Annotated in this window: 426 protein-coding genes, 7 tRNA genes, 2 pseudogenes and 1 riboswitch (1 of these 436 cut by a window edge); of the genes and pseudogenes, 214 read left to right on the plus strand and 221 right to left on the minus strand. The window is 63.9% G+C overall.

What is annotated here, in order from left to right:
• The 5 genes from urtE to urtA form a co-directional block, all read right to left on the minus strand.
• Positions 1-99, minus strand: the 5' end (the start) of a protein-coding gene (urtE, locus tag SPBM01_RS08715) for an urea ABC transporter ATP-binding subunit UrtE (RefSeq protein WP_188065121.1). Its footprint begins 615 nt before the window's first position; only the first 99 of its 714 coding nucleotides appear in the window; the start codon lies at positions 97-99; its stop codon lies beyond the left edge, outside the window.
• A complete protein-coding gene (locus SPBM01_RS08720) occupies positions 96-854 on the minus strand; it encodes an ABC transporter ATP-binding protein (RefSeq protein ID WP_188065122.1) in 759 nt (252 codons plus the stop codon). Before SPBM01_RS08720 ends, urtE begins: the two co-directional genes overlap by 4 nt.
• Positions 851-1879 (minus strand): urea ABC transporter permease subunit UrtC, encoded by a 1029-nt coding sequence (urtC, locus tag SPBM01_RS08725; protein ID WP_188065123.1) that lies wholly within the window; start codon positions 1877-1879, stop codon positions 851-853. Before urtC ends, SPBM01_RS08720 begins: the two co-directional genes overlap by 4 nt.
• Complete coding sequence (gene urtB, locus SPBM01_RS08730; protein ID WP_188065124.1) at positions 1872-2759, minus strand: urea ABC transporter permease subunit UrtB; 888 nt, start codon at positions 2757-2759, stop codon at positions 1872-1874. The genes urtC and urtB overlap by 8 nt, the downstream gene beginning before the upstream one ends.
• Positions 2760-2881: 122 nt before the next feature.
• Positions 2882-4099, minus strand: coding sequence for an urea ABC transporter substrate-binding protein (gene urtA, locus SPBM01_RS08735; RefSeq protein WP_188065125.1), 1218 nt, complete (start codon positions 4097-4099; stop codon positions 2882-2884).
• Positions 4100-4326: 227 nt separating this feature from the next.
• Between urtA and SPBM01_RS08740 the strand changes: the two genes are divergently transcribed.
• Both SPBM01_RS08740 and SPBM01_RS08745 read left to right on the plus strand, forming a co-directional pair.
• Positions 4327-5091, plus strand: coding sequence for a peptidyl-prolyl cis-trans isomerase (locus SPBM01_RS08740; RefSeq protein WP_188065126.1), 765 nt, complete (start codon positions 4327-4329; stop codon positions 5089-5091).
• The gene (locus SPBM01_RS08745) at positions 5078-6073 is read left to right on the plus strand and encodes a HupE/UreJ family protein (RefSeq protein ID WP_188065127.1); all 996 of its coding nucleotides are present in this window, start codon (positions 5078-5080) and stop codon (positions 6071-6073) included. The genes SPBM01_RS08740 and SPBM01_RS08745 overlap by 14 nt, the downstream gene beginning before the upstream one ends.
• On the opposite strand, the gene SPBM01_RS08750 is transcribed toward SPBM01_RS08745, so the two are convergent.
• From SPBM01_RS08750 to SPBM01_RS08795, 10 genes are all read right to left on the minus strand, one after another.
• Positions 6007-6687 carry a S8 family serine peptidase gene (locus tag SPBM01_RS08750; RefSeq protein ID WP_188065128.1) on the minus strand — a complete coding sequence of 227 codons (681 nt, stop codon included), beginning with the start codon at positions 6685-6687 and terminating at the stop codon, positions 6007-6009. The genes SPBM01_RS08745 and SPBM01_RS08750 overlap by 67 nt on opposite strands.
• Positions 6680-8383, minus strand: a complete 1704-nt coding sequence (locus SPBM01_RS08755; RefSeq protein WP_188065129.1) for an ABC transporter ATP-binding protein — start codon at positions 8381-8383, stop codon at positions 6680-6682. Before SPBM01_RS08755 ends, SPBM01_RS08750 begins: the two co-directional genes overlap by 8 nt.
• Entirely contained in the window at positions 8380-9387 is a 1008-nt protein-coding gene (locus SPBM01_RS08760) for a hypothetical protein (RefSeq protein ID WP_262504373.1), read from the minus strand. The genes SPBM01_RS08755 and SPBM01_RS08760 overlap by 4 nt, the downstream gene beginning before the upstream one ends.
• Positions 9384-10472, minus strand: a complete 1089-nt coding sequence (locus tag SPBM01_RS08765; protein WP_188065130.1) for a hypothetical protein — start codon at positions 10470-10472, stop codon at positions 9384-9386. The genes SPBM01_RS08760 and SPBM01_RS08765 overlap by 4 nt, the downstream gene beginning before the upstream one ends.
• Positions 10473-10480: 8 nt before the next feature.
• Positions 10481-10840, minus strand: a complete 360-nt coding sequence (gene qhpC / locus SPBM01_RS08770; RefSeq protein ID WP_188065131.1) for a quinohemoprotein amine dehydrogenase subunit gamma — start codon at positions 10838-10840, stop codon at positions 10481-10483.
• Positions 10837-12294 carry a quinohemoprotein amine dehydrogenase maturation protein gene (peaB, locus tag SPBM01_RS08775; RefSeq protein ID WP_188065132.1) on the minus strand — a complete coding sequence of 486 codons (1458 nt, stop codon included), beginning with the start codon at positions 12292-12294 and terminating at the stop codon, positions 10837-10839. The genes qhpC and peaB overlap by 4 nt, the downstream gene beginning before the upstream one ends.
• Positions 12291-14033, minus strand: a complete 1743-nt coding sequence (peaA, locus tag SPBM01_RS08780; protein ID WP_188065133.1) for a quinohemoprotein amine dehydrogenase subunit alpha — start codon at positions 14031-14033, stop codon at positions 12291-12293. Before peaA ends, peaB begins: the two co-directional genes overlap by 4 nt.
• Positions 14034-14167: 134 nt before the next feature.
• Complete coding sequence (locus tag SPBM01_RS08785; RefSeq protein ID WP_262504374.1) at positions 14168-15640, minus strand: agmatinase family protein; 1473 nt, start codon at positions 15638-15640, stop codon at positions 14168-14170.
• Positions 15641-15652: 12 nt separating this feature from the next.
• Positions 15653-17002 carry an agmatinase family protein gene (locus SPBM01_RS08790; RefSeq protein WP_188065134.1) on the minus strand — a complete coding sequence of 450 codons (1350 nt, stop codon included), beginning with the start codon at positions 17000-17002 and terminating at the stop codon, positions 15653-15655.
• Positions 17002-18447 carry an agmatinase family protein gene (locus tag SPBM01_RS08795; protein ID WP_188065135.1) on the minus strand — a complete coding sequence of 482 codons (1446 nt, stop codon included), beginning with the start codon at positions 18445-18447 and terminating at the stop codon, positions 17002-17004. The genes SPBM01_RS08790 and SPBM01_RS08795 overlap by 1 nt, the downstream gene beginning before the upstream one ends.
• Before the next feature lie 378 nt (positions 18448-18825).
• Here SPBM01_RS08795 and SPBM01_RS08800 point away from each other — a divergent pair, with 378 nt between their 5' ends.
• The 5 genes from SPBM01_RS08800 to SPBM01_RS08820 all read left to right on the plus strand — a co-directional run bounded on the left by SPBM01_RS08800 (position 18826) and on the right by SPBM01_RS08820 (position 24496).
• Entirely contained in the window at positions 18826-21267 is a 2442-nt protein-coding gene (locus tag SPBM01_RS08800; RefSeq protein ID WP_188065136.1) for a TonB-dependent receptor, read from the plus strand.
• 176 nt (positions 21268-21443) lie between these two features.
• Positions 21444-22085, plus strand: a complete 642-nt coding sequence (locus tag SPBM01_RS08805; protein WP_188065137.1) for a PepSY-associated TM helix domain-containing protein — start codon at positions 21444-21446, stop codon at positions 22083-22085.
• Positions 22086-22097: 12 nt separating this feature from the next.
• Positions 22098-22622, plus strand: coding sequence for a DUF2271 domain-containing protein (locus tag SPBM01_RS08810; protein WP_188065138.1), 525 nt, complete (start codon positions 22098-22100; stop codon positions 22620-22622).
• Between the two features lie 12 nt (positions 22623-22634).
• Positions 22635-23540, plus strand: a complete 906-nt coding sequence (locus SPBM01_RS08815; protein WP_188065629.1) for a DUF4198 domain-containing protein — start codon at positions 22635-22637, stop codon at positions 23538-23540.
• 98 nt (positions 23541-23638) lie between these two features.
• Positions 23639-24496 (plus strand): FAD:protein FMN transferase, encoded by an 858-nt coding sequence (locus SPBM01_RS08820; RefSeq protein ID WP_188065139.1) that lies wholly within the window; start codon positions 23639-23641, stop codon positions 24494-24496.
• A 2-nt stretch (positions 24497-24498) separates the two neighbouring features.
• Here the strand turns inward: SPBM01_RS08820 and SPBM01_RS08825 are convergent, their stop codons facing one another.
• The 9 genes from SPBM01_RS08825 to SPBM01_RS08865 form a co-directional block, all read right to left on the minus strand.
• Positions 24499-25182: a Fe2+-dependent dioxygenase gene (locus tag SPBM01_RS08825; protein WP_188065140.1), complete on the minus strand. Its 684-nt coding sequence runs from the start codon at positions 25180-25182 to the stop codon at positions 24499-24501.
• Between the two features lie 18 nt (positions 25183-25200).
• On the minus strand, positions 25201-25971 hold the full coding sequence (locus tag SPBM01_RS08830) for an energy transducer TonB (protein ID WP_188065141.1): 771 nt from the start codon (positions 25969-25971) through the stop codon (positions 25201-25203).
• Between the two features lie 183 nt (positions 25972-26154).
• The gene (locus SPBM01_RS08835) at positions 26155-28602 is read right to left on the minus strand and encodes a TonB-dependent receptor (protein WP_188065142.1); all 2448 of its coding nucleotides are present in this window, start codon (positions 28600-28602) and stop codon (positions 26155-26157) included.
• A gap of 62 nt (positions 28603-28664) precedes the next feature.
• Positions 28665-28970, minus strand: a complete 306-nt coding sequence (locus tag SPBM01_RS08840; protein WP_188065143.1) for a ribbon-helix-helix domain-containing protein — start codon at positions 28968-28970, stop codon at positions 28665-28667.
• Entirely contained in the window at positions 28970-29692 is a 723-nt protein-coding gene (gene phbB / locus SPBM01_RS08845) for an acetoacetyl-CoA reductase (protein ID WP_188065144.1), read from the minus strand. The genes SPBM01_RS08840 and phbB overlap by 1 nt, the downstream gene beginning before the upstream one ends.
• Before the next feature lie 19 nt (positions 29693-29711).
• Complete coding sequence (gene hemH / locus SPBM01_RS08850) at positions 29712-30737, minus strand: ferrochelatase (protein ID WP_188065145.1); 1026 nt, start codon at positions 30735-30737, stop codon at positions 29712-29714.
• Positions 30734-33013: a xanthine dehydrogenase family protein molybdopterin-binding subunit gene (locus SPBM01_RS08855; protein ID WP_188065146.1), complete on the minus strand. Its 2280-nt coding sequence runs from the start codon at positions 33011-33013 to the stop codon at positions 30734-30736. The genes hemH and SPBM01_RS08855 overlap by 4 nt, the downstream gene beginning before the upstream one ends.
• Before the next feature lie 38 nt (positions 33014-33051).
• Positions 33052-33486: a CoA-binding protein gene (locus SPBM01_RS08860; RefSeq protein WP_188065147.1), complete on the minus strand. Its 435-nt coding sequence runs from the start codon at positions 33484-33486 to the stop codon at positions 33052-33054.
• A 54-nt stretch (positions 33487-33540) separates the two neighbouring features.
• Positions 33541-34506 carry an Mrp/NBP35 family ATP-binding protein gene (locus SPBM01_RS08865; RefSeq protein WP_188065148.1) on the minus strand — a complete coding sequence of 322 codons (966 nt, stop codon included), beginning with the start codon at positions 34504-34506 and terminating at the stop codon, positions 33541-33543.
• A 74-nt stretch (positions 34507-34580) separates the two neighbouring features.
• On the opposite strand from SPBM01_RS08865, the gene hflK reads away from it, so the two are divergent.
• The 11 genes from hflK (at position 34581) to SPBM01_RS08920 (ending at position 53386) form a co-directional block, all read left to right on the plus strand.
• Positions 34581-35720 carry an FtsH protease activity modulator HflK gene (hflK, locus tag SPBM01_RS08870; protein ID WP_188065149.1) on the plus strand — a complete coding sequence of 380 codons (1140 nt, stop codon included), beginning with the start codon at positions 34581-34583 and terminating at the stop codon, positions 35718-35720.
• Positions 35720-36568: a protease modulator HflC gene (gene hflC / locus SPBM01_RS08875; RefSeq protein WP_188065150.1), complete on the plus strand. Its 849-nt coding sequence runs from the start codon at positions 35720-35722 to the stop codon at positions 36566-36568. Before hflK ends, hflC begins: the two co-directional genes overlap by 1 nt.
• Positions 36569-36699: 131 nt before the next feature.
• On the plus strand, positions 36700-38211 hold the full coding sequence (locus SPBM01_RS08880; RefSeq protein WP_188065151.1) for a Do family serine endopeptidase: 1512 nt from the start codon (positions 36700-36702) through the stop codon (positions 38209-38211).
• Between the two features lie 115 nt (positions 38212-38326).
• Positions 38327-39955: a helicase HerA-like domain-containing protein gene (locus tag SPBM01_RS08885; protein WP_188065152.1), complete on the plus strand. Its 1629-nt coding sequence runs from the start codon at positions 38327-38329 to the stop codon at positions 39953-39955.
• 36 nt (positions 39956-39991) lie between these two features.
• Positions 39992-40387: a hypothetical protein gene (locus SPBM01_RS08890; RefSeq protein ID WP_188065153.1), complete on the plus strand. Its 396-nt coding sequence runs from the start codon at positions 39992-39994 to the stop codon at positions 40385-40387.
• Positions 40388-40552: 165 nt separating this feature from the next.
• Positions 40553-41854, plus strand: a complete 1302-nt coding sequence (locus tag SPBM01_RS08895) for an MFS transporter (RefSeq protein ID WP_188065154.1) — start codon at positions 40553-40555, stop codon at positions 41852-41854.
• Positions 41851-42780: a cysteine synthase A gene (gene cysK / locus SPBM01_RS08900; RefSeq protein WP_188065155.1), complete on the plus strand. Its 930-nt coding sequence runs from the start codon at positions 41851-41853 to the stop codon at positions 42778-42780. The genes SPBM01_RS08895 and cysK overlap by 4 nt, the downstream gene beginning before the upstream one ends.
• Positions 42781-42823: 43 nt before the next feature.
• Positions 42824-44101, plus strand: a complete 1278-nt coding sequence (locus SPBM01_RS08905) for a cell wall hydrolase (RefSeq protein ID WP_188065630.1) — start codon at positions 42824-42826, stop codon at positions 44099-44101.
• A gap of 492 nt (positions 44102-44593) precedes the next feature.
• A complete protein-coding gene (gene rpoB / locus SPBM01_RS08910; protein ID WP_188065156.1) occupies positions 44594-48760 on the plus strand; it encodes a DNA-directed RNA polymerase subunit beta in 4167 nt (1388 codons plus the stop codon).
• Between the two features lie 84 nt (positions 48761-48844).
• Positions 48845-53101 (plus strand): DNA-directed RNA polymerase subunit beta', encoded by a 4257-nt coding sequence (rpoC, locus tag SPBM01_RS08915; RefSeq protein ID WP_188065157.1) that lies wholly within the window; start codon positions 48845-48847, stop codon positions 53099-53101.
• 211 nt (positions 53102-53312) lie between these two features.
• Positions 53313-53386 (plus strand) — tRNA-Gln (locus tag SPBM01_RS08920).
• 95 nt (positions 53387-53481) lie between these two features.
• On the opposite strand, the gene SPBM01_RS08925 is transcribed toward SPBM01_RS08920, so the two are convergent.
• The 6 genes from SPBM01_RS08925 to SPBM01_RS08950 all read right to left on the minus strand — a co-directional run bounded on the left by SPBM01_RS08925 (position 53482) and on the right by SPBM01_RS08950 (position 59696).
• Positions 53482-53718 carry a hypothetical protein gene (locus SPBM01_RS08925; RefSeq protein ID WP_188065158.1) on the minus strand — a complete coding sequence of 79 codons (237 nt, stop codon included), beginning with the start codon at positions 53716-53718 and terminating at the stop codon, positions 53482-53484.
• A gap of 92 nt (positions 53719-53810) precedes the next feature.
• Positions 53811-53996: a hypothetical protein gene (locus tag SPBM01_RS08930; RefSeq protein ID WP_188065159.1), complete on the minus strand. Its 186-nt coding sequence runs from the start codon at positions 53994-53996 to the stop codon at positions 53811-53813.
• Positions 53997-54070: 74 nt separating this feature from the next.
• The gene (locus SPBM01_RS08935) at positions 54071-55690 is read right to left on the minus strand and encodes an NAD(P)/FAD-dependent oxidoreductase (protein WP_188065160.1); all 1620 of its coding nucleotides are present in this window, start codon (positions 55688-55690) and stop codon (positions 54071-54073) included.
• A 41-nt stretch (positions 55691-55731) separates the two neighbouring features.
• The gene (locus SPBM01_RS08940; RefSeq protein WP_188065161.1) at positions 55732-57012 is read right to left on the minus strand and encodes a PepSY-associated TM helix domain-containing protein; all 1281 of its coding nucleotides are present in this window, start codon (positions 57010-57012) and stop codon (positions 55732-55734) included.
• Between the two features lie 17 nt (positions 57013-57029).
• Positions 57030-59063: a TonB-dependent receptor family protein gene (locus SPBM01_RS08945; protein WP_188065162.1), complete on the minus strand. Its 2034-nt coding sequence runs from the start codon at positions 59061-59063 to the stop codon at positions 57030-57032.
• Positions 59064-59291: 228 nt separating this feature from the next.
• Positions 59292-59696, minus strand: coding sequence for a DUF2946 family protein (locus SPBM01_RS08950; protein ID WP_188065163.1), 405 nt, complete (start codon positions 59694-59696; stop codon positions 59292-59294).
• Between the two features lie 109 nt (positions 59697-59805).
• On the opposite strand from SPBM01_RS08950, the gene SPBM01_RS08955 reads away from it, so the two are divergent.
• The 9 genes from SPBM01_RS08955 to SPBM01_RS08995 all read left to right on the plus strand — a co-directional run bounded on the left by SPBM01_RS08955 (position 59806) and on the right by SPBM01_RS08995 (position 67732).
• The gene (locus tag SPBM01_RS08955; RefSeq protein WP_188065164.1) at positions 59806-60216 is read left to right on the plus strand and encodes a MerR family transcriptional regulator; all 411 of its coding nucleotides are present in this window, start codon (positions 59806-59808) and stop codon (positions 60214-60216) included.
• 43 nt (positions 60217-60259) lie between these two features.
• Positions 60260-62062, plus strand: a complete 1803-nt coding sequence (locus SPBM01_RS08960; protein WP_188065165.1) for an acyl-CoA dehydrogenase C-terminal domain-containing protein — start codon at positions 60260-60262, stop codon at positions 62060-62062.
• Between the two features lie 110 nt (positions 62063-62172).
• Positions 62173-63090, plus strand: coding sequence for a YihY/virulence factor BrkB family protein (locus tag SPBM01_RS08965; protein ID WP_188065166.1), 918 nt, complete (start codon positions 62173-62175; stop codon positions 63088-63090).
• A 53-nt stretch (positions 63091-63143) separates the two neighbouring features.
• A tRNA-Trp gene (locus tag SPBM01_RS08970) sits at positions 63144-63219 on the plus strand.
• A 170-nt stretch (positions 63220-63389) separates the two neighbouring features.
• Positions 63390-63596: a preprotein translocase subunit SecE gene (gene secE / locus SPBM01_RS08975; RefSeq protein WP_188065167.1), complete on the plus strand. Its 207-nt coding sequence runs from the start codon at positions 63390-63392 to the stop codon at positions 63594-63596.
• Between the two features lie 79 nt (positions 63597-63675).
• Positions 63676-64212 (plus strand): transcription termination/antitermination protein NusG, encoded by a 537-nt coding sequence (gene nusG / locus SPBM01_RS08980; protein WP_188065168.1) that lies wholly within the window; start codon positions 63676-63678, stop codon positions 64210-64212.
• A gap of 278 nt (positions 64213-64490) precedes the next feature.
• Positions 64491-64922 (plus strand): 50S ribosomal protein L11, encoded by a 432-nt coding sequence (gene rplK, locus SPBM01_RS08985; RefSeq protein WP_188065169.1) that lies wholly within the window; start codon positions 64491-64493, stop codon positions 64920-64922.
• A gap of 5 nt (positions 64923-64927) precedes the next feature.
• Positions 64928-65626 (plus strand): 50S ribosomal protein L1, encoded by a 699-nt coding sequence (rplA, locus tag SPBM01_RS08990; RefSeq protein WP_188065170.1) that lies wholly within the window; start codon positions 64928-64930, stop codon positions 65624-65626.
• Between the two features lie 315 nt (positions 65627-65941).
• Positions 65942-67732 carry a DEAD/DEAH box helicase gene (locus tag SPBM01_RS08995; RefSeq protein WP_188065171.1) on the plus strand — a complete coding sequence of 597 codons (1791 nt, stop codon included), beginning with the start codon at positions 65942-65944 and terminating at the stop codon, positions 67730-67732.
• Positions 67733-67827: 95 nt separating this feature from the next.
• On the opposite strand, the gene ybaL is transcribed toward SPBM01_RS08995, so the two are convergent.
• Both ybaL and SPBM01_RS09005 read right to left on the minus strand, forming a co-directional pair.
• Positions 67828-69465, minus strand: coding sequence for a YbaL family putative K(+) efflux transporter (gene ybaL / locus SPBM01_RS09000; RefSeq protein ID WP_188065172.1), 1638 nt, complete (start codon positions 69463-69465; stop codon positions 67828-67830).
• Positions 69466-69520: 55 nt separating this feature from the next.
• Complete coding sequence (locus SPBM01_RS09005; RefSeq protein ID WP_188065173.1) at positions 69521-69976, minus strand: hypothetical protein; 456 nt, start codon at positions 69974-69976, stop codon at positions 69521-69523.
• A gap of 124 nt (positions 69977-70100) precedes the next feature.
• Here SPBM01_RS09005 and rplU point away from each other — a divergent pair, with 124 nt between their 5' ends.
• The 3 genes from rplU (at position 70101) to SPBM01_RS09020 (ending at position 71556) form a co-directional block, all read left to right on the plus strand.
• Positions 70101-70400, plus strand: a complete 300-nt coding sequence (rplU, locus tag SPBM01_RS09010; RefSeq protein WP_188065174.1) for a 50S ribosomal protein L21 — start codon at positions 70101-70103, stop codon at positions 70398-70400.
• A gap of 37 nt (positions 70401-70437) precedes the next feature.
• Positions 70438-70707: a 50S ribosomal protein L27 gene (gene rpmA / locus SPBM01_RS09015; protein WP_188065175.1), complete on the plus strand. Its 270-nt coding sequence runs from the start codon at positions 70438-70440 to the stop codon at positions 70705-70707.
• Positions 70708-70980: 273 nt separating this feature from the next.
• Positions 70981-71556, plus strand: coding sequence for a GNAT family N-acetyltransferase (locus tag SPBM01_RS09020; RefSeq protein ID WP_188065176.1), 576 nt, complete (start codon positions 70981-70983; stop codon positions 71554-71556).
• On the opposite strand, the gene SPBM01_RS09025 is transcribed toward SPBM01_RS09020, so the two are convergent.
• Genes SPBM01_RS09025 through SPBM01_RS09035 form a run of 3 tightly spaced genes read right to left on the minus strand, consistent with a single transcriptional unit; the run spans position 71543 to position 73487 of the window.
• Positions 71543-72085 carry a hypothetical protein gene (locus tag SPBM01_RS09025; protein ID WP_188065177.1) on the minus strand — a complete coding sequence of 181 codons (543 nt, stop codon included), beginning with the start codon at positions 72083-72085 and terminating at the stop codon, positions 71543-71545. The genes SPBM01_RS09020 and SPBM01_RS09025 overlap by 14 nt on opposite strands.
• The gene (locus tag SPBM01_RS09030) at positions 72082-72612 is read right to left on the minus strand and encodes a GNAT family N-acetyltransferase (RefSeq protein ID WP_188065178.1); all 531 of its coding nucleotides are present in this window, start codon (positions 72610-72612) and stop codon (positions 72082-72084) included. Before SPBM01_RS09030 ends, SPBM01_RS09025 begins: the two co-directional genes overlap by 4 nt.
• Positions 72613-72644: 32 nt before the next feature.
• Positions 72645-73487, minus strand: coding sequence for a metal-dependent hydrolase (locus SPBM01_RS09035; protein ID WP_188065179.1), 843 nt, complete (start codon positions 73485-73487; stop codon positions 72645-72647).
• Between the two features lie 52 nt (positions 73488-73539).
• On the opposite strand from SPBM01_RS09035, the gene SPBM01_RS09040 reads away from it, so the two are divergent.
• From SPBM01_RS09040 to SPBM01_RS09055, 4 genes are all read left to right on the plus strand, one after another.
• Positions 73540-74169 (plus strand): TetR/AcrR family transcriptional regulator, encoded by a 630-nt coding sequence (locus tag SPBM01_RS09040; protein ID WP_188065180.1) that lies wholly within the window; start codon positions 73540-73542, stop codon positions 74167-74169.
• A gap of 30 nt (positions 74170-74199) precedes the next feature.
• Positions 74200-75300: a GTPase ObgE gene (gene obgE, locus SPBM01_RS09045; RefSeq protein ID WP_188065181.1), complete on the plus strand. Its 1101-nt coding sequence runs from the start codon at positions 74200-74202 to the stop codon at positions 75298-75300.
• A gap of 130 nt (positions 75301-75430) precedes the next feature.
• Positions 75431-76558: a glutamate 5-kinase gene (gene proB / locus SPBM01_RS09050; RefSeq protein ID WP_188065182.1), complete on the plus strand. Its 1128-nt coding sequence runs from the start codon at positions 75431-75433 to the stop codon at positions 76556-76558.
• A gap of 24 nt (positions 76559-76582) precedes the next feature.
• Positions 76583-77479 carry an SDR family oxidoreductase gene (locus SPBM01_RS09055; protein WP_188065183.1) on the plus strand — a complete coding sequence of 299 codons (897 nt, stop codon included), beginning with the start codon at positions 76583-76585 and terminating at the stop codon, positions 77477-77479.
• A gap of 110 nt (positions 77480-77589) precedes the next feature.
• Here the strand turns inward: SPBM01_RS09055 and SPBM01_RS09060 are convergent, their stop codons facing one another.
• Entirely contained in the window at positions 77590-78108 is a 519-nt protein-coding gene (locus SPBM01_RS09060; protein ID WP_188065184.1) for a CvpA family protein, read from the minus strand.
• An 11-nt stretch (positions 78109-78119) separates the two neighbouring features.
• The gene (radA, locus tag SPBM01_RS09065; RefSeq protein ID WP_188065185.1) at positions 78120-79487 is read right to left on the minus strand and encodes a DNA repair protein RadA; all 1368 of its coding nucleotides are present in this window, start codon (positions 79485-79487) and stop codon (positions 78120-78122) included.
• An 88-nt stretch (positions 79488-79575) separates the two neighbouring features.
• On the opposite strand from radA, the gene SPBM01_RS09070 reads away from it, so the two are divergent.
• Genes SPBM01_RS09070 through SPBM01_RS09080 form a run of 3 tightly spaced genes read left to right on the plus strand, consistent with a single transcriptional unit; the run spans position 79576 to position 83171 of the window.
• Positions 79576-80271: an endonuclease/exonuclease/phosphatase family protein gene (locus SPBM01_RS09070; protein ID WP_188065186.1), complete on the plus strand. Its 696-nt coding sequence runs from the start codon at positions 79576-79578 to the stop codon at positions 80269-80271.
• A gap of 42 nt (positions 80272-80313) precedes the next feature.
• Positions 80314-82659, plus strand: coding sequence for a patatin-like protein (locus SPBM01_RS09075; RefSeq protein ID WP_188065187.1), 2346 nt, complete (start codon positions 80314-80316; stop codon positions 82657-82659).
• Positions 82656-83171: a hypothetical protein gene (locus SPBM01_RS09080; RefSeq protein ID WP_410483032.1), complete on the plus strand. Its 516-nt coding sequence runs from the start codon at positions 82656-82658 to the stop codon at positions 83169-83171. The genes SPBM01_RS09075 and SPBM01_RS09080 overlap by 4 nt, the downstream gene beginning before the upstream one ends.
• A 3-nt stretch (positions 83172-83174) precedes the next feature.
• On the opposite strand, the gene SPBM01_RS09085 is transcribed toward SPBM01_RS09080, so the two are convergent.
• Positions 83175-83465 carry a 4a-hydroxytetrahydrobiopterin dehydratase gene (locus SPBM01_RS09085; RefSeq protein WP_188065188.1) on the minus strand — a complete coding sequence of 97 codons (291 nt, stop codon included), beginning with the start codon at positions 83463-83465 and terminating at the stop codon, positions 83175-83177.
• A 40-nt stretch (positions 83466-83505) separates the two neighbouring features.
• Between SPBM01_RS09085 and SPBM01_RS09090 the strand changes: the two genes are divergently transcribed.
• The 4 genes from SPBM01_RS09090 to SPBM01_RS09105 all read left to right on the plus strand — a co-directional run bounded on the left by SPBM01_RS09090 (position 83506) and on the right by SPBM01_RS09105 (position 86119).
• On the plus strand, positions 83506-83913 hold the full coding sequence (locus tag SPBM01_RS09090) for a metallopeptidase family protein (protein ID WP_262504421.1): 408 nt from the start codon (positions 83506-83508) through the stop codon (positions 83911-83913).
• Positions 83910-84521: a heme ABC exporter ATP-binding protein CcmA gene (gene ccmA, locus SPBM01_RS09095; RefSeq protein WP_188065190.1), complete on the plus strand. Its 612-nt coding sequence runs from the start codon at positions 83910-83912 to the stop codon at positions 84519-84521. The genes SPBM01_RS09090 and ccmA overlap by 4 nt, the downstream gene beginning before the upstream one ends.
• Positions 84522-84523: 2 nt before the next feature.
• Positions 84524-85165 carry a heme exporter protein CcmB gene (locus SPBM01_RS09100; protein WP_410483052.1) on the plus strand — a complete coding sequence of 214 codons (642 nt, stop codon included), beginning with the start codon at positions 84524-84526 and terminating at the stop codon, positions 85163-85165.
• Positions 85166-85228: 63 nt separating this feature from the next.
• On the plus strand, positions 85229-86119 hold the full coding sequence (locus tag SPBM01_RS09105; RefSeq protein ID WP_188065192.1) for a DMT family transporter: 891 nt from the start codon (positions 85229-85231) through the stop codon (positions 86117-86119).
• 4 nt (positions 86120-86123) lie between these two features.
• On the opposite strand, the gene SPBM01_RS09110 is transcribed toward SPBM01_RS09105, so the two are convergent.
• Positions 86124-86402, minus strand: a complete 279-nt coding sequence (locus tag SPBM01_RS09110; RefSeq protein ID WP_188065193.1) for a chorismate mutase — start codon at positions 86400-86402, stop codon at positions 86124-86126.
• Positions 86403-86506: 104 nt separating this feature from the next.
• On the opposite strand from SPBM01_RS09110, the gene SPBM01_RS09115 reads away from it, so the two are divergent.
• Together SPBM01_RS09115 and SPBM01_RS09120 are read left to right on the plus strand one after the other, a co-directional pair.
• On the plus strand, positions 86507-87547 hold the full coding sequence (locus SPBM01_RS09115) for a polyprenyl synthetase family protein (protein ID WP_188065194.1): 1041 nt from the start codon (positions 86507-86509) through the stop codon (positions 87545-87547).
• 77 nt (positions 87548-87624) lie between these two features.
• Positions 87625-88404, plus strand: coding sequence for a TSUP family transporter (locus SPBM01_RS09120; protein ID WP_188065195.1), 780 nt, complete (start codon positions 87625-87627; stop codon positions 88402-88404).
• Here the strand turns inward: SPBM01_RS09120 and SPBM01_RS09125 are convergent.
• Positions 88389-90001, minus strand: a pseudogene (locus SPBM01_RS09125) (ATP-binding protein). The gene SPBM01_RS09120 and the pseudogene SPBM01_RS09125 overlap by 16 nt on opposite strands.
• A 163-nt stretch (positions 90002-90164) precedes the next feature.
• On the opposite strand from SPBM01_RS09125, the gene hrpB reads away from it, so the two are divergent.
• From hrpB to SPBM01_RS09150, 5 genes are all read left to right on the plus strand, one after another.
• The gene (gene hrpB / locus SPBM01_RS09130; protein ID WP_188065196.1) at positions 90165-92618 is read left to right on the plus strand and encodes an ATP-dependent helicase HrpB; all 2454 of its coding nucleotides are present in this window, start codon (positions 90165-90167) and stop codon (positions 92616-92618) included.
• 55 nt (positions 92619-92673) lie between these two features.
• Positions 92674-92952 (plus strand): ETC complex I subunit, encoded by a 279-nt coding sequence (locus SPBM01_RS09135; RefSeq protein ID WP_188065197.1) that lies wholly within the window; start codon positions 92674-92676, stop codon positions 92950-92952.
• A gap of 119 nt (positions 92953-93071) precedes the next feature.
• The gene (locus SPBM01_RS09140; protein ID WP_188065198.1) at positions 93072-93320 is read left to right on the plus strand and encodes an acyl carrier protein; all 249 of its coding nucleotides are present in this window, start codon (positions 93072-93074) and stop codon (positions 93318-93320) included.
• A 131-nt stretch (positions 93321-93451) separates the two neighbouring features.
• A complete protein-coding gene (gene spt, locus SPBM01_RS09145; protein WP_188065199.1) occupies positions 93452-94678 on the plus strand; it encodes a serine palmitoyltransferase in 1227 nt (408 codons plus the stop codon).
• 89 nt (positions 94679-94767) lie between these two features.
• Positions 94768-96759, plus strand: coding sequence for an ATP-binding protein (locus tag SPBM01_RS09150; protein ID WP_188065200.1), 1992 nt, complete (start codon positions 94768-94770; stop codon positions 96757-96759).
• Here the strand turns inward: SPBM01_RS09150 and SPBM01_RS09155 are convergent.
• Positions 96716-97591 carry a hypothetical protein gene (locus SPBM01_RS09155; RefSeq protein ID WP_188065201.1) on the minus strand — a complete coding sequence of 292 codons (876 nt, stop codon included), beginning with the start codon at positions 97589-97591 and terminating at the stop codon, positions 96716-96718. The two genes, SPBM01_RS09150 and SPBM01_RS09155, sit on opposite strands and share 44 nt — an antisense overlap.
• A 211-nt stretch (positions 97592-97802) precedes the next feature.
• Here SPBM01_RS09155 and SPBM01_RS09160 point away from each other — a divergent pair, with 211 nt between their 5' ends.
• Positions 97803-98432: a hypothetical protein gene (locus SPBM01_RS09160; protein WP_188065202.1), complete on the plus strand. Its 630-nt coding sequence runs from the start codon at positions 97803-97805 to the stop codon at positions 98430-98432.
• A 72-nt stretch (positions 98433-98504) separates the two neighbouring features.
• Here SPBM01_RS09160 and gcvPB read toward each other — a convergent pair whose 3' ends face one another.
• The 26 genes from gcvPB to SPBM01_RS09290 form a co-directional block, all read right to left on the minus strand.
• Complete coding sequence (gene gcvPB / locus SPBM01_RS09165) at positions 98505-100076, minus strand: aminomethyl-transferring glycine dehydrogenase subunit GcvPB (protein ID WP_188065203.1); 1572 nt, start codon at positions 100074-100076, stop codon at positions 98505-98507.
• Positions 100073-101431 (minus strand): aminomethyl-transferring glycine dehydrogenase subunit GcvPA, encoded by a 1359-nt coding sequence (gene gcvPA / locus SPBM01_RS09170; RefSeq protein ID WP_188065204.1) that lies wholly within the window; start codon positions 101429-101431, stop codon positions 100073-100075. Before gcvPA ends, gcvPB begins: the two co-directional genes overlap by 4 nt.
• 44 nt (positions 101432-101475) lie before the next feature.
• Positions 101476-101847 carry a glycine cleavage system protein GcvH gene (gene gcvH, locus SPBM01_RS09175; RefSeq protein ID WP_188065205.1) on the minus strand — a complete coding sequence of 124 codons (372 nt, stop codon included), beginning with the start codon at positions 101845-101847 and terminating at the stop codon, positions 101476-101478.
• A 42-nt stretch (positions 101848-101889) separates the two neighbouring features.
• Positions 101890-103059 carry a glycine cleavage system aminomethyltransferase GcvT gene (gene gcvT, locus SPBM01_RS09180; RefSeq protein ID WP_188065206.1) on the minus strand — a complete coding sequence of 390 codons (1170 nt, stop codon included), beginning with the start codon at positions 103057-103059 and terminating at the stop codon, positions 101890-101892.
• Between the two features lie 172 nt (positions 103060-103231).
• A riboswitch (glycine riboswitch) is annotated at positions 103232-103332 on the minus strand.
• Positions 103333-103390: 58 nt separating this feature from the next.
• On the minus strand, positions 103391-104563 hold the full coding sequence (locus tag SPBM01_RS09185; protein WP_188065207.1) for a deoxyguanosinetriphosphate triphosphohydrolase: 1173 nt from the start codon (positions 104561-104563) through the stop codon (positions 103391-103393).
• A gap of 11 nt (positions 104564-104574) precedes the next feature.
• The gene (locus tag SPBM01_RS09190; protein WP_262504375.1) at positions 104575-106473 is read right to left on the minus strand and encodes a tetratricopeptide repeat protein; all 1899 of its coding nucleotides are present in this window, start codon (positions 106471-106473) and stop codon (positions 104575-104577) included.
• A 201-nt stretch (positions 106474-106674) separates the two neighbouring features.
• A complete protein-coding gene (gene ftsZ / locus SPBM01_RS09195; protein WP_188065208.1) occupies positions 106675-108087 on the minus strand; it encodes a cell division protein FtsZ in 1413 nt (470 codons plus the stop codon).
• Between the two features lie 108 nt (positions 108088-108195).
• A complete protein-coding gene (gene ftsA, locus SPBM01_RS09200) occupies positions 108196-109482 on the minus strand; it encodes a cell division protein FtsA (RefSeq protein WP_188065209.1) in 1287 nt (428 codons plus the stop codon).
• Between the two features lie 8 nt (positions 109483-109490).
• Positions 109491-110435 carry a cell division protein FtsQ/DivIB gene (locus tag SPBM01_RS09205; RefSeq protein ID WP_188065210.1) on the minus strand — a complete coding sequence of 315 codons (945 nt, stop codon included), beginning with the start codon at positions 110433-110435 and terminating at the stop codon, positions 109491-109493.
• Positions 110428-111378: a D-alanine--D-alanine ligase gene (locus SPBM01_RS09210; protein ID WP_188065211.1), complete on the minus strand. Its 951-nt coding sequence runs from the start codon at positions 111376-111378 to the stop codon at positions 110428-110430. The genes SPBM01_RS09205 and SPBM01_RS09210 overlap by 8 nt, the downstream gene beginning before the upstream one ends.
• Before the next feature lie 148 nt (positions 111379-111526).
• Positions 111527-112414 (minus strand): UDP-N-acetylmuramate dehydrogenase, encoded by an 888-nt coding sequence (murB, locus tag SPBM01_RS09215; protein WP_188065633.1) that lies wholly within the window; start codon positions 112412-112414, stop codon positions 111527-111529.
• Positions 112415-112422: 8 nt separating this feature from the next.
• Positions 112423-112620: a hypothetical protein gene (locus tag SPBM01_RS09220; protein ID WP_188065212.1), complete on the minus strand. Its 198-nt coding sequence runs from the start codon at positions 112618-112620 to the stop codon at positions 112423-112425.
• Positions 112620-114047 carry a UDP-N-acetylmuramate--L-alanine ligase gene (murC, locus tag SPBM01_RS09225; RefSeq protein ID WP_188065213.1) on the minus strand — a complete coding sequence of 476 codons (1428 nt, stop codon included), beginning with the start codon at positions 114045-114047 and terminating at the stop codon, positions 112620-112622. The genes SPBM01_RS09220 and murC overlap by 1 nt, the downstream gene beginning before the upstream one ends.
• Positions 114048-114171: 124 nt before the next feature.
• Positions 114172-115353: an undecaprenyldiphospho-muramoylpentapeptide beta-N-acetylglucosaminyltransferase gene (gene murG / locus SPBM01_RS09230; protein WP_188065214.1), complete on the minus strand. Its 1182-nt coding sequence runs from the start codon at positions 115351-115353 to the stop codon at positions 114172-114174.
• Complete coding sequence (locus SPBM01_RS09235; protein WP_188065634.1) at positions 115350-116552, minus strand: FtsW/RodA/SpoVE family cell cycle protein; 1203 nt, start codon at positions 116550-116552, stop codon at positions 115350-115352. Before SPBM01_RS09235 ends, murG begins: the two co-directional genes overlap by 4 nt.
• Positions 116553-116597: 45 nt before the next feature.
• Positions 116598-117929: a UDP-N-acetylmuramoyl-L-alanine--D-glutamate ligase gene (murD, locus tag SPBM01_RS09240; RefSeq protein WP_188065215.1), complete on the minus strand. Its 1332-nt coding sequence runs from the start codon at positions 117927-117929 to the stop codon at positions 116598-116600.
• Positions 117930-117931: 2 nt separating this feature from the next.
• On the minus strand, positions 117932-119005 hold the full coding sequence (mraY, locus tag SPBM01_RS09245; RefSeq protein WP_188065216.1) for a phospho-N-acetylmuramoyl-pentapeptide-transferase: 1074 nt from the start codon (positions 119003-119005) through the stop codon (positions 117932-117934).
• Between the two features lie 3 nt (positions 119006-119008).
• Entirely contained in the window at positions 119009-120397 is a 1389-nt protein-coding gene (locus SPBM01_RS09250) for a UDP-N-acetylmuramoyl-tripeptide--D-alanyl-D-alanine ligase (RefSeq protein ID WP_188065217.1), read from the minus strand.
• Positions 120394-121839 carry a UDP-N-acetylmuramoyl-L-alanyl-D-glutamate--2,6-diaminopimelate ligase gene (locus SPBM01_RS09255; protein WP_188065218.1) on the minus strand — a complete coding sequence of 482 codons (1446 nt, stop codon included), beginning with the start codon at positions 121837-121839 and terminating at the stop codon, positions 120394-120396. Before SPBM01_RS09255 ends, SPBM01_RS09250 begins: the two co-directional genes overlap by 4 nt.
• The gene (locus SPBM01_RS09260) at positions 121836-123542 is read right to left on the minus strand and encodes a peptidoglycan D,D-transpeptidase FtsI family protein (protein WP_188065219.1); all 1707 of its coding nucleotides are present in this window, start codon (positions 123540-123542) and stop codon (positions 121836-121838) included. The genes SPBM01_RS09255 and SPBM01_RS09260 overlap by 4 nt, the downstream gene beginning before the upstream one ends.
• Before the next feature lies 1 nt (position 123543).
• Positions 123544-124194, minus strand: coding sequence for a colicin transporter (locus SPBM01_RS09265; RefSeq protein ID WP_188065892.1), 651 nt, complete (start codon positions 124192-124194; stop codon positions 123544-123546).
• Complete coding sequence (gene rsmH, locus SPBM01_RS09270) at positions 124191-125144, minus strand: 16S rRNA (cytosine(1402)-N(4))-methyltransferase RsmH (RefSeq protein WP_188065220.1); 954 nt, start codon at positions 125142-125144, stop codon at positions 124191-124193. The genes SPBM01_RS09265 and rsmH overlap by 4 nt, the downstream gene beginning before the upstream one ends.
• The gene (locus SPBM01_RS09275) at positions 125144-125638 is read right to left on the minus strand and encodes a division/cell wall cluster transcriptional repressor MraZ (RefSeq protein WP_188065635.1); all 495 of its coding nucleotides are present in this window, start codon (positions 125636-125638) and stop codon (positions 125144-125146) included. The genes rsmH and SPBM01_RS09275 overlap by 1 nt, the downstream gene beginning before the upstream one ends.
• A gap of 195 nt (positions 125639-125833) precedes the next feature.
• On the minus strand, positions 125834-127051 hold the full coding sequence (locus SPBM01_RS09280) for an ABC transporter (RefSeq protein ID WP_188065221.1): 1218 nt from the start codon (positions 127049-127051) through the stop codon (positions 125834-125836).
• 18 nt (positions 127052-127069) lie between these two features.
• On the minus strand, positions 127070-127372 hold the full coding sequence (locus SPBM01_RS09285) for a hypothetical protein (protein ID WP_188065636.1): 303 nt from the start codon (positions 127370-127372) through the stop codon (positions 127070-127072).
• A 38-nt stretch (positions 127373-127410) separates the two neighbouring features.
• Positions 127411-128406 carry a cysteine synthase A gene (locus tag SPBM01_RS09290; protein ID WP_188065222.1) on the minus strand — a complete coding sequence of 332 codons (996 nt, stop codon included), beginning with the start codon at positions 128404-128406 and terminating at the stop codon, positions 127411-127413.
• 214 nt (positions 128407-128620) lie between these two features.
• On the opposite strand from SPBM01_RS09290, the gene SPBM01_RS09295 reads away from it, so the two are divergent.
• Positions 128621-129571 (plus strand): cell wall hydrolase, encoded by a 951-nt coding sequence (locus SPBM01_RS09295; protein ID WP_188065637.1) that lies wholly within the window; start codon positions 128621-128623, stop codon positions 129569-129571.
• A gap of 322 nt (positions 129572-129893) precedes the next feature.
• The gene (locus SPBM01_RS09300; RefSeq protein WP_188065223.1) at positions 129894-130022 is read left to right on the plus strand and encodes an entericidin A/B family lipoprotein; all 129 of its coding nucleotides are present in this window, start codon (positions 129894-129896) and stop codon (positions 130020-130022) included.
• Positions 130023-130097: 75 nt separating this feature from the next.
• Here the strand turns inward: SPBM01_RS09300 and tatC are convergent, their stop codons facing one another.
• The 9 genes from tatC to SPBM01_RS09345 form a co-directional block, all read right to left on the minus strand.
• Positions 130098-130895, minus strand: coding sequence for a twin-arginine translocase subunit TatC (tatC, locus tag SPBM01_RS09305; protein ID WP_188065224.1), 798 nt, complete (start codon positions 130893-130895; stop codon positions 130098-130100).
• On the minus strand, positions 130892-131329 hold the full coding sequence (gene tatB / locus SPBM01_RS09310) for a Sec-independent protein translocase protein TatB (protein ID WP_188065225.1): 438 nt from the start codon (positions 131327-131329) through the stop codon (positions 130892-130894). Before tatB ends, tatC begins: the two co-directional genes overlap by 4 nt.
• Positions 131330-131355: 26 nt before the next feature.
• Positions 131356-131592 carry a twin-arginine translocase TatA/TatE family subunit gene (locus tag SPBM01_RS09315; protein ID WP_188065226.1) on the minus strand — a complete coding sequence of 79 codons (237 nt, stop codon included), beginning with the start codon at positions 131590-131592 and terminating at the stop codon, positions 131356-131358.
• A gap of 28 nt (positions 131593-131620) precedes the next feature.
• Complete coding sequence (gene scpB, locus SPBM01_RS09320) at positions 131621-132214, minus strand: SMC-Scp complex subunit ScpB (RefSeq protein ID WP_188065227.1); 594 nt, start codon at positions 132212-132214, stop codon at positions 131621-131623.
• Positions 132211-132984 carry a segregation and condensation protein A gene (locus SPBM01_RS09325; RefSeq protein ID WP_188065228.1) on the minus strand — a complete coding sequence of 258 codons (774 nt, stop codon included), beginning with the start codon at positions 132982-132984 and terminating at the stop codon, positions 132211-132213. The genes scpB and SPBM01_RS09325 overlap by 4 nt, the downstream gene beginning before the upstream one ends.
• A 141-nt stretch (positions 132985-133125) precedes the next feature.
• Complete coding sequence (gene nagZ, locus SPBM01_RS09330; RefSeq protein ID WP_188065229.1) at positions 133126-134139, minus strand: beta-N-acetylhexosaminidase; 1014 nt, start codon at positions 134137-134139, stop codon at positions 133126-133128.
• Positions 134140-134240: 101 nt separating this feature from the next.
• Complete coding sequence (locus SPBM01_RS09335; RefSeq protein ID WP_188065230.1) at positions 134241-134975, minus strand: SPOR domain-containing protein; 735 nt, start codon at positions 134973-134975, stop codon at positions 134241-134243.
• Between the two features lie 19 nt (positions 134976-134994).
• Positions 134995-136719, minus strand: a complete 1725-nt coding sequence (argS, locus tag SPBM01_RS09340; RefSeq protein WP_188065231.1) for an arginine--tRNA ligase — start codon at positions 136717-136719, stop codon at positions 134995-134997.
• Positions 136720-136834: 115 nt separating this feature from the next.
• The gene (locus SPBM01_RS09345; protein WP_188065232.1) at positions 136835-137443 is read right to left on the minus strand and encodes a hypothetical protein; all 609 of its coding nucleotides are present in this window, start codon (positions 137441-137443) and stop codon (positions 136835-136837) included.
• 182 nt (positions 137444-137625) lie between these two features.
• Here SPBM01_RS09345 and ispH point away from each other — a divergent pair, with 182 nt between their 5' ends.
• From ispH to rnhA, 3 genes are read left to right on the plus strand one after another with little or no spacing between them, the layout of a single operon-like run.
• Complete coding sequence (gene ispH / locus SPBM01_RS09350) at positions 137626-138585, plus strand: 4-hydroxy-3-methylbut-2-enyl diphosphate reductase (RefSeq protein WP_188065233.1); 960 nt, start codon at positions 137626-137628, stop codon at positions 138583-138585.
• Positions 138586-138588: 3 nt separating this feature from the next.
• Complete coding sequence (gene thrB, locus SPBM01_RS09355; protein ID WP_188065234.1) at positions 138589-139566, plus strand: homoserine kinase; 978 nt, start codon at positions 138589-138591, stop codon at positions 139564-139566.
• Complete coding sequence (rnhA, locus tag SPBM01_RS09360; protein ID WP_188065235.1) at positions 139563-140009, plus strand: ribonuclease HI; 447 nt, start codon at positions 139563-139565, stop codon at positions 140007-140009. The genes thrB and rnhA overlap by 4 nt, the downstream gene beginning before the upstream one ends.
• A gap of 132 nt (positions 140010-140141) precedes the next feature.
• Here rnhA and SPBM01_RS09365 read toward each other — a convergent pair whose 3' ends face one another.
• From SPBM01_RS09365 to SPBM01_RS09375, 3 genes are read right to left on the minus strand one after another with little or no spacing between them, the layout of a single operon-like run.
• Positions 140142-140318 carry a YegP family protein gene (locus tag SPBM01_RS09365; protein ID WP_188065236.1) on the minus strand — a complete coding sequence of 59 codons (177 nt, stop codon included), beginning with the start codon at positions 140316-140318 and terminating at the stop codon, positions 140142-140144.
• Positions 140319-140343: 25 nt separating this feature from the next.
• The gene (locus SPBM01_RS09370; protein ID WP_188065237.1) at positions 140344-141447 is read right to left on the minus strand and encodes an NAD(P)/FAD-dependent oxidoreductase; all 1104 of its coding nucleotides are present in this window, start codon (positions 141445-141447) and stop codon (positions 140344-140346) included.
• Positions 141444-142409, minus strand: a complete 966-nt coding sequence (locus SPBM01_RS09375; protein WP_188065238.1) for an alpha/beta fold hydrolase — start codon at positions 142407-142409, stop codon at positions 141444-141446. The genes SPBM01_RS09370 and SPBM01_RS09375 overlap by 4 nt, the downstream gene beginning before the upstream one ends.
• A 50-nt stretch (positions 142410-142459) precedes the next feature.
• Here SPBM01_RS09375 and SPBM01_RS09380 point away from each other — a divergent pair, with 50 nt between their 5' ends.
• The 8 genes from SPBM01_RS09380 to SPBM01_RS09415 all read left to right on the plus strand — a co-directional run bounded on the left by SPBM01_RS09380 (position 142460) and on the right by SPBM01_RS09415 (position 150084).
• A complete protein-coding gene (locus tag SPBM01_RS09380; RefSeq protein WP_188065239.1) occupies positions 142460-142933 on the plus strand; it encodes a prepilin peptidase in 474 nt (157 codons plus the stop codon).
• Between the two features lie 64 nt (positions 142934-142997).
• Positions 142998-144014, plus strand: a complete 1017-nt coding sequence (gene cpaB / locus SPBM01_RS09385) for a Flp pilus assembly protein CpaB (protein WP_188065240.1) — start codon at positions 142998-143000, stop codon at positions 144012-144014.
• Positions 144015-144024: 10 nt separating this feature from the next.
• The gene (locus tag SPBM01_RS09390; RefSeq protein WP_410483053.1) at positions 144025-145515 is read left to right on the plus strand and encodes a type II and III secretion system protein family protein; all 1491 of its coding nucleotides are present in this window, start codon (positions 144025-144027) and stop codon (positions 145513-145515) included.
• 16 nt (positions 145516-145531) lie between these two features.
• Positions 145532-146188 carry a CpaD family pilus assembly protein gene (locus tag SPBM01_RS09395; protein ID WP_188065242.1) on the plus strand — a complete coding sequence of 219 codons (657 nt, stop codon included), beginning with the start codon at positions 145532-145534 and terminating at the stop codon, positions 146186-146188.
• Between the two features lies 1 nt (position 146189).
• Entirely contained in the window at positions 146190-147485 is a 1296-nt protein-coding gene (locus SPBM01_RS09400) for a pilus assembly protein CpaE (RefSeq protein WP_188065243.1), read from the plus strand.
• 45 nt (positions 147486-147530) lie between these two features.
• Positions 147531-148529 carry a type II secretion system F family protein gene (locus SPBM01_RS09405; protein WP_188065244.1) on the plus strand — a complete coding sequence of 333 codons (999 nt, stop codon included), beginning with the start codon at positions 147531-147533 and terminating at the stop codon, positions 148527-148529.
• Between the two features lie 18 nt (positions 148530-148547).
• Positions 148548-149537, plus strand: coding sequence for a type II secretion system F family protein (locus SPBM01_RS09410; RefSeq protein ID WP_188065245.1), 990 nt, complete (start codon positions 148548-148550; stop codon positions 149535-149537).
• A 130-nt stretch (positions 149538-149667) separates the two neighbouring features.
• Complete coding sequence (locus tag SPBM01_RS09415; RefSeq protein ID WP_188065246.1) at positions 149668-150084, plus strand: DUF2147 domain-containing protein; 417 nt, start codon at positions 149668-149670, stop codon at positions 150082-150084.
• Between the two features lie 58 nt (positions 150085-150142).
• On the opposite strand, the gene def is transcribed toward SPBM01_RS09415, so the two are convergent.
• Both def and recR read right to left on the minus strand, forming a co-directional pair.
• Complete coding sequence (gene def / locus SPBM01_RS09420) at positions 150143-150673, minus strand: peptide deformylase (protein WP_188065247.1); 531 nt, start codon at positions 150671-150673, stop codon at positions 150143-150145.
• Positions 150674-150720: 47 nt separating this feature from the next.
• Positions 150721-151317, minus strand: coding sequence for a recombination mediator RecR (gene recR / locus SPBM01_RS09425; protein WP_188065248.1), 597 nt, complete (start codon positions 151315-151317; stop codon positions 150721-150723).
• A 52-nt stretch (positions 151318-151369) separates the two neighbouring features.
• Here recR and fmt point away from each other — a divergent pair, with 52 nt between their 5' ends.
• Both fmt and truA read left to right on the plus strand, forming a co-directional pair.
• A complete protein-coding gene (gene fmt, locus SPBM01_RS09430; RefSeq protein WP_188065249.1) occupies positions 151370-152278 on the plus strand; it encodes a methionyl-tRNA formyltransferase in 909 nt (302 codons plus the stop codon).
• A 24-nt stretch (positions 152279-152302) separates the two neighbouring features.
• Positions 152303-153061 carry a tRNA pseudouridine(38-40) synthase TruA gene (truA, locus tag SPBM01_RS09435; protein ID WP_188065250.1) on the plus strand — a complete coding sequence of 253 codons (759 nt, stop codon included), beginning with the start codon at positions 152303-152305 and terminating at the stop codon, positions 153059-153061.
• Positions 153062-153463: 402 nt separating this feature from the next.
• Here truA and SPBM01_RS09445 read toward each other — a convergent pair whose 3' ends face one another.
• Together SPBM01_RS09445 and SPBM01_RS09450 are read right to left on the minus strand one after the other, a co-directional pair.
• The gene (locus SPBM01_RS09445) at positions 153464-154402 is read right to left on the minus strand and encodes a GGDEF domain-containing protein (RefSeq protein ID WP_188065252.1); all 939 of its coding nucleotides are present in this window, start codon (positions 154400-154402) and stop codon (positions 153464-153466) included.
• 75 nt (positions 154403-154477) lie between these two features.
• Positions 154478-155197 (minus strand): queuosine precursor transporter, encoded by a 720-nt coding sequence (locus SPBM01_RS09450; protein WP_188065253.1) that lies wholly within the window; start codon positions 155195-155197, stop codon positions 154478-154480.
• A gap of 69 nt (positions 155198-155266) precedes the next feature.
• On the opposite strand from SPBM01_RS09450, the gene SPBM01_RS09455 reads away from it, so the two are divergent.
• A tRNA-Arg gene (locus SPBM01_RS09455) sits at positions 155267-155343 on the plus strand.
• A 58-nt stretch (positions 155344-155401) separates the two neighbouring features.
• Here SPBM01_RS09455 and fsa read toward each other — a convergent pair.
• Positions 155402-156055 carry a fructose-6-phosphate aldolase gene (gene fsa / locus SPBM01_RS09460; RefSeq protein ID WP_188065254.1) on the minus strand — a complete coding sequence of 218 codons (654 nt, stop codon included), beginning with the start codon at positions 156053-156055 and terminating at the stop codon, positions 155402-155404.
• Positions 156056-156195: 140 nt separating this feature from the next.
• Here fsa and SPBM01_RS09465 point away from each other — a divergent pair, with 140 nt between their 5' ends.
• Genes SPBM01_RS09465 through SPBM01_RS09475 form a run of 3 tightly spaced genes read left to right on the plus strand, consistent with a single transcriptional unit; the run spans position 156196 to position 159271 of the window.
• Complete coding sequence (locus tag SPBM01_RS09465) at positions 156196-156837, plus strand: DUF2490 domain-containing protein (RefSeq protein WP_188065255.1); 642 nt, start codon at positions 156196-156198, stop codon at positions 156835-156837.
• A 44-nt stretch (positions 156838-156881) separates the two neighbouring features.
• On the plus strand, positions 156882-159050 hold the full coding sequence (locus tag SPBM01_RS09470; RefSeq protein ID WP_188065256.1) for a primosomal protein N': 2169 nt from the start codon (positions 156882-156884) through the stop codon (positions 159048-159050).
• A complete protein-coding gene (locus tag SPBM01_RS09475) occupies positions 159050-159271 on the plus strand; it encodes a DUF1289 domain-containing protein (RefSeq protein WP_188065257.1) in 222 nt (73 codons plus the stop codon). The genes SPBM01_RS09470 and SPBM01_RS09475 overlap by 1 nt, the downstream gene beginning before the upstream one ends.
• Before the next feature lie 107 nt (positions 159272-159378).
• Here SPBM01_RS09475 and SPBM01_RS09480 read toward each other — a convergent pair whose 3' ends face one another.
• From SPBM01_RS09480 to ada, 5 genes are all read right to left on the minus strand, one after another.
• Positions 159379-159564, minus strand: coding sequence for a hypothetical protein (locus tag SPBM01_RS09480; RefSeq protein ID WP_188065258.1), 186 nt, complete (start codon positions 159562-159564; stop codon positions 159379-159381).
• An 11-nt stretch (positions 159565-159575) separates the two neighbouring features.
• Positions 159576-160070: an OmpA family protein gene (locus SPBM01_RS09485; protein WP_188065259.1), complete on the minus strand. Its 495-nt coding sequence runs from the start codon at positions 160068-160070 to the stop codon at positions 159576-159578.
• 13 nt (positions 160071-160083) lie between these two features.
• Positions 160084-161307, minus strand: coding sequence for a diguanylate cyclase (locus SPBM01_RS09490; RefSeq protein WP_223177807.1), 1224 nt, complete (start codon positions 161305-161307; stop codon positions 160084-160086).
• 4 nt (positions 161308-161311) lie between these two features.
• Complete coding sequence (locus SPBM01_RS09495) at positions 161312-161845, minus strand: YfiR family protein (RefSeq protein ID WP_223177810.1); 534 nt, start codon at positions 161843-161845, stop codon at positions 161312-161314.
• A 123-nt stretch (positions 161846-161968) separates the two neighbouring features.
• The gene (ada, locus tag SPBM01_RS09500) at positions 161969-163027 is read right to left on the minus strand and encodes a bifunctional DNA-binding transcriptional regulator/O6-methylguanine-DNA methyltransferase Ada (protein ID WP_262504378.1); all 1059 of its coding nucleotides are present in this window, start codon (positions 163025-163027) and stop codon (positions 161969-161971) included.
• Between the two features lie 113 nt (positions 163028-163140).
• Here ada and SPBM01_RS09505 point away from each other — a divergent pair, with 113 nt between their 5' ends.
• The 9 genes from SPBM01_RS09505 to SPBM01_RS09545 all read left to right on the plus strand — a co-directional run bounded on the left by SPBM01_RS09505 (position 163141) and on the right by SPBM01_RS09545 (position 173523).
• A complete protein-coding gene (locus SPBM01_RS09505) occupies positions 163141-164700 on the plus strand; it encodes a S1C family serine protease (RefSeq protein WP_188065261.1) in 1560 nt (519 codons plus the stop codon).
• 184 nt (positions 164701-164884) lie between these two features.
• The gene (locus SPBM01_RS09510) at positions 164885-165439 is read left to right on the plus strand and encodes a F0F1 ATP synthase subunit delta (RefSeq protein ID WP_188065262.1); all 555 of its coding nucleotides are present in this window, start codon (positions 164885-164887) and stop codon (positions 165437-165439) included.
• 2 nt (positions 165440-165441) lie between these two features.
• The gene (gene atpA / locus SPBM01_RS09515) at positions 165442-166971 is read left to right on the plus strand and encodes a F0F1 ATP synthase subunit alpha (protein ID WP_188065263.1); all 1530 of its coding nucleotides are present in this window, start codon (positions 165442-165444) and stop codon (positions 166969-166971) included.
• 56 nt (positions 166972-167027) lie between these two features.
• Positions 167028-167912, plus strand: a complete 885-nt coding sequence (locus SPBM01_RS09520; RefSeq protein WP_188065264.1) for a F0F1 ATP synthase subunit gamma — start codon at positions 167028-167030, stop codon at positions 167910-167912.
• Positions 167913-167936: 24 nt separating this feature from the next.
• Positions 167937-169382 (plus strand): F0F1 ATP synthase subunit beta, encoded by a 1446-nt coding sequence (atpD, locus tag SPBM01_RS09525; RefSeq protein WP_188065265.1) that lies wholly within the window; start codon positions 167937-167939, stop codon positions 169380-169382.
• Between the two features lie 118 nt (positions 169383-169500).
• Entirely contained in the window at positions 169501-169755 is a 255-nt protein-coding gene (locus tag SPBM01_RS09530) for an ATP synthase F1 subunit epsilon (RefSeq protein WP_188065266.1), read from the plus strand.
• A 358-nt stretch (positions 169756-170113) separates the two neighbouring features.
• The gene (locus SPBM01_RS09535) at positions 170114-171640 is read left to right on the plus strand and encodes a CpaF family protein (protein ID WP_188065267.1); all 1527 of its coding nucleotides are present in this window, start codon (positions 170114-170116) and stop codon (positions 171638-171640) included.
• A 112-nt stretch (positions 171641-171752) separates the two neighbouring features.
• The gene (locus SPBM01_RS09540; RefSeq protein ID WP_188065268.1) at positions 171753-172565 is read left to right on the plus strand and encodes a class I SAM-dependent methyltransferase; all 813 of its coding nucleotides are present in this window, start codon (positions 171753-171755) and stop codon (positions 172563-172565) included.
• 55 nt (positions 172566-172620) lie between these two features.
• Entirely contained in the window at positions 172621-173523 is a 903-nt protein-coding gene (locus SPBM01_RS09545; RefSeq protein WP_188065269.1) for a DMT family transporter, read from the plus strand.
• Here SPBM01_RS09545 and SPBM01_RS09550 read toward each other — a convergent pair.
• Complete coding sequence (locus tag SPBM01_RS09550) at positions 173520-173951, minus strand: OsmC family protein (RefSeq protein ID WP_188065270.1); 432 nt, start codon at positions 173949-173951, stop codon at positions 173520-173522. The genes SPBM01_RS09545 and SPBM01_RS09550 overlap by 4 nt on opposite strands.
• Positions 173952-174051: 100 nt before the next feature.
• Here SPBM01_RS09550 and SPBM01_RS09555 point away from each other — a divergent pair, with 100 nt between their 5' ends.
• From SPBM01_RS09555 to SPBM01_RS09605, 11 genes are all read left to right on the plus strand, one after another.
• Positions 174052-174417 (plus strand): PRC-barrel domain-containing protein, encoded by a 366-nt coding sequence (locus SPBM01_RS09555; protein WP_188065271.1) that lies wholly within the window; start codon positions 174052-174054, stop codon positions 174415-174417.
• 165 nt (positions 174418-174582) lie between these two features.
• Positions 174583-175251, plus strand: coding sequence for an RBBP9/YdeN family alpha/beta hydrolase (locus tag SPBM01_RS09560; RefSeq protein WP_188065272.1), 669 nt, complete (start codon positions 174583-174585; stop codon positions 175249-175251).
• A gap of 102 nt (positions 175252-175353) precedes the next feature.
• Positions 175354-175542 (plus strand): YezD family protein, encoded by a 189-nt coding sequence (locus SPBM01_RS09565; RefSeq protein WP_188065273.1) that lies wholly within the window; start codon positions 175354-175356, stop codon positions 175540-175542.
• Between the two features lie 164 nt (positions 175543-175706).
• On the plus strand, positions 175707-178163 hold the full coding sequence (locus SPBM01_RS09570) for a TonB-dependent receptor (RefSeq protein ID WP_188065274.1): 2457 nt from the start codon (positions 175707-175709) through the stop codon (positions 178161-178163).
• A 122-nt stretch (positions 178164-178285) separates the two neighbouring features.
• On the plus strand, positions 178286-179158 hold the full coding sequence (gene panB, locus SPBM01_RS09575; protein WP_188065275.1) for a 3-methyl-2-oxobutanoate hydroxymethyltransferase: 873 nt from the start codon (positions 178286-178288) through the stop codon (positions 179156-179158).
• A 75-nt stretch (positions 179159-179233) separates the two neighbouring features.
• The gene (locus tag SPBM01_RS09580; protein ID WP_188065276.1) at positions 179234-179932 is read left to right on the plus strand and encodes a tetratricopeptide repeat protein; all 699 of its coding nucleotides are present in this window, start codon (positions 179234-179236) and stop codon (positions 179930-179932) included.
• Between the two features lie 8 nt (positions 179933-179940).
• Positions 179941-181296: a PQQ-like beta-propeller repeat protein gene (locus SPBM01_RS09585; RefSeq protein ID WP_188065277.1), complete on the plus strand. Its 1356-nt coding sequence runs from the start codon at positions 179941-179943 to the stop codon at positions 181294-181296.
• Positions 181297-181328: 32 nt separating this feature from the next.
• On the plus strand, positions 181329-182690 hold the full coding sequence (der, locus tag SPBM01_RS09590; RefSeq protein WP_188065278.1) for a ribosome biogenesis GTPase Der: 1362 nt from the start codon (positions 181329-181331) through the stop codon (positions 182688-182690).
• Between the two features lie 70 nt (positions 182691-182760).
• Positions 182761-182904, plus strand: coding sequence for a hypothetical protein (locus SPBM01_RS09595; RefSeq protein WP_410483033.1), 144 nt, complete (start codon positions 182761-182763; stop codon positions 182902-182904).
• Between the two features lie 88 nt (positions 182905-182992).
• Entirely contained in the window at positions 182993-183433 is a 441-nt protein-coding gene (locus SPBM01_RS09600) for an Hpt domain-containing protein (protein WP_188065280.1), read from the plus strand.
• Between the two features lie 44 nt (positions 183434-183477).
• On the plus strand, positions 183478-184485 hold the full coding sequence (locus SPBM01_RS09605) for an LLM class flavin-dependent oxidoreductase (protein ID WP_188065281.1): 1008 nt from the start codon (positions 183478-183480) through the stop codon (positions 184483-184485).
• Here the strand turns inward: SPBM01_RS09605 and SPBM01_RS09610 are convergent.
• Entirely contained in the window at positions 184480-185553 is a 1074-nt protein-coding gene (locus SPBM01_RS09610) for an acyltransferase family protein (RefSeq protein WP_262504379.1), read from the minus strand. The two genes, SPBM01_RS09605 and SPBM01_RS09610, sit on opposite strands and share 6 nt — an antisense overlap.
• Positions 185554-185779: 226 nt before the next feature.
• Between SPBM01_RS09610 and SPBM01_RS09615 the strand changes: the two genes are divergently transcribed.
• On the plus strand, positions 185780-187435 hold the full coding sequence (locus SPBM01_RS09615; protein ID WP_188065283.1) for an ATP-binding protein: 1656 nt from the start codon (positions 185780-185782) through the stop codon (positions 187433-187435).
• 9 nt (positions 187436-187444) lie between these two features.
• Here SPBM01_RS09615 and SPBM01_RS09620 read toward each other — a convergent pair whose 3' ends face one another.
• The 5 genes from SPBM01_RS09620 to SPBM01_RS09640 all read right to left on the minus strand — a co-directional run bounded on the left by SPBM01_RS09620 (position 187445) and on the right by SPBM01_RS09640 (position 194484).
• Entirely contained in the window at positions 187445-188899 is a 1455-nt protein-coding gene (locus SPBM01_RS09620) for an MATE family efflux transporter (protein WP_188065284.1), read from the minus strand.
• 91 nt (positions 188900-188990) lie between these two features.
• Positions 188991-191690, minus strand: coding sequence for a valine--tRNA ligase (locus SPBM01_RS09625; protein ID WP_188065285.1), 2700 nt, complete (start codon positions 191688-191690; stop codon positions 188991-188993).
• Positions 191691-191859: 169 nt separating this feature from the next.
• Positions 191860-192345 carry a DUF2497 domain-containing protein gene (locus SPBM01_RS09630; protein ID WP_188065286.1) on the minus strand — a complete coding sequence of 162 codons (486 nt, stop codon included), beginning with the start codon at positions 192343-192345 and terminating at the stop codon, positions 191860-191862.
• Between the two features lie 50 nt (positions 192346-192395).
• Positions 192396-193847 (minus strand): TolC family outer membrane protein, encoded by a 1452-nt coding sequence (locus tag SPBM01_RS09635; protein ID WP_410483034.1) that lies wholly within the window; start codon positions 193845-193847, stop codon positions 192396-192398.
• A 10-nt stretch (positions 193848-193857) separates the two neighbouring features.
• Complete coding sequence (locus tag SPBM01_RS09640) at positions 193858-194484, minus strand: protein-L-isoaspartate O-methyltransferase family protein (RefSeq protein WP_188065287.1); 627 nt, start codon at positions 194482-194484, stop codon at positions 193858-193860.
• A 204-nt stretch (positions 194485-194688) separates the two neighbouring features.
• On the opposite strand from SPBM01_RS09640, the gene SPBM01_RS09645 reads away from it, so the two are divergent.
• From SPBM01_RS09645 to SPBM01_RS09655, 3 genes are all read left to right on the plus strand, one after another.
• Positions 194689-194762, plus strand: a tRNA-Cys gene (locus SPBM01_RS09645).
• Between the two features lie 49 nt (positions 194763-194811).
• The gene (locus SPBM01_RS09650) at positions 194812-195486 is read left to right on the plus strand and encodes a glutathione S-transferase family protein (RefSeq protein WP_188065288.1); all 675 of its coding nucleotides are present in this window, start codon (positions 194812-194814) and stop codon (positions 195484-195486) included.
• 4 nt (positions 195487-195490) lie between these two features.
• Positions 195491-196144, plus strand: coding sequence for a hypothetical protein (locus tag SPBM01_RS09655; RefSeq protein WP_188065289.1), 654 nt, complete (start codon positions 195491-195493; stop codon positions 196142-196144).
• A 68-nt stretch (positions 196145-196212) separates the two neighbouring features.
• Here the strand turns inward: SPBM01_RS09655 and ndk are convergent, their stop codons facing one another.
• From ndk to SPBM01_RS09670, 3 genes are all read right to left on the minus strand, one after another.
• Entirely contained in the window at positions 196213-196635 is a 423-nt protein-coding gene (gene ndk, locus SPBM01_RS09660) for a nucleoside-diphosphate kinase (protein WP_037475709.1), read from the minus strand.
• 80 nt (positions 196636-196715) lie between these two features.
• The gene (locus SPBM01_RS09665; RefSeq protein ID WP_188065290.1) at positions 196716-197153 is read right to left on the minus strand and encodes a DNA polymerase III subunit chi; all 438 of its coding nucleotides are present in this window, start codon (positions 197151-197153) and stop codon (positions 196716-196718) included.
• Complete coding sequence (locus tag SPBM01_RS09670) at positions 197153-198598, minus strand: leucyl aminopeptidase (RefSeq protein ID WP_188065291.1); 1446 nt, start codon at positions 198596-198598, stop codon at positions 197153-197155. Before SPBM01_RS09670 ends, SPBM01_RS09665 begins: the two co-directional genes overlap by 1 nt.
• 155 nt (positions 198599-198753) lie before the next feature.
• On the opposite strand from SPBM01_RS09670, the gene SPBM01_RS09675 reads away from it, so the two are divergent.
• The 4 genes from SPBM01_RS09675 (at position 198754) to rsmA (ending at position 204363) form a co-directional block, all read left to right on the plus strand.
• Positions 198754-201048, plus strand: a complete 2295-nt coding sequence (locus SPBM01_RS09675; RefSeq protein ID WP_188065292.1) for an LPS-assembly protein LptD — start codon at positions 198754-198756, stop codon at positions 201046-201048.
• A gap of 85 nt (positions 201049-201133) precedes the next feature.
• Positions 201134-202519, plus strand: coding sequence for a peptidylprolyl isomerase (locus SPBM01_RS09680; protein WP_188065293.1), 1386 nt, complete (start codon positions 201134-201136; stop codon positions 202517-202519).
• Entirely contained in the window at positions 202497-203537 is a 1041-nt protein-coding gene (pdxA, locus tag SPBM01_RS09685) for a 4-hydroxythreonine-4-phosphate dehydrogenase PdxA (RefSeq protein WP_188065294.1), read from the plus strand. Before SPBM01_RS09680 ends, pdxA begins: the two co-directional genes overlap by 23 nt.
• Positions 203530-204363, plus strand: a complete 834-nt coding sequence (gene rsmA / locus SPBM01_RS09690) for a 16S rRNA (adenine(1518)-N(6)/adenine(1519)-N(6))-dimethyltransferase RsmA (protein WP_188065295.1) — start codon at positions 203530-203532, stop codon at positions 204361-204363. The genes pdxA and rsmA overlap by 8 nt, the downstream gene beginning before the upstream one ends.
• 13 nt (positions 204364-204376) lie before the next feature.
• Here rsmA and SPBM01_RS09695 read toward each other — a convergent pair whose 3' ends face one another.
• From SPBM01_RS09695 to ptsP, 10 genes are all read right to left on the minus strand, one after another.
• Positions 204377-204658 carry a hypothetical protein gene (locus SPBM01_RS09695; RefSeq protein ID WP_188065296.1) on the minus strand — a complete coding sequence of 94 codons (282 nt, stop codon included), beginning with the start codon at positions 204656-204658 and terminating at the stop codon, positions 204377-204379.
• Positions 204659-204673: 15 nt separating this feature from the next.
• Positions 204674-205192 carry a tetratricopeptide repeat protein gene (locus SPBM01_RS09700; protein WP_188065297.1) on the minus strand — a complete coding sequence of 173 codons (519 nt, stop codon included), beginning with the start codon at positions 205190-205192 and terminating at the stop codon, positions 204674-204676.
• A gap of 89 nt (positions 205193-205281) precedes the next feature.
• Complete coding sequence (locus SPBM01_RS09705; protein ID WP_188065298.1) at positions 205282-206457, minus strand: RsmB/NOP family class I SAM-dependent RNA methyltransferase; 1176 nt, start codon at positions 206455-206457, stop codon at positions 205282-205284.
• 24 nt (positions 206458-206481) lie between these two features.
• Positions 206482-207939: an IMP dehydrogenase gene (guaB, locus tag SPBM01_RS09710; protein ID WP_188065299.1), complete on the minus strand. Its 1458-nt coding sequence runs from the start codon at positions 207937-207939 to the stop codon at positions 206482-206484.
• Between the two features lie 183 nt (positions 207940-208122).
• Positions 208123-210072, minus strand: a complete 1950-nt coding sequence (ftsH, locus tag SPBM01_RS09715) for an ATP-dependent zinc metalloprotease FtsH (RefSeq protein WP_188065300.1) — start codon at positions 210070-210072, stop codon at positions 208123-208125.
• Positions 210073-210159: 87 nt separating this feature from the next.
• On the minus strand, positions 210160-210351 hold the full coding sequence (locus SPBM01_RS09720; protein WP_188065301.1) for a hypothetical protein: 192 nt from the start codon (positions 210349-210351) through the stop codon (positions 210160-210162).
• Positions 210352-210482: 131 nt separating this feature from the next.
• A complete protein-coding gene (gene tilS, locus SPBM01_RS09725) occupies positions 210483-211427 on the minus strand; it encodes a tRNA lysidine(34) synthetase TilS (RefSeq protein WP_410483054.1) in 945 nt (314 codons plus the stop codon).
• An 8-nt stretch (positions 211428-211435) separates the two neighbouring features.
• Positions 211436-212386: a hypothetical protein gene (locus SPBM01_RS09730; protein WP_188065302.1), complete on the minus strand. Its 951-nt coding sequence runs from the start codon at positions 212384-212386 to the stop codon at positions 211436-211438.
• Between the two features lie 74 nt (positions 212387-212460).
• Complete coding sequence (locus SPBM01_RS09735; protein ID WP_188065303.1) at positions 212461-213339, minus strand: helix-turn-helix domain-containing protein; 879 nt, start codon at positions 213337-213339, stop codon at positions 212461-212463.
• A gap of 84 nt (positions 213340-213423) precedes the next feature.
• The gene (gene ptsP / locus SPBM01_RS09740) at positions 213424-215697 is read right to left on the minus strand and encodes a phosphoenolpyruvate--protein phosphotransferase (protein ID WP_188065304.1); all 2274 of its coding nucleotides are present in this window, start codon (positions 215695-215697) and stop codon (positions 213424-213426) included.
• A 150-nt stretch (positions 215698-215847) separates the two neighbouring features.
• On the opposite strand from ptsP, the gene SPBM01_RS09745 reads away from it, so the two are divergent.
• The 3 genes from SPBM01_RS09745 (at position 215848) to SPBM01_RS09755 (ending at position 219780) form a co-directional block, all read left to right on the plus strand.
• Positions 215848-217005 carry a pyridoxal phosphate-dependent aminotransferase gene (locus tag SPBM01_RS09745; RefSeq protein WP_188065305.1) on the plus strand — a complete coding sequence of 386 codons (1158 nt, stop codon included), beginning with the start codon at positions 215848-215850 and terminating at the stop codon, positions 217003-217005.
• A gap of 124 nt (positions 217006-217129) precedes the next feature.
• Positions 217130-218299, plus strand: coding sequence for a pyridoxal phosphate-dependent aminotransferase (locus tag SPBM01_RS09750; RefSeq protein ID WP_188065306.1), 1170 nt, complete (start codon positions 217130-217132; stop codon positions 218297-218299).
• Between the two features lie 188 nt (positions 218300-218487).
• Positions 218488-219780 carry an oligogalacturonate lyase family protein gene (locus SPBM01_RS09755; protein ID WP_188065307.1) on the plus strand — a complete coding sequence of 431 codons (1293 nt, stop codon included), beginning with the start codon at positions 218488-218490 and terminating at the stop codon, positions 219778-219780.
• 36 nt (positions 219781-219816) lie between these two features.
• Here SPBM01_RS09755 and SPBM01_RS09760 read toward each other — a convergent pair whose 3' ends face one another.
• The 5 genes from SPBM01_RS09760 to SPBM01_RS09780 all read right to left on the minus strand — a co-directional run bounded on the left by SPBM01_RS09760 (position 219817) and on the right by SPBM01_RS09780 (position 222814).
• Complete coding sequence (locus tag SPBM01_RS09760) at positions 219817-220284, minus strand: SRPBCC domain-containing protein (RefSeq protein ID WP_188065308.1); 468 nt, start codon at positions 220282-220284, stop codon at positions 219817-219819.
• The gene (locus SPBM01_RS09765; protein WP_188065309.1) at positions 220281-220772 is read right to left on the minus strand and encodes a VOC family protein; all 492 of its coding nucleotides are present in this window, start codon (positions 220770-220772) and stop codon (positions 220281-220283) included. Before SPBM01_RS09765 ends, SPBM01_RS09760 begins: the two co-directional genes overlap by 4 nt.
• Positions 220769-221572 carry a VOC family protein gene (locus tag SPBM01_RS09770; RefSeq protein ID WP_188065310.1) on the minus strand — a complete coding sequence of 268 codons (804 nt, stop codon included), beginning with the start codon at positions 221570-221572 and terminating at the stop codon, positions 220769-220771. Before SPBM01_RS09770 ends, SPBM01_RS09765 begins: the two co-directional genes overlap by 4 nt.
• An 18-nt stretch (positions 221573-221590) precedes the next feature.
• Positions 221591-221953, minus strand: a complete 363-nt coding sequence (locus tag SPBM01_RS09775) for a DUF1428 domain-containing protein (protein WP_188065311.1) — start codon at positions 221951-221953, stop codon at positions 221591-221593.
• Between the two features lie 120 nt (positions 221954-222073).
• Positions 222074-222814 carry an SDR family oxidoreductase gene (locus SPBM01_RS09780; protein WP_188065312.1) on the minus strand — a complete coding sequence of 247 codons (741 nt, stop codon included), beginning with the start codon at positions 222812-222814 and terminating at the stop codon, positions 222074-222076.
• A gap of 101 nt (positions 222815-222915) precedes the next feature.
• Here SPBM01_RS09780 and SPBM01_RS09785 point away from each other — a divergent pair, with 101 nt between their 5' ends.
• Complete coding sequence (locus tag SPBM01_RS09785; RefSeq protein WP_188065313.1) at positions 222916-223302, plus strand: winged helix-turn-helix transcriptional regulator; 387 nt, start codon at positions 222916-222918, stop codon at positions 223300-223302.
• 9 nt (positions 223303-223311) lie between these two features.
• Here SPBM01_RS09785 and SPBM01_RS09790 read toward each other — a convergent pair whose 3' ends face one another.
• The 3 genes from SPBM01_RS09790 to SPBM01_RS09800 all read right to left on the minus strand — a co-directional run bounded on the left by SPBM01_RS09790 (position 223312) and on the right by SPBM01_RS09800 (position 226719).
• The gene (locus SPBM01_RS09790; RefSeq protein ID WP_262504381.1) at positions 223312-224157 is read right to left on the minus strand and encodes a hypothetical protein; all 846 of its coding nucleotides are present in this window, start codon (positions 224155-224157) and stop codon (positions 223312-223314) included.
• Positions 224158-224243: 86 nt separating this feature from the next.
• The gene (locus SPBM01_RS09795) at positions 224244-225257 is read right to left on the minus strand and encodes an NAD(P)H-dependent flavin oxidoreductase (protein ID WP_188065314.1); all 1014 of its coding nucleotides are present in this window, start codon (positions 225255-225257) and stop codon (positions 224244-224246) included.
• A gap of 196 nt (positions 225258-225453) precedes the next feature.
• Positions 225454-226719 (minus strand): aspartate kinase, encoded by a 1266-nt coding sequence (locus tag SPBM01_RS09800; RefSeq protein ID WP_188065315.1) that lies wholly within the window; start codon positions 226717-226719, stop codon positions 225454-225456.
• A gap of 183 nt (positions 226720-226902) precedes the next feature.
• Here SPBM01_RS09800 and ubiG point away from each other — a divergent pair, with 183 nt between their 5' ends.
• On the plus strand, positions 226903-227640 hold the full coding sequence (gene ubiG / locus SPBM01_RS09805; protein ID WP_188065316.1) for a bifunctional 2-polyprenyl-6-hydroxyphenol methylase/3-demethylubiquinol 3-O-methyltransferase UbiG: 738 nt from the start codon (positions 226903-226905) through the stop codon (positions 227638-227640).
• Between the two features lie 55 nt (positions 227641-227695).
• Here the strand turns inward: ubiG and SPBM01_RS09810 are convergent.
• Positions 227696-227782, minus strand: a tRNA-Tyr gene (locus SPBM01_RS09810).
• A gap of 106 nt (positions 227783-227888) precedes the next feature.
• Between SPBM01_RS09810 and SPBM01_RS09815 the strand changes: the two genes are divergently transcribed.
• Both SPBM01_RS09815 and SPBM01_RS09820 read left to right on the plus strand, forming a co-directional pair.
• Complete coding sequence (locus SPBM01_RS09815; RefSeq protein ID WP_188065317.1) at positions 227889-228629, plus strand: TrmH family RNA methyltransferase; 741 nt, start codon at positions 227889-227891, stop codon at positions 228627-228629.
• 38 nt (positions 228630-228667) lie between these two features.
• On the plus strand, positions 228668-229405 hold the full coding sequence (locus tag SPBM01_RS09820; protein WP_188065318.1) for a hypothetical protein: 738 nt from the start codon (positions 228668-228670) through the stop codon (positions 229403-229405).
• Positions 229406-229432: 27 nt separating this feature from the next.
• Here the strand turns inward: SPBM01_RS09820 and SPBM01_RS09825 are convergent, their stop codons facing one another.
• Positions 229433-229750, minus strand: coding sequence for a 2Fe-2S iron-sulfur cluster-binding protein (locus tag SPBM01_RS09825; RefSeq protein WP_188065319.1), 318 nt, complete (start codon positions 229748-229750; stop codon positions 229433-229435).
• A gap of 89 nt (positions 229751-229839) precedes the next feature.
• Between SPBM01_RS09825 and SPBM01_RS09830 the strand changes: the two genes are divergently transcribed.
• The 3 genes from SPBM01_RS09830 (at position 229840) to SPBM01_RS09840 (ending at position 231204) form a co-directional block, all read left to right on the plus strand.
• Positions 229840-230457: a DNA-3-methyladenine glycosylase family protein gene (locus SPBM01_RS09830; protein WP_188065320.1), complete on the plus strand. Its 618-nt coding sequence runs from the start codon at positions 229840-229842 to the stop codon at positions 230455-230457.
• Positions 230457-230675 (plus strand): DUF2188 domain-containing protein, encoded by a 219-nt coding sequence (locus SPBM01_RS09835; RefSeq protein WP_188065321.1) that lies wholly within the window; start codon positions 230457-230459, stop codon positions 230673-230675. The genes SPBM01_RS09830 and SPBM01_RS09835 overlap by 1 nt, the downstream gene beginning before the upstream one ends.
• Positions 230676-230769: 94 nt before the next feature.
• A complete protein-coding gene (locus tag SPBM01_RS09840; RefSeq protein ID WP_188065322.1) occupies positions 230770-231204 on the plus strand; it encodes a response regulator in 435 nt (144 codons plus the stop codon).
• On the opposite strand, the gene SPBM01_RS09845 is transcribed toward SPBM01_RS09840, so the two are convergent.
• Both SPBM01_RS09845 and murA read right to left on the minus strand, forming a co-directional pair.
• Positions 231152-232678: a sensor histidine kinase gene (locus SPBM01_RS09845; protein WP_188065323.1), complete on the minus strand. Its 1527-nt coding sequence runs from the start codon at positions 232676-232678 to the stop codon at positions 231152-231154. The two genes, SPBM01_RS09840 and SPBM01_RS09845, sit on opposite strands and share 53 nt — an antisense overlap.
• Complete coding sequence (gene murA, locus SPBM01_RS09850; protein WP_188065324.1) at positions 232671-233954, minus strand: UDP-N-acetylglucosamine 1-carboxyvinyltransferase; 1284 nt, start codon at positions 233952-233954, stop codon at positions 232671-232673. Before murA ends, SPBM01_RS09845 begins: the two co-directional genes overlap by 8 nt.
• 208 nt (positions 233955-234162) lie before the next feature.
• Here murA and SPBM01_RS09855 point away from each other — a divergent pair, with 208 nt between their 5' ends.
• Complete coding sequence (locus tag SPBM01_RS09855; RefSeq protein WP_188065325.1) at positions 234163-234894, plus strand: Crp/Fnr family transcriptional regulator; 732 nt, start codon at positions 234163-234165, stop codon at positions 234892-234894.
• A gap of 7 nt (positions 234895-234901) precedes the next feature.
• Here SPBM01_RS09855 and SPBM01_RS09860 read toward each other — a convergent pair whose 3' ends face one another.
• Together SPBM01_RS09860 and SPBM01_RS09865 are read right to left on the minus strand one after the other, a co-directional pair.
• The gene (locus tag SPBM01_RS09860) at positions 234902-235171 is read right to left on the minus strand and encodes a hypothetical protein (protein ID WP_188065326.1); all 270 of its coding nucleotides are present in this window, start codon (positions 235169-235171) and stop codon (positions 234902-234904) included.
• Complete coding sequence (locus SPBM01_RS09865) at positions 235168-235734, minus strand: HNH endonuclease (protein WP_188065327.1); 567 nt, start codon at positions 235732-235734, stop codon at positions 235168-235170. The genes SPBM01_RS09860 and SPBM01_RS09865 overlap by 4 nt, the downstream gene beginning before the upstream one ends.
• 93 nt (positions 235735-235827) lie before the next feature.
• Between SPBM01_RS09865 and gluQRS the strand changes: the two genes are divergently transcribed.
• The 6 genes from gluQRS (at position 235828) to egtD (ending at position 241062) form a co-directional block, all read left to right on the plus strand.
• The gene (gene gluQRS / locus SPBM01_RS09870) at positions 235828-236733 is read left to right on the plus strand and encodes a tRNA glutamyl-Q(34) synthetase GluQRS (RefSeq protein ID WP_188065328.1); all 906 of its coding nucleotides are present in this window, start codon (positions 235828-235830) and stop codon (positions 236731-236733) included.
• Between the two features lie 10 nt (positions 236734-236743).
• Positions 236744-236980, plus strand: a complete 237-nt coding sequence (locus tag SPBM01_RS09875; protein WP_188065329.1) for a twin transmembrane helix small protein — start codon at positions 236744-236746, stop codon at positions 236978-236980.
• A 17-nt stretch (positions 236981-236997) separates the two neighbouring features.
• Entirely contained in the window at positions 236998-237567 is a 570-nt protein-coding gene (locus SPBM01_RS09880; protein WP_188065330.1) for a cob(I)yrinic acid a,c-diamide adenosyltransferase, read from the plus strand.
• A gap of 336 nt (positions 237568-237903) precedes the next feature.
• Complete coding sequence (locus SPBM01_RS09885) at positions 237904-238758, plus strand: GGDEF domain-containing protein (RefSeq protein WP_188065642.1); 855 nt, start codon at positions 237904-237906, stop codon at positions 238756-238758.
• 77 nt (positions 238759-238835) lie between these two features.
• Entirely contained in the window at positions 238836-240104 is a 1269-nt protein-coding gene (gene egtB / locus SPBM01_RS09890; protein WP_188065331.1) for an ergothioneine biosynthesis protein EgtB, read from the plus strand.
• Positions 240105-240108: 4 nt separating this feature from the next.
• Positions 240109-241062 (plus strand): L-histidine N(alpha)-methyltransferase, encoded by a 954-nt coding sequence (egtD, locus tag SPBM01_RS09895; RefSeq protein WP_188065332.1) that lies wholly within the window; start codon positions 240109-240111, stop codon positions 241060-241062.
• On the opposite strand, the gene SPBM01_RS09900 is transcribed toward egtD, so the two are convergent.
• The 3 genes from SPBM01_RS09900 to SPBM01_RS09910 form a co-directional block, all read right to left on the minus strand.
• Positions 241059-241742: an HAD family hydrolase gene (locus SPBM01_RS09900; protein WP_188065333.1), complete on the minus strand. Its 684-nt coding sequence runs from the start codon at positions 241740-241742 to the stop codon at positions 241059-241061. The genes egtD and SPBM01_RS09900 overlap by 4 nt on opposite strands.
• Positions 241743-241817: 75 nt before the next feature.
• Entirely contained in the window at positions 241818-242864 is a 1047-nt protein-coding gene (locus tag SPBM01_RS09905; protein WP_188065334.1) for a DUF1176 domain-containing protein, read from the minus strand.
• A gap of 68 nt (positions 242865-242932) precedes the next feature.
• Positions 242933-244258 (minus strand): NupC/NupG family nucleoside CNT transporter, encoded by a 1326-nt coding sequence (locus SPBM01_RS09910; RefSeq protein ID WP_188065335.1) that lies wholly within the window; start codon positions 244256-244258, stop codon positions 242933-242935.
• 173 nt (positions 244259-244431) lie between these two features.
• Here SPBM01_RS09910 and SPBM01_RS09915 point away from each other — a divergent pair, with 173 nt between their 5' ends.
• The 4 genes from SPBM01_RS09915 to SPBM01_RS09930 all read left to right on the plus strand — a co-directional run bounded on the left by SPBM01_RS09915 (position 244432) and on the right by SPBM01_RS09930 (position 248828).
• Positions 244432-245688, plus strand: a complete 1257-nt coding sequence (locus SPBM01_RS09915) for an MFS transporter (RefSeq protein WP_188065336.1) — start codon at positions 244432-244434, stop codon at positions 245686-245688.
• 95 nt (positions 245689-245783) lie between these two features.
• Positions 245784-246692: an intradiol ring-cleavage dioxygenase gene (locus SPBM01_RS09920; RefSeq protein ID WP_410483055.1), complete on the plus strand. Its 909-nt coding sequence runs from the start codon at positions 245784-245786 to the stop codon at positions 246690-246692.
• 46 nt (positions 246693-246738) lie between these two features.
• The gene (locus SPBM01_RS09925) at positions 246739-247518 is read left to right on the plus strand and encodes a response regulator (RefSeq protein WP_262504382.1); all 780 of its coding nucleotides are present in this window, start codon (positions 246739-246741) and stop codon (positions 247516-247518) included.
• Positions 247515-248828 (plus strand): ATP-binding protein, encoded by a 1314-nt coding sequence (locus SPBM01_RS09930; RefSeq protein ID WP_262504383.1) that lies wholly within the window; start codon positions 247515-247517, stop codon positions 248826-248828. Before SPBM01_RS09925 ends, SPBM01_RS09930 begins: the two co-directional genes overlap by 4 nt.
• 3 nt (positions 248829-248831) lie before the next feature.
• On the opposite strand, the gene SPBM01_RS09935 is transcribed toward SPBM01_RS09930, so the two are convergent.
• The 8 genes and pseudogenes from SPBM01_RS09935 to SPBM01_RS21885 form a co-directional block, all read right to left on the minus strand.
• Positions 248832-249305, minus strand: a complete 474-nt coding sequence (locus SPBM01_RS09935) for an ArsR family transcriptional regulator (protein ID WP_188065338.1) — start codon at positions 249303-249305, stop codon at positions 248832-248834.
• Positions 249283-249678 carry a hypothetical protein gene (locus SPBM01_RS09940; protein ID WP_262504385.1) on the minus strand — a complete coding sequence of 132 codons (396 nt, stop codon included), beginning with the start codon at positions 249676-249678 and terminating at the stop codon, positions 249283-249285. The genes SPBM01_RS09935 and SPBM01_RS09940 overlap by 23 nt, the downstream gene beginning before the upstream one ends.
• A gap of 86 nt (positions 249679-249764) precedes the next feature.
• Positions 249765-250112: a hypothetical protein gene (locus SPBM01_RS09945; RefSeq protein ID WP_188065339.1), complete on the minus strand. Its 348-nt coding sequence runs from the start codon at positions 250110-250112 to the stop codon at positions 249765-249767.
• A gap of 65 nt (positions 250113-250177) precedes the next feature.
• Complete coding sequence (locus SPBM01_RS09950) at positions 250178-250669, minus strand: helix-turn-helix domain-containing protein (RefSeq protein WP_188065340.1); 492 nt, start codon at positions 250667-250669, stop codon at positions 250178-250180.
• Positions 250670-250848: 179 nt separating this feature from the next.
• Positions 250849-251016, minus strand: a complete 168-nt coding sequence (locus tag SPBM01_RS09955; protein ID WP_188065341.1) for a hypothetical protein — start codon at positions 251014-251016, stop codon at positions 250849-250851.
• Between the two features lie 102 nt (positions 251017-251118).
• Complete coding sequence (gene typA, locus SPBM01_RS09960) at positions 251119-252954, minus strand: translational GTPase TypA (RefSeq protein ID WP_188065342.1); 1836 nt, start codon at positions 252952-252954, stop codon at positions 251119-251121.
• Positions 252955-253107: 153 nt separating this feature from the next.
• The gene (locus SPBM01_RS09965; protein WP_262504423.1) at positions 253108-254253 is read right to left on the minus strand and encodes a toll/interleukin-1 receptor domain-containing protein; all 1146 of its coding nucleotides are present in this window, start codon (positions 254251-254253) and stop codon (positions 253108-253110) included.
• A 60-nt stretch (positions 254254-254313) separates the two neighbouring features.
• A pseudogene (locus tag SPBM01_RS21885) lies at positions 254314-254778 on the minus strand (Clp protease N-terminal domain-containing protein); the annotation flags it as partial.
• Positions 254779-254853: 75 nt separating this feature from the next.
• Here SPBM01_RS21885 and SPBM01_RS09970 point away from each other — a divergent pair.
• From SPBM01_RS09970 to SPBM01_RS09990, 5 genes are all read left to right on the plus strand, one after another.
• Positions 254854-255024, plus strand: coding sequence for a hypothetical protein (locus SPBM01_RS09970; RefSeq protein ID WP_172598856.1), 171 nt, complete (start codon positions 254854-254856; stop codon positions 255022-255024).
• An 84-nt stretch (positions 255025-255108) separates the two neighbouring features.
• Positions 255109-255890, plus strand: a protein-coding gene (locus SPBM01_RS09975) for an IS5 family transposase (RefSeq protein WP_223177811.1) whose coding sequence is annotated in 2 segments (ribosomal slippage) — positions 255109-255433 and positions 255433-255890 — 783 coding nt in all. Because the reading frame shifts where the segments join, the coding sequence is not laid out codon by codon here.
• Positions 255891-256141: 251 nt separating this feature from the next.
• Positions 256142-257359 carry a toxic anion resistance protein gene (locus SPBM01_RS09980; protein ID WP_188065344.1) on the plus strand — a complete coding sequence of 406 codons (1218 nt, stop codon included), beginning with the start codon at positions 256142-256144 and terminating at the stop codon, positions 257357-257359.
• 4 nt (positions 257360-257363) lie between these two features.
• Positions 257364-258074 (plus strand): hypothetical protein, encoded by a 711-nt coding sequence (locus SPBM01_RS09985; protein WP_188065345.1) that lies wholly within the window; start codon positions 257364-257366, stop codon positions 258072-258074.
• A 15-nt stretch (positions 258075-258089) separates the two neighbouring features.
• Positions 258090-258245: a hypothetical protein gene (locus SPBM01_RS09990; RefSeq protein WP_188065346.1), complete on the plus strand. Its 156-nt coding sequence runs from the start codon at positions 258090-258092 to the stop codon at positions 258243-258245.
• Here SPBM01_RS09990 and SPBM01_RS09995 read toward each other — a convergent pair whose 3' ends face one another.
• The 4 genes from SPBM01_RS09995 to SPBM01_RS10010 form a co-directional block, all read right to left on the minus strand.
• Positions 258246-258968: a class I SAM-dependent methyltransferase gene (locus tag SPBM01_RS09995; protein ID WP_188065347.1), complete on the minus strand. Its 723-nt coding sequence runs from the start codon at positions 258966-258968 to the stop codon at positions 258246-258248. It abuts the gene before it with no gap.
• Positions 258968-260095, minus strand: coding sequence for a peptide chain release factor 2 (gene prfB, locus SPBM01_RS10000; protein WP_188065348.1), 1128 nt, complete (start codon positions 260093-260095; stop codon positions 258968-258970). The genes SPBM01_RS09995 and prfB overlap by 1 nt, the downstream gene beginning before the upstream one ends.
• 89 nt (positions 260096-260184) lie before the next feature.
• A complete protein-coding gene (locus tag SPBM01_RS10005) occupies positions 260185-262719 on the minus strand; it encodes a penicillin-binding protein 1A (protein WP_188065349.1) in 2535 nt (844 codons plus the stop codon).
• A 61-nt stretch (positions 262720-262780) separates the two neighbouring features.
• The gene (locus tag SPBM01_RS10010; RefSeq protein WP_188065350.1) at positions 262781-264061 is read right to left on the minus strand and encodes an N-acetylmuramoyl-L-alanine amidase; all 1281 of its coding nucleotides are present in this window, start codon (positions 264059-264061) and stop codon (positions 262781-262783) included.
• A 525-nt stretch (positions 264062-264586) separates the two neighbouring features.
• Here SPBM01_RS10010 and SPBM01_RS10015 point away from each other — a divergent pair.
• The 12 genes from SPBM01_RS10015 to SPBM01_RS10070 all read left to right on the plus strand — a co-directional run bounded on the left by SPBM01_RS10015 (position 264587) and on the right by SPBM01_RS10070 (position 276070).
• The gene (locus tag SPBM01_RS10015; protein WP_223177812.1) at positions 264587-267295 is read left to right on the plus strand and encodes a ribonuclease E/G; all 2709 of its coding nucleotides are present in this window, start codon (positions 264587-264589) and stop codon (positions 267293-267295) included.
• Between the two features lie 152 nt (positions 267296-267447).
• On the plus strand, positions 267448-268797 hold the full coding sequence (locus SPBM01_RS10020; RefSeq protein WP_188065351.1) for a M48 family metalloprotease: 1350 nt from the start codon (positions 267448-267450) through the stop codon (positions 268795-268797).
• Positions 268798-269580 carry a DsbA family protein gene (locus tag SPBM01_RS10025; protein ID WP_188065352.1) on the plus strand — a complete coding sequence of 261 codons (783 nt, stop codon included), beginning with the start codon at positions 268798-268800 and terminating at the stop codon, positions 269578-269580.
• A 139-nt stretch (positions 269581-269719) separates the two neighbouring features.
• Complete coding sequence (gene rpmH, locus SPBM01_RS10030; protein WP_006959075.1) at positions 269720-269854, plus strand: 50S ribosomal protein L34; 135 nt, start codon at positions 269720-269722, stop codon at positions 269852-269854.
• Positions 269855-269886: 32 nt separating this feature from the next.
• Complete coding sequence (gene rnpA, locus SPBM01_RS10035; protein WP_188065353.1) at positions 269887-270306, plus strand: ribonuclease P protein component; 420 nt, start codon at positions 269887-269889, stop codon at positions 270304-270306.
• Entirely contained in the window at positions 270303-270515 is a 213-nt protein-coding gene (yidD, locus tag SPBM01_RS10040; RefSeq protein ID WP_223177813.1) for a membrane protein insertion efficiency factor YidD, read from the plus strand. Before rnpA ends, yidD begins: the two co-directional genes overlap by 4 nt.
• A 32-nt stretch (positions 270516-270547) precedes the next feature.
• Positions 270548-272251: a membrane protein insertase YidC gene (gene yidC / locus SPBM01_RS10045; protein ID WP_188065354.1), complete on the plus strand. Its 1704-nt coding sequence runs from the start codon at positions 270548-270550 to the stop codon at positions 272249-272251.
• Between the two features lie 144 nt (positions 272252-272395).
• Positions 272396-273034, plus strand: a complete 639-nt coding sequence (gene yihA, locus SPBM01_RS10050) for a ribosome biogenesis GTP-binding protein YihA/YsxC (protein WP_188065648.1) — start codon at positions 272396-272398, stop codon at positions 273032-273034.
• Between the two features lie 11 nt (positions 273035-273045).
• Complete coding sequence (locus SPBM01_RS10055; RefSeq protein WP_188065355.1) at positions 273046-273348, plus strand: alkylphosphonate utilization protein; 303 nt, start codon at positions 273046-273048, stop codon at positions 273346-273348.
• Positions 273345-273749, plus strand: coding sequence for a DoxX family protein (locus tag SPBM01_RS10060; protein WP_188065356.1), 405 nt, complete (start codon positions 273345-273347; stop codon positions 273747-273749). The genes SPBM01_RS10055 and SPBM01_RS10060 overlap by 4 nt, the downstream gene beginning before the upstream one ends.
• A gap of 90 nt (positions 273750-273839) precedes the next feature.
• Positions 273840-275888 carry a carbon starvation CstA family protein gene (locus SPBM01_RS10065; protein WP_188065357.1) on the plus strand — a complete coding sequence of 683 codons (2049 nt, stop codon included), beginning with the start codon at positions 273840-273842 and terminating at the stop codon, positions 275886-275888.
• Complete coding sequence (locus SPBM01_RS10070; protein ID WP_188065358.1) at positions 275885-276070, plus strand: YbdD/YjiX family protein; 186 nt, start codon at positions 275885-275887, stop codon at positions 276068-276070. The genes SPBM01_RS10065 and SPBM01_RS10070 overlap by 4 nt, the downstream gene beginning before the upstream one ends.
• Before the next feature lie 176 nt (positions 276071-276246).
• On the opposite strand, the gene SPBM01_RS10075 is transcribed toward SPBM01_RS10070, so the two are convergent.
• Both SPBM01_RS10075 and SPBM01_RS10080 read right to left on the minus strand, forming a co-directional pair.
• Positions 276247-277164, minus strand: coding sequence for an XdhC family protein (locus tag SPBM01_RS10075; RefSeq protein ID WP_188065359.1), 918 nt, complete (start codon positions 277162-277164; stop codon positions 276247-276249).
• Between the two features lie 56 nt (positions 277165-277220).
• Positions 277221-277889 carry a helix-turn-helix transcriptional regulator gene (locus SPBM01_RS10080; protein WP_188065360.1) on the minus strand — a complete coding sequence of 223 codons (669 nt, stop codon included), beginning with the start codon at positions 277887-277889 and terminating at the stop codon, positions 277221-277223.
• A gap of 115 nt (positions 277890-278004) precedes the next feature.
• Here SPBM01_RS10080 and SPBM01_RS10085 point away from each other — a divergent pair, with 115 nt between their 5' ends.
• Both SPBM01_RS10085 and SPBM01_RS10090 read left to right on the plus strand, forming a co-directional pair.
• The gene (locus tag SPBM01_RS10085) at positions 278005-278190 is read left to right on the plus strand and encodes a hypothetical protein (protein WP_188065649.1); all 186 of its coding nucleotides are present in this window, start codon (positions 278005-278007) and stop codon (positions 278188-278190) included.
• Positions 278187-278558 carry a hypothetical protein gene (locus SPBM01_RS10090; RefSeq protein ID WP_188065361.1) on the plus strand — a complete coding sequence of 124 codons (372 nt, stop codon included), beginning with the start codon at positions 278187-278189 and terminating at the stop codon, positions 278556-278558. The genes SPBM01_RS10085 and SPBM01_RS10090 overlap by 4 nt, the downstream gene beginning before the upstream one ends.
• 60 nt (positions 278559-278618) lie before the next feature.
• On the opposite strand, the gene SPBM01_RS10095 is transcribed toward SPBM01_RS10090, so the two are convergent.
• Together SPBM01_RS10095 and SPBM01_RS10100 are read right to left on the minus strand one after the other, a co-directional pair.
• On the minus strand, positions 278619-279578 hold the full coding sequence (locus tag SPBM01_RS10095; protein ID WP_188065362.1) for a hypothetical protein: 960 nt from the start codon (positions 279576-279578) through the stop codon (positions 278619-278621).
• Positions 279579-279595: 17 nt separating this feature from the next.
• Positions 279596-280834 (minus strand): TIGR04063 family PEP-CTERM/XrtA system glycosyltransferase, encoded by a 1239-nt coding sequence (locus SPBM01_RS10100; RefSeq protein ID WP_188065363.1) that lies wholly within the window; start codon positions 280832-280834, stop codon positions 279596-279598.
• 89 nt (positions 280835-280923) lie between these two features.
• Between SPBM01_RS10100 and SPBM01_RS21890 the strand changes: the two genes are divergently transcribed.
• Genes SPBM01_RS21890 through SPBM01_RS10110 form a run of 3 tightly spaced genes read left to right on the plus strand, consistent with a single transcriptional unit; the run spans position 280924 to position 283101 of the window.
• A complete protein-coding gene (locus SPBM01_RS21890) occupies positions 280924-281046 on the plus strand; it encodes a hypothetical protein (protein ID WP_262504386.1) in 123 nt (40 codons plus the stop codon).
• A complete protein-coding gene (locus SPBM01_RS10105) occupies positions 281039-282403 on the plus strand; it encodes a putative O-glycosylation ligase, exosortase A system-associated (RefSeq protein WP_188065364.1) in 1365 nt (454 codons plus the stop codon). Before SPBM01_RS21890 ends, SPBM01_RS10105 begins: the two co-directional genes overlap by 8 nt.
• Positions 282400-283101: a hypothetical protein gene (locus SPBM01_RS10110; protein ID WP_188065365.1), complete on the plus strand. Its 702-nt coding sequence runs from the start codon at positions 282400-282402 to the stop codon at positions 283099-283101. Before SPBM01_RS10105 ends, SPBM01_RS10110 begins: the two co-directional genes overlap by 4 nt.
• Here SPBM01_RS10110 and SPBM01_RS10115 read toward each other — a convergent pair.
• Entirely contained in the window at positions 283073-283627 is a 555-nt protein-coding gene (locus tag SPBM01_RS10115) for a type 1 glutamine amidotransferase domain-containing protein (protein WP_188065366.1), read from the minus strand. The two genes, SPBM01_RS10110 and SPBM01_RS10115, sit on opposite strands and share 29 nt — an antisense overlap.
• Before the next feature lie 104 nt (positions 283628-283731).
• Between SPBM01_RS10115 and SPBM01_RS10120 the strand changes: the two genes are divergently transcribed.
• The 3 genes from SPBM01_RS10120 to SPBM01_RS10130 all read left to right on the plus strand — a co-directional run bounded on the left by SPBM01_RS10120 (position 283732) and on the right by SPBM01_RS10130 (position 286398).
• Positions 283732-284739: a DNA topoisomerase IB gene (locus tag SPBM01_RS10120; protein WP_188065367.1), complete on the plus strand. Its 1008-nt coding sequence runs from the start codon at positions 283732-283734 to the stop codon at positions 284737-284739.
• A gap of 21 nt (positions 284740-284760) precedes the next feature.
• The gene (locus tag SPBM01_RS10125) at positions 284761-285927 is read left to right on the plus strand and encodes a mechanosensitive ion channel family protein (protein WP_188065368.1); all 1167 of its coding nucleotides are present in this window, start codon (positions 284761-284763) and stop codon (positions 285925-285927) included.
• Between the two features lie 81 nt (positions 285928-286008).
• Positions 286009-286398, plus strand: coding sequence for a hypothetical protein (locus SPBM01_RS10130; protein WP_188065369.1), 390 nt, complete (start codon positions 286009-286011; stop codon positions 286396-286398).
• Here SPBM01_RS10130 and dgcA read toward each other — a convergent pair.
• Positions 286392-287366: an N-acetyl-D-Glu racemase DgcA gene (gene dgcA, locus SPBM01_RS10135; RefSeq protein WP_188065370.1), complete on the minus strand. Its 975-nt coding sequence runs from the start codon at positions 287364-287366 to the stop codon at positions 286392-286394. The genes SPBM01_RS10130 and dgcA overlap by 7 nt on opposite strands.
• Before the next feature lie 138 nt (positions 287367-287504).
• On the opposite strand from dgcA, the gene SPBM01_RS10140 reads away from it, so the two are divergent.
• Positions 287505-289292, plus strand: coding sequence for an ABC transporter transmembrane domain-containing protein (locus SPBM01_RS10140; RefSeq protein WP_188065371.1), 1788 nt, complete (start codon positions 287505-287507; stop codon positions 289290-289292).
• 187 nt (positions 289293-289479) lie between these two features.
• Here the strand turns inward: SPBM01_RS10140 and SPBM01_RS10145 are convergent, their stop codons facing one another.
• From SPBM01_RS10145 to SPBM01_RS10165, 5 genes are all read right to left on the minus strand, one after another.
• Complete coding sequence (locus SPBM01_RS10145; RefSeq protein ID WP_188065372.1) at positions 289480-289809, minus strand: PilZ domain-containing protein; 330 nt, start codon at positions 289807-289809, stop codon at positions 289480-289482.
• A gap of 215 nt (positions 289810-290024) precedes the next feature.
• Entirely contained in the window at positions 290025-290447 is a 423-nt protein-coding gene (locus SPBM01_RS10150; RefSeq protein ID WP_188065373.1) for an ExbD/TolR family protein, read from the minus strand.
• Positions 290448-290500: 53 nt separating this feature from the next.
• Positions 290501-290986: an ExbD/TolR family protein gene (locus SPBM01_RS10155; protein WP_188065374.1), complete on the minus strand. Its 486-nt coding sequence runs from the start codon at positions 290984-290986 to the stop codon at positions 290501-290503.
• 108 nt (positions 290987-291094) lie between these two features.
• A complete protein-coding gene (locus SPBM01_RS10160; protein ID WP_188065375.1) occupies positions 291095-291865 on the minus strand; it encodes a MotA/TolQ/ExbB proton channel family protein in 771 nt (256 codons plus the stop codon).
• A 72-nt stretch (positions 291866-291937) separates the two neighbouring features.
• Positions 291938-292600, minus strand: a complete 663-nt coding sequence (locus SPBM01_RS10165) for an energy transducer TonB (RefSeq protein WP_188065376.1) — start codon at positions 292598-292600, stop codon at positions 291938-291940.
• A gap of 253 nt (positions 292601-292853) precedes the next feature.
• Between SPBM01_RS10165 and SPBM01_RS10170 the strand changes: the two genes are divergently transcribed.
• Positions 292854-293726 (plus strand): hypothetical protein, encoded by an 873-nt coding sequence (locus SPBM01_RS10170; protein WP_262504387.1) that lies wholly within the window; start codon positions 292854-292856, stop codon positions 293724-293726.
• Positions 293727-293851: 125 nt separating this feature from the next.
• A complete protein-coding gene (locus tag SPBM01_RS10175; protein WP_188065377.1) occupies positions 293852-295156 on the plus strand; it encodes a homoserine dehydrogenase in 1305 nt (434 codons plus the stop codon).
• A 6-nt stretch (positions 295157-295162) separates the two neighbouring features.
• Here the strand turns inward: SPBM01_RS10175 and SPBM01_RS10180 are convergent, their stop codons facing one another.
• Positions 295163-295624, minus strand: a complete 462-nt coding sequence (locus tag SPBM01_RS10180) for a hypothetical protein (protein ID WP_262504388.1) — start codon at positions 295622-295624, stop codon at positions 295163-295165.
• Between the two features lie 82 nt (positions 295625-295706).
• On the opposite strand from SPBM01_RS10180, the gene glpX reads away from it, so the two are divergent.
• Positions 295707-296687: a class II fructose-bisphosphatase gene (gene glpX, locus SPBM01_RS10185; RefSeq protein ID WP_188065378.1), complete on the plus strand. Its 981-nt coding sequence runs from the start codon at positions 295707-295709 to the stop codon at positions 296685-296687.
• 34 nt (positions 296688-296721) lie between these two features.
• Here the strand turns inward: glpX and SPBM01_RS10190 are convergent, their stop codons facing one another.
• The 9 genes from SPBM01_RS10190 to SPBM01_RS10230 form a co-directional block, all read right to left on the minus strand.
• Entirely contained in the window at positions 296722-297099 is a 378-nt protein-coding gene (locus SPBM01_RS10190; protein WP_188065379.1) for a MerC domain-containing protein, read from the minus strand.
• A 74-nt stretch (positions 297100-297173) separates the two neighbouring features.
• Positions 297174-298955, minus strand: coding sequence for a sensor domain-containing diguanylate cyclase (locus SPBM01_RS10195; protein ID WP_188065380.1), 1782 nt, complete (start codon positions 298953-298955; stop codon positions 297174-297176).
• A gap of 125 nt (positions 298956-299080) precedes the next feature.
• Positions 299081-300580, minus strand: a complete 1500-nt coding sequence (locus SPBM01_RS10200) for a catalase (protein WP_188065381.1) — start codon at positions 300578-300580, stop codon at positions 299081-299083.
• A 92-nt stretch (positions 300581-300672) separates the two neighbouring features.
• Entirely contained in the window at positions 300673-302133 is a 1461-nt protein-coding gene (locus SPBM01_RS10205) for a glycerol kinase (protein ID WP_188065382.1), read from the minus strand.
• Entirely contained in the window at positions 302130-303620 is a 1491-nt protein-coding gene (locus SPBM01_RS10210; RefSeq protein ID WP_188065383.1) for a glycerol-3-phosphate dehydrogenase, read from the minus strand. Before SPBM01_RS10210 ends, SPBM01_RS10205 begins: the two co-directional genes overlap by 4 nt.
• Before the next feature lie 96 nt (positions 303621-303716).
• Positions 303717-304307, minus strand: a complete 591-nt coding sequence (locus tag SPBM01_RS10215; protein WP_188065384.1) for a hypothetical protein — start codon at positions 304305-304307, stop codon at positions 303717-303719.
• A gap of 121 nt (positions 304308-304428) precedes the next feature.
• Positions 304429-304806 (minus strand): ATP-dependent Clp protease adapter ClpS, encoded by a 378-nt coding sequence (clpS, locus tag SPBM01_RS10220; RefSeq protein ID WP_410483035.1) that lies wholly within the window; start codon positions 304804-304806, stop codon positions 304429-304431.
• A gap of 158 nt (positions 304807-304964) precedes the next feature.
• Entirely contained in the window at positions 304965-305834 is an 870-nt protein-coding gene (locus SPBM01_RS10225) for a phasin family protein (RefSeq protein WP_188065386.1), read from the minus strand.
• 142 nt (positions 305835-305976) lie between these two features.
• Positions 305977-307716: a PHA/PHB synthase family protein gene (locus tag SPBM01_RS10230; protein ID WP_188065387.1), complete on the minus strand. Its 1740-nt coding sequence runs from the start codon at positions 307714-307716 to the stop codon at positions 305977-305979.
• 143 nt (positions 307717-307859) lie between these two features.
• Here SPBM01_RS10230 and SPBM01_RS10235 point away from each other — a divergent pair, with 143 nt between their 5' ends.
• The 3 genes from SPBM01_RS10235 to SPBM01_RS10245 are packed head-to-tail and all read left to right on the plus strand — an operon-like array spanning position 307860 to position 310142.
• Complete coding sequence (locus tag SPBM01_RS10235) at positions 307860-309071, plus strand: LL-diaminopimelate aminotransferase (RefSeq protein WP_188065388.1); 1212 nt, start codon at positions 307860-307862, stop codon at positions 309069-309071.
• Between the two features lie 31 nt (positions 309072-309102).
• The gene (locus tag SPBM01_RS10240; protein ID WP_188065389.1) at positions 309103-309603 is read left to right on the plus strand and encodes a DUF2721 domain-containing protein; all 501 of its coding nucleotides are present in this window, start codon (positions 309103-309105) and stop codon (positions 309601-309603) included.
• Positions 309600-310142, plus strand: coding sequence for a (2Fe-2S)-binding protein (locus SPBM01_RS10245; RefSeq protein ID WP_188065390.1), 543 nt, complete (start codon positions 309600-309602; stop codon positions 310140-310142). The genes SPBM01_RS10240 and SPBM01_RS10245 overlap by 4 nt, the downstream gene beginning before the upstream one ends.
• On the opposite strand, the gene SPBM01_RS10250 is transcribed toward SPBM01_RS10245, so the two are convergent.
• The 3 genes from SPBM01_RS10250 to SPBM01_RS10260 all read right to left on the minus strand — a co-directional run bounded on the left by SPBM01_RS10250 (position 310127) and on the right by SPBM01_RS10260 (position 314096).
• On the minus strand, positions 310127-310936 hold the full coding sequence (locus SPBM01_RS10250; RefSeq protein WP_188065391.1) for a DODA-type extradiol aromatic ring-opening family dioxygenase: 810 nt from the start codon (positions 310934-310936) through the stop codon (positions 310127-310129). The two genes, SPBM01_RS10245 and SPBM01_RS10250, sit on opposite strands and share 16 nt — an antisense overlap.
• 75 nt (positions 310937-311011) lie before the next feature.
• Positions 311012-313567: an HWE histidine kinase domain-containing protein gene (locus SPBM01_RS10255; protein WP_188065392.1), complete on the minus strand. Its 2556-nt coding sequence runs from the start codon at positions 313565-313567 to the stop codon at positions 311012-311014.
• Entirely contained in the window at positions 313560-314096 is a 537-nt protein-coding gene (locus tag SPBM01_RS10260) for a biliverdin-producing heme oxygenase (protein WP_410483036.1), read from the minus strand. Before SPBM01_RS10260 ends, SPBM01_RS10255 begins: the two co-directional genes overlap by 8 nt.
• Before the next feature lie 220 nt (positions 314097-314316).
• On the opposite strand from SPBM01_RS10260, the gene SPBM01_RS10265 reads away from it, so the two are divergent.
• The 3 genes from SPBM01_RS10265 to SPBM01_RS10275 all read left to right on the plus strand — a co-directional run bounded on the left by SPBM01_RS10265 (position 314317) and on the right by SPBM01_RS10275 (position 316670).
• A complete protein-coding gene (locus tag SPBM01_RS10265; RefSeq protein ID WP_262504390.1) occupies positions 314317-315258 on the plus strand; it encodes an RcnB family protein in 942 nt (313 codons plus the stop codon).
• A gap of 102 nt (positions 315259-315360) precedes the next feature.
• Complete coding sequence (locus SPBM01_RS10270) at positions 315361-316038, plus strand: prolyl hydroxylase family protein (protein ID WP_188065393.1); 678 nt, start codon at positions 315361-315363, stop codon at positions 316036-316038.
• A 161-nt stretch (positions 316039-316199) separates the two neighbouring features.
• Positions 316200-316670 (plus strand): RcnB family protein, encoded by a 471-nt coding sequence (locus tag SPBM01_RS10275; RefSeq protein ID WP_188065394.1) that lies wholly within the window; start codon positions 316200-316202, stop codon positions 316668-316670.
• 206 nt (positions 316671-316876) lie between these two features.
• Here the strand turns inward: SPBM01_RS10275 and SPBM01_RS10280 are convergent, their stop codons facing one another.
• On the minus strand, positions 316877-318493 hold the full coding sequence (locus tag SPBM01_RS10280) for a lysine--tRNA ligase (RefSeq protein ID WP_188065395.1): 1617 nt from the start codon (positions 318491-318493) through the stop codon (positions 316877-316879).
• A gap of 129 nt (positions 318494-318622) precedes the next feature.
• Here SPBM01_RS10280 and SPBM01_RS10285 point away from each other — a divergent pair, with 129 nt between their 5' ends.
• The 3 genes from SPBM01_RS10285 to SPBM01_RS10295 are packed head-to-tail and all read left to right on the plus strand — an operon-like array spanning position 318623 to position 322319.
• The gene (locus SPBM01_RS10285; protein ID WP_188065396.1) at positions 318623-318985 is read left to right on the plus strand and encodes a PilZ domain-containing protein; all 363 of its coding nucleotides are present in this window, start codon (positions 318623-318625) and stop codon (positions 318983-318985) included.
• Positions 318986-319026: 41 nt separating this feature from the next.
• On the plus strand, positions 319027-321780 hold the full coding sequence (locus SPBM01_RS10290) for an ATP-dependent DNA helicase (protein ID WP_188065397.1): 2754 nt from the start codon (positions 319027-319029) through the stop codon (positions 321778-321780).
• Complete coding sequence (locus SPBM01_RS10295) at positions 321777-322319, plus strand: SixA phosphatase family protein (protein WP_188065398.1); 543 nt, start codon at positions 321777-321779, stop codon at positions 322317-322319. The genes SPBM01_RS10290 and SPBM01_RS10295 overlap by 4 nt, the downstream gene beginning before the upstream one ends.
• Here SPBM01_RS10295 and SPBM01_RS10300 read toward each other — a convergent pair.
• From SPBM01_RS10300 to SPBM01_RS10330, 7 genes are read right to left on the minus strand one after another with little or no spacing between them, the layout of a single operon-like run.
• Entirely contained in the window at positions 322316-322654 is a 339-nt protein-coding gene (locus SPBM01_RS10300) for a MerR family transcriptional regulator (protein ID WP_188065399.1), read from the minus strand. The two genes, SPBM01_RS10295 and SPBM01_RS10300, sit on opposite strands and share 4 nt — an antisense overlap.
• A gap of 55 nt (positions 322655-322709) precedes the next feature.
• Positions 322710-322886: a hypothetical protein gene (locus SPBM01_RS10305; protein WP_188065400.1), complete on the minus strand. Its 177-nt coding sequence runs from the start codon at positions 322884-322886 to the stop codon at positions 322710-322712.
• Entirely contained in the window at positions 322876-324069 is a 1194-nt protein-coding gene (locus tag SPBM01_RS10310; protein WP_188065401.1) for a glycosyltransferase, read from the minus strand. The genes SPBM01_RS10305 and SPBM01_RS10310 overlap by 11 nt, the downstream gene beginning before the upstream one ends.
• Positions 324070-324072: 3 nt before the next feature.
• Entirely contained in the window at positions 324073-324576 is a 504-nt protein-coding gene (locus SPBM01_RS10315; RefSeq protein ID WP_188065402.1) for a DUF2141 domain-containing protein, read from the minus strand.
• Positions 324573-325517 carry a hypothetical protein gene (locus tag SPBM01_RS10320; RefSeq protein WP_262504391.1) on the minus strand — a complete coding sequence of 315 codons (945 nt, stop codon included), beginning with the start codon at positions 325515-325517 and terminating at the stop codon, positions 324573-324575. The genes SPBM01_RS10315 and SPBM01_RS10320 overlap by 4 nt, the downstream gene beginning before the upstream one ends.
• On the minus strand, positions 325514-326659 hold the full coding sequence (locus SPBM01_RS10325) for a glycosyltransferase (RefSeq protein ID WP_188065403.1): 1146 nt from the start codon (positions 326657-326659) through the stop codon (positions 325514-325516). Before SPBM01_RS10325 ends, SPBM01_RS10320 begins: the two co-directional genes overlap by 4 nt.
• A 4-nt stretch (positions 326660-326663) precedes the next feature.
• Positions 326664-327401: a DUF2334 domain-containing protein gene (locus SPBM01_RS10330; protein ID WP_188065404.1), complete on the minus strand. Its 738-nt coding sequence runs from the start codon at positions 327399-327401 to the stop codon at positions 326664-326666.
• A 282-nt stretch (positions 327402-327683) separates the two neighbouring features.
• Here SPBM01_RS10330 and SPBM01_RS10335 point away from each other — a divergent pair, with 282 nt between their 5' ends.
• The 4 genes from SPBM01_RS10335 to SPBM01_RS10350 all read left to right on the plus strand — a co-directional run bounded on the left by SPBM01_RS10335 (position 327684) and on the right by SPBM01_RS10350 (position 333188).
• Positions 327684-328766 carry an endonuclease/exonuclease/phosphatase family protein gene (locus SPBM01_RS10335; RefSeq protein WP_188065405.1) on the plus strand — a complete coding sequence of 361 codons (1083 nt, stop codon included), beginning with the start codon at positions 327684-327686 and terminating at the stop codon, positions 328764-328766.
• Positions 328766-329914 carry a TonB-dependent receptor domain-containing protein gene (locus SPBM01_RS10340; RefSeq protein ID WP_188065406.1) on the plus strand — a complete coding sequence of 383 codons (1149 nt, stop codon included), beginning with the start codon at positions 328766-328768 and terminating at the stop codon, positions 329912-329914. Before SPBM01_RS10335 ends, SPBM01_RS10340 begins: the two co-directional genes overlap by 1 nt.
• 44 nt (positions 329915-329958) lie before the next feature.
• Positions 329959-330759 carry a hypothetical protein gene (locus tag SPBM01_RS10345; RefSeq protein WP_188065407.1) on the plus strand — a complete coding sequence of 267 codons (801 nt, stop codon included), beginning with the start codon at positions 329959-329961 and terminating at the stop codon, positions 330757-330759.
• A gap of 131 nt (positions 330760-330890) precedes the next feature.
• The gene (locus SPBM01_RS10350; RefSeq protein WP_188065408.1) at positions 330891-333188 is read left to right on the plus strand and encodes a TonB-dependent receptor; all 2298 of its coding nucleotides are present in this window, start codon (positions 330891-330893) and stop codon (positions 333186-333188) included.
• A 164-nt stretch (positions 333189-333352) separates the two neighbouring features.
• On the opposite strand, the gene SPBM01_RS10355 is transcribed toward SPBM01_RS10350, so the two are convergent.
• Together SPBM01_RS10355 and recJ are read right to left on the minus strand one after the other, a co-directional pair.
• Positions 333353-333427: transfer RNA gene (locus tag SPBM01_RS10355), tRNA-Glu, on the minus strand.
• A 99-nt stretch (positions 333428-333526) separates the two neighbouring features.
• Positions 333527-335293: a single-stranded-DNA-specific exonuclease RecJ gene (recJ, locus tag SPBM01_RS10360; protein ID WP_188065409.1), complete on the minus strand. Its 1767-nt coding sequence runs from the start codon at positions 335291-335293 to the stop codon at positions 333527-333529.
• Between the two features lie 175 nt (positions 335294-335468).
• Between recJ and SPBM01_RS10365 the strand changes: the two genes are divergently transcribed.
• Both SPBM01_RS10365 and SPBM01_RS10370 read left to right on the plus strand, forming a co-directional pair.
• Positions 335469-337574 carry an autotransporter assembly complex protein TamA gene (locus SPBM01_RS10365; protein ID WP_188065410.1) on the plus strand — a complete coding sequence of 702 codons (2106 nt, stop codon included), beginning with the start codon at positions 335469-335471 and terminating at the stop codon, positions 337572-337574.
• Positions 337574-341776: a translocation/assembly module TamB domain-containing protein gene (locus SPBM01_RS10370; RefSeq protein WP_188065411.1), complete on the plus strand. Its 4203-nt coding sequence runs from the start codon at positions 337574-337576 to the stop codon at positions 341774-341776. Before SPBM01_RS10365 ends, SPBM01_RS10370 begins: the two co-directional genes overlap by 1 nt.
• Here SPBM01_RS10370 and SPBM01_RS10375 read toward each other — a convergent pair.
• The 8 genes from SPBM01_RS10375 to dapA all read right to left on the minus strand — a co-directional run bounded on the left by SPBM01_RS10375 (position 341770) and on the right by dapA (position 349599).
• Entirely contained in the window at positions 341770-342036 is a 267-nt protein-coding gene (locus tag SPBM01_RS10375) for a hypothetical protein (protein ID WP_188065412.1), read from the minus strand. The genes SPBM01_RS10370 and SPBM01_RS10375 overlap by 7 nt on opposite strands.
• A gap of 317 nt (positions 342037-342353) precedes the next feature.
• On the minus strand, positions 342354-343139 hold the full coding sequence (locus SPBM01_RS10380) for a transglutaminase-like domain-containing protein (RefSeq protein ID WP_188065413.1): 786 nt from the start codon (positions 343137-343139) through the stop codon (positions 342354-342356).
• A gap of 316 nt (positions 343140-343455) precedes the next feature.
• Positions 343456-344529 carry a recombinase RecA gene (gene recA / locus SPBM01_RS10385; protein WP_188065414.1) on the minus strand — a complete coding sequence of 358 codons (1074 nt, stop codon included), beginning with the start codon at positions 344527-344529 and terminating at the stop codon, positions 343456-343458.
• A 99-nt stretch (positions 344530-344628) separates the two neighbouring features.
• Positions 344629-344988: a response regulator gene (locus SPBM01_RS10390; RefSeq protein WP_188065415.1), complete on the minus strand. Its 360-nt coding sequence runs from the start codon at positions 344986-344988 to the stop codon at positions 344629-344631.
• Positions 344989-345074: 86 nt separating this feature from the next.
• Positions 345075-347540: an ATP-binding protein gene (locus SPBM01_RS10395; RefSeq protein WP_188065655.1), complete on the minus strand. Its 2466-nt coding sequence runs from the start codon at positions 347538-347540 to the stop codon at positions 345075-345077.
• A 45-nt stretch (positions 347541-347585) separates the two neighbouring features.
• Positions 347586-348194, minus strand: coding sequence for a DUF2062 domain-containing protein (locus SPBM01_RS10400; protein ID WP_188065416.1), 609 nt, complete (start codon positions 348192-348194; stop codon positions 347586-347588).
• The gene (gene smpB, locus SPBM01_RS10405; RefSeq protein WP_188065417.1) at positions 348194-348676 is read right to left on the minus strand and encodes an SsrA-binding protein SmpB; all 483 of its coding nucleotides are present in this window, start codon (positions 348674-348676) and stop codon (positions 348194-348196) included. The genes SPBM01_RS10400 and smpB overlap by 1 nt, the downstream gene beginning before the upstream one ends.
• 44 nt (positions 348677-348720) lie before the next feature.
• Positions 348721-349599: a 4-hydroxy-tetrahydrodipicolinate synthase gene (dapA, locus tag SPBM01_RS10410; protein WP_188065418.1), complete on the minus strand. Its 879-nt coding sequence runs from the start codon at positions 349597-349599 to the stop codon at positions 348721-348723.
• Positions 349600-349698: 99 nt separating this feature from the next.
• Here dapA and SPBM01_RS10415 point away from each other — a divergent pair, with 99 nt between their 5' ends.
• Complete coding sequence (locus tag SPBM01_RS10415) at positions 349699-351783, plus strand: lytic transglycosylase domain-containing protein (RefSeq protein WP_188065419.1); 2085 nt, start codon at positions 349699-349701, stop codon at positions 351781-351783.
• A 133-nt stretch (positions 351784-351916) separates the two neighbouring features.
• Positions 351917-352402, plus strand: a complete 486-nt coding sequence (locus SPBM01_RS10420; RefSeq protein ID WP_188065420.1) for a GreA/GreB family elongation factor — start codon at positions 351917-351919, stop codon at positions 352400-352402.
• 102 nt (positions 352403-352504) lie between these two features.
• Here the strand turns inward: SPBM01_RS10420 and SPBM01_RS10425 are convergent, their stop codons facing one another.
• The 5 genes from SPBM01_RS10425 to aspS form a co-directional block, all read right to left on the minus strand.
• Positions 352505-354109: a GMC family oxidoreductase gene (locus tag SPBM01_RS10425; protein WP_188065421.1), complete on the minus strand. Its 1605-nt coding sequence runs from the start codon at positions 354107-354109 to the stop codon at positions 352505-352507.
• Positions 354110-354225: 116 nt separating this feature from the next.
• On the minus strand, positions 354226-354411 hold the full coding sequence (locus SPBM01_RS10430) for a hypothetical protein (protein ID WP_188065422.1): 186 nt from the start codon (positions 354409-354411) through the stop codon (positions 354226-354228).
• A gap of 73 nt (positions 354412-354484) precedes the next feature.
• A complete protein-coding gene (locus SPBM01_RS10435) occupies positions 354485-355810 on the minus strand; it encodes a methyl-accepting chemotaxis protein (RefSeq protein WP_188065423.1) in 1326 nt (441 codons plus the stop codon).
• Positions 355811-355894: 84 nt separating this feature from the next.
• Positions 355895-356686 carry a polyphosphate kinase 2 family protein gene (locus SPBM01_RS10440; protein WP_188065424.1) on the minus strand — a complete coding sequence of 264 codons (792 nt, stop codon included), beginning with the start codon at positions 356684-356686 and terminating at the stop codon, positions 355895-355897.
• Positions 356687-356782: 96 nt separating this feature from the next.
• A complete protein-coding gene (aspS, locus tag SPBM01_RS10445; RefSeq protein WP_188065425.1) occupies positions 356783-358567 on the minus strand; it encodes an aspartate--tRNA ligase in 1785 nt (594 codons plus the stop codon).
• 127 nt (positions 358568-358694) lie between these two features.
• On the opposite strand from aspS, the gene rnd reads away from it, so the two are divergent.
• From rnd to SPBM01_RS10465, 4 genes are all read left to right on the plus strand, one after another.
• Positions 358695-359861, plus strand: coding sequence for a ribonuclease D (gene rnd, locus SPBM01_RS10450; RefSeq protein WP_188065426.1), 1167 nt, complete (start codon positions 358695-358697; stop codon positions 359859-359861).
• Between the two features lie 5 nt (positions 359862-359866).
• Positions 359867-360148 carry an I78 family peptidase inhibitor gene (locus SPBM01_RS10455; RefSeq protein WP_188065427.1) on the plus strand — a complete coding sequence of 94 codons (282 nt, stop codon included), beginning with the start codon at positions 359867-359869 and terminating at the stop codon, positions 360146-360148.
• 23 nt (positions 360149-360171) lie between these two features.
• Positions 360172-360531, plus strand: coding sequence for a nuclear transport factor 2 family protein (locus SPBM01_RS10460; RefSeq protein WP_188065656.1), 360 nt, complete (start codon positions 360172-360174; stop codon positions 360529-360531).
• An 87-nt stretch (positions 360532-360618) separates the two neighbouring features.
• The gene (locus SPBM01_RS10465) at positions 360619-361071 is read left to right on the plus strand and encodes a hypothetical protein (protein WP_188065428.1); all 453 of its coding nucleotides are present in this window, start codon (positions 360619-360621) and stop codon (positions 361069-361071) included.
• Between the two features lie 23 nt (positions 361072-361094).
• On the opposite strand, the gene SPBM01_RS10470 is transcribed toward SPBM01_RS10465, so the two are convergent.
• On the minus strand, positions 361095-362411 hold the full coding sequence (locus SPBM01_RS10470; protein WP_188065429.1) for a hemolysin family protein: 1317 nt from the start codon (positions 362409-362411) through the stop codon (positions 361095-361097).
• A gap of 148 nt (positions 362412-362559) precedes the next feature.
• On the opposite strand from SPBM01_RS10470, the gene SPBM01_RS10475 reads away from it, so the two are divergent.
• Positions 362560-363240, plus strand: coding sequence for an OmpA family protein (locus SPBM01_RS10475; RefSeq protein WP_188065430.1), 681 nt, complete (start codon positions 362560-362562; stop codon positions 363238-363240).
• Between the two features lie 45 nt (positions 363241-363285).
• On the opposite strand, the gene SPBM01_RS10480 is transcribed toward SPBM01_RS10475, so the two are convergent.
• The 8 genes from SPBM01_RS10480 to SPBM01_RS10515 form a co-directional block, all read right to left on the minus strand.
• A complete protein-coding gene (locus tag SPBM01_RS10480) occupies positions 363286-363906 on the minus strand; it encodes a MarC family protein (protein ID WP_188065431.1) in 621 nt (206 codons plus the stop codon).
• Entirely contained in the window at positions 363903-364562 is a 660-nt protein-coding gene (locus SPBM01_RS10485) for a YybH family protein (protein ID WP_188065432.1), read from the minus strand. Before SPBM01_RS10485 ends, SPBM01_RS10480 begins: the two co-directional genes overlap by 4 nt.
• Complete coding sequence (gene folD / locus SPBM01_RS10490; protein ID WP_188065433.1) at positions 364559-365452, minus strand: bifunctional methylenetetrahydrofolate dehydrogenase/methenyltetrahydrofolate cyclohydrolase FolD; 894 nt, start codon at positions 365450-365452, stop codon at positions 364559-364561. The genes SPBM01_RS10485 and folD overlap by 4 nt, the downstream gene beginning before the upstream one ends.
• Complete coding sequence (locus tag SPBM01_RS10495) at positions 365449-365772, minus strand: DUF167 domain-containing protein (protein ID WP_188065434.1); 324 nt, start codon at positions 365770-365772, stop codon at positions 365449-365451. The genes folD and SPBM01_RS10495 overlap by 4 nt, the downstream gene beginning before the upstream one ends.
• The gene (locus SPBM01_RS10500) at positions 365769-366059 is read right to left on the minus strand and encodes a YggT family protein (protein WP_188065435.1); all 291 of its coding nucleotides are present in this window, start codon (positions 366057-366059) and stop codon (positions 365769-365771) included. The genes SPBM01_RS10495 and SPBM01_RS10500 overlap by 4 nt, the downstream gene beginning before the upstream one ends.
• A 93-nt stretch (positions 366060-366152) precedes the next feature.
• Positions 366153-366488, minus strand: coding sequence for a hypothetical protein (locus tag SPBM01_RS10505; protein WP_188065436.1), 336 nt, complete (start codon positions 366486-366488; stop codon positions 366153-366155).
• 13 nt (positions 366489-366501) lie between these two features.
• Positions 366502-367419 (minus strand): acetylglutamate kinase, encoded by a 918-nt coding sequence (argB, locus tag SPBM01_RS10510; RefSeq protein ID WP_188065437.1) that lies wholly within the window; start codon positions 367417-367419, stop codon positions 366502-366504.
• A gap of 94 nt (positions 367420-367513) precedes the next feature.
• Positions 367514-368191 (minus strand): queuosine precursor transporter, encoded by a 678-nt coding sequence (locus SPBM01_RS10515; protein ID WP_188065438.1) that lies wholly within the window; start codon positions 368189-368191, stop codon positions 367514-367516.
• A gap of 226 nt (positions 368192-368417) precedes the next feature.
• Between SPBM01_RS10515 and SPBM01_RS10520 the strand changes: the two genes are divergently transcribed.
• Positions 368418-368711 (plus strand): GIY-YIG nuclease family protein, encoded by a 294-nt coding sequence (locus tag SPBM01_RS10520; RefSeq protein ID WP_188065439.1) that lies wholly within the window; start codon positions 368418-368420, stop codon positions 368709-368711.
• A 185-nt stretch (positions 368712-368896) separates the two neighbouring features.
• Here the strand turns inward: SPBM01_RS10520 and SPBM01_RS10525 are convergent, their stop codons facing one another.
• Genes SPBM01_RS10525 through SPBM01_RS10540 form a run of 4 tightly spaced genes read right to left on the minus strand, consistent with a single transcriptional unit; the run spans position 368897 to position 374538 of the window.
• Positions 368897-370420 (minus strand): Ppx/GppA family phosphatase, encoded by a 1524-nt coding sequence (locus SPBM01_RS10525; protein ID WP_188065440.1) that lies wholly within the window; start codon positions 370418-370420, stop codon positions 368897-368899.
• 5 nt (positions 370421-370425) lie between these two features.
• Positions 370426-372564, minus strand: coding sequence for an RNA degradosome polyphosphate kinase (locus tag SPBM01_RS10530; protein ID WP_188065441.1), 2139 nt, complete (start codon positions 372562-372564; stop codon positions 370426-370428).
• A gap of 4 nt (positions 372565-372568) precedes the next feature.
• Positions 372569-373204, minus strand: a complete 636-nt coding sequence (locus SPBM01_RS10535) for a chromosomal replication initiator DnaA (RefSeq protein WP_188065442.1) — start codon at positions 373202-373204, stop codon at positions 372569-372571.
• Between the two features lie 38 nt (positions 373205-373242).
• Positions 373243-374538 carry a heavy-metal-associated domain-containing protein gene (locus SPBM01_RS10540; protein ID WP_188065443.1) on the minus strand — a complete coding sequence of 432 codons (1296 nt, stop codon included), beginning with the start codon at positions 374536-374538 and terminating at the stop codon, positions 373243-373245.
• A 90-nt stretch (positions 374539-374628) separates the two neighbouring features.
• Between SPBM01_RS10540 and purM the strand changes: the two genes are divergently transcribed.
• The 5 genes from purM (at position 374629) to nadB (ending at position 379720) form a co-directional block, all read left to right on the plus strand.
• On the plus strand, positions 374629-375723 hold the full coding sequence (gene purM, locus SPBM01_RS10545) for a phosphoribosylformylglycinamidine cyclo-ligase (protein WP_188065444.1): 1095 nt from the start codon (positions 374629-374631) through the stop codon (positions 375721-375723).
• A 6-nt stretch (positions 375724-375729) separates the two neighbouring features.
• Entirely contained in the window at positions 375730-376680 is a 951-nt protein-coding gene (purN, locus tag SPBM01_RS10550; protein WP_188065445.1) for a phosphoribosylglycinamide formyltransferase, read from the plus strand.
• A 50-nt stretch (positions 376681-376730) separates the two neighbouring features.
• The gene (locus tag SPBM01_RS10555) at positions 376731-377663 is read left to right on the plus strand and encodes an ABC transporter ATP-binding protein (RefSeq protein WP_188065446.1); all 933 of its coding nucleotides are present in this window, start codon (positions 376731-376733) and stop codon (positions 377661-377663) included.
• A gap of 101 nt (positions 377664-377764) precedes the next feature.
• A complete protein-coding gene (locus tag SPBM01_RS10560; protein WP_262504392.1) occupies positions 377765-378112 on the plus strand; it encodes an endonuclease domain-containing protein in 348 nt (115 codons plus the stop codon).
• Between the two features lie 3 nt (positions 378113-378115).
• Positions 378116-379720, plus strand: a complete 1605-nt coding sequence (gene nadB / locus SPBM01_RS10565) for an L-aspartate oxidase (protein ID WP_188065448.1) — start codon at positions 378116-378118, stop codon at positions 379718-379720.
• On the opposite strand, the gene SPBM01_RS10570 is transcribed toward nadB, so the two are convergent.
• On the minus strand, positions 379717-380562 hold the full coding sequence (locus tag SPBM01_RS10570) for an alpha/beta fold hydrolase (protein WP_188065449.1): 846 nt from the start codon (positions 380560-380562) through the stop codon (positions 379717-379719). The two genes, nadB and SPBM01_RS10570, sit on opposite strands and share 4 nt — an antisense overlap.
• A 449-nt stretch (positions 380563-381011) precedes the next feature.
• Between SPBM01_RS10570 and SPBM01_RS10575 the strand changes: the two genes are divergently transcribed.
• Complete coding sequence (locus SPBM01_RS10575) at positions 381012-382148, plus strand: serine hydrolase (RefSeq protein WP_188065657.1); 1137 nt, start codon at positions 381012-381014, stop codon at positions 382146-382148.
• 60 nt (positions 382149-382208) lie between these two features.
• Entirely contained in the window at positions 382209-384980 is a 2772-nt protein-coding gene (polA, locus tag SPBM01_RS10580; RefSeq protein WP_188065450.1) for a DNA polymerase I, read from the plus strand.
• Positions 384981-385317: 337 nt separating this feature from the next.
• Here the strand turns inward: polA and SPBM01_RS10585 are convergent, their stop codons facing one another.
• Both SPBM01_RS10585 and SPBM01_RS10590 read right to left on the minus strand, forming a co-directional pair.
• On the minus strand, positions 385318-385602 hold the full coding sequence (locus SPBM01_RS10585; RefSeq protein WP_188065451.1) for a zf-TFIIB domain-containing protein: 285 nt from the start codon (positions 385600-385602) through the stop codon (positions 385318-385320).
• A 4-nt stretch (positions 385603-385606) separates the two neighbouring features.
• Complete coding sequence (locus tag SPBM01_RS10590; RefSeq protein WP_262504393.1) at positions 385607-386317, minus strand: Bax inhibitor-1/YccA family protein; 711 nt, start codon at positions 386315-386317, stop codon at positions 385607-385609.
• A gap of 338 nt (positions 386318-386655) precedes the next feature.
• On the opposite strand from SPBM01_RS10590, the gene cysS reads away from it, so the two are divergent.
• The 3 genes from cysS (at position 386656) to SPBM01_RS21895 (ending at position 391654) form a co-directional block, all read left to right on the plus strand.
• A complete protein-coding gene (gene cysS, locus SPBM01_RS10595; RefSeq protein ID WP_188065452.1) occupies positions 386656-388173 on the plus strand; it encodes a cysteine--tRNA ligase in 1518 nt (505 codons plus the stop codon).
• A gap of 80 nt (positions 388174-388253) precedes the next feature.
• A complete protein-coding gene (locus tag SPBM01_RS10600) occupies positions 388254-391184 on the plus strand; it encodes a CHAT domain-containing protein (protein WP_262504394.1) in 2931 nt (976 codons plus the stop codon).
• 86 nt (positions 391185-391270) lie between these two features.
• The gene (locus tag SPBM01_RS21895) at positions 391271-391654 is read left to right on the plus strand and encodes an excalibur calcium-binding domain-containing protein (protein WP_262504395.1); all 384 of its coding nucleotides are present in this window, start codon (positions 391271-391273) and stop codon (positions 391652-391654) included.
• A gap of 9 nt (positions 391655-391663) precedes the next feature.
• On the opposite strand, the gene SPBM01_RS10610 is transcribed toward SPBM01_RS21895, so the two are convergent.
• From SPBM01_RS10610 to SPBM01_RS10620, 3 genes are all read right to left on the minus strand, one after another.
• A complete protein-coding gene (locus SPBM01_RS10610; protein ID WP_188065453.1) occupies positions 391664-393532 on the minus strand; it encodes an ABC-F family ATP-binding cassette domain-containing protein in 1869 nt (622 codons plus the stop codon).
• A gap of 310 nt (positions 393533-393842) precedes the next feature.
• Positions 393843-394700: an SMP-30/gluconolactonase/LRE family protein gene (locus SPBM01_RS10615; protein ID WP_188065454.1), complete on the minus strand. Its 858-nt coding sequence runs from the start codon at positions 394698-394700 to the stop codon at positions 393843-393845.
• Between the two features lie 14 nt (positions 394701-394714).
• Entirely contained in the window at positions 394715-395860 is a 1146-nt protein-coding gene (locus tag SPBM01_RS10620) for an aldose epimerase family protein (RefSeq protein WP_188065455.1), read from the minus strand.
• 120 nt (positions 395861-395980) lie between these two features.
• Here SPBM01_RS10620 and SPBM01_RS10625 point away from each other — a divergent pair, with 120 nt between their 5' ends.
• Complete coding sequence (locus SPBM01_RS10625; RefSeq protein ID WP_188065456.1) at positions 395981-397288, plus strand: sugar MFS transporter; 1308 nt, start codon at positions 395981-395983, stop codon at positions 397286-397288.
• Between the two features lie 100 nt (positions 397289-397388).
• Here the strand turns inward: SPBM01_RS10625 and SPBM01_RS10630 are convergent, their stop codons facing one another.
• On the minus strand, positions 397389-398153 hold the full coding sequence (locus tag SPBM01_RS10630) for a FadR/GntR family transcriptional regulator (RefSeq protein ID WP_188065457.1): 765 nt from the start codon (positions 398151-398153) through the stop codon (positions 397389-397391).
• A 194-nt stretch (positions 398154-398347) separates the two neighbouring features.
• Between SPBM01_RS10630 and araD1 the strand changes: the two genes are divergently transcribed.
• The 14 genes from araD1 (at position 398348) to SPBM01_RS10700 (ending at position 414506) form a co-directional block, all read left to right on the plus strand.
• Positions 398348-399340 carry an AraD1 family protein gene (araD1, locus tag SPBM01_RS10635; RefSeq protein WP_316725810.1) on the plus strand — a complete coding sequence of 331 codons (993 nt, stop codon included), beginning with the start codon at positions 398348-398350 and terminating at the stop codon, positions 399338-399340.
• A gap of 5 nt (positions 399341-399345) precedes the next feature.
• Positions 399346-400272, plus strand: coding sequence for a Gfo/Idh/MocA family protein (locus SPBM01_RS10640; RefSeq protein ID WP_188065458.1), 927 nt, complete (start codon positions 399346-399348; stop codon positions 400270-400272).
• Positions 400273-400294: 22 nt separating this feature from the next.
• Positions 400295-401857 (plus strand): alpha-N-arabinofuranosidase, encoded by a 1563-nt coding sequence (locus SPBM01_RS10645; protein ID WP_188065459.1) that lies wholly within the window; start codon positions 400295-400297, stop codon positions 401855-401857.
• Between the two features lie 166 nt (positions 401858-402023).
• Entirely contained in the window at positions 402024-403037 is a 1014-nt protein-coding gene (locus SPBM01_RS10650; protein ID WP_410483056.1) for an arabinan endo-1,5-alpha-L-arabinosidase, read from the plus strand.
• A 22-nt stretch (positions 403038-403059) separates the two neighbouring features.
• Positions 403060-404487, plus strand: coding sequence for a glycoside hydrolase family 43 protein (locus SPBM01_RS10655; RefSeq protein ID WP_188065461.1), 1428 nt, complete (start codon positions 403060-403062; stop codon positions 404485-404487).
• Between the two features lie 253 nt (positions 404488-404740).
• Positions 404741-407563, plus strand: a complete 2823-nt coding sequence (locus SPBM01_RS10660) for a TonB-dependent receptor (RefSeq protein WP_188065462.1) — start codon at positions 404741-404743, stop codon at positions 407561-407563.
• 114 nt (positions 407564-407677) lie between these two features.
• Complete coding sequence (locus tag SPBM01_RS10665) at positions 407678-409702, plus strand: MGH1-like glycoside hydrolase domain-containing protein (protein WP_188065463.1); 2025 nt, start codon at positions 407678-407680, stop codon at positions 409700-409702.
• Positions 409703-409854: 152 nt separating this feature from the next.
• Positions 409855-410529 carry a TetR/AcrR family transcriptional regulator gene (locus SPBM01_RS10670; protein ID WP_188065464.1) on the plus strand — a complete coding sequence of 225 codons (675 nt, stop codon included), beginning with the start codon at positions 409855-409857 and terminating at the stop codon, positions 410527-410529.
• A gap of 115 nt (positions 410530-410644) precedes the next feature.
• On the plus strand, positions 410645-411820 hold the full coding sequence (locus SPBM01_RS10675; protein ID WP_188065465.1) for an amine dehydrogenase large subunit: 1176 nt from the start codon (positions 410645-410647) through the stop codon (positions 411818-411820).
• Positions 411821-411822: 2 nt separating this feature from the next.
• Positions 411823-412362 (plus strand): MauE/DoxX family redox-associated membrane protein, encoded by a 540-nt coding sequence (locus SPBM01_RS10680; RefSeq protein ID WP_262504396.1) that lies wholly within the window; start codon positions 411823-411825, stop codon positions 412360-412362.
• 7 nt (positions 412363-412369) lie between these two features.
• Positions 412370-412972, plus strand: a complete 603-nt coding sequence (locus tag SPBM01_RS10685) for a methylamine utilization protein MauD (protein WP_188065466.1) — start codon at positions 412370-412372, stop codon at positions 412970-412972.
• Positions 412973-412992: 20 nt separating this feature from the next.
• A complete protein-coding gene (locus tag SPBM01_RS10690; protein ID WP_188065467.1) occupies positions 412993-413538 on the plus strand; it encodes a methylamine dehydrogenase light chain in 546 nt (181 codons plus the stop codon).
• A 72-nt stretch (positions 413539-413610) separates the two neighbouring features.
• Positions 413611-414141: a cytochrome C gene (locus SPBM01_RS10695; RefSeq protein WP_262504397.1), complete on the plus strand. Its 531-nt coding sequence runs from the start codon at positions 413611-413613 to the stop codon at positions 414139-414141.
• A 71-nt stretch (positions 414142-414212) separates the two neighbouring features.
• Complete coding sequence (locus SPBM01_RS10700; protein WP_262504398.1) at positions 414213-414506, plus strand: hypothetical protein; 294 nt, start codon at positions 414213-414215, stop codon at positions 414504-414506.
• 112 nt (positions 414507-414618) lie between these two features.
• Here SPBM01_RS10700 and SPBM01_RS10705 read toward each other — a convergent pair whose 3' ends face one another.
• Entirely contained in the window at positions 414619-417342 is a 2724-nt protein-coding gene (locus SPBM01_RS10705) for a TonB-dependent receptor (protein ID WP_188065468.1), read from the minus strand.
• A gap of 372 nt (positions 417343-417714) precedes the next feature.
• Here SPBM01_RS10705 and SPBM01_RS10710 point away from each other — a divergent pair, with 372 nt between their 5' ends.
• The 13 genes from SPBM01_RS10710 to SPBM01_RS10770 all read left to right on the plus strand — a co-directional run bounded on the left by SPBM01_RS10710 (position 417715) and on the right by SPBM01_RS10770 (position 432379).
• Positions 417715-419766 carry a tetratricopeptide repeat-containing sulfotransferase family protein gene (locus SPBM01_RS10710; RefSeq protein ID WP_262504399.1) on the plus strand — a complete coding sequence of 684 codons (2052 nt, stop codon included), beginning with the start codon at positions 417715-417717 and terminating at the stop codon, positions 419764-419766.
• Positions 419767-419916: 150 nt separating this feature from the next.
• Complete coding sequence (lptB, locus tag SPBM01_RS10715; protein ID WP_188065469.1) at positions 419917-420705, plus strand: LPS export ABC transporter ATP-binding protein; 789 nt, start codon at positions 419917-419919, stop codon at positions 420703-420705.
• 156 nt (positions 420706-420861) lie between these two features.
• A complete protein-coding gene (gene rpoN / locus SPBM01_RS10720; protein ID WP_188065470.1) occupies positions 420862-422385 on the plus strand; it encodes an RNA polymerase factor sigma-54 in 1524 nt (507 codons plus the stop codon).
• Positions 422386-422619: 234 nt separating this feature from the next.
• Entirely contained in the window at positions 422620-423471 is an 852-nt protein-coding gene (locus tag SPBM01_RS10725; protein ID WP_188065471.1) for a D-amino-acid transaminase, read from the plus strand.
• 235 nt (positions 423472-423706) lie between these two features.
• Positions 423707-424708, plus strand: coding sequence for a winged helix DNA-binding protein (locus SPBM01_RS10730; RefSeq protein ID WP_262504400.1), 1002 nt, complete (start codon positions 423707-423709; stop codon positions 424706-424708).
• A gap of 60 nt (positions 424709-424768) precedes the next feature.
• Positions 424769-424844: transfer RNA gene (locus SPBM01_RS10735), tRNA-Val, on the plus strand.
• Between the two features lie 194 nt (positions 424845-425038).
• Positions 425039-427822, plus strand: coding sequence for a glycosyl hydrolase 115 family protein (locus SPBM01_RS10740; protein ID WP_262504401.1), 2784 nt, complete (start codon positions 425039-425041; stop codon positions 427820-427822).
• A 55-nt stretch (positions 427823-427877) separates the two neighbouring features.
• On the plus strand, positions 427878-428036 hold the full coding sequence (locus SPBM01_RS10745) for a hypothetical protein (protein WP_188065472.1): 159 nt from the start codon (positions 427878-427880) through the stop codon (positions 428034-428036).
• Positions 428037-428084: 48 nt separating this feature from the next.
• A complete protein-coding gene (locus SPBM01_RS10750) occupies positions 428085-428312 on the plus strand; it encodes a zinc-finger domain-containing protein (protein WP_188065473.1) in 228 nt (75 codons plus the stop codon).
• A gap of 51 nt (positions 428313-428363) precedes the next feature.
• Positions 428364-429806: a metalloprotease TldD gene (gene tldD, locus SPBM01_RS10755; protein ID WP_188065474.1), complete on the plus strand. Its 1443-nt coding sequence runs from the start codon at positions 428364-428366 to the stop codon at positions 429804-429806.
• A gap of 55 nt (positions 429807-429861) precedes the next feature.
• A complete protein-coding gene (locus SPBM01_RS10760) occupies positions 429862-430437 on the plus strand; it encodes a DUF924 family protein (protein WP_188065475.1) in 576 nt (191 codons plus the stop codon).
• Positions 430438-430596: 159 nt separating this feature from the next.
• Positions 430597-430935: a P-II family nitrogen regulator gene (locus SPBM01_RS10765; RefSeq protein WP_037476545.1), complete on the plus strand. Its 339-nt coding sequence runs from the start codon at positions 430597-430599 to the stop codon at positions 430933-430935.
• 13 nt (positions 430936-430948) lie between these two features.
• The gene (locus tag SPBM01_RS10770) at positions 430949-432379 is read left to right on the plus strand and encodes an ammonium transporter (protein WP_188065476.1); all 1431 of its coding nucleotides are present in this window, start codon (positions 430949-430951) and stop codon (positions 432377-432379) included.
• Between the two features lie 171 nt (positions 432380-432550).
• On the opposite strand, the gene SPBM01_RS10775 is transcribed toward SPBM01_RS10770, so the two are convergent.
• The 4 genes from SPBM01_RS10775 to crtY all read right to left on the minus strand — a co-directional run bounded on the left by SPBM01_RS10775 (position 432551) and on the right by crtY (position 436779).
• The gene (locus tag SPBM01_RS10775) at positions 432551-433423 is read right to left on the minus strand and encodes a phytoene/squalene synthase family protein (protein ID WP_262504425.1); all 873 of its coding nucleotides are present in this window, start codon (positions 433421-433423) and stop codon (positions 432551-432553) included.
• A gap of 136 nt (positions 433424-433559) precedes the next feature.
• A complete protein-coding gene (locus SPBM01_RS10780) occupies positions 433560-434141 on the minus strand; it encodes a TIGR00730 family Rossman fold protein (RefSeq protein ID WP_188065667.1) in 582 nt (193 codons plus the stop codon).
• Positions 434141-435628 carry a phytoene desaturase gene (locus tag SPBM01_RS10785; protein ID WP_188065478.1) on the minus strand — a complete coding sequence of 496 codons (1488 nt, stop codon included), beginning with the start codon at positions 435626-435628 and terminating at the stop codon, positions 434141-434143. The genes SPBM01_RS10780 and SPBM01_RS10785 overlap by 1 nt, the downstream gene beginning before the upstream one ends.
• Entirely contained in the window at positions 435625-436779 is a 1155-nt protein-coding gene (crtY, locus tag SPBM01_RS10790) for a lycopene beta-cyclase CrtY (RefSeq protein WP_188065479.1), read from the minus strand. The genes SPBM01_RS10785 and crtY overlap by 4 nt, the downstream gene beginning before the upstream one ends.
• A 116-nt stretch (positions 436780-436895) precedes the next feature.
• On the opposite strand from crtY, the gene SPBM01_RS10795 reads away from it, so the two are divergent.
• From SPBM01_RS10795 to SPBM01_RS10810, 4 genes are all read left to right on the plus strand, one after another.
• Positions 436896-437168 carry a metal/formaldehyde-sensitive transcriptional repressor gene (locus SPBM01_RS10795; protein ID WP_188061837.1) on the plus strand — a complete coding sequence of 91 codons (273 nt, stop codon included), beginning with the start codon at positions 436896-436898 and terminating at the stop codon, positions 437166-437168.
• Positions 437165-438118 (plus strand): CDF family Co(II)/Ni(II) efflux transporter DmeF, encoded by a 954-nt coding sequence (gene dmeF, locus SPBM01_RS10800; protein ID WP_188061838.1) that lies wholly within the window; start codon positions 437165-437167, stop codon positions 438116-438118. Before SPBM01_RS10795 ends, dmeF begins: the two co-directional genes overlap by 4 nt.
• A gap of 99 nt (positions 438119-438217) precedes the next feature.
• The gene (locus tag SPBM01_RS10805) at positions 438218-438880 is read left to right on the plus strand and encodes a hypothetical protein (RefSeq protein WP_188061839.1); all 663 of its coding nucleotides are present in this window, start codon (positions 438218-438220) and stop codon (positions 438878-438880) included.
• Between the two features lie 38 nt (positions 438881-438918).
• On the plus strand, positions 438919-439623 hold the full coding sequence (locus tag SPBM01_RS10810; protein WP_262504130.1) for a hypothetical protein: 705 nt from the start codon (positions 438919-438921) through the stop codon (positions 439621-439623).
• 2 nt (positions 439624-439625) lie between these two features.
• Here the strand turns inward: SPBM01_RS10810 and SPBM01_RS10815 are convergent, their stop codons facing one another.
• From SPBM01_RS10815 to SPBM01_RS10825, 3 genes are all read right to left on the minus strand, one after another.
• Entirely contained in the window at positions 439626-440054 is a 429-nt protein-coding gene (locus tag SPBM01_RS10815) for a TIGR01244 family sulfur transferase (RefSeq protein WP_188061840.1), read from the minus strand.
• A gap of 61 nt (positions 440055-440115) precedes the next feature.
• Positions 440116-441888 carry a DNA helicase RecQ gene (recQ, locus tag SPBM01_RS10820; RefSeq protein ID WP_188061841.1) on the minus strand — a complete coding sequence of 591 codons (1773 nt, stop codon included), beginning with the start codon at positions 441886-441888 and terminating at the stop codon, positions 440116-440118.
• A gap of 43 nt (positions 441889-441931) precedes the next feature.
• On the minus strand, positions 441932-442252 hold the full coding sequence (locus SPBM01_RS10825) for a hypothetical protein (RefSeq protein WP_188061842.1): 321 nt from the start codon (positions 442250-442252) through the stop codon (positions 441932-441934).
• 39 nt (positions 442253-442291) lie between these two features.
• Here SPBM01_RS10825 and SPBM01_RS10830 point away from each other — a divergent pair, with 39 nt between their 5' ends.
• Positions 442292-443416, plus strand: a complete 1125-nt coding sequence (locus SPBM01_RS10830) for a serine hydrolase domain-containing protein (protein WP_188061843.1) — start codon at positions 442292-442294, stop codon at positions 443414-443416.
• A 138-nt stretch (positions 443417-443554) separates the two neighbouring features.
• On the opposite strand, the gene SPBM01_RS10835 is transcribed toward SPBM01_RS10830, so the two are convergent.
• The 8 genes from SPBM01_RS10835 to SPBM01_RS10870 form a co-directional block, all read right to left on the minus strand.
• Positions 443555-444349, minus strand: coding sequence for a PhzF family phenazine biosynthesis protein (locus SPBM01_RS10835; protein ID WP_188061844.1), 795 nt, complete (start codon positions 444347-444349; stop codon positions 443555-443557).
• Between the two features lie 130 nt (positions 444350-444479).
• A complete protein-coding gene (locus SPBM01_RS10840; protein ID WP_188065668.1) occupies positions 444480-446261 on the minus strand; it encodes an SLC13 family permease in 1782 nt (593 codons plus the stop codon).
• 225 nt (positions 446262-446486) lie between these two features.
• Complete coding sequence (gene aroC, locus SPBM01_RS10845) at positions 446487-447575, minus strand: chorismate synthase (protein WP_188061845.1); 1089 nt, start codon at positions 447573-447575, stop codon at positions 446487-446489.
• Entirely contained in the window at positions 447572-447925 is a 354-nt protein-coding gene (locus SPBM01_RS10850; RefSeq protein ID WP_188061846.1) for a DUF2442 domain-containing protein, read from the minus strand. Before SPBM01_RS10850 ends, aroC begins: the two co-directional genes overlap by 4 nt.
• Positions 447918-448157 (minus strand): DUF4160 domain-containing protein, encoded by a 240-nt coding sequence (locus SPBM01_RS10855; RefSeq protein ID WP_188061847.1) that lies wholly within the window; start codon positions 448155-448157, stop codon positions 447918-447920. The genes SPBM01_RS10850 and SPBM01_RS10855 overlap by 8 nt, the downstream gene beginning before the upstream one ends.
• A 5-nt stretch (positions 448158-448162) precedes the next feature.
• Positions 448163-448969, minus strand: a complete 807-nt coding sequence (gene fabI / locus SPBM01_RS10860; protein ID WP_188061848.1) for an enoyl-ACP reductase FabI — start codon at positions 448967-448969, stop codon at positions 448163-448165.
• On the minus strand, positions 448966-449853 hold the full coding sequence (locus SPBM01_RS10865) for a YihY/virulence factor BrkB family protein (RefSeq protein WP_262504427.1): 888 nt from the start codon (positions 449851-449853) through the stop codon (positions 448966-448968). The genes fabI and SPBM01_RS10865 overlap by 4 nt, the downstream gene beginning before the upstream one ends.
• Before the next feature lie 81 nt (positions 449854-449934).
• Positions 449935-450861 carry a DnaJ C-terminal domain-containing protein gene (locus tag SPBM01_RS10870; protein WP_188065669.1) on the minus strand — a complete coding sequence of 309 codons (927 nt, stop codon included), beginning with the start codon at positions 450859-450861 and terminating at the stop codon, positions 449935-449937.
• Positions 450862-451019: 158 nt separating this feature from the next.
• Between SPBM01_RS10870 and pdxH the strand changes: the two genes are divergently transcribed.
• Positions 451020-451595, plus strand: a complete 576-nt coding sequence (pdxH, locus tag SPBM01_RS10875) for a pyridoxamine 5'-phosphate oxidase (RefSeq protein WP_188061850.1) — start codon at positions 451020-451022, stop codon at positions 451593-451595.
• Between the two features lie 332 nt (positions 451596-451927).
• A complete protein-coding gene (locus tag SPBM01_RS10880; RefSeq protein WP_188061851.1) occupies positions 451928-453259 on the plus strand; it encodes a dicarboxylate/amino acid:cation symporter in 1332 nt (443 codons plus the stop codon).
• The last annotated feature ends 21 nt before the right edge of the window (positions 453260-453280 follow it).

Consider the following 453280-nt stretch of genomic DNA (forward strand, 5'->3'; position numbering starts at 1 on the left):
CATCACCTGCCCCCGCGCCAGCGTCAGGTCCACGTCCCACAACACCCGGCTCTGACCATAAGCGCTCGACAGGCCGCCAATTTCCAGCAGCGCGCTCATGCGGTGTGGCCCAGATAGACGGCAGCGACTTCCGGGTCGGCGCGCACTTCGGCGACGCTGCCCTGCTTTAGAAACTTGCCTTGGTGCATCACCGTCACGGGCGCGGCCAGTTGTTCGACAAAGCTCATATCATGGTCGATGACCAGCACGGTGCGCGTGTCGCCCAGCCCCAATATCAGCTGCGCGGTGCGGCTCGTCTCCGCCGGACCCATGCCAGCGGTCGGCTCGTCCAGCAGCAGCAGTTCCGCTCCCGTCGCCATCACCATCGCGATTTCCAGCCATTGCTTCTCGCCATGCGCCAGCGTGCCGGCCTCCACCGTGGCGCGGTGCGTCAGGCCGACGCTCTCCAGCGCTTCGTCCACCGCGATCCGTTCGTCCGCCGGGATGCCAGTCGCCAGACTCTTCCACCAGCGCCGGTCGCGCCGCGCCGCCAGCGCCAGATTATCGCGCACGGACAGGGTCGGCAGCACGCCGGGCGCCTGAAATTTCCGGCAAATCCCCCGCGCGACGATCGCCTGTTCGGGCAGGCGGTGGATTTCCTCGCCCTTGAATATCACGCGCCCCGCGCTGGGCCGCACCCGGCCGATGATCGTGTCGCACAGGGTCGATTTGCCAGCCCCGTTGGGACCGATGACCACGCGGGTTTCGCCCCGGTTCAGCGTCATCGAAAATCCGTCCAGCGCCTTGAACCCGCTATAGTCGATGGTCACGCCATCGACGCTCAGGATAAGGTCGGATACAGCAGATCCGCTCATGCCGCCTTCCCCTTCACCAGACCCGCCAGCCCGCGCGGCAACAAAGTGACGACGAAGATGAACAGCGCGCCCATCAGATAGAGCCACAATTCAGGGAAAGCACTCGACACCGCATCGCGCGCCAGATTGACGAGCAGCGCGCCGACGATTGCGCCTGCCAGACTATAGCGCCCGCCAATCGCGACCCACACGACCATCTCGATCGAAGGCACCACGCCGATCAGCGCAGGCGACACGACGCCAGCGTGCAGCGTGAACAGCGCGCCGCCGATCCCGGCCAGCATCGCGGCAATGGCAAAGGCCGCGACCTTGAACGGCGTGGGATTATAGCCCAGAAACCGCACCCGGTTTTCGCCATCGCGCGCCGCGCGCAGCAATATGCCAAAACGCGACGCCAGCAACCAGCGCAGCCCGACAAACGCCCCGCACAACAGCGCCAGCGTGATCCAGTAGAGCATCGATCCGGTGCCGGGACTGGCCAGCCCGACGCCGAAGATCGAATAGAAATCAGTGAGGCCATTGAAGCCCCCGGTCACGTCCTGCCGCGAAATGATGAGCGTGGCGAAGGCCAGGCTCAACGCCTGCGTTATCAGCGCGAAATAGGTGCCGCCCACCCGCCGGTGGAACACGGCCCAGGCAAACAACGCCCCTGCCAGCGTCGGCACCGCGACAATCGCTGCGATCGTGAAGGCAGGGCTGGCAAAAGGCGCCCACCAGAAGGGCAGACTTTCCCGTCCGCTCCACACCATGAAATCGGGCAGTTCGCCCGCTGGCAGATCGGCCAGCTTCATATGCAGCGCGATGGCATAGCCACCCAGCCCGAAAAACACCCCCTGCCCCAGGCTCAATATCCCGCCATGGCCCCAGATGAGGACAAGGCCGAGCGCCAATATCCCCATCGCCATGAACCGCGCAAGCAGGTTGAGATCATAGCTGGACAGCGCGAAGGGCGCGACGATGCCGAGTAGCAGCAAGGCCCAGGGCAGCGCTGGCTTGGGCGGCGAAAGACGGGAAAGATCAGGCATCGAGCTGGCGGGTCTTTACGGCGACGACGCCTTGCGGGCGCACCTGGATGAAAAGGATGACGAAGACGAGCAGCAACATCTGCGCCACGCTGACATCGACGAAAATCTGCGCGAGCGCGGCGAACAGCCCCAATATGATCGCCGATGCGGTCGTGCCGACGATGCTGCCAAGGCCACCCATCACCACGACCAGGAAGGCGGGAATGATATAGCTTTGCCCGACATTGGGCGTCACCGGGCCAAGCAGCGCCAACATGACTCCCGCCAGTCCCGCGACCCCCGAACCGAGGCAGAAGATCGTGAAATCCACGCGCTTGACGTCGATGCCACTGGCCGACGCCATCATCCGGTCCTGATTGACGGCCCGCACCAGCAAGCCGATCCGTGTCTTGAGCAACAACAGTGCGAGCGCACCCAGCACCAGCGCGGCGATGGCAATGATGAACAGCCGCGCCGATGGTAAAGTGACGCCGAACGCGACGAAACTGCCCGTCAGCCATTCGGGCGCACGCACTTCCACCCCGATCGCGCCGAACAGGTCGCGCGCGCCCTGTTGCAGGATCAGGCTGACCCCCCATGTCGCCAGCAACGTATCGAGCGGCCGCGCGGAAAGGTGACGGATCAGCGTGGACTGTATGAACCCGCCCATCGCGGCTGCACCCGCGAACGCGACGGGGATCGCCAATATGATCCCCATCGCGCCCGGCACCACCAGCAACGTCATCCAGGCGAGATAACCGCCCAGCATCAGCATTTCGCCATGCGCCATGTTGATCACGCGCATCAGCCCGAAGGAGAGGGCCAGGCCAAGCGCGGCCAACAGATAGAGCGACGCCAGCGAAATGCCGTTGAACAGCTGGTTGAGGAAAAGGGCGTCCATGCGCTTAAAAATCCGTTCGTCCTGAGCGAAGTCGAAGGACTTGCCTGAGCGAAGCGAAGGCATTTCGCTCCGCGCGATGAGGGGCTTCGACAGGCTCAGCCCGAACGGGATTGTGCGACATTTTACAGCTTGCAGGTCTTGCCGGGGAAGGCCAGCGCGTCATAGGGTTCCGGCACGATGTCCTTGCCGCTGTCGGCAATGATCTCGAACTGGCCATCTGCCTTCAGCTTGCCGATATAGGCTTTCTGGACCAGGCTCTGGTTCGCGGCGAAGCTGACCATGCCCATCGGCGTCGCGAACCCGCCCAGCGTCGCCGCCGCTTTACGCACCGCTTCGGGGTCGAAGCTCTTGGCCTTCTCCACTGCCGCTTTCCACGCATATACGTCCAGATAGCCATGGACCATCGGGTCGGTGATCGCCGCGTCCTTGCCGAACTTGGCCTTATAGGCGGCGATGAACTTGGCGTTCGCCTCCCCGGTCAGGCTCTGGAAATAATTCCATGCGGCATAGCTGCCCTCGACCAGACCCGCGCCCATGGCCTGCGCTTCCTGTTCGCCGATGGAAAAGGACATGACCGGCATCGTCTTGGGGCTGATGCCTGCGGCCTGCATCTGCTTGAAGAAGGCGACATTGCTGTCGCCGTTCAGCGTGTTGATGATGATCGCGGGTTTTGCCTGCGCAATCTTGGCGATCACGCCCGAAAAATCGGTCCCGCCCAGCGGCACATAGGCTTCGCCCAGCACCTGCATCCCGCCCTTTTCGATATGCTTTTTCAGGATCAGGTTGGCGGTGCGGGGATAGACATAATCGGACCCGACCAGGAAGAAGCTCTTGTAGCCCTGCTTCACTGCCCATTCGAGCGCGGGGAGCGCCTGCTGGTTGGGTTGCGCGCCCGAATAGATGATGTTGGGCGAACATTCATTCCCCTCAAACTGTACCGGATACCAGAGCAGATTCTTCGTCCGCTCGAAAACCGGCAACATCGCCTTGCGGCTGGCCGAGGTCCAGCCACCGAACACCGTCGCCACCTTGTCGCTTTCGATCAGCTTGGACGCCTTCTGCGCGAAGGTCGACGGGTCGGACGCGCCATCCTCGACCAGCGCATTGATCTGCTTGCCCATGACGCCGCCCGTGGCGTTGATTTCCTCGATCGCCAGCATTTCGGCATTTTTCACGGTGATCTCGCTGATCGCCATCGTGCCGGTCAGCGATTGCAGCACGCCCACCGAAACGCTGTCGCCCGCAGGCGCGCTCGCATTGTCGCCGCCGCCACCCGAACAGGCAGCCAGCGCCAGCGCGGCGGACGTAGTGGCAAGCAGCAGCAGCCTGGAACGGATCATCGTCTGAAGTCTCCTCCATGGCAGGGCCGGACATGACGCTGCCGCACATTGGATGCCCTAAAGGCTATGGAATGCCGCCTGTCCCCCGTATGCGTCATTTGACGTAGGCAGCAGCGACCGCTTGCGCCTAGAATGACACCATGGCGATCGGGGCGGACAGAATGGACGATGGCGGGTTAGCGCAGCGGCGATCGCGCTCGTTCTCACGTGCGGGAGCTACCCTTATTTTGCGCGATCCGCTATTTGCGTTTCTGCTCGCCGGGGTCGCGCTGTTTGTCGGCTATCAGGCGATCGAACGGATGCGCACGCCGCCGGTCGTCTACACCGCCGATGTCGAACAAGCGACGCTTGCCGATTTCGAGACATTGACCGGGCGCAAGGCCAGCGCCGCCGACCGCGCCCGCCTGAAAGCGGATTATCTGGCCGAGGAGTTGCTGTTCCGCGAAGCGATCGCCCGCAACATGCACCTGACCGACGGCGAAACCCACAAGCGGCTGGTCGACAAGCTGCGCTACCTGATCGCCGGCGCGCCGCCCGAACCGACCGAAGAACAGCTGGTCAACCATTATGCCGAAAATCTGGTCCAATATCGCGCCGAACCGCGCAGCAGCTTCACCCAGGTCTATCGCATCGCCAAACCCGCCGACGCAGCACTGATTCTGGCGCAGCTCAACGCCGGGGAGACAGTGGCCAGCGACGATTTCTGGCTGGGCCGCGACTTCCCCCGCTATGGCGATTCGATGGTGCGCGGCATTTTCGGCCAGCCCTTCGTCGCCACACTAAAAACCGCCCCGGAAGGCTGCTGGATCGGCCCGGTGCAATCGCCGCGCGGCTGGCATTTCGTGCGCAAGCGCGAAAGCATCGCATCGGCCATGATTCCCTTTCCCGCGATCCGGGATCAGGTGCGGCAGGATTATATGATCGCTCACAGCAATACAGCCATTGGCAAGGCGCTGGCGGACCTGAAGGAGAAATTCGATGTGGAAGAATAGTCTGGCCGCCCTGCTGCTGGCGCTGGCGGCGCTATTGCCCGGCACGGCAATGGCCGACATCTTCCTGTCCGCCGATTTCGCCCTGACCCGTGGCGAAGATCCGGGCAGTTATGAATTGACTGCCGCCGTCCCCGAAGCGGTCGGCCAGCCAGCGCCGGTCGTCTGGCCGCAGGGATGCCGCCAGACCGCGATGAGCCGCCAGACCAGCGGTGGGCGGGCGCAATATGCCTATGAATTTTCCTGCGACCGCGCCTTCACGACGGACGACCGAATCGGGACGCCATGGAAAGCGGATGGCGGACACTTCGTCACCAACATATTGGGCGCGCAGGTCGACCGCAGCCTGACTGGCGACGTCAATGGTATTCAGATACCCGTCGGCGAAACTGCCGCAACCGCCCGTCCGCTCACTACCATTGCCCCTGAATTTCTGGCGCAGGGCGTCTGGCACATCTGGTTGGGCTGGGACCATCTGGCGTTCGTTCTGTGCCTGGCGCTGCTGGCGCGCGGACGCGATTTATTGTGGCTTGTCAGTGCGTTCACTGCTGGTCACTCTGTCTCTCTCGCTGTCGCCTTTTTCGAGCTGATCCGCGTCCCCGTGCCGCCGGTGGAAGCCGCGATTGCCCTGTCCATCGCCTTCATGGCGCGTGAAGCCCTGCTGGTCGGCAAAGGCGAGCAGGCCTTCGCTTTCCGCCGCCAGTTGATCGTGGTGTCGCTGTTCGGCCTGCTCCATGGCCTTGGCTTTGCCACGGCGCTGGGCGAACTGGGCGTGCAGGCGGGGGAGAAACTGCCCGCGCTGGTCTTCTTCAACATCGGCGTGGAAGCGGGGCAATTGCTGTTCGTCGGCGCGATCCTGGGCTTGCTGGCGGGATTGCGCGCAGTATCGCTGGCCTCGCCGGTGAGAGTCGCGGCACTCTATGCCGTGGGCGCGATCGGCGCCTTCTGGATGGTCGAGCGGGTCGCGGGGTTCGCCATCGCCTGATCGGCCATTTCCCGCGCGATGATGCCGCTCGCATTGGCCACGGCGAAACTCACGCCAAACAGGTTGCGCTGCTGCGGCACGCCGGGAATCGGCCGGGGATGGCCCGACGCATGGATAATGCCATCCCGCTCGACACAGGCGTCACGCGGGCAATCCCAGTCGAGCGTCACGCCCAATACCCCGTCCAGGCGACCGGGCCAGCAGGGTTGACCGTCCGCCTCCCGCGCGGCGACGATCCTGATGCCCGCCGCCCTTGCCCGCGCCGCTGCCGCTGCAAAGGCCGCCGCATGGGCCGGGTTCATTGTACCAAGGCTCAGGTTGATGATGTCCACCCGCGCCGCCACCGCCCGGTCGATCGCACTGACCAGCGCCCGCGCACTGGCACGCAACCCGTCGTGAAACACCCGGATCGGCAGGCACAGCGAGTCAGGTGCCTGCTCCTGAATCGCGGCAGTGACGGCCGTGCCATGGCCGAGAGCGTCGATGCTGTCGCCATCGCGCACCGCGCCATCGCGCGCCACGGCGAAGCCGGGCAACAGGCGCGCCGCGTCGATATGGGGATGATCGGGATGGACGCCGCTGTCGATCACGGCGATGCGGATGGCGTCAGGCATCCACCGGCTCGCCGCGCCGTTCGACCAGCGCATGACCATCGGCCAGCCGCACGATCATGTCGGCGGATGCGGCCATGGCAGGCTTGTGGGTGATGACGATGATCGTGGCATTGGGCAACGCCCCGCGCAGCCGCCCGGCGATCAGCCGCTCCGTTTCGCCATCCAGCGCGGAAGTGGGTTCGTCCAGAATCAATATGCTGGGTGACCGCAACAATGCGCGCGCCAGCACTACCCGCTGCCGCTCGCCCGTCGACAACGCCATGCCGCGTTCACCGGCGCGGGTCGCATAGCCCAGTGGCAGGCTGGCGATGAAATCGTCCAGACCGGCGGCATGGGCAGCCGCCTCTATATCCGCCTGCTGCACGTCGGCCATGGCAAAGCCGATATTGGCGGCGATGCTGTCGTTGAACAGATAGGGCGACTGATCGACCAGGATGATTTCACGGCGCAGGTCGTCCAGTCGGTAATCGCGCAGGTCGCGGTCGTTGACCCATATGCGCCCCGCGTCGGGATCAAGGTAACGCACCATCAGGTCGGCCATGGTCGATTTGCCCACGCCGCTGGGGCCAAGGATGGCGCACAGGCTGCCCGCCGGGATGGTCAGGTCGATGTCCCGCAACACGGCATCGCGATCGTAGCGCATCGCCACGCCATCGAAGCGCAAGGCACCTGCCCGCTCCATCGGCACGGCGTCCGCCCGCTCGACCACTTCGGCCTTCGTATCGAACAGCTCGAATATCCGCCCCAGCGACACCCGCGCCGAAGCAAGGCCCGACGTCAGCCCCATCAGCGTCTGAATGGGGGAGAGCAGCCGCATATGATAGGTCATGAAGGCGACGAGCGTGCCGATGCTCATGCCGCCCTCTATGATGCGCCAGCCGCCATAGAGGATCACCGCCGATGTCGCCGCCGTCATCAACGCTCCGGGCAGCGCGCCCGTCATGAAGGAAGCGACCTGCATTTTCAGCATCGAACCGACAAAGGCGTCATTCTTCTGCCGGAAGCGCCCCACCTCATGCTCGCCCGCGCGGAGCGAGGCGACGACCCGCATCCCCATCACCGTATCGACCAGCAGGCTGCCCAGATCCGCGCCCTTTTCCCGCATGTCGCGGGTCAGGTCGGTCAGGCGGCGCTGATAATGGCGGAACGTAGCGAGGCTGGCGGGGACGAGGATGACGCTGACCAGAAACAGCCGCCAGTCGAGCCAGACCATCATCGCGACGCAGCCGACGAAGAACAGCAGGTTGCTGACCACCGACAGTAACGTGTCCGACGCGATCCGCTGCACGTCGCTGACATCGCTATTCATGCGGGAGACGAGATCGCCGAGGCGAAAGCTGCCGTAGAAGCGCGGCGAGAGCGTCTGAAGATGGCGCAGCAGCGCGGCGCGAATATCGTACAGCATTGCCGCCGACAGCGCGACATAACGGTAGCTGGCGAGGATATTGACGCCGAAACCCGCGATGGTCAGCGCCACCATGACGGCGGCGATCCGCACCAATGCGCCCATGTCGTGTTTCAGCAGCGCCTGGTCTATCATCAGCTTGGACAGATAGGGTTGGGCGAGGCCGAGCATGGTGGAGAGCAGGCTGATCGCCAGCACCATCAGCAACGCGCCGCGATAGGGGCGCAGGAAGGGCGTGAGCCGCTTATAGGCGCTCCAGTCAGCGATCGGCGGAGACGACGGCACGGTCATGCCGCCTGCCGCCGGGGGACGAGGCGGAAGCCGTCGAGCGCATAGCGCGGCTCGGGCATGGTCGCCAGCAGCGCGGTGCAGCGCCGATGCCCGGCCATCAGCGCATCATGCTGCGCCCGCCACCAGTCGCCCTGCCCCCCGGTCGCATAGAATTGCGCGCAGAGCAGCAAATGCCGTCGCATCGTGGCGATCAGCATGGACTGATAATGGGTGAGCAATGCCGCACGATCGCCCCCCTCCGCTATGCCGGTCAATACAGCAGCGGCGAGGATAGCTTCCCGCACCGATTGGGCGGTGCCGTCGCCGCAGATCGGGTCGAAGCCCAACGCCGCCGTGCCGCAGGCCAGCCAGTCGTCGCCGCACAGCGGCAGATGCAGGCGCGGCGCAGCCATGAACGGCATGGACGCGGCACCGACCGCATCGACCACCGGCGCGATCAGGTGGCTTTGGCCGAGCAGCATGTCGAGGCCGTCGCCCACCGCCAGCAGCCATCCCTCCCCCGGTTCGGCGGGGACGAGAAACAGCCAGCCATTCGCGACCGCCTCGACTCGGCATTCCTGCGCAGATTGCGGATCGCGCAGGCGCACTTTGGCGGCGATGGCATTGCGATCGCCAAAGATATGGAGGTCGCCCATCGGCAGCGGGGGCGCGGCGTGGAGCGTGAAATCGGCGGGCGATCCGGCCGGTGCGGCATCAACGGTCGGCAAGGCCGCCTGCACCGCATCTTCCGACGCCAGCGCCGCCATGTGCGGCACCGTCACGGCCGGTCCGCCCCACGCCACCACCCGCCGCATGATATGCGGGCTATCGGCGAACAGGTCCACCCGTTCGAATATCCCGCGCACCAGCGACAGCGCCGCTTCGCTGAGCAGGATCGTCGGCACTGGCGCGCGATGGGCGGCTTGGCTTGCGACCCGAAGGCCAGCCCGGTCCAGAAGATAGGCGCATGTCGTCGCGGCGATTCCGCTGCCCTTGATCGCGACGATCATGCCGGCATCGCTCACGGCACCGCGACCATGCCCGCGCCGGTGGTGTCATAGCCCAGATCCCACGTCACATCATGTTTGAGCGTCTTGGCGTCATACACTTCCACATCATAGCTGGCGCCGTAGATATAGAGTTTGCGCCCGTCCATCGACATGCCCAGGCGAAAGCGCGAACGGCAGGGAAATTCCGCCTTGTCGACTACCGCATTGCTGGCCATGTCCATATGCCAGAATTCGCAACGCTTGTTGCCCAGCTTCCCGTTGGTGACGACGGTATAGGCGTCCTTGCCATCAGGCGTCATCTGCATCCCCGCCATGGCGTCGGGCGCGGGGCCGATGGGGGTGAAATCGAACTGGCGGGTGGTCAGGTCGAACCGCGCCATGCCGAACATCTTGTTGTGGATATAGGGGTCCGCCGCGTTGAACAGCGAGACATATTGGCCCGGCGTGCGGATGGCGTCGAGCGTGCCGCCAAAGCCGCCATTTTCCATGCCGGTCGTTTCCGGCTTGGACAGGTCGATGCGATCGATCGCCTTGAGGCTGGCCAGGTCGATGATGATGACCTTCTCCCCAAAGACATAGAGATATTTGCCGTCGGGCGAGACTTTATAGCCGCCACGCCCGCCACCGGCACGCTCATCTTCCTTGTCGATCTCCGCCGTGCGCACGACCTTTTGCAGTTTCAGGTCGATGACGCCATACATCGGCTTGCTGACGGTGTAGCGGTCGATGCCCTTTTCGAACTTCGATATGACGGTGTAGAAATAGCGCCCGGTCGGGTCCGGCGTGCCGCCCCAGAAACGGTAGCGGGTGGTGCCATCGTTCAGGCTGAACTTGTTGATGACCTTGCGCGTCGCGGTGTCGATCACCTCGATCCCGCTGGTGGTGATGGTGGTCACATAAATGCGTTTGCCATCGTCGGACAATTGCATCGACGTGGGCAGGCCAGTGTCCAGCTTGATGGTGGAGGTGACTGCGCCCTTCCCTTCCTCGAACACCAGCAGGCTGTCGGGATAGGAACCCATGAACAGGGTTGCGGCGGACGCGGGCAACACCGCCAGCGCCGCAAGGCCGGTGGCGAGCATCAGGCGGAATGTCTGCATCGGACCCCTCATGGGAAAACGAGATCGAGACTGCGCCAGTCCTTCGTGGCGGTGGCGCAGTTGCTGGCCCAGTCGGGCGAATAATTGACATGGTCGGGCACCTGCACCGGCCAGAAGCAAGTGACGTAACAGTCGTAAATGTCGCGTTCGACCGGCTGGCACAGGCCCGCCGTGCCGCCGCCCGCATCGACTTCCCAGCCGGGCGAGAAGGACAGGGTGCAGCCCATCGGCACATGGGGCCGCGGCTGTTGCTGAAGGGCGACGACATCTTCCTCCAGATCGGCGTCGGGTGAGGCCGCCGCTTCCATCTGCGTCACGGCCTCGTCGATCCGCTGCGCCTTTTTATTGATCGCCCGAAGATGCTTCATGACAGCCCCTTTCTTTCGGCAAAGCGTTCGAGAAAGCCCGGATTACGCACCGACAAAACGCCGTAGATGCGCAGGCATGTGTCGGTCCACTGGCGTATCCAGTCGCAATAATGGAGGTTGGCGTGGCCAGTGTCGCCATAGCGCACGAACGCTTCATGATGGCATCCGCCAGCGCAGAGCGGCCGCGCCCAGCAGCTTTGGCAATCATATTTGGATTCGACATGGCCTTTTTTCAGGAACTCGCCCTGTTTGGTCCGGTCGATGCCGCTGGAGACATGGCCCATCACATGCGTGTCGGCGTCCGTGAAGCGGTGGCAGGGCGACAGGTCGCCCGACGGGCTTACGCCCATCAGGCCCAGGCCCGCGCCGCAGGGATGCGATTTGTTGACGCCGGAGATCAGCTCGCTGATCGTTTCGCTGACATTGGTGAAGCCGTGCGATTGCCCACGCAGCGCATATTCCAGCCATTCTTCGGCCAGCAGGTTGAACTGCGCCAGCACGCTGTCCATGCCATTATCGTCCAGCGAATAGGCGCGTTCTTCCCCCGTCGTTACCGGCGCGAAGCCGACTTCGTGGAAGCCTAGGTCATCCTTCAGGTGGCGGAAGATGCGCACCACATCGGTCACGCCTTCGGTCAGCGTGACGCGCGCGGTGATGGCGCGGGTCTTGTGATGGGCGATCAGCGTGCGCAGGCGCGGTTCGATGACCGCATAGCTGCCCTTGCCGTTCTTGTAGACGCGATGCTTGTCCTGCAACTCCGGTGGGCCATCCATGGATACGGTCACGCCGACGCGGTTGTCGGACAGGAAGGTGACGATCTCCGGCGTCAGCAGCGTGGCATTGGTGGTCAGGCTGTAGGTGATGGCCTTGCCCGCTGCCGCCGTTGCGCCATTGGCATAATCCACCACATCGCGCAGCAGCTTGAAATTCATCAGCGTTTCGCCGCCGAAGAAAGTGATATGCACCGCCTTGCGCCCGACCGCTTCGGCGATCAGCAGATCGACCGACGCCTTGGCCGTGTCCAGCGTCATATATTTGGGCTTGCCTGCGGGCGTCGCGATCTTGTCTGCACCGAACTCATAGCAATAGGTGCAGGCGAGGTTGCACTGGTTGGTGACGTTCAGCACCAATGCCTGCAACGGAAAATCAGCGGGCGGTGCCTGCGGCACTTCGGCCAATAGCATCGCATGACCCAAATGGATGAGCCGCGCCTGCCGCAATTCGCAAACCAGCCCGTCCGCTTCGTCCGCCGCACGGCCTTCGCTCACCAGTTCGCGGACCAGTGCGGCGTGCGTCAGTTCCTGACCGTCCAGCCGGTCCAGCACGGCGCGGACATCGGCGTCGATCTCGAAGATCGCGCCCGCGCTGACCAGATAGACAAAGTCGCTGCCCCCCGCGTCGAAGCCATGATATTCCGCCCGGCGATAAGTTGGCGGTGCCTGCATCACGGTCATTGCGACACCTCCGGTTGATCCCATTTCTGATAGGCAGGCACGGTCACGACCAGATAGGATCGCGCGCTCAGGGGCTTGCCGAACTTGTCTTTCTCGGTCTTGGCCGTCGCCACGACCCAGACTTCGCCATAATTGTTGCGGCCAAAGCGGCGCTGCGGGTTCGGGCCTTCGGTCGCCGGGGTGAAGAAGGCGGTGGGGCTGAGCGCGCCGACATATTTGGTGTCGTCGTCATAATAGACCGAGAGAAATTCCTGCATCGACCAGGTGGCGTCGACCGCGCCGATGGCGATGTCGTCGGGCGTGTTCGCCTTGCCATCCAGCCCGTTTTCAAAGCCGGTCGCTTCAAATTGCTGATAGCCTTTGGGGAATTTCACCCCGCCCAGCCGCGAAAGGCCGGTTTCGGGCGTCACCTTGATATAGTCGATCTTGCCATAGACGGGGAAAGCGCGTTCCAGCACCGCGCCCGCCACGCTGATGTCGCGCTGGCCCGATGCGGCGGTAGGCGCGATGTCGGCAGTGACGACCAGTTCCTGCGGGCCGGCCGATACGATCTTCGTCACTGTCACGCCCGCGCCCAGATCCAGATCGGCGGCGGCGGGTGACAGGGGCAGATTATGGCCAAGGATGCGCAGTTGCACGCCCTTGCTGCCCGCCTTTACCGGGCCGGGCGTCACCGCCAGCACAGCGGGCGCAGCGGTGGCGCGGATCAGTTTCACGTCCAGGCCAAATTCCTGATAATCGCCCCAATACCAGCGGCCCTGCGCGCTTTGCTGGTCGGGGGCGAACCACATGGCTTCGCGTGCGGCGCTGGACAGATCGTCGGGCTTGGCCGCCGCGACGCCGCCCTTCGACGATCCGCGCCAGCTATAGCCGGCATAGACGATGCCCGTGCCGGTGCGGCTGATCGTCCCGCCATTGGTCAGCGAACGCAGCGTGCTGCTCGTCACAAACTCGTCGCCGCTCTTGCCCGGCGTGACGCTGAACTGGCCGATGAATTTCCCCTGCCCCGGTGCGGACGCGACGACCAGCCATTCGCCAGTCAGGCGCGGGTTGCGCTGGCGCGCGCTCCAGGCCGCCCATTCGGGCGTATGGAGCGGCGCGACCTTGGGCATGTAGGTCAGCGCATATTCGCCGCGCGTCAGCTTATCCTTGGGATCGCGGCCGGTGGGCTGCTCGCTATCCTCGGCGGGGCGGCGATATTGGGCATCGGCCTGCGAATAGAGGGCGACGTGCAGATCCTGCAACTGCTTCCATTCCAGCTTCGACCGGCGCCACGACAGCGGCTGCGCATAGCTGTGGCAGGCCGCGCACGCGCCGCGCATGGTTTCGTTGGGGATGTTGCTTTCGTCCAGCATCCGCTTTTCGGGCAGATACATGACGGGCCGCGCTTCTTCGGGAGCCAGCCCGTGCGAGGCGGAGAGGGATTTGACGATGGCGCGGGATTCGGCGGGAGTGATGGCAAGGCCGTTCAGCCGCACCATCCGCTTGATTGCCTGCGCCCAGCCTTCGGGCGTGGTGCGGACCCAGCTGATCCGCGACAAATTGCCCTTTGCATCGGGGGCGTGGCAAGTGCCGCACTTTTCTTTGACCAGCGCGTCGGCGACGGGGATCCCCGTCGCCGTTTCCTTCATGGTCGCGCCGTCCGGCCCGCCATCGGCCTGCGCAAACAGGATCGAGGTGGAAAACAGCGCCAGCAAACCGAATTTCGAGCCAAATTTCGAGACAGTTACCCGCTTCACCCGATGTCCCCCTGAACGCGGTGCATTGCCGCGTGAAAGTGCAGCCTAGGCAGGTGCCGTTCCCGCGCTATTGCCCAAATGACGTATGGCCCCGCGACAATCCGCCATAGGAAACTTGACGACCATCAAGATTTTTAGCTTTTCTTCTTTGGGCCGTAATAGTCATCCTGCCCATGATCGACCGACACCGGGTTGAAATAGCCCGGCGGCAGACCCTTTTTGCGCATGGCGATGCCCGCCAGACAGGCGTTGAGCAGATAATTGCTGTTCAGCGCAGTCTTGTAGCTGGTGTCGAGATAAGGGGCGACTTCGACGATATCGATGCCCGCAATATCATTCTCCGCACATAGCCGCCGCATGATCGGCTGCGCCTCCCGCATGGTCAGGCCGCCGGGAACCGGCGTGCCGGTGCCGGGCATGAAGGCGGGGTCGAGAACATCGACGTCGAAGCTGATCCAAAGCTTCTTGGTGTTGGCCCGCGCTTCTTTCAGCGCGCGCTCCATCACCTTTTCCCAGCCCCATTTTTCCACTTCGACCATGGTGTGATATTTCATGCCCTTGTTGCGCATCCACCCAAAGGTTTCGAGGTCGGGACCGCGCGCGCGCAGGCCGACCTGCACATAATCCTGCGGCCGGACATGGCCTTCATGCAGGACGCGATAGACCGGCGATCCATGCGTGATCCAGTGAACGCCATTGCGGCCGACATCATAATGGCTGTCGAAATGGACGACGCCGACATTGCCCTTGCCATGCACATCGGCAGCCGCCGCGACATTGGGATATTCCAGGCTATGGTCGCCGCCGATGACGATGGGGATCGCACCCGTTTGCGCGATTTCGCGCACCATTTCGCGCACATGCGCGACGGAACGTTCGGTCGAGTTCTGGTCGATGGCAATGTCGCCATAATCGACGATTTCCAGCTGCGATCCGGGGTTGATCATCGAATACATGTCGTTGCCGCCCGCCCCGCCGGTCATGCGCAGCGCGCGCGGCCCGTCGATCGCATTGCGCCAGCCCGAACCCATGTCGAGCGGCGCGCCTACGATGGCGACATCGACCTTGCCCGCCTTCAAATCCGCCGGCGTCATCGCTACCGGCGCACCGGCAAAGGTCGCAAACGCGCCGCGTCGCCCGCCGATATAACGGCCAAGGTCGATCGGCCCAGCCTCGCGCCTTGGGTCCATAACCAGCGGGCGCTTGGCTTTCCACGCATTGAACCAGGCGGATCGGGTGTCGAGCGGGATGGTCTTTGCGTCGCGGCCCTCCTTATATTCGACCTGTTCGTGCAGCGCGGCGATCGCATCGATATAGGCGGCCAGTTCGGCGGCGGGCAGCGTGCGAATACGGTCGAACAGCACATCCTTTTCGACATAGCGCCCGGTCCGCCCCTGCGTGATGAGCGCGACCTTTTCCGGCGCGATGCCGGTCAGTTTCGCCGCGACATCGGCGGGAAGCGTCAGGGGCTTAGGCTCGCCCATAATGTCTTCCTGCGGGATCGGCGGCGGCGGATTGGGCGTGTCGAAACTGTCCCCCGCCAGCACCGATGTTGCCGCGGCCACCGCCGCTACGCTCCAGCCCGTTATGGCATTGATCGACGGCATGGCAGTCCTCCCTCAGCGCTTGGCGGTCTTGATCGGCGTACCCGTCTTGCGCATCGCGATGCCCGACAGGCAGGCGTGCAGGATATAGTTGGCGCTCATCCGGCTGACATAGGTCGGGTCGAGGATAGGCGCAGCGTCGAGCAGGTCGAAGCCCACCACCTTGGTCTGGGCGCACAGTTGCCGGACCATGGGGATGGCTTCACGCATCGTCAGGCCGCCCGGCACCGGACGACCGGCTGCCGGGGCATCGCCCGGATCGATGACGCTCATGTCGAAGGAGACGAAGATATTCTCCGGCCCTTTCTTGAGGCCAGCGAGGAGGTCGTTCGTCACGGCCTGCCAGCCGCGTTCCTGCACGGCGGCGGTCGGCATGATGCGCGCGCCTGCGTCGGTCAGCCGCTTCTGCGTGGCGGGATCGGCGTCGCGGCCATGCAGGCCGACCAGCGTCACGTCGCTGCCGCGCAACAGATTCTGTTCGAGCAGGCGGGTGAGCGTCTGGGTGTCCGAAATCAGGTGATCGCCGTTCAACTCCGCCCCGGCATGGGCGTCGAACTGAATGAGCGCCACTTTGCCCGCGCCATAGGTGTCGACCATCGCCGCCACGTCAGGAAACATCAGCGTATGGTCGCCGCCGACGATGAATGGGACGACGCCCACGCTCGCCATTTCGGCGATCATCGCGCGAATATGGTCCAGGCCACGGTCGGGTGCCATCGGATCAAACGCCAGGTCTCCATAATCGGCGATGGAGAGGACAAGACCCGGATCGACCCCGCCATCGGCATCCGCGCCGACCAGTCCGTCCATGCCGCGCAGCGCCATCGGCGCGTGCTTGGCATCGCGCCAGCCCGACGAGAAATCGAGCGGCACGCCAACAAAGGCGACCTCCACCTTCCCCGCGATCAAATCTTCCTTGCGGATCGCGACCGGCGCATCGGCGAAGGTCGGGATCGCGCCCTTTTGAAACTGATAGCGTTTCAGACTGAACGGGCCCTCGTCGCGCTTCAATTTGTCGAACATTTTGGGGCGGACGGTGGACCCGGCGTTCCAGCCGCGCGCTTGCGGGTTGAGCGCGATTTCGGACGGATCGCGCCCGGCCTTATATTTGCTGTCCTCCACCACGGCCATCAGCGCGGTGGCATAGGCGTCCACGTCCGCGGCGGACCGTCCGGTCAGGGCGACCTGCAATTTTTCGGCCGTCAGGCCAAAGCGGGTCAGCACCGCCGGATCGGACAGGAACGCCTTTTTGTCCGGCGACAGGGTAGCCAGCGGATCGACGCCTTGCGCCGATGCGGGGCCGGACAGAGTCGCAAGGGCAAGGGCGAAAGCGGCGCTGCGCGCCAGCAAGGTGGTGCGTGCCATCAATTCTTCTTCCCATAATAGGCGTCCAGGCCGTGATCGACCGAAACAGGGTTGAGATAGCCGGGCTTCAGCCCCTTCTTGCGCATGGCGATGCCCGCCAGGCAGGCGTTCAGCAGGAAATTGCTGTTGAGCGCGGTCTTGTAACTGGTGTCGAGATAGGGCGCGACTTCGACGATATCGATGCCCGCAATGTCATTTTCCGCGCACAGGTTGCGCATGATCGGCTGCGCCTCCCGCATGGTCAGGCCGCCGGGAACGGGTGTGCCGGTGCCGGGCATGAAGGCGGGGTCCAGCACGTCGACGTCGAAACTGATCCACAATTTCTTGGTGCTGGCGCGGGCTTCCTTCAATGCGCGGGCCATCACCTTGTCCCAGCCCCATTTCTCCACTTCGACCATCGTGTGATATTTCATACCCTTGTTGCGCATCCAGCCGAAGGTTTCGAGGTCGGGACCGCGCGCGCGCAGGCCGACCTGGATATAGTCGCTGCCGCGCACATGCCCTTCGTTGATCACGCGATAGACCGGCTGGCCATGGTCGAGCAGGTGGACCCGGCCCCGGCCGATGTCATAATGGCTGTCGAAATGGATGACGCCGACATTACCCTTGCCATGCACGTCCGCAGCCGCCGCGACATTGGGATATTCCAGGCTGTGGTCGCCGCCGATGACGATCGGGATCGCGCCGGTGCGGGCGATTTCGGCGACCATGGCGCGGACATGATCGACGCTGCGTTCGGTCGAATTCTGGTCGATGGCGATGTCGCCATAATCCACGATCTTGAGCGCGGCATTGGGGTTGATCATCGAATACATGTCGTTGCCGCCCGCCCCGCCGGTCATCCGCATGGCGCGTGGGCCGTCGATGGCGTTGCGCCAGCCTGAACCCATGTCGAGCGGCGCACCCACGATGGCGACATCCACCTTGCCCGCCTTCAAATCCTCCGGCGTCATCGCCAGCGGCGCACCGGCAAAGGTGGCAAAGCCGCCGCCATAGCCGCCAACATAGCGAGTCAGCTCCCACGGCCCCGCATCACGCCGGGGGTTCATCGCGGCCGGGCGCTTTTCTTTCCAGGCGTTGAACCAGGGTGATTTGGTATCGAGCGGGATGGCGGCCAAATCCCGCCCGGCCTTGAATTCCACCTGCGCATGGAGCGCCTGCATCGCATCGATATAGGCGCTGATTTCCTCTGCCCTGCCCTTGCGGATACGGTCGAACAAAGCGTCCTTTTCGACATAACGGCCCGTCACGCCGCTCTTGAGGAAGTCGATCTTCGCCTTGTCGACACCAGCCAGCTTCGCTTCGACATCCTTGGGCAGTTCCAGCGGCTTGGGCCGGCCCATATCGTCTTCCAGCGGCATTTGCGGCGCGGGCGTAGCAGCATTGGTCAACACCGGCGGCAAGTCGCCAGCAACCACGGCACCAATGGCCGCGATCCCGGCCATGCTCCATCCAGTAATGGCGGTCAAAGAAGGCATCATCGTCTCCGGCCCGTGCGTCGCCAGACGGGCGATACGGGCTTGGGCAACAGAAAGGAGGCAGGTTTTCCCGCCATGTCTTCCACGGGGTAGGCGAGGCAAGGCCGCCGCCCCAATGGGGCATTTGACGTAGACCAGCGCCATGATGACCCGGACGAACAGGCTACGTCAAATGCCCCATGTCTGACTGCCTGCGCAGCCCATAGCTTCCACGACATATCACAAGAAAATGAGGCGGCAGTCCATGTCGTCTGCAAGCAAACGTGGCCGCTGCATCAAGCGCGGGACGGTGCGATCCGGGAGGGGTCGAGGGCAGGGAATAGACAGAAGGATAAGGGGAACATCATGTCGTATCGCGCTAAGCTGAAACTGGGACTGCTATCCGCGACGATCATGTCGAGCGCGGCCATGGCCACGCCCGCCATGGCGCAGGTTGCCGCCGCAGAAGCGGAGGCGGACAGCGACGTTATCGTCGTCACCGGCACCCGCCGCAGCACCACGTTGATGGAAACGCCGATTAATATTTCGGCCATCGGTGCCGCTGAGCTGGCCGCCGAACGGCTGGACGACGTCCGCGATCTCGGCGCGTTCACGCCGGGCATCACCGTGACTGACACCGGCCCGCGCGGCGCGGCGACCATCGTCATGCGCGGTCTTTCCGCGAACGATACGGAAGCGTCTGGTTCGAACTACAGCAGTTCGTTCGGCACCTATCTGGGTGAGATTCCGCTGTATCTCGACTTTAAGTTTATCGACATCGAACGGATCGAAACGCTGCTGGGTCCGCAAGGCACGCTTTACGGCTTGGGCACGCTGGCAGGCGCGATCCGCTACATGCCCAACCGGCCCGATCCGACGCAGTTTAGCGGTGAAGTCCATGGCCGCGCCTATGACGTGGCGCACAGCAAGGGCGTGGGCTATGTCGGCGACGCGACGATCAACATCCCGATCATCAAGGATGTTCTGGCGTTCCGTTCAGCGACCGGCTATTATTACGACCCTGGCTTCATCGACTATCCGTTCCTGGTGAAGACGCCCGGCGTATCGCTGGCGCAGCCCGGCCCGGCTTCCAATCCGCTAGGCACGCAGGCGCAGCAGGACGCCAATTTCGCCGGGCGCAAGGATCTGAATTTCGAAAAGACCTTCACCACCCGCAACCAGCTGGGCGTGTCGGTGCCCGACTTCAACGCCTATCTGACCTATGCCTATCAAAAGACGCGGACCGCCGGCCGTCAAGCAACGACCGACGGCATCGTGGGCGAAGGCAAATATGAGGCCGCAGGGCGCTATGCCGAACCATCGACCCGCCGGTCGCAATTGGTCAGCCTGGAAATGGAAGCGCAGTTGGGCGATGTGTTCCAGGCAGTCTGGGCATCTGCCTTTACCAAGACCAAGAATAATACGGTCGGCGACGTGTCCGACCTGCTGCTCGACCTTGATTATGACTATGAGTTGTTCCCCGCCTTTGCAGGCTATACGACGGGCATCAACAGCCGCACCCAGTTCAACCAGGAAATCCGGTTGGTTTCGACCCATGGCGGGCCGTTCAGCTGGGTCGTGGGCGGTTTCTACAACAGCATGAAGTTCAAGTCCGACAGCGTCGAAACGCTGCCCGGCTTCGCTGAGTTTGCCGTCACCGCCGCAGGCCGCGCCGCCTATGGCAATTTCTACAACGGCCTGATCCGTCCCGATGGCGCGGAATATGTGTCCTTCACCCGGTCCAAGACCGAAGAACAGGCCGTATTCGGTGAATTGACATTCAAGCCGATTGAACAGTGGCAGATCACAGGCGGCGGGCGTTACTTCCGCTACGACACATCGATCACCGGCGGTTCCGACACGCCGATGACGGGTGGTGGCCGTCGCCGGATGCCCTATCCCAGCCTGACCATTGATCCGTCGCGCGTGCGCAGCGGGCAAGCAGGCGATGATGGCTTTGTTTGGAAGTTCAATACCTCGTTCAACTTCACCCCAGACCTGATGGCCTATGCAACCTACAGCAAGGGTTACCGGATCGGCGGCGTCAACCGCGTGGTGCCGTGCATCCAGCCATTGCCCGCCGGACAGAATCTGTGCGCTCTGCCCAACGAGCTGACTTTTGGCCCGGACAAGGTGAAGAATCTGGAACTGGGTGTCCGCGCCCAGTTGTTCGACCGTCGCCTGTCCACCAGCGTGTCAGTGTTCCAGGTCAAGTGGGACGGTATCCAGCTGTCGAGCCAGACGGTCAACGGCGCGATCGGCATCACGGCCAATGGCGGCAAGGCCAAGTCGCAGGGCGTCGATTTCACCTTCAATGCCCGCGTCACCGACCAATTCATCGTTCGCGGCAACTACTCCTATCTCGACGCGAAACTGACCGAAGATGTGCCGGGCCTGTTGTCGACAGCGACCGGCGACGCCGATCTCTTCTCCGGCGATCGCCTGCCTGGTTCGGCCAAGAATTCCGGCGCGGCGTCGGCAGTCTATACCCTGCCTATGGGCGAGAACGACCTGCGTCTCAACTGGACCGCGACTTATACCGGCGGCATCCTGACCCGTCCGGGTGCGCGGGGCGGCGGCGAGCGGCTGCCGTCCTATGTGATGCACCGTGCGGCGGCGACCTACAGCACGGACGCATGGGAAATCAGCCTGTTTGCGAACAACATCTTCGACAAATATGCGCTGACCGGCGTGTCAAACGACCTGACCCGGCGTGGCCAGATCAACGACGGCATCATCTATCGCGGCTATGCCCGGTCGGTCGCGCAACCGCGCACCATCGGCCTGGAAGGGCGCGTGAAGTTCTGATCTTCGGGCGGGGCTGAAGACAGGGGCGTTCTTCCAGACGGGAGAACGCCCCTTTTTTTGTCGCGTCGCCAATCCATACATTTTGATACAAAATTCTTCCTGCGACTCGTTTGCAATTGCGAGTCGTTCGCGGTATGCGATCGACACCCTTTCCCGCAGGACCATTCCCCCTTTCGATGCATGGAAAAACCCGGACCCAGCCGAAGAAAAAGAGCGCCAAGGCGTTCTGGCTGAAACAGTTGCACAGCTGGCACTGGATCAGTTCGGCGATCAGCCTGATCGGCCTGCTGTTGTTCGCCTTTACCGGCATCACGCTGAACCATGCCGCCGATGTCGAAGGATCGCCCCAGACGATCGAGAAAGCCGCGACTCTGCCCGCCGCCCTGTTGAAACAGGTCGCGCCCGATGACGCGCCTGATGCCAAGAAGCCGCTGCCCGCTCCGGTCGCCGCCTTTGTGGAAAAGGCCGTGGGACAGCGCGGCGCGGGCGACGCGGAATGGTCCGCCGATGAAATCTATCTGGCCCTGCCCCGCCCCGGCGGCGACGGATGGGTGTCGATCGACCGGAACAGCGGCGCTGTGACCAGCGAAGCGACCAGCCGGGGGTGGATCAGCTACCTCAACGACCTGCACAAGGGGCGCAACACTGGCTCCGTCTGGAAATGGTTCATCGACATATTCTCGGTCGCCTGCTTCCTGTTCGCGCTGACCGGGCTGTTGCTGCTGCAACTCCATTCCAAAAAGCGGCCCAGCACCTGGCCGCTGGTCGCCATCGGCCTCGCCCTTCCGGCGGTCCTTGCCATCATCTTCATCCATTAAGGGGAAATATCCATGCAGATCAGCTATCGGTTGTTGCTGACCGGCACGGCGGCGCTGGGCACAGTCGCCGCGCCTGCCACCGCGCAGACGATGAACCTGTCGGTCGGCATACCGCGTCTGTCGGTGGCCGAATATCATCGGCCCTATGTCGCGATCTGGATCGAGAAGGAAGGCGCGGCACCGCGCACCCTGTCGGTCTGGTATGATTTCGACAAGGCCAAGGGCGAAGGCACCAAATGGCTGCGCGACGTGCGCCAGTGGTGGCGTGCGTCGGGCCGGACGATGAGCTTCCCCGCTGATGGCGTGACTGGCGCGACCCGCGCGCCGGGCGACAACAAGATCGCCTTTGCTGCGGGCAAAGGTCCGCTCGGCACGCTGGGCGCAGGCAATTATACGCTGATCGTGGAAGCGGCGCGCGAAGTGGGCGGACGCGAAGTCGTGCGCCTGCCCTTCGCCTGGCCGCCCAAGCCCGGTGCGACCGTCAAGGCACAGGGCAGCACAGAATTGGGCGCCGTAGCCCTGAGCTTCGGCAAATAAGGGGATAAGATGATGAAAGCCAGATTGATGATCGCGGGCGCTGTAGCCGCCCTGATGCTATCGGGTGCGGCGCAGGCCCATCGCCAGTGGATGATGCCATCGTCCACCACTTTGTCCGGCACCGACAGCTGGGTGACGGTCGATGCCGCCGTGTCCAACGACCTGTTCTATTTCGAACATGTGCCGATGCGCACCGACGGCATCGTGGTGACCCAGCCGGACGGCAGCGCTGGCAAAATCGAAAACGCCGCCACCGGCAAATATCGCTCGACCTTCGACGTGCATCTGACTCAGCCCGGCACCTATCGCATCGCCAATGCGTCGACCAATGTCATGGGCAGCTATATGCTGAACGGCAAGCAGGAACGGCTGCCGCGCGGCACGACCAAGGACAAGCTGGCCAGCGTAATCCCGGCGGGCGCGACCGATGTGCAGGTGGCCGAAGCATCCAACCGGAACGAGATTTTCGTAACGCTGGGCGCACCCAGCACCGGCATCTTCAAGCCGACCGGATCGGGCATCGAGCTGGTGCCGGTGACGCACCCCAATGATCTGGTATCGGGCGAGTCCGCAACCTTCCAGTTCCTGCTGGACGGCAAGCCTGCTGCGGGCCTGAAAGTCACGGTCATTCCCGGCGGTATTCGTTACCGCGATGCGCTGGGCCAGATGGATCTGGTGGCCGACAAGGATGGCAAGGTCGCGATCAACTGGGCGCAGCCGGGCCTTTACTGGCTGAACGCCAGCATCGGTGGCGGTCGTGAAGGTGGCGAAGGCGGCGGCCCCGGCATGGGTGGACCCGGCGGTCCTGGTGCAGGTGGTCCCGGTGCCGGTCAGGGCGCACCGCCCGCGCCGCGCCCTGCCGGTCCGCCGCAGCGCCGCGCCAGCTATATCAGCACGCTGGAAGTGCTGGCCCCCTGACGCAACCCGTTCGTATCGCCATCCCCCCCGCCCTGTCGCCCGACCAATTTGTCGGGCGGCGGCAGGCAGGGCATGTCAAGACGCTGGGAGGACCGACGATGGGGACCAGTTGGTCCGCGCAGATCGTCGATCCGCCTGCGGGCTGCACCGAAGCGATCGAGGCTGTGCTGGCGCGCGTCATTGCGGCCATGAGCAATTGGGAAGCAGCTTCGGACATCAGCCGTTTCAACCGGACCCCTATCGGGCAATGGATGGCATTGCCGCCCGATATGATGACCGTGCTGCGCGCGGGGCTGGACATGGCCCGCCTGTCCGGGGGGGCGTTCGATCCCGCTATCGGACATATTGTTGGCCGCTGGGGCTTTGGTCCGGCGAGCGATGCGCCTGATATTGCCGCGCCATGGACAGCGATCGAGACAGACGGGGACAAGGCGCGTAGGATCGCTGACGTAGCGCTCGATTTTTCTGGCATTGCCAAGGGTTTTGCCGTCGACGCGGTCGCCGCGGAACTGCGCGCGATGGGCGTCGCGAGTTTCCTGATCGAGATTGGCGGCGAATTGCGCGGCGACGGGGTGAAGCCGGATATTCAGCCCTGGTGGGTGGATGTCGAAGCGCCGCCGGGCCTACCCGTCCCGATCTTGCGCGTGGCGCTATGCGGGCTATCGGTTGCGACGTCGGGCGACTATCGCCGCTTCCGACTGGAAGGTGCGCGCCGCCTGTCCCATAGCATCGACCCGGCGCTTGGCGCGCCGATCGCCCATGATGTGGCGTCAGTGACGGTGCTGCACGACAGCGCAATGATGGCCGACGCCTGGGCCACCGCGATCACCGTGATGGGGCAACAGCGCGGCATGGCGCTGGCGACGCGGCACGGGCTGGCGGCGCGGCTGGTGCGGCGCGATGGCGGGCGCGGGATCGAATATATGACCCCCACGCTGGCGGCGATGCTGGACTGAGGTCAGGCGTCGGCCCAGCGGCGCAGCAGATTATGATAGACGCCCGTCAGGCGAATGACTTCGCCATGATCCTGCCCCATCTGCGCCGCCACACCCTGCACGCTGCGGTCCAGGTCGAACAGCAACTGGCGCGCGGCGTCGTCACGGATCATCGACTGGAGCCAGAAGAAGCTGGCGACGCGGCGCCCGCGCGTGACGGGTTCGACCCGGTGCAGCGAGGATGACGGGTAGAGGACGGCGTGGCCGGCGGGCAGTTTGATCTGCTGCACGCCGAAGTTGGTTTCGATCGTCAGCTCCCCACCATCATAGCTTTCGGGCGATTCCAGGAACACCGACATGGACATATCCGAACGCACGCGAAAACCAGTGCCAGCCTGTATCCGCACTGCGTTATCGACATGCACGCCAAAGGCCTGACCACCGGCGTAGCTGTTGAAAAGCGGCGGAAAAATCTTGAGCGGCAGGGCGGCTGCGATGAATAGCGGGGAGCGTCCGAGCGCGTCCAATATCATCTGCCCCGCCTGTCGCGCGGCCGGGCAATCTTCGGGCAATTGCAGGTTGCGCTTGGCCATGGCCGATTGCGGGCCGGAGGTGATGTTGCCATCCACCCAGTCGGCCGGGTCGATGAGCGCGCGGATCGTGGCGACCTGCGCCGCGTCGAGCAGGTCGGGAATGGCAATCAGCATGGGACTATGTCTATCTTGTCAGGCTGCGTCGGTGCGCAGCACGAAGGGGATTTCGACCACGCCCCGCACGCGCACCGGCTGCCCACCGCGCAGGGTCGGGCGCCAGCGCCAGCCCTTCACGGCGTCCCGCGCGGCATTGTCCAGCCGGGGAAAGCCGCTGCTGCCAGTGATCGCGATACTGTCCACTTCGCCGTCCAGCCCCAGCGTCAGGGTGAGGACGACTGTTCCCTGCTCGCGCTTGCGACGGCTTTCGACCGGATAACGTGGCGGCTTGCCCGCCACCATCTGCGTGCCGAGGTCGCCGCCCTGCACCACACTGGGCGGTGCGGGTGGCGCGGCGGGGGCTGCGGCGGGAGTCGGGGTTGGCGTCGCGACTGTCGTTGGCGCAGGGACCAGAACGGGATTTGGCGTCGTCTGCATGATCGGGACTGGCGGAACCGGAGTCTGTACGATCGGCGGGGGTGCCACGACCTGCGGCGTCGAGGGCGGTGGCGGCGGTGTTTCCGATGCAGGGGGTGGCGGCGGTGGCGACAGGTTCACGACCGTCAGCTTCGCCTCCTGCACCCGCAACACATGGCTGCGCACCTGAATGAGCGCGCCGATCAGTATGGCGTGGACGATCAGGATGAGGGCGATGGCCGGGACGTTGGGACGCGACCGGGCGCCGTAGCGATCGGCGGGGTCGATCGTGCCACCGGCCAAAGCGCTTGGCATCGAACGCACGACGGGGCCGTCCTGCCCGACATCGGGCATGGAATCTTCGATCAGCCTGCTTTGGTCGTGCAGCATGACAGCGCCTTCCTTTGCGTCATCGCGTCCAATGCCCCGATACCGCGAACCATAATGCGAATCAATTGCGATATTTTGCTGGTCTGTTTCTGGCAGGCAGGTGGACGGGCGGCGACCCGAGGAGGATGGAGTTATCGCCGCCCGTCCGGCCCCGGCAGGGACATGCCGGGGATAGGTACCGGGTCAGAACATGTAATTCAGGCTGAACACCGCCGAACGAGTGGGTGCCGGTTGCGCCCAGCTGCCCGCCACGGCGTTGCGCACGGTCGTCACATATTTTTCGTTGGTGAAATTCTGGACATTGACCTGCGCCTTCAGGTTCGTCGTGATCGGGAAGTTCGCCATGAAGCGGTGAATCGTATAGCTCGGCACATCATAGCCGACATAGGTTCCGGCCGTCAGCTGCGCGAGCGTCGGCTGGTTCAGCAGGAATTTCCCCTGATAGGTCAGGCCATAGCCCAGTTCCAGACCGAAGCCGAAGCGATAGGTGGTAAAAAGGCTGCCCGAATGTTTGGGCGTGTTCGTGAGGGCATAGCCCGCCGTCGGATCAGGGAAGGCCACGCTGTTGGCGCAGGTTCCCGCAGCCGGATCGACCCGCCCCGGATTGGCGAGGCAATAGTCCGAAACGCCCCGTTTGATCTCGCTCTTGAGATACATATAGTTGGCCGAAATCGTCCAGTTGGCGGTGATATTGCCCGACGCACCGAAGGATATACCCTCGACCCGCTGAAAGCCGTCAGCCGCCTGATCGGGCGCAGTCGGATCGCCCGAAATGACCTTGATCTGGTTGCGGTCGTTGCGGAATGCTGCCAGCGTCAGCAGCAGTTTCTTGTCGAACAGATCGACCTTCGCGCCGATCTCATAATTTTTGGTCGTTTCCGGCTTCACGAAGCAGGTGCCACTTCCGCCGAGCGCGTTGGCCGCCGTGCAGCTGCCATCGACAGACGCTTTGGACGGCAGTTTGGAGTTGCCGTAGGCAACATACAGGCTGGAGTTCAGGGTCGGTTTGACCACTACCCCGACGCGATAGGAAAAAAGATTGTCGTCGGTCTGCGGCAGCGACGTGACCGATGTCAGCGCCCCCAGCGTGGGCGACAGAGCGGTTATATTATAGGCGAAAGAGCGGCTGGAACCCTTCACATTTTCATAACGCACGCCGCCGTTAACCTCCAGCCAGTCGGTGAATTTCATCGTGTCGAACAGATAGGCCGCATAGCTGGTCTGTTCGCCGATCGCCTGAGCGCTGCGGATGAAATTGATCGGGCCGGTATATACGTTGCTGCCATAGGTGAACCCGGCCGGGCCGGGCACGATCGCGCCGGGGTTGGCGATGTTCACCAGCGGGAAGGCTGGCGTCGATCCATCGGCATTGCGCGGCAGGGTGCCAGTGGTCTGGTCGAACCTTTCCCACAGCGCCGACGCGCCCAGCACCAGGGTATGGCCGATACCGGCAGTAGCGAATTCAGCGGAAAGATCGACCTGATTATAGGCCGTTTCATTGTTGATCAGCCGCTGCACGCCGCGACCGCCGGTGGGAAGGTAATAGCCGACGGGAACGGTGGCAGGACAGGCAACCCCGACCGTCCCGGCAAAAGGTGCCAATGGCTGAAGTCCGGTGGACGCAAGGCAGAAGGTGCCAGTCGGCTGGCTGGTCACGGTGTTCTGCGTGATTTTCTCATAGCGGGTCAGGTTGCGGATTTTGACCGTGTCGCTGAACTGATGGCTGAAAATCGCCTGAAGCGAGCGGGTCTTGCTATCCTGCCGGTCCAGATTGGCGAAGCCATAATAGCCGCTGCGGTCGAAATCGGGCAGGAAGCCGCCCAGATTGGTGTAATAGCGCAGGCCATATTGCGGCATTGCCTTATCATCCAGATATTCGCCCTGAAGCGTCAGGCTGGTCGGGCCGTCGATGCCGATGGTGATGGCGGGCGCGATGCCCCAGCGCTTATAATCTTCCACATCGCGGCCCGGCACGTCATTTTCGTGATAGACAGCGTTCAGGCGCACGGCGATCAGGTCATTCACGCGCTGGTTAGCGTCGATAGTGGCGCGGTAATAATTGTCGGTGCCGATGCCGGCGCTCAACATCGTCTGATCGTCCGCCAAAGGCTGCTTGGTGACCAGGTTGATGGTGCCAGCGACCGATCCGCCGCCGTTCATGACGGAGTTGGCACCGTTGGTCACTTCGACCTGTTCGATATTATAGACTTCGTTGCGGTTCACGAACGCGCCCGAACGGACACCGTCGATGGTGACGTCGTTCTTGGCGTCCTGCCCACGCAGGATGATGCGGTCGCCATAGCCAAAGCCGCCCTCGCCCGCGCCGAAAGTGATGCCCGGCACGGTCGAGAGGACGTCGCGCAGGGTGAGCAGATTCTGTTGCTGGATCGTCGCCTTGCCAATGACGGTGATGGTCTGGGGCGTGTCGAGCAGGGGGCGGGTATATTTGGGTGATTCCGCCTTTTCCACCTTGATTTCGGATTCGTCGATCGCGCTGTCGGTGACGGTCATGCCGCCAAGGCGAGCGCCCGGCTGGTCAGCCTGCGTCTGGGCCTGCGCGGTAGCGGCCATGGCGATCGCGCCGACGCAGCTGAGTGCGAGAAAGGACGGAATAGACGACGAAGTGGACATAGAGAAAGAACCCCCCTTGAATATGGAGGCTCTGCTATTGCGACTCCCTCGCAGAGTCAACGCTATTGCGAATAATTATTATCAGTGTCGCAAATTGTCGCAGGTCGTAACATGAACAGCCAGCATCGGATCGCACTGGCCAGGTTGGGCGGGTCCAGCGCAGCCATGCGCATCACGTCGATGCGCGCGATAAGCGCGTTGATCGGCAAGGCTTCGCGCTGCGCATGGTAGCGCAGAGCTTCCCAGAAAACGGGTTCGAGGCTGATGGCGGTCTGATGACCGGCAATGGTGACGCTGCGCTTCACCGGGGGAGCGAAGGGCGACCCTTCCGGTCCATGCGGACCATCGAGAGAGTCGCCCATGCCCATCAATACATGTGCTGGCCGCCGTTGATCGACAGGGTGCTGCCGGTCACAAAGCCACCATCTTCGCTGCAAAAGAAAGCCACGCCGCGCGCGATTTCATGCGCCTGGGCCAGACGGCCGACAGGGATCTTGGCGACGATCTTTTCCAGCACGGCGGGCGGCACGGCAGCGACCATGTCCGTGTCGACATAACCGGGCGCAATGGCGTTGACGGTGACGCCGGACTTGGCCCCTTCCTGCGCCAATGCCTTGGTAAAGCCGTGGATACCCGATTTGGCGGCGGCATAGTTGACCTGGCCATATTGGCCCGCCTGCCCGTTTATCGACCCGATATTGACGATGCGGCCCCAGCCGCGTTCACGCATACCGCCAAATGTCGCTTTGGCCATGTTGAAGCAGCCGCCCAGATTGATGCGCATGACTTCGTTCCAGTCGTCGAAGCTCATCTTCGCCAGCACGCCGTCACGGGTGATGCCGGCATTGTTGACGACGATATCGACAGGGCCGAGTTGTTCCGCCACCAGCGCGCAACCATCCAGGCAGGCCTGATGATCGCCCACGTCCCATTTGAAGGCGGGGATGCCGGTTTCGTCGGTAAAAGCCTGCGCCTTGGTTTCGTTGCCGCCATAATTGGCCGCCACGGTATAGCCCATATCCTTGAGCGCCAGACTAATCGCCTCGCCAATGCCCCGCGTTCCGCCGGTCACGATCGCCACTCTCGCCATATGCGCATCCTCTTCCTGACTAAACGGGCTGGTCGATCCAGCCCGAAAGCTCGCGGCCCAACAGCCTCTGATACAGAGTGATAGCGTTGGCCGATGCGTTTAGACAGGGCAAATAGGCGAATTTTTCGCCACCGGCCGACAAAAATGCCTCTTTCGCGCGCAGGGCGATTTCTTCCAGCGTTTCAAGGCAATCCGCCGAGAATCCGGGGGTGACTACAGCAACATTTCGGACATCTTTCTGGACCAGCCCGGCCAGCGTCGCTTCGGTTTCCGGTTCCAGCCATTTGGCGCGGCCAAAGCGCGACTGAAAGCTCATATGGACGGGGATCGGAGAGGTTTTCAGGGACAGGGCTTCGCGCAGCAGGCGGACGGTCTTGACCGACTGACAATGATAGGGATCGCCCAGATGCAACGTGCGTTCGGGCATACCATGGAAGCTGGCGAGCAGAGCGTCGGGTTTGAAGTCGAGCGCGGCGATGCTGGCGTCGATCGACGCGACCAGCGCGGCGATATAGGCCGGGTCGTCATGATAGGGCGGCAGGGTGCGGATGGCCGGTTGCCAGCGCATGGATTTGAGCGCGGCAAAGGCTGCGTCATTGGCGGTGGCGGTCGTCGCGCCGCTATATTGCGGATAGAGCGGCGCGAGCAGGATGCGGTCGCACCCGGCCTGCTTCATCGCCGCGAGGCGGGACGCGATCGACGGATTGCCGTAACGCATCGCCCAGTCGACGGTGACGCCCTGCCCCATTGCGCCTTGCAGCGCATGGGCCGTGTGGCGGGTGTGGAAAGCGAGCGGCGAACCCTGATCGGTCCACACCTGTTGGTAGGCATGGGCCGATTTCTTCGGCCGGGTGGTCAGGATGACGCCGCGCAGGATCGGTTGCCACAGGAGCGGGGGGATTTCGACCACGCGCCGGTCGGACAGAAATTCCGCCAGATAGCGGCGCACCGATTTGGCGTCCGGCGCATCGGGCGTGCCGAGGTTGATGATGAGGATGCCGACGCGCGGCGTGGGGATGACGGGATGGTCGGGGGGGAGAGTCATGTCGTTCCCAATAGAGGCAGGCTGCGCAAACGCTGACCTGTCCATGTGTACAGGGCGTTGGCGATGGCAGGCGCAACGAGGGGTGCCGTAAGATCGCTGACGCCCGCTGGCGGCGCGGTGCTGCGGATCAGTTCGACGGTGACTTCGCCGATGTCGGACAGGCGGGGCAGGTTCATGCGGCCAAGGATCGCGCGGGTCGGCAGGCCGCGCGCATAGGGGACGGACGCGCCCATCGCGTATGCCAGGCCATAGATCAGCCCGCCCTCAATCTGTTGCCGGGCGATGTCGGGGTTGACCTGATCCCCCACATCCACCGCCGCGACGATGCGATTGACGCTCAGCCGGTCGCCGCGCATCGACGCTTCGACCAGGATGGCGGCATAGGCACCGTCCATCATATGGGTGGCGATGCCCTGCCCGCTACCCGCTATGCCGCCTTGCCACCCACCCATGGCGGCGGCGGTGGACAGGCAATGGGCAAGGCGCGGATTGCCGCCCAGCATCTGGATGCGGAAGGACATGGCATCCATGCGCGCGAGATGGGCGAGTTCGTCCATGAAGGATTCGGTGAAGAACGCGCCGTGCATATGAGCGTTGCCGCGCGTGAAGCCCAGCGGCAGGCCTACGTCGCAGGGGTAATGATCGACCGCCCAGTGGGGAATCGCATAGGGCGGGACCATGCCCGCCACGGCCAGCCGGGTCGCCTTGTCCGCTGCATCCGCCGCTGCTGCGTGCGGCAGCGCGCCGTCGGCGATGCGCGCCCATGTTTGCGTCATGGCGCAGGGGGCAGCGACCTTGGCCAGCCAGCCTTCGATCGCGCCGTTGCGGCCGAGTTTGGCGGCCATGCGGGCATGGGCAGGTGCGCCGGGGCGGTCCTGAATGACATCTTCCAGCCGCGACCAGAGGAGTTGCACCGGGCGGCCAATGTCGCGCGCGATCAATGCGGCCTGCACCCCGGCGTCCCAGTCCATCTTACGCCCGAAGGAGCCACCGGCGTGGAGCGGATAGAGCGTGACGGCGCTTTCCGGGAAGCCCAGCGCATCGGCGATGGCGGCGCGGGCAAGGCCGGGGGCTTGTGTCGCCATCCAGACTTCCGCGCCATCTTCGGTGACGCGCGCGGTGGCGCAAAGCGGTTCGAGGGCGAGGTGCAGCCCTGCATCGACCTGATATTCACTGGCCAATATAGTTGCGCCTTCAAACACCGGGAGCAGGTCGCCCTGCGCATAGAGGCGGCGACCCGCGCTGCTGGCGAAGGCGGATTCCAGTGTGGCGTCGATCATGCCGCTATCCACCGGGGTTCCGTGCAGGGTGAATATGGGATCGGCGAGATCCAGCGCCTTGTTCGCGGCCCACCAGTTGCTGGCGACGGCGGCGACCCAGCGGTCGGTGCGCACCAGTTTGAGGAAGCCAGTGACGCTGCTGGCCGCGCGTTCATCCAGCCCGGCGAGCAAGGCGTCGCCGATCGGCCCCTGCCGGATGGAAGCGAACAGCATGTCGGGCAGGCGAATGTCGGCGGCGAAATTATGGCTGCCGTCGATTTTGGACGGGGTATCGAGCCGGGGCAGATCCTGCCCCGACAGGCGACCGTCCATCCCCTGCCCCGGCCCCTGGCGCAGCGGGAGAATGTCGGGCAGGGCGAAGCGGGCGGCGTCAGCGACGACATCGCCCAGCTTCATCCGCCGGTCCGCGCCGTCGGTGATGATGCCATCCTGTATGTCGCAGCTTTCCCATGGAATGTTCCAGCGCGCAGCCGCTGCCTGACACAGCAGCACCCGCGCGGCGGCCCCGGCATCGCGATAGGCATCATGGAACATCGGGACCGACGTGCCGCCGCCGGTCAGCATCAGCGCGTTGCGCGTGGCATATTGGCCGATCGCCCAGTCGCCTGCATCCCCGATCAGGCGAGTCCAGTCGCTTGCCAGCCATGTGCGCGCCAGCATCGTGTTGGCATAGAGCGGACTGATCGGCGCGCTTTGCACCGCGACGGTGCGCCAGTCGGCGCCCAGTTCGTCCGCCAAAATCTGCGGCAGGACAGTCGTGATCCCCTGCCCCGTTTCGGTTTGCGGGACGATGACGATGACCTGGCCAGTCTGGTCGATCTTCAGGAATGCGTTGACAATGGTTTCGCCGGGCGCGGCGTTGAGGTCGGGCGCATAGCGACGCGGCCATGCGCCCCAGGCGATCAGCAGGCCCGCCGCAGCGCCGCCGCCGACCAGCAGCGTGCGCCGGTCGATGCCTTTGGTCCGATCGGTTTTTTTTCGCGGGAAGCGCGCCATGCCAGCCTGATAGAGGCGCGCCTGTCCGCTGCCTAGCGTTATTCGGCGGGAATTGGCGCGATGCCGAGGCGCGGGATTTCGATGGCGGGGCAGCGGTCCATCACGACTTTAAGGCCAGCTGCCTCCGCACGCGCGGCAGCGGCTTCGTTGATGACGCCAAGCTGCATCCAGACTGATTTCGCGCCGATGGCGATGGCTTCGTCCACCGCATCCCCCGCTGCCTCGCTGCGGCGGAAGATGTCCACCATGTCTACGGCCACGCCAATGTCGGACAGGCGGCCCCAGACGAACTCGCCATGAACATGCTCCCCCGCGATCTGCGGATTGACGGGCAGCACGCGATAGCCATGATGCTGAAGGAAGGCCATGACAGAGTAGCTGGCGCGACCGGGCCGGTCGGATATGCCGACCAGCGCAATGGTGCGGGTTGCGTTCAGCAGGTCGGCGATATCCTGCGGGGCATTGAGGGGCATGGGGCTTCTCCTTCATGCCTATGACGCAGCAGCGGGCAGGACGTTCCCGTCACTCTATCGCGTAATGACCAGCCAGTCGGCGACCTTTTGCGCGATCGCGCGGAAGGCTTCGGCATGGATGCCCTCGCCCGCTGCCGGGGGATCGCCCGCGTCGGACTGGCGGCGGATGTCGATGGCGAGCGGGATGCGGCCCAGGAAGGGCATGGCCATGTCGCCCGCCGCCGCTTCCGCCCCGCCCTGCCCGAACGGGTCGGAAATTTCGCCGCAATGGGGGCAGCTGAAGCCTGCCATATTTTCCACCAGCCCGATCATCGGCACGCCCGCCTGCGCGAACAGGCTGACCGCGCGGGTCGCGTCGATCAGGGCGAGATCCTGCGGCGTGGAGACGATCACGGCGCCGGCGGGCTTGTGCTTTTGCACCATGGTCAATTGAATGTCGCCGGTGCCGGGCGGCATGTCCACGACCAGCAATTCCGTTTCGCCCCAGTCGGCGTCGATCAGTTGCGACAGGGCGTTACCGACCATCGGCCCGCGCCATGCCAGCGCCTTGCCCGGTTCGACCAGATGCGCCATCGACAGCATCGGGATACCCAGCGTGCCAGTGACGGTGATCAACTTTTTCTCACGCGCTTGCGGCTTTTGATCCTCGCTCCCCATCAGCCGGGCCTGCGACGGGCCGTAGATATCGGCGTCGACAAGGCCGACGCGCAGCCCCAGCCGGTGCAGCGCCACGGCGAGATTGGCCGATAACGTGGATTTGCCCACGCCGCCTTTGCCAGATGCCACCGCGATAATGCGCAGCGCGCGCCGCTCCGACGTCTGGGCGATGCGCACGTCGGTGACGCCCGGCACGGTCAGCCCGCCTTCGCGGATCGCGGCGAGGATCGCATCGCGCTGATCGGGACCAAGCCCGCCCACGTCGAGCGCAAGAGTCATCACGCCGTCCTTGACGCGCGGGGCGCTGGCGCGGCCATCGGTCAGAGCGGTCAGGCGGGCGGTAAAATCGGCGATATCGGTCATGGCGACGCCCTGTAGGAAATAATCGCGGGCATTGGCACTGTTTTTCGCGCGCGAGCCTTCCTATAGAGGATGGTATGAAGAGAATATTCGGGTGGATGCCTGGCATCATCAGCATGGCGCAAGGCCCGTGGGGCAGCAAAGGCGACGGGCCGGAAGGCAATGACGGTTCCGGCGGGAAAGGATCGGGCGGCGATGGCGGCCCGCGCAATCCGTGGACCCAGCCGTCCCGTCCGGGCGGGCAGAAAGGTCCGTCGGCGATCGACGAATTGCTGCGCAAGGGCCGGGAGAGTTTCGGTCAGGGCGGCGGCAATGGCGGCGGTTTCGGCGCAATGCCGCCGCGCCCCAGCGGCAAGGCGCTATGGCCCGCTGCGATCGCGATCCTGATCATTTTGTGGCTGGTGTTGACCAGTTTCCACCGCGTCGGCCCGCAGGAGCGCGGCGTCGTGACCTTCCTTGGCAGTTACAGCCGCACGCTGACGCCGGGCATCAGCCTGACCCTGCCCGCCCCGTTCGAAGCGGTCACGACCGTGGACGTGGAGGAAATCCGCACCATCGACATCGGGTCGGCCAATGCGGAAAGCGAAAATCTGGTGCTGACCGGCGACCAGAATATCATTGATCTCGCTTATTCGGTGCGGTGGAATATCCGCAACCCGGAACTCTATCTGTTCCAGTTGTCGGACCCGGACGCCGCCGTGCGCGAAGTCGCCGAAAGCGCGATGCGCGCGGTGCTGGCCAGTGTCAGCCTGGACGATGCGCTGGGCGCGGGGCGCACCGCGATCGAGCAGCAGGTCGAATTGAAGATGCAGGAAATTCTCGACGGTTATCGTTCGGGCATCCGTATTCAGGGTATCGCCATCAAGCAGGCTGATCCGCCAACTGCCGTGAACGATGCGTTCAAGGCCGTTTCGGCAGCGCAGCAGACCGCGCAGACTTACCTGAACGAAGCGCGTGCCGCCGCCCAGCAGGTGACGGCCAAGGCGCAGGGTGAGGCCGCTGCGTTCGACAAGGTGTATGAACAATATCGCCTGTCGCCCGACGTGACGCGCCGCCGCATGTATTATGAAACCATGGAGGGCGTGTTGTCGAACGTCGACAAGACCATCGTGGAGGGCGGCAATGTGACGCCCTACCTGCCGCTCCCCGAAATCAAGCGCCGGGCGCAGCAGGCGGCAACCCCTGCCCCCGCTGCCAATGCGACGGGAGGCCAGTGATGCCCGCATTCATGCGTCAACCCGTGGCAATTGCGCTGGCCGTGCTGGCATTGTTGATCGTGGTCGGTTCAATCGTGACCATCGTGCCGGAAACCCGGCAGGGCGTGATCGTGCGCTTTGGCGATCCCAAGGCGATCATCAACCGCTATCGCGCCAATGAACAGTTCGGCAAGACCGGCGCGGGTGTCATCCTGCGCTGGCCGTTCATCGACCAGATCGTGTGGATCGACAAGCGTGTCCTGTCGGTCGAGATGGAGCGCCAGCAGGTGCTGTCCACCGACCAGCTGCGTTTGCAGGTCGATGCCTTTGCCCGTTACCGCATCATCGACCCGCTGCGTATGTATATTGCGGCGGGCAGCGAGGAACGGGTGTCCGACGCGCTGCGCCCGATCCTGGGTTCGGCATTGCGCAACGAGCTGGGCAAGCGGCCCTTCGCGGCGCTGCTGTCGCCCGAACGTGGTCAGGTGATGCAGAATATCGAGGCTGGCCTCGACCGGGTCGCGCGCCAATATGGTGCGGAAATCGTGGACGTGCGGATCAAGCGGGCCGACCTGCCCGATGGCACGCCGCTGGAAAGCGCCTTCACCCGGATGCGGACGGCGCGTGAGCAGGAAGCGCTGACCATCCGTGCGCAGGGCGCCAAGCAGGCGCAGATCATCCGCGCCGAAGCGGACGCCAACGCCGCGCGTATCTATGCCGAGAGTTTCGGCAAAGACCCCGATTTCTATGATTTCTATCGGGGTATGCAGAGCTATCGCTACACCTTCTCGCCCGACCGGACGGGTCAGACGAACATCATCCTGTCGCCCAACAACGAGTTTCTGCGGCAGTTCCAGGGGCGGCGTTAAAGTGCATCTGGTTCATTACGGAACCAGCGCCATTCAATGAGGGTTAAGGGAAGGCGGCGCATTTGAGGACTGTCCCGAAAAGTCCCGCCTTCTTATCCCCCTTCCTGAAGATCATGAGAGGACCGTCACGAGTGCGTTACGCTTATGCCATTACCGGCGCCCTGTTGCTGGGCGGCACCGCCATCGCCATCACGTCGCCCAATGTCGGCGCGCAGACAGCCCAGAATGAAGGATTGCAGGCGGCAGCGCCCGCAGGCGCGCCCGCCAGCCTGGCCGACATGGTTGAAAAGCTGCAACCGGCCGTCGTCAACATTTCCACCAAGCAGCGGGTCGCGGTGCAGAATCCCTTCGCCGGGACGCCGTTCGGCGACCTGTTCGGCCAGGGGCAGCAGCAGCCGGGCGGGCGTCCGCAGACACGGCAGGCGCAGTCGCTGGGTTCGGGCTTCCTGATTTCGGCCGACGGTTACATCGTCACCAACAATCATGTGGTGTCGGCCGGGGCCGAAGGGGCGACGGTGGATTCGATCACCGTGACCATGACCAACAAGGAAGAATATACCGCCAAGCTGGTCGGGCGCGATCCGGCGACCGATCTGGCGGTGTTGAAGATCGAGGCGAAGAAGCCCCTGCCCTTCGTCAAGTTTGGCGACAGCAGCAAGTCGCGCGTGGGCGACTGGGTCGTGGCGATCGGCAATCCCTTTGCGCTTTCGGGCACGGTGACGGCGGGGATTATTTCCGCGCTGCATCGCGGCACCGGCGGCACTTATGACAAGTTCATCCAGACCGATGCGTCGATCAACCAGGGCAACTCCGGTGGCCCTATGTTCGACATGCGCGGCAATGTGATTGGCATCAACAGCCAGATATTGTCGCCGTCGGGCGGCAATGTCGGCATCGGCTTTGCCATTCCGTCGGAACAGGCCGCGCCGATCGTCGATACGCTGCGCAAGGGTGAGGCAATCAAGCGCGGTTACCTGGGCGTGCAGATCAGCCCGCTGGGCGAGGATCTGGCCGACTCGCTGGGTCTGGCCAAGAATCGTGGCGAATTCGTTCAGGGCGTCGAGCCGGGCAAGGGTGCGGAGAAGGCCGGGATCAAGGCAGGCGACGTCATCGTCAGCGTGGCCGGTCAGGAAGTCAGCCCCGACCAGAATCTGTCGTCCATCGTCGCGTCGCAGCCGATCGGGTCGCGCGTTCCCATCGTCCTGCTGCGCAACGGCCAGCGCCAGAGCGTGACGGCGATCGTGGGCGAACGCCCGTCCGAGGATGAGTTGAACAGCTTCGCCCAACAGCAGGATGAGGATTTCAGCCAGCAGGAAAACCAGAATCCGGGTCAGGCTGCGCAGCAGTCGCTGGGTATTTCGGCGATTCCGCTGACGCCGACGATCATCCGCCAGCTGGGCGTTGCCGCCGATACGCGCGGCGTCGTCATCACCGCAGTCGATGCGTCGACCGATGCGGGGACGAAGGGGCTGCGGCGCGGCGACGTGATCATCACCGCGAACAATCGCCCGGTCACCAGCCAGGCGGAACTGGATGCGCAGGTCAAGGCCGTGTCGGGCCAGAACCGCAACGCCATCCTGCTCCAGGTGCTGCGTCGTGGGCAGCAGCCGATCTTCCTGCCGGTGCGCCTGCGCGACAAATAAGCCGGATCGACACAGATCGTTACGGGCCGCGCTTGCCGGACTGCCCCTCTCCCTCTTACAAGGGATGGAGCAGTCCAGCGGGCGCGGCCCGATCTTTTTGTGGAGCATGAGGGCAATGAGCGAAGGCATTTTCATCGGGCTGGGCGCGCCGGACAAGGATGGCGGCGTGCGGCAGTTGCTGAACCTGCGCCGCGCCAATCGCCACGGGTTGATCGCGGGCGCGACCGGCACCGGCAAGACAGTGACGTTGCAGGGCATTGCCGAAAGCTTTTCCGCGCTGGGTGTGCCGGTGTTCCTGTCCGACGTGAAGGGCGATCTGTCAGGCATCGCCATGGCAGGATCGCCCACTGCCAAGAACGCCGACAAGCTGGTCGCGCGGGCGGCCGAGATCGGCATTACCGACTATAGCTATGCCGATAATCCGGCGATCTTCTGGGATCTTTACGGGCAGCAGGGACACCCGATCCGCACGACCGTCAGCGAGATGGGACCGTTGCTGCTCGCGCGGTTGATGGGGTTGAATGAGACGCAGGAAGGCGTGCTGACCATCGCTTTCAAATATGCCGATGAGGAAGGGCTGCTGCTGCTGGACCTGGGCGATTTGCAGGCGATGCTGGCATGGTGTGCGGAAAATGCCGACAGCCTGTCGGCGCGCTACGGCAATGTGACCAAGGCCAGCGTCGGCGCGATCCAGCGGCAGTTGCTGCAACTCGAAAGCCAGGGTGGCGCGCATTTCTTTGGCGAACCCGCGCTCGACATCCATGACTTTTTGAAGGTAGATGAGAAAGGGCGCGGTTACATCAACGTGCTGGCTGCCGACAGACTGATGCAAAGCCCCAAACTCTATGCGACCTTCCTGCTGTGGTTGCTGGCCGAACTGTTCGAGACGCTGCCCGAAGTGGGGGATCCCGACAAGCCGGTTTTGGTGTTCTTCTTCGACGAGGCGCACCTGCTGTTCGATGAGGCACCCAAGGCGCTGAGCGACAAGATCGAGCAGGTCGTGCGGCTGATCCGGTCGAAGGGGGTGGGCGTCTATTTCGTAACGCAGAACCCGATCGACATTCCAGAGGATGTGGCGGGACAGTTGGGCAACCGGGTGCAACATGCGCTGCGCGCCTTCACCCCGCGCGACCAGAAGGCGATCAAGGCGGCGGCGGATACGTTCCGCATCAACCCCGATCTGGACGTCGAGACGGCGATCACGGAATTGAAGGTCGGCGAGGCTTTGGTGTCGCTGTTGCAGGAGGACGGGTCGCCCGGCATCGTCCAGCGCACGCTGATCGCCCCGCCCCGGTCGCGGCTCGGCCCGGTAGATGCAAAGGAACGGGCGATCATCCAGTCGATTTCCCCGGTGGCGGGCAAATATGACGAGGCTATCGACCGGGAGTCGGCGGAAGAGATTTTGGCCGCGCGCGGAGATGCGGCAGCGGCGGCGGCACAGGCCGACAAGGCGAAGCTGGAGGCGGACAAGGCCGCTGCGGTACAGGCCAAGGTCGAAGCCAAGCAACGCGAGGCGCAGTTGAAGGAACAGGCGCGGCAGGACGCCGTGGCCGCGCGCGAAGCGGCCAAGCCATCGGCTGTCGGCAAAGCGGTCGAATCCGCCGCGCGGTCCGCCGCCTCCTCAGTCGGACGGCAGGTCGCCAATGAATTGGGCAAGGCAGTGTTCGGCTCCAGCCGCAAATCGTCGGGCGGCGGAATCGCCGGGAAACTGGTGCGCGGGATATTGGGCAGCTTGTTCAAATAGCCTTTTTGCAGCAGCGGGTTAGGAGGCGGTTGGGGCATGAAAAAGACAGCGAGATGGACGATGGGTGCGATGTTGATGACGGCACCGATTCATGCTCAAACGATTATCCCACCGCGCGACATCGTCGGGGCCGCGATTGCCAGCGAGATCGTGCAGGACCGACAGGCCGCGCGCGATGCCCGCCGTCAGCCCTATGCCAGTCCCGGCTATGGCCCGATCAACAGCGCCGCTGCCGCCCGCAATGCGTGCGTCAGCGAAGCGCGCCAGCAGGCGGGGCCGGGCGCGCAGCTGATCGGCAAGGCGATGGTCGGCAGCATGGCGAGCGGATGGGAAGTGGAAGGCGTGGTCGGGGCTGGCGGTGAACGGAGCGGCACGCCGTTCGTCTGTTCCGTGCGGAACGGGTCGGTGAGTGGGGTGTTGTTACGGCGATAGAGCGCGTGGGCTTTGCCCGTGCCATCCCATTGCCGGATGTTGCTTGGCCCATATTGGATCGCTCTGGATGCACGAAGGGCAGCCATGTCATCATCAAGAAATGCTGCGCACTTTGTCTAGCGCTATGGTTGCCTGTTGCGTTGAAGGATGGCTAGAGCGGTTCGCATGACCTCGCCCCCTCCCCGCCACCCGTTACGCTTCGCTTATTTCCGGGCCTATCTGGTCGGGCGGCTGATGACCGTGCTGGCGCAATATAGCATGATGATCGTGCTGGGGTGGCAGGCCTATAATATCGCGCGCGAAACGATGACCACGGCGGGGGCTTCGGCGCAGCTGGGGCTGATCGGACTGGCGCAGTTTCTGCCGCTGTTCCTGCTGACTCCGGTAACGGGGTGGGTTGCGGACCATTATGATCGACGGATCATCACCCGGATGACTTTGACGCTGCTGGCGATCGCCGCCGGGGTGCTGGCGTTCGCCACTTATGAAGGCTGGGTCGGGTTGCCGTTGATATTCGGCATTGCCGTCATCGTCGGTATTGCCCGCGCCTTCAATGGCCCGGCCTATGGCGCGCTGGCGCCCAATCTGGTGCCGCGCGAAGTCTTGCCCAACGCCATCGCGATTTCCGGCGTGGTGTGGCAGGCCGGGTCGATTGTGGGTCCGGCGCTGGGCGGCTATGCCTATGCCGCGACGCCATGGGGTGCCTACGCGCTGGCGTCGGGGCTGTTCGCACTGGCGCTGGGCAGCATGATGCTGATCGGCCCGGTGCCGCAGCCGCCGCGTGACCTGACGCGCCACCCGATCCGTCAGATGATCGATGGACTGACCTATGTGCGGACCAACCGGCTGGTGCTGGCGACGATCACACTGGACCTGTTTGCGGTGCTGCTGGCCGGGGCCACGGCGCTGCTGCCCGTTTATGCGCGCGACATATTGCATGTCGGGTCTGCGGGTCTGGGGCATCTGGCCGCTGCGCCGGGGATTGGCGCGGGGGCGACGGCTTTGTGGTTTTCGTTCCGACCGATGAAAAGCGAGGTGGGGTTGAAGATGCTGGGCGCGGTCATCCTGTTCGGGATCGCGACGATCATCTTTGGCTGCACCGCGTTTCTGCCGCGCGGCATCGCGATGGAGGTGGGCATCGGCGCGCTGATCGTGCTGGGCGCGGCGGACATGATTTCGGTATTCGTGCGCCAATCGCTGGTCCAGCTTCACACCCCCGACGCGATGCGCGGGCGGGTGTCCAGCCTGTCGCAACTGACCATTTCAGCGTCCAACGAACTGGGCGAGGCGGAGAGCGGATTCCTGGCCGCGCTGGTCGGGCCGGTGGCGGCCGTCATTGGCGGCGGCATCGGCGCGATCGTCATCACCTTGCTATGGGCGAAACTCTTTCCCGAATTGCGCCTTGCGCGCACGTTCGATCCACCCGACATATCCCCAGCGGATAAAATTCAGGAGAAGGCCTCATGAAAGTTGCCAATATTCTTCAAACCATCGGCCACACGCCGCACATTCGGCTGAGCCGCCTGTTCGCCGATGCGCCGGCGGGTAGCGAAGTGTGGATCAAGTCGGAACGGTCGAACCCCGGCGGGTCGATCAAGGACCGGATCGCACTGGCCATGATCGAGGCGGCGGAGGCTTCGGGCGACCTGCAACCGGGTGGCACGATCATCGAGCCGACGTCGGGCAATACCGGCGTCGGGCTGGCCATGGTGGCGGCGGTCAAGGGCTATAAGCTGGTCCTGGTCATGCCCGAAAGCATGTCGATCGAGCGGCGGCGGCTGATGCTGGCCTATGGCGCCAGTTTCGACCTGACCCCGCGTGAAAAGGGGATGAAGGGCGCGATCGAACGCGCGCTGGAACTGGTGGCGCAGACGCCCAATAGCTGGATGCCGCAGCAGTTCGAAAACCCCGCCAATATCGACGTGCATGTCCGCACGACGGCGGAAGAGATCATCGCCGATTTTATCGACATGCCGATCGACGCGCTGATCACCGGGGTTGGCACTGGCGGCCATATTACCGGCGTGGCGCAGGTTTTGAAGGCGCAATGGCCGAGCATCAGGATTTTCGCGGTCGAACCGACCCTGTCGCCAGTCATCAGCGGCGGCCAGCCCGGTCCGCACCCGATTCAAGGCATTGGCGCAGGCTTCATTCCGGCCAATCTGCATACCCAGTTGCTGGACGGGGTGATTCAGGTCGATCCGGCCGATGCCAAGGAATATGCCCGGCGCGCGGCGCGGGAGGAAGGGATGCTGGTGGGCATTTCGTCCGGCGCGACGCTGGCGGCGATCGACGCCAAGCTGAAGGAACTGCCCGAAGGCAGCCGGGTGCTGGGTTTCAATTACGATACTGGCGAGCGCTATCTGTCAGTGCCGGACTTTCTGCCGGAATGACGCTTTGCCCGGTGTGAAGGAAAGACTGTCGCCGCGTCCGGTCATGTGGCTGGTCTGGCTGCTGCTGTTCGTTGGCCTGCCCGCGCTGGTCGCCGGGTGGGAGACGCAGCGACGGCCCGTCCATGCGCCACGTCCCGGCGCCGTCGCGATACGCGCGCAGAAAGCTGGCGCGCCGCCGCCAGCGGTCGATCCGGTCGTGGTCTATGCCCTGCCGCGCGACAAGGCGCTGGCGGTCAATCAGGCCATTCCCTTTTCACCGCTGGCCAATCCGGCGGCGCGGCCTTTTGTTTTTGCAGGTGGGGAGACGGATCTGGCGCGCGCGGTCGATTGCCTGGCCGCGGCACAGATTTACGAGGCGGGCGACGATGCCGTCGGCGAGCAGGCCGTCGCGCAGGTGGTGCTGAACCGGGTGCGGCATCCGGCCTTTCCCAAGACAGTGTGCGGGGTGGTGTTTCAGGGGCAGGAACGGCGCACGGGGTGTCAATTCACCTTCAGCTGCGACGGGGCGTTGGCGCGCACGCCAGGCGCGGCGGCGTGGGCGCGGGCGCGGGAAATTGCGCGCGCGGCGCTGGCGGGCAAAGTCTATGCACCGGTCGGCTATGCCACCCATTATCATACCGACTGGGTCGTACCCTATTGGAGCAGCAGCCTGGACAAGATTTCAGCGGTCGGCACCCACCTGTTCTTCCGCTGGCGCGGGTGGTGGGGGACGCCGCCTGCCTTTGGCCGGGGGAGCGGGAGCGGCGAGCCGCTGATCCCGCGCATCGCGCTGCTGTCGGCGGCGCATCGCTCCGTTGGCGAAGCGCCGTTGGCAAGAACGGCGGCGGTGGCTGCGGCCGTTGCGGCATCGGCCGACATTGCGGCGCGGCCTGCCATGGCGATCGGTAGCAATATGGTGGGCAGGACCGTGGCGGGCAGCCGACTGATTGGCATTGAGCCGGGGGGCGTGACCTTTCTGTTTGAACTGGGGCGCGGAACGACAGCCGATAGCTGGGTGACGTTGGCCCACACTATATGCGCAGGGCGACCGCTATGCCGTGTCATGGCCTGGAAAGCCGGGACCGCGCCGGGCGGATGGCCGCCGAGCGCCGCGCAGATCGAAGCGATGAGTTTTGGCTATATCCATATTGCGGGCGTTGGATTGCAGCGCACCTTGTGGAATTGCGCGCAGACGCCGCGCGCGGTGAAGGCGGAATGTATGCGCCAGCGGGTGCCTGTAGCGGCGGTTCCGGCGAGCAGCGGCGGGCTGGCCGGGGTGCGGCGCAAGGATCGGTTCGAAACGGTGAAGATCGCGCCGGTCGCGCCAACCGACGCGCCATAAAGCGACAGCGAGATGGACAATAGCAAAGCCTGTAGCGGATCTGTACCAATCGTTCGATTGGGTAATGTTATTACATATTGTATGAAGGTGCGATATGGTGACGCGGCGGGCATTTCTGGGCAGTAGCGGGATCGCGGTGAGTGGCGCGGTGCCGATGACGGGCGGAGCGGGGACTGTTTGCCAGACACCCCTTCACAAACAAGAGCATCATGGCTATATGGGTTGCAATCCGGTCGTCCCGTTACCCATGTGGTGACGGTTCGGCCGTCTCCCGGATCGTTCGGGGACCAGGGCCGGTTAGCGCGTGGCCCAGGGCAGTATTGAACGAAACCGGCGAGTCACAAGACGCTGCCAGTGCGGATCGGACAGTCCCGACCCGCACTTTTTTGCGTGGACGCGAGGGTGCGAATCACCCCTGCCCCATGTGCGCTGCGACTGAATTTCCGCTGGGATGCGAGAAAACACGACGAACAGACGACAGGCAGGACACGCATGGCGACCAAAGCTTACCCCACGATCAGCAACACCGGCGCGAAGAAGCGCATCCGCAAGGTGTTCGGCGACATCCACGAAGTGGTGCAGATGCCGAACCTGATCGAAGTTCAGCGCGAGAGCTATGAACAGTTCCTCCGTTCCGACCCGTCGATCGGCTATGTTTCCGGCCTGGAAAAGACGCTGCGCAGCGTGTTCCCGATCCGCGATTTCGCTGGCACCGCCGAAATGGACTTCGTCCAATATGTGCTGGAAGACCCGAAATACGATACCGAGGAATGCCGCCAGCGGGGCATCACCTATGCCGCGCCGATGCGCGTTACATTGCGCCTGATCGTGTTCGAAGTGGACCAGGACACCGAAACCCGTTCGGTTCTGGATATCAAGGAGCAGGACGTCTACATGGGCGACATGCCCCTGATGACGGGCAACGGCACCTTCATCGTCAACGGCACCGAGCGCGTCATCGTCAGCCAGATGCACCGTTCGCCGGGCGTCCTGTTCGACCATGACCGGGGCAAGACCCATTCGTCGGGCAAATATCTGTTCGCCGCGCGCGTCATTCCCTATCGCGGTTCGTGGCTCGACTTCGAATTCGACGCCAAGGACATCGTCAACGTCCGTATCGACCGCAAGCGCAAGCTGCCGGTCACGGCGCTGCTCTATGCGCTGGGCCTGACCGCCGAAGAAATTCTGAGCGAGTTCTACAACAAGGTCGTGTTCGTCCGTGGCGAAGGCGGCTGGGTCATTCCCTATCTCGCCGAAGCATGGCGTAACCTGAAGCCGGCTTTCGACATCGTCGACGCTGCGTCGGGCGAAGTCGTGTTCGCCGCCGGTCACAAGATCAGCCCCCGCGCCGCCAACAAGGCGGAAAAGGATGGCCTCAAAACCCTGCTGATCCCGACCGAGGAAGTCTATGGCCGCTACAGCGCCTATGACCTGGTCAACGACAGCACCGGCGAAATCTACATCGAAGCAGGCGACGAAGTGTCGCCGGAAAATCTGGAAAAGCTGGACAAGGCGGGCATCGACCGTCTCGAACTGCTCGACATCGACCATGTCGGCACCGGCCCCTGGATCCGCAACACGTTGAAGGCCGACAAGGCCGAGGAACGCGACCAGGCACTGAGCGATATCTATCGCGTCATGCGCCCCGGCGAGCCGCCAACGAAGGAAACGGCGGAATCTCTGTTTGCGGGCCTGTTCTTCGATCCAGAACGCTACGACCTGTCTGCGGTCGGCCGCGTGAAGCTGAACATGCGCCTCGACCTGGACGCCGAAGATACGGTCACCACCCTGCGCGTCGAGGACATCCTCGCCGTGGTCAAGGAACTGGTGAACCTGAAGGACGGCAAGGGCGAAATCGACGATATCGATAACCTGGGCAACCGTCGCGTCCGTTCGGTCGGCGAGTTGCTGGAAAACCAGTATCGCGTCGGGCTGCTGCGCATGGAGCGCGCCGTCAAGGAGCGTATGTCGAGCGTCGACGTATCGACCGTGATGCCCAACGACCTGATCAACGCCAAGCCCGCCGTGGCCGCCGTGCGTGAATTCTTCGGCTCCTCGCAGCTGTCGCAGTTCATGGATCAGACCAACCCGCTGTCGGAAGTCACCCACAAGCGCCGCGTGTCGGCGCTTGGTCCGGGCGGTCTGACGCGCGAACGGGCTGGCTTTGAAGTCCGCGACGTTCACCCGACCCATTATGGCCGTATCTGCCCGATCGAAACGCCAGAAGGCCCGAACATCGGCCTGATCAACTCGCTGGCCACGTTCAGCCGGGTGAACAAATATGGCTTCATCGAAACGCCCTACCGCAAGGTCATCGACCATAAGGTGACGGACGAGGTCGTCTATCTTTCCGCCATGGAAGAAGCCAAGCACACGATCGCGCAGGCCAACGCCGAAGTGAATGCCGACGGCCATTTCGTCGAGGATCTGATTTCCTCGCGTGAAGCCGGCGAATTCCTGATGGCGCCGCGTGACCACATCACTTTGATGGACGTCAGCCCCAAGCAGCTCGTTTCGGTTGCCGCATCGCTCATTCCATTCCTGGAAAATGATGACGCCAACCGCGCGCTGATGGGATCGAACATGCAGCGCCAGGCGGTGCCGCTGGTTCAGGCCGAAGCACCGTTCGTCGGCACCGGCATGGAAGGCACGGTCGCCCGTGACTCCGGCGCAGCTGTCGCGTCCAAGCGCGCGGGCATCGTCGATCAGGTCGATGCGACCCGTATCGTCATCCGCGCGACCGGGGACATCGAACCCGGCCAGTCGGGCGTCGACATCTACACGCTCCAGAAGTTCCAGCGTTCCAACCAGGACACCTGCATCAACCAGCGTCCGCTGGTGAAGGTCGGCGACCTGATCGAAGCTGGCGACGTGATTGCCGATGGTCCTTCGACCGAGTTTGGTGAACTGGCGCTGGGTCGCAATACCCTCGTCGCGTTCATGCCCTGGAACGGCTATAATTATGAGGATAGTATCCTCATTTCCGAACGCATCGTGAAGGATGACGTCTTTACCTCGATCCATATCGAGGAATTTGAAGTCATGGCCCGCGATACCAAGCTGGGGCCGGAAGACATCACCCGCGATATTCCCAATGTCGGTGAAGAAGCGCTGCGCAACCTCGACGAGGCGGGCATCGTGTATATCGGCGCGGAAGTGGAGCCGGGCGACATCCTGTGCGGCAAGATCACCCCCAAGGGTGAATCGCCAATGACGCCGGAAGAAAAGCTGCTCCGCGCGATCTTCGGTGAAAAGGCGTCCGACGTGCGTGACACGTCGCTGCGCCTGCCGCCGGGCGTTGCCGGGACCGTCGTTGAAGTGCGCGTGTTCAACCGCCACGGCATCGACAAGGACGAGCGCGCCATGGCGATCGAGCGGGAGGAAATCGACCGTCTCGCCAAGGATCGCGAGGACGAACGCGGCATTCTGAACCGTGCGACCTTCAACCGTCTGGCTGAAATGCTGACGGGCCAGACCGCGACTGCCGCGCCCAAGGGCGTGCGCAAGGGCGTGGAAATCGACGAAGCCCTGCTGGGTGAAGTCGAGCGCCATGAATGGTGGAAGTTCGCCGTCGCCGACGATCAGCGCCAGGCCGGTATCGAAGCCGTCAAGGCGCAGTATGACGAAGCGGTCAAGGTGATCGTCGACAAGTTCGAGGATCGCGTCGACAAGCTGCAACGCGGCGACGAGCTGCCGCCGGGCGTGCTGAAGATGGTCAAGGTGTTCGTGGCGGTGAAGCGCAAGCTGCAACCGGGCGACAAGATGGCCGGTCGTCACGGTAACAAGGGTGTGATTTCGCGCATCCTGCCGATCGAGGACATGCCGTTCCTGGAAGATGGCACCCATGTCGACATCGTGCTGAACCCGTTGGGCGTGCCGTCGCGCATGAACGTGGGTCAGATTTTCGAGACGCATCTGGGCTGGGCCGCGCGCGGCCTGGGCGAACAGTTGAAGCACGCTCTGGAAGACTGGCGTGAAGCCAATCCCAACCCTGCGCCGGGCGACATGCCCGATGCGGTCAAGGAACGGCTGCTGACATCCTATGGCCCGCGCTATGCGGACCAGATCGAAGGCCGCACGCCGGAACAGATCATCGATCTGGCCGAACATCTCCAGCGGGGCATCCCGATGGCGACGCCGGTGTTCGACGGTGCGCGTGAAGCCGATGTGTCGGCCATGCTGTCGCTGGCGGGGCTTGCCACGTCGGGTCAGTCGGACCTGTATGACGGCCGCACCGGCGATCGGTTCGACCGTAAGGTCACGGTCGGCATCATCTACATGTTGAAGCTGCATCACCTTGTCGACGACAAGATCCATGCCCGTTCGATCGGTCCCTACTCGCTCGTCACGCAGCAGCCGCTGGGTGGTAAGGCGCAGTTTGGTGGCCAGCGCTTCGGGGAAATGGAGGTCTGGGCGCTCCAGGCCTATGGCGCAGCCTACACCTTGCAGGAAATGCTGACGGTGAAGTCCGATGACGTGGTCGGTCGTACCAAAGTGTATGAAGCGATCGTCAAGGGTGACGACACGTTCGAAGCAGGCATCCCCGAAAGCTTCAACGTGCTGGTCAAGGAAATGCGCTCGCTCGGCCTGAACGTCGAACTCGCTTCGCTGGACGAAATTCCAGAGGAAGACGGCGGCTTCGCGGCTGCGGCGGAATAAGGGACTGGCGGGCGCTGCCTTGCAGCGGCGCCCCCTCCCCCCTTGTTCGCCCCAAGAATTTTGCCCTCATGAGGGAATGCAATAATGAATGAACTGACCAACTTCGCCAATCCGGTCGCCAAGACCGAAACATTCGACCAGATCCAGATCGGCCTTGCCTCGCCAGAGCGCATCCGGTCCTGGTCGTTCGGCGAGATCAAGAAGCCCGAAACCATCAACTATCGCACGTTCAAGCCGGAACGTGACGGCCTGTTCTGCGCGCGCATCTTTGGTCCGATCAAGGATTATGAATGCCTGTGCGGCAAGTATAAGCGGATGAAATACAAGGGCATCGTCTGCGAAAAATGCGGTGTCGAAGTCACGGTGAGCAAGGTGCGCCGCGAGCGCATGGGCCATATCGAACTGGCCGCACCGGTCGCGCATATCTGGTTCCTGAAATCGCTGCCTTCGCGCATCGGCCTGCTGCTCGACATGCAGTTGAAGCAGCTGGAGCGCGTGCTGTATTTCGAAAGCTATATCGTCATCGAGCCGGGCCTGACCCCGCTGGAGAAGTATCAGCTTCTCAATGAAGACGAACTGCTCGACGCGCAGGACGAATATGGCGAGGACGCTTTTTCCGCCGGGATCGGTGCCGAAGCGGTCAAGCAGATGCTGATGGATCTCGACCTTGAGGGCGAGAAGCTGATCCTGCTTGAGGAACTGGCGACGACCAAGTCGGAGCTGAAGCCCAAGAAGATCATCAAGCGTTTGAAGGTCGTGGAATCGTTCATCGATTCGGGCAACCGCCCCGAATGGATGATCCTGGACGTCGTGCCGGTCATCCCGCCAGAACTGCGCCCGCTGGTGCCGCTGGACGGTGGTCGTTTCGCGACGTCGGATCTGAACGATCTGTATCGCCGCGTCATCAACCGTAACAACCGTTTGAAGCGGCTGATGGAACTGCGCGCGCCGGACATCATCGTCCGCAACGAAAAGCGCATGTTGCAGGAAGCCGTCGACGCCCTGTTCGACAATGGTCGTCGTGGCCGCGTCATCACCGGCGCGAACAAGCGTCCATTGAAGTCGCTGTCCGACATGCTCAAGGGCAAGCAGGGCCGCTTCCGCCAGAACTTGCTCGGCAAGCGCGTCGATTATTCGGGTCGTTCGGTCATCGTGACCGGGCCGGAACTGAAGCTGCACCAGTGCGGCTTGCCCAAGAAGATGGCGCTCGAACTGTTCAAGCCGTTCATTTACGCCCGTCTGGATGCCAAGGGTCTGTCCATGACCCTGAAGCAGGCGAAGAAGTGGGTCGAGAAGGAACGCAAGGAAGTCTGGGACATTCTGGACGAAGTGATCCGCGAGCATCCGGTCATGTTGAACCGCGCGCCCACGCTTCACCGTCTGGGCATCCAGGCGTTCGAACCCGTGCTGATCGAGGGCAAGGCGATCCAGCTTCACCCGCTAGTCTGCTCGGCCTTCAACGCCGACTTCGATGGCGATCAGATGGCCGTTCACGTTCCGCTGAGCCTTGAGGCCCAGCTGGAAGCGCGCGTGCTGATGATGTCGACCAACAACATCCTGTCGCCCGCGAACGGCAAGCCGATCATCGTGCCGTCGCAGGACATGGTGCTGGGCATCTATTATCTGTCGATGGAACGCGAAGGCGAGCCGGGCGAAGGCATGTTGCTGAGCGACATGCAGGAAGTGCATCAGGCGCTGTTCACCAAGTCGGTGACGCTGCACACCAAGGTCATCAGCCGGGTGCCGCAGACCGACGAGGCGGGCAACAGCTACCTCAAGCGTTACGAAACCACGCCGGGTCGCATGTTGCTGGGCGAATGCCTGCCGCACAACCACAAGGTGCCTTTCGACGTCGTCAACCGCCTGCTGACCAAGAAGGACGTGGGCGACGTGATCGACGAAGTCTATCGTCACACTGGCCAGAAGGACACCGTTCTGTTCGCCGACGCGATCATGAGCCTTGGCTTCCGTCATGCTTTCCAGGCGGGCATTTCGTTCGGCAAGGACGACATGGTCATCCCCGACAGCAAGGTGACGCTGGTCGATGAAACCAAGGCGCTGGTGGCCGATTATGAGCAGCAATATCAGGACGGCCTGATCACCCAGCAGGAAAAATACAATAAGGTGATCGACGCCTGGTCGGGTTGCGGCGATCGTGTCGCCAACGCGATGATGGACGAGATTCGCGCCCAGCCCAGGGACGAAAAGACCGGCCGTCTGGCGCAGATCAACTCGATCTACATGATGGCGCATTCGGGTGCGCGTGGTAGCCAGGCGCAGATGAAGCAGCTGGCGGGTATGCGCGGTCTGATGGCCAAGCCTTCGGGCGAGATCATCGAAACGCCGATCATCTCGAACTTCAAGGAAGGCCTGACTGTCCTTGAATATTTCAACTCCACCCACGGCGCCCGCAAGGGTCTGGCCGATACCGCGCTCAAGACGGCAAATTCGGGTTATCTGACCCGCCGTCTGGTCGACGTGTCGCAGGATTGCACGATCGTCGAGGAAGATTGCGGCACTGACCGCGCGCTGGAAATGAAGGCCATCGTCCAGGGCGGTTCGACCATCGCTTCGCTGGGCGAACGCATCCTGGGCCGCACCACGGCGCAGGACATTGTCGATACCAAGGATGGCAGCATCGTCATTCCGATCGGCACGTTGCTGGACGAACCGATGATCGCCAAGATCGAGGCGATCGGCACGCAGGCCGTCAAGATCCGCAGCCCGCTGATCTGCGAAAGCAAGATGGGCGTGTGCGGTAAGTGCTACGGCCGCGATCTGGCCCGTGGTACGCCAGTGAACATCGGTGAAGCGGTCGGCGTCATTGCGGCGCAGTCGATCGGTGAGCCTGGCACGCAGCTGACGATGCGGACATTCCACATCGGCGGCGCGGCGCAGCTGAACGAAACGTCCAGCCTGGAGGCGATTGCCGACGGCACGCTGGAACTGCGTGACATGCCGACCATCACGGACAGCCGTGGTCGTCGCCTGTCGCTCGCCCGCAATGGCGAGCTGGCGATCATCGACAGCGAAGGCCGCGAACGTGCGGTCCATCGTCTGCCTTATGGTGCAACCGTGCTGTTTGCCGATGGTGCGCCCGTCAAGCAGGGCGACCGGATTGCCGAATGGGATCCGTTCACCATGCCGGTGATCACGGAACGTCCGGGTATCGTTAAATATGTCGACCTGATCGACAGCAAGACGCTGGCCGAACAGACCGACGAAGCGACGGGCATTTCCCAGCGTGTCGTGACCGAACATCGTGGCGCATCGCGCACCAAGGAGGATCTGCGTCCGCGCCTGACCCTGCTGGACGATGGTTCGGGCGAAGCGGCCCGCTATATGCTGGCCGTGGGTGCGATGCTGTCGGTCGAGGATGGTCAGCAGGTGCAGGCCGGTGACGTTCTGGCCCGTGTCAGCCGCGAAGCCGCCAAGACCCGCGACATCACGGGCGGTCTGCCGCGCGTGGCCGAGCTGTTCGAAGCACGCAAGCCCAAGGACAACGCCATCATCGCCAAGGTGTCCGGCCGCGTCCAGTTCCTCAAGGACTATAAGGCCAAGCGCAAGATCGCGATCAACCCTGAAGACGGCGGCGAGCCGGTCGAATATCTGATCCCCAAGAGCAAGGTGATCGACGTTCAGGAAGGCGATTTCGTCAAGCGCGGCGATAATCTGATCGGTGGTTCGCCTGATCCGCACGACATTCTGGAAGTGCTGGGTATCGAGCCGCTGGCCGAATATCTGGTCGCGGAAATTCAGGAAGTCTATCGCTTGCAGGGCGTGAAGATCAACGACAAGCACATCGAAACGATCGTTCGTCAGATGCTGCAAAAGGTCGAGATCATCGAGTCCGGCGACACCACCTTGCTGGTGGGCGAGCAGGTCGACCGTGAGGAAATGGACGAGATCAACGCCAAGCTGGCGCCGGGCTTCGCGCCTGCCGCCGGTAAGCCTGTCCTGCTGGGCATCACCAAGGCCTCGCTCCAGACGCGCTCGTTCATCTCGGCCGCTTCTTTCCAGGAAACCACGCGCGTCCTCACGGAAGCGGCGGTTCAGGGCAAGAAGGACACGCTGGTCGGTCTGAAGGAAAATGTCATCGTCGGGCGTTTGATCCCGGCAGGCACGGGCGCGGGCATGAACCGTCTGCGCGTGGCCGCTTCGTCGCGCGACGCGGCGCTGCGGGCAGCGATGCGGGCAACGGCGCAGGTCGATCTGATCGCACCAAAGTCGGCTGCTGCCGAACATGCCGCAGAGCTGCGTCAGGGACCGGAAGCCGCGATCGGCGACGATCCGCTGGCCGCCGTGCAGGGTGAGGATTTCACCACGCAGGATCTGGACTGAACCCTATGAAAGCCTGTGCGCGGCACCCCGTCGGGGACCGCGCGCAGGCTTATCGCTCCTGTTCAAGGAGCGACGTAAAAACCCGCCAGACGCCCATTGCGTCCCGGCGGGTTTTTCTTTTGGGGTGACGCGATCTGCCAAAAACCAGCTTGACCCTCATCAAAACCCAGCCTATTGGCGGCTTCCCAAGCGGTTGACCCGCCAGGATTGATGCCCGATCCTCTAATGGTAAGAGAGCGGACTCTGACTCCGTCAATCAAGGTTCGAGTCCTTGTCGGGCATCCACATTTTTCCGCGCAATGAGTGCTTGTTCAACGCCATCCCATGTGCTTTAGCAGGCGCGCGGCGGTAATCTGCCACTTGCCTGTCCGGCATATCCGTCAGTTGGCCGGTGCAGCCTGATTATTGGCGACAGCGCTGTTAGTCGTGTTGACATCGTCAGCGCCGGATTGGCTGGTTATCCAAAAGCCACCAGCAATCACCAGCGCCAGGGCGACGATGACCAGCGGCAGGCTGATGCCCAATATGTTGCGGTTGACCTTGGTGGGGGAACCCGACCGCGCTTCTTCGCGCGAGACGTGGATTTCCGGTTCGCCTTGATTGTCCTGCTTATACATTTCCGCACTCCTTCATGGGTTTAACATGAAGGGCGGGTCTTAGGTTCCGCTAACCCAATCCGGCAGGCAAGCGGGTCAGGGCCGCATGGCATTCACGCATCGTCATGCGGGAAATGTTCTTCCATGCGGCGCTGGGCGTCGGCCATTTCTATCTCGCCGATCAGCAGGGCCGCGTCGCCGGCGGTGAAGCCGCTGGCCTGGTCGATGATAGCATCCTGGCTAAAACGACCGATAAAGGTCTGGAAACGATCAAGAGCCACTCGAACATCGTTAGTCATGCCTGCCTGTCCCATAATGAGCGTAGGGACAGAGCATATAGGGCGCGCACGGTTTTGCCAGTCTGTAGCAGACTCTAGCGCATCATAGCCTGCGCCAGTGCTTCGGCGACCTTGATGCCGTCGATCGCGGCGGACAGGATGCCGCCAGCATAGCCTGCCCCCTCCCCCGCCGGATAGAGGCCAGTGACGGAGAGGCTCTGGAAATCCTTGCCGCGGGTGATGCGGATGGGGGACGATGTGCGGGTTTCCACGCCGGTCATGACCGCGTCGGGATGATCATAACGGTCGATCTGGCGGCCGAACACGGGTAGCGCTTCGTGGATCGCCTCTATCACGAAATCGGGTAAGCAGGCCGACAGGTCGGTGGGGGTGACGCCCGGCTTGTAGGAGGGGACGACTTCGCCCAGCGTCGTGGAGGCGCGGCGGGCGAGGAAATCGCCGACCGTCTGCCCCGGCGCCCAGTAGGAGGAACCGCCCGCGAGATAGGCCTGCGATTCCCAATGGCGCTGAAAATCGATGCCCGCGAGCGGTCCGTCAGGATAGTCGCGGGCCGGGTCGATGCCGACGACGAGCCCGGAATTGGCGTTAAATTCGGCGCGGCTATATTGGCTCATGCCATTGGTGACGACGCGCCCTTCTTCCGAGGTTGCGGCGACGACGCGGCCGCCCGGACACATGCAAAAGCTGTAGACGGTGCGGCCATTGACGCAATGATGGGCCAGCGTATAGGCGGCTGCGCCAAGGTCCGGGTGACCCGCGCATGTGCCGTAACGGGCCTTGTCCACCCAGCTTTGCGGATGTTCGATGCGCACGCCGATGGAAAAGGGCTTGGCTTCGATATGGACGCCCCGGCCATGGAGCATTTCGAAGGTCGGCCGGGCGCTGTGGCCGACGGCCAGGACGACATGGTCGCTTTCGATAACGGAGCCGTCCTGCAACACCACGCCGCGCAGCGCCTGCGTGCCGTCGCCCTGCCATTCCAGCACCAGATCATCGACGCGATGCTGCCAGCGATATTCGCCGCCCAGCGCCTCGATCTGACGACGCATGGATTCGACCATGGTGACGAGGCGGAAGGTGCCGATATGGGGGTGCGCTTCCCACAATATATCGTCGGGCGCTCCGGCGGCGACAAATTCCTCCAGCACTTTGCGGCCCAGAAAACGGGGGTCTTTCACCCGGCAATAAAGTTTGCCGTCGGAGAAGGTGCCTGCCCCGCCTTCGCCGAACTGGACGTTGGAATCGGGGTTAAGCTCGGCGCGACGCCATAGCCCCCAGGTGTCCTTGGTGCGTTCACGCACGGCTTTGCCCCGGTCGAGGATTATGGGGCGGAAGCCCATTTGCGCGAGGATAAGGCCCGCGAACAGGCCGCATGGTCCCGCGCCGATGACGATCGGGCGCTTGCCGCTCCAGCCGTCAGGCGCATGGGTGACGAAGCGGTAGGCCGTGTCGGGGGTCGGGCGGACATCCTTGTCACCGGCGAAGCGGGCAAGGACAGCGGGTTCGTCGGCAACATCGACGTCGAACGTATAGACCAGCAGGATCGCGCTGCGGCGGCGGGCGTCATTGCCGCGCCGCACCAGGCTGTGGCTGCGCAGGTCATCGGGCGCGATGCCAAGGCGGGCGCAGATGGCGGCTGCTATCGCCTTGGCAGGATGGTCGAGGGGCAGGGTAAGGCCGGAAAGGCGGATCATGCAGCGCCCATAGTCGCTCTGCCCCCCAAACGGAAGCACCGTCAGGCGGGACGAAGCCGCGCGAGCATCCATTCCCCCGCCAGCGCGGCGAGCATCGACAGGCCAGTGAGCGGAAACAATAGGCCAAGGCCGATCATCAATGCCGCGACGATCCGCCGGGCGCGCGGGGTCGATGGTGGCAGCGGGGCGAGGCGCCCGTCCCTGCGCCGTTTCCACCACAGCAGCGGCGCGGTGAGGCACAGGGCCAGCAGGCAGATGCAGCCCGCCAGCATCAGCAGCCGGTTGACCTCCCCATATTGCTGGCCCTGATGGGTGGCGATGCCCCATTCCACCGCGCGCGCGCCGGGACCGAACATGCGCCAGTCGATGTCCTGCACCACCGCGCCGCTGGACGCGTCGATCATGATGGCGCGGGCATCGTCGGCGCGGGTGACGAGCGTGGCGACCAGATAGGGTGCGCCCGACGCGGCGGGCAGGATGAGTTGATAGCCATTCCTGATGCCCCGTTCCGCCGCGATGCGGGCGACGGCATCGACGCCGATGTCTCCCGGCGCGCGCGATGCCGGTCCCCGTGCTGCGCCGCCTTCGCGCAGGGTCCAGGGCAAAGCATCCTGCGCCGGGGCGGGCATGGGGATGGTCGCCATTTTCGGGCGGCCCCACTGGTTCGCCGCGACGACGGCGCGCAGGCCGCCGCCCCAGACATCGGTCCATGGCATACCCGTAACGGCCAGGAACAGGATGACGCCCGCCGACAGGAAGCCCAGCGTGCCGTGCAGGTCGCGCCAGAACAGGCGGCCCGTCGCTTTGCCCCGGATCGCCAGCGCGGGGCTGCCGCGCCGGGGCCAGCGGAGGTAGACGCCGGTGACGCACAGGATGATCGCCCAGCCCGCTACCACCTCCACCAGCCGGTTGCCGATCGCGCCGGTCAGGGCGAGGCTGTGCAGGTCTTTGACGATCGTCATCACGCCGCCGCCCTGCATCGTGCCGAGCAGGCGTGCGTCTTTGGCGTCAACGAAGTGGACGATGGGTGCGCCATTTCTCGGCTTGGTCGTGACGCGCCAGCTTTCCTGCGCGGAGGCGGGATGGAGCAATTGGATCGCGTGCTGGCCGCTGGCGCGTTCGACCGCTGCGATCAGGCGCGAAGGGGCGAGCGGCGCGCCCGGCGTGGAGGTGACATGCACCGGATAGAGCATCGCTTCCACCTCCGGCTTATAGAGGTAGAGCGCGCCGGTGATCGCCATCAGCGCCAGCACCGGCAGGACGATCAGCCCGGCATAGAAATGCCAGCGCCAGATCGCCCGATAGAAAGCCGTGTCGGCCATGGTCCGTCCCCCGTTCATCAAAAGCGCGCCCGCACGCCGCCATAGATGGCGCGGCGTTCGACCGGATAGAAAGCGGCGCTGCCTTCGTCCGCTGCCGTTGCCACAGTGTCGGGCGTGTAGCGGACCAGCGCGCTGATGTCGCCGATCGCGCGCTTGGCGGTCAGGTTGCGCGCGTCCAGGAACAGGGTGAGGCCATCGCGCAATTGCGCCTGTGCGCCAAGGTTGAGCAGCGCATAGTCGCCCACCCGCTTTGTGTTGGCATAATCGACCCATGCCCCCTGCGGCAGCCATTCGATGGCGGGCGCGATGCTGAGCCGGTCGGTGCCGAGGCGCAGTTCCGCGCGGTAGAAGTGACGCGGCACCACGGGCAGGCGGTTGTCGCCGAACTGGATGTCATTGCGGAACCGGAAATCGCTAAATTGATAGACCTGCCGCAGGGTGGCCCATGGAGTGAGGGTCAGGTCGAGGCCCGCCTCCACCCCCTGATGCCGAGTCTTGTCCGCGTTGAAGGTGGCGGCGGGGATGACGCCCGCCAGCACGCTATATTGCAGCATTTCGCCGTCTATGTCGGCGCGGTAGAGGCTGATGTCCCAGCGGGCGATGCCGGCGTGGCCGCGTGTGCCGATTTCGGCGGTCCATGCCCGTTGCGGGCGGACGGGGGTGAAACCGGGCGCGCCGCCCGTCGGCGTCTGGCTGAGTTCGCTGAAGCCCGGCAATTCTACCGAGCGGCTGTAATTGGCGTAGAATTGGATCGCGTCGGTGGGCTGGTAGAGCAGGCCGAATTTGGGGGCGAAGGCGTCGAAGCTGTCTTTGCCGCTGCGCGCCGGGGCGAAGCGGTTGTCGATGCGGCGTTCGCCATGGGTGTGGATGCCGCCCGCGATCAGCCACAGGCCGGGCAAGGGCGCGATGCGGGCTTCGCCATAGCTGTTGATCGTTTGTGCGGTGGGAATCTGGTACGCGGTCGGCGCGCCCGGATTGCCGCCGATATTGACGAATTGCCGTGACGCGCCGCTGCCAAAGCGGGCCTGACTGCCCAGCGTCAGTTCGACCGGCAGTCCGTAGAGATCGCTCGCCAGATCAAGGCTGGCGAACCCGCCCCAGACCTGCGCCTTCTGGTCGATCAGCTGAAAAATCGGATGGTCGAGCGCTTTGGCAGCGTAGAACAGGCCGAAGCTGGCCTGCCCGGTGCCAAGGTCGATCGTGGTGCGATTTTGCAGGCGGATCGAATCGATATTGCGGGCCTGACCGCCTGCGAAATTACCCTTGGCCGGGTTATTGCGCACGTCGCGCTCGCTCAGCGCCCCGGCGAGTTTCTGGCGGATCGACTGGGCGCTGGCAGTGAAGCGGGTTTCGATGCGGTCGGTGATGCGGATACCGACATTGCCGTTGAAGCGCAGGGATTTGCGGTTGCCATGGGCGCGTTCGCTGTCGGACTGGTCGGCGGTGATCGCGACGAAGACGTCGCCGCCCGCATCGGCATGGCCATAGGCTGCCTTGGCGCGCAGCGTATCGAAGCTGCCGCCGTCGAGGCGCAGGTCGATGCCCGGCGCGCTGCGCCCGGTGGGCGTTACGGCGTTGATCGCGCCGCCCAGCGTGGAGCCGCCATAGCGCAGCGCGTTGGCCCCGCGATAGACTTCGATATGTTGGAAAACCTGCGGGTCGAGTTCCTGAAAATCGCCATTATCGTCGGCCATGTTGATGGGGACGCCATCCTGCAACAGGGTCAGCCCGCGCATATGGAAGCCGCGCGACAGGCCGGATCCGCGAATGGAAATCCGCACTTCCTGCCCGAAGCGCGGCTGGGTGTAGACGCCGGGCGAAAAGGCCAGCGCATCGCGCAGCGAGACGGTGAGGCGGTTTTCGAAATCGGTGGCGGGGATGAGGCTGACACCGCCGGGGGTGCGCTGGACGCGGGCGGTGGCTTCATCCGCCAAGGCGGTGGCGGTGACGATGATGCGGTTCTGGTCGGGGGGGTCGTCCGCGAGGGCGGGGATGGGCGACAGGGCAAGGGCGCACAGCGACAGGCTGCGCATGGTCTGGATGGGACGCATGATGGATTTAACCTACTGATATATTTTGATTTTGTGATGTTCCCCGATTGGTGAGTGCTATCGCGTGTGAAACACACCTCATTTTACTGCGTCATGCTGAACTTGTTTCAGCATCCATCTCGCCCCAAAAGCAGCTGCTTGTGACGAGAGATGGATCCTGAAACGAGTTCAGGATGACGATGAAGGTGGGGATAGCTTCATATGCGATAGTCGGGGAGCGTTTGGGAATCAGTAGGCAATTGGCGGCCCGGACGAAGGCGGGGGCGGTGCGGCCATGCGGGCGATCAGGCCGGTCTTGAGCGCGAAGGCGATGGGACCGAAGGCCAACTGCCATGCGGGCAGGGTCAGGTCGGCGGCGACGAGCGGCGGGACCAGCGGCTGGATCGACGCGGCGAAGGGGCAATGTTGTTGCCCGGTCATGCCATCGTCAGGATCGCCCTTGCCCGGTGCCTGTTCGCGCGGGACGACGACATTGACAGCGCCCTGCCCGGTGCAGAGTGTGACCACCACGCCCTTTGCCGTGCGGACCGGCATGAAACCGGCGGGCGCGATCAGCTGGATGGCGAGGACGAGCAGCGCCATGGCGGCAAGCAGGCCGCGCGCGGTGCTGGAATGTCGGATCGCCCCCGTCATGACCCAGCGCCCTAGCGGCGAGCTGCCCCCCTGTCCATTGGGGCAAAAGGCCCATGGCGCGCGACCATTCACCTTGACGTAAACGTAAAGCGTTGCTACATCGCCCTACATGGACAAGCGCAGCAGCATCGCCGGGATCGAATTGCCCGACCATAGCGAACGGGAAACCTATACCATCACCGATTTGAGCGAGGAGTTCGGAGTCACTGCCCGCGCCCTGCGCTTTTACGAGGATGAAGGGTTGATCGCGCCGGAACGCCACGGCCTGTCGCGCATCTATTCGCGGCGCGACCGGGCGCGGCTGGCGTGGATTTTACGCGGCAAGCGCGTGGGGTTCAGCCTGACCGAAATTCGCGAGATGATCGACCTGTATGACGCGGACGAAGCGCATGAGGCGCAGCGGCGGGTGACAGTGGACAAGTGCCGCGCACGCATTGCGCTGCTGACCCGGCAGAAGGACGATATCGACGCGGCCATCGCCGAACTGGCGGCCTTCGTCGAAACCATCGAGCAGAAATAAGCCCCTACCCCTACTCAATTAAAAAACATCGCAGGAGAAGACCATGCCCAGCTACACCGCCCCCGTTCGCGACACCCGTTTCGTGCTGGACCATGTGGTCGGGCTGGACCGTTACGCCAACCTGCCCGGTTTCGAGAATGCGACCCCCGATCTGGTCGACGCGATCCTGACCGAAGGGGGCAAGATGGCGGCCGAAGTGCTGTTCCCGCTGAACGCTGTGGGCGACAAGGAAGGCTGCACCCGGCACCAGGACGGCAGCGTGACAACGCCGACCGGCTTCAAGGCGGCGTTCGACCAGTTTGTCGATGGCGGGTGGACGACGATCCATGGCCCGGTGGAATTTGGCGGACAGGGCTTGCCATCCGTGCTGGCGACGGCGGTGGACGAATATGTGCTGTCGGCCAATCAGGCGTTCGAAATGTATCATGGCCTGACCGCTGGCGCAGTCGCCGCGCTGATCGCCAAGGGCAGCGACGAGCTGCAACAACGCTACATCCCCAACATGGTGGCGGGCAAATGGACCGGCACGATGAACCTGACCGAACCGCATTGCGGCACGGACCTGGGCCTCATCAAGACCAAGGCAGTGCCGAACGCCGATGGCAGCTTTGCGATTACCGGGACCAAGATCTTCATTTCGGCGGGCGAGCATGACCTGGCGGAAAATATCATCCACCTCGTCCTGGCCAAGACGCCCGGCGCGCCCGATAGCAGCAAGGGCATTTCGCTGTTCGTGGTGCCAAAGTTCATGGTGGGCGATGACGGGTCGCTGGGGACACGGAACGCCGTATCCTGCGGGTCGATCGAACATAAGATGGGCATTCATGGCAATGCCACCTGCGTCATGAATTATGACGGCGCGACCGGATGGATCGTGGGTGAGGAGAATAAGGGGCTGGCCGCGATGTTCATCATGATGAACGCGGCGCGGCTGGGCGTGGGCCTGCAAGGTCTGGGTCAGGGCGAGATCGCGTTCCAGAATGCGGTTCATTATGCCCGCGACCGGCGGCAAGGCCGCGCGCTGACTGGTCCCAAGGAACCCAATGAAAAGGCCGACACGCTGTTCGTCCATCCCGATGTGCGGCGGATGCTGATGGAGGCCAAGGCCATCACCGAAGGGCTGCGCGCGCTGATCCTGTGGGGCGCGTTGCAGGCGGACCTGTCGCACCATGCCGCGACCGAAGAGGAACGGCAGAGCGCCGACGACATGCTGTCGCTGCTGACCCCGGTCATCAAGGGCTATGGCACCGACAAGGGCTTCGACGTGGCGGTCGCGTGCCAGCAGGTGTTTGGCGGCCATGGCTATATCTGGGAAAATGGCGTGGAGCAGTATGTGCGTGACGCGCGCATCGCCCAGATTTACGAAGGCACCAATGGCGTGCAGGCGATGGATCTGGTCGGCCGCAAGCTGCCGATGAACGGCGGGCGCGCGTTGCAGGCGTTTTTGAAGGTCGTGGCGAGTGAAGTGGCCGACGCCAAGGGCAATGAGAAGCTGGCTCCACTGGCCGAAGCGTTGGAAAAGGCGAGCGGGCAACTAGGCGCGGCGACCATGTGGCTGATGCAGAATGCGATGAAGAACCCCGATCATGCAGGCGCCGGCGCGCATCATTATATGCACATATTGGGCATCGTCGCCACCGGCCTGATGTGGTTGCGGATGGCGAGCGCGGCCACCCGCCTGATCGACGCAGGCGAAGGGGACGCGAAGTTTCTGGAGGCCAAGCTGGTGACGGCGCGCTTCTTTGCCGAACGGATCATGCCCGACGCCGGGTCGCTGCGCCGCAAGATAGAGGGTGGGGCCGACGCGCTGATGGCGCTGGACCCGGACATGTTCCTGGCGGCGTGATCCGATCGCGTTCCCCGGCACGTGCCGGGGAACGCGATCAGCTTTCTGCGCGGCACAGGGAACCGCCCTCCCCGCTCATGCGATTGCCCTGTGGATAGCAGGGGACTCCAATGACCGATCGTGTCGCGCAGCAGGTGCATGTGAATGCGCCATGGAAGATTCCGCCACGGGCGTGGTGGGAGATATTGAAGCGCGTATGGGCGGCGCTGGGCAGCAATCATGTCGGGCTGTTGTCTGCGGGCGTTGCTTATTATGCGTTCCTGTCGATCGCGCCGCTGCTGGCCGCCGTCGCGCTGACCTATGGCCTGTTCGGCGATCCGCAAATGGTGTCGCGGCATATGCAGGCGATCATTTCGGTGGTGCCTGCCGACGCTGCAACCTTGATCAATGACCAGTTGCTGGGCGTGGTCAGTGAGGCGAAGCCTGCGGTCGGATTTGGCCTGGCGGTTGCGCTGGCGCTGGCGGTCTATGGTGCCACGCGGGCGGCGTCGGCGATCATGGAGGCGCTCAATATCGTCTATGGATCGCGCGAAGGGCGCAGCTTCCTGTCCTCGACCCGTGTGTCGATGGGCATCACCTTTTCCGCCGTATTGGTGATGGTCGCGGGCGTTTTTACCGCGACGATCATTGGGCTGGTCCAAAACTGGCTGGTATCGTGGGGACCGGGCGCGCTGTTCGCGATCAAGGCCGTGACCTGGGTCAGCGCGGGGCTGCTCGCCAGCCTGATCTTTGGCCTCATCTATCGCTTCGGGCCGCACCGGCGGCAGGCACAATGGCAATGGCTGACCGTGGGATCGGTGACGGCAACCCTGTTCTGGCTGGGGGCGACGCTGGGCGTGTCCTTCTATGTCGCCACCTTCGGCAATTATAACGAAACCTACGGCTCGCTGGGGGCGGTGGTGGTGTTGCAACTATGGCTGTTCGTGTCCGCCTATGTCGTGTTGCTGGGCGCGCAGATCAATGCGGAGGCCGAGCGGCAGACCAGCGCCGACACCAGCGTCGGCCCGGAACAGGAAAAAGCCGCATAATCTCGCTTGCCCTGCCCGACATGCCACGCTAAAGCGCCCTCCTTCGCCGACACAGGAGTGTAGCTCAGTTGGTAGAGCGTCGGTCTCCAAAACCGAATGCCGTGGGTTCGAGTCCCTCCACTCCTGCCAGTCGTCTTGCCGCGAAGCCTTGAATATTCGGGGCAAAGCGGCCAGATGCGTCGTCGAACATGTGTCGCGAAGCAAGCGGCCGCACCCCCGGACGCCCACAGGGCGGGATCGGGAGGGCGGACTGTTGCTTCGCGCTTTGGTGTTGGTTGAAGGCAGGAACAGGCAGGACGATGGCGAAGACTTCTCCGAGCGAATTCGTCAACCAGGTCAAGACGGAAGCGTCGAAGATCGTATGGCCCACCGGGCGCGAAACGGTGATGACCGGCGTGATGGTCGTCATCATGACCACGGTGCTGGGCCTGTTCTTTTTCGGCATCGACACATTTTTCGGTGCGATCGTCCAGTGGCTGCTGGGTATCGCGGCCGGGCAGGCGTAAAGCATCTGCAAACATGATTTCCCGGTCGGCGGATGCTTCATCCGCCTCGATCGACTAAGTTGGGATTTGAAAGGGTAACATGGCGCGCTGGTACATCATCCACGCCTATTCGGGCTTCGAAAACAAGGTCAAGGAATCGATCCTGTCCGAAGCCGAGCGCATGGGCCTGACCCAATTGGTCGAGCAGGTCGAAGTGCCGGTCGAGACAGTGACCGAAGTAAAGCGCGGCAAGAAGGTCCAGGTCGAACGCAAGTTCATGCCCGGCTATGTCCTGGCCAAGCTGGCGATGAACGACGACATTTATCACCTGATCAAGAACACGCCCAAGGTTACGGGCTTTCTGGGGTCGATGGGCAAGCCGCAGGCGATCAGCGAGAACGAAGCCGCCCGCTATTTCGGCGCCCGCAAGGAAGCCGAAGCCGCACCCAAGCACAAGGTCAGCGTCGATTACGAAATCGGCGATGCGGTCAAGGTGCTGGACGGTCCCTTCGCCAGCTTCAACGGCGTGGTCGAGGAACTGGATTTCGAAAAGAACCGGGTCAAGGTGTCGGTGTCGATCTTTGGTCGCGCCACCCCGGTCGAACTGGATTTCGAGCAGGTCGAACTGTCGAAGTAACCCTGGATTTCCGGTTGGCCAAAACGCGGCGTCGGCATCGCTCGACGCTGCGTTTTTGCGTTTTGGGCCTGACAGGATGGACGATGCCGCTTTGCGGCAGGATTTGCAAAGTTGCGCTTCCCTTACGCCACCAAACAGTCTAGGGGCCGCGCTTTCCTGAAACCTTTGGGTCCGGGGAATTCATGCGGGAGGATTCGCCTTTGGGTGCATCCGCCAATACCGCTAAACTTGAACCGGAAGGTTGGCGTGCCACCCTTCCAGCAACAGAGTGAGTCATAATGGCTAAAAAGATTACGGGCTATATCAAGCTCCAGGTGCCTGCTGGCGATGCCAAGCCTGCCCCGCCAATCGGCCCGGCACTGGGTCAGCGCGGCGTAAACATCATGGAATTCTGCAAGGCGTTCAACGCCCAGACGGCCAGCGTGGAAAAAGGCACCCCCCTGCCCACGATCATCACCGTCTATGCGGACCGCAGCTTCACCTTCACGATGAAGCAGCCGCCTGCCACCTTCCTGATCAAGAAGGCGATGAACCTCAAGTCCGGTTCCAAGGAACCCGGCAAGATCGTCGCTGGTCAGATCAAGCGCTCGCAGCTTGCTGAAATCGCGCAGGCCAAGATGGTCGATCTCAACGCGAACGACATCGACGCTGCAACGAAGATCATCGAAGGCTCCGCTCGCGCGATGGGCCTTGATGTGGTGGAGGGCTGATTATCATGGCAAAGCAGACCAAGAAGGCGAAGGCTCTGGCCACCGCAATCGACAAGGAAAAGCTGCACGGCGTCAATGAAGCGCTGGGCCTGATCAAGACCCACGCGACCGCCAAGTTCGACGAAAGCGTCGAAATCGCGATCAACCTGGGCGTCGATCCCCGTCATGCCGACCAGATGGTCCGTGGCGTCGTCACCCTGCCCGCTGGCACCGGCAAGGACGTGCGCGTCGCCGTGTTCGCCCGCAACGACAAGGCACAGCAGGCGCTCGACGCCGGTGCCGACATCGTGGGTGCCGAAGACCTGCTGGAAAGCATCCAGGCCGGCAACATCGATTTCCAGCGCGTCATCGCGACGCCGGACATGATGGGCCTGGTCGGTCGTCTGGGCAAGATCCTGGGTCCCAAGGGCTTGATGCCCAACCCCAAGCTTGGCACCGTGACGCCCAACGTCGCCGAAGCCGTGAAGGCCGCCAAGGGTGGTCAGATCGAATTCCGCGTCGAAAAGGCAGGCATCATCCATGCGGGCCTGGGCAAGTCGAGCTTCACCGCCGAAGACTTGCGTCGCAACTTCGATGCGTTCGTCGATGCGATCGTCAAGGCCAAGCCGACCGGTTCGAAGGGCAAATATGTTCGCAAGATCGCCCTGTCGTCTTCGATGGGTCCGGGCGTGAAGGTCGATGTGGCGGAAGTCGCCGCAATCTGATTTTTGCGCTATAGACAATCAGGCAAGCCTCCTTCCTCGCGAAATGGGGAAGGAGGCTTTCTTGTTTTCGAGATGCGACCGCTCCCATCAACCCCATGCAGGCTTGGCGGAGAGGCATAGCGCTCTCGATAGGGGGACACCCCTCCACCACGCCCTTTGGGCGCGGTCCCCCTCCCCTTGCAGGGGAGGATCATGTGAAATCAGGGTGTGTGACCTTGCACTCTGAACGCTTCGCTTCCGGCAGGCGTAAAGGAACAGGTCTTTTGTATCCGTCGGAATATGGCGGGTCGCTATTACCGATGGAACGAAAAACATATGGCATTTGACAACCTCCCCCCCATCCTGTCGCAGGCGCTGACGACCAAGGGCTATGAAGTCCTGACCGAAGTGCAGTCGTCCGTGATAGAACCTGAAGCGGTTGGCCGCGACATGATCGTGTCGGCCAAGACCGGGTCGGGCAAGACCGTCGCTTTCGGCCTGGCGATGGCCGGCGAATTGCTGAACGAGGAAGGCCGCCTGCCCCCGCCGGCATGGCCGCTGGCGCTGGTCATCGCGCCGACGCGCGAACTGGCGTTGCAGGTCAGCCGCGAGCTGGAATGGCTCTATGCTGGTGCGCGCGCGCGCATCGCCACCTGCGTCGGTGGCATGGACGCCGCGCGCGAGCGCAAGGCGCTGGCGCAGGGCGCGCATATCGTCGTGGGTACGCCGGGCCGTCTGCGCGACCATCTGGAACGCGGCGCGCTCGACCTGTCGGCGCTCAAGACCGCGGTGCTGGATGAAGCCGACGAAATGCTCGACATGGGCTTTCGCGAAGATCTGGAAGGCATTCTCGATTCCACCCCGGACACGCGCCGGACCCTGCTGTTTTCGGCGACCATGCCCAAGCCCATCGTGGCGCTGGCCCGCCGGTATCAGAAGGACGCGATCCAGATCGCGACCACATCAACCGAGCGTGGCCATGGCGACATCAGCTATCAGGCGATGACCGTGGCCCCGGCCGACATCGAAAATGCGGTGGTCAACCTGCTGCGTTATCATGAAGCGGAAACGGCGATGCTGTTCTGTGCCACGCGCGACAATGTGCGCCACCTGCACGCCAGTCTGACCGAGCGTGGCTTTGCCGCCGTCGCCTTGTCTGGCGAACATAGCCAGAATGAGCGCAACCATGCGTTGCAGGCGCTGCGCGACAAGCGCGCGCGGGTGTGCGTGGCGACGGACGTTGCCGCGCGCGGCATCGACCTGCCCACGCTGACGCTGGTGGTGCATGTCGAATTGCCGCGCGACGCTGAAACGATGCAGCATCGGTCGGGCCGTACCGGACGCGCGGGCAAGAAAGGCACTGCCGTGCTGATCGTGCCTTATCCGCGTCGCCGCCGCGTCGAAGCGATGCTGAAGGGCGCGAAGATTCCGGTCGAATGGACGACGGCCCCCAGCAAGGAAGCGATTGCGCAGCAGGACGCCGAACGGCTGCGCGCGCAGTTGCTGGCCCCGGCGGAACTGGAAGAATCCGACTGGACGCTGGGTGCCGAATTGCTGGAAGCCAAGAGCGCCAAGGAAATCGCCGCGATGCTGGTGCGCAGCGCCCGCGCCGCGATGCCCGCGCCCGAAGAATTGCTGGACGCCAGCGAAGCCCCTGCGCGCCGCGACGGACCCCGTCCGGGCTTTGAGGATACGCAGTGGTTCCGCATGAACATCGGCCGCAACCAGAATGCCGATCCGCGCTGGATCCTGCCGCTGATCTGCCGTCGTGGCCATGTGTCGCGTGGCGACATCGGCGCGATCCGCATCACCACCAACGAAACCATGTTCGAAATCCCCAAGGCGATTTCGGCCAAGTTTCTGGCCGCCGTCCGCCGCTCTGGCGAGGCCGGTGACGAGGGCGCGGACGTGATGTTCGATCCGGTCGATGGCGCACCGCGTGAAGAAGCGCGCGAAAATCGCAAGCAGTTGCGCCCTGCCAATGGCGACCGTCCCAACCGCAGCGGTCCGCCCCGTGGCGGTCCGGGTGCCGGGTCGCGCGGCGGCGCGTCGCCGCACAGCCCGCGTCCGTTCAAGGGCGCTGGTGCCGGCGGCCCGCGCAAGGGTCCGCCCCGCTCGCGCGGCTGATAGCGTAAAACAGGAAAACCCCGCCCGGTTCAGAATCGGGCGGGGTTTTCTTATGGCTTAGGATTTTTGCGGATCCTCGCGTCGCAGCGAGGATTTTAATGCGCCCCGCACAAAGCCAGCATCCGGTTGGCCAGTTCGCGTTCGCCCATGACGACATGAGGCACGCCCAGCCCCTCCAGATAGTCGACTTCCGCGTCGCTGTGCGCGCGGGCGATGACATCCAGGTCGGGGTTGAGGTGGCGGGCATGTTCGTGGATCGCGCCCCCTTCGAAACCCTCTGGCACTGCGATCAACAGGCGACGCGCCGTGGCCACGCCAGCGGCGTTGAGATGCCGGTCCTCCAGCGCATTGCCGCGTATGACGGACAGGCCGGCTTCCTGCGCTTCCTGCGCCTTTTCCCCGTCATCCTCGATTACGACGAAGGGGATGTCGCGCTGGGTCAGGCCCAGTGCGATCAGCTTGCCCACGCGGCCATAGCCGATCAGGATGACATGGCCGACCGCAGGGCGCGCGGCGGCGACTCGTGCGGCTTCGTCGTCCACTTCCTCCTGCTTGCGGGCGCGCACCACCAGCGAGAAAAGGATGGGGTTGAGGAAGATCGACACGATCGCGCCCGCCAGGATGAGGTCGCGCGCATCGGGCGGCAATACGCCAAGCCCTGTGCCGAGCGAGGCGAGGATGAAGGAAAACTCCCCGATCTGCGCCAGGCTGACCGCGATCGTCAGTGCCGTGTCGTTAGGGTAGCGGAACAGGCGGACGATGGCATAGGCCGCGATCGATTTGCCCACGATGATGATCGCCACGGTGGCGAGCAGCGGCAGTGGTTGTTCCCACAGCACCGCCGGGTTGAACAACATGCCCACCGACACAAAGAACAGCACCGCGAACGCATCGCGCAGGGGCAGCGTTTCTTCGGTCGCGCGGCGGCTGAGCGGGGTTTCGCCCAGGATCATGCCCGCAAAGAAGGCACCCAGCGCGAAGGACACGTCGAACGCATAGGCTGCACCGAAAGCAACGCCCAGCGCGATAGCGAGGACGGCGAGACGGAACAGTTCGCGCGATCCGGTATGGACGACCCAGTGGAGCGCCCAGGGGATGACCCGGCGGCCCACCACCAGCATCAGCGCGACGAAGCCCGCCACCTTGAGCAGCGTGCCGACCAGCGGGGCAATGAGCGCGCTGGCTCCGGCATTGGCATCCGCGCCGTTCAGCACTTCGGCAAGGGCGGGCAACAGGACGAGGGCCAGGACCATCACCAGATCCTCCACGATCAGCCAGCCGACCGCGATGCGCCCGCGCCGGGTTTCGACCAGATCGGCCCCCTGAAGCGCGCGCAGCAGCACGACCGTGCTGGCGACGGAGAGGGCAAGGCCAAAGACGATGCCCCCCATCAAAGGCCAGCCCATGAAGTGGGACAGCGCCATGCCGAGCAGAGTCGCCACCGCGATCTGCACCAATGCGCCGGGGACCGCGATATTCTTGACCGACAGCAGGTCTTTCAAGGAGAAATGCAGGCCGACGCCGAACATCAGCAGGATGACGCCGATTTCGGCCAGCTCATTGGCAAGGCCCGCATCGGCGACGAAGCCGGGGGTGAAGGGACCGACCATGATGCCGGCGACCAGATAGCCGACCAGGGGCGAGAGTTTGAGACGATGGGCGATCGCACCCATGATGAAAGCAACGACAAGACCGGCGACGATGGTGCCGATCAGAGGAGTGTGGTGGGGCATAAGCAGCCTTCCTTTCGTGACGAATAGCCGCGTGAGCAGCCCGGAATGGAGTTCGTCAGGAAAGGGCGGGCGGCGCGCGCGGCTGATTCGGCGTCCTACGTAGGTGGGACTGGCGGCGCGGTCGAAATTTGACTGCCCCGGTCAACGACAGGATATGCCAGAGGGCAATCGGAAGCGCCGCCAGCGCCGGTAAAAGCAGCACGATGGCAGGATCAGCATCGCGATCGGGACGGGCCGCCTGCGCCGCCTGTGGTGCCAATGGCGCGCGGGCCTTTAGCACAACATCGCTGGTCGCCGGGTTGAAGGCCGATCCGGTCACGCGACTGAGCGGTGGCCCCACCGGCGCCAGAGCAGAAAACAGCGCAACGGCAATCAGCATCCACACGGCCAGCAGCATCGGCAGCCGCGCTGCGATCCCCTTACTCCTGTAGATGCTTGCCTTCATACGCGAAATCTGCTCCAAGTCCGCCTCCAGATAGTAAGGCGTGGCCCAGAAAACCAGCCCTGTCATCGGCCCATGGCGGTTGACAGGTGCGAGTCATTCCACTACCGGGCCACATTCCCGCGCGGGTCGGCTAAGGCATCATGTCTTTGGTGATCTGCGTAAAGCAGATTTGAACGAGAAGAGACAAGCCATGTTCGCTATCGTGCGCACAGGCGGCAAGCAGTATCGCGTCGCCGCCGGAGACAAGATCGTCGTCGAAAAGATGGCCGGTGAAGCCGGTGACAAGATCACGCTGGACGACGTCCTGCTGGCCGGTGAAGGCGGCGAACTCAAGGACGTGAGCGGCCTGACCGTCGCGGCCGAGATCATCGCGCAGGCGAAGGGCGAGAAGGTCATCGTCTTCAAGAAGCGTCGCCGCCACAATTATCGCCGCAAGAACGGCCACCGTCAGCGCCACACGATCCTGAAGATCGTGGCAATCGGCGCCTAACAGCGCCCTGCTGATCCAGATTCGAGGAGTTTAGACAATGGCACATAAGAAAGCTGGCGGTTCGTCGCGCAACGGTCGTGATTCGGAAGCCAAGCGCCTTGGCGTTAAGAAGTTCGGCGGTCAGGAAGTGATCGGCGGCAACATCATCATTCGTCAGCGCGGCACCCGCGTCTATCCCGGCCGCAACGTCGGCATGGGCAAGGACCATACGCTGTTCGCGCTCGGTGAAGGCCGCGTGGTATTCCACGCCGGCAAGCAGGGCCGCAAATATGTGTCGGTCGATGCCATGGCGCAGGCCGCAGAATAACGGACGATCAATGACGGATCGTCCCCACGCAAAGGGGCGATCCTCTCAGGTGACTTTGGCTTGGTCCGGTCATTTGTGATCGAGGGAAAAAGGGGCGCTCCTTCCACAGGAGCGCCCCTTTTCCTATTTGGGCTTCTCCTCTCAATATTTCCCTCAAGTCACTGGAACTCAAGCCCTTCTTGCGCGTCATGCGAGTGGGCCAGTTCATAAAGCCCGCCGTCGTCAAGCCGTCATCATTGGCCGCTAATGGCGCGGACAAGAGGAGAGACGAAAATGTTCGCCCGTACCCCCCGCCTGATCCTGCGTCCGGGCTGGATGGAAGATGCCCATGCGTTGGCCCATGCCATTGGCGATGTGTCGATATTGCGCAACCTGACCCGCGCGCCCTGCCCCTATGGGCTGGCCGATGCGCAGCAATTTCTGGCCCTGCCGCACGATCCGCGCCTGCCGCGCCTGCTGGCCTTCACCCGCACGCAGGGCGCACCGCGTCTGGTCGGCGGATGCGGCGTCACCCGCGCCGACGATGGCGTGCCGGAACTGGGTTACTGGATCGCGCGTCCCTATTGGGGGCTGGGATTTGCCACCGAAGCGGCCCGTGCCGTCATCGGCATGGCGCGCGCGCATGGCGTGACTGGCATCCGCGCCGCCCATTTCGCCGACAACCCCGCGTCGGGCAATGTCCTGCGCAAGCTGGGCTTTGCCTATAGCGGGCGAATCGAATGGCGGTTCAGCCCCGCGCGTCAGGCGCAGGCCGATTGCCTGCTGTTTGAGGAAGGCGAGATGATGCGCCTGTGCGCTGATCCGGCGATGGACCTCTATGGCGACGCCCTGCCCGCTATGGCGGCGTAGGATCAGTATCATCCACCATAGTCGATGAACCGGACGGAAAATCGATGCCGGTAAATTCGGGATAGGCCGCGCGCAGCAGGGCAACCTGTTGCGTGCTGTCGATTCGGACCAGATACCAAAGCCCGTCATCCTGCAACGCCAGCGTGCTGGTCTGGCTGCGCAGCGTCCCGACATCGGGAACCGCAATCATGCTGTGTGTCGGAATGAGCATATAGGCGCGTTGCCGGTCAGGTGTGGCGGCGACCCGCGCGGCCTGCATATCCATGCCGAAGGACAGGAAGCGTACATCCGCCACCGCATCGGCCATCTGCGCGCCGATCATCGCCTTCACATCCGCATCCGGCACCCCGAACCGCTGGGCGATCATGCGCAGCAGGCGGGGTGGGAGGAAGTCGATGCTGTCGGCGATACGCCCTTGGCGCATCATCGCGTCGAAATCAGCGATGCGGGCGGCGATGGCAGCGCGATCCGCCGCTCCAATCGACGGCGCGGAAACGCTAGCCAGCACGGCTATGGTCCAGCCGATCATAGCAACGCCCGGTGCCGTTCGAACAGGCGAATCGGCTTGGCCCCCAATGTCGCGTCGCGCAGCGGCACGAAGCCCAGCTTCTCCGCAACCCGGATCGACGCATCATGATCGGGTTCGATGATGCAGCGGATGGCGGGTGCGTCCAGATGCGCGTCGGCCCAGCGGAGGATCGCGGCCATCGCTTCGGTGGCGATGCCTTGGCCCCAGCCCTGTCGCCCCAGCACCCAGCCTGCCTCCGGCACAGCGTCCAGTTCGGGCAGGCCGCGCGCGGCGCTCAGCAACCCCGCCTCACCCAGCAACGCGCCGGTCGCGCGATCCTCGATCACCCACATGCCGTAGCCCAGCAGCGACCACATGCCCGCATAGCGCAGCAAGCGAAACCACACAGCCTGCGCATCCTGCGGCGATCCGCCGATATGGCGCACGACCTGTCGGTCGGCCCATAGCGCCTGACAGGCGGGATAGTCGGCGACGGCATGAGCGCGCAGAATCAGCCGGTCGGTGTGGAGTATCGGGGGAGCCGTCATGGCGGTAATAAGACCGCGCCCCGCCCCGCCGGTCAAGCCGGGGTCGGCACCATCCGCGCATCGGCATAATCGCTGTCGGCCAGCGCGATCAGCGCCCGGTCGTCCACCCGCCACGGGTGAAAGCCCGGCAGGAAGTAACCTATCCATGGCCGCGCCACGCGGCGCAATATGCCCGGCCGGACCAGCGCATAGCGCAGCAACCCGCCCCATGCCCGCACGCCGGTCACCCCGTCCTGCCGCAACAATTTCATCATTCCGCGCGCACGGTGATGCAGGAAATGCTTCGTCACGATCAGCATCATCAGCGCCTTGATGCGCCAGCGTTTCGCCCGGCTCCAGTCACGAGTCGCGTGCATCCATGTGTCATGGGCAACGCCTTTATGCTCGATTTCCTCGATCGCGTGCCAGCGCCACAGCGCGGCCGCTTCCGGCTCTGCTCCGTTCAGGTGGCGCGGATCGCGCAGCAGTTCATGGGCCAGGATCGCGGTGAAATGTTCCAGCGCCATGGTCGCGGCCAGGCTGATGATCGGCGGGCGTTGCCGGGCGAGGTCGAGCAGCCGGACCACATCGGCGTCCAGCACCGACACGTCATAGCCATTGTCGCTCACTTGCCGGTTGAAGGCCAGATGTTCGCGGCTGTGGACCACTTCCTGCTTGATGAAGGCCGCGATTTCCCGCCCCAGCCGTTCCGGCACGTCGTCGCGAAAGGCGCGGACGCTGTCGATGAAATAGGCTTCGCCGCGCGGGAAGGTGATCGACAGGGCGTTGAAGAAAGCCGTGGCGATCGGATCGCCGTTCAGCCAATGTCGGGCCGATCCTTGCCCGCGCCCGAAACGGCGGTCGCGCGGGGTGATGGTCAGGTCGGTCGGGGTCATGGGGACATCTCCTCATTACTTACATTGATGTAAATAAGAGTTACTCACACCCATGTCAATAAAGCGGTCCCGCCTCAGCCCCGATGAAAGCCGCCATGCCGCCGTGGAAGCCGCGCGCATCCTGTTGATAGAGGCCGGACCGCAGGCCGTGACATTGAAAGCCGTGGCCGGGCGAATCGGGCGGACGCACGCCAATCTGCTCCACCATTTCGGGTCGGCGGCGGGCCTGCAAAAGGCGCTGGCCGCGCATCTGGGTGATACGATTACCGCGACGATCGGCGAAGCGGTGGACGCAGCGCGCCGGGGCGAAGTCGCGCCGCGCCTGATCGTCGACATGACGTTCGACGCTTTCGACGCCGGTGGTGCGGGGGCGCTGGCCAGCTGGATGCTGGCATCGGGCAATGAAGATGCGCTCGACCCGGTGGTAGAAGCGATCCACCGGCTGGTCGATAAGCTGGTCGCCACGGCGCTGACCCCGGACCTGGGCGATGTGATCCGCGACAATACGCTGATGCTGGTTTTGCTCGCGCTGGGCGATTCGCAAATGGGCGGGCCGATGGCTTCCTCACTGGGCCTGCCACGCGAAAAAGCGCGCGAAATTGCCACGCGCAGCCTGATTGCCGCACTAATGGCCGAAGCGGCGGCCTTTGCCGCGACCAAAGCAGCACAAGCCAAGGTTTAACTTTTCTCCATTAGGCGCTATGGGCGCGCCATGCATTTTCTCGATCAAGCAAAAATTTTCATCAAGTCCGGCTGGGGCGGTCCCGGTGCGGTCAGTTTCCGGCGCGAAAAATATGAGGAATATGGCGGCCCCGACGGCGGCAACGGCGGCAAGGGCGGCGACATCATCTTCGAAGCGGTAGCGGGCCTCAACACCCTCATCGACTTTCGCTATACCCAGCATTTCAAGGCACAGCGCGGCACGCCGGGCATGGGCAAGAACCGCTATGGCGCGGGCGGCAAAGACCTGATCGTCAAGGTGCCGGTCGGCACGCAGCTCCTGTCCGATCCCAAACCGATCGAAGGCAGCGAGGACGAAGACGGCATCCCCGATTATGAGGAGCAGGAAATCCTGGCCGACTTCACCGAAGTCGGGCAGCGCGTCACCTTCCTGCGCGGCGGCGACGGCGGGCGGGGCAACATGTCCTACAAGACCAGCACCAACCGCGCTCCGCGTCAGCATGGCACGGGCTGGCCGGGTCAGGAAATGTGGGTGTGGCTGCGGCTGAAACTGCTGGCCGATGTCGGGCTGGTGGGGATGCCGAACGCTGGCAAGTCGACGCTGATCAATCAGGTGACCAATACCAAGGCCAAGGTCGGCGCCTATGCCTTTACCACGACCAAGCCACAGCTGGGCGTGGTGCTGCACAAGCAGCGCGAATTCGTGCTGGCCGATATTCCAGGCCTGATCGCGGGCGCGGCCGAAGGCGTGGGGATCGGCGACCGCTTCCTGGGCCATATCGAGCGGTGCCGCGTGCTGCTGCACCTGATCGACGCGACGGGCGACGATCCGGTCGAGGCGTTCCATATCGTGCAGGACGAACTGTCCGCCTATGGCGAAGGGCTGGACGAAAAGCCGCAGATCGTCGCGCTCAACAAGGGCGACCTGCTCGGCCCGGAGCTGATGGAGGACATTGCCGACCAGTTGCGCGAAGAAGGCGTGGAGGATGTGTTCATCATCTCCGCCGGGACGGGCGACGGGGTCGAAGCGCTGCTGGACGCGATTCTGCCGATCGTGGGACAAGCGCTGGAGGATGCGGATCCTGACGGAGCCGAGGGCGAAGAAGGCGAAAGCACATGGTCGCCGCTCTGACCTTCATCCCCTCTCCTTCAGGGGAGGGGACCGAGGGGTGGGGGCGTACCGAAAGCGCGACGTCGGACCCCGTCGATAGCCCCCACCCCAACCCCTCCCCTGAACGAGAGGGGCTTTTTCGGATCGTTTCATGAACCCCCTCTCCGGCTTTCCCCCTGCGCTGATCCGCCGCCTTGTCATCAAGATCGGCTCTGCCCTGCTGGTCGATCCGGCAGGTGAGGTGCGCGTCGACTGGCTGCGCACGCTGGTCGCCGATGTCGCCGCGCGCAAGGCCGCCGGGCAGCAGATCATCATCGTCTCATCGGGTGCGATCGCGCTGGGCGCACGGCGGCTGAAACTGCCCAAGGGCGGACGTGGCAGCCTGGAAGATGCACAGGCGGCGGCGGCCACCGGGCAGATCGCGCTGTCGCAATGCTGGGCCAGCCTGCTGGACGAACGCGGCATCACCGCCGCGCAGATGCTGGTGACGCTGGACGATCTAGAAAATCGCCGCCGCTACCTGAACGCCTCGGCCACGCTCGACAGGCTGATGGCGCTGGGCGTCGTTCCGGTGGTCAATGAAAATGACAGCGTGGCGACGGCGGAAATCCGCTTTGGCGATAATGATCGGCTTGCGGCGCGTATCGGACAGGCGGCACGGGCTGACGCAGTTGTCCTGCTGTCGGACGTTGACGGGCTTTACACCGCCAACCCGCACGTCGATGCGAGCGCCATGCTGATCGACACCATAGAGCGCATCGACGCGCGAATCGCGGCCATGGCCGACAGCGGCTCCGCATCCGGCATGGGATCGGGCGGCATGACGTCGAAGATAGAGGCCGCGAAGATCGCAACAGGGGCGGGCGCGCATCTGGCCATCATATCGGGCAAGATCGACGCGCCGCTGACCCATTGGGCGGGCGGCGGCAAGGGGTCGATCTTCCTCGCCGCGCCGGCCAAGCGCGCGCGCAAGGGCTGGCTGGCCGGACGGTTGACGGTGCGCGGGCGCATCATCGTGGATGCAGGCGCGGAACGGGCGCTGGGCAAGGGCAACAGCCTGCTGCCCGCAGGGGTCGCCAGCGTCGAAGGGCTGTTCGCGCGGGGCGATGTGGTGGACATCGTGGCGACCGACGGCCGGGTGATCGCGCGCGGCCTGATCGAATATGACAGCGACGCCGCCGTGAAGATCGCGGGCAAACGCAGCGAGGATATTGCCATGCTGCTGGGGGAAATGCCCCGGTCGGTGCTGGTCCATCGCGACCATATGGCGATGGTATAATCTGTCATGGTTCTAAGAATTGCCATGACGGGCGCGACGGGTTTCGTCGGCGCGCAGACTTTGGACCTCGCGCTGGAGGCGGGGCTGCATGTCAGCGCCCTGACGCGCCGGGCGCAGCCACCGCGCGCCCGGTTGAAATGGGTGCCGGGGTCGCTGGACGAAGCACATGCGCTCGATACGCTGGTGCGCGACGCCGATGTGGTGATCCATATTGCAGGCGTCGTGAACGCGCCCGACCGCGACGGCTTCGAAGCGGGCAATGCGCGCGGCACGATGGCGGTGGTCGATGCCATGCGCAAACGTGGCGTGCGGCGGTTGATCCATATCTCCTCGCTCGCCGCGCGGGAACCGGGCCTGTCCGACTATGGCTGGTCGAAGGAACTGGCAGAACGGCATGTGAAGGCCAGCGGGCTGGACTGGACCATTGTGCGCCCGCCCGCCATTTACGGGCCGAACGACCGGGAAATGCTGGAACTGTTCCGCATGGCCAAACGCGGCATCATGCTGCTGCCGCCGGGCGGCCGCCTGTCGGTGATCCATGTGCGCGATCTGGCGCAGTTGCTACTGACGCTGGCGCAGGAACGGGATGTCAGCCTGGCGCACAGCTATGAAGTCGATGACGGCACGCCTGAAGGCTGGGATCATAAGGATTTCGGTGCGGCGATCGGGCGCGCGGTGGGGCGTGCGGTGCGGACGCTGGCGACGCCCGCCTGGCTGCTGGGCGTGGCGGCGCGGACCGACCGGATGATCCGGGGCAAGGGGGCAAAGCTGACCCCGGACCGGGTCGATTATTTCTGCCATCCCGATTGGGTGGCGGCGGCGGCGAGCCATGTTCCGGCACAATTGTGGATGCCGCAGGTGGCGACCGAAGTGGGGCTGAAAGAAACGGCGGATGCGTATCGAGCCAAGGGCTGGCTGTGATCTGACGCCGTTCGCCCTGAGCGAAGTCGAAGGGCCAGCCTGAGCGTAAGCGAAGGCATCTCACTACGTTCGATCGAAGGCTTCGACTTAGCTCAGCCCGAACGGCGATTTTACTGATCTTGGGCCACGGGCTTTTTCGCGCGCTGTTCCGCCAGAAATTCGCTGATCGCCTGACCGCTGGCATTGAGCAGCGGATAGGTGCGCGCGTCGGACAGCCAGTCGGGACGGCGCGCGCCGCTACCATACATCGTGTCGTAGACGAGGCTGAAGGCCAGAAACAACATCGTCGCGCCGATCAGCCCCTTGACCGCGCCGAACCCGCCGCCCAGCACCCGGTCGACCGGACCCAGCATCGACTGGCGCGTCCGCCTGCCAATGGCGTGGGCAATCATCTTGCCCGCGCCGAACGTGACGCCGAACACCAGCACCAGCGCCAGCACGGCCGCCCCGCTGGCGGTGCCGACAAAAGCGGTCAGCAGATCGGCGACCGACGCATGGAACAGGCGGATGGCAAAGATCGCCAGCACCCATGCCATCAGCGACAGGGTTTCCAGCACGAAACCGCGCAGCAGCCCCAGCACGGCGCAACCGCCAATGGCGAGCAGGACGAATATGTCGATAGCGTTCATCGCTTGGCTGGCTATCCGCGTCCCAGCATCTGGTCAACCAATTGGGACAGGGTGCGGAAGCCGCTGACCGCAATCCCCTTCACGCCGTCAGCGGCGGAGGCCGGGACGAACGCGCGATTGAAGCCCAGTTTCGCGGCCTCGCGCAAGCGCAACGGGCTGTGCGCGACAGGGCGAATCTCGCTCGACAGCGCAATTTCGCCGAACAGCACGATGTCGGCTGGCACCGGCTTTTCCGTCAGCGCCGAAATCAATGCAGCCGCGACCGCCAGATCGGCCGCCGGGTCCGACAGGCGGTATCCCCCCGCGACGTTCAGATAGACTTCGCAGGTCGAGAAGCTGAGGCCACAACGCGATTCCAGCACCGCCAGCACCATCGCCAGCCGCCCGCTATCCCAGCCCACGACAGCCCGGCGCGGCGTAGCCCCGCTCGACAGGCGCACCACCAGCGCCTGAATTTCGACCAGCACCGGCCGCGTCCCCTCCAGCGCGGGGAACACCGTCGCGCCGGTCACGCTTTCGTCGCGATGGGTCAGGAACAGGGCGGACGGGTTGGTGACTTCCTCCAGCCCCTCCGCCACCATCGCGAACACGCCGATCTCGTCGGTGCCGCCAAAGCGGTTCTTGATCGCGCGCAGGATGCGATATTGGTGGCTGCGCTCCCCTTCGAACGCCAGCACCGTATCGACCATATGTTCCAGCACGCGCGGCCCCGCGATGCTGCCATCCTTGGTCACATGGCCGACCAGAATCAGCGCGGTGCCGCGTTGTTTGGCGAATCGAATCAGTTCCTGCGACGACGCGCGTACCTGCGACACGGTGCCGGGCGCACCTTCGATCAGGTCGCTGTGCATCGTCTGGATCGAATCGATGACCAGCAGGGCGGGCGGCTCCCCTTCCCCCAATGTCGTCAATATGTCGCGCACCGACGTGGCGCTGGCCAGCATCACCGGCGCATTGCCAAGGCCCAGTCGCTGCGCGCGGAGCCGCACCTGATCGGCCGCTTCCTCGCCACTGATATAGGCGACCGACAGGCCGCGCGAGGCGACCCGTGCCGCCGCCTGCAACAACAGGGTCGATTTGCCGATACCCGGATCGCCGCCGATCAATATCGCCGATCCTGCGACGATGCCCCCGCCCAGCGCCCGGTCGAATTCGGCTATGCCCGTGCTGGTGCGCGGCGGCAGTTTGACTTCGCTGTTCAGCCCGACAAGCTGGATCGCCCGCCCGCCATTTTGCAGGTCGTGCCGCGCGGAAAAGACGGTTTCGCCCGCTTCCTCGACGATGCTGTTCCATTCGCCGCAATCTTCGCACTGGCCCTGCCACCGCGCCGCCACGGTGCCGCATTGCTGACAGACGAATTTGCGTTTTGCCTTGGCCATGACACGGATATGCCGATGGCGCGCGAACATTGCAAGAACATCCGTGCGGCACTGGAAACATCGCCCCCGCTCAGGCATTGATCGGCGGATGAAGAAAATCCGCGTCGCCAGCTATAATATCCGCAAGGCCATCGGCACCGACCGGCGACGGATGCCCGAACGGGTGCTGGAGGTGTTGGGGCAGGTCGATGCCGACATCATTGCCTTGCAGGAGGCCGACCGGCGCTTTGGCGTGCGGTCCGCCGCCATTCCCCCCGCGCTGATGGAAAGGCTGAGCGATTACAAGCCGGTGCCGCTGGACGTGCAGCATGATTCGATGGGCTGGCACGGCAACGCGATATTGGTGCGCAAGGGCGCGGAGGTCGGTGCGCATGACGTGCTGCACCTGCCCTATCTGGAGCCGCGCGGCGCGACCATGGCGGAAGTCACACTGAACGGCGTGGACGTGCGCGTGTTCGGGATGCACCTCGACCTGTCTGGCCTGTGGCGGCGGCGGCAGGCAGCAGCAGTCATCCATGCGGCGCAGCAGGGCGCGGCGATGCCCACCGTGCTGATGGGCGACCTCAATGAATGGAGCGCCAACCGGGGGTGCCTGGCCGACTTTGCCCGCCATTACAGCTTTGCCGGATGCGGGCGCAGTTTCCATGCGCAGCGCCCGGTCGCGCGGCTGGACCGGATCATGCACTGTTCGCAACTCACGCTGACCGATTGCGGTGTGCATGAAAGCGCCGCCGCCCGCCGCGCGTCGGACCATCTGCCGATCTGGGCCGATTTTACTCTCTGACATGCCCTCGACAACGTCCCCGCGCTCTGCGACGTTCGGCCGATGAAGGAGCGGGAACTCAGGCTGGCGCTGGTCTGCTATGGCGGGATCAGCCTGGCGATCTATATGCACGGCATCACCAAGGAGGTATGGCATCTGGCCCGTGCCAGCCGCGCTTTCCATGATGGCACACCCAGCCCGGACGGTAGCGAAACAGTCTATCGCCGCCTGCTCGCCGACATGGAGGCGGAAAGCGGCGTGCGGTTGCGCATATTGCCCGACATCATCGCCGGGGCCAGCGCGGGCGGGATCAACGGCATTTTTCTGGCGCAGGCGATCGAGACGGGACAGTCGCTCGAACCGCTGACCGCGCTGTGGCTGGACAATGCCGATGTCGACAGCCTGCTGGACCCGGATGCCCGCCCCGCCCGCGCGATGACGAAATTCTGGGCGACCCCGCTGGTGTGGATGGCCGCGCGCCGACCCGGCGACGCGGTCGAACGCACCGTCGCGCCCGACACGCGCGAAGAAGTGCGGATGAAACTCTCCCGCTTCATCCGATCGCGCTGGTTCGAACCGCCATTCGGGGGCGAGATATTTTCCACGATGCTGATCGACGCGCTCGACGCGATGGCCGCCAGCGAGCGCGGCCCGCCGCTGCTGCCCGACGGCCACCCGCTCGACCTGTTCGTCACCGTCACCGATTTTGAAGGGCATCCCCAAAGCCTGACACTCAACAGCCCGTTGCAGGTGGTGGAAACGGAACATCGCCTCTCGATCGGCTTTCGCGCACGGGGCCGGGGTCAGGATGGCCAGCCGCGCGCCTTTGCCGATCCGGCCGAACTCGTGTTCGCCGCACGCGCCACGGCCAGCTTCCCCGGAGCGTTCCCCCCCTTCACCGTGCGCGAACTGGACCGGGTGTTGAAGCGCCGCCACCGCCACTGGCCCACGCGCGACCGCTTTCTGGCCCGCGCCCTGCCCCGCCATGCGGCGCGCGGCACGGCGGAGGACGCTGTGCTGATCGACGGATCGGTGCTGGCCAACGCTCCCTTTGCACAGGCCATCGGCGCGCTGCGCAACCGCCCGTCGCGGCGGGAAGTGGACCGGCGCTTCGTCTATATCGATCCCAAGCCGGGGCATCGCTCCATCCGCCTGAACAAGCAGGGCGAACAGGAAGATGCGCCGACCGGGGCCGACGCGCCGCTCCCCGGATTTTTCCGCACCATCTTCGGCGCATTGTCGGACATTCCGCGCGAACAGCCGATCCGCGACAATCTGGAGGCGATCGACCGCCATTCGACTCGTATCCGCCGGATGCGGCGGATATTGGACGCGCTGCGCCCCGGCATCGAGGCGGAGGTGGAAAGCGCGATCGGGGGCATGTTCTTCCTGGACAGCCCCACGCCCGCCCGCCTGTCCGCCTGGCGCGCAAAGGCGCAGGCACGCGCGGCGGGATCGGCCGGTTTTGCCTTTCCCGCTTATGGTCATCTCAAATTGTCGGGCATAGTCGAATCCCTGTCCGACCTGCTGTTCCGCCTGTCGGGCGAAACCAGCCCGATGCTGCGCGAAAGCTATCGGCAGGCGATCTGGGCGCAGGTGCGGGCCGATGGCGCGGACCAGTTGAGCGAAAAGGATGGGTCGGCTGCTGCCCCGGTCACTTTCTTTCGTACCCATGACCTGGCCTTCCGCATCCGCCGCCTGCGCTTTCTGGCGCGGCGGCTGGCCGAAACGCTGGAAAGCGACGGATCGGGCGAGGATAGCGGCGCGCAGGATATGCACGACGCCATCTACACCGCGCTGGCGCTCTATGCCGCCTGCGAGGATAGCGAGTTTCATGGCGCGGGGGTGGCGGACGCGGCGCGCGAAGTGCCGACGGACGCTGCCGTTGCGCTGGCCGCCGTTGCGCGCGAACGCGGGCTACAGGCGCGCGACGACGCCGCCGATCGCCTGCTCGCCGATGCCTTTGCCGCCCTTCCCAAGGCGGGCAGGCGAACCATGTTGCTCGCCTATCTGGGCTTCCCCTTCTACGACATCGCCACCCTACCGTTGCTTCAGGGTGACAGTGCCGATGAATATGATCCGGTCAAGGTCGACCGGATTTCGCCCGAAGATTGTTCGGCGATCCGCGCGGGCGGAGCGGAAGCGACATTGAAAGGCATTGAATTCAATAATTTCGGTGCCTTCTTTAGCAGGGTCTATCGCGAAAACGACTATTTGTGGGGGCGGCTGCACGGGGTCGAGCGGCTTCTGGACATCGTGATTTCGGCCATGCCCGCCGCTACCCGCCTTTCGCCCGATCGCATTGCCGCCTATAGGCGGGCGGCTTTTCTGGCGATCCTGGACGAGGAAGAGTCGCGGCTCACCCACGTCGCGGACCTGATCGCCGGCTTGCGGGAGGAAATCGGTTGAGCAGGCGTTGCGTTCTGGTTCCGATGGTCATGATGGCGGCGTTGCTCGCCGGATGCCGCGCGTCCGACGAAGCGGCGCAGGCCGACAATGATACCATGCCGCCCCAAAGCGCGATGATGACCCCGGTCCCTGCCGCTGCTCCTTCGCCGCCCGCCCCGGTCATGCCCGCCGCTACGCCTGTGGCTGCCGCCGCGCCACTGGTCACGGTGCGCGCGCAGCCCGCGCCCGATTTCCCGATGGACCTGCCGCCATCCGATGACGCAGCGGCGGCGGAACCCTTCCCGCGCGAAGTCACTCGCTTCATGGTCGGCCGCGACAGTTGCGACCATTTTCGCGGTGAGGAACCCTATGACGAGGAACGCCGCGCCTATATCGCGGAAAATGTCGCGATATTGTGCCACGGTTCCGACGCAACGCTGGCGATGCTGCGCCGCCGCTATGGTAACGACCCGTCGGTCATAGCCGCGCTGCATGGCTATGAGGACCGGATCGAGGGGCGCGACGACGACTGACGCTTATCGCAGCAGTCCCTCGATCGCATGAGCCAAATCTATGTCGCGCTGCGACAGGCCGCCTGCGTCATGGGTCGTGAGGAGGATGTCCACCCGGTTATAGACGTTCGACCATTCGGGATGGTGGTCCGCCTTTTCCGCCAAAATCGCCACGCGCGTCATGAAGCCGAAGGCAGCGACGAAATCGGGGAAGGTGAAGCGGCGGGCAATCCCGTCCGGTTCCGACGCCACCGTCCATTCGGGCAAATCGGCCAGTGCGAGGGCGCGCGCTTCGTCGTCCAGTTTACCAATCATGTCTCTGTTCCTGTCAAAGGCTTTGGCTTATGTGACAGCCATGTCGCACCCCGGTCAACTGCCCCGCTTCGCCCCCACGCCCCAGGAAATCGAGACGCTCGCGCTCGAAGCGCTGGGCCGCCTGCCCGAACCGTTCAGGGATCATCTGGCCCATGTCGTGCTGTTCGTGCAGGAATTTGCCGATGCCGATGTGCTGAAGGAGATGGAGATTGACGATCCCTTCGGCCTGACCGGCCTCTATTCCGGCCGCCCCGTGGGGCAGGAGGCGCAGACCGGGGACGCGCCGCCGACCGTCCATCTGTTCCGCCGTCCGCTGCTGGACGAATGGATCGAAACCGGAGTGCCACTGGACGCGCTGATCACCCATGTCGTGGTGCATGAAATCGGCCATCATTTCGGCCTGTCCGACATCGACATGCACGTTCTGGAGGATATGGTTGCGTCATGAACCGGGCGGGGTTGCGCCTGACCGACGTCGCTTGCCTGCGTGGTGGGCGGATGCTGTTCGCGGGCGTGTCGCTGACGCTGGAGCCGGGCGGCGGCGCGTTGCTGACCGGGCCGAACGGGGTGGGCAAATCCAGTCTGTTGCGCGTCATCGCCGGGCTGCTGCCGGCCTTTGCCGGGACCGTGGAGCGGCAGGGCAGCGTGGCGATGACCGACGAGCGGCTGGCGCTCGACATGGAAGCGCCGCTGGTCAAAGCATTGCATTTCTGGGCCAAACTGGATCGCACTGGCAGCGGCGCAGTGGACGCGGCGCTGGACGCGATGGCGCTTTCGGCACTGGCCGACGTGCCGGTGCGGATGCTGTCCACCGGGCAGCGCAAGCGCGCGATGCTGGCGCGGGTGATTGCCAGCGGTGCCGACCTCTGGTTGCTGGACGAGCCGGGCAATGGCCTCGACACCGCTTCCACTGACCTGTTGGGCCGGGCCGTCGCCGCGCATCTGACGGCGGGCGGCATCGTCGTCGCAGCATCGCACCAGCCGCTGCCGATTGTCGCGCCGGTGACGATCGCGCTGGCAGACTATCTGCCCGACGCCCGTGAGGATGCGGCATGAGCATGATCTGGCGGCTCGCCCTGCGCGATCTGGATCAGGCATGGCGATCGGCGGGCCTGTGGCTGCCGGTCGCCTTCCTGCTGCTCGTCGCCAGCCTCTATCCCTTTGCCGTGGGACCGGACCTTGCCCTGCTGCGCCGCACGGGCGGGGGCATGTTGTGGATCGCCGCGCTGCTCGCGAGCCTGTTGCCGGTCGACCGACTCGTCGCGCCGGACCGGGACGCAGGCGTGCTGGACCAGATCGCCCTGCGCGGCATCAGTGAGGAGACAGTGGTGATCGCCCGCCTGATCGCGCACTGGCTGGGATTCGGCCCGCCGCTGATGATCGCCACCTTGCCTGCCGCTGCGCTGCTCAAGCTGGATGGGGCGACGATATGGACGTTGGAGGCCGGGCTGCTGATCGGCACGCCCGCGCTCGCCGCGCTCGGCCTGCTGGTCGCCACCTTGACGGCGGGTCTGCGGTCCAGCGGCGCGCTGGCCGGGTTGCTGGCGCTGCCGCTGGCGGTGCCGCTGCTGATATTCGGCGCGGGGACATTGGGCGACGGCAGCGGGGCTGCGTTCAAATTTCTGGGTGCCGCTTCCCTGTTGCTGGTTGCGATAACCCCCTTTGCGGGCGGGGCCGCGATCCGCGCCGGGCGGGAATAGCGCGGCGGCTTCCGCCTTTCGCCTGCCTCGACATTGCTGCGCCCTTCCGCCAAAGGCAGCGCCATGATCGGCATCATCGCTTCTGTCCTGTTCATCCTCATCTGGTCGACCGGCTTCATCGTGGCGCGCGCGGTCGTGCCGCATGGCACACCCGAACTGGTGCTGGCGATCCGCATGACGCTCAGCACGCTGCTGCTGGCGGGCGCGGCGCTCTATGCGCGGCAGGCATGGCCGCGTGGCCAGCGGCTTGCGCTGCATCTGGCGGCGGGCGCGATGCTGCACGGCGTCTATCTGACCGTCAGCTGGTGGGCGGTCAGCCATGGGATGCCCGCAGGCATCATGTCGCTGCTGGGCGCGACCCAGCCGCTAATGGTCGCGGTCGCCAGCGTCGGATTGCTGGGCGAACGACTGCCGGGGCGCAGCTGGGCGGGACTGGCCATCGCCATTACTGGCGTCGCCTGCGTTCTGCTGCCCGCGATCGCGCGGACCGGCGCCGGGTCGATCAGCCTGATCCCGGCAATCGCTGGCGTCGTCGCGATTATCGGCATGACCGGCGGCACGCTGATCCAGCGGGGCAAGCTGGCGGGCGACCCGATATTGGTGTCGGGCGCGGTGCAAAATCTGGGCGGCGCGCTGGTCGCCATCTGCGCGACGCTGGTCATCGGCGAATGGCGCTGGGACAATTCGCCCATTTTGTGGATTGCGCTAAGCTGGTCGGTGCTGGGCCTGTCGGTTGCGGGCCTCAGCCTGCTGGTCTGGCTGGTGCGCCATCAAGGGCCGACCCGTATGTCCATGTTGCTGTTGCTGGTGCCGCCGCTCGCCGCGATCGAGGCTTGGGCGCTGTTTGGCGAACGGCTGGGCGCTGTGCAACTGATCGGTTTCGCGTTGGCGCTGGGCGGCGTGCTGCTGGGCCGGTCCCAGGCCAAAAAGCCCGACACTACCGAGCCAGCCTAAAAATTCAGGCGTCGCGCAGCCGTTCATGATGGCGGATCACTTCGTCGATGATGAAGCGCAGGAATTTCTCGGTGAAATCGGGGTCCAGCTTCGCGTCGAGCGCCAGTTGGCGCAAGCGGGCGATCTGGCGCTCCTCCCGCCCTGCGTCGGCGGGAGGCAGGCTGTGAGTCGCCTTATACTCGCCCACCGCCTGCGTGACCTTGAACCGTTCCGCCAGCATGAACACCAGCGCCGCGTCGATATTGTCGATGCTTTCGCGATAGCGCTGCAATGTATCGGTCACGTCTTGTCCTCCGGTCGATCGTCGCGCTTTTTGCGCCATCCGGCGGCGCGCGCAAGCCATTCCCGCTTGCCATCTGCATTTTGTCCGGCCAAGGGACGCAGGTCATGACAGCACCTGCCCCCGGTAACGTCCACCCCATCGCCCGCGCGCCCGACGCGCCGATCGCTGCGCCCTCGCTCGACCCCATCATGGCGCTCGTCGCCGATGGCATGGATGCGGTGAATGTCGTGATATTGGACAAGATGCAGTCGCGCATCCCCCTGATCCCCGAACTGGCCGGGCATCTGATCGCGGGCGGCGGCAAGCGATTGCGGCCGATGCTGACGCTCGCCTGCGCCGACCTGGTCGGCTATCGCGGGTCGAGCCACTATATCCTGGCCGCTGCGGTCGAATTCATCCACACCGCCACGCTGCTGCATGACGATGTGGTTGACGGATCGGGCCTGCGCCGGGGCCGCAAGACCGCCAACATCATCTGGGGCAACAGCGCCAGCGTGCTGGTGGGCGATTTCCTCTTCTCCCGCTCGTTCGAGCTGATGGTGGAAGCGCAATCGCTCAAGGTTCTCAAGATTTTGGCCAACGCATCGGCGGTAATCGCGGAGGGCGAAGTCAACCAGCTGACTGCCCAGCGCAACATCGACACCAGCGAAGCCCAATATCTCGACATCATCGGGGCCAAGACGGCGGCTTTGTTCGCTGCCGCCTGCCGCATATCCGCCGTGGTCGCCGACCGCGACAACGCGCATGAACAGGCGCTCGACACCTATGGCCATAATCTGGGCATCGCGTTCCAGCTGATCGACGATGCGATCGATTATGAATCGGACGGCGCGACCATGGGCAAGGACGCGGGCGACGATTTCCGCGATGGCAAGGTGACGCTGCCCGTCATCCTCGCCTATGCGCGCGGGTCGGACGAGGATCGCGCCTTCTGGAAGGCCGCCATCACGGGCCACCGCATCAGCGACGATGATCTGGCCCATGCCACTGGCCTGTTGCGCAGCACCGGCGCGATCGCCGACACGCTGGCACGCGCGCGCCTCTATGGTCAAAAGGCGATCGACGCGCTGGCTATGTTCGACGATGGCGCGGCAAAAGCGGCGCTGAGCGAAGCCGTCGCCTTCGCCACCGCCCGCGCTTATTGAGGATATCGGTTACGTCCTTCGTTCCCCTCATCGTTCGGGCGAAGCGTGTCGAACGGGAATGAATAGGCCGTAGTCGCATGATACTGACCCCCGAAACTCTGGGCTTCCTGATGGCCGCCGCACTGATGGCGGGCTGTATCGACGCGATGGCGGGCGGCGGTGGCCTGATCACCCTGCCCGCGCTGATGGCGGCGGGCATCCCCCCGGTGCAGGCTGTGGCGACCAACAAGCTGCAAAGCTGTTTCGGCACGTTCGGCGCATGTGTCGCCTATGCCCGGCGCGGACACATGGACCTTAAAACCTACAAGGGTCCGGTGATTGCCGCCTTTGTCGGATCGGTCGGCGGCGCATGGCTGCTCCAGCGAGTCGATCCGTCGATCCTTGCCGGGCTGATGCCTGCGCTGCTCATCACCATCGCGGCCTATTTCACTTTTTCACCCAAGCTGGGCGATGCCGACCGGCACGCCCGCGTTGGCATCGCCGGGCTTTCGGGCCTGGTCGGGGTCATCGGCTTTTACGACGGTTTCTTCGGGCCGGGTGCAGGGGCTTTCTACACCACCATTTTCCTCGCGCTGGGCGGCCTGTCGATCCTGCGCGCCACGGCCCAGACCAAGGCGGCGAACTTCGCCAGCAATGTCGCAGGGCTGCTCACCATGGTCGCGGGCGGTCATGTGCTGTGGATCGCGGGCCTGACCATGGCGATCGGCAGCATCGTCGGCGGTCAGGTGGGGTCACACCTGGCCATGCGCTTTGGATCGCGCCTCATCAAACCGTTGCTGATCGTCATGTCGCTGGCGCTGACGGCCAAGATGCTGATCGACCCGAAAAACCCGATCCACATCTATCTGTGGGGCTGATCCTGCACCAGATTGGCCACACGCCGATGGAGTTCGTCCACCGCAAACGGCTTGGTCAGCACTTCCATCCCATGTTCGATATGCCCGTGGTTCAGCACCGCATTTTCCGCATAGCCGGTCACGAACAGCACGCGCAAACCGGGGCGTAGCGTCCGCGCCGCATCCGCCACCCGTTCAGCCCGCCCGGCAATCCAACGTCGGTAACCAGCAGGTCGATCCGCGCGCGCGATTGCAAAATGCGCAGCCCCGCCGGCCCGTCACCCGCCTCCAGACAGGCATAGCCCATGTCGCTGAGCGCATCGACCATCAGCATCCGCACCGACGGTTCGTCGTCGATGACCAGCACGGTCTGCCCGGCTTCTGCTTCGGCGACCGGATCGGCAATGTCGGCGACATCCTCCTCCTCATCGCCCCGGTGGCGCGGCAGGTAGATGCACACCATCGTCCCCTGCCCGATTTCGGAATAGATGCGCACATGGCCATGGCTCTGCCGCGCAAAGCCATAGACCATCGACAGGCCAAGGCCCGTCCCCTGCCCCATCGGCTTGGTCGTGAAAAAGGGATCGAACACCCGGTCGAGAATCGCCTTTTCGATGCCCGTTCCGGTGTCGCTGGTGCAGACAGTCACATATTGGCCCGGCACCAGCCCATGGTCGCGCGCCGTGCGTTCATCCAGCCAGCGATTGGCCGTCTCGACGGTGATCGTGCCGCCGTCCGGCATCGCGTCGCGCGCATTGATGCACAGGTTGAGCAGCGCATTTTCCAACTGGTTGGCGTCCACCAGCGCGGGCCACAGGCCGCCCGCCGCGATCGTCTGCACCTCGATCTGTGGGCCGACCGTGCGGCGCACCAGTTCGGCGAAATCGGTCAGCAGCCGGTTGATGACGATGGGCCTGGGCGTCAGCGTCTGGCGCCGGGAAAAGGCCAGCAGCCGGTGCGTGAGCGCAGCGGCGCGCCGCGTCGCCCCCTGCCCTGCCGCCAGATAGCGTTCGACATCCGCCGCCCGCCCCTGCGCCAGCCGCATCCCGATCATTTCGAACGCGCCGGAAATCCCTGCCAGCAGATTGTTGAAATCATGGGCAAGCCCGCCGGTCAACTGCCCCACAGCTTCCATCTTCTGCGCCTGGCGCAGCGCGGCCTGCACTTCCTCCTGCTCCTCCAGCGCCTGCGCGATTCGCGTTTCCAGCGTTTCGTTCAACAGGCGCAGCGCCTTTTCCGCGCGAATACGGTCCGTCACATCCTTGAACAGGACAGCCACCTTCCTGTCTTCGAACGCACCGATGCGGAAGGAAGAGACTTCGAGGAAACGGCCCGTCGCCACCAGTTCGCGCTGGAACCGGATCGGTTCGCCACTATGCAGCACGCTGCCATAAAATTCGACCCAGCCATCGGCTTCGTCCGGCACCATCTCACGCAATTTCTGGCCGACGACATTGGGGATACCGGCATTGCGTTCATAGGCGGCATTCGCCTCGACATGGATATAGTCGCTCAGTGGTCCATGCGGCCCATCGAAAAATTCGATGATGCAAAAACCTTCGTCCATCGTCTCGAACAGCGCACGATAGGCGTCTTCGCTTCCCGTCAAACCCGACATTCCCGGCCTTCTCCCGCTGCGCTGTCCGCTTGTCGTCCTTCGCACGGGGGCGCCGACCGATAGTTATGTTGTGCGCGTAACGTCCGAAACTGCAACTGTTTCCCCGGCAACCAGATATTCCCGCCGCTTGCGATTTTCGGGCAATGGCGCGACAGGGAAGGCCATGACCGCGCTTCCCATCCTTGCCGTGCTGCCCGACCTGCTCGCCGCGTTGCGCACAGGCAGCAATGCCGTGCTGGTCGCCCCGCCGGGCGCTGGCAAGACGACGGCGGTCGCGCCTGCATTGCTGGACCAGCCATGGTGCGACGGGCAGGTCTTGCTGCTTTCGCCCCGTCGCCTCGCCGCGCGCGCGGCGGCGGAACGCATCGCCGAAATGCTGGGCGAACAGCCCGGCTGCACGGTCGGCTATGCCACGCGGATGGACAGCAAGATGTCGGCGCGCACCCGCCTGCTGGTGCTGACCGAGGGCATTTTCGTGCGGCGGATACAGGACGACCCGGAGCTTTCGGGCGTATCGGCGGTATTGTTCGACGAAGTGCATGAGCGCAGCCTGGACAGCGATTTCGGGCTGGCACTGGCGCTGGACGCACAGGAAGCGCTGCGCCCCGACCTGCGCATCGTGCCGATGTCGGCGACGCTGGACGGCGCGCGCTTTGCCGCACTGCTTGCCAATGACGAACGATCCGCGCCGGTGATCGAGAGCGAGGGGCGGATCCAGCCGCTGGAATTGCGCCACATCGGTCGTAACGCGGAGAAGAAGATCGAGGATGAAATGGCCGCCGCCATTCGCCGCGCGCTAAGCGAAGAAGCGACGGGCGACCTGCTCGCTTTTCTGCCCGGCGTGCGCGAAATTGAGCGCACCGCCGAACGAATCGAAGGCAGCGGCTGCGAGGTCCATATGCTGCACGGCTCGCTCGACCCCGGCGCGCAGCGGGCTGCGATCCGCCCCGCCCGCTCCGGCGCACGGAAAGTCATTCTGGCCACCAGCATCGCCGAAACCAGCCTGACCATCGATGGCGTGCGGATCGTGGTGGACAGCGGCCTTGCCCGGCGGCCCCGCTATGACCGGGCGGCGGGCGTCACCCGGCTGGTGACCGAACGCGCCAGCCAGGCATCGGCCACACAGCGCGCGGGCCGCGCCGCGCGGCAACGGCCCGGCGTCGCATACCGCCTGTGGGAAGCGGCGGCCAATGCGGGGATGCTCCCGTTCGACCCACCCGAAATCCTTGAAAGCGACCTGTCGAGCCTGCTGCTCGATTGCGCCTTATGGGGGGTAAGCGACCCGACGACGCTGCGCTGGCTCGACCCGCCACCCGCCGCCGCCATCGCCGAAGCCCGCGCGCGGCTGACCGTGCTGGAGGCGCTGGACGATGACGAACGCATCACGGCGCATGGCAAGGCGCTGGCGAAACTGCCCTTGTCGCCGCGTATCGCCCATATGCTGGTGCGCGCGGGCGAACGCGGCATGGCGCAGACGGCGGCGGAAGTCGCGGTGTTGCTGGGCGAACGCGGCATCGGCGGACAGGACACCGACCTGACGCTGCGCCTGCAACGCTGGCGGCGCGAAAGCGGCAAGCGGGCGGATGCGGGCCGGGCTTTGGCGAAACGCTGGGCGCGCCTCGTCGGGGGAGCGTCGCCGCAAAGCGTGACGCAGGATACCGGCCTCTGCCTCGCGCTCGCCTTCCCCGATCGCGTGGCCAAACGCCGCTCCGCCGATGGCGCGGACTGGGCCAGCGTGGGCGGGCGCGGCTTTCGGCTCGATCCGCTCTCTCCACTGGCGCAGGAGGAATGGCTGGCCGTGGGCGAAGTGCAGGGCAGCGCGGCGGGCGCGCGCATCCTGTCCGCTGCGCCGATCGCCGAAGCCGACGTGCTGGCGCTGTTTCCCGACCGTATCGCCACGACTCGCACCGTCCGCTTCCGCCCCGCCAATGGCGGCATCGAAGCGCTGCGCGAACGGCGATTGGGGGCGGTGCGGCTGTCCTCCGGCTCCGACGACCGGCCCGATCCCGACGCCGTGGTCACCGCGCTAATCGACGGCGTGCGGCAGGGTGGCCTTGGCCTGCTGCCCTGGTCGGACGCCGCCCTTTCATTGCGCATAAGGGCGACCTTTGCGAACTTCCAGCCCTTGTCCGACGATGCGTTGATCGCCACGCTCGACGACTGGCTCCCCACCCTGCTGGCGGGCAAGCGCCGCCTGTCCGACATCGACCGATCGCAACTGTCCGGCGTGTTGGACGGCCTGATCGGTTGGGACGGCAAGCAACAGGTCGATCGCCTCGCCCCGCCCGATTTCCGTTCCCCCGCTGGCAGCACCCACGCCATCGATTATGCCGCCGAAGGCGGCCCGCGCGTCGAATTGCGGGTGCAGGCGCTTTACGGCCTGTCGGACCACCCCACCGTGGGCAGCGAACGCATCCCGCTTGTCCTTTCCCTCACCTCCCCCGCCGGACGCCCGATCCAGACGACCCGCGACCTGCCGGGCTTCTGGGCAGGTAACTGGCGCGACGTGGCCAAGGAAATGCGCGGGCGTTATCCGCGCCACCCCTGGCCCGACGATCCCGCCGGGGCCAGCGCGACATTGCGCACCAAAAACGCCGATGCCCGGACCCGCTCTTGACTTGACCGCGCCCGCTGGTGCAACGCAGCATGACGATTTACGGAGTCCCATCGCGATGACCGCGCGCATATACCAGAACCAGAAGAACGCCCTCCAATCGGGCAAGGCACTGACCCATAAATGGGTGCTGGAATATGCGCCTGCGGAAGCCAAGCAGGCCGACCCGCTGACCGGCTGGGCCGGTTCGGGCGATACGCAGCAACAGGTGAAGCTCAGCTTCCCGTCGCAGGACGCGGCGATCGCCTATGCCGACAAACAGGGCATTGCCTATACCGTCATAGCGACCCCCGCCAAAACGCTGAAATTGCAGGCCTACGCCGACAACTTCCGGTAACGGCACGCCAACATGGTGCAATTTCGGGCGCGATGCTGCCCGATTACTGCCTTATTCCCTTGCCAAAGAGCCGCCTTGAGCGGCAAAAGCCGTGCTTTGGCGGAAAGACAGAAGTACAAATGACGGATCGCACCGAAATTTTCGACAGCATCGCGGCGCAAGTCGCTCCCTTCAACAAGAAGGGCGTCGAACTGACCGAGGCCACCAGCTTTGCCGGCGACCTGGAATGGGACAGCCTGACCGTCATGGACTTCGTCGCCGCGATCGAAGACGAATTTGACATTCTGATCACCATGAACATGCAGGCGGAAATCGAAACCGTCGGCCAATTGGTCGATGCTGTCGCCAAGCTGAAAACGCAACAATAAGAACAACACCCGTTCGCCCTGAGCGAAGTCGAAGGGCATCGCTGAGCGAAGGCGAAGCAAAGAGCCTCGGCTCCGCTCGGACAAGGGCTTCGACTTCGCTCAGCCCGAACGGTTTTGGGATAAATGAGATCATGACCGACGCCGCCACGCCGACCCGCGACCTTTTCTCCAAATTCGATCCCCTGATCGCCGAGCGCGAAGCGTTGCTGGCGACCGGCGTGCGCGACCCCTTTGCCATCGTGATGGAACAGGTGCTGTCGCCCACCCGCGCAATCATCAAGGGCAAGGAAACGATACTGCTCGGCACCTATAATTATATGGGCATGACCTTCGACCCGGATGTGGTCGCAGCGGGCAAGCTGGCGCTGGACGATTATGGCGCTGGCACGACCGGCAGCCGCGTGCTGAACGGCACCTATCAGGGCCATGCCGAGGTTGAGACCGCCCTGCGCGAATTTTACGGCACCAGCGGCGCGATGGTCTTTTCGACTGGCTATCAGGCCAATCTGGGCGTCATTTCGACGCTGGCGGGCAAGGGCGACTATGTCGTGCTGGATGCCGACAGCCATGCGTCCATCTATGACGGCTGCTTCCTGGGCGACGCGGACATCGTGCGTTTTCGTCACAACAGCGTCGAGGATCTGGACAAGCGGCTGGGTCGCCTGCCCGCCGACGCGCTGAAACTGGTGGTGCTGGAGGGCGTCTATTCGATGCTGGGCGACATTGCCCCGCTGCCCGCCATGGTCGCGGCGATCCGCAAGCATCCCAATTGCATGATCCTTGTCGATGAAGCCCATGGCATGGGCTTTTTCGGTGCCAATGGCCGGGGCGTCTATGAGGAACAGGGCGTCGAGGACGATGTCGACTTCGTCGTCGGCACCTTTTCCAAATCGGTCGGCACGGTCGGCGGTTTCTGCGTCTCCAACCATCCCAAGTTCGAGATATTGCGGCTGGTCTGCCGCCCCTATGTGTTCACCGCGTCGCTGCCGCCCAGCGTCGTCGCGACTGCCGCGACCAGCATCCGCAAGCTGATGCACGCAGGCGAAAAGCGCGCGCATCTGTGGAAGAACAGCAAGCGGCTGCATCAGGGGCTGACCGATCTGGGCTTCAAGCTGGGGACGGCCACGCCGCAATCGGCGATCATCGCCGTCATCCTGACCGATCAGGCACAGGCGGTCGCGATCTGGCAGACGCTGCTGGAACTGGGCCTGTACGTCAACATGGCCCGCCCGCCCGCAACCCCGGCCGGCACCTTCCTGCTGCGCTGCTCGCTATGCGCGGACCATAGCGATGAGCAGGTCGAACAGATTATCGGCATGTTCGAAACGGCGGGCAAGGCGACGGGTGCGATTGGCTGAATCCGTGGCGCGCGGGATCAACGTGCGCTGATGGAACTTTTCAACGACCCTGTTTCGTCTTGATGGCTGCTGGGATAGTGTGAAGGACGATGGCAGACAGCGACAGCATGGATGGTGACGACAAAGGGTGGCGCGCAGCGGCGCGGCGCCTGTTGCCGTTGCTGATCGTTATCCTGCTGATCGGATCGCTCGGCGCGCTGCTCTACAGCGCCAGCAGCGCGTCGCAGGACCATGATCGCGCTCTGGCCGAACAGCGGCGCAGTTTCCAGATCATCGTGCTGGCACGCGCGTTCGAGGCGCGCACCGCCCGCGCCGAAGTGACGCTGGCCCGCTATGTCATCAGCCTGGACCCGGACACTGGCCGCCTGTTTCAGGACCAGTGGCGGTCCGCCGCCACGCTGCTCAAGACGCTGACCTACGCCACTCGGTCGACCGGATGGCAACGCGGTAATGTGGAAGCGTTGCAATATGCGTTCGAGCAGCGCGGCAAGACGCTGAACGAAATCGGCCTGCGCACTACCTATGACCAGAAGATGTCGGCGCTGGGCCGCTTCCATCAGGCGGGCAGTTCGCAGGATCTGCGTCGCATCACTGCGCTGCTCGACCAGGTGATACAGGCGGAAAATGCGCGATTGCGCGAACGCAGCCTGGCCGTGACGCTGGCAGGTGACCGCACGGAATTTGTGGGCAAGACGTCGCGCCTGCTGGGGCTGGCACTGTTGATCTGCGTGCTGTTCGCCGCATGGTTTGCCAATATCGCCTACAAGGACCGGCGCACCGCGCGGCGGCTGGCGGACATGGAAACCGAACGGGCCGACCGACTGGACGAAGCCGTCCGCGCGCGCACCGCTGAACTGAGCGAAGCCTATCAACAGTTGCAGCAGGAATCGACCGACCGGGCAGCGGCGGAGGAAAATCTGCGGCAGATGCACAAAATGGACGCCGTTGGTCAGTTGACCGGCGGCATCGCGCATGATTTCAACAATATGCTCGCGGTCGTGGTCGGCGGGCTGGAACTGGCGAAGCGCAATATCCGCCTGAAACCGCAGGATGCTGCCCGCCACCTCGACAATGCGATGGACGGGGCCAATCGCGCCGCTGCACTGACGCGCCGCCTGCTCGCCTTTGCACGGGCCGAACCGCTGCTGCCCAGCGCTGTCGATCCCGACGCTTTGCTGACCGGCATGGCGGACCTGATCGACCGGACGATCGGCGACCAGATCAAGGTCGCGTTCGAGCATAAAGCAAGCGGCTGGCACATTTTCGTCGATCAGCACCAAATGGAAAATGCGATCCTGAACCTGTGCGTCAATGCGCGCGACGCCATGGACGGGCGGGGCCATCTGACCATCATAACGGGTCAGGCGACACTGGCGGCGGGCGATGTCGGCGATTGCGCGGCGGGCGACTATGTCATGCTGACCGTTGGCGATGACGGATGCGGCATGAGCGCGGACGTGCTGACCCGCGTGTTCGAACCCTTCTTCACCACCAAGCCGGTAGGTAAGGGGACTGGGCTTGGCCTCAGCCAGATTTTCGGGCTGGTGCGCCAGTGTGCCGGGGAAATCCGTATCGAATCCACGCCGGGCGCAGGCACGAGCGTCCATATCTACCTGCCTCGCCGGGCAGTCGAAGCGGATGCCGTGACCAGCCGTGCGACCGGCACGGAACGCGCGCCGGTGCGGCACCCGCCCACCCGCATATTGGTGGTGGAGGATGATCCGCGCGTGCTGAACCAGACGATGGCGGCGCTGGGCGAACTGGGTCACCTGCCCATCGCCTGCGACCATCCATCGAAGGCGGCGCGGCTGCTCGACAATAATGCCGACATCAGCCTGATCATCAGCGACGTGTTGATGCCCGACATGACCGGGCCGGAAATGATCAAGGCGCTGCCCGCCGCCTATGCCGACCTGCCAGTATTGTTCGTCACCGGCTATGCGGGCGACAGTATGGACAGTGCCGACTTTGCGGGCCACGACGTGTTGCGCAAGCCCTATACGCTGCTGGCGCTGGGCAATGCCCTGTCCACCGCGCTCAGCGGATCGCGCCACCCCGGAACAGCGCAGGCAGCAGAGTGACCGCGCCCAGCAGCGGCCAGCGCCGCTGCCAAGGCTTGATCGTGATCGCGGTCCCCGCATGGCGGTTGATCTTCCACGCCAGATAGTCGATCCCGCCCGCATAGGTGAAACTGGCCTTAGCCAGGCGCATCACCGACAGATATTTTCCGCGTCGTTGCAGCGCGCGCCAGTGCGCCTGCGGCTGCGACAGCGAAGTAGACAGTCCCATCGCCATCGCGGCATCCCCGAAGCGGCGATAGCGGTCCGGGTCCGCATCCACGATCGACACCGACCGCCCTTTCCGTTCGGCCCGCAGTTCGGCATTATAGGTGAGCGTAAAGCCCGTGCGCCACAGCGCCAGCACGTCGCCTTCCTCGCTCATGGGCCGGGCCAGCGACAGCAAAGTCGGCGCGGCCTGCGCCACCGCCGCAACGGCGCGTTGCCGCGACACATCGTCCGCCGCCCATAACAAGCGTGACGGCTGGGCAAAGCGCGCCCATAGCGACACATTGTCCGCTTGCGCGCTGTTCAGCCGGGCAAAGTCGGCTTCGGACAGCACTGCATATTTGGCGATCAGCCCCTGATGTTCGAACGGAAATACATTGGGAGGGATCAGCCGATTGGCCCGCGCCAGCCAGCTTTTGCCATAGGTTGCGGGATAATCCGACACGATCAGGTAGAAATCGAGCATCAACCCATCGAGGTTCGCCTCCCGCAGGCAGGAGCCGTAGAATAGCACGGCGCGCGCGGCCTGGGGATATTGAGCCGCCAGCGCCCCGGCCATCGCCGCTGCGCGGGGATCGGCGGGGGCGGTCAGTTCAGCGGTGACGAGCGAGAGCAAGGTTTCAGGCATCGCCAAACGCCTTAGAGCATCGCGCAGAAAAGTGGGAATTGCTTTTCTGCTCAAAAAAGCAAAAGCATGGCTTTTCATGCCCGATCTGAACCAACCGACTTTTCGACTTCATCGTTCAAGTCATTGCTGAATTTGCAGCGCTTTAACCATCCGTGCAAACCAGGCTTTCATCCCCTGTTCCTATGTATAGGCTCTACACAGGGGGGGTCCCATGAAGATTTACGCTTGGATCGGCTTACTTTCAATTGCCGCGACTGCTCCTGCTCAGGCGCAGAATATCTATCATTTCTATGCGCCGGAAAGTGCCAGCGGGCCTGGTGAGCGCTACTTCCTGCCAGCTGGACATCCCGTTACGTTGCGAACACGAACGCAGGTTTCCACCAAGGACAACAAGCCGGGCGACCGCATCTATCTTGAAGTCGCCGAAAGCGTCCTCTTTCGCGATCAGGTCGTCATACCGGCTGGATCGCCGGTCACTGCCGAAGTGGCAGCGACACAGCGCAACGGCCATTTCGGTAAAAAGGGCAAGATCGAAATACGGTTGATAGAGGCGATGACGCCCAATGGTCCGGTGTCGCTGTCCGGTGCCGCCAATGATGAGGGCAAGAGCGGAACGGTCGCCTCATTCGCGACGATCCTGTTGATTTCACCACTCGGTTTTCTGATCCACGGCACCAGCGCGCATATCCCGCCCGGCACCGTGGTCAACGCACAAACCAACAGCGATCTGAAGTTCAGATGGTATCCCCGCAACGCAGCAGCCGAACAGGCCGTCGGTTACCGCGCGACAAATTCGGGGGAATTGGCACTCAGCGCATCGTCAGGCGCTCAGGCACAATAGTAGCCCGCAGCGAAGCGGGGGCATGGCGCCGCATATCGACCCCCGCCCCCGCTTCGCCCGGAATCCACAGAGTCACTCGGCCGCCTGCGCCAGTGCCGGCTCGTTCCATGTCAGCACGGGTTTGCGCGCCGCCAGCGTTTCGTCCAGGCGACGGCGCGGGGCGTGATAGGGTGCGCCCTTCAGCAACTCGTCACCTGCCTTGGCGCGTTCCGCCAGGCTGCGCAGCGCCATGATGAACTGGTCGAGCGCGGCCTTGCTTTCCGTTTCGGTCGGTTCGACCAGCATCGCGCCATGGACGACCAACGGGAAATACATGGTCATCGGGTGGAAGCCTTCGTCGATCAGCCCCTTGGCGATGTCGAGCGTGGTGAAGCCGTCGGCCAGCCCCTTATCGCTGAAAAGCGCTTCGTGCATACACGGCCCGCTGGGACCGAAGGGTGCGTCCAGCACATCGTCCAGGCTGCGCAGGATATAGTTGGCGTTAAGGACCGCGTCCTCCGCCACCTGGCGCAGGCCGTCCGCCCCATGGCTGAGGATATAGGCCAATGCGCGGGTGAACATGCCCATCTGGCCATGGAAGGCGACCATGCGGCCGAACGTCCCGGCATGATGATCCTGCGCTGACTCCTCCTCGATCAGGACGAACTGGTCGCCCTGCTTTTCCACGAAGGGGAGCGGTGCGAAGGGCGACAATGCCTCCGACAGAACGACCGGGCCGGAACCCGGACCGCCGCCGCCATGGGGGGTGGAGAAGGTCTTGTGCAGGTTGATGTGCATCGCATCGACGCCCAGGTCGCCGGGGCGGACCCGGCCGACGATGGCGTTGAAATTCGCGCCGTCGCAATAGACGAACGCGCCCGCAGCATGGACCGCGTCGGAAATCGTCTTGAGATCCCGCTCGAACAGGCCGCAAGTGTTGGGGTTGGTGATCATCACTGCTGCGACATCGGGACCAAGGCGAGCGGTCAGCGCCGCCAGATCGACCCGGCCTTCGGGCGTGGCGGGAATATCCTCGACCTTATAGCCGCAAAAGGCCGCTGTGGCAGGATTGGTGCCATGCGCGCTTTCGGGGACCAGCACGACCGAGCGCGCGTCGCCGCGTGCTTCCAGCGCGGCGCGGATTGCCAGCAGTCCGCATAATTCGCCATGCGCGCCTGCCTTGGGCGACATCGCGACGGAGTGCATCCCGGTCAGCGTAACGAGCCACTCGGCCAGCTCATGAATTACCGCCAGCGCACCCTGCACCGTCGATTGCGGGCTGAGCGGGTGCAGGTCGGCAAAGCCGGGCATCCGCGCGACCTTTTCGTTAAGGCGCGGGTTGTGCTTCATCGTGCAACTGCCCAATGGGAACAGGCCCAGGTCGATGGCATAATTCTGGCGCGACAGGCGGGTATAATGGCGCACCGTTTCCTGTTCCGACAGGCCGGGCAGGCCGATGCGATCCGTGCGGGCAAGGCCACCCAGACGGCTGGCGACATCAGGCGCGGCCGCGAAATCGACGCCGGTCGTGTCGGTCGACCCGATTTCGAAGATCAGCTTTTCTTCCAGCATCAGCGCGCGGTTGCCGGTGGCCGTCGCCGGGGCCATATGTGCATGGCTGACGGGTTCGGGGGTGGTCGGGCGACCTTCCTTCAACATGGTCATGCCAGTTCCTCCTCAAGCGCGTTGGCCAGGATTTCAATATCCTCCGCCGTAACCGTTTCGGTGACTGCAACGATCAGTCCGTTGCCGATCGCCGGGGCGTGCGGGAACAGGCGACCGAGCGACACGCCGCCCAATACGCCCTTGTCCGCCAGCGTGCGGACGACGTCACGCGCATCCTTGTTCAGGACCAGCGTAAATTCGTTGAAGAAGCTGTCGTTGAGCAATGTCACGCCCGGCACCTTGGCCAGACGGTTCGCCGCCTGACAGGCCAGCGCATGATTCAATTCCGCCAGTTCGCGCAAGCCCCGTTCGCCCAGCAGGGTCATGTGAACACTGAACGCCAGCGCACAAAGTCCTGAATTGGTGCAGATGTTCGACGTCGCTTTCTCTCGCCGGATATGCTGTTCGCGGGTGGACAGCGTCAGCACGAAACCGCGCTGGCCCGCCGCATCCACCGTCTCGCCACACAGGCGGCCGGGCATCTGGCGGACATATTTCTGCTTGCAGGCGAACAGTCCCAGATAGGGACCGCCAAATTGCAGGCCGACGCCAATCGACTGACCTTCGCCCACCACAATGTCTGCGCCCATCGCACCGGGTGCCTTGATCGCGCCCAGCGCAACCGGCTCTGTGACGACCGCGACCAGCAGCGCGCCTGCCGCATGGGCCGCATCGGCCAGCGGGGTCAGGTCGGCGATGCGGCCAAGAATGTCGGGATATTGGACGACGACGCAGGACGTATCCTTGTCGATCGCGCCGATCAGCGCGTCGATGTCGGTGGCAGCGTCCAGCGTCGGCGCTTCATGCACGAGCATATCGCCGGTGAATTTCGCCATCGTGTTGGCGACCGAAACATAATGGGGGTGCAGGCCCGACGACAGGATCGCCTTGCCCCGCTTGGTGATGCGCCGCGCCATGCCGATCGCTTCCCAGCAGGCAGTCGACCCGTCATACATGGAGGCGTTCGCCACGTCGCAGCCCAGCAGGCGCGCAACCTGCGTCTGAAATTCGAACAGCACCTGCAACGTGCCTTGCGCGATTTCCGGCTGATAGGGCGTATAGGCGGTCAGGAACTCGCCGCGCTGGATCAGATGATCGACGCTGGCGGGAACATGATGCTTATACGCACCCGCCCCCAGGAAGAAAGGCGCGGACCCCGCCGACAGATTCTTCGCCGCCAGCCGGGCCATATGGCGTTCGACCGCCATTTCGCTGGCATGATCGGGCAGCCCGGCAATCTTGTCGGTCAGGCGAGCTTCGAGCGGAACATCCACGAACAGGTCGTCGATGGTCGCCGCGCCGATGACGGACAACATATCCTGCCGGTCAGTGTCGGTAAGGGGTAGGTAGCGCATTTCCAAAACTCCCCCCTCCCTCGAAAGGGAGGGGCTATGATTGATTAAAGCGAGGCCACGAACTTCTTGTAGGCTGCTTCGGTCATCAGCCCTTCCAGCTCGCTGGTGTCGGCGATGCGCAGTTTGAAGAACCAGCCATCTTCTTCGGCGTCGCTGTTGACCAGCGCGGGCTCATCCTCGAGCGCGCCATTGGCTTCGACCACTTCGCCCGAAATCGGGGCGAACACGTCGGACGCGGCCTTGACCGATTCCACCACGGCGGCGTCGTCGCCCTTGTCGAAGGTCGTGCCTTCGGCGGGCAATTCCACAAACACGATGTCGCCCAGTTGTTCCTGCGCATAATCGGTGATGCCGACGGTCGCGATGTCGCCCGACACGTCGATCCATTCATGTTCGTCGGTAAAATAACGGCTCATGATATTCTCCCCTCGGAGTGATGTGCTTGAAAATTCGAAAGCTCAGGCTTTGCGGCGATATTGATGGGGAACGAACGGCATTTGCGCAACCACAGCTGCAATCCGCTTGCCACGCACTTCGATGTCCAACGCCGTGTCGATCGCCGCATGGGGCAGGCTTACCCAGCCCATGGCGATCGGCGCGCCGACGCTGGGCGCGAACCCGCCGGACGTGACTTCGCCGACCAACACGTCACCGGCATAGATGGACGCCCCTTCCCGCGCGGGCAACCGCCCTTCGATCCGCAGACCCACGCGCCTGGCGCCCGGACCATCGGCCAGTTCCTTCATGACGCGGGCGTGGCCGATAAAGCCGCCTTCCTCGCGCCGCCGCTTTTGAATGGCAAAGCCCAGATCCGCGCCAATCGTGCTGACCGCAGGGCTAAGGTCATGGCCATAGAGCGGCAGCCCCGCCTCCAGCCGCAGCGAATCGCGCGCGCCAAGGCCAATCGGCTTGACCTGCGGCAGGGCGCACAGCGCATCGGCGAAAGCGACACAGGCGTCGCCGGGCAGGCTGATTTCGAAACCATCCTCGCCAGTATAGCCCGAACGGCTGATCCACAGCGGCACGCCGTCCCAATCGAACGCCCCGCACTGCATGAAAAGCAGGTCGGCGGTGTCGGGGATCAGCGTCGCCATGGCTTCGCCCGCCTGCGGTCCCTGCAACGCCAGCAGCGCCTGATCGGCCATATGGTTCATGGTGACGTCATCGGGCAGATGTTCGATCATCCAGCCGATATCGTCATATTTGGTCGCGCCGTTGACGACCATATAGATCGCCGCGTCGTCGAATGCGCCACCCGTTTCGCCGGGGACATTGGGACGCGACACCATCAGGTCGTCAAGGATACCACCATCAGCGTCCAGCAGCATGGAATAGCGCTGCCGAAATGGTTTCAATCGCTTGATATCGCTTGGCAATAGGGTTTCCAGCGCGTCATCCACGCCTTCGCCCGAAAAGGTCAGTTGCCCCATATGGCTGACGTCGAACAGCCCCGCATGTTCGCGGGTCCAGCTATGTTCGGCCATGATGCCATCATATTGGATAGGCATGTGATAGCCCGCGAAACCGACCATCCGCGCGCCACGGGCGCGGTGCCAGGCGTCGAGCGGCAGCGTGTCGAGCGGAGCCTCTTCGAAAGGAGCGGTAGCATCGTTAGTCGGGGCGGTCATCGGACGGCCTTTCCGTAAGAGGGCATGGCAACGCGCAGTCCGGCCCGAACCGGACCATATTGTTCGTTACCCCCTCTGTCACGGAACCTGAGAGCTTTGACCAGCGACCTTGCGGTCCCATGGCTTACCCCTTCGGTGGGACGGCATGATCCGTCCGCTTTCCAGAGTGCCTGCGCGCGATGCGGTCCTTTGGCCTGAGAGATTCCGGGGCGGTTGCTCCTTCGGCGACGGGCCTGGCCTGAAAGGCCGCCCATGCTCTCCCGCATCGTGCCCGCTGACGAATCCTCGTCACCGGAGACTGGCTTTGCATTGCGTCAAACGACGGGGCGCGTCAATCGGCGGAAAGCGCCGCGAGCGCATCTGACCCAAATATTTCCGCATGGCGCTTTTCGGCGTAGCGGTCGGTCATGCCGGCGATGAAGTCGGCGATGTGGCGGCTGCGCGCGGGTTCCTGCGCCCCGCAATCGTCGCGCCATTCGCCGGGCATCCGCGACGGATCGGCCTGATAGGCGGCGAACAGGTCGGTGACGATCACCCGCGCCCGGTCGGCCGCTGCCAACTGTTCGGGATGATGATAAAGCGTGGCATACATGAAGCGCTTGAGGTCGCGCTCCTGCGCCGCCAGTTCGGGCGAGAAGGCGACCAGCGTGCGGCCGAGAGCGCGCACATCCTCCACCGTTTCGACGCCCGATTGTGCGATATTGTCGCGGGTCGATGCGATCAGGTCATTGGCCATCACGCCAATCTGTTCGCGCACCAGTTCGCGCAGCAATTTGTCCGCCGCGACATCGGGATAGCGCGCCCGCACCCGGTCCCAGCATCGCGCCACGAACGGCACCTCTAGCAACTGGTCCAGCGTCAGCAACCCGGCGCGCAGGCCATCGTCAATGTCATGATTGTCATAGGCGATGTCGTCGGCAATCGCGGCCAGTTGCGCCTCCAGCGAGGCATGGCTGGTCAGATCAAGCGGCATCATCGCGTCCAGTTCGCGCATCGCCCAACCGGGGTTGGCAACCGGCCCATTATGCTTGGCCAGCCCTTCGAGCATTTCCCAGCTAAGGTTCAGCCCCCGAAAACGCGGATAGGGGCTTTCCAGCAGCATCAGCGTGCGCAGCGTATGGGCGTTATGATCGAACCCGCCATGCGCCTCCATTGCCGCTTCCAGCGCATCTTCGCCTGCATGGCCGAACGGCGGATGGCCGATGTCGTGCGCCAGACACAACGCCTCAGTCAGATCCTCGTTCAGGCCCAGCGTGCGCGCGGTGGTGCGGCCGATCTGCGCGACTTCCAGACTGTGGGTCAGGCGGACGCGGAAATGATCGCCATCGGGCGACACGAACACCTGCGTCTTGTGGCGCAAGCGACGAAACGCGATCGAATGGATGATCCGGTCCCGGTCGCGCTGGAACATGTCGCGCGGGCCGCGCACTTCCCCGCCCGGTTCGGGGTGGAGGCGGCCCCGGCTGGCGGCGGGGTGGCTGGCATAGGAGGCAAGGATCGTCATCAAACGCCCTCTTACTGGCCGCCCAGCCGTTCGACCACCTCTCCCGCATCGCTTTTCCACGCAAAGGCGTCGCCGCCCGCCGCCTTGATCTTATCCTCCAACGCCTTGGCACGGGCGAAGCCGGGGAATGGCCCCACCAGCAGGCGGTTGGTGCGCCCCCAACTGGCGCTCCACCCGTCCTGCGCGGAAAGGCTGTCATATTTCTTGCGCAGCGCCTTCATCGTGAAGGACAGGCCGGACTTGCTGGCCCCGGTGCCGACCTGAAGCCAGTTGCGCGCCGGGTTGGCGGCCAGTTTCTTCTTCTCCTCGGCTTCCTTCTTCGCCTTGGCATCGGCTTCCGCTTTGGCCTTGGCAAGGGCAGCCTTTTTCGCCTTATCAGCGGCCAGTGCCGCCGCGCTCTGGCGTTCGGCGCGGCGGGCAGCCTGCAAGGCGGCGATTTCGGTCAGGTCTACCGCCGCGACACTCGACTGCCGTTCGGCATCCGGCACGTCGATCGCGCGAATGATGTCGGCCAGAGTGCGGGTCGCCTGCGGATCAGGCTGCGGCGCGGCGGCAGGCGGAGGCGCGGCGGTTTCCTGCGCGGGCGGCGTTGCGGCGGGTGCCGGGACTGATGCCGGGACTGATGACTGTGCCAGCGTGATGGCATTGAGCGCCTGAGCGGGCGCGGGCTGGCTGGCGGCAGGGGCGGAAGCGGGCGGCATATCGACCGAATCGAAACCGGGCGCGGGCGGTCCCTGCACGGGGCCGCTGGGGGCCATCGCCTGACGCACCGGATCGACCGGCGCTGGGGTCGGCTGGACGGTTTGCGCAGGCGGCGTCGCCGGCGGCACGGGGGAAGGAGCAGGCGTGGGCGCTGGCGTGGGCTGAACCATGGGCCTGGGCGCAACTGCGGTTGCCGCTAGCGATGCAGGCTGCGGCGCGGGCGCGCGGGCGATCGTTTGCACGGGCGCTGCAACAGGTGTGGCGGGTGTCGTCTGCGCCCGCGCCACCCGTGTCGCTTCGCGGCGCAGGCGTTGCTCTTCCGCGCGGCGGGCGCGGCGATCCTGCATCGTTTCCCCGCGTGCAGGGCGTGTCGGCGCAGCGGCCACCACGACGGGGGCTGCCGCCACGACCGGCGCAACATTGCCCGGCGCGGGCGCAGTCGGCGTGACTGCCGCGATGCTGGTGCCGATCTGCGTCGGGAAATGGCCGAAATGCACCGCCGCTGCCTTTTGCGCGGGGGTCAGATAGGGCATTTTGGCCATGTAGGGGGTGATCGCAGCGGCCAGTTGCGCGGGCATCGTCTGCACCGCAATCTTGCGCGCATCGTCCTGCCGGTTGTTCATTGCCAGAATGAAGGCGCGATATCGCCACGCCGCCCGGTCGCTCTTGTAGAATAGAGGCTGCATCACGTTGTCCGATGCCTCGACCTGACCGGCTATACCCAGCGACGCGGCGTAACGACGGATCAGTTCGGCATCGTCCGGCGTCTTTTGCAACGCCGCCTGATAATCGCGCTGCGCCCCGGCCTGATCCCCGGTCATGTCGCGCGCCAGCCCGCGATCGGCCAGCAGAGTCGCGTCGGGATAGCCAAGCCGGCCCGCCTGGTCGAACAGGCGCAGCGCTTCGGCCGGATTTTGCAGTTTCAGGTTCACGCGCGCCAACCCGGCCTTGATCCGGCCATTGCCGCTTTCGATCGCGTCGGCACGCGCGTAGAAACCCGCGGCAGCGCGCGGATCATCCAGCGCCAGCGCCGCTTCCCCTGCCCCGATCAGCGCGGTGACATCGCGTGGATTGCCCGCCAGCCGCGCCAGATTGGCATTGAGGTCCGCCGCACCCAGCGGTCGGACCAGTTGCGACTGATCGGTTTGCGCCTGCGCGCCCGAAGCCAGCAGCAAGCCACACAGGAACGACGGGAAAAAGAGTTTCACAGCAGCGCCTTAAAGCGAAGGCCGGTCAGGCTGCCCGAAGGACCGTCGCATGAATCGAGAACGGAAACGACGTTCGACCTAGCCGATACCGGCATGAATGGGAAATTGCCGGAACGAAAAAGCGCGCCGGGTCGCCTTGAACGACCGACGGCGCGCTGTGACGGGCGCACGCACCGGGTGCGCTGCCCTGATCGTCTTGGATTACTGATTATTCTGACGGTTGAGGAAGCGCGGAATGTCGAGGCCCGACGTACCTTCTTCGGCAGCGCCCGGCGTCTTTTCCGCGCCACGGGTCAGGCCCGCCATCCGTTCGAACAATGTCCCGCCCGATGCGACACGGGGTGCAGGTGGAACAGGTGCGGCAGGCTCAGGCTGCGCGCTTTCCGCACCCAGAACCAGTTCATCCTCATCCGCGCCGTCATCGGAAAATACAGCGGCGGGGCGTGGGGCGGCGAAAGGCGCGGGCGCCTGTGCTTCCACCGGCGCGCTGAGCGGGGCTGGTGCAGGCGCTTCAGGCACATCCAGTTCCAGCGCTTCGGGCTGGGGCGCAGGGGCAGCGGCACGAGCCGCTGCACCTTGCGGCACGGACACGGCCGGGCGGCTGGCGAAGCTGAACGGCTGAGTCATCGGTGCAGCATTCTGGCCGATTTCGCTGTCGATGCCAGTGGCGACCACCGATACGCGAATCTTGCCGTTCAGATTATCGTTGAACGCGCTGCCCCAGATGATGTTCGCGTCCGGGTCCACCAGTTCGCGGATATGGTTGGCGGCTTCGTCGACTTCCATCAGGCGCATATCCTCGCCACCGACGATGGAAACGATCACGCCCTTCGCGCCGCGCATCGACACGCCGTCCAGCAGCGGGTTGGCGATCGCCTTTTCCGCTGCCTGAAGCGCGCGGCCGTCGCCTTCCGCTTCGCCGGTGCCCATCATTGCCTTACCCATTTCGCCCATCACCGAACGCACGTCGGCAAAATCGAGGTTGATGAGGCCGGGCATGACCATGAGGTCGGTAATGCCGCGCACGCCCTGCTGCAACACTTCGTCGGCCATCTGGAACGCTTCCTTGAAGGTCGTGTTCGGGTTGGCGATAAGGAACAGATTCTGGTTGGGAATGACGATCAGCGTATCGACATGCTTTTGCAGTTCATCGATGCCGCTTTCCGCCGACTTCATGCGGCGATTGCCTTCGAAGGTGAAGGGCTTGGTCACGACGCCGACGGTCAATATGCCCTTGTCGCGCGCAGCCTTGGCAATGACGGGCGCAGCGCCGGTGCCGGTGCCGCCGCCCATGCCAGCGGCGATGAAGCACATATGCGCGCCTTCCAGCGCCGCTTCGACCATGGCGATGGTTTCTTCCGCCGCTGCCTTGCCGATTTCTGGCCGCGATCCTGCGCCCAGGCCTTCGGTGATCTGCGGGCCGAGCTGGATACGGCGTTCGGCGGGCGATGCGTTGAGCGCCTGCGCATCCGTGTTCGCCACGATGAAGTCCACGCCCTCGACATGCGCGGCGATCATGTTTGCGATGGCATTGCCGCCCGCGCCGCCGACGCCGATGACCGCGATACGCGGCTTCAGTTCGTCCACATGGGGCGGGCTGATCTCAATGCTCATAAATTCTGCTCCCTCAGCTTCCTCGTCAGGAAGCGACAACTGACTTTAAATGTTAACACCAGAAACTGGAGTATTTCACCAGCTAATTTCGTCTTCTTGTCATTTCATTCAATAATTGGTCTTCATCGCCCGCATCATCCTTTGCCACCATAGCGGCGTGCCAAGACGATGCACCGTTTGCGGCGCAGGCGCCATCGTGCGGAGATCAACCGGGTTGGAAGCACCGTAAAGCGCCAGACCCGCCAAAGTAGCGAAGGCGGGGCCACTATGCGCTTCGGGCATGGCGGACAAGCCCCTTGGTCGCCCGATCCGCACCGCACGGCCCAGCGCGCCCTGCGCATAGTCGGCAATGCCCTTCATTTCCGCGCCGCCGCCCGTCAGCACGACCTGCCGCCCGGTCGGCGTGTTGAACCCCATGCCCGCCAGCGCCGCGCTGACTTCGCTCATCACCATGTTAAGCCGTTCGCAAATGACCCCGACCAGCGCGGCGCGGGTAATCTTGCCGCCTTCCGCGCTTGGCCCTGCCGCCTGACCCGCCACCGCGACATCGCCATGGGGCGGCGCTATCTCGATCATCTCGCGGAAATCACGGGGATTTTGCATCGCCGAGCCATAGAAGCATTTGATCCGTTCCGCCTGGCTGCGTCGAATACCGAAAGCCGACGCAATATCATCGGTAATGTCCGACGCGCCGATGGGAATCGAATGCAGCCCCACCAGCATCCCACCGGCATAGAGCGACACATTGGTCACCCCCGCTCCCATTTCCACCAGCGCCACGCCCAGATCGCGCTCCTCTTCCGACAGGCAGGCAAGGCCCGTGGCGATTGGCGAAGCAACGATGGAGTTGACGTTGAGATAGGCGCCGCGCACGCACAGGTCGAGATTGGCGAGCGGCGCGCCATCTGCCAGCACGACATGAATGTCCACGCCCAGCAAATCGGCGTGCATCCCCAGCGGCTTCTTGACCGGCACCTTGCCATTGATGGTGAAGCAGGTCGGCTGCGCGTGCAGCACCACCCGGCCATCTGGGTCGATCCCCTGCTGTCCGGTGGTCAGCAGATCGTCGATATCGGGCTGTTCGATGCGATACCCGCCCATGTCGCGCTCGACCGTCACGACATCGCTGACCAGGCTGCCGCCCGAAAAGCTGACCCACACATCCTCGATATTGGTGCCGGCAACCCGTTCGGCCTGCTCCACGGTTTCGCGCACGGCCAGTTCGGTGCGCTCCATGTCGGCGATGAAGCCGCGACGCACCCCCCGGCTCTCCCGCTGGCCAGTGCCAAGGATAGCCAGTTCGCCCGTGTCGGTCCGGCCCGCGATCAACGCGGACACTTTCCACGATCCGATGTCGATCGCCGTAATCAGTTTTTCGACCTTGGGCTGCGCCATGGCGGTGTTCAGCCTTCCCCGGCGACGGGTTTGGCGCCAACGGATGCGTCGCCACTATCCATCGGCTTTTCATCGACCTTGCCCTGCGGCAGGCGCAGGACGAAGCGGTCGGGATCGCGCATGTCGAATTTCACGATACCCCGGCCCAGCAGCCGGTTCACCCCGTCCATCCGCGCAAAATTGACCAGCGCGGCAGCGGAAATCTTGTCTCCTTCGGGCAGCGAGAGTGTCTCGCCCGACTGGAAACGCAAGTCCCAGCGGCGATTGCCGACCCAGGTCGCACCCGCCAGCATCGGCTTCAAAGCCGGGGCATTTTCCATCAACCGGTTCAGCCCCGCCGTCTGCCGGTTGGCAAAGGGACCGACCACCAGCGGCAGGTCCGGCATTGCGCTGGCCGAAACGGGTTGCAGCACCACGCCCGCCACGTCGATCAGATGCAATTGCCCGCCATGCTGCCACACCGCGACCGGATCACGCTCCACGATGTCGACCACCAGCGTGTCGGGCAGGCGGCGCGAAATTCGCGCATCCTTCACCCAGCCAAGGTTCAGCATTTCGGCCCGCACCTTTGGCAGGTCGAGCGAGAGCATGGAGCGATCCACCTGCCCCAGCGCAATATTATAGACCGCCAGTTCATCCATTCGCTCGACGCCGCGCACTTCGACCTTGTCGACTTCGAAGCCCGCACGCGCGGCCAGTTCCGCCGCCTGCTTCTGCGCCATGGCGGGCAGGCCGAAAATCATGGCAAGGGCAATGAGGACTGCGCCGAAAATGCCGACGATCGCCCAGCTGGCCAGCCGTTGCAGCGTCGCTTCGCTGATCGGCAGCGCCTCGAAAAAGCGGTCGAGCGCGGACTGGCGCTTGAGCGCGCGGCCACGCCCGCCTTTCGTCGCCCTGCCCTTTGCGCTGCTCAGCCGTGCCGTGCCGCCGCGCCTGATCCGTGCTTCAGCCATGCGTGTTTCCTCCGGCGCGGCCCAGCGCTTCTGCGACAATAGTCTCTACCAGCGTGGCATAGTCAATGCCGAGCTTTGCCGCCTGTTCGGGAACCAGACTGAGCGGCGTCATGCCCGGCTGGGTATTGACCTCCAGCAGATATAGCCCCGCGATCCCCTGTTCGTCGTCCCAGCGGAAATCGGCCCGCGACGCGCCTTTGCAACCCAGCAACTGGTGCGACCGCAGCGCCAGCGCCTTGCACGCCTGCGTAATCTCGTCCGGTATCTCCGCGGGGCAGACATGTTCGGTCATGCCGTCGGTATATTTGGCATCGAAATCGTAAAAGCCGCTCTTGGGGCGCAATTCGGTGACCAGCAATGCTTCATCGCCCAGCACGGCAGTGGTCAGTTCACGCCCGCGAATATAGGATTCGGCCAGCAGTTCGGGAAAGTCCTGCCACGGGCCGACGCTATCGCGGCCGATGGGATTGCCATAATTGCCCTCCGCCGTGACGATCGCGACCCCGACCGAGCTGCCTTCATTGACCGGCTTCAACACATAAGGGCGCGGCAGCGGATCGCCCGCGAACAGGCTCTCGCTTGTCACGATATGCCCGCCGGGCATGGGGATGCCGTGCGGCACCAGCGCCTGCTTGGTCAACTGCTTGTCGATCGCGATGACCGATGTGGCGAGGCAGGAGTGGGTGTAGGTCAGGCCCATCAGGTCCATCATCCCCTGCACCGTGCCATCTTCACCCGGAACGCCATGCAGCGCGTTGAAGATCACGTCCGCCTTCGTTTCGGAGAGGCGCGCCGCGACGTCCCGGTCCATGTCGATCCGCGTGACTGTGTGGCCGCGCGATTCCAGCGCCTTGGCAACGCCCTCCCCGCTCGACAGCGACACCGGGCGCTCCGCCGACCAGCCGCCCATCAGGACGGCAACATGCCAGGGACCGTGGGTCATGCGCAACACTCCGAAACAATATTCACCGTCATCCCAGCGACCCGAAGGGCGGCGTGAGCCAACGCTGGGATCCCTCTGCCTTCTGACGCAGCGAGAAAAGAAAAGTGAGATCCCAGCCTGCGCTGGGATGACGGAGTTGGAAGGCAGTTCACTTGCTCACCCCAACCCGCTGAATTTCCCATTCCAGCTCCACGCCACTCTTGTCCTTCACTCGCCGCCGCACTTCTTCGCCCAGCGCTTCGATGTCGCTACTGGTCGCATCGCCGGTGTTGAGCAGGAAGTTGGTGTGCTTTTCGCTCACCTGCGCGCCGCCCAGTTGCAACCCGCGACAGTCCGCTTCGTCCACAAGCTGCCACGCCTTATGCCCGTCCGGGTTCTTGAAGGTCGAACCGCCCGTCTTGCTGCGCAGCGGCTGGCTTTCCTCGCGCGCGGTGGCGATGCGGTCCATTTCCGCCTGAATGGCAGCCGGTTCGCCCGGTTTCCCAAAAAATGTCGCGCTGACCACCACTGCGCCGTCGGTCAGGTTGGAATGGCGATAGGTGTAGGCCAGGTCGCGTTTCAACAATGTCACCTGCTCGCCCGACCGCAGCACGACTTCGCATGAAACGAGAATGTCGCGCGTCTCCCGCCCATAAGCGCCGCCGTTCATCCGCACGAACCCGCCGACCGTGCCGGGAATGGAGCGGAGAAATTCCAGCCCCGCAATCCCCGCATCCCGCGCGGTCGATGACACGAGAATGCCCGAAGCCCCGCCGCCGCAAACCAAAGTCGTCTCGTCCAGCCTCTCGACCGTCGCAAAGGGCTTGCCCAGCCGCACCACCACGCCCGGCACGCCGCCATCGCGCACGATCAGGTTGGATCCCAGCCCCAGCGCCATCACTGGAACCGCCGGGTCAAGCATCGCAAGGAAGTCGGACAGATCGTCCGCATCCTTCGGCTCGAACAGCCATTGCGCCGCGCCGCCCGCCTTGAACCAGACGAGCGGGGCCAGCGACGCATCCGCCTTCAACGTGCCGCGCACGGGTGGCAGGGCCATCGTGACGCTCAACCGCGCATCCCCCACAGGTTCATCCAGCTTTTCATTGCCTTCAGCCCCGCTTCGTTCGCCTGCGTGGCGGCCATGCCCGCCTCTACATTGCGCTGCGCCGTGTCGATCATGTCGCGGGCCGTTTCCACGCCCTGCATCTGCACGTCGATCATGCGCTTCTGCATTTCCAGCCCAACGGCGAACAGCTCGAACATCAGACGGTTTCCTTGACCTTGGCGGAAACGGCAACGGCCAGCCCCGCCGCCCATTTGGTGATGTCGCCCGCCCCCAGGCAAATGACCATATCGTCCGCCTGAATATCCGCCGCCAGCGCACTCGCCAGCGCATCGGCGTCCGCCACGGTGGAGGCGTGGCGATGGCCCCGGCGCTTGAGGCCAGCAACCAGCGCGGCACTGTCCACGCCCTCGATCGGCTGTTCGCCAGCGGTATAGACGGGCGCGGCATAGACGATATCCGCGTCGTTGAACGCCTGCTGGAACTCATCCATCAAATCACGCAACCGGGTGAATCGATGCGGCTGGACCACGGCGATCACGCGCCCCTGCGCGCCCTCCCGCGCGGCGGCGAGAACGGCCTTTATCTCGACCGGGTGATGACCATAATCGTCGATGACGGTCGCCGCGCCTGCCCCGACCACAATCTCGCCAACCTTGGTAAAGCGCCGCTTCACCCCGCCAAACTTGGCAAAGCCGGTCTGGATCGTCGCGTCATCAATGCCCATGTGCAGCGCCACGCCGATCGCCGCCATCGCGTTCAGCACATTGTGACGGCCGGGCATCGGCATTTCGATCCCCTCGATCTTGCGGGTGGAACCGTCTCGCTCGCGCACCTGTATGTCGAAACGGTTGCCGCCGGGGAAGCTGACGACATTGTCGCCACGAATGTCCGCCTGCGCCGAAAAGCCATAGGTGACGATCCGCCGGTCCTGCACGCGCGGCAAAATCGCCTGCACTTCGGGATGGTCGAGGCACAGCAAGGCCGCGCCATAGAAGGGAACATTGCCGACAAATTCGACAAAGGCGTCCTTCACCCGATCGAAGCTGCCATAATGGTCCAGATGTTCGGGGTCGATATTGGTGACGACCGCAATCGTGCCGTCCAGCCGCAAGAAGCTGCCGTCGCTCTCATCGGCTTCAACGACCATCCAGTCGCTATTGCCCAACCGTGCGTTGGAACCATAGCTGTTGATGATGCCGCCATTGATGACCGTCGGGTCCACCCCGCCCGCGTCCAGCAGCGCCGCAACCATCGACGTCGTCGTGGTCTTGCCATGCGTGCCAGCGATGGCGACAGTGGATTTCAGCCGCATCAGTTCGGCGAGCATTTCCGCCCGGCGGATCACAGGCACGCGGCTTTCCAGCGCCAGTTCGACTTCCGGGTTGTCGCGCTTGATCGCGGTGGACGTGACGACCACGGCCGCATCGCCCAGATTTTCCGCCCTATGGCCAATCATCACGCGAATGCCCTTGGCCCGCAGCCCTTCGACCACATAGCCTTCCGCCACGTCCGACCCCTGAACGTCATAGCCCAGATTGTGCATCACCTCGGCGATACCGGACATGCCGATGCCGCCGATGCCGATGAAATGGATCGTGCCGATGTCCGTGCCGACACCCTTCATGCGATAAACTCCAAAACTACACCGTCATCCCAGCGAAGGCTGGGATCTCTCTTATCTTTAAGAGCGACCGGGGAAAAAGAAGGGTGATCCCAGCTTTCGCTGGGATGACGAAGGAACATGCAGCTCACGCTGGAACCCCCGCCAGATTGAGGCTGGTCGGCGTCGGCCCGACTCGTACCGGATCGTTGACGATCGGCGCCTGGCCGATGCTTTCGAGCAAGTCCGCCATGTCACGCGCAGCATTGGGACGGCCGCAGCCTCGCGCGCGCTTCGCCGCATTCTGCAACGCGCCCGGCTCCATCGCCATTTTCTGCATCTGCTTGGCCAGTTCCACGGCGGTAAAACGCGCCTGGCTGATCGTCCGCGCGCCGCCTGCCTGCGTCATTTCGCGGGCATTGGCGGTCTGGTGATCGTCCATCGCGCTGGGCAGCGGGATCAGGATCGCCGGGCGGCCCGCGCAGGTCAGTTCCGCCAGCGTCGAAGCGCCGGCCCGCGCAATCACCAGATGCGACCAGCCCAGCTTTTCCGGCACATCGTTGAAATAGGTCGCCAGATCAGCGGGAATTTCCATCTCTGCATAGGTTTTACGGACCCGGTCGATATCCTCGGCCCGGCATTGCTGTGTCACCTGCAAGCGGCGGCGCAGCGCGACGGGCAGCATCGACAGCCCCTCCGGCACTATGCTCGACAATATCGTCGCGCCCTGACTGCCGCCGATCACCAGCACACGAAACACGCTCTCGTCGGTCAACGCGGGGAAATCCTCCTCGCGCAGCGCCTTGACTTCCTCGCGCACCGGATTGCCGACCAGATGCACCTTGCCCGCATATTTGGGCTTCAACCGCTCCACCCCCGGATAGGCAGTCGCAATCGCATCGACTCGCCCGGCCAGCAGACGGTTGACCCGGCCCAACACCGCATTTTGTTCATGCACCGCCGTCGGGATGCCATCGGCCAGCGCGCCCAGCAGCGCGGGCATGGCAGGGTAGCCGCCAAAGCCGACCACGGCAGTCGGCCGGAACGTCTCGTTCAATCGGCGCGCCATCGCGCGGCCTGCCAATATGCCCTTGATCGCGGCGGGCCAGCTTGCCGGGCTTTTGGTCATCCGCCCGGCGGGCAGGACATGGACCTGCGCCCTGTTACCATCGACTGCGTCGAATATGCCGGGGATCTTCGCGCCACGCGCATCGGTGACCAAGGCGACATGATGACCGCGCGCCATCAACTCCTCCGCCACGGCATGGGCGGGGATCATATGACCACCCGTCCCACCGGCGGCGAGGACGAAATGCCGGGAAATGCTCATCGACCACTCCATTTGACGACCGTGTGCCGACCCATGAAGGGGTTGCGTCGCGTGAAGGCGAGCAACAGGCCGACGCCGATGCAAAGCGCCAGCATAGAGGAGCCGCCATAGCTGATAAAGGGCAGCGTCATCCCCTTTGACGGAAATATCTGCGCATTGACGCCCATGTTGATGATCGCCTGCACCCCCAATTGCGTGGTCAGGCCCGCCGCCGCCAATATGATGAAACTGTCCTCCTCATCCAGCAGACGCAGCAGCACCCGCACGATGATGGCCAGGTAGACGCAGGCAATGGCGATGCACGCCAGCAGGCCGAACTCCTCCCCGATCACGGAAAAGATATAGTCGGTATGCGCTTCGGGCAGGCGGAACTTATGCTGTCCTCCGCCCGGTCCCACGCCGGTAAAGCCGCCATGGGTGATGGTGCGGAACGCCAGGTCGGTCTGGTCCGGTCCGCTATCCAGGCTGACACCGATGCCCAGAAAATCATTCACGCGCTGGCGACCGTTTTCGTAGAACATATAGACTGCCACCAGCCCCACCAGCGCCAGCCCGCCCATCGCGCCGATGAAGCGCATCGACACGCCTGACAGCAGCAGCAACACGCCCCAGCAGGCGCAGAAAATGACCGTCTGGCCAAAGTCGGGCTGGCGCATCAGCACCAGCCCAATCAGCGCGGTCATCACCCCGGTCAGCGGAATGACGGGCAGATTTTCATCCTTGCCGCGCAGCGACAGCAGCCAGGCCAGCGTCACGACATAGACAGGCTTCAGGAACTCGGACGGCTGGAACCGGAAACCGGGCAGGTCGATCCAGCGTTTCGCGCCATTCACCGTGCTGCCCAGCACCGGCACGAACAACAACATGACGAAGAAGAATACCGCGCCAAACGTCGCCAGCCGCCGCGCCTGTTGCCGGGGCAGCATGGAAATGACCAGCATGATCGGCAGGCCGATGAACACCCACATCAACTGACGCCAGAAATAGAGCAGCGGATTGACCGCAATCGTCGCCGTCGAACGGTCGATCGCCGCCACCGGCGACGCGGCGGCCACCGCCACCAGCCCGATCGCCATCAGCGCGACGATCAGCGACAACAGCACCCGGTCGATTTCCCAGAACCAGATGGCGAGCGCCGTGCGTTCGCGCGGCACGGTGCGGGTCTTGAAGCCCTTCACCAATTCGCCTGCCCTGAACATCGCCGTCGCCCCTTTTCTACTCATGCCCCCGTACCTTGTCCGTCTTTACTCCAGAGCCGCGACCGCCGCCACGAAGGCATCGCCGCGCGCCTCGAAATCGCGGAACTGGTCGAAACTGGCGCAGGCGGGTGACAACAGCACGACATCGCCCGGCTGTGCGATACGCGCGGCCCGGCGGACGGCGGCGCTTAGCATTTCACTGTCGTCCACCGCCATAGCGGGACGCAGCAGGTCAGCGAACATATGCCCCGCTTCGCCGATGGTATAGGCGTGCGCGACATTGCCGAAATGGGGGACGCATTCGTCCAGATTGTCGGACTTGGCGACCCCGCCGACGATCCAGTGGATGCGCGGACGCCCATCGACCGGCGGCCATGCCGCCAGCGCAGGCGCGGTGGACGCCGCGTTCGTCGCCTTGCTGTCGTTGACGTAAAGCACGCCGTTGCGGGTACCAATGGCCTGCATCCGGTGAGGGAGCGAGGCGTAGCTGGCGAGGGCATTTGCAATGCTGGCTTCGTCGATGCCCAGCGCTTTGGCGACAGCGGTAGCTGCGGCGGCGTTCTGTGCATTGTGCGGCCCTTGCAACGCGGGCCAGTTGACTTGATCGGCAGGGTCTATCGACAGACCATTGAATTGCCGCATATTTTCCCAACGTCCGAAATTATGCTCAAGTTTGTAAAAAACATCATCGGCTTCGCGATCATCTTCACCGATTAAGCCAACATGTTCGTTTGATTGCAAAGTGAAGAGACGCATCTTCGACGCAATATAGCCCGCAAACCCGTCATAACGATCGAGATGATCGGGCGTGATGTTCAACAACACCGCCACGTCGCAATCCAGGCTATAAGTCAGGTCGATCTGATAACTCGACAGCTCCAGCACATAGACGCCCACGCCATGCAGGTTCGGTTCCAGCGGCGGCTGGCTCAGCACCGGCAGGCCGATATTGCCGCCCATGACCGTCGGATAGCCCGCCTGTTCGATGATATGGTGGATCAGCGCCGTCGTGGTCGATTTGCCATTGGTGCCGGTGATGCCGACGACCTTGTGCGGCGGCAAAGTCGGCCGCGCCAGCGCGAACAGCTCGATGTCACCAATGACCGGCACCCCTGCCAGCTTCGCCCGCGACGCGATCGGGTGGCGGTTCAGCGGCACGCCCGGCGATACGACGATGCCGTCGAAGCCGGACAGGTCGATTTCCATCGGATCGCCCAGTTCCGCGCGTCCCTCGACCTGCGCCCGCGCCGTTTCCTGACTGTCCCATGCGACGACCCGCGCACCGCTCGCCAGCAGCGTCTCGACGGTGGCAAGCCCCGACCGTGCCAGCCCCAGCACGGCGTAGGTCTTGCCCGCAAAAGCCTCCGAAACGATCATCCTTACCTCAGCTTCAACGTGGCAAGCCCGGCCAGCGCCAGCACGAAAGCGATGATCCAGAAACGGATCACCACGGTCGGTTCGGCCCAGCCCAGCTGCTCGAAATGATGGTGGATCGGCGCCATCTTGAACACCCGCTTGCCAGTGCGCTTGTAGAAGAACACCTGAATGATGACGCTCATCGCTTCGACCACGAACAGCCCGCCGATGATACCCAGCACGATTTCATGATGCGCCGTAACCGCGATCACGCCAATCGTCCCGCCAAGCGCGAGCGATCCGGTATCGCCCATGAACACGGCGGCAGGCGGCGCGTTGAACCACAGAAACGCCAGCCCCGCACCAATGATCGCCCCGCACAATATCGTCAGGTTGCCTGCCCCCGGCACATGGGGAATACCCAGATATTCGGCGAAATCCGCGCGCCCGACCAGATAGACGATCAGCATGAACGCGAGGCAGGCGATGATGACCGGCATCGTCGCCAGTCCGTCCAGCCCGTCGGTCAGGTTCACCGCATTGCCGAATGCCACGATGACGAAGGCGGCAAAGCAGAAGTAGAACGGCCCCAGCTCGATCGCCGGGCCATTGTAGAAAGGCACATAGAGCGCGGTATTGCCATGCTGGTGGACGATCATCCACGCCGCGATTCCCGCGATCAGAAACTCCGCCAGCAACCGCGCCTTGCCCGACAGCCCCTTGTGGCTGGCCTTGGTCACCTTGTCATAATCGTCCATGAAGCCGATCGCGCCGAAGCCCAGCGTCACGAACAGGCAGGCCCAGACATAGGTGGACGACAGGTCCATCCACAACAGCACCGAAATGACCATGGACGTCAGGATCATAAGGCCGCCCATGGTCGGCGTGCCGCGCTTGGCCAGATGCGTCTGCGGCCCGTCCTCGCGGATCGGCTGCCCCTTGCCCTGCCGCACGCGCAGCCAGCCGATGAATTTGGGACCGATGACGAGGCCAATGATGAGCGCGGTAAAGATCGCCGCACCCGCGCGGAAGGACAGATAGCGGATGAGGTTGAAAACCCCCGCAAAATCCATGGTCTGGGCCAGCCAGTAAAGCATCTGTTATGACTTTCCTTCGCGGGCATCGTTGGTCAGGGCCGCGACCAGTCGGGACAGCCCGATGCCGTTGGAACCCTTGACCAATATCGCGTCGCCCGCGCGTATTTCGGTGGTGATTGACGTGATGGCGCTCGTGGCGTCCGGCACATGGCTATAGGGCAGGACGCCGTTCAGCGCATCGGCCAGCGGCGTCATTTCAACGCCAACCAGTATCGCCTGATCGACCTCCCCCGCAACCAGCGCATCGGCAAGGCCCGCGTGCAATTCCGCGCTGCGGCTGCCCAGTTCGCGCATCCCGCCCAATATGGCAACGCGCCTGTCCGCCCGCTCGCGCCCCAGCTGCTTCAGCGTCGCAACCATCGACAGCGGGTTGGCATTATAGCTTTCGTCTATCACCAGCGCTTGCCCAGCGCCCACCGGCACGACATGGCGCGCGCCCCGCCCCGGCAGGCCGGGCATCTCCGCCAGCGCCAGCCCCGCCGCCGCCAGATCACCACCCACCGCATGAACCGCCGCCAACACCGCCAGCGCATTGGACACCCAATGGTCGCCCGGTGCCGCCACGGTAAAGCATAGTTCCGCGTCGGGCAGCTTTGCCGTGACCAGCGTGCCGCCACCTGCCGCCGGCACAGTGTCGCGCGCATGGACGTCCGCATCGGCGCTCATGCCGAATGTCAGGATATGGGCGGCGTGCCGTTCCGCCTTATTATACAGCGCGGCGACATGCGGACTGTCATAGGGGATGATCGCAGTGCCGCCCGGTTCCAGCCCCTCGAAAATCTCCGCCTTCGCCTGCGCAATTGCCTCTTCGGTGCCGAAAAATTCGATATGAGCGGGCGCGATGGCCGTCACGATAGCCACATCGGGCCGCACCTGCCGGGTCAGCGCGGCGAGTTCGCCCGCATGGTTCATCCCCATCTCGAATATGCCGAACGCCGCATCGCGCGGCATCCGCGACAGGCTCAGCGGCACGCCGACATGGTTGTTGTAACTTTTGACCGACCGATGCACCTGCCCCGGATGCGCGCGGTCCAGCGCCTGGAACAGCGCTTCCTTGGTCCCGGTTTTGCCGACCGATCCGGTCACGCCGATCACCTTGCCGCCCATGCGCGCACGCGCCGCCCGGCCCAGCGCCTCCAGCGCGGCGGCACTGTCCGGCACCAATATATGGGGATGGGCCACTGCTTCGCTGACGATGGCCCCCGCCGCGCCCTGCCCGAACGCCTTGTCGATGAATTGATGCCCGTCTGTCGCATCGCCCTTCATCGCGACGAACAGGTCACCGTCCGTCACTTCCCGGCTGTCGAAAGCGACGCCCGAAACGGCAAACGGCGCCGACGCGGCGCCGCCTGTGGCCTGGGCGATTTCGGCGGATGTCCACAGATCACTCAACCCGCGCACTCCCGCGCCACGGTCACATCGTCAAAGGGCAGCACCCGGTCGCCGATAATCTGGCCCTGTTCATGCCCCTTGCCCGCCAGCAGCACAATGTCGTCCGCCCCCGCCTGCGCAATGGCGGCGGCAATCGCCGCGCGACGTCCGCCAATTTCCTGCGCACCCTTCGCGCCCGCCATGACCGCCGCGCGGATCGCGGACGGCTCCTCGGAACGGGGATTATCGTCCGTGACGATGACATGATCGGCCAGTTCCGCCGCAACCTGCCCCATCAAAGGCCGCTTGCCCGCATCGCGATCCCCGCCCGCGCCGAACAGCGCGATCAGGCGGCCCTTCGTATGCGGGCGCAGCGCTTCGATCGCGGCGCGCAGCCCATCGGGCGTATGAGCATAATCGACATAGACCGGCGCACCCGCCGCGCTGATGACTGCCCGCTCCAGCCGCCCGCGCACCGGCTGAACCCGGCCCAGCAATTCCAGCACCTTGGCGGTATCGCCGCCGGTCGCAATGACCAGCCCAGCAGCGGTGAGCGCATTGGCCGCCTGATAAGCACCGATCAGCGGCAGGTTGACCTTATAGGTCTTGCCGTCCGCCTCGATGCCCAGCGTCTGGCCCAACTGCGTTGGCGTGCGCGTGACAAGGCGCAGCGCATCGCCTTTCTCGCCCACGCTCACCAGCCGCAGCCCGCGCGCAGCGACCCGCGCGATCACCTTGTCCGACCAGGCATCGTCGGCCCACACCACCGCTGCGCCATCTGCGCCGACGACTTCATCGAACAGCCGCATCTTCGCGTCGAAATAGCTGTCCATGTCGCCATGATAGTCGAGATGGTCGCGCGACAGGTTGGTGAAGCCGGCCGCCATCACTGGCAGCCCTTCGGTGCGATATTGCGCCAGCCCATGGCTCGACGCCTCGAACGCGGCATGAGTCACGCCCTCACGGCGCAGGCCCGACATGTTCGACAGAAACGTCACAATGTCCGGCGTGGTCAGCCCTGTCGATACCTGATCGACCGATGTGGTGACGCCCAGCGTGCCGATGGACGCAGCGTGATGCCCCATCATCCGCCACAATTGCCGGGTCAATTCGACAGTGGATGTCTTGCCATTGGTGCCAGTGACGGCGACCGTCACATCGGGGAAAGGCGTGAAATAGCGTGCGGCCAGTTGCGCGAACAGCCGACGGGGATTGGCATGGGCAATATGGATCGCACCCTCGACCCGCGCTTCGGGCCGGGCGACCACGGCGATGGCACCGGCTTTCACGGCGTCCGCGATATAATCCTCGCCATTGACACGCAGCCCCTGAAACGCACCGAAAATGGTGCCGGGCGCGACCTTGCGGTTGTCGATGGCAAATCCGGTTACGTTCTGGTTCAGGTCAGCGTCCTGCCCAATCGTCGCATCCAGCCTTTCGATCAGCGAAGAAAGCCGGGTCATTCACTCTCTCCCTTGGGCTTCCACAACAGCGGCATCAGGTCCGAAATATCGACGTCGCGCCGCTCGTCGGGCATCACGCCCAGCATCGGGCCGACCCGCTCCACGACCCGCTTGACCACCGGCGACGCCGTCCATGCCGCAGTGCGCAGGCCGAACGCGCCGGTCGCTTCGTCCATTATGACGACGACGACATAGCGGGGATTGTCCATCGGAAATGCGGACGCAAAGGTCGTCACCAGCGAACTCTTGTTATAGCGGCCCGCTTCGGGTTTTTCGGCGGAACCTGTTTTGCCACCGATGCGAAAACCCTTGGCATCGGCGCTGCGACCTGTACCCTCCGACACGATCATCCGCAACAGCTGGCGCATCCGGGCGCTGGTCGCGGCGGAAAACACCCGCCGTCCCTCCGGCACATCTTCGGCGCGCAGCTTGCGCAAGGTCGCGGGACGCCAGGTGCCGCCATTGACCAGCGCGGCGTAGGCGCTGGCCAGGTGCAGCGGCGTGACGGCGATGCCATGGCCATAGGACACCGTCATCGTCGTGATCCGGCCCCAGTTGGCGGGCCACAGCGTCCCAGCGCGTTCCTTCAGCTCGATCGGCGCGCGCTGGTCGAAATCCAGCGCACGGAACAGTTTTTGCAGCGGCGCAGCGCCCATTTCGTCGGCGATGCGCGCCGTGCCGATGTTGGAGCTATGCACCAGAATCTCCGGCACATTAACCCAGCGGCCCAGCGCATGGTCATCCTTGATGCGGAAGCCCGCCACCGCCAGCGGTGCCGTCGCGTCATAACGCTTGGCCATTGATGTCACGACGCCACTGTCCATGGCCGCCGCAATCGACAGCGGCTTGAACGCGGAACCCAGTTCGTAACGCGCCTGCACCATATGGTTGCACAGCGGCGATTCCCCGCACGATTTGCCCGCATAATTTTGCAGCTTGTTGGGGTCGAATACCGGAATGGATGCCATGGCGACGACTTCGCCTGTGTTCGCGTCCAATATGATGCCGCCCGCGCCCTTGGCGCTCTGCGCTACCAACTGCGCATAAAGTTCGCTTTCCAGCGCACCCTGCACCCGCGCGTCGATCGAAAGGGCAAAGGGCTTGCCCCGTGTCGCCGGGTCGATCAGCTGGTCGTTGAACGCCGATTCCACGCCCATGCCGCCCACGCCATTGGCATCGGGCGCAAAGCCCAGCACATGCGCCGCCAGCGTCCGCTGCGGATAGAGCCGTTCCTTTTCGCGCGGAAATTCGATGCCGATTTCGCCCAGCGCATTCACCGCCGCCACTTCTTCGGGCAGCGCGCGGCGGCGCAGATAGGCCCATCCCCGCCCGGTCAGCTTCTTGTAGAAAGCCGCCTCAGCTTCATCGGGGAAAATCTCGTGCAACTTGCGCGCCAGTTCCGCTGGTTGCCCGATCAGCTTGGACGGGCGCACCGCCACTGAATAGGCTTCCATCGTCCGCGCCAGCGGCACCCCGTTGCGATCGACAATGTCGGCCCGCGCGGGCAGGAATATGCCCAGCGCATCGTCGCCGGTCGCCCCTGCGGTAAAAATGCCGATCCACAACATCCGCCCGATCAACAATCCGGTCACCGCCATGAACAGGATCAGCAGCAGCATCAGCCGGTTATGGGCAATCGCCGTCAGGCTGACCCGTTGCCGCCCCGCCCGCGCGCCACCGGGCTGGACGATGATCGTCGCCATATCAGCGCGCTCCCTTCTTGCGCTCGCGCGCCGCCGTGGCGCTCAGGTCGCCCAGCGTGCTGTCGTCCAGCAATTTGGCGTCCAGCATTGCCATCCGTTCCGCCTTGCGCGCCACCGGGTTGGGCTTCGACACGTCGGCATCCACTTTCGCGCGGATCGCCGGGGTCGGCTTGGCAGGGCTGGCCAGTTTTTCGACATTGTCGGCGGCATGGGCCTGCCGGATCACCGCGATTTCGCTGCGGATCTGAGTCGCGGCGGGGCTGGCGGGCGCGGCCTGCGGCGCGGACGGCAGGTCGGCGGGGGTTTCGACCATCGCCACCATCACCGGCGGCGCGACATAGTCCGGCCCGTTGGGCTGCACCCCGTCCAACTGCGCCAGCGCGCGCTCGCCCGCCAGATATTGGCCGGATGTGGGCGTGCTGTATAGAAAGTCATGCTGGTTCCAGCTTTCCAGCTGACGCATGGAAGCCCGCGCGCTGAATTCCGTTTCCAGGTAGCGAATGTCGCTCTGCGCCCGCGCGATCTGCATCCGCACCCGCATCAACTCGTTGCGCTCGGTCGCCACCTTCAACGACACCATATAGGCACCCAGCGCACCCAGCGCGACCAGCACGACCCAGATCAGGCTCTGCAACCTTTTGACGGCGATCATGGGCGGACACTCCGGGGGGCGGAAACGAGGGCAGATGTGCGCACGGCGCTGCGCAGCGTGGCGGACCGGGCGCGGGGGTTGCGCGCCAGTTCCGCTTCGCTCGCACGCACCGCCTTGGCGGGCTTGCCGAATGTCGGCGCGGCTTGCGCCGTCTTTTCAGGCATATGCCGCGAACCACCGCCATCGCCGCCGCTGCGGTTGCGCAGGAACTGCTTGACGATGCGGTCCTCCAAACTGTGGAAACTCACGATCGCCAGCCGCCCGCCTTCTTCCAGCAACGCCTCGGCCGCTTCCAGTGCGCGCTCCAGCTCCTCCAGCTCGCGGTTCACATGGATGCGGATCGCCTGAAACGCGCGGGTCGCCGGATCCTTCTTGTCATGCGGCTTGTGGCCCAGCGCGCGGCGAATGACATGGGCCAACTGCCCCGTCCGCTCCAGCGGGCGCGCGTCCACGATCGCATGGGCAACCCGGCGCGAACGCGGCTCCTCGCCATAGCGGTAGAGGACGTTGGCGATCTCCTCTTCCTCGGCATTGTTCAGGAAATCGGCGGCGCTCATGCCGTCCTGGCTCATCGTCATCAGCAACGGGCCATCGGACTGGAACGAAAAGCCCCGGTCGGCACGGTCGAGCTGCATCGACGAGACACCAATGTCGAGCGTGATGCCCGACACCTTCTCGATCCCGCGTTCGGCCAGCAATTGCGCCATGCGCGAAAATTCGCCCGGAATCAGCGTGATGTGATGGGTGTCGGCCAGCGCCTGTCCTTCGCGAATCGCGTCGGGATCACGGTCGAGCGCGAACACGCTTGCCCCCGCCATCGCCATTGCGCGCGAATAGCCGCCCGCGCCGAACGTGCCGTCGACATGGCGCTCGCCCGGCGCGATGGCCAGCGCAGCCAGCACTTCGTCGATCAGGACGGGAATATGCGGGGCGACCTGCGACTCGTTCATTACCCCGCCTCCGCCGCGCGCGCGTCGAGCCAGCGCTTCACCTTGTTGCGGATCAGTGCAGGCCGGTCGGGGCTTTCGATCAGCGCTTCCGGCTTCCAGATCTGAAAATAAAGGCCCACGCCATAGAAAAACGCCACGTCGGTAATGCCCGCTTCTTCCTTGATATCGGGGTGCAGGAAGAAACGGCCACCATCGTCGAAATTCACGTCCTCGATCGTGCCGAGCCGGTTTTCGCGTTCCAGATCGCCGTTGAAGGGACGGTTCGCCTCACGCGCCAGCCGCTCCAGTTCCGCCACTTCGTCGAACAGAAACTGCTTGTGCGACAGGCCAAATCCGGTGGCGCAACCATTGTCCATATGGACCGACAGGCACAACCGATTGTCGCCGCCGCTGGCGTGCTTGACCAGCTTGCGCATCTCCAGGGGCAGCACGAACCGGCCTTTGCCGTCCGCGACGCTGAATGCGTTGCCCGAATAGAGAATGACATCCGACACGGCGAAAAGTGGCCCCTTTTCCATGGGGCACAGACTCCCCGTCTCCGGAACCGCACATGCGAATCCGGGTGAACAGGACTGATCAACGCCTGATGAACCCCAATGCCGGTTTACCTACCAAGCATGGGGGTCAGTGAAAAGGGAAAATTCGGGTGGAGGTGGGAAAAGCTGTTCGTAAATGGGTTTAACCGTTTTTCAATCCCTGTTCCAGCCAATATTCATCTTTTGTTCTTTTGCATTACACTGTCTATCTCGCTGTCCATGTCGCGCCAGAAACAGGCTTCCCAGCACCGCCCAGATTGTCCCAAGGATCAGCGCCCAGCGCAGCCCCAGAACCACGTCCGCCTGATCCCGCATCCAGCGCCGGTCGCCCGGTATCGACGCCCCCAGCCATCGCGCGACCAGCGCAGGCGTATCCGCGCTCCACGCACGCGGATCGCGCGGGGTCGCAGGGTTGGCGAGCCACAGCCGGTCATCGATCAAATCGGCATCGCCCACCACGACTGCCTGCCCCCGTCCGATGGCGCAGGTGACCATAACGCCATCCCCCCTGCACCCGCCAAGCCGCGCAAAGTCCGACAACGTGACCAGCGTGTCATCGGGCAAAAAATGCCGCGTCTCACCCGCCACCATCCGCCCTTGCACGACACCCCAATGCGCCAGCAACGGCCCCAACAAGCTGACCGAAGGCGCACGGCGGCGATCCCCCAGCGGGAGGGCTGACGGCCAGCGCCACAGCGGATCGGCCAGCACCACCGCCCTGCCCCCATCCCGTACCCAGCGGTCAACCGCCACCAATTGTTCGGGCGTCATCGCGCGCGGTTGCGCCAGCAATAACCGCCCCGCCCCGGACGCCGCCAAAGCGCGCGCGTCATCCACCGGCATGATCGTAAAGCGCGTCCGCAGCAGCGTGACGATCGGCGCATCGGCCTGCTTACCCTGCCCCTTCTCGTCCCAGAACAGGGGCAGCGCCGTCATAACCGCCAGTGCAGGCCGGTCGGCAACCGGCGCGATCTCCTGCGCCGGACCCCGCCATATGACCAACGCCGCCAGCGCCAGCAATCCCGCCCCCAACAACCGCTTCTGCCGGTCATAGAGCAACATGCTCGCGATACCCGCCAAAGGCGTCGCGAGCGCAAGGCCGATAGCGGCAAGCGGATCAGGCCAGCGTCCCGCCGCAATTGCGCAAAACACCAGTATCGCCCCCACCACGCCGACCGCGATCCAGACGATCAGAACCCCCGCCGACCGGGCCAATATCCGCCCCATCAGCGCCAGCACCAATGCAGCGGGCAAGGCCCAACTCCATGGGTCCGCTTGCCCGCCGGATCGCCAGGCACGGGCGATCCCCGCCAACAGCGCGGCAACGACAGGCAGCATCAGAACGAGAAACAGCAAGAGGCGCCGGCGCATGGCCATCCCCCCGGATGCTTAACGCGATTGCGCCGGGTCGCGGTCCATCGGTTTGCGCAGATTGGGGTCAGGCTGCAAATCCGGCACGATCGGTGCCTGTTCGGGCGCGGGCTGCACGCCCAGTTCGGCCAGCGGATCCTTGGGCGACACGGCATTGGCCGACAGCGTCGGCACCACTGGCGGCGGCAGCGCGGCATCGTCCATCCGCGCCTTGTCGATGACGATATTGGCAAGGCCAACGAGCAACACGATACCCGCCAGCCCGGTCAGCCCGACCTGGACGCGCTGTAACCCTTCCTGTCGTCGGGGTGTTTCCGCCATAACGCCATTGCTTTCGTCGCTGCGACCCGTGTCAGCGATCACGCAGTCTGCGCCAGCCAGGGGAAGACCGTCAAGCCCTTCGATTCGAGCCATTGCCGGTTGTAGAGCGTCGAAAGATAGCGGAATCCGGTATCGCACAATATCGTCACGATCCGCTTGCCCGGCCCCAATTGCCGCGCCAGCGCGACTGCGCCCGCCACATTGATGCCCGACGACAGCCCCAGGCACAGCCCTTCCTCGGCCAGCAACCGGCGGACCCACTCCATCCCTTCCGCGTCGGAAATGCGAAATTGCGTGTCGATCGGCGCGCCTTCCAGATTGGCGGTAATCCGCCCCTGCCCGATCCCTTCGGCGACCGACGACCCTTCGGCCTTCAATTCGCCGTCGGCATAATAGCTGTAGAGCGCCGCGCCATGCGGATCGCTCAGCGCAATGGTGATGGCCTCATCCTTAGCTTTCAGGCCCAGCCCTACGCCTGCGATCGTCCCGCCCGTCCCCGCCGCGCAGGTGAAGCCGTCGATCCGCCCTTCCATCTGGGTCCAGATTTCCTCCGCCGTGCCGATGATATGCGCCTTGCGATTGGCGATATTGTCGAACTGGTTGGCCCAGATCGCGCCGTCCGTTTCCTCCGCGATCCGGCGGGACGTATGAACGAAATGGCCGGGGTTTGAATAGGGCGCGGCTGGCACCGTCACCAGCTCGGCCCCCAGCGCGCGCAGCGTGTCCATCTTCTCGCGGCTCTGGGTTTCGGGCATGACGATGATCGTCTTATACCCCTTGGCATTGGCGACCAGCGCCAGCCCGATGCCGGTATTGCCCGCCGTCCCCTCGACAATCGTGCCGCCGGGCTTGAGCAGCCCCTTTTCCTCGGCATCGTTGACGATGAACAGCGCCGCGCGGTCCTTGACCGATGCGCCGGGGTTGGCGAATTCGCACTTGGCGAAAATGTCGCAGCCGGTGGCGTCGGAAGGCCCGGCGAGGCGCACCATCGGCGTGTTACCGATCAGGGCGAGACTATCTTGGTGAAGCAGCATGGCCCACGCATAGCGGACGCCACGCGCCTTTGCCAAGCAAGGGAATGATGCGCGGCCAAAAGGGCGAGTTTCTTTTGCGACAGCGCCCACCCCAACCCACCCCGTTAACCTCTCCCCCGCCACCCGTCCCATCCCGGCACAGCCCCAAATCCGGGGAGGAAGTGGAAAGATATTTGCCCTAAGGGCGATACTCGCGGCAAATGAAGGACGTATGATGCAGGCAATGGGGTGGAAAGGACGTAGCGCGATCGGCGCGCTTGCCCTGTTCGCGCTCGTCGCGCCGCGCCTGATCACCGCCGCGCCGCTCGACATGCTCGACGGCATGGATAGCCCGGCGCAGGACGATCCGGCCGAGGACGCTGCCGCCAACTTCCCCGGCTCTGCCTTCTTCTATGCGCAGGGCGCGTTCGATCCCGTCCCCGGCGTGGAAACCGTGCGCAGCCAGCATGTGCTGGGCCTGGATGCCGTCAAAGCCGCGCCCGCCGCGATATTTCGCGGCCTGACCAGCCTCGACAGCTATCGCGCGCTCAATTGCCTGACATCGGCGGTCTATTATGAGGCCGGGAACGAACCGGACGAGGGCCAGCGCGCCGTGGCGCAGGTCGTCCTGAACCGCGTGCGCAGCCAGCTTTGGCCCGACACGGTGTGCGGTGTCGTCTATGAAGGGTCCGAACGCACCGACTATAAATGCCAGTTCACTTTCAGCTGCGACGGCGCCATGGCGCGGATGCCAGCGCCTGCGCTATGGGCGCGGGCGCGGCGCGTGGCGCAGGATGCGCTGGCGGGCCAGGTCTATGCCCCCGTTGGCCTGGCCACCCATTATCACACGCTGGCCGTCCGCCCGGTCTGGTCGTCCAGCCTGTCGCCGGTCGCCGTCATCGGCGCGCATATATTTTACCGCAACCCCGGCTTTAATGGCACCCCGGCGGCCTTTCGCGCGGCCTATCTGGGGCATGAAATGATTTCCGGCCCTGCGCGGCGCGTCTGGCCCGCGCGCCCGGTCGTGCCAGTGGACGCCATCGCCGCACCCTATACTGTTCCAGCTACGCCAGCGATCGGCTGGACCCCGCCAGCGCCGCGCCGCGCCGCGTCCGACCGCGACGACGATCTGCCGCAATCGACGATCCGCCCGGAATATCGCAACAGCGGCCGTCCGCTGATCTGACAGCCCCTTTCGGCTAAGTCTTTTGATTCGAACCAGATTAAAATTTCTGGTTTTTTCGCGGAAGAACGGGAACCCATCGCCCGATCATGGGTTCTACACTTCGGATAGCAAATCTTTTGCCCCCCGCTCTTTGCTATCCACATATATGAGCCCGGAACGCTTCCCCCCCGACACGTTCCGGGCTCAGACTTTTTTGGGGCCGCTTCATCCTGAAATCATTATATTTTCGCACGCGGAACGCTTTTGCGCACGATGGGTTTTCCCCTTGTCGCCAACATGGCGCGTCCATGTCGGCCAATGAATTTTTCGAAGGAGATAATCCATGACCAAGAAAATCCTGACCGCTCTGCTGCTCACCGGATCGCTGATGGTAGCGGCGTGCAACACGGTCGAAGGCGCTGGCCGCGACGTGCAGAGCGCTGGCAAGGCTGTCGAAAAAGTCGGCAACTAACAGCCGCCGCACGAATATAGACGACCCCTCCCTAGCATAGGCCCGCCCTTCAAAAGGCGGGCCTTTTTTTATGCCTCAGGCAGCGACCTCGTCCCCGTCCGCATCGTCTTGCGCGCGCGCGACTTTCGCCTGCCGCCGGTCGGTGAACCAGATCGCGATCAGGGTGATTTCGTACAGCAGCAGCAAGGGAATCGCGAGCATCAGCTGCGAAACGACATCGGGCGGGGTCAGCACGGCGGCCAGGATGAACGCCGCCACGATCATGTACCGCCGCATCCCGATCAACTGCGCCCGCGTCACGAAGCCCGAACGGTTGAGCAGCATCAGCAGCACCGGCATCAGGAAGCAGATGCCGAACGCCAGAATGAACTGCATCACCAGCCCCAGATAGGCATCGGCGCTGGGCAGCGCCTCGACCTGCAAACCGCTGCTGTTACCCTGAAATTCCAGAAAGAAGTGAAACGCCATCGGCATCACGACGAAATAAGCCAGGCTCGCCCCCAGCGCGAACAGGAAGGGGGTGGCCAGGATGAAGGGCAGCAGCGCCTTCTTTTCCTTGGCATATAGCCCCGGCGCGACGAACGCCCATAGCTGGTTGGCAATGATCGGAAAGGACAGGCAAAACGCCCCGAAGAACGCGATTTTCACCTGCACGAAAAAGGCTTCGTACAGCTTGGTATAGACCAGCTTGCCCCCGCCATCGCCGAACGCTTCCTTGAGCGGATGGACGAGGATGGCGAATAATTGTTCGGAAAAATAGAAACAGACTGCGCCCGTCAGCACCAGCGCATAGACGCATTTGAGCAAGCGGCCACGCAATTCGATCAGATGATCGAGCAAGGGCGCCTTGCTCTCGTCAATATCGCCGATCATGCCGCTGCCCCGCCTTTGCCGCTCAGATAGGGCGGGCCGTCCGCCGCCGCGACGGGGACCGATTCGGTCGAAACAGGCTCTACCGGCGCAGGCTCCACCGGCGCGGATTGGGCGACATAGGGCGGATGCTCGGTCGCGTCCGGCAATGCTTCCATCGCGGGCGCGGCACCGTCTGCAATCGTCGCGTTGGCCGTTTCAGGCGGATGCTCGTCCATGATCCGCTTGTTCTGCGCCGCCCACTTCTTTTCCAGTTCCTCCAGCTCGACTTCGCGCACCATGGCGTCCAGCCCGGTGCGAAAATGCCGGGCCATGCCCTGTGCCTTGCCGACGATCTGCCCCACCTTGTAAAGCGCGCGCGGCAAATCCTTGGGACCAATCACGATCACCGCAATGATCACGATGACCAGAAATTCGGACGAATCGATGCCAAACATGGGCGACTACCAACCGGCTCTGTATGTCAGGCTTTGGTCTTTTCTTCGGTCGTGGTCGTGGCATCCTGTTCAGGCACGCGCTGACCCTCGATCCGCGTGGCAGGCTTGGCCGGCGTCACGTCGTCATCGTCGGCCATGCCCTTTTTGAAGCTCTTGATACCCTTGGCCACGTCACCCATCAGGCCGGAAATCCGGCCGCCGCCAAACAGCAGCATGACGACCAGGAGTACGATCACCCAGTGCATCAGCGAGAAGGAACCCATGATAATATACTCCAGTAAGGCAGCCTATCTAGGCTACATCCTCGTCACTTTCCAGAACGGATTGGCCGCCCATACCCTCCAGCGCCAAATCGACGGGGTCCAGCAGCCCGGCGGCGCGCAGATCGTCGATTCCCGGCAGGTCACGGCGGCTGCTAAGCCCGAAATGTGACAGAAAATCTACGGTCGTGGCGTAGATGAGTGGACGGCCCGGCACTTCGCGGCGTCCCGCTGGCCGCGCCCAGCCCGCTTCCATCAGCACGTCCAGCGTCCCCTTGGCGACCTGAACACCCCGGATCGCCTCTATTTCCGCCCGGCTGACCGGCTCATGATAGGCAATGATCGCCAGCGTCTCCATCGCCGCGCGCGACAATTTGCGCGGCTCGTCCTTTTCCCGGCGCAAAATGTGGGCCAGGTCCGCCGCCGTCTGAAAATGCCAGCGCCCGCCGCGCTCGACCAGATTGATGCCGCGCCCGGCATAATGATCGGCCAGCATCGCCAGCGCGGCGGACAAATTTCCCCCGTCGCCGACATGCAGCCGCAATTCCGCCGGGGCCAGCGGCGCTTCGGCCACGAACAAGGCCGCCTCCACCGCGCGCAGGAAATCGTCCGGCTCCTCGCTCATGCCCCTGCCTCCCCGCTATCGCCTGCACGCAGATAGATCGGCGCGAAAATCTCGTCCTGCCGCATTTCCAGCCGCCCCTGCCGCGCCAGTTCCAGCGCCGCGACGAAACTGCTCGCCAGTGCCGACTTCGCCTTGGGCATGTCCAGATGATCGGGCAAAAACGCTTCCAGCCGGGTCCATTCGATCGCCGTCCCTACCAGCGCGCCGACCCGCCGGATCGCCTCGTCCAGCGTCATCACCGGCCGCCGCGCGATAGTGTGAACCACCGGGCGGGTGCGCGCGCGAATCTGGCCATAGGTCTGGATCAGGTCATAGAGGCTGGCGCGCCATTGCGCCTTCTTGACCAGCCGCAGCCCTTCGGGTTTGCGCCGCACGAACACGTCGCGCCCCACCCGGTCGCGCGCCATCAGCCGCGCCGACGCATCGCGCATCGCGTGCAGCCGCTGAAGCCGTAATTGCAGCCGCAAAGCCATATCCTCCGGGCTGGGTTCATCCTGCTCCTGACGCGGCAGCAGCAGCCCGGACTTGAGATAAGCCAGCCACGCCGCCATCACCAGATAGTCCGCCGCCAGTTCCAGCTTCACCTGCTGCGCGCCGTCGATGAAATCCAGATATTGCTCGGTCAGCGCGAGGATGGAAATCTCACGCAAATCCACCTTCTGCGCCCGCGCCAGGCTCAGCAACAGGTCAAGCGGCCCCTCCCAGCTATCGAAACTGACGGTCAGCGTATCGACGGCAGGAATGGCCGGCGGATCAAACAGATCGTCCACCTTACATCCTCCCCCTTAAGGGGAGGGGGACCGCCAGCGTAGCTGGTGGTGGAGGGGTATCGCCCACTCGATAGCAGAACACCCCTCCACCACTTCGTGGTCCCCCTCCCCTTGCAGGGGAGGATTTTTCAGTAGCCCCGCTCAAGCCACCACCAGCCCCAGCAACGTGTCGCGCGTCGCCAGCAATTCCTCCAGCAACGGCTGATCCCCGCCCCGCACCACGCTGGCCATCGCCCGGTCCAGCCGCGCCCGGCCTGCCGCGCTGATTTCCGGCAACGCCTGCGCAATGCCGACCATATCGTCCATGCGCCCCCAACAATTGAGCGCCAGGTCGCATCCCGCCGCGACCACCCCCGCCGCCAGATCAGGAATAGCGCCGTTCAGCGCCTTCATGTCCAGATCGTCCGACATCAACAGCCCATCAAAGCCGATCCGCTGCCGGATAATTTCCTCGATGATCGTGGGCGACAGGCTGGCCGGGCGGTCAGCGTCCCATGCAGTATAGACGACATGCGCCGTCATCCCCATCGGCGCGCTGTTCAGCGTGCGGAACGGCGCAAGGTCGGTTTCCAGCGCATTGAGGTTGGCGTCCACCACCGGCAAGTGCAGATGGCTGTCCACGAGCGCCCGGCCATGGCCCGGCATATGCTTGACGATGCCGACCACGCCGCCATCGGCCAGCCCCTCCAGCGTCGCCCGGCCCAACGCCGCCACCCGCATCGGATCGGCCCCCAGCGTCCGGTCGCCCATGATGTCGCTCGCGCCCTCCTGCCGCACGTCCAGTAACGGCAGCGCATCGACCGTGATGCCGACTTCGGCCAACGTCAGCGCAATCGCCCGCGCATTGGCCCGCGCCGCCGCGATCGCGCTGGACGGGGCAAGATCATAGAGGCGATCGAACACAGCGCCCGGCGGAAAAGCGGGCCACACCGGCGGCTGCATCCGCGCCACCCGGCCACCCTCCTGGTCGATCATGATCAACAAGTCGTCGCGCCCGTGCAGGTCGCGCAGCGCATCGGTCAATGCCCGCAATTGCGCCCAATCAGCGATATTGCGCCTGAACATTATATAGCCCGCAGGCTGCGCCTCACGGAAAAAAGCGCGCTCGTCAGCGGTCAGGGTTTCGCCGGAAAGGCCGAAGATAACGGGTTTCATGCGCGTGATGGTAGCGACGCACGCGCCCCCTGTCGAAGGTCTTGAGAATGATTTTTCATTCTCCCTCCCTCTCCCCTAAAGGGAAGAGAGAAACAGCTTCGTCAGTTGACCACCAGGCAACTCTCGCCCGCTACCTTCAACTTGCCGCATATCGTCCCGGCCTGCCCCCCGGCGGTGGCGCGCAGGCGATAGACGGTGCCGCCGCCAACCTCGGCCGGTTCCACTGTCATGGCCAGCGGCGCAAGGTAAGCGAAGCGCTTGGACAATTTCGTCCATGCGTCCTTCGCGCCCGACGCGCTGCCATAGGCACCCAACTGGATCATCGCGCCGCCGCTGGCCGCCTTGGCCGCGACGGCGGGTTTGGCACTGGTTTCGTCCGTGACATGGGCCGTCACGCTCTGCGCAGGCTTGGCGGGAACCGCAGGCTTGGCGGATGCAGGCGCAGGCGCGGTCTTGGTGATCGGCGCTTCAGGCACGCGGCTGGGGTCGATACGCCCGTCGCGCAGCACGCCTTCGCTCGCAGCAAAACTGGCGTCGCCTTCGCCGTCGAACTTCTTGGCGTCGGCCTCATTGGCGGCGATCTTGTAATTGTCGATCGGCGCGGGGATGATCTTGCCTTCATCCACGCCGCCGTTGCCATTGCGGTTCTGCGCCCACCACACGCCAGCGACCACGGCCCCGATCAACACCAGACCCAGCAGGATCAGACCAAGCAGCCGCAACGGCGAGATGCGATCATCCTCGCCCTCCTCGACCGCCGGTTCCAGCCAGGGCAGCCGATCCTCATCCTCGAAATCGAGCCGGTCCCGCCCCCCGTCCCGCCCATAGTCGCCCATCGTCAGAACACTCCGCCTTCTACTGTAACTCGGTCAGTGCGACCACGCCCATCAGGGCCAGCCCGTTGCGGATGATCTGCCCTATTCCCGCGCTCAAGAAAAGCCGCGCCGATGTGATCGCCGGATCCTCGGTCAGGATGACGCGCGCGCGCGGATCGTCATTGCCCATATTCCACCAGCCATGGAACGCGGACGCCAAGTCATTGAGATAGAAGGCAATCCGGTGTGGCTCGCGCGCCTGCGCCGCGCCATCGACCACGCGCGGGAACTGCGCCGCCAGCTTGACGATGGCCAGCTCCGCCGTCCCAAGAAGGGACAGGTCGGGCGCGGGCAGGTCAATCCCGGCCTCCTGCGCCTTGCGGCCGAGCGAGGAAATGCGCGCATGGGCATATTGCACATAGAATACCGGATTGTCCTTCGACGCTTCCACCACCTTGGCAAAGTCGAAATCCATCTGCGCGTCGGCCTTGCGCGTCAGCATGGTGAAGCGGACGACATCCTTGCCGACTTCACCGACAACATCGGCCAGCGTGACGAAATTGCCCGCCCGCTTGGACATTTTCACCGGCTCGCCATCGCGCAGCAGGCGCACCATCTGAATGAGCTTTACATCGAACCGCGCCTTGCCCTCCGTCAGCGCCGCGACCGCCGCCTGGATGCGCTTGACCGTGCCTGCATGGTCCGCCCCCCAGATGTCGATCAACTGGTCGGCCGATTGCGCCTTCTGGTAATGATAGGCCATGTCCGCGCCGAAATAGGTCCAGCTGCCGTTGGACTTCTTGATCGGCCGGTCCTGATCGTCGCCAAATTTGGTCGACCGGAACAAAGGCAGTTCCACTGGCTCCCAATCGTCGGGCAACTCTCCCTTGGGCGCTTCCAGCACGCCGTCATAGACCAGATCCTGCGCGCGCAGCCACGCTTCGGCCTGCTCCGGCTTCCCCGCCGCCTGCAATTCGGCTTCGGACGAGAACACATCATGCCGAATGCCCAGCAGCGCCAGGTCGGCGCGGATCATGTCCATCATCTTCGCCACGGCAAAGGTGCGGAAGGTGACGAGCCAGTCGCCTTCCGGCGCATCGACGAAACGGTCGCCATATTCGGCGGCCAATGCCTGCCCTACCGACACCAGATAATCGCCGGGATACAGGCCTTCGGGAATGGCGATCGTCTCGCCCAGCGCCTCGCGGTAACGCAGATGCGCCGACTGGGCGAGGACATCGACCTGCCCCCCCGCATCGTTGATATAATATTCGCGGATCACCTTATGCCCGGCATATTCCAGCAGCGTGGCGAGCGCGTCGCCCACCACTGCGCCCCGGCAATGGCCCATATGCATGGGTCCGGTCGGGTTGGCCGACACATATTCGACATTGACGGTGATGCCCTGGCCGAAATCGGACCGGCCATAATCGGCGGCGTCTGCGTGGATCGCGGCCAGTTCCGCCCGCCATGTCGCATCGGTCAGCGTCATGTTGATGAAGCCGGGACCAGCGATCGACGCGCTCGCCACCCCCTCGATCGCCTGCAATTTCGCAACGATCGCTTCGGCAAGGGCGCGCGGATTGGTGCCAGCGGGCTTTGCCAGCACCATCGCAGCATTGGTCGCCATGTCGCCATGCGACGGATCGCGTGGCGGCTCGACCGTTACAGGTTTGCGGTTGAGGCCAGCAGGCAGGACGCCATCAACCTCCAGTGCATCCAGCACAGCGTCGAGATGAGCGGTAAAACGGGTATAGAGAGACACGGGGCGAACTTTCCTACAAGTCCCGTTCGCCCTGAGCCTGTCGAAGGGCTGCTCTTTTCTTCAAGAAGTGCAGGGCTTCGACACGCTCAGCCCGAACGGACAAAACGAGCTGACTTCAACGAGTCGCGTTATAGCGCAACTGGTCCTGGGTCAGGTTGAACCCGACCAGCAATTCAAAACTGGTGCGCTGCAAAGCGGCCTTCACGTCGGGCTGGGCGAACGGGTCAATCGCGGCGTCGGCATCACCGGCCTTGCGCTTCTGCGTGATCTTCTGCTGAATCTCGGCGGGCAGGCTGGCCGCCGACTTCTCGACATAGCTACCCGCCTTTGCCTGCGTGCTGGTGCGATATTCGCCCGCCGCAAAGTTCAGCGTCACCTCCCCCAGCCGCTTGGCGACGATGGCATTGCCGCCGCGCACCACGGCGGAGAAATAGGGCAAGGTCACCTGCCGCGCGGCGCTGGCGTCACGACGGCGCGCGCTGACGGTGAAGGTCGCTTCGGTATAATATTGCGCCCCGTCCGCGCAGGTGGAGCGCAGGTCGGTGATGTTGGCGACCACGTCGATCGCCGCCGCGTCGCGGCTGGACGCGGGGTCGAATAACGTGATGTCGCCGGTCTGCGCGGGGATAGCCGCCGTCGGGCAAGCGGAACGCACCGCAACGATGCCGCCGGTCGCGTCGATTTCGCCCCGGCGCGAACAGCCCGCCAGGGTCAGGGCCAGCATGGCAGTCAGGGCGATACGAGACAGGCTGATGTTCCTTGGCACAGACAGTTATTCCTTGGCATGGCCCACCGGCCAGGATCGTGGCGCTTTCCTTATCCATCCCCCGCCCCGCGCGCAACCGCAAGGACATAGCTTTCATCGCCCCCTTTCTTCGCGCGCGACATTGTCCTAAGCGGCTGGGCATGATCCAGCCTGCCGACACCCGCCCGCCCATGACCCTGCTGATCGCCGCGCCGCGCGGCTTTTGCGCCGGGGTCGACCGCGCGATCATCATCGTGGAAAAGGCGATCGAGGCCTATGGCGCGCCAGTCTATGTCCGCCATGAAATCGTCCATAACAAATATGTGGTGGACAGTTTGAAGGCGAAGGGCGCGATCTTCGTGGAGGAACTGGATCAGGTGCCGGACGGCGTGCCGGTGGTCTTTTCCGCCCATGGCGTGCCAAAAGCGGTCCCGGCCAAGGCGGAAGAACGCGGCCTCTCCTATCTCGACGCCACATGCCCGCTGGTCAGCAAAGTGCATCGCCAAGCCGAACGGCAGGTCGAACTGGGCCGCCACATCCTGTTTATCGGGCATAAGGGGCATCCCGAAGTCATCGGCACCTTCGGTCAGGTGCCGGACGGCAACATGACGCTGATCGAAACGGTCGAGGATGCCGAGGCGTTTGCGCCGGCCGATCCCGACAATCTCGCTTTTCTGACCCAGACCACATTGTCGGTGGATGATACCGCCGCCATCGTTGCCACGCTGCTGCGCCGTTTCCCCACCATCGCCGCGCCCAAGGGGGAGGATATCTGCTACGCCACTTCCAACCGGCAAACCTCGGTCAAGGCGATCGCCCCACGCTGTCAGGCGCTCTATGTCATCGGCGCACCCAATAGCTCCAATTCGCTGCGGCTGGTCGAAGTCGCCGAACGCGAAGGCACCCCCGCCCGCCTGATCCAGCGCGCCGACGAAATCGACTTCGACTGGCTGGCCGGGGTCACGACGCTGGGCCTGACCGCCGGTGCTTCCGCCCCGGAAATATTGGTGCGCGAAGTAGTGAGCGCCATCGCCACTCGCTTCACTGTGACGGAGGAGCAGGTCGAAACCGCGCGGGAGAATATCTCCTTCAAACTGCCCCGTGGGCTGGAAACCGCCTGAGCCATGGCCGTCTACACCCACGTTCCCGCCGAAGAGATCGACGCTTTCCTCACCCGTTATGATGCTGGCCGCCTCGTATCGGCCAAGGGCATTGCCGAGGGGGTGGAGAATAGTAATTACCTGCTCGAAACCACCGGCCATGACGGGTCGGGTCATCGCTACATCCTCACTCTCTATGAAAAGCGGGTGGATGAGGCCGACCTGCCCTTCTTCATGGACCTGCTCGATCATCTGGGCGCGCGCGGCTGCCTCGTCCCCCGCTTCATTGCCGACCGCGATGGCCAGCGACTCCAGATGCTCGCCGGTCGCCCTGCCTGCCTGATCGAATTTCTCACCGGCATTTCCGTCACCGAACCCACCCCGGCGCAGGCACGCGCGACCGGCGCGGCGCTGGGCGAACTGCACCGCGCGGCGGCGGGGTTCGCCAGGACACGCCCCAACACGCTCGACAAGGCAGGCTGGCACGATCTGGCGCGCAAATGCGGCGATGATTTCGACCAGATTGCGCCCGGCCTTGGCGCACGGGTTACGCAGGAACTGGCGTATCTCGACGCGCACTGGCCCGCCGACCTGCCCCGATCGGTCATCCATGCCGACCTGTTCCCCGACAATGTGCTGATGCTGGGGGATCGGGTCACCGGCCTCATCGACTTTTATTTCAGCTGCACCGACATTCGCGCCTACGACCTGGCCGTCACCCACAGCGCCTGGGTATTCAGCAATGACGGCGCGACCTTCTTTGCCGACCGCGCAGCGGCGCTGGGCGCGGGCTATGGGGAGGCGCATGGCCTGACCGACGCCGAACGTGCGGCCTTCCCCATCCTGTGCCGTGGCGCGGCGTTGCGCTTCCTGCTCACCCGCGCCTATGACTGGATCAACACGCCGCCCGACGCGATGGTGACGCGCAAGGATCCGCTCGCCTATCTGCGCCGCCTCGATTTCTACGCCAGCGCCAACCCGGCCGAGTTGCTGGGCGCATGAGCGACACCCCAACAGTCGATATTTTCACCGATGGCGCGTGCAAGGGCAATCCTGGTCCCGGCGGCTGGGGCGCGGTGCTGCGCTTTGGCGAAACCGAAAAGGAATTGTCGGGCGGCGAGCCGCAGACGACCAACAACCGCATGGAAATGATGGCCGCGGTCGAGGCGCTCAACGCGCTGAAAAAGCCGTGCCGCGTGACCATCCATACCGACAGCAAATATGTGATGGACGGCATCACCAAATGGGTGATCGGCTGGCAGAAAAAGGGCTGGCGCACCGCCGACAACAAGCCGGTCAAGAATGTCGAAATCTGGCAAGCCCTGCTCGCCGCCGCCGCGCCGCACAAAGTCAGCTGGAAATGGGTCAAGGGCCATGCCGGCCACCCCGAAAACGAACGTGCCGACCGCCTCGCCAGCGCAGCGGCGGATCGGTTCCGGGCTTAAAATTCATCCGTCATGCCAGCGCAGGCTGGCATCTCAGGCGACAGCGCGCGACGTCGGGGCAGCACTACGCCTTACCCTCGCTGCCACCGCCTGTCACCCCAGCCTACGCTGGGGTGACAGTTGAGGGCCACCTCACTCCGCTTCTTCAATCTCCGCGCCCGGCCCGTTCTTCAGCACCGATTCGATCGCATTCTTCGCGCCTGCCTTGCTGGCATAGCCTTCGGTCCAGAAAATCACTTCGCTATTATATTTGAACTTGGCGACGAACTCGCCCGCCTTGTTCTTCTCGATCACGAACTTGTGCGCCATTTTCGGTCCTTCCAGAGTCGTTCCGCTATCGAAACCGGGTCGGAGAATAAGCAGCCGTATCGATCCCCGCAACGCTTTCCGGCATCGCTTCCCCCCCTATCAGCGCGGCGGCCAGCAACGCAGCGGCAGGCGCGGTCTGGATGCCAAAACCACCCTGCCCCGCAAACCAGAAAAAGCCCGGCGCATCGCGATCAAAGCCATAGACCGGCGCACGATCGGGCGCAAAGCTGCGCAACCCTGCCCATTTATGCTCGACCGCCGCGACCGGCCAGTCGACCACGCTTTCGAACCGCGCAATCGCCTCCGCCACCGCCATCTCCTCCGGCGCACTGTCGCAGGGTGGCGACGGTTCCTCGTCATGCGGGGTCAGCCAAATGCGCCCCGCCCCTTCCGGCTTGAAGTAGAATTGCGCCGCCAGATCCATGATCAGCGGCAAGTCGGGCGATGGCAGCCCCGGCACCCGCAACTGCGCCACCGTCCGCCGCAGCGGCCTGATCCCGATCGGCGCGACCCCGCACGCCCGCGCTACTTCATCGGCCCACGCCCCCGCCGCATTGACCAGCAGCCCGCACGACAAGGCGCCCTCGCGCGTCTCCACGCGCCAGCCGCCGCCCTCGCCCCGCGCTGCGTCCAGCCGCGTCGCCGTCCGCACTTCCCCGCCAAGCCGACGGAAGCGCCGCAAATAGGCCTGATGCAGCGCCGCTACATCAATGTCCTGGCAACTCGCCTCCATCACGCCGATGGTCCAGCCCGACCGCAACCCCGGCACGATCGTCGCGGGATCGACCGGCTGCAAATCCACCTTGCCCGCAAATTCGGCCAGCAGCGCGTCGCGCCGCCCCTCATCCCCCGCCCGCCCGATATGCAGCGTGCGGCGCGGCGACAGGAAACTGCCATGGTGGAAATCCGGGTCCGGCGCGCTCAGCAACGGTCCCGACGCGCTCGTCAGCGGCTGGACGATCGCCCCGCCATAGCTTTCCTCCCAGAAAGCGACCGACCGCCCGGTGGCATGATAGCCCGCGCGATCCTCCATCTCCAAAATCACGACGCGCGCATGGGCGGCCAGCTCCGCACCCAGGCTGGCCCCTGCGATGCCGCCGCCGACAATGACGATATCGGGGTAACTCAACCGGCAACCTCATCCAGAAAAGCGTCGATCCGGCGCAGCGCGTCCAGCCGCACGCCGTCCGTCTCGCGCAATATTTCATGCGCTGCCTCGCGCCCATAGACGTGCAACCGGGCATTGGGAATATGCGCGGCGATCCGCCGGATTGCGGGCGTCGATACCAGTTGATCCGCGCGCGTCGCCAATATCAGCACCGGCACCGCAATCCGCGCGACCGCCGCCTCGCCCAACGCCTGCGTCGAATCGAGCGCTTGGCGCACCCAGTTCCAGCTTGGCGGACCCAGCGCGATGTCGCGGCTATGGTCGCGCCACCATAATTCGTCGGCATAACGGTCCGGGTCATGCGTCAATCGCTTTTGCCGCATCCGCCGCTGCCGCTCCGAATCCTTCTTCTGCGTCCATGCCTGCCGCGCGCCCCGGCCCAGCCGCACCATCATGCGCGCCACCAGCACTGCCAGCCATCGCGGCAACGGCGCGCTATGCAGGCCCAGCATCGGCGCAACCGCCACGGCGGCATCGGGCGGCGGCATTCCTTCGGCCAGCGCGCGCAGCAACATATGCCCGCCCATGCTGTGGCCCAGCATCGCCGTCGGTCCGCTTCCCTGCCCGCGCCACTCCGCCGCCAGCGCGTTCAGGTCCGCGATCCAGTCGGCAAAATCGCCGATATGGCCGGTCATCGGGTCATCGGTCAGCCGCCCCGATCCGCCCTGCCCGCGCCAGTCGAACGTCGTGACCGCCCATCCCCGCGCCGCCCAATGGTGCATCACCTCCAGATATTTTTCGATCATGTCGCCGCGCCCGCCCAGCAGCAACATCCGCCCGCGCGTCCCATCCCCCAACATGTAGCGGCGAATCGGCCAGCCATCGGGCGCGGTCCAATAGTCCATCCGACCGCCCATCGGCCAGGCGCGCCGATCCAGCATCGGCATATCGGAGGCAAAGTCAGGGGAAAGGGGCGAATCCATCAGGGGCATGGTTACGATTTGGTAAGCCATCGGGTCTAGGGTCCAATGCCATGTTGGGGGATTATTTCAGGTTGGCGCTGATTTGCGCCCTGGGTGCATCGCTGATCGCTGCGGCGATCACGGACCTGCGTTCGCGCATCATTTCCAACCGATTGAACCTTGTCATCGCGGCGCTCGCGCCGCTGTGGTGGGTCGCCTGCGGGCTGGACCTGTGGCCGGGCATGGCCGTGCAATTGCTGGTCGGTGCTGCTGTATTCGTCCTGTTCGCCGCGCTATTTGCCATTGGCATGATGGGCGGCGGCGACGTGAAGCTGCTTGGCGCGCTGGCGCTGTGGTTTCCGTGGCAGGCGGTGGTGTCGCTGATCGTGCTGATGGCGCTGCTGGGCGGCGTGGTCACGCTGGTCACTGTCATCCATCACCGGATGAGCCGACGGCTGGGTCAGCCCGAAATCCCCTATGGCATCGCCATCTCGCTCGCGGCCATGTGGCTGCTTGGCGAACGATATCTTAACCAATTTGCGTAATGAGTAGCTGCACTAAGGCCAATGCTGGAACCAGTGTAGCCGCTTGAGGGAGGCGAATTTCGTCATGGATGCTAAGAAGATCGTGCTGCTGGTGGGGGCGCTTATTATAGCGGTCACTACAGCCTTGCTTGCGCGCAGCATGTTGAGTTCGTCCGGCGCGCCGCAGGTGAACGCTGCGGCGATGCCAGTGGAGGCTGACCAGCCCCATGTGCTGGTCGCGACCAAGGCGTTGCCGGTCGGCACCATCCTCGACGCGGAAAGTTTCCGCTTCCAGCCCTGGCCCAAGGATCTGATCGAACAGGCCTATTATCTCAAGGGTCAGGCTGATCCCCTGAAACTGGCGGGCAGCGTCGTGCGCACCGCCATTTCGGCTGGCCAGCCACTGACGCAGGGTGGCCTGGTAAAGCCGGGCGATCGCGGCTTCCTGGCGGCGGCGCTTGGCGCGGGGATGCGGGCCGTCACCGTCCCTGTCTCGGCACAGAGTTCGGTCGCAGGCTTCGTCTTTCCCGGCGACCGCATCGACCTTGTCCTGACGCAAAGCGTTGCAGGCGGCGGCGAAGGCGAAGCGCTCAAAGTGTCCGAAACCATCCTGCGCAACCTGCGCGTGCTGGCCACCGATCAGCGCATGGATGCGATGGGCGCGGACGGCAAGCCGGAGATTCGCACCTATTCCAACGTCACGATCGAAGTGACGCCCAAGATCGCCGAAAAGATCGCAGTCGCCCAGACCATCGGCTCGCTGTCCATGTCGCTGCGGTCGCTGGCCGACACTGCGTCCGAACTGGATGCGGCGATTGCCGGCACCGACGTAGACCTGCCCGATGGCGCCAGCCCGAACGCGGAAAAGGCGATCATCGCCAAGCTCGCCTCGCGCCCTGTCGATCGCGGCTCCACCTACTCCACCGGCGCCGACGTCTCGCGCTACCAGCGCAGCTCCGTCCCCGCCAAGGCAGACGCACAGAGCGCACCGATGATGGCCGCCACCGGCGCGCAGATCACAGCGCCGGTCGCTTTCAAAGGCCCGGTGATCCGCGTCGCACGCGGCACCAACGTGACCGAAGTTCCGGTCGGGGGGAAGTAAGATGAACAGGATGCACAAGGTCGCCGGACCTGCAATCGCCATCGGCCTGGCCCTCGCCACTGCCATGGTCCCCGGCACCGCGCTCAACGCGGCTCCCTCCAGCCAGCAGGACAATGCGATCCTGATGTCGGTCGGCGGCAGCCGGGTCATCAACCTGTCGGGCAAGATGTCCGACGTGGTGATCGGCAACCCCGATGTGGTGGACGTCCACGTCCGTTCGCAGAACCAGCTTTACCTGATCGCCAAGAAAGGCGGCGAAAGCACCGTTTTCGCGACCGCCCCCGATGGCAAGGTGCTGTTTTCCGGCAATGTGCGCGTCGGCAACAACCTGACCAGCATCGACGACATGCTGCGCCTCGCCATGCCCGGCGCGAACATCGCGGTGAACAAGATGAACGGCATGGTCCTGCTGACCGGCACGATCCCCGCACCCGAAGACGCTGCCGAAGCCGAACGGCTGACGCAGGCTTTCGTCGGCAAGGAAACGACTGTGGTCAGCCGCCTGCGCACGGCAACCCCCTTGCAGGTCATGCTGCAAGTCAAGATTTCCGAAGTCACCAAGGACATCGGCCACAAGATCGGCACGAATTTCGCCAGCGTCGATGGCCCTCGTTTTGGCGGCAATGTCGGCGGCGGCACCCGGAATTTTGCCGACTATACACGCGGCACCGATGCCGAACCCGGCTACTGGACCTTCAACAACCCTACTGACGGTGGATATAGCTTGGGTGGCGTAGCACGTCTGCTGGGCATGGACGTCGCCGGCGCACTGGACCTGGCCGAATCAAGCGGCCTTGCCACCACATTGGCACAGCCCAACCTGACCGCCTTGTCGGGCGAAACCGCCAGCTTCCTGGCAGGCGGCGAATATCCCTACACGGTCAGCAACGGCACGCAGGGTAACAGCATCGAATTCAAGCAATATGGCGTGCAACTGGCCTTCACGCCCACCGTGCTGGCCGATGGCCGCATTTCGCTGCGCGTCCGCCCGACCGTGTCCAGCCTCGACTTCTCGGTCAATTCCAGCATCCCCGCGCTCAAGAGCCGCACTGCCGAAACCACGGTGGAACTGGGTTCGGGTCAGGCCTTCATGATCGCGGGTCTGCTGAACAATGAAACCAGCAATGGCATCAACAAGGTGCCGGGCATCGGCAACCTGCCGATTTTGGGCAGCCTGTTCAAATCGCGCCAGTTTCAGCGCAACGAAACCGAACTGGTCATCGTCATCACCCCCTATCTGGTAAAGCCGGTGAACGCATCGGACGTGCGCCTGCCGACCGACGGCTATCGTAACGCCAATGTCGGCCAGGGGCTGTTCCTGCAACAGGGCAGCGACGGGATCAGCGGCGCGCAAGGCGCAAAGCCGACCCGCGCACCCGGATCGCCCATGCCCGTGACGCCCGGCCCGCAGGCGTCCGGCGCCCTGCCCGCCGTCGCCAACCGCGACGGGGCGAAGCGTTCGGCCAAATCGGGTGCCGCCGCTCCCGGCTTCAGCTTCTGACGGAAGGACCGACCACATGACCTATCTGTCCCGCAAAATACTGGCCCCGCTGGCCATCCTCGCCCTCCCGCTCGGCGGCTGCGTCACCGACAAGCCCAACCGCAGCGTCGATTCGGTGCATCAGCCCGTCGTCAGCTACGCTGCCTACACGTTCGACGTGCAGACCGGATCGGACGGTACCCTGTCCGTCTATGAAGGCCGTCGGCTCAACGACTGGTTCGCCTCGATCGGCCTTGGCTATGGCGATCAGGTCGCGATCGTATCCGACGCGGGCTATTACAACCCGGCGGTCCGCGAAGGCATCGCCGATGTCGTGGCCCGCCACGGCCTGCTGGTCAGCGACGACGGATCGGCTGCTGCCGGTGCTGCGCCGCAAGGGGCCGTGCGCCTGATCGTGCGCCGTGCCACGGCCAGCGTGCCGGGCTGCCCCGACTGGAGCAGCACGCAGGAAACCGACATGAACCTGGCCACATCCTCCAATTTCGGATGCGCCGCCAACAGCAATCTGGCCGCCATGGTCGCCAATCCCGAAGATCTGGTGCGCGGTCAGGGCAATGATAGCGCGCTGCGCACCGCCACGTCGAACCGCGCCATTTCCACCTATCGGGAAAAGACGCCGACCGGGGCTGGTGAACTGAAACAGATCACCGCCGGCGCCGCAGGAGGGCAATGATATGAACGCACCCTGGAAACCCGGCGCAGGCGGTCCGCGCGATCCGTTCCACGCCTTCGTCTGCGACGACCACAGCTTCGACCTGGTCCGCGCGGTCGCTTCCGAACTCGGCTGGGCGCCCGAAAAGGTGAACAAGGGCGGGATGCGCAATGCGGTCCAGAGCCTGTCGATCACCGCGTCGCCCCAGATCCTGTTCGTGGACATGTCCGAAAGCGGTGATCCGCTCAACGACATCAACAGCCTGGCCGAAGTGTGCGAACCCGGCACCGTCGTCATCGCGGCGGGGCAAGTCAATGACGTGCGCCTCTATCGCGATCTCGTTGCCAGCGGCATTCAGGACTATCTGCTCAAACCCTTTGGCGCGGACCAGTTGCGCGACGCCCTGGCGCAGGCGCAGGCCGTATTCATGGCCCCGCGCGACGCAGCGCCAGAACGCCCGCACATGACCGTTGCCGTCATCGGCACGCGCGGCGGCGTGGGCGCGTCCAGCATCGCCACCTCGCTGGCGTGGATGCTTTCGGAAAAGAAGAAGCGCCCGACCGCGCTGCTCGACCTCGACGTGCATTTCGGCACCAACGCGCTGGCGCTGGATCTGGAACCGGGCCGTGGCCTGACCGACGCGATCGAAAATCCCAGCCGCATCGACGGGCTGTTCATCGAACGCGCGATGGTGCGCGCCAGCGATACGCTGGCCATCCTGTCGGCCGAAGCACCGATCAGCCAGCCGATGATGACCGATGGCGGCGCTTTCTACCAGTTGCTGGAAGAATTCCGCCTCGCCTTCGAATGCAGCGTCATCGACCTGCCGCGCAACATGCTGATCCAGCATCCGCATCTGATGACCGATGCGCATGTCACGCTGATCGTCACCGAATTGACGCTGGCATCGGCACGCGACACCATCCGCCTTCTGTCCTGGCTCAAAAGCAATGCCCCGCAGTCGCGCGTGCTGGTGGTCGCCAACCGCGTCCACCCCGGATCGCCGGAAATCAGCCGCAAGGATTTCGAAACCTCGATCGAGCGCAAGGTCGACATCCTCATTCCGTTCGACCTGCGCATCGCGGCGCAGGCGGCAAAGCTGGGCAAGACACTCGCCGAAACGGCCAAGGGCAGCAAGGTCGGCGCGGCCTGCGCCCTGATGCTGGACCATGTGCTGGGCGCGGCGGTAGCGGCGGCGGAAGACGCGCCAGAGGGCAAGGCCGCTGCGAAAAAGGGCGATTCGCTCCTCGGCAAGATCGACTTCCGCAAGATGATCCCGGCACGGCGCAAGGACAAGGTGGCCGCACTGGACGACTAGGACCGTCGGATACGCAGGCAGGCGACAAGGAACAGGCGACAACAAATGGACGGCAATTTCATCCTGATAACGGTGCTGATGGCGACCCTGCTGGGGCTGGCCGTGGTGGCGTTTGCCGGTCCTTCGCCGGAAAAGGCGCGCAAGCGCCGCGTCGCCATGATCCGTGGCCGCCACAGCGAATCGGCCGAAGCACTGCTGGAAGCGCGGATGCGCAAGGCGATTTCCAATCGCGCCACCGGCATCGAGGCCAAGATGCTGGTGTCGCTGATCCCCAACCCCGAAAATCTGACCAAACGGATCAAGATGACGGGGAAGAAGTGGACGCTCAGCCAGTATATGACGGGCAGCGCGATGCTGTTCCTGGGGATTACCTCCTTGCTGATGCTGCGCGGCTTTCCCTTTCTGATGGCGCTGATGATGGGCCTGGCCGCCGGACTTGGCCTGCCCCACTGGTGGGTCGGCCGCCTAATCAAGAAGCGGATCGGCAAGTTCAACGCCAAATTCCCCGACGCGCTGGAACTGCTGACGCGCGGCCTGCGCTCCGGCCTGCCCATCGCCGAAACGCTGGGCATCGTGTCGAGCGAAATTCCAGGCCCGGTGGGCGAGGAATTCAAGCTCATCACCGAACGGATCAAGATCGGCAAGACGATGGAGCAGGCGCTTCAGGAAACGGCCGATCGCCTCGGCACGCCGGAATTTCAGTTTTTCGTCATAACCCTGTCGATTCAGCGGGAAACCGGCGGCAACCTTGCCGAAACCCTGTCGAACCTGGCCACCGTGCTGCGCCAGCGTGCGCAGATGAAGCTGAAAATCCGCGCCATGTCCTCGGAATCCAAGGCATCGGCCTATATCATCGGCGCGCTGCCCTTCCTCGTGTTCGGCATGATCAGCTACATCAACTTCACTTATATGAGTCCCTTCTACACGCCTGATCCGGCGGGGATTTTCGGACTGTCGCTGATGCAGGTCATTGGCATTGGGGGCTTTTGCTGGATGGGCATCGGTGCCTTCATCATGGCCCAGATGGTCAATTTCGAAATCTGATCGGCAGGGAGAGAAAAAATGGACGCCCCTACCCCCGCCGGCACCTTGTTCGGCATGACCGCAACCGATTTCGGCACGCTGCTGGCCGCGCTGGCGACGCTGGCCATGCTGTTCGCGCTCTACGCCGTCATGACGGTGCGCGACCCCATGGCCAAGCGCGTCAAGGCGCTGAACGACCGGCGTGAACAGTTGAAGGCGGGCATCACCGCATCGACCGCCAAGCGCCGCGCCAAACTGGTCCAGCGCAACCAGACGACGGACCATATGCGGTCCTTCCTCTCCAGCCTGAAAGTGTTGCAGGACGACCAGCTCAAGGACGCGCAGATCCGCCTGGCACAGGCGGGCATCCGGTCGAAGGACATGGCCGTCGCCGTCATCTTCGGTCGCATGATCATGCCGATCGTCATTGGCGGCGCGGCGGCGATCCTGCTGTACGGCGTGGGCATCCAGCCCGAATGGGGTCCGCTCAAGCGCTTTTTCGCCTTCGCTGTCGCGCTGCTGCTGGCCTATAAGGCGCCCGACATCTTCATCGACAACAAGGTGCAGAAACGCGCCGCCGCCATTCGCAAGGGGCTGCCCGACGCACTCGACCTTCTGGTCATCTGCGCCGAAGCGGGCCTGACCGTCGACGCGGCCTTCAACCGCTGCGCCCGCGAACTGGGCAAGGCTTACCCCGAACTGGGTGACGAATTTCAGCTGACCGCCATCGAACTCAGCTTTCTGACCGAACGGCGCATGGCATTCGAAAACCTGGCCACCCGCGTCAAGCTGGACGCGGTCAAGGGCGTGGTCACGACCATGATCCAGACCGAAAAATACGGCACGCCGCTCGCCTCCGCGCTGCGCGTGCTATCGGCCGAATTTCGCCACGAACGCATGATGCGCGCGGAAGAAAAGGCCGCCCGCCTGCCCGCCATCATGACCGTGCCGTTGATCCTGTTCATTCTGCCGACCCTGTTCGTCGTCATTCTGGGTCCGGCCGCCTGTTCGATCAGCACCGCTTTCTAAAGGTTGGAGAGAGGGACGACGCGCTTGCCGTAGCGTCGCCCGGAAAGCCGCCCGCCCCGCCGGAAAAAGGCGGTGGCGGGCGGCTTTTTTCCTGCTTATCCTCCGGCCAAAGAACAGGAGAATGGATCGCATGAAACGCGCTGCCCTCGCTTTGGCTATATTTGCCGCCACCACCGCCCTTCCCGCGCTGGCGGCCCAGCCGGTCACCGGTCGCTGGTCCACTGTGGATGGCAAGGCGATCGTCCACATCGCCCCCTGCGGCAAACAATTGTGTGGCAAGATCGAACGGATCGTAAAGCCAACGCCGGGCCGTCCCCATACCGACATCAACAATGCCGACCCCGCACTGCGCGACCGCCCGCTGGTCGGCCTCGGCCTGCTGACCGGCTTTTCCGAAGCGGGCGACTTGTGGAAGGGGACGATCTACGACCCGGAAAGCGGCAAGAGCTACACGTCCAAAGTCAGCCGCAACGCCAATGGCACGCTCAAGGTGCAGGGCTGCATCGCCTTCTTCTGCAAGACCCAGACCTGGACGCCCCTGCGCTAAAACGCACAACGCCCCGGCCTTGCGACCGGGGCGTTGCCCTATCCCGAAACCCGAAAGATCAGGCCGCCTTGCGCGCCTTGTTCAGCTTCTTCATCAACATGTCGCGTTTCAGCCGCGACAGATGGTCGATGAACAAAACCCCTTCCAGATGATCCATTTCATGCTGAAGGCAAGTGGCCAGCAGCCCGTCAATCTGCTCCTCATGGATGCGGCCATCACGGTCCATCCAGCTGGCACGGACCGACGCCGGGCGCTCCACCTCGGCATATTGCTCCGGCACAGACAGGCACCCTTCATTATAGACTGCCATGTCCTGCGACCCGGACAGGATTTCCGGGTTGATGAACACCATCGGCTTCCTGACTGGCGGCGCATCTTCCTCGTCCGTCTCCGGTTCCTGAAGATCCATCACCAGCACACGCTTGGGAACGCCGACCTGAATCGCGGCCAGGCCGATGCCCGGCGCGTCATACATCGTCTCGAACATATCGTCGATCAGGCGTTGCAGGTCCGCGTCGATCGCCTCGACCGGCGTCGAAATGGTGCGCAGGCGCGGATCGGGCGCCTCAAGGATAGGAAGAATAGCCATATCATCCTAAAATAGACGGAATGCCGCCCCATTTCAAGCTATCGGCTTCACCCCACTGGCCGCCGCGCGCGCAATGCCTGCGCCAGCGTGCCTTCGTCCAGATAGTCCAGTTCCCCGCCCACCGGCACGCCATGGGCCAGTTGGGTCAGGCGGATGGGAAAACGCTCCAGCCGCTCGGCCAGATAATGAGCCGTCGTCTGCCCCTCCAGCGTGGCATTCATCGCCAGCACCACTTCGTCGATCCCGCCCAGTTCCAGCCGGGCGACCAGCGCGTCGATGGTCAGATCCTCCGGCCTTATCCCTTCCAGCGCGGACAATCGCCCGCCCAGCACATGGAAACGGCCGGGGAACAGCCGCGACTTGTCCAGCGCCCACAAGTCCGCCACATCCTCCACCACGCACAGCGCCCGCCCGTCGCGGCGCGGGTCCGCACACACGCCGCACGGGTTGACCGTATCGACATTGCCGCATGTATCGCACGTCACCAGCCGTTCGTTCACCGCCTCCAGCGCGCGCAGCAACGGAGCCATCGCGCCGTCGCGTTTCTTGATGAGGTGCAACACCGCCCGCCGCGCCGAACGCGGCCCAAGACCGGGGAGCCGGGACAGCGCCTGCGTCAGCGCTTCTATCTCTGGGGATGCCATGGAACCGAGATAGGGGGTTGCAAGTCGTCCCGACAAGAGGTTTGAGCAAGCTATGCGTATTATCTACATGGGCACCCCTGATTTCGCCGTCCCCGCGCTCGATGCGCTGGCAAAGGCGGGCCACGCCATCGTCGCGGTCTACAGCCAGCCGCCCCGCCCAGCCGGACGCGGCAAGGCGCTGCGCCCCTCCCCGGTCCATCAGCGCGCGCAGGACATGGGAATAGAGGTCCGCACGCCCGTATCGCTGAAAGACGCCGACGTGCAGGCCGCCTTCGCCGCGCTCGACGCCGATATCGCAGTGGTCGCCGCTTATGGTCTTATTCTGCCGCGCGCGATCCTCGCCATGCCGCGCCATGGCTGCATGAACATCCACGCCTCGCTGCTGCCGCGCTGGCGCGGGGCCGCGCCGATCCAGCGAGCGATCCTCGCGGGCGACAATGTTACCGGCGTCACCATCATGGACATGGAGGCAGGCCTCGACACTGGCCCGATGCGCGCCAAATATGTCACCCCGATCGAGGACAAGACCGCCGGCACCCTGACCGCCGAACTGGCGCAGGCGGGTGCGGACCTGATGGTCGAGGTGCTGGACGACATCGCCCTGCATCCACCGATGGCCCAGCCGGACGAAGGCGTCACCTACGCGGCCAAGATCGACAAGCCCGAAGCGCGGATCGACTTCACCCATAGCGCGCAACAGGTCGAACGGCAGGTCCGCGCCTTCAATCCCGCGCCCGGTGCTTTCTTCGTCTATGGCAGCGAACGCTTCCGCATCCTGTCCGCCCATATCGAACATCATGGCGGGGAAGCAGGTATGCTGCTGGACGACAGCCTGCTGATCGGCTGCGGCCATGACGCGATCCGCCCCACGCTTATCCAGCGCGCGGGCAAGGGCGCAATGACGCCGGGCGAATTGCTCAACGGTTTTGCCATGCCCGCCGGAAGCCATGTGGATGACTGAACGCGCCGGTCGGCCTGTCGCCCGATGACCCGCTACGCCCTGACCGTCGAATTTGACGGCCGCCCCTATATGGGCTGGCAACGCCAGTCCCATGGTCCCAGCGTGCAGCAGGCGATCGAGGACGCGATCCACGCCGTCACTGGCGAACGCACCATCGTTCATGCCGCAGGCCGCACCGACGCTGGCGTCCATGGCCTCGCCATGCGCGCCCATGCCGACATTGCCAAGGACTTGGCCCCCTTCCGCCTGATGGGAGCCATCAACGCAAGGCTGCGCCCGCACCCGGTCGCAATCCTGGCGTGCGATCCCGTCGCCGACGACTGGCACGCCCGCTTTTCCTGTCTTGGTCGCGCCTATGTCTATCGCATCGCCAACCGCCGCGCGCCGCTGACGTTCGAAAAAGGGCTGACATGGCAGGTCATTCAGCCGCTGGACGCCGACGCGATGCACGACGCCGCGCAGCTATTGGTGGGCCTGCACGACTTCACCACCTTCCGCTCCGCCCATTGCCAGTCGCAAAGCCCGGTCAAAACGCTCGACCTTCTTAACGTGGAAAGGGCAGGCGACCGCATCGCCATCCACGCCGCCGCTCGCTCCTTCCTCCACCATCAGGTCCGCTCGATGGTCGGCTGCCTCGCCATGGTCGGCATGGGCCGCTGGACCGCCGACGACCTGCGCGCGGCACTGGAAGCCCGCAACCGCGCCGCCCTCGGCCTCAACGCCCCGTCCGACGGCCTCTATTTCCTGCGCGCCGATTATCCGGGTGATGGGTATGAAAAATAGGGCGCAAACCTATAGCTAAATTGGCACCAGCACCTGTCGCCGATCGCCGCAGAAGCGGCCAACGCTTGGATGCCCGCTATGATTTGCCGCCCCAGCGCCATCGCCAGCCGCCCTCGGTTTTCAAAGCGCAAATAATGATAAGGGCAATCACCGCTGGACCATCAACGACCAACTTTCCCCATCCGGGGAGATTTGCAGCCACGGCAATGATGAGAAAAAATCCCGCAAGAAAAGCCCAACCCTCCCATGATATGGGTAGCCCAGAACCGTAACCATACCGCTTGGGTGCAAACCATGCCTTCGATGATCGTTTTGCCATTCTGCAAACTCCTGCAACGGCAAAGAATATAGCACAATCACGGCCCGCCATTCTATGATTTGTGCCGCAACCCGCCCCACACCCTAACCGAACACCCCAACCCGCAACTGGTTCTTGCCCCCATGTTTGGCCGTCAGCATCGCCGCGTCCGCGCAGGCGATCATCCGTTCCAGATCCACCGCATCGGGCGCCGTCACATGGACCAGCCCGAAACTGCCACTGACCCCGACACCCTGCGCCGCCAGCGCCACACGCACATCCTGCGCCAGTGCCTCTGCCCCAACGCCGTCCCGCCCGGCCAGCAACATCACGAATTCATCGCCGCCCACCCGCGCCACCGCGTCGCGCGTGGTGCCATGCGCGCTCAGCAATTGCGCGACATCGACCAGACAGGCGTCGCCCGCCGCATGGCCGTGCCGGTCGTTCAACTGCTTGAACCCGTCAAGGTCGAGGAACAGCAGGCTCACCCCCTGCTCGCCCCCGCGCGCATCGGCCAATATGTCGTTCGCCCGTGCCGCCAGCCCCCGGCGATTGAGCAGCCCGGTCAGCGGATCATGCACCGCCTCGAAACTCGCGCGGCGCAGTTCCGACAGATCCTCGATCACCGCGACGAAAAATTCCGGCTGCCCATCGTCATCCCGCACCATCGCCACCGTCAGGTTGATCCAGATGATCGTGCCATCGGCGCGAATATAGCGTTTCTCCAGCGTATAGCGCGGAAACTCGCCATCATGCAGCCGCGCCAGCAGGTCTTCGTCGATATGCAGGTCGTCGGGATGCGTGATCTGCTGAAACCCGGTGCGCAGCAAAGTCGCGGCATCATGGCCGCTGATTTCGCAAAAGCGCGGGTTGACCATCAGGAACGCGCCGTCCAGCCCGACATGGGCAATGCCCACCGGCGCGTGCAGAAACGTTGCCTCGAACCGGCGCTGCGCGAGCGCGAGTTCAGCGGTCAGATCATTGGACGGTAAAGGTTTGCGGCTTTCCGATTCTAGGAATTGCCGATGCGACTGCCTGCTCATTCCCCCTCATGGCGCGCAGGGAGTAAACAGAGGCTTTATGTCGCGATGCCGCAACGCAATATATCTGTAAAATATTCAGAGCCGCGCCCGAAACGGGGTGAAATTGGTGCCCGCGTCGAACACGTCCAGCCCTTCGGCCCGCTTCAACCCGTTGACCACCATATAGGTTACCGGCGTCAGCACCACTTCCCAGCCGACCTTCATCGCCCAGTTGGTGACCATCACCGTCAGCACCTGCGCGTCGCTCCATGCCCCATAAAATGCCAGCGGGTAAAAGATCAGGCTGTCCACCCCCTGCCCCACGATGGTCGACCCGATCGTGCGCATCCACAAATGCCGCCCCTGCGTCAGCACTTTCATGCGCGCCAGCACGAAGCTGTTGGCAAATTCCCCGGCCCAGAATGCAAGCAGCGACGCAAACACGATCCGCCATGTGCTTCCGAACACCGCTTCATAGGCGTCTTGCCCCGACCAGCCGTCGGCAGCGGGCAGCGCGACCACGACCCAACTCATCACCGCCATGAACAGCATCGCGCCAAAGCCCGCCCATACGCACCGCCGCGCGCGGGCATAGCCATAGACTTCGGTCAGCACGTCGCCGATCACATAGCCCAGCGGAAAAAACAGGATGCCCGCGCCGAATGTGAAGCCGCCGACCGTGGACAGTTTGGCCGCACCGATCAGGTTCGACAACAGCAATATGGTGACGAACGCCGCCATGAAAAAATCATAATAGCGCAGCGGCCGCGCGCCCAGCGCCCCCGCTTCGACCCTTTGCACTGCCCCGTCGTTCATGTCTTTGGCATAGACGATGGCCGCATCATTGCAAGCCGCCCAAACCGACGCTATCGGGACCGCACACATGGCCCCGTAGCTCAACTGGATAGAGCACCCGCCTTCTAAGCGGGATGTTGCGTGTTCGAGTCACGCCGGGGTCACCATCACCTTACCCAAACAGACATGGGCCGGGACGCACCGCGCCCCGGCTGGCGTATCGACTTACAGAATGGTCTGGCCGGTCTTGGCCCAATCGGCCATGAAACCCTCGATGCCCTTGTCGGTCAGCACATGGTTGAACAGCGCCTTGATGACGGTGGGCGGCGCAGTCATCACGTCCGCGCCGATCCGCGCGCTTTCCAGCACATGGATGGGGTGGCGCACCGACGCGACCAGGATTTCGGTGTCGAAACCATAATTGTCGTAAATCAGGCGAATGTCCTGAATCAACGCCATGCCGTCAAAGCCATTATCGTCATGACGGCCCACGAAGGGCGAAATGAAACTTGCGCCCGCCTTGGCCGCCAACAACGCCTGATTGGCGGAAAAGCACAAGGTCACATTCACCTGCGTGCCATCGTCGGTCAGCGCCTTGCAGGTCTTCAGGCCGTCGATCGTCAACGGCACCTTGATGCACACATTGTCGGCGATCTTGCGCAGGACTTCGGCTTCCTTCATCATCGTCTCATGGTCGAGCGCGACGACTTCGGCGGACACCGGCCCATCGACCAGTCCGCAGATTTCCGCGACCACTTCCAGAAACTTGCGCCCCGACTTGTGGATCAGCGACGGGTTGGTGGTGACACCGTCCAGCAGGCCGGTAGCGGCCAGATCGCGGATTTCGGCGGTGTCGGCGGTGTCGACGAAGAATTTCATGGGTGCAGGCTCCAAAGGGACAGGGAATCGGCTTCCTTTAACCACTGACCGCCCGATTGGCCATCGCCCGATCGCGCAACAGCCTTGGCAACGCGCCAGCAACAGTCCTAAGGCACCGGCACCTTTCCAAAGGACCAGCCATGCTCCGCCGCCTCACCCTGCCCCTCATCGTTCTTGCCGCCCCCGCCAACGCCGCGACCAGCGAAACGCAGGCATGGCTCAGCGAAAGCGTCACGATCCGCGCGGACCCCGCCACCATCGTCACGCTCGATTCCAGCCAGCGCGCCCGCGCCGACGCGGCCAGCGGCGGCGAACAGTTTCTCGTCCGGGGGGCGATCGACCACGCCATCGCGCCGGGCGTGCAACTGGGCGGCGGCCTCGCCTGGCTCAAAAGCGAAAGCGATCAGGAAATGCGCCTGTTTCAACAGGCGACGTTCACGAAGGGCATCTGGAGCGCCCGCACACGGCTGGAACAGCGTTTCTTCGACAATGCCGACACCGCCAGTTGGCGCCTGCGCCAGCGGGTGCAGGCCGCCGTGCCGATCGACAGCGCAAAACAATGGACGCTGATCGCAGCGAGCGAAATCATGTTCCACCTCAACCGCGCCCGCGCGAGCGACAAGACCGGCCTTGCCGTGATGCGCCACCAGATCGGCTTGCGTCACCCGATCGGCAAGGGTGTGGACGCGCAGTTGCTCTATATGCGGCAACAGACGTTCCGCGAAGCCCGCGCCGATGTCGTCGCGCATATCCCTTGGCTGACGTTAAGCTGGCGAATGTAGCAGGCGGCGTTTGCGCCATCGCCCGGAGCCGCTAAGGATCATCCATGTCCCGCGCCCGCGTCCTCCTGCTCAACGCTGCCCTTGGCCCGCTCGACTATCGCGTGCCGCACGGCATATCGGTCCAGCCCGGCAGCATCGTCGTCGCCCCGCTCGGCCCGCGCCAACTGGTCGGCGTAGTGTGGGAGGAGGAGAGTTTCCCCGATGTCGACAGCGTGGGCGACAACCGCCTGCGCAACCTGATCGAAGTCGTGGATGCGCCGCCGCTCCCCGCGCCGCTGCGCCGCCTGATCGAATGGACAGCGGACTATTATCTCTCCCCCCCCGCCGCCGTGCTGCGCATGGCGCTCGCATCCATGGCCGCGCTGGAGGGGACACGCACCGTCATCGAATATCGCGCCACCGGCGCAGTCCCCGAACGTATGACCGAACAACGCGCACAGGCGCTCGAACGCATCGGCGACCGGCAAGGGCTGATCCGCGAACTGGCGCTGATCGGCGGGGTGTCCGACGCGGTGATTCGCGGCCTGATCAAGCAGGACATTTTCCAGCCCATCGAAGTCAGCGTCGATACCCCTTTCCCTATGCCCGATCCGGCCCATGCCCAGCCGATCCTGTCCGACGCCCAGCGCGAAGCCGCAACCACCATGGCCGACGCCGTGCGCGCGCACGACTTCGCGCCCTTCCTGCTCGACGGCGTCACTGGTTCCGGCAAGACGGAGGTGTATTTCGAAGCCATAGCCGCCGCCATCCGCGCCGACCGGCAAGTGCTGGTGCTACTCCCCGAAATCGCCCTGACCGAACCCTTCCTCGAACGGTTCGAAAAACGCTTCGGCACCGTCCCGGTCAACTGGCATAGCGGCCTGCGCCAGACCGAACGCCGCCGGGCGTGGCGCGCCATCGCCAGCGGACAGGCGCAGGTCGTCGTCGGCGCGCGTTCCGCCCTGTTCCTGCCCTATCCCAATCTGGGCCTCATCATCGTCGACGAAGCGCATGAGGCCAGCTTCAAGCAGGAAGATGGCGTCCATTATCACGCCCGCGACGTGGCAGTGATGCGCGGACTGATCGAGAAATTCCCGGTCATCCTCGCCTCCGCCACTCCGGCCATTGAGACGCGCCATCAGGTCGAACTGGGCCGCTACCGCGAAATCAAGCTGCCCTCCCGCTATGGCGGCGCGGAAATGCCTCAGATCGAGGGGCTGAACCTGCTCACCGACCCGCCCGAACGCGGTCGCTGGATCGCCCCGCCGCTGGTAAAGGCGATCGACGAGGTGATGGCCAAGGGCGAACAGAGCCTCCTCTTCCTCAACCGGCGCGGCTATGCGCCGCTGACGCTATGCCGCCATTGCGGCTATCGCTTCCAATGCCCCAATTGCACCGCATGGATGGTCGAACACCGGCTGACCCACCGCCTTGCCTGCCATCATTGCGGCCATGTCGTCCCCACCCCGCGCCGCTGCCCCGATTGCAAGGAGGAAGACAGCCTGGTCGCCTGCGGTCCCGGCGTCGAACGCATCGCGGACGAGGTAAAAGCGCTATGGCCACAGGCGCGCACCGCCATCGTCACGTCCGATACACTTTCCTCCCCCGCCCGCGTCGCCGATTTCGTGAAATCGGTGGAGGCCGGCGACATCGACATCATCGTCGGCACCCAATTGGTGACGAAGGGCTATCATTTCCCCAACCTCACTCTGGTCGGCGTGATCGACGCCGATCTGGGGCTGGAGGGGGGCGACCTGCGCGCCGCCGAACGCACCTTCCAGCAAATCGTGCAGGTCGCCGGACGCGCCGGGCGCGGGCAAAAACCGGGCCGCGTATTCATTCAGACCCGAATGCCCGGCAGCGAAGTCATACAGGCGCTGATCGACGGCGACACCGAACGTTTCTACGCCGTCGAAACCGAACATCGCCGCCGCGCCAACGCCCCCCCCTTCGGCCGCTTTGCCGCGATCATCATCTCCAGCGAAAATGCCGACGAAGCCGCGCAAACCGCCCGCCTGATCGGCAAATCTGCGCCTGTGATCGAAGGGATGGCCGTCTATGGTCCCGCCCCCGCGCCACTGTCCGTCCTGCGCGGGCGGCACCGCCACCGCCTGCTCATCCACGCGACGCGGCAGGTCGATATTCAGGCAGCGATCCGCGAATGGCTCGGCAATCTGGTGTGGAAATCAGGCACCCGCGTCGCCGTGGATGTCGATCCCTACAGCTTCATGTGATGAACACGCCCCCTGTCACTCCCTGCCGCAACCTGTGCCAACTCGACGCCGCGCGCGCCACCTGCACCGGCTGCGGCCGCACCATCGACGAAATCGTCCACTGGCGCAGCATGGGCGATGCCGCCCGCGCCGCTGTCATGACGCGGGTGCAGGATTTCCAGCCTTTGCCCCATCCTTCGGCTTTTTCGCTACCAGCGCGTCGAACTTCGCCTTCATCCTGATCGCTGCCTCGCGCATGTCCGACGCATGGGGCGAAAAGGCTATCGGGATATTTCACCCCAGTCGCGCGAATGGCGCTAACGATGCCGGGCAGTGCGTCGGTTCCCGGCTAGTGGATCAGCCGTAACTCATCCTCGATCAGCGCGCCCTGCGCCATGTCGACCGGGCCTGCCACCACGCCGCCTGCGCAGTCCCGCACAGCGCCAAGCTCATCGCCAGCCCGGCCCAGGCCTTCACCCCGAAACGCGACCCCAAAACCAGACCAGACGAAACGCGCGACGGATGAAAAGCCCAAATTCCCTTGCCTCATGGCCGGATGGCGTCTGCTGGCGACACGATGATGACGACGCGCCGGTTTTCGCGGCGGCCATCGGCGGATCGGTTGCTGTCCACTGGCAGGCGCGCGCCCATGCCCAGCACGCGCAATGCGCCCGGTGCCATCCCCCCGCTGCCCAGCGCGTCGGCCACTGCCTGCGCCCGTTTCAGCGACAGCGCCTCGTTATAGGCGGCGGTCCCGGTCGAATCGGTATGCCCCTCCACCCGCGCGCCGGTGATGTCGACTGCGACCAGCGTCCGCGCCATGGCACCGATCACGCCATGTTGCGCGGGGATCAGAACGCTTTCGTCGCTGGCGAACAACAGCCGGTCGGCCATCCCGAACTGCCATCCGTCGCCCACCGGCTCGAACCCGTTTTGCTGCAACGTGGCGACCTGACGCGGGGTAAAGCCGCTCCGGTCCGGCACGGTCTGGCACCCCGCCAGCGCCAGGGACAGGATCATCAGGGAAAAAATCTGGCGCATAATATCAAGTCCGTCATTCGGTGGTTCCGTGCCGCCGCCCCTTGGCGGCATACATTGCCGCGTCCGCATGGCGCAGCAGGTCGCGCGCATCGGCGCTGTCTTGGGGATATAGCGCCCAGCCCAGGCTCAGCGACGACCGGATGCTCTGGCCATTGGGCAGCATGATCGGCTGTTCCATGCTCGCGTCGATCCGCGCCGCTACTGCCTCCACTGCGTCGCGCGCCGTGCCGGACGCCAGGATCAGGGCAAATTCATCGCCACCCAGCCGGAACGCCAGATCGCCCGTGCGCAATGCCACGCGCAAACGGGCGGCAATGACGATCAGCATCACGTCGCCCGCATCATGCCCATGCCCGTCATTGACCTGCTTGAAGCGGTTGACGTCGGCATAGATGATCGCAAAGCCTGCGTCATTGTCCTGCGCCTGCTGCACCGACGCTGCCAAATGCCGCTCGAACATGGCGCGATTGCCAAGCCCGGTCAGCGTATCGCGCGTCGCCTGTTGTTCCAGTTGCCGGTTTTCGGTCAGAACACCGGCGTGCCATTGCTGCAATTCGTCCAGCAAAGCATTGAAATCGCGCGCCAACTGATCGACTTCGGCAATCTGCGCGCCCGGCACCCGCCGGTCGAAATGCCGGTCGGCACGCACCGCATGGGCCACCTGCGCCATCTGCGCCAACGGCCCGGTCACATCCTTTTGCAACCGCCGGGCCAACATATGCGCGGCAATGACCGTCAGCCCCAGGCACGCCAGCGCGATCAGCGCGCCCGACAGGATATAGCGGCCAATCGCTCCGGCATCGCCATGCACGGTCAACCGGGCAATCACGTCCCGGCCATGGCGGATCGGCTGAGTGACTGGCGATGGCCACAACAGCGCGCCCGCCATCGCCTCCATCCGCGCGACCATGCCCGCATCGGGCCGGGTCCAGCGGATTATCAACTGCCCGCTATCGTCATGCACCTCTACCATCCGTACGCCCTGACCGCCTGCGACCATGGCGATACCATCCTGCGCCGCCGCCATGTCGTCGAACAGCAACGCCGGTTCGATCGTATAGCCCACGGTCCGCGCGACCAGCGCCAGATTGCGTTCGGCATAGCCGCGCATGACGACGACGCCTGCCACCATCAAAGTTGCCCCTGCCATCAACACCGCGAACAGGATCAGGCGCATATGCACCCGCGCCAATATCTGGCGCAACGACGGCATGACCGGGGGAACCGGATGGGTCATGGCGTCAATACCCCCCTTTCGACAGACGCAGCACGCGCGGGTCGATCCGCACGGTCGATCGCGAAACCGCGTCGATATTGAGTTGGAAATTCAGCGTGTCCGGCGCGAACATCAGGCAAAACATCGCCCCGCTGCGGCAATCGGCATCGGCTTCGGCAATGGTCACCACCGCCGCGTCGCGCACCATGCCCAACAAACGCCGATTATCCAGCGCGGCCATGCGCCCGATATAAAGGGCGTCGCACCGGGTCGCTCCGCTAGGGTCAGACAGGCGCGTCACCTGTATCTGCGCGCCATTGGACAGGGTGATGCTGTCCAGTTGCCCCGCATGGTCAGCCACGCCGGCAACGCATAGCTGGACGAAAGGCCGGGCGGTCGGCCAGCGGGTGAATTCCAATATGGCGTCGGTCATCCGCGCCGCGCCTGTCGCCATGCGGTCCGGCCCATCGCCCAGCGGCATGACCACAGGTCGCAACACCGGCGCGGCCATCACCGCGACCGGGACCATCAACAGCAACCAAAACACCAGATGCCGCAAATTCTGCCCCAAACCCGTCCGAATATAGTTAATCGGGTGTAAAAATCCGACCATTCGGGCCGTAAGTCAACCATTCGTCACGCCATCGTTCCAACTTGTCGGGCAATGGTGCCAAGCCGTGGCCTAAACGTCACGCTCGCGCGCCAGCAACGCCCGCTTGCGTTCCACGCCCCAGGCATAGCCGCCCAGCGCCCCGTCGCCGCGCACCACCCGGTGGCACGGAATCAGCACCGCCAGCCCGTTGCCGCCACACGCCGTCCCCGCCGCCCGCACGGCGCCGGGCCGACCGATCGCGGCGGCGATATCGCCATAGCTGCGCATTTGCCCTGGCGGAATCGCGCGCAATGCGGCCCACACCGCCTGCTGAAACGCCGTGCCACCCACATCCACCGGCAGGTCGGGCGTCGCCGCCGGATCCTCCACCAGCGCCGCGACTGCCGCCGCCAGTCGGTCCGTGACCACATCGGCGGACCGAAGTTCCGCCGCCGGAAAGCGCGCACGCAATTCCGCCTCCCCCTCGCCGAAACTGATCCGGCACAGCCCCTTGTCCGTCGCCGCGACCAGCACGGGGCCAAGGCTGCTATCCACGGTGCGCCATCGGATGACGACACCCCGTCCCCCCGCCTGCCACGCGCTCGGCGTCATGCCCAGCGTGCCTTGCGCATCGGCATAGGCCCGGCTCGGCGCCCCATAGCCCGCCGCATAGATCGCATCGGTCACACGCCCCTCCTGCGCCAATGCCGCCTTCAGCCGATCGGTCCGCAACGCGCGTGCGAACGCCGCCGGGGAATTTCCAGTCAACCCTTTGAAAAGACGTTGAAAATGATGCGGCGCATAGCCCACATGCGCGGCCAGTTCGGCCAGCATGGGTGGCGTCTCCGCCGCTTCGATCAGTGCGATCGCTGCCGCCACGGCCTGCTCGTCGCGCGCCACATCGTCGGGGCGACAGCGCAGGCAAGCGCGAAATCCCGCCGCCCGCGCCACCGCCGGATCGGGCAGGAACGTCATATTCTCGCGCCGGGGATGGCGCGCTGCGCAACTGGGTTTGCAGTAAATCCCCGTGGTCGCCACGCACCCCACGAACCGCCCGTCCATTCCCCGGTCGCGCGCCAGCACGGCGGCCCAGCAGGCTTGCGGATCGGGCATCGGGGGCGCGGGACGGGCGGGCTGACTCACATACATGGATATGGCCTATGTTAGTAAAGATCGCGACGCTTCCTGTATCTTGCGTTCAAACGCGATTGCGGCATTTCCCGATTGCACAGCGCCTCCCGTGCAATATGTATGCGCGCCATATGGTCGCCCTTCTCCGCCGCTTCGCCCTGCTTCTCGCGCTGCTTGCGCCAGCCACCCTTCACGCCGAACAGCAGGACATCGCCGCCGCCGCGCGCGGTGTCGTGCGCGTCGTGCTGGTCGCCACCGACGGCAGCGAAGCCTATTTCGTCGGCCATGGCAGCGGGCTGGCCGTCGCCCCGGACAAGATCCTGACCAACGCCCATGTCGTGGAACTGGTGCGGGAGGAAAAAAATCTCGTCATCGGCGTCATCCCGTCGGAAGGGCGCAAGACCTATGGCGGGCGAATCATCGCCTTTTCCCCCGGCAACGACCTTGCCCTCATCCAGCTGGACGAAGGCCGCCTGCCCGTCTCTACCTTCTACGCCGGAGCAGTCACCGATGGCGCGCATGTCACTGCGATCGGCTATCCCGGCACGGTCGATCGTGCGCAGGGTCTGGGCCTCAAACAGATGGTCGAACCACTCGCCACGGTAAAGACCAGCGGCACCCTGTCGTCGGGCCGCTCCGGCCAGAGCTTCGACACGCTGCTGCATACCGCCCCGCTGGGCGCGGGGAACAGCGGCGGGCCGCTGGTCGATGATTGCGGCCGGGTATTGGGCGTCAACAGCTTCGGGTCGGTGTCGGACGGCAATGACGCCGAATTCGGCTTTGCCATATCCTGGCGCGAAATCGCCTCCTTCCTGCGGCAGGCCGGCGTCGCCTCGCGCCACACCATCGTCCCCTGCCGCTCCATGGCCGAAGCGGACGCTGCCGAAGCCGCCATCACCCAGCGCGAATCGCAGGCGACCGAACAAAAGACGCGCGCCAGCGCCGACGCCCGCGAAGCCGCCCTCACCCGCGCCCGCGACACAGCGGAGCGCGACGTCATCACGGCCCGCGAAAACGCCATGGCTGGCGCGGCGGTTCTGCTGGCCATCGCCGTGCTGGGCCTCGGTGCAGGCGGCCTCCTCTATACGCAGGGCAAGGAAAAGCCCGCAATCTGGGGGTTCTCGATTGGCGGCCTGTTCCTGTTCGGCGCGCTTGGCCTGTTCTTCTTCCGCCCCAGCTTTGCCGGCATCGACGAACGCATCGCCGTGGCGCAGGACAGCAGCATCGTGGGCAACAGCGCCTTTGCCTGGGCTGGCGACAATATCTGCAAGGTCGATATGGGCCGCAGCCGCCTGACCATATCGCAACCCAGCGACATCCCCTTTAGCTGGGCGGAGGGCGGCTGCGTCAATGGTGACGCCCAATATGTGGCTAACGGCACGCGGTGGCAGCGGCCCCATGTCCCGGCGGATGGCAATTACCTGACCGCCAGCAATTTCGACCCCGTCACGGGCATGGTGCGGATCGACCGCTGGCTGCCCGACGCCGACACGATGGACAAGGCGCGCGCCCTCATCGCACAAAAACCCGTGCAGGGATGCAGCGCGAACCCGGAGAATCTGGCCCGCGTCGCCGCGTTACAATCCGATCTGGCAGCACTGGTCCCGGCCCAGCCTAATGAACGGATCGTCTATCATTGCCAGAAAGGACGGCTTGCCCCGGAAGCGCAATTGGCCGCTCCTGCGCAATAGCCGATTCGCGGCGCGATAAAAACTCAGGCAAATGCCGCCGATTTCGCACTAACGATGGAATCGCGCACCATGACTTGCATAGTCATAATCGCGCTGCTAACCGGCCCGACAACAGGGGGGACTGGCAACGTCGCCGCCCCTTCTTTGCATGACCGGCAAATCAAGTGTGGAGGACGGCAAGCGCGTGGAAACTAGCAGCGGTATTCAAGCCAGCCTCAGCGGCCGCTATGCGGTGGCGCTGTTCGATCTGGCCCGCGACGCGAATGCGCTCGACACAGTGGCGCAAAGCCTTACTGCGTTGAAGGCCGCGCTCGCTCAATCCCCTGATTTCAGGGATCTTATCAACAGCCCGGTGTTGAGCCGCGATGCAGCAGGCAAGACGATCGGCGCCGTCGCATCCTCCATGGGGACAGACGGGCTGACGACGAAATTCCTGGGTGTCCTCGCCCAGAACCGTCGCCTGTCGCAACTGCCCGCCGTCATCCGCGCCTATGAAACGCTGCTGTCGAATCACAACGGCGAGGCCCGTGCCGAAGTGACCAGCGCGCATCCGCTCGACGAAACACAGATCGCTGCGCTGGCGCAAAACCTGCGCGCGCGCGTTGGCCGCACGGTTGCCGTCGATGCAAAGACAGACCCCGCGATCCTGGGCGGGCTGATCGTCAAGATCGGCAGCCAGATGATCGACAGCTCCATCCGCACTCGTTTGAATAGTCTCGCCACGGCGATGAAAGGCTGAACATGGATATCAACGCCGCAGAAATTTCGAAGGTCATCAAGGACCAGATCGCCAATTTCGGCACCGAAGCGCAGGTTAGCGAAGTCGGTTCCGTGCTGACCGTGGGTGACGGCATCGCCCGCGTCCATGGCCTCGACAACGTCCAGGCGGGCGAAATGGTCGAATTCGCCAATGGCGTTCAGGGCATGGCGCTGAACCTGGAAGCCGACAATGTCGGCGTCGTGATCTTCGGCTCGGACAGCGAGATCAAGGAAGGCGACACCGTCAAGCGCACCGGCACCATCGTCGACGTTCCCGTCGGCAAGGGTCTGCTGGGTCGCGTCGTGGATGGCCTGGGCAATCCCATCGACGGCAAGGGTCCGATCGTGTCCGACCAACGTATGCGCGTCGAACGCAAGGCACCCGGCATCATCCCGCGCACCTCGGTCCATGAACCTGTCCAGACCGGCCTCAAGGCGATCGACACGCTCGTTCCCGTCGGCCGTGGCCAGCGCGAACTGATCATCGGCGATCGCCAGACCGGCAAGACCGCCGTCGCGATCGACACCTTCATCAACCAGAAGGCCGCCAACGCGGGCGATGACGAGAGCAAGAAGCTCTACTGCATCTATGTCGCGATCGGCCAGAAGCGCTCGACCGTCGCACAGATCGTCAAGCAGCTCGAAGAAAATGGCGCGATGGAATATTCGATCGTCGTCGCCGCGACCGCTTCGGAACCCGCGCCGCTCCAGTATCTCGCCCCCTATACCGGCGTGACCATGGGCGAATATTTCCGCGACAACGGTATGCACGCCGTCATCGTCTATGACGATCTGTCCAAGCAGGCCGTGGCCTATCGCCAGATGTCGCTGCTGCTGCGTCGTCCTCCGGGCCGTGAAGCCTATCCGGGCGACGTCTTCTATCTGCACAGCCGCCTGCTGGAGCGCGCTGCCAAGATGAACAAGGAAAACGGCTCCGGTTCGCTGACCGCTCTGCCGATCATCGAGACGCAGGCGGGCGACGTGTCGGCCTACATCCCGACCAACGTGATTTCGATCACCGACGGCCAGATCTTCCTTGAAACCAACCTCTTCTACCAGGGTATCCGCCCGGCAATCAACGTGGGCCTCTCGGTGTCGCGTGTCGGTTCCGCCGCGCAGACCAAGGCGATGAAGAAGGTGTCCGGCTCGATCAAGCTGGAGCTGGCGCAGTATCGCGAAATGGCCGCCTTCGCCCAGTTCGGTTCGGACCTCGACGCTTCGACCCAGAAGCTGCTGAACCGTGGTGCGCGCCTGACCGAGCTGCTCAAGCAGGCGCAATTCTCGCCTTTGCCTTTCGAGGAACAGACCGCGTCGATCTTCGCTGGCACCAACGGCTATCTGGACGCGATCCCGGTCAAGGACGTGAACCGCTACGAAGACCTGATGCTGGCCTATCTGCGCCACGATCATGCCGACGTGCTGACCATGATCCGCGATACCAAGGATCTGGGTGACGAAGCCAAGGGCAAGCTCAAGGCCGCGCTCGACAGCTTCGGCAAGACGTTCGCGTGATTTGATGAAGGCCGCCGGGTGACCGGCGGCCTCCCTACACTGAATTCGGGATTGAGATGGCAAGCCTCAAGGAACTGAAGATCCGCATCGGGTCGGTCAAATCGACCCAGAAGATCACCAAGGCGAAGCAAATGGTCGCCGCTGCGAAACTGCGCAAGGCGCAGGCCGCAGCGGAAGCCGCGCGTCCCTATTCCAGCCGTCTGGAAGCGGTCGTCGCTTCGCTCGCCTCGAAAATCGCGGGCGGTTCGGGCGAAGGCGCGTCGCCACTGCTGGCTGGCACCGGCAAGGATCAGGTTCACCTCCTCGTCGTCGCCAACTCCGACCGTGGCCTGGCGGGCGCGTTCAACGCGAACATCGTCAAGGCCGCCCGGCTGAAGGCGGACGAGCTGACGCGGCAGGGCAAGACGGTGATCTTCTACCTGATCGGTCGCAAGGGCCGCCCGGTCATCAACCGCCTCTTTCCCGGCGCCATCGTCGGCCAGTTCGATACCACCGGTGCCAAGCAGCCCGGCTATGATCAGGCGCAGGCCATCGCCAATGAGCTGACGACGATGTATCTGAACGGCAAGTTCGACATCGCGCATCTCTTCTACTCGCGCTTCAAATCTGCGCTGGCGCAGATTCCGACCGAACAGCAGATCATCCCGGTCAAGATCCCGGCGGATGCTGATCGCAACGCCATCGGCGCGACGGTCGAATATGAACCGAGCGAAGAAGCGATCCTGGACGAGCTGCTGCCGCGCAACATCGCGATCCAGCTGTTCAAGGCGCTGCTGGAAAACAACGCATCCGAACAGGGCGCGTCGATGACCGCAATGGACAATGCCACGCGCAACGCCGGCGATCTTATCAGCAAGCTGACCATTCAGTATAACCGCAGCCGTCAGGCCGCGATCACCACCGAACTGGTCGAAATCATTTCGGGCGCGGAAGCGCTTTAAGTACACGCACGCAAGGAAGCAGTCATGGCAACTACCAACAATGTAGGCCGCATCTCACAGGTCATCGGCGCCGTCGTCGACGTGACCTTCCCCGATGCGCTCCCGTCGATCCTGTCGGCGCTGGAAACCAGCAATAACGGCCAGCGCCTGGTGCTGGAAGTCGCCCAGCATCTGGGTGAAAACACCGTCCGCACCATCGCGATGGATTCGACCGAAGGTCTGACCCGTGGCCAGGAAGTCACCGACACCGGCGCGCAGATCAGCGTTCCCGTCGGCCCGGCCACGCTCGGCCGCATCCTCAACGTCATCGGTGAGCCGATCGACGAGCGCGGCCCGGTGCAGACCGACATGCGTTCGCCCATCCATGCCAAGGCACCCGAATTCATCGAACAGTCGACCGAAAGCTCGATCCTGGTCACCGGCATCAAGGTCATCGACCTTCTCGCCCCTTACGCAAAGGGCGGCAAGATCGGCCTGTTCGGCGGCGCTGGCGTGGGCAAGACGGTTCTCATTCAGGAACTGATCAACAACATCGCCAAGGGCCATGGCGGCACGTCGGTGTTCGCGGGCGTGGGTGAACGTACCCGCGAAGGTAACGATCTCTACCACGAATTTCTCGACGCAGGCGTCATTGCCAAGGACGCCGATGGCAACGCCATTTCCGAAGGGTCCAAGGTCGCTCTCGTCTATGGTCAGATGAACGAGCCGCCGGGCGCCCGTGCGCGCGTCGCCCTGTCGGGCCTGACCATCGCGGAATATTTCCGCGACGTCGAAAATCAGGACGTGCTGTTCTTCGTCGACAACATCTTCCGCTTCACGCAGGCAGGCGCGGAAGTGTCCGCTCTGCTCGGCCGTATTCCTTCGGCCGTGGGCTACCAGCCGACCCTGTCGACTGACATGGGCCAGTTGCAGGAACGCATCACCTCCACGCACAAGGGGTCGATCACCTCGGTGCAGGCCGTCTATGTTCCCGCGGACGATCTTACCGATCCGGCACCGGCAACCTCGTTCGCGCATCTTGATGCGACGACCGTTCTTAACCGTGCGATTTCGGAACTGGGTATCTACCCGGCGGTCGATCCGCTCGACTCCACCAGCCGCGTGCTGGAGCCGCGCACCGTGGGTCAGGAACATTACGACACGGCCCGCGCCGTCCAGTCGATCCTCCAGAAGTATAAGTCGCTTCAGGACATCATCGCCATTCTGGGCATGGACGAGCTTTCGGAAGAAGATAAGCTGACCGTCACCCGCGCCCGCAAGCTTCAGAAGTTCCTATCGCAGCCGTTCCACGTCGCCGAAGTCTTCACCGGCATCAGCGGCAAGTTCGTGGCCGTCGAAGACACCGTCAAGTCGTTCAAGGCCGTGGTCGAAGGCGAATATGACCATCTGCCCGAAAACGCCTTCTACATGGTCGGCGGGATCGACGAAGCCATCGAAAAGGCCAAAAAACTGGCCGCCGAAGCGGCATAAAACCGATACTTCCCCTCCCTTCAAGGGAGGGGATTGAGGGGTGGGTGGCGCGCGCAGCGGGCCTGCCCCCTTCTCGTTCAGGGCGCCTCGCCGTCGATCAGGGGCTGGGACTTGGATAGTGGCACTGCATTTTGAACTCGTGACCCCGGAAAAGCTCGTCCGTTCGCAGGACGTCTATCAGGTCGTGGTGCCAGGCACCGATGGCGATTTCGGCGTGCTGGAAGGCCATGCGCCCTTCATGTCGACCGTGCGCGACGGCAGCATCCAGATTTACGCCACGGCCGGCGCAGTGCCCGAAATTCTGCCGGTCCAGGGCGGCTTTGCCGAAGTGAATGAAAAGGGTCTGACGATTCTCGCCGAAAAGGCAGGCTGACCGTCCACCACCCCATCACTGACATTCTCGACAAGGGGCGCTTTCCGCGCCCCTTTTCTTTGCCCTGAACAGCGCGAAAATGACCCACAATATTGCCCTGTGGTGCAATATTGTGGGTGCTGCTGTTTTTGCGACTCTATGTCCATCTCGCTGTCGCCAAATGCGTGGCATCCGCTTGATCTGCATCGGCAATCTCACGCCCGTCATGCGCCCTTCGCTTGGTGGCCCATTCTCTCATTTTTTCCCGACCATATTCGCCGTGCGCCATTAGCCATTTGTCAAAGTTTCCACTTTATTCACCTTGATCAACCCTATCTGACCGGCATTTGGCCCGGTCGTGACATGCAGGCGGAGAGCTATGAGCGCCTTTGGACGGAAAAATGGACCTGCCGGCATCAAGTCTGGCTTTGGCGTTGCCCGGCCAATGCAGGGCGGCGCGCCCAAGGAGGAATTGCGCGGCGGCGATCAATTCCCGCCGCTGGATATTGCCGCGCTCCCCGGCGAATCGACCTTCGACCCGCTGGCCGCCCCGACCAGCCAGATGCAGCGCAATGCCGATGCGATGAACCGCCTGTCGGACCGCGCCAATGCCGAACATGTGGCCGACGCCGGGCCGCAGGGCTTTGAAGCCAGCGTCCACAAGATCAAGGAACAGGTGCTTCCCCGCCTGCTGGAACGAGTCGACCCCGAAGCGGCCGCCACCCTGACCAAGGATGAACTGGCGGAGGAATTCCGCCCGATCATCATGGAAGTGCTGGCCGAACTGAAACTCACTCTTAACCGGCGCGAACAATTCGCGCTGGAAAAGGTGCTGGTCGATGAACTGCTGGGCCTCGGCCCGCTCGAAGAATTGCTGTCCGACCCGGACATCACCGACATCATGGTGAACGGCCCGGACCAGACCTATATCGAAAAAAAGGGCAAGCTGCTCATTGCCCCGATCAAGTTTCGCGATGAGGAACATCTGTTCCAGATCGCCCAGCGCATCGTCAGCAAGGTCGGCCGCCGCGTCGATCAGACGACCCCACTGGCCGACGCCCGCCTGCCCGATGGCTCGCGCGTCAACGTGATCGTTCCGCCGCTCAGCCTGAAAGGCACGGCGATCTCGATCCGTAAATTCTCGGCCAAACCGATCACCATCGACATGCTCGCCGGCTGGGGCGCAATGTCGCCCAAAATGGCGACCGCGCTCAAGATTGCGGGTGCCTGCCGTTTCAACATCGTCATTTCAGGCGGCACGGGTTCGGGCAAGACGACCATGCTCAATGCCCTGTCGAAGATGATCGATCCGGGCGAGCGCGTGCTGACCATCGAGGATGCGGCCGAACTGCGTCTGCAACAACCCCACTGGTTGCCGCTGGAAACCCGCCCTGCAAATCTGGAGGGCAATGGCGCGATCACGATTGGCGATCTTGTCAAGAACGCCCTGCGTATGCGCCCCGACCGCATCATCCTGGGCGAAATTCGTGGCGCGGAATGTTTCGATCTGCTCGCCGCGATGAACACCGGCCATGACGGCTCCATGTGTACGCTCCACGCCAACAGCCCCCGCGAATGTCTTGGCCGTATGGAAAATATGATCCTGATGGGCGACATCAAAATCCCCAAGGAAGCGATCTCCAAACAGATCGCCGATTCGGTCGATCTGATCGTTCAGGTAAAGCGCCTGCGCGACGGTTCGCGCCGCGTCACCAACGTAACCGAAGTCATCGGGATGGAGGGCGACGTCATCGTCACCCAGGAACTGTTCAAATTCGAATATCATGATGAGGATGACAGCGGCAAAATCGTGGGCGATTATCGCTCCATGGGCCTGCGCCCCTATACGCTCGACAAGGCGCGGATGTTCGGTTTCGACCAGCCGTTTCTGGAAGCCTGCCTGTGAACCTATGCTGTAAGGAATGATGGCTGGCGGGGATTTCCCCTCCAGCCCCCTTGCGTCGCGTCACCGCTGACGGCACATCATCCTCCTTCCGTTTTTGAAGAGAGGATCCCTGATGAACCGTCTCGCCCGCGCGCTGCTGTTGGCCACTGGCCTTGCCCTGCCCGCCCTGCCGCTTGCCGCGCAACATGCCGACCATGGCGCGCACAAGGCCGCCGACCCGATCGCCGCCGCCATTGCCGCGCCGACCCGCACCCCTGCCAATGTCGCGCGCGACCGCTATCGCAACCCGTCGGAAACGCTGGCGTTCTTCGGTATCAAACCGACCCAGACCGTGCTGGAATATTCGCCCGCCGGAGGGTGGTACACCGAAATCCTCGCCCCCCTGCTGCGTGACAAGGGCAGCTTCTACGCCGCCCAGTCGGCCGGCAAGGGCTTCGATAATCTCAAGCTCAAGCTGGATGCTGACCCGGCCACTTATGGCAAGGTCAAGCTGGTCCCATGGACTGTCCCACTTGCCGCTGTCCCCAACGCCAGCGTCGACACCGTGCTGACTTTCCGCAACGTCCATAATATGGTGATGGGCGGAACCGAGGCCGCGACGTTCAAAGCCTTTTTCGACGTGCTGAAACCCGGCGGCACATTGGGCATCGTCGATCATCGCCTGCCCGAAGCACGCGACAGCACGCTGGAAAAGAGCAGCGGCTATCTCAAGGTTTCCACCATCCGGCGCATCGCGGAGGCTGCCGGCTTCCAATATGTCGGGGCGTCGGAAGTGAACGCCAATCCGAAGGATATGTCCGACTGGGCCAAGGGCGTGTGGACCCTGCCCCCGGTGCTGACCAACAAGGATGTCGATCGTGAGAAATATCTCGCCATCGGCGAAAGCGACCGCATGACCCTGAAATTCCGCAAGCCGGTCAAATAATCCGGCACCGCCTTAACCCGGTTGCGCACAGGCGGAACCGGGTTAAGGCACGTCCGTGACCGTCCCACCACCTTCCGACCGACCGCACCGGCCCTTTTTCGCTATTGGCCTGCGCCTGACGGCCGTGATTTGCCTGTCGATCATGTTCGTGACCGTTCGGCTGGCCAATCAGCGCGGCGTCCATATCGTCGAATCGCTATTCTATCGGCAAGCGCTGGCCCTACCCTTCGTGCTGGCATGGGTCGCGATGGCCGGTGGACTGGGCGCATTGCGCACCCGCCGCATCGGTGTTCACGCCAACCGCATGATGCTGGGCCTGATGGGCATGACGCTCAATTTCCTGTCCTACATCCTCCTCCTTCCGGCAGAAGCAGCAACGATCGGTTTCACCATGCCGATCTTCGGCACGATCCTGTCCGCCCTGATCCTGCGCGAGGTCACGGGCATCCATCGCTGGAGCGCGGTGCTGCTGGGCTTTGTCGGCGTGCTGGTGATGGTCCGGCCAGACGCTGGCCATTTCCCGATGCAAGGCGTGGCCGTTGCCATCGCGGCGGCTGTCGTGACCGCCAGCGTCAGCCTGGTGCTGCGCGAACTGGGCCGCACCGAAAGCGCGGGCGTCGTCGTCTTCTGGTTCACGGCGCTGTCCATGCTGCCGCTGGGTATCGCCATGCCCTTCTTCGCGCAGATGCACGATCCGCTGACCTGGGGCTTGTTGCTGCTGATCGGGCTGTTCGGCGGCGTGGCGCAGATTTGCCTGACCGCCGCGCTGCGATGGGGTCCGGTATCGGTTGTGCTGCCGATGGACTATAGCGCGATCATCTGGACCACGTTGCTGGGCGTGGCGATCGGCGAGGATTGGCCGATGGCGACGACATGGATCGGCGCAACCCTCATCATCGCCAGCGGCCTCTATATCGCCTGGCGCGAACATGTCCGCGCCAGGCAGGCAGGGCGTTAACCCAGCAATTCCGCGCTCAGGCTGATGTCCGCCTTCAACAGCTTGGAAATCGGGCAATTGGCCTTCGCCTTGCCCGCCAGTTCCTGAAAGGTCGCATCGTCGGTGCCGGGAATGGTCGCTTTGAGCGTCAGGGCGCTGGCCGTCACCGCAAAGCCATCGTCCAGCTTTTCCAGCGTCACGACTGCACTCGTTTCCATCTTCTCCGCCGTCAGCCCGGCTTCACCCAGGATCAGCGACAGCGCCATCGTGAAGCAGGAGGCGTGCGCGGCTGCGATCAATTCTTCGGGGTTGCTGCCCGGCACGCCCTCGAACCGCGTGGCAAAGCCATAGGGATAGGCATCCAGCGCGCCGCTTTGGGTCGAAATCGTGCCCTTGCCATCCTTCAGTCCGCCTCTCCATGCCGCCGAACCGCTACGATTGATTTTCATGTCGATGCTCCGTGTAAAACCGGGTTGTAGGACGGTCGGGGAACCCGCGTGGCTCCCCATGGTTGCATACCCATCAGAACATTGATGCAGGAGAGTGACAATGACTGACTTGGCACATGACCACAACAGCGGCCTGATCGCGTCGGATCGCGTCGAAGGCACCGCGGTGTATAACCGACAGGGCGAAAAACTGGGCCGCATATCGAACTTCATGGTGGACAAGGCGAGTGGACAGGTGCGCTACGCCGTGCTGTCGTTCGGCGGGTTTCTGGGCGTGGGACATGATCATTATCCCCTGCCCTGGTCGATGCTGAACTATGACACGCAGCAGGGCGGCTATGTGGTCGAACTCGACAAGCAGGTGCTGGACAATGCGCCGCGCTACAACACAGACCAGCGCCCGGATTATGACGATGGCTACGGCCGCAACGTCTACAAATATTATGGCCTGATCTACCCCTGGTGACCAGTTTGAACGGCGCGGAGATGCCCTGCGTAGCCCCGCGCCGTCCTTGCCGGACGACCAACCAACCGCCTGCCCATATTCCGACACATTTGGTCGCGCACCTATTGTCTACTATAAGAATAGAATTATGGTCAGAGCCTCGACAAGCAGGATGAGGATCAGATCATGGAGCGATTCGGATTTTCGGGTGACACGCGCCAGCCGGTCGTGCTGACTATCCCCGGCCTCAACAATAGCGGGCCAGGACATTGGCAAAGCCTGTGGGAAGACACGCGCGGCGATTGCCAACGAGTGGATCTGGGTAGTTGGGCCAGCCCCAATCGCAATGCCTGGGTAACCCGGCTCGATGCGGCTGTCCGCGAAGTGGATGGGCCAGTCATTCTGGCCGCGCACAGCCTTGGTTGCCTTGCCGTCGCATGGTGGGGCGCGTTGCAGAGTCAGGCCTATGGCTGGCCTGTGACCGGCGCTTTATTGGTCGCTCCGCCAGATTGCGACCGGATGGAAACGCCCGAAACCATCGGCGGCTTCGGCCCCACCCCGCGCGTGCAATTGCCTTTCCCCTCGATCATCGTGGCCAGCCGCGACGATCCCTATATCTTCTTTGAACGTGCGCACAGCATGGGCAAGAATTGGGGCAGCGAGTTCGTCGATGCAGGTCATGCCGGACATATCAACGCCGATTCAGGGTTAGGCGCTTGGCAGGCGGGCCAGACGCTGCTGGAACGGTTGATCGACAACGCGCAGGAACAGGCGTCGGCCGTGCGGCAACAACGCCCCGCCATCCCTATGGCCCCGTCCGCGCGCAAGCCGACGAGCTGGTCGGCAACTCGATAAGCTCACCTTCCAAGGGGCGCGACAAGAGAAACTTGCGCGCCCCTTATATTTGCTTTTTTGTCTATCAATCAAGTTGAGATAATAAGCGGGCAGAGGTTAGATATGACAGACACCAGACCCAATGATTTGCGCAACGGCCGCACCGATCCGCAGCGGGCCGACATCGCGACCAGCATCGACAAGGTGCGCAGCGTCCTTGGTGACCTGCGCTTCGGGTCCATCACGCTGACCGTTCATGACGCCCGTGTGGTGCAGATCGACGTGACCGAAAAGACGCGCCTTACCGCCTGACAGGCAGTGTAGGAGCGCGCAGAACTAACGGGTCGCCATGACCCGTGCGGCCGGGGATGATCCGCAACTATCACTATCATTCCCACTTTCTACAGGCTTTGACCGGACCACCGGAAACGCCGCGATCGACAAAACCACCGGACATCCGGAAAAAGGGGACTATCATGATTGCGCGTTTTCTGTTGCTCGCCAGCGTGGCGAGCGCCTCCTTCGCCGTGCCTTCCGCCTTTGCGCAGGATGCCGCGCCTGAACAGGCCGATCCCGCCGTCCAGCCGCAAAATCCGCGCGGCGACGTCATCGTCGTGACGGCGCGCCGTCGTCAGGAAACCGCGCAGGAAGTGCCACTCGCCATCTCCGTCATACGGGGCGACAGCATCGAAGCGACGGGCAATTTCAACATCGTCAAGCTGCAACAGCTTGCCCCGACATTGCAGGTCTATACGTCGAATCCGCGCAATACTTCGGTCAATATCCGTGGCCTTGGCGTGCCGTTCGGCCTGACCAGCGACGGCTTTGAACAGGGCGTGGGCATCTATGTCGACGACGTCTATAATTCGCGTGTCGCCGCCGCGACCTTCGATTTCCTCGACGTCGCGCAGGTCGAAGTGCTGCGTGGGCCGCAAGGCTCGCTTTATGGCAAGAATACGACGGCCGGGGCGATCAACATCACAACCAACCAGCCGACCTTCGATTTCGAAGGCCGTGCCGAACTGACCGTGGGCAATCTCAATTACAAGCAGGCCAAGGCCGCTATATCCGGCCCGCTGTCGGACACGATCGCCGCGCGCATCGCCATCGCCTCTACCACCCGCCGCGGCACGATCTACAATGTGACCAGCCAGCGCTGGATCAACGAGCAGGACAATCTGGGTATTCGCGGGCAATTGCTGTTCAAACCCAACGAAGACCTCAGCATCACGCTGGCGGGTGATTATAGCAAGCAGGATCCCGAAGGCTATGGCACCGTCTTCGTGCGCGTAGGCCGCACCCAGCGTGCGCTTAACCGTCAATATGACGCACTCGTCGCGGCGGCCAATGCCGCTGGCCGCGCCTATCAGGTTCCCAGCCGCAATCCCTACGACCGGCTGACCGATCTCGACAGCAATTTGAACGCGGGCAACAAGATTGGCGGCGCATCGCTCAAGGCAGTATGGGATCTGGGCGCTGGCACGCTGACATCGGTCACCGCCTGGCGCTTCTGGGACTGGAAGCCAGAGAATGACCGCGATTTCACCGGACTTTCGATCGTTTCCCGGTCGCAAAATCCCTCGCAGCAGGATCAGTATAGCCAGGAATTGCGCTATAATTACACCAGCGACAGAATCGATTTCGTACTGGGCGCCTTCGGCTTCAAGCAGCGGATCGACACGCAGGGAACAGAATCCCAGGGCATAGACGCCAGCCGCTGGAGCCTGACCGGCGCGCAGGCGGCCAACGCCAGCATTCTCGATGGCCTGACCGCATCCAACACCCAATATCTCAAAAGCACCAGCGCCGCCCTGTTCGGGCAGGTCAGCTGGAAAGTGACCGACGCGCTGACCATTCAGCCCGGCGCGCGGCTCAACTATGACAAGAAGTCGGGCTTTTACGAACGTATCGTCACCAATGGGCAGGGCCAGGTCATCAGTTGCACCCCCGTCCCGGCCGCAGGATCGGTTCTGGCGGCGCAATGCGGCGTATATCAGCCGCAAAGCACGTCGCCTTCGGTCAGCAAATGGAATTTCAGCTACGACTTCAACGTCAATTACAAGATCGCACCGGACATCCTGGCCTATGCGACCTATGCCAAAAGCTTCAAGACCGTCGGCATCAACCAGAACGGCCTGCCGCTGAACAGCGTCACTAACCTGCCGGACCTGTCCGCCAGCACGGTGAAGCCGGAATCGGTCAATCATTATGAAATCGGCATCAAGACCCAGTTCTGGGATCGCCGGGCAACCTTCAACCTCACGGCCTTCCGCACCGATATCAAGGATTTCCAGGCGACGGTGAATGGCGGGCAGTTCGGCACGGTGCGCGGCTATCTGGCCAATGCGGACAAGGTTCGGTCGCAGGGCATAGAGGCCGACTTCAAGATCGCGCCAAGCGAACGGTTCAGCGCCTATGCCAATGGCGCTTACACCGACGCAAAGTACAAGAAGTTCACCAACGCCCCCTGCCCGCCCGAACTGTCCGGCGGCACATTGCAGGCGGTCGGTGCAACGCCTGACTATTCGCAGCCCGGCGTCGCCGGCGCGCTTAGCCCGCGCCAGTGCGACATTTCAGGCCAGGCTCTGCCCGGCGTATCGAAATGGGCCTTCTCCTACGGCGCGGAAGTCAACACGCCGGTCACGTTGCTGGCAAAGGAAGGGCAAATCTATCTGGGCGTCGATGGCAATTACCGTTCGCATTTCCAATCGAACGCTTCGCCCTCCATCTACACCCGGATCAACGGCTATGCCCTGACCAACGTGCGCGCCGGTTTCCGGGGCGAAGGCTTCGACGTGTTCGGTTGGGTCCGCAACGCTTTCGACGTGAATTATATGGAACTGCTTCAGGTGGCGCCGGGCAATGTCGGCCTGATCGCCGGTCAACCCGGTGATCCGCAGACCTGGTTCGGGACCATCAAATTCTCGTTCTGACGATCTCACCCCGTGCGGGCGGCCTTTCGCCCGCACAACCTGCAAGGAGCGGGAGCGGCGGTCATGCCGCTCCCGCTCTTGTGATATTTGCGACTCTGCGCGCGGTGCGGTAGAGCGCCCCCATGTCCACGACCTTCACGCTCGATACGGCGACCAGCCGCGCCAACCCCACCCCCGCGCCAATGAAGCGCCTGACCGTGCCCGCCATCCAGCGGCGCAAGTTTGAGGGAAAGACGGCAGAGCCGCTGGTGATGCTGACTGCCTATACCGCGCGGCAGGCACAATTGCTCGACCCCCATTGCGACATGCTGCTGGTCGGCGATTCGCTGGGCCAGGTGATTTACGGCCTGCCTTCGACGCTTGCCGTCACACTCGACATGATGATCGCCCACGGTGCCGCCGTCGTGCGCGGCAGCTACCATAGCGTCGTCATCGTCGACATGCCCTTCGGCAGCTACGAAGCCTCCCCGCAGCAGGCCTTTGCCAGCGCCAGCCGCATCATGTCGGAAACCGGCGCGGCAGCGGTCAAGCTGGAAGGCGGGCAGGCGATGGCGGAAACCATTGCATTCCTCAGCCAGCGCGGCATCCCGGTCATGGCGCATATCGGCCTGACGCCGCAGGCCGTGAACGCGCTGGGTGGCTATGGCGCGCGCGGCAAGAGCCAGGAGGAACATGCCAAAATCATGGCAGACGCGACTGCCGTGGCGACCGCAGGTGCCTTTGCCATGGTGCTGGAAGGGGTTATGGAGGAACTGGCCGTCGCGCTGACCGACAGCGTCGATGTGCCGGTCATCGGTATTGGTGCATCGGCCCATTGCGACGGGCAGGTGCTGGTGACGGAGGATATGCTGGGCATGTTCGAACGGGTGCCGCGCTTCGTCAAACGCTTCGACAATATCGCCCAAACCATCGCAACTGCCGCCGAACGCTACGCCGCCGATGTCCGAACACGGGCCTTTCCAACCGAAGAACAGGTGTATCGCCCCAAAAAGTGATTTGCCTGTGGCATAAGCGCCGCTATTGATCGCCGATTCCGGCAGACATTTCTGATCCATTTCTCGGAGAATCCCGTGGCCCTGACGCCGCAAAATAGCGAAGCCTTCATGCGGGAGGTGGACGAAGCCGTCCGCCAGGACCAGCTTTTGACCGTGTGGCAGCGCTATGGCCGCTGGATATTGGTCGCCGTGGTCGCCAGTCTGGCCGCTTTTGGCGGCTGGTTATATTGGCAGCATTACAGCAAGACGCAGTCGGAAGCCGTGTCGGAACAGATGGACGCCGCACTGGCGACCGCGACCGGCGGCGGCACGCCCGATGCCAGGCAACTCGACGCGCTGACGCAGGCCAGCCAACCGGGCTACCGTGCTTCGGCGCTACTGGTGAAGGCCGGCACCGCGTCGCGCAAGGGCGACGCCAAGGGCGCGATTGCCGCCTATGGCGCGATCGCCGCTGATACGAGTCTGGACCAGCCCTATCGCGATCTGGCGCTTATTCGCCAGACTGCGCTGGAATATGAAAGCCTCAAGCCCCAGCAGATCGTCGATCGGTTGAAGCCGCTGGCGATCGAGGGCGCGCCATGGTTCGGCAGCGCAGGCGAACTGGTCGCCATCGCCTATATGAAAATGGGCAAGAACGATCTGGCCGGGCCATTGTTCGCAGGCATTGCCAAGGATGAAAATGTCCCCCAGTCGATCCGTTCACGCGCGCGACAGATGGCGGGACTATTGGGAATCGACGCGGTCGAATTGCCCGCAGAGCCGGTACAGGGATGAATGAGCGGATGGTTACGCACAGCATGAAGAAAAGTGCGCCAGTGGGCCGCGCCATCACGGTCGCCATGATGCTGGCCCTGCTTGCAGGCTGCGGCATCGTCGGCGGCAAGAAGGGCGGACCCAAAACCCCGGTCGTCGGCAATCGCGTCTCGATCCTCAGCAACGAACAGGGCGTCGAAGTCGAACCGGCGCTGGCCGATGTGTCGGTCAGCCTGCCCGCGCCCTATGTCAACGAAAACTGGGCGCAACCGGGCGGTGATCCGTCCAAGGCCATGGGTCATGTCGCGCTGGGTGCTTCGCCTGCGACTGTGTGGAGCGCCTCGATCGAGGGCAGTTCACCCCAGGCGCGCCTTGCCGCGTCGCCGGTCGTGTCGGGCGGCAAGCTGTTCGTGATCGATGCAGCCGCTCACGCCATCGCGTTCGATGCAGCGAGCGGCGCCAAATTGTGGCAGACCAGCCTGCCCGCCGAAGGCAAGGGCAATGGCCGCGCGCTGTTTGGTGGTGGCGTCAGCGTGCTGGGCGACCGGCTGTTCGCCAGCACTGGCCTTGGCGACGTCTTTGCGCTCAATGCGGCAGATGGCGCGATCCTTTGGAAAAAGCATCTGGCCGGGCCGCTGCGTGGCGCGCCGACGGTGGAAAATGGCCATGTCTATGTGATGGGCCAGGACAATCAGATTTTTGCGCTCAACCAGTCCGATGGCGAAACGCAATGGACCGACAGCGGCACATTGCAGGTCACGGGTATTTTCGGCGTCGCGGCCCCTGCCGCTGCGCAGGGAACGGTGATCGCGGGCTATAGTTCGGGCGAAATCAACGCCTATCGCTACGAAAATGGTCGCACCCTGTGGGGCGACGCCCTGTCGCGCACCAGCATTTCTACGGCCGTCGCGACGCTTACCGACATTGATGCCGATCCGGTGATCGACCGTGGCCGTGTCTTTGCGATCGGTCAGGGCGGCCGCATGGCCTCCTACGAACTGACCAGCGGGCAGCGTTTGTGGGAAATCAACATTGCGGGCATCTCCACGCCGTGGGTCGTGGGCGAATGGGTGTTCGCCGTCACCAGCGATGCGCGCCTGCTCTGCGTCGCGCGCGCCACTGGCAAGATCCGCTGGGTCAGCCAGCTGCGCCGCTGGCAGAAGGAAAAGAAAAAGGACAAGGCGATCCGCTGGACCGGACCAGTGCTGGCCGGTGGTCGCCTGATTGTCGTTTCGACGCGGGGCCAGATGGTCTATGTCGATCCCACGACTGGCGCGGTACAGTCGGAAGTGGATATGGATCGTTCCATGTCGCTTTCACCGATCGTCGCCAACAACATGCTCTATGTGCTTGCCGATGACGGCAAGCTGACCGCGCTGCGTTAAGGCGCGCATTTAACAAGGATACGGGTCACATCATGCTGCCCACAGTTGCTATTGTCGGGCGGCCCAATGTGGGCAAGTCCACACTTTTTAATCGCCTGGTTGGCAAGCGACTGGCGCTGGTCGATGACCAGCCCGGCGTAACCCGCGACCGGCGGGAGGGCGAGGCGCATCTGCTTGGCCTGGATTTCATCATCGTCGATACTGCCGGTTATGAGGATGAGGACGCCAACACCTTGCCCGGCCGGATGCGGATGCAGACCGAAGCGGCCGTCGAAAATTGCGACCTTGCCCTGTTCATGATCGACGCGCGCGCTGGCATCACGCCATTGGACGAGGAAATCGCCCGCTGGCTGCGGGCGAACGATGCGCCCGTCATTCTCGTCGCCAACAAGGCAGAGGGTAAGGCCGCCGACGATGGCGTGATGGAATCCTTCAGTCTGGGCCTTGGCGAACCCATTCCCTTTTCGGCTGAGCACGGGCAGGGCATGGCCGACCTGTTCCAGGCACTACTCCCCCATCTTGAGCGCGAAGAATTCGAGCATGAGAAGGAATTTTACGAGGATGACGAGAGCGCACCGCTCAAACTCGCCATCGTCGGTCGTCCCAACGCAGGCAAATCCACGCTGATCAATCGGCTGCTGGGCGAAAACCGCCTGCTGACCGGGCCAGAAGCGGGCATTACGCGCGACAGCATTGCCGTCGACTGGATGTGGACCAACCGCGAGGGCGAAGACCGCCCCGTGCGTCTGATCGACACCGCCGGGATGCGCAAACATGCCAAGGTGCAGGACAAGCTGGAAAAGCTGGCCGTTACTGACGGCATGAACGCTGTGAACTTCGCCGAAGTGGTCGTGTTGCTGCTCGATTCCACACGCGGGCTGGAGGCGCAGGATCTGCGCATTGCAGACAAGGTGCTGGAGGAAGGGCGCGCGCTCGTCATCGCGCTGAACAAATGGGACACGGTCGAGCATGGCTCGGCCCTGTATCAAGGCATCAAGAAGGCATTGGACGACGGGTTGGCGCAGGTGCGCGGCGTGCCGATCATGACTGTGTCGGCGGCGACAGGCAAAGGGCTGGACGACCTGATCCATGTCGCGTTCGAAACCCGGACCGCCTGGTCGCAACGCGTATCCACCGGCATCCTCAACCGCTGGTTCGAAACCGCGCTGGAAGCCAACCCGCCCCCGGCACCGGGCGGCAAGCGGATCAAGCTGCGCTACATTACCCAGAACAAGACGCGCCCGCCCACCTTCGTCCTGTTCGGCACGCGACTCGACGACTTGCCCGAAAGCTATCGCCGCTATCTGGTAAATGGCATTCGCCGCGAGCTTGGCTTTGGCGCAGTGCCGGTGCGGATGACCCTGCGGAGTGCCAAAAATCCCTTTGCCAAATGAACCCAGGCCGGTTCAGGTCAACGCCAGGGGCATGAAATGTCCCTGGCCTGCCCTACGCGCGGCCAGGGCGATGCGGAATGCTGCCGCCATCATCATCGAAGCCGACGATCCGATCGCCCCGGCCGAGCTGGCGTCGCTGGCGCTCCAGCACGATTGGGATTTCGCCTTGATTGCGCCGGGGCAGTTCGCCTTGGCTCACCGAACGCCCTTATGATGCATAATCCATTTCGGTTCGCTACGCTTTAACGGCCTGTTTACATGCTGCCCCTATTTTTGGTTCGTTGGATCAGGGAGTGGCACAAGTGCCTTATCAAGAAGCCGAACTGGTAAACTGGACCGATTTCGCTCGTACCCGAGGCGAATTGGGCACGGCATTTCTCCGCATTCTGGGCTATTTCCGGGAAGATGGCGCCAAATCGATCAGCGCGATCGAAGAAGCCTTTCGCGCGCGTAACGCTGTTGCGCTGGTCACGCCTGCCCATACGCTGAAAGGCGAATCGGCGCAGTTCGGTGCCTATCGACTAAGCGCCATGGCGGAAGAAATCGAAATGGTCGCCCGTCGCTGCGTGGAAAGCCATGAAGGACCGGACGAATTGATCGAGACAGTCGTCGCCCTGCGTCCTTGTTTCACCGAAACGATGGCGCTGCTAGACCGGGATGCCAACCCGCTCGTCGCCCGCCGCCCGACCGTCTTTGGTCGCCGCACCGAAACTCCCGCGACGGGATTTGGCCGCGCCGTCTGATTTACGTCTTGAAATAAAACTGACCCTGCCCCCATATGGCGGGTATGACACGCTTTTCCCTGCTCGACCTGGTCCCCGTCCGCGGAGGCGACAGCGTCGCTTCCGCTCTTGCCAATGCAGCCGATCTGGCCGCCCATGCCGAACGGCTGGGCTATCATCGCTACTGGGTGGCGGAACATCATGGCATGGCGGGTATTGCGTCCGCCGCGACGGCCGTGGTGCTTGCCCATATCGGCCACGCCACTGCATCCATCCGCATCGGCGCAGGCGGCATCATGCTACCCAATCACGCGCCTTTGCTGATCGCCGAACAATTCGGCACGCTGGCTGCGCTGTTCCCCGGTCGTATCGACCTGGGGCTGGGGCGCGCGCCGGGATCGGATCAACGGGTAGCGCAGGCGATCCGGCGTAACCTGTCAGGTGGGTCGGACCAGTTCCCGCGCGACATCATGGAGCTTGCCGCCTATTTTGCAGGCGACGAACGATTGAATATTCAGGCTACACCGGGTGCGGGAGAAGATGTTCCGCTGTGGATCCTCGGCTCCAGCCTTTACGGCGCGCAACTGGCCGCCATGCTGGGCTTGCCCTATGCCTTCGCATCGCATTTTGCCCCGGCTGCGCTCGACGAAGCGATCGAGATATATCGTCGCGACTTTCGCCCGTCGGCACAGCTCAAATATCCCTATGTAATGGCGGGCTATAATGTCTTTGCCGCCGACGATGCGCAGGAAGCCCGGTTGCTTGCCAGTTCGATGCAGCAATCCTTCGTGCGATTGCGCACCGGCACGCCGGGTAAGCTGCAACCACCCGTCCCCGGCTATTATGAATCCCTGCCGCCACAGGCGCAGGCGATGCTGGCCGATGTACTGAGCGTATCGAGCATCGGCACCCAGGCGGACGTGGAGCGTGACCTGTCCGCCTTTCTACGCCGCACGCAAGTGGACGAGGTGATCCTCACCGGCCAGATTTTCGATCTTGAGGCCCGCAAGCGCAGCTTCGCAATTGCCATGGCAGCGGCGCAGGCCATTACCGCACCCGTCGCCGCGCTATAGTCGTCCCCCGCTCAGCATGGCGACGGCGCGCGGCGCAAGTCGGCGCAGGCCCGTGGAGATGACGATGACAGCCGCCAGCACCAGGAACGGCTGGAGCAGCAGATAGAGCGGATAGAGCGGCGTGCCCATGCGACCGAATAGCGCCCCCAGCAACGGTCCGCCCAGCCAGATCAGGATCAGGTGCGCGCAAAAAAGAAAGAAAGCGAATGGCTCGATCCGCAGCAGCAAGGCGCGCGCACCGCTGCCCGCCAGCGCCCAGGCAAGCCGCCAGAAGGCCAGCGCAGCGGCCATCCGCACGACCATATCCAACAGGTTGCGCGTCAGAACCGGCAAAGCATCACCAAAGGTGATCACGGCATAAAGCTGCACCCCGATCAAGAGGATGAATGGCGCAACGGCAATCGCCAAGGGCAAGACTACCGCCCGCTCGGCCCAGCCTTCGCGCCGGGCTATCATCCCGCCAGCGAAGAAAAAGAGGATAGACGCGCGCATCAGCAGCGGCGGTCCCACGCCCGCCACCTGCGCAACTGCGGCAGCCAGTGCAACCAGCGCAAGCCCCCATAGCGGCAATCGCACCAGCAATGGCGCGGCCACCATGCACAGGAACAGGTCGCGCAAAAACGGCATCTGCACATTGATGTCGGGATTGCGGGTCAGGACGAAAATTTCCTGCATCACCCATTCGGTCGATACAGGCACAGGTGCGGACAGGCCGACCGTCAGCGCAGCGCCCGACACCAGCAGGATGGCCAGCATGTTCCACAGCAGCATCGGCAAGAATATCGTGCGCGCCTTGCGCCCGATATGGCTGCTCCAGTCGCGTGTCCGACCAGACCCTGCCACCAGCCATCCCGATATCAGGCCCAGCAACGGCACCGCGCTGCGCCCGAAAATTTCCATCAAGCCCCAGCGCAGATTGTCCTGCGCCGTGCCGCGCAGCGCCTGCAACGCTTCGCCGTTCAGCCCGGTCCAGCCATGGACATAGACGACACCCAGAATGCAGATGACGCGGGCGATGGCGATGGCGTCAGATCGGCGCTTGTCATCGGCTTCTGACGGTTTGGGCAAGAAAACATCCTGATCGTGGCGGTGCTTCAATGCCCGACACCCGACAGTGTTCCCGCGTTCAGACCGATCCATTTCGGACCCGATGCTACCGGCTGTTAAGGGATCGGCGGCAGGATGGCTCAGGCGGGCCGCGCCGCTGCGGCAAAGCTAAGCCAATCTTTACCTGTCACGCCTATCACTGTCCTGCTTGCCGGAATTGACCCGGCATGGGGGACGAGCAGGGCCAATGACACATATGCCGGATGCGCACCAATTTTCTGCTGCCCTGGCATCGGCCCAGCCCGGCTTGCCCCAGGCTATGGGGATGGTTTTTCAGATCGCCGGATCCAGTTCCAAGGTGATGATCGACCCCGAACGCCTCGCTTTGCTGGGACAGGATGCCGACCCTTGCACCGCGATGGCAGGGCAGGTCGGCAGCCAAGTGAAGATGCGGGTCGGCACCTGCTGGCTGGTCGCCAGCGTCCGGGCGCTGACGCTGGACCAGGTGACCAAGAGCATCATCGCGGACATCGACTTTCTGGGTGAAGGGGATGAGGAGCGACTGACCGGGCGCATCTACCGTTTTCGCCGGGGTGTGACGCGCTATCCGACGCCCGGAACCGACATTTTCCCGGTGTCGGGGCGCGACATGCAGCAAATCTATGCTGCCGACGATCGGCCCAACGTCGAAATCGGCACCGTCTATCCCACCAGCGATACGCGCGCCGCACTCTATGTCGATTCGATGCTGGGCAAGCATTTCGCGCTGCTGGGTTCGACCGGCACCGGCAAATCGACCAGCGCCGCGCTGATCCTGCACCGCATCTGCGACCTGTCGCCGCAGGGGCATATCGTGATGATCGACCCGCATGGCGAATATGGCGCAGCCTTCGCCACCAATGGCGCTGTGTTCGACATCAACAATCTGGCGCTGCCCTATTGGCTGATGAATTTCGAGGAACATTGCGAAGTGTTCGTCACATCGTCCGGCTCGGAACGCACGGTCGATTGCGACATCTTGGCCAAATGCCTGCTCGCCGCGCGATCGAAGAACCGTCTGGCCGAACAGATTGGCCGCCTGACGGTCGATTCGCCGATCCCCTATCTTTTGTCGGACCTGACCAACATCCTTCAAAATGAGATGGGGAAGCTCGACAAGGGCACCAACTCGCTGCCCTATATGCGGTTGAAGACCAAGATCGAAGAGATCAAGGCCGACCCGCGTTACAGTTTCATGTTTTCGGGCATGTTGGTCGCCGACACGATGCAGGCGTTCATTGCCAAGATTTTCCGCCTGCCATCCGACGGCAAGCCGATTTCGATCATCGACGTGTCGGCTATGCCGTCCGACATCACATCGACCGTCGTGTCGGTGCTGTCGCGGCTAGTATTCGACTATGCCATCTGGGCGCGCGACGAACCGCAGCGGCCCATATTGCTCGTCTGCGAAGAAGCGCATCGCTACATTCCCAACAGCACGACCGGATCAGGCCAGGCGGTGCGCAAGATATTGGAGCGGATCGCCAAGGAAGGCCGTAAATATGGCGTGTCGCTGGGCCTGATCACACAGCGGCCGTCGGACCTTGCCGAAGGCGTGCTGTCGCAGTGCGGCACCATCATTTCCATGCGCCTGAACAACGACCGCGATCAGGCTTTCGTGCGTGCCGCCATGCCCGAAGGCGCGCGCGGTTTCCTCGATTCGATTCCAGCGCTGCGCAACCGTGAAGCGATCATCTGCGGCGAGGGTGTGGCCGTGCCTATCCGTGTGGCGCTCGACAATCTGGAAGAAAATCGTCGTCCTGCGTCCGGCGACCCCAGCTTCACCGCGCTGTGGCGTGAAGCAGGTGACGAGCATGACATATTGGACCGCACGATCACGCGCTGGCGCAATCAGGGGCGGTAACAGCCGCCCCTACCCGGTCGGTGCAATGCGTCCGGCCGGTTCGGCGTCGCTGTTCACCGATTCGCGACATTCCTCCTCATGCACCGGCACCAGCAGCTTGGCCTTGCGCCAGCCGCCATGGATATAGACGAGGAAGGCGAGCAGCAGCGAGAAGAACGACCCGACCGGGAAGCTGAACCACAGCGCATCGACGCCAATGACCGGATAGCCCAGATAATAAAAGCCGATCCGCACCACAAAGAGGGTGAACATCAGGATCAGCAGCGGTTTGACGACCACGCCATTGGCGCGCATCACCCCGAACAGGATCATGGTGCAGCCAAAGGCGATGAAGCTCCAGCTGACACGCAACTGCATGTGCCAGGCTTCGGCGATCGCGGGGCCATTGTCGCCCAGGAACAGGGCCAGCAGCGGTTCGTGAAAGACCAGCATCACCGCGACCATCGAGCCGGTGATCAGCAACTGGTAGCCGATGCCAAAGCCGGTGATGCGGCTGATCCGGTCCCACCGCCCCGCCCCGACATTCTGCGCCGCCATGGCGCTGACCGCTGCGCCCATCGCCATCGCGGGCATCTGAAGATAGGTCCATAGCTGTTGCGACGCGCCATAGGCAGCTGTCACCAGCAGCCCTTCGCGATTGACCAGACCAATCATGACGAGGCCGGACGCCGACATCACGATCATCTGCAACCCCATGGGCAGCCCTTTGCCCAGCAGCACGCGCATTTCGTCCGCAGCCGGGCGCAAAAAGGCGAGTTCCGGCCCGCGCAGCCGCAACGGCAGATCCTTGGCATAAGTGTAGAAGATCAGGGCGATCAGGCTGATGAAGCCAGCCGCCGCCGTGGCCGCTGCCGATCCGGCGATGCCCATGGCGGGGATCGGACCCAGGCCCAGGATCAGCACCGGGTTGAGGACCAGGTCGATGACCACGCTGACGATCATGAAGATGAGCGGGGTGCGTGCGTCGCCCACGCCGCGCAGGCCCATCATCATCATGACCGACAACAGGCTGGCGGGCATGGCGATGAAGATGACGCGCAGATAGACCAGCGCCATGTCGAACGCTTCGGTCGGGGTCGCCAGCATGTGCAGCAGCGCCGGGGCTCCGAGCCAGCCGATCGTGGCGACGACGATCGCCATCACCGTGCAAAAGCCGACTGCCGAGCCGAAGGCGCGGCGCGCGGCGACGATGTCTCGCCGCCCCATCGCCTGCCCGATCATTACCGTCGACGCCATGCCAAAGCCGAACACGACCGAGAACATGAGGAACATGATGATGTTGGCGTTCGCCGTCGCGGCCAGCGCCTGCGCACCCAGAAAGCGCCCGACCCAGATCGCGTTGATCGACCCGTTGAGCGACTGGAGAATGTTCGACGCCAGCGTGGGAATGGCGAACATCAGCAGGGTTGCGGCAATCGCTCCCTGTGTCAGGTCGCGCGCCTTGCCTGTTGCCGGACCTGCCATATCACCCCACTCCCCACCGCATCTCATTCCCCTGTAAGGGGATTGTCGCGCGGTTGGGAAGCTGCAATTGGCGATATGTTTATGGGGCGGATCAGCCCAGCCGGTCTAGCGCCGCCTTCAGCCGGTCTGCCTCGGCGCTCTTGTCGGCATGATCCTCCCGCGCCTTGACGACGGCTTCGGGCTTGGCCTTTTCCACGAAGCTGGGGTTGGACAGGCGACCGCCCAGCGAATCGCGTTCCTTTTCCGCAGCGGCCAGCGCCTTGGCGAGGCGAGTCTTTTCCGCTGCGATGTCGATCACGCCTTCGAGCGGCAGGATGAAGGTGGCTTCATCCACCACGATCTGCGCCGCGCCGCCTGCTGGCGGATCACCGAAGGTCAGACTTTCGACCCTGCCCAGACGCGCAAGAGCGATCCCCTGCCGGTCGAGGCGGCGATGCGTTTCTTCCGACCCGTCGCGGACCACCATCGGCAGCTTCGCGCCCGGAGGGACGTTGAGTTCGGTGCGCGTGGTGCGGATCGCGCTGACCAGCCGGATCAGCCAGTCGATTTCCGCCTGCGCTTGCGCGTCCACGGCGGCCAGTGCCTGCGGCCATTGGGCGACGATCAGTTCGCTGGCGCGGGTGCCGGTCAGGTGCCACAATTCTTCGGTGATGAAGGGCATGAAGGGGTGGAGCATCACCAATATCTGGTCGAACGCCCAGCCCGCCACGGCGCGGGTTTCCGCATCCATCGCGCCTTTGGTGAGTTCGATATACCAGTCGCAAAACTGGTCCCAGACGAAATGATAGATGGCGTTCGAGGCTGCATCGAAGCGCAGTTCGGCGAGCGCGATGTCGATCGCCTGCACGGCTGCCACTGTTTCGGCGATGATCCAGCGGTTGACCGGCAGTATCGCGGCGGGGGCTTCATGGCTGGTGGAGGCTGTGACGCCGTTCGACTGGAGGAAGCGGGCGGCGTTCCACAGTTTGGTGGCGAAGTTGCGGTATCCCTCGACTCGCTTCTCATCCATCTTCACGTCGCGGCCCTGGCTTTCCATCGCCGCCATGAAGAAGCGCAGCGCGTCCGCGCCGAACTTGTCGATCAGGCCGAGCGGATCGACCACATTGCCCTTGGACTTGGACATTTTCTGGCCGTCGGCGGCGCGGACGAGCCCGTGGAGATAGAGTTTGCGCCATGGGACATCGCCCATGAACTCCATGCCCTGCATCGCCATCCGCGCATCCCAGAAGAACAGGATGTCGAAACCGGAGATCAGCAAATCGTTGGGATAATGGCGTGACAACTTCTCGCTCTGTTCCGGCCAGCCCAGCGTGCCGAACGGCCAGAGCGCGGAGGAGAACCAGGTGTCGAGGACGTCCGGGTCGCGCACCAGCGCCTTGTTACCGGCCAGCGCTTGCGCTTCGGCTTCGGTTTCAGCGACATAAGGCGTGCCATCTTCATCGAACCAAGCCGGGATCTGATGGCCCCACCAAAGCTGGCGGGAGACGCACCAGGGCTGGATATTTTCCATCCAGTTGAAGAAGGTCTTTTCCCATGTCTTGGGGACGATTTCGATCCGGCCGTCGCGAACCGCCTGCATCGGTGCCTGTGCCAGCTTGGCGGCGTCGACATACCATTGGTCGGTCAGCCAGGGTTCGATGACCACGCCGGAGCGGTCGCCATAGGGGGTCTGGATGGTGCGCGGTTCGAAGTCGGCGGCGACTTCCTCACCCTCCTTGTTTTTCGTGACATGGGGGACCAGCAGGCCCAGCGCCTTCATTTCTGCGACCACGGCTTCGCGCGCGCCGTCCACGCCATCGCGCTTGAAGCGGTGGAGGCCAAGGAAGCGGTCTGGGATCAGGCCGTCGGCGGTCTGGACGACATTGGCGTCGGCGTCGAACATGTTGAGCATGTCGGCGGCCTTAGAGCCTGCGCGCTTGCCGACTTCGAAATCGTTGAAGTCGTGGCCGGGCGTGATCTTGACCGCGCCGGACCCCAGTTCCGGGTCGGCATGATCGTCCGCGACGATAGGGATACGGCGTCCGGTAATCGGCAAAATGATATGCTTGCCGATGACGTCCTTATAGCGGGAATCCTCAGCATTTACAGCGATTGCCATGTCGGCCAGCATCGTTTCCGGGCGCGTTGTGGCGACAACGACATGGACAGTGCCATCACTTAATTGCGCGCCGTCTGCCAGCGGGTAGCGGAAGTGCCAGAAGCCGCCCTTCGTCTCCTTCGTTTCGACCTCCAGATCGGAAATGGCGGAGCGGAAATGGGGATCCCAGTTCACGAGCCGCTTGTCGCGGTAGAGCAGGCCGCGCTGGTGCAGTTCCACGAAGGTCTTGACGACGGCCTTGGAAAAGCCTTCGTCCATGGTGAAGCGTTCGTTGGCCCAGTCCATCGAGCAGCCCAGCCGTCGCAACTGGCCAGTGATGGTGCCGCCGCTTTGCGCTTTCCAGTCCCAAACTTTCGTTACGAAGTCGTTACGACTATAGTCGGTGCGTTTCTGCCCCGCTGCGTTCAATTGCCGTTCGACCACCATCTGCGTCGCGATGCCCGCATGGTCGGTGCCGACCACCCACAGCGCATCCTTGCCGCGCAACCGTTCGTAGCGGATCATGATGTCCTGCAACGTATTGTCGAGCGCATGGCCGATGTGCAGGCTGCCCGTCACATTGGGCGGGGGGTTGACGATGGTATAGGGCTGGGCATCCGGCCGTTCGGGGCGGAACAGGCCGCGTTCTTCCCAATGGGCGTACCAGCGGGCTTCGATATCGGCGGGGTCGAATGTTTTGGGCAGATCGGTCATGCCCGCGCTTTAACGACCTGCGCGCGAAGATCAAATAGGGCGCTTCCTATGAAAATCCGCGAAAGGGCGGATTTTGCAGTCCGCACCGGCCCTCTCCCCCACCCGGCCTCCCACAGAATATCCTGAACGGGAGGCCAGGTGGGGAGAGGGCCGGTGCGGCGTAACAGGTTTAGCGCGCAGTGATACGCGCGATTTCCTTGGCGACCATGTCCTCGACCAGAGCGGGCAGGCGCGCGTCGAGCCATTCCTTGAGCATCGGTTTCAACATCGCGCGGACCAGACCGTCGAGCGTATTGTCACCGCCATCCTGCGGCGTGACCAGCATGGACGACAGCGCGGACAGGGAATGGCGTGCGGCGACTTCGCTTTCGACCGACAGGATCGAATCCTCCGCCGCGACGGCAGCGACGGGCTTTGCCTTGGGGGCAGCTTTGGGCGCAGGCACGGCTTCCTCCAGCGGGATTTCGTCGGTCAGTTCCAGCACTTCTTCGACCGGCGTAAAGGTCGGCGCGAAGGACGCTTCGGCCTTGGGCGCGGGTTCGGCGCGGCCGCGACGCGGGGCGGCCTGCATCGCTTCCTCGCCCTCTTCGGCGATGATCCGTTTGATGGAGGAGAGAATTTCCTCCATCGACGGTTCCTTGGTCATGTCGCCCACCAACGCCCCCTGAAATTTCGTCCTGAATTTGGCGCTGCAAATACAGCCCGTTAGGGCCGCTGTGCCGCATCGGGACTCACATTGGCGTTTTGTGGCAATGTGTCAACGGTGCGCGTCGCCAACGGCATGGGCGCGGCATCATAGTCCCAGTCGAACCATTTGCCCTTCACCCGGCCATAATTGACCGTGGGATCGTAGAGCGTGCCGCTTTCCAGCCCCAGATCGTCCGCCTGCGCATGGCCCATGGCCGCGAGCAGGCTGAACCCGGCGACATAGGCGTTGCGCCGCACGGTAACGAGTTGCACCCGCGCCCGGAGCGCTTCCTGCTCGGCGTCGAGAATGTCGAGGATCGTGCGGCTGCCGACCGAATTTTCCGCCCGCACACCTTCCAGCGACAGGCCGGACGCATCGACGGCTTTCTGGTTCGATTCGATCGCGTTGAGCGATGCCTGCCAACTGGCAAAAGCGCTGCGCGTCTGGGCAATGACGCCACGTTCGACTTCGATCTGCTGTTCCATCGCCTGCGATTCCTGCGCCTGGCGCTGGCGCACCTGCGCGGCAGGACGACCGCCCTGATAGAGCGGGATCGCCAGTGTAGCCCCTACCGCTGCCTGCTTGTTGGCGGCAATGTCGCTGTCCATATAATCGGTATAGCTGCCCTGGGTGAAGCCGGACAGGGTCGGCAGGCTACCGGCCTTTGCAACCTTCACATCGTAACGGGCCGCTTCCCGCGCCTTTTGCGCAGACAGGATATCGGGATTGTCGGCCAGGGCGACCTGCACGGCGGCTTCGGGTGTTTCGGGCAGGCCCGGCAATATCGGCGGCGCTTCCAGATTGTCGGGCGCCTCACCCACCAGCGCGATGTAATTTTCGCGGCTGGCGATCAGGTTCGCCTGCGCATTCTGCAAATCGGACTGCGCCAGGGCGAGGCGCGATTGCGATTGCGCAACGTCGGTGCGGGTCAGGTCGCCGACTTCGAACCGGTCATTGCTGGCCTGAAGGTTCGTGTTCAGCACGTTGATATTCGCCAGGTTGAGCGAAACGATCGCACTGTCGCGGATGACATCCATATAGGCGCCGACCACTTGCGAGAAAATGCTGGCTTCGGTGCCGCGCAAATTGGCCTGCCCCGCTTCCACGCGGGTTTTCGCCGCCTTCACCCCGTCGCGCACCGCCCCACCCTGGTAGATAGGCACGTCGATGCTGACGCTGGCGCTGGCCGAACGATGGGGGGCCAGGAAGCTGTTGGACGGTCGGACCACCAGTTCCTGAAACTGCGCCTGCGACTGGACAGAGGGCCGCCCCGATGCCTTTTGAATCGGCACATTTTCATCGGTCGCGCGCTGCCCCGCCCGTGCGCCGGTCAGCGTCGGGTTGGAGGCATAAGCCTTGGCCAGTGCGCCTTGCAGCGTTTCGGCCATGGCCGGATTCGCCAGCCCGGAAGTCAGCAACAGCAAGGCCGTAGCGGTGGTCCGCCGAAAAGAAAGTCGCTTTGCTGTCATGATCCCCGTCTCAAAAAACGAACCGCTCCGGCGCGGCAAAGCCCGGCAACACTATCATTTCGATGTCGGCCAGGCTGGAAAGGCCCAGCACGCCCGCCACGGCACGGCCGCTGCACAGGCGCGTGACACCCCGTTCGACGATACCCGTCACTACCCGTCCCCCATCGACAAGCTGCTGAACGAGCGTGGCGGGGACTTCCTCCACCGCGCCGTCGATGAACAAAAGATCATAGGGGGCGCCATCGGGCGATCCGGCGTTCAGTGGCCCACGCACTATGGTCGTGGCAGCGAAATCAGGCCCGCCTTCTTCCTCGACCGCTATGACCTGCGCGCCCAGCGCAGTCAGCAGCGCAGCGCTGTAGCCCGTGGCCGCACCGATCAACAGCACCTTGTCGCCCGGCGCAACCTGCGCCTCCGTCAACAGGCGGCCGACTACCAGCGGCGGATTGAGCGCGCGACCACCGCCGAGCGGAACGGGACGGTCGATATAGGCCATGGCGCGGCGTTCGACCGGCACATAATCCTCACGCGGCAGCTTCGCCATCGCGGCGATCACGCGCACGTCGTCCACGTCGCTGGTGCGCAGCTGGCTTTCGACCATGGCGGTCCGCATCGAAGAAAAATTCTGCTCGGTCACGATAGTTTCTCGCTTGGTCCAGTGGGCTTGGCACAACTGTATTGGCAATGCAATACAGCAAGGGGATCATCGGTTCTCTAAATCAGCGCACGCCCCGCGCCAAGCGGCTTTGCGCGCCATGGGACGAGATTCTTGTGGCGGGGCGTGTTGCACCGCTTGACTTTGCCATCGAAGGCGCACATTTGCGGCGTCCACCGCATGGATGGCCCGATGGCGGAGTGGTGACGTAGAGGACTGCAAATCCTCGCACGCCGGTTCGATTCCGGCTCGGGCCTCCAACTTCTTCCTTCTCGACTTGTCACGCCGCTCCCGTTTAAGAGGGGCGGCATGATGAAACTGTTTATCGGCAACAAAGCCTATTCGAGCTGGTCGCTGCGTGGCTGGCTGGCGTGCAAATTGTCCGGCCTGCCGTTCGAGGAGGTGGTCGTTCCCCTCTATGACGAAGCGTGGGAGAAGCGGCGCGAGGGCGACGAGTTCGCGCCATCGTCGGGCAAGGTGCCGATATTGTGGGACGGCGACGACATCGTCGTGTGGGACAGCCTGGCCATCGTCGAATATCTCAATGAGAAAACCGATGGCGACCTGTTCTGGCCGACCGATCCGGCGGCGCGGGCGATGGCGCGATCCATGGCGGCGGAAATGCACAGCAGCTTTGCCGCGCTGCGCCGCGAGCATAGCATGAACATACGCCAGATATACGATGCGGTGCCGCCGTCCGACGCAGTAGCGCAGGATCTGGCACGGCTGATGCAGCTATGGGCGCAGGCGCGCGCGCGCCACGGCGGCGAGGGCGAGTTTCTGTTCGGCGCGTTCGGCGCGGCGGACGTGATGTTCGCGCCGGTGGTGACGCGGTTGATCACGTATCAATTGCCGGTCGCACGCTTTGCCGAAAGCTATATGCGCGCGATCATCGCCCATCCATGGATGCAGGAGTGGATCGGCGGGGCGCAGGCGGAAGATTGGGTGATCGACAGGTTCGAAGTGCCGCCGAAAGTGGCGTGAGACGATGAGCGACGCACCGGACACCCCCGAAATGCCCAAGGAAGCACGCGCGGCTGAGGCCGCCGCGATCCGCCGTCGCTGGATAAGCCTGGGCGAAATGCTGGCTGTGCTGGCGGTCGGCATTTCTGCGCTGACGCTCTATCTCAACTGGTCGGACAAGCAGGACGAGCGCGCGTACAAGGCCAGCCAAAGCCGGTCGGCGTCGGCGCGCGCCGCCAAGCTGGTGCTGAACGCGAAGGCCGATGGCGACGACCGGCTGTTGCTGACACCCGCCGCGCCCGACCAGATCGTGCAGAGCCAGACCATTATTTTTCCCGGTGCGCTGGGCGTCGCGCCGGTTTCCACGACGGGCCAGCCACGGATCGAGGCGGGCTGGTTCGAAAGCGCACTCAAGCGAGCGCGGGAGAAGGCAAAGCTGCCCGATAATAGCGTAGGGGACGAGAAGCTGCCGGTCGTCATCACCACGCGCTTCGTGGTGAATGGCGAAGCGCGGGAGGACAATGCGGTCTATGACATTGGTTATGGCATAGCGGGTCGCTGGCTGGCCGGGCATGATGTGACGCTGCGTGGATTGTCGCTGGTGACGCGGGATGTCGGCAAGGTGCCAGTCGCGCGAATCGATGCGCGCTGGTCGGCGGTGGTTGCGATACGCAAATGATCGGGGCATGAAAAAACCCGGCCCCTTATGCAAGGACCGGGCTGTTTCGGCGCGAGAGGATCGCGGCTTTAGCCGACGATTTCTTCCGGCTTGAAGAAATAGGCGATTTCGGTCGCGGCATTTTCTTCGCTGTCCGAACCATGGACCGAATTGGCTTCAATCGATTCGGCCAGTTCCTTGCGGATCGTACCGGCGTCGGCATTGGCGGGGTTGGTGGCACCCATGATGTCGCGGTTGCGCTGCACGGCGTTTTCGCCTTCCAGCACCTGGACGACGACCGGGCCGGAAATCATGAAGGCGACGAGATCGGCGAAGAAGGGGCGTTCCTTGTGGACGCCATAAAAGCCTTCGGCCTGTTCGCGGCTCATGCGGATACGCTTGGAAGCGACGACGCGCAGGCCAGCTTCCTCCAGCATCTTGGTGACGGCGCCGGTCAGGTTGCGACGAGTCGCGTCGGGCTTGATGATCGAAAAAGTGCGCGTGACGGCCATGGCCCTCGGTACTCCAGATTGTGGGAAATGCTGGCCGCGCCTTTAGACGGGGCCGTGCTGCGCCGCAAGAGGCGTGTTTGCTATGGTCCCTGCACCCATTTGCGGCAGTCCTGCCGCCAGAAGCGCGGTTCCACGCCATCGCGCTTCGACAATGCACGCCAACTGGTCCGTGCGCCGTCGATCGTGTCAGCGTCGAAGAAGTAGAAGGCGCGGTCGAAGGTCAGCGCCTCTTCGCGCCACAGGCCATCGGCCAGCGCAATATGACGCGCGCCGTTGGCAGCGTGGCAGGAAGCGGTGAGCAGGATCGGCTGATGCCCCTCTCCTTCCTCCCCCACGCGACCATGCGCCAGAAAGCTGTCGGGCGGGCCATTCCACAGGCCGGTGGAAATCCGGTCCAGCCGGTCGGGTTCGTCCGCCACCACCAGCAGGCGCGCGCCCAGCGCCAGGATGCGCGCCGCAATGGCGGGCAGCACCTGGTCGACCGGATCACGGCTCAGCTGATAGAAATCGACCTGCATCAGGCCTCGAACTTGTCCGCGACGAACTGATCGAGCAGGCGCACGCCATAGCCGGTCGCGCCCTTTTCGAATGTCGCGCCCGGCTTGTCGGACCAGACCATGCCCGCAATGTCGAGATGCGCCCATTTGACGCCTTCGTCGACGAAGCGCTTGATGAACTGCGCCGCCGTGATCGACCCGGCATAGCGGCCACCGATATTCTTCATGTCGGCGATCGGGCTGTCGATTAGCTTGTTATAGGCGTCGGACAGGGGGAAGCGCCACAGCGGTTCGCCGCTGGCCTTGCCCGCTGCGGTCAGATCGTCCGACAGGCCGTCATCGTTGGAGAACAGCCCGGCATATTGATCGCCCAGCGAAACGAGGATCGCGCCGGTCAGCGTCGCCAGATCGACGATGGTATCGGGCGCATAGGTTTTCTGCGCCCATGTCAGCACGTCGCATAGCACCAGACGCCCTTCGGCATCAGTGTTGATGACTTCGATGGTCTGGCCCGACATGGATGTCACGATATCGCCGGGACGCTGCGCATTGCCGTCGGGCATGTTTTCGACAAGGCCGCAAATGCCCACGACATGGGCCTTGGCCTTACGCCCCGCCAGCGCCTTGATCGCGCCCGCGACCGCGCCTGCGCCGCCCATGTCCCACTTCATGTCCTCCATGCCAGCGGCGGGCTTGATGGAAATGCCGCCAGTGTCGAACGTCACACCCTTGCCCACCAGAACGAGCGGCTTTTGCGACGTGCTATCCGTGCCGTCCCATTCCAGCGCCAGCAGACGCGCTTCGCGGACCGAACCCTGCGCCACGCCGAGCAGCGCGCCCATGCCGAGATCTTCCATCGCCGCGCGGTCCAGCACGGTGATCTTGACGCCAAGATCGGCCAGATGCTGGCAGCGTTCCACGAAGGTTTCAGGGTAGATGATGTTGGCCGGTTCCGACACCAGTTCGCGGGTCAGCGCCACGCCGTCGGCGACGGCGGCCAGCTTTTCCCATGCCGCGCCCGCATCCGCCGACACGATCGTCACCTGCGCCAGCGTGGGTTTGGCCTTTTCGGGCTGGCGCGTGCGATAAGTGTCGATCCGCCAGCTGCGCAATTTTGCGCCCAGCGCGAGACGGGCCGTGCCCTGTGCGCTGACGCCGCCGACACATTCGACTGCTGCATGTGTTGCGCCGCTGGTCAGCAGTTTCGCCACCAGGCCACCGCCTGCCCGTTCCATATCGGCGTCGCTGCCCGTGCCGGTGCCAAGCAGAACGACGCGCACGACCTTCCCGCCTTCGTCCGCGAAACTTTCAAAGCAGCTTCCCGCCTCACCACCAAAGCGCGCAGCGTTGGCGCCCGCCACCAGCGTTGCGGACGCCGCGATCGGCAGGCTGTCCACCGCGCCCTTGCCCATGGCAAAGACCAGCGTGTCGGTGTCGGGACGGGTCGGGCTGATTGCGATATCCATTGATGGACCTTTTCTTCTGTCTGGTGCCTATGGCTGGCGTTACCTGCCAAATAGTGCGCCTTGCCCCGTCTGGCAAAGGCGTTCGACCGATTTCACGGAAAAGAGCGCAGCGCAGCGATTGCGGCGCGGGCCAAGCGGTGCGATAGGCAGCATATATGCGCCCCTTCGACAGGCTCGATCTTTTGCCCAACCCCCTGTTTCCCCGTTTCCTTCGTCCCGCGCTGCTGATCGGCTGCGCCCTGCCTTGCCTGGCGATTGCATCGCCGGTCCTGGCACAGCAGCTTAACGAGCCGCAGACGCCGATCAGCGCGCCCGATGCGCCCATGCCCCAGAGCGCGGACCAGATCGGCTTTTCCGCCGATGCGCTGCAATATGACAGCAACAGCGAAATCGTGACCGCCAGCGGCGCGGTGCAACTGTTGCGCGACGGCAACCGGCTGCGCGCCGACCGGATCGTGTGGAACCGCACGTCGGGCAAGGTCGAAGCGATCGGCAATGTGTCGGTCACCGATCCTGAAGGCAATATCGCCTATGGCGATCGGTTCGACGTGACCGATACGCTGAAGGATGGCGTGGTCGACAACATGCTGCTGGTGCTGCAATCGGGCGGGCGGCTGGCCGCGAACCAGGGCACGCGCGTCAATGGCGTCTATACGCTCAACCGCGCGGCCTATACTGGCTGCGCGGTCGAGGACAGCGCCGGTTGCCCCAAAGAACCGACCTGGCAGATCAACGCGGTCAAGGTCGTTTACGATCCGGTGCGCGAACGGGTCAGCTACACCAACGCCAATATCGAACTGTTCGGGCTGCCGCTCATCCCCCTGCCCGGCCTGTCGCACCCGGTGGGCGAAGGCGGCAGCAGCGGACTGTTGATGCCCAATCTGCGTTATGACCGGACCAACGGGTTCGAAATTGCAGTCCCCTATTATTTCAAGCTGGCGCCCAATCGGGACGTCACGGTCACCCCGCATGTTTTCACCAACAGCCTGCCGATGCTGGAAGCGAATTTCCGCCATCTCTATGATCGCGGCGCGTACCAGATTACGGGCTTTGCCACCTATGGCAGCCGCGTGGCGACCAGCGATGCTGCAACCGGCACCACGCCTGCCGCTTCGCAAAAGGATCTGCGCGGCTATCTGGACGCCAGCGGCGGATTGCAGCTGACGCCGGAATGGAGCGTCGACGGATCGATTCGCGTGGCCAGCGACCGCACCTTCCTGCGCCGGTACGACATCAGCCGCGACGATCGGCTGCGTTCCACATTGGGCGTCCAGCGCATTGGCGAGGACAGCTATTTCTCGCTGCGCGGCTGGGCCGTGCAGACATTGCGCGCGGGTGATTCGCAGGGGCAGACGCCAATCGCCCTGCCCGTCATCGACTATCGCCTGCGCGTGAAAGACCCCGTGCTGGGCGGCGTGTTACAGTTGCAGGCCAATACGCTTGCCATCACCCGCACCCATGGGCAGGATACGCAACGCGCCTTTGCCGGTGCCGAATGGAATTTGCGCACGCTGACCGGCCTGGGCCAGGAAGTGACCTTTACCGGCTATCTGCGTGGCGATGTCTATCATAGCAGCGACAATGCGCAGACATCGACCGTCAGTTACAGGGGCCAGCCCGGCTGGCAGGCGCGCGGCATCGCGGCGGCGGCGGTAGACGTGCGCTGGCCGTTCATGGGCGAGGCATTTGGCGGGGTGCAGCGAATCGCGCCGCGCATCCAGATCGTCGCGTCGCCCAAACTCGCCAACCTGTCATTGCCCAATGAAGATGCGCGTGCGGTCGATATGGAGGACAGCAATCTTTTCGCGCTCAACCGCTTCGCAGGCTATGATCGGTTCGAGGATTCGACCCGTATCACCTATGGCCTGGAATATAGCCTGGCCCTGCCCGACTTCTCGCTCCAGAGCATCGTGGGCCAAAGCTATCGCCTCAACAGCCGCACCAGCATATTGCCCGATGGCACCGGCCTGTCGGACCGCACGTCCGACATCGTGGGCCGCACCACCGTGCGTTACAAGGATTTCGTCAGCCTGACGCATCGGTTCCGGCTGGACAAGGACCATCTGTCGGTCCGCCGGAACGAAATAGACGCGACGATCGGCAGCAAGGCCACCTATGCGATGGTCGGCTATCTGCGGCTCAACCGCAACGCGCTGACCGCGCTGGAGGATTTGCAGGATCGGGAGGAAGTCCGGCTGGGCGGGCGCATCCAGTTCGCGCGATTCTGGTCCGTGTTCGGTTCGACTGTGGTCGACCTGACCGATGCCAATGAATCTCCGCTCAGCGTAGCGGACGGTTATGAACCCGTGCGCCATCGGCTCGGCATCGCCTATGAAGATGACTGCCTGACGTTGGGCATCACATGGCGGCGCGACTATCAGGCCAATGGCGACGCGCGAAAGGGCAACGGTTTCCAGCTACGGCTAGCTTTCCGTAATATTGGCATATAAGGATCAGCCTCCCTTTCCCTCGTCAGGGCTGGTTAAGGCGGGCCGGCGCATCACGCGCCGACCGTATTGGAGATATTTGCCGACGATGCTGCCTGTCGTTTCCCCGTCCCACCGCATGATCCCGGCCGCCCGTTCGGCGCTGCGCACATTGTTCCTGTCCTCCGCCCTGATCGGCGTGGGCGTGCAGGGCGTCGCCGCGCAGACGGTCGATGACACTGGCGGCGTATCCAGCCAGCAGCTTAACCTGCCCAAGGATGTCACCATTTTTGGCAAGAGCGATCCCAATATTCGCAAGGCGACGGCGATCGTCAATGGCCGGATCATCACCGGCACTGACGTGGACCAGCGTCTGGCGCTGATCATCACCGCCAATGGCGGCAAGGTGGAAGCGGAGGAAAAGGAACGGCTGCGCGTGCAGGTGCTGCGCAACCTGATCGACGAAACGCTCCAGATTCAGGAAGCCGCCGCCAACGACATCAAGGTCGATCCGGCCGAAGTGCAGCAAAGCTATGAACGGGTGGCTGCCAATTTCCGCCAGTCGCCGCCCCAGTTCGAGGCCTATCTGCGCACGCAGGGCAGTTCGTCGGCCAGCATCAAGCGCCAGATCGAGGGCGAATTGGCTTGGAGCCGCCTGCAACGGCGCAACATCCAGCCTTTCGTCAATGTGTCGGAAGATGAAGTGAAGTCGGTGGTCGATCGACTGAACGCCGCCAAGGGTACAGACGAATATCGGATCGGTGAAATCTACCTTTCTGCGACACCGGAAAACCGGGCGCAAATCGTCGCCAATGCGCGCAACATCATCGAACAGATTCAAAAGGGCGGCAGCTTTCCGGCCTATGCCCGGCAATTTTCCGAAGCATCGACGGCAGCGGTCGGCGGCGACCTGGGCTGGGTACGCCCGGCGCAGTTACCGCCGGAACTGGCGCAGGCTGCAACTGATATGCAGGTCGGCCAAATCGCCGGTCCCATCGAAGTCGCAGGGGGCGTGTCGCTGCTCTACGTCATGGACAAGCGCAAGGTTCTGACTGCCGATCCGCGCGATTCGCTGCTCAGCCTCAAGCAATTGTCAGTGATATTCCCCAAAGGCACGACCAAGGAGCAGGCCAGCGCCAAAGCCGCGACTTTTGCCGCCGCGATCAAGGAAATCAAGGGTTGCGGTCAGGCCAATGAGGTCGGCGCGAAGATCGGGGCCGACGTGGTCGACAACGACAATGTGAAGGTGCGCGACCTGCCGCCGCAGTTGCAGGACATCCTGCTCAATATCCAGGTTGGCCAGACCACACCGCCCTTCGGTTCCATCACCGATGGCGTGCGCGTATTGGTGGTGTGCGGGCGTGACGATCCGACGTCGGCTAATGCGCCCGATGCCCAGCAGATTCAGGCGCAGCTGGAAGAAGAACGGGTCAACAAGCGCGCGCGCATCTATCTGCGCGACCTTCGGCGTGATGCGGTCATCGAATATAACTGAGCCTGCGCCTCTCGCGCCCTTTGCGGTGCCGTTGGGCGATCCCGCCGGGATCGGGCCGGAAATCGTCGCCAAGGCGTGGGTGATGCGCGAGGCGCGCAGCCTGCCGCCCTTTTTCGCGGTTGGTGATATGGCGTCGCTGCGCGCGGTCTGGCTCGGCCCGATCGCGCCGATCCGTTCGCCGGAGGAAGCGCCTGCCCTGTTTGGCAAGGCGCTGCCGTGCCTGCACATCGGGCAGGCCGGTGACATCGTGCCGGGCAGCCCCAGCATCGACGGCGCGCGGACGGCGTTCGAGGCGTTGGAAACTGCCGTCGGCCTCACGCGGTCGGGATCGTCGGGTGCTATCGTCACCGCGCCGGTAGGCAAGGAACAGCTTTACGGCGTGGGCTTCACCCATCCGGGGCAGACCGAATTCATCGCCGAACGATGCGGCGTGGCCCCGCATAATGCCGTGATGATGCTGGCCGGACCGTCATTGAAAGTCGTGCCGATCACTATTCACATAGCGCTGGCGGACGTCCCCACCGCGCTGACCATCGACTTGATCCGCGCGCGAGCGACCATTACCGCCAAGGGTTTGCAGCGCAATTTCGGCATCGCCCGCCCCCGGTTGGCAGTCGCGGGGCTGAACCCCCATGCCGGGGAAAATGGCGCGCTGGGCCGGGAGGAAATCGACGTGATCCGCCCTGCCATCGCCATATTGCGCGACGAAGGGTTGGACATTGTAGGACCGTTGGCCGCCGACGGCATGTTCCACGCGCGCGCGCGGGAAACCTATGACGCGGCGCTGTGCATGTATCATGATCAGGCGCTGATCCCGATCAAGACGCTGAATTTCGATGAGGGCGTCAACATCACGCTGGGCCTGCCGATCGTGCGGACGTCCCCGGACCATGGCACAGCGTTCGGCATCGCCGGAACCGACAGCGCCAATCCGGGCGCGATGATCGCCGCGATCCGCATGGCCGAAGCAGCGGCGCGTGGCCGGATGGCTCATGCGCATGGGCCAACGCATGAATAGCCGCCCTGCGCTGCCCCCCTTACGCGAAGTGATCGCCACCCACGGGCTGGCGGCAAGCAAAGCGCTGGGGCAGAATTTCCTGCTGGACGAGCAGTTGCTAGACCGGATCGCCGCCATTCCCGGCCCGTTGCAAGATGCAGCGGCGTTCGAGGTCGGCCCTGGTCCCGGCGGGCTGACGCGGGCGATTTTGCGCGCAGGGGCGCGGCTGGTCGCGGTGGAGCGGGATCGCCGCTGCCTGCCTGCGCTGGCCGAGCTGGAACTGGCCTTTCCCGGCCAGTTGCGCACCATTTCGGGCGATGCGATGGCGGTCGATGCGCGCGCCGAAGCAGGCGATGGCGCGCATGTCATTGCCAACCTGCCCTATAATGTCGGCACGCCCCTGCTGATTGGCTGGCTGTCGGCCGACTGGTCGCCGCTGCCCTGGTGGTCGAGCCTGACGCTGATGTTCCAGATGGAAGTGGCCGAACGCATCGTCGCGCAGGTGGGCAGCAATCATTATGGTCGGCTGGCGATATTGTCCCAATGGCGCAGCGACGCGCGGATCGCGATGAAGGTCCACCGCAGCGCCTTCACGCCACCGCCCAAGGTCATGTCGGCGGTGGTCCACCTGACGCCCAAGCCCGCGCCCGAAGGCGTGCAGATCAAATATCTAGAGCGGCTGACGGCTGCTGCGTTCGGGCAGCGCCGCAAGATGCTGCGCCAAAGTCTGAAGGGACTGCCCGGTGCGCTCGACGCGCTGGAGGTCATCGGCATCGACCCGCAAAGGCGCGCAGAGACGGTCAGCGTCGAGGAATTCGTCGCTGTGGCGCGAGTGCTGGGCAGTTAAGACCCGTTCCGGTTCAGAAAATGCCGACTGCGCCCTGCGCCCAGATGATCAGAACGACCGCTGCAATCAGCATGATGACCATGATCCGGCGATCGGGCCTGCCCACGGTGCGAACCGCCCATTCATAAGCGACGCCACCGCCAGCCAACAGCACCGCCGCAGCGAGAAAATCGCTGCCGGTCCAGGCCACGTCGCGGGTGAACTGCATCGCGATGAGCGGTAGCAGCAGAATCGCGGCGATGCCGGACCACAAGGGCCAGGATAGCGGCCTGCGCGTTGATGCCGTCGTCATCATCTATCCTTTTGGCGGTCAGGGGGTTTCGGTCGGCTTGGCCTTGGGATCTGGAACGGCATCCTTGGTAGTCATAGCGACGACCGGCGGGCCTTTCTGGATCGCGGCGGACAGCTTCCCGACCGGCGCACAATCGGCCTTGCACAGCTTTTGCGCCTGCACCAGCACCTCTTTGGCCTTCGCGACTGCGCCCTTTTCCACCATTGCTTCACCCTGCCCGGCCAAGGCGGCAACGTCGGTCGGGTCGAGCAGCAGCGCTTCCTTGTAAAGGCGGATCGCCTTGCCTTGCAGCCCCTGCGCGCGGGCGACTTCAGCGAGATGGACATAGGCAGCGCGATTGCGCGGGTCGAGCGCAAGCGCGCTTTCCAACGCATCGGTCGCGCCGGTCAGATTGCCAGCCTGCTGCGCGGCTTCGCCCGCCTTTTGCCATTCGACCGATTGCGGGCTGATCTGGCTGTCGGGGCGCTGGCTCTGGCCCATGCTCGACACGGTGGTCAGCAGGGCGGCAAGCGCGATCGAGGCGGGGGTAAAACGCATGATAGTCTCCAGCCATGTTTCAGGCGATGTTTCAGGCACAGATTTTGGCCAAGTCTCGCGATTTTGCGGGCGCTTGTCCATGGCCTGTTTCACGCCCCCCGGCGCAGCCGCGCGAAGAAGAAGCCATCGGTGCCATCGTGGCCCGGTGTCAGCAAGCGACCGGCGCCATGAACGCGGCCCGGCGTCATCGCGATCGGTTCGGCGGTCCATTCAGCGTGACGGCGCAGGAAAGCGTCCACCTGGCCCCGCCCCTCCCGATCGGTGAGCGCACAGGTTGCATAGACCAGCGCGCCGCCCGGTGCCAGCAAGGGAGCCGCGAAATCGAGGATGCGGGCCTGTTCCGCGACCAGCCGGTCGAGCCGCGCGGGCGTCAGCCGCCAGCGTGCTTCGGGGTTTCGCCGCCATGTGCCGGTGCCGGAGCATGGCGCATCGACCAGCACGACATCGACCTGACCGTTCAGCCTTTCCAGCCCGCGCGCTTCATGGCTCTGGTCCAGCAGCAGCGTTTCGATGAAGGTCGCCCCGGCCCGATCGGCGCGCGGGCCAAGGCGGGCGAGACGCGAACGGATGGTATCAGCCGCGAACAGCGTGCCTTTGCCATCCATGGCCGCTGCCAGCGCCAGCGTCTTGCCACCCGCGCCTGCGCACATATCCACTACGGTCATGCCGGGTCGCGCGGCGCAGGCATGGGCGATCCACTGACTGCCAGCATCCTGCACCTCGACCAGACCGTCCTGCCACGCTTCGCTCTGTTCGACCGGGGAGCCTTCGGGCAGGCGCAGCGCGTCGGGCAGGTCGGCAACGGGTTGCGCGTCGGGGAAATGGGCCGCGACCTGCGCCGGGCTGGCCTTGAGCCGATTGACGCGCAGATCCACTGGTGCGCGGCCCAGCAGCGCCGATTGTTCGACCGGGGTAGCGAGCAAGGGTTGGAGCCAGCCCGGCACTGTGCCTGCCGCTGCGCCGACTTCGCCCGGCTCGATCGGCAGCGGCGCATGAGTCGATCCGTCGAACAGGGCGGCCATGTCGGGGCGATCCAACGCCAGCCCGATCATCGCTTCGCGCCCGGTCTGCGGACATTCGCCAGCACGGCGGATGGCGTCATAGACATGATCACGCACCGCCCGCCGATCGCGCGAACCGGCATAGCGCCGGTCCTTGAAATAGCGGGCGATCAGCGTGTCGGCAGCCGGGCCGCCATCGCGCGCGGACGCGATTATGGCGTCGAGCAGGTCGATCGTGGCCTGGATGCGGGCGGAGGGTGTCATATCCCCTTCCCGGTCCGGGAAGGATCAGCGCGTCGGGTAATTGGGAGCTTCCCGTGTGATGGTGACGTCGTGGACATGGCTTTCCGACAGGCCTGCATTGGTGATCTGCACGAAGCGGGCGCGTTCCTGCAGGTCGGGGATGGTGCGGCTGCCGGTATAGCCCATCGCGGCCTTCACGCCGCCGACCAGCTGGTGGATGACGTCCTTGGCCGGTCCCTTGAATGGCACCTGGCCCTCAATGCCTTCCGGCACCAGTTTCATCTGATCCTTGATGTCCGCCTGAAAATAGCGGTCCGCTGAGCCGCGCGCCATGGCGCCGACGCTGCCCATGCCGCGATAGCTTTTATAGGCGCGGCCCTGATAGAGGAAGGTTTCGCCCGGCGCTTCGGCGGTGCCAGCCAGCAGCGAACCGACCATGACGCAGCCTGCGCCAGCGGCCAGCGCCTTAGCCAGATCGCCCGACGTGCGCAGGCCGCCATCGGCGATCACCGGCACGCCATGCTTTGCCGCTTCGTTGGCCGAATCCATTACGGCGGTCAGTTGCGGCACGCCCACGCCCGCGACGACGCGAGTGGTGCAGATGGAGCCGGGACCAATGCCGACCTTCACGCAATCCGCGCCCGCGCCGATCAGCGCCTTGGTCGCTTCGGCAGTGGCGACATTGCCCGCGACGACCTGCACATGGCTGGACAGTTTCTTCACCGCTTCGACGGCGGCGGACACCTGGCTGCTGTGGCCATGGGCAGTGTCGATGACGATCAGGTCGCATTCCGCATCGATCAGCGCGCGGCTGCGTTCCAGCCCCTTTTCGCCGACCGTGGTCGCGGCGGCGACGCGCAGGCGGCCAGTGCCGTCCTTGGTTGCCTGCGGATAGGTGACTGCCTTTTCGATGTCCTTGACGGTGATGAGGCCAACGCAATGATAGCCTTCATCCACGACCAGCAACTTTTCGATCCGGCGCTGGTGGAGCAGCCGTTGCGCCTCTTCCTGCCCGACGCCGACCTTGACGGTGGCCAGATTATCCTTGGTCATCAGTTCGCTGACCGGCTGATCCGGGTTTTCGGCAAAGCGGGTGTCGCGGTGCGTGAGGATGCCGACCAGCTTGCCGCTCGATTCGACCACCGGGATGCCGCTGATCTTGTGACGCTTCATCAGCATCTGCGCATCGGCCAGCGTCGCGGTGGGCAGGATGGTGATCGGGTTGACGACCATGCCGCTTTCGAACCGCTTGACCGCGCGCACGGCGTCGGCCTGCTCCTCGACCGACAGGTTGCGGTGCAGGACGCCCATGCCGCCAAGCTGCGCCATGACGATCGCCATGTCAGCCTCCGTCACCGTGTCCATTGCCGACGACAGGATCGGAATGTTCAGCTTGATCGCCTTGGTGACAAAGGTGCCGGTGTCCGCCTGGCTGGGCAGCACATCGGATGCGCCGGGCTGCAACAGCACGTCGTCAAAGGTGAGGCCGAGGCGGATTTCCATGGAACGAGCCACTTTCTGCTGCGGGACGAAAGGCGCGTCCCAAGGGATTTGTGGCGGCCCATGTAACCACTTCATGCCCGGACGGCCAGACCCCCGGCGGGATTTATTGTGGGGTGGCGGTATGGCACGAAAAAGGGCGCGACCTGCGCCGCGCCCTTTTTCATTTCGCCGGTTTCCGGTTGCTTATGCGCCAGCAGGTGAGGGATCGCCAAACGGTCCCTTGCGCTTGCGGATGCGCGGGATGGAGGAGCCAGCCGCCGGGATGACCGATGGCTTGATAGTGGTGCCATCGTCGCGGGTGATTTCACCCTTTTCCAGCAGCGCCTTGATCTCGTCGCCGCTCAGCGTTTCATATTCCAGCAGCGCGTTGGCGAGCAGGTGCAGTTGCGCTTCATGCCCCGTCAGCAATTCCTGCGCGCGGGCATAGCCCTGCTCCACCAGCCCACGAATTTCCTTGTCGATCAGCTTGGCTGTTTCGTCCGACATGTGGACGCGCGCGCTTTGCGAATAGCCAAGGAAGGTTTCGCCCTGCTGTTCTTCATATTGCAATGGACCCAGCTTGTCGGACATGCCCCACTGAGTGACCATGTCGCGCGCCAGCTTGGTCGCATATTGAATGTCGCCCGAAGCGCCCGACGACACCTTGTCATAACCAAAGATGATTTCTTCGGCGACACGGCCACCCATGGCGACGGCCATGTTCGCGTGCATCTTGTCGCGGTGATAGCTGTAGCTGTCGCGTTCGGGCAGGCGCATCACCATGCCCAGCGCACGACCGCGCGGAATGATCGTCGCCTTGTGGATCGGGTCGGACGCCGGTTCATGGACGGCGATGATCGCATGGCCCGCCTCATGATAGGCGGTCATCTTCTTTTCGTCGTCGGTCATGACCATGGAACGGCGTTCCGCGCCCATCATCACCTTGTCCTTGGCCGCTTCAAATTCGTCCATGGCAACCAGCCGCTTGCCGCGACGCGCCGCCATCAGCGCCGCTTCGTTGACGAGGTTGGCGAGGTCCGCGCCGGAGAAGCCCGGCGTGCCGCGCGCAATGGTGCGCGTGTCGACATCGGGTGCCAACGGCACCTTCTTCATATGCACGGCGAGAATCTTTTCGCGGCCTTCGATATCGGGGCGCGGCACCACGACCTGACGGTCGAAACGGCCCGGCCGCAGCAAAGCGGGGTCCAGCACGTCCGGGCGGTTGGTCGCAGCGACGATGATGATGCCTTCATTCGCCTCAAAGCCGTCCATTTCGACCAGCAGCTGGTTCAGCGTCTGTTCGCGCTCATCATTGCCATTGCCCAGGCCTGCGCCACGATGGCGACCGACAGCATCAATTTCGTCGATAAAGACGATGCAGGGCGCGTTCTTCTTTGCCTGTTCGAACATGTCGCGCACGCGGCTGGCGCCGACGCCCACGAACATTTCAACGAAATCGGAACCCGAAATGGTGAAGAACGGCACGCCTGCTTCGCCCGCAATCGCGCGCGCCAGCAGCGTCTTGCCGGTGCCGGGCGAGCCGACCAGCAAAGCGCCCTTGGGAATCTTGCCGCCCAGTCGCGCAAATTTGGTGGGATCCTTCAGAAATTCTACGATTTCTTCCAGTTCCTCACGCGCTTCGTCGATGCCGGCAACGTCCTGAAACGTCACTTTGCCATGTTTTTCGGTGAGCAGCTTGGCCTTGGACTTGCCAAAGCCCATCGCGCCGCCCGCGCCGCCGCCCTTTTGCATCTGACGCAGCACGAAGAAAGCGATGCCCAGGATCAGCAGGAAGGGAAGCGACTGGTAGAGCATGATCTGCCAGAAGCTCGGCCCCTCTTCCGCCTGACCCGAATATTTGACGTTATAATCGTCCAGCAGGCCTGTGAGGCCGGGATCGTTGACCGGGACAGTGCTGAATTTCTGACCGCTCGACAAAGTGCCGCTGATCTTGTCCGGCGCGATGGCGACGTCCTTGACCTGGCCTTCCTGCACTTTGGACCGAAATTCCGAATAAGCGATCCCGGTGCCAGCGGTCGAGGCCGAACGCCCGTCGAATATCGACACGAACAGCAGCAGGGCGACGATCACGCCTGCCCAAATCATGGCACTCTTGATCCAGGGGTTGCCCTGCGGGTCTTTGTCGTCGTTCATCGTCACTCGCTTTTCGCCCGCCTAGATAGGGCTGCCACCAAGATAGGGCGCGCCTGCAAAAGCGCAAGCCAGCCAGTGCGCGGCGTTTCAGACGCCCGCTAACAAGGTGGCGGCAACATAGGCCAGCGCCAGCGCCAGCCCTGCAGACAGGCCACAGAGCAGATAGCCCAGATAAAAGAGCATCGGCGGATGGGGCCGTGCCAATTTGCGGTTACGCTGCGCCGCCGAAAGAATGACACTGGCCAGCAAGCCATATGTCAGTGCTGCAAACTCCACCATCTTCACCTGTCCCCGCAATTGCCAGAAAAGAATTAACCATGATGGCCGTTAAGAAAAGGTCATTGCAGCGCACAAAATCGACAGGGCGTGAGGCGAACGCGCCGGGCGGTGGAACCTTTCCGTAACGACCGCTAACGGGATCGGCGTGCCGGGGCTGGCCCGATTTTCCAGACGCTACCGCCACGCAGCAGGCACGCGCCGAGGCTGCATTGCCCGCCTGCCGCCGCGATGCCGATCGCCCGGTCGATCGCTTCGCCACGCGGCAACGCCGCCGGATCGATTCGTGCCAGCATCAACAGCACCAGCCGCCGCATATATTCGCGTGGCAGGTCGGTGCGATCGAGCGTCCAGCCTGCGCCATCCGCGCGCACATGGCGCGCCGCCAGATCGGCCATGGACCAGTCGAGCGCGTCCTGCGCCTCCGCCAGCGCCGCGGCGCTGCGGGCTGCTGCGGCCGCGTTCAGCCAGGGCGCGTCGGCCAGCGCCATGCGCAACGCCGCCCGGTCGAAACGCGGGTCGGCGTTGGACGGGTCATGAACATGCGGCAAGTCCAGCGTCTGCGCAAAGGCAAGCAGGTCTGCCTTGCGCTCCGCCAATAGGGGCCGGATCACACGGCCCGACCGCCCCCGCACCCCAGCCAGCCCGGCTACGCCGGAACCCCGGTTGAGCCGCATCAGCAGCGTTTCGAGCTGGTCGTCGGCATGGTGCGCGGTCATGATCCAGTCGATGCCCTGCGCCACGCGCCATTGCTCGATCAGGGCGTAGCGTTGCGTGCGCGCCCAGGACTGGAGATTGCCCACTAACGGGGCGTCGGGCGTCAGGATCGCATGGTCGATGCCCTGCCCCGCGCACCAGCGGGCGACCATCGCGGCTTCGTCGGCAGAAGCGGCGCGCAAGCCATGATCGACGCTGACCGCCGCCACCCGACCGGGGAAAGCGTGGATGGCCAGCGCCAGCAGCGCCATGCTGTCCGGCCCGCCCGATACAGCGATACCAAAGCGTGCCGTGTCGCCTCCCCCACCGACCAGCGCTTCGACAGCCGCGATCAGCCGGGCGACACATGCCGCCTCGTCCAGTTTTTCGTTCAGCTGCACTTGGCTTTGGTGCGGCCCTTGTCCATCATACCGCGCAGGCTGGCGGACAGGGTGGTGCCATAGACCTGCTCCAGTTCCGCATAGACTTTGCACGCATCGGCGGGCTTTTTGAGCTGGATCAGCGCTTCGCCAAGATAGGCGAGGCTGTCGGCAGCGCGATCACCACGCGGGCGTTTCTGATAATTTTCGTAGAAGGCGACGGAAGCCAGCGCGGGCTTGCCATCATCCAGATAGGCGCGGCCGAGCAGGTTCTGCGTCCGGCTGGCGACCGATGCGGTGCCATATTTTTCGACCGTGGCCTTCAGCTGCGCCTGCGCTTCGGGATAGAATTTGGCGTCCCACAGGCGATAGCCATAGCTGTAGGCATCCATGGCGGCATCGCCCGTGTCGGGCTGCTCGATCGCGGCGACGGCAGCCTTGCGCGCTTCGCTGGCGACCGGGGTTGGGGCCGGGGCGGCAGCTTTGGGCGTGGCGGGCTTGGGCGTGGCCGGTTTCGTCGCGACGGGTGCCGTATCGCCTACAATCTCCGCTGCGGCGGTCGGGCGGGCGACAGGGGGCGCTTCGGGTGGCGCCATGCGCGCGTCGGCTTCCGCCTTATATTTAGTGAAGGCGTCTTCCAGTTGTTTGAGTTTGAAGCTGTTTTCCTCGACCTGGCCAGTGATGGACGCCAGTTGCGATTCCAGCGCACCGACCCGCGCCGTCAGGTCGGCAATGGGCGCGGACGATGGCGTGCCGGGGGCGATGCCGGGTGTGGTGGGGCGGGTGATTTCCGCCTCGATCGGCGTGCCGGCGGGAAATACCTTCCGCTGCACCGCGCGCATTTCCTTTTCCAGCCGGTCGACGCGGGTTTCCACCGGCGCATTCTGGGCAGAGGCGGAAGGCACGAGCGCGAACAGCGCCCCCCAAGCCAAGGCGGATGTCGCGAAAAAAGCGTGACGCATGATGTTCCCCGGCTAACGTAATCGCCTTAACCATAAGGCGTTAATCGGCGCGGTAAAGCGCGACATGTGGCAGGTCAGTTCGCGCCCTGGCCAAGGGGCGTGGGCGTGGGCGTGGGCGCAGGCGGCGTGGCCAAGGGCGCGGCAGGCGACGCAGCAGGTGCAGCCGGGTTACCGCGCGCCAGCAGCGCCTGAGCGCTGACGGCGACGTCGGCGATCGTGCGATCGGGCGCGCCGAGCGGCGGCACAGCCTTGCCGCCGACCGTGACCGACAGCGCCTGCGGGCGGCCCGTCAAGATCATGGGATTGCGGGCGTTGGCAGGCAGGGTGAAACTCTCACCCTTCTTCATCAGGCCGTCTTTCAGCCGCTCGCCTGCTTCGTCATAGATCCGCAGCCATACGTCGTCGATCGCCGTGAACACCACCGGCTGGGCGGCAGGTGCGACGACCTGCACCGGGCCGGCGGGACGGGCGGCGGCAGGGCCGACCTGTTCCTGTGCGGCGATTTCTTCCCCGGTGGGGGCGGTGAACATCTGGGTGCGCCAGATGGTGAAGCCCGCAACCAGAACCACAACGATAATCGCGGCTGTCCAGGCAAGCGCACGGGACGGCACGCGCGTCGGATCGACCGGCTCGAATGCTTCGTAGCGATTGGCACCCATATCGCTTTCATGCACGGCGCGACGCACATCGGCGGCGATTGCGACATCGTCCATGTCGATGGCGCGAGCATAGGCGCGGGCGAATCCGACGGCATAGGGAATCCCCGGCAAAGCGGCATAATCATCCCGCTCCACCGCTTCCAACTGACGCTGGGCGATGCGTGTACGGGTCGCCACGTCGGACAGCGAAAGGCCGATCGCCTCCCGCCCCGCGCGCAACTTTGCACCCGGCGTACCGGGCTGCATTTCCGGCGCGCCATTTGCACCGGTTTCCACGTCTGTTTCGTCTGCCATGCTGCTCCGCGACCTTTGTCGGTGGGCCTTGTCTCACTGTGAGGCGGGGATTGTCAACGCCGCGTCAATCCTTTGCGGCTCATCTCAACCCAGTTCGATATTCCGTTCGACCGCCCATTGGGTCAGCGTCCCGCGAATGTCGCGCGCGCCGCCATCGAGCAGTTCGCGCATCAATGCCCGCAGTTCTTCCGCGTCGATAGCCCGGATCATGGCCTTGACCGGGCCGACCGACGCCGGGGTGATCGACAGGCGACGGATGCCCAGACCCACCAGCGCCATGGCTTCGAGCGTGCGCCCGCCCATTTCGCCGCAGACGCCGACCGGCACCTGATAGTCCTTGCAGGTGCGCACCACCCGGTCGAGGAAGCGCAGGATCGCAATGCTGAGCCAGTCATAACGTTCGGCCAGACGCGGATGGGCGCGGTCGGCAGCGAACAGGAATTGCGTCAGGTCGTTGGTGCCGATCGACAGGAAATCGAGGCGTGGCAGCAATATGTCCAGCACTTCGGCCAACGCCGGCACTTCCAGCATCGCGCCATAGCGCACCGCGATGGGCAGCTTCTTCTTGCGCGCCAGCAACCATGCGCGTTGATGTTCGACCAGGGCGCGGGCTTCCTCATATTCCCACGGTTCCGACACCATCGGGAACATGACGTGTAGCACCTTGCCCGCGCTGGCCTCCAGCAGGGCGCGCGCCTGCGCCTTCATCAATCCGTCGCGGTCCAGCGCCAGACGCAGCGCGCGCCAGCCCATCGCCGGATTATCCTCCAGCTCCTCGTCATCCTTCTGCATATAAGGCAAAGCCTTGTCCCCGCCGATGTCGACGGTGCGGAAGATGACGGGGCGGTCGCCTGCGGCGTCCAGCACATCCTTGTAGAGGCGCTGCTGCTTTTCCCGCTGCGGCAGGGTGGCCGACACCAGAAACTGAAATTCGGTGCGGAACAGCCCGATGCCGTCCGCGCCGACCATGTCGAGTGCCTGCGCATCTTCCCGCAGACCGGCATTGACCATCAGTTCGACCCGCTGCCCATCGGCAGTGACCGAAGGCAGGTCGCGCATCGCGGCAAATTCGGCGCGGCGCTTCTGCGTCACATGCAGTTTGTTGTCGAACGCCTCTTCCATGTCGGCGGTCGGGCGCACGAGCAACGCATTGGCATTGACGTCCATCTGGATGAGGTCGCCTTCATTCACCAGATGGCGAATGTCGCGCACCCGGCCCAACACCGGCACGCCCATAGCGCGCGCGACGATGGTGACATGGGCGGTCAAAGACCCTTCTTCCAAAATGACGCCCTTCAGGCGGCGGCGATCATATTCCAGCAGTTCGGCCGGACCCAGGTTGCGCGCGATCAGGATCGCGTCCTGCCGCAGGCCCATCTGCGCCGCCGTGCCAAGCTGCCCCGACACGATGCGCAGCAGCCGGTTTGCCAGATCCTCCAGATCGTGCATCCGGTCGGACAGCAGCGGATCGTCGATCTGGCGCATCCGCATCCGGGTGCGTTGCTGCACCCGCTCGATCGCCGCTTCGGCGGTCAGGCCGCTGTCGATCGCTTCGTTGATGCGGCGGGTCCAGCCTTCGTCATAGGCGAACATCTTGTAGGTTTCCAAAACCTCCTGATGCTCGCCTTCCATGCCAAATTCCGCCGCGCCGGTCATCCGGTCGATCTGTTCGCGCATCTTGGCAAAGGCCGACACCACGCGCTGCCGCTCCGCCTCCGTATCTTCCGCGACGGTATGTTCGATATGGACGCGCGGCTGGTGGAAGACGACATGGCCGCGCGCCATGCCCATGACCAGCGGCAGGCCATGCAGCAAAGTCGTGCCGGTATCAGTGATGCGCAGATCGCTTGGCCCGTCATCGGCCAGTTCGGCGTTGGCGATCAGTTCGGACATCACCATGGCAACGGTCTGAAGCGCCTCTATCTCCACTTCCTCATATTTGCGCGGTTCGGCATGTTGCACGCACAGGACGCCCAACGCCCGTTCGCGCCGCACGATCGGCACGCCGGCAAAGCTGTGGAACAATTCTTCCCCGGTTTCGGGGCGGTAGCTGAAATCGGGGTGCGAAGCTGCTTCGTCCAGGTTGAGCGTTTCCACGTTCGTGGCGATCAGGCCGACCAGCCCCTCCCCCATCGCCATGCGCGTGACATGGACCGCTTCCTGTTTCAGCCCGCGCGTCGCGAACAGTTCCAGCACGCCTTCGCGCACCAGATAGATGGAGCAGACCTCGCTCGACAGCGATTCCCCGATAATCTCCACCACCTTGTTCAGCTTGGCCTGCGCGCTGGCGCGCGAGGCCATCACTTCCTGCAAGCGGGTGAGGATCTGGCGAGCGGCGGCGGCGGGTGTGCTGAGCATGATATATGCGCTACCAGATGCACGGGCCGCTTTCCAAGGCGATTCATGCAACGCCAATCGATGCGCAATGGTCATTGGCATGGCGGGAAGATGTCGTACATTCGTCCGACAGGGCAAATGGATCAAATGCTGGGTAGGAGAATGGGGACCATGGCGACGCACGACAATATATCTTTCACGCAGGATCTGGTCGCACGCGGCTATTCGCGCCGCCAGTTGGCGAAGGCAACGGCGCTGCTGGGCGCAGGCGCAGCGGCGATCCGCACCGTCGGCGTGGGCGCGCAGCAGGCGGCCAAGCCCGTCGAGGGTGCCGTTCGGATCGGCGCGAACGAATGTTGGACCGGCCCCTTCCCCGTCGCCGCGCAGGCCGCCTTCAAACTGGTGAGCGAAGGCAATCGATACGAACCCGACAATGAGCATCAAAAGCTGTTCGATGCGGTCGCTGCGGTCGAAGGTATTCCGGCCGATCGCATCGTCGCCTGGCCCGGATCGTCCGATCCGCTGAGCCGGGTCGCCGTCGCCTATGCGTCGCCCACGCGCGGCATCGTGACTGGCGATCCGACCTATGAGGCGATCTGGCGCACCGGCGCGTGGATCGGCGCAAAGGTGACGAAGGTGCCGCTGACCAAGGATTATGCCCATGACGTGAAAGCAATGCTGGCGGCGGACCCCAATGCGGGCGTCTATTATGTCTGTTCGCCCAACAACCCGACCGGCACCGTTACGTCGATCGCCGACATTCAGTGGCTGGCCGACAACAAGCCCAAGGACGCGATCCTGGTGGTGGACGAAGCCTATATCCACTGGGTCGATGGTCCCAACGCCGCCAAGATGGCCGCGACCCGCGACGATGTGCTGATCCTGCGCACCTTCTCCAAGCTGTTCGGCATGGCCGGAATGCGCCTGGGCCTCACCTTCGCCAGCCCCAAGCTGATGGAAAAGATGATGCGTTATGACGGGGGCCAGGTGACAGCGATGCTGCCAATGACGGCTGTGGCGTGCGGCATCGCTTCGGTCGGGGAAGCCGAACTCATCAAGGCGCGCCGGGCCGAAATGGTCGCCAACCGCGAAAAATCGGTCGCGCATCTGAAAAAGAAGGGAATCAAGGTCATTCCCGGCAGCCAGGCGAACATGTTCATGGTCGATTGGGGCAAGCCCGCCAAGGACATGCAGGCCGCCCTGCTCGCCGCCAATGTGCAGATTGGCCGCAACTGGCCCGTCTGGCCCAATGTTTCGCGCGTGTCGGTGGGTTCTGCGACGGAAATGGATGCCTTTAACGCGGCGATCGACAAGGTGTGGAAGGCCTGAGTCTGATTTCCAGTATTTTTCAGCATAAAATTGCGAAAAAACGGGGCGGCGCATTGCGGAAATGCGCCGCCCTTTCGTTTGACCCAGAGAACCCGCCATTTGCGGACGCAAGGGGACAGATGACATGACCATGATGCTGGGCAAGGATGCACAAGAAGATATGATGGCGCGCGGCTATTCGCGCCGCCAGCTGGCAGAAATCACCGCGATGCTGGGCGCGGGCGTTGCCGCCAGCACCATGCTGGGCGATTTTGCGATGGCGCAGCAGCAGGCCGCGCGCGGCGTCAAGGGCGCGGTGCGTATCGGTTCGAACGAATGCTGGACCGGCCCCTTCCCGTCGGGTGTGCAGGCAATCGCCGCCGCCGGTGCGCTGGGCAACTGGTATGATCCCGACACCTATCGCAACGACCTGATCAAGACGGTCGCCACGGTCGAGAGCATCCCTGAATCGCACATTCAGCTGTGGCCTGGTTCGGGTGGCCCGCTGGTCAGCATCGTGGCGGCCTATTGCTCGCCGACCAAGGGGCTGGTGACTGCCGATCCGACGTTCGAATCCGCTTGGCGCTCGGCCGATTTCATGAAGGCGCCGATCAAGAAGGTGCCGCAGCCGGTCGGCAAGGGCCATGACGTCAAGGGCATGTTGGCCGCCAATCCCAATGCGGGCCTCTATTATGTCTGCACGCCCAACAACCCGACCGGCACGATCACGCCGATCGCCGACATCAAATGGCTGCTCGACAATAAGCCCGCCGATTCGATGCTGCTGGTGGACGAAGCCTATCTCCACTTCTCCGACGCGCCGAGCGCGGCGTCGCTGATCGGCACCCGCAAGGACATCATTGTCATGCGGACCTGCTCCAAGCTGTTCGGCATGGCCGGTATTCGCCTGGGCCTCACCTTCGCCGATCCCGAAGTGCAGAAGCAGATCATGCTGTTCGGCCCATCGGCCGGTGGCCTGTCGATCACGGCGATGGCGTGCGGCAATGCCGTGCTGAAGGAAGCCGACCTGATCGTCGCGCGGCGCAAGGAAATGATTGCTGCGCGCGAACAGACCATCGCTTGGCTGACCAAGAAGGGCATCATGGTCCATCCGGGCAGCGAGGCCAATATGTTCATGGTCGATTGGAAAACCAAGCCAGCCAAGGACATGCAGGCCGCGCTGATGGCTGCGCCGGAAAAGGTGCAGATTGGCCGCAACTGGCCGATCTGGCCCACCGTATCGCGCGTGACCGTGGGTTCGGCCGACGACATGGCGAAATTCTGCGCCGCTGTGGACAAGGTCTACAAGGCGTAAATTCAGCCTTTACAGATTGCAGGAAGGGGCGTCCGGGCAACCGGGCGCCCCTTCCTGCATCAGCAGTCATTGCGTGATTGGCGACAGCGAGAGAGACATAGGGTGCGATATTGCATCCCGCCTCGCCCTTGCCATTAAATCCCTCTATGCAGTATCATGTTCCACAAATTGAACTGATGGAGGATGGGATGGCTGGGACATTGGGCGGCATGGGACTGGCGATCGCTTTGCTGAGCGCGGGTCCGGCGATGGCTGGGCCGTCTTCTGCTCCGGCCAGTTGGACCGACAGGACGACCGGACATCGCATCGTCCGCGTGGACGACCGGCCGGGCAATTATGCGCTCTATTTCAACTACAACCCGTTCACCCCGGACGGAAAGCGCATGGTCTACCTGACGCCGGAGGGGATTCGGGTCGCCGATACCGGGACATGGGCGACGCGGCTGGTGTTGAAGGAGAAGGTTGACCGGCTGCTGTTCGTGGGCCATCGCGCCAATGTCGCTTATTATACGACGAACCCGACCGGCGGGACCGCCAATGAAGGGGCGTCGGTGGTCTGGTCGGTGGACCTGGACAGCGGCAAGCGTCGCCATATCGCCGATATGGCCGGCGGGCGGATCGAATCCATCAATGCCGACGACACGCTGCTGGCCGGGCATCGCGAACTGGCCCCGCCGCCGCCCGCCATCGCCGCGCAGGGCAAGCGCGATCCCAAGACCGGATCGCCCGGCTATGCCGGTGTCGATGCGCAGGGCCGCCCGCTGAGCTTTGCGCAGGCCAAGGAGCAATGGATGGCCGCGCGGCTGGACGCACAGGTGCCGATGGAGATTTTCAGCCTGGACATTCGCACCGGGCAGATGCGGACCATTACCCGGTCAAGCGACTGGTTGAACCATGTCCAGTTTTCCCCGACCGATCCCACGCTGCTGGCCTATTGTCATGAAGGGCCGTGGCAGAAGATCGACCGCATCTGGACCATCCGCACCGACGGGAGCGGCAAGACCAAGCTGCACCAGCGGATCATGCAGGGCGAGATTGCGGGCCATGAATATTGGGCGCCGGACGGTCGGACCATCTGGTACGACCTGATCCAGCCGCAGGGGGTGCGCTGGCTGGCCGGGCAGGATGTGGTGAGCGGGGCGCGGCGCTGGTATGCGTTGCGGCCGGGACAGGGCAGCTATCATTTCAGTTCGTCGCCCGATGGCCGCTATTTTTCGGGCGATGGCGGCAATGACGGCAAATATATCAGCCTGTTCCACCCCCGCCCTGACGAGAATGACCGGGCGCGCGACACGCTGGATGGTGACCGGCTGATCGCCACCGGCACGCTGGAGACGCAGCGGATCGCCGACCTTTCCGCGCATGACTATACGCTGGAACCCAACCAGCATTTCACGCCGGACGGCAAATGGCTGGTCTATCGCAGCAATATCGAGGGCAAGCCTGCCATCTATGCGGTGGAGGTGGCGAAGGGGCAGTAGGGTGGCTTGGCATCCTCCCCTTGCTGGCGAGAATATTTACGCACTAGCCGCCGATGTTTCGCATAGCGCCTTGAACTGGGCCATCATGTCGTCCCAGCCGGGGTGGAAGCCCATGTCGGCGTGGCGTTGTTTCGCTTCCGCGTCCCAGTGGCGGGCGGTGGCGGTGAAGCGGGTGCCGTGGCCTTCGTCGGCGAAGGTCCAGATCGCGGTGAGGAAAGGCGTTTGCGGCACCCATCCGGCGGCATAGGCGTCGGTCGTGACAACTCGTTCCTGCGGCACGATGTCGAGGATCACGCCCTCCATCGGGCCGGTATCTTCGCCATCGGGACCGAACATGCGCACGGCGTTGCGGCCGCCGGGGCGCAGATCCTGTTCTATCACCCGCGCGCGCCAGGGTTTGGGGCAGAACCATTCGTCCTTCAAATCCACCCACACCTGCCACACGATGCCGCGCGGGGCGGCGATGTGGCAGGTGACGGAAAGTTCATGCGCCACGCCGTTCATGCTGTTTTCCCGTCAAAGGCCGCCTGCATCGCGGCAGTGTCCAGCTTGCGCATGGTCATCATCGCCTGCACCATGCGGGCGATTCCGGCTCTGTCATCGCTATGATAATTGGCCATGATCGCGCGCGTGACCAGTTGCCAGCACAGGCCATATTTGTCCGTCACCCAGCCGCAGGGTCCATCCTTCCCGCCATCGGCAGTCAGCGCGTCGAAATAGTGATCCAGTTCCGCCTGATCTTCGCACCCGACCGACAGCGAAATGGCTTCGTCGAAGGTGAATTGCGGGCCACCGTTCAGCGCCTGATAGCTTTGCCCGAACAGAGTGAATTCGACCAGCAGCACGCTGCCGCCCTGCATGGGTGAAGGGGAAGGATTTTCGTCGGGATAGTAGCTGACATGATCGACCGACCCGCCGAAAATCCCGACATAGTAGCGCGCGGCCTCCTCCGCCTGTCCGTCGAACCACAGGCAGGGGGCAATGGCGGTCATGCCCCCTCCCCGGCATCGGCACGGGTGCCGACCAGTGCGAACATCGCGCCCTGCGGGTCGAGCGCCTGGATGATCCATGAACCGCCCGGCACCTCCATCGGCCCGTTGAGCAATGTGCCGCCGCCCGCGCTTACCCGTTCCACTGCTGCGTCGATGTCGCCCACGGTGAAGTAGAACAGCCACAGCGGCACGGGCATGACGTCGGGGCGGGGCATGATGCCTGCATCCATGCTCGGAAAATCGCTGCCGCCGGTTTGCGACACCAATTGGTAGCTGCCCATGTCGCCCATATCCATGGCGTCGCCCCGGGTCCAGCCGAACTGGCCGGTGTAAAAGGCCAGGTCCGCATCGAAATTACCCGCATATAACTCGTTCCAGCCGACATGACCGGGCGCGTTAGGCGGCGGCGGGGCCATGCCGTCGGGGCTGGAGCCTTTGAGCAGCATGAAGGTCGCGCCGCCCGGATCGCCGATCACGGCGAAGCGGCCGACACCTGGAATATCCTCCGGCGCGCGTTTGATGCTGCCGCCAGCGGCCGCAAGGCGCGCGGCGTCGGCATCCACATCGGCCGACCCGATATAGCCGCCCCACCAGGGGGTCATGCCGCAATCCTTCGCTTCCGGCGGGATCGCCATTACACCGCCCAATGGCCCGGCGCTGCCCACGACCAGCATATAGTCGCCATCGGGACCGAAGGGCATCGTCGTCCAGCCGACGACATCGGTGTAGAAAGCCAGCGCCGCCTGCGGATCGCTGGTCATCAGTTCATGCCAGAAAAACTGGCCGTTAAAATCGGTCATCGTCCGTGTCCCCCGCGTTCAGGCTTTGGCGTCGACCATCACGGCAAAGCCGCCATAGATCAACCGCGCGCCGGAAAAGGGCATTTCCTGTCCTTCGGGCGGGCGCATCCGTTCGTCCTCCATCACCTTTGCCGACCCGGCGTCGCGGGTTTCCTTGTCGGGCCATTCGATCCAGGAAAAGACGACTTCCTCCCCTTCCTCGGCAATGACGGCGGTGGTGAAATCATTGGTCTTGCCGGGCTTTATGTCGTCGCCCCAACATTCCACCACGCGCAAGGCACCATATTCGATGAAGATCGGCGCGGCAAAAGCGGCCAGATCCTTATATTTCTGGCGGTTGCCGGCTGGCACGGGAATTACGAAACCGTCGATATAGGCCATCGTCTCTCTCCTCTGCGTCGCTTGCGCGGGGCCACGCAGCCGACTCGCGGGGGAGTATTGAGGATATGGCCGCTTTGCTCAAGTCGCAGGGGGGAAAGCGTGTCCCCCGTGCGATCGGGGTCAGTGCGCGTCGTTGAGCGCGGCGAACACTGTGTCGAAATCGCCGCGCCGGGTCGCTTCGCTGAGGAATTTGACGCGATCGACATGAATTTCGGGCAGCGCGGGTTGCTGCGCCAGCAGCGCCATGACTTCGTCGATGAAGTCGGCCAGGGGCATCATCTGCTCATTGTCGGCATGGCCGGGCATCAGGTCGGTCTGGACACCCGGCGGGACGATCTCGATCACTTCTATGCTGCTGCCCGCCAGTTGCGCGCGCATCGCCAGCGACCAGCCATGGATCGCCGCCTTGGTCGCGCTGTAGGTCGGCGTGGCGGCCAGCGGCACGAAGGCGAGGCCGGACGAGACGGTGACGAGGCTGGCGGCAGGCTGCGCCATCAGATGCGGTAGCAGCGCGTGGGTCAGGCGAATGGGACCGAGCAGGTTGGTGGCGATCGTGGCCTCTGCGATGGCGAGGTCGATCCGGTTTTCCGCCACCATGATCCCGGCATTGTGGACGACGATGTTGAGCGCGGGGAAATCCGCCAGCAGCCCGTCGGTAAAGGCAGTGAGGCTGGTGGGATCTTCCATGTCGATCGTCAACGCCGCCATGCCGGGATGGTCGGCGACGATGGCGTCGAGTACGGCTTGCCGCCGTCCCGCGATGATGACCTGATTGCCGGCCGCGTGCCATGCGTGGGCCAGCGCCGCGCCGATGCCCGATCCGCCGCCGGTAATGAGGATAGTGTTGCCTGTGGTCTGCATGGGGATGCTCCTGTTTATTGTGGCCTGCTCCCTGTTTGCCGCCTATGCTCTCTTTTGGAAAGAAGGCACCGTAAAGTGCTATACACACTATGGGGTAAGAAATGGCGGATGCTGGCAAAAATATAGAATATCCCCCGCTCGATCCGCGTGTCGAGCGGCTGGTCAACGACCTGATCGGGCGAATCGCCGACAAATGGACGCTGCTGGTGCTGGAATTGCTGGAGGAACGCGGGACGATGCGCTTCACCGCGATCGCGCGGGCGGTGGAAGGGATCAGCCAGAAGATGCTGACCCAGACGTTGCGCCAGATGGAACGGGACGGGCTGGCCACCCGCACGGTCCATCCGGTGGTGCCGCCGCGCGTTGACTATGCGCTGACCCCGCTAGGCGATAGTTTGAGCGCGGCCTTTTGCGGGGTGTGGACCTGGGCCGAGCGGCATCTCGGTACGGTGGAGGATGCGCGCGCCCGATTCGACGCGCGCGACTGACGCTGCGGCCTATTCCTGCGTGGTGGGCAGGGGTTGCACCGTGAGTTTGGGTTGGGTCGGCACCGTAGCTGGCGGGATAGTACGAGGGGCCGTGGTCGCAGGCATGGTGGCGGACGGCAGCATCGGCAGGCGCGGTGCATAGCCTGCTGGCGGCGCGTCGGCGGGCGGACGGGGCGGCGGCGGGAGCGGCGTGGGCGATGCCACGACCGTGACGGTCGCGCCGAAACGCGACTGCCATTCGGCCAGCCGCCGTAGATAATCGGCATAGGCAGCGTAGAAATCCTGAAACGGTTTTTCCAGTTCGGCCAGCGCCACAGGGGCATGTTCAAGCAGGGCGGACGATGGCATCGCCAGCAGCCTGGCCCCGACGGTGATCGCCACCGGGCAGAATGTTTTCGTCACCGGCGGCAGCGAGAAGAAATTATAGACGACGGTGTTCAACCGTTCGCGATAGGCGACCCCCGTGCTGCCATAGGCAGCGTTATAATTGCGATCGACCGCTGCGTTGGCTTCTTTCAGCGCGGCCTGATGCACATGGAGCAGCTGGTTATACTGATTCCGCGCGGCAAAGGCGGCATTGGGGCAAGACAGCGCGGCGACATTGAGCGCCATGCGTACATGCCAGAGCGCCGTGTTGGACGTGACGCCGCGATTGGCGGTTTCATATTTGCCGTCCGCGCCAATTTCAGGGATGCCCATGCCCGCGACCGCGCCCATTGGCGGCAGCGGCCGGACAGTCGAAATAACCGGCGGCGGGGGTGTGGGCGGCGGCGGGGGTGTGGGCGTCGAACAGGCCGCGATCGCCGCCAGCGACACGAGCGAAAGGCGGCCTGCGAAACGGCGCGGTGCGAACATCAATTTCTCCGAAGGGACCATGTCCTGCTCATGCCGGGCATTGTCGTCGGAGGGAACAGGGCTACCGCTCCGTTCACCGCAAGGTTTCAGGCGGCTCGCCGCTCCAGCGCGCCAGCGGCCTGTTCCATCAGTTCCGCAATGATGTCTGCGACGGGTTCTTCCTTCGTCACCATGCCGACCGACTGACCCGCCATCAGCGACCCGCCCTCAACATCGCCATCGATCACCGCGCGGCGCAAGGCACCGGCCCAATAATGTTCGATCTGAAGCTGCGCCTCCATCATGTCGACCGTGCCGTTATCGAGCAGATTGGCGACTTCGCGCTGTTTCGCGGTGAAATTTTCCATCCCCGGATTTTTGAGCGAGCGGACGGGAATGACCGGCAGGCGAGGGTCGATCTGCACGCTGGCAATGGCGTCACGGGCCGAGGCGCGGAAAAACGCTTTCTTGAACGCGGGATGCGCAATGCTTTCGGTGGCGCAGGCAAAGCGAGTGCCAAGCTGGACCCCGGCTGCGCCCATTTCCAGATAGGCGGCGATGGCTTCGCCCCGACCGATGCCGCCCGCGACGAACACAGGCACCTGGCTCCCCATTTCCGGCAGGATTTCCTGCGCCAGCACGCTGGTCGCGACCGGGCCGATATGGCCGCCAGCCTCCATCCCTTCCACCACCAGCGCGTCGACGCCCGACCGCACCAGCTTCTTGGCGAGGGACAGCGCGGGGGCGAAGCAGATCAGCTTGGCCCCTTTGGCCTTGATCGCTTCGATGCTGCCCTTGGGCGGGAGGCCACCGGCCAGCACGACATGGCTGACGTCATGGCGCGCGCACACGTCGATCAGGTCGAACAGCATCGGGTGCATGGTGATGAGGTTGACGCCGAAGGGCTTGTCCGTCAGCGCCTTGGTCGCGGCGATTTCCCGGTCCAGCAGGTCGGGCGTCATCGCCCCGCAGGCGATGACGCCAAAGCCGCCCGCATTGGATATGGCCGACACCAGATGGCGTTCGGAAACCCAGCTCATCGCCCCGCACAGGATCGCGCTGCGGCTGCCGAGAAAGTCGGTGCCGCGCGCCATGAGGGCAGTGAGTTTGGCGTTGGTCATATGGTTCAGCCTTAACAAGCACAAAAAGCCCCTACCCTTCAGGAGCAGGGGGTCGGTCATGCCCCCCGGCATGACCTGAATAGCACGGGGTGCTGTTCACCCCCTGCTGGGTTGGGGTGGGGGCTGTCCAAGTGACGCAGCATATGGGGCAAACCCCCACCCCCGGCCCCTCCCCTGAAGGGGAGGGGAGGAAAAATCAAGCCGCAGGCGCGTCCAGGCCGTAAGCGGTGTGCAGCACGCGGACGGCCAGTTCGGTTTCGTCCTCGTCGATCAGGACGCTGACCTTGATTTCGCTGGTCGAGATCGCCTCGATGTTGATGCCGCGATCGGCCAGTGTCTGGAACATCGTGGCCGCGACACCGGCATGGCTTTTCATGCCGACGCCGACGACGCTGATCTTGGCGACTTCGGTGTCGGTGATGATCCGGCGGAAGCCGATGGCGTCCTTGTTCGCTTCGAGAATATCGACGCTGCGGGCGAGGTCCGCGCGCGGGACTGTGAAGGTGACGTCCGTTTCCTCATTGTCCTTGCTGTCATTCTGGATGATCATGTCGACATTGATCGCCGCATCGGCCAGCGGGGTGAAGATGTTGGCGACCGCGCCGGGCTTGTCCGGCACGCGGGTCACGATGATCTTCGCCTCATTCTTGTCATGGGCGATGCCGGTGATGAGCTGACGTTCCATCTTGCTTTCCTTGAGCTTGGCTTCCAGTTCCTCGTCGCTGACGATCAGCGTGCCGGGCAGGTCGGTCTGGGTGGGATCATCGAAGGAGGACAGCACCTGAACGACCACCCCTTCCTTCATGGCAAGGCCGACCGACCGGGTCTGAAGCACCTTGGCCCCGACCGAGGCGAGTTCCAGCATTTCTTCATAAGTGACGAGGTCGAGTTTGCGCGCGCGGGCAACGATGCGCGGGTCGGTGGTGTAGACACCGTCCACGTCGGTGTAGATGTCACAGCGATCGGCCTTCACCGCTGCGGCCACCGCGACGGCCGACGTGTCGGACCCGCCGCGCCCCAGCGTGGAGATGCGGCCATCGGCCATCATCCCCTGAAAACCGGGGATCACCGCGACCTGGCCGGATTGCATGGCAGCGACCAGCGCATCGGTGTCGATGCTGGACACCCGCGCCTTGGCATGGGCCTCCACCGTGCGGATCGGCAATTGCCAGCCGAGCCAGCTGCGCGCGTCGACGCCCATGGCTTTCAAGGTCATGGCCAGCAAGCCGCTGGTCACCTGCTCGCCCGCTGCGACGACAACGTCATATTCGGCCGGATCGTAGAGGGCGGATGCTTCCTTGCAGAAACCGACCAGCCGATCCGTCTCCCCCGCCATGGCGGACACGACGACGGCGACTTCATGCCCCTGCCCCACGACATGTTTCACACGCGCGGCGACGTTGCGAATTCGCTCCATCCCCGCCATGGAGGTGCCGCCGAACTTCATCACGATACGCGCCATTTGCTTGTCGAACCTGTTTGCTGGTGAGAAAGAAAATGTCCCAAAAAGGGCGAAAACGGCGCTTCTATTAGCAGCAGCGGCGGATATGGCAAGCAACGCCATGATGCAGGCGCTTAACGATTTGCCGGTCGTCCTGCCAGTGCTAGGACGGGGGCAGGCGCACAGGCACGCGACAGGATGGATATGGCAGACACAGTTTCCGCAACGATCGACCCCAAAGAAGCCGCACATTTCGGCGCGATGGCAGCCGATTGGTGGGATCCGGCCGGGTCCAGCGCCATGCTGCACAAGCTGAACCCGGTGCGGCTGGCCTATATGCGCGCGGCGATCGACCGGCACTGGCCCGGCGAGGCGCGCAGCTTTACGCCGCTCGCCGGGCGGCGCGCGCTGGACGTGGGGTGCGGCGCGGGGCTGCTGGCAGAGCCGTTGGCGCGGATGGGCGCGCGCTTGACGGCGCTGGACGCCGCGCCGGAAAATATCGCCGTCGCCAGCGCCCATGCGCAGGCCCAGGGGCTGACCATCGACTATCGCGCGACCCCGGTGGAGGAGATGGCGGATCGCGATTTCGATCTTGTCACATCAATGGAAGTGATCGAGCATGTTGCCGATCCCGCTGCCTTTATCGCCGCGCTGGCTGGCAAGCTGGCCCCCGATGGACTGATGATCCTGTCCACCCCCAACCGCACCCCCCTGTCCCGCCTGGCCATGATCACCATTGGCGAAAGCGTGGGCGGCATCCCCAAGGGGACGCACGACTGGAACCGTTTCCTAACGCCCGACGAACTGACCGAGTTGCTGGAGGCAGCGGGGCTAGAAGTGATCGAGCGCAGCGGTTTGAGTTTCGATCCGCGCAAGGGGTTCGTGCTGTCATCCAACAGTGCGATCAACTATCTGCTGACGGCGCGGCATAAACGAACATAGAACATAAGCTAATCAGGATGGGTGGAGCGCAATCGGCTCACGACGCCATAAGGCGTGGTGGACAGGGTTGGGTTCGAACCAACGTAGGGGAAACCCCGGCAGATTTACAGTCTGCTGCCTTTAACCACTCGGCCACCTGTCCAATGCCCTGCGCAGCGACGAAAAAATGCTTCGTAACCGCGTCGGAGGCGGCTCAATGGCGAAAGGAGGCTTGCCTGTCAATGGTCGGATGTGAAAAGAGCGCTTCCATGAAAAGAGGTCATCGTCCCGCCAAGCCGAAAGGCGCCTTCCCGCGCTTTTATGGTCGCCACGCCGTCATTGCGGCGCTGGCCAATCCCAACCGCATCGTGCGCAAGATATGGGGCACGCGCGAAGCGCTCGACGCTCTCGATCTGCCGCCGGTGCTGCCGATCGTCTATGCCGACGTCGCTGACATGGGCCGCATGGTCCCGTCCGACGCGCCGCATCAGGGCATCGTCGCCGAAGTCGAGCCGCTGGACGATGTCTGGCTGGGCGATGTTCTGGAACTGGGGCAGGATGACAAGCGCCCGATATTGGTACTGGATCAGGTTACCGATCCGCATAATGTCGGTGCGATCCTGCGTTCCGCCGCTGCATTCGACGCATTGTGCATCGTGACGCAGGACCGTCATGCGCCACCCGAATCGGGCGTGCTGGCGCGCGCGGCGTCGGGCGCGCTGGAAATCATGCCATGGGTGCGGGTGGTGAACCTGTCCCGCGCGCTGGATGAGATTGCCGAGGCCGTTTACTGGCGCATCGGGCTGGACGGCGACGCCAACACCACGCTGGGCGAAGCGATCGGCGAATCGCGCGTCGCGCTGGTGCTGGGAGCCGAGGGTGAAGGGTTGCGCCACAACAGCATGGCACATTGCGACATTATCGCTAAACTGCCGATCAGCCCGCGCATGGAAAGCCTGAACGTGTCCAACGCTGCGGCCATCGCCCTGTACGCTGCCGCCAGCCGGTAGGCAGCCGACAAAGCGGTGACGACGAACGGGGGTTCGTGATGACCGCTTTGCTGCGCAGTGCCGGGATGCTGGCAAGCCTGCTGCTACTGCCCGCCTGTCTGGTGACGCCCGGTCGGTTCGAATCGTCGCTCGACATTCGTGCCGACCGGAGCTTCAGTTTCGCCTATAAGGGCGAGATATTGGCGTCGGACATGGGCAAGGACGGCCTGAAGCCGGGCGATATGTCAGGCGATTTTGGGTCAGAGGATGGCCCGGTGGAGATTGGCCCGGCCTTGCTCCAGATCGCCGATGTGACGCAGGATTTCAGCGATTCGGCGGGCAAGAGCAGCGACGCGCAGATGCAGGCGATGGCGAACGCCCTGTCGAAGGAAAAGGGGTTTCGCGCCGCGCGCTATCTGGGCGAGCGCAAGTTCGAGATCGACTATGCGATAAGCGGGCGGCTGACCCACGCTTTCCTGTTCCCCTTCAACATCGACGCGCAGATCGTGCTGCCTTTCGTCGCGGTGGAGATGCGCGGGGCCGACCGCGTGCGCGTGAAAGCGCCCGGTTTCGCCAATAGTTTCGACAAGAGCCAAAGCCCGATGGGCGCAGGCGGTCCTGGCGACGACGCCACCAAGGCGTTGAACGGCACCTTCACGCTGACCACCAATGCCACCATCGTCAGCCAGAATCAGGAAGAGGGCGCGCAATCCACGCCGCAGGGTCAGCGAATCGTCTGGACCGTCACGCCGCTGACCAGCGAAGCGCCGATGGCAACGCTGCGCGTATCGCCATAGGGCGGCGGCGCAGCGTCGCTGTCAGGATCAGTCTTCCGGTGCGATGGTGATGCGCAGGCCGTCCAGCGCGTCGCTCATCACCAGCTGGCACGACAGGCGGCTGGTTTCGTTGCGATGGTCGGAACTGTCGAGCAGGTCGTTCTCATCTTCGCTCAACGCAGGCAGCGCATCGGCAAAAGCGGGATCGACATAGACATGGCAGGTCGCGCACGAACAGCAGCCGCCGCACAGCGCCAGCAATTCGTCGATGCCATTGTCCCGAATGACTTCCATCACCGAAAGGCCCGCATCGCCATCTACGGCCTGTTCTGCACCCTCACGGTTGACCACGATCAGTTTCGGCATCTATCCATTCCCCTAGAATTTTCCGTGCCGCTCTGACCGACAAGCGCAGGGAAATCAAGGGGCGGCCATAACCGGCCAGAGGAACAGCCATGGTAACGACCCACGATCAACTGACTGCCAGCCTGGATGCGATCGCCGCGATCGAGCCGGGATTCGCCGCTGCGATCACCCGCGCAGGCTATCCGCAGCCGCGCGTGCGGGAACCGGGCTATGAAACCCTGCTCCGCACGATCGTAGGGCAGCAGGTCAGCGTCGCGGCGGCAGCGGCGGTATGGCGCAAGCTGGAGGCGGAACTCGGTGCGGGCTGCGCGCCTGACGCGCTGCTGGCGCGCGATTATGACGCGCTGCGCGCCTGCGGCCTGTCGCGCCAGAAACAGGGCTATGCCCGCAGCCTGGCGGAAATGGTCCTGTCGGGCGCGCTCGACCTGCACAGCCTGCCGCAGGATGACGAGGAAGCGATCGCGCAACTGGTCCGCATCAAGGGCATAGGCCGCTGGTCGGCGGAAATATATTTGTTGTTCGCCGAAGGACGGCCCGATATCTGGCCGGCAGGCGACCTGGCCGTCCAGATCGAAATCGGAAGGATGCTGGGCCTGCCCGAACGCCCGAGCGAAAAAGCGACGCGCGCGCTGGCCGAAGCCTGGCGACCCCATCGTGGCGCCGCCGCGATCATGGCCTGGCACCATTATAATATAGAGGTTCTGTGATGTCCCTGCCCCATGCCCGCTATATCGTCCTGCACCATGAAGGTGTGTGGAAGATCAACCTGAACAACAGATATTACGGCCCCTTCCCAACGCGCGAAGCAGCCGTGGCGAGCGCCACCGAAACAGCGCGCACGGCCAGCGAAGGGGGCTATCCCGCGTCGGTCCTGACGATGGAGGACGGCGATTTCCAGACGATGTGGACCAGCGTTCCGGCGTGATTGACAGCGCTGCCCTTTAGGGAAGAATTTGGCCCTCGCCGGAACCTGCAAGGCGCAAACTGCATTATCTTTTGCGAAGTTTACAGGTCATGAGATGAGCAAGAAGATATTGATCGTTGAAGACGAGATTTTCGTCGCACTGGAGATCGAACAGATCGTCGAAGAGGCGGGCTTTGCCGTCAGCGCAATTGCCGCTGATCGCGAAGCGGCGCTGGAGGCGGCGGGAAGCTGCGACATTGCGCTGGTCGACCTGAACCTGCGTGATGGTCCCACCGGCCCGGTCATCGGCATGGAATTGGCCAGCCGTTTTGGCGTGCGTGTCATCTATGTTACGGCCAATCCGTCGCAAATCGGCGAAGCATCGGTCGCGGCCCTTGGCGTCATCGCCAAACCGTTCAGGGCGCACAGCATCTCTGCCGCGCTGCACCTGGCCGCCGCAGACGAACCAGCGCTCCACATGGCCAACATAGCGGGCTTTACGCCGTTCCTGCCGCCCGGCACATGGAACGGGCTGGAATCCAGAGGCTAAGGTTCAGGCCTTCGGGTTGCCAGTCACGGCGCATATGCCCGCCCAATTGCCGCTCCACGCTCAGCGTCATCAACCGGCTGCCAAAGCCATCCGTGCCACCGGGCTGGACGGTAGGACCGCCTTCTTCCCGCCAGTCGATGCGTATGTCGGCACCCTCCCGCACGACATGCAGATGCACCATGCCATCGGGTGTCGAAAGCGCGCCATATTTGGCCGCGTTGGTCGCCAGTTCGTGGAACAGTAGCGCCAGCGGCGTTGCGGAACGATCGTCGATCGGGATGTCGTCCCCCGTCAAATGGATGCGCGTGCCGTTCGACCCGCGATAGGGCGCGAAAATCTGGTCGAGTATGCCCCAGAGCAACCCCTGCCCCTGGCCCGGCTGCGGTGCGGAGTCGGCGCTGTGTGGGCGCACGAAATCATGCGCGCGGCCCAGCGCCAATATGCGGTCGCGCAGGTCGTCGGCCATTTCGGCGATTTCTGGATGTTCGCGCGCGGAAATACCGATCAGCCCGGCGATCACCGAAAAGATATTTTTGATGCGGTGCGAGAGTTCATGCGCGATCAGCTCGCGCTCCTCCATCATCAGTTTTTGTTCGTGGATTTCGGTGCAGGTGCCGATCCAGCGCACGATGGCGCCATCGCTCCCGCGAATCGGCAGCGCCCGGCCCAGCGTCCATCGATAGTCGCCATCCCGGTGCCGCAGCCGATATTCGATTTCATAGGGTTCGCCCGTTTCCAGGCTGCGACGCCAGCGCGCCCATGCCCGGTCCTGATCGTCGGGATGGAACATGCCGTTCCACCCCTCGCCATCGGTCGATCCTTCCGGCACGCCGGTATAGGCATACCAGCGCGCGTTGTAATAATCATGATAGCCATCGGGCAGGGTGGACCAGACCATTTGCGGCATGGCGTCCGACAATGTGCGGAACATGCGGTCGCTGTCCGCGATGGTCGCAGCGTCCAGCCTTTGCCGGGCGATCATGTCCCGGTCGCGACGGCGGCCACCCAGTTCCACCATCACCTGCCGCGCCATCAGCGCCAGCCCCTGACGCTGCACATCGGTCAGGCCAGCGCGCGGCTGGGTGTCGATGACGCACAGCGCGCCGAGCGGCACGCCATCGTCGCCGACCAGCGGCGCACCGGCGTAAAAGCGGATATGCGGCGCGCCGGTCACCAGCGCATTGGCGGCAAAGCGCGGGTCGCGGGTCGCATCGGGAATGACGAACAGGTCGTCGCCCAGCATCGCGTGCGCGCAGAAGGAAACGTCGCGCGGCGTTCCTTCCACATCCAGCCCGATGCGGGCGAGAAAGCGTTGATGCGTATCTTCGACAATGGAGACAAGGGCGATCGGCGCGTCGCACAGCGTGGATGCGAACGCGGTGATATCGTCCAGCGTTCGGAAACCGCCCGCGTCGAGATCATAAAGTGCCAGCAGGGCGGCGCGATCGGTCGCCAGCCCGCATCCCTCAGCCATCGCTGACCCGTTCGATATCGGCGCCCACGGCGGACAATTTTTCTTCCAGCCGTTCATAGCCGCGATCGAGATGGTAGACGCGGTTGACCTGGGTTTCGCCCTGCGCGGCAAGGCCCGCCAGAATGAGGCTCATCGACGCGCGCAAATCCGTCGCCATTACCGGCGCGCCGACCAGCCCAGCAACACCGCGCACCACGGCGGTACGGCCGTTGACGGCAATGTCCGCGCCCATGCGGGCCAGTTCGGGAACGTGCATGTAGCGGTTTTCGAAGATGGTTTCGGTCAGCACCGATGCGCCGTCCGCCAGCGTCAGCATCGCCATGAATTGCGCCTGCATGTCGGTGGGAAAGGCCGGGAATGGCGCAGTCGAAAGGCTCAGCGGCTTGAGCTTGCCGTCCGACGATACGCGGATGCCGCCCTTATAAGCGTCGATCTGAACCCCGGTTTCACGCATGGCGGCCAATATGGCGTGCATGTCGTCGGCGTTCGCGCCCACCAGGTCGAGCGACCCGCCAGCAATGGCGACGGCGCAGGCATAGCTGCCCGCTTCGATCCGGTCGGGCATGACGCGATAGGTTGCGCCATGCAGACGCTCACGGCCATGGATGATCAGCTTGTCGGTGCCGATGCCTTCAATATCCGCGCCCATCGCGACCAGCAGATTGCACAGGTCAACGATTTCAGGTTCGCGCGCCGCATTTTCCAATATGCAGGTGCCGCTGGCCAGCGAGGCCGCCATCAGCGCATTTTCGGTCGCACCGACCGACACGACGGGGAAAGTGAAGATACCGCCGGGCAGGCCGCCATCGGGCAGGCTGGCGCGGACATAGCCGGCCGCAACCTCGATAATCGCGCCAAAGGCTTCCAGGGCTTTCAGATGCAGGTCGATCGGCCGGTTGCCGATGGCGCAACCGCCCGGCAACGACACACGCGCTTCGCCCGCGCGGGCCAGCAGCGGACCCAGCACCAGAATGGACGCGCGCATCTTGCGCACAATGTCATAGGGCGCTTCGGTCGAGGTGATCCGCCCCGCCCGCATCGTCATGACACGGCCGAAATCTTCCGGCCTTGCCCCTTCGATCATGGTCGATGCGCCAAGCTGGTTCAGCAGATGGCCGAAACTGTCGACATCGGCCAGACGCGGCAGATTGCGCAGCGTTACAGGCTCGTCAGTTAACAGCGCGCAGGGCAGCAGCGTCAACGCCGCATTTTTTGCGCCGGAAATGGGAAGGCGGCCATTGAGTTGCTTGCCGCCGCGAATGTGAATGCGGTCCATTGGCTAGGGTTAATAACGGCAAACGCGCCCCGCGCAAGGCGGGTGCCATGCGATTTCGCCGCGAAACGGGGTTCGGGTGCGGGATGAGGCACAACAATCGTACAAAGCAGCAACAACATTGATCGAGTTTAGTGCAGAGACTGAAAATGCAGCCAAAAGGCGCTTGAGGCGTTTTGCCATCGTAACGACAATTTGGATAAAGGTTTCATTGGTGGCAACGAGTTGTTTCGCAGAAAGGCTGGCCAAGCATGTGCCGCTGTCCGACGCGGAAAAAAAAGCATTGGCACGGCTGGAGGAAAATCCGCGCAAGGTGAAGCGCGGCGCGATGATCCAGCGGGTGAACGAGACAGTGACGGAGCTGTTCGTGCTGCGTGAAGGCCGGGTGATGAGTTTCGTCATCCTGCCCGACGGCAGCCGACAGATTTTGCGCGTCTATTTCCCCGGCGACTTCATAGGGTCGGCCAGCACCATTTACAGCAAGGCACCCGAATCGCTGGTCGCGCTGTCGGATTCGGTGGTGTGTCCGTTCGACAAACATGCCCTGCGGCGGTTGCTGGACGAATATCCGCGCGTCGCGGCATTGCTGTTCCTGCTGTCCAATGCCGAACGGGTGGCGATGACCGACCGGCTGGCTTCGCTGGGCCGCACGTCGGCCAAGGCGCGGGTCGCATCCTTCCTGCTCGACATGTTCGACCGGCTGCGCGTCACCGACGACAGCATCCTCGACAGTTTCGACCTGAAGCTGACACAGGAGGAAATCGGCGATTCGATCGGGCTGACGTCCGTTCATGTGAACCGGATGATCCGCCAGATGGAGCAGGAGAAGCTGATCAGCCGATCGAACGGGCGGATCACGCTGATCGACTTGCCCCGGCTGGGAGAAATCGGCCATTATACCAATCGCTATAAGGATATGGATCTGGACTGGTTGCCGGTCTAGCCGGGCCTTATCGCCGCGCAGGAGCGTCCGGTGCGAAGCAGCGTTCGCACCGCCGCCAGCACGCGACCCCTGGCATGGCCGTAACCGGGCGCAGGGCGCGGTCGGGATAAAGCCCCGCCAATATCGCCGGCGATATGCCTTCGGGTGCGGCGCGGTTGTGGCACATCAGGCAATTGCGCACATAGCGGGCGCGGGTCAGGCCGGAATGATCCTCCTGCGCCAGCGTCGTGCCAGGCAGGATCAGCAGCGCGGCGACCAGCCAGTGCGCTGCCCTCACGCCATCAGCTCTACATCCCAGTAGAGCCAGTCATGCCAGCTTTCATGCAGATAACCCGGCGGGAAGGCGCGGCCATGTTCCTGCAAATGCCAGCTGGTCGGGCGGATCGGCTGGACGTGCAGTTGCATTCCCGCCTGCTTTGGGGTGCGACCCCCTTTTTTCAGGTTGCAGGGCGAACAGGCCGTTGCGACATTTTCCCATGTCGTGCGCCCGCCGGACCGGCGCGGCACGACATGGTCGAACGTCAGGTCGCTGGTTGCGCCGCAATATTGGCAGGAAAATTTATCGCGCAGGAACAGGTTGAAGCGCGTGAAGGCGGGATGTTCGGACGGGCGCACATATTGTTTGAGCGCAATGACCGATGGGATTCGCATATCTACGCTGGGGCTATGCACATGGCGTTCATAGCTGGCGATGATATCCACCCGATCCAGGAACACGGCCTTGATCGCGGTCTGCCACGGCCAGATGCTGAGCGGATAATAGCTCAGCGGCGTATAATCGGCATTCAACACAAGCGCCGGACAGTTTTCCGGGTGTCGTATAAGGTCGGGATGGTACATGAAACCTTCTACCCCCTTGTCACCCCTGCTGATCCACCAGCATCGTGACAGGAGCATGACAGCATTAACCTCTATCCCCCGTCAAGAGCCTGTATGACGCAGCTTACCGCACCACAGCATATGGTGACCCGCTTCGCCCCCAGCCCCACCGGGCGGCTGCATGTCGGTCATGGCTGGTCGGCGTTGATGGCGCATGACATGGCGCGCGCGGGCGGTGGGCAGTTCCGCCTGCGGATCGAGGATATAGACGGCAGCCGCAGTCGGCCCGAACATGTGGCGGCTATCGTCGAGGATCTGCGCTGGCTGGGCGTGACGTGGGACGGGGACATCGCTGTCCAGTCGGAGCGGCTGGACGCCTATGATGCGGCGCTGGCGCGGCTGAAAACAATGGGGCTGCTCTACCCCTGTTTCTGCACCCGTGCCGACATACAGGCCAGCCTGACCGCGCCGCACGGGCCGGAAGGGCCAGTCTATCCGGGGACGTGCCGGGGGTTGAGCGAAGCGGAACAGGCGCGGCGGATTGCCAAGGGCGCGCCGCACGCATGGCGGATCGACATGGGCAAGGCCGTGGCGCGGGCGGGCGATCTGACGTGGACCGCAGGGCTGTTCCCGGTGCATTTGGCGACAGCGACATGGACAATATCAACGCATTTGATCGTGCATGGCGATGTCGTTCTGGCGCGCAAGGATGCACCGGCCAGCTATCACCTGTCCTGCACGCTGGACGATGCCGCCATGGGCGTCACTCATGTGCTGCGCGGCGACGACCTGCGCCCTGTCACGGATATACACCGCCTGCTGCAAGCGCTGCTCGACCTGCCCTCCCCCGTCTATATCCACCACCCCTTGCTGGTTGGCGCGGATGGCAGGCGGCTGGCCAAGCGGGACGGGTCGATCGCGCTGGCCGATCTGCGCGCGCAGGGCATGGACCCGCAGCGTCTGGCCGATGACCTAAGGGGTAATCGCTTTCCGGTTGGCATCGCGCTGGCAAGCGCCTAGATTGCCGCCTATGAACACCGTGCTTGTCATCGCCCTCATCCTTGCCATGGCCGCGACTCTGTTCGCGCTCGTCCGTGGCATCATCAGCTTTCTTCAGACCACGAAGGAAGAATTGAACGCGCCCGAAGGCAGCGGCCCCGGCCCGTCGCGGTTGAAGCAGAACAAGATGATGATGAACCGTGTGCTGTTTCAGGCTGCGGCGATCATCATCGTGGCGATCCTGCTGCTGGCCAAGGGCAATGGCTGAGATTTTGGCGTAAGTCATTGGTAAAACTGAATAAAATATACACCCGCACGGGCGATTCAGGCACGACTGGCCTGGTCGATGGGTCGCGCCTGCCCAAACACGCGCCCCGAATGCAGGCCGTGGGCGATGTGGATGAAGCCAATAGCGCGATCGGCATCGCCGTCGTCGCGATGGGCGAGACAATCGAAGCGACGTGGCTGACCATGATCCAGAACGACCTGTTCGATCTGGGCGCGGACCTTGCCACGCCTATCCCCGATGGCGCGGACGAGCCGTGGGCGCTGCGGATCATCGCCAGCCAGGTGCAGCGGCTGGAGGATCAGATCGACGCGATGAACGCCGATCTTGCCCCACTCGACAGCTTCATCCTGCCCGGCGGATCGCCTGCCGCCGCCGCTGTCCATCTGGCCCGTGCCATCACGCGCCGGGCGGAACGCAGCGCCACCGCAGCGGCGACCGACGTGGCGCTCAACCGCCAGGCGCTGGCCTATCTCAACCGACTGTCGGACCTGCTGTTCGTGCTGGCCCGCCGCCTGAATGGTAATGGCGAAGCCGACGTGAAATGGGTGCCGGGCGCGTCGCGCTGATTTTTGTGCGTGCGATGGCTTCGGGTTGATGCGGCTTCGCCACGCTGTTCGCGTCCAGCAGCGTCAGTCTTTGGGTCGGCATCAGTTTATCTTTGTAAACACCTGCATCATCTGGACAAATGGATGCTGAAACACGTTCAGCATGACGTTAGGGGATAGCTCTGCCCCGCAAGGACAGGATGCCGCGATGATGCGCGTTCCTGATCGGGCTTCACTCTATCGCCCTGACTCACTCCCGGCACGGCTGGTCCCATGGCGGCGCGTTAACCCTGATCCTTCAGATCGCGTTTACCGATGATGCCGACTTTGCGCGCCAACGCAATCACGGGGCCGTTCATGCATTTCTACCTCGCTACCTCCTTCATCTTTCCGCGCTCGCTGCGCCTGCGTCTCTTCACTCTTTGCTTCGTCGCCACGCATTTGCCGCTGATCGGCTATTGCGGCTGGGGTCTGGCGACCGGCCGCATGGCGCTGGCGGAGTTCATTGCGCTGACGCTGGCGACGGTGGTCGGCACGGGCATTGCGCTGGTCGGCATCGGCGCGTTGCTGAACCCCATCCACACGCTGGCCGATACGCTGAACCATCGGGATGACGCGGCATTGCCGGACGTGGGCGATGTCATCCAGACGCTTTATGCCGGAGTGCATCGGGCCGCGACCACCACCCGCGCACGGATGGACGACCTGCACATCGCCGCGCATGAGGATATATTGACCGGCCTGCCCAACCGGCGCGGCTTTCTGGCCCAGATCGATGCCTTGCCACGCGAGCGGCGCACCGGATGCATCGCAATGATCGACATCGACCATTTCAAGCAGGTCAATGACGAGATGGGCCATGACGAGGGCGACCGGGTGCTGGCAGCGTTCGCCGCGCGGCTTTCCGCCCATGTTCGCCGCATCGACCATGTCGCGCGATGGGGCGGGGAGGAGTTCGTGCTGTTGCTGCCCGCCACGATCGAGGAGGAGGCCTGCTGGTCCTTGTCGCGCATAGCGGCCCATTTGCGGGACGATCCGATCGGCCATGTCCATGGCCGCCCGATCAGTTTTTCCGCCGGGGTCGCGCGCTGGGATGGCAAGGCGCTGGACGATGCGCTGAGCGCCGCCGATGCGGCGCTGTACGATGCCAAGGCGGGTGGTCGCGATCGCGTGTGTCGCGCGATCGCTCCATATCAGAGCGCCTGTCCTTAAGGGCAGACGGAACCGTGCGGTCCTGTCATGCGCTTGTGCCATAAGAGAGCGGCGCAACCGTATCGGAAGGGGTCGGCATGGCCAAAAGCTGGACAGAGGCCAGACAGGATGATCTGGAGACGCGCTATCGCGCCATCCGGGGCTTGAGCGACGCGATCGCTGCGCCCCTGTCCGACGCGGACGCCACGGTGCAATCGATGCCCGACGCATCCCCCGCCAAATGGCATCTGGCCCATGTCAGCTGGTTTTTCGAAACATTCGTGCTGCGCGATCATGTGCCGGGCTATCGCCCCTATGACGCGCGCTACGCCTTTCTGTTCAACAGCTATTATGAGGCGGAAGGGCCGCGCCATGCGCGTGCGATGCGGGGGTTGCTGACCCGGCCAACGCTGACGCAAGTGCGCGCCTATCGCGCCCATGTCGATGCCGCATTGCTCGCTGCCCTGCCGATGTTGCCGCAATCCGCCCGTGCGCTGGTGACGCTGGGGCTGCATCATGAACAGCAGCATCAGGAATTGCTGCTGACCGACATACTGCATTTGCTGTCGTGCAATCCGCTGGAACCGGCTCTGTTCGCCGCGCCGCACGCCGCGCCTGTCGCCCTGCCCGGCCCGCTACACTGGATCGAAGGGCGCGAGGGGCTGGTTGAGATCGGCACCGATATGCGCCACGACTTCGCCTTCGATTGCGAGGGGCCACGGCATCGGGCGCTGTTGCACCCCCATGCTCTGGGCCATCGCCCCATAACCAACGGCGAATGGATCGCCTTTATCGACGATGGCGGATACCGGACCGCGGCGCACTGGCTGTCGGACGGGTGGGCATGGGTCCAGCGCGAAGCGATCGACGCGCCGCTTTACTGGAAACATGGCGATCAGGGCTGGACGCGCTTTGGACTGGATGGACGCCAGCCGGTCAATCCCGCTGCGCCAGTCACGCATATCAGCCTGTATGAAGCGGACGCCTATGCCAGTTGGGCAGGCGCGCGGTTGCCGACCGAAGCGGAATGGGAAAGCGCGGCGCAGAATATCGCAGCGACCAGCGGCACGCAACTGGACGGCGCTGCCTGCCCCCAGCCCTGCGCCGCTGAACAAGGGACAGCATTGACCCAGATGTTCGGCGATGTGTGGGAATGGACTGGCAGCGCCTATCGCCCCCATCCCGGCTTTCGCGCTGCCCCCGGCGCGGTGGGCGAATATAATGGCAAGTTCATGTCCGGCCAGTTCGTGTTGAAGGGCAGCAGTTGCGCCACGCCGCGCGGCCATGCGCGCGCCAGCTACCGTAATTTCTTTTACCCCCATCAACGCTGGCAGTTTACCGGGCTGCGGCTGGCGAAGGATCTGTAACGCGATGCTGCTGACCGAAGACATGACTGCGTCCGGCGTAGACCCGGCCTTTCGCCGCGATATATTGGCGGGGCTGGCGCAATCGCCCAAGGCGACGCCGCCGATCTGGTTCTACGACCGGCGCGGGTCCGAATTGTTCGAGGCGATCACTGACCTGCCCGAATATTATCCCACCCGGACCGAGACGGCATTGCTGGAACGGCATGGCGCGGATTTCGCGGCTTCGATCGGGCCGGGCCGAGCGGTGGTGGAATTCGGCGCTGGCAGCGCGCGCAAGACGCCGCATTTGCTGCGCGCCATTGCGCCTGCCGCCTATGTGCCGATCGACATCAGCGGCGACTTTCTCCATGCCAGCAGCGCGGCGCTGGCGTCGGCTTTTCCCGGCCTGCCAGTCATTCCGCTGGTCGGCGATTTCAACGGGCCGCTGGCTTTGCCTGCTGCGATCGACGGACTGCCCCGGCTGGGCTTTTTTCCCGGATCGACTATCGGCAATATGGAACCGGACGCGGCGGTCGATCTGCTGCGGGCGATGCGTCGCCTGCTGGGCGACGACGCGATGCTGCTGATCGGCATGGACCGGATCAAGGATCGTGACCGGCTGATTGCGGCCTATGACGATAAGGCGGGGGTGACGGCGGCGTTCAACCTGAACCTCGTCACGCGGATCAACCGGGAGCTGGGCGGGGATATGCCGGTCGATGGCTTTGCCCATCGCGCAGTGTGGAACGACGACAAGGCGCGGATTGAAATGCATCTGGAAGCGGTGCGTCCGCTATATTTCCAGGTGGCAGGCCATGATTTCACGATGGATGCGGGCGAGACGATCCATACCGAAAGCAGCCATAAATATGGTCCGCGCGACAATCGCCTGCTGCTGCGCGCGGGTAGTTGGGAACCGGCCGAGGCATGGACCGATGCGGAAGGCCTGTTCTCGCTGGTGCTGGCGCGCGCCGGTTAGGCCGTCAGAATCGCGTGCAGATGGGCAAGGCTGGGCAGGATATGGGCGCAGGCCCGTGCCTGTTCATCGGTCGGGGGCAGCAGGTCTGGCACCATCACCGTTGCAATGCCCGCCGCTGTCGCCGAACGCACCCCGGCATGGCTGTCCTCCACCGCGATGCAGCGGGATGGATCGACCCCCAGCAGGCGCGCGGCGAGCAGATAGGGTTCGGGATGCGGCTTGGGCCGTTCCACGTCGTTGCGGGTCACGACCACATCGAAATAAGGGAGCAGCCCGGCCTTCTCCAGCCGTAACTGCGCCAATGGCGCAGCGGTAGAGGTGGCAATCGCCATCGGCACGCCCGCCTGCGCCAGATGATCGAGGATCAGCATGGTTCCAGGGCGCAGGGATGCGCCAGCCGCCATCGCCCCTTCGAACAAGGCGTCGCTGTCGGCGTAGAAGCGGTCGAGCGGGAAATCCGGTCCCAGATGGTCGGCGAGCATGAGCTGGTTCGCGTCGCGATGGATACCGACCATCGACAGCAGCAGCGCTTCGGGCAATGGCCAGCCCAAGGCATCACCCGTCTGCGCGAAGGCCCGTTTATGCGCCGCTTCGGTATCGAGCAGCGTACCGTCCATGTCGAAGATGACGGCATGGATCGGGTCGGGCAGCAGGGCGGATTTTTGCAGCGTCAGGATCATGGCCCCTACATGGGTAAAGCAGGCCGGATATGCCATTGCAAAGCGGGGTTGGCCGGTTGCGCGGCAGGCACGCTTCTATTCGACGACTTTGGCAGACCATGTCGTGATCCAGTGCCATGACCCGCGACATTCGCCCATGGCCGCCGCCTCGATCAGGCGAAAACGGGTGCCGTCCCAGACATAGGCTTCGCTGCCACCGCAATCGCCCAGACCCCGGCCCTTGGCGAAACTGTCCAGCCGGGATTTTTCAGGGGTCCAGCCGGCATTGACGAGCATGGGCCGTTTGGCATCTTCGCTCCAGCCCGGTTTATAGTCGAAGCTGGCGAAGCGCCAGGCGCGGCGACCCGCGACCCCGGTGGCGATCACTGGCACGGACGAGAAATTATAGGCGCCCGATCCGCAGGGGACCAGGATCAATGTTTCGGTTTTGGAAAGGCGGTGAAGCTCGGGGGACTGGTCAGGTGCCATTTCGCCCGCGCAGCCGGTGAATTTGAGCAGCGCGGCCAGTTCTTCGCGCCACAGCGGCGCGGGGGCTGCGCCGCCCGGCACGGCCATGCGGCGGATCACCGGCGCGGCGGGTGCCGGGCGCACGGCGTTGACGCCCAAAGGCCCGGTGGCGACCAGCGCGCTGCTGGTCCCTGCCCGTCCCTGCCGCGCATCCATGTAGCGCAATGCTGCCCCAGAACCGGACAGTGAAGGCCGCCCCAGCAGCTTCGTCCCGCTGCGCACGTCCAGCGTCGATCCGCGCGCTATGGCGATGGCCAGCGCCGACGCCTGCGGCCCTTTGACGGTCGCTTCGCCGTCGCGCGCGGTTGCGCCTGCAACCTTGCGCCCATCGACCAGGAAGCTGACCTCGGCCTGCCCCTTACCCTCCCGGCTGATCCAGATTTCGGTTTCCGCGTCCGGCCCGGCCGCGCGCGCGATACCGATCATCAGCGGGATTTCGGGCAGGTCGCCGCCTTCCGGCATCAACGCGACGGCTTCGCACCGATTCCGGTTGTCGCAGCCGATGGTCCAGTCCTTGTAGGTTTCCAGCGCGCCCGGCTTTGGTGCCTGCGCGATCGCCCCCGTAGCCGCCAGCATGACCGCCAGCGCGGTTGCGAAAAGTCTCTTTTGCCCCATGGGTTAACCATAAGAGATTATCAGGGGCAGCGATAGAGTCTTACGTTACAGGTCCACAACGATTCTATTCAGCGCAGGCTGAGCATCAGCCCGGCCAGCGCAGCGCTCATCAGGTTGGCGAGGCTGCCCGCGACCAGCGCCTTCATCCCCAGTTTCGCGATCATCGGCCGCTGATTGGGGGCAAGGTTGCCGGTCACGGCCATCTGGATCGCGATCGAGCTGAAATTGGCGAAACCGCACAGCGCGAAGGTGACGATGGCGATGGTGGTGGGCGACAATGCGCCCTGCACCTGACCCAGATTGATATAGGCGACAAATTCGTTCAGCACGACCTTCGTCCCGAACAGGCCGCCAGCCACCTGCGCTTCGGCCCAGGGGATGTTGAGCAGATACATGATCGGCGAGAATACATAGCCGAGCAGCATCTGGAAGCTGAGGTCGGTGATGCCGAACCATGCGCCGATGCCGCCCAATATGCCGTTGGCCAGCGCGACGAGCGCCACAAAAGCCAGCACCATGGCCCCCACCGCGACCGCAAGTTTGACGCCGGTCTGCGCGCCCTGCGCAGCGGCCATGATGAGGTTGGCGGGCTTTTCCTCGTCATGGCTGGCGGGCGGCATGGGTTCGCCCGGCGTCCCTTCGGGCAGCAAAGCGGCGGGACCGGCCCCGCTGATCCGCGTTTCGGGCAGGTGCAGCGCAGGATCGTCCCCCAGCGGCAATTCGCCCTGCACCGGCGTGCGCCCGTCGGGCATCATGATCTTTGCCATCAACAGGCCACCGGGCGCCGCCATGAAGCTGGCCGCGAGCAGATAGTCGATCTTGATCCCCATCGACGCATAGGCCGCAAGGATAGTGCCAGCGACGCCCGCCATGCCGCTGGTCATCACCGTGAACAGTTGGGGCGGCGTGAGCGCGGCCAGATAGGGGCGAATGACCAGCGGGCTTTCGCTTTGCCCGACGAAGATGTTGGCGGCGGCACACAGGCTTTCCACCTTCGACACGCCCGTCACCCACTCGATCGCGCCGCCGACCCAGCGGACGATGAATTGCATGATGCCCAGATAATAGAGGATCGACACCAGGCTGGCGAAGAAGATGATGACCGGCAGGGCGGCAATGGCGAAGCTCGCGCCGCCGATCTGCGGGCTGGCGAGCGGGCCGAAAATGAAGTTGGTGCCTGCCTGCGCATAGCTGAGCAGGTTGGAAACCCCCTTCGACATGCCCGCGATGATGCTGCGCCCGGCCGGGACATATAGCACCAGCAGCGCAATGCCCGCCTGCAACAGGAACGCCGCGCCCACCACCCGCAACCGGATAGCGCGGCGGTCGGACGACAGGGCAATGGCGATGGCAAGGATGAGCAATATGCCGGCAAGACCGATGAGCAGGTGCATGAAGCGCTTTCGCGGGAGGATGACAAACCGGGCGACCATAAGGGCGTGACACGGGCATGGCCAGCGGCTTCGCGCAGATAGGCGGCGGCGTCAATAAATGAGATAGTCTCGCTTTTATAGCAGGTGCCGCTATTCTGCCATTCAAGATAAGAGAATCGACGGAGGATACGGGGATGACGCAGGCTGTGGAAGAGACGGCAGGGGCAATGACGGCCGGGGCGGAGTGGCGGCGCGCGCCGTTGCTGCCGATCGCGGCGGGGCTGGGCTATGCCACCAGCGTCATCCATATCTACGGACTTGGTCCCTATATCGAACCGATCAGCCAGTCGTTCGGCTGGACCCGGACGCAAACGACCATCGGCCTGACGCTGGCGACGCTGGTGCAGGCCGTGTTTTCGATCCCCATCGGCTTGCTGGTGGACCGGATCGGCCCGCGCCTGTTCGGACTGGCAGGCGTGCTGTTGACCACGGCAGCTTTCGCCATGCTCGGCACCGCGACAGGCAACAAAGGGCAATGGCTGTTCCTGTGGGCGTTGCTGGCGCTGGCCACATTGCCGGTGCAGGCGACGGTGTGGACCAGTGCGGTCGCGTCGCGCTTTGCCAAGTCGCGCGGGCTGGCTTTTGCGGTTACGCTGTGCGGGGCGTCGTTGGCGGCGGCGGTGTTTCCGTTACTGGGTAGCTGGCTGATCGCGCGCCATGGCTGGCAGGGGGCGGCGCCGATACAGGCGGCCATATGGGCGGCAATCGCCTTTCCGATGATCTTCCTGTTCTTTCGCGGCGCGCATGACCGGCGCGGTATTGCCAAGCCCGCCGACCGGCCCGACCTGCCCGGCGCGACGCTGGGTGAAGGGGTGCGATCGTCCATCTATCACCGGCTGCTGCTGGCCAGCCTGTTGTTCACTTTCACCATCATCGCGCTGGTCGTGCATTTCGTGCCGATCCTGACGACGCGCGGCACCAGCCCGATGGCGGCGGCAGGCATTGCCGCGCTGGTCGGTCTGTTTTCCATCGTCGGGCGGCTGGCCACCGGGCTGCTGCTCGACCGTTTCCGGGGGTCGATGGTCGGCGCCACCGTGTTCCTGCTGCCCGCTATCGGGTGCCTGTTGCTGCTGCTGGGGGGCGACAATTGGGGGACGCAAGCGGCAGCAGCGGCGATGGTGGGGCTGACTTTGGGCGCGGAAGTGGACGTGATCGTCTATCTCACCACCCAGCATTTTGGCCTGCGCACCTTTGGCGGGCTGTATGGCGGATTGTTGATGGCGCTGTCGGTCGGCACCGCCACCGGGCCGCTGGGCGCGTCGGCGCTGTTCGACGCCAGCGGCAGCTATGCGCCGTTCCTGTGGCTGACCATCGCGCTGATGGCCGCGAGCAGCGTGACACTGGCCAGCCTGCCGCGCTCGGCCTTTGCCCCCGTTCCACCGGGCGGCTGACGCTACAAAGACGCTACATTGCGCAATCGCGGCGAGACATGCGTGGCCTAACCCGCACCCTTGATGGCCTTAACAAGAGACGGAAAGGGTAGATGATGGCCGAGGAAATGCATGATCATGACCATGGGCTGGCGCATGATCTGGCGCAGATACGCACATTGGCGCAGCAAGCGGTGGGGCGGCGGCGGACGTTGCGCCTGTTGTTCGCGGCAGGTGGCGGCGCGCTGATCACCGCCTGCGGTGGCGGCAGCGAAACGTCGGCGAGCAGCAGTTCCAGCACGGCCACGACGTCCACCACCACGTCGACGACAACATCCACATCCACTACGACCGGCGGGACCAGCACAGGCACATGCGTCGCCGATCCGACCGAAACCAACGGTCCCTATCCCGCAGACGGATCCAACAGCGTCAGTGGCAGCGTGGTCAATGTGCTGGACGATACCGGCATCGTGCGCACCGACATCCGTTCCAGTTTCGGGTCGTCCAGCGGCACGGCGGCGGGCGTCTATATGAGCGTGACGATCACCGTGGTGAATGTGAACAGCAGTTGCGCGCCGCTGGCGGGCTATGCCGTCTATCTGTGGCACTGCACCCGCGACGGCCTCTATTCGCTCTACACCGTTCCGGGCGAAAATTACCTGCGCGGCGTGGGCGTGACCGACGCCAACGGGCAGGTAACCTTCACCAGCATCTTCCCCGGCTGCTATGACGGGCGCTACCCGCACATCCATTTCGAAGTCTATCCCAGCCTGGCGCGGGCCACGACCTATGCCAATCGCGTGCTGGTGTCGCAATTTGCGATGCCCAGCGCCGCGTGCAGCAGCGTCTACGCCACCAGCGGCTATAGCAGCAGCACGAGCAATTTCGCCAAGGTGACGACCGCCAACGACAATGTGTTCGGCGACAATACAGCCGCGCAGATCGCAGCCATGACAATCGCCATGACCGGCGACGTCACCAATGGCTATACCGGCACGGTCACGGTCGGCGTCGCGATCTGATGCCAGTACGGCCCGGCGCGCGACAGGAAATGCAAAGGATGTACGGATGACTTTGCAGGCGGCACCATCCGTCGATATGCTGGCCGCCAACATGGATGGTTCACGCATATTGGTGGTCGATGACGACGCGGACATCCGCGCGCTGTTGTCGGACTTTCTGGAACAGCATGGCTTTGCCGTGACCGCCGTCGCCGATGGCGCAGCCATGGACGAGGCGCTGGCATCCCAGGATTTCGACATCGCCGTGCTGGACGTGATGATGCCGGGGGAGGATGGCCTGTCCATCCTGCGGCGGCTGGCGGCGCGCGGCGGGTTGCCGGTCATCATGCTGTCGGCGATCGGCAGCGATATCGACCGGATCGTCGGGCTGGAAATGGGGGCGGAAGATTATCTGCCCAAGCCGTGCAACCCGCGCGAATTGCTGGCACGCATCCGCACCGTGCTGCGGCGGCACCGGCGGCAGGCGGCACAGAATGGCGATGCGGCCGGGCCATCGGGGAAGCGGTTGCGCTTTGCCGGGTGGATGGTCGACATGGGCGCGCGGTTGCTGACCGATCCAGACAATGTCGTCGTTACCCTTACCGATGGCGAATTCCGCCTGCTGCGCGCATTTATCGAACATCCGCGCCGGGTGTTGAACCGCGACCAGTTGCTGGACTGGTCGGCGGGTAATGAAAGCGAAAGTTACGACCGGGCGATCGACGTGCAGGTCAGCCGCCTGCGCCGCAAGCTGGAACGGGGGGCGCGCAAGGATGGGGCGGACGAACTGGTCCGCACGATCCGCAACGAAGGCTATATGTTCACGGCGCAAGTCCGCCCGGCGTGAAGGCCCGTCTTGCGCGCATCAATCCGTCGATCCTGACGCGCATCGTCGCTCTGGTCGCAGCAACACTACTGCTGGCGCTCGGCGCGATGATGCTGGTGACGTTTCGCGGGCCGCCGCCGCACAGCCGACCGATGAGCCTGACGCAAGCGGCGAACCTTTTGCGGGGCGGATTGCCGCCGCAGGGGGCGTGGACCGTGACGCGCTATACGTCCGACCGCGCGCCGGTGCCGGAGGGCGATCAACAGGCAGACCCGCGTGTCGCCGCGCGGATCGCCACGCTGGCCGACATTGCGCCGGACGCGCTGCGGCTGCTGCGACCGCTACCCCCGTCCGATCGGGCAATGACCGCCGGGCCGGAGCGGCTGGAGTTGCGGCACGAATTTCAGATTGCACGGCGCACCGCCGATGGCTGGGCCATCATTCAGGCGCGGCAGGGGGCCAATGCGCGCTGGTATGCCATCACCCTGGCGCTGATGGCGGGCATCTTCATCCTGTTGCTGCTGCCCGCTTACTGGGTCGCGCGGCGCATCACCCAGCCGATCCGCCTGCTGGCCGATGGCGCGGCGACCGAGCGGCCCGAACGCGCCGATCCATTGCCGCTGACCGGCCCGCCCGAAGTGCGGGCGGTGGGCGCAGCCTATAATCAGATGCGCGCGCGGATCGCCGATTATCTCAATGAACGTACTGCGATGCTGGTGGCGATCGCCCATGACCTGCGCACGCCCATGACGCGCCTGTCGTTCCGGCTGGAAGCGCTGCCCGAAGGGCCACGCGCCAAGGCGCAGGCGGACGTGCAGGAAATGCGTGCGATGGTAACCGACCTGCTGGATTTCATGCGCGGCCATGACGGCGCGGCACGGGTGCGGATCGACCTGTCGGCCATTGCCGAAACATTGGCCGACGACCTGTCAGACATGGGGCAGGACGTGGTGGTGACGCATAGCGCGCGGGCCGTGGTGCGGGGCGATGCGGTAGCGCTGCGGCGCTGCATCGCCAATCTGGTCGAAAACGCGGTGCGCTATGGCGGATCGGCGCGCGTTGCGATCACCATCGCGTCCCGGCGGGCGCATGTCGTGGTGGAAGATGACGGACCCGGCGTGCCAGACGCCACGATCGAGCGCCTGTGTGAACCCTTTTATCGCGGCGAAGCGTCGCGCAACCGGGAGACAGGTGGCGTCGGCCTTGGCCTGTCGATCGCGCGCAGCATTGCCGAGAGCCATGGTGGACGACTGGCCTTTGCCAACCGGACGGAGGATGGCCAGGCACCACGCGGCTTTCGCGCGACGCTGATCGTCCCGCTGGACCGCTGATCCCTAACCGTCCGTCCCGAAGGCAAGCGAAAACCAGGAAGACATGGAGTCCACCGCCAGCGGCGACAGCCGTATCGCGCGGCGGCGGCGGCTGTTGGGGGATGTCTGATGCTCCTCCACCAGGCCGCGCCGTTCCATAACGCCGATCTGGCCGACCGTAACGCTCATCGACAGGCGCAGCGTCTCGCTCAACTGCTCCAGCGTCAGCGCCCGCTCCTCCAGGTCCGCCTGATACAGCATCAGCAATATGTCCCATGCCGGATCGGCAAAGAGATTCTGGCCCAGCAAAACGGAGCGGACCCGGCGGGATTCGATATAGCGGACCAATGTTGCAAGCTGGCACCCGCCCTCCCCGTTCAGGACCGCCGCGTCATCCGCCCGTGCATGGACGTTGGTGAGGCAGCGTTGCAGCGCAACGACCAGGTCGATCGCCTCCTGACTGGGAACGGCACGATCAGGCGGGATATGCGCGGTCATGTCCAACCTTCCGGTCCAGTTCGATGCCAATGATCGTGAACAGCATCAAGGGGATGATCCAGACTGTGTTCAGTCCTTCATAGATGCGATCGGAAAAGCTGTGGATCAGCAGCGTGACGACATGCGTCAGCACGGTCAGCAGCTGGCAGGCGGCTGTCCACACCGGCCAGTAACGGTCACTTTGCAGCATCAGCCACAGCAGCGCGGCGAATGTGAAAAGATCCACGGTCGTCAGCCAATATTGCGTCACATGCCATGACCCGGCCATTTGGGCCGGGATGGTCAGCAACACCGCCGCCACCGAAATGACGACGAACCGTCGACCGTCGCGCCCGCCGAACATCAAGGCAAAGGCGCAGGCCAGAAACATCATGAGCCAGAATGAAGCCGCCAACATTCGTTTCACCGATAGAGAGGGGGGAAATCAAGCGTTGAACGCATGTCGGCGGCTCCGCCCGGTCAGGCGACCAGGGTCAGGTGGCGCTGCGCATCGTCCTGCGCAGGGGCGTCCATGCCGAGCGGGCAACCAAAAGCGGTCACGGCGTGCTGGCTGTTTTCGATGCAGCGCGTCAGCAGCGCGGTGGCGCGGATCATGTCGCTGCGACCCTCGATAATCTTGGCGGCGCTTTCATGGATGCGCAGGATGATGCGCTGGCTTTCGCTGGCAGTCAGTCCCGAATCCAGGGCGGCGTTCAAAAAAGTGCTGGTCAGTTGCGCGGTGTCCACCAGTGCAACGTCCAGGGCTGCGAAAGCCTGTTTGGTCTGGTCGACGACGGCCTGGGTCTTTGCGGGATCGAGGTTGAGCACAAGTCATCTCCTTCGCACGACGCCGGTTGCGGCGGTGCGTTGTCAGCGTGGCGATACAGGAAGGATCAGGCCAGTGCCTTGAAGGCTCCGGCAATGAGCAGCAGCAGAGTGACGACACCCACGCCGGTCAGAACGGCTGCGCGGATCATCGCCAATATGCGGCCATCGACACTCAGTTCATTGGTCGATCCCCCTAGCGGTGGGCCGAAAGCCAGGATGCGGCGCAGAAGCGTTTTGCGCTCCGTCTGCTCATCCGGCCTGTCCGGCACCGCCATGGATGACCCAGGATCAGGATCGGTGGCAAGCGGCTCCGGCTGATATATCAAAGGCTGATATGTGCCACTTTGGGGCTGTAGTTGCTGGGCCGAAACGAATAGCCGCGCGGCTTCCTTGCGCGAAGGCACGCCATATTTGCGCAGACTGGTGCGGACGCGCTGGTCCACCGTATGCTCCGACACATGAAGCTGACGCGCGATTTCCTTGGAATTGAAGCCCTGCGCCACAAGGTGCAGGCACTGCTTTTCACCCTCGCTCAAGACGGGAAGGGTCTGCGCCACTCCAATCATCCTCCTGCGTGCGTCCCCGCCGATGGACGAACCAGCGACAATGAGAAGACACAACCAACGCCCTGCTTTGCCAATATAAGGTTGCGATTCGGTTTGCTCGGCGCACTAAAGTGGCACGACAGGGCGGCAGGGTGCAATGAAGATGGCGCGGCGTCCGCGTCGCGGCAGGATCAGGCGCCGGGCTTGCCGTCCTGCTTTGCCTTGTGCGCGGCGAGCAGCGCGTCGATTTCGACGATGCGCATCCGCTGGACGGTATCTTTGGCCAGCCCCTTGAGGCGGCATTCGGCCCAAAGAGCGCGACGCTCCGAAGTGAGCGCCTTGAGATAGAGGTCGGCCATATGAGATGTCCTTGAAAAAGGGAAAAGGGCGGGAGCGCATTGCGCCCCTGCCCCTCCACCATCGGCTTCGCCGACAGTCCCCCTCCCCGTAGCGGAGAGGAATTAGGCCGCCTTGGAACGGCTCATGCGCTTGCGCTCGTTCGGGTCGAGATACCGCTTGCGCAGACGAATCGTCTTGGGCGTGACTTCGACCAGTTCATCGTCGTCGATATAGGCGATCGCCTGCTCCAGCGTCAGCTTCCATGGCGGGGTCAGGCGCACGGCGTCGTCCTTGCCGCTGGCGCGGAAGTTGGTGAGCGCCTTGCTCTTCATCGGGTTGACTTCCAGATCGTCGGGCTTGGCATTTTCACCGATGATCATGCCTTCGTAGAGCGCTTCGCCCACGCCGACCATCAGGATGCCGCGTTCTTCGAGCGGACCCAGCGCATAGGCATTGGCTTCGCCCGCGCCGTTGGAGATCAGAACGCCATTCTTGCGGCCTTCGATCTTGCCCTTGTGGGGACCATATTTCTCGAACAGGCGGTTCATGATGCCGGTGCCGCGCGTGTCGGACAGGAATTCGCCATGATAGCCGATCAGGCCGCGCGAGGGCGCGGAGAAGGTGATGCGAGTCTTGCCGCCGCCCGACGGACGCATGTCGGTCATTTCCGCCTTGCGCAGGTTCATCTTCTCGACAACCGTGCCGGAAAATTCGTCATCGACGTCGATCATGACGGTTTCATATGGCTCGGTCTTGCCGCCATCTTCATCTTCACCGAACAGCACGCGCGGGCGGCTGATCGACAGTTCGAAGCCTTCGCGGCGCATGGTTTCGATCAGCACGCCCAGCTGCAATTCGCCGCGACCGGCGACTTCGAAGCTGTCCTTGTCGGCGCTTTCCGTAACCTTGACGGCCACGTTCGATTCGGCTTCGCGGGCCAGGCGGTCGCGGATCATGCGGCTCGTCACCTTGGTGCCTTCGCGGCCGGCCATGGGCGAATCGTTCACCGCAAAGCGCATCGACAGGGTTGGCGGATCGATCGGCTGCGCCTGGATCGGCACAGTGACCGACGTGTCGCAAATGGTGTTGGACACCGTGGCGACGGCCAGACCGGCGAGGCTGATGATGTCACCGGCCTGCGCTTCTTCGACCGGCACCCGCTCCAGACCCTGGAACGACATGATCTTTGACGCACGGCCGGTTTCGATCACCTTGCCTTCCATGTCGAGGGCATGGATCGCCTGATTGACCTTCACCTTGCCGGACGTCACGCGCCCGGTCAGGATGCGGCCCAGGAAATTGTCGCGGTCGAGCAGCGTCACCAGGAAGGTGAAGGGCGCATCGACGTCCAGCGCTGGCGGCGGGACATGTTCGACGATCTTTTCGAACATCGGGATCAGCGTGCCGGAACGCGCCGATGGATCGTCGCTGGCATAACCGTTGCGGCCCGAAGCGTAGAGGACGGGGAAGTCGAGCTGTTCATCGGTCGCTTCGAGCGACACGAACAGGTCGAACACTTCGTCCAGCACTTCCTGAATACGTTCGTCGGGGCGATCGACCTTGTTGACGACGACGATCGGGCGCAGGCCAAGAGCAAGAGCCTTGCCGGTCACGAACTTGGTCTGCGGCATTGCGCCTTCCGACGAATCGACCAGCAGGATGACGCCGTCGACCATGGAGAGGATGCGTTCGACTTCACCACCGAAGTCGGCGTGGCCCGGCGTATCGACGATGTTGATGCGGACGGATTCGCCACCACCGGGAGGCGCCCACTCGACCGAGGTCGGCTTGGCCAGAATGGTGATGCCACGTTCTTTTTCCAGATCGTTGCTGTCCATGGCGCGTTCTTCGACGCGCTGGTTGTCGCGGAACGTACCGGACTGACGGAACAGTTGGTCAACGAGAGTGGTCTTGCCGTGATCGACGTGCGCGATGATGGCGATATTACGCAGGGACATGGGATGCCTTCGGGATATGGGTTCGCCCACGCCGACACAAGGTCACGCAGAGGCTTCGGGCGCGCCCCTACAGGAATTGACGCGATGCGGCAAGGGCGGGGACCATTGACATGTTTGCGGACCCTGTACCGCACGGACAAGACTAACAAGTTTTCAGCCCTTTATCAGTTGTAACAGAGCGTCAACCGATCTGCGCAACACAATAATCGCGCCCCGCACAGCGGCGGAATCAGCCATCGCCGCGGTGCCAGAGGCAATGGCTAATATTCTTTCGTAAAAGCCGATCAAGCCAAACACCCACCGCGTCTTTGGCGTAATCCCTTCACCACCTTTGTCCGAGGGGGGCATGGTGGCCAACATTGAGGCCTGTATCTTCTGAGACTGAACCAAATCATCAAATGCCTTGGTTGTCATTCCCTCCGCAGATAGGGCAGACAGAGCATCACTCGCATCCTGAACAGGGCGTGCCAGTCTTTCGCCCATGGCGATAGTCTCATCCACGGGCGTTTCCGCAAAGAAGCGCTCTCTTTTCTCCATCTTGGGAAAATGACTCATCATCAGGCTATGCTGTTCAAAAAGGCTCTCGAAGAGATCTCCCAGCCCCTGCCCCCACAGATCAGCCTCTACAGAGCGAAACTCGACCTCGATCGCCGTGAAATGTGCCAACAACAGCCCAACGATTGGCTTGGTTGCTCGCTCCAGCAAATGATCACGATAACGCGATAGACAGGCGTTCACTACAGGCGGCGCATTGGCAGGAAGCGCATCCATCAGCGCCTCGATAATCGAGCATAGGATGGTTGGGGCATCGTCCAATCCCGACCCTTGCTGAGGCTCGTCGAGATGGGCGTTGGGAACGATATCGATCCTGTTATGCCGTAAGATGATATCTGGACTTGCTGTGCGAGTCGCCTCCTCTTTCATCTCTTTGAGCGATCGTTTAGGCGAAATATGTGTGACGGCACTAAGAACCGCCAAATGGCGTGCAGGCCTGCTGAGACCAACAATTGATTTGTAGACCACCTGCCGTGCAAGGGGATTGAGTTTAGTGGGCGCTATCATGATAGGCACAAGTTTGCCGAGACGTCCGCCGGGATCTTCATTATAAGCTGCAGCCCATTCCGCTTGGCAATGGTCCGACGCTTCATATTCGGGTGAATATAGAGCAACGAGCCGCGCACTGCGAGACAAGGCTTTTTGCATTTCACGGACGAAATTCCGGCTTGCTTGGAAATCCTGATATTGAACTATTGTCGTGTAACCGGCTGCGACAAGGATATCATTGATTTCCCGCGCCATCGCCTCATCTTTCGAGGCATAGCTGATGAAAAAGTCGCGATCTATTTCATCCTTCTCAAGCGTTACTTTTCCTACCCCGTGCGACAGGAAGGAAACCGCGTCCAACCGGGTAAAGCCCTGCTCTAGCATGAAGTGAGCTGCGTAACTTTCTCGTTCAGAAAAAAGGGAGATAACAACATTGGCGCCGGTGATTTCTGCTCTTCCACTTGACTGAACATGTAGTATCGCGCGCTGAATTACCCTCTGAAATCCACTTGTAGGACTGGGGTCCAAATCCGCACCGGCTGATATATCGACAACTAGAGAGGATAGTTCTTCATCGAGATAGGTTTGGACACGCTCGGTCAAGTAGGGAATATCAGCACCACAAGCCTGCATCATTTCATTGGCATGAGGATCATCGACCAAAGCGCCCAGCAAATGCTCCAAAGTTGCATATTCGTGCCGCCTAGTCTCGGCGCTAGCCAAGGCGCGATGCAAAGTCTGTTCGAGATCTGGGGAAAAACGCTGCCTGCTCTGCTTCACCTCTTTCTTAGGCGGCGTGGACAAATTCGATGTTAGCAGGATCGCTTTCCTGCGATCTGGTTGTTACCATTGGGAATGACGCTGGAAGAAGAGAGCGAACGAGCTACGTCGATGCTGATTGGCAAGGTTGTCCGCCGTGTCATGCGCCACCGCGATGGAGAGGTGGTGATCGAATTTGAGGATGGCAGCCGATTTTTTGCGGATAGCGACAGCCCTCTCGAACTGTCCATCACCTTGGAGGAATAGTATATGCGCCTTATGGCATTTTGGACGTCGATGCGATTGACGTAGCCCAAGAGGATTGATTCAAGGCTGCTTTTGGAGGCAGGTTTGAGCAGGGGCGATCTCACCGAAGCAGAATGGCGTGTTCTCAAGGGTCTGCTGCCCATTGACCCTGACAACCGCGGCCGAGGTAGACCTCCCGAGCAGAATCGTTCGATCATCAACGGCATTCTCTGGCGGCTCCGCTGCGGCGCTCCATGGCGCGACGTGCCACCAAAATATGGCAGTTGGAACACCATCTATCGGCGGTTCCGGCGCTGGAGCGAAGCAGGGGTTTGGGAGACCGTGGCAGTGACGCTCGCCGAGGTCATGGCGGACAGCCGCCACTACAGCATCGACAGCACCACAGTCCGCGCCCATGTTTCGGCAGCGGGCGGAAAAGGGGGACTCATCGACGCGCTCTTGGCCGCTCGCGGGGCGGGTTCACCAGTAAGCTTCACTGCCTGGCAGATGCCCTCGGCCGACCGCTCGCCTTCCATCTGACGATCGGCGAGGCCGCAGATTGCAAAGCCTATGACGCCCTGATCGGCCTGCCCGAGCGTCCACCTAAGGCTTTGCTCGCCGACAAAGGCTACGACGCTGACACGATCCGTGCCGACCTTGCCGAACGGAATATCGAAGCCGTCATCCCTGGCAGATCAAACCGCCGCGTGAAAATCGAGCATGATCGGGCGCTCTACAAGCAGCGCAATCGCATTGAGCGCATGTTCGGGCAGCTCAAGATCAACCGCGCCATCGCCACCCGCTACGATCAACTGGCCAACAGCTTCCTCGGAATGGTCCATATAGCCGCCGCCAGATACTGGCTCAAATTTGTCCACGCCGCCTAGCCATAGCCTTTTTATATCCACCCTTTACTCACATCAGAGCATGTCGGCCTGGACGGCCAAGATGGTCAAGCACAAAGACCCCTGCCCATGGGCAAAAGGATCGACTGTGAACGACCGACACCCCCCTGCCATTATAGGCAAAGTGACGATTGCAGTGGCAACGTGGCGAGCGCCTGCCCTGCATAGACTTGCGTATGTCCGTATTGCATACATATAACAGCTTGACCCGCTGATGGCCATTGGGAGATGATATGGTTTCGACCGCGCCCACGAAGACTGCGACTGCTGATACGCTGAGCCTGACCGCGCCTGATCCGGTGCCTGTGGTCGCGGCTGAAAAAGCCGCTGGCCTTGTGCCGATCGAAGATGAAAAACGGTCAAAGCTGGACGAGAAGGTCGATGCCTTCGTCGCAGACCTGGTCGCGCAGGACGCCAATTCGCCGGAGTTCGGCGCGCGCGTCGATCAGCTGACCAATATGGGGCGCAAGGAAATCGCCGAGGCGGCGGGCCACTCCAATCGTTTCCTCGACCGGCCGGTGCGCGCGATGGACAGCGATACCAAGGTGGGTGCTGACCTGGCCGAATTGCGCCGCACGGTGGAGGATCTGGATCCGGGCAAGCGCGGAAACCTGCTCGCGCCCAAGAAGCTGTTTGGCATCATCCCGTTCGGTAACAAGATGCGCGACTATTTCGACGGCTATAAAAGCGCTCAGGGCCATATCAATTCCATCCTGGGGTCGCTGGCCAGCGGCAAGGACGTCCTGATCAAGGATAATGCCGCGATCGACGTGGAACGCCAGAATATGTGGGCGACGATGGGCAGGCTGGAACAGATGGTCCATATCAGCAAGACCATGGACGCGCGGCTGGAAGCCAAGGCGCTCGAACTGGATTCGAGCGATCCGGCCAAGGCCAAGGCGATCCGCGACAGCGCGCTTTTCTACATCCGTCAGCGGACGCAGGATTTGCTGACGCAGATGGCGGTGACGGTGCAGGGCTATCTCGCGCTCGATCTGGTGAAGAAGAATAATATCGAACTGGTCAAGGGCGTGGACCGCGCCAGCACCACTACGGTCGCAGCGCTGCGCACGGCCGTGACGGTGGCGCAGGCGCTGGCCGGACAGCGGCTGGTGCTGGAACAGATCAGCGCGCTTAACGCGACCACCGCCAACATGATCGACCGCACCGGCGAACTGCTCAAGAGCCAGACCGCACAGATTCACGAACAGGCCGCGTCCAGCACGATCCCGATCGAAACGTTGCAGCGCGCGTTCCAGAACATCTACGACACGATGGACAATATCGACGCTTTCAAGATGAAGGCGCTGGAAAATATGAAGACCACCGTGACCACCCTGTCGAGCGAAGTCGAAAAGTCGAAAGGCTATATCGCCCGCGCGCAGGGGCAGGCGCAGGCAGCGCAGGAAGTGCGCACGGACAACCCCCTGCTGAGCGCGATCGAGGGGTGATGGCATGAGCCGATCCGACCGCGTGCTGGCCGACGCCGAAGCCGTGCTGCGCCGCCATAGCGATCGCGGGCAAAGCCTGTCGACGCGCGCGCGGCAGCGGCGCAATGCGGGGCTTTTGCGCAAGGTCAAATATGCCTTCTGGGCGATCCTTGCGGTGATATTGGGCAGCGCGGTCGCGGGCTTCGTACTGCCGCTTGGCACGACCGGGGTCATGATCGCGCTGGGGGTGCTGATCGCCGCGCTGTTGCTGATCGCGCTGATGCCGACGGAAAGCCGGGTCAGGACCGAAAAGCTGGCCGAAACCCCGTTGACTGCCCTGCCCCTCCAGACCGAAATCTGGCTGGAAAACCAGCGCAAGGCGCTGCCTGCGCCGGCCATCACGCTGGTCGACAGTATCGGCGTAAAGCTGGAAACGCTGGCGCCGCAACTGGAACGGTTGAACCCGCAGGACCCCGCCGCGCAGGATGTCCGCCGCCTGCTGGCCGATCATTTGCCCGAACTGGTAACAGGATACCATTCAATCCCCCAGCCCCTGCGCCGCGAGGAACGCAATGGCCGCGTGCCTGAGCAACAGCTGATCGACGGGCTGGGCGTCATCGACGCGGAAATCGCGCGGATGAGCGAGCAACTGGCCAGCGGCGACATCGACAAGCTGGCGACGCAGAACCGCTTTCTGGAACTGAAATATCAGGAGGCGAAGGCATTGGGGCAATAGCCCCGTCCTTCCGCCATGATCCATCTTACCCTTATCATCGTCGATTTCCTGACCGGGCTGCTGGCGGCGGGCGCATGGGCGCTGGCCAGCGCTGGCGGCGCGATCGCGGCGGCGCTGGGTGGCGGCTGGATCGGCCTGTCGTTATTCAGAAAATGGCGGCGACGGAGGTAGCTAGTCCCTGAACGCGCAGGGAATGATGCTCGCCGGGTCGGGCCGGGCGGCGATCCGGCGGAAACGGGCAAGATAGCCACCCGCCGTCGGCTTGGGGATCAATTCTTCCATGCGAAAGCCCATGGCGGCCAGCTCGCACGCCAGAAGGCGCGGCGGCGTGCCATGCTGGTCGGTCGGACGATCGGCATCGACCACGATCAGCTCGCCCCCTTTTTTTAGTGCCGGGCTGAGGTGCCACAGGAAAGCGTAAGGCTCGGCAATTTCATGATACATATGGACCATCAGGATGCGGTCGAAACTGTTTTCCGGCAGGCGCGGATCTTCCGCCACGCCCAGCTTCACACTGACATTGTCCCATTTTTCGCGCGTGATGCGCCGCGACAGCGCCTCGATCACTTCGGGCATGATATCCTCGGCCAGCACGCGGCCCTTCTTGCCGACGCGCCGGGCCAGCCGGACGGTATAATAGCCCTCGCCCGCGCCAATATCGGCCACCGTCATACCAGGGCGGATGCCCGCCCGGTCCATGATATCCTCCGCCTCGTTCACCCGATCGCGCGCTTCCTCGCTCGACCAGCGAGTCGACACGATCGGTGCGACCGGGCGATCGGCCTGGGGGAAGGGCGCAGCGGCAGACGAGCGCGCCGACCCGTTCCCCGGCGACAGCGCGTCGCAGGCAGCCAGCAGGACCATTACCCCTGCCAAAGCCACCCGCATCGTCATCAATCGACATCCTCGACATCGACCTTTTCGCCCGTCACCTTTTGGCTGAGCGCTGCGGCCATGAACGGATCGAGCGCGCCGTCCAGCACATCGTCGGGTGCGGTCGAAGTGACGCCGGTGCGCAGATCCTTGACCAGCTGATAGGGTTGCAGGACGTAGGAGCGGATCTGGTGACCCCAGCCGATTTCCGTCTTGGCCGCATATTCGCCTGCGGTCACGGCCTCACGCTTGGCCAGTTCAGCTTCGTAGAGGCGCGCCTTGAGCATGTTCATCGCGGTCGCGCGGTTCTTGTGCTGCGATCTGTCATTTTGCGACGCGACGATGATGCCCGACGGAATATGCGTGATGCGCACGGCGGAATCGGTCGTATTGACGTGCTGCCCGCCCGCGCCGGACGCGCGGTAAGTGTCGATCCGCAGGTCCGATTCCTTGACCTCTATGTCAATGTCGTCGTCTATGACGGGATAGACCCAGACTGACGAAAAGCTGGTGTGCCTGCGCGCTGCGCTGTCATAGGGGCTGATGCGGACCAGCCGGTGGACGCCGCTTTCGGTCTTGGCATAGCCATAGGCATTTTCGCCCTTGATCAGGAAAGTCGCGGACTTGATGCCCGCCTGCTCGCCTGCCTGATAATCGACCAGTTCCACCTTATAACCGCGCCGTTCGGCCCAGCGGCGATACATGCGCGACAGGATTTCGGCCCAATCCTGACTTTCGGTGCCGCCTGCCCCGGCGTGGATTTCCAGATAGGTGTCGCTGCCATCGGCTTCCCCGGACAGCAGCGCCTTGATCTTGTCCTCATCCGCCCGCTCGGCCAAGGCTTTGAGCGCGGCAATGGCTTCGCTCACCATCTCCTCGTCGCCTTCGGCCTCGGCCATCTCGATCAGCTCGGCATTGTCGGCTTTTTCGCCAGCAATCGCGCGGGTGGCACCAATCGCGCCGTCCAGCCGGGTGCGTTCGCGCATCACCTCCTGCGCCAGCTTGGCGTTGTCCCACAGGGTGGGATCCTCGACGCGCGCGTTCAACTCGTCCAGCCGCCGCAGCGCACGGTCCCAGTCGAGCGACTGGCGCAACAGGGCCAGCGCAGCGTCGATGCGATCAATATATTGCAGCGCTTCGGCGCGCATTGCTATTCTCCAGAATATCGGACCTCCTGCCGGGACAGAAAAGACATCAAGCGCCCGGCCCTATCCGAGGGCAGCGGATTTGGGAAGATTCAATAAATGCCGCCCTGATCCGACAGGAAGTCGCTGTCGGTCCGCTGGCGGGTGCGGCGGGCGGCGCGGCTTTCGGCGACCTTGGCCTGTTCCTCCGCCTCTTCCTTGCGGATCGTGCGGCGCGGTTCGGATTCGGGCTTGAACGCTTCCCAGATGACGGCGGCCTTGGGTTCGCTCGACGGCCATGCGCCATAGACGCGCTTGCCCGACCGGCGGTCGATGGCGACCATGCGAATACCCGCTGGCGCGACGAAGGGCGTCTTGGGCATTGTTTCCAATATCGGGGCCATCGCCGCTTTCCAGATCGGCGCGGCGATACGCCCGCCCTGCGCCCAGCCGCCCAAACTGCGCGGCTGGTCATAGCCGATATAGACCCCGGCGACGAGGTCGGGCGATCCGCCCACGAACCACACATTGGTCGGGCCGTTGGTCGTCCCGGTCTTGCCGAACAGCGGGCGATTGAGGTCGGCCAGCACCGTGGCGGTGCCGCGCTGAACCACGCCTTCGGTGATATGGACGACCTGATAGGCGGTCATCGGGTTCATCACCTGCTTGCCCTCGAAACCGAAGCGGGGCATTGGCTTGCCGTCCCAATTGGGCATGTTGCAGCCATCGCACGCGCGCCAGCGCTGCGGCCAGATGACCTTACCGCGCCGGTCCTGCACATAATCCATCACCTTGGACGGGAATTGCCGGCCCTGATTTGCCAGCGTCGCATAGGCGTTGACCATGCGTTCGACCGTCGTTTCGCCTGCGCCCAATGCGAAGGAGAGATAGGGCTGATAATCGCCGATCCCCATCGCCTTGATGCTGCGCACGACTCGTTCCATGCCGGTCTGGCTGGCGGCGCGCACGGTCATCAGGTTGCGGGATTGCTCCACGCCCCAGCGCATCGTCTGCGGCCCGGCGCTGCCGCCGGAGAAGTTGCGGAAGCATTTCTGCCCCAGGCTGGCGGTCTGATAGACGCAGAGCGGGCCGTCGACGATGATCGACGCAGGCGTCATGCCATTGTCCAGCGCAGCGGCGTAGACGAAGGGCTTGATCGTCGAACCCGGCTGCCGCTGCGCCTGGGTCGCGCGGTTGTAGGAGGAGAGGCGCGAATCGAACCCGCCCTGCATCGCACGGATGCGGCCGGAATGGACTTCCTCGACCACCATGCCGCCCGACACTTCGGGAATGGAGCGCAGCGCCCAGCTGGACCCGTTGGGCGCAACGACGATCAGGTCGCCCGGCGTCATCGCGGCAAAGGCAGGGCCGCCAGTCTTGCGATACGGTGTTTGCGCCGCACCGGCGGGCAGTGTCGCGGTGGTGCCGTCGGAAAAGCCGATCTGCGCTTCGCTGGACGTGCGGCTGATGATGACGGCCACGCGCCATTCCGCATAATCGACCGAGATATAGCTGGCCGCCAGTTCGCGTTCCCAGCCATTGTCGATATTGATATGCCCGACCGGACCGGACCAGCCACGCCCCGCGTCAAAGCGCAGCAGGCCGCCACGCAGGGCGTTCTGGGTGCTGTCCTGCACCACCGGGTCATAGGGGCTGCGCACCCACAGACCACCGGCATAGATGCTGTTGGGACCGTCATCGGCCTTTTCGCCGAACAGCCCGATCAGGCGACGGCGCACTTCTTCCATATAATAGCCGCCTGCGCGCGCGTCGAAGCTGGACCCATGAGCAGCGACCGTGCCGAGCGGCTGCGCCATTGCGGCGTCGCGCTGGGCCGCTGTGATCCAGTCATTCTTGTACATTTCGCCCAGCGCCCAGTTGCGCCGGTCGATCGCGCGAGCGAGGCCGGTCTTGCTTTCGGGGCGGTAGTTGGCAGGTCCCTTGGGCAGGATCGACAGATAGGCCATTTCGTGCAGCTGGAGGTCGGCCACATCCTTGTCGAAATAGGCGCGCGCCGCTGCCTGCACGCCATAGGCGTTACGGCCCAGAAATATCTGGTTGAAATAGAGTTCGATGATCTGCTGCTTGCTCAGCACATTTTCCATGCGCCACGCCAGGATCATTTCCTTCACCTTCCGGGTCGGCGAATATTCGTCGCCGATCAGCAGGTTCTTGGCCACCTGTTGCGTGATGGTGGAGCCGCCGCGTGCGCGCTGGCCGGAACCCAGCTTGCTGGCATAGTCGACCACCGCCCCGGCAAAGCCCGGAAAATCGACGCCATGATGTTCGAAGAAGGTCTTGTCCTCCGCCGCCAGATAGGCACGGATCAGCAAGGTGGGATAATCGCTATATTGCAACTGGACCCGCCGTTCGCGGGCATAGCTGTGGACCGGCTGACCATTGATGTCGCGCACGATGGTCGGCAGCGGCGGTTCATATTCCAGCAGCGTCGCAGCGTCGGGCAGGCCGCGCGCGAAGATCAGCCAGAACAGCAGGCAGAAGGTAAGAAACCCGCCGCCCAAGATCGTCGCCCAGCGGAACAGGCGGCGACCCCAAAGTGGGCGCAGACGGTCCATAAAGCCCCCCGCGTCGCGGCGCAGGCGATAGGCGAAGGACGATGCGGGCGGATTGGAACGGGCCTCTTCCATGACGGGACAGGCTCTAGGGTCAAAAAGCCATCAATACCAGTGGCGATCGTCAGTCAGCCGCTTATCCCCCCGCAGGGCCACCCCGCATCGCCAGCTTGCGGGCGAAATGCACTTCGATTGCGCGCGCTACGCCACGGGCGATCTTCTGCTGGCCGTCGCGCGAGGCCAGGAATGCGGCATCTTCTGCATTGGAAATATAGCCGGTTTCGAACAGGACCGAGGGCGTATCGGGTGCTTTTAGCACCATCAGCGAAGCAAAGCGGTGATAGGCGCTGCGGAACGGAACGAAGGGCGATGCTTCCCGCTGAAGCAGGCGCGCGAAATTGGCCGAGATATTCATCGATTCGCGCTGGGTCAGGTCAATGAGGATGGACGATACGTCGCCTGTTTGCCCGCCCAGATTGACGCCGTTGATGATGTCCGCCTTGTTTTCCCGCGCAGCCAGCCGCGCCGCTTCACGGTCGGACGCAGTTTCGGACAGGGTATAGACAGTCGCGCCGTGCGCATCCGCATTTTCCGCTGCATCGGCATGGATCGAAATGAACAGGTCCGCGCCCAGCTTGCGCGCGATGCCATAACGTTCCTGAAGGACGAGGAACTTGTCGTCGTCGCGCGTCAGCGCCACGCGCACCCGCCCCGATTTGACGAGCTGGTCGCGAATCGCCTGCGCGACGGCCAGCGTGACGTCCTTTTCGCGCTTGCCATTTTCCTTGTTGATCGCGCCCGGATCATGGCCGCCATGCCCTGCGTCGATGACGATCAATGGCCGGGCGCCATCGCGCGCGCCCTCGACCGCAGGCAATGACACGCCGCGCGCGGAGGCCGGGATCGGCACGGTAATGGAATGGAGGCGTTTTTGCGGACGGGCCGCCATGTCGGCGGGCGCATCGAAGCGGGTGCGCCCCTTGCCGACGGCCGTGCGGAATGCGCCTTCGCTTGCTTCGCGCAGCGAGAAGCTGAGCGATTTGCCGTCGGCCGCGATCCTGGTGTCGCCCAATGTCGCAGGCGTAGTGAGGTCCAGCACGACCCGCGCGGTGTCGCCGTTCAACTGCCCCTGACGCACGGCGGCGATCGCGCCATTGCCCGGCGCGAAGCCACCACGGCCGATCTGCGCGCCATTGATGTCGAGCGCAATACGGCGCGGACCGTCAAGCAGAAAGGCCGAAGCCCCCGCCACCGTGTCATCGAAACGCACGACAACCCGGTCATCGCGCACATCGACGGCATAGATGCCACCCGCGCTGCCGGGAGCGGCCATCGTCAATATGCTTGCCAGGGCAAGGCTATGCACCATGCGTCGCTTGTGCATCGTACCGACGCCAGCCGTCCAGCCAAATGTCATGCTGCATAATCCGTTCAGCGTCCCCACGCTAAACCCCGGATTAAGGACAAGCCCCTTGTGACCGGGTAAAATGAGAGGGTTAATGCTATCTTCAGCACGAAAGATGTAAAGCAGGTCGTCTGGCCGACAGGATGGACATAATATTTCAGGCAGCCGTTGCCCCCTGGGTCTTTGACTGCTACCCATTCATATTCCCGCAAGACTTGGCCATTTTCATGGCGGCGATGCGGGGAATCAAGAGCGGCATCGGCGCGCGCCCTGCGCACCAAAGGATGCCAGTAACAGGTTGACGCTGCATGAGGCATGATTTCCATTCCACGCTTGCCCCGGTGACGGGCGATGCGGCGTGGATGGTGCGGCCCGGCGAATTGTCCGGCCCTGCCGACGCAGCAGACACGCAATATTTCCTTCAAACCTGGATGACGCCGCAACCCGCGCCCCTTTCGGCGCGCGCGCGGCCGTCCCTTCACTATCGCGTGGTGGCGCGGCCCTGTGCCGCAGCCCGCCCACGCCGGAGAAACATAAATGACAATGCGTATGCTGATCGACGCGCGCCACCGGGAAGAAACCCGTGTCGCAGTCGTCAAGGGTAACCGGATCGAGGAATTCGATTTCGAATCCGCTGAGCACAAGCAGCTCAAGGGCAATATCTATCTGGCTAAAGTAACGCGGGTCGAACCGTCGTTGCAGGCGGCGTTCGTCGATTATGGCGGCAACCGCCACGGCTTCCTTGCCTTCAGCGAAATTCACCCCGATTACTACCAGATCCCGCGCGAGGACCGCGAAGCGTTGCTGCGCGAAGAACGCGCCCATGCCGAGGAAGAGGCCGCCCTGCGCGCCGATTTCGACGATGACGACGATCATGATCACGATCATGGCGCTGCCGAGGGTGGCGTCGAATATGTCGAGGCGTCCCATCATCATGACGATGATGAAGCCGAGACCGAAAGCGCCGAAGGTGCTGACGGCAATGGCGAACGGGGTGGCCGCCGTGGTGGTGGTCGCGGGCGTGGCCGTGGTGGCGACGAAGCCGCCGACGAATTGCGCCGCAAGCGCATGGCGCTGCGCCGCCGTTACAAGATTCAGGACGTCATCAAGCGCCGCCAGGTGCTGCTGGTGCAGGTCGTCAAGGAAGAACGCGGCAACAAGGGCGCGGCACTGACCACCTATCTGTCGCTGGCGGGTCGCTATTGCGTGCTGATGCCCAACACGTCGCATGGCGGCGGGATTTCGCGCAAGATCAGCAATGCGGCGGACCGCAAGCGCCTCAAGACGATCATTTCCGACATGGCATTGCCTTCGTCGATGGGCTGCATCGTGCGCACCGCCGGCTTGCAGCGCACCAAGGTCGAAATCAAGCGCGACTTCGACTATCTTGCCCGCCTGTGGGACGAGATTCGCGAAGGCACGATGAAGTCTGCTGCCCCGGCGCTGATCCACAATGACAGCGACCTCATCAAGCGAGCGATCCGCGATATCTATAATAAGGATATCGAGGAAGTGATCGTCGAGGGCGAGCATGGATACAAGGCCGCCAAGGACTTCATGCGCTTGCTGATGCCAAGCCATGTGCGCCGCGTGAAGGGCTATGCCGATCCGGTATCGCTGTTCCAGCGCGCCGGTGTCGAGGATCAGTTGGCCGCCATGTATAATCCGGTGGTTCAGCTGAAATCGGGTGGCTATCTGGTCATCAACCCGACCGAAGCATTAGTGTCGATCGACATCAACTCCGGCCGTTCGACCCGCGAACATGGCATCGAACAGACTGCCGTCGCCACCAATCTGGAGGCCGCGCGCGAAATCGCCCGCCAGTTGCGCCTGCGCGACATGGCTGGCCTCGTCGTCATCGACTTTATCGACATGGAGGTGAACTCCAACATCCGCAAGGTCGAGAAGGCGATGAAGGAAGCGCTGAAAGACGACCGCGCCCGCATTCAGGTCGGACGTATTTCGGGCTTTGGCTTGATGGAAATGAGCCGCCAGCGCCTGCGCACCGGCGTACTGGAAGCGTCCACGCGCCAGTGCCCGCATTGCGAAGGCACGGGCCTGGTCCGCACCGCATCGTCGGCTGGCCTGTCCGCGCTGCGTATGCTGGAGGAAGAAGCGGCCCGTGGCCGTGGCGACTGCATCACGCTACGCGCCAGCCAGGAAGCCGCCTTCTACGTCCTCAACAACAAGCGTCAGGGGCTTGACGAGATCGAGCAACGCTATGGCGTGACGATCGTCATTCTGCCCGACGGCGAAGTCGAAGGCGCACGCATGTCAGTGGAGGCCAGTGGTCCGCGCCCCGAACGTGTCGTGACCTACGCCCCGATGACCGAGGATGATGACGAACTCGACCTGATCGAGGAGGAAGAGGAAGAAGAAGAGGTCGCCGAGGAAGAAGAAACGGCGGCCGAGCGTGAAGAACGTGGCGACCAGGGCGAAGATCGCGATGGCAATCGCCGTCGCCGTCGCCGTCGTCGCCGTCGTGGTGGCCAGCGTGACGAAGGCCGTGAAGAGGGCGCTGCCGAAAGCGACGCCGAAGCCGAAGGTGACGAAGAAGCCGCTGCCGATGATGCCGAGCAGGATGGCGAAGCCGTCACTGCCCAGGACGCCGCAACCGAAACCGACGAGGAAGCGAGCAATCGCCGTCGCGGCCGTCGCGGTCGCCGTGGTGGTCGTCGCCGTCGCGAAGGTGGTGAAGGCACGAGCGAAGGCGTAGCGGCCAGCGATGGCGAAGCCGTCGATGCAGAGCCGGTTGCCGACACGCCCGTCGCCGACGAACCCATCGAAGCGGCTCCAGCCGAGGAAGCGCCCAAGACGCGCCGTCGCCCGCGCGCTCGCAAGCCCAAGGTGGAAGCCGAGGCGGTCGCCGTACTGGTCGAAGCGCCGGTCGAAGCGCCCGCAATGGTCGAGGAAGAGGCTGCCCCAGCCCCTGCCGCACCCAAGCGTGGTCGCCGCAAAAAGGTGGATATTGCCGCTGAAGCCGAAGCGGCGGCGGCACAGGCTGCCCCTGTCGTAGACGCACCTGCGGCAGAGGAAGCACCCGCCAAGCCCAAGCGGACTCGGCGCAAGAAGGCGGATACCGTTACCGAAGCCGCACCGGCACCCGTCGTCGAAGCCCCGGTTGCGGACGAAGCGGCCCCTGAGATCGGGACTGCCGAAACCATATCGGCTGACGGCGACGAGAATGGCCAGAATGAAGACGGCACGCCGCGTCGCGGTTGGTGGCAGCGCACCTTCGGCCAATAAGGCTCAGGAAAGCTGACGCTCATGAAAAAGCGCCGCTGCACGCCCGGTCACACCCGGACAGGCAGCGGCGCTTTCTTCATATGGGGTTCAGGGCGGTCATGGCATCGATCGGCACCCATGGTTTGTTCGCCCATTCATACAGACCGCGCGCAATGATGCGGCGGTCGCGGCGCATTGCCGTTCTTTTCGCGGCCCTTGCGTGCATCGCGCAACCCGCGCTGGCGCAAAGCATCTTGCGCGACGCCGAAACCGAAGCCTTCATGGCCGATATGTCCGGCCCGCTGGTCAAGGCGGCAGGTATGGAACCGCGCAATGTCCAGGTGCTGGTCATCAACGATCCCAAAATCAACGCCTTCGTCGCGGGCGGCCAATATGTGTGGGTGCATAGCGGGCTGATCGCGCAGGCCGACACTGTGAATCAGGTGCAGGGCGTGGTTGCGCACGAACTGGGCCATATAGAGGGCGGGCATATCATCCGCTTTGGCGAAGGCATCCGCGAAGCCACCGGCGTCACGCTGCTCAGCTTGGTGCTGGGCGCGGCTGCGATTGCGGCGGGCGGCGCGGAAGCGGGCCTTGGCATCATGGGGCTGGGCCAGCAGGCGGCGATGACCAAGTTTCTGGCCTTTTCGCGCGGGCAGGAAAGCTCAGCCGATCTGGCGGGCGCGCGCTATTTGTCCAAGGCAGGGGTCAGTGGCAAGGGTAGTCTGGAATTTTTCAAGAAGCTGCAAAATCAGGAATATCGCCTCGCCATCCCGCAGGACAATAGTTATGGGCGCACCCATCCGCTGTCGGGCGAGCGCATCAATGTGCTGCGTGAAGTCTATACCGTCGATCCGGCGTGGGAAAAGCCGGTGGACCCGGCGCTGGAGGCGCGGTTCGAGCGGATCAAGGCCAAGCTGGTCGGCTTCGTGTCCGAACCTACGCAGACGCTGATAAAATATCCTGAAACCGACCAGTCGATCCCGGCCCATTATGCCAGAGCCTATGCCTGGCACAAAAGCGCCTATCCGCAACGCGCGCTTTATGAGGCCGATGCGCTGCTCGCTGCTGCGACGCACGACCCCTATTTTCTGGAGTTGAAGGGGCAGATCCTGCTGGAAAGCGGGCGTCCCAAGGATGCAGTCGCGCCGCTGCGCGAGGCAGTGAAGCTGACCAACCAGCCACTCATTTCGGTGCTGTTGTCCCATGCGCTGATTGCGACCGAGGATGAGGCGAATTTCGCCGAGGCCGAGCAGGTGCTGCGGCTGGCCGTCCAGCGCGACCGGGAAAATCCCTTCGCCTGGTATCAGCTGGGCGTCGTCTATGAACGGCGGGGCGATACCACGCGCGCGGCGCTGGCGACGGCGGAACGCTATGCCATGATCGGCCAGCATCCCATGGCGCTGCGCAGCGCGGACGCGGCGATGCAGGGGTTGAAGGTCGGCACGGTTGACTATCTGCGCGCGCAGGATATCGCGATGACGTCGCGTGCCGCGATCGAGCAGCAGCGGAAGAAACGATAGATGACAGATCAGACACGGCCGACTTTCCGCGCCGCTCTTTCCAACAGGACGATCCAGATGACCCTTGGCGCTTTCGCCTTTATCGCCGCTGCGGCTGGCACCGCCCTTGCCGTGCAGACGCCCGCCCCGGTCAGCGCAACAGACGTCAGTCCGGCAAATCGGGCGGCGATCGAAAAGATCGTCCATGACTATATATTGGAGCATCCCGAAATCATCCCGCAGGCGGTCGAGAAGTTACAGGCCAATCGGATGACCGGCACGATCGACGCGAACCGCGCGACGCTGGAAAAGCCGTTCGCAGGCGCATGGGAAGGCGCAGCCAATGCCGATGTCACCGTGGTCGAATTTTTCGACTATGCCTGCGGCTATTGCCGCGCATCGCTGCCCGATCTGGCCAAGCTGATCGGGTCGGATGCGAAGGTGAAGGTCGTCTATCGCGAACTGCCGATCCTGTCGGAAGAAAGCAGCGACGCGGCAAAAGTATCTCTGCTCGCGGCCGAGCGCGGCCAATATATGGCCTATCACAAGGCGCTCTATGGCGCGGGCAAGGTTACGCGCGACAGCATCATCGCCGCAGCGGCAAAGGCGGGAATCGGCAAGGCGGACGCCGAAGCGGCCATCGCGTCAAGCAAATATGACGCCGAAATCCAGTCCAACATTGCCCTTGCCCAGAAATTGCAGGCCAGCGGCACACCGACCTTCGTAATCGGCAGTCAGGTGCTGAACGGTGCTGTCGGCTTTGACGCGCTCAAGGAAGGCGTGGCGGCGGCGCGGGGGAAATAACCGCAGCCCTGACGGGGTGCTTCCGCCATTGACTTCCCACGCCCCTTTGCCTATCGGACGCACCCTGACTTGCGGCCGCTGCTTTGGCGGCCCTTTTTTGTCACGCCCGATTCTCTAGTTGTTTTTTGAGGAATGAACGATGAAGCGCACTTTTCAGCCGAGCAATCTGGTTCGGAAGCGCCGTCACGGTTATCGCGCCCGCATGGCGACCCCCGGTGGCCGCAACATCATCCGCGCTCGTCGTGCGCGCGGTCGCAAGAGCCTGAGCGCCTGATCGACGGGCCGCCTTCGGTTGCGCCTGCCATAATGGCCAGGCGAGCCGATTTCCTGGCGGCCAATCGCGGCAAGCGCGCACCCATGCCGGGCTTCGTCCTGCTGGTGCGCGAACGCGACGATGGCGATCCGGCGATGCGTTTCGGCATCACGGTCACGAAAAAGATAGGCGGCGCCGTTATCCGTAACCGGATGAAGCGCCGCTTTCGCGTTCTCGCGCGCGAATTGCTGCCGCTGCATGGCTATGCAGGCGCGGATCATGTGCTGATCGGCCGCGATGGCGGCAAGGAGCGCGACTTCGCCCTGTTGCGCACCGAGCTGGAAAAGGCGCTGCGCAAGATTGCACGTGCGCCCCAGCCGGGCGATAGTCCGCCGCGTCACGGTGCGCGATCCGGCCATGGCAGAGGCAAGGGCGAAACGGGCAAGAGCAAAAGCGGGAAGCCCGGCGCGTGATTGCCCGCTTGCTCATCCTCATTGCCCGCTTCTGGCAAATCGGCCCGTCGCGCATCCTGCCCCCCTCCTGCCGCTACGCCCCGTCCTGTTCCGAATATGGGATACAGGCGGTGCGCAAATATGGCGCGATCAAGGGTAGCTGGTTGGGGTTCAAGCGGCTAATGCGATGCCACCCATGGGGCGGTTCGGGTTACGACCCGGTTCCCTGACACACAGATATAAGATTGCGGAGCGCAAGCGCGTGGACGACAAGAAGAATATCATTCTGGCCGTAGTGCTGACCGCAGCGATCCTGTTCGGCTGGCCCTATGTCTCCGACTATTTCTTTCCGACGGCCAATCCGCCGGTTACGCGGATCGAAGGCGGCAAGACCACTCCGGTCGCCAACCCCGCAGCGGACCCCGCCGCCGACAGCGTGAGCGCGATTCGCGACCGCGCGATCGTGCTGAAGGAAAGCGCGCGCATCCCCATCCGCACGCCCAAGCTGACCGGGTCGATCAACCTGACCGGCGCGCGCATCGACGACATCGTGCTGCCGACCTATAGCGAGACGATCGCCAAGGATTCGCCCGCCGTTCGCCTCTACAGCCCGGCCGGCACTACGGACGCCTATTTCGCGGGCTTTGGCTGGCAGGGTGAGGGTCTGAAAGCGCCGACCAAGGATACGGTCTGGACTGCGCAGGGCGACGCCCTGACCCCCACCACGCCGGTCACGCTGACATGGAATAATGGCGCGGGCCAGACGTTCGAAATTCGCCTGAGCGTCGATCAGAATTACATGATTTCCGCCGCGCAGAAGGTGTCCAACAGCGGCGCCGGCGCGGTCGGTGTCAAGCCCTATGCCTATATCAGCCGCAACAGCGTGCCGAAGGATCCCGACACCTGGACCATCCATATCGGCCCGATGGGCGTGTTCAACGGCGCGGCCAATTATGATGTGAACTACAAGAATCTGGACGAAGGCCCATCGACCCAAAGCTTCACGTCGAAGGGCGGCTGGATCGGATTTACCGACAAATATTGGCTGTCCGCACTGGTCCCCGGCAAGGACGCTGATTTTGCAGGCCAGTTCCGTAAAGGCGCAGGCACGCAATATCAGGCCGACGTTGCGCTGGATTCCACCACCCTTGCCCCCGGCAAGGCAGCGACCCAGACATTGCGCCTGTTCGTGGGGGCCAAGGAGGTCAAGACGCTCCAGGCCTATGAGCGCGACGGCGTGAAGTTGTTCGACCGGGCGATCGACTGGGGCTGGTTCTACTGGTTCGAACAGCCGATCTTCGCGCTGCTCCACTGGCTGTTCGAAACGCTGGGCAATTTCGGCGTAGCGATCATCTGCCTGACCTTCGTGGTGCGGGCGCTGATGTTCCCCGTCGCTCAGCGCCAGTTTGCCAGCATGGCGGCGATGCGCGCGGTGCAGCCCAAGATGAAGGCGCTGCAGGAGAAATATAAGGACGACAAGCCGCGCCTCCAGCAGGAGATGATGGCGCTGTACAAGACGGAGAAGGTCAATCCGCTGGCGGGCTGCCTGCCCATCTTCATCCAGATCCCGATCTTCTTCGCTCTCTACAAGGTGCTGATGCTGACGATCGAAATGCGGCACCAGCCCTTCGTCCTGTGGATCAAGGATCTGTCCGCACCCGATCCGCTGCATATCCTCAACCTCTTCGGCCTGCTGCCATTCACTCCGCCCGCCTTCCTAGCGATCGGCGTGCTGGCGTTGCTGCTGGGCATTTCGATGTTCCTGCAATTCAAACTGAACCCAGCGCAGATGGACCCGATGCAGCAGCAGGTGTTCGCGATCATGCCGTGGATGATGATGTTCATCATGGCACCGTTCGCGGCGGGCCTGCTGGTCTACTGGATCACCAACAACTGCCTGTCGATGGCGCAGCAATGGTGGCTGTATAAGCGGCACCCCGTACTAAACGCGACGACGACGAAGTGACATATGATCCTCCCCTTGCAGGGGAGGTGGCTGGCCACAGGCCAGACGGAGGGGTGCTCCGCTCACGATAGGGTGGCACCCCTCCACCACCGCTTCGCGGCGGTCCCCCTCCCCTTGCAGGGGAGGATTTGAAAGGTGAACGATATGGAATCCCCCGACCTCACCGAAGAAGCTCGCAAGATCTTCTCCGGGCCGATCACTTTCCTGAAATCCGCGCCGACGCTGGAATTTCTGCCTGATATGGCCGTGAACGAAGTCGCCTTTGCGGGCCGGTCTAATGTCGGCAAATCCTCGCTGCTCAATGCGCTGACCAACCGCAACAACCTGGCGCGCACGTCCAACACGCCGGGGCGGACGCAGGAGCTGAACTTCTTCGACGTGGGCGAACCGCTGCGCTTCCGCCTGGTCGACATGCCCGGCTATGGCTATGCCAAGGCTCCCAAGGATGTCGTGCGCAAATGGAAGTTCCTGGTGAACGACTATTTGCGTGGACGCGCCGCATTGAAGCGGGCGCTGGTGCTGATCGACAGCCGCCATGGCATCAAGGATGTGGACACGGACATGCTCGACATGCTCGACGGTGCAGCCGTCAGCTATCGCATCGTCCTGACCAAGACGGACAAGATCAAGGCCAGTGACCTCGCGACCGTGACCGAACAGACCGCACAGGCGATCCGCAAGCGTCCCGCCGCGCACCCGGACATCATCGTCACATCCGCCGAAAAGGGGATGGGCATCCCCGAACTGCGCGCCGCCGTTCTGGAAAGCGTGACGCAGGGTTAAAGGAATTGACCATGGCCGACGACGATTATGTCTATGACGAAGCGAGCGGCGAGTGGATCAGCGCGGCCGATGCCCCCAAAAGCGACAGCGACATGGACAATGTAGAGGTGCGCGATTCGGTGGGCAATCTGCTGACCGATGGCGACCAAGTGACATTGATCAAGGATCTGACGGTCAAGGGCGCGGGCCAGACGCTAAAGCGTGGCACGCTGATCAAATCCATCCGCCTGACCGGCGACGCGCAGGAAATCGACTGCAAGTTCGATGGTATCAAGGGGCTGGTGCTGCGCGCCGAATTCGTGCGGAAACGGTGACCGACAGCCGCCCCCGGCGGATTGCCCGCGCCGTTCTGGCGCTCGCCTATCTGATCGCGGGCTTTGCGCATCTGCGCTCGCCTGGCGGCTTCATTGCGATCACCCCGTCATGGGTGCCATACCCCGCGACCGTCGTCGCCCTGACCGGCATTGCAGAAATTGCAGGCGCAACCGGCCTGATGATCCCGCCCCTGCGCCGGGCGGCGGGCATGGGCCTTGCCCTCTATGCGCTATGCGTGTGGCCTGCCAATTTCAATCATGCTATCAATGACATAGCGCTGGGCGGGGTGCATTTGGGCCGGTGGTATCACGGCCCGCGTTTGACGTTGCAGCCCATTTTAATCTGGTGGGCGCTGTGGGCCAGCGGGACCATCGACTGGCCCTTTCCCCGGCGGCGTTGAGCTTTGCCGCATCACCCACCATCGTATGATTGTCTTTCGCGTTCAGCGCCCTACTGTGCCTTTTCATTCGGATAAGCATAAGAGAGAGCGATGACCCGGCATCTTCCCTGGATAGCGTTGGCCATCATCGGCGCGGTGGCGCTGGCGGTTGTGGCGGTGTCGCGCGGCGAAGCGGTCAATGCGCTTTGGATCGTCGTTGCGGCAGTCAGCAGCTTTCTGGTCGCCTATCGTTACTATGCCCTGTTCATTTCGCGCCATGTCATGCGGCTGGACCCGTCGCGCCCCACGCCTGCCGTCCGCCGGGCCGATGGGCTGGACTATGTCGCGACCGACAAGACCGTGTTGTTCGGCCATCATTTCGCGGCGATCGCGGGTGCGGGGCCGCTGGTCGGGCCGGTGCTGGCGGCGCAGATGGGCTATCTGCCCGGCACATTATGGATCATCGTCGGTGTCGTGCTGGCGGGCGCGGTGCAGGATTTCATGGTCCTGTTCATTTCCATGCGCCGCGACGGCAAGTCGCTTGGCGAACTCATTCGCATGGAAATGGGGCAGGTCGCTGGCACCATCGCGCTGCTGGGCGCCTTTATGATCATGGTCATCATATTGGCGGTGCTGGCGCTGATCGTCGTCAAGGCGCTGGCCGAGAGTCCATGGGGCATGTTCACCGTGGCGGCGACCGTGCCGCTGGCCATAGCCATGGGGGTCTATACCCGCTGGATCAGGCCGGGGCGGATCGGCGAAGTGTCGGTGCTGGGCCTTTTTGGCCTGCTCGCCGCGATCGTCTATGGGCAGGCGGTCGCTGCTTCGCCCGTGTGGGGTCCGGCGTTCACGTTCACGCCGGTGCAACTATGCTGGATATTGATCGGCTATGGCGCAGTCGCGTCGGTCCTGCCGGTCTGGCTGCTGCTCGCGCCACGCGATTATCTGTCCACCTTCCTCAAGATCGGGGCGATCGCGGCGCTGGCGATCGGCATCGTCATCATGGCGCCGCCGCTGCGGATGCCTGCGCTGACACAATTTGTCGACGGCGGCGGGCCGGTCTGGGCTGGTGGGCTATTCCCCTTCCTGTTCATCACCATCGCCTGTGGCGCGGTGTCAGGTTTCCATGCCCTGATTGCCAGCGGCACCACGCCCAAGCTGATCGCCAGCGAAGCCCACGCTCCTGCCATCGGATACGGCGCGATGCTGATGGAAGCGTTCGTGGCGATCATGGCGCTGGTCGGCGCATCCATTCTGGACCCCGGCATCTATTTCACGATGAACAGCCCCGCCGCGCTGATCGGCACTGACGCGGCCAGTGCCTCCGCCGCCGTCACGGCCATGGGCTTTCCGATCTCGCCCGACCTCATCACCCAGACCGCGAAGGATGTGGGCGAACATAGCATCATCAGCCGCGCGGGCGGCGCGCCGACGCTGGCGGTGGCGATGGCGGAGATATTCAGCCACGTCGTGGGCGGTCCGGCGATGAAGGCCTTCTGGTATCATTTCGCCATATTGTTCGAGGCGCTGTTCATCCTGACTGCCGTGGACGCAGGGACGCGCGCTGGACGCTTCATGTTGCAGGATTTGATCGCGCTGGCTGTCCCTTCGTTCAAAGACACGAGCAGCCATATTCCCGGCATCATTGCGACGGCGCTGTGCGTGGCGGCATGGGGTTTCTTCCTCTATCAGGGAGTCACCGATCCGCTGGGGGGCGTAAATACGCTGTGGCCAGTGTTCGGTATTTCCAACCAGATGCTGGCGGCCATCGCGTTGATGCTGGCGACGGTGGTGCTGTTCCGCATGAAACGCGAACGCTTTGCCTGGGTCACGATGATCCCGACGGCCTGGCTGCTGATCTGCACCCTGTCGGCGGGGTGGCTCAAGCTGTTTTCGGCGGACGCCAAGGTCGGATTCCTCGCCCATGCCGCCAGGTTCAGCGCGGCGGCGGACAAGGGCGAAGTGTTGAAGCCCGCCAAGTCGATGGCCGAAATGGAGCGCATCATCTTCAACGACCGGATCGATGCGGCTTTGGTCGCCCTGTTTCTGGCGGTCGTGCTGTCTTTGCTGTTCTTCACGATCCGCACCTGCATCGCCGCGCGACGGGCAGCGACGCCGACGGCGCAGGAAATTCCCGCGATACTGGTCCCGGCACAATGAGCGGCCTGATCGACACGATGCGTCGCACGGCGCGGCTGATGGTCGGGCTGCCCGACTATGACGCCTATCTGCGCCATATGGCGGCGCATCATCCCGAACAGCCCGCGATGGACCGCATCACCTTCTTCCGCGACCGGCAGGAAGCGCGTTATGGCGGCAAAAATGGTGGCCGCTGCTGTTGAACGATCGTAATATTACTGCAATAATTACGCCTAATATGAAATAAAAAATCAAACCTGCCCCTGATGGGCTATGGTCATGTGGCGTCGAGGCCTGTAGGGGCCGCTCGTCCTTCATGCCCGACAGCAAGAGGATGTGTCCCCCGTCTCATCCCTTGCGATGGGGGGCAGTTCCCTTTTCAGCGCCGCGCATTGAACCCCGCGACCATCCCGGCCGTGATCGACAGCGCAATTTCCGCCGCACCGATCGCGCCGATGTCCAGCCCCGCCGGGCCGTCGATGCGGGACAGATCATCCGTGCCAAAGCCCTGCGCCGCCAGCCGTTCCAGCCGCGCCGCATGGCTGCGGCGCGATCCCAGCGCCGCGACATAGCCGGTCGGCCCACGCAGCGCAGCCACCAGCGCCGGATCGTCGATCTTGATGTCATGGCTGAGCGTCACCACCGCAGTCGATTCGCCGGGAAAGCGAGCGGCGATCGCTTCGTCGGGCCAGCGATCGTCCAGTTCGACGCCGGGGAAGCGCTCTGCCGTCAGGAAACGCCCGCGCGGGTCGATCACTATGGGCGTCACGCCAATCGCCTGCGCCAATGGCACCAGCGACTGGGCGATCTGCACCGCGCCGACAATCAACAGGCGGCGCGGCGGATCATAGCGATTGAGGAAAGTCCCCTCGCCCGCCCCTTCCTGCGTGACGCCGCTGTCCAGATCGGTCGCCAGCGTCAACGCCCGGCCGCGCGCGCTTTCCGCCTCGATCCGGTCAAACAGCGCGGTCGGGAAGCCCGCATCGCCCACTGGCTGCACCAGCACGGCAATTTCGCCACCGCATGGCAGGCCCGCCTCCCACGCATCGCCGTCGGCCACGCCATAGCTTTGCACATGGCCGGTGCGTCCGGCGATCACTTCGGCGGCCCGTTGCAACACGTCATTTTCGACGCAGCCGCCCGAAATGCTGCCTTCGAACCGGCCATCTTCATGTACGATCATATGGCTGCCGCGCGGGCGCGGGGCGGATCCCCAGGTCGATACCACGGTCGCCAGCGCCAGCCGTGCGCCCCGCCATTCCACGCCCTTGCGGATTACCGCGCCATTATCGTTCATCGGCAACTCCTTTACAGCACGGGCAGGTATGGGGGCAGATAGGCACTGAGGCGCAGCTATGCCAGTCGCCTGCCCGTCCAGACGACCCGACCGACGATATCCACCAGCAAAGGGTCGATGTCGGCCCAGTCGGGATAATGGGGATTGTCGCTGACGACACTGAACCGTCCGCGCAACGGACCCATGGCGATTCGTTTGACCATCAGCACCCCGTCCAGCCGCAGGACATAGACGCCATCGCGCAGGCGCGTGGCGTCGTCGTCATGATCGACCATGATGTCGTCGCCATCACTGAGCGTCGGGGCCATGGATTCGCCATCCACCCGGATGATCGACACCCGTTGCGGCCTCACGCCCAGATGGCGCAGCCAATGCGCATCGAACGCCATCGCGCCTGCTGCCCGCTCATCCTCATCAAGCGACCCGTTGCCCGCCGACGCACCCAGCGACAGGCGCGGCACCGCGACCACCGCCGGAATACCCCGCGTGCGTGCGATATTGGCCAGTGGCACAGCAGCGCCACCCAGCGCCTGTTCGGCCACGCCGAAATAGCGTGCCAGCACCCGCCGGTCCTCCTCATCCAGCTTGCGCGGCGTTCCGCGTTTGATGAACTGTTGAATATAAGCGGGATTGCGACCGATCAGCCGGGACAGATCGGCATAATTTTCCCCCCGTTCGGCAATCAGCCGATCCAGCGCAATTCGGGCGTCGTGCGATTCATCCATATCCGATCCATAATGATAGGAATTTTCCTAGACAAGTAGGAAATTGAGATTGAGATAGGAATATACCTATCGACTCGCAGCGGGCGAGTCGCTTCAACAGGGGAGATTGAACGCGATGCTGTTGGGCCTGATCGAAAAGTTCCTCAACGAATTCAAGATGCCGCCGACCGCGTTCGGCCGCGCCTGCGCGCGCGATCCACGGCTGGTCTTTGACCTGCGCAACGGGCGCGAACCCGGCGAAAGAATGCGGAGACGCGCAGAACATTTCATGAACACATATCGCAGGAGCGCGGCGCAATGACAAGTATGGATCCTGGTTTCGGGACGGCAAACCTCATCCGAAATAAAGCAATCGACAAGCGTCACGGCGACCCGCTGCCCCGTCTGCTGGCGCAGCTGATTTTCCGTGCGGGCGAGGGAAGCTGGATCGACCGCGCCGTCAGCCGCCCTTGGGCCAGCGCATTGTTCGAGGGGCGGCGCCATGTCATCACCCTTGGCCTGCGCGGGCAGGATGCCGTGGCGCGACGGCAGCAATTCATCGCTGACATCGAATCGGCGGAATGGACGCTGGCGGGGCATTTCGTCGCCGACATCAGCGTCGATGCGTTGCGGCATGACGGCGATGGCTATTGGGTCGATCTGTCGGCGCTAACGATCGAGGACTGGTAAACCAACGGGGCATCGGGCGCGGGCGGAATGTCATCCTGCGCACGATGCCCGGAACAGGGATTAGCGGGCGCGACCGGCCATCGTGCGCAACGCACCCAGCGCCGCGCGCAGCGCATCGTCGGCATCGGGCGCAACACTGTCGCGCACCGGCACGGGCGCAGCCACCGGCATATCGGCAATCACCGACGCCATGCCAGCGGTCACCATTGGAGCGCGCGCGCGCAACGAAAGGCCACGTTCCAGACGCTCGGTCAATTGCGCGATCGTCAGACCATGCGTCGATTCCGGCGTGGGATCAGGCTCTGACACTGGCATTGGCGCAATGACGGATGCCAGCGTTTCCACGAGATCATCCGGCGCACATTCGAAAGGCGCAGGGATTTCGGCTTCGGCTTCGACCACGGACGCAGCCGGACGCTGGAAGCTGGGTTGCAACAGATTTTCCTGTTCGACAGGGTCCGGCGCAAGCGTCGCCGCGTCCGCGACCGGCGCGACCGGCGCGACCGGCTTTGCCAGCGGTTGGCCTGATTCGGGCTTAGAAAAAATATCCAGTCCGTAAAAATCGCGGCTGGCAAAAATCGGCGCACGCGCAGGCGCATCGGGATGCGCGTCGGCGCGGCGCAGCGAAGGCGCACGGCCCTCCATCGGCTGGTCGAACGGTGCCGCGACACGGCCCCGCGCCAGTGCGGTCAGCTTTGAAAATGCGAAACCCATCTGTTTTGCTCCTTGAGCGCCTTGCTTGCGCCCGTCCATCCCCTCGACGCCATCCGATGCCTTGCGGCTACGGCGCGTCACACTTATCAGACCCACGACCATCAGCCCGGCGAAGCCCGCCAGCAGCAGACGGGCCTTTAGCCCCAGCGGCGGGGCGGCGGCGGGCCATGCCTCGCTGATCCCGCTCGACGCCACGACCATTTCGATCAACCCGACCGGAATCCACAGCAGCAGCAGCGCAGCAGAAATGCCGCCCAGCGCCGCGATGGCGACTCCCCTGCCCTGTGCCGATCCGATGGACCTCATTTTACTCAAACCTCTGTTCAGGCCGCCGCACGCGCTTTGTCACCGCGCGCCAGCAACTTCTGGTAAACCGGCTCGTAACGCAGAATGTTTGATGACCAGTTACGCTCGCGCTCCACAAAGGCGCGCGCTGCAATGCGCCGCGCATCCCAGCCACTACGGTCAGCAAACAGCCCCGCCAGCGCCGTGGCAATCGCGCCCGGATCGTCCGGCGAGAACAGCGTGCCGGTCACGCCATCTTCTATCAACTCGCGATGCCCGCCCACGCTGGACGCGGCAACCAGCCGCCCCTGCGCCATGGCCTCCAGCGGCTTCAAGGGCGTCACCAGGTCGGTCAGGCGCATCGCCTTGCGCGGATAGGCCAAGATGTCGACCTGCGCATAATAACGGTCGACTTCGTCATGCGGCACGCGCCCGACAAAGACGATATGATCAGCAAAGGGCGATGCCAGTGCCTGATCACGCAAAGCCTGTTCGCGCGGGCCGCCGCCGACCAGCAACAGCTTGGCCTTGGGCCGGGCGCGCACGAGTCGGGGCATTGCGGCGATCAGGTCGTCCAGCCCTTCATAATCGTAGAAGCTGCCGATGAAGCCAACGACGTCCGCCCCATCCAGTCCGAGATGTGCGGTCAGGGCGGGATCGCGCGGCGCGACCGTGCCGAACTGGTCCATGTCCACGCCGTTGGGCGACACGATGATCTTCGCCGGATCGATGCCGCGCGTGGCCAGATCGCCGCGCAGCCCTTCGCAAATCACCGCCACCGCGTCGGCATTGCGCACGGCATGGGTTTCGAGCTGACGGGTCAGCCAGTAGCGCGGGCTGCCTTCGGTCCCGGTGCCGTTACCGACCGCTGCATCTTCCCAGAAGGCGCGAATTTCATAGACGATAGGGATGCCATGGCGCTTGGCCACACGCTGCGCCGCCATGGCGTTCAGCACCGGGCTATGCGCATGAATGATGTCGGGCCGCCATTGCCGCACCAGCGCGTCGATGGCGTCGGCATGGGCCGATATGTCGCGCCATTCGCGCAGCACCGGATTGCCGGTCGCCGCTTGCCCAGGCGTGCGGTGGAAATGCAGGCCATCGACCTGCTCCTCCATCGGGCCGTCCGCTCCTTGGCCCATGCTGTGACGATGCCCGGTAATGCCGCGCACCTCCCAGCCCCTGGCCATCTGCGCACGCAATATGGCGCGGGTGCGGAAGGTGTAGCCACTGTGCAGCGGCAGGCTGTGGTCCAGCACATGGAGGATACGGGTCATGACGCTGTTCTTAAGCGCAAAAGGTTTAACGGCCCGTCAACTGTGTCTCGCTAGAGAAAGCGGGTGCCTAGTGGAAACCCAATCAAGCGATGATCGACACCCTGTCCCTGCTGATCAGCCATGGCGTGATCCTGCTCGCCGCGTGGCGGCTGGTGCCGCGCGCCGATCTGGATCGCGATCCTGATACAGACGGGACCACGCCCGATGCGTGACATTTTCTTTCTCGCCTTCCTCGCCGTCTTTGGCCTGCTGGGCCTGCGCCGCCCGTTCCTGCTGGTCGCGGTCTATGCCTATATCGACATCGTATCGCCCCAGCGCCTGTCCTATTTCCTGCTTAACAGCATTCCGATTTCGGCCATCGCCTTTGCCGCGATGGTCGGCGCGTGGCTGCTGTTCGACGACAAGAAGGACTGCCGATTCTCCGCGCGGCAGGGGTTGATGCTGCTGCTGCTGGCCTGGTGCGGTTATACCACGCTGACCGCCGATTTCCCGGTCGAGGCGCTGACCAAATGGAACTGGGTTTGGAAGGCGATCATCGCGGGCGTGTTCCTGCCGCTGGTGCTGCGCACGCGATTGCGAATCGAGGCGCTGACCGTGTTCATGATCCTGTGCGCCAGCACCATCATCATCAATGGGGGCATGAAAACCGCACTGTCGGGCGGCGGATATGGCGTCCTCAACCTGATGGTCGATAATAATAGCGGCCTTTATGAGGGCAGTATCATCAGCTGCGTGGCGATTTCGCTGATCCCGCTGATCCTGTGGTTGGCCAAGCATGGCACGATTTTCCCCCCAGACTGGAAAGTGAAGGGCTTTTGCTATGCCCTGTGCCTTGCCTGCCTGCTGATGCCGATCGGGACGGAAGCGCGCACCGGCCTTGTCTGCATCGTCATATTGGCGGGCATGATGCTGGCCCGGTCGCCCCGCCGTTTCGTTTATGGGCCGTTGATGCTGGTTGCCGCGCTGTGCGCCATTCCCTTCCTGCCCGCCAGTTTCACCCAGCGGATGGAAACGATCGAAAATCATGAGGGCGATGAAAGCGCTTCCACCCGCGTTGCCGTGTGGATGTGGACGCTCGATTATGTGAAGCAGCATCCGGGTGGCGGCGGCTTCGACAATTATCTCCAGAACAGTTTCACCTATGTCGCGCGCAGCACCATCAACGATGGCGGCGGGCCGCGCATCGAAACCCGCATCGTGACGGACAAGGGCCGCGCCTATCACAGCGCCTATTTTGAACTGCTGGGTGAGCAGGGCTATTTCGGCTTCTTCCTGTGGGCGCTGATCCACGGCATCTGCTTCATCCGCACCGAAGGCATCCGCCGCGCGTATCGCAAACGGGATGGACCGGACGAGGCGTGGATCGCGCCCTTCGCCATTGCCCTGCAACAGGGGCATGTCATCTACATGATCGGGTCGCTGTTCGTGGGCATCGCCTATCAACCGTTCATCTTCATGCTGCTCTCGCTCCAGATCGGTCTGGACACCTATCTGACCCGCAGGCGCAGGGCAGCGGCGCGGGATGACCTGGCCGCAGCGCTGGCCGTGCATCGCGGCGTGGCGGCATGATGGGCGAGCTGCGCGCGCTCGGCATCGCGCATGGCCTGTTGCTGGGTCTGCTGCTCGCTGCCCCGCTGGTCGCGCCCGACCTGATGCCGTGGGGCGTGGAGGCCTTGTTCATCATGGGCGGGTTTCAGTTGCGGCTGGCCGATCGGCGGTGGGCCATGCGCGCGCCGATAGCGCGCCATTGGGTCAGCCATATCCGCATGGGGCCGATCCGCCTTGTCCCATGGGGTGCCGCAGCGACGGTGGCGCTGATCGCGCGCGATGCGCCGCTTGCGCAAGCCATCCTGCTGGCAGCCGTGACCTGCGAGTTGCTACTTTATCCGATGGTCGCACCGTTGCTGAGCCAATGCCGCAGACCCGTAGTCGCTGCGCTGCTGATCCTGCTCATGGCCACTGGCGCGGGGGCGGCAGGTGAAGCGATCCGCTATATGCTGGGTTTTGCGATTGGACTGTCCGCCGGTCTATTCTGGCTAAGGGGGCCGGACGGTGACGCCCGCGCGCTGGCACTAGCCACGGCAAGCAGCATTGCGGCGGCCATGTGCGCCGCCGCAATGCCCGTTACAGCGCCCCTCGCTTTCCCGGCTGCGATCGTTTGTGCGACGCTGGCGCTGGCGCATCTGTCGGTGCAGCGCCGCCGCCCGTTGCCATGGCGACAAGGCGGCGGCTCACCTTTTATGCGACGAGCGAATCCGCTTCGCTGACGGCCTGCTTGAACGCTGCGACAAAAGCGGGAATATCCTCCGGCTTGCGGCTGGTGATCAGGTTGCCGTCGACGACGACTTCCCTGTCGACCACGTCGGCACCGGCATTTTCCAGATCGGTGCGTAGCGATGGCCAGGACGTCACTGTCCGCCCCTCCACCACGTCCGCTTCCACCAGCAACCATGGCCCGTGGCAGATGGCGGCGACTGGCTTGCCCGATTCGACAAAGGCGGCGACGATATCCACTGCCATCTTGTTCATTCGCAGCGTATCGGGATTGGCGACGCCACCAGGCAGGATCAGGCCGTCATAGTCGGCGATTTTCACCTGATCGAGCGTGATGTCGGGCGTGATCGTGTCGCCCTTCTCATCATGTTTCATGCCCTGGATGGGTTTCGCCTCCGGCGACGCCAGCGTGACCTTCGCGCCTGCCGCGATCATTGCGTAGCGCGGATCGAACAGTTCCGATTGTTCGAAACCGTCCGTGGCGACGATCAGGATGTGGCTGGTGTTGATGGCTGACATGATGCGCTCCTTGGTCGTGGGGAAGTCCCCTCAACCGTCGCCACCGCCCCAAGGTTGCGGAACGAAGCGGCGAACCGGGGGTTTTGCGGCATGAGAAGGACAGCATGGCGCATAAAATACTGGTCCATGTGGACGACAGCATCCCCGGTATCACGCGGCGCGCGCTCAAGGGCGGCTGGGGCTATTATGGGATCGATGGCAAGCGAATCGCCGACGGGACGGAAATTGCCCGGCTGGACGCCATCGCCCTGCCGCCGGCCTATCGCGACTGCTGGTTCTGCCCCATGCCCCATGGCCATATTCAGGCGACCGGCCATGACGATCGCGGGCGCAAGCAATATCGCTATCATGGCGATTTCCGTGCCGCGAGGGAGGCCGAGAAATATGCCGGTTGCCCCGATTTCGGCCGCGCCCTGCCCAAATTGCGCGCCCGGATGGAGGCCGACCTTGGCAAGCGCGGATTGCGCAAGGACCGCACCATCGCGGCGGTCATCCGCCTGCTCGACCTGGCCAAGCTGCGCGTGGGCAATGAACATTATGCCACGACCAATAAGAGTTTCGGCGCGACCACGCTGCGCCGCCGCCATGTCGACCTGTCGGGCAAGGCGCTGACGCTGCGTTACCGCGCCAAGTCGGGCAAGCAGCAAGTGTTGACGATTACGGACAACCGCCTGCTGCGTTTTGTGCGGCAGATGCAGGATCTGCCCGGCCAGCATCTGTTCCAATATCTGGATGAGGCAGGAGAGGCGCGTCCAATCACGTCAAGCGATGTGAACGCCTATATCGCCGATGCCATGGGCGGCAATTTTACTGCCAAGCATTTCCGTACCTGGGGCGCATCGACCATCGCGTTCGAGACGCTGGCGGCAGGCCATGTCTCACTGGCCGACATGATCGCGCCGGTCGCCGCAGCGCTGGGCAACACGCCTGCGATCAGCCGCAAAAGCTACATCCACCCTGCGCTCATCACATTATGTCGCGACGGGCAGGACGATTGGCGCACGGGGCTTCGCCTGCCGCGCCAGACGCGCTATCTGTCACGGGGGGAACGCGGCCTGATCGCGTTTCTGGACGATATTGCCGGTCGGGAACCGCTCTGCGCGGCCGCCTGACCCATGAAGACTTAGGATATCATGGCTGAAAAGACCGTTTCCACCCCGCCCGCCGTCACCATGCGCGCGCCCGATTTTGCCGCCATGTGGCATTCCACCAGCGAGTGGCTGGCGGTGCATTATCTGCAAATCCTGATCGCGGTGGGCGTTGGCGTCATCATCTACATCGCCCTTGCCGCGCTACGCCAGTTCGGCAAGCGGTGGCGCGGCGAGCGGGGCAATCTGCTGGGCTATGCCAATGTGCTGGGCCGCGCCGTGTCGCGCACCACCCATTTCTTCATGATCCTGGTCGCCGCCCGCCTCGTGTCGGGCTATGCTTCGCCTCCTGCGGCCGTCGACAAGACCATCGCCTTCCTGTTCACCATCGCGGCCGTGCTGCAATGCGCCATCTGGGCGCGCGAAATCATCCTGGGCCTGATCGAGCGCAAGACGTTGGCGGAAGATGGGCAGGGCGAAACGCTGGCCAACGCCATGGGCCTGATTCGCGTGCTGGTGACATTCGCCCTGTTTGCGATTGCGACCATCGTGGTGCTGGACAATCTGGGCGTCAATGTCACGGGTCTGGTCGCTGGCCTTGGCATCGGTGGCATCGCCATTGGTCTGGCCGCGCAGGGCATATTTTCGGACCTTTTCGCAGCGCTTTCGATCATTTTCGACAAGCCGTTCCGGCGCGGCGAGATCATCACCTATGACCAGACGACCGCGCGGGTGGAAAAGATCGGCCTGAAAAGCACGCGGCTGCGCGCGATGAGCGGGGAAAAGAAGGTCATTTCCAACGCCAACCTGCTGCAAAAGGAAATCACCAGCCTGCAAACTTTGGTGCAGCGGCGCGTCACTTACGCCATCGGCATCATATACCAGACGGCGGAGGACAAGGCCGACGCCATCCCCACCATATTGCAGGAAATTGTCGAGGGTGAAGGGCTGATCTTCGTAAATGCAGGCATCATTCAGTTCGGCGCCAGTTCGCTCGATTATCAGCTGAATTTCGACGTGCCGGACCCTGACCATCACGACTATTTCGTGATGCGCCACCGCATCGGCCTGGCCATTTGGAAGCGTTTCAATGCGGAGGGGATCGAGTTTGCCTATCCCACCCAGACCAGCTTTACCGCTGCGCCCGATGGCCGGGCGGTCATGCCCTATGCCGATGTCCATCATACGCCGGTGCCGCACGGCGCAGCCTAGGCCGACGGCCCGCCCCGCCCGCGACTCGGCCCATCGCCACGTCGCTTGCAGGCGGCGGGCCAGCGTCCTACCGCCACGTTCATGAAGACCATCCTGCCACTCGCCGCCGTCGCGCTCTGCGCCCTCACCCCTGCCGCTCATGCCGAAGGGCTGGGCGTCGAAGCCGGTTACGCCCGCGCCGATGGCGGATGGGGCGCGGAATTGGGCGCAGGCTATGCGCTGGGCTTTGCCGGTTTCCGCCTGACGCCGGGTGCGGGCGTGCATCTGCGCGATGGCGATGTACAACCCTATGGCCGGGTGGAGGCGACCTATTCCATCCCACTGTCGGCCACGATCGGCGCAGGCGTGCGGGTGAGCGAGGACGAAGTACGTCCCTATGCGACGCTGGCCATGCCGCTATTCCCCAAGCTGCGCGCCAAGGCCAATGTCGGCCCGTCCTATTATGCGCTGGGCCTGACGCTGGGTTACTGAAACCCCCACAGCGTGCCGGGGGCGAGCAATCCGTCGGTCAAGGCCAGCCCGCCGTCGCGATCCTCCGCCAGCAGCAGCGCGCCGTCCAGGTCGATCCAGTCCGCCCCCTGCGCCACCAGCGCGGCGGGTGCGATGCCCAGCGACGTCCCCAACATACAGCCGACCATGACGCGAAAGCCCCGCTCCCGCGCCGCCTGACGCAGCGCCAGCGCCTCGGTCAAGCCACCCGCCTTGTCCAGCTTGATATTGACCGCATCGAAATCGCCCAGCCGATCCAGATCCGCGCGCGTGTGGCAGCTTTCGTCGGCGCAGAGCGGCAGGCATGCCTTTACCCCGGCCAGCCTGTCCTCCTGCCCGTGCAGCACCGGCTGTTCCACCATCTCGACACCCAGCGCGGCCAGCGCCGCCGCTTCGGCCGCGATGTCCATGGCGTGCCAGCTTTCATTGGCATCGACGATCAACCGCGCATCCGGCGCGCCGGACCGCACCGCCCCGATCCGCGCCCGGTCGCCCTGTCCGGTCAGCTTGCATTTCAGCAGGGCAAAGCCCCGTGCGGCGGCGGCATGGGCCGCTGCGGCCATTGCCTCCGGCTCGCCCAGACTGATGGTGAAGGCGGTCGGCATGGGTTCAGGCGCATCCAGCCCGGCCAGCTGCCACACCGGGATGCCTGCCTGCTTGCTTTCCAGATCCCACAGCGCACAATCCAGCGCATTGCGCGCCGCGCCGCGCGGCATCGCCCTCACCAAGGCGGTGCGCTCCAGCGGCCCGGCATAGGCGTTTAGCGCGGCCACGCACCCTTCCGCCGTCTCGCCCTCATAATAGATCGCCGTCCCTTCCCCGCGCCCGACATGCACGCCATCGCCCACGGTGCAGACGATCACATCGACATGCGTCTTGGCCCCCCGGCTGATGACGAACGCACCCGCGACGGGCCAACGCTCGACCGTCGCGGATAGGATAGTGATCATCGAAAGCGCTCCTGGCGGCGTGATGGGATGCGCCAGCCTATGCGCGAAAAGCATCCTGTCTGCCAACCCGCGTATCGCGCGCGCGCCTATGTCGTCCGGCCCATTGAGGCTTGTCCTACGGGCTGCTAAGCGCGCTGCATGGAGGATAACCCCAACCCGTCGCCCCGCGCCGATGCGCGCCCCGCCCTTGGCAGCCTTTCGATGCTGTGGCGTTTCGCGCGCCGCTATCCGGGGCGGATCGCAGGTGCGCTGGCCGCGCTGATTGTCTCCTCCGCCGCCACGCTGGGCATACCCAGCGGCTTTCGCCTTGTGATCGACCGGGGCTTCATGGGCGGCGGCGACATCAGCCGCTGGTTCGAATATCTGCTGCTGATCGTCATCATCCTGGCGTTGGCCAGTGCGCTGCGCTTCTATTTCGTGTCCTGGTTGGGGGAGCGGGTCGTTGCCGACATACGCAGCGCGACCCAGGCCAATCTGTTGCGGCAGGCACCGCGCTTCTTCGAAGAAAACCGCCCATCGGAAATCGCGTCGCGCATGACCGCCGACACGGCCATCGTCGAGCAGGTGGTCGGATCGACCGTATCCGTCGCCCTGCGCAATCTGGTCACGGGTGTGGGCGGCCTGATCTACCTGTTCGCCCTCGCGCCCAAATTGGCGGCCATGTTGCTGCTGGGCATCCCGCTCATCCTGCTGGTGCTGGTCAGCCTGGGCCGCAAGGTGCGCGGCCTGTCGCGCGCCAGTCAGGACCGGCTGGCCGATGTTGGCACCGTCACGACCGAAGTGCTGGGGGCGATGAAGATCGTGCAGGCGTTCGGGCAGGAGGCACGCGAAGCGGCCCGATTCGACGCGACCGTCGACAGCGGGTTCGACACCGCCCGACGCCGCATCCGCCTGCGCGCGATTATGACCGCTGTCGTGATAGCGCTGGTGTTCGGCTCCATCACTGCCGTGATGTGGCAGGGCGCGCTCGACGTTGCGGCGGGCCGCTTGTCGGGGGGCAGCATTGCAGCCTTCGTCCTGACCGGCGGGCTTGTCGCGGGCGCATTCGGATCATTGTCGGAAAGCTGGGGCGACTTGCTGCGCGGGGCGGGGGCAGCCAGCCGCCTGCACGAATTGATGATCGCCACGCCGGACATAGTGCCGCCCGCCAATCCGGTCGTCATCCCCGCCGAACCGCAGGGCGCACGCCTGACCTTTGCGGACGTGCATTTCCACTATCCTACCCGCCCCGATCATGCGGCGCTCAACGGCATCACACTGGACATCGCGCCGGGTGAGACAGTTGCCGTCGTTGGCCCCTCCGGTGCGGGCAAATCGACGCTGATCCAGCTCGCCCTGCGCTTCTACGATCCTGCATCCGGCATGATCAGCCTGAATGGCGTTCCCTTGCCTCAAGCCGATCCCGCACAATTGCGCGCAATGATGGCTATGGTGCCGCAGGACAGCGTCATTTTCGCCGCGTCCGCGCGTGACAATTTGCGCTACGGTCGGTGGGACGCGAGCGACGAACAGATTTGGGACGCCGCCCGCGCCGCCAATGCGGAAAGCTTCATCCGCGCATTGCCGCAGGGGCTGGACAGCTTCATGGGTGAAGGGGGCGCGCGCTTGTCGGGCGGGCAGCGCCAGCGCCTGTCGATCGCGCGCGCCTTGTTGCGCGACGCGCCGATCCTACTGCTCGACGAAGCGACATCCGCGCTGGACGCGGAATCGGAACGGCTGGTGCAGGATGCGCTGGCCCGCCTGATGCAGGGTCGCACCACCATCGTCATCGCGCACCGACTGGCCACCGTGCGCGCTGCCGACCGGATCATCGTTCTGGACGAGGGCCGCATCGTCGAACAGGGCGACCATGCCAGTCTGGTCGCGGCGGGCGGCCTATATGCGCGTCTGGCCAGTCTCCAGTTTAGCGATCACGCCGCCGCCTGACCGCGCGGCTGGGCGCATGGCCGATCACAAAGGCAGGACTGGGGCAGCATCTGAGGCTGACGCGCGGAAAATGGTCCAAGAGGCAGATCGAGGCGCTGTTCGGAGCGTGGAATGGGATAGCGGCCCGCGTCGCGGGAAGTAGGGCTAGGCTCTAATGTCGCTCTGACGCGCGACCTCAATAGGAGCGTTAGCGCAAACTCGGTGCCTGGCTCAGTTTGATGACATGATCCAGTACGGCCGGATGCAGGGGGCGCTCGAATGCGCAGCCTGATTCGTGCGCGCGAGTCCACAGCACGCTGGCGCGACGGCCCTCAAATCCCGGCAGCATGATCCATAATTCGCTGCCCGGCGTCAGTTTCATGAAACTTTGAAGGCGAAATCCGCTGACTGATACATCGGCGATCCGGCTGCTGAACCAGGTTTCGCCCGGACGCCGGACTTTAACGCTCATCTGCACATAAGCGCGTTCGGCGGTCCGTATTTTCCGGTCAAGATCAGTATGTCGTTCGGCGGCCATGATTCGTTTTCGCTGTCCTCAGTCCTTCATCGAGGATGATGCCGTTATTGACGATCGGGGTAAGCAAAGGGTTAAATTCTCCGTTCGCCCGCAGACAAAAAAAGGGCCGCCCTGGGGCGACCCTGCAATTTCAACAATCTTTGCAAACCTGCCCGATGCCGCGTCGCGAAAAACGGGAAGTCCTTGGTGCGACGGGAAAAACCGGAAATCAGGCCTTAGAAATTGCCATATTGTTCGTTGCCGACGAAGCCCAGCTTCGTCACGCCGGCCCGCTTGATCTCGGCCAGCACTTCGTCAACGGTCACATAGCGGGTCTGCGCATTGGGCTGGAACTGAAGTTCCGGCTCGACGGGCAGGCGCAGCGACTGCTGAAGATACTGGCGCAGCGTCAGCATGTCGATCGGCGCACCGTTCCACGTGATGATCCCGGCTGTGTCGATCGCGACCTTGTTCTTGACCGGGTCGATCACGCTGTCCGTGGGCGGCGCGTTCTGCGGCAGGTCGATCTTCACCGCATGGGTCTGGATCGGAATGGTGATGATGAACATGATGAGGAGAACGAGCATGACGTCGATCAACGGCGTCGTGTTCATTTCCATCATCGGTTCGCCATCGTCTGAACCGGCGCTCATTGCCATTGGGCGATACTCCTACAAATCACATATAGTCGGCCGCTATGGGCAGTCGACGTTTACAGGCGGACGGTGCCTTGGCCCGGTTCAGGCTCGGAAATGAAGCCGACCTTGGGGAAACCGGCGCGCTGCATCGTGTAGATCGTTCCGCCAATGCAGCGGTACGGGGTATTGATGTCGCCACGGATATGCACTTCGGGCAAATCTTCCGGCGTCATGTTTTCGATCCCGCCGACCTTCTTGATATCCGCTTCGAGCTTGGCAACGGCGCGGTTGAGCAGGTCTTCGGAATTGACCTTGGTCATGTTCCAGTAAACGGTGCAGGCACCTGCGCCATCCGTCGTTATCGACAGCGAGACATTCTCCGGCTTCGTCGTGGTCGGTTCGAACCGGACCTTGGGCAGCTGGAGATCGACCGTCTGCAGCACGACGGGAACGGCGATCAGGAAGATGATGAGAAGCACCAGCATGACGTCGACGAGCGGCGTCGTGTTGATATCTGTGATCGGCTTTTCTTCGCCGGAGCCACCAACGCTCATTGCCATTGATCAGTATCCTAACATGTCTGTCATTTTCGACCGCAAGCCATGTGCTGCGATCGGGGGAGCCGGACCAGGTGCAATATCGGCACCCGGTTCCGGCTCCCGTCTTGATCAGGCCTTGGTGGCGGTCGCAGGAACCGGCTTGGCAACCTGGGCCGGAGCAGCGGCACCGACGGTCGGCTTCACGGCGCCGTTGGACACCATGTAGCCCAGCAGATCGGTCGAGAAGGACGAAAGATTCTCGGCGATCGCCTTGTTGCGGCGCTGCAGGAAGTTGTAAGCAAGAACGGCGGGAACCGCGACGACCAGACCAAGAGCGGTCATGATCAGCGCTTCACCAACGGGACCGGCAACGGCGTCGATCGAGGCCTGACCCGATGCACCGATCTTGATCAGCGCGCGGTAGATACCGATAACCGTACCGAACAGACCGACGAACGGCGAGGTCGAACCAACGGTCGCGAGGAAAGCGAGACCGCCGCCCAGCTTCCAGTTGATCGCGTTTTCCGAACGGGCGAGCGAGCTGTGCAGCCAGTCATGGGCTTCGACCGGATCGGTCAGCTTGGCGTGCTGTTCCTGAGCGGCGATGCCGTCATCGACCATCTGCTTGTACGCGCTGTTCTTTTCCAGCTTGGCGGCGCCTTCCTTCAGGCTGGCCGAACGCCAGAACGTCGAACGGACCTTCTTATACTGGTTGATCACCTTCTGCTGCTCGATCAGCTTGGTGAACAGCACATAGAAAGTGCCGACCGACATGCCGACCAGAATGATGAACACGGTCCAGGCAATGACGCCACCCTGTTCGAGGGCTTCCATGAGGCCGTACGGGTTGGCGGCTTCCGCAGCAGGTGCGGCCGCAGCCGCAATGATGGAGTTCAACATGATCAAGACTTCCCTCTCAATGAGATCATAGCAAGGAAAGGCGGCGCCGGGCGCGCGCCTTTCCGATATGGATTATTCCGGCAGACGCCATGTGATACGGCCATTGTAGGTATCGGCCATTTCATTGCCATCCGAACCCTTGGCCGGCTTGAACCGCGCACGGCGCGGCAGCAGGCGACAGGTCGCTTCATCGAGATCGGGATGCCCGGTCGACGAAGTGATGGTGCAGTTGGTCACCCGACCATCAGCGCCGATTTCCAGACGGAAACCTGCCGTACCCGAACGTTCTTCACGCTGGGCGCGGCTCGGATAGTCGGCATCGCTGAGCCAGCTGCCCGGTTGGCTGCGCGGCGAAGCACGCGTAGCTGCCTGGGGCGGTGGCGGGGGCGCTGCGGGCGGCGGCGGCGGCGCTGCGACCGGAACCGGGTTGAACACCGGAGGCGGTGTCCGAACGGTCTGGATCGGCGGCGCAGGCGCAGGCGTCTGCACGATCGGAGGCGGGGCAACAACCGGCGGCGGCTCGATCGGCTGATCTGGCGGCGGCGGCGGCGGCTCCTCGTCCGGTGGTGGCGGTTCCTCCTTCACATCGACGACGTTCAGCTGTTCTGCCGCCTTTTTGACATATTTCATGCCAAGGCCGGAGACAAAGGCATAGCCAAGAACAGCGTGAATCAGGGCGACGATGATGATCGAGACGGTCCGACTCGATCCTTCCGAGTGGTCAGCATAGGCCATTCAGCAACGACACTCCTTAACTCATCTTACTAGTGGTTTATACAAATCAGCCAAAAACGACCCCAGCTGTCCGGGCTAACCCGGCCACCTTTGGCTCCTGTCCGTCCATTTGCTACCGCCCAAACTCCTATCGCGGCGCATCGTAGCACGCAAACGCTTTATCGATATGTTCATTTGCGTTTACCATTTCATATCGGAATAACTTGCCTGTGACATCCTTGCCACGGGCCAATAACACAGGACGAAGCAGATCATGAAATCCGCCACCCTTTTTCGCTATGTGGTCGCGCCATGCCTCATTTCAGCCGCATATCCCGCAGTTTTCCCGGCTTTCGCGCAATCGAAACAGTTGGTAACGCAATCATCGACATCCCGGCCCGCCCTCTCCTATGCCGATCTGATCGACCTTGCCGACCATGCGCCGTTGGTGGCCCATGTGCGAATCCGCAACATCATCGCTCTGAAGCCGGAGCAGGCCGGAAACGTGCCAGCGGGCTATCGCAGGCTGTTTCTGGAGGGCGATGTGACGGGTTTGATTCGCGGCGAAGCGGGAATCACCCCCCTTGTAAGCTGGCTCTATGATGCCCCGGTCGATGCGCGGGGCAAATTGCCCAAGTTGAAAAAAGCACAGGTCATCCTGTTCGCGCGGGCCGGGACGCGCCCCGGCCAGATCCAGCTGATCGCCCGCGATGCGCAAATTCCCGCAACTCCCGCAGCGATCGGCCAGGTCAAATCCATTCTCGCCACACTGGTCGCCGCCGACGCGCCGCCGCGCATCCTGGGTCTGGGCGACGCCTTTCATGTCGCTGGCACAGTGGCGGGGGAGGGGGAGACGCAAATCTTCCTGCGCACCGAAAATGGCGATCCTGTTTCCCTTTCGATCCTACGTCGTCCAGGTCAGCCGCCGCGATGGGCCGTGGCGCTGGGCGAAATCGTCGATGAAGCAGCCCGCGCGCCCGTTCCTGGCACCCTGCTTTGGTATCGACTGGCTTGCAGTCTGCCCCCCGCCCTGCCCGCCCGCGCCGTCCGCACGCTGGCGATATCGGATGCAGAAGCGGCCCGTGCCGACTATCGCGTGGTGATCGACGCCCTTGGCCCATGTGGCCGCACCCGCGCTACGTCCTGATTCGCCCGCGCTTTTCCTCGCCCATCCGTTCCGCTTTCGCTTGGCCAGCTTTTGCTTGGATGGGCGGGCGCAGGTCGCTATCAGCGCGGCTTCCTGTTCCGCGTCCAGAAAAGAGATACGCCGCCATGACCAATCTGCACCGCCATGCCCCGTTGCGCGTCGCGCTCGTCGGTCTGGGTACTGTGGGCGGCGGAGTCATTCGATTGCTCAACACCAATGGCGCGCTCATCGCCCGGCGCGCCGGTTGCCCGATCCAGATCGTCGCTATTTCCGCGCGCGACCGAAACAAGGATCGCGGCGTCGACCTGTCCCCCTATGAATGGGTGGATGACATGAACAGCCTGGCCACGCGCGACGATGTCGATGTTGTAGTCGAACTCATCGGCGGGTCGGATGGCCCGGCGCTGACCCTGGCGCGCCAATGCCTGATCGCGGGCAAGCCGTTCGTCACCGCGAACAAGGCGATGCTGGCGCATCACGGCCTCGACCTGGCCCGCCTCGCCGAGAAGGGGGGCATCGCGTTGAAATATGAAGCGGCCGTCGCTGGCGGCATCCCGGTCATCAAGGGGATGCGCGAAGGCGCGGCAGCCAACGAAATCAGCCGCGTCTATGGCATCCTCAACGGCACCTGCAATTACATCCTGACCACAATGGAGAAGGAAGGCCGGGGTTTCGACGAAGTACTCAAGGAAGCGCAGGAACTGGGCTATGCCGAAGCTGACCCCAGCTTCGACATTGACGGGGTCGATGCTGCGCACAAGCTGACCATTCTTGCCAGCCTCGCCTTTGGCACCGAACTGGATTTTGGTGCGGTTGCGACCACCGGCATCCGCGACGTCATTGCCGCCGACATTGCCGAAGCCGCCGCTTTGGGTTTCCGCATCCGCCTCGTCGGCATGGCACAGAATGGCGTGGATGGCCTGTTCCAGCGAGTCCACCCGATGCTGGTGCCGCTCGACCACCCGCTTGCCCATGTCGATGGATCGCTCAACGCGGTCGTGGCAGAAGGCAATTTCGTCGGTCGCCTCTTCTTCCAGGGCCGTGGTGCAGGCGATGGCCCGACCGCGTCGGCGGTGGTCGCTGACCTGATCGACGTGGCGCGCGACGAATATGGCGATGCCTTCGCCATGCCGGTCGCCGCGCTCACCCCGCAAAATGCCGCAGACGCAGGCGCGCGTATCGGTCGCACCTATCTGCGCTTCAAGGTGCAGGACCGCCCCGGCGTGCTGGCCGAAATCGCCGCCGCCACCCGCGACGCCGGCGTCTCGATCGAAAGCATGATCCAGCGCGGCGCAAATCAGGCCGACGGCGTGCTGGTCGCCATCGTCACCCATGCGGGCGAGGAACGCTGCATCCGCGACACGCTCGAACGGCTGGCCGGGTCGGACAGTCTGCTCGGCGCACCTATGGTCATGCACATTCTCGACTGACCGGCCTCAACGCTGCCCGGTGCCTTTGAAGCGATCGGGCAGCGGCGGTGGCGGGGCAAGGTCTGCGTCGGGATCGATGATCGCCATCACGCTCTTGCCAAGGACGTCGGCGACTTTGAATAGCGACAGGCCGCCCACGCAACCGCCACCCTGCCCCCCGGTCACGCCACAACTCCCCTGCCTGACCGGCGCCGCCGAAGCACGCGGCGTGTCGCCCCGCACGCCACCGACAGGGGCTTCGCGCGGCAATAGCAACCGTTCGCGCGCATTGCGTTCCGCCCGGTTGCCGCACACGACGATGGCACTTCCGCTGCGGTCGCATGGCCGCACCACCTGCGTTTTGGCGCGATAGGCCGCCATCAGCGAATCGCCATCACTGGCCCGCGCCGGGACGGGCAGCAGCGTGACAAGCACGAGAGCAGGCAGGATCGGGCGGAACATCGCATCGGCAGAAGAACAGCCAATCATGGCCAGATGATGACCAGTTCGCTCGACAAGGCCAAACCGACATCCTATCGCCAGCGTCATAAGAAAAGGCAGAGGATTGAAGATGGTGCAGGCAAGTTCGACGCTCGACCGCGTGCTGGTTCTGGAAATGGTGCGGGTTACCGAAGCGGCGGCCATCGCCGCGTCGAAACTGGTCGGCCGGGGCGATGAGAAAGCCGCCGATGCCGCCGCCGTCGAAGCCATGCGCCTGGCCTTTAACGACCTGTATATGGACGGCACCGTGGTCATCGGCGAAGGTGAACGCGACGAAGCGCCGATGCTCTATATCGGGGAGAAGGTCGGCAATGCTATCGGCACCGGCCCGCGCATCGACATTGCGCTCGATCCGCTGGAAGGCACCACTATCACCGCAAAGGCAGGCCCGAATGCGCTGGCCGTCCTGGCCATTTCCGAAGAAGGCGGCCTGCTCAATGCGCCTGACGTATATATGGAAAAGCTGGCGGTCGGCCCCGGCTTTCCTGACGGCATCATTGATCTCAACCGATCGGTGCAAGAGAATGTCGAGGCCGTCGCCGCTGCCAAGCGGGTGGAGCCGGAGGACATCATCGTGTGTGTCCTCGACCGTCCGCGCCATGAAAAGCTGATCGCACAACTGCGCGCCATCGGCTGCGGCATCATGCTGATTCCCGATGGCGACGTGGCGGGCGTAATCGCCACGACGAACCCGGAAACAACGATCGACATCTATATGGGATCAGGCGGCGCGCCCGAAGGCGTGCTGGCCTGCGCCGCACTGCGCTGTGTGGGCGGCCAGTTCAAGGGACGCCTGATCTTTCGCAACGAAGATGAAAAACAGCGCGCCCGCAAATGGGGCATCACCGATCTCGACCGTGTTTATGACCTGAAAGAACTGGCAAAGGGCGACTGTATCTTCGCCGCCACCGGCGTCACCGACGGATCGTTACTCGACGGGGTCAAGCGGCTGCCGGGCGGCAAGCTGACCACGCAAAGCGTCGTGATGCGGGCCAGCACCGGCACCGTGCGCTGGGTAAAAGGCGAACATCGGCTGAACCACAAATCCTAGTAGCGGATCGCTATAACGCGCCGCAGGGCCGATCCTATCGGCCCGCGCGGTGGTTCAAATCATGGCCCAGCGCCAATATGCCAACGCCGATCAGCGTATAGACGCTTTCCTGCCAGCCATGGTCCATCGTCATTGCGCCCGCCATGACGCCCAGTCCCAGCGATCCGATCGCAGCGGGCATCATGAAGCCATGGACGATGGCACCATGACCCAACGCAATCGCGCCCAGCGCTATGGCCAGCACCAGGCCAACCTCATGAAAAAGCGGGCTTTCGAAAATCCCGCCCGCACTCGCCAGCAGGCCCAGAAAGACCGCCGTGGCAAAGCAATGCGCCACGCAAAGGCCCGACAGCGCCATCGCAATGCGATCGACGCGACCATTGAGCAGGGCATGGCGCAGGGTGGGAGACATGGCCCCCACATAGGCCAGCCCAGCGTAGGTTACAACATAACATTGGGATTTTTTTGCACCCGCCGCAGCGCGATTCAGGCCGCCAGACGCAGGCAGTTGCGGCCGCTATGCTTGGCGCGATACAGCGCCTGGTCCGCGGCCTCCAGCATCGCCGACCGCGTTGCTGCACCGTCCAGTTCGACAAGTCCGGCGCTGAACGTCACGGCAATGGCTTCCCCCGTGTCGATCTGGATCGGATCGGCCAGCCGCGCACGCAATCGCTCGCACACCATGCTGGCTCTGTCTATGTCGCTGTCTGTCAACAGGATCGCAAATTCTTCCCCGCCCAGTCGACCGATGCTGTCGATGCCGCGCAACCCCGGCCTCAACCGTTCGACAAAGCCGGTCAGCACTCGGTCACCTGCGCCATGGCCGTGCATGTCGTTGACGGCCTTGAAATGGTCGATGTCGATCAGCAGCAGGCTGGACTGCGCCCCGCCGCGCGCGCGCAGCATTTCGGCGTCCAGCTTTTCCAGAAACGCCCGGCGGCTGTCCGCCCCGGTCAGCGAATCGCGCGATGCGACCTGTTGCAGCGCCTGATGCCGCGCCTTGTGCCGCGACATGTCCCGAATCGTGCTGATCACGCCGATCGGCACGCCACGTTCATCGACCACCGCGCGGCTGACCATTTCGCACCAGTCGAGATCACCCGCCGCCACCAGTGGGCGAAACTCCACCTTGTGGACCTGCCCCGGATGAATCAGCGCGCGGCGGTGCGCCGCGACGGCCTGCGCGCGATCGACCGGATCGACCAGGTTGGCGGCATTCTGCCCCACCAGCAATTCGGGCGCGCAGCCAATTTGTTCGGTCGCCGAAGGGGACGCATAATGGATGATCCCGTCCACACCGATGTTCAGCACCACGTCGCCGCTATGTTCGGCCATAGTGCGATAGCGCGCTTCGCTGTCCTGCAACATGCGGAACAGCCGACGCCGCCCGTTCAGTTCGGCCGCAACTGGCATCGACAGCAGGAAGCTGAGCGCCAGATAGAATTGAAACGCCTGCACCCGCTCACCCGTCGACGCGGGAATGATCATCAATGGGCCAACGCCCTGCAATGTCGCCGTGCCGCCGATCACGGCCATGATGACGATGGAGGCGGCCGCCCCCATATGGCCGACCCGAAAGGCAATCAGCACCAACGGCAATAGTGGCGCGAACAGCATCGGATAGCGCGCCCAGTAAAAGACATGCACGGTGGTCAGCATGAACAGCGCCAGCAACAGCACCGCCTCGACCTTCTCGGCGCGCGACGTTTCGCGCAGCCAGCGGCGCGGTTCGCCCCGCATCAGCATGATCAGAATCGGCGTGCAGGTCAGCCCGCCCAGTGCATGGCCGGTATACCATTGCAGCCAGGATGCGCCGAACGTCACCGGCGTCAACCACGACGCAACCGACGCGGCGGCCAGCCCGGTTACGACATCGGCCACGCCGCACAGCGCCAGAATGAACGTCACCAGCGGGCGAACCGATCCGGTCAGCAGCCCTTCGTCCAGATAATGGCGGCAGATCAAAGCGACGATCAGCGATTCGGCGACGTTGATGATCGCCATCGGGATTGCAGCGGCGACGCCCATGCCGAACAGGCTGGTCGACAGGGCGCTCGCCACGGCGCACGCTATGATCGCACGCGGCCATGTTCGCTTCGCCGATGTCACGAGCAACGCCATCAGGAAAGCGTTGGCACCCCAGATGAAGGCCAGCCCCCCTTCGAATCGCGAAAGCAGCAGCGCAAAGGTTGCCGCGACGAAATAGATGCCACCGATCGCAAGCGGCGTCAGGAGATTGAGGACAGGGTGGGATGCAGGCCGCGACATGATCCTTCACGACCTAAGCCAGCATCCTTAACATTTGCTCACGATCGTCCCGCAACGGATTGAAAATATGACAAAGCCTCCGATGCTATGTGCATCGGAGGCTTTGCATCGCGACCGCCCCAATATCAGGCGGAAGCATCGCTCAACAGCTGGTCGGTCGGTGCCGAAATCGACGGATTGCGATCCTTGATCGTTACCCGCGCGGCCCGCACCCCTGCGCCATATTCGGGGTGGACAGTATCGAACAACACGCATTGGCGTTCTTCGATAAATCCGGGAATGTCGCCCATGGCCGCGGCGATATTGGCGAACAGACGCGCTTTCCCATCCGCGTCGAACAGTTCGAACAGCGCGCGAGGCTGGCTGAAATCGTCATTGCCTTCCCTGTGGTTCCACCTGTCCGCATCGCCTGTAATTCTCAGTGGTGGCTCGACGAACCTGTTGTCCTCCACCGGCCCGCCAAAGCTGTTCGGCTCATAATAGGCCGCCGGGTTCGGATTGTTGGGGGTGAAACGCATTGCCCCGTCCTTGTGATAATGATGCACCGGGCATTTGGGCGCGTTGACCGGCAGCGCTTCATAATGGGTGCCGATGCGGTGGCGGTGCGCGTCGGCATAGCTGAAGATTCGCGCCTGAAGCATCTTGTCGGGCGAAAAGCCGATGCCCGGCACGATGTTGGATGGCGACATGGCCAGTTGCTCGATTTCCGCGAAATAATTATCCGCGTTCCGGTTCAGCTCCATCACGCCTATGTCGATCGGTGGATAGTCGGCATGGGGCCACACCTTGGTCAGATCGAACGGGTTGTAGGACGTCTTGTCCGCGTCCATTTCCGGCATGATCTGGACCTGCACCTTCCATTTGGGGAAGTCGCCCTGCTCGATCGCTTCGAACAGATCCTCCTGCGTCGATTCGCGGGTGCGCCCTACAATCTGCGCGGCTTCCTCATTGGTCCAATGCTTGTGGCCCTGCATCGTCTTGAAGTGGAACTTGACCCAGAAGCGCTCATTGGCGTCATTGATCAGGCTGAAAGTATGGCTGCCATAGCCATTAATGTGGCGGACATCGGTGGGCAGGCCGCGATCAGACATAAGGATCGTCACCTGATGCAGCGATTCCGGCGACAGCGACCAGAAGTCCCACATCGCCGTGGGCGATCGCAAATTGGTGCGCGGATGGCGCTTTTGGGTGTGGATGAAGTCGGGGAATTTCAACGGGTCGCGCACGAAGAAAACCGGCGTGTTGTTGCCGACCAGATCCCAGTTACCCTCCGGCGTGTAGAATTTCATCGCAAAGCCGCGCACGTCGCGCTCGGCATCCGCCGCACCCGCTTCGCCTGCAACAGTCGAGAAACGCAGGATCATCGGCGTCTGTGCGCCCGGTTGCAGCACCTTGGCCTTGGTATAGGCGCTGATGTCCCCCGTGATCGTCAGTGTGCCATGCGCACCCCAGCCCTTGGCATGGACGACCCGCTCAGGAATACGCTCGCGATTCTGGTGGGCCAGCTTTTCGAGCAGTTGATAATCCTGCAACAACAACGGCCCGCGCGGTCCCGCGCTCAGACTGTTCTGATTGTCCGCAATCGGCGCACCGCCGCTGGTGGTCATGATCGGCTTGTCGGCCATGGTCGTCCTCCTGGGTTTGATGAGCATGGGTTACGCCGCCCGGCGTTTCAGGCAAAATTGATTAAACAGCCTTCACTGATCGGTTTGATGACTTAGTCATCAAGCAAAGCCTGCCATCCAGCCAGTCTTTTGCCACGTTCCTTTTCGTTCATATCGGCCGTGAACATCTGCCGTTCCGACGCCATGACACCTGCCGCCGCAAGGTCAGGAAACAGCCCCACGCCTACCCCGGCCAGCAGCGCCGCGCCCCGCGCCGTCGTTTCCACGTCATGCGGGCGCTCGACCGGCACGTCCAATATATCGGCCATGTCCTGCGCGATCCAGTCGTTGGCGCTCATCCCCCCGTCGATCCGCAAGCGACGCCACGGCGCACCATCGGCGGCAAAGGCACGCGCCAGATCCTGCACCTGATGCGCCATGGATTCCATCGCGGCCCGCACGATATGCGCCCGCCCAGTGGCATGAGTCAGCCCGGTAATCCGCCCCGTCGCTTCGGCACGCCAATGCGGCGCGCCCAGCCCCGACAGCGCGGGCAGCATCCACACCCCGCCATTGTCCGCCACCGATCGGGCGATCGCGTCGGTATCGGCCGCCTGCGCGATCATTCCCATTTGGTCGCGCAGCCATTGGATCAGGCTGCCCGCCACAAAAATCGACCCTTCCAGCGCATAGTGCCGATCCCCGCCCATCTGCCACAGCACCGTCCCGAGCAGGCGATGGGCCGATTGCGGCACCGCCCGTCCCATCGGCGTCAGGATGAACGCCCCGGTGCCAAGCGTCGCTTTCGCCTCGCCCGGTGCCAGGCACCCCTGCCCGATCGTCGCGGCCTGCTGGTCCCCGGCAAGCCCGCATATCGGCACGCTGCCGCCCAGTAACGCCGGCACCGTCACCCCGAACGTCCCCGCATTGTCGACGATCTCCGGCAGCGCCCCCTGCGGCACGCCGAACAGTGCGCACAGGTCGTCGTCCCATCCTGTCCCGTCCAGCGCCATCAGTTGCGTGCGGCTGGCGTTGGTCGCATCGCTGATATGCAGCCCGCCGGTCAGTTTCCAGACCAGCCAGCTTTCAACCGTTCCCAGCGCGAGCGCATCTCCGGCCGTCGCAACATCGGCCACATGGTCGATCATCCAGCGCATTTTGGTCGCGGAAAAATAGGGATCGACCACCAACCCGGTGCGCCGCTGGATCATCTGCTCATGCCCCGCTTGACGCAGCGCGGCGCAGCGGTCGGCCGTCCGCCGGTCCTGCCACACGATCGCACGGGTTAGCGGTTCGCCCGTGCGCCGGTCCCACGCCACTACCGTTTCGCGCTGGTTGGTGATGCCGATCGCGGCGATCCGGTCTGTCCCGCCCGCCTGCGCCACCATCGCCTGCGCACATTCCAGCGTCCGCGCCCAAATCTGCGCCGCGTCATGTTCCACCCATCCGGGCTGGGGATAATATTGGCTCAGGTCGCGCTGCGCCGTGGCGACCCGCGCGCCATCGGGCGCATAGAGCATCGCCCGCGTGGAGGTGGTCCCCGCGTCCAGCACCAGCAGATAGTTGCCGCTCATTCCCCCTCCCCCAGCCACGCCTGCAACCGCGTCACCTGAGCCGCATCGAAGCGCAGCCCCAGCTTGCTGCGCCCCCACAGCACATCCTGCGCCGTGTGCGCCCATTCTCGCGCCTGCATATGCGCCACTTCCGCCTGGAAAAGCCCATGGCCGAAATCCATGCCCAGATCGGCAGCGACTCGCGCCTTGCCCAGCCAGACCCGCGCCTGTGTGCCATAGGCCCGACCGATCCGGTCGGCGGTCGCGGCGACCAGAAACGGATAGTCCCGCGCCAGTCCCGCGATCAGCGCGGCCAGCCCGTCGCGCGGAAAATCTCCGCCGGGCAACGGCGCTTCCGCCGTCCAGTCCCGTTCGTCCAGCCCCGGTAGAAACGGCCGCAGCCGTGTCATCGCCGCAACCGCCAAATGCCGGTAAGTCGTGATCTTACCCCCAAACACGGACAGCAATGGCGCGCCATCCGCATCGTCCAGTTCCAGCCGATATCCGCGCGTCGCCGCCTCCGGTCGTCCCGACCCATCGTCCACCAACGGCCGCACTCCGGCATAGGACCAAACGACATCGGCAGGCGTGATCGCGCGCGAAAAATAGCGATTCGCGCCATCGCACAGATAGGCGATCTCCTCCGCACTGGCCGTCACATGCGCCAGCCCGCCTTCATGATCCCGGTCGGTCGTGCCGATCAGGGTGAAGTCGCGTTCATAGGGAATGGCAAAGAAGATGCGTCCGTCGGGCAGCTGAAAGAAATAGGCATGGTCATGCCCGAACAGCGCGCGCACGACGATATGCGATCCGCGCACGAGCCGCATCTGCCGGTCGCTCGGTCGTTGCGCACGATCGAGCAAGTCCAACACCGACGGCCCGGTCGCATTGATCACGATCCGCGCCCGGAACGTCTCGGCCGCCGTGCGGATCGCCCAAAGCTCGCCCTCCCGCGCCAGCCCCGTCACCTCCGTCCGCGTGCGGACCGTCGCGCCCCGGTCCGCCGCATCGCGCGCGTTCAGCACTACCAGCCGCGCATCATCCACCCACCCGTCCGAATAGGCATAGGCCGGGCCGAAACCGGGTCGCAGCGCTGCCCCCGCGACATGGCGGCGGAGGTCGATGGATCGCGTCGCAGGCAGCGCCCGCCGCCCGCCGATATGATCGTAGAGAAACAGCCCCAGACGCAGCATCCAGCGCGGTCGCAGCCCTTTCGTCCATGGCAGGACGAAGCGCATCGGATGGATGATATGCGGCGCAATGCCCCACAGGCGGGCGCGTTCGGCCAGCGCTTCGCGCACCAGCGCAAATTCGCCATGTTCCAGATAGCGCAGTCCGCCATGGATCAACTTGGTCGATGCCGACGATGTGCCTTGCGCCAGGTCGCCTCGTTCCAGCAGCAGCACGCGCGCGCCGCGCCCCGCCGCATCGCGGGCAATACCGCACCCGTTCACGCCGCCCCCGATAATGGCGATGTCATGAATGATGCCGGCGCTCTCCTCGCTCACCCTATGAGCATAGGGGGCGTAGCGGGCAAAAGAAAGCGCCCGGCGGCATGGATCATCACGCCGCCGGGCGCTCGTCAGTCCCCGGACGCAAAGGGGTCAGGCCAGCGTGTCAACCAGCAAACCGCTATTGCTGCTGTCCGTGCTGCTCGCGGCGCTGCCGTAGAGAGACTGCGACAGGCTGGAGCGCAGATTTTCGAGGAAGGCGATGATCGAATCCAGCTGCTCGGTCGCGCTGCTGGCGTCGCTCGTGCTGGCGGAACTGCTGTCCTCATCCTCGCTCGTTTCGCTCGATGGTGGCGGGCCACGCATCGGCCCCGGCCCGCCCATCGCATCCACGCTCATGCCGTCCGAGCCGCTTTCGATCGCGGTCGCGCTTGCGCCCTGCGGCCCGCCCTGCGCGAAAAAGCTCCGGAGCGCGCTCGCCTGTTCTTCCGTCAGCGTGCCTGCCGACACCTGGCTGTCGATCAGCGTGTCGATGCGATCCTTCATCGCCGACGGGTCAAGCCGCGCACTGCTCTCGCTGGCTGAGGATGCCAGCGCCGTATCGATCGAATCGAGCGCCACGTCCAGCGCATCACCATCCACCTGCGTCAGCGATCCTGCCTCTACGGCAGCATCGATCCGGCGGTCCATCGAAGCGCGCGGCGATGGCGGCGTGGTCATATTGTAATTGCTTATAGTCGTCATTGATGAAGTCCCCACTTCAGTTGAGGGGGCATCATCACTCAAAAACCTAAAAAATCCCTATATTTCAATGATGTAATAGGTTGAAATATAGATGCTACACATGAAGCGCAGCGTGGAGGGATCAGGCCTTTTCCAGCGTGCATTGCAACGGATGCTGGTTCTGCCGGGCGAAATCCATCACCTGGTTCACCTTGGTTTCCGCCACTTCATAACTGAACACGCCGCATATGCCGACGCCGCGCTGATGCACATGCAACATCACCCGCGTCGCTTCCTCCATGTCCATGCGGAAGAAGTGCTGGAGGACGTGAACGACAAATTCCATAGGCGTATAGTCGTCGTTCAGCATCAGCACCTTGTAGAGCGATGGCTTTTTGGTGCGGGTCCGGGTGCGCGTGGCGATACCGACATTGGGACCGCCCGGCCCCTCGCCCTGGTCATCCCGGTCGTCGCCCGTCATCGTCGCGGGGCGCGTATATGCTGTGGCGATACTGATCATGATGTCGCAGGATATGGCGATTTCCGTCCTCATGGCAAGGGGGCGGAGCGACCATCGACGGCCCGTCGCCGATAAATCAGCGTTAACGGCAAAGGGCGCGCCTCCCGCTGGGGGAGACGCGCCCTTTATAGCCATGCCGATGGGCGTAGCGCTGTGGCTCAGGCCGCCAGCGACTTCACCTTGTCGGTCACCAGCGTCACGCGCGCGGTCAGCGGCTGAGCGACTTCACCCACCAGCTTCATCATCGCTTCGCTGCTCTTGGCGGCTTCCTTGGCGAAATCATCGAAGCTGCTCGACATCATCTGGCTTTGCAGCTGGAAGAATTCGGTCGGGGTCTTGATGGTCGCAAAGGTCTTCATCGTGGCAGTCGCCTTTTCGAAGCTCTTGCGGCTGTAATCGACAGCTTCCTGGCCCATGGTTTCCATAGCCTTGGCAGCGATCTTGCCGGATTCAACCATCGCTTCGACATTGCCCTTGGTCAGGTCGCTCAGCTCTTCGATCGCCTTGGTCGACTTTTCAACGCCGGCCTTCGCCTTTTCGTTCATGTCGGCATAAACGGTTTCCAGCTTGGCTTTGGCGTCTTCGGCAAACTTCTTACCGGTTTCGATCATGTCGGTCATGTTTTTGGTTCCTTCTATTACGGGCAGCGATGGAATTTGGGTCATGGGTGTTTCGGCGACGACATCCGCCACAGCGGCGGAAGGCGTCGGAACATCAGGCACCTGAACAGGCGGCGTCGCGGCGGCAGGGGCCGCTTCGACTTCGGGGACAAGAGCCGGCTCAGGCGCAGCATCTACGGCAGTCGTCGCCGCGACGATCGCAGCTGGATTGCCGTCCATTGCCGGAACGCTAGTGGACTTGGCTGTCAGCGTGGGCGCCTTGGCCGCAGCGGGCTTGCGCGCCACCGGCGGCTTCTTTGCGGGCGGGGCGATCGCGGCTTCCGCCGCTTTCAACGCCTCGCTGGCCGACAGTGTCGAACCGCTTTTGGAAAGGGGTCTGCCCCGTCCGGTTTTGGGTGTAACAGCCATGGACCAAATCTCCGCTTGTTGCAGCGCACAATAATCCTTCGTGCCGAGATTCGCAAGGCTTTTGTGCAGTGCAACATAACGGTCATATGGCGCGCCGCTCAGGCCAAAAAGCAATCGGTTGCAATGCAGCAATTCCAGCCGATTATCGCTCCTTTACATAGCGTCCGGGCGCATCCTCAATTGCTTTCATCTTGCCCTTGCCTGGCACCCGCGCGCCCTTCACCGCCACAACACGCGAATCGAGGCTGTCGATCCATGCGCGCCAGTCTGGCCACCAGCTACCCTTTGTCTCTCTCGCTGTCGCAACAAAGCTATCGAGGTCCGGCTGCGGCTCCTCACACGTCCAATATTGATATTTTTGCGCGGCGGGCGGATTGATGACTCCGGCGATATGGCCCGACCCCGCCAGCACGAACCGCACTGGCCCGGACAAATGCTCGGTCAGCTTCCACACGCTTTCCAGCGGCGCGATATGATCTTCCTTGCCTGCCTGCACATAAGCCGGCGTCTCAATCTTCTTGAGGTCGATCGGCGTGCCATCCACGCTGATCGCGCCCGGCATCACCAGCAAATTGTCGCGATAGAGCTGGGTCAGATAATCCTTGTGCCAGCGCGCGGGCAAATTGGTCGTATCGCCGTTCCAGTAAAGCAGGTCGAACGGCGGATAATCCATCCCAAGCAGGTAATTATTGACCACATAGTTCCAGATGAGGTCGCGCCCGCGCAGCAGGTTGAACGTCACCGCCATATAACGCCCGTCCAGAAATCCGCCCGACGACAGTTGATCGACCAACTTCATCTGCTCGTCATCCACGAACAGGGTCAGGTCGCCCGCCTTGCTGAAATCCACCTGCGCAGTGAAGAAAGTCGCGCTGGCGACCTTGTCCGCCTCGCCCCGCGCTGCCAGCAGCGCCAGCGTCGCCGCCAGCGTCGTCCCGGCCACGCAATAGCCGATAGTATGGACGCTTTTCACTTTCAGCAGATCGCGCACCGTATCGATTGCGTCGATCTGGCCACGCAAAATATAGTCGTCCCAGATCAGGTCTTTCATCGACGCATCTGCCGACTTCCACGATACTAGGAATACGCTGACCCCCTGATCCACGGCCCATTTGACGAAACTTTTTTCAGGCGACAGGTCGAGAATGTAGAAGCGGTTGATCCATGGCGGAAAAATGATCAGCGGCGTTGTCAGCACCGTTTCGGTCGACGGCGCATAGTGAATCAGCTGATAGAGCGGGGTTTCATGGACCACTTTGCCCGGCGTCGCGGCGATGTTGCGCCCCACCTCAAACTGGGTGCCGTCGGTATGCGACAGCTGGCCCTTCTCCATGTCGGCCAGCATATGCTGCATACCCTTGACCAGATTCTCGCCGCCCGTCTCGATCGTCTTTTGCACCACGGTCGGGTTGGTCAGCGGAAAATTGGACGGCGACAGCGCGTCGAGCATCCCGGTGGTCGCAAAGCGCAGCTTGGCCTTTTGCTTCGCGTCCACCCCGTCAACGGAGTCGGCCAGCCGGGTCATATAATCGGACACCAGCAAATAGCTTTGCCGGATCAGGTCGTAAAAGGGGTTTTGCGTCCACGCCGGGTCGGCAAAGCGCCGGTCCTTGCGCGCGGCCGGGCTTTCTGCCGGGGCAGGCGCAGGCTCGTCGCGCAACAGGCCACCCGAATCGAGAAAACGCTGCCACAGCGCGAGTCCTTCGTCGGCAAAGCCGCTCTGGATGCGAGCGACCGTCTCCGGGTCGAAAGGCAGCACGCGGCCCGTCGCCCCCGCCGCCTGCTCCAGCATCAATTGCTGGGTGCGGCCAATGACCTGCGTCCATTGCTGCATCTGTTCCAGCGTCGGCAGATGCGGCTCCATGACGTTGCTCTTTTCCATGGCCACTCTCCTGTTCCTGGCATCATCTGCCACCACCGCTTTCTCTGGCGCGGCGCAAGCGGGGTGGTTATAGCCCGATTGTGACGCGGCGACGGCTCGCGTCGCACTATTCATCACCGAGAGCTTTCAGGAAAGCCCCTATAATGTCCGAAGAATTCTACCGCATGAAGCGCCTGCCCCCCTATGTCATCGCAGAAGTGAACGCGATGCGGGCCGCCGCGCGCGCGGCGGGAGAGGATATTATCGACCTTGGCATGGGCAATCCCGACCTGCCCCCGCCCGACCATGTCATCGCCAAGCTGATCGAGGTCGCGCAAAAGCCCGATGCCCATGGCTATTCCCAGTCGAAGGGGATTCCGGGGCTACGCAAGGCGCAGGCCAATTATTATGGCCGCCGCTTCGGCGTCGATGTCGACCCGGAAACTGAAGTCGTCGTGACGATGGGGTCGAAAGAAGGGCTTGCCAGCCTGGCCACCGCGATCACTGCGCCGGGTGATGTCGTGCTGGCCCCCAACCCCAGCTATCCGATCCACATGTTCGGTTTCATCATCGCGGGCGCGACCATCCGATCGGTGCCGACCACGCCGGATGAAAATTATTTCCGGGCGATCGACCGGGCGATGGCCTTCACCGTGCCGCGCCCGTCGATTCTGGTGGTAAACTATCCGTCCAATCCGACCGCCGAAACGGTCGACCTGGCCTTCTACGAACGGCTCGTCGCCTGGGCGAAGGAAAACAAGGTCTGGGTGCTGAGCGACCTTGCTTATTCCGAACTTTATTATGACGGCAATCCGACTCCCTCCATCCTGCAAGTGCCGGGCGCGAAGGATGTGGCGATCGAATTTACCTCGCTGTCGAAAACCTATTCGATGGCGGGCTGGCGCATGGGCTTTGCCGTGGGCAACAAGCAGTTGATCGCGGCAATGACGCGGGTGAAATCCTATCTCGACTATGGCGCGTTCACCCCGATTCAGGCGGCGGCCTGCGCGGCGTTGAACGGCCCGCAGGACATCGTCCAGAAGAACCGCGAACTTTATCACAAGCGTCGCGACGTTATGGTCGAAAGCTTCGGCCGCGCCGGGTGGGACATTCCCCCGCCGCGCGCGTCGATGTTCGCCTGGGCGCCCTTGCCCCCCGCGCTCAAGGAAATGGGCAGCCTTGAATTTTCCAAGCAATTGCTCACTCACGCCAAGGTCGCAGTCGCGCCGGGCGTTGGCTATGGCGAGGATGGCGAAGGGTTCGTCCGCATCGCCATGGTGGAAAATGAGCAGCGCCTGCGGCAAGCGGCCCGCAACGTGAAGAAATATCTCCAATCGATGGGCGTCAATACGCCGTCGTCCAAGGGCGCGGCCTGATCGGCCCTACACCGAGCAGGGGGAAGCGGTTATGAGCGCAGTCGCAGGGCTATTGCCGTTGCCGCAAGTGACGCACATTGCGCAGACCATCCAGCTTGCCGTCGCGCCGGTGTTTATGCTGGCGGGCATCGGCGCGTTCCTGAACCTGTGCGCCAGTCGATTGGCACGGGTGATCGACCGGGCGCGGGTCGTGGAAAAGGGCGTGCTGGAATCGCGCGGCAAGGAGCATGACCGGCTGGTCGCGGAAATCAGGATGCTCGACCGACGGATGAGCGTAGTCAACAGCGCGATCTTTCTGTCGGTCGCATCGGGCTGCGCCATCTGTCTGGTCGTGATCTTGCTGTTTGCCGCCGAATTGTTCCGGGGCCATCTGGGTAATACTATTGCCGTCCTGTTCATCGTGACGATGGTGCTTCAGGCTGCCGCCTTCGCCACCTTCATTCAGGAAATCCGGCTCGCATCGCGCACCATCCATATCCGTAACGAAGTCCTCTATCACAAGGCCGAGGCGGAAGACGCGGACAGCGCATGACTCGCTTCACCGTCAACGACCGGCCAGTGCAGTATCGCATGGGTGCGGACACGCCGCTGCTGTGGGCGCTGCGCGATGCGTCGAACCTGACCGGCACCAAATATGGTTGCGGCACAGGCGATTGCGGTGCCTGCACCGTGGATATCGATGGCGAAGCGGTGCGTTCCTGCCAGGTGACGATCGGCAAGACCGAGGGGCGTTTCGTCACGACCATCGAAGCGCTATCGCCCGATCGCGGCCATCCGTTGCAACAGGCGTTCGCCGCCGACAATGTGTCGCAATGCGGATACTGCATCCCCGGCATCATCATGGCCGCGTCGGTGCTGCTGCGCCGGACCAATGATCCGTCCGACGAGGAGATCGACGCGGCGATCACCAACATCTGCCGTTGCGGCATCTATCCCCGGCTGCGCGGTGCGATCAAGCGGGCGGGGCGGATCATGCGTGGGGAGGAACGAGTCGCCGCAGCACCGCCCCCCGGCATCACGCCACAGGATGCCGCCCGCACCGTCCCCGCGCTCAGTCAGCCGAAACGATAGCCCGACACCGTCCAGCCCATCACGCTGCTGCGATGATCGCATATCGCCACATCATCACCACCCGCGCCCAGTGCGACCATCAGCGGCAACAGATGCTCCTCGCGCGGGTGGGCGAAATGGGCGTGGGGCAATTGATCCCATGCCGCGACGCGCAGCGCGCGCCGTGCCGGATCGGCGTCTGTCACCGCAGCGCTCAGCGCTTCGTCCCATAGCGTCGATGGCATTACCGCCTGCGGACCGCGCACCCGCAGATTGTGGAAGCTCATGCCCGATCCCACGATCAGGACGCCTTCGTCGCGCAAGGGAGCCAACGCCCGCCCGGCTGCGATATGCGCCGCCGGATCAAGGTCGCGCCGCAGCGACAGTTGCGCCAGCGGAATGTCCGCGCCCGGCACCGCGACCTTCATCGGGATGAACACGCCATGGTCCCAGCCGCGCGCATCATCCCGCGCGGTGGCAAAGCCGGCCTCCGCCAGCAACGCCGCTGCCCGGTCGGCCAGCCCCGGCGCACCGGGTGCGTCCCAGCGCAGCGTGTAGGTGTGGGGCGGAAAGCCATAATAGTCGAACAGCAGGTCCGGTTTCTCACCATCCTGCACGGTAAAGGCGTCCGCTTCCCAATGGCCCGACACCAGCAATATGGCGCGCGGCCGCTCCGGCAGGTCCGCGATCAGGCCAGTCAGATAATCCTGCATCGGATGCCACATCGGGTCGCTGTGCGGCCGGTCGGGGTCGGCAGGGTCCATGAAGAAGCAGGGACCGCCGCCATGGGGGATGAAGAAAGTGGGCTGTTTCATAAGTGCGCATATCGGCAAGCGGCGCGCACCATGCAATCGACGACCCGGAAACCAATCGTTTCGCGCCTGCCCCGTTCAGTTGCCCGCCATCACCGGCCCCAAAGCCTGCGCCAGCGTCGCGCCGGAATAGGGTTTCTTCACCAGTACGATATGGCTGAACCGTTCGGGCAGTTCCAGCCCGTCGCCATAGCCCGTCGCAAACAGGAAGGGGATGCCCCGCTCCGCCAGCAAATCCGCCACCGGCAGGCTGGTTTCATTGCCCAGGTTGAAGTCCAGCACGGCCAGGTCGATCGGCTGCACCGCAATCGCTTCGCGCGCGCGCACGACGCTGGACGCCGTCGTCACTTCCGCACCCAGCTCGCGCAGCGCATCTTCGCCATCCATGGCGATAATCATATTATCCTCGACCAGCAGGATGTTGCGCCCCTTGAGCAATCCGGGCGTCGCCGCGACCGCTGGCCTGGCCCGTTCGCCTGCTACCCGATCGGGCAGGACAGAGGCGACATGGGCGGACGGGATGCAGAATTGCGCCTCTATCCCCGCCAGCTTGTAATGAATTTCGGCATGGCCGCCCAGATCATAGGGGATCGACCGTTCGATCACCGTCGATCCAAAGCCCCGGCGCGTCGGCGCAATCACCGCCGGTCCGCCGCTTTCGCTCCAGTCGATCAGCAGGCTGCCGTCGCTATCCACCCGCCAATCGATCGCCACCACGCCGCTGTCCGACAGCGCGCCATATTTCGCCGCATTGGTCAGCATCTCATGAATCACCAGCGCCATCACCGTGAAGCATCCCGGCGTCAGCAGCACATTGGGACCGCTCAGCCGCACCCGGTCGGACATTTCGCCCAGATAGGCGCCCGCCTCCACTTCGATCAGGTCATAGAGCCGCGCTGGCGCCCAGCGATCTGCGGTAATCTGGTCATGGGCGCGGGCCAGCGCGTGGACGCGGCTTTCCAGCGTGCCGATAAATTCGTCGACCGAGCCGGCACTATCGCGCGTCTGGGACAACAGCCCCCGAATCAGCGACAATATGTTGCGTACCCGGTGGTTAAGCTCGGCGATCAGCAATTCCTGCTTCTCATGCGCCTTTTGCCGTTCGGCGTCCGCCGAATCGGACAGGCGCAGGACCACTTCCAGCAACGCCGTGCGCAGCGCTTCGGCCACACGCAGATGCGCGGGTGAAAATGGCAGGGCCGTGCCGCGAACCAGTTGCGACCATGCCTCGAAACTCTTGCGCGGGGTCAGGCGCGGGCCGTTCGGGCCATATTCGATATGCTTGGCCTGTTCCCCGGCCCAGCGCACCGAGCGCAATTGTTCGGCGCGGAACAGCACGACATAGTCGCGCGGACGCCGCGACAACGGAATGGCCAGCAGCCCGGCGGCACGATCGGCATAGACCTCCGCCTCCGGCATCACGCGCATCAGGCTGTCGGTGGTATAGACCTGACTGGCGGCCAGCCGGTTGAGCGTCGTGACGATGGTCGAAAAGGCCGATTGATCGGGCGTCAGGCCCGAAAAGCTCATCTGCCCGTCGATATAGACGCCAACGCCATCGGCCGGGATCGTGTCGAATATGATGTCGCCCAGCCAGCGTGCGTTGGCCAGCAGGTCATGGTCCTGCGCCACGGCCGCCATCAGCCGGTCGGCCACCTGCCGCGCCTTGCCTTCATAGGCGGCAGTTTCGGCGCGCTCGCGACTTTCCAGCATCATTGAGAATATCTGGCCGAACAGTTCGGCCGCGCTGCGCTGCGCAAAGGTCGGCAGGCGCGGCGCATAATGGTGGCAGGCAAACAGACCCCACAGCCGGCCTTCGACGATGATGGAAATGGACAGCGACGCCCCCACCCCCATGTTGCGCAGATATTCGACATGGATCGGCGATACCGCGCGCGTCAGGCACAGCGACATGTCGAGCGCGACACCCGCCGGGTCGAGCGTCGGCACGACTGGCACCGGCACAGCCGTCACATCGGCAATGATGCGGAAGATGTTGCGGACATATAACGCGCGCGCCTGCACCGGAATGTCGGACGCGGGATAATGCAGGCCGAAAAAACTCTCCACGCCGGGGCGTAGCGCTTCGGCCACCACTTCGCCATCGCCGCCATCGGCAAAGCGATAGACCATGACCCGGTCGAACCCGGTCAGCGCCCGCACCTGTCGCGCGCCATCGCGCAGGAAGGCGGTCATCCCGTCGACCTGCCCCAGCCGCGCGACCATGGAGCGGACCATGCTGCTGGCTTCCATTTCGTCATGCGCAGCCGGTTCGCCCTCGATCACCACCAGTTGGCCGGAGAAATGAACTGCCACGTCAAACGCCGCCCCGCCGTCCACCAGCGTCAGCGCAAAGATGCGCTCGACCGCATCCGCCCCGCGCAACAGAGTGATGCGGTTGCGCAGGCTGTGGATCGCATCGGCGCAGAAAATCGCGCTGACCGGCTGACCCAATATCGCGTGCGGATCCAGACCCAGAAAAGCATCGCAATTCAATGACGCACGCGACACCAGCCAATCGGCGGTCAGCGCGATCAGGAAGCCGAAGGGCTGGACCGTGCCGGGGACGTGAATAGGCTCCCGGTCGCAATTGGTGAGATCGACGATCGCATCCGTCGTGCCGCCATCAGCCATGGAGAGCAACCCGGTCGGCCCCCGCTTGTGCGAAAAGAGCGAAGGCAGCCTGCGCGCCCTGCACGGCATCGTCCAGCCAGCCCTCGCCCCCCTTCAAAGCGGCGCTTTCCAGCGCGGCCTGAAAGTCCTTCCACTCGCCCTTACCATGCACTGCCGACAGATAGGCAATGGGCAGGCCTTTGCCGACCTGTCGCGCCAGCATCGCGCCGCCCAGCCGCGATCCTTCGAGCGCATAGAGCAGCCCCCAGCGATAGCCGTCCGACGCTTCGCCTGACAGAGGCAACGGCGCAGGCATGGGGACGCCGAGCGAATCGAGATCCTGCGCCAGCAGCGGCAGGCGGGAACGGTCCGGCATGGCCACTGGCTCGATCGCACCAACGGCGCGCGCGTGCGCGATCAGGAACGCACGATAATCGTCGCGGCAATCGAGGGCATAGGGCGAGAACAGCGCATCGACATGACGATGATCCTTCATCGTCGCATCACGCAGGGCCAGGCGAATGCGGCCGACATCAGAAGATTTCATCACGCGGCAGTCCTATAGAGGGTGCATTGGGGCTGCACTGATCTGGATCAGCTTTTCATACTCGATCTATCGTTGATCGTGAATAAATGCCGGGCCGCCCCGTTCCATGCAGCGCGCGAATCTTTCAAATGGCTGACAACCCAGTTCAGTATTGTGACAACAGTAGCCAACTAAAAGAACATTATTCGGGAGCAGACCGCTTCCTCCGAGGAAAGTCAGGACGATGTTCAGGAAGATGATGCTGGCGGGATTGATGACCGCGACGGTGCTTGGCGGCATTGCCCCGGCCTATGCCCAAAATATGGACAATGGCGGTGGCAATCGCGGCGAGCGCGCTGCACGGGGCGACGGTCAGCGCGGCGGTGACGGTCAGCGTGGCGGCCAATGGCGCGGCGATCGTCAGGCGCAACGCGGCGGGGAAAACGGAGCACGCTGGCAATCGCGTGGCGAAGTGCGCGCCGCAGCGCCCGTCGTGGCCCAACAGCGTCAGGAACAGCCGCGTCAGGAAAGGGTCCAGCAGCAGCAGGCAAGGCCCGACAGGCAGGACCGCCAATGGCGCGACGGTCGTGGTCAGGCGGTTGTAGGGCGGCAGGACACTATCCAGCAACAGGGCCGCAACGACGATCGCCGCAACTGGCAACAGGCCCAGCGTGATGATCGACGCGACGACCGCAGGGATGAACGGCGTAACGATCGGCGAGACGATCGTGTCGATAACCGCCGCGACGACCGGCGCTGGAACAACAATCGCGGTGCTGTGGGCAACGGCAACTGGAACAACAACGTCCGTACTGAAGGCAACTGGAACAATGGTCGCCGCTATGATGACCGCACACGCTGGACCGACCAGCGGCGCTGGGACAATGGCTGGCGGCAGGACAACCGCTATAACTGGTCCAGCTATCGTGACCGCTACGGCGATCGTTACCGCATGGGCCGCTATGCCGCTCCGCGCGGGTGGGACTATGGCTATCGGCGCTTCTCGGTCGGCATCGTGCTGAGCAGCCTGCTCTATTCCAACAGCTATTGGCTGAGCGATCCCTATGCCTATCGCCTGCCACCGGCCTACGGCACGCTGCGTTGGGTACGCTATTATGACGATGCCATGCTGGTGGACATTCGTGACGGCTATGTCGTCGACGTGATCCACGATTTCTTTTGGTAAAGAACGCAGCTCCCTGAACTGGCCTTCAGGAGTGACTGGCCCCGGCGCAGCGATGCGCCGGGGTCTTTTCATGACATATGCCATTGTGGCAGGGAATGAGCGATGACGGACGAACTTGATGATGGCGGCACATCTTCCTCCACGCGCGCGCAGGTCGGCGCGGCGGTGCGCGCGCGTCTGGACCGCAACCCGCTGGTCAGCCGCATCGACGCGCCGGGCCTGGACATCTATGGACGGCACGAATTTTTGAGCGCGCAGGAATGTGCCGGACTGCGCGCGCTGATCGACGCTGACGCCAAGCCATCGACCCTTTTTTCCGGCAGCGCGAATGCGGACTATCGCACGAGCCACAGCTGCAATCTCGATCGCTGGAATCCGCTGGTGGAAGCGGTCAGCGAGCGTATCGTCGCCCTGACCGGCCTGCCCGCCGATCATGGCGAAACCTTACAGGGGCAACGCTATACCAGCGGGCAGGAATATAAGGTCCATTGCGACTATTTTCCCGTCACCGCCGATTATTGGCAGGCGATGCGCGCAAGCGGCGGGCAGCGGACATGGACCGCGATGATCTATCTTTCGCCGGTGGAAGCGGGCGGCGAAACCCATTTCCCCAATTGCGAATTCATGGTCCCCCCGGTCGAAGGCATGATGCTGCTTTGGAACAATATGGACAGGGATGGCGCACCCAACGATCAAAGCCTGCACGCGGCCCGGCCGGTGGATCGCGGCACCAAATATGTCGTTACCCAATGGTTTCGCGAACGGCGCTGGGTGCGATGATATGTCGCACCCATTGTTACACATTGCGACATAAATGACTGAAAACTGGCAATCTCATTCCCGACTCGTTCAGGCGCGGGGGGCCATATCCTTATGTGTTGGCGACAGGGAACCAGTCCAGCCGGACCGGGTTCATCGCCAGGCAGAATGGGAGACGAGATATGCGTAAACTGATTATCCTCGGCCTGCTGGCCGCCACTCTTGCGCCCAGCGTCGCTTCGGCCCAGTCGCTGGGTGAAGCCCGCCGCAGCGAACGGAACCTGCGCGAAGAACAGCGCGACCTGCGCCAGGCGCAACGCTATGGCGATCGCCGCGATGTGCGCGAACAGCGCCGCGACGTGCGCGACGCCCGTCAGGAAACTCGTGAGGACTGGCGCGATTATCGCCGCAGCCACCGGGACGTCTATCGCGGCGGCAACTGGCGCGCGCCGTTCCGCTACAGCCAGTGGAACGCCGGTGCGCAGCTTCGCCCCGCTTATTACAACTCGCGCTACTACATTGCTGATCCGCGCCGCTATCGCCTGCCAGGCGTAGGGGCCAACCAGCGCTGGGTTCGCCACTATAACGACGTGCTGCTGGTCAATGTCCGCACCGGCCGCGTGATCCAGGCGCATCGCGGCTTCTTCTGGTAAGCAACCGCTGATCGCATGAAGGAACGGCCCCGGACCATCATGGTCCGGGGCCGTTTCTCTATTCCGCCCGCTTGGCCGCGCTGCCCGTTGCCGGGCAGGCGCGGCCGATGGCCCGCGCGAGGCGCGCCACCAGTCCGAAAGGGGGGTGGACCGATGCTCGAAACACACAAGCGGGCAAAAAGTTCCGCTCCGGCCTTATTATCTGGTCAGGCTGACATTGCCTGCGCGATCAGCTTGCGGCTGTTTTCCACGCCATAAAGCGCAATGAAGCTACCCATCCGCGGCCCCTGATCCGCACCCAGCAGCGTCTGATACAATGCCTTGAACCAGTCGCGCAGCTCGGCAAAGCCGAACGCTTCGTCGTTGCCGATGGCATAGACGATATTCTGGATATCTTCCGCCGACGCCCCTTCGGGCAGAGCGGCCAATTCTGTGTCGAGCCGCTGCAACGCCGCTGCTTCATTGGCGTCCGGCGCGCGGCGCCGAAGCGTGGGGGCCACGAAATCGCGATGATAGGCCAGCGCATGGCCGATCAGCGCGTCCAGTTCAGGATAGGTTTCCGCGTTCGCACCCTCGACATAATTTTGGAGGTAACTCCATACCTGATCGCGCGATGCTTCGCCCATCACGCCGACCAGATTGAGCAGCAGACCGAATGTTACGGGCAATTTGCCTTCCGGCAGCTTGCCGTCATGGACATGATGCACCGGATTACCCAGTTGCTGTTCGATCGCCTGATTGGGATAGTTGACCCGGAACTGCCAATAATCGTCCACGGCGCGCGGAATGACGCCCATATGCAGTTGCTTGGCCTTTTTCGGCTCACGATAGGCGTAGAAGGCCAGACTTTCCTGCGGGCCATAGGTCAGCCATTGCTCCAGGCTGAGGCCATTGCCCTTGGACTTGGAGATTTTCTCGCCCTTTTCGTCGAGGAACATCTCATAATTAAAGCCTTCGGGCGGGCGGCCACCCAGCGCGCGGCAGATTTTGGACGATTGCGTGACCGAATCGATCAGATCCTTGCCCGCCATTTCATAATCGACGCCCAGCGCATACCAGCGCATGGCCCAGTCGACCTTCCATTGCAGCTTTGTCGCGCCCGAAAGGGCCGACATTTCGACCATCTCGCCCTCATCTTCGAAGCGGATCATGCCTGTTTCGGCGTCGATCACTTCGACCGGCACTTGCAACACGATGCCGCTTTTGGGCGAAATCGGCAGGACGGGCGAATAGGTCGCCTGCCTTTCCTTGCGCAAGGTCGGCAGCATGATGTCCATGATCGCCTGATAGCGGCGCAGCACCTGACGCAGCGCTTCATCGAAGGCGCCTGCCTGATAGCGCTCCGTCGCAGACACAAATTCATAATCGAAGCCGAAGCGGTCGAGAAATTCGCGCAGCATCGCATTGTTGTGATGCGCGAAACTTTCGAACTTGCCGAACGGGTCCGGCACCTGCGTCAACGGCTTGCCCAGATATTCCGTCAGCATCGCATGGTTGGGGACGTTTTCCGGCACCTTGCGCAGCCCGTCCATATCGTCGCTGAATGCCACCAGCCGGGTGGGAATATCCGACAGGGCATGGAAAGCATTGCGCACCATGGTCGTGCGCAGCACCTCGTTGAACGTGCCGATATGCGGCAGGCCCGACGGGCCATAGCCGGTCTCGAACAGGATATAGCCCCCTTCGGCGGCGGCTTCGCCGCTGCTCAGGACAGGCTTGTCCGGTGCGCCGTTGGGGTAGCGCTTGAGCAGCTTGCGGGCTTCCTCATAGGGCCAGGACTTGGCCGCCAGCGCAGCGGTGCGGAGAATATCGGTGTCGGTCATGCTTCCAGCCCCTAGCCGTCCGCCTGCCGAAAGGAAACGGCCTTTGACGGCAAATCAGGGTTAAGAATCGCGTCCGCTTTTCAGATTTCATTAACCCTGTTGGCCGATAATGCCGTTTCTGGAGGCACCATGCATATCTTGCGCACCCGCGAACGCATCGTCGTCGACATCGCCATCGTTGTCACGACCGTGCTAGACAGCCTGGAAGGCACGATCGTCGACCTGAGTGAAGGTGGGGCGCAGGTGACTGGCTGCACGCTGCCAGCCGGATCGCAATGTCAGATCGATCTGGACGGTCATGTCACGTTCGGCACGGTGCGCTGGTCCGAGGAGGACCGTATGGGCATCCGCTTCCCCTATGAGATCGGCGATGGACCGCTGTTCGAAAAACTGGAAATGGCGCGGGCCGCGCGCCACGCCCCCGCGGCCTTCCATGCGCGCCCGCGCGTGATGGCTACCGGCGGTGGCGGTTTCGGCCGCCGGACGAGCTGAAACAGGTTTTCCTTTTGTTCCCACTCACCTAAGTCGGGTGCGTGATTGACCCCGCATCCCTGCCCGCACTCCACGCCAGCCATGGCGGCATCTGGCTGCGCGAGGATGGGCGAACCCGCGAACTGGCCAAGGGGCAGGCGATCGGGCGCGCCGCCGAAACGCCCTTGCTGCTGCTCAATGCGCCGCTTACCGGGCAGCGGCTGGGCTATCCCGATCTCAACGGCCTCGACCTGCTGGAATTATGGGCCTTTCTGCACCCTGCCCGCTTTCTGGTGCCAACGCCCAAGGGACTGGCCACCGCGCTGGGCCTGCCCGTTCCCACCAGCGAAGTCGAAATCCCCGCTTTGCTGCAAAGCGCGGCGCAGGCGATGCTGGACCGGATGGGCGCACCGGAATGGCGGGAGCGGGAGGGTGGCTGGACAGCGGCCCAATCGCTGCATCGGCTGCGCTGGCCCTGGGCGCCCATCATTGCCCCGCGAATCGCCAAGCCCAAAGAGGCCGAACGCTGGCTGTTTTCCAAATTGCCCGAATGGGAGGAAGCGCAACCCCGCCCCGCCCCGCGCACGGTGACGCTGGACGAAGGGCAGGTGTTGGCCCGGCTCGACGCGCTGACCGGCGTGGGGGCCGAACCCCGCCCCGGCCAGCGCGCCTATGCCGCCGCCGCGATCGGCGCGTTTCGCCCCCGCGCCCATCGCGACCAGCCCAACATGCTGCTGGCCGAAGCAGGGACGGGCATCGGCAAGACGTTGGGCTATCTCGCCCCCGCCTCGCTCTGGGCGGCTCAAGCACAAGGCACGGTGTGGGTTTCCACTTATACCAAGGCGCTGCAACGCCAGCTCGACCGCGAATCGCTGCGCCTGTTTCCCGATGCCGCCGTTGCGGCCAGCCGCGTGGTGGTGCGCAAGGGGCGGGAAAATTATCTGTGCCTGCTCAACCTGGAGGATGCGTTGCAGGGCGGCTTTACCGGCCGCGCCGCGATATTGGCGCAACTGGTCGCGCGCTGGGCCGCGTTCAGCAAGGATGGCGACATGATCGGCGGCGACCTGCCCGGCTGGTTGCCCACCCTGTTCCGCCGCAACGGATCGACGGCGCTGACCGACCGGCGCGGCGAGTGCATTTATGCCGGCTGCCCCCATTATCGCAAATGCTTCATCGAACGCACCGCGCGGGCATCCGCCGACGCGGACATCGTCATCGCCAACCATGCGCTGGTGATGATCAACGCCGCGCGTGGGCGCGAAACCGGGCAGCGGCCGCAACGCATCGTCTTTGACGAAGGCCATCATCTGTTCGACGCCGCCGATTCGACATTCTCCGTCCTTCTGTCGGGTCAGGAAGCGATCGAGCTGCGCCGCTGGATCATGGGACCGGAGGGCGGATCGCGCGGGCGGCGGCGTGGCCTGTCTGCGCGCCTGTCGGACCTGGCCAGTTACGATGCCGAAGGGGGCGAGGCGATTCGCGACGCCGCCGACGCGGCGCAAGCATTGCCTGCAGACGAGTGGCTGAAACGGGTCGTCGCGGGCGAACCGTTCGGCCCGGTCGAAGCAATGCTGGCCGCCGTGCGCGGCACCGTGTTCGCGCGCGCTGCCGATACAGGCGAAGCGGACGCAGGCTATGGCCTGGAAACCGAACTGGCCGAACCGGACGGGCCACTGGTGGAAGCAGCGCAGGAGGCCGCGCTGGCGCTCGACGCGCTGCTTCGCCCGCTCACCCGCCTGTCGCGGCGGCTGGAAGCCGTGATTGAGGATGCGCCCGACTGGCTGGACGGCGCGGCGCGGGCGCGGATCGAGGGGGCCGTGGCATCGCTGGGGTGGCGGCGCGACCTGATCGGCGCATGGCTGGCGCTGCTGGCGCGGATCGGCGGCCCGGCTGATCCCGACTATGTCGATTGGATGACGGTCGACCGGGTCGAGGGGCGCGAATATGATATCGGCATCCACCGCCACTGGCTGGACCCCAGCAGGCCATTGGCCGAAGCGGTGCTGAAACCCGCGCAGGGAGTGATCGTCACGTCCGCGACGCTGAAAGGGGGCGGCGATTGGGGCAATGCGGAAAGCCGCAGCGGCGCGAGCCACCTGCCCCATGGTGCAGAACGGTTCGAGGCAAGCAGCCCGTTCGATTATGCCGCCCGCGCCGAGGTGCTGATCGTCACCGACATCAAGCGGGGCGACATTGCCGCGCTGTCGGGTGCCTATGGCCGGTTGATCGAGGCGGCGGGCGGCGGCACTCTGGGGCTTTTTACCGCCATCCGCCGGTTGCGCAGCGTCCATGCCCGCATCGCCGACCGGCTGGCGCGCGGCGGCCTGCCGCTTTACGCGCAGCATGTCGACCCGATCGACACCGGCACGCTGGTCGATATTTTTCGCGACGATCCGCGCGCGTCGCTGCTCGGCACCGATGCCCTGCGCGACGGGGTGGATGTGCCGGGCCATTCGCTGCGGCTGGTGGTGATGGAAGGGGTGCCATGGTCCAAGCCGACCGTGCTGCACGCCGCGCGACGACTGGCTGGCGGCGGCAATGCCTATGATGACCGGCTGATCCGCGCGCGGCTGGCGCAGGCATTCGGGCGGCTCATTCGCCGGGCGGAGGACAAGGGCAGTTTCGTCATCCTGTCCGCCGCCATGCCCAGCCGCCTGCTCAGCGCCTTTCCCCCCGGCACGCCGATCCGCCGCCTGACGCTGGACGAAGCGATCATTGCGGTGAGCGTGCAGGCGCGTGCGCAAATACTTGGCGAAGCAGCCGCTTTGGGGCATCAGGGGGCCGAATCCGGCAGCGCCCGTCAGGAGAGAGAATGAAGCGGCTGACCCTGTTGCGCCACGCCAAGTCCGACTGGGACGATCCGGTGGCTCGCGACTTCGACCGCCCGCTCAACCGACGGGGGGAAAAAGCAGCGCTGTTGATGGGCCAGTTCGCCCGCACCCGCGCCATGGCGTTCGACATGCTGGTCGCGTCCCCCGCCGTGCGGGTGGTGCAGACATTGGAGACATTCTTCACCGGCTATGGTCAGGTGTTGGACGCCCATTGGGACCGGCGCATCTATCTGGCATCCTCCCCAATCTTGTTCGACGTGGTGCGCGAGCTTCCCGACAGCGCGGACAGCGTGCTGCTGACCGGACATAATCCGGGGATGGAGGAACTGATCCTCGACCTGGTGGCCGATAATGGTGCCAGCCCGCTGCGCGAGGATGTGGAGGTCAAATTCCCGACCGCCAGCATCGCGGTGCTGGACCTGGCGATCGACACTTGGGCGCAGGCGCGGGACAATGTGGCGACGCTGGCCAGCTTCACCCGCCCGCGCGACCTGGACCCGGCACTGGGTCCGGGTGCGCGCTAGAGTTTCAGCGCACTTGCCAGTTCCGCCCGTATCTTCTCCAGCCGGGCGATCAAACCCCTGTCATCCGTTTGGATAACGGGGCGATCCCCGACTCCGTCGGCTTCACCCAATGCCTTTTGCGCGCCCTTGACCGTGAACCCCTCGACATTGAGCAGCGCATGGATACGCCGGGCCAGCGCGACGTCGGCGGGGCGGTAATAGCGGCGATTGCCGGACCGTTGCAGCGGCCGAAGCTGGGGAAAGCGCGTTTCCCAATAGCGCAGGATATGCTGGGGCAAGGCAAGTTCGTCAGCCAGTTCGCTGATCGTCAGTAATGCACCCTCCGCCTTTTTCATGACGGCGATGTTGCACCCTAAGACCGGCAAACGTCAACCTTGGTAAATTTTGCGGTCAGCGCTTCGTCCGTTCCGGCCGCAGCATCCACGACAGGATCGCGGCCATGACCGACCACTCGCCGCGATCGGGCCGGTGCAGCAGCCCGCAATGATGGGGCTGCGCGCGGCGGACGGGGGCGGTCGGCGCGGATTGCTTGGCACCCCGCGATGGCAGCGGATGGTCAAGCAGCATGACGGCGGCCATCGACAATCTGTTCATAGGCGTGGAACAGCCGGGCAAAATGATCGTCCATGGTGATAACGGTCGGGGCAAGGGCAGTGGCATGGGCGCGGTGCCGTGCCGGTCCGGTGGCGATGAAATGCGCGATCGTTTCCGCCAGACTGTCTGCCTGCGTCGCGCGATAGAGGAAGCCGCTGCCCGGCTGGAGCTGATCCGACGCCCCACCTTCGTCAGGGACGATCACCGGCAGGCCGCTGGCCCGTGCTTCGGACACCGCCATGCAAAAGGTTTCCGCTTCCCCGCCATGGACCAGTGCATCGGCGCTGGCCAGCAGTTCGGCCAGTCTGGCCCGGTCGGATGTGGGCGCGAGCAGCTGGATATGGGGATTGTTCGCCGCAGCCCGACGCACGCGGGCGCGATCGCGCCCGTCGCCCACCAGCACAAGGCCCAGCGGGTTGCGATAGCCTGCCGATGTTGCCGCCTCTATCACCATGGGCCAGCGTTTTTCGGGGGCATGACGGCCCACGCCCAGCAGCAGGGTGGCGTCCGGTCCCAGGCCACAGCGGGCGAGCAGGCGCGCCCGCAGATCCTCATTGCGGCGCGCAGGCGTGAAATGGCCCGGCTCTACGCCCATCGGCAATGTCACGACATTGGCCAGACGCCCCGCCGTCAGCCGCTCGCTCAAACTGTCGCAGGCGCTGACGATCATGTCGAAACTGTCGTCCATCCGCCGCAAATGCCGCCAGTACCAGTCGAACCCCCGGTCGATCGCCTGTCGGCTGAGCATCGACCCGAACCAGCGATAGGCATAGGCCGACAGCGGATCGGCGTGCATGATGAGCGCGCGCGGCGCAGCGCCGGGCCAGCGAGCGACCATCGCCGCGCTGGTCCAGGGGGAGGACGCTTCCACCATGTCGGGTTGCAGCCGGTCGAGCATGGTGTGGAGCGAGGCTTCGTCATCGAAATAGCAATAGCGGCGATCGAACGGGAAGCGGCGCGCGGGCATCATGACAATGCGCCCGCCCCCTGCCGATCCCCCCGTCACCTGCGCTTCCATCACCTGCGCATTGTCCGATGGCGCGACGATGATGATTTCATGCCCCGCCGCTGCCCCGGCCTGCAGTTTGCGCTCCACATAGGTTTTCACGCCACCGCCGCGCGGCGCGTAAAAGGCGCAGACATCCACGATCCGCATGGCTCATTTCCCCCCTGGGCCAAAGGACAACAGCCCCCGGCGATAATTGACGATGATGCCGATGCGCGTTGGCCCAGCCCCCACGGCGGCGCTGGCCGCAGCGGCACGCGGCTTGGCCAGTCCCAGACGGGGGTTGGCCGCAAATCCGACGCCGTCGATCGACAAAGCGAAGCGCCGGTTGGCGTCGCGGTCGTGCAGCAGACTGAGCGCATAGGTGCCAGGCGCGGGCGCACGGATGCACAGATGGACCGGCCCGGATTCAGGCACCGGCACATCCACCCGCGCAAAGGGCTTGCCCGCCGCGATCAGTTGATTGTCGTCGGCCAGGAAATCGGCGTCGTTGGCGGGATAGAGTTCCAGCTTGAGCCGGCCCGCCCGGTCCTTCAGGCCCGTGACATCGACCAGATAGGCTGGCCCCCGCTCATCCGCGCGGCATTGCCCCTCTGCCTTGCCAAGGTCGGGCGTGGAAGCGATCGTCGCGGTCGCCAGCAGCAGCGCGCCGATCATCGCGTCCGTCCTTCGCGCAGCAGTTCGGCCGTACCCAGCACCATGCCCAGCAGCAGATGCGCCAGCAGGATGAGCGAAGCCATCAGCGCCATGGCCGACACGATTTCGCTGTCCCGCCCAATCAGGAAGGCCGCCATCCCGGCAAAAACGACATCCTTGTTGGGCAGGAAGGGCAGGCGCGAAATCAACTGGCGCAACGTGCCGAGCAGCAGCCACCAGCTGAGCGCGACATCAGGCAACAGCATGTGCCACATTAGCGCGGCAAGGCAGGTCGTGGCGACGATGCGGGCGAGGTGGATGGCCGCGACGATCCATAATTCGCGGCGGGGCAAGGTGAACAGCCGTCGCCGCAGCAGCATCGCAGCCAGCGACGTCGCCAGCACGAACAGCAGCGATCCGCCCACTTCCCAACTGTTCAGCCCGACATCGACGCCGCCCAGCAGCGGCAGGGCCAGCCCCAGCATGAGCAGCGTCACCCCGTTGCCGACCAGCGCGGACATGATCGTCACATCCTTGATCGCGCCGAAGGGGGCAGTCGTGATCTTTGCATGGCGGCGCGCCCAGGCGTAGAAATAGACTTCGCCCAGATAGCCCAGCAGGATTTCATTGCTGACCAGCTTGCGCAGCAGCGCGACGAAGCCGTCGGCAGGGATAGTCCACAGACGGCGAAAAATCACCCATTCGGATAGGGGACCAGCCAGATAATAGAAGGCCAATGCGACCCAGAAACCCGGCGCTTGCGGCACCAGCGCGATCAGGCTGGCGAGATCGGTGTCACGAAACTGGACGAGCGCGACGATCAGGATCAGCGCGGACAGCAATGGCCCGGCCCAGCGGACCCAGTTGCGCCCCTGCGCGATCAGCGGCTGGGGGTCGAGCGCGCCAGCGTCGATCGACGTGGCTGGCTGAGATAGGCACAGGGTCGAGGAGGGTCCGGTCATGTCAGGCTCGGCGTTGTGGAGGGGAAGGGTAATGGGGTGCGCCGGGTCGCGGCGAAGGCCCGCAGATAGGCGGGCGCGGCGCGTTCCAGCGTGAAGCGGCGCGCCTGTTCCAGACTGGCGTCGGCGTCTTGCGAGAGCGTATCGGCCTGCGATATGGCGACAGCGAGATGGACAGTGTTGCGCGATGTAACCAGTTGACCCAAAACGCCATTTTGAAGCAATTCGGGCATGGCTGCGCTGCATTGCGTGGCGATGACGGGCAGGCCCACGGCCAGCGCTTCCAGCAGGACGGCGGGGACGCCTTCATAGTCGGAGGCGAGCAGGAAAACGTCCGCATCGCCGATACAGGTGGCGGGATCGGCAACATAGCCCATCAGGGTGACGCGGGCGTCGATGCCAAGTCGTTGCGATAACGTAATGATATGGCTTCGCGCCGGGCCTTCGCCATAAATGTGCAAGCGGTCGTCGGCGCGGCTGCCCTGCGCGAAGGCATGGAGCATCAGCGTATAGTTTTTTTGGGCCACGAGGCGACCGATCGCGACGAACAGCCTGCCCTTCCCATCGCCAGCGCGCCGCGCGGCACGCAGGCGGGCGATCTGGTCGAGCGAGAGCGCGGGATCGGGAATGATGCTGACTGCGCCGGATGCCGGACGGATCAGCCGGACGATTTCCTGCTCCAGCCCCGGTGCCATCGCCACGAAATGGTCGATGCAGCGCCCCTGCACCCGCAGCCATGCCCGGTAGGCGATGCGCGCGGGCCACGCCATTTCGCGCCGTTCCAGATCGTTGCTGATCTTTGCCACGATCGGCGGGCAGGCGCGGCCGAGCAGCAGTTTCATCGCGACAGCGACCACGGCATAGCAGTTGCCCGCGCAAAACAGGGCGTCGGGGCGCAACCGCCGAATGGTGAAGGGCAATGTGGCAATCATCCACAGGGTTTCGCAACGCGCCGTGGAGATGGGCAGCGGGCGCGGAACATGGCCATCCAGCTTCAGGTCCGGTTCTTGCCGCATCGCGCCGTCAGTGCGGCCCAGGAACAGCGGCGCGTCCACGCCCGCCGCGCGCCAGTGGCGCACCAGCCGCAACGCGACGCGCTCCACCCCGCCCGGCTCGAAACTGTGCAGGAAGGTCAGGATGCGCATTGGGTCAGGCCGCCAGCAGATCGGCGTAGCGCGCTGGCATATGGGTGCGCGTCATGCGCGCCAGCGTGCGGTCTATACTGGCCCGCAAAGCAGGCACGTGGGCGTCGCCGGGATGGACCGCCACCCGCGCGACGGGCGCAAAGCCAAGCAGCGGCGGCAGGACACGGGCGGCGAACAAGGACGCGGCGATCCGCACACGGCTGCGGCTGGCCCAGGTGATGACCGGGCCGCGCGCCACGATCCGCCCCGATGGCGGGTGCCACACCGTCATATGATCTTCCGCCAGGGCAAAGCCCGCCTGCGCCAGAGCGGCGCGCGCAGGCACGCCATAGAGCCAGGCCGGGGCAATGAAGCCCGCCACGTCCCGGCCGGTAATCTGTGCGATGAGTGTGCGGGCGTTGGCCATGCGCTGGGCCGCGCGCGGGCCGTCCAGCCCCAGAAATTCGCCCTCCCCCGCAGTCATGTGGCGGGCGCGCAGCCGGGCGCTCATGCCGTCATGCACGCTGTCGTCGCGGTGGAACCAGCCATGGGCGAACATGCTTACGCCCTGATCGGCCCAGTTGCGCAGGCGTGTGGCGAAGGGCGAGCCGGGGATCAGGAGATGTTGGCCCATATGATCGGGCACGACCAGCATCGCCAGCGCACGCAACGGGACATGGCGGGCCAGCTGCTCCAGCAACAGGTCAACTTCCCGTTCGAAGCGGGGACCAACATCATGGATGGAGACAAGAAGTCTTTTCACGGCGCGCCCTGCACATCAAAACGAGTGTCGTTGCGCTCGTTCATATCGTCGCCAGCGATGACTTAATTGTTACAAACATTTCGCCATGGTAATTTTACGCTACCAATTCAGGTTACTTATATTCGTAATATATTATCCAATCTAGTATCGTAACGATATATTATGAAAATATAGTGTCATTTCTGTGAATAGATTGCAACCAATATTTCACTGGACTGACACCGCAATGTCGTCACCCCGACTCATCCCTGCGCTAGACGCCGGCCTTGGGGGGACGTCATCATGATCAAAGCTTTTCGAGCCTTGCTGTTCACGGGCATGGCGATGCTGGCGACATCGGGCGCGACCAGCGAGGATCAGGGATTCCACCCGATCGCGCGGTCCGGTGTCGTCATGCCCGACATGGCTGGCGGGGCGCTGTCGGTGATGACCTATAATATCAGGGGGCTGCCCTGGCCGGTGGCGACGGGGCGCAGCGCGGCGCTGGACCGGATCGCCGGGCGATTGGTCGCGCTGCGGCGCGCCGGGCAGCAACCGCACGTCATCCTGCTACAGGAAGCCTTTTCCAGCGAAGCGCAGGCGCTGGCCGCCCGATCGGGCTACCGCCATGTCGCCTTTGGCCCGGACGCCGCGCTGCGCAGCCAAGCCAGCCCGGATGCCGCCGATGCCGCCTATTTGCGCGACGCGCGCTGGGACCGGGGCGAAGCAATGGGCAAATCACTGGGCAGCGGCCTCATCATCCTGTCCGACTATCCGATAGAAGCGACCGAGCGGCTGGCCTTTCCCGATTTCGCCTGCGCCGGGTTCGATTGCCTGGCCAACAAGGGCGTGATGATCGCGCATCTGGCCGTGCCGGGCGCGGGCCGGGTCGCCATCGTCAACACCCATCTGAACGCGCGCAAGGCAGCGGGCGTCGCCATCGCCCGGACGCAATTGGCCTATCGGCGGCAAGTGGCGCTGATGACGCGCTTCATTGCGGCCCATGTGCCGCAGGGCGAGAGGCTGGTGCTGGGCGGCGACATGAACATCGGCGGCGACCCGCAACGCCGCGCCGCCTTTTTCGGCGAATTTGCCAGCGCCCGCCTGCCCTTCGTCGCGGTGACGCGGGGTGGCGCGCAGCAGGCGGCAGAGCGCGACGATGTGGCGGAGAACGACCTGTTGCACAGCATCGGCAAGGGCAAGGACTGGCTGTTCGCGCGCGGCGCGGCAGGCGCAGGCGCAATGGTGCTGGGCGCGCACACGCCCTTCGGCAGCGAGGCGCAGGGCGAACCGCTGTCCGACCATGTCGGCTATGTCGTCCATTATGCCATGGCAGAGGGCGGCGCCGACGCGCCGGTGCGGATTGCCATGGCGGAGTCGCGCTGATGCGCGTGGTTCCTCTGGCGCTGGCGCTGCTCATGGTTCCCGGTGTCGCACTGGCGCAGGATCAGATGCTGGGCGAAGGCATTCGCTTCACGCTGAAGCCGCGCACGGTGACGCTGGTGCTGCGCACGGGCGCAGCAGTCGAACGGGCGCGGTTGACGCGCCTCAGCCCGGTGGCGGCGGACGATCGCGGCCATGTCATGGACGTGCTTGTCCAGCGGCAACGGTTCAGCCTGTCGCGTGAGGGGCGCGCGGCGATCGACCCGCTGACGGTATCGGGATTTCATCCGCGTAGTCGCCTGTTGCTGCTGTCGGTGGAGGACCGGGTGCCGCTGGACCATGGCATCACCGTCATGGCGGGGTTTCAGGGCGTGAAGATCAGCAATCGCAGCGCCAATGTCACGGCGATCGGCAGCAATGACCGGCTGCGCACGCGCGACGGGTTTCTGCCGCGCATAGGCGTTGCAGTGGATGTTGCGCCGGGCGTCGATCTGGGGCTGGCCTATCGGCAGACACTGCGCGGCTTTGGCGAGACGGGCGTGTCGGGTCCGTTGGGTATGACGCGCGAGGATTTCCGCGCGATGGTGCAAACGCTGCGTCCCGAACGGCATGGTCGTCTGGCGGCCCATATCGGCTGGACGCCCGCGCCCGGCCTGTCGCTGACGATCGGCGCGCATGACGGGCGAATCGCGGACCGGCTTTCGTTTGTGGAAGGTGGCTATATGCCGCGCAATGGCGGGTCGGCGCAGCTGCGTGGGGGGAGCGTTGCCGTGCGGCATCATCTGTCCCGGCGCTGGCACTGGTCGATGCGCTATACTTCTACCCGCCTGCATCAGGATGATGGCATCAGCGCCCACGAAAATGCGGTGTCGGTCGAGGCGGGATGGCGCGCGGGACGGTGGAACGCAATGCTGCGCGGGACGAAGGGCAGCACGCCGATGCTGGCCGGCGACATTGGCCGGTGGAACCCGCGCGTGCGGGTGGAGGGGGAGATGCGCTATCGCCTGCCCGGTGCGGTGGATGTTTCGCTGCGGCTGACCGATCCTGATCGGCTGGCCAGCAGTGCCTTCCTGCGCGACGATCCGGCCGGGCCGGTGCGCGCGGGCGATCAGGCGCGGGGGTTGATGTTGGGCGTGGCGATGCCGCTTTAGCGCGCCATGCGTTTGTCATCATCGGCCAGTAACGGTCGGGTGCTATGAGCAACACCATCCGCCTGATATGCGCCCTGACACTGGCGATCAGCGCCGCGCCTGCATGGGCCAGTGAGCCGCTGCGCATCCCCGCGCCCGAAGCACGGCAGGGCGCGGCATCCGACGGCACCCATGCCTACGCGATCGACAATGACCGGATTGGCAAATATCGCATCGCCACGGGGCAGCGAGTCGCGGGCTGGCAAGGCGAGCGGCGGCTGTTCCCGCATATGAACAGTTGCACGGTCGCAGGGCATGAACTGGTGTGTGCCGCGTCCAACTATCCCGCCGTGCCGCAAACCAGCGCGGTCGAATTTTTCGACACGCGCACGTTGCGCCATCTGCGCACCGTCAGCCTGGGGATCGGCCCCGGATCGCTGACTGTGCTGGACCGGCATGGCGGCAAATGGTGGGCGGTGTTCGCGCAATATGCGGGCAAGGGCGGCGAGCCGGGGCGCGACCATCGCTACACGCAACTGGTGCGGATGGACGACGCTTTCCGGCAGGAAGCGGCATGGACCTTTCCGCCCGCTATCCTTGATCGCTTCGCCCCGTTCAGCTGTTCGGGTGCAAGCTGGAGCGGCGACGGGCGGCTCTATGTGACCGGGCATGACCGGCCCGAACTCTATGAAGTACGTATCCCGCAGGCCGGATCGCAACTGGAACTGGTGCGCACGATCCCCATACCGACGCCGGGGCAGGCGATCGACTGGGATCCGCGCGTGGCGGGGCGGCTCTGGTCCATCGACCGGGCGGCCACGACCATGGTGGCAAGCGACTTGGCGAGCGATATCGCGGACAAGTGACGCCAGCGGGGCGATTGTTTCACCCCTGTCACATCATCGACTTGGCTCCGTCACCTGTCCCACATCGCAGTGCAACATCGCGCGTCTAGGTCGCCCCCATTCACCAGTCCAAAAGGGGGACTTTTATCACCATGCGTATTTCCACCGCACTTCTCATGGCGTCGAGCGCGTTCATCGCCCTGCCCGCCTTCGCGCAGGACGCCACGCCCGCCGCAGCCGAAGCGCCCGACGCGGCCACCATCATCGTGTTCGGCCGGGGCGAAACCCGGCAGGTGCAGGAAATCGGCGCGCGCGACATCGTAACGCTGACGCCCGGCACCAATCCGCTGAAAGCCATCGAAAAGCTGCCCAGCGTCAATTTCCAGTCGGCCGACCCGTTCGGCAATTATGAATGGTCGCAGCGCATCACTATCCGCAGCTTCAACCAGAACCAGCTTGGCTTTACCTTCGATGGCATCCCGCTGGGCGACATGAGCTATGGCAATCATAACGGCCTGCACATTACCCGCGCGATCAGTTCCGAAAATATCGGCAGCGTGCGCGTGTCGCAGGGGGCCGGGTCCATCGGCACGCAGGCGACCAACGCGCTGGGCGGCACGGTGGAAAGCTTCTCGGTCGATCCCGCCGATGTGATGGGCGGGCAGGGCAACCTGACCTATGGCTCCAACGAAACCTGGCGCGGCTTTGCCCGGCTGGCGCTGGGCAGCCGCGACGGTATCCGTGCGCTCGTTTCCTACGGCTATGGATCGACCGACAAATATAAAGGCACCGGCACGCAGGACCAGCATATGGGCAATGCCAAGCTGATCGTCCCCATCGGCGACGTGACGCTGGACGGGTGGCTCAGCTATTCGGACCGGCGCGAGCAGGACTATCAGGACATGTCGATGGGGATGATCAATCGCCTCGGCTATGACTGGGACAACACTTACCCCGATTATGCCCGCGCGATCGACTATGCCAGCCGCTACAATGACGTTGACGTGCGCAGCAACAGCGGCGGGTCGCCCTTCCCCGACGGCCGGTTCGATTATAGCGGCGCGAATGTGGCGACGGGTCAGGTCTATCCCGGCAATGTCACCAGTGCGGACGACGCCTATTATGACGCGGCGGGCCTGCGCAAGGACTGGCTGGGCGCTGTCGGCATCAGCGCGCCGATCGGCGATGCCGCTTCGGTCAAGCTTAAGGGCTATTATCACAATAACAAGGGCATGGGCCTGTGGGGAACCCCCTATGTCCCCAGCCCCAACGGCGTGCCGATGTCGGTGCGCACGACCGAATATCAGATGGACCGGATCGGTATGTTCGGCAGCGTCGATTTTGCGCTGGGCATCCAGAATTTCACCGTCGGCGGCTGGTATGAAAATAACAAGTTCAATCAGGCGCGGCGCTTCTACGCCTTTGCCAGCCGGACCGAACCGGGCCTGAGCTTCCGCGATTATCCGACCAATCCGTTCGCCACCCAATGGGCGTTCGATTTCACCACCGACACGATCCAATATCATGTGCAGGACAAGATCGACCTGGGCATGGTGACGATCAATCTGGGCTGGAAGGGGTTTCAGGTTACCAACAAGGCCGAAGCCGTCGTCCAGGCGACTTTCCCCGAAGGCAAGATCAAGGCGCGCGACTGGTTCCAGCCGCACGCGGGCATCGCACTGGAACTTTCGCCCCAGGCCGAACTGTTCGGCGGCTTCACCCAGGCGACCCGCGCCTTTGCCAGCGCGACCACGACTGGTCCCTTCTCGACCAACCAGGCCGGTTTCGACGCGATCAAGAACAGCCTGAAGCCCGAACAGTCCGACACATGGGAAGCGGGCCTGCGCTATCATGACAGCCGCTTCAACGGCGTGATCGGTGCCTATCTGGTCAATTTCCGCAACCGCCTGCTCGCGGTACAGGTCGGATCGGCGATTCAGGGCAATCCGTCCGCGCTCCAGAATGTCGGCAATGTCCGCTCCTTCGGCTTCGAAGCGGCGGGTGACCTGAAACTGGGCAGCGGTTTTGGCGTCTATGGGTCGTACAGCTATACCGATGCGACCTATCGCAACGATGTATTGAACGGCAATGGCGTGCTGGTCGCCGCGATCGCGGGCAAGACCGTGGTGGACAGCCCCAAACATATGCTGCGCGGCGAAATCAACTATGAACGCGAAGGGGCGTTCGGCCGGATCGGTGCCAACTATATGTCGCGCCGCTATTATACCTACACCAACGACCAGTCGGTGCCGGAACGGGTGATCGTCGATGCCTCCATCGGCTATCGCTTCACCGACAAGCTGGAATTGCAGCTGAACGCGACCAACCTGCTCGACGAACGCTATGTCGGGACGATCGGGTCGGGCGGCTTCGGCAATAGCGGCGATGGCCAGACCCTGCTGGTCGGCGCACCGGCGCAATTCTTCGCCACGGTGAAGGCGGGCTTCTGATCAAAACGGGCGGAGGGCCGGGTCCGGCCTTCCGCCTGACCACGCGCGCAACGATATGGCCCGTCATGCCCCAACCGGCATGGCGGGCCTTGTCGCATGGACGCGACAAAGCGTTGCGCGGAATATGTCGTTAATCTCAGCAAAGCCCTGCAACAGCAGGAAAATGGTGACCCCTACGGGAATCGAACCCGTGTTTCAGCCGTGAAAGGGCCGCGTCCTAACCGCTAGACGAAGGGGCCACTGGCGACGCCATCAAATGGCGCTGCGAAGCGAGGCGGGCATTAGGAGGAGACGGCGCGACGGTCAACCCCCTTTCCGCCAGTTATGATAATCGCGGCTCAATCGGCCCAGGCCGCGTCCTCCAGATGCAGCTCGGCAGCGGGGCGGCTGCCCCAGTCGTCGATCTTCGCGCGGCCCGCAACCCATAGCCGCCGGTCGCGCGGCGCACCCAATATCGCCTGCCCCAATTCCGTCTCGGCCTGGCGAAAGGCGATCGCCTTGAAGGATTTGCCATCGTCCCCGCCCAATATGGCGCGCAGATGGCCGTTGCCCACAATGTCCGCCTTGATCACCCGCATCGGCCCGGCGGCTATGCGTGGGGCGGGCCAGCCTGCACCATAAGGGCCGCCCTGTTCGATGGCGGCGATATAGTCGGGATTGACGCCCGCCGGGGCCAGCACCGCGTCGATCAGCAGCGCCCGGTCGTCGCGCGCCCGCGCCACCGCGCCCTCCAGCCGTTCGCCCAGAAAATCGGCGAGCGCGTCGATCTTGCCTTCCTCGACCGTCAGGCCCGCCGCCATGGCATGGCCGCCGCCTGCGACCAGCAGTCCGCTATCCCTGGCCGCCAGCACGGCCGCGCCCAGATCGACGCCCGAAATGGACCGGCCCGACCCCTTGCCCACGCCCGCATCGTCCAGCGCGATGACAATGGCCGGGCGTCCGGCCTTTTCCTTGATTCGCCCGGCGACGATGCCAATGACGCCGGGATGCCAACCCTTGCCCGCGATCACCGCGACGGCGCGATTGTCCTGCGCGGCGAGCAACGCTTCGGCTTCTTCCTGCACGCCCGATTCGATGGCGCGCCGTTCCTCATTATAGTGGTTGAGTTGCTGCGCTATGTGCGCGGCTTCGGCGGGATCCTCCGTCGTCAGCAACCGCACGCCCAGATCCGCCTGCCCCACGCGCCCGCCCGCATTGATGCGCGGTCCCAGCGCAAAGCCCAGATCATGGCATAAGGGCGCACGCGTCAGACCGCTGGCGTCGATCAGCGCGGCCAGTCCGACATTGCGCCGCTTGCCCATGATTTTCAGCCCCTGCGCCACGAAGGCGCGGTTCAGCCCGCGCAATTGCGCGACGTCCGCCACCGTACCCAGCGCCACTATGTCCAGCAGGGCCATCAGGTCCGGTTCTTTGCGTGCCGCGAACCAGCCACGCGCGCGCAGCACCCGCACCAGCGCCGCGCCCAGCAGGAAGGCGACTCCTACTGCGGCCAGATGGCCATGGGTGGCCGCTTCCGCATTTTCGTCCAGCCGGTTGGGGTTCACCAGCGCCAGCGCCAGCGGCAGCGCTGTCGCGCATTTATGATGGTCGACCACCACCACATCCACGCCCACGGCGCGCGCCTGCGCCAGTGCATCGAACGCCTGCGCCCCGCAATCGACGGTGACGATCAGGCTGGCCCCCTCCCCCGCCAGCCGCACCAGCGCTTCGCCCGACGGGCCATAGCCCTCCATCAGCCGGTCGGGGATATAGGGTCTGGCAGCCAGTCCCAGGTCACGCAGCAGCCGGATCAGCAGCGCCGCACTGGTCGCGCCATCGACGTCATAGTCGCCGAAGATGCGCACATCTTCCTGATCGCGGATCGCATCGGCCAGGCGCTCCGCCGCAACGTCCATGTCCTGAAACAGGCTGGGGTCGGGCATGAAGGCGCGGATCGTGGGGTTACGGTGCGCGTCGAGCGCATCGCGCGGACAGCCGCGCGCCAGCAGCAATTGCGTCACCAGATCGTCGGGGACAAAGCCCGGATCGCGCGCATCCGCGCCGCCACCGCGCCATTTCCACGGTTGGCCAAGGATCGAACGGGCGACATTGAGTGCATAGGTCATGTCCGCGCTCCTAGAGGCTTTCGCGCTTGTGCGGAAATGCTGTATGCGCACCCCCAGCTATTTTCGCGCTGTCGCAGAAATGCACCGCGTGACGGAACCGGGCTAACCCGTTGCGCGTATTGAACGTTTGTCGGCCTCTTTTACGGTTGGCGACATAAGGGGGCATTGCGATTTCATGAGATACAGGCAGGCGCATTATGTTCGGGATGTGCTGCGCCTCGTCCTCGTCGCCGCCCTGCCCTTTCCGGCGCTGGCCCAAACGCCGCCTGCCCCCGCAGAAGTCCCCGCCCCCGCGGAGGCCGAGGAACCGATCCTGCCCGACGACCAGTTCGAAGCGCGCCTGCCGAAGATGGAGGGGGCGGATCCAGCCGGGCCGCTGCCTACCATCGATAGCTGGCTGGACGCGCAGATGCCGACGGGTGCCGCGACCGAGTTGCCTGCCGCGACGGAGCCAGCAGCGGAACAGGAACTCGCCCAGCCGCTGCCCGCGCTGAACAGTGTGACCGTGCCTGCCAACGTTGCAGATGATGCCGACCCGGACGCGAAGCTGCCCGACATTCGCTATGCCACGAGCATCGAGGGCTTTGGCAAGACGGGGCTGGAAGACGCATTCCGCGCCGAATCCGCGCTGATCGACGGCAAGGGCAAGGCGGACACCGCCGCCATGGTGCAGGCGCGCGGGCAGGAGGATGAGGCGCTGGCCGTCCGCCTGTTCCATTCGGAAGGCTATTATGACGCGACGGCGCTGGCCAGTCTGGATCAGGCCGGCGACGGGACGCTGAAAGCCGTGATTTCGGTCACGCCGGGCAAGCGTTACAAGATCGGCACCATAGTCATCACCGCCGGGCCGACCGTGCCACCGACGCTGGTGCGCGACAGCCTGCCGCTTCAGACCGGCGATTATATCGTTGCCGCCAACGTCGAGGGGGCCGAAGCCAATGTCGCGCTGAAACTGCCCGAAACCGGCTATCCCTTCGCCAAGGTGGGGGAGCGGGACATATTGCTCGACGGCGCGACCGTGACCGGCGACTACAGGCTGCCCGTCGATGTAGGACCGCGCGGCACGTTCCGCGCGATCACCACTAGCGGCGACAAGCAGGCGTTCGGTGCCGACCATATGGAGGTCATCCGCCGCTACCGCCCCGGCGACCTGTATGACAGCCGCAAGGTGGACGACCTGCGCAAGGCATTGGTCGCTACCGGGCTGTTTTCCAGCGTCGCGGTGGAACCCGTGCGCACGGGCGAAGCGGGACCGGATGGCACCGAATATGTCGATCTGGCGGTCGAGCAGGAGGCCGGGCCGCCGCGCACGCTGGCGGGGGAAGTGGGTTACGGCACGGGCCAGGGTTTCCGTGCGGAGGGGACATGGACCCATCGCAACCTGTTCCCGCCCGAAGGCGCACTGATCGCGGGCGTCGTCGCAGGCACGCAGGAACAAGGCGTATCGGGTATTTTCCGCCGCGCCAATGCAGGCAAGCGCGACAAGACATTTCAGGCAGGCGCGCTGATCAACCATCAGAAATATGACGCCTATGAAGCGTTTACGGCGGGCCTGAACATCAGTTGGGCGCGACAATCGACGCCGATCTTCCAGAAGCGCTGGACCTACAGCTATGGCGCGGAAGTGCTGCTGTCGAACGAGCAGACGACGATCGACCCGGCGACGGGCCAGAACAAGCGGCTGACCTATTTCATTGGCGCAGTGCCGGTGCAGGTCGGCTATGACCGCTCCAACGATCTGCTGAACCCGACCAAGGGCTTCCGCGCCAATATCCGCGTGTCGCCCGAAGCATCGTTGCAGGGCAATGTGTCGCCCTATGTGCGCGGCACATTGGACCTGACCGGCTATTACCCCGTGTCCGACGGGCTGGTCATCGCCGCGCGCACGCGGCTTGGCACCATCAGCGGCGTTTCGCGCGATGACGTGGCACCGTCGCGGCGCATCTATGCGGGCGGGGGCGGGTCGGTGCGTGGCTTTGGCTATCAGGAACTGGGTCCGAAGGACGTTAATAATGATCCCATCGGTGGCCGTTCCGTCAATGAATTTGCGGTCGAGGGGCGCTATCGCTTCGGCAATTATGGCGCAGTCGCCTTTGTCGATGCGGGTCAGGTCTATGACAGCGCCATCCCCAAATTTTCCGACATGCGGTATGGCGTGGGGATCGGCGGGCGTTTCTACACCAATTTCGGTCCGTTCCGCGCGGACATAGCCATGCCGATCAACCGGCAGCCGGGCGAATCTAAATTCGCCCTCTATATCGGTATCGGGCAGGCTTTTTGATGACGCAGGACGACACCCCGACCCAGACCGTGGTGATCCGGCAAGGGCGCCCGATGTGGCAGAAGATCGCGATCGGCATCGTCGGCCTTGCCGTCGCGCTGGTCGTGCTGGCGGCGGGCCTGCTGCTTGGCCTCAATAGCCAGCCGGGCAAGAAATTCCTGATCCAGCAGATCGCTGCGTTCAAACTGGAATCGGGCATGGCCATCGAAGTCGGGCGGATCGACGGGTCGATCTACAGCGACATGGTGATCCACGATCTGGTCCTGCGCGATCCCAAGGGCGTGTTTGCGGTGTCGCCCCGCGTCCATGTCGTGTGGAAGCCGTTTCGTTATGTGAACAATCACATCTCGGTCAGTCTGCTCGAAACCCCGCTCGTCGTGCTGGCGCGCAGCCCGCAGTTCAATGTGACCCCGACCGATCCCAACGCCCCGATTCTGCCCGATCTGGACATCGACGTCGACCGGATGAAGATTGGCAAATTCATCCTCGCAAAGCCGGTCATCGGCCAGAAGCGCGAAATCGCGATCGACGGTGTGACTCATATCGCCGATGGCCGGGCGATCCTGTCCGCCGACGCCATCGTCGATAGCGGCGACCGCTTGCAAGCGAAGCTGGACGCGGTGCCGGACCAAAATCGCCTGGCCATGAGCGGCACGCTGACCGCGCCCAAGGGCGGCGTCATTGCCGCCATGTCGGGCCTGACCGATGGCATGACCGCGACGCTGGACGGCAAGGGGACGTGGCAGGCATGGGACGGGCGCATCATCGCCACCAGTCCCAAGGGTGAGCTTGCCAACATCGCCATCGCCGCGCGCGACGGCGCTTTTTCCGCCAAAGGCCCGGTCCGCCCCGGCCTGATCATGGCTGGCACCGTCGATCGGCTGACCGCGCCGCAACTGGACGTGGACCTGTTTGCGGGCCTTAACGAACGGCGCGTGAACCTGAAAGCCACGCTGCGCTCTCCTGCTCTTTCCGCCGATGCGCAAGGGGGCGTCGACCTTGGCACGAGCCGCTTCAGCGCGCTGAAGATCAACGCGGCGCTGCTGACCCCCGGCGCGATCATGGACAAGGTGAAGGGCCGCGACGTGCGCGCCGCCATCATCCTCGACGGGCCGATGGCGACGCCGTTCATCGACTATGACATCACGGCCAAATATCTGGCGTTCGACGCGACCGGCATCGAAAATCTCAAAGCCAACGGGCGGGCAGTGATCGACGCGGACCGCATCCGCATTCCCGTCAGCGCGACCGCCAGCCGGGTGACGGGCCTTAACGCAGCGGCAGGCGGCCTGATGAACAATCTGCGGGTGAAGGGCGATTTCGCCTATGCGGGCGGGAAGCTTATCAGCGACAATCTCAAGATCGACAGCGACCGGATCGATGCCACCGCCATCATCCTGGCCGACCTCGACAACGCGCTTTATCGCGGCGCGCTGAAGGGTAGGGTCAATGATTATCGCATCGACGGCGTCGGCATCGTCAACCTGAACACCGACGTCAAGCTGGTCCCCGGACCCAAGGGCGGCTTTGGCCTGTCGGGGCGTTTCGGCGTGCGCACGGCGCGCTGGGACAATGCGTCGGTGCGCGATTTTCTGGGTGGCAACGCCATCGCCACCGGGCGCATAGGCATGACATCCGAAGGCAAATTCACGCTGGCAGACCTTAAAGGTGCCGCGCCCAATTTCACCATCCGGTCGGGGTCGGGCAGTTACGACACGAACGGCCAGATCGCGTTCGACGCGACCGCTGCTTCGCGCCAATATGGCCCGCTGGCGCTGATCGTGCGCGGCACGATGGAACGGCCACAGGCGGTGCTGCGCGCGGCACGGCCCAATGTCGGGGTGCAATTGTCCGATGTCGTCGCCAAGCTGAACGGCGAAGCGGCCGGCTATCGCCTCGAAGCCACCGGCGGATCGCCTTATGGTCCTTTCTTCGCCAATGTCCTGATCCGCACCGCCAAAGGCCCGTTGACGATCGACATCGCCAAGGCGCGCTTTGCCGGAGTCGATATGGCCGGGACGGTGCAGCAAAGCGCCGCCGGTCCCTTCACCGGCCTGTTGAGCATGAACGGGTCCGGCATCACCGGCGCGGTGCGTCTGGCGGCCGTCGGCAAGGCGCAGGGGGTCGACCTCAACGCCACCGCCAGCAACGCCAAATTGCCCGGCGACGCGGAAATCGTGATCGGCCGCGCCATCGTCACCGCATCCATGGTGCTGACCGACCAGCCGCGCATCACTGCCGACGCGCAGATCGCCAATGCGGCCTATGGCGATTATGTCGTGCGCAAGGCGCGCGGCAGGATCGACTATCAGGGCGGGCGTGGCCGCGCGCAATTGGTCGCCGACGGCTCCAGCGGCGTGCCTTTCTCGGTCGCGCTCAACGCGGCCTTGCGCCCCAATCTCTACGCCGTCGCGTTGCAGGGGAAGGCCGGCAACATCCCCTTCCGCCTCGCCAACCCCGCCATCATCCGCACCGAAGCATCAGGCTATCGCCTGGAACCGGCATCGCTGGTCCTGCCGCAGGGCAAGGTCGATCTGGCCGGGCGGTTCGGCGGCACCACCGCATTGCAGGCGCGCTTCAAGGATTTCGACCTTGCCATCGCCAACATGGCCGCGCCGGGCCTGGGCATCGGCGGCAAGGCGACCGGGACGCTCGATTTTGCACAAAGCGGCAACGCCTTTCCCACCGCGACCACGCGCCTCGCCATCGTCGATTTCCGCCGGTCGAGCCTGACCGCCGTGTCGAACCCGGTGTCGATGCAGATCGAGGGCAAGCTGTCGGCGGCGGGCGGCGACCTGCGCGGCCTGATCCGCCGGGGCAGCAGCACGCTGGGCCGCTTCGTTGCGACCCTCGCCCCGCCCGGACCGGGCGCGGGATGGGCGCAGCAATTGCAGGCCGCGCCATTGGGCGGCGGCATCCGCTATGCCGGTCCCGCCGACGTGCTGTTCTCCTTCGCAGGCTTGGCCGACCAGCAGTTGACGGGCGGCATCGCCGTAGCGGCTGATTTCAGCGGACGGCTGACCGATCCGCGCATTAACGGCATCGCCCGCGCAAACGCCCTGACTTATGAGAATGAGACGTTCGGCACCCGCGTCACCCAGATGAAACTGGACGGGCGCTTTACTAACGATCATCTGGAAATCCGTGACTTTTCCGGCCGCGCGGGCGAAGGCAGCGTGCTGGCGTCGGGCAATGTCGGGCTGGCCGCCGACGCCGGTTTCCCGATGGACATTGCCGTCAAGCTGGACCGCGCCCGTCTGGCGCGCAGCGAAGCGATCACCAGCGTGGTCAGCGGCACGCTCAACATCAGCAACAGCGCAGCCAATGGCGGCCTGATCAAGGGCGACCTGACCCTGCCCGAAACCCGTTACAAGGTCGCTTGGCAGGGTGGCACCGACATCCGCCAGTTGCAGGGCGTTCGCCGCAAGGGCGAGGGCGTCGACGTGCTGGACCAGCGGATCGCGGATCGCAAGGCGGCGGCTGCGCCCTCGACCTGGAAACTCGATATTCGGGTGCGGGCCGACAATGAAATCTACGTCACGGGCATGGGGCTGGATTCCGAATGGAAAACCAACATGCGCGTCACTGGAACGACTGCTGCGCCGCGCGTGACCGGCAAGCTGGAATCGATCCGTGGTCGCTACAGCTTTTCGGGCAAGCAGTTCGAGCTGGAACAGGGCGTCATTACCTTTAACGGGCCGATGCTGAACCCGGTGCTGGCGATCAAGGCACAAACCAAGATCGACACCGTGACGGCGGGTATTCAGGTGACCGGCAGCGCACAGCAGCCCGACATCGCCTTCATCTCCACGCCGACCTTGCCGCAGGACGAGATATTGTCGCGCATCCTGTTCGGCGACAATGTGGCCAACCTGTCGGCAACGCAGGCGATCCAGCTGGCGGCGGCGTTGAACGGCCTGCGCGGGGGCAGCGGCGGGCTGAACCCGATGGGCAAGCTGCAAGGCGCATCGGGCCTCGACCGCATCGGCATCGTGGGTGGCGATGAAGCGACCGGGCGTGGCACGTCGCTGGCGGTGGGTCAGCATATCTCCAATAATATCTATGTGGAGGTGATCACGGACTCCAAGGGCTTTACCGCCACTCAGTTGGAAATCGCGCTGTCGCGGACGTTGAGCCTGTTGTCCAAGACCGGCACCAATGCCGGATCGTCTGCCAACCTGCGCTATTCGAAGGATTATTGAGCGGGCGAGAGGCGCTTCATGGAGATAAGCTGATCGACCAGTATATAATGGTCCGATAGGCCAAAATGCCCGTAAGCGCCTTTGTCGATCGTCTGGCGACCGATAAACTCAACTGCATACAGGCCGCCGGGCGATCCGGCGCGCAGCCCGCTCAGCCAGATGCGCCCGTCCTGTGGGCAATTGGTTGCAGGTTTGGGGCAGAATTGCGATCTCTCAAACTCGTCTTTCCAAAGGCCGGACCAGCGCTGGGGTTGCGTCATCCTGACACAGCGTTCCGGGGGCAGCTTCGAAATCGCCGTCAATTTACCAGCCCCGTTGCGCCTCGCACTTGCGCAGGGGGAAGGCCGATCCGGCAGGCCGACGCCGGACCGGGCGATCTGTTGGTCGATTGGATCGAGATATGCCTCCGGCGGTAATGTGACGCCGATACGGCCTAGCCCAGCGCTCGTACCGCTGAAAAATAGCGCGATGACGAATTGTGTCGCGCCAAAATAGCGATAGCCCCTCATTGGTGGAGACTAGCAGGCTCTGACAGGATTACGCGACGAACGAAGAGGGGCTGGAGGCTCGCCACCCCCTACCCCTCCAGCTGCGTCACCGTGATCGATTGCGCGTTCATCATGCCACCGCCAAAGATGGTCATGAAGGCGATGTCGGTGGCGTCGCGGCCCACGGCGATGCGGACCATGGTTTCGACCGGGGCCAGCGCGGTCGCATCGACCAGATGCCAGGCACCGTCGAGCCACACTTCGACAACCGCATGGAAATCTGGCGGATCGAGGCCAAGCGCATAGACCGACACGAGGCGGGCGGGAATGTCGCGCGACCGGATGAGCGCGGCGGTCAGGTGCGCGAAATCGCGGCAGACACCCTGTTGCGCGACGAAAGTGTCGGCGGCGCTGGTGGTCCCGTCGGAGCTACCAGAGGCGTAAGTCAGATTTTGCTGGACCCAGTCGCGCAGCGCCAGCACCAGCGCTCCCCCTTCCAGATCGGGGAAGTGGCCGCACACGAAGCTGACGAAACGGTCCGCTTCGCAATAGCGGCTGGGCCAGATGAAGGGCAGCACTTCTTCGGGCAGGCTGGGCAGCGGGCTTTTGGAGAGAGACGCCAGGTCGACCGTTGGCCGCTCGACATCCACCGTCGCGCGGTAAGTGCTGACCATCCGCCCGGTGCCGGTGCGGGTCCAGGTGCGACGACCCACACCGCTGCCCCCCACCTTGTTGGTCAGCGGCCCTGCATTGTTGATGATGTGCGACTGATCGACGATGCGCTGGTCGGGCATGGCCGCGGCCTCCACCGCCAGCAGCACGTCGGTCGGTTCGGCGAAGTCATAATCCAGTATCGCCTCGATCGCGACGCGCATGGGAGTTGTGCCTTTCAGTGGGACGGAAACCGGATAACGCGGGTCGGTGCCAATTGGCCCCCGCGCCGCGACAAGAAACATCGCGGTCGTGCAGGCAGAGAGCAAGCGCGCGATAGGACTGGGTTGCGCTTTGTCGCAAAAGGCAGGCGGCGCTTGTGAGCGAAATGGACGGACGCACCGGACGCGCGCGCTGTCGACGGTAAAAGGCCCGCTGCGCGACATGACGCGGCGGGCCTTTTCGGTGCGTGAAACGACAGGCGGACGGTGCCGCGCCAGAGCCATGCCCGACTGATCCGGCCGGGCGGGCGATCAGCGCTTATTCGTCATCATCCTCCGCTTCGGGTCCGGCAATCATGGCTTCGGCGACTACATCGGTCTTGCCCCGGATCGCCTTTTCCAGACGATCGGCCATTTCGGGATGCGCCTTGAGGAAGGTCTTGGCGTTTTCACGCCCCTGCCCCACACGAACCGAATCGTAGGAGAACCAGGCACCCGATTTCTCGACGATCCCGGCCTTGACGCCCAGATCGAGAATCTCGCCGATCTTGGAAATGCCTTCGCCATACATGATGTCGAATTCGACCTGCTTGAACGGCGGTGCGACCTTGTTCTTGACCACCTTCACGCGGGTCGCGTTGCCGACGATGTCGTCGCGATCCTTGATCTGGCCAGTGCGCCGGATGTCGAGCCGAACCGAGGCGTAGAATTTCAGCGCATTGCCGCCGGTCGTCGTTTCCGGGTTACCATACATCACGCCGATCTTCATGCGAACCTGGTTGATGAAGATGACCATGCATTTGGAACGCGAGATCGAACCTGTCAGCTTGCGCAGCGCCTGGCTCATCAAGCGGGCCTGGAGGCCGACATGGCTGTCGCCCATCTCCCCCTCGATTTCCGCACGCGGCACCAGCGCCGCGACGGAGTCAATCACCAGCACGTCGATCGCGTTGGAGCGCACCAGCGTATCGACGATTTCCAGTGCCTGTTCGCCCGTATCGGGCTGCGACACGATCAATTCTTCGATATCGACGCCCAGCTTCTTGGCATAACCCGGATCGAGCGCATGTTCAGCGTCGACGAACGCCGCCGTGCCGCCATTTTTCTGCGCTTCGGCGATGACATGCAGCGCCAACGTGGTCTTGCCCGAACTTTCCGGGCCATAGATTTCGATGATCCGTCCCTTGGGAAGGCCGCCAATGCCCAACGCGATGTCGAGGCCAAGCGAGCCGGACGAGATCGATTCGATCTCCAGCTTCTCGCGGCTGCCCAGCTTCATCGCGCTGCCCTTGCCAAAGGCGCGGTCGATCTGCGCCAGCGCGGCGTCCAATGCTTTCTGTCTGTCCATGGTCCCGTTCTTCTTGGAATCGATGAGTGAGAGCATTGCGGTCATCAGCCTACCTCCTGTCAAGCGGGGTCGCCGAATCGATCGGCGTCTTGATGCTGATGTATCGCTTTTGTTCTACTAGAACAAGAAGGGAACGGAAATTTCCTATTCCCCGCTCAATATCTTGCCCAGCGCCCGTTCGACTGCGCCGATCGTGAAGGGTTTGGCCAGGGTCGGGCGGCCCGCATGATCGGACGGCAGGTCATCGGCCATTCCGCCGGTCGCAAAGACGAATGGCACGCCGGCCTGCGCCAATATGTCGGCCACCGGCCAGCTTTTTTCGCCCTGAAGATTGCAATCCACCAGCGCCGCATCGAAACCGCCAGCCCGCGCATGGTCGCACGCTTCCTCCACCGACGCGGCGACCGCGTGCAGGCGATAGCCCAGTGCATCGAGATAATCCTCCAGCATCATGCCGATCATCGCTTCATCCTCGACGATCAAGATGCTTTTGCCTTCAGACATTCGCGGCATTCCCCTGTTCTACGTCCCGTTGCGCTACCGCATCGCCATCGCCTTGCCCAGCCCTGTTGGCTTGATCGAGCGCAAGCTCAGGCGGGAGGCGGCGCCATCGCCATCGCGTCGCTGGCCGCCTGCGCCAGTTGGCTGACGGAAAAGGGTTTGGGCAGGAAGGCGACGTTGGCAATGTCGATCGACTTGCGCAGCTGTTCTTCGGCATAGCCGGACATGAACAGGACCGGCAAGTGCGGGAAAGCGCGCCGGGCCTGCGCCACCATCGCGGGGCCATCCATATTGGGCATCACCACGTCGGAAATCAGCAGGTCGATCGGCACGTCGCCGGCCAGCACTTCCAGCCCCTGTTCGCCATCATTGGCAGTCAGCACCTTATACCCCTGCCGCACCAGCGCGCGTTCGGCGACGGCGCGGACCATATCCTCATCCTCCACCAGCAATATGGTGCCGGTCCCCCATGTCTCCGCGCGCGGTGCAGGCGCTGCCTTGACCGGCGCGGGCTGATCCACATCGGACCCGGCATAGACCGGCAGATAGATGACGAAGCTGGCCCCACGCCCCAGTTCGGATTCGGCAAAGATATAGCCGCCCGACTGTTTGACGATGCCATAGACGGTGGAGAGGCCCAGGCCCGTCCCCTTGCCCAGTTCCTTGGTGGTAAAGAATGGTTCGAAAATCTTGGCCAGGATGTCGGGCGGGATGCCAAGCCCGGTGTCCGACACACGCAGCGCCGTATAATCGCCCACCGGCAGGATTTGCTGGCGCATTTCGCGCACCTTGATCGCTGGCACGCTGTAAGTCTGGATATTGACCGTCCCGCCCTGCGGCATGGCGTCGCGGGCATTGACCGCCAGATTGACGATCACCTGTTCCAGCTGGCCGGGGTCGGCGCGCAGCGCGCCCAGATTGCGGCCATGGCTGACTTCCAGCTTCACATTTTCGCCCAGCAGGCGTTTGAGCAGATTGGACACGTCGGCCACGATGTCGGGCAATTGCAGGATCTGCGGCCGCAACGTCTGCTGGCGCGAGAAAGCGAGTAATTGCCGTGTCAGGCCCGCCGCGCGATTGCTGTTCGATTTGATCTGCTGAATATCGTCATAATCGCTGTCGCCGGGCGTGTGGCGCATCAGCATCAGGTCGCAATGGCCGATGATGGCGGTCAGGATATTGTTGAAATCATGCGCGACGCCGCCTGCCAGCTGGCCAATCGCCTGCATCTTGGTCGCCTGCGCCACCTGCCGCTTGAGCTTGGATTCCTCACTATTGTCCTTGAGGGAGAGCAGCACCGCTGCTTCGCCCAAGCCGCGCACCCCCGCCAGGCTGAGCGCGATCGGCTCGTCGGGCTGGTCGCGCATCCGCACCGCAATGTCGCCCGACATTTGCGGCCCGACGGCAAAGCGCCGCACCGCGTCGGCCACCGCCGCCTGATCTTCGCGCACCACCAGATCGCCGGGATAGCTGGGCTTGTCGCCCGCTTTCAGCCCCGCGACCCGCGCGAAGGCATTGTTGACGAACAGCACCCGCCCGTCCCGGTCCGCCATGGCAAGGCCAAAGGGCAGCAGCGACAACAGTGTTTCGATATAGGAGAGCGCCGACGTGCCGCCCCCGCCCGCCGGTTCGTCGATCAGCAGCAGCAGCATCGGCCCATCCTGCGCGCTCCCCTGCGCACTGGTCAGCGCCCCGCCCGGCCCAGTGCCTGATGCAGTGCCATGGGGTTGTGCCACGCGCTTCAAAGGCACCTGCAACAGGCGCAGCGGCAATCCGCCCTGCTCCTCGCGCGCCAGGAACAGCCGTCCCTTGTCATCCACCCGCATATGCGCGGCGAAATCGCGTCCGATGATGTTGGCGTCGATCCGCCCGGTGGCACGCAGCAGGAAGGCACCATTGGCGGCACGGATGCGCCCTTCGCCGCCGATCATCAGCGCCATGATGCCCGCTTCGCCCATTTGCCGTCCCGCTTCCCCGGTCAGGAAACGGTTGACGTCGTCCAGCGCGCTGGGTTGCCGTACCGGGGTGAAGCGCCAGAACAGATAATCTTCCGACCGTCCGGTGCGCACGATGTCGATGTCGAGCCGCAGCGCGCCCTGCGCCACGCCCTCCACTCGCGCGTCGCCATCACGCCATGCCGCGCGCGCGGCGATGGTGAGGCTTTCGGTCAGGGCTGCGTCGCCGGTAATGCCCGGCGGCGCGGGGAAGCCCGCAAACCATTCGCCAAACAGATCGCTGGCGCAGACCAGCCGCCCGCTGCGGTCGGTGACGGCGATCGCCTGCGTCGAGGCATCGGCCACGGCGCGCGCCACGGTCCAGTCCGGCACGGCCTCGCCAGCCACGGCCTGCGGCGGATAGAGATGACGATACCAGGACAGCAGCGCCGCGACGATCATGATGGTCGCGGCAAAGCCCGCCGCCAGCGGCCAGTTGCCCACGGCATGGAGAACAAGTCCAGCCGACAGCAATGCCGCGCCAATCAGCAACGGCAAAGCCAGCCGCGATTGCGGCTGGTTCAGCCAGGCATCCTGTTTGCCGTTCACCCGCGCGGCCATGACCGGCCTTCCCCCTGCATCGACACTGATTTGCGTCATCCCCCGTCAGACGGGGGCGACTTCCTCCAATGCGCTGCTTTCATGGGCCTTGCCAATCCTGAATTTGCGCGCGTGCCATTTGCGGCCCATGCGGTGCCGCCATACCCAGTCGGCGATGAAGAAGCCGATCACGCCCGCCGCGATCGAAATGATCGCCAGCCCCAGCAGCATGGCGGGGGCGGCTTCGGACAGCAGCCATGCGCACCACTGGCCGATAGAGGCGTGATGATCCACCAGGGTCATGAAACCGGACGCATCGGCGCTGCGCCCCAGCATCCAGTTGCCGATATAGACCGACGCCCACAGGATCAGCGGTGTCGTGGCCGGATTGGACAGGAATGTCATGGCGGCGGCGACGGGAATATTGGCCCGGAACGGCAGCGCCAGCAGCGCCGCACCTGCAATCTGGATGCCGGGGATCAGCAGGAAGATGCCGACCAGCAGCCCCAGCGCGACTCCACGCGGCACCGACCGGCGGGTAAAGCGCCATAGCGAGGGTTCCAGCACGCGATGCGCGACGGGGGCCAGAAACCTGTTATGTTCCAGGCTTTCGCGAGTCGGCGCGTTCGCGTGCCACCAACGGGCCAGTCTCGTGCGATTCTGACCGTGGCTCATCAGCCCTTGTCCCGCATGATGCGCTGCTGGTCGCGCTTCCAGTCGCGATCCTTGATCGTTTCGCGCTTGTCGTGATTCTGCTTGCCCTTGGCCAGCGCCAGCTCGATCTTGGCCCGGCCGGTGCTGTTGAAATAGATCATCAGCGGCACCAGCGTCATGCCCTTGCGCGACACGGCGCTGTGCATCTTTTCGATCTCGCGTTCATGCAGCAACAGCTTGCGGGGCCGCTTGGGTTCATGATTCTCGCGGTTGCCATGGCTATATTCGGGGATGTTGCTGTTCACCAGAAACACCTGATTGCCCTTCACCTCGGCATAGCTTTCGGCGATATTGCCTTCGCCGCCGCGCAGCGCCTTGACCTCGGTCCCCTGCAACGCGATGCCCGCTTCGAACACATCCTCGATGAAATAGTCAAAGCGCGCGCGCCGGTTTTCGGCGACGATCTTCTTCTTGTCGAATGTGGCGGTACGCGGGCGGGCCATGGTTCCTGAACTAACTCACTTCACTATATAGGGTTGCAGGACGTTCAAACCAGTCCTGCAATCTCCAATGCGCGGTCGACCGCCGCCCGGCTGGATTCCGACGGCCATGTGATTGGCAGCCGGACGTCGCCGGGCATGTCGGGCCGAACGCGCGTAAGCGCATATTTGACAGGGCCAGGTGAAGAATCGCTGAACAGGGCATCATGCAAGGGGTAGAGACGATCCTGCAACGCCAATGCACCATCCCAATCATGGGCGGCGCAGGCGGCCTGAAATTCGGCGACCAGACGCGGCGCGACATTGGCAGTGACCGAAATGCACCCCTTGCCGCCCATGGCGTTGAATCCCAGCGCGGTTTCGTCATTCCCCGACAGCTGGCAGAAATCCGGGCGGCAGGCGAGTCGCTGTGCGCTGACACGCCCCAGATTCCCGGTAGCGTCCTTGATTCCCACGATCGTCTGAAATTCTTCCGACAGGCGGTGGATGACCGGCACGCCAATGTCGGTGATGGTGCGGCTGGGAACATTATACAGCACGATCGGCAGGGCGCAGCGTTCGGCAAGGTAAGCGAAATGCTGATAGACGCCGTCCTGATTGGGCTTGTTATAATAAGGCGCGACCACCAGCGCCGCGTCCGCCCCCGCCCCTTGCGCGGCGTACATATGTTCCAGCGCGATGCGGGTGTCGTTGGACCCGCAACCAGCGATCACCGGCACGCGCCCAGCGGCCTGATCGACGCAAATGGCGATGACGCGATTATGCTCATCGACCGTCATCGTCGCGCTTTCGCCCGTCGTGCCGCACGGCACGAGCGCACTCGATCCTTCCGCAATTTGCCAGTCGACCAGCGCGCGAAACGCGGCCTCATCCACCGCGCCGTCGCGAAACGGGGTCACCAGAGCCGGAATCGAGCCGGAAAACATGATTAAACTCCTTCAATTCTCCGGGCGGCCGGGGCATGATCGGTCAAGCGGCGCGCTATAGCGCGTCATTCAGGGCCTGATAAGGATGCAATTGCGATTATGTCCAGCATGTCGACGCCCCCTCCTGTCGAAAGTTACATGATTCGTATGCCCCTTATTGCCCTTTTGCTTTTCACCGCAGGCGCCAGCGCCCAGACGGAAAGGCAGCCTGCCGCCCCGTCCCCCTTCCCGCCCGGCGCCATCGTCCAGCCGTTGCCGCAGGCGGACAATCACCCCTCGCCCTGGAATCAGGTCGCCGCGCGCGTGGGCCAGCCCAGCGACGGCAGCATCGCGTCGATCATCGCCCAGTGGCGCAGCCTTCAGCAGAGCGACGGCATGGGCTTTTCCACTTTTGCCAGTTTCATGCTGACCAATCCCGGCTGGCCGGGGGAGGACCGGATGCGCCGTCTGGCCGAAACCGGGATCAACCCCGACAGCTATGACCCGCGCCAAGTCACGGCCTTCTTCGCCCGCTTCCCCGCCCGCACCGCCACCGGCCATGCGCGTAATGCCACCGCGCTGATGCAGATGAGTCGCATGGACGAAGCGCGCGTCGCCGCGCGCAATGCGTGGATCGGCGGATCGCTGAGCGTTGCCGACGAAGCGCGGCTGCTGTCGCTATTCGGGTCCACCCTGTCGCCTGCCGATCATGACCAGCGCGCCGACATGCTGTTGTGGGGCAATGACACCGGCGGCGCGGACCGGATGATGGCCTATGTCAGCCCGGCGCGCCGCCCGGTCTATCAGGCGCGCGTCGCACTGCGCCGCAAGGCACCCGATGCCGCGATGCTGATGCAGGCAGCGCAGGCGCAGGGTGAAAGCGATGCGGGCTTCATCGTCGACAAGGCAGCGTGGCTGCGCGACAGCGGCAACTGGATCGGCGCGCGCCAATATCTGGCCAACCGCAGCGCCGTTGCCTACCGCCCCGCCAATGTCGAGAAATTCTACGAGCTGCTGCTGGGGCAGGCGCGCGCCGCCGCCAATGACAGCCAGTGGAGCTTTGCCTATGGCATCGCCAGCAAGATCGACGATGCCTATGCCCCCGGCACCGACATCAGCGACCGGCCGATCGGCGAGCGCGACGATTATACCAGCCTGGCCTGGCTGGCCGGATCGACGGCCTTCTACAATCTCAATCGCCCTGCCGACGCGGTCGTCATGTTCCGCCGCTATGCCGACGCCGCCAAATCGCCCCAGACCAAGTCCAAGGGCTATTATTGGGCGGGCCGCGCGGCATTGGTCGGGGGTGATGCGGCCACGGCCAACAGCTATTTCGCGCAGGCGGGGGTTTTCCCCGATCAGTTTTACGGCCAGTTGGCGCTCGAACGGCTGGGTCGGCCGATCCCGCCTCCCGCCACGGTCGATCGCCCGGTGCCGATTTCTGTCGCGGAACGCGCGGCTTTCGACCAGCGATCGGTCGTCCGCGCGGTCAAGGCGCTGGGGCAGATGGGCTATTGGGAGGACCAGAGCAAATTCGCCCGCGCCATCGCCAACAATGCCGACAGCGACGCCGACCATTTCCTTGCCGCGCAACTGGCGCAGAGCATCGGTCGCCCCGACATGGGGGTGATGGTGGGTCGTCGCGCCGTGTCGAGCGGCCTGACCGGCTATGGCACCAGCGCTTTCCCGCGCGTCCCCGTCCCCGCGCAAGCGCAATATAGCTGGACCATGATCCACGCCATCGCCCGGCAGGAAAGCCAGTTCGACCGGCAGATCGTGTCCCATGCGGGCGCGCGCGGCCTGATGCAGTTGATGCCCGGCACCGCGCGGGAGCAGGCGGGCAAGATGGGCATGGGCTATGCGCCCGCCTCGCTCAATGATCCCAGCTATAATATCATGCTGGGTTCGGGCTATTTCCAACGGATGCTGGACTATTATGGCGGCGCTTATCCGTTGGCGGTGGCGGCCTATAATGCCGGGCCGGGCAATGTGAACAAATGGATCCGCGCCAATGGCGACCCGCGCCTGCCCGGCGCGGACATGCTGCGCTGGATCGAGCAGATCCCGATTCTCGAGACGCGCAACTATGTGCAGCGGGTGCTGGAAAATGCCGTCGTCTACGAAGCGATGAACCCGGAACGGGCGAAGTTTCGCGGCACGAGCGCGGTGCTGAGCCGCTATCTGGGGAAACAGACGCCGGGGTGAAGGGCTTCCCTCGTTTCCGTCATTCCGGGCCTGACCCGGAATCCCGCTTTCTTTTTCAGACAGGGAAAGAAGAAGCGGGATCCCGGATCAAGTCCGGGATGACGAAGGCGAAAGCCGGGACTAGGACAGGCCCATGACCACCCCCTATCCCAATTATATCTCGCCTGAGGGTTTCGCGAAATTGCGGGCGGAATATGACCATCTGCTGGGCGTCGAGCGCCCCGCGATTGTCGAGGTGGTGAGTTGGGCGGCGGGGAATGGCGACCGCAGCGAAAATGGCGACTATCTTTATGGTCGCAAGCGGATGCGTGAAATCGACTTTCAGTTGAAGCGCCTGTCGAGGAAGATGAAGGACGCCAAGGTCGTCGATGCCCGGCAGCAGCCGGACAAGGCGCGCGTCTATTTCGGCGCGACCGTCACCATCGCGGACGAAGATGACAATCATCGCACCGTCACGCTGGTCGGCAATGACGAAACCGACATCGACGCCGGGCGGATCGGCTGGAGTTCTCCCATCGCCCGCGCGCTGCGCGGGGCGGGCGTGGGCGACCTGCGCCGGGTGGTGCTGCCGTCGGGCGAAAAGGAATATGAGGTTATGGGGATAGTGTATCCGGGGTGAAAGCGCCCGGCATTCCAGCGAAAGCTGGGATCTCACTTCCTCTAACGCAACATTCGCAAAGAAAAGAGAGATGCCAGCCTTCGCTGGCATGACGGTAATATATCAGTGCCGCCCCAGCACCATCGCCGCCGCCTTTTCCGCGATCATCATCACCGGCGCATTGGTGTTGCCCGATATGATCGTGGGCATCACCGACGTATCGACCACGCGCAACCCGTCCAGCCCATGGACCCGCAATTGCGCGTCGACCACGGCGCGCGTTCCCGTTCCCATCGCCGCTGTGCCGACGGGGTGGAAGATGCTGCTGGCGATCGCGCGCACGCCCTCCAGTATCGCTGCATCATCGTCCCGCTCCGGGCCAGGGCGAAACTCGCGCGGGGCATAGGGGGCGAGTGCGGGCTGGCCGACGATGGCGCGCGTCACTCGTACCGCCTCCACCGCGACCCGCTGATCCTCTGCCGCTGACAGATAATTGGGCCGGATCGCGGGCGCCGCCAGCGGATCGGCGGACCCGATCCAAACGCTCCCCCGGCTTTGCGGCCGCAAATTGCAGACGCTCGCGGTAAAGGCGGGAAATGGATCGAGCGCGCCGCCGAACGCGGCCAGGCTCAAGGGCTGGACATGATATTGCAGGTTCGCGGTTTCGAACCGGGGGTTGGATTTGACGAACAGCCCCAACTGGCTGGGTGCCATCGCCATCGGCCCGGATCGGCGGGCGAGATATTCCATCCCCATCCATGCCTTGCCCAGCAGGGACGAGGCGCGCGCATTGAGCGTCACCGCCCCGGTCACTTGCCAGGCACAGCGGATCTGGAGGTGATCCTGCAAATTTTCCCCCACGCCGGGCAGGTGATGGACGCTCTCCACCCCCAGCGCCGCCAGCTTGCTGCCGTCGCCAATGCCCGACCGCTGGAGAATGGCGGGTGAGCCGATCGCTCCGGCGCTCAGCAACACTTCGCCTGCCGTGCGCGCTTCGCACGGCTGCCCGTCCAGCAGAAAGCGCACGCCGACCGCGCGACGCTGTTCCACCAGCAGCTTGTCGATGCTCGCCCCGGTAATGACGCGCAAATTGGGCCGTTGCATTGCCGGGCGCAGGAACGCATCCGCTGCGCTCCACCGCCGCCCGCGCCGCTGCGTCACTTCGAAATAGCCCGACCCCAGATTGTCGCCGCCATTGAAATCGGCGCTGTGCGGCACGCCATATTGCAACGCGGCCGCGCGGAATTTTTCCAGCAAGTCCCAGCGCAGCCGCTGCCGCTCGACCCGGATTTCGCCGCCTGCGCCATGCGCATCGCTCAGGCCGCCGTAATGATCCTGCGCCCGCGTGAAGAAGGGCAGCACATCGTCCCAGCCCCAGCCGATATTGCCCGCCTGCCGCCAGCCATCATAGTCGCGCGCCTGACCCCGCATATAGATCATGCCGTTGATCGAGGAGGAGCCGCCCAGCACGCGCCCGCGCGGATAGCCGATCGACCGGCCGCCCAGTCCGGCCTCCTCCTGCGTCGCGAAGCACCAGTCGGTGCGGGGATTACCGATGCAATAGAGATAGCCGACCGGCACCTTGATCCACAGCCAGTCGTCCTTGCCGCCCGCCTCCAGCAACAGCACGCGGTTGCGCGGATCGGCGCTCAGCCGGTTGGCCAGCACGCAGCCCGCGCTGCCCGCGCCCAGGATGATATAGTCATAGCGGCCAAAATCGCGGGGCATATGCTTTCTTTCTCCGCCCACAACCATGGCGCGAAAGGGTCACCCGCCGCAAGCCGGGCGGGCGATATGTCGTCCCGGCGCGCTGTTGCGCGGGCCGGGACGCATGGAAAGCCTATCTATTCGTGCGGTCGCAGGGATCGGTTGAGGCTTTCCAGCACTTCGCCGATGGGTTCGGTCACGGTCACGCTGCGCCCTTCGCCAAAGCGGATGCGGGTGCCGTCATTGACGGATGAGACGAAGGTGACTTGCGAAGCGTTGACGGCGGTTTCGGTGCGGTCAGTGCCGACGAACATGACGAGCATGGCTTCCTCTCCTTATTATGGATGCACAGCCTATCGTCCTTTTCGCGCCGCGCCAGAGGCTTTGTGCAGATAATCAGGCCGCGCGGATGGCCGCGATGAAGCCGCCCGCGCGGGCTTCCAGCCGGTGCGCTTCCCCGGCCAGTTGTTGCGCGACCGATTGCATTGCCCGCGCGCCCAGCGCCGTCGCATCGGCATTGTCGCTGATCGCCTGCGCTCCGGTGCGGATATGGTCGCTGGACGATCCGGCCTCCGCCACGCTGTCGGCGATCGCGCGGCTGAACGCGCCCTGCCGGGCGATTGCGTCGAACAGCGCGGCAGACAGGCGATCAGCGCGCGTCATCGCCACGTCCATCTGCGCATGGCCCGCCGCGACGTCGGCCACGGTCGCACGGACATGAGCGATCCGCCCGGCGATGCCCGCCGCTGCGTCGCGGGTCTGCTGCGCCAGCGACTTCACTTCGCGCGCGACCACGGCAAAGCCCTGCCCCGCCTCCCCGGCGCGTGCCGCCTCTATCCCTGCGTTGAGCGCCAGCATCGCGGTCGCCCGCGCGATCGTGTCGATGAGGGCCACGACTTCGCCTATCCCCTCCGATTCGGTGCGCAGCGCCTCACTCTGCGTCACGCCCGCGCGACTATGCGCCGCCGCGTCGCGCATGGCGGCACCGGCGTCGCGCGCCTCGCTTTCCATTGCCTGGAATATCTGGCCCAGTTCCATGCCGCCCGCCGCGATTCCCGCCAGCCGGTCGGCGGTCTGCGCGGCGGCCACCGCCATCGCCGCGCTGTCTGTGCCATCACCCGCCGCGCGCTGCGCCGCCTGCGTCGCCAAGGCCGACAACTGGTCCGCCATCGCCACCATGTCCGCGATCAACGCGGCCACATCGCCCTGAAACGCACCGCTTTCATGCGTGATCCGTTCGACCCGCGCGCTGCGCGCCAGTGCCACGCGCGCGTCCCGCCGCGCCGTCAGCCGCAACAGCAATGCGCCGTCCAGCACCCCGGCATAGCGCCCATCCTGCGTGACGATCAGCCCGTCACAAGCCGTCCCCTGCGCGGCGAAAAGGTCGATCAGCGCATTGATGCTCGCCCCCCGGTCGACAGTGGCGCAGGGGCGGACATGATCGTCCAGCCGCCCGCCGAAACTGGGGTTGCGCAGCAGGGCGTGGCCGAAGGGATTGAACAATATCTGCCGCATGTCGCGTTCGTAGATCGCGCCTGCCGGGCGGTCCTGCGCATCCAGCACCGGCAACAGGCGCAACGCCGAATCATTCTGGAAATGATCGACCGCTTCGCTGAGCGGGCAGCCCAGCGCGATCACCGGCGGCGCCTGCCCCAGCGGCAGATCAGCCGCATCGGGCGCGTCTGACATGGACAGCGACATGGACATAGGGTCGTGAAACATGCCGTCGTCCCTAGCAGCCCGATGGTAAACGAGCCGTTAGAATTTCATGACGTTTTTGTTACAAACAATTGTTTTTGCTGTATTTTATTTGGCGGCGCTGGCTTCATAACCAAATGCGTCCTGCGCCAGCTTTACGACAGCGGGATCGGCGACGGGAAAATCCATCGGCACCAAAGCCTCCAGCCGTTCCGCGATATAGGTCAGCGCAGCGATGCGTCCGCCCTTGCGATGGTTGTTGTCGATGACGTGCCAGGGGGCATGTTTCGTATCGGTTTTCTTGAACATCGCGTGCATCGCGTCGAGATAATCGGCGCGTCTCGCCCGGTTGCGATAATCGTCCGCGCCGGTCTTCCACCGCTTCCATGGCGTGTCCAGCCGCTCGGCCAGTTGCTTGTCCTGCGTATCCTGCGTGATGTGGACGAACAATTTGACGATGTTCATGCCAGCATCGACCTGCTGCTTTTCGAAGGCGTTGATTTCGTCATAGCCGCGCTTCCAGTCGGCCTTGCTGCAAAACCCCTCGACCCGCTCCACCAGCACCCGGCCATACCAGCTGCGGTCGAAGATCGCGATGTTGCCGCTGGCGGGCAGGCGGGTCCAGAAACGCCAGAGGAAATGATGGTCGCGCTCCACTTCATTGGGCGCGGATATGGGGTGGACCTGAAAATAGCGCGGATCCCAGTCCGCGCTCATCCGCTTGATGATGCCGCCCTTGCCCGCTGCGTCCCATCCTTCCAGCAGGATGACGCTGCGGCGCTTGTGGATGATATGCGCGACCTGAATCTTGGCCAGCCGTTCCTGCAAGGCGGCCAGCGTCGCGTCATAATCGCCATCATATTTCGGCGCGGATTCATAATCTTTCAGATCGATCGTCATCACTCAACTCCGTTCGGGCTGAGCCTGTCGAAGCCCCCTCCTTCTTTGAAAGAAGAAAGACCCTTCGACAAGCTCAGGGTGAACGGGGGGTGGCTTTTACCCCTTCGTAGCAGGCTCCACCACGCGCACATGCAGTTCGCGCAATTGCTTGAATTCCGCCGCGCTGGGCGCACCCATCAGCAGGTCTTCGGCCTTCTGGTTCATCGGGAACAGCGTGATTTCGCGCAGGTTCTGCGCGCCGCACAGCAGCATCACGATACGATCGACGCCAGCGGCCATGCCGCCATGCGGGGGCGCGCCGTACTGGAAGGCGCGGTAGAGGCCGCCGAAGCGTTCCTCCACATCCGCCTTGGACAGGCCGACCAGTTCGAACGCCTTGACCATCAATTCGGGCGACTGGTTACGGATCGAGCCGGACGCGATTTCGAAGCCGTTGCAGACCATGTCGTACTGGAACGCATTGATGGTCAGCGGATCCTGATTGTTCAGCGCGTCGAGGCCACCCTGCGGCATGGAGAAGGGGTTGTGCGCGAAGTCGACCGACTTTGCGTCCTCATCATATTCGTAGAAGGGGAAATCGACGATCCAGCACAGGTCGAAGCGGTCCTTGTCGATCAGGTCGAGCGTTTCGCCGACGCGGGTGCGGGCGAGGCCTGCCAGCTTGGCCGCCTGGCTTTCCTTGCCAGCGGCGAAGAACACGCCGTCATTCGCGCCAAGGCCGAGCGCTGCGACCAGTTTCGCGGTCGCTTCCTCGCCGTGATTCTTGGCGATCGGGCCGCCCGGCACGCCGTCCTTGATGTTGATATAGCCAAGGCCAGAATAGCCCTCGCCCCGCGCCCAATTGTTCATTTCGTCGAAGAATTTGCGGCTGCCAGCGCCTGCGCCGGGTGCCGGGATCGCGCGGATCTTTGCGCCGCTTTCGACCAGCGAGGCGAAAATGCCGAAGCCTGAACCGACGAAATGAATGGTCACGTCCATGATTTCGATCGGGTTGCGCAGGTCGGGCTTGTCGCTACCATATTTCAGCAGAGCGTCAGCGTGCGGAATTCGGCGGAAGCTGCCTGCTGGCGTCACTGGCTTGCCCTCGGCGAACTTTTCGAAGATCTGGGCGATCACCGGCTCCATCGTGTCCCACACTTCTTCCTGGGTGACGAAGCTCATTTCCAGGTCGAGCTGGTAAAATTCGCCGGGCAGCCGGTCGGCGCGCGGGTCTTCGTCGCGGAAGCAGGGGGCGATCTGGAAATAGCGGTCGAAGCCTGCGACCATCAGCAATTGCTTATATTGCTGGGGCGCCTGCGGCAGGGCGTAGAATTTGCCCGCATGGATGCGGCTGGGGACGAGGAAGTCGCGCGCGCCTTCGGGGCTGGACGCGGTCAGGATCGGCGTCGAATATTCGGTGAAGCCTGCGTCTTCCATGCGGCGGCGCATGTCGGAAATGATCTTCGTCCGCTTGACGATGTTGCCGTGCAGCGTTTCGCGCCGCAGGTCGAGGAAGCGATAGCGCAGGCGGATGTCTTCGGGATAATCCTGCTCCCCCGCCACCGGCAGGGGCAATTCGGCGGCGGTGGACAGCACGATCACGCTGTCGGCGACGACTTCGATCGTGCCGGTCGCCATTTTGGGGTTGGTCGCTTCGGGACCGCGCGCGACGACCATGCCGTCGATCGTCACGACCGATTCGGCCCGCAGCCCGTCGAGGATGCGCAGCGCTTCGCTGTCAGCCTTCGCCACGACCTGCGTCAGGCCATAATGGTCGCGCAGGTCGATGAACAGCACGCCGCCATGATCGCGTTTGCGATGCACCCAGCCGGACAGGCGCACGCTCGCGCCGACATCGGCTTCACGAAGGGCGCCGCAAGTGTGGGTGCGATAGGCGTGCATGGCGTTTTGCTCTTTCAGCTTCGTTTACGGATATGACAAATTGTTGCAGTCCGGCTATGGCCTGCCTTGTCGACTATCGACCAGCCCGCCGGGGCGCGGGCCAGCCCATAATAAGATCGAAGACCATATGCAAATTCATCCGCTGATTACCGACAGCAAGACACTGGCCGATTTCTGCGCCCGCATCGCAAAATCCCCCTACATCGCGGTTGATACCGAATTCATGCGCGAAAACAGCTATTGGCCCGAACTGTGCCTGGTCCAGGTCGCCGACCCGCATGAGGCCGCCGCGATCGACCCGAAGGCACCGGGCATCGACCTTAAACCCCTGCTCGACCTGATGTGCGAGAATGAGGATGTGCTGAAGGTCTTTCACGCGGGCGGGCAGGACATTGAAATCGTCCACAACCTGACTGGCAAGACCCCGCACCCGATGTTCGATACCCAGATCGCAGCGATGGCATTGGGGCTGGGCGAACAAATTGGTTACGGCAATCTGGTCGAAGCATGGATGGGCGTGCAGTTGGACAAGGGGGCGCGCTTTACCGATTGGGCGCGCCGTCCGCTGGACAAGCGGCAGATCGACTATGCGATCGGCGACGTCACTTACCTCATCCAGATCTTCCCCAAGATGCTGGAAGAATTGCGCAAGACCGGGCGTGGCGACTGGCTGGACCAGGAAATGGAGCGGATCAGCGATCCGTCCAATTATGAAAACAACCCGGACGAAGCGTGGAAGCGCGTCCGCATCGCCAGCAAGAAGGCCGATGTGCTGGGCCGCCTGAAAGCGCTGGCGGCATGGCGTGAGATCGAGGCACAGGACAAGAATTTGCCGCGCGGGCGCATCGTCAAGGATGAGACGCTGGCCGACATTGCCAGCCACCCGCCCCGCACGCAGGATGATCTGGGCAAGGTGCGCGGCCTGTCCGCGACATGGCGCACCAACGACATCGGCGCGCGGTTGATGAGTGCGATCGCCAAGCAACAGCCGCTGGGCAAGGACGACATGCCCGACCGCGAACCGCGTCGTCCGGGTCTGGGCAAGGATGGCGCGCTGGTCGCCGACCTGCTCAAGCTGCTGCTCAAGATCCGGTCGCGCGACATCAATGTAGCGTCTCGCCTGCTCGCCCGTTCGGATGACATCGAGGCGCTGGCAGCGGGCGTGCGGGACGATCTGTCGATCCTAGAAGGCTGGCGTTACGAACAATTTGGTCGCGATGCGGTCGATCTGGTCGAAGGGCGGCTGGCGTTCGCGGTCAAGGGCGGGCGTTTGAAAATGACCCGGACGGAGTAAGCGCAATGGTTCGCATCCTGCCCCTGACCTGCGCGCTGGCCCTTGCCGGGTGCGCGACGACCACCCCGCCGCCGGTTGCATCGGGTGGCTGCAATCACGCGGCGCTGGCTCGCTTTACCGGGCAAAAGGCGAGCGCGGAAAGCGGCGCGGCGCTGCTGCGCGAATCGGGCGCGCGGACGCTGCGCTGGGGCGGGCCGGGCATGGCGATGACCATGGATTTCCGGCCCGACCGGCTGACCGTCAGCTATGACGCGGCCATGGTGATTACCGCCGCCCGTTGCGGGTGAGCGCCGCCGACCTGGCCATTCGCATGGCGCGCGCGCGTTTCAACCGCGCGCTGGCGGATGCGGACCTGAGCGCCATCGGCCCGCTGCTTGGTCCCGACGTGATACTGGTCGCGGGGACCGACAGCGCGATCATCAACGGGCGCAAGGCGCAATTGCTGGCGTGGAAGCGGGAGTTTTCGGCGCGGGAGCGGATGATCTACGCCCGCACGCCCGACAGCATCCTGGTGTCGCCGGTGGAGCCGATCGCGATGGAGCATGGCCATTGGCAGGGGGTGGCGTCAGACAGCGGCGCGACGCTGGCGTCCGGCAGCTATAGCGCGAAATGGCGCGAGAGCGGCGGGGCGTGGGTGATCGAGGCGGAGATTTACCTTACGCTGGCGTAACCGGGGCATAAAGGGGCGTGACGGTGGAAATGGCGGCGCGGATCGTCTGACCGGGTAGCCCTTCCTTTCCAGCCAAAGGCTTGCCCGATGCGCCGCTTCATTCCCGCCATCCTGCCCGTCGCGCTTTTCGCCGCCCTCATCGCCACGCCCGCCGTGGCGCAGGCGCAATCTGCCGACGGGCCGCTGAAGGTCGAAAATTACTATCGCATCCGGTGGGGCGGCATAGGCGAATTTCTGCGTGCCTATCGCAAGCAGCATGAAGCCTTGCTGCGCGAAATGATGCGGCAGGGCTATATCAGCGAAGTGACCGTCGAAATGCCCTTCACCCATATGGGCGGCAGCACGCGGTGGGACGTGCGCACGACCATCGTCTACAAACATGGGGCCGACGGTGTCGGCGCAGGCGCACAGTATAAAAGCGCGATGGCAGCGGCCAAGGCCCGGCTGTTTCCCGACAAGGCAGCGTTCGATGCGGAGGAAGCCAGACGGCAGGCCGTGACCGAAGATCATTGGGACGTGGTCATCGAACCCGCCCCCTGACCGGGCAGCGCGCCGCACGCCGTCTAGCGTTCGGCGACCAGCAGCTTGTCGATCTTGCGCCCGTCCATGTCGACGATTTCGAAGCGATAGCCCTGATCGTCGATGAAATCGCCGACTTCGGGCAGGCGCTTGAGCAGCCAGAGCGCATGGCCCGCGACGGTCGCATAATCGCGGTCCTCCGACAGGTCGATGCCGATCCGTTCGGCCAGCTGGTCGATAGGCATCTGCCCCGATACCAGCAGGCTGCCATCCTCCCGCTCCACGACTTCCGGTTCGTCATAGGCGTCGCGGTCCGACGCGAAATGGCCCGCAATCGCGGAGAGCAGGTCGGCAGGCGTCACGATCCCTTCGAAATGGCCATATTCGTCATGGACCATCACCATCGGCACGTCCGACCGGCGCAACACTTCCAGCGCGTCCATGGCATCGACCTGATCCGGCACCACTTCGGCCCGGCGCATCAGCGCGCCGACGTTGAGCGCTTCGCCCCGGAACAGCGCGCTCATGATGTCGCGCGCCTGGACGATGCCGATAATATCCTCCACCGACCCGCGCCCCACCGGCAGGCGAGTATGGGGCGATTCGAGGAGGCGTGCGCGAATCGTCGCTTCGTCGGCGGCGATGTCTATCCAGTCGACGTCCATCCGCTGCGTCATCACTTCGCGTACCGGCCGGTCGGCCAGGCGCACCACGCCCGAAATGATCGCGCGTTCGCTTTCCTCGATCACGCCCGACTTGCTGGCTTCGGCGACGATCAGGTGCAGTTCCTCGGCCGTGACATGGCTTTCCGATTCGCGGTCCATGCGCAGCAGCTTGAAGATCAGGCTGCTCGACCCGTCCAGCACCCACACGATCGGCGCGGTGATGCGTGAGAGCCACAGCATCGGTTTGGCCATGACGACGGCGATCGGTTCGGGCGCGCGCAGGGCAAATTGCTTTGGCACCAGTTCGCCCACGATCAGCGAGGCATAGGTGGTCAGACCGATGACGATCGCAAAACCCATATTTTCCGCTACATTCGGCGTCAGGCCCAGCAGCTGCAACCGCTCGCCGGTCGGCCCGCCAAGGCTCGCGCCCGAATAAGCGCCCGCGATGATGCCGATCAGCGTGATGCCGATCTGGACCGTGGACAGGAATTTGCCCGGATCGCTGGCCAGCGCCAGCGCCGTGGTCGCGCCCTTGCGCCCCGCCTTTTCCAGCCCCTGCAACCGGGGCTTGCGCGCGGACACGATCGCCAGTTCCGACATCGCAAAGACACCGTTCAGCGCTACCAGCGCCAGAATGATGACAAGATCGACCCAGGGGAAGGGCGTCGGATTGGGAGGGGGGATGTTGGCCATGGTGGTCAGCGACACCCTATAACGTAGTTTCTTTCAATTTCACAACATCGCCATCATCACCAGTTCAGTTCGGTTTTGGAACAAAGCGTCAGGTTCGGCCATTGGGGCGGCATCTTTACATGACAGACGACAATAAGGGATCAGGATCATGAATATTTCCAACCGCATCATCGGCGTCGCCGGGCTGGCCGCGATGCTGGCCACCACGGCCTGCACCACCGATCCCACGACCGGCCAGCGCAGCATTTCAAAGGCCGCGATCGGCGGCATCGGCGGCGCGCTGGGCGGTTATCTGCTGGGCGACCTGGTCGGTGGCAAGCGGGACCGGACCGAAAAGATTTTGGGCGCAGGCATCGGCGCAGTCGCGGGCGCAGGCATCGGCGCCTATATGGACGCGCAGGAACGCAAGCTGCGCGAGGAAACCGCCGGGACCGGCGTGGACGTGATTCGCGATGGCGACAATTTGTTGCTGCGGATGCCGTCGGGCATCACATTCGGCTATGACCGCGCGGACGTGCAGCCCCAGTTCCAGCCGACGCTGAACGATGTGGCCGCCGTGCTGGCGCAATATCCCAAAACCTATATCGACGTATATGGCCACACCGACAGCGACGGCGCGGACGCCTATAACCAGACGCTGTCGGAGCGTCGGGCGCAGGCGGTATCCAGCTATCTGGTGACGCGCGGCGTCCAGTCCGCCCGTGTCGGCACGCGCGGCTTTGGCGAGACGCAGCCGATAGCGTCGAACGCGACCGAACAAGGCAAGGCCGCCAACCGCCGCGTCGAAATCAAGATCGCGCCGGTTACCGAAGGTGATGTGCGGGGTTGATCGCCTATAAGCCCCTCCCTTGAAAGGGAGGGGCTATTTTTCAGATCAGAAGCTCGCTTTCAGTCCGTCGATGACGAATTGCGCGGCGAGGGCAGCGAGCAGGACGCCAAGCAGGCGGGTGATGACGGCTTCGATCTTGCGCCCCAACAGCGCCATCAGCGGGCCGGCCGCGATCAGCGCGCCCAGCATCAGCACCAGCGTCAGCACGACAGCGCCCAGCACGACCAGCCGTTCGGGCAGGCCGTCGGCACGCGACATCAGCAGCATGACGGTGGCGATGGAACCCGGCCCGGCGATCATCGGCATCGCCATCGGGAATACCGACACATCTTCGACATGGGGATCTTCGGCGCTGATCTTTTCGGCGCGCTCCTCGCGCCTTTGGGTGCGTTTTTCGAACACCATGTCCATCGCGATCATGAACAGCATGATGCCGCCTGCAATGCGGAAACTGTCGAGCGCGATGCCCAGCACGCCCAGCAACTGCTTACCCCATAGCGCGAACACCAGCAGGATCGCAGCGGCGATCCCCACCGCGCGGATGGCCATGGCGCGGCGCTGCTCCGCGCTCGCGCCGTTGGTCAGGCTGGCATAGATGGGCGCGCAGCCGGGCGGGTCGATGACCACGAACAGAGTGACGAAGGCCGGCAGGAACAGTTCGATCATGACGGCACCCCTACCCTGTCTTCTATCACGACATCATAGCTGCTGCCGTTCCACGCCTGCACGCGCACGGTGCGGCTGCCATCGGCGGCGACATCGGCGCGCCAGAGCAGGCTTTCGTCGGGCGGTGGCGGGGGCCGCTCGCCTTTCTTCCCCGATGGCGGTGGGGGCTGTGTTTCCGGGCGCTGCCCCTGCTTGCAGGTGGCGACCTTGCCGGTCAGATAGTCAGGCACGGCGCGCGGCGTGGCCAGCGTGTCGCCATGGTCCAATATCCATTTCCACGCGCCCTTTTTGTCCCGCCGCCAGATGGTGGTGAAATAGCCGACCGTGCCGTCGGGGCGGGTCCAGTTGCCGGTGCTGGCGGCCAGGCCGCCGTCGCAGGAGACTATCACGGTGGATGGCGACCAGTTGACTGGCGCGGGCGGATCGGCCCGGCCTTTCAGCCAGTCCCTTGCCAGCACCCGTTGCGGCATGAACATCACCGCGTCATCGGCGGCGGTGGCGCGAAAGGCGGTCCATTGCCCCTTGTCCCGCGCCAGCCGGTTGAAGGCGATTTCCGCCGCGATCACGCTGCTGGGGTCAGGCTGGAACCGCAGGGGCGGTTTCGCCGCGACCAGCGCCAGCGCGCCGAGCGTCAGGAACGCAAGGCGCGCCCTCACAACCCCTCCGGCTTCGCCAGTCCCGCGCGGGCATGGGCCGCGACCAGTGTGTTGCGCAACAACACCGCGATGGTCATCGGGCCGACGCCGCCGGGAACCGGGGTGATGGCGCGGACATGGGCCAGCGCTTCGGCGGTGGCGACGTCGCCGACGATGCGGCTGGTGCCATCTTCGGTGTCGGTGACGCGGTTGATGCCGACGTCGATGACCGTCGCGCCGGGCTTGATCCATTCGCCCTTGACCATTTCGGCCCGGCCCACGGCGGCGACGACGATGTCGGCGCGATGGACGACGCTGGCCAGGTCACGGGTGCGGCTGTGGGCGATAGTGACGGTGCAGCTTTCGGCGAGCAGCAGCTGTGCCATGGGTTTGCCCACGATATTGGAGCGGCCCACGACCACGGCTTCCAGACCGCTGAGGTCGCCCAGTTCATCCTTGAGCAGCATGATGCAGCCCATGGGCGTGCAGGGGACCAGCGCGTCCTGCCCCGTAGCCAGACGCCCGGCATTGACGACATGGAAGCCATCGACATCCTTGGCCGGGTCGATCGCGGCGATGACGCTGGCTTCGTCGATATGTTGGGGCAGCGGCAACTGGACCAATATGCCGTCGATGCGGCTGTCATGGTTGAGTTCCTCGATCAGGTCGAGCAGGTCGTCGGAGCCGATGCTGTCGGGGCGTTTGAATTCATAGCTGTCCATGCCGACCGCGACCGTCATCTTGCCCTTGGACCGGACATAGACGCTGCTGGCCGGGTCTTCGCCCACCAGCACGACCGCCAGACCCGGCTTGCGCCCTGCCTGCGCGGTGAAGGCGGCAACGCCTTCGGCCACACGCTCGCGCAGGCTGGCCGCATAAGCCTTGCCGTCGATGATCTTGCCGATGGTCATGTCACTTGCACCTGTTGTTCGATGATGGCGGCGATCCGCGCGCTCTGTGTGGCAGCGCCTTTCAACCGCAACCGCTTTAGCCGGTTGGTGCCGCCCGATTCCAGTAAAATCGCCCCTTTGGGCCAGCCCAGCCATTTGCCCAGCAGCGCGATAATCGCGTCATTGGCCCGCCCTTTTTCAGGGACGGCGCGCACGCGGGCGGACAGCCAGCGCGCGCCCCGTTCATCGGTCCAGACGCCGCCGACCTGATCCCCCGATGCGCCCGGCGTCAGCCGGACGGACAGCAGCAGATCGTCGCCCGCCTGAACCCAGGGGGTCACACTAGCCCGAACAAGGGCGGCAGGACCGCCTGGCGGATGATGAGGATGGCCAGCAGCACGACCATGGGCGACAGGTCGAGTGCGCCAAGGTCCGGCATGATCTTGCGGATGGGGGCGTAGATGGGCGCGGTCATCCGGTCGAGCGCGGTCAGCACGGTGCGGACGATGTCGCTGCCGGTGTTGATGACGTTGAAGGCGATCAGCCAGCTGACGATCGCCTGGATGATGATGATCCACCACAGCACGTCGAGCAGGATGACGAGTATCTGATAGAGGGCGTAGGCCAACCTGGATCTCCGACAAAATATGTCCCCGCTCTAGCCGAGGGAGCAACCCGGCGACAAGCGTGGCGCGCGGGTTATTCTACCAACGACAGGAGATCAGCGCTGCTTCTTGGTCATGGTCGCCGTGAAATCGGGTGCCTTGTTCGCGACCCAGTCGACGAATTTGCGCACCGCCGGATCGGCGAGCAGTCCGCTGGCGTCCATGCCGTGGCGCTGCAATTCGGAATTGGTGAAGTTGGTGATGAGCATCTGCTGGCAGATGGGGTGCATCGGCACGACGTCGCGCCCGCCCCGGCTTTTTGGCACGGGATGGTGCAGAATGACGCTCTTGCCGGTGGGACGGCCACAGAGCCAGCAGTCGGGAATGACTGCCGGGGCTTCGTCCTCCTGCACATCATCATAGGGACCGTGCCGGGAATGTTTGCGGGCCATGTCTTTACCTGAATTATTTGCGGATCAGCGTGCCGGCGCCGCGATCGGTGAAGATTTCCAGCAGCATGGCGTGCGGCACCCGCCCGTCGAGGATGACGGCGGCGTCCACCCCGCCCTCGACTGCCTTGACGCAGGTTTCAAGCTTGGGGATCATGCCGCCGCTGATCGTGCCGTCGCCTTGCAGGACCGCGATGGCGGCGGGGTTCAGGTCGGTCAGCAGGTTCTTCTGCTTGTCCAGCACGCCCGCGACATCGGTCAGCAGGAAGAAGCGCGATGCGCCCAGTTCCGCCGCGATCGCGCCGGCCATGGTGTCGGCATTGACGTTATAGGTATGGCCGTCGGTGCCGATGCCCACCGGGGCGACGACCGGGATGATGTCCGCCTGCGACAGGGTGTCGAGGATGCGGCGGTCGACCTTTACAGGATCACCCACAAAGCCCAGATCGACATTGCGCTCTATGCCCGAATTGGGGTCCGCCTCCCGCTTGCCTAGCACCTTTTCGCACAGGATGAGGCCACCATCCTTGCCCGAAATGCCGACCGCCCGGCCCCCGGCCCCGGCGATCCAGCCGACGATTTCCTTGTTGATGGAGCCTGCCAGCACCATTTCGGCGATCTTGGCCGTTTCCGCGTCCGTGACGCGCAGGCCGCCGACGAATTTCGATTCGACGCCCAGCTTTTTCAGCATCGCGCCGATCTGTGGTCCGCCGCCATGGACGACGACGACATTGATGCCGACCGCCTTCATCAGCACGACATCCTCGGCGAAATCGCGCGCGGCTTCGGGGTCGCCCATGGCGTGGCCGCCATATTTGACGACGAAGGTCTTGCCCGCATAGCGCTGCATATAAGGCAGCGCCTCGACAAGGGTTTCAGCCTTTGCGAGGAGCGCGGGATCGGGGGCGTGCGTTGTGGTCATGCGCGGGCGCATAAGCCCTAAGCCGCGCTATCGCAAGGTTGCGAAGTAGACAGCAAGATGGACATAGAGTGCGGGAATGGCTGTTTTTCGTTAGTTAGCTAACTATTTACCCATTACGGTCGAGCCGCCGCCCCAGCGCGACGAGCAGATAGATGACCGGCGGCACCAGCAGCGCGGACAGCACGACCTTTGCCAGCATCTGGCCCAGCAGCAATTCGCCGATCGGGAAAATGCCGTAAAAAGCGATGGTTACGAACAGCAGCGTATCGACGATCTGCGACAATATGCTGGCGGTCGCCGCGCGGAGCCAGAGCATCTGGCTGCCCTCCCGCCCTTTCAGCGCCGCGAACAGCGTGACGTTGAGCGTTTGCGATATGCCATAGGCGATGATCCCGCCCAGCCAGATGCGCGGGGTGCCGCCCATCATCATGGCAAAGGCTTCGGCGCGCTTGGGGTCCATGTCGCTGGCGGCGGGTGCGGCCAGCACGAGGATGGACAGCAGGATCGAAGCGATCAGCGGCAGGAAGCCGATCTGCACCAGACGGTTGGCGACGGCGCGGCCATGAAGTTCGGCCACCGCGCTGGAAATGGTCACCAGCAGCAGGAAGGCGAAAATGCCCGCCTCCACCGCCAGCGGGCCAAGCCCGACCAGCGGGCCGATGGCCGACACCGGTCCCAGCGTCACCTGCTTGTTGCCCAGCACGCCCGCAATGCAGACCATGCCGCCATAGAAGATCGAGAAGAAGAAGAGCGAGCGGCTGATCGGCGCGGGAGAAAATGTCATCGCGCGGACTTAACGGCATTTCGGGCGCGGGGGAAGATGGTGTGGGTGTGTGGTCGCGCGGCAAGAAGAAGGGAGATCCCAGCCTTCGCTGGGATGACGGAGGGGGGCTGGGATGACGGGGGGGCTGGGGTGACGGGAGGGGGAGCGTGGGGGGAGTGAATGTAATTTTATCCGTCATGCCAGCGCAGGCTGGCATCCCATTGCCTTTTGACGCAGCATTTCGCCCATGACGGGCGGCTGGATCTATATCATGACGAACCGGGCTTATGGCGTGCTGTATATCGGCGTGACGTCCAGCCTGCCGCACCGCGCGATGCAGCATCGTGACGGCACGGGATCGGCATTTTGCCGACGCTATCGGCTGGACCGGCTGGTTTATGCCGAGCGGCATGGGACCATCATGGATACCATCGCACGGGAAAAGGCGATGAAGGCATGGAAGCGGGAATGGAAGGTGGCGCTGGTCGAGAGCATCAATCCGGGGTGGATGGATTTGTTCGATACTCTGCATCTGGATTGAGGGTTGGGAGTGAAGAAGGAAGATAGAAGAAGAACGAAGAAGGAAGAAAGAAGGGAGATCCCAGCCTTCGCTGGGATGACGGAGGGGAGTTGGGGATGACGGAGGGGGGGGAATGACGGAGGGGGGGAATGATGGAAGGGGGTGTGGGATGACGGTGTGTATAGGGCGTGATGGACGTGGCCCGTTCAATCCACCCGGTTTACCAGGCGGTATTTGACGCCCATGGCCTGGGCCAGATTGCGCAGGCGGCGTTCGACGACTTCGCCGGCTAGTGCGCCATGGGCTTCGTCGAGTTCCAGCAGGATCGCGCCGTCGGTCGGTGACAGGCGCGAGTGGGTGAGCGGGCGTTCGACGCCGCCGGACAGGCGCTGCGCCAGCCGGATCGCCAGACCCCACAGGCTGGCGCGGTGCAGCGTTGTGGCGTCGGCCAGTTGCTCCAGCCCCGCGAAGATCGCGGTGCTGCCGCCAAAATGGCTGTGCAGCGCCTGCGCCAGCATCGCGCGTTCAGGCGCGGTGATGCCCACCCAATTGCTGTGCAGCGCAATTTCGACCCCGCGTTCGGCGCGGAAATCGGGGTTGGCGCGCCAGCCGACATCGGCCAGCAGGCAGGCGGCGCGGCGGATGCGCTGCATCGCGGGTGCGTCCTGCGCGAACAGGGGCGCGATCCACCGTTCGATATAATCGCCATGGCCGCGAAAGCGCGATTGCGCGTCCCCCTCCGCTTCGGCGGCGACCAGCAACGGGTCGTGGGTGCGCACATCGGCAGGCAGGCTGTCGTAGAGCAGCCCTTCGCGCAGACCATAGGCCGATGTGACCAGGCTGCGCGACTGGAGTTTGCGCACGACCACCGACAGCAAGGCCGCCGCGTCCGTCACCGTGTTGGCACGCGATCCGCTCATCCCCGGTATTTCCTTGATCCGGGCGCGGTCGAGATGGGACAGGGTGCGGATCAGCTGTTCGGCGCGACTGGCGGGCATTTCATATTGATGCACGACCGGCAGCGGGAAGTTGGTCAGGTGCATGTCGAAGCGGGCGAGCGCGCGCCACGACCCGCCGACCAGATAGAAGGGCAGGTCCGGTTCGACTGCCCAGCCTGCCTCGACCAGCATCTTGCCGACTTCGCGTTCCAGCACGCGCGGCCCCTTGGCCCGGATTTGCGGCAGGCGCAGCACGCCCAGCGGCAGCGAGATAGTGGCATGGACCGCGCCGTCATATATGCGCGCCAGTTCCAGACTGCCCCCGCCCAGATCGCCGACGATGCCGTTGGCCTGCGGGATGCCCGACAGCACGCCCAGCGCCGCGCCGATCGCTTCCTGCGCGCCGGTCAGCGTTTCGACGGTCAGCCCCATGGCAGCGGCGCGGGCAATGAAGTCCGGCCCGTTGGTCGCATCGCGCACGGCGGCAGTCGCGACGCAGCGGACGTGCGTCACGCGCATGTCGCGGCACAGATGGGCGAAGCGTTCGACCGCGCGCAGGCCGCGCGCCATCGCTTCATCCTCTATCCGCCCGTTTTTGGCGAGGCCCGCGCCAAGGCCCGCCATCACCTTTTCATTGAACAGGATGAACGGGATGCGGCGCGGCCCGTCATAGACGACAAGGCGCACGGAGTTGGAGCCGATGTCGATGATGGCGGTCCGCACATCGGCGGGACCGGGCGAAATCGCCATGGTCGCGGCAGCGGCACGGACCCGGCTGAGCATGGAGTTCATGCGGTTTATACCCGCCCGCGCAGGCGGAGTGTCGGCACCGCTTCATTGTCGATCGCCGCGCCGCGCCCGGACAGCGACGGGTTGGTCATGAAGTAACGGTGCAGGTTAAACGGCTTTTCGCCCGGTTCCAGCCGCGCATATATGCCATCGCTGTCCAGCGCCCAGCTTTGTTCGGTGTCGATCAGATTGGCGACCATCACCTGGTCGAGAATCTGTTCATGGACCGTGGGGGTTTCGACGGGGGCGAGAAATTCGACGCGGCGGTCGAAATTGCGCGGCATCCAGTCGGCCGAGCTGATATAGACTTTGGCGCCAATGTTGGGCAGCGCTTCGCCATTGCCGAACACCGCGATGCGGCTATGTTCCAGAAAACGGCCGACGACCGATTTCACCCGGATATTGTCGGACATGCCGACCACGCCGGGGCGCAGGCAGCAAATGCCGCGCACGATCAGGTCGATCTGCACCCCTGCATTGCTGGCGGCGTAGAGTTTTTCGATGATCGCCGGATCGACCAGGCTGTTCATCTTGGCCCAGATGGTGCCGGGCCGCCCGGCGCGGGCATGGTCTATTTCCGCGTCGATCAACTGGCACAGCCGGTCGCGCAGGTCGCGCGGCGACATGACCAGCTTTTCCAGCCGTTCCGGTTCGACATAGCCAGTGATATAGTTGAACAGCGCGGCGGCATCCCGGCTGTAGGCCGGATCGGCGGTGAAGAAGCTGAGATCAGTATAGATGCGCGCGGTGATGGGGTGATAATTGCCGGTGCCGAAATGGCAGTAGCTGCGAAACTGTTCCCCTTCCCGCCGGATCACCATCGAAATCTTGGCGTGGGTTTTCCAGTCGATAAAGCCATAGACGACCTGCACCCCGGCCCGTTCCAGCGCGTCGGCCCACAGGATATTCTGTTCCTCGTCAAAGCGGGCTTTCAGTTCCACCACGGCGGTCACGGACTTGCCCGCTTCGGCCGCGTCGATCAGCGCGCGGATGATCGCGGACTGTTTGCCCGCGCGGTAGAGCGTCTGCTTGATCGCCACCACGTCCGGGTCGATCGCGGCCTGTTTGAGGAAGGAGACGACGACGTCGAAGGCTTCATAAGGGTGGTGGACGACGATGTCCTTGGCCCGGATGGCGGCAAAACAGTCGCCGCCATATTCGCGGATACGTTCGGGGAAGCGCGGGACATAAGGTTCGAATTTCAGGTCCGGGCGGTTTTCATCGACGATGCCCGACAGGTCGCCGATGCCAATGAACCCTTCGACTTCCGCGACGATCGCTTCATGGCCCTGAAGCATGTCCTGCAACATTTCCTCGACCGGGGCGGGGATGCGTTCCTCAATCTCCAGCCGGATGACGCGGCCCCGGCGGCGGCGCTTGATCGCGCTGCGGAAGTGGCGGACCAGGTCTTCGGCCTCTTCCTCGATTTCGATATCGCTATCGCGGATGATGCGGAATACGCCGCTTTCGCGCACCTTGTAGCCGGGGAAGAGATCGCCCGAAAAGCGGCGCACGACCGCTTCGAGCGACATGTAGCGCGCCGGTTCGCCGGGGATGCGCACGAAGCGGGACAGGCGGGCGGGAATCATCACCAGTTCGCGGATCGGTTGCTTGTCCGACAGGCGTTGCAGGTCGAACACGATCGACAGGCCTTCATTGGGGATGAAGGGAAAGGGGTGCGCGGGGTCGAGCGCCTGGGGCGTGAGGATCGGGAAAATCTGGTCGCGGAAATGGGTGCGCAGCCACACTTCGCTTTCCGGGTCGAGCGGGCTGGAGGGGCCGACCACTTCGATCCCCACCTGCCCCAGTTCGCCGTGCAGGACGCCCCAGACCTTTTGCTGGGCCTCCATCAGCCGGGCGCTGGCGGTTGCGATGGCAGTCAGTTGCTGGCCCGCAGTCAGGCCGTCGACCGAGGCCGTGTCGACATTCTGCAACTGCTGCCCTTTAAGCCCCGCGACCCGGACGGAGAAGAATTCGTCCAGATTGGCACCCGAAATCGACAGGAAGCGCAGCCGTTCCAGCAGCGGGTGGGCGCGGTTCATCGCTTCTTCCAGCACCCGCTGGTTAAAGGCGAGCCAGGACAGTTCGCGGTTGAAATAGCGTCCCACAGGAACGGTCAGGCTGATGGCGGGATCGGCTTCGGCCACGGGTTCACTCGCGTTGATCGAGGGGAGGGTCGGTCGGCACTATAGGCAAAAAACCGGCATCTTGCAGGCTGTCTCTGGCCATTGAGACGGAAATCTTACGCCCCGATGACAGCGACGCCCGATCGAGCAGGCGGGTGACGGCGGCAATCGCGCCATAGCTACGCTCTATCCGGCGCAGAAGCCAGTCCGGCAGATCGGCCGCATAGCGCACCCCGGCCATATCCAGATTGCGCTGGATCAGGGCGCGGGCCAGCATTTCGTCGGGTTCGGCGATGGCGACATGGGGGGCGGCGGCAAGGCGGGACGCCAAGTCGGGCAGCGCGACCGTCCAGCTGGCAGGCGGGGCGTGACCGACCATCAGCAGCGGGCGATGCTGCGTCTGCGCGTCGTTCCAGGCGTGGAACAGGGTATGTTCGTCCTGGCCCTGCGCATCGTCGATCAGGGTGCCGCCGCTGGCCTGCGCGAAATGGCGGGCCAGCGTGGAGCGGCCGGAGCGCGGCGGGCCGGTCAGCACGCTGACCGACAGCGGCCAGTCGCGCCACCGTTCCAGATGGGCAACGGCGATGCGGTTGGCGTCGCTGACCAGAAAATCGCCGCCGGTCGCGCCATGCCAGTCGAAGGGCAGGCTGATCTGGCTCATGCCCGGAACATCATGGCTGCGGCTTCATGGTTGGGCCATCATGGCTGCGGCTGGGGTGACTGCCGCCGGGTGATGCGCAGCGTGTTGCCCGCCACGGCGACGCTGTAACCGCGCGCCTGCAACCCGTTGCGCAGCATGTCCACCGTGCCTTCGAAGCTGACCTGCATGACCGATGTGCCGCCCAGCGCCAGGCTGCTGGTCGAGGCCGAACGCACGCCCGGAATGGCGCGCACCGCCGATTCGCCCGCGCCGATGGAGCCAACATCGGGCGTGTCGAACTGGATCGAGAAGCTGCTGGTCGTCGTGGTCGTCGTCGTGCCGATGTCGATGGCGTCGACGGGGACGTCCGTGGCATTTTCGATTTCCAGCGCGGCAGGATCGACCGGCTCCTCGATGATGAGCGAGGGGTCCGGGCGCAGGCGGCCGTCGTTGAGCGCGCGAATATATAGCTCGTCGATCCGCCGGGCGCCTTCGTCCAGCAATTTGGGCAGGCCGCTGTCGTTGGAGGCACGCAGCGAGAAGCTGCCGATCAGGCTGTTGTCGGGACCATAGCGCGCGGTGAAGGTCGCGGTGACGGGGCCGCCGGGATATTGGCGGTCGAGCCGGGCGATCGGGATCACCACGTCGGCTGCGCCATATTGGTCGAGCAGCACGCGCCACCACAAGCGCCCGCGCCGCCCGGTCTGCCCCGCGTTCAGCAGGATCGGGTCGGCGATGGATCCGGCGACGCGGACATAATCGATCGCGCTGTCGCCGGTGCGGTAACGCGCCCACGTCTTTTGCCATTCATTGGTGCGTTCATAGGATACCGCCGATCCGCCGTCCCACAGCACCGGAATGACCAGCAAAGGCGGCGAGCGCATGACATTGCCGCTGACGCCGAGCAATTGCCCGGTGCGGGCGCGGTCGAACAGGACGCCGAGCGTTGCGACATAGCGGTTTGCGCCTGCCTGCTCATAGTCAATCTCTATCCCCGAAACCAGTGCCTCGATCTGCGAATCGGAAAGCGCGGGCGCGCCGCCGCCGCCCACTCCCCCGGAACCGTGCGTGCGGGTCCACAGCATCCGCCATGCCTGCCGCTGGGCGATGCGCCAGCCGGTGTAGCGGGCCGTGTCGGCATCCTTGGCCACGACATCGACCTTGACCCCGCGCACTTCAAAATCGCCGCCACTGGCGATGGGCGGGACGCCGCGTTCCCCCTCCATCTGCGCGAACAAGGCGGCAGCAGCGAGGCCGAGCGCAATGGCGATCAGGATCTGGACCGGGCGAGAAAGCGCGCGAAGGGCGGTCCCCGGCTGGAAGGGCGCGCGGAAAAAGGACTGGTTCAGGCTCACGGGCGCTCTTTTGGCGGGATTTGCCTGGGTTGCCAAGCGGCAACCCGCAACCCTTCCGTTTTCCGTCCCGTTGCTCTAGGGGCCGGAACCATGAACGAGAACGAATCCTATAGCTACGCCAAGGCTGGCGTCGACATCGCTGCCGGCAACGCGCTGGTCCGCGCCATCGCCCCGTTGGCCAAGGCGACCCGTCGCCCCGGCGCGGACGCGGAACTGGGCGGCTTTGGCGGCTTTTTCGACCTGAAGGCGGCAGGCTATGACGATCCGTTGCTGGTCGCGGCCAATGATGGCGTCGGCACCAAGCTGAAACTGGCGATCGACCATGACCGGCATGATGGCGTGGGCATCGACCTGGTCGCCATGTGCGCCAACGACCTGATCGTGCAGGGGGCCGAGCCTCTGTTCTTCCTGGACTATTACGCCACCGGCAAGCTGGAAAGCGGCGTGGCCGAGCGCGTGATCGCAGGGATTGCCGATGGGTGCCGGATTGCAGGCTGCGCCCTGATCGGCGGCGAAACCGCCGAAATGCCGGGCATGTATAGCGCGGGCGATTATGATCTGGCGGGCTTTTGCGTCGGTGCGGTCGAGCGGAACAAGGTGCTGACCGGCAACCGGGTCAAGACCGGCGACGTGCTGCTGGGCCTCGCTTCGTCGGGTGTGCATAGCAATGGTTTCTCGCTGGTGCGCCGTTTGGCCGCCGACAAGGGGTGGAAGCTGGATCGCCCGGCGATCTTCGACAATGAGGTGCTGCTGATCGACGCGCTGATGGCGCCGACGCGCATCTATGTGAAATCGCTGCTGCCGCTGGTGCGGGCGGGGATGATCAACGCGCTGGCGCATATCACGGGCGGCGGCCTGCTGGAAAATATCCCGCGCGTGCTGCCCGACGGGTGCCATGCGGTGGTGGATGCCGATGCGTGGGAACAGCCGCGCCTGATGGCGTTTTTGCAGGCGCAGGGGCATATCGAACCGGCGGAAATGGCGCGCACCTTCAATTGCGGCGTCGGCATGGTTCTGGCCGTAGACGAAGCCCATGTTGCGGGCGTTACGACTGCGCTGGAAGCGGCGGGCGAAACCGTCCACCGGGTCGGCGTGGTGCAGGCAGGCGAAAAGGGTTGCACCGTGCGCGGTTCGACCGAAACATGGAGCGCGCAGGCGGACTGGTCCGCCACGCATCTGGGGTAAACCGGCATGTCGAAAGCCAAAGTCGGCGTCCTGATTTCCGGTCGCGGATCGAACATGGCGGCTTTGCTCTATGCGGCCAAGGCGGCGGACTGCCCTTATGAGATCGTGCTGGTCGCGGCCAATGACCCGGATGCGCCCGGCCTGACGCTGGCGGCGGCGGAGGGGATCGCGACATTCGGCCAGAGCCACAAGGGCATGAAGCGCGCCGCGTTCGACGCGATCATCGACGCGCAGTTGCGGGATGCTGGCGCGCATTATGTCGCGCTGGCGGGCTATATGCGGTTGTTGTCGCCCGAATTTGTGAGCGGATGGGCCGACCGGATGCTCAACATCCACCCCAGCCTGCTGCCCAAATATAAGGGGCTGGACACGCACCAGCGGGCGATCGATGCAGGCGACAGCCATGCTGGCTGCTCGGTGCATATCGTGACGGCGGAACTGGACGATGGCCCGGTGCTGGGCCAGACGCCGGTCGCGATCCTGCCCGGCGACACGCCCGACAGCCTTGCCGCGCGCATCCTGATCGCCGAGCATCAGCTTTATTCGCGCACGCTGGCCGATTTCGTGACGCGCGAGCGGCAGCCCGACTGGTTGCTGAACCGGGTGCGCGAAGCCGCGCTGGCCCTGCCGCAGGCGGACGAGATCGTGTCGCACGGGATGCCCTGCTTCGGCATCGTGAAGGGCAAGAAATTCGCTTACTTTACGCGCGATCATCATGGTGACGGCATCATCGCCGTGCTGGTCAAGACGACCGCGCCCGACGAGCAGGCGATGCTGATGGAAAGCGACCCGGAACGCTATTACCGGCCCGCTTATTTCGGCAATGACTGGGTCGGCATCCGGCTGGACCTGGGCGACACCGACTGGGATCATATCGGCACGCGGCTGCGTTCGAGCTGGCAGCAGGTCGCGCCGAGGAAATTGATGGGCCTGATGGACGTTGCCGATCAGTTTTGAAGGGCAAGCCCCCTTCCCTTGCGCACGCGCGATCCCCATAGAGATCAGCCATGACCGACAGCACAACCGCCGCAATCGAAATCCGCGACCTGACCAAGGTGTATAAGGGCGGCAAGCGCGCGCTCGACGGCATCGACCTGACCATTCCGCGCGGGCAGATTTACGGCCTGCTGGGACCAAATGGCGCGGGCAAATCGACCACGATCAACATTCTTGCCGGGATGGTGAACAAGACGTCGGGAACGGCGCGCATCTGGGGATTCGACACCGACGACAATCCGCGCAACGCGAAAAACTCGATCGGCATCGTGCCGCAGGAAATCGTGTTCGACCCCTTTTTCACCCCGTATGAGACGCTGGAAAATCAGGCGGGCTTTTATGGCGTGCCAAAGGAAAAGCGCCGGTCGATGGAATTGCTGCGCGCGGTGCATCTGGAGGATAAGGCGCACGCCTATGCCCGCACATTGTCGGGCGGCATGAAGCGGCGTTTGCTGGTGGCCAAGGCAATGGTCCATGCGCCGCCGATACTGGTGCTGGACGAACCGACCGCCGGCGTCGACGTGCAGTTGCGCCAGCAGCTTTGGGCCTATGTCCGCGAACTCAATGCCATGGGCGTGACCATCGTGCTGACTACCCATTATCTGGAAGAAGCCGAGGAGTTGTGCGACCGCATAGCCATCATCAATCATGGCAAGGTGATTACCGACAAGCCGACCCGCGAATTGCTGGCGATGGCGCAGGAAAAGGTGGTGCAGGTGACGGTGGACCGGGATGTCGTGACGTTGCCGGACGCGCCCTGTTTCGAGAAGGTCGAACTGGCCAGCGACGCGCGCACGCTGACCATCACTTACCTGAAAGGCGTCGCCAATGCGGGGCAGGTGTTGAGCGCGGTGCAGGCCAGCGGGCTGGCGATCGTGGACGTGGTGACGCGCGATCCTGATCTGGAGGATGTGTTTTTGAACCTGACGGCGGCGGCTGCGTGAGAGGCGAAGCGCCGCCTGTTCCCCCTCCCGTTGACGGGAGGGGGCTAGGGGGTGGGCCAGCGCAACGTTTCAAGCCGCGCAATACATTCCGCGCCAAAGATTTGCGCAATAATGCGACCAAGCCCGAACAGATGTTATGGCAACAACTTCGTCAGAAAAAGCTCGGTCATAAATTTAGCCGCCAGATGCCGATCGGTCCTTACTTTGCTGATTTCCTATGCCGCGAACGAAAACTGATTATCGAACTGGATGGGGACAGCCACGATCATACGGTGTCGTATGATGCACGACGAGATGCCTATTGTGCGTCGCAAGGCTATCAAATCTTGCGCTTTTCAAATCGCGATGTGATGGAAAATCTTGAAGGCGTTGTGTCGCATATCAAAACGACCCTTGCGCAGGCCCACCCCCGGCCCCTCCCGCCAGCGGGAGGGGAGCAAGTAGAGTAGCGTATGACCACCACCACCCATGACGTCATCATCATCGGTTCCGGCGCGGCGGGGCTGACGGCGGCTATCAATCTGGCGCAGGATCGCAAGGTGCTGGTGCTGGCCAAGGGCGCGCTGGATGGCGGGTCGACCAACTGGGCGCAGGGCGGGATTGCCGCCGTGCTGGACGGGGGCGACAGTTTTACCGCGCATGTCGAGGACACGATGGTCGCGGGCGCGGGGCTGAACGATCGGGAGACGGTGGAGTTCGTCGTGTCGAGCGCCCCGGCGGCGATCGAGCGGCTGGCGGCGCTGGGCGTGCCGTTTAACGCCGGGGAGGATTTTGGCGAACGCTGGCACCTGACGCGCGAGGGCGGACATAGCCACCGACGGATCGTGCATGTCGACGATGCCACGGGCCATGCGGTGCAGGTCGCGTTGCTGAAAGCCGCGCGGGCCAATCCCAACATCACGCTGGTCGAGGACAGAATCGCGATCGACCTGATTACCAGCCGCCATGGCGAACGCTATTCGGGCGACGGGCATGTGTGGGGGGTCTATGCCTTCAACAAGAAGACTAGCCATGTCGACGCGCTGCTGGGGCAGGCGACGATCCTTTGCACCGGGGGCGCGGGGCGGACTTACCTGTTTTCGACCGCGCCGCGCGGGGCGACGGGCGATGGCATCGCCATGGCGTGGCGCGCGGGGTGCCGGGTGTCGAACATGGAAATGAACCAGTTCCACCCGACCTGCCTCTATAATCTGGAGGTCAAGAATTTCCTGATCACCGAAGCTGTGCGCGGCGAAGGCGGGCATCTGAAATTGCCGCCGGGCGTGCCGGGCGGGGGCGAGCGGTTCATGGACAGGTTCGATCCGCGCGCGGAACTGGCCCCGCGCGACATTGTGGCGCGCGCGATCGACCATGAAATCAAGCGGTTGGGGCTGGACTATGTTCACCTCGACATCAGTCACAAGCCGCCGGAATTCGTGCGGCATCATTTCCCGACCATCCATGCGCGGCTGCTGGACCTGGACATCGATATCACGAAGGAGCCGATTCCGGTCGTTCCGGCGCAGCATTATACCTGTGGCGGGGTGGTGATCGACCTGGACGGGCGCACCGACCTGCCCGGCCTTTATGCGGCGGGCGAAGTGACCGAAAGCGGGTTGCACGGGGCCAATCGGCTGGCGTCCAATTCGCTGCTGGAATGTTTCGTGTTCGGCGAAGCGGCGGCGCAGCATATCCGTAGCTCTTGGGACGACCTCCCCAGCCCGCCGCCGATCCGGCCATGGGATGAAAGCCGCGTCACCAACAGCGACGAGGAAGTGATCGTCCAGCATAACTGGAAGGAAATCCGCCGCTTCATGTGGGATTATGTCGGCATCGTGCGGACGACCAAGCGGCTGGAGCGGGCGCAGCACCGGGTCGCGCTGCTGGCACAGGAAGTCGATGATTATTACGGCAATTTCCGGGTGACGCCGGACCTGATCGAATTGCGCAACCTGCTGGAAGTCGCGCGGCTGGTGGTGCGGTCGGCGCTGCATCGCAAGGAAAGCCGGGGGCTGCATTATACGACGGATTATCCCGACATGCTGCCCCAAGCGATCGATACGGTGCTGGCCCCCTAAGTCGCTTTGAGAAAAGCGCCCAGCGTCGATTGAAAGCGGGCGGGCTGGTTGGCCATGACCATATGGCCGCTGGGACCGATGGCGCGCAGCACGACGCCCTTGCGCGGGCCATAGGCGGCGCGGAAACGGCGCGTGATGTCGACTGCCTGCGCACTGTCCGCGCCCACGGCATAGACCACTTCCAGCGGGGCGGTCATGCGGGAAAGTCGCGGGGCGAGATCGACATGGGCCAGGTCGCGCAGCGCGCTGGCGATCACGTCGGGGTCGCTGCCCTTTGCGCCGGGCGATTGCGCGACCATCTGCCCCAGATAGCGCCGCCCGGCCACCGTGCCGGTCAGATAGCCACCGATCTGGTCGGCCAGAAAGCCAAGCCCGCTGGCGGTGCCGCCGACCATCGCCGCGCCTGCGGGCAACATGTCGACCACCATCACCCTGCGCGCCAGTCCTTTGAGGCCGAGCAGCATCGCCAGCGTGCCGCCCATCGAATGACCGACGATCGCGGGGCGGACCAGCCCGGCGGCGGTGACATAGCGGGCGATTTCGTCGGCGACCGGCTGGACCAACGGGCCGCTGGCGTTCGCTTCCGCTGCAAGGCCCGCAAAGCCGCGAATATGGACAAGGTGGAAGCGATAGCCCGGCAGCGCGGCGACCACGCCGTTCCAGATGCCCGGCCCGCTCGCCAGCCCCGGAATGAGGATGACGTCGCGGCCTGTTCCGCGCACGCTGACTGCGATCCGGCGCGATGCGAAGGGGGCCGCCTGCGCCGCGCCCGCACACAGTCCGCCGCCGATCGCCAGCGCCCCGGCGAGCAGCGTGCGCCTGTTCATGGTCCTATCGTTCATGCGCCCGCTATTGCCGCCCGGTCGCTGAACCGCAACTGAGCGGAGGATTTTGGAACCGCAGTCGAGCCGAACCCTGGTCGAGCAGCCTTGCACGATATCTGATCCTCCCCTTGGCAGGCAGGGTTATCGCATAAGAAAAAATCTTACGTTTAATCGTCATGCTGAACTCGTTTCGGCATCCATTTCTCGTCACGAACAGCGGCTTTTTCGGCACGATGGATCCTGAAATAAATTCAGGATGACGTTGTAGGGATGAAGAAAAGGCATATGCGATAGCCCTGCCTTGCAGGGGAAGAAGATGGGCGGCGGGATGGTGCGGACGCCTTCATCAGGAGCGTTCCATCGTTCAGCCTCCTTACATCGCAGCTATGGAATCATTCGTCGCATCGCCCTTGCCCATTCGCGCCGTGGCCAGCCCATAGGATACCAAGGATAGTGCGGGGAACATGATGGCGTTGAATGAAAGCCGGGGGCGGTCGGTGCGCCTGGTCCTGTTGATGGCGGCGCTGTCCGCCTGTGTCAGCGCGCCGGAGCCGCCGCGTGCGCAGGCCGCAGCGAGCGTGCCGCAACCCCAACGTCCACAACCCATGGCCAATAACTGGCCGATCCGCCCCGCCGCCAATGTGCCGCTGCCCTACCGCAATGTCGATTCGCAGGATGCGCCCTCCCCCGCGCTGGTCAGCACCATTCGCAATCTGGGGCAGGGTTTCCGGGGCAAGGTGGGGATTGCGGTGCGGCGCGTCGATGCCGACTGGACCGTGGCGTGGAACGGCAATGCGCTGTTCCCGCAGCAGAGCGTGTCGAAATTCTGGGTGGCGCTGACGTTTCTGGATGCGGTGGACCGGGGCAAGTTGCGCATCACCGATACGACGACGATCACCCGCAACGACATGACCCTGTTCCACCAGCCGTCCGCCGCGATGATAAAGGACGGCGGGTGGACCACCAGCTACTCCGACCTGATGCGCCGGGCGATGACGCAGAGCGACAATACCGCCAACGACACATTGTTGCGCGCAGTCGGCGGGCCGGATGCGGTGCGCAGCTATCTGGCGCGACGGATGATCCGCGACGTGCGCTTTGGCCCCGGCGAACGATTGTTGCAGGCGACCACGGCGGGGCTGGACTGGCGGCAGGATTATTCGGTCGGGCGCAATTTCTATACGGCGCGCGCCCGGTTGCCGATGGCGGCGCGGGTGAAGGCGCTGGACAATTACCTCGCCAGTCCGCCCGACGGCGCGGCCCCGGCGTCGATCGTCGAGGCGCTGGCGCGGTTGAAGCAGGGGGATATGCTGTCGGCGGCATCGTCACGCCTGTTGCTGTCGATCATGGCGGAGGCCAAGACCGGGCCGCAGCGGATTAAGGGCGGGGTGCCGCCGGGATGGACCTATCTGCACAAGACCGGGACGGGGCAGGATCTGCCGCCGCGCTCCACCGGCTTCAACGATATCGGCATCATGACCGCGCCGGACGGAACCAGCTATGCCGTGGCGGTGATGATCGGGTCGACCACCGTGGCGATCCCCGAACGATGGGCGCTGATGCAGGCAGTGGCGCGCGCGGTGGCGGCGAACCACCAGAAGTAGCGCCCCCGAACGAGCAAGCATGGTGGAGGGGGCGGGGAAAACCCGCTATCCCCTGCGCCCATGACCCAGAATCACCTCTATCTCGTCGATGGCAGCGGCTATATTTTCCGCGCCTATCACCAGCTTCCCCCGCTCACCAACCGCCATGGCCAGCCCGTGGGCGCGGTCTATGGCTATACGACGATGCTGTGGAAACTGGCCGAGGAGCTGGGCAAGGCCGAAGGGCCGACCCATATGGCGGTGATATTGGACAAGGGCAGCCACACGTTCCGCAACGATATGTACGACCAGTATAAGGCGCACCGCCCGCCCGCGCCCGAAGATCTGGTGCCGCAATTTCCGATGATCCGCGACGCGACTCGCGCCTTTTCCCTGCCCTGTATCGAGGAAGCAGGTTTCGAGGCGGACGATCTGATCGCGACCTACACCAAGGCGGCAGTTGCGGCGGGATGGCATGTCACCATCGTCAGCAGCGACAAGGATCTGATGCAGCTGATCCAGCCGGGCGTCGATATGTACGACACGATGAAGAATGAGCGGCGCGGGGCGGACTATGTCGTCGGCAAGTTCGGGGTGCAGCCGGAGCAGTTGGGCGATGTGCTGGCGCTGATGGGGGACAGCGTGGACAATGTGCCGGGCGTGCCGGGCATCGGTCCCAAGACGGCGGCCAAGCTGATTACCGAATATGGCGGGCTGGAAGCGACGCTGGACGCGGCGCCCGCGATGAAGAAATCCAAGATGCAGGAAAATCTGATCGCCCATGCCGACATGGCGCGGCTGTCGCGGCGGCTGGTGGCGCTGTGCGACGATATGGACCTGCCCGAACCGCTCGACGACCTGACGCTCAAGGGGATTCCCAAGGAACCGTTGCAGGCGTTTCTGGAGCATCATGGGTTCAAGACGCTGCTCAATCGGCTGGGTGCGCCTGCCCCGGCCATTCCGGTGGTTGCCGGAACCGGCGAAGCTGCGGCAGCGCCCGTCGCCGCCAAGGAGCCGCCGATCGACCGGAGCCTGTACGAAACCGTTGTGAGCGAGGACGCGCTGGACCGCTGGATCGCGCTGGCGACTGCCGAAGGGATCGTGGCGGTCGATACCGAAACCGACATGCTCGATTGCGTGTCGTGCCAGTTGGTCGGCGTCAGCCTGGCCACCGGGCCGAACAAGGCCTGTTACATCCCGGTCGGCCATGGCGGGCGCGACATGTTCGCCGAAAAGCCGGAGCAATTGCCGCTGGCGACCGTGCTGGGCAAGTTGAAGCCGTTGCTGGAAGATGATGCGGTCCTGAAGGTCGGGCAGAATCTGAAATATGATATGACCGTGCTGCGGCGGCACGACATTGAGATCACCCCCTATGACGACACGATCGTCATGAGTTTCGATCTGGACGCGGGGCAGAGCCTGTCGGGCCATGGCATGGATGAGGCGGCGCGCAGCCATCTGGGCCATGAATGCATCAGCTTCAAGGAGGTGGTCGGCACCGGCAAGAACCAGATCACCTTCGGCGAAGTGCCGCTGGACAAGGCGACCGCCTATGCCGCCGAGGATGCGGACGTGACGTTGCGGCTGTGGAAATTGTTCAAGACGCGGGTGGCAAATGAGGGCGCGAACCGGGTTTATGAACTGGTGGACCGGCCCTTGGTGTCCGTGATCGCGCGGATGGAGCATCGCGGGATCAAGGTGGATCGGGAACATCTGGCGCGGCTGTCGGGCGAGTTTACCGCAGGTATCGCGGCGCTGGAGACGGAAATTCACGCACTGGCCGGGCAGAGTTTCGCCATCGGATCGACCCAGCAACTGGGCGCGATCCTGTTCGACAAGATGGGGTATAAGGGCGGCAAGAAGGGCAAGTCGGGGGCTTATTCCACTGACGTCACCATCCTTGAGCAACTGGCGGCGCAGGGTGCGCCGATTGCGAGCAAGATATTGGAATGGCGGCAGCTTTCCAAACTGAAGTCCACCTATACCGACGCCCTACAGGCGCAGATCAACAAGGATACGGGGCGGGTCCATACCAGCTACTCGCTGACCGGGGCGCAGACCGGGCGGCTTTCCTCGACTGATCCCAACCTGCAAAATATCCCGATCCGCACCGAAGTTGGGCGGCAGATCCGTCATGCCTTCATCGCCGAGCCGGGCAATGTCATATTGGCGGCGGATTACAGCCAGATCGAATTGCGGCTGGCCGCGCATATGGCCGATGTGCCGGCATTGCGCGATGCATTCGCGGCGGGGGAGGATATTCACGCCGCGACCGCCAAGGAGCTGTTCGGAGAAGTCAATCGCGACACGCGCGGGCGGGCCAAGACGATCAACTTCGCGATCCTCTATGGCATATCCCGCTGGGGGCTGGCCGGGCGGCTGGAAATCAGCGCGGACGAGGCGCAGGACATGATCGCCAAATATTATGAACGCTTCCCCGGCATCAGCATCTATATCAACGAAACGATCGAGAAGGCGCGGGAACGCGGCTATACCGAAACGCTGTTCGGGCGAAAAACATGGTTCCCGCGCATCAAGGCGTCGGTCCAGCATGAACGGCAGGGGGCGGAGCGCGCCGCGATCAACGCGCCGATCCAGGGGACCAGCGCGGACATAATCAAGCGGGCAATGGCGCGCATGGAACCGGCGTTGGAGCGCGCGGGGCTACGGCAAGTGAAGATGCTGTTGCAGGTGCATGACGAACTGGTGTTCGAAGTGCCGGAAGGCGACGTGGAGGCGGCGAGCGCGGTGATCCGGCAGGTGATGGAGAGCGCGGCCGAGCCGATCGTGAAGCTGAGCGTGCCGCTGGGGGTGGAGATCGGCACGGGGGCGAGTTGGGGGGCGGCGCATTGAGGGCGCGCGCTGAAATGTCGAGCGGAGGTGAGGACAATTTTGTCCGTCATGCCAGCGCAGGCTGGCATCTCCCTGCCTGCTGACGCGGCATATTGCCCGCAACCGGCGGAAAGAAAAGAGGGATGCCAGCCTGCGCTGGCATGACGGGCGAGGGGTAAGCCGTTACCTCGCGTTCGTCATTCCCGCGTAGGCGGGAATCCATTTCTCGCACCGCGACTGACGTGAGATGGATCCCCGCCTGCGCGGGGATGACGGATAAGGGCTGGATTACGGCTGATCGGCAACAACGGTCGGGGCGTGATGCGGAAAGGGCCGATCCATTGGACCGGCCCTTTGCTCAATCGAACAATTCTTCCAAAAAGCTCTTCTTCCGTTTTGGCGGATAGCCTCGCCCGTCGTCGCGATAATCGCGGTCGGGGCGGTAGCTGGGGCGTGCCACCGGGGTCGATGCTGCGGCCCCCTGCCCTGATCGTTCGATGATCTTGTCCAATTCGCCCCGGTCGAGCCATACGCCCCGGCATTGCGGGCAATAGTCGATTTCGACGCCCTGCCGGTCCGTCATCGCCAATCCGACGTGACAGACCGGGCAGAGCATGGCGGACACGGCCGCTTGATCCCGCATCGGCTTATTCCCGCTCGCCGGTCAGGCTGAGCAGCATCTGGAACAGGTTGACGAAGTTGAGGTAGAGCGACAACGCGCCCATCACCTGCATCTTGGCCGCCATTTCATGGCCGGCATAGACGAAATAGTCCGACTTGATGCGCTGCACGTCCCAGGCGGTCAGGCCGGTGAAGATGACAACGCCCAGGATCGACACGACCATTTGCATCGCCGACGAACCCACGAAGATGTTGATGACGCTGGCCACCAATATGCCGATCAGGCCCATGATGAGGAAGCTGCCCATCTTCGTCAGGTCACGCTTGGTCGTGTAACCCCACAGCGCCATGGCGAGGAACATGATCGCGGCGGAGAAGAAGGCCTGCGCCACGCTGGCGCCGGTGAAGACGAGAAAAACGCTGGCCAGCGATACGCCCATGACAGCTGAGAAAGCCCAGAACGCCATGCGCGCGCCCGCCGTCGTCATCTTTTCGATGCGGAAGCTGAAGAAGAACACGAAGGCCAGCGGCGCGAACATCGCGACCCATTTGAGCGGCGTGCCGAAGATCGCGGCAGCCACCGGCGGCGTGCCAGCGACGAAGGCAGCGACAAGGCCGGTGATGACGAGGCCAAGGCCCATGTTGCGGAAAACGCCCAGCATGTGCGCACGCAGCCCGGCATCGGTCTGCGCCGTCTGGCTCGCACCATAGCCCGGCAGGGGAACGCGGTTATTCACTTGGGGTCACTCCATCCATCAAAAAGTTGGTTCGAGTGGCCCGGTGCGGTCGTTGCGACATTCAGGGGGGATCGTCGCAAAACCTGCACCGGGCGCACCCGATGCGGTCCGACATGGCGGCTGGACAAGGGGGAAGTCCAGCGCGTCAGAGGGGCCCGGCCCGCATCAGTCATATTGGGGGAAGAACGCACCGGCGCAAGGGTGGGAGCCGGGTGCAACATTTTATTACAAATGGGCGGGTTGCCTCAACGCTGTGCTGGCCCACCCCCGGCCCCTCCCGCCAGCGGGAGGGGAGAAGGAGGATTGACCACCGCGCTGCTTCGCGCCATCGCTGCGCCATGTCCGATGACCAGCATATCCCCGCGCCACTGCGCCTGTTCAACAGCCTGACCCGCACGATCGAAGCCTTTGCGCCGATCGAGGAGAATCATGCGCGAGTCTATAGTTGCGGGCCGACGGTTTATAATTACCAACATATCGGGAACATGCGCGCCTATGTATTCGCCGACACACTAGGCCGTACGCTCGCCTTCAAGGGCTATCGTCTCACGCATGTTATTAACATTACCGATGTCGGCCACCTGACATCGGATGCTGATCAGGGCGACGACAAAATGGAAAAGGCTGCCGCCGCTCAGGGTCAGTCAGCCTGGGACATTGCTGCTTTCTATACTGCGGAATTCAAGCGTGACCTTGCTTGGCTAAGTGTCCGCGATCCGGCCCGTTGGACGGTCGCTACCCAATATGTGCCTCAGATGATCGAAGCGGCGAAGCAAATCGCCGAAGTCCATTGCTACGAACTTCCCTCAGGCCTTTATTTCGACGTGTCGACAATCGCTGATTATGGCCACCTCGCCCGCGCTGTGACCGACGAGGGTGAAGGACGCATCGAGGAAGTCGAAGGCAAACGCCACGCAGCAGACTTCGCCATCTGGCGCAAGACGCCACATGGCGAGACGCGGCAGATGGAATGGGATTCGCCTTGGGGTCGCGGCGCACCGGGCTGGCATCTTGAATGTTCGGTGATGAGCCGCGCGGAACTGGGCCTGCCCTTTGATATCCACACCGGCGGCATCGACCATCGTGAGATTCATCACCCCAATGAGATCGCACAAAATCAGGCGATCCAGGGTTTCGATTCGACCAACGGCCACCTCGACTGCGCGCAAAACAGCGGCGCGCGCATCTGGATGCATAACAATTTCCTGATCGATCGCGGTGGCAAGATGAGCAAATCGAGCGGCGAGTTCCTGCGCCTGCAACTGCTCGCTGATCGAGGCTATCATCCACTGGCCTATCGTCTGTTGTGCTTACAGGCACATTATCGATCGGAACTGGAATTCAGCTGGGACAATCTGGCCGCAGCGCTGACCCGGTTGAAGCGGCTGGTCATGGGGGTGGAGGGGTTGAAGGCCCGCGCGGAGGGGGTGACGTGGCAATCGCCGCGCCTCGACTATCTGCGCGCGAACCTGCACCCCAAGCTCGCGCCGTTGCTGGAGCAGTTCGATGCGGCGATCGCCGATGATCTGATGACGCCGCGCGCGCTGCCGCTGCTGGAGGAAGTGATTGGCCTGAAGAAGGTGCCGGTGGACGAGAAACTGTGCCTGATCGCGGCGTTCGATGCGGCGCTGGGGCTGAAGCTTATGACGCTGACCCGCGCCGATTTGCGCATTGCGCCCAAGGACGCGCAGATCATGCCGGAGGAAATCGACGCGCAGCTGGAACGGCGCACGCTCGCGCGCGCGGAGAAGGACTTTGCCCTGTCGGACCAGATTCGCGACGCGCTGATCGCGCGCGGGGTCGATGTGATGGATGGCGATCCGCTGCGCTGGGACTGGCGGCTGACGCTCTCATAGGGATCGTTACGCTTGTAACTTGACGGCGTGGCGCGGCGCGCGCCTATGCTGCCCCCAGGGAATCCGTGGGGGAAACAGGCGTGAGGCTTTCGACGTGCATGATGGCGCTGGCGCTGGCTGTTTCGCCCGCCCTGATCCCGTCGGCAGCGGCTGCGCCCGCGCCCGCGTTCAACCCTGACGATCCCCGCTATGCCCGGCTGCGCGCGATGGAAACGCGCGGCACGCAATTGTTCGAACGCGAAGATTTCGCCAAGTCCATGTCGCAGGAAACGCGCGACGCATGGCACCAGTTGATCATCGATGGCAGCGCGGTGAAAGTGAACGGCCTGCCTCATCCGCTGGCCGCCGTGGCGACCATCAACCTGGCGTCGATGGACCAGATCGACGGCAAGAACCCGGACGCGCTGGCTAAGGCGGAAAAGGGGCTGGCGATGCTGGCCCCGTTCCGTGACGCCTATCCCATCAGCTGGATGCAGGGCATGTCGATCAAGGGCTATATCCAGTCGATCAATGGCGACGTGGCGACCGGCGCGCAGACGCTGGCGGAAGGGAGCGCCTATGCCGACCGGCATTTCGCCTCGGTCGACCCCAAGACGCTGGAAAAGGGCGACTATATGCTCAAATCCAACATCGCCTTTTCGCTGGCCCAGGCCTATTCGCGCCTTGGCCGCAACAGCGACGCGGTGGACGCGCAGAAGCGCAGCATGGACGCGCGGATCGCCGGGCTTGGCCCGCATGATCCCGATACGGTGGCATCCTATTATACCTATGCGCAGATGTTGTTGCGCGCCGACCGCAAGGCGGATTCGGAACAATATGCGCGGCTGGCGGTCGAGGTGGCGAGCGACCATGTGGACCGCAAGCATCCAAGCTATGCCCGCGCGCTGGAAATGCTGGGCCTGATCCTGTCGCGCACTGGGCGGCGCGTGGAAAGCCTCGATTACCTCCAGCGGGCCGTCGCGATCAAGCGGGAGACGGTGGGGACCAAAAGCCTCTATTTCCATTATGGTCTCTATAATCTGGGCGGCATATTGGTGCCGCTGGAACGCTATGCCGATGCGCAGCCGCTCTATGTCGAAGCGGAAAAGGGGTTTCGCGCGGTCGAGGGCGAAGCCAGTCCGCAGGCGGCGCGATCGCTGGCTTTTCTGGGGCTGATCGCGCGGGCGAACGGACAGCCGCAGGAGGCGGCCGACCGGCTGGACGAAGCGCTGGCGCGGATGCGCGCGGCCAGCACGCAGGACCGCGACATAGGGCAGCGCGTCTACCCCAATCTGATCCCCGTCCTGCTGGACCTGCAACAGCGCGAAAGCGCCGTCGCGGCAGCGCGGATTTATGCGCGCGAAACCGGCGCGCTCGACAATAGTCCCGCCTTTGCGCTGGCCAATGCCGCGATGATGGAGCGATGGGCCAATGCCGATCCCGCGCGGGCCGATGCCGCCGCGCGGATCGCCACCCTGCTGCGCGACGAACAGAATCTGCATGACGATGGCGAACTGGCGGACGAACAGCGCGCCGCGCTCGACGCGATCCTGAGCATCGCGACCGAAATGCAGGACGCATCGCTGGCGCTGGACGCGATGGCGATATTGGCGGGATCGAAAATCGCGCAAGCCAATAGGCTGGTGACCGAACGTCTGGTGGCCGACCCGGCACTGGCCAAGCGGGTGCGCGCATTGCAGGACAAGGTGAAAGCGCTGCAAAGCGCCGATCGCGCGCTGCTCAAGGCATTGGCGAGCGAAGGCGACGTGCGGACGACACGCCAGACGCGCGACGCACTGGACAGAGAAGCGCGCGGCCTGCGCACGGCCATCGTGCAGGATTATCCGCGCTGGGCCGAAGCGCGCGGTGGGCTGAAACCCGATCTGGCAGCGGTGCAGGCGGCATTGGGCAAGGACGAAGCGCTGCTGGCAGTGACGCCTGCGTTCGGCCATGTCTATCTGCTGGCGATCAGCCGGACGGGCGTGCGGATTGAGCGCGCGGTTGCCGGCCGGGCGGACATGGTGGCGATGGTCGATGGCCTGCGCCGGTCGATGACCCCCAAAACGATGGACCTGAACGCGGCGCACCAATTGCATCAGGCCATTTTCACCCCCGGCATCATGGCGACGCTGGGCAAGGCGCGCACGCTGCGCATCGTGCCGACCGGCGCGTTCGCGTCGCTGCCCTTCGCGCTGTTGCCGCAGCGTCCGGTGACGGCGATCGGCCGGGATACGCCCTGGCTGATCCGCCGCTTCGCGCTGGCGGTGCAGCCATCCTTTGCGATGGAGGCGGAGCGGAGCGGAACGCGCATCGCCGCTGCCCCAGCGCGCTTCCTGGGCGTGGGTGCGCCGCTGCCGTTTCCGGTGACGGGCGATGCCCCTGCGCGCCCCGCGCTGATGGCGGCGAACCAATATTTTCGCGGCGGATCGGCCGATGCCGCCGCGCTGGCACAACTGCCGCCGCTGCCCGGATCAGCCGACGAACTGCGCGGGGTCGCCCGCCGCTTTGGCACGGCATCCGCCACGCTGATGCTGGGCAGCGACGCCAGCGAGGCGGGGCTGCGCGGGCATGACCTGTCGCCCTATTCGGTCATACTGTTTGCCACCCATGGGCTGGTCACGGGCCAGATGGAGGGCGTGACCGAACCTGCGCTGGTGCTGTCGCCGCCAGCGCCGGGCGCGGTGGAGGACGGATTGCTGACCGCGTCGGAAGTGGCGCAGATGCGGATCGGCGCGGACTGGGTGATCCTGTCCGCGTGCAACACGGCGGCGGGCGACAGCGCGCAGGCTCCGGCCTATTCGGGACTGGCGCAGGCGTTCCGCTATGCCGGGGCCGGATCGCTGCTGGTGTCGCACTGGCCGGTGCGCGACGATGCCAGCGCGTTCGTCACACTCGAAACGGTCAGGCACGCCAACAAGGGGATGCCCCGCGCGGTGGCGTTGCAACGCGCGATGCTCAAACTCATGGCGTCCGGCCAAAGCGATGCGGCGCAACCCTATATCTGGGCGCCGTTCATTCTGGTCGGGCGTTAGAGTAATAACCGATCAAAGCCGGTCGATTTCGATCCTGTCGGTGGCGGTATTAATTCGTTTACGCTTGCCCGGATAATGTCGCGCCCATGCAATTGGCTCCCTCCCTGCTTGCAGGCGCTCTTGTCATCGGCGTGGCCGGTGGTGTCGCCTTGCGCGAAACACCCCCGGTTCAACAGGCAGCGCCCCAGGCGCAGGATTGGAAACCGCGCAACACCATCTCGCGTGAAGTCGGGATGAGCGCTGAGGATCTGGACAACCAGCAGCCGGATGCCGTGGCATTCCATGCGACGCGCCCGGTGAACCGGCGCGCTGTTGCATATGCCGTTTCAGGTGCGACGCCCGGCGGTGCCTATCGCAATTGTCGTGAAGCCAGGGCCGCGGGCGCGACGCCGCTCTATCGGGGACAGCCCGGATATGGCGCGCATATGGATGGCGACAATGACGGCATAGCCTGCGAACCTGTCAGGTAGAAACAGGGATCAGCCTGCCTCCAGCGCTGCGCCTGCCACCATCCATAGTTCTTCGGCGGCGGCGAGTTTCTTTTCCACTGCCGCGCGCTTCACCATCAGGTCGCTGGTGTTCATCCTCGCTTCCGCGCCGGTCGCCTTTTTGGGGTCCGTCAGCGCAGTGTCGATGCGGGCGCGTTCGGCGGCGAGTGCTGCCATATCCCGTTCCGCCTTGTTGAGCGCGTTCTTCAAGATCTTCTGCCGTTCGCGCCATTGCGCGGCGGCCTGCTTGTCGGCCTTGCGATCCACCTTGGGCGCGTCGCCGCCGCTGCTGTTGCCGTCGGTCTTGCGCAGGATGATGTCGGTATAGTCGTCCAGCGACCCGTCGAAGGGCTGCGCCGTGCCATTATCCACCAGCACCAGCCGGTCGGCGACCAGTTCGATCATGTGCCGATCATGCGACACGATGACGACCGCGCCCGAATAATCGTTGAGCGCCTGCACCAGCGCTTCGCGGCTATCGACGTCCAGATGGTTGGTCGGTTCATCCAGGATCAGCATATGCGGCGCGTCGCGGGTGATGAGCGCCAGCGCGAGGCGGGCGCGCTCGCCGCCCGACATGCTGCCGACCTTCTGCACCGCGCGCTCGCCCGAAAAGCCGAACCGGCCCAGTTGCGCCCGCACCGCGCCCGGCGTCGCGCCCTTCATCACGCGCGTCATATGTTCCAGCGGCGTGTCGGTAACGTCCAGTTCCTCCACCTGATATTGGGTGAAATAGCCGACATTCATCTTGGGCGAGGAAGCCATTTCGCCTTCCATCGGCGTCAGTTGCGCGGCGATGAGGCGGGCCAGCGTCGTCTTGCCATTGCCGTTGCGACCCAGCAGCGCCAGCCGGTCGTCCGGGTCGATGCGCAGGTTGATGCGCTTGAGGATCGGCGTGTCGCCATAGCCGACCGCCGCCATGTCCATGGTGATGAGTGGTGGGCGCAGTTCGGCGGGGCTGGGAAAACCGAAATGCAGCGTCGGGTCTTCGATCGCAGCGGCAATCGGCTGCATCCGGGCCAGCGCCTTGGCGCGCGACTGCGCCTGTTTGGCGGTCGAAGCACGGGCGCTATTGCGCGCGACATAGTCCTGTAACTTGTCCCGTTCCGCCTGCTGCTTGGTGCGGGCCGATTCGAGCTGGGCGAGTCGTTCGGCGCGTTGCCGCTCGAAGGCGTCATAGCCGCCGGGATAGAGGGTGACCTTGCCCCCTTCCAGATGCAGGATATAATCCACGACATTGTTCAGCAGGTCGCGTTCATGGCTGATGACGACCACGGTGCCGCGATAGGCCTTCAGGAAATTTTCCAGCCACAGCGTGGCTTCCAGATCGAGATGGTTCGACGGTTCGTCGAGCAGCAGCAGGTCCGGGTTCGAGAACAAAAGCGACGCCAGCGCGACGCGCATCTTCCACCCGCCCGAATAGCTGTCGAGCGGACGGCCCTGCATTTCCTCGTCAAAGCCGAGGCCGACGAGGATGCGGGCGGCGCGGGCAGGCGCAGTATAGGCGTCGATCGTGGTCAGCCGCTCATAGATATGGCCGAGGCGATCGGGGTCTTCGGTATGTTCCGCCTCCGCCATCAATTCGGCGCGTTCCTTGTCCGCTTCCAGCACCGTGTCGAACGGGGTGGCGGTGCCGCTGGGCGCTTCCTGCGCGATATAGCCAAGGCGCGTGTCGCGGGGCATGTCGCAACTGCCGTCATCGGGGTCCAACTGGCCGATCATGACCTTCATCAGCGTGGATTTGCCCGCGCCGTTGCGGCCGATCAGGCCGACGCGGCTGCGCGGGGGCAGCGCGGCGCTGGCGCGGTCGAGGATGGTGCGGCCGCCGAGGCGCACGGTGATACCGTTCAGATTGAGCATGGCCGCGCTTTAGCAGGATGCCGCGCATAAGAAAGGGGGCGCGACATCGCCATTGCAAATGGGCAGCGACACAAGCAGCGATGTGGGGGGAAGGGTCATCCCGAACAGCATATGGCGCGTGCAGTTCGCCAAAAAGCTGTTCGGGATCACAGCGCTGTCCGACTTGGAGAGGGCATGACAACGCTGTCTCAGGCGATTAAACAGATTCCTGCGCGCCGCGCAACCCTGTTTTGTCGATCCTATGCCAGAAAACGCAAAAGGCGCGATCGCCGGTCGGCAACCGCGCCTCATGGCCTATCGGGGGGCGATTTCAGCCCGCGTAAAGATGCGTCGGCAGGCCGCGCACGCCGCAATCGACTTCGAAAAAGCCGCCATCATAAGGGGTTGCATCGTCCAGCCCTTCGGCGGCCGAACTCACGAACATCCGGTCCAGGTCCGGCCCGGCAAAGCAGATATTGGTCACTTGCCGCGCGGGCAGGGCAATGGAACGGTCCAGCACGCCATCGGGGGTGAAGCGGCTGATCCGCGACCCGGCCCAATGCGCGACCCAGATATGGCCATCGGCATCCACGGTCATCCCGTCGGGATAGCCATCTTCATCGGTGAAGCGAATGAAGGGCTGACGATCCGTCGCGCCATCCGCCGTCCGGGTGAAGCGGAACATTTGCTGGCGCGCAGTATCGCTATGATAGAGCCAGCGACCGCAGGGGGAGAAAGCCGGGCCGTTGGGGACGCGATAATCGCTGTCGACCTGCGTCCATGTCCTGTCGGGGGCTAGGCGATAAAGTGCGCCGCGCACCCGCTCCTCCTCCATATCCATGGTCCCGCACCAGACATGGCCCTGCGCATCGGCCTTGCCATCGTTCATCCGGTTGCCGGGGTAGTGCGGTTCGGGGTCGCCGAACGGGGTGATGACCAGCGGATCGAGGCTGATGTCGGCAAAGCCGCTCTTGAACCCGCCGATAAAGCCGCCCCGTTCGCGCTCGGCGATCCAGCCCAACGGTTCGGGCATCGCCCAGCGCTGGACCCGGCCATCGCCCAGCGACAGCCGGTTGAGCGCGGGGGCAAGAATATCGACCCAATAGACGGCATTGTCGCGCGCCGACCATAATGTGCCTTCGCCCAATATGTCGGCCACGCCGCGCTCGATCATCCGCCATTGCGTCATAGCCCCGCCCCCGTTCAGCGCTTGACGGACAGGCGATAGACCATCGCATGATGATAGGGCTTGCCCGGATCGACCCGCGCCGACACGAAGGTCGGCTTGTTGGGCGCGTCGGGGAATTTCTGCGGCTCCAGCGCGATGCCGTCGCCCATGCGGTAGAGATGCCCGCTTTTGCCGACCAGCGTGCCGTCGAGGAAATTGCCCGCGTAAAATTGCACGCCCGGTTCGGTCGTCAGCACTTCAAGCACGCGACCAGACACCGGGTCTTCCAGCCGTGCGGCCAGTTCCGGGGTTTTGGTGACGCCCTTGTCCAGCGCCCAATTATGGTCGTAGCCGCGCCCGGCGACGATCTGCGGATCGCGCCCGTCGCGGATGCCATCGGCCACGCGGCGGGCTTTACGGAAATCGAACACGCCGCCTGCGACTGGCTTCAATTCGCCGGTCGGGATCAGCGCGGCGTCCACCGGCGTATAGGCCTTGGCCGGGATCGTCAGCATATGGCCCAGCGCGCCATCGGGCGAACCTTCACCGGCCAGGTTGAAGATCGCATGGTTGGTCATGTTGACGATGGTGGGCTTGTCCGACTTTGCGTCGAACGCGATGCCCAGATTGCCGCTTTCGTCCAGCGTATAGGTGACGGTCGTGTCCAGCTTGCCCGGATAGCCCGAATCGCCGTCCATGCTGGTCAGCGACAGGACCAGCGTGGCCACCGGGCCGCTCTTGATCGACACGATCTTCCACACCTGCTTGTCGAAGCCCTTGCCCCCGCCATGCAGCGTATTGACCTTGTCATTGAGCGGCAGCTGATACGCCTTGCCATCCAGCATGAACTTCCCGCCTGCGATACGATTGGCATAGCGGCCCACCGTCACGCCGAAATAATTGGGATAGTCGACATAGGATTTCAGGTCGTCATAGCCCAGCAGCACGTCGGCGATTGCGCCGTCCTTGCCGGGGCCTGACAGCGATTGCAGCGTCGCGCCATAGGTCAGGATCTTTGCCGACACGCCCGCGCCGTTCTTCAACGTGATCGTCTCTACCGCCGTGCCATTGGCGCTCCCCGCAGGCGCACGGCTGGCCTCTGCCGCCAGCGCCGTTCCGCTTGCGAGCGCAACCGCCAGCGCGTATGACAACGCTGTTTTCAAATCGACGACCTTTCGCATGGACTTCCTCTCGTAACCTACACCCATTGACGGGTGGTTTCGGTGGATATACTCCGACAAAATAAGCGGATGCAACCCCCATGGGGTGTGCCGCACTGGACTTCTTACGGAGACGGATGAATGGCAGGACCAGTTTCCTCGACCGCCGCGCCAACGGTGACGCATAATCCCGCAACGCGCTACGGCCCGGCCCTTGGGCTGCTGGCCAGCCTGTTTTTCATGTGGGGCTTCATCACGGTCATCAACAACACGTTGCTGCCGCATCTGCGCAGCGTGTTCGACCTTAGCTACACCCAGACGACGCTGATCGAATCGGTGTGGTTCATTGCCTATTTCGTCGCCTCCATTCCATCGGCCAAGCTGATCGAGCGGATCGGCTATCAAAAGGCGCTGGTCGTTGGCCTGCTGATCATCGCGGCAGGTGCGCTGGGCATGACGCTGGCAGCATCGATACCCTCCTATGGCGTGACGCTGGTCATGCTGTTCGTCATCGCGTGCGGCATTGCGCTGTTGCAGGTCGCGGCCAACCCCTATGTCGCGGTCGTGGGCAAGCCCGAAACCGCCTCCTCGCGCCTCAATCTGGTGCAGGCGATGAACTCGGCAGGCACCATGCTGGCCCCGCTGTTCGGCGCTTACCTGATCCTGGGCCGGTCGAAGGGCGGCACCGCGCAGGGCGAGATCGTCCTGACACAGGCCGAACGGCTGGCCGACGCGCAATCGGTCATCCTGCCCTATGTGCTGGTGGCGATCGTGCTGGTGGTGCTGGCCGTCATCATCGCCCGCTTCCCCCTGCCCGCCATGGGCAACGCCATGTCGCGCCACAACAAGGAAGAGCGCAAGAAGCACTCGCTCTGGAACCACCGCAACCTAGTGTTCGGTATTCCCGCGATCTTCATCTATTTGATCGCGGAAATCGGCGTCGCCAACCTGTTCGTCAATTTCGTTAGCCAGCCCGACATCGCCAACCTGACCCACGAACAGGCCGGACGCTACCTCACTTTCCTGTGGGGCGGGATGATGGTCGGCCGTTTTGCCGGTTCCGCGATCATGCAGAAATTCGATGCGGGCAATGTGCTGGCCGCCTTCTCGATCGGCGCGTTCATCGTCATGATCGTCACCGTGTTCACCACCGGGCCGGTCGCGATGTGGGCGCTGATCCTCGTGGGCCTGTTCCACTCGATCATGTTCCCGACCATCTTCACGCTGGGCATCAAGGGGCTTGGGCCGCTGACCGAGGAAGGCTCCGGTCTGCTCATCATGGCGATCGCCGGTGGCGCGCTGGTGGTGGTGCAGGGCTGGCTGGCCGACAGCTATGGCCTGCAATGGTCGTTCCTGCTGACGGCCGTGTGCGAACTCTACATCCTGTTCTACGCGCTGTGGGGGTCGAAAACGACCCACGCGCTGCCCGATCAGCAAGTCGCGGAATAACGCCAAGGGTCGCACTTTGGACGGCAAAAGGGCCGGAGCGGCATGTTCGCTCCGGCCCTTTTTTGTCAAATAATCCTCCCCTCGCGGGGGAGGATCAAAGTCATCCCCCCATCGCGCTGGCCGTATCTTCCAGCGCCAGGTCGACCAGCACGCCCATCGCCTCCGCCGCCGCCGCCGCATCGCCCGCCGCAATCGCGTCGTAAACGCGCACATGGTCGGGGATGGGGTTGCGTGGCAGGGCGCGGGCGCGTTGTTTATATTGGGTGGTCCAATTGACCGCCGCGCCGATGCTGGCGGACAGCACCAGCAGCGCGTCGTTGCGGGTCGCGTTCAATATCGCATTGTGGAAATCGCGATCCGCCGCCCGCCCCAATTCGGTCGCCAGCGTGTGGCGGCGCATGGCGGCCAGCGCATCCTTCATGATGCGCAGATCATCCTTGTCTCGGCGTATCGCGGCCAGCCGCGCGGCGGCCGGTTCGACGATGGCGCGCAATTCGAACAGGTCGCGCACGAACTGAATGTCCGGTTCCCCGGCAAAGGCCCAGGCGAGGACTTCGGGATCGAGCAGGTTCCATCGGGTGCGGGGCAGCACCCGCGTTCCCGCCTTGGGGCGGCTTTCCACCAGTCCCTTGGCGGTCAGCACCTGAATCGCTTCGCGATAGGCGCTGCGCGATACTTCCAGTTCCTCGGCAAAGGCGACTTCGCCCGACAGCACGTCGCCGGGCGCATATTGGCCGGACAAGATCGCCGTACCCAGCTTGTGCGCGATCGCGCCGTGCAACCGCCTGCCGGGACCGCGCGCAGCCTTGCCCACTATCCCCTTCTCCGCCCCATCCCCGTGCAAAGACGGATTTTCCTGTCCCATTCCCGTTCCTCTCGCCCGCAACCAATCAGGCACAACATCCTCTAGAATACAAGCATTGCCATTACCATCATCCTGTAATATGTCGGAGTAATTGGGAGATTCACCGCCACCCGGCGTCACAACCGGGTGCGCCCGGCTGTTCGCCCCGGTTCAGGAACCAGCGCTGATCATGGCGCGCGGGAGGAGAGATTTTCATGACATTGCGCCTGTTGCAGCACCTTGGCCAAAGCGGCGAACGGGGCGTCATCGCCGCACGGGGCGACACCGCTGTTTTCGTCCCCGGCTTCGCGTCGATCCGCGCGCTGGCGCTGCACGCCATCGCACAGGGCATCAGCCTGACCGCCGCCGTCGATGCCGCTGGCGCGGGCAACGCCGTGGACATTGCCGCCGAATATGAAGCGGGCCGCCTGCTCGCCCCCATCGATCATGACGATGGCGCCCATATCCTGCTGACCGGCACTGGCCTGACCCACCTTGGTTCTGCCGAGGGGCGCGACAAGATGCACCGGGAAGCTGCCGCCGTCGAAAAGCAGACCGATTCGATGCGCATGTTTCTGGAAGGGCTGGAGGGTGGCAAGCCCGCGCCCGGCGTTGCGGGGCAGCAGCCCGAATGGTTCTACAAGGGCGACGGATCGCAGCTGGTCGGGCCGACCGATCCGTTGACCATGCCCGCTTTTGCCAAGGATGGCGGCGAGGAACCCGAACTGGCGGGCATCTACCTGATCGGCGAGGATGGCACCCCCTATCGCCTGGGTCTGGCCCTTGCCAACGAGTTTTCGGACCATGTGACCGAGCGGCACAATTATCTGTGGCTGGCACATAGCAAGCTGCGTCAGGCCGCGCTTGGCCCGGAATTGCTGGTGGGGGAACCGCCCGAACATATCGAAGGGTCCAGCCGCATCCTGCGCGATGGCGAAACGATCTGGGAAAAGCCGTTCCTGTCGGGCGAAGGCAATATGTCGCACAGCTTTGCCAATCTGGAACATCATCATTTCAAATATGACCTGTTCCGCCGCCCCGGCGACGTGCATGTCCATTTCTTCGGCACGGCGACACTCTCGTTCAGCGATGGCGTGGTGCCACAGGAAGGCGATGTGTTCGAAATCCTCGCCGCGCCCTTCACTTTGCCGGTGCGCAATCCGCTGAAGCGCGCCGCTTCTGTCGAAGTGGCCGTCAAGGCGCTCTGAACGCCATGGACCCGATCCGTATCGCGATCATCGGCATCGGCAAGATCGCGCGCGACCAGCATGTCCCGGCCATCCGGGGCAACAGCGCGTTCAGCCTGGCCGCGACCGTCAGCCCGCATGATGCGGGCCTGACGGGCGTGCCGCATCTGGGTAGCCTCGACGCGCTGCTGGCACAGGGTCCGGCTGTCGATGCCGTCGCGCTCTGCACCCCGCCGCAGGTCCGTTACGACCTGGCGGCGCAGGCGCTGGCGAAGGGCATCCACGTCTTTCTGGAAAAGCCGCCCGGCGCGACGCTGGCCGAAGTCGCGGCGTTGAAGGCGCAGGCGGAAAAGGTCGATGCCAGCCTGTTTGCCGCCTGGCATAGCCGCTTTGCCGCTGGCGTCGCGCCCGCCCGCGCATGGCTGGCCGAGCGAAAAATCGAGAAAGTGTCGATCGTCTGGCGGGAGGATGTGCGCGTTTGGCATCCGGGTCAGGCGTGGATCTGGCAACCCGGCGGCCTTGGCGTGTTTGATCCGGGGATCAATGCGCTGTCCATCGTAACCCATATCCTGCCGCGCCCCTTCTTCCTGAAGGACGCGACATTGGTGCTGCCCGAAAATCGCGCCGCGCCGATCGCCGCCGACCTGCATTTCCGCGATACCGGCGGCGCGCCGATCCACATGGATCTCGACTGGCGGCAGACCGGCCCGCAAAGCTGGGACATCAGTGTCGAAACCGACGCAGGCACGCTCAAATTGTCGCAGGGGGGCGCGGTGCTGACGCTGCCCAGCGGCACCGAACATGGCGAGGATGTCGAATATCCCGGCCTTTACAGCCGCTTTGCCACCCTGATCCGGGGCGGGCGCAGCGATGTGGATACCAGCCCGCTGCGGCTGGTCGCCGACGCCTTCCTGCGCGGACGGCGCGAACCGACCGACGCTTTCCACGACTGATTTCCACTAGGGAGAGGACGATATGATAAAAACTCTGCGCCGCACCACGGCTGCGCTGTTGCTGTGCGCCAGTGCGCTGGCGACCAGCGCCCATGCCGACACCGACGGCAAGCCCACGACCGCCACCATCGACGCGGCCAAGCCCGGCCCGGTCTATGACAAGCGCATCTTCACCCAATTTGCCGAGCATCTGGGCAACGGCATCTATGGTGGGTTGTGGGTGGGCAATGATAAGTCCATCCCCAACACCAACGGTTTTCGCAATGACGTGATTTCGGCGCTGCGCAATCTCTCCGTCCCCGTCGTGCGCTGGCCCGGTGGCTGCTTTGCCGACGAATATCATTGGCGTGAAGGGATTGGCGGCAAGGCCAAGCGGCCGGTCAAGATCAACACCCATTGGGGCGGCGTGACCGAGCCGAACACCGTCGGCACGCATGAGTTTTTCGAACTGGTCCGCCAGATCGGCGCGGAAGCCTATGTCGCGGGCAATGTCGGCAATGGCACGCCGCAGGAGATGGCCGAGTGGGTCGAATATATGACCTCGCCCGCCGGCACGCTGGCCGACGAACGGGCAAAGAACGGGCATAAGGAGCCATGGGCGGTTCCCTATTTCGGCGTCGGCAATGAATTGTGGGGCTGTGGCGGCAATATGCGCGCCGAATATGCCGCCGACCTGACCCGCCGTTACGCCACGTTCATCAAGGCACCGCGCGGCACCAAGATCATGAAGATCGCGGCGGGCGCGAATGTCGACGATTATAACTGGACCGAAACGATGATGAAGGTGGCCAGCGGTCAGCTCGACGCGCTGTCGCTCCATTATTACACCATCCCCGGTTCCTGGCCGCCGCGTGCGTCGTCCACCATGTTCGACGAAGCGGCATGGGCCAACACCCTGTCCGAAGCGCTGCACATGGACGACCTCATCACCAAGCATAGTGCGATCATGGACAAATATGATCCGGCCAAGAAAGTGTGGCTGGCGGTCGATGAATGGGGGACATGGTATGCCGATGATCCAGGCACGCACCCCGGCTTCCTGCGTCAGCAGAACACGCTGCGCGACGCGCTGGTCGCGTCCGTCCATCTCGACATCTTTGCCAAGCACGCCGACCGGGTGAAGATGACCGCGATCGCCCAGATGGTGAACGTGTTGCAGGCGATGATCCTGACCGATGGCAAGAAGATGGCGCTGACGCCGACCTATCATGTGTTTGAAATGTACAAGCCGTGGCAGGACGCGACCGTGCTGCCGATCAGCATCGACACGCCTTGGTATAACAAGGACAAATGGTCGATGCCTGCGGTCAGCGGATCGGCGGTCCGGGGCAAGGATGGCAAGGTCCATGTCGGCCTGTCCAACCTGGACCCGAACCAGCCCAACACAGTCACGGTCAAGCTGGACGGGCTGAACGCCGCGACTGTCACCGGCCGCATCCTGACCGCATCGGCGATCAACGCGCACAATACATTCGATGCGCCCGAAACCGTCAAGCCGGTCGCCTTCACCGGCGCGCAGGTCAGCGGTGCGACGCTCAGCGTCACATTGCCGCCCAAGTCGGTGGTGGTGCTGGAGTTGCAATAAGAGTTTGGAGCGGGCGGAGGGTGGAATCGCCGCCCGCTCCAATCCTTTGGGGATGCCGTGTTCCTGCGCAGGCGGGAGTCCAGTCGAAACCGTGGAACTGGACTCCCGCCTGCGCGGGAGAACGGAGTGTAAAATTGGAGAGGCGCGCGTGAGACGACCGACGATCATGGCAGGACTGGGCCTTGCCCTTCTCGCCGCCCCTGTATGCGCGCAACAAGCCGACACACCTGCCAGCGCGACGCTCAACAGCCGCCTGACCGGCGACCTGACACCGACTCATGACCCGGTCATCATCCGTCAGGGCGACACCTATCATGTGTTCAGCACCGGCCATGGCCAGCGGCTGATCGAAACCCGCACCTCGCCCGATCTGGTCCACTGGACCGCAGGCGCGCCGGTCTTTACCGCGCTGCCCGACTGGGCGAAGGCCGCGATTCCGGGCAGCAATGGCATGTGGGCGCCCGACATTGCCCAAGTGAATGGCCGCTATCGCCTCTATTACTCCGTCTCCACCTTCGGATCGAACCGGTCGGCGATTGGCCTCGCCACCAGCCCGACGCTCGACCCCAAGGCGGCCGATTATAAGTGGCGCGACGAGGGGCTGGTGGTCATGTCCACCAAGAGCGATGATTATAACGCCATCGACCCCAATTTCATCATCGACCGGGAAGGCCGCCACTGGCTCTCGCTCGGCAGCTTCTGGACGGGCCTCAAACTGTTCGAACTGGACCCAAAGAGCGGCAAGCCCAAGGATGCGAAGGCCAAGCCCGTTTCCATCGCCCGCCGCCCTGCCCCCGCCGGTGGCCCCGCCCCGGTCGAAGCGCCCTTCATCATCGACCATGGCGGCTATTACTGGTTGATGGCGTCCTATGATTATTGCTGCAAAGGCGCGGCCAGCACCTATTATACTGTCATCGGCCGGTCGAAGGCGATTACCGGACCCTATCTGGGCAAGGATGGCAGCCCGATGATGGAAGGCGGCGGATCCATATTCCTGCGCGCGGATTTGCAGGAGGAACAGCGCTTCCGTGGTCCCGGCCACGCCGGATGGCTGCATGATCGGGATGGCAAGGATTATGTCGTCTATCACGCCTATGACAAGCAATCTAACGGCACCCCCACCCTGCGGATCGCGCCGGTCCGCTGGGGCGCGGACGGATGGCCGCAAGCGCAATATTGATGCACCGACCGGAGAGAAACGCATGACTTTCAACCTGTCCCGCCGTGGCTTCATCGCCAGTGGTGCCGCCCTGTCCGCCACGCCGATGATCGCGCACGCCAAAGTGGCGGAGGCACCCGTCGCCGCGCCGCAAAACCCGATCGTCAAGAACCGCGCCGACGCGCAGGTTTTCCGGCATGACGATGGCTATTATTACCTCACCGGCTCCGTCCCCGAATATGACCGGCTGGTGCTGCGCCGGTCGAAAACCATTGCGGGCTTGACGACCGCGACCGAAGCGGTGCTGTGGCGGCATGAAAAGACCGGCCCGCTCTCCGGCTTCATCTGGGCGCCCGAACTGCACCAGATCGACGGCAAGTGGATCATGTATTTCGCCGCTGGTCCCAGCGGCGGGGGCGAGGATGTGTTCCGCATCCGCACCTATGCGGTCATATGCGACGGCGCGGACCCGATGACCGGCAAATGGACGCTGCTGGGCCAGTTTCAGGCACCATGGGACAGTTTCAACCTCGATTCGACCAGCTTCGTCCATAAGGGCCAGCGCTATTTCGCCTGGGCGCAGAAGGAGCCGGGGATCGAGACGAACAGCAATCTCTATATCGCCAAACTGGAATCGCCGCTCAAGCTGGCGGGGAAGGCCACGCGCCTGACCGTCCCCACGCTCGACTGGGAAGTGCGCGGCTACAAGGTCGCAGAAGCGCCTGCCGTCCTGCACCGCAATGGCCGCCTGTTCATGACCTATTCGGCCAGCGCCACTGACGCGCGCTATTGCCTGGGCATGTTGACCGCCGACGAAAATGCCGACCTGCTGGACGCCAAAAGCTGGACCAAATCGCCCCAGCCGGTATTCGTCACCAACAGGCAGACCAGCGTCTATGGTCCCGGCCACAACAGTTTCACGGTGGACGAAAAGGGGCGCGACATCCTCGTCTATCATGGTCGCGATTATGAGGCGATTCAGGGTGATCCGCTGTTCAACCCGGACCGGCACACCCGCGTCCAGCGGCTTTACTATGCCGCCGATGGCACGCCCGATTTCGGCGTGCCGGTGGGCAACGGCCCGCTGCCCGAACGCTTCGCATCGGCGACCGACCCCAAATTGCTGCTGGCGCATGACGGGGCAAGGCTGGTCGCGGGCAACCCCGCGCTCTCCCAGACCCAGTTCCGCCAGACTCCAGGCCGTGCGGGCAAGCAGAGCGTCATGCTGTCCCCGATCCTGATGCCCGGCCATTATCTGGTCGCGGGCAAGGACGGGTCGCTGACGCTGCAACCCGACAGCAAGAGCGCGGACTTCGCCCTGCGCAGCCAGTTCGTGCGGCTGACCGAAGCCAAGGGCGGCACTGTCCGCTTCGCCGCCATCTCCGCACCGGGGCAGACGATCGGCATTGCGGGCGGCCAGATCCGGCTGGTGCGCAGCCGTGACGCTACGGCGCATTGGCGCGCGGACTGACGCCCCCTTCACAGTCCGACAAATGAAATGACGCAAAGGGCCGGTCGCGACGCAGCGACCGGCCCTTTGTCGGATAGAGGGCCAGAAGGCAGGGCAAGATAATCGGCGATTTCATGGGATGCGGCATTATTGTCACAAGTTTCACCCCATCGCGTCAACCACCCCCAAATTCCCTCTTGCGCTTCATTTGTCGGAGCAATAATTAGTCTGAGTAATACAGGCCAACGGGCCTGCTCCAGGGGAGGATTGAAAAATGGCCATCAAGCCAATCGCACTCGGTTCCACATCCGTCATCGCGCTGTTGCTCGCTGGCACCGCGCACGCGCAAACCGCGCCGCAGCCGGTCGCTCCGCAGGGCGATGAAGTTGCCGACATCGTCGTCACCGGCGTGCGCGCCTCCATCGTCGGCGCGCTGAATGTCCGCAAGGAATCGATCCAGATCGTCGATTCGATCGTGTCGGAAGATGTCGGCAAGCTGCCCGACAATAATGTGGTCGAAGCGCTCCAGCGCGTGACCGGCATCCAGGTGACCGACCGGGCCGGCGGCGAAGCAGCGACCATCACCATTCGCGGCCTGACCGATCCGCTGACCACGCTCAATGGCCGCAACATCTTCACCGCCGCTGGCACGTCCTTCGCCTTGCAGGATATTTCCGCGAACCTCGTCAAGCAGGTCGACGTCTACAAGACCCGTTCCGCCGATCAGCTGGAAACCGGCCTTGCAGGCCAGATCGACGTGCAGACCCGTCGTCCGCTCGACTTTGACGGCTTTACCATTTCGGGTCTGGCGCGCGGCGTCTATTCGGAACTGGCGGACAAATATAATCCCAACGTCGCGCTGCTGGTCAGCGATCGCTGGGAAACCGGCATCGGCGACATCGGCTTTCTGGTGAATGGCAGCTACACCCGCGCCGAATTCCGCAACCAGAATTTGCAGGCCGGTGCCATGGTGCCGTTCGCCACCGAAACCCCGCCTGCCGGATCGGGCCTGACGCCGTTGCAGCGCATTTTCCCCGGTGCCACCAACGAAAACTGGACGCCTGGCCTCGATGCGGGCCTGCCGACCGCGCCGGGATCGACGCTCAACATCAATGGCGTCAATACCCCTTATTATCTGTCGCGCGACGCGGTGATCGCATCCGATGTCTACGGCAAGCGCGATCGGAAGGCGATCAACGCCGCGCTGCAATGGGCACCGAACGACAGCTCGGTCTATACCGCCGAAGTGTTCTACACGGGGTTCAAGGGCGAGACGTTCAACAGCCTGCATTTCAGCTTCGTTGATTGGTGGGGCAACCTGCCCACCGACGTCGCCAACAGCTTCGAACTGTTCGACGGCACCAACATCATCAAGTCGCGTCGGGCCGGCGCGGTCGCGGGCTTCAACAGCGGCGACATGGCGACCAACCGCACCGACAGCTATGTCTATGCCCTCAACGCCAAGTGGAATGTCGGCGAGAGCGGCAAGATTTCGGCCGACATCGCCTATCAGGACAGCAAGAACGAAACGAGCTTCTTTGCCATCCGCACCGATCGCGGTCCGCTCGACATCGATGTCGACTTCAACGCCGGTGGCGGTCTGCCCGCCTATAGCTTCGGCAATCAGGCAGTCCTGACCGACGCGACCAAGTGGACCGTCGGCAACCTGTTCGACAGCGGCACCAAGAACACCGGCAGCGCGCTGACGATGATGCTGGACGGCGAATATAAGTGGGACGAAGGCTTCCTGCGCCGCATCAAGGCTGGCTGGCGCTATGACAATCGTTCGGCCGACAGCTATGTCCGCGATCAGGGCGCTGGCGGGCTTGGCGTCACGCTCGACGCCTTTGGCGAAGGCACCCCCTTCACCAACGAAGGCTTTTTCGACGGCCGGGCGGATATACCGACCAGCTGGGTGCTGGCCGATCCGCGCAGCATGGACAAGGATGCCGTCCGCAACCTGTATCGTCGTGTCGCCCCCGGCCTGCTGCTGTCGGATCAGCTCAGCTTTGGCCGCGTATTCGGCATCAAGGAAAGCAATCTGGCCGCCTATGTCTTAGCCGATGCAGAGGTCGAGATTTTCGGGCGTCCGCTCCAGCTTCAGGGCGGCGTGCGCTATGTCGCGATCGACACCGACTATGAATATTTCGACCGTGGCGCCAATTTCGCGCGGACCGGCGTGTCGACTGGTTCGGACGATTTCCTGCCGTCCTTTACCGCGCGCTACGCCATCACCGACAATCTGCGCATCCGGTTCAACTATGGCAAAACGCTGCGTCGTCCGGCCTTTGGCGACCTGAACCCCAATCTGGCACTGGGCGGCGATCTGTCGCGCATCGGCTTTGGCACCGGGTCTTCGGGCAACCCCAATTTGCGGGCGACCAAGTCGGAGAATATGGATCTGGCGGTCGAATGGTATTTCGAACGCAACAGCGCCATCTATGCCACCGCCTTCCGCCGCAAGATCGAAGGCCTGGTCGTGCCGCTGACCGTGCGGGAATTCATTCCCAACAACTATCTGCCACGTAACGAAACCTATACCGAATTTTTCAACATCACCCGTCCGGCCAATGCGTCGAACGGCACGCTCAAGGGGCTGGAGCTGGGGCTGACCTACTTCCCGTCCTACTTGCCTTCCGTTCTGGATGGCCTGGGCTTCACCGGCAGCGCGACGATCCTGGATTCCGAACAGACGATCCCCGTCGTCAACAATGCCGGTGAAATTACCGGCACGGCCAAGTCGGCCTTCTTCGGTGTGTCGAAACTGTCCTACAACGCCACGCTGGCCTATGACAAAGGCCCGATCGGCGCCCGCCTGTCCTATATCTGGCGCAAGGGCTTCCTGAACAATAATGAAGCCCGCGCCTTCGCCAACCCGATCGGCATGTGGCGCGCGCCGGAAAAGAGCCTGGACTTCCAGCTCACCCTGAACGTGAACGAGGATATTGGCATCACCTTCGACGCGGTGAACATCACCAAGGCGAAGCAGCAAAATTATTACAAGTTCGGCGATGTCGGCAATCCGACCGAGTTCAACTCCAGCACGCTGCTGATCGACCGCACCTTTGCCCTTGGTGTTCGTTTCAAGTTTGACTGAGTGCCCATGGGGCGCAGCGTCTCCTCGCTGCGTCCCATATATATGGCGGTCGTTTCGGGTCTTTCTCCAACCCCGGATCGGCCGCCATTTTTGTTTGAACGACGGGAGGATGCGATGCGCGCGATGAAGATGCTGCTGCTGGCCGGGGCCGCGATGCTGGGTATCGGTGCGGCGCCTGCGCCACCGGCCATGGACCGCGCCGCCATCGCCACCGCGCGCTTTGGCAATGACGCGCCCTGGTATCGCGACCGCATCCCCTATTTCGAATCCGCCGACCCGAAAATCGACGCGGTCTATTATTATCGCTGGCAGCTATATCGCGCGCATCAGCGTGATCTGGGCGCGGACGGCTATATCTCGACCGAATTTCTCGACGATGTCGATTGGCAACGCCATCCCTATGCCAGCCTGAACGACGCCACCGGCTTTCATCTAGGCGAAGGGCGCTGGCTGAATGACCGGCGCTTTGCCGACGATTATATCAACTTCATGTATGCCAGCGGCGGCAACGACCGGCATTTTACCGACCATATGGCCGATTCGGTCTGGGGCCGCTATCTGGTCGATGGCGACCGCGACGGTGCTGTCCGCCACCTGCCCGTCATGAACCATATCTACCGATTGTGGGACGACAAGTTCGACTTCGACAAGGGGCTGTATTTCGTCGAACCCCTGCTGGACGCGACCGAATATACCGTTTCCTCGATCGACGCTTCGGGCGGCAGGGACGGGTTCCGGGGCGGCGACGCCTTCCGCCCTTCGGTCAACAGTTACATGGTCGCCAATGCCCGCGCGATCGCGAAGATGGCGACGCTGACCGGCGACACCGCCATGGCCGCCGCCTACACCACCCGCGCCGACGCCCTGCAACAGCGGGTGCTGGCCGACCTGTGGAGCGAGAAACTCACGCACTTCATCGACCGGCACCAGTCGCGCAAGAATGAATTTGTCAGCTACTGGCAGCCGATCCGCAACCGCGAACTGGTCGGCTATCTCCCCTGGATGTTCGACATCGTCCCCGATGAGGCGAAATATGCCGCCGCCTGGGCGCATCTGCTCGACCCCGCGTCGCTGGCGGGCAAGGCGGGGATGCGCACGGTGGAGGCCAGCTACGAATATTATATGCGCCAGTATCGCTATCTGGGCAAAGACCCCGAATGTCAGTGGAACGGCCCGATCTGGCCCTATCAGACGACGCAGGTGCTGCACGCCATGGCCAATCTGCTCGACCATCGCACCCATACCGGCCCGGTCACGCGCAGCGCCTATATGCGCCTGCTGCGCCAATATGCTGCGCTTCATTATCAGGGGAGCCGCCTCGACCTGGAGGAGGATTATCACCCCGAAACCGGCCAGCCGATCGTCGGCCTGGATCGCAGCCACCATTATTTCCATTCCGGTTTCAACGACCTGATCCTGACCGGCCTTGTCGGCATCCGCCCCCGCGCCGACGATGTGCTGGAAGTAAACCCGCTGCTGCCTGACGCAGCCGACCCGCAATCGCTCGACTGGTTCCGGGTGCAGGACGTTCCCTATCATGGCCACAAGATCGCCGTGACATGGGATGCCGATGGCAACCATTATCGGCGCGGCAAGGGGCTGGCGATCGAAGTCGATGGCCGCGAAGTTGCCCGCCGCGACACGCTGGGCCGCGTCGAAATCCCCCTGCCCCGCGCCAACACCCCGGCCATAGCGCGCCCGATCAACCGGGCGGTGCAACTGGTGCGCGGGCAATTCCCGATCGCCTCTGCCTCCAGCAACACCGACCCGGAAAATGTCCATGACGCCATTGACGGGCGGACATGGTTTTTCCCCGAATTGCCCAATGGCTGGTCGTCCGCCCCCTCTCCGGCGGAACAATATTATGCCATCGACCTGGGCAAATCCGTAGAGCTGGCGCGCGCGGAACTGGCCTTCTTCGCCGATGGCAAGGGCTTCGCCGCGCCTGCCGCCTACCGCGTGCAAGGCTGGATAGACGGGCGTTGGCAGGATCTGGCCACCCCGACGAGCCGCCCGATCGCCAATGGCGTCACCACCTTGCACTGGCCCGCCCGCGCGACCAGCAAAGTCCGCCTGCTGTTCACCCAACCCAGGGGCAAGGCGACCCGGTTGGTGGAGTTCAAGCTGTTCGGGGAGTGACTGGCGGCAGCGGGTTGTGCTGGCCCTCCCCGCCTGCGGGAGGGGTTGGGGTTGGGCTTGCGCAAGATCAGTTATAAATCCAACCCGCTCCGATTCGGCGCACGACACTAGGCGCGCACCCCGCGAAGTGATAAGACTGCGCAATACGCCAAATGACGCAGACTCTCCTCGCCCCTTCCCGCCCCGGCATTTATGCGCGCGGCTCCGAAACGGTCGACGCCATCCTCAAGGCGGCGCTCGACGTGTTGATTGACGAGGGCGCGGAATGTTTCACCATCCGCCGCATCGCCGCCCGCTGCGGCATGAAGGTCGGCAATGTCAGCTATCATTTCCCGCGCAAGGAAATGCTGATTCAGGTGCTGCTAGACGATCTGGTCGACAGCTATGGCGCGCAACTTGAAGATGTGGTGCGCAAACCCGGCCTGACTGCCGAGGAGCGATTGAAGCTCGTCATCATTCTGTGCCTGGACGATATTGGCTCGAAACGCACCACCCATTTGTTCATCGAACTATGGGCGCTGGCCAATCATAACGCCTTCGTCGCCGACCGCGTCCGCGCCTTTTACGAACGGGTCCATGGCGTGATTGGCGATTATGTCGCGGCGATCAATCCGGGCCTGTCCGCCGACGACGTCCACACCGTCGCCCTGTTCATCAGCGCGTCGATGGAAGGGGCCACCCCATTCCTTGGCCATGGCAAGCCGTGGGCGCACAAGATGCCCGCATTCACCGCGCTGGCGGTGCAATCGTTGGTCGCGCTCGCCCGCACCGCAACATCGCGCGATATTGCTGCACTTGCACCCGGCAAAGTCCCCGAACCGGCCTGACGCATCCGGCCGCTGGCCAAAGATTTTTTGCGCCTGCGTCATCCGCCCCCTTGACCAATTCTGGACAGCTGTCAAACCTTGTGCAGACGCAGCAGGCACAGGGGGATCAGCCAGCATGTCGAGCGCTATTTCAGCTACATTGCGGCTTGCCGCAGCCCTCACCCTATGCGCCGCCGTTCCGGCCCATGCCGCCGCACCTGCGGATACGACCGCGTCGATCGAGCCGGAAACCAGCGACACGCTGACCATCGAACCGCCCAAGCCGACATGGTTCTTCGTCGATGGCGGCTGGGACATGCCCGGCACCAGCATATTCGACAGCGAAACCGGCAAGATGAAGGGCATGGTCGAAACCCGTCGCCTGGCCGACATGGCGATCGACCCGGCGGGCCGTTATTATTATGTCGCCGAAACCATCTGGTCCAAGGGCGATCGCGGTACGCGGCAGGACATGGTCACCGTCTATGACAGCAAGACGCTCGACCTGGTCACCGAAATCGCCATGCCCGGTCGCTTGCTGATCGGGGCGCGCAAGAATAATTTCATCATCAGCGACGATGGCAAGACTGCCTATGTCTATGATTTCAGCCCGGCTTCCGGCGTGAACGTGGTCGATCTGGTCAAGCGCAAGCTGGTCACTGCAATCGAACTGCCCGGTTGCGCCAGCATGATGCCCAATCGCGGCGTCGGCTTTTCCGCGCTCTGCTCGGACGGCTCGCTCGCCACCGTGGCGATCAAGGGGACGAAGGCCGACATCACCCACAGCGCGCCCTTCTTTTCGGCCAGCGACGACCCGATTTTCGACAATTTCGCCTATGACCGCAAGAAACAGGAAAGCACCTTCCTGACCTATACCGGCCAGGTCATCACCGCGAAGATCAGCGCGTCGCCCACCATCGCCGCGCCTTTCTCGATCCAGGCGGCGGCGGGCATCCGCGTCGGCGAAACCAAGCCGCTCGAACTCAACTGGTATCCCGGCGGGCGGCAACCGATGGCGCTCCACCGTCCCAGCGGCACCCTGTTCGTCCTGATGCACATGGGCGAATATTGGTCGCACAAGGCATCGGGCAGCGAAGTGTGGCAGGTCGACGTCGCGGGAAAGAAAGTCATCAAGCGCTTCCTGCTCAAGGAACCGATGAACAATATCGAAGTGTCCCAGACGGATAAGCCGCTGCTCTACATGAACGGCGAAAAGGGTGAGGCGCTGGTGCTGGACGTCGCCACGGGCGAGGAAAAGCACAAGATCGAGAAGGCAGGCGGCGGCATCATCACCGTGCCGGACCCATCCTGACCATGGCCGAAGGGGCTATGCTGCTGCTGGCGATCGTGGCGCGCGCCGCATCGTTCGGCGTGGGGCTGATCTTCCTGATCGCGGGCATGGACCAGTGGCGGCACCGCGCGCTGCTGCCCGGCGTCATCGCCAATTACCGGCTGTTGCCCGGCACGCTCGTCACCCCCGCCGCGCGCGCGTTGCCGTTGGTGGAAATGGCGCTCGGCGTCGCGCTGTTGCTCGGCCTTGCCCCTTTCGCCGCTGCCGCCGCGATGCTGTTGCTCGCCCTGTTTGCAGCCGCCATGGCCGTCAATATCCGGCGCGGGCGCGGCCATATCGACTGTGGCTGCGGCCATGGCGCGCTGCGCCACCCGATCGGCTGGCCGCTGGTCGCGCGCAATCTGGCGCTGGCCGCGCTACTCGCCCCCGCTTTGCTCATGCCCGCGCCCCTTTCGCTGCCCGACACCACCAGCGCGCTCGCCATGGGGCTGGCCATCGTCTTGCTAAGCCACCTGTTCCAGTCGCTTGGCGCACTTGCCGCCTCGCCCCTTCACCGGAGATGATCCGCCGATGCTGACCTCCCTCATCATCTCGCAAATCCTGTCATGGCTCGTCATCTTGGCACTGGGCGTCGCGCTGGTCGCGCTGGCGCGGCAGGTCGGCGTGCTGCACATCCGCGTCGCGCCAGCAGGCGCGCTCGCCACCAGCGGCGGCCCGGAAGTGGGCGCCACCACCGGCGCGATTGCCGCCCGCACGCTCGACGGCGCGCCCGTCAGCATTGGCGGCCATGCCCATGGCGTGCCGCTGCGCCTGCTCCTGTTCGTTTCCGCGCAATGCCCGTTGTGCAAGGCAGTGATCCCGATGGCGACCAGCTTCGCCCGCGCCGAACGAGTCGCCCTGACCTTCGTTGGTGACGATGATGCCGCTGCCCAGCACGCGATGATCGCGCAGCATGGGTTGGAGGGCCATCCTTTCGTCAACGGCCCGGAAGTGGGTCAGGCTTTCGCCGTCGCCAAGCTGCCCTTCGCGGTGCTGCTAGACGCGGACGGGGCGATCTTGTCCAAGGGGCTGGTCAACAGCCGCGAACATCTCGAAAGCCTGATCGTCGCGCATGAAATGGGCGTGCGCACGGTGCAGGATTATATTGGCGGGCTGAAGGCGCAGGCCGCGTAAGAGCAATCGGGGGCAAGATCATGAGCAAATTCAACGCCGACGCCATGGGCGAAAAGCTGCTGCGCAAACTGGCAGGCGGCTCCTCGCGCCGCTCCATCCTCTCGCGCTTGGGGGCGGTGCTGGTCGCCGCGCCCGCTTTCCCGCTGCTGCCGGTCAGCCGGGCCGAAGCGGCCAAGCCCGACCGGTCGCCCGAAACCAAGACCTTCTTCGCCCGCACCGCGCAGACGAAGGACGAAACCAAATGCGACTATTGGCGCTATTGCGCCATCGACGGCGCACTTTGCACCTGTTGCGGCGGCGGCATCCATAGCTGCCCGCCCGGCGCAGAACCCTCGCCCGTCTCCTGGGTCGGCACCTGCATCAACCCGGACGATGGCAAGGCCTATCTGATCGCCTATCGCGACTGTTGCGGCAAACCCGCCTGCGGCCAGTGCGGCTGCGACAATACCGACCGTGAGACACAACTTTACATGCCGCAACTCAATAATGACGTGATCTGGTGCTTTGGCACCAGTAGCATGGAATATCATTGCTCCACCGCCGTGCTGGTGGGCGCGGCGAGCTGAACCCTCCGCATTGCGCGTATTCCACCCCCCATCCGTTCGGGCCGTGCCTGTCGATTCCCTCCGCTTTTCCGCATGAGGGCGCGTCCCATCCTCTATGCAGCGTCGCTTCTGCTCGGCATCACCACGCTGACCCATGCCGCGCAACACCCGCTCAGCCTGCCCCCCATGGGCGCGCTGCCCGCCGCCATTACCGATTCTGCCATGGCCCGCGCCGACTATGTCGAACAATGCGCGGGCTGCCACGGGGTGGAAGGCAGCACCGCGCCTGCCGCGCTGCCTGAATTGCGCGGCCGGGTCGGCTGGTTCCTCTGCACCCCCGCCGCGCGCGCCTATCTCATCCGCCTGCCCAATGTCGCGCACAGCCGCATCCGCGATCCGCAACAACTGGCCGATATGATGAACTATGTCATATTCGGCCTGGGCGGTCCCAGCGCGCCTGCCAACGCCGCGCCCTTCACCGCGCAGGAAATCGCGCATGAACGGCAATTCCCGCTGTCTGCTGCATCCCTGAAAGCCGAACGCGCCCGCCACGTCGAATCCGCGATCCGTCAGTGCAAAGCCCCTGCATCCCTGCGCCTGCTCTATCCAGGCCAGAAGGGGTAGCGTAAGGGGCGGATCCGGGTAGATTGGCGTTATAAAGACTGTTCATTTGCACCTTGTTCGCAAGGGCGCCTATGACCGGCGGAAACGAACGAGAAGGAAAAGCGATGGCCGTGTCAGATTCGATGGACGAGGCAAGCGAGCATTTTGCCTATTGCGTTCAGCTATTTGGCGGCACGACGGCTTTTTCGCGGCGGCTTGGCATAGACGAGCGTGCCGTCCGCCGCTTCATCAATGGTGAGCGGCCCGTCGGCGCAGGACTTCTGGAAGATACCTTAAAGGCATTGCGCACGCTCATTGCGGACGCGACCCAGGCCGAACAGCAGATCGCTGCCACATTAGGCGCACCGTCGACCGATCCGGCATAAAAGGCCAGTCACGCTCGGCGTTCGATAACGAGATGGCCATTCTCTCCCCATAAAACCGCCGCCGAACCCCGTTAAGGCTCGACGGCGGCACAACAACCCTTCCCCTGATCCGTTAGAATTTCTGTCCGAAGCGGACGCCGAAGAATTGCGGCTTGATGGCGAAGGTCCGCGACGATCCCGAACAGAAATCGATCGAGCAGAAGGTGTTTTTCGTCAACTCGCCACGCTTGTCGAAGGCATTTTGCAGGAACAGGGTCAGGCTCCAACTGTCCTTCTTGATCCCGCCGGAAAAATCAAAGCTGATAAAGCCCTTCGTATTGCCCAGCAGCGTATTATTATCGACGTTCAGATCCTGCGTCGCTCCGGTCTGATACAGTGCAGCCCCCTGAATATAGGCCGCATAATCACCCATATAGGTGTCGTATCGGATCGACGTCGTACCCTTGAACCTGGGCTGGCGCGGCAGGCGCGTGCCATCTGCGGCGGCCACCTGCGGCGTGGGCGGGCTGGAGTCCGGCACATCCTGTCCAAGCGTGCAGGTCGCCAGCTGAGAGATGGTGGATGTCGTGCGGTCCAGCGCGAAGTTGCAGAAATTGCCCTTCAGCGTCGCATCATTATACGCGCCCGATGTCGAGATCGTAAATTTGCCCAGTTTCAGGTCGGCATCATATTCGATGCCCTTCACCTCTGCCTTGCCCGCATTGCCGGTCATGCCAGCGCCCTGCGCGCCCGACACCACCACGCCATATTGGATGTTGTTCCACTTCTCGAAATAGACCGCCGCATTGAAGCGGAACATGTTGTTCCACGTCGTCTTGACCCCCAGTTCGAAATTGGTGAGCGTTTCGGACTGGAATGGCGCAACATCGACCGGGCCGAAATTGCGGATGCGCAACGGCCGGTTGAACCCGCCGGGACGAAAGCCGGTCGAATAGTTGAAATAGACCATCTTGTCCGGCTGGAACTGCCAATCCAGCGCCACCTTGTGGGTTTCGCCCTTTTCCTTGTAACGGCCGGTCTGGTCGGCGGCGCGGAAATTGGTGTTCAGACATTGCAGCCGTTCGGCGGGCAGCGGCGTCGGACAACCCATTACCCCGGTGGGGACAAAGACCGACGTCACGGTGTTAGCGGCGGACCCCGCCACACCGGCAAAGCCCTTCACGGCATAATCGGTCCAGAAATAGCGCAGCCCGCCGGTCAGCTTGAGCGTGGGCGTGATATTATAATGGCCCTCGGCAAAGATCGCCTTGTCATGATAAAGCTGGTTCTGTTCGGTGATGTAGAAGCCATCACCCTTCACGGCCTGCGTCCCCAGCAGCATCGTGCCGAGCGGATTGCCGTTGGGGTTGATGATATCGCTGGTGTCGAAGAACGGATTGCCGTCGTCATCATACGCAATGCCAAAGCGCGCCGGCACGCCGATCAGCCCGCCCGGCACATCGCCGCCGCCGGTCGCGGTATAGCCTGTAATCCTATCCAGCCCGCGGATCGAATAATAGGTGTTCGTTTCATTCTTCTGCCGCTGGTAGAAACCGCCCAGCGTCAATTCGAATGGCCAGTCCTTGGGCGTCGACAGGCGCAATTCCTGCGTGAACTTGTCGCGATGCGTGTCGGCATGATAAAATTGCGTCGGGTCGATCAGCGAACATTTCTGCGCCGCGCCTGACCCGGTGCAATTGTCGAAAAATTGCAGATAGCTATCATAACCCGCGCCGAACCCGTCATAGGTGACGGTATAATAGGTATAGTCGTTGAGCGTGCGCGTGCGGCGTTTGAAATAGCCGGTGGCGGACACGACGTCCCAATCGCCGATATGGCCGTGGATGGACAATGCGGCCTGATACCAGCGATCGTCATTCTTGGTCTGGTCATAATCATGGACTTCCAGGTCGCCGACGCGCGGATCGAACCCGAAATAGCCATTGGCGACCTGCTTTTGCGCCGTGATTTCCGGCGAGACTGACCAGCCATCGACCGGCTCCCACAGCAATTGCAGCCGACCGCCAAATTCCCGAATCGTATTATAATCATCCCTGGCGATGTCGGCATTGTTCAGCGCGAAACTGGTCGCCGGATTATTGTCGCCCAGCGTGTAGACGGCCGGTGCGCCATTGTTGAGCAGGCCGTTGTTGGGCGTGTTGTCGATATAGCCGCCATCGCGCCGATAATATCCCATCGCGCGCACGGCCATAGTGTCGGTCATCGGCACGTTGATGTAGGATTCAATCTGGCCGCCAAAATCGCCCTTGCCATATTTATTGGCTTCGACGTCATAGCCGAATTCGAATTTGCCCAGCTTGGGCTTGTTGGTGATCAGGCGGATGGTGCCGGCCAGCGACCCTGCGCCATAAAGCGTGCCTTGCGGCCCCGCCAGCGCTTCGACCCGTTCCAGATCATAGGCGTGAATGTCCGGCACTTCGGTCCCGGTGATCGGTATGTCGTTCAGATAATAGCCGACCGAGGCATAAGCGCCGCCTGCCGGTACGATGCCACGGAAAAACGCCGTGTTGCGGCCCGGCCCGATCCCTTCGAAAGATACCGACGGCAACAGGGCGGCGAAATCGCTCAAGCCCTTGACCTGCCGTTCGGCCAGCGTTTCGGCGCCCAGCGCCTGCATGGAAATCGGCACCTTCTGGATGCTCTGCGCGCTGCGCGTTGCCGTCACCACGATTTCGCCCAGCCCCTGATCCTCGGCGGCGGGCAAGGCCGGATCGACGGCGGCCTGATCGGCGCCTTCTGCGGCACGCGCAAAGCCGGAGGAGGCAAGCCCCGCCAGGATGGTAGTCACCCCCAATATCTTCATCAGCTGCGACCGGCGACGAGACTGGACTTTCATTCTGTACGACTCCCCCTGAAGAAACGAAGCCTCTCTTTCCTCTCCCGCCCACGGTTTTCCCGTGCGTTTATGATGCAATGCGCCATGCCGTTGCAGGCACATTGCACTTTGGCTTTCGCAAAGGCACACGCCCCCGCGACCGGAACCGCCATAGGCTCCGGGCCTGCCGCCCAACGGCGCAGCATTGATGATGTAACCGTGATACCCCTTGGACTTTCGCCATTACGGGACGCTTGTCCAAGTTTGATAATGCTGTAACGATTGCAGGAGTCAACAGCATAGTTGCATGTCTGTGACAGGATGTTGCCGACGGATTGCGCAGCTGCGCAATCCGGTTCATTGTGCAGCACGGAAAAAAGCGCAGGACTTTTCATGGACACTGTTTCGGGCAATGCCGGCATGTCGACCCGCCCCGTTCCTGCGGAGGAGGCGCTGGCCCGCGCGACAGCGATATTGGACGCACAGCCCGACGCCGCGCTGGCGCAGGCACAGGCCATTCTTGAAAAGATGCCCGGCCTCCCCCCTGCCGAACTGCTCGTCGCGCAGGCGTTGCGGCGCATGGGCCAGCCCAGGGCCGCACGCGACCAGCTCGCCGCGCTCTCCCTGCGCCACCCGCGCGTGCCGGCGATCCTGTGGGAACTGGCGCAGGCCGCACGCGATGCGGGCAATGTCGACCAGGCGCTGGCCGCGCTCGATCGCCTGACCCGGCAGCAACCGGGCGTGTCGGGCGGATGGTTCCTGATGGCCAGCCTGTTGCGCCGGGCCGGGCGGACGGACGACGCATGGCGGGCCGACCTGTCGGGCGTCCATGCCGCCGCGCGCGACCGCGACCTGCTCGACGCGGCGATGGCGATGCACGACGACCGGCTCGACGCCGCAGAAGCGATGCTGGACGCCCGGCTCGCGCGCCTGCCCGACGATCCTTCGACGATCCGGCTGCTGGGCGAAGTCCATTGGCGGCGCGGCGACATGGTGCGGGCGCTGGCGCTGGTCGAACGTGCGGTCGATGTCGCCCCCGGCTTCGACCTTGCCCGCGACTTCCTCATCCGCCTGCTGCTTCAGAATAACCGGCTGGCCGATGCGCTGGTCCATGCCGACATTCTCGCCACCTCCCCGCTCAAAAACCCCGGTTACGACCTGATCCGCGCGTCGGTGCTGGTGCGGCTGGGCGATCAGGACGGTGCCTGCGCCATCTATCGGCACCTGCTGGCGCAAAAGCCCGAACAGCCGCAGGTCTGGCAGAATCTGGGCCACGCGCTCAAGACGCTGGGGCAGCAGGCCGACGCCGTCCACGCCTATCGCCAGGCCGTGTCCCATCAACCGGCCATGGGCGAAGCCTGGTGGAGCCTCGCCAACCTCAAGACCGTCAGGCTGGACGCGGCCGACGTTGCGGCCATGCGCGGCGCGCTCGCTACGCTGGATAGCGACCCGGCCGAACGGCAGGAGGATATCTTCCACCTCCATTTCTCGCTGGGCAAGGCGCTGGAAGATGCGCACGATCATGCAGCGGCCTTCCGCCATTATGATCGCGGCAACCGCATCCGCCGCACGATGATCCGCCACGACGCCGCCGAATTTTCCGCCGAAGTCGCCGCCACGCGCACCTGCTTCACCAGCGCCTTCATCGCGCGGCAGGGCGCAGGCGGCTGCCCCGCGCCCGACCCGATCTTCATCGTCGGCCTGCCCCGATCCGGCTCGACGCTGGTGGAACAGATTCTGTCCAGCCACAGCCATGTGGAAGGGACGATGGAACTGCCCGACATGATGATGATCGCCAGCCGCCTGGCTTCACGGGTCGACGACGGCGAATTTCCCGATTTCGCGACCATGATCGCGTCGCTGACCCCCGCCGACCGCACGCGCCTGGGTGAGGAATATGTCGATCGCACCCGCGTCCACCGCCATGCCGACACACCCCACTTCATCGACAAGATGCCCAACAACTGGCAGCATGTCGGCCTGATCCGGCTGATCCTGCCCAATGCCCGCATCATCGACGCGCGCCGCCATCCGATGGCCTGCTGCTTTTCGGGCTGGAAACAGCATTTCGCGCGCGGGCAGGCGTTCAGCTACGATCTTGACGACATCGCCCGCTATTATCGTGACTATGCCGCGCTGATGGCCGCATTCGACGCCGCAGCCCCCGGCCATGTCCATCGCGTCATCTACGAACAAATGGTCGCCGACACGCCGGGCGAAGTCGCGCGCCTGCTCGACTATCTGCGCCTGCCGTTCGAGGATGGCTGCCTTGCCTTCTGGACCAACAACCGCGCCGTCCGCACCGCCAGTTCCGAACAGGTGCGCCAGCCGATCTTCACCGACGGGGTCGATTACTGGAAGCATTTTGCCCCATGGCTCGGCCCGCTCGAACAGGCGCTGGGTCCGCTCATTACCGAATATCCGCCCAAATCCGCGCTTTCCTGACCCCGCCCGCCGTGCCAGCGCCACGCTCCCGCCACAGGCTGCCAATTTTCCCTTGCCCCGGCGGCAATGTCATGCACAAAGCTTGCCAACTGTCGCCGGGCGGGTGAATTGCACCCCGCGCCCAACCATCCGGCGGCAAGGATGCGAGCGATGCACGACGTAACGACCCAGGAACGGCCCCACCAGTCGGCCCACCCCCTCGCCCCGCAGGAAGTGGGCGAAGGACTGTCGGTCATTTCCATCGCCAAAAGCTATGACAAGCGTGTCGTCCTGTCCGACGTATCGCTGACCGTGGGCAAGGGCGAAGTCGTCGGCCTGCTCGGTCCCAATGGCGCGGGCAAGACGACCTGCTTCTATTCGGTCATGGGCCTGGTCCGTCCCGATCGCGGCCGCATCATTTTGGACGGTCAGGATATTACCGGCCTGCCCATGTATCGCCGCGCGATATTGGGTCTGGGCTATCTGCCGCAGGAAACCTCCATCTTTCGCGGCCTTACCGTGGCGCAGAATATCAGTGCGGTGCTGGAACTGGCCGAACCGGACAAGGCGGCCCGCGCCGCGCGCCTCGAACAGTTGCTGGGCGAATTTGGCCTGACCCGCCTGCGCGATTCCGCCGCGATGGCGCTGTCGGGCGGCGAACGCCGTCGCTGCGAAATCGCCCGTGCGCTCGCCGCCAACCCGTCCATCGTGCTGCTGGACGAACCGTTCGCGGGCATCGACCCGCTCTCCATCGCCGACATTCGCGATCTGGTGAAGGATCTCAAGACACGCGGCATCGGCGTCCTCATCACGGACCATAATGTCCGCGAAACGCTCGAAATCGTTGATCGCGCCTGCATCATCTATGGCGGCCAGATGCTGTTTGCCGGCAGCCCGACCGAACTGGTCGCCAATGCCGAAGTGCGCCGCCTCTATCTGGGCGAGAATTTCTCGCTTTGACATGATGCGGGGGCAGAGTCTTTTCATGCCGCACCGGCCCGCATCCCCGCCCGGCCATCCATTCAGGATATTCTGTGGGCGGCCGGGTGGGGGTGTGGACCGGTGCGGTCCCGAAATGCGCTCTTTCGCGCATTTCGCCAAAAAGCCCATCCTCTGATGGCGCTCGGTCCACGCCTCGACATTCGTCAAAGCCAGTCGCTGGTGATGACGCCGCAGCTTCAGCAGGCCATCAAGCTGCTGGCGCTCTCCAACCTTGAGATCGAGGCGTTCGTCGCGGGCGAGCTGGAAAAAAACCCGCTGCTCGACCATGGCGGTCCTGACGATTCCGCGCCCGCGCCCGACGGCATCGACCGCGATGTCGAACGCCCGACACTGGCCGCCGAAACCGGCGCAAGCGACGATCTGATCGCGCAGGGGCTGGGCGGCACCGACAGCCCGCTCGATGTCGATCATGGCGCCGCGACCTTCATCGACGATGGCCCGGCCGACCGCATGGCCAGCGGACCGGGAACCGGCTCCGGCAGCGGGTCCGACATGGCCAGCAGCAGCTATGCCGACGACGCGCCCGACTTCGACAGTTTCGCCGCGCCCGACGCCAGCCTTCAGGAACATCTGATGGATCAGGCGCGCGCCGCCTTGTCCGGCATCGACCTGATCGTCGCGGCGCAACTGATCGGCCAGATCAGCGAAGCGGGCTATCTGGAGGCGAACCTGCTTGCTACGGCCCATGCGCTGGGCCTGCCGCTATGTGACGTCGAACGGGTGCTGGGCGTCATCCACACATTCGACCCCACCGGCATCGGCGCGCGCACCCTGGCCGAATGTCTTACCCTGCAAGCGAAGGAAGCCAACCGCTACGACCCCTGCATCGCTCGCCTGCTAGCCAATCTGGACCTGCTGGCCAAGGGCGCACTGCCGCAACTGCGCCGCATCTGCGCCGTGGATGAGGAGGATCTGGCCGACATGATCGCCGAACTGCGCAGTTACGATCCCAAGCCCGGCCTGCAATTTTCCAGCGATCGCGCCGCGCCCGTCACCCCCGACCTGTTCGTGCGCGCCACCCGCGACGGGTGGAGCATAGAGGTCAATAGCGCCACTTTGCCCCGCGTCCTCGTCAACCGCACCTATTATGTCGAACTGGCCAGCGGCCCACAGGACAAGGCGGCCAAGGCATGGCTCGCCGACTGCCTCGCCAGCGCCAACTGGCTGGTAAAAGCACTCGACCAGCGGCAACGCACGATCATCAAGGTCGCCAGCGAAATCGTGCGCCAACAGGAAGATTTCTTCCACAAGGGCGTGGCGCATCTGAAACCGCTGACCCTCAAAGCCGTGGCCGACGCGATCGAAATGCACGAATCCACGGTCAGCCGCGTAACCTCCAACAAATATCTCTCTTGCCCGCGCGGCCAATATGAACTCAAATATTTCTTCACCAGCGGCATATCGAACGCGCAAGGCGACGGCTCCGTCTCGGCCGAAGCGGTCAAAAGCCACATCAAGGCATTGATCGCTGCCGAAGAACCCCATGCCATCCTGTCCGACGACACGCTGGTCGACCTGCTCCGCGCCAAGGGCATGGACATAGCAAGGCGCACCGTCGCCAAATATCGCGAGGCACTTGGGATAGGCTCGTCGGTGCAGAGACGACGGCAAAAGGCGCTGAAGGGGAAAGCGGCTTAGTTCAGCTGCCCCTCTGTCCTACCTATTGCCCTTTGACCACAATCGCGCCTGTTTCTTCCCCATTGACCGCTCATCCATCCCCGGCCCGGCGCCGGTCCCCGAAACTTCGTCCAAAACTTCCAAATCCGATATGGGCGACCTTTGTAAAGTTCCGTGCTTCCCAAGCCGCTTGACCCCGTCCCGCCAACGGGCAAAAGCAGGCGACACATCCTGGCCCAAGGACTGCTCCAACCCATGTCGATCGCCTATCTGAACGGTGCCTTCCTCCCCCTCGATCAGGCGCGGATTTCGCCGCTGGACCGGGGTTTCCTGTTCGCCGACGGCATTTATGAAGTCGCGGCCGTCATCTATGGCAAGCTGGTCGACAGCGCCAGCCACCTCACGCGCCTGCGCCGCTCCGCTGCTGCGCTCGGCATTGCGGTTCCCCTGCCCGACGACGCGATCGAAGCAGTGCAGAAACGGTTGATCGCCGACAATGGCCTTAACGAAGGCCTCGTCTATCTCCAGCTGACGCGCGGCGCGGATACCAGCCGCGACTTCCTGCCCGGACCCGCCCTGCAACCGACCCTGTTCCTGTTCACGCAGGACAAGCCGTTCCTCGACACGCCTGCCGTGCGCACCGGCATTGCGGTGGCGACCATGCCCGACCTGCGCTGGGCGCGGCGTGACATCAAAAGCACCGGACTTCTGGCGCAGGCCATGGCCAAGCAGGCGGCACGCGACGCGGGCGCGCAGGAAGCCTGGATGGTCGAGGATGGCTTCGTCACCGAAGGTGCCTCCTCCACTGCCTTCATCGTCGCGCAAGAAGGCATCGTGACGCGCCCTTACAGCAATGCCGTGCTGGCGGGCTGCACCGGCGCGGCGCTGACCGCGCTGGCGCAGGAAATGGGCCTTGCCGTCGTCCGCCGCCCCTTCACCGTTGCAGAGGCACTTGCTGCGCAGGAAGCGTTCATCACCAGCGCCTCGACCCTGTGCCAGTCGGTGGTGCGGATCGACGGGCAGCCGATTGGCGATGGCACGCCCGGCCCGGTCGCGATGCGGCTGCGTGCGCTCTACATCGCTTTCGCGCGGGCGACCTCCGTCTGACAATTGTCTCCATAATGGCGAGACTGGCCGATACCCCGCCAGACCACAGGAAATTTCCTGCCGCCTGCCCCCGTTCCGGTGGCAAGGTGGAGGGAAAATGGACCGGCAAAGGCGCGAAAGGACCATGATCGCGCCATGCTCATCCAATTTATCCCCAAAACGGTTCTTGATAGGCAGGAACCGATCCGTTCTTGCTTTAGTCTCAGGAACGAAGATAGAACGGGATTCGGAGCCGATGATGGACGATTTTTCCTACAGCCTGCCTGCCGAAACCAGCCAGCAACCGATCGGCACGCGCGACGACCGCGCCAGCCTGCTGGTCGTGGCGGATCAGATCGACGTGGCGGAATTGCGCCCGGTGGCCGATGCGGCCAGCCTGCGCCTGCTGGGCGTGACTGACCTGCACACGGCGATGGAGCGGCTGGATACGCAGGTTCAATGCGACACGCTGCTGCTATTCTGCCCCGTCATGACGCCCCTGCTCGAACGGTTGCTGGTGCAGGTGGAAACGCAGGCGATCCAGACCGGCATGGCCGTCATTCTGGTTGCGGGATGGGACACGGTGGACCTGGCCTTTGCCTGCCTGCGCGGTCCGGCCACCCAATTGCTCTGCGCGCCCGACCGGACCGAACTGGCCGCCGCGCTGGTGGCGGCGGGCGAACGCCGCCCCGCCCCCGGCCAGGTCCATGAAGTCGATCGTGAAAGCGCCCGGCTCCAGCAGTTGAGCGAGGAAGTCAGCCGCCTCGCCCGCACGCTCGACGCCCTGACTCAGCGCGCACACGCCGCCACGCCCAGCTTCGATCTTGGCACCCGCATATCCGACCGGCCCAGCGACTATATCGGGATGCCCGCCTTGGTCCCGATGGGTGCTGAACCCACCCGTGCGGACAGCGCACCGATCAGCGCGGCGCAGGTACGCGACCTGCTGCGCGCCCGCCGCATCCGTGCCGATTTCCTGCCCGGCGAGCTGTTTGCCGATCCCGCCTGGGACATGCTGCTCGACCTGCTGGCCGCCCGGCTGGAACAGGAACGGGTGTCCGTCTCCAGCCTCTGCATCGCCGCTGCCGTGCCGCCCACCACCGCCCTGCGCTGGATTCATACACTGACGGACAAGGGGCTGGTCGAACGGCAGGCCGACCCGCATGACGGCCGCCGCATCTTCATCGCGCTGGCCCATGACGCGGCAGAAGCCATGGTCCGCTGGTTCGGGGCCAGCCGTCGCTTGATCAGTCTATGATCGCGATGGCTTGACCGCAGCGCCATTTTTCCGCAATAGGCGCGCACCCTGAACGCAAGGGGGCGATTAGCTCAGTTGGTAGAGCGTCTCGTTTACACCGAGAATGTCGGCGGTTCGAGCCCGTCATCGCCCACCATCCCCCCAGCCGCACCGGCCCGCACGTTCAGGAAAGCCCGCTACACGCGCCAAACATACCAGCCCGCAGCACCCGCGCGCCTGACCGATGCCATAACTCCATAATGTGGAACCATATTCCACATTGAACCATATCCACGCTTCCCTTACCCTGCCCCAGCGAATCCACTCATGATGGTTCGCGCAGGAGAAGGGATGCCGATGCACTGCGCCTCGTCCGAGCGCTGGCCCATGTTGATCCGCGCATTCGCCCTCTGTTTCACTGCGCTTGCCATGCCGGCAAAAGCGAACGACCTGCTGCTGTTCGACGGGCGACAGGTCGCCAGCGTCATCCATGATGCTGACCGCCCCCTGACGCTGGCGGCGGACATGCTGGCGGGCGACCTGCGCGCGCTCACTGGCCAGACCCCGCGCCAGTCCACCGCCCTGCGCGGTTGCGCCGCGCTGTGCATCGTCATCGGCCAGCGCGGATCGCCGCTGATCGACGCCGTTGCGCGGGATACCGGGCTGGACCTCGCTTCGCTCGATGGCCAGTGGGAACGCCATATCCGCGTCGCCCTCCCCTCACGCAGCCAGCCTTCGCGCCGCTATCTCGTGATCGCCGGATCCGACCCGCGCGGCACCATATGGGGCATGATCGACCTGACCCGCGACATGGGCATATCTGCCTGGAAATGGTGGGCCGACGTCACGCCCCGCCGGGTCGATCGGCTGCGCGTCGATGGCCGCTATCGCCTGTCCGCCGCTCCTTCGGTTCGCTATCGTGGTATCTTCCTGAACGATGAGGATTGGGGGCTGCAACCCTGGGCCGCCAAGACATTCGAGCCGGAAACCGGCGACATCGGACCCAAAAGCTACGCCCGCATCTTCGAACTGATGTGGCGGCTCAAGGCCAATCTGATCTGGCCCGCCATGCACGACAGCACCAAACCCTTCTACCAGATTCTCGGCAATGCGCAGGCGGCGCAGGACCATGCCATCATCGTCGGCACATCCCACGCCGAACCGATGATGCGCAACAATGTGCGCGAATGGGATGACAGGGCGCGGGGCGACTTCAACTTCTTCACCAACCGCAAGGCGATGATCGATTACTGGCGTGACCGCGTCGAGGATGTGAAGCCTTACGACAATCTCTATTCGGTCGGCCTGCGCGGCAAGCATGATTCGGAAATGGAGGGGGCCGCCACGCCGCTGGCCGCCCGCGACGCACTGGCACAAGCCATCGCGATCCAGCGCGACCTGCTCGCCACCGCGCAAACCAAAGCACCCATGCAAGTGCCGCAAGCGCTCACGCTCTACAAGGAAGTGCTGGACCATTACGGGCTGGGCCTGAAAGTGCCGGACGACATCACGCTCGTCTGGCCGGAGGATAATTATGGCTATATCAGCCAGTTGCCCACAGCCCCGGAACAGACGCGCAGCGGCGGGTCGGGCCTCTATTACCACATCTCCTACTGGGGTCGTCCGCACGACTATCTCTGGCTCGGTACCACCCATCCCGCGCTGATCCGCGAACAGCTGGACCGGGCGTGGCAAATGGACACCCGCCGCCTCTGGATGGTCAATGTCGGCGACATCAAACCGGCCGAATATCTCACCCAATATTTCCTCGATCTCGCCTTCGACCATGGCGCAGCCGCACCGACCGCGCGCCAGCATCTGGAGGCATGGGCAGCACGACAGTTTGATGTCAGGCAAGCATCGGAAATTGCCGACATAATGACGGAATATTACGATCTGGCCTTCGAACGTCGCCCCGAATTTATGGGCTTCAGCCAGGTCGAGCCGACCACGCCGATCGCCATCGGCGACTATGTCCGCACCGGCGGGCAGGAAGCACAGAAAAGAATCGATCGCTATGTCCATCTCGCTGTCCATGCAGAAGCGTTGGCGGCGAGGATTCCGGCCGATCGCAAGGATGCTTTTTTCCAGCTGGTCCTCTATCCGGTGCGGGGTGCAGCCGCCCTGAACGAACGCAATCTCAAGCTGGATCTGGCTGCCCTCCACGCACGGCAGGGGCGACCCGACGCCAACAGCCTGTCGCGCGAAGCACAGGCCGCCCATGACCGCATCGTCGCGGACACCGCCGCCTATAATGACCAGCGCGGCGGCAAGTGGCGCGGCATGATGGACATGGCCCCGCGCAACCTGCCGGTCTTTGCCCGCCCCGCCTTCCCGATGACCGACGCCCCCTATCGTCCCGGCTGCGCGGTCGATGCGTCCGACATCCGCTTCGTCGCGGGGCGCAAGGCCGACCATGTCCTTACCGTCCATAGCTGGGGCGACGCCGCGCCATGGCAATGGTCGGGCCAGCACGGAATCAATCCCGCCACCCTGTCGGGCCGCCTTGATCCGGCTCATGGCTATCAGCAGCGCATCCCGGTTCGCTATGACGGCGCGTCATCGGTCAATTTCGGCACGCTGACCTGCGGCGGCAAGGCTTTCTCCGTCAGCGGCCGGCTGATCCCCGCAACCGACGACGCCACCCCGGTGGAGATCGACCGCACCCTCTCCCTCACCGCCGCCAACGCGACCAGCTCGGATTGGGAACGCATCGACGGTCTGGGATCACGCCAGGTCGCAATGCGCGCCCGACTCGCCCTCCCCTCACGCGCCAGCGCCGAAGGCACCGCCCCGCTCACCTACGCCTTTCAGACAAAGGACACGACCGACGCGCAACTGCGCATCGTCGCCCTCCCGGTCCATCCGCTGACATCCGCCCACCATTTGCGCATCGCCATTCAACTGGACGATGCGCCGCTCCAGATCGTCGATTTCGAAACCCATGGCCGCAGCAGCGAATGGAAAGCCAATGTCCTGAGCAATATGGCACAGCGCATGATCGCCGTCCCGCAACTGGCCAGCGGCCACCATCGCCTCAAAATCCATGCCCTCGACCCAGGCTTCCTGCTCGACCGGATCGACATTCGCCTCGACGGCGCACCCGACCTGTATGGCGCGCCACCGCTACGCTGATCCGTACCCGTAACGTTCATCGCGCAGCAAGCATCGGTGCGCCATCTTGCCGATCATGAACCTGACAGCCCTTCTTGGCGGCACGACCGTGCCTGTCCTGTTGATGCTCTCACCGCTCGCAGTGCTGGCGGCGAAGGACTGCACCGACGGGCGTCCGGCGGCAAAGGCAATGCAGGGCAAAGCGTGCAAAGCGCCGCAACTGCCGTTGATGTAGCCAAAGCGCATATTGCGGTGCGGCGCTCCCGCTGCTAATTCGCGCAGCATGATCCAGCCGCCCGAAACAGTCCGCACGCCCAAGTCCCGCGTTTCCTGCGACGGGTCGGGCGATATTCCCGCCGCCCTGGGCCATCCGCGCGTCTTTCTGGAAATTGACGAGCATGGCTATGTCGATTGCGGCTATTGCGACCGGCGCTTCATTTTGATCGGTGGCGCGGCCGATACGCCCGGTGCAGCCAGCGGGCCGGACGTCGCTTCGGGTGCCAGCCTCTAAAAACGCATTTTTTGATTGGGCCTGCGTCATGCCGCTCCTATATCGGGTGGCATGAACGATCTTTCCGCACAATTTACCGACGCCCGTGGCCTGCTCTATCGGCCCGGCCTGCTCGATCCCGATGGCGCGCGCCGCCTGACCGCCGATGCGCTGAAAGGCTGCGACGATGGCGAACTCTATCTGCAATATCGCGCCAGTGAGAGTTTCGGCTTTGACGACGGGCGGCTGAAAACCGCCGATTATTCCACCGATGCGGGCTTTGGCCTGCGCGGCGTGTCGGGCGAAATGACTGGCTTTGCCCATGCCAACGACATCAGCGAAGCGGCGATTCGTAAGGCCGCGCAGACGCTGAGCCTGCTCGACCCGGCGGCTGCGCCGCCCGCTCCCCCGCCCCAGCGCACCAATCGCCACCTCTATACCGACGTCAATCCGCTGGAGATCGTCCCCTTCGCCGAGAAGGTGACGCTGTGCGCCGCGATCGACGCGGCCGCCCGCGCCCGCGACCCGCGCGTCGCACAAGTGTCGGTCGGACTGGCGGGCAGTTGGTCGGTGGTCGAAATCGTCCGCGCCGACGGCTTTACCGCGACGGACATCCGCCCGCTGGTGCGCCTGAACGTCTCGCTCATCCTCGAAGAAAATGGCCGCCGCGAAACTGGCAGCTTCGGCATTGGCGGCCGTTATCTCTATGACGAAGTGATGGACCCGGCCGTTTGGAACCGGGCCATCGACGAAGCGCTGGCGCAGGCGCGCGTCAACCTGTGCTCGGTCGCTGCCCCTGCGGGCGAAATGACCGTCCTGCTTGGTCCCGGCTGGCCCGGCGTGCTGGTGCATGAGGCGATCGGCCACGGGCTGGAAGGCGATTTCAACCGCAAGGGCACCAGCGCCTTTTCCGGCCGCATCGGCCAGCGGGTCGCAGCGCCGGGCGTAACCGTGGTGGACGATGGCGCAATTGCCAATCGTCGCGGATCGCTCTCCATCGATGATGAAGGCACGCCAACGCGCGAAAATATCCTGATCGAGGATGGCATCTTGAAATCCTATATGCAGGACCGGCTCAACGCCCGATTGATGGGCGTCGAACCCACCGGCAATGGCAGGCGGGAAAGCTATGCCCATGGCCCCATGCCACGCATGACCAACACCTTCATCCGGGGCGGAAACGATGACCCCGAAGAATTGCTGTCGCGCATGAAGTCTGGCATCTTCGCCAAGAGCTTTGGCGGTGGGCAGGTCGACATCGTGTCGGGCAAGTTCGTCTTTTCCTGCACCGAGGCCTATAAGGTCGTGAATGGCAAGCTGGGCGATCCGATCAAGGGCGCGACCCTGATCGGCGATGGTCCCACTGCGCTGACCAAGGTGGTCGGCATCGGCAATGACTGGGCGCTGGACGAAGGCGTCGGCATGTGCGGCAAGGGCGGACAAAGCGTTCCGGCGGGTGTCGGCCAGCCGACGCTGTTGATGGAAGGGCTGACTATCGGCGGTACGGCGACCTGAGCCTTTGCCGCTACGGGTTGCGGAACCGCGCGCGCAGTTCGTCCGTATGGGTCATATGAACATGCTGACCGACAGCCATGATGCCGTAACTGCCGACTGGGCCGCCGCCCTGCTCGATTTCTGGTTCAATCAGGTCGGGGAAGCGGGTTGGTACAGCCATGATCCTGCGCTCGACCGCCAATGCAGCGCACGGTTCGAGCCGCTCTGGACGGATAAGCAGCAATTTGGCGCAGAGGCTTTTCTGGACCGGGCAGACGATGCGCTGGCCGCCGTGCTGCTGTTCGACCAGTTGCCCCGCAACATGTTTCGCGGCACCGCTCACGCCTTCGCCACTGATCCGCTGGCCCGCGATATCGCACGCGGGGCCATCGCGCTGGGCTATGACATCCAGATTGGCGGCGCGGGTCGCCTGTTCTTCTACATGCCGTTCATGCACAGCGAGACGATCGCGGACCAGGATATGGCGCTGACGCTGTTCGAGGGCGCGGGCGACGCCCGATCGCTAGATTTCGCGCGCCAGCATCATGCAACCATCGCGCGATTTGGTCGTTTTCCCCACCGTAACATAGCGCTCGGCCGTGACACCTTGCCCCAAGAAGCCGCAGCGGTTGCAGAAGGTGCCGACTGGTAGGACGCGCGCTGCCTCTTTTTTAAGCATCCATGCCGCATTGCCCATTTTTTTGGCGGCGCATCACATGCCGTCGCGCCTAAAGCCCCTGTTAACCCGCGTTTAACAAATTGGCACGCCTCTTGCTAAGTATGCCCCCGCACACCAGTAACAGGGGGCGACATGAAACTTGTCATGGCTATCATCAAGCCGTTCAAGCTTGACGATGTCCGCGAGGCACTCTCCTCGCTCGGCATCGCAGGTATGACGGTCAGCGAAGTTAAGGGCTTTGGCCGCCAAAAAGGGCAGACCGAAATCTACCGGGGCGCCGAATATTCGACGAACATGGTTCCCAAGATCAAGGTCGAGGTTGTCTGCGACGACGACCTTGCGCCGCGTGTCGTGGAAGCGACGCAGGCAGCCGCCAATTCGGGCGCGATCGGCGATGGCAAGATCTTCGTCCTCGATGTCGGTCAGGCCGTGCGTATCCGCACCGGCGAGACCGGCGAAACCGCGCTGTAAGAAGGGGGAAATAATGACCTTTTCCAAGAAACTTTGCGGAGTAGCGGGGGCGATCGGCCTGACCCTGCTCGCCGCGTCACCGGCGCTTGCCGGTCCGATCAAGGCGCCCGACGCCGCTGCCATGGCCGGCATGGTCAACAAGGGCGACGTCGCCTGGATGCTGATCTCCGCCGCGCTCGTGCTGATGATGTCGATCCCCGGCCTTGCCCTCTTCTACGGCGGCCTGGTGCGCAGCAAGAATATGCTTTCGGTGCTGATGCAGGTCTTCATGATCGTGTCGGTTGCGGGCCTGGTTTGGGTCTGCTGGGGCTATTCGATGGCCTTCACCTCCACCAGCACGCCGTTCCCCGCCATTGTCGGCGGCCTGGACAAGGCGTTCCTGATGAACGTGTCCAGCGCGACCTATGGCGCGACGTTCAGCAACAACGTCTATCTGCCCGAACTGGTGTTCGTGGTGTTCCAGATGACCTTCGCCATGATTACGCCTGCCCTCATCGTCGGTGCCTTTGCCGAGCGCGTGAAGTTTTCGGCGCTGATCATGTTCGTGGTCCTGTGGCTCACGATCGTCTATTTCCCGATGGCGCACATGGTATGGTATTGGGCCGGCCCGGACTTCCTGGCTGACGCACCGACCGATGCCGGTCTGCTGTGGGGTTGGGGCGCACTCGACTTCGCTGGCGGCACTGTCGTCCACATCAATGCCGGTATCGCTGGCCTGGTGGGCTGCCTCATGATCGGCAAGCGTATCGGCTTCCCCAAGGAACCCATGCCGCCGCACTCGCTCGTCATGACGATGATCGGTGCCAGCCTGCTGTGGGTCGGCTGGTTCGGCTTCAACGCCGGTTCCAATCTGGAAGCCAATGCCGTCACTGGCGTCGCCTTCATCAACACCATGGTCGCCACTTGTGCCGCCGCCGTCAGCTGGGCGCTGGTCGAACAGTTCCACCATGGCAAGCCTTCGCTGCTGGGCGCTGTCACCGGCGCGGTTGCTGGCCTCGTCGCCATCACGCCTGCCGCTGGCCTTGGCGCACCGATGACCTCGATCCTGCTGGGCTTCGTTGTCTCCCCGATCTGCTACATCTTCGTAGCGTTCGTGAAGGGCAAGCTGGGCTATGACGACAGCCTGGACGTGTTCGGCGTCCATTGCGTGGGCGGCATCGTCGGCGCGATTGCGACCGGCATCGTTGCCGCCCCGTCGCTCGGCGGTCAGGGCGTGTTCGACTACACCGTGTTCCCCGCAGGCTTCGACGCCGACAGCTACTCGATCAGCACGCAGGTCGTGACCCAGATCAAGGCCGTTCTCTTCACGCTGGTCTACTCCGGTGTGCTGAGTGCGCTGATCTACTTCGTGATCGACAAGACCATCGGTCTGCGTCCGAACGCGGAAGACGAGCAGCAGGGTCTGGATCTCTCCAGCCACGGCGAGCGCGCCTACAATATGTAAGATTGGCAGGGCGGGCCGCCCGAAAGGGACATGGCCCGCCCGCCCCACCTTGTTCCTCCTGCGAACATGCCTTGGGCCGGTGCGAAAGCATCGGCCCTCTTTTTTGGCAATGATGACAGGATCAGTCAGCCGCCCCGGCCAGGCCCAATTCGGATCGGCCAAAGCCGCCGGTCAGCCCGTCGTCCGCGTCCACAGCACCGAAGCACGCGGCGCATCGGCGGGCCAGCGTCGCGCGCGCCCGATCACCTGGCTTCCCGCCCGCGCCACCCATAACAGCTTGTCGCGTTTGGGCGTTATCACGCGATGGTCCCAGGCCGCTTCGCCCCGGCGCGCCACTTCGCGGGCGATGTCGCCATAGATGCCCGCTGCCGCCAGCACCGCCCAGGCCGCACGCGGCGGCAACGCGCCGGTGCCGTGGCGCGCGCTCTGCTCATAGGCAGCAGCCATATCCGCCAGTCGCTGACCCAGTTGCGCCAGAAGTGGGCGCACCCATGGCTTCATATGTTCGCCGGGCGGAATATCCATCTCGGCCAGCCACTCCTGCGGCAGGTAGCAGCGATCCGCTGCCTCATCCTCGCTGATGTCGCGGGCGATATTGGCCAGCTGGAACGCCAGCCCCAGGTCGCAGGCCCGGTCCAGCGTGGCTTCGTCGCGCGGATCGACCCCCATCAGCACCGCCATCATGCAGCCGACCGCGCCCGCAACATGATAGCAGTAACGCAGCATGTCGTCTTGGCTGCGCGGCCGCCAATCGCGCGCGTCCAGCGCAAACCCTTCGATCAGGTCATGGGCATAGCGGGCGGGAATGGCACATTCGCGGATCACCACGCCCAAGCCGTCAAAGGCGGGATCGCCGGTCGGCTCCCCGCGCAACGCCGCATCGGTCAGCACACGGATGGTCGACAGCCGCGCCTGTCCGTCCTGCACGCCGGTCAGCGTGCCGCCATGGTCCTGCCCATCGGCAATGTCGTCGCATTTGCGGCACCATGCGTAGAGCAGCCACGCCCGTTCGCGCGTTTGCGGATCGAACAGGGTGGACGCCATCGCAAAGGATTTCGACCCGCGCGCTATACTCTGCCGCGCATGGGCGACGAGGGCAGGACGGTCGAGGGGGAGAGGATCGGTCATCGGTTCGCCATGCCCTCCCCCGGCCCCTCCCGCAAGCGGGAGGGGTAGAAGATCAAAGTCGGTCGGCCTTCATCGCAAAGATCGTTTCGTGCGGCTGATAAACGGCCATGTCGTCGACCAGCGCCTCGATGCTGTCGGCATGGATCAATATGCCAGCATGTTGCGCCCGAATGAACCCCGACTCCACCATCTGCCGGTTGAAGCCGATCAGCTGGTCATAGAAGCCCGCGACGTTCAGCAGCCCTACCGGCTTTTGATGATAGCCCAGCTGCGCCCAGCTGATCGCTTCCCACAATTCGTCCATCGTCCCGACGCCGCCGGGCAGAGTGACGAAACCGTCGGACAGGTCCGTGAACATCTGCTTGCGCTGGTGCATGGTCTGAACGACGTGCAGCTGCGTGCAACCACGATGCGCCACTTCCGCGCCAACAAGTGCGTCAGGGATCACGCCGATCACCTCGCCGCCCGCATCCAGCGCCGCGTCCGCCACCGCGCCCATCAGGCCGAGCCGTCCCCCGCCATAAACAACGCCGATGCCGCGTTCCGCCAGCGTGCGGCCGACATGCCGCGCCGCGTCCACATAGGTCAGGTCCGCCGGGGTCGCCGAACCACAATATACCGCCAGTCTCTTCATCATATCCTGCCCAGATCGTCCACCATCAGCGCCGCCGTCGCCTTCGCGCTGCCCACCACGCCGGGGATGCCCGCGCCGGGGTGCGCGCCTGCCCCTACCAGATAGAGGTTGGGGATGACATCGTCGCGATTATGCGCGCGGAACCAGGCGCTTTGGGTCAGCAGCGGCTCCAGGCTGAAGGCGCTGCCCATATGCGCGTTGAGATCGCGGCCGAAATCGGACGGCGCATAATGGAATTGCGTCACGATGCGCGACCGGATGTCAGGGATCAGCCGATGCTGAATCTCATCCAATATCCGTTCGGCATAGGCCGGGCCGAACTGGTCCCAGTCGATCGGCAGCTTGCCCATGTGCGGCACCGGGGCGAGCGCATAGAAGGTCGAATGGCCTTCGGGCGCCATCGACGGATCGGTCACGGTCGGGTGATGCAGATAGAGCGAGAAATCCTCCGGCAGCACGCCATGATCGTAAATGTCGGTCAGCAGTCCTTCGTAACGCGGCCCGAACAGGATCATATGGTGCGGGATGCCCGGCCAGCTGCCTTTGATACCGAAATGCAGCACGAACAGGCTGGGCGACCAGCGCTTGTTGGCCAGCTTCTCGCCCTGCTTTTGCCCACGCGGATGCTGGCCGAGCAAATCGCGATAGCTGTGCATCAGGTCGGCATTGCTGGCAACGGCGTCCGCCTCCCCGCGCCATCCCGACGCGGTGTGGACGGCGGTGACCCGGTCGCCATGGGTTTCGATGCGCGTGACCGCATCGCCCAGCCGCAACGTGCCGCCGATCCGCTCGAAATGGGTGGCCATCCCCTCGACCAGCTTGTTGGTGCCGCCCTTGGCGAACCATACGCCGCCATCCTTTTCCAGCTTGTGGATCAGGGCATAGATGGCACTGGTCTTCATCGGATTGCCGCCCACCAGCAGAGTGTGGAACGACAGCGCCTCGCGCAGCTTCTCGCTTTTGACGTAGGAGGACACGATCGAATAGACCGACCGCCAGGCCTGATATTTGGCGAGCGCCGGAGCCGCCTTTATCATCGAGGCGAAGTCGAGGAAGGCGACTGCACCCAGTTTCCGATACCCTTCTTCGAACACGCCGGCGGCATAGTCGCAGAAGCGGTCGTAACCCGCGACATCGCCTGGATCGAGCTTGGCGATTTCGGCGCGCAGGGCGACTTCGTCGTTGCTGTAATCGAAATTGGTGCCGTCGCGCCAGTTGAGGCGATAGAAGGGACTGACCGGCATCAACGTGACGTCCTGCGCCATGTCATGCCCGGTCAGCCGCCACAGTTCGGACAGGCAATCGGGGTCGGTGATGACCGTCGGTCCGGCGTCGAACGTGAAGCCGTCCTTCTGCCACATATAGGCGCGCCCGCCGGGGCGATCGCGCGCCTCGACCAGCGTGGTGTCGATTCCGGCCGATTGCAGGCGGATGGCCAGCGCCAGGCCACCAAAGCCCGCGCCGATGACGATCGCTGTCCTGTTCATCGAGCGGGCGGCTTCAACAATGTTCGCATGGCATCCCTTATGGGCACGGGGGGGCGTCCGCACAAGATGCGGATGCGGTCGGTCAGGGTGGAGCGTCCAGCGTAGAAACGCTGGATCAGCGGGGCTTTAAGGCGATAGAAGCGCGCGAAGATGCGCCAGCGCCGGTCGGGCGCGGCGGCCCCGAACAGCATCTTGCCGAGCAGCCGGTAATAGCCGCCCCGCCGCCAGTGGCGCGCGGCATAGGCGCGGGTCGCGGCGGGCAGCGTGTCGAGCGGCTGGTCGACCAGCCAGCGTGCGAATCGCACCGCGTCGGGCAGCGAATATCCGGTCATCGGCTGAAAAAGCCCCGCCCGCACCCCGGCCCGCGCTACAGGATCGGCAGCGGGCCAGTAATGGTCGAAATCGCCGCCATGGACCACCGGCAGCACGCCCTGTTCGCGGTGGACGACCTGCGCGCCCTGCCACCCCTGCGCCCGCGCATAGGCCGCGATCCGCGCGTCGATGGCCGACACGTTCAGGTCGGGCGTATCGCTATAATAAGTGTCCTCGACAAAGATGGTGCGATCACCCCAGGGCAGCAGATAGACGAAGCGATAGCCGTCGATCTGGTCCACGGTCGCGTCCATGATGACCGGACGGTCGACCCCGTGCGGCGCATCGAGCGTCACGGCGTGGCCGACGAATTTCTGCCACCCGCAATGCAGCGCCGACAGGTCGCCCGCCCCCCGCGCGTCGATAACCGCCCGCGCCTGTATCGTTCGCCCGTCAGCCAGCGTCACGCCGGTCGGCGACAGGCTGACCACATCGGCATCGGTCAGCACGGCGTCCCCTAAAGCGACAGCGACATGGACAGCCAGACGCGATGACGTCACGCTGTTATAGGGCGTGTCCAGCCGCCGCCTTTGCCCCGGAAAGCGCACCTCATGCCCCTGACCCCAGCGGTGGGTGACGAGCGGATCGACCAGCCAGCGGTCGTCCGGCGCAACGTCGCCATCGAAGAAGGACCAGATGTGATTGCCGCCGATCGCGCCGTCCCGCTCGATCAGCAAGACCCGCATTTCCGGGCGCCGCGCGGCAAAGGCGAGCGCGATCAGGCTGCCCGCCAGGCCGCCACCCACTATTGCCAGATCGCAGTCCATAGGGTTCGTCATCACGCCCCTGTTAGGGCAGAGCGCCCGCGATGGCCATGCAGGACGTGCAGCCAGGACATGGCTTTTGGGGCATCACATCTTGCCCAGTTTCCGAATATAGGATAGGGGGGTATCCTATGCACATTATTGCCGATCGGGAAAAGTTGCTGGCGCGCGTGCGCCGGATCGCGGGGCAGGTCGCTGCCGTCGATCGCCAGTTGGCGGGCGATGCGGGTTGCTCCGAAACGCTGCAACTGGTCGCATCGGTGCGCGGCGCGGTCGGCAGCCTGATGGAGGAACTGATCGAGCAGCATATGCGCGAACATGTCGCCCGCCCCGGACTGACCGATGCGGAGCGCGCCGCCGCGACCGAAGAAATGCTGGCGCTGATCCGCCGCTACGGGAAATGACGATGCACGACGATCATGATCATGGCTGTGGGCATGACCACACTCCTGCGCCGACCAGCATGGAGGGCGAGGACAGCCATTATTTCGACCATATCTATCTGTCCGCCGGGCATGATCAGAATGCCAAGCGCACGCTGTGGGTCGTTTGGCTGACGGCGGCGACGATGGTGGTGGAAATCGTGGCGGGCTGGACCACCGGGTCGATGGCGCTGCTGGCCGATGGATTTCACATGGCGACTCATGCCGGTGCGCTGGCGGTGGCGGCGGCGGCATATAGCTATGCCCGGCGTCATGCCCGCAACCCGCGCTATACGTTCGGCACCGGCAAGGTCGGCGACCTGTCGGGTTTCGCCTCTGCGCTGCTGCTGGGGGTGATGGCGCTGTTCATTGCGATCGAATCGGGGATGCGCTTTTTCCAGCCGGTCCAGGTCGCGTTCGGCGAAGCGACGCTGGTGGCGATAGTGGGCCTTGTCATCAATATCGTCAGCGCGCTGCTGCTGGGTCACGACCATAGCCACGATCACGGGCATGGCGATCATGACCACGGTCACGCCGACAATAATCTGCGCGCCGCCTATGTTCATGTGCTGACCGACGCGCTGACGTCGGTGCTGGCGATCGCGGCGTTGCTGGCCGGGCGGTATCTCGGCTGGTGGTGGATGGACCCTATGGTGGGGATATTGGGCGCGGTCGTCATTGCCCGCTGGGCCTGGGGATTGATGCAGGATACCGCTGCCATCCTGCTCGACACCGCAGAACCTGCGCTGATGACCAGGGTTCGCGCCGTGGTGGAGGCGCAGGGCGCGACCATCCACGACCTTCACGTCTGGCGCATCGGTCCCCACGCCCATGCCGCGATCGTTAGCCTGAACGCAGGCGCAGACGTGGCGCAGGTGCGCGCGAAAGTGCGCGCCCTGCCCCGGATGGAGCATGTGACGGTCGAGGGATGATCGCCGACGCGGCCAAATCCCCTCTACTCTTTCCGATTTTCCAAGCGCAGCACCATTGCGCATCGCCTCCGCTTTGGTCGATGATGCGCCATGGATTTCATGAAATGGATCAACTCGCTCGACGAGCTTCTGTACGAAGTCATGAGTTGGCTGCTATTCTTCCCGCTGACGCTATGGCGTTGCGTCAGGTATCCATTCGCCATGATGGACTATGCCGACGAACAGCTCGCGCGGCCTGAAAACGAACAATTTGCCGCAGCGCTCAGCCCGCCGCTGTTCCTGGCCATCGCCCTGCTGATCGCCCATGCTTTTTCCATGGCGCTGGGGCAGATCGACCGGATCGTCGCCAACCGGCACGGGCTGGCGGGGCTGGTGGACGACGAAGCCAGCGCCCTCATTCTACGGCTGGTGGTCTTTGCGTCCTTTGCACTGTTCGCGGCCACCCGGATGGTGCGCAAAAGCGGTCTGGCGATAGATCGCACATCGCTCCGCGCGCCTTTCTACGCCCAATGCTATCCCACGGCGATCTTCGCGCTGGGGCTTGGCCTGGGCGTCAGCCTGGCCAACGTCGCCTATCCTGCCGCCGCTGTCGCCAGCCCGATTCTCATCGGCGCCAGCACCCTCAACTATGTCATCGTGGAGACACGCTGGTTCGCCATGAAGCTGGAAACCGGCTATCTTCCGGCGCTCGGCGCGGTGTTGCTGACCCTTGTCGAAGGATTTACCCTGCTTCTTATCGTCGGATTTCTCTTCACGCGATAGACCTGCCGTCCACCCCCAGCCCATTCGAGGAAATGCCCATGCGTATAATGTCGATGACTGTGGCCATGCTCGCGCTATCGTCCGCCAGCGCGATGGCGCAAACGCCGCCGGATGTGAGCGATCTGATCGGCGCAAGGGCAGCGGGTGGCGAAACCCAGCTGGAAGCGCGGGGCTATCGCTTCGTCACGCCCAATGTGGTGCGGGACAGCAAATGGTCCTTCTGGTGGAGCGACCGGCAGCGGCAATGTATTTCCGTGACCACGACCGATGGCCGCTATGCGGCGATCGGCGCCATCCCGGCGGCCAATTGCAATGCGGCTGTCCCGCAGGCACCGGCCCGCCCCTCCGCGCAGCGTGACGCCATTTCACTGGTCTGCATCGGTTCGGGCAGCGGCCCTGCGGCGCAGAGCAATTCGGGCTATCGCTACAATTCCAAATCGCGCAAGTTCGAGCCGGAATTCGGCACCACGCTGGGCCGCGAAGGCTTTTCGTCCGATCTGGAAATCGACATTTCCGGCGGGGTCGGCCGCATCCACCCCTCCGGCAAGCTGGTGTCACCGATCCATTCGGGCGGATCGGACGGATGGTGGCCAATAGCGGACCTGATGATGACGCCGGACCGGATCAGCGGCAGTTACCGCATGAACGGGATGAACAAACCCCGGTTCGATTATAACCGCCGCACCCGCATCATCCGCGTCCGCGCAGCGACCGAATTTACCGGGCGTTGCGAGGAGCAGTAGGCTCACTCCCCCTTGAGCGCGTCCATGATCTGGCGCACCGGCGTGATGTCATAGCCTGCCGCTGCGGCCTGCGCCGCCAGCACGTCGGCATTGTCGCCCGCCCGCGCGCGGGTCAGCGCCCATAGCAGCGTGCTGCGCGTGCCGGACCGGCAATAGGCCAGTATCTTGCCTGCCCCTGCCTGATCCAGCGCGCCGGCCATGCCATCGAGTTGCCAAGGCGCAAAGCCGCCATGTCCCACTGGCACCGCGACATAGGCGATGCCCGCCGCCTTGGCCGCCGCCTCTATCTCCGCGCCATTGACCTGCCCCGGTTCCTCGTCATCGGGGCGGTTGTTGACGATGATCGTCACCCCATCCGCCTTGGCCTGCGCCACCTGATCCAGCGTGATCTGGGGCGAAACGAGGATGCGGTCGGTCAGCTTGCGGAACATGGAATGCGTCTCCTTTGCCCTTCCCATGCGCCGGGAAGGCGATGGTTTCAAGTTTATCGCGTCACAGAAACGGCCGGATCGCCGCCAGGAAAGCGTCGCCCCAGGCGTCCAGCTTCTTCTGCCCCACGCCGCTGATCGTCCCCATGGCGCGAATGCTGGTCGGGCGCTGGTCGGCCATTTCGCGCAGGGTGGAATCATGGAAGATGACATAGGGCGGCACGCCTGCTTCCTGCGCCAGTTCGCGGCGACAGGCCCGCAGCGCGTCGAACAGCGGATCGCCGACCGGGTTGGCATCCGCCCCGTTGCGGGCATTGCGGGACCGGCGCTCGCGCTTGGGCGGCACCAGGATGCGCACTTCCTCTTCCCCGCGCAGGATCGGCCGGGCGTTGGGGCCGAGCATCAGCCCGCCATGCTCGGTCGTTTCCAGCGCGTCGCGCACCAGCAGCGCACGCGACACCGGGCGCAGCAGCGCGGTTTCGTCCCCAGAAACGATGCCATAGACCGAAATCTTGTCATGGCCGCGCTCGCGCAATTTGTCAGTGACGCCGCCGGTCAGCACCGCTTCGATATGGCCGGACCCGAAGCTCTGGCCGGTGCGATAGACGGCGGACAGATATTTGCGCGCGGTTTCGGTCGCATCGACGCTGGCCGGAGGCGAGAGGCAATTGTCGCAATTGCCGCAGGTGGCAGGGGGCGATTCGCCGAAATGACGCAGCAATATCGCCCGGCGGCACGTCGCGGTTTCCACCAGCGCGCCCAGCGCCGCGATGCGGGTGCGCTCACCCTGCTGGCGGCTCTGGTCCAGTTCCATGATCCGCTGGCGCGCGCGGGCGAAATCCTCCGCGCCCCAGAACAGATGCGCGACCGCCGGTTCGCCATCGCGGCCCGCACGGCCCGATTCCTGATAATAGCCCTCGATCGACTTGGGCAGGCCTGCGTGCGCCACGAAGCGCACGTCGGGCTTGTCGATGCCCATGCCGAACGCGACGGTGGCGACCATCACCATATCTTCGCTGGCGATGAAGGCGGACTGGTTGCGGGCGCGCACTGCGGGGTTGAGGCCCGCATGATAGGCACGCACGGCGCGGCCGCCCTTGCCCAATGTTTCGGCCAGCTTCTCCGTCGCGGCGCGGGTTTGGGCATAGACGATGCCGGGACCAGGATTGGCCGCCACCAGATCGGCCAGTTGCCGCGTCAGCCCGTCGCGCGGGTGGACCGCGTAGCGGATATTGGGCCGGTCGAAGCCGGAGATGATGAGGCCATCGCGCGGGATGCCCAGTTGAACGAGAATATCCTCGCGCGTGTGCGCATCCGCCGTGGCGGTCAGGGCCAGGCGCGGAACATCGGGAAATTCGTCCAGCAGCGGGCGTAAAAGTCGGTAATCGGGGCGGAAATCATGCCCCCATTCGGACACGCAATGGGCTTCATCGATCGCGAACAGCGCAACCTTGGCGGACCGGAGCAGGCTTCGAAACCCCTCCTGACTGGCGCGTTCGGGTGCAACGTAAAGCAGGTCGAGATCGCCATTGCGCAGGCGATCCTGCGTCTCGCGCCAGTCGGCGTCCACGCTGGTCAGGCTGGCGGCGCGCAGGCCCACGGCGTTGGCGGCGCGCAACTGGTCGTGCATCAGCGCGATCAGTGGCGAGACGACCACGCAGCAGCCGTCGAACGCGGCGGAGGGCAATTGATAGCAGAGCGACTTGCCCGCGCCGGTCGGCATGATCGCCAACGTCGGTTGACCCGCCATGACGCGACCCACCACCTGTTCCTGCACCCCGCGAAAGGCGGTGAAACCGAATATGTCGTGGAGGAGCGTGGGAATGTCGGGCCGCATCAGCGGCGCTGTAGCGACTGGTGCGGGCAAGGGCTAGTGCGCGCTACTGCGCCGGGTCGAGCAGGCATCCCCAGCCGGGCCGGTAGCGCGCCGTGCGTGTCGCCATCAACGGCACGCTGGCATCCACCGCCCGGTCTTCGGGCCGGTCGGTCAGCGACACGATTCCCATGCCCGGTTCCTTGTCATCCTGACAACTGCCCATCGCCCGGCCTTCGACATAGCGGCACGAACAGGTCACGCGCGCGCCGAATGCCGCGCCCAGTTGCGCCCGGTCGCGCAGGGCGCTCCAATGCCAGACCAGCAGCCCCAGCAGCAGCATGGCAATGGCGCAGGCCAGATAAATGATCGTCCGGCGGCGCGACATATTCCCGACTCGCTTGTGCATAGGCTAAGGGCGGGCTGTATGAAGATGGATCGCAAAAGCGTAAAGCGCCTTGGCATGGCGCTGGGCATGGCCATAACGGTCGCCGGGGCGGCGGCGTGGGCAGGCGATGCCGCCGATCCCGCGCCGGTTTATACCGTCGCCAGCGACGCGGTGGTGGACGAAGCGGCCTTGCGCGGTGCGATCGACCCGTTGTTCGAGGATGGCGACATGGGGGAGACCCGCGCGCTGCTGGTCATGCGCGACGGGGATATTATCGCGGAACGCTATGCCCCCGGCTTTGGTCCCGATACCAAGCTGATGTCCTGGTCGATCGCCAAGAGCGTGACGGCGGTTCTGGTCGGCCTGATGGTCGCGGACGGGCGGCTGGCGATCGACGCGCCGGTGCCGGTCGCGGCATGGAACCAGCCGGGCGATCCGCGCGGGCGCATCACGCTGCGGCAATTGCTTCAGATGACGTCGGGGCTGGACCATGTCGAGGATGGCGAACCGCAGCCGAGTGGCGACACGGTGCGGATGCTGTTCACCGACGGGGCGCAGGACATGCGCGCCTTTGCCGAAGCCAAGCCGCTGGCCAATACGCCCGGTCGCGCCTTTTCCTACAGTTCGGGCAGCAGCATCATCCTGTCCGACCTGATGACGCGGATGCTGACGGCCAGCGCCGATCCCGACGTGCGGCGGCGCGCGATGCAGGCGTTCATCGACGGACGGTTGAAGGCGCCGGGCAAGCTGCCCAGCCTGACGCCGGAATATGACGCCAACGGCACGATGATCGGCGGCAGCTTCCTGCACATGACCGCGCGCGATTATGGCCGCTTTGGCGAATTGCTGCGACGGCAGGGACGCGGGCCGGGCGGGCATCAGATATTGCCCGAAAAATGGGTCGATTTCATGCGCACGCCGTCGCACCGCAACCCTGCCTATGGCGCGCATCTCTGGCTCAACCGCGCGAGCGATGAAAGCGCGCTGATGCCCGGCGAAGCGCCCGAAAGCCTGTTCGGCTGCGTCGGGCATAATGGCCAATATATACTGGTTTCGCCTTCGCAGCGATTGACCGTGGTGCGGATCGGCATGTCGCCCGACAAGGACCAGCGCACCGCCGTCAAGACCGCGCTGGCCCGGTTGATCGGCATGTTTCCGGGTTAGGAGTCTGTTTCGCAATGCGTGAAGGCGCGCATTGCGGTTGCCACACCGGCCCACCCCCCCACCCGACCGCCCATTCAGGATATGCTTAGTGGGCGGTCGGGTGGGGGTGTGGGCCGGTGCGGACTCGCCGAAGGCGCACTAAATAAAGAACTTCCCCTCGATCATAGTCCGGCACGCCCCGGTCAGGATCACCCGGTCGCCGTCCAGCGTGCAGCCCAGCTGCCCGCCCCGCGCCGACGCCTGCTCCGCGCGTAATTGCGCCTTGCCCAGCCGCGCCGCCCAGAAGGGGGCGAGCAGGCCATGGGCAGAGCCGGTCACCGGATCTTCATCCACGCCGCCGCCCGGCACGAAAACACGGCTGCATATGTCCACATCGCTGTCATGATCCGCCGCCGCCGTGGCGATCAGCATGACGTCGCCCAGCCGCTTCAACGCCGCGAAATCGGGGCGCAGCGCGCGCACGGCATCGGCGTTGGGGAACAGGAACAGGCTATATCCGCCATCGCGCCAGTACGATTCGACCGGCGCGCCGCCCAGCCCTGCGGCCAAGTCCGGCAGCGCGCGTGGTGCCATATCCCAGGCAGGCAGCGACAGGGCATAGCCCGCGCCATCGCGGCGCACGGTCAGAATACCGGCATGGCGGGTGCGGAAGCGCACCGCATCCCCGGTCATCAACACATGAGCGCTCGCCAGCGTGGCGTGGCCGCATAATTGCACCTCTACCGTGGGGGTGAACCAGCGCAGCGCATAGTCGGCGTCGGGATCATCGGGCGTGGCCACGGTGAAGGCAGTTTCCGACAGGTTATTTTCCGCCGCGATGGCTTGCAGCGTCGCATCGTCCAGCCAGGCGTCGAGCGGCATCACGGCAGCGGGATTGCCGGTAAAGGGCGCGTCGGCAAAGGCATCGACCTGAGTGAAGGGCAGGATGGGCATGGGCATTTCCTTATGTCGCGCCTACTCAGATGCCGCGTCCGGTTGCCGCGCGACAGAGCCGACCTTGGGCGAGTGGCCCTGCACAGGGGGAGTTAGGATGAGCATATGCGCCGTTGCGCAGGCCCACCCCCTACCCCAGCAGCACCAGCGCGCTGCATACGGCAAAGCCCACCACGATGTTGAGCGGCACGCCGATCCGCACGAAATCGGCGAAGCGATAGTCGCCCGCCGCATAGACCAGAGCGTTGGTCTGATAACCGATCGGGGTGGCGAAACAGGCCGATGCGCCGATCATCAGCGCAACCACCAGCGGGCGCGGATCTACCCCCAATTGGTGCGCCAAGGCGATGGTGATGGGCGTCATCAGCGCCGCGACGGCATTGTTGCTGAGCAGTTCGGACAGGATCAGCGCGAAGAAATAGATGACGAACACCAGCGACCATGCCGGCGCGCTTTGCAGCAACGGCTTGACCCAGCCGACCATCAGCCCGACACTGCCCGCCTGCTCCAGCGCCAGGCCCACGGCCAGCATCGCGAAGATCAGGATCAGCACGTCGCCGTCGATCGCGCCCCATGCTTCTTCCGGGTCGATGCAGCGGGTGATGAGGATCAGGCCGACCGCAATGAACGCGGCCAGCCCGATGCCGATCACGTCCAGCGCCGACAGCAGCACTACGCCCGCCATGGCGACCATGGCGATCCACGCCTTGTTCCGGCGGAACGCGCGGGCGCGGCTGATGTCCACGCCGATCAGATGGGGATTGTCGCGCAATGAGCGCATCGCGTCGTCCCCGCCCGCGATCAGCAGCCGGTCCGCGCCGCGCACCCGCGCTTCGGCCAGCGCCGGGCCGGGCAAATGGCGCGACCGGTTGATGCCGATGATCCGCACCCGCAAGTCTTGCAGGAAGGGGACGTCGCGCAACCGTTCACCAATGGACGGGTGGTTGGGCGCGACCATCGCCTCGATCACCGTGCCGTCCTGCGCCGACGTCGTCAGGTCTGCGGCGATGCCCAGATCGAACGCGCCGGATTCGCGCAACGTCATGATCGCCGTGCCATCGGCCCGCACGACCAGCCGGTCGCCCGCCCGCAATTCTTCGTCCGCAATATCACGCCGCCGGATTTCCGCACCGCGCTTCAGCCCGATCAGCACCACCGACCGGCCGAACAGCCCCAGCGAACCAATTTCCCGCCCGATCAGGTCGCTGTCCTGCGGCACGGCCAGTTCGGTCAGATATTCCTGCACATTGCCGCCATCCTCGCCGCTGATCGCGGGGGGATCGCTGGGCAGCAGGAAGGACAGGCACAACAGCGCGACGATACCCGCCGCGCCCCCGGCAGCGCCGTAAATGGTGATGTCGAAAATGCCGAAAGGGACCATGCCCTGTTCGGCCGCTATCCCCGACACGATCAGGTTGGTCGATGTCCCCACCAGCGTCAGGCAGCCGCCCAGCACGGCCAGGACGTTCATCGGGATCAGCAATTTCTTGACGGGGTAGCCCGTCACCTGTGCCAGTTTGAACAGGATCGGGATCAGCAGCACGACGACCGGCGTGTTATTGAGAAACGCCGACACCACGAATGCGCCCAGCATGACTTCCGCCAGCGCCAGCCGGGGATGTTTTTGCGCGCGTTCCATGATCTTGTCGGCGACGCGGTTGATGACGCCGGTGCGAATGAGCGCGCCCGACAGCACGAACATCGCCCCCACCGTCAGCGGCGCGCCGTTGGAAAAGACGGAGAACAACGCTTTTTCGTCCAGCATCCCCAGCAGCGCATAGGCGCACGCCCCGACCACCGCGATGACCGTGGGCGAATAGCGTTCGCGCACGAAGGCGACGAACATCGCGGCCAATATGATCAGCCCGATTTCCGCGCGATAAATGCCCAGCAATGCGGTGATGAAATGCATCTGTTCTTCCCCCCGGATCGCGTCGTCGCATGTTCCGCCGGAGGAGAAACGAAAGGGGCCAGCCATGGTTGCATGGCTGGCCCGTATCGCGGCGGTAAGGGGACGTTTTAACCGTTAATCCGCGCAATGCGTGGTGACGCTCCCCATGGCTTACGCTCTGCCGCTTGCCCATCAAGTGGACGATGACGTGATGCTATCCTAAACGCAGCGAGCCGTCTTGCAGCTTTATTTCGGTTCGGCTCGTCCTTCACCGCATTGGGCGCGGTGGAGCAGTTTCTGGTCGGCCAGCACCAGCGCCATCATCGCTTCGACCACCGGCACGCCGCGAATCCCGACGCAGGGGTCATGCCGCCCCTTGGTGATGATGTCCGACGCTGCGCCGTCACGGGTGACGGTTTCGACCGGGATCAGGATGGAGCTGGTCGGCTTGAACGCGACGCGGACCTTGACCGGCTGCCCGGTCGAAATGCCGCCTGCTATGCCGCCAGCATGGTTGGCCAGAAATGTCGGCCCATCCGCACCGGGGCGCATCGGGTCGGCATTATCTTCGCCGCGCAGGCTGGCGGCGGCAAAGCCATCGCCGATTTCCACGCCCTTGACTGCGTTGATGCTCATCATCGCGCTCGCCAGTTCGCTGTCCAGCTTGGCATAGAGCGGTGCGCCCCAGCCCGCCGGAACGCCGCTGGCGATACATTCCACCACCGCGCCAAGCGAGGAGCCGTCGCGCCGCGCGCCATCGACCAGCGCTTCCCAGCGGACGGCAGCTTGTGCATCGGGGCAGAAAAACGGGTTCTGGCCGATCTGGGCAGGATCGAAATTGGCATAGTCGATCGCGTCGCCACCGATGGCGCTGACATAGGCGAAGATGTCGACTTCTTCGATCACGGCCCGCGCCACTGCCCCCGCCGCGACCCGGCTGGCCGTTTCGCGCGCCGACGATCGCCCGCCGCCGCGATAGTCGCGAAAGCCATATTTGGCGTCATAGGCATAGTCGGCATGGCCGGGGCGATAGGCTTTGGCGACTTCGGAATAATCCTTCGACCGCTGGTCGGTATTTTCGATCATCAGGCTGATCGGCGTGCCGGTGGTGCGCCCTTCGAACACGCCCGACAGGATGCGCACTTCGTCCGCTTCCCGCCGCTGGGTGGTGAATTTCGACGTGCCGGGTTTGCGCAGGTCCAGCCAGGGCTGAATGTCGCTTTCGTTCAAGGGCAGCCCCGGCGGGCAGCCATCCACCACCGCGCCGATCGCGGGACCATGGCTTTCGCCCCAAGTGGTGAAGCGAAAGACGCGACCGAATGTGTTGAAGCTCATTCTGCTGCTTCGCTATCCCAATCTGAACCAAAGCGCTCCGCCATATAGCGTGCGCTGCCGAAACGACCAGCCAGCAAACCTTCCACCGTCAGGTCGGCATCCAGCGCTGCCCAATGTAGTCCGAACCCGGCCCCTGCAATTTCGACCGCCTCAAGCTGTTCCGGGCTGGCATGTTCCAGCCCCTGAGCCAATGTAGGAGGGAAGGCAAAGGTGGCGCCACTGACCAGATCGATCACGATCCGGCCCGTATCCCGATCATAGCGGGCTGCGCGCGCGCGCGGTTTGATGGCAAGGTCATGCTCGCCGCGCCGGACAGCGTCGTCAAACTGTGCCTGGGTCAATTCACCCATGAATGCCGTTCCACCTTTCGATCAGATAGTCGTGCTTTTGTCGCACGATTTGCAAAGCGCGTCGACTCTCACGCAAGTCCGCACCGACGATTCGCACCACTTCGGGCTGACCATCCCGTCCCATCAGCGCGATTTTGGTTTCGCCATTCCCGAATATATGGACATGGGGCGGCGGATGGTCGTCGGTGTAGATCATGACGCGAAGATGCCCCGCGCGCAGAACCGTCGGCACGTCCCTTATTTGTCCAGCGCGATGTCCGGCGCGTCTTCGGCCTTCATGCCGATGACGTTATAGCCTGCGTCGACATGATGGATTTCGCCGGTCACGCCCGATGCCAGATCCGACAGCAGGTAAAGCCCCGCGCCGCCGACATCCTCGATCGTCACATTGCGGCGGAGCGGCGAATTCAGTTCATTCCATTTAAGGATGTAGCGGAAATCGCCGATGCCGCTGGCCGCCAGCGTCTTGATCGGTCCGGCGGAAATGGCGTTGACGCGGATATTTTCGGGGCCAAGGTCCATCGCCAGATATTTGACGGAGCTTTCCAGTGCCGCCTTGGCCACGCCCATGACGTTATAATGGGGAATGACCTTTTCCGCGCCATAATAGCTGAGCGTCAGGATGCTGCCGCCATTGGGCATCAGCGCGCGGGCGCGGCGGGTGACTGCCACAAAACTGTAAACGGATACGTTCATAGTCAGCAGGAAGTTGTCGAGGCTGGTGTCGACATAGAGGCCACGCAGTTCATTCTTGTCGGAAAAGCCGATCGCGTGGACAACGAAGTCGAGACCGCCCCAGCGCGCTTCGATTTCCGCGAAGGCTGCGTCGAGCTTGTCCATGTCGGTCACGTCGCAGTCGATCAGGAAGTCGGAGCCGACTTGTTCGGCGAGCGGCCGCACCCGCTTGGCCAGCGCTTCGCCCTGATAGGCGAAGGCGAGTTCCGCGCCCTGTTCGTGCAGGGACTTGGCAATGCCCCAGGCCAGCGACTTGTCGTTGGCCAACCCCATGATGAGGCCGCGTTTTCCTGCCATCAAGCCGCTCATATCGTCGTTCCGTTCCCTTGGGTCACCGCCGCTGCGTCCAGTTCCTCTTGCGGGAATTCCGCCAGCGCCGCATTCAATTCGGCGCCAATTACCACGCCAAGCCCGACGAGAAAGAAAAAAATGAGCGTGATCATCACCCCGGCCAGACTGCCATAGGTGCGGTCATAGCCGCCCAGCAGCGAAAGCGTGGGCGGCAGCAGCCAGGTGGTGGCATACCACCAGAGCGAGGTGGCCAGCGCGCCGGGCCATTTGGGAAAGCGCCGGTCCTTGTAGGCGGACGGGGTGAGCGAGGCATAAAGCGACCAGAGCGCCAGGCACAATATCGCCATCGGCACCAATTTGGTCAGCGTCAGGATGCGAATGACATCGTCGGCGAAGGGAAATAGGCGCAGGACGATCTGTTCCGCGCCGGTCAGCACGATCTGAAGCGAGAAAGCGAACATCACCGCCAGCACGCTGACCAGAGTGATGCCGATGGCGGCCAGGCGATAATGCCAGAACCCGCGCGAGCTTTTGGTGCCATAGGCGCGGCGCAATATGTCGCGGATCGTTTCGATCAGGCTGCCCACGGTCCACAGGCCGACCAGCGCGCCCAGCCAGAGCAGCGAGCCGGTGCGCGCGTGCAACACGTCGATGATCGGTTGGCGCACCACTTCGGCCACGCCGCGCGGCATGTTGGCCAGAAACACATTTACCGCGTTCAGCCCGTCCTGCGTGCTGCCCAATACCGACGCGACGGCCGCTGCGACGATGAAGAAGGGGAACAGGGTGATGAGCGAGAGATAGGCCAGATTGCCCGCGTGAATGAAGCCGTCGCTATAGGCACCCACCAGCACGCGCCGGACGATTTCGAGCGTGCGGGCCGTGGGCCGGACCCGCTCCATCTGGGCGCGGGCATGGGCCTTCAAACGATGGCGGCGCTGTTCGGGGGATTGGGGCGAGGGTTGCATCGACCCGATAACGCCTCAGACCCCCAGATGGGCGCGAACGGGCCGACTGTCCTGCCAGCTTTCGACCAGCGCAAGAATCGCCGGGTCATCGGCAGGCACGTCGATCTGGAGCGTCACCAGTTGATCGCCGCGTGCGCCGCCCTTGCCGGTAAAGCCCTTGCCGCGCAGGCGCAGCGTCTTGCCCGACATCGCCCCCGTCGGCACGCCCAGCATCACTGCGCCATCGACGGTCGGCACCTTGACCTTGCCGCCCTTGACCGCTTCGTCCAGCGTGATCGGCAGGTCGAGCAGCACATTGTCGCCGTCGCGGGTGAAGAAGGCATGGGGGCGTATCTCGATCGTGACGATGGCGTCGCCTGCCCCGCCCGGTCCCGGCTGCCCCTTGCCCGACAGGCGCATCTGCGTGCCGTTTTCCACCCCGGCGGGCAGTTTCAGGTCGATCGTCTTGCCATCCTGCAAGGTAATCCGCTGGGGCGCGAGGATCGCGGCATCGGCGAACGGCACGGCCAGACGATAAGCGACGTTCGCGCCCTTTTGCGGCGGGCTTTGTCGTCCAAAACCGCCAAAGCCGCCGCCACCGCCCGCGCGGCGACCCGCGCCGCCGAACAGGCCTTCGAAAATATCGCCAAAGTCGCCGCCGCCGGAATCGAATCCGCCGCCGCCCGGCTGACCACGAAAGCCCCCCGGACCACCGCCGCCAAAGCCGAAGGGGGCTGCCGGATTGCCATCGCCGTCAATCTCGCCCCGGTCGAACCGGGCGCGCTTGTCCTTGTCCGACAGCAGGTCATAAGCATTAGTGACGGCGGAAAATTTCTCCGCCGCCGTGGGGTTGTCCCGATTCTTGTCGGGATGCAGTTCCTTGGCCAGCTTGCGATAGGCCGACTTGATCTCCGCCTCGCTGGCGCTGCGTTGTACGCCCAAAATGGAATAGGGATCGGCCATCATTCTACCTGTTGCACAAAAGCATCATAGCGCGACTATGTGGCCGAGGTTGCGCCGACATTCAAGTCAGGGATGTGCGTTGCCGGTCGGCCGGTCGGGACCGATCCCTGCCAAAGGCCCATATCGACAGCATCATGCCCGCGCCGTAAGAGAGCGGCATGACCGATCCCTTTGCCCTGTTCGACGACTGGTATGGCCAAGCCCGCCAGAGCGAAATCAACGATAGCAACGCGATGGCGCTGGCCACGGCGGATGCGGACGGGCGTCCGTCGGTCCGCATGGTGCTGCTGAAAGGCCATGGGCCGGACGGTTTCATATTCTATACCAATTTCGAGGGGCGCAAGGCGGGCGAGCTGATCGCCAATCCCCATGCCGCTTTGCTGTTCCACTGGAAATCCATGCGGCGGCAGATCCGTATCGAAGGCCCGGTCGGCCCGGTGGACGATGCCACGGCCGACGCCTATTTCGCCACGCGCGGGCGCGACAGCCAGTTGGGCGCTTGGGCGTCGGACCAGTCCCGCCCCCTGCCCGACCGGCAGACGTTCATGGACCGATATGACGCGATGGCCGCGCGCTTTGCCGACGGGCCGGTGCCGCGTCCACCGCACTGGTCGGGTTTTTGCGTGACGCCGCACCGCATCGAATATTGGCAGGATCGCGAGCATCGGCTGCATGAACGGCGGGTTTTCACGCGGTCGGGCGATGGCTGGAGCGAAGGGCTGCTTTACCCCTGAGCGTTTGTCTCGAAATTCGCCTTTGGCGCATCCGCACCAGCCCACACCCCCACCCGACCTCCCATTCAGGATACAGTCTGTGGGCAGTCGGGTGGGGGTGAGGGCCGGTGCTGCAACCGAAATGCTCGCCTTCGCGTATTTCGAGACAGACTCCAAGCGCCGCAATCTGCCCCATTTCGGACGGAGCGAGGCGCGGAAAGCGGCGCGTCGTTCGTCTATCCCCATGCAGCCTGGCGCGCACCGATTGCGGGTGACCCATGCGCCTGTTAGGTAATAGCCTGACAGAAGTAAAAGATGGCGCGGGCCGACCCCGCCCGGCCTAGAGGGACATAATGCGCAATAGACTGACGGCCTACATCCTGACCGGCATGGTCCTGGGGGTGATCGTGGGCTTCGCGGCCAATTTGTGGGTCGGCGGAGACGAGACGCTGGCCAAACAGGTCGCGGGCTATTTCCATCTGCTGGCCGACATCTTCCTGCACCTCATAAAGATGATCATCGCGCCGCTGGTCTTTTCCACGCTGGTCGCGGGCATCGCGCATATGGGCGACAGCGCGGCGCTGGGGCGGATCGGCGGGCGGGCGCTGGCCTGGTTCGTCATCGCCAGCCTGATCTCGCTGACGCTGGGCCTCATCTTCGTCAATTTCTTCCAGCCCGGCGCTGGGCTGAACCTTGTTCGCTCAGGCGTCGAATCGGGCGTCAACACCGAAGCGCTCAATTTCCGCGACTTCATCCTGCATGTCTTTCCGACATCCATGGTCGGGGCGATGGCGGAAAATTCGATCCTTCAGATCGTCGTATTCTCCCTGTTCGTGGGCGTCGCGCTGACCGCGATCGGCGACAAGGGCAAGCCGATCGTCACGGTCATCGAATCGATGGTCGAATTGATGTTGCAGGTGACAGGCTATGTCATGCGGGTCGCGCCCTTTGCCGTGTTCGGGGCGCTGGCGTCAGTCGTGACGACCGAAGGGCTGGGCGTGCTGGTCACGTTCGGCCAGTTGATCGGGGAATTCTACCTGGCGCTGGGGGCGCTGTGGATCCTGCTGTTCGCGGCTGGCTCCATTTTCCTGGGCAAACGGATGTTCAAGCTGGTTCGCTATGTTCGCGAACCGTTGCTGATCGCCTTTTCCACGGCTTCTTCCGAAGCGGCCTACCCCAAGATGCTGGAGCAGCTGGACCGTTTCGGCGTGCCGCGCCGGATCTACAGCTTCGTGCTGCCGCTGGGCTATAGTTTCAACCTTGACGGGTCGATGATGTATTCGACCTTCGCCACCATCTTCATCGCGCAGGCCTATGGCATCGACCTGCCGATCGCGACGCAGATCACCATATTGCTGGTGCTGATGGTGACCAGCAAGGGCATCGCCGCCGTGCCGCGCGCGAGCCTGGTGGTTGTTGCCGCGACGCTGGGCCAGTTCGACTTGCCGGTCGAGGGGGTCGCCTTCATCCTGGCGGTGGATCATTTCATGGACATGGGCCGCACCGCCACCAACGTGCTGGGCAATGCCATCGCTACGTCGGTCATCACCAAATGGGAAGGGATGCTGGAAGTCGAGGAGGCCGTCGACGTGCCGCATCCCAAGGCACCGGCGCATGGCCCGGCGCATGGCCGCGCGGGGCTGGAACTGGCGTCGGATATGACGGATGGCGACCGCAAGGGGTAAGGTTCCCGCAGCATCCTGCCC

It is taken from the genome of Sphingobium sp. KCTC 72723, from assembly GCF_014280435.1.
In the GTDB taxonomy this organism is placed as follows: domain Bacteria; phylum Pseudomonadota; class Alphaproteobacteria; order Sphingomonadales; family Sphingomonadaceae; genus Sphingobium.

Excerpts from the sequence above, each read along its gene's own strand:
- SPBM01_RS09720 (WP_188065301.1), bottom strand. The coding sequence starts at position 210,351 with ATGGTGGAGTTTGCAGCACTGACATATGGCTTGCTGGCCAGTGTCATT.
- recA (WP_188065414.1), bottom strand. The coding sequence starts at position 344,529 with ATGACCGCAATGCTCTCACTCATCGATTCCAAGAAGAACGGGACCATG.
- rsmA (WP_188065295.1), top strand. The coding sequence starts at position 203,530 with ATGAATAGCCGCCCTGCGCTGCCCCCCTTACGCGAAGTGATCGCCACC.
- ftsZ (WP_188065208.1), bottom strand. The coding sequence starts at position 108,087 with ATGAGCATTGAGATCAGCCCGCCCCATGTGGACGAACTGAAGCCGCGT.
- gcvPA (WP_188065204.1), bottom strand. The coding sequence starts at position 101,431 with ATGCGCTACCTACCCCTTACCGACACTGACCGGCAGGATATGTTGTCC.
- egtD (WP_188065332.1), top strand. The coding sequence starts at position 240,109 with ATGCTGCTGACCGAAGACATGACTGCGTCCGGCGTAGACCCGGCCTTT.
- SPBM01_RS09505 (WP_188065261.1), top strand. The coding sequence starts at position 163,141 with ATGGTCGCCCTTCTCCGCCGCTTCGCCCTGCTTCTCGCGCTGCTTGCG.
- SPBM01_RS09395 (WP_188065242.1), top strand. The coding sequence starts at position 145,532 with ATGACCTATCTGTCCCGCAAAATACTGGCCCCGCTGGCCATCCTCGCC.
- ubiG (WP_188065316.1), top strand. The coding sequence starts at position 226,903 with ATGGCAGACACAGTTTCCGCAACGATCGACCCCAAAGAAGCCGCACAT.
- SPBM01_RS10655 (WP_188065461.1), top strand. The coding sequence starts at position 403,060 with ATGACTTTCAACCTGTCCCGCCGTGGCTTCATCGCCAGTGGTGCCGCC.
- SPBM01_RS10145 (WP_188065372.1), bottom strand. The coding sequence starts at position 289,809 with ATGGCCGCCGAACGACATACTGATCTTGACCGGAAAATACGGACCGCC.
- SPBM01_RS08835 (WP_188065142.1), bottom strand. The coding sequence starts at position 28,602 with ATGTCCACTTCGTCGTCTATTCCGTCCTTTCTCGCACTCAGCTGCGTC.
- SPBM01_RS10400 (WP_188065416.1), bottom strand. The coding sequence starts at position 348,194 with ATGAGCCACGGTCAGAATCGCACGAGACTGGCCCGTTGGTGGCACGCG.
- SPBM01_RS10675 (WP_188065465.1), top strand. The coding sequence starts at position 410,645 with ATGTCGAGCGCTATTTCAGCTACATTGCGGCTTGCCGCAGCCCTCACC.
- SPBM01_RS10830 (WP_188061843.1), top strand. The coding sequence starts at position 442,292 with ATGAAGATGGATCGCAAAAGCGTAAAGCGCCTTGGCATGGCGCTGGGC.
- SPBM01_RS09605 (WP_188065281.1), top strand. The coding sequence starts at position 183,478 with ATGACACGCTTTTCCCTGCTCGACCTGGTCCCCGTCCGCGGAGGCGAC.
- SPBM01_RS10335 (WP_188065405.1), top strand. The coding sequence starts at position 327,684 with ATGATCAAAGCTTTTCGAGCCTTGCTGTTCACGGGCATGGCGATGCTG.
- SPBM01_RS10435 (WP_188065423.1), bottom strand. The coding sequence starts at position 355,810 with ATGTTTCACGACCCTATGTCCATGTCGCTGTCCATGTCAGACGCGCCC.
- SPBM01_RS10125 (WP_188065368.1), top strand. The coding sequence starts at position 284,761 with ATGGCTGAAAAGACCGTTTCCACCCCGCCCGCCGTCACCATGCGCGCG.
- SPBM01_RS09730 (WP_188065302.1), bottom strand. The coding sequence starts at position 212,386 with ATGCGTCACGCTTTTTTCGCGACATCCGCCTTGGCTTGGGGGGCGCTG.
- SPBM01_RS10695 (WP_262504397.1), top strand. The coding sequence starts at position 413,611 with ATGAGGGCGCGTCCCATCCTCTATGCAGCGTCGCTTCTGCTCGGCATC.
- purM (WP_188065444.1), top strand. The coding sequence starts at position 374,629 with ATGAACGAGAACGAATCCTATAGCTACGCCAAGGCTGGCGTCGACATC.
- SPBM01_RS10555 (WP_188065446.1), top strand. The coding sequence starts at position 376,731 with ATGACCGACAGCACAACCGCCGCAATCGAAATCCGCGACCTGACCAAG.
- SPBM01_RS08790 (WP_188065134.1), bottom strand. The coding sequence starts at position 17,002 with ATGGCACGCACCACCTTGCTGGCGCGCAGCGCCGCTTTCGCCCTTGCC.
- glpX (WP_188065378.1), top strand. The coding sequence starts at position 295,707 with ATGGTGCAGGCAAGTTCGACGCTCGACCGCGTGCTGGTTCTGGAAATG.
- ftsH (WP_188065300.1), bottom strand. The coding sequence starts at position 210,072 with ATGAACGACGACAAAGACCCGCAGGGCAACCCCTGGATCAAGAGTGCC.
- rpoN (WP_188065470.1), top strand. The coding sequence starts at position 420,862 with ATGGCGCTCGGTCCACGCCTCGACATTCGTCAAAGCCAGTCGCTGGTG.
- SPBM01_RS10865 (WP_262504427.1), bottom strand. The coding sequence starts at position 449,853 with ATGGAGCGGGTCCGGCCCACGGCCCGCACGCTCGAAATCGTCCGGCGC.
- SPBM01_RS08720 (WP_188065122.1), bottom strand. The coding sequence starts at position 854 with ATGAGCGGATCTGCTGTATCCGACCTTATCCTGAGCGTCGATGGCGTG.
- urtA (WP_188065125.1), bottom strand. The coding sequence starts at position 4,099 with ATGATCCGTTCCAGGCTGCTGCTGCTTGCCACTACGTCCGCCGCGCTG.
- urtC (WP_188065123.1), bottom strand. The coding sequence starts at position 1,879 with ATGCCTGATCTTTCCCGTCTTTCGCCGCCCAAGCCAGCGCTGCCCTGG.
- SPBM01_RS08950 (WP_188065163.1), bottom strand. The coding sequence starts at position 59,696 with ATGACGGGGGCGATCCGACATTCCAGCACCGCGCGCGGCCTGCTTGCC.
- SPBM01_RS09560 (WP_188065272.1), top strand. The coding sequence starts at position 174,583 with ATGGAGCGATTCGGATTTTCGGGTGACACGCGCCAGCCGGTCGTGCTG.
- SPBM01_RS10370 (WP_188065411.1), top strand. The coding sequence starts at position 337,574 with ATGACGCAGGACGACACCCCGACCCAGACCGTGGTGATCCGGCAAGGG.
- rsmH (WP_188065220.1), bottom strand. The coding sequence starts at position 125,144 with ATGAACGAGTCGCAGGTCGCCCCGCATATTCCCGTCCTGATCGACGAA.
- SPBM01_RS09935 (WP_188065338.1), bottom strand. The coding sequence starts at position 249,305 with ATGACCGCGCATATCCCGCCTGATCGTGCCGTTCCCAGTCAGGAGGCG.
- SPBM01_RS10515 (WP_188065438.1), bottom strand. The coding sequence starts at position 368,191 with ATGACATTTTCTCCCGCGCCGATCAGCCGCTCGCTCTTCTTCTTCTCG.
- SPBM01_RS08930 (WP_188065159.1), bottom strand. The coding sequence starts at position 53,996 with ATGACTAACGATGTTCGAGTGGCTCTTGATCGTTTCCAGACCTTTATC.
- SPBM01_RS10835 (WP_188061844.1), bottom strand. The coding sequence starts at position 444,349 with ATGCCCATCCTGCCCTTCACTCAGGTCGATGCCTTTGCCGACGCGCCC.
- SPBM01_RS10570 (WP_188065449.1), bottom strand. The coding sequence starts at position 380,562 with ATGAACGATAGGACCATGAACAGGCGCACGCTGCTCGCCGGGGCGCTG.
- SPBM01_RS10020 (WP_188065351.1), top strand. The coding sequence starts at position 267,448 with ATGATGCGGCGGTCGCGGCGCATTGCCGTTCTTTTCGCGGCCCTTGCG.
- rplK (WP_188065169.1), top strand. The coding sequence starts at position 64,491 with ATGGCTAAAAAGATTACGGGCTATATCAAGCTCCAGGTGCCTGCTGGC.
- SPBM01_RS10395 (WP_188065655.1), bottom strand. The coding sequence starts at position 347,540 with ATGGCCGCGCGGGTGAACGGCAAACAGGATGCCTGGCTGAACCAGCCG.
- clpS (WP_410483035.1), bottom strand. The coding sequence starts at position 304,806 with ATGATCAGTATCGCCACAGCATATACGCGCCCCGCGACGATGACGGGC.
- SPBM01_RS10810 (WP_262504130.1), top strand. The coding sequence starts at position 438,919 with ATGCGTATAATGTCGATGACTGTGGCCATGCTCGCGCTATCGTCCGCC.
- SPBM01_RS21890 (WP_262504386.1), top strand. The coding sequence starts at position 280,924 with ATGATCGACACCCTGTCCCTGCTGATCAGCCATGGCGTGATCCTGCTC.
- rpoC (WP_188065157.1), top strand. The coding sequence starts at position 48,845 with ATGAATGAACTGACCAACTTCGCCAATCCGGTCGCCAAGACCGAAACA.
- murB (WP_188065633.1), bottom strand. The coding sequence starts at position 112,414 with ATGGCCCTGCCACCCGTGCGCGGCACGTTGAAGGCGGATGCGTCGCTG.
- SPBM01_RS09775 (WP_188065311.1), bottom strand. The coding sequence starts at position 221,953 with ATGGCCTATATCGACGGTTTCGTAATTCCCGTGCCAGCCGGCAACCGC.
- SPBM01_RS10275 (WP_188065394.1), top strand. The coding sequence starts at position 316,200 with ATGCGTAAACTGATTATCCTCGGCCTGCTGGCCGCCACTCTTGCGCCC.
- SPBM01_RS09040 (WP_188065180.1), top strand. The coding sequence starts at position 73,540 with ATGTCAATAAAGCGGTCCCGCCTCAGCCCCGATGAAAGCCGCCATGCC.
- SPBM01_RS10155 (WP_188065374.1), bottom strand. The coding sequence starts at position 290,986 with ATGGCAATGAGCGTTGGTGGCTCCGGCGAAGAAAAGCCGATCACAGAT.
- SPBM01_RS08860 (WP_188065147.1), bottom strand. The coding sequence starts at position 33,486 with ATGCCCCTCAATGCCCCGCAGGATATCGCCGACCTGCTGAACGCAACC.
- SPBM01_RS10095 (WP_188065362.1), bottom strand. The coding sequence starts at position 279,578 with ATGAGGTCCATCGGATCGGCACAGGGCAGGGGAGTCGCCATCGCGGCG.
- hflC (WP_188065150.1), top strand. The coding sequence starts at position 35,720 with ATGCCCGCATTCATGCGTCAACCCGTGGCAATTGCGCTGGCCGTGCTG.
- SPBM01_RS09595 (WP_410483033.1), top strand. The coding sequence starts at position 182,761 with ATGCGGAATGCTGCCGCCATCATCATCGAAGCCGACGATCCGATCGCC.
- SPBM01_RS10180 (WP_262504388.1), bottom strand. The coding sequence starts at position 295,624 with ATGATTGGCTGTTCTTCTGCCGATGCGATGTTCCGCCCGATCCTGCCT.
- SPBM01_RS09410 (WP_188065245.1), top strand. The coding sequence starts at position 148,548 with ATGGACGCCCCTACCCCCGCCGGCACCTTGTTCGGCATGACCGCAACC.
- SPBM01_RS09865 (WP_188065327.1), bottom strand. The coding sequence starts at position 235,734 with ATGTACCATCCCGACCTTATACGACACCCGGAAAACTGTCCGGCGCTT.
- SPBM01_RS10430 (WP_188065422.1), bottom strand. The coding sequence starts at position 354,411 with ATGCTCGTCATGTTCGTCGGCACTGACCGCACCGAAACCGCCGTCAAC.
- SPBM01_RS08945 (WP_188065162.1), bottom strand. The coding sequence starts at position 59,063 with ATGCGTCCCATCCAGACCATGCGCAGCCTGTCGCTGTGCGCCCTTGCC.
- SPBM01_RS10350 (WP_188065408.1), top strand. The coding sequence starts at position 330,891 with ATGCGTATTTCCACCGCACTTCTCATGGCGTCGAGCGCGTTCATCGCC.
- ptsP (WP_188065304.1), bottom strand. The coding sequence starts at position 215,697 with ATGCTCAGCACACCCGCCGCCGCCGCTCGCCAGATCCTCACCCGCTTG.
- SPBM01_RS08965 (WP_188065166.1), top strand. The coding sequence starts at position 62,173 with ATGACCGATCGTGTCGCGCAGCAGGTGCATGTGAATGCGCCATGGAAG.
- polA (WP_188065450.1), top strand. The coding sequence starts at position 382,209 with ATGACCCAGAATCACCTCTATCTCGTCGATGGCAGCGGCTATATTTTC.
- egtB (WP_188065331.1), top strand. The coding sequence starts at position 238,836 with ATGGCCAAAAGCTGGACAGAGGCCAGACAGGATGATCTGGAGACGCGC.
- SPBM01_RS10285 (WP_188065396.1), top strand. The coding sequence starts at position 318,623 with ATGCATATCTTGCGCACCCGCGAACGCATCGTCGTCGACATCGCCATC.
- SPBM01_RS09635 (WP_410483034.1), bottom strand. The coding sequence starts at position 193,847 with ATGACAGCAAAGCGACTTTCTTTTCGGCGGACCACCGCTACGGCCTTG.
- SPBM01_RS09620 (WP_188065284.1), bottom strand. The coding sequence starts at position 188,899 with ATGGCAGGTCCGGCAACAGGCAAGGCGCGCGACCTGACACAGGGAGCG.
- SPBM01_RS08800 (WP_188065136.1), top strand. The coding sequence starts at position 18,826 with ATGTCGTATCGCGCTAAGCTGAAACTGGGACTGCTATCCGCGACGATC.
- SPBM01_RS10120 (WP_188065367.1), top strand. The coding sequence starts at position 283,732 with ATGGCGCATAAAATACTGGTCCATGTGGACGACAGCATCCCCGGTATC.
- SPBM01_RS09030 (WP_188065178.1), bottom strand. The coding sequence starts at position 72,612 with ATGACGGCTCCCCCGATACTCCACACCGACCGGCTGATTCTGCGCGCT.
- SPBM01_RS10650 (WP_410483056.1), top strand. The coding sequence starts at position 402,024 with ATGGCAGGACTGGGCCTTGCCCTTCTCGCCGCCCCTGTATGCGCGCAA.
- SPBM01_RS09465 (WP_188065255.1), top strand. The coding sequence starts at position 156,196 with ATGCTCCGCCGCCTCACCCTGCCCCTCATCGTTCTTGCCGCCCCCGCC.
- cysK (WP_188065155.1), top strand. The coding sequence starts at position 41,851 with ATGAAAGTTGCCAATATTCTTCAAACCATCGGCCACACGCCGCACATT.
- SPBM01_RS09885 (WP_188065642.1), top strand. The coding sequence starts at position 237,904 with ATGCATTTCTACCTCGCTACCTCCTTCATCTTTCCGCGCTCGCTGCGC.
- SPBM01_RS08765 (WP_188065130.1), bottom strand. The coding sequence starts at position 10,472 with ATGCAGACATTCCGCCTGATGCTCGCCACCGGCCTTGCGGCGCTGGCG.
- SPBM01_RS10340 (WP_188065406.1), top strand. The coding sequence starts at position 328,766 with ATGCGCGTGGTTCCTCTGGCGCTGGCGCTGCTCATGGTTCCCGGTGTC.
- SPBM01_RS09060 (WP_188065184.1), bottom strand. The coding sequence starts at position 78,108 with ATGAACGCTATCGACATATTCGTCCTGCTCGCCATTGGCGGTTGCGCC.
- SPBM01_RS09380 (WP_188065239.1), top strand. The coding sequence starts at position 142,460 with ATGTTGGGGGATTATTTCAGGTTGGCGCTGATTTGCGCCCTGGGTGCA.
- SPBM01_RS09900 (WP_188065333.1), bottom strand. The coding sequence starts at position 241,742 with ATGATCCTGACGCTGCAAAAATCCGCCCTGCTGCCCGACCCGATCCAT.
- SPBM01_RS09755 (WP_188065307.1), top strand. The coding sequence starts at position 218,488 with ATGGCTGGGACATTGGGCGGCATGGGACTGGCGATCGCTTTGCTGAGC.
- SPBM01_RS09210 (WP_188065211.1), bottom strand. The coding sequence starts at position 111,378 with ATGACCCACGGTCCCTGGCATGTTGCCGTCCTGATGGGCGGCTGGTCG.
- SPBM01_RS08960 (WP_188065165.1), top strand. The coding sequence starts at position 60,260 with ATGCCCAGCTACACCGCCCCCGTTCGCGACACCCGTTTCGTGCTGGAC.
- purN (WP_188065445.1), top strand. The coding sequence starts at position 375,730 with ATGTCGAAAGCCAAAGTCGGCGTCCTGATTTCCGGTCGCGGATCGAAC.
- SPBM01_RS10780 (WP_188065667.1), bottom strand. The coding sequence starts at position 434,141 with ATGAAGAGACTGGCGGTATATTGTGGTTCGGCGACCCCGGCGGACCTG.
- SPBM01_RS09670 (WP_188065291.1), bottom strand. The coding sequence starts at position 198,598 with ATGGATATCGCAATCAGCCCGACCCGTCCCGACACCGACACGCTGGTC.
- SPBM01_RS10525 (WP_188065440.1), bottom strand. The coding sequence starts at position 370,420 with ATGAACTCCATGCTCAGCCGGGTCCGTGCCGCTGCCGCGACCATGGCG.
- SPBM01_RS09070 (WP_188065186.1), top strand. The coding sequence starts at position 79,576 with ATGAAGAAAATCCGCGTCGCCAGCTATAATATCCGCAAGGCCATCGGC.
- SPBM01_RS09910 (WP_188065335.1), bottom strand. The coding sequence starts at position 244,258 with ATGCACCTGCTCATCGGTCTTGCCGGCATATTGCTCATCCTTGCCATC.
- def (WP_188065247.1), bottom strand. The coding sequence starts at position 150,673 with ATGGCTATTCTTCCTATCCTTGAGGCGCCCGATCCGCGCCTGCGCACC.
- ispH (WP_188065233.1), top strand. The coding sequence starts at position 137,626 with ATGATCCAGCCTGCCGACACCCGCCCGCCCATGACCCTGCTGATCGCC.
- SPBM01_RS09100 (WP_410483052.1), top strand. The coding sequence starts at position 84,524 with ATGATCTGGCGGCTCGCCCTGCGCGATCTGGATCAGGCATGGCGATCG.
- SPBM01_RS09990 (WP_188065346.1), top strand. The coding sequence starts at position 258,090 with ATGATCCATCTTACCCTTATCATCGTCGATTTCCTGACCGGGCTGCTG.
- SPBM01_RS10815 (WP_188061840.1), bottom strand. The coding sequence starts at position 440,054 with ATGTTCCGCAAGCTGACCGACCGCATCCTCGTTTCGCCCCAGATCACG.
- SPBM01_RS09985 (WP_188065345.1), top strand. The coding sequence starts at position 257,364 with ATGAGCCGATCCGACCGCGTGCTGGCCGACGCCGAAGCCGTGCTGCGC.
- SPBM01_RS08905 (WP_188065630.1), top strand. The coding sequence starts at position 42,824 with ATGTGGCTGGTCTGGCTGCTGCTGTTCGTTGGCCTGCCCGCGCTGGTC.
- SPBM01_RS10535 (WP_188065442.1), bottom strand. The coding sequence starts at position 373,204 with ATGAGCCAGATCAGCCTGCCCTTCGACTGGCATGGCGCGACCGGCGGC.
- SPBM01_RS10295 (WP_188065398.1), top strand. The coding sequence starts at position 321,777 with ATGAAGCGGCTGACCCTGTTGCGCCACGCCAAGTCCGACTGGGACGAT.
- SPBM01_RS21895 (WP_262504395.1), top strand. The coding sequence starts at position 391,271 with ATGCAATTGGCTCCCTCCCTGCTTGCAGGCGCTCTTGTCATCGGCGTG.
- SPBM01_RS10420 (WP_188065420.1), top strand. The coding sequence starts at position 351,917 with ATGACCACCCCCTATCCCAATTATATCTCGCCTGAGGGTTTCGCGAAA.
- SPBM01_RS10630 (WP_188065457.1), bottom strand. The coding sequence starts at position 398,153 with ATGGGACAGGAAAATCCGTCTTTGCACGGGGATGGGGCGGAGAAGGGG.
- SPBM01_RS10140 (WP_188065371.1), top strand. The coding sequence starts at position 287,505 with ATGGAGGATAACCCCAACCCGTCGCCCCGCGCCGATGCGCGCCCCGCC.
- peaB (WP_188065132.1), bottom strand. The coding sequence starts at position 12,294 with ATGACCGTGATGCAGGCACCGCCAACTTATCGCCGGGCGGAATATCAT.
- SPBM01_RS10085 (WP_188065649.1), top strand. The coding sequence starts at position 278,005 with ATGCTGTTGGGCCTGATCGAAAAGTTCCTCAACGAATTCAAGATGCCG.
- SPBM01_RS10230 (WP_188065387.1), bottom strand. The coding sequence starts at position 307,716 with ATGGAAAAGAGCAACGTCATGGAGCCGCATCTGCCGACGCTGGAACAG.
- SPBM01_RS10465 (WP_188065428.1), top strand. The coding sequence starts at position 360,619 with ATGCGCCGCTTCATTCCCGCCATCCTGCCCGTCGCGCTTTTCGCCGCC.
- proB (WP_188065182.1), top strand. The coding sequence starts at position 75,431 with ATGAACCCCCTCTCCGGCTTTCCCCCTGCGCTGATCCGCCGCCTTGTC.
- SPBM01_RS10320 (WP_262504391.1), bottom strand. The coding sequence starts at position 325,517 with ATGACCGGACCCTCCTCGACCCTGTGCCTATCTCAGCCAGCCACGTCG.
- SPBM01_RS09140 (WP_188065198.1), top strand. The coding sequence starts at position 93,072 with ATGACGGATCGCACCGAAATTTTCGACAGCATCGCGGCGCAAGTCGCT.
- prfB (WP_188065348.1), bottom strand. The coding sequence starts at position 260,095 with ATGCGCGCCGAAGCGCTGCAATATATTGATCGCATCGACGCTGCGCTG.
- SPBM01_RS10575 (WP_188065657.1), top strand. The coding sequence starts at position 381,012 with ATGGCGTTGAATGAAAGCCGGGGGCGGTCGGTGCGCCTGGTCCTGTTG.
- SPBM01_RS10880 (WP_188061851.1), top strand. The coding sequence starts at position 451,928 with ATGCGCAATAGACTGACGGCCTACATCCTGACCGGCATGGTCCTGGGG.
- panB (WP_188065275.1), top strand. The coding sequence starts at position 178,286 with ATGTCCACGACCTTCACGCTCGATACGGCGACCAGCCGCGCCAACCCC.
- SPBM01_RS09445 (WP_188065252.1), bottom strand. The coding sequence starts at position 154,402 with ATGAGCAGGCAGTCGCATCGGCAATTCCTAGAATCGGAAAGCCGCAAA.
- recR (WP_188065248.1), bottom strand. The coding sequence starts at position 151,317 with ATGGCATCCCCAGAGATAGAAGCGCTGACGCAGGCGCTGTCCCGGCTC.
- SPBM01_RS10440 (WP_188065424.1), bottom strand. The coding sequence starts at position 356,686 with ATGACGATCGATCTGAAAGATTATGAATCCGCGCCGAAATATGATGGC.
- phbB (WP_188065144.1), bottom strand. The coding sequence starts at position 29,692 with ATGGCGAGAGTGGCGATCGTGACCGGCGGAACGCGGGGCATTGGCGAG.
- SPBM01_RS09980 (WP_188065344.1), top strand. The coding sequence starts at position 256,142 with ATGGTTTCGACCGCGCCCACGAAGACTGCGACTGCTGATACGCTGAGC.
- SPBM01_RS10240 (WP_188065389.1), top strand. The coding sequence starts at position 309,103 with ATGAGCGCAGTCGCAGGGCTATTGCCGTTGCCGCAAGTGACGCACATT.
- SPBM01_RS09290 (WP_188065222.1), bottom strand. The coding sequence starts at position 128,406 with ATGCTGCTTCACCAAGATAGTCTCGCCCTGATCGGTAACACGCCGATG.
- SPBM01_RS09735 (WP_188065303.1), bottom strand. The coding sequence starts at position 213,339 with ATGGCAGACGAAACAGACGTGGAAACCGGTGCAAATGGCGCGCCGGAA.
- SPBM01_RS09585 (WP_188065277.1), top strand. The coding sequence starts at position 179,941 with ATGGTTACGCACAGCATGAAGAAAAGTGCGCCAGTGGGCCGCGCCATC.
- SPBM01_RS10300 (WP_188065399.1), bottom strand. The coding sequence starts at position 322,654 with ATGAAAAAGGCGGAGGGTGCATTACTGACGATCAGCGAACTGGCTGAC.
- SPBM01_RS09830 (WP_188065320.1), top strand. The coding sequence starts at position 229,840 with ATGGTAACGACCCACGATCAACTGACTGCCAGCCTGGATGCGATCGCC.
- SPBM01_RS09615 (WP_188065283.1), top strand. The coding sequence starts at position 185,780 with ATGACACATATGCCGGATGCGCACCAATTTTCTGCTGCCCTGGCATCG.
- fmt (WP_188065249.1), top strand. The coding sequence starts at position 151,370 with ATGCGTATTATCTACATGGGCACCCCTGATTTCGCCGTCCCCGCGCTC.
- SPBM01_RS08755 (WP_188065129.1), bottom strand. The coding sequence starts at position 8,383 with ATGACCGTGCCGTCGTCTCCGCCGATCGCTGACTGGAGCGCCTATAAG.
- SPBM01_RS08810 (WP_188065138.1), top strand. The coding sequence starts at position 22,098 with ATGCAGATCAGCTATCGGTTGTTGCTGACCGGCACGGCGGCGCTGGGC.
- SPBM01_RS10770 (WP_188065476.1), top strand. The coding sequence starts at position 430,949 with ATGACCTTTTCCAAGAAACTTTGCGGAGTAGCGGGGGCGATCGGCCTG.
- SPBM01_RS09135 (WP_188065197.1), top strand. The coding sequence starts at position 92,674 with ATGACCGCGCGCATATACCAGAACCAGAAGAACGCCCTCCAATCGGGC.
- SPBM01_RS10055 (WP_188065355.1), top strand. The coding sequence starts at position 273,046 with ATGGCCGACGACGATTATGTCTATGACGAAGCGAGCGGCGAGTGGATC.
- SPBM01_RS10665 (WP_188065463.1), top strand. The coding sequence starts at position 407,678 with ATGCGCGCGATGAAGATGCTGCTGCTGGCCGGGGCCGCGATGCTGGGT.
- truA (WP_188065250.1), top strand. The coding sequence starts at position 152,303 with ATGACCCGCTACGCCCTGACCGTCGAATTTGACGGCCGCCCCTATATG.
- SPBM01_RS10150 (WP_188065373.1), bottom strand. The coding sequence starts at position 290,447 with ATGGCAATGAGCGCCGGTTCAGACGATGGCGAACCGATGATGGAAATG.
- SPBM01_RS10840 (WP_188065668.1), bottom strand. The coding sequence starts at position 446,261 with ATGCATTTCATCACCGCATTGCTGGGCATTTATCGCGCGGAAATCGGG.
- SPBM01_RS10190 (WP_188065379.1), bottom strand. The coding sequence starts at position 297,099 with ATGTCTCCCACCCTGCGCCATGCCCTGCTCAATGGTCGCGTCGATCGC.
- SPBM01_RS10455 (WP_188065427.1), top strand. The coding sequence starts at position 359,867 with ATGGTTCGCATCCTGCCCCTGACCTGCGCGCTGGCCCTTGCCGGGTGC.
- SPBM01_RS09450 (WP_188065253.1), bottom strand. The coding sequence starts at position 155,197 with ATGAACGACGGGGCAGTGCAAAGGGTCGAAGCGGGGGCGCTGGGCGCG.
- SPBM01_RS09680 (WP_188065293.1), top strand. The coding sequence starts at position 201,134 with ATGCTGCCTGTCGTTTCCCCGTCCCACCGCATGATCCCGGCCGCCCGT.
- SPBM01_RS09075 (WP_188065187.1), top strand. The coding sequence starts at position 80,314 with ATGAAGGAGCGGGAACTCAGGCTGGCGCTGGTCTGCTATGGCGGGATC.
- SPBM01_RS09795 (WP_188065314.1), bottom strand. The coding sequence starts at position 225,257 with ATGACCAACGCCAAACTCACTGCCCTCATGGCGCGCGGCACCGACTTT.
- SPBM01_RS09905 (WP_188065334.1), bottom strand. The coding sequence starts at position 242,864 with ATGGGGCAAAAGAGACTTTTCGCAACCGCGCTGGCGGTCATGCTGGCG.
- murD (WP_188065215.1), bottom strand. The coding sequence starts at position 117,929 with ATGATCGTTTCGGAGGCTTTTGCGGGCAAGACCTACGCCGTGCTGGGG.
- SPBM01_RS10390 (WP_188065415.1), bottom strand. The coding sequence starts at position 344,988 with ATGTCTGAAGGCAAAAGCATCTTGATCGTCGAGGATGAAGCGATGATC.
- SPBM01_RS10090 (WP_188065361.1), top strand. The coding sequence starts at position 278,187 with ATGACAAGTATGGATCCTGGTTTCGGGACGGCAAACCTCATCCGAAAT.
- SPBM01_RS10280 (WP_188065395.1), bottom strand. The coding sequence starts at position 318,493 with ATGACCGACACCGATATTCTCCGCACCGCTGCGCTGGCGGCCAAGTCC.
- SPBM01_RS08830 (WP_188065141.1), bottom strand. The coding sequence starts at position 25,971 with ATGCTGCACGACCAAAGCAGGCTGATCGAAGATTCCATGCCCGATGTC.
- SPBM01_RS10225 (WP_188065386.1), bottom strand. The coding sequence starts at position 305,834 with ATGGCTGTTACACCCAAAACCGGACGGGGCAGACCCCTTTCCAAAAGC.
- rplU (WP_188065174.1), top strand. The coding sequence starts at position 70,101 with ATGTTCGCTATCGTGCGCACAGGCGGCAAGCAGTATCGCGTCGCCGCC.
- SPBM01_RS09120 (WP_188065195.1), top strand. The coding sequence starts at position 87,625 with ATGATACTGACCCCCGAAACTCTGGGCTTCCTGATGGCCGCCGCACTG.
- gluQRS (WP_188065328.1), top strand. The coding sequence starts at position 235,828 with ATGACGCAGCTTACCGCACCACAGCATATGGTGACCCGCTTCGCCCCC.
- SPBM01_RS09765 (WP_188065309.1), bottom strand. The coding sequence starts at position 220,772 with ATGACCGCCATTGCCCCCTGCCTGTGGTTCGACGGACAGGCGGAGGAG.
- pdxA (WP_188065294.1), top strand. The coding sequence starts at position 202,497 with ATGCGGTCATCGAATATAACTGAGCCTGCGCCTCTCGCGCCCTTTGCG.
- SPBM01_RS10505 (WP_188065436.1), bottom strand. The coding sequence starts at position 366,488 with ATGGCCCGCAAACATTCCCGGCACGGTCCCTATGATGATGTGCAGGAG.
- SPBM01_RS10850 (WP_188061846.1), bottom strand. The coding sequence starts at position 447,925 with ATGGGTGAATTGACCCAGGCACAGTTTGACGACGCTGTCCGGCGCGGC.
- SPBM01_RS10075 (WP_188065359.1), bottom strand. The coding sequence starts at position 277,164 with ATGAACGATAATGGCGCGGTAATCCGCAAGGGCGTGGAATGGCGGGGC.
- SPBM01_RS09105 (WP_188065192.1), top strand. The coding sequence starts at position 85,229 with ATGATCGGCATCATCGCTTCTGTCCTGTTCATCCTCATCTGGTCGACC.
- dapA (WP_188065418.1), bottom strand. The coding sequence starts at position 349,599 with ATGTTTTCCGGCTCGATTCCGGCTCTGGTGACCCCGTTTCGCGACGGC.
- yihA (WP_188065648.1), top strand. The coding sequence starts at position 272,396 with ATGGAATCCCCCGACCTCACCGAAGAAGCTCGCAAGATCTTCTCCGGG.
- SPBM01_RS10305 (WP_188065400.1), bottom strand. The coding sequence starts at position 322,886 with ATGCTGCTTGACCATCCGCTGCCATCGCGGGGTGCCAAGCAATCCGCG.
- SPBM01_RS09540 (WP_188065268.1), top strand. The coding sequence starts at position 171,753 with ATGAACCGTCTCGCCCGCGCGCTGCTGTTGGCCACTGGCCTTGCCCTG.
- SPBM01_RS10700 (WP_262504398.1), top strand. The coding sequence starts at position 414,213 with ATGACCGGCGGAAACGAACGAGAAGGAAAAGCGATGGCCGTGTCAGAT.
- hrpB (WP_188065196.1), top strand. The coding sequence starts at position 90,165 with ATGACCGCGCTTCCCATCCTTGCCGTGCTGCCCGACCTGCTCGCCGCG.
- qhpC (WP_188065131.1), bottom strand. The coding sequence starts at position 10,840 with ATGAAGCATCTTCGGGCGATCAATAAAAAGGCGCAGCGGATCGACGAG.
- SPBM01_RS10425 (WP_188065421.1), bottom strand. The coding sequence starts at position 354,109 with ATGCCCCGCGATTTTGGCCGCTATGACTATATCATCCTGGGCGCGGGC.
- SPBM01_RS10100 (WP_188065363.1), bottom strand. The coding sequence starts at position 280,834 with ATGACCCGTATCCTCCATGTGCTGGACCACAGCCTGCCGCTGCACAGT.
- dgcA (WP_188065370.1), bottom strand. The coding sequence starts at position 287,366 with ATGATCACTATCCTATCCGCGACGGTCGAGCGTTGGCCCGTCGCGGGT.
- rpmH (WP_006959075.1), top strand. The coding sequence starts at position 269,720 with ATGAAGCGCACTTTTCAGCCGAGCAATCTGGTTCGGAAGCGCCGTCAC.
- SPBM01_RS09415 (WP_188065246.1), top strand. The coding sequence starts at position 149,668 with ATGAAACGCGCTGCCCTCGCTTTGGCTATATTTGCCGCCACCACCGCC.
- SPBM01_RS09315 (WP_188065226.1), bottom strand. The coding sequence starts at position 131,592 with ATGGGTTCCTTCTCGCTGATGCACTGGGTGATCGTACTCCTGGTCGTC.
- SPBM01_RS10730 (WP_262504400.1), top strand. The coding sequence starts at position 423,707 with ATGATGGACGATTTTTCCTACAGCCTGCCTGCCGAAACCAGCCAGCAA.
- SPBM01_RS08815 (WP_188065629.1), top strand. The coding sequence starts at position 22,635 with ATGAAAGCCAGATTGATGATCGCGGGCGCTGTAGCCGCCCTGATGCTA.
- SPBM01_RS09470 (WP_188065256.1), top strand. The coding sequence starts at position 156,882 with ATGTCCCGCGCCCGCGTCCTCCTGCTCAACGCTGCCCTTGGCCCGCTC.
- SPBM01_RS10760 (WP_188065475.1), top strand. The coding sequence starts at position 429,862 with ATGAACATGCTGACCGACAGCCATGATGCCGTAACTGCCGACTGGGCC.
- SPBM01_RS09475 (WP_188065257.1), top strand. The coding sequence starts at position 159,050 with ATGAACACGCCCCCTGTCACTCCCTGCCGCAACCTGTGCCAACTCGAC.
- spt (WP_188065199.1), top strand. The coding sequence starts at position 93,452 with ATGACCGACGCCGCCACGCCGACCCGCGACCTTTTCTCCAAATTCGAT.
- SPBM01_RS08865 (WP_188065148.1), bottom strand. The coding sequence starts at position 34,506 with ATGACCGATATCGCCGATTTTACCGCCCGCCTGACCGCTCTGACCGAT.
- SPBM01_RS09260 (WP_188065219.1), bottom strand. The coding sequence starts at position 123,542 with ATGGCGACGATCATCGTCCAGCCCGGTGGCGCGCGGGCGGGGCGGCAA.
- SPBM01_RS09780 (WP_188065312.1), bottom strand. The coding sequence starts at position 222,814 with ATGCAGACCACAGGCAACACTATCCTCATTACCGGCGGCGGATCGGGC.
- SPBM01_RS09220 (WP_188065212.1), bottom strand. The coding sequence starts at position 112,620 with ATGTTCGAGCTGTTCGCCGTTGGGCTGGAAATGCAGAAGCGCATGATC.
- SPBM01_RS09570 (WP_188065274.1), top strand. The coding sequence starts at position 175,707 with ATGATTGCGCGTTTTCTGTTGCTCGCCAGCGTGGCGAGCGCCTCCTTC.
- nagZ (WP_188065229.1), bottom strand. The coding sequence starts at position 134,139 with ATGAAACCCGTTATCTTCGGCCTTTCCGGCGAAACCCTGACCGCTGAC.
- SPBM01_RS09785 (WP_188065313.1), top strand. The coding sequence starts at position 222,916 with ATGGCGGATGCTGGCAAAAATATAGAATATCCCCCGCTCGATCCGCGT.
- SPBM01_RS09915 (WP_188065336.1), top strand. The coding sequence starts at position 244,432 with ATGACGCAGGCTGTGGAAGAGACGGCAGGGGCAATGACGGCCGGGGCG.
- SPBM01_RS10740 (WP_262504401.1), top strand. The coding sequence starts at position 425,039 with ATGCCGATGCACTGCGCCTCGTCCGAGCGCTGGCCCATGTTGATCCGC.
- SPBM01_RS09550 (WP_188065270.1), bottom strand. The coding sequence starts at position 173,951 with ATGAAAATCAATCGTAGCGGTTCGGCGGCATGGAGAGGCGGACTGAAG.
- rpoB (WP_188065156.1), top strand. The coding sequence starts at position 44,594 with ATGGCGACCAAAGCTTACCCCACGATCAGCAACACCGGCGCGAAGAAG.
- SPBM01_RS10375 (WP_188065412.1), bottom strand. The coding sequence starts at position 342,036 with ATGACGCAACCCCAGCGCTGGTCCGGCCTTTGGAAAGACGAGTTTGAG.
- SPBM01_RS09925 (WP_262504382.1), top strand. The coding sequence starts at position 246,739 with ATGACTTTGCAGGCGGCACCATCCGTCGATATGCTGGCCGCCAACATG.
- rnpA (WP_188065353.1), top strand. The coding sequence starts at position 269,887 with ATGGCCAGGCGAGCCGATTTCCTGGCGGCCAATCGCGGCAAGCGCGCA.
- SPBM01_RS10645 (WP_188065459.1), top strand. The coding sequence starts at position 400,295 with ATGATAAAAACTCTGCGCCGCACCACGGCTGCGCTGTTGCTGTGCGCC.
- SPBM01_RS10170 (WP_262504387.1), top strand. The coding sequence starts at position 292,854 with ATGAAATCCGCCACCCTTTTTCGCTATGTGGTCGCGCCATGCCTCATT.
- SPBM01_RS10255 (WP_188065392.1), bottom strand. The coding sequence starts at position 313,567 with ATGGCTGATGGCGGCACGACGGATGCGATCGTCGATCTCACCAATTGC.
- SPBM01_RS10245 (WP_188065390.1), top strand. The coding sequence starts at position 309,600 with ATGACTCGCTTCACCGTCAACGACCGGCCAGTGCAGTATCGCATGGGT.
- SPBM01_RS09150 (WP_188065200.1), top strand. The coding sequence starts at position 94,768 with ATGGCAGACAGCGACAGCATGGATGGTGACGACAAAGGGTGGCGCGCA.
- SPBM01_RS09405 (WP_188065244.1), top strand. The coding sequence starts at position 147,531 with ATGGACGGCAATTTCATCCTGATAACGGTGCTGATGGCGACCCTGCTG.
- SPBM01_RS09255 (WP_188065218.1), bottom strand. The coding sequence starts at position 121,839 with ATGACCCGGCTTTCTTCGCTGATCGAAAGGCTGGATGCGACGATTGGG.
- scpB (WP_188065227.1), bottom strand. The coding sequence starts at position 132,214 with ATGAGCGAGGAGCCGGACGATTTCCTGCGCGCGGTGGAGGCGGCCTTG.
- SPBM01_RS08885 (WP_188065152.1), top strand. The coding sequence starts at position 38,327 with ATGAGCGAAGGCATTTTCATCGGGCTGGGCGCGCCGGACAAGGATGGC.
- SPBM01_RS09835 (WP_188065321.1), top strand. The coding sequence starts at position 230,457 with ATGTCCCTGCCCCATGCCCGCTATATCGTCCTGCACCATGAAGGTGTG.
- SPBM01_RS10265 (WP_262504390.1), top strand. The coding sequence starts at position 314,317 with ATGTTCAGGAAGATGATGCTGGCGGGATTGATGACCGCGACGGTGCTT.
- SPBM01_RS10705 (WP_188065468.1), bottom strand. The coding sequence starts at position 417,342 with ATGAAAGTCCAGTCTCGTCGCCGGTCGCAGCTGATGAAGATATTGGGG.
- SPBM01_RS10480 (WP_188065431.1), bottom strand. The coding sequence starts at position 363,906 with ATGATCGAACTGTTCCTGCCGGCCTTCGTCACTCTGTTCGTGGTCATC.
- SPBM01_RS10105 (WP_188065364.1), top strand. The coding sequence starts at position 281,039 with ATGCGTGACATTTTCTTTCTCGCCTTCCTCGCCGTCTTTGGCCTGCTG.
- recJ (WP_188065409.1), bottom strand. The coding sequence starts at position 335,293 with ATGACCTATGCACTCAATGTCGCCCGTTCGATCCTTGGCCAACCGTGG.
- SPBM01_RS08805 (WP_188065137.1), top strand. The coding sequence starts at position 21,444 with ATGCATGGAAAAACCCGGACCCAGCCGAAGAAAAAGAGCGCCAAGGCG.
- ada (WP_262504378.1), bottom strand. The coding sequence starts at position 163,027 with ATGTATGTGAGTCAGCCCGCCCGTCCCGCGCCCCCGATGCCCGATCCG.
- SPBM01_RS10710 (WP_262504399.1), top strand. The coding sequence starts at position 417,715 with ATGGACACTGTTTCGGGCAATGCCGGCATGTCGACCCGCCCCGTTCCT.
- SPBM01_RS09555 (WP_188065271.1), top strand. The coding sequence starts at position 174,052 with ATGACTGACTTGGCACATGACCACAACAGCGGCCTGATCGCGTCGGAT.
- SPBM01_RS09705 (WP_188065298.1), bottom strand. The coding sequence starts at position 206,457 with ATGACACCCTCCGCCCGCATCCAGGCCACGATCGACCTGCTCGACGCC.
- SPBM01_RS09035 (WP_188065179.1), bottom strand. The coding sequence starts at position 73,487 with ATGACCCCGACCGACCTGACCATCACCCCGCGCGACCGCCGTTTCGGG.
- SPBM01_RS09375 (WP_188065238.1), bottom strand. The coding sequence starts at position 142,409 with ATGGATTCGCCCCTTTCCCCTGACTTTGCCTCCGATATGCCGATGCTG.
- SPBM01_RS08795 (WP_188065135.1), bottom strand. The coding sequence starts at position 18,447 with ATGGCCGGGATCGCGGCCATTGGTGCCGTGGTTGCTGGCGACTTGCCG.
- SPBM01_RS09565 (WP_188065273.1), top strand. The coding sequence starts at position 175,354 with ATGACAGACACCAGACCCAATGATTTGCGCAACGGCCGCACCGATCCG.
- SPBM01_RS08925 (WP_188065158.1), bottom strand. The coding sequence starts at position 53,718 with ATGTATAAGCAGGACAATCAAGGCGAACCGGAAATCCACGTCTCGCGC.
- SPBM01_RS10270 (WP_188065393.1), top strand. The coding sequence starts at position 315,361 with ATGACGGACGAACTTGATGATGGCGGCACATCTTCCTCCACGCGCGCG.
- SPBM01_RS10065 (WP_188065357.1), top strand. The coding sequence starts at position 273,840 with ATGACCCGGCATCTTCCCTGGATAGCGTTGGCCATCATCGGCGCGGTG.
- SPBM01_RS10025 (WP_188065352.1), top strand. The coding sequence starts at position 268,798 with ATGACAGATCAGACACGGCCGACTTTCCGCGCCGCTCTTTCCAACAGG.
- SPBM01_RS10745 (WP_188065472.1), top strand. The coding sequence starts at position 427,878 with ATGAACCTGACAGCCCTTCTTGGCGGCACGACCGTGCCTGTCCTGTTG.
- SPBM01_RS10415 (WP_188065419.1), top strand. The coding sequence starts at position 349,699 with ATGTCCAGCATGTCGACGCCCCCTCCTGTCGAAAGTTACATGATTCGT.
- SPBM01_RS09625 (WP_188065285.1), bottom strand. The coding sequence starts at position 191,690 with ATGACCGATCTGCCCAAAACATTCGACCCCGCCGATATCGAAGCCCGC.
- SPBM01_RS09825 (WP_188065319.1), bottom strand. The coding sequence starts at position 229,750 with ATGCCGAAACTGATCGTGGTCAACCGTGAGGGTGCAGAACAGGCCGTA.
- SPBM01_RS10195 (WP_188065380.1), bottom strand. The coding sequence starts at position 298,955 with ATGTCGCGGCCTGCATCCCACCCTGTCCTCAATCTCCTGACGCCGCTT.
- aspS (WP_188065425.1), bottom strand. The coding sequence starts at position 358,567 with ATGCACGCCTATCGCACCCACACTTGCGGCGCCCTTCGTGAAGCCGAT.
- ybaL (WP_188065172.1), bottom strand. The coding sequence starts at position 69,465 with ATGCCCCACCACACTCCTCTGATCGGCACCATCGTCGCCGGTCTTGTC.
- SPBM01_RS09770 (WP_188065310.1), bottom strand. The coding sequence starts at position 221,572 with ATGACCGATTTTAACGGCCAGTTTTTCTGGCATGAACTGATGACCAGC.
- rnd (WP_188065426.1), top strand. The coding sequence starts at position 358,695 with ATGCAAATTCATCCGCTGATTACCGACAGCAAGACACTGGCCGATTTC.
- SPBM01_RS09185 (WP_188065207.1), bottom strand. The coding sequence starts at position 104,563 with ATGACGATCCTTGCCTCCTATGCCAGCCACCCCGCCGCCAGCCGGGGC.
- SPBM01_RS09655 (WP_188065289.1), top strand. The coding sequence starts at position 195,491 with ATGAGCGACGCACCGGACACCCCCGAAATGCCCAAGGAAGCACGCGCG.
- SPBM01_RS10005 (WP_188065349.1), bottom strand. The coding sequence starts at position 262,719 with ATGGAAGAGGCCCGTTCCAATCCGCCCGCATCGTCCTTCGCCTATCGC.
- SPBM01_RS09400 (WP_188065243.1), top strand. The coding sequence starts at position 146,190 with ATGAACGCACCCTGGAAACCCGGCGCAGGCGGTCCGCGCGATCCGTTC.
- SPBM01_RS09700 (WP_188065297.1), bottom strand. The coding sequence starts at position 205,192 with ATGCGTTTTACCCCCGCCTCGATCGCGCTTGCCGCCCTGCTGACCACC.
- SPBM01_RS09365 (WP_188065236.1), bottom strand. The coding sequence starts at position 140,318 with ATGGCGCACAAGTTCGTGATCGAGAAGAACAAGGCGGGCGAGTTCGTC.
- SPBM01_RS09650 (WP_188065288.1), top strand. The coding sequence starts at position 194,812 with ATGATGAAACTGTTTATCGGCAACAAAGCCTATTCGAGCTGGTCGCTG.
- SPBM01_RS10345 (WP_188065407.1), top strand. The coding sequence starts at position 329,959 with ATGAGCAACACCATCCGCCTGATATGCGCCCTGACACTGGCGATCAGC.
- SPBM01_RS09115 (WP_188065194.1), top strand. The coding sequence starts at position 86,507 with ATGACAGCACCTGCCCCCGGTAACGTCCACCCCATCGCCCGCGCGCCC.
- SPBM01_RS10620 (WP_188065455.1), bottom strand. The coding sequence starts at position 395,860 with ATGCGAAAGGTCGTCGATTTGAAAACAGCGTTGTCATACGCGCTGGCG.
- SPBM01_RS10070 (WP_188065358.1), top strand. The coding sequence starts at position 275,885 with ATGAGCGGCCTGATCGACACGATGCGTCGCACGGCGCGGCTGATGGTC.
- dmeF (WP_188061838.1), top strand. The coding sequence starts at position 437,165 with ATGACGATGCACGACGATCATGATCATGGCTGTGGGCATGACCACACT.
- SPBM01_RS09520 (WP_188065264.1), top strand. The coding sequence starts at position 167,028 with ATGGCAAGCCTCAAGGAACTGAAGATCCGCATCGGGTCGGTCAAATCG.
- gcvH (WP_188065205.1), bottom strand. The coding sequence starts at position 101,847 with ATGAGCCGTTATTTTACCGACGAACATGAATGGATCGACGTGTCGGGC.
- SPBM01_RS10215 (WP_188065384.1), bottom strand. The coding sequence starts at position 304,307 with ATGACGACTATAAGCAATTACAATATGACCACGCCGCCATCGCCGCGC.
- SPBM01_RS09090 (WP_262504421.1), top strand. The coding sequence starts at position 83,506 with ATGTCGCACCCCGGTCAACTGCCCCGCTTCGCCCCCACGCCCCAGGAA.
- SPBM01_RS10235 (WP_188065388.1), top strand. The coding sequence starts at position 307,860 with ATGTCCGAAGAATTCTACCGCATGAAGCGCCTGCCCCCCTATGTCATC.
- typA (WP_188065342.1), bottom strand. The coding sequence starts at position 252,954 with ATGTCCCTGCGTAATATCGCCATCATCGCGCACGTCGATCACGGCAAG.
- SPBM01_RS09020 (WP_188065176.1), top strand. The coding sequence starts at position 70,981 with ATGTTCGCCCGTACCCCCCGCCTGATCCTGCGTCCGGGCTGGATGGAA.
- guaB (WP_188065299.1), bottom strand. The coding sequence starts at position 207,939 with ATGGAAATCCGCCTCGGCCTCACCTTTGACGACGTGCTGTTGCAGCCC.
- aroC (WP_188061845.1), bottom strand. The coding sequence starts at position 447,575 with ATGAGCTTCAACACATTCGGTCGCGTCTTTCGCTTCACCACTTGGGGC.
- SPBM01_RS09155 (WP_188065201.1), bottom strand. The coding sequence starts at position 97,591 with ATGCCTGAAACCTTGCTCTCGCTCGTCACCGCTGAACTGACCGCCCCC.
- SPBM01_RS09970 (WP_172598856.1), top strand. The coding sequence starts at position 254,854 with ATGACGCTGGAAGAAGAGAGCGAACGAGCTACGTCGATGCTGATTGGC.
- argB (WP_188065437.1), bottom strand. The coding sequence starts at position 367,419 with ATGCGCCCGCGCATGACCACAACGCACGCCCCCGATCCCGCGCTCCTC.
- SPBM01_RS09390 (WP_410483053.1), top strand. The coding sequence starts at position 144,025 with ATGCACAAGGTCGCCGGACCTGCAATCGCCATCGGCCTGGCCCTCGCC.
- SPBM01_RS10640 (WP_188065458.1), top strand. The coding sequence starts at position 399,346 with ATGGACCCGATCCGTATCGCGATCATCGGCATCGGCAAGATCGCGCGC.
- SPBM01_RS10725 (WP_188065471.1), top strand. The coding sequence starts at position 422,620 with ATGTCGATCGCCTATCTGAACGGTGCCTTCCTCCCCCTCGATCAGGCG.
- SPBM01_RS10685 (WP_188065466.1), top strand. The coding sequence starts at position 412,370 with ATGCTGACCTCCCTCATCATCTCGCAAATCCTGTCATGGCTCGTCATC.
- SPBM01_RS10010 (WP_188065350.1), bottom strand. The coding sequence starts at position 264,061 with ATGACATTTGGCTGGACGGCTGGCGTCGGTACGATGCACAAGCGACGC.
- SPBM01_RS09665 (WP_188065290.1), bottom strand. The coding sequence starts at position 197,153 with ATGCAGGTCGATTTCTATCAGCTGAGCCGTGATCCGGTCGACCAGGTG.
- SPBM01_RS09280 (WP_188065221.1), bottom strand. The coding sequence starts at position 127,051 with ATGCGCCGGCGCCTCTTGCTGTTTCTCGTTCTGATGCTGCCTGTCGTT.
- murG (WP_188065214.1), bottom strand. The coding sequence starts at position 115,353 with ATGAGCATTTCCCGGCATTTCGTCCTCGCCGCCGGTGGGACGGGTGGT.
- SPBM01_RS10115 (WP_188065366.1), bottom strand. The coding sequence starts at position 283,627 with ATGTCAGCCATCAACACCAGCCACATCCTGATCGTCGCCACGGACGGT.
- SPBM01_RS10315 (WP_188065402.1), bottom strand. The coding sequence starts at position 324,576 with ATGATCGGCGCGCTGCTGCTGGCGACCGCGACGATCGCTTCCACGCCC.
- SPBM01_RS10805 (WP_188061839.1), top strand. The coding sequence starts at position 438,218 with ATGAAATGGATCAACTCGCTCGACGAGCTTCTGTACGAAGTCATGAGT.
- gcvT (WP_188065206.1), bottom strand. The coding sequence starts at position 103,059 with ATGACCGCCCCGACTAACGATGCTACCGCTCCTTTCGAAGAGGCTCCG.
- SPBM01_RS09025 (WP_188065177.1), bottom strand. The coding sequence starts at position 72,085 with ATGATCGGCTGGACCATAGCCGTGCTGGCTAGCGTTTCCGCGCCGTCG.
- rnhA (WP_188065235.1), top strand. The coding sequence starts at position 139,563 with ATGAGCGACACCCCAACAGTCGATATTTTCACCGATGGCGCGTGCAAG.
- thrB (WP_188065234.1), top strand. The coding sequence starts at position 138,589 with ATGGCCGTCTACACCCACGTTCCCGCCGAAGAGATCGACGCTTTCCTC.
- hemH (WP_188065145.1), bottom strand. The coding sequence starts at position 30,737 with ATGACTCTCCCCCCCGACCATCCCGTCATCCCCACGCCGCGCGTCGGC.
- rpmA (WP_188065175.1), top strand. The coding sequence starts at position 70,438 with ATGGCACATAAGAAAGCTGGCGGTTCGTCGCGCAACGGTCGTGATTCG.
- SPBM01_RS09485 (WP_188065259.1), bottom strand. The coding sequence starts at position 160,070 with ATGCGCCAGATTTTTTCCCTGATGATCCTGTCCCTGGCGCTGGCGGGG.
- SPBM01_RS09675 (WP_188065292.1), top strand. The coding sequence starts at position 198,754 with ATGCGCCCCTTCGACAGGCTCGATCTTTTGCCCAACCCCCTGTTTCCC.
- SPBM01_RS10775 (WP_262504425.1), bottom strand. The coding sequence starts at position 433,423 with ATGGCGTCCACCCTGTTCGATCCGCAAACGCGCGAACGGGCGTGGCTG.
- ftsA (WP_188065209.1), bottom strand. The coding sequence starts at position 109,482 with ATGGCGCAGCCCAAGGTCGAAAAACTGATTACGGCGATCGACATCGGA.
- SPBM01_RS09335 (WP_188065230.1), bottom strand. The coding sequence starts at position 134,975 with ATGGGCGACTATGGGCGGGACGGGGGGCGGGACCGGCTCGATTTCGAG.
- SPBM01_RS09745 (WP_188065305.1), top strand. The coding sequence starts at position 215,848 with ATGGCGACGCACGACAATATATCTTTCACGCAGGATCTGGTCGCACGC.
- tatC (WP_188065224.1), bottom strand. The coding sequence starts at position 130,895 with ATGATCGGCGATATTGACGAGAGCAAGGCGCCCTTGCTCGATCATCTG.
- SPBM01_RS08855 (WP_188065146.1), bottom strand. The coding sequence starts at position 33,013 with ATGGCGCGCTTCCCGCGAAAAAAAACCGATCGGACCAAAGGCATCGAC.
- SPBM01_RS09995 (WP_188065347.1), bottom strand. The coding sequence starts at position 258,968 with ATGACGATGCGGGTGGCTTTGGCAGGGGTAATGGTCCTGCTGGCTGCC.
- SPBM01_RS08745 (WP_188065127.1), top strand. The coding sequence starts at position 5,078 with ATGTGGAAGAATAGTCTGGCCGCCCTGCTGCTGGCGCTGGCGGCGCTA.
- SPBM01_RS09800 (WP_188065315.1), bottom strand. The coding sequence starts at position 226,719 with ATGGCGCGTATCGTGATGAAGTTCGGCGGCACCTCCATGGCGGGGATG.
- SPBM01_RS10130 (WP_188065369.1), top strand. The coding sequence starts at position 286,009 with ATGAAGACCATCCTGCCACTCGCCGCCGTCGCGCTCTGCGCCCTCACC.
- SPBM01_RS10175 (WP_188065377.1), top strand. The coding sequence starts at position 293,852 with ATGACCAATCTGCACCGCCATGCCCCGTTGCGCGTCGCGCTCGTCGGT.
- SPBM01_RS10200 (WP_188065381.1), bottom strand. The coding sequence starts at position 300,580 with ATGGCCGACAAGCCGATCATGACCACCAGCGGCGGTGCGCCGATTGCG.
- SPBM01_RS09265 (WP_188065892.1), bottom strand. The coding sequence starts at position 124,194 with ATGATCGCCGTCAAAAGGTTGCAGAGCCTGATCTGGGTCGTGCTGGTC.
- smpB (WP_188065417.1), bottom strand. The coding sequence starts at position 348,676 with ATGGCCCGCCCGCGTACCGCCACATTCGACAAGAAGAAGATCGTCGCC.
- SPBM01_RS09695 (WP_188065296.1), bottom strand. The coding sequence starts at position 204,658 with ATGATGACGACGGCATCAACGCGCAGGCCGCTATCCTGGCCCTTGTGG.
- SPBM01_RS09815 (WP_188065317.1), top strand. The coding sequence starts at position 227,889 with ATGAAAAGAGGTCATCGTCCCGCCAAGCCGAAAGGCGCCTTCCCGCGC.
- rplA (WP_188065170.1), top strand. The coding sequence starts at position 64,928 with ATGGCAAAGCAGACCAAGAAGGCGAAGGCTCTGGCCACCGCAATCGAC.
- ccmA (WP_188065190.1), top strand. The coding sequence starts at position 83,910 with ATGAACCGGGCGGGGTTGCGCCTGACCGACGTCGCTTGCCTGCGTGGT.
- SPBM01_RS10470 (WP_188065429.1), bottom strand. The coding sequence starts at position 362,411 with ATGGCCAACATCCCCCCTCCCAATCCGACGCCCTTCCCCTGGGTCGAT.
- SPBM01_RS08940 (WP_188065161.1), bottom strand. The coding sequence starts at position 57,012 with ATGGCCGACACGGCTTTCTATCGGGCGATCTGGCGCTGGCATTTCTAT.
- SPBM01_RS08895 (WP_188065154.1), top strand. The coding sequence starts at position 40,553 with ATGACCTCGCCCCCTCCCCGCCACCCGTTACGCTTCGCTTATTTCCGG.
- murA (WP_188065324.1), bottom strand. The coding sequence starts at position 233,954 with ATGGACCGCATTCACATTCGCGGCGGCAAGCAACTCAATGGCCGCCTT.
- SPBM01_RS08825 (WP_188065140.1), bottom strand. The coding sequence starts at position 25,182 with ATGCTGATTGCCATTCCCGACCTGCTCGACGCGGCGCAGGTCGCCACG.
- SPBM01_RS09535 (WP_188065267.1), top strand. The coding sequence starts at position 170,114 with ATGAGCGCCTTTGGACGGAAAAATGGACCTGCCGGCATCAAGTCTGGC.
- SPBM01_RS09160 (WP_188065202.1), top strand. The coding sequence starts at position 97,803 with ATGAAGATTTACGCTTGGATCGGCTTACTTTCAATTGCCGCGACTGCT.
- lptB (WP_188065469.1), top strand. The coding sequence starts at position 419,917 with ATGCACGACGTAACGACCCAGGAACGGCCCCACCAGTCGGCCCACCCC.
- secE (WP_188065167.1), top strand. The coding sequence starts at position 63,390 with ATGGCGAAGACTTCTCCGAGCGAATTCGTCAACCAGGTCAAGACGGAA.
- SPBM01_RS10205 (WP_188065382.1), bottom strand. The coding sequence starts at position 302,133 with ATGAGCGGCAACTATCTGCTGGTGCTGGACGCGGGGACCACCTCCACG.
- SPBM01_RS10080 (WP_188065360.1), bottom strand. The coding sequence starts at position 277,889 with ATGGATGAATCGCACGACGCCCGAATTGCGCTGGATCGGCTGATTGCC.
- SPBM01_RS08840 (WP_188065143.1), bottom strand. The coding sequence starts at position 28,970 with ATGGGCATGGGCGACTCTCTCGATGGTCCGCATGGACCGGAAGGGTCG.
- SPBM01_RS09750 (WP_188065306.1), top strand. The coding sequence starts at position 217,130 with ATGACCATGATGCTGGGCAAGGATGCACAAGAAGATATGATGGCGCGC.
- tldD (WP_188065474.1), top strand. The coding sequence starts at position 428,364 with ATGAACGATCTTTCCGCACAATTTACCGACGCCCGTGGCCTGCTCTAT.
- SPBM01_RS10460 (WP_188065656.1), top strand. The coding sequence starts at position 360,172 with ATGGCGCGCGCGCGTTTCAACCGCGCGCTGGCGGATGCGGACCTGAGC.
- murC (WP_188065213.1), bottom strand. The coding sequence starts at position 114,047 with ATGAAGGGTGTCGGCACGGACATCGGCACGATCCATTTCATCGGCATC.
- SPBM01_RS09965 (WP_262504423.1), bottom strand. The coding sequence starts at position 254,253 with ATGGCGCGGGAAATCAATGATATCCTTGTCGCAGCCGGTTACACGACA.
- SPBM01_RS09205 (WP_188065210.1), bottom strand. The coding sequence starts at position 110,435 with ATGGCTGAAGCACGGATCAGGCGCGGCGGCACGGCACGGCTGAGCAGC.
- SPBM01_RS08890 (WP_188065153.1), top strand. The coding sequence starts at position 39,992 with ATGAAAAAGACAGCGAGATGGACGATGGGTGCGATGTTGATGACGGCA.
- SPBM01_RS10795 (WP_188061837.1), top strand. The coding sequence starts at position 436,896 with ATGCACATTATTGCCGATCGGGAAAAGTTGCTGGCGCGCGTGCGCCGG.
- SPBM01_RS10015 (WP_223177812.1), top strand. The coding sequence starts at position 264,587 with ATGACAATGCGTATGCTGATCGACGCGCGCCACCGGGAAGAAACCCGT.
- SPBM01_RS09840 (WP_188065322.1), top strand. The coding sequence starts at position 230,770 with ATGAGCAAGAAGATATTGATCGTTGAAGACGAGATTTTCGTCGCACTG.
- SPBM01_RS09295 (WP_188065637.1), top strand. The coding sequence starts at position 128,621 with ATGCAGGCAATGGGGTGGAAAGGACGTAGCGCGATCGGCGCGCTTGCC.
- SPBM01_RS09845 (WP_188065323.1), bottom strand. The coding sequence starts at position 232,678 with ATGGCTGAGGGATGCGGGCTGGCGACCGATCGCGCCGCCCTGCTGGCA.
- urtB (WP_188065124.1), bottom strand. The coding sequence starts at position 2,759 with ATGGACGCCCTTTTCCTCAACCAGCTGTTCAACGGCATTTCGCTGGCG.
- SPBM01_RS10365 (WP_188065410.1), top strand. The coding sequence starts at position 335,469 with ATGAGATACAGGCAGGCGCATTATGTTCGGGATGTGCTGCGCCTCGTC.
- pdxH (WP_188061850.1), top strand. The coding sequence starts at position 451,020 with ATGACCGATCCCTTTGCCCTGTTCGACGACTGGTATGGCCAAGCCCGC.
- SPBM01_RS09875 (WP_188065329.1), top strand. The coding sequence starts at position 236,744 with ATGAACACCGTGCTTGTCATCGCCCTCATCCTTGCCATGGCCGCGACT.
- SPBM01_RS09490 (WP_223177807.1), bottom strand. The coding sequence starts at position 161,307 with ATGACCCATCCGGTTCCCCCGGTCATGCCGTCGTTGCGCCAGATATTG.
- SPBM01_RS10310 (WP_188065401.1), bottom strand. The coding sequence starts at position 324,069 with ATGCGGATCGTGGATGTCTGCGCCTTTTACGCGCCGCGCGGCGGTGGC.
- SPBM01_RS10785 (WP_188065478.1), bottom strand. The coding sequence starts at position 435,628 with ATGAACAGGACAGCGATCGTCATCGGCGCGGGCTTTGGTGGCCTGGCG.
- der (WP_188065278.1), top strand. The coding sequence starts at position 181,329 with ATGCTGCCCACAGTTGCTATTGTCGGGCGGCCCAATGTGGGCAAGTCC.
- SPBM01_RS09085 (WP_188065188.1), bottom strand. The coding sequence starts at position 83,465 with ATGATTGGTAAACTGGACGACGAAGCGCGCGCCCTCGCACTGGCCGAT.
- fabI (WP_188061848.1), bottom strand. The coding sequence starts at position 448,969 with ATGAGCGGCTTGATGGCAGGAAAACGCGGCCTCATCATGGGGTTGGCC.
- cpaB (WP_188065240.1), top strand. The coding sequence starts at position 142,998 with ATGGATGCTAAGAAGATCGTGCTGCTGGTGGGGGCGCTTATTATAGCG.
- SPBM01_RS08935 (WP_188065160.1), bottom strand. The coding sequence starts at position 55,690 with ATGATCCGCCTTTCCGGCCTTACCCTGCCCCTCGACCATCCTGCCAAG.
- SPBM01_RS09055 (WP_188065183.1), top strand. The coding sequence starts at position 76,583 with ATGACGGGCGCGACGGGTTTCGTCGGCGCGCAGACTTTGGACCTCGCG.
- SPBM01_RS10750 (WP_188065473.1), top strand. The coding sequence starts at position 428,085 with ATGATCCAGCCGCCCGAAACAGTCCGCACGCCCAAGTCCCGCGTTTCC.
- SPBM01_RS10585 (WP_188065451.1), bottom strand. The coding sequence starts at position 385,602 with ATGCGGGATCAAGCGGCCGTGTCCGCCATGCTCTGCCCGGTCTGTCAC.
- SPBM01_RS09285 (WP_188065636.1), bottom strand. The coding sequence starts at position 127,372 with ATGGCGGAAACACCCCGACGACAGGAAGGGTTACAGCGCGTCCAGGTC.
- SPBM01_RS10250 (WP_188065391.1), bottom strand. The coding sequence starts at position 310,936 with ATGAAACAGCCCACTTTCTTCATCCCCCATGGCGGCGGTCCCTGCTTC.
- tatB (WP_188065225.1), bottom strand. The coding sequence starts at position 131,329 with ATGTTTGGCATCGATTCGTCCGAATTTCTGGTCATCGTGATCATTGCG.
- hflK (WP_188065149.1), top strand. The coding sequence starts at position 34,581 with ATGAAGAGAATATTCGGGTGGATGCCTGGCATCATCAGCATGGCGCAA.
- SPBM01_RS08750 (WP_188065128.1), bottom strand. The coding sequence starts at position 6,687 with ATGCCTGACGCCATCCGCATCGCCGTGATCGACAGCGGCGTCCATCCC.
- SPBM01_RS10670 (WP_188065464.1), top strand. The coding sequence starts at position 409,855 with ATGACGCAGACTCTCCTCGCCCCTTCCCGCCCCGGCATTTATGCGCGC.
- SPBM01_RS09345 (WP_188065232.1), bottom strand. The coding sequence starts at position 137,443 with ATGCTGGCCCTGACCCTGGCGGGCTGTTCGCGCCGGGGCGAAATCGAC.
- SPBM01_RS10870 (WP_188065669.1), bottom strand. The coding sequence starts at position 450,861 with ATGGCCGATCCCTATTCCATTTTGGGCGTACAACGCAGCGCCAGCGAG.
- SPBM01_RS09005 (WP_188065173.1), bottom strand. The coding sequence starts at position 69,976 with ATGACAGGGCTGGTTTTCTGGGCCACGCCTTACTATCTGGAGGCGGAC.
- obgE (WP_188065181.1), top strand. The coding sequence starts at position 74,200 with ATGCATTTTCTCGATCAAGCAAAAATTTTCATCAAGTCCGGCTGGGGC.
- cysS (WP_188065452.1), top strand. The coding sequence starts at position 386,656 with ATGTCCGATGACCAGCATATCCCCGCGCCACTGCGCCTGTTCAACAGC.
- gcvPB (WP_188065203.1), bottom strand. The coding sequence starts at position 100,076 with ATGACCATGTTGAAGGAAGGTCGCCCGACCACCCCCGAACCCGTCAGC.
- recQ (WP_188061841.1), bottom strand. The coding sequence starts at position 441,888 with ATGCGGCCCGACATTCCCACGCTCCTCCACGACATATTCGGTTTCACC.
- SPBM01_RS10475 (WP_188065430.1), top strand. The coding sequence starts at position 362,560 with ATGAATATTTCCAACCGCATCATCGGCGTCGCCGGGCTGGCCGCGATG.
- fsa (WP_188065254.1), bottom strand. The coding sequence starts at position 156,055 with ATGAAATTCTTCGTCGACACCGCCGACACCGCCGAAATCCGCGATCTG.
- SPBM01_RS09235 (WP_188065634.1), bottom strand. The coding sequence starts at position 116,552 with ATGTTCAGGGCAGGCGAATTGGTGAAGGGCTTCAAGACCCGCACCGTG.
- mraY (WP_188065216.1), bottom strand. The coding sequence starts at position 119,005 with ATGCTTTACTGGCTGGCCCAGACCATGGATTTTGCGGGGGTTTTCAAC.
- SPBM01_RS10610 (WP_188065453.1), bottom strand. The coding sequence starts at position 393,532 with ATGCTCAATCTGAACGGTATCACCGTGCGCCTCGGCGGCCGCACCATC.
- nadB (WP_188065448.1), top strand. The coding sequence starts at position 378,116 with ATGACCACCACCACCCATGACGTCATCATCATCGGTTCCGGCGCGGCG.
- SPBM01_RS10160 (WP_188065375.1), bottom strand. The coding sequence starts at position 291,865 with ATGTTGAACTCCATCATTGCGGCTGCGGCCGCACCTGCTGCGGAAGCC.
- SPBM01_RS09760 (WP_188065308.1), bottom strand. The coding sequence starts at position 220,284 with ATGAACGGCGTGGCGCATGAACTTTCCGTCACCTGCCACATCGCCGCC.
- folD (WP_188065433.1), bottom strand. The coding sequence starts at position 365,452 with ATGACCATCGGCAAGATCATCGACGGCAAGGCTTATGCGGCCAGCCTG.
- SPBM01_RS10765 (WP_037476545.1), top strand. The coding sequence starts at position 430,597 with ATGAAACTTGTCATGGCTATCATCAAGCCGTTCAAGCTTGACGATGTC.
- SPBM01_RS10380 (WP_188065413.1), bottom strand. The coding sequence starts at position 343,139 with ATGCGCGTCGCGATCGAGGCGATACTGGATTATGACTTCGCCGAACCG.
- SPBM01_RS10690 (WP_188065467.1), top strand. The coding sequence starts at position 412,993 with ATGAGCAAATTCAACGCCGACGCCATGGGCGAAAAGCTGCTGCGCAAA.
- SPBM01_RS08820 (WP_188065139.1), top strand. The coding sequence starts at position 23,639 with ATGGGGACCAGTTGGTCCGCGCAGATCGTCGATCCGCCTGCGGGCTGC.
- atpD (WP_188065265.1), top strand. The coding sequence starts at position 167,937 with ATGGCAACTACCAACAATGTAGGCCGCATCTCACAGGTCATCGGCGCC.
- SPBM01_RS08955 (WP_188065164.1), top strand. The coding sequence starts at position 59,806 with ATGGACAAGCGCAGCAGCATCGCCGGGATCGAATTGCCCGACCATAGC.
- SPBM01_RS09940 (WP_262504385.1), bottom strand. The coding sequence starts at position 249,678 with ATGATGTTTCTGGCCTGCGCCTTTGCCTTGATGTTCGGCGGGCGCGAC.
- SPBM01_RS09955 (WP_188065341.1), bottom strand. The coding sequence starts at position 251,016 with ATGGCCGACCTCTATCTCAAGGCGCTCACTTCGGAGCGTCGCGCTCTT.
- SPBM01_RS10625 (WP_188065456.1), top strand. The coding sequence starts at position 395,981 with ATGGCAGGACCAGTTTCCTCGACCGCCGCGCCAACGGTGACGCATAAT.
- crtY (WP_188065479.1), bottom strand. The coding sequence starts at position 436,779 with ATGACGAACCCTATGGACTGCGATCTGGCAATAGTGGGTGGCGGCCTG.
- SPBM01_RS09920 (WP_410483055.1), top strand. The coding sequence starts at position 245,784 with ATGGCCGAGGAAATGCATGATCATGACCATGGGCTGGCGCATGATCTG.
- SPBM01_RS09300 (WP_188065223.1), top strand. The coding sequence starts at position 129,894 with ATGACCAAGAAAATCCTGACCGCTCTGCTGCTCACCGGATCGCTGATG.
- SPBM01_RS09820 (WP_188065318.1), top strand. The coding sequence starts at position 228,668 with ATGACCGCTTTGCTGCGCAGTGCCGGGATGCTGGCAAGCCTGCTGCTA.
- SPBM01_RS10615 (WP_188065454.1), bottom strand. The coding sequence starts at position 394,700 with ATGACGCAATGGCGGATGATCGAGCGCGGCGTGGCCGACATATTGGGC.
- SPBM01_RS10325 (WP_188065403.1), bottom strand. The coding sequence starts at position 326,659 with ATGCGCATCCTGACCTTCCTGCACAGTTTCGAGCCGGGCGGGGTGGAG.
- SPBM01_RS08785 (WP_262504374.1), bottom strand. The coding sequence starts at position 15,640 with ATGCCGTCGATCAATGCCATAACGGGCTGGAGCGTAGCGGCGGTGGCC.
- nusG (WP_188065168.1), top strand. The coding sequence starts at position 63,676 with ATGGCGCGCTGGTACATCATCCACGCCTATTCGGGCTTCGAAAACAAG.
- SPBM01_RS08995 (WP_188065171.1), top strand. The coding sequence starts at position 65,942 with ATGGCATTTGACAACCTCCCCCCCATCCTGTCGCAGGCGCTGACGACC.
- SPBM01_RS10165 (WP_188065376.1), bottom strand. The coding sequence starts at position 292,600 with ATGGCCTATGCTGACCACTCGGAAGGATCGAGTCGGACCGTCTCGATC.
- radA (WP_188065185.1), bottom strand. The coding sequence starts at position 79,487 with ATGGCCAAGGCAAAACGCAAATTCGTCTGTCAGCAATGCGGCACCGTG.
- araD1 (WP_316725810.1), top strand. The coding sequence starts at position 398,348 with ATGACATTGCGCCTGTTGCAGCACCTTGGCCAAAGCGGCGAACGGGGC.
- SPBM01_RS10660 (WP_188065462.1), top strand. The coding sequence starts at position 404,741 with ATGGCCATCAAGCCAATCGCACTCGGTTCCACATCCGTCATCGCGCTG.
- ndk (WP_037475709.1), bottom strand. The coding sequence starts at position 196,635 with ATGGCCGTCACGCGCACTTTTTCGATCATCAAGCCCGACGCGACTCGT.
- SPBM01_RS10520 (WP_188065439.1), top strand. The coding sequence starts at position 368,418 with ATGACGGGCGGCTGGATCTATATCATGACGAACCGGGCTTATGGCGTG.
- SPBM01_RS10825 (WP_188061842.1), bottom strand. The coding sequence starts at position 442,252 with ATGTCGCGCCGCCGGACGATCATTTATCTGGCCTGCGCCATTGCCATG.
- SPBM01_RS10110 (WP_188065365.1), top strand. The coding sequence starts at position 282,400 with ATGATGGGCGAGCTGCGCGCGCTCGGCATCGCGCATGGCCTGTTGCTG.
- SPBM01_RS09790 (WP_262504381.1), bottom strand. The coding sequence starts at position 224,157 with ATGTTCGCACCGCGCCGTTTCGCAGGCCGCCTTTCGCTCGTGTCGCTG.
- SPBM01_RS10680 (WP_262504396.1), top strand. The coding sequence starts at position 411,823 with ATGGCCGAAGGGGCTATGCTGCTGCTGGCGATCGTGGCGCGCGCCGCA.
- atpA (WP_188065263.1), top strand. The coding sequence starts at position 165,442 with ATGGATATCAACGCCGCAGAAATTTCGAAGGTCATCAAGGACCAGATC.